This window comes from Nocardioides sp. HDW12B (assembly GCF_011299595.1).
Classification (GTDB): Bacteria; Actinomycetota; Actinomycetes; order Propionibacteriales; family Nocardioidaceae; genus Marmoricola_A.
On sequence record NZ_CP049867.1, the window covers coordinates 3,534,932 to 3,987,723 of the forward strand.

Sequence of the window (452,792 nt, forward strand, 5' to 3'; positions counted from 1 at the left end):
CGCGGTCGACAGCACCCCGGCGTCGTGTCCGGCCGCGGTCGGCACCACCGGGAGCGGCTCGGCCTGCGGTCCGGGTCGCCGACGTCCCAGGTGGCGCGCGAGGCGCTGCGCCAGCACCGGGTCGAAGGCGACGGCGGGGGTCACCGACTCGGCGGTGACCTCGAGCCCGGTGCCGTCGCGGCCGGCCTGGTCCGCGGTGCGCCCCCGGACCGCCGCCACCAGCTCCTCGAGCAGGTCGGTGGTCGCGGCACGGGCGTCGAGCCAGGCCGTCACGGCCGAGGGGATGGCGTTGGTGCCGTTGGGTGCGACCTGGACCCGCCCGAAGGTCGCCCGCTGCCCGGCGACCCGCGCCGCCTCCTGCGCGGCCAGCACCGCGTGGGCGTACGTCGTCATCGGGTCGCGCCGGTCGGCCATCGCGGTGGCACCGGCGTGGTCGGCGCGGCCGGTGAGGTCGAAGCGGTAGCGACCGTGCGGCCAGATGCCTTCCGCCACGCCGACGGCGGCCTCCCGGTGGACCAGGTCGCGCCCCTGCTCGACGTGCAGCTCGACGAAGACCCCGACCTCGGCCAGCAGGTCGGAGCCGTGCCCGGGCCCGGGCACCAGGTCGGCGTACGGCACGCCGTCGCGGTCGCGGAGCTCGCGCGCGGCGTCCCACGCCAGGACCCCGGCGGCGAGCCGCGAGCCGAGGCAGGCGACGGGGAAGCGCGAGCCCTCCTCCTCGCTGAAGACCGCGATCCCCAGCGCACGCACGGGTTCCACCCCCCGCTCGCGCAGCTCGTCGAGGGCGGCGAGCGCCGAGACCACGCCGAGCGGACCGTCGAAGGCGCCGCCCTGCACCACGGAGTCGAGGTGCGAGCCGGTCAGCACCGCTTTCTGGTCAGGGCGACATGAATCCGGCCGCCACCAGGCGACGACGTTGCCGAAGCCGTCCTCCTCGACCGCCAGGTCCCGCCGCGCACACTCCTGGAGGAACCAGGCGCGCGCCTCGCGCTCGGCGGCGGTGAAGGGTTGACGGAGGTAGCCGCCGCTCGACGCCCGTCCCACCGGCGCCAGGTCGCCCCACATCGCCTCCCAGTCCGGGGTCGTCCCGAGGGTCGCGCTCATGACCTGTCCCTCCTCGAGGTGACGTCGCGTGTGATCCTTGTGCCGTGGAGCTCAGCGAGGCGGTACGCCGCCGCCGGATGGTCCGAAACTACTCGTCGGAGCCGGTCGAGGCCGCCGTGGTGGACCGCGTCCTGGCCGCCGGGCACCGGGCCCCGAGCGCCGGCAACAGCGCCGGGTGGGCCTTCCTGCTGCTCGACAACCCCGACGACGTCGCCCGCTACTGGCGGGCCACCGCCGGTGACCGCGTCGAGGCTCCTGACCGGTGGCTGCGAGGGCTGATGACCGCCCCCGTGCTCGTGGTGACCCTGAGCTGCAAGGACGCCTACCTCGAGCGCTACGCCGAGCCCGACAAGGGGTGGAGCGACCGGGACGAGGCACGCTGGCCGGTGCCCTACTGGCACACCGACACCGCGATGGCGGCGATGCTCATGCTGCTCACGGCGGTCGACGAGGGCCTGGGGGCCTGCTTCTTCGGCCTGCCCGGTCCGGCCGTGGACCGGTTCCGCGCGGCCTTCGACGTGCCGACGGCGTACACCCCGGTCGGGGTGGTGTCGCTGGGGCACCGCACCGACGACGCGGGCCCGGCCGGGTCCGCGCGTCGTGGGCGCCCCCCGGTCGCCGACGTCACCCACCGGGGTCGCTGGTAGGGCCCGCCGTCGCGGCGTCCGCAACGCGCCCGCACACCGATACCCGTAATTCTCCCCGTGTGTTCCTGGTCCTCCGACCTGGACAATCGTCCAGGGGGGTCGTGAGGCCTCTCGCTGCTGCACTGCGGCCGATCGCCGGGCCACAAGTGCAGACGCGCGGCGTCGCCTCGGACACACTGGGAGGATGTCCTGGGCGACGCCGCTGCGTGAGCGTCCCCGTCGCGTGCTCGCGACGGGGAGACCATGACCGCGCTCGCGCTCGACGCCACCCCCTTCGTCGGCCGCCGACGCGAGCTCGTCGACGTGCGCCGCACCCTCGCCGGAGCACGCCTGGTGACCCTGACCGGCATCGGCGGCGCCGGCAAGACCCGCCTCGCCCGCTCGTACGCCGAGAGCGAGCCCGAGGGCTCCGCGGTGTGGACGGTTCCGCTGGCCGACGTGACCGAGTCGCACCTCGTCGGGCTCGCGGTCGTGGAGGCCCTCGGGCTGCACATCCGCCCGACCGACAGCCCCGTGGACGCGGTCGCCGAGCTCGTCGCCGACCGACCCGCCCTGCTGGTGCTCGACAACTGCGAGCAGGTGGGGGACGCGGCGGCCTTCCTCGTCGTCGAGCTGCTCGAGCGGTGCCCGCACCTGCGGGTGCTCACCACCAGCCGCCACGCGCTCGGCGTCCGCGGTGAGGTGGTCTACCCGGTGCCGCCGCTGTCGGTGCCCGGCCCGGACGACGAGGTGGCGCTGACCGACCTCGAGAGGTACGACGGCGTCCGGCTCTTCCTGCAGCGCGCCGCGGCGGCCATGCCCGGCTTCCGGGCGACCGAGGCGAACGCGGCGGCGATCGGCCGGCTCTGCGGCGCCCTCGAGGGTCTCCCGCTCTCGCTCGAGCTCGCGGCCGCTCGCATCACGGCACTCACCCCGGAGGTGATGCTGGAACGCCTCGAGGACCGCTACCGCCTGCTCAGTCGCGGGTACGCCGACACCCCCGACCGCCAGCGCTCGCTGCTGGCCTCGGTGACCTGGAGCTACGACCTCTGCTCGCCGCAGGAGCGCCTGCTCTGGGCCCGGCTGTCGGTCTTCGCCGGTGGCTTCGGCCTGGAGGCGGCGGAGTACGTCTGCAGCGGCAGCGGCCTGGACGCCGGCGAGGTCCTCGACGTGCTGCAGAACCTCATCGACAAGTCGCTGGTGACCCGCGACCCCGCCGACGACCTGCACTACCGGATGCTCGAGACCATCCGGCAGTTCGGGATGGGCCGGCTGGCCGAGGCCGGCGAGTTCGAGCACTACCGCCACCGGCACGAGCAGTGGTTCGTCGACCTGTCGATGCGGCTCGGGGTGGAGTGGACCGGTCCCACCCAGGCCGTCTGGCTGGAGCACTGGCGTCGCAACCACGCCAACCTCCGCATCGTCCTCGAGCACTGCGCCGGGCACCCCGAGGACGCCCCGACCGCCCTGCGGGTCGTGATGGCGCTCGAGGGCTACTGGTTGGTGACCGGCCTGCTGGCCGAGGCCCGGCACTGGCTCGAGCTCGCGCTCTCCCACGGCACCGGCACGGTGCCGGAGCGGGCCCTGGCCCACGGCATGCTCGCCTACCTGGCCGCGATCCGCGGGGACACCGACGACGCCGCGGCCCACCTCGCCGAGAACGACGCGCTCGTCGCGGAGCAGCCGCTGGGGCTGCTGGTCGCCTACCAGGCCTTCACCCGCGCCAGCGTCGCCTTCTTCGCCGGGGACATGGACGAGGCCCTCACCCGGGCCCAGGAGGCGCTCGCCCGCTTCGAGGACGTCGGCGTGGTCAACCACGTCAGCGTCTGCCTGATGATCACCGGTGTCTGCCACGACCACCGCGGCGAGCGGGAGGCGGCCGAGCGCGCCATCGAGGCGTGCCTCGAGACCACCCGGGCCGCGGGCGAGCTCTACACCCGCTCGCTGGCGCTGTGGTGGCGCGGGGTCGCGGCCCGCGACGCCGGCGACCTCGACCGCGCCGCCCGGCTCCAGCTCGAGGCGCTGACGATGAAGGAGGTGCTGCGCGACCGCCCCGGTCTGGCCATGGTGCTCGAGGCGCTGGCCGGCATCGCGTCCGCCCGCGGCGACGGCGAGCGCGCCGCCACCCTCTTCGGCGCGGCTCGCGCCATCTGGAGCTTCGTGCAGGGCGCCCCCGCCTCCGCCCCCTTCATCGCCGCCGAGCGCGACGTCGGGGAGGCGTTGGCGCGCAGCCTGCTGGCCGAGCGGTCCTTCGAGCGCAGCTTCCGGCGCGGGCAGCAGCTCGGCACCGCGGAGGCCATCCGGCTCGCCCGTGGCCAGGAGCCGCGCGGCGGCCCCGGCCCGCAGCGCCTCGCCGACGGCGTCGAGGGGCTGACCACCCGCGAGCGCGAGGTGGCCGCCCTGCTCGGCGAGGGCCTGTCCAACCAGGAGATCGCCGACCGGCTCGTCATCTCCATCCGCACCGCGCAGGGTCACGTGGAGAACATCCTGCGCAAGCTCGGGCTCAGCTCCCGCGCCCAGGTCGCGGCCCGGGTCGCGCGCGGCCACGCCCGCTCCTGAGGTCTCACGCCCGGTCCGGCGCGGCGGGGTCGCCCTCCCGCATCGGCAGGCGTACGCCGCGCTCGGCCGCCACCTCGACCGCCCGGTCGTAGCCCGCGTCGGCGTGGCGGATGACGCCCATCCCGGGGTCGTTGGTCAGCACCCGCTCGATCTTCTGCGCCGCCAGCTCGGTGCCGTCTGCCACGCAGACCTGGCCGGCGTGGATCGAGCGCCCCATGCCCACCCCGCCGCCGTGGTGGATCGAGACCCAGGTCGCGCCCGAGGCGGTGTTGACCAGGGCGTTGAGCAGCGCCCAGTCGGCGATCGCGTCGGAGCCGTCGAGCATGGCCTCGGTCTCGCGGTAGGGGCTGGCCACCGAGCCGCAGTCGAGGTGGTCGCGGCCGATGACGATCGGGCCCTTCAGCTCCCCGCTGGCCACCATCTCGTTGAACTTCAGCCCCGCCCGGTGGCGCTCGCCGTACCCGAGCCAGCAGATGCGCGCGGGCAGGCCCTGGAAGGCGACCCGCTCCCCCGCCATGGTGATCCACCGGCGCAGGCGCTCGTCGTCGCCGAAGAGCTCGAGGATGGCGCGGTCGGTGGCGGCGATGTCGGCGGGGTCGCCGGACAGCGCCGCCCAGCGGAAGGGGCCGCGGCCCTCGCAGAACAGCGGCCGGATGTAGGCCGGCACGAAGCCGGGGAAGGAGAAGGCGCGGTCGAAGCCTCCCTTGCGCGCCTCGTCACGGATCGAGTTGCCGTAGTCGAAGACCTCGGCGCCGAGGTCCGCGAACCCGACCATCGCCTCGACGTGGCGCGCCATCGACTCGCGGGCCCGCTCGGTGAACCCCTCGGGGTCCTTCTCGCGCAGCGTCGCCCAGTCCTCCACCGCGACTCCGACGGGCAGGTAGTAGAGCGGGTCGTGCGCCGAGGTCTGGTCGGTGACCACGTCGATCGGCGCGCGTCGCGCCAGCAGCTCGGGCACCACCTCGGCGGCGTTGCCCAGCAGCCCGATCGACAGCGGGCGGCGCTCGTCGCGGGCGGCCACGGCGAGCTCGAGGGCGTGGTCGAGCGAGTCGGCGCGGACGTCGAGGTAGCGGTGCTCCAGGCGGCGCTCGATGCGCTCGGGGTCGCACTCGACGCAGATCGCGACACCGTCGTTCATGGTGACCGCGAGCGGCTGCGCGCCGCCCATGCCGCCGAGGCCGGCGGTCAGCGTGATGGTGCCGGCCAGGGAGCCGCCCGCCCCCGGCGCGTCGGTCGAGCCCGTCGAGACCCCGGTGGCGAGCTTCTCGGCCACAGCGGCGAAGGTCTCGTAGGTGCCCTGGAGGATGCCCTGGGTGCCGATGTAGATCCAGGACCCGGCCGTCATCTGGCCGTACATCGTCAGTCCCAGGTGCTCGAGGCGGCGGAACTCCTCCCAGGTGGCCCAGTCGCCGACGAGGTTCGAGTTCGCCAGGAGCACCCGCGGCGCCCAGGTGTGGGTCCGGAAGACCCCGACCGGGCGCCCGCTCTGCACGAGCATGGTCTCGTCGTCGGCCAGCGTCTCCAGGGTCCGCACCAGGGCGTCGTACGACGGCCAGTCGCGGGCGGCCTTGCCGGAGCCGCCGTAGACGACCAGGTCCTCCGGACGCTCCGCGTTGTCGGGGTCGAGGTTGTTCATCAGCATCCGCAGCGCCGCCTCGGTCTGCCACGAGCGCGCCGTCAGCCCGGGTCCGCGGGCGGCGCGGATCGGCAGGCGCGGGTTGGTCTCGTCCGTCGGGTTCATGCCAGCTCTCCGATCGTTGCTTCCACGGTGCGTACGACGTCGCCGCTCGCCACGAGCGTGACGGCGGCCTCGATCTCGGGGGCGAGGTGCCGGTCGGGTCCGGGGCCGTCGACGTGCTCGCGGACCAGGGCCCGCACCGCGGCGGTCGCCGGCGACGGCTCCAGGGGGGCGCGCAGGTCGAGGGCGCGGACGCCGGTGAGGACCTCGACGGCCAGCACGCGCGTCAGGCCGTCGACCGCCCGGCGCAGCTTGCGGGCCGCGGCCCAGCCCATCGAGACGTGGTCCTCCTGCATGGCGCTGCTGGGGATCGAGTCGACCGAGGCCGGGACGGCCAGGCGCTTGAGCTCCGAGACGATCCCGGCCTGCGTGTACTGCGCGATCATGTGGCCGCTGTCGACCCCCGGGTCGCCGGCCAGGAACGGCGGCAGCCCGTGGCTGCGGGTCCGGTCGAGGAAGCGGTCGGTGCGGCGCTCGCTGATGGAGGCGAGGTCGGCCACGGCGATGGCCAGGAAGTCGAGGACGTAGCCCACCGGGGCGCCGTGGAAGTTGCCGTTCGACTCGACCCGGCCGTCGGGCAGCACCACGGGGTTGTCGATGGCGCTGGCCAGCTCGCGGTCGGCGACGGCGGCGGCGTGGGCCACGGTGTCGCGCACCGCGCCGTGCACCTGCGGGCTGCAGCGCAGCGAGTAGGCGTCCTGCACCCGGTTGCAGTCGGGCCCGCGGTGGGAGGCGACGACGCCGGAGTCGGCGAGGATCGCGCGCAGGTTGGCCGCGCTCGCGGCCTGCCCCGGGTGCGGCCGCAGGGCCTGGAGGTCGGCGGCGAAGACGCGGTCGGTGGCGAGCTGGCCCTCGACCGACAGTGCCGCGGCCACGTCGGCGGTCCGGACCAGCGTGGCCAGGTCGTGCAGCGCGAGGACCAGCATCCCGAGCATGCCGTCGGTGCCGTTGATCAGGGCCAGGCCCTCCTTGGGGCCGAGCTCGACCGGTCGCAGCCCGCTCTCCCCCAGGGCGGTGGCGGCGTCGGTCGGGCTGCCGTCGGCTCGGCGTACCGGGCCCTCGCCGATCAGGGCGAGGGCGCAGTGCGACAGTGGCGCGAGGTCGCCGGAGCAGCCGAGCGAGCCGTACTCGTGGACGACCGGGGTGATCCCGCGGGTGAGCAGGTCGGCCAGCAGCCGGGCCGTCTCCGGCCGGATGCCGGTGCGGCCCGTGGCGAGCGTCGAGAGCCGCAGCAGCATCAGCGCCCGCGTCACCTCGCGCTCGACCTCGGGACCGCTGCCGGCGGCGTGGGAGCGGACGAGCGAGCGCTGCAGCTGCGCGCGCATGGTCGGCTCGATGTGCCGGGTGGCGAGGGCACCGAAGCCGGTCGAGATGCCGTACGCCGGGGTCGGGGCCGCGGCCAGCCGCTCGACCGCGGCCCGGGAGGTCCCGATGGCGGCCACGGCCTCGTCGGTCAGCTGCACCGGGGCGCCGTGCCGGGCGACCGCGACGACGTCGGCCACCGACAGCGGTCCGGTGCCGACGAGCACGGGCTCGGCCGGGGAGGTGGTGCGGGTCGCGGTCATGCCTCGATCACACCGCTGCCGGATCGTGGCCACCAGGGGGCACCGCCTGCTGTTGTCTCGGATCCGAGACTGGACGATGCTGGGGCCGTGACGAACGTGCCCGCCGCGACCCGCACGCTCCGGGTCCTGCGCTTCCTGGCCGGACAGCCCGAGCCGGTCCCCCTGGACCGCCTCGCGGCGGCGTGCGACCTGCCCCGCTCGACCGCGTACCACCTCCTCGCCGCGATGGCGGCCGAAGGCTTCGTGGTCCACCTCGCCGAGGAGCACCGCTACGGGCTCGGCGTGGCCGCCTTCGAGGTCGGCAGCGGCTACAGCCGCCAGGCGCCGCTGGCCCGCATCGCGCGCCGACCCCTGGCACGGCTCGTCGACCGGGTCGGCCAGAGCGCGCACCTCGCCGTCCTGCACGGTCGCGACGTGCTCTACGTGCTCGAGGAGCGGGCTCCCGGGCGACCGCCCCTGGTCACCGACGTCGGGGTCCGGCTGCCCGCGCACCTCACCGCCAGCGGCCGGGCGGTGCTGGCCGCCCTCACCCCCGCCCAGGTGCGGGTGCTCTACCCCGACCGCGACGCCTTCACCGACCGGACGGGCCTCGGGCCGACCTCCCCGTCGGCGCTGCGGTCGCTGCTGGTCGACACCCGCCGGCGCGGGCACGCGACCGAGGAGGGCGAGGTCACGCCGGGCTTCGCCTCGGTGGCCGCGGCTGTCCTCGACCACAACGGCTACCCGGTGGCGGGGCTCGCGGTCACCTACCCGGGCGGCGAGGGTCGCGACGGCGTGGTGGACCGGGTCGACACAGCCACCGTCGACGCCGTACGACGCACCGCGGCCGAGCTCGGTGCCCGCCTCGCGGGCCGCTGATCCGGACCGGAGCGACCGGGTCGCCTCAATCGGATGACGTTTGACACACGGCGTTGCATGATGAGGCGATGACTGACCGTCGGCTTGTCTCGCGCCTCGTCCTCTCCCTCGTCACGGCGCTCGGCGTGGTGCTCGGGCTGACCGCCGTCGTGCCGTCCTACGGCGGCGGTGCGCGGGAGGCGACCCCGGAGAAGAAGGCCCTCATCCAGGCCTACGACCGGGCCGCCGCCGACCGGGGCGCAGCGAGCGCCTCGACGGACGAGTCGCGCCCGCACACGCACGCCGGACCGGTGGCCCTGCTGGCCGAGCCCGCCGGGGCCGATGACGGGCACGGGCACGACCACAGCGACCCCGCGACCAAGAACGCGGTCTCCCGCGCCGGCGCCGAGGCCGGTGCCGTCGACCCGACCACCGCCGCCCAGGCACGGCGCAACGAGGCCTCGGTCGTCGCGCAGCGCGCCGAGCCCGACCCCGAGCTGGTCCGGGTCCCCGCGCCGTCCGAGCGACGCACCTCGCCGCAGAACCGCTACGTGATGGCGGGTGGCTGCTACGCGTTGCGCGGTCCCCAGGGCTGGGTGGTCCGCGACGGTGCCGGCTACGCGTCCCGGGCCGCCACCGCCGGCGCGGCAGAGCCCTTCCACTTCCAGGCCACGACGCTGGGCGAGTACCTCCTCTGGGACTCCGAGGAGTCCTTCCTCTCCAGCGACGACCTGCCGCTGGCGCCCACGGTGACGGCCGCGACCGAGGCCGACGAGTCGTCGATCTGGACGGTCACCAAGCCGGACGGCTTCGTGCTGGCCCAGGGCACCGACCGGCTCACCTCCGGTCGCCCCCTGACCACCGGCCGCGGCACGCAGTTCACCCTGCGCCTGGTCGACGGGTGCAGCGCGTGGCCCGAGATCGGCACCCAGATCAGCGGGCGCCCCTTCGCCGGCACCAGCTCCTTCCAGGAGGTGCGCGGCACCACCGACAACCACACCCACGGCATGGCCTTCCGGTTCCTCTCGGGCGGAGCGCACTGCGGCAAACCGTGGTCGCCGTACGGCGTGACGCAGGCGCTGGTGGACTGCCCCGACCACCGCGCCACCAACGGCGTCAACGCCCTCGAGGCCGCCCTGACCGGCGAGCCCCGGCACGACCCCGTCGGGTGGCCGACCTTCAAGGACTGGCCGGCACCTGAGTCGCTCACCCACGAGGGCACCTACCACAAGTGGATGGAGCGGTCCTGGCGCGGCGGCCTGCGGCTGTTCACCAACCTGCTCGTCGAGAACAACCAGCTCTGCCAGCTCTACCCGTTCAAGGACGCGGAGACCTTCGCGAAGACGCAGTGCGACGACACCAAGTCGGTCGAGCTGCAGGCCCAGGACATGCGCGACTTCGAGAAGTACATCGACGCGCAGTACGGCGGTCCCGGCAAGGGCTGGTACCGCATCGTCACCAGCCCGTTCGAGGCGCGCCGGGTCATCAACCAGGGCAAGCTCGCGGTGATCATGGGCATCGAGACCTCGATCCCCTTCGGCTGCTCCGTCAAGGCGACCGTGCCGCAGTGCGACGAGGCGTCGATCGACGCCGCCCTGGACCGTGCGCACCGGATGGGCGTGCGGCAGATGGAGATCGTCAACAAGTTCGACAACGCGCTGTCGGGGATCACCGGCGACGAGGGCCAGACCGGGGCGGTGGTCAACTCGGCCAACTTCGCCGAGACCGGGTCCTTCTGGCGGATGGAGACCTGCGAGGAGCCGGTGGAGCCGGGCGTGCACGACAAGGAGCAGTACGCCCAGCCCGACATCGACGCCCAGCAGCAGGACGCCCTCTTCGGCGCGATCGCCGACCTGTTCGGCGACACCCTGCAGCCGGCGCCGGTCTACCCGCCGGCCCCGCACTGCAACCAGACCGGCCTGAGCAGCCTCGGCGAGCACCTCGTCAAGCGGCTGGCCCAGCGCAAGATGGTCTTCGACCCCGACCACATGAGCGTCAAGGCCCGTCAGTCGAGCCTCGACGTCCTCGAGGAGATGGACTACCCCGGCGTGCTCTCGAGCCACTCCTGGGCCACCCCCGACGCCTACCCCCGGATCTACAAGATGGGTGGCTTCATCACGCCGTACGCCGGCGACTCCACCGGATTCGTCGGCAAGTGGCGCCAGCACCTGAAGTGGGCCGACGGGCGCTTCTACTTCGGCTTCGGCTACGGCGCCGACATCAACGGCCTCGGCGCGCAGGGCGACCCGCGCCCCACCGCGGCGCAGAACCCGGTCACCTACCCCTTCAAGGGCTACGGCGGCGTCACCGTGCGCAAGCAGGTCAGCGGCGAGCGGGTCTACGACATCAACGCCGACGGGGTCGCGCACTACGGCCTCTACCCCGACTGGTTCGAGGACCTCGAGCACGTGGCGGGCTCCGACGGTGCGGCCATCCGCGACGACATGATGCGCGGCGCGGAGGCCTACCTGCAGATGTGGGAGCGGGCCGAGGGCGTCAGCAACGACGCCTGCCGCCAGCCGTCGGTGGCCAAGAAGGCCTCGCTGATCCGCGGCCTGCGGTCCGGCCTCACCGTCAAGGAGGTCCTGCTGCGCGCCGGTCAGCCGCACCAGCGCCTCGGCACCCGCTTCACCTACTGCGCCCGCGCCGCCGACGGCGACCTCACCAGGGTCCGGCTCGACTTCACCCGCGCCGGCCGCCTGGTGTGAGGGGGCTGCCGGTTTCACTAGGTACCTGGTGAAACCGGCGCTTCCCGAGCGAAGCATCGCTCGGGAAGCGCCAGGTTCGTTCGGGAAGCACGGGCCGGTACGCCGTGCCCGGACCGTCACGTGACCTGTGACCCCGGCTACAGGCCGACCTCCGTCGTGGTTACCCGTGAGTAAGATGACGGGGCACCGAAGCGCCCCGCACCAGGGGCCCGGCGCAATAGGCTCGCGGAAGCGACACCCCCTGACGCCGGACGGAGCGTGGACGAGTGACTTGGGTGCTGATCCTGGGGCTGCTGATGAACGCGGTCGCCCTGCCGCTGGCGGCCAAGCGCGTGAGCTTCCTCGCGCGGCTGATCACCAGCGGCCAGCCCGCCCCTGACCGGATCAGGGGCGTCACCGGACGCGTCGGTCTGGCCCTGAAGACCCAGCTGGTCGAGGTGTTCGGCCAGAAGAAGCTGCTGAAGTGGTCGGTGCCCGGCGTCGCGCACGCCTTCGTGTTCTGGGCGTTCCTCATCCTCGGCACCGTGTACGTCGAGGCCTACGGCGCACTGTTCACCTTCCCCGACGAGTTCGCCATCCCGATCGTGGGCCGGTGGGACCTGCTCGGCTTCGCCCAGGACATGATCGCGGTCCTGGCGCTCGTGGGTCTGGCTCTCTTCGCTCAGATCCGGTTGAAGAACTCCCCGAAGAAGCTCGGACGCCAGTCCCGCTTCAAGGGCTCGCACCTCGGCGGCGCCTGGATGGTGCTGTTCATGATCTTCAACGTCATCTGGACGATGTTCCTGTTCCGTGGCGCCGGAGCGGCCAACGACAACCTGCCCTACGGCAACGGGGCGTTCGTCTCCCAGGGTGTCGGGGCCCTGCTGTCCGGGCTCAGCGAGCACACGCTGGAGATCCTCGAGGGCGTCGGGCTGATGCTCCACATCGGCGTGATGCTGGTGTTCCTGATCATCGTGCTGAACTCCAAGCACCTGCACATCTTCGTCGCCCCGCTGAACGTCATGTTCGGCCGCCGGCCGGTCGCCCTGGGCGCCGCCAAGCCGCTGATGAGCGACGGCAAGGTCCTCAACCTCGAGGACGCCGACGACTTCGACGAGGACACCAAGCTCGGCGTCGGCTCGATCGAGGACTTCTCCTGGAAGGGCATGCTCGACTTCGCGACCTGCACCGAGTGCGGTCGCTGCCAGTCGCAGTGCCCGGCCTGGAACACCGAGAAGCCGCTGTCGCCCAAGCTCATGATCATGGCGCTGCGCGACGCGGCGTTCGCCAGGGCGCCGTACATCCTCGCCGACGAGGAGAAGCGCGAGAAGCTGCTCGCCGCCGACGCCAACAAGTCCGGCCTCAACGGCTCGGGCCCCGGTGACATCACCGGCGCCGGCGCCGCCCACGCCGGCGGCAAGGGCCACGGCAGCACCTCCCTGACGATGGAGGTCGAGCGCCCGCTCATCGGCGACACCGGCGACGACTGGTTCTACATGCCGGAGGACGGCTCGGGCGTCATCGACCCCGACGTGCTCTGGTCCTGCGTCACGTGCGGTGCCTGCGTCGAGCAGTGCCCGGTCGACATCGAGCACGTGGACCACATCGTCGACATGCGTCGCTACCAGGTGCTCATCGAGTCGAACTTCCCCGCCGAGCTCAACGGTCTCTTCAAGCAGCTGGAGAACAAGGGCAACCCGTGGGGCATGAGCGCGAAGGCGCGCATGGACTGGGCCAAGGACCTGCCCTTCGACGTCAAGGTCGTCGGCGAGGACGTCGAGAGCCTCGACGAGGTCGACTGGCTGTTCTGGGTCGGCTGCGCCGGCGCCTACGAGGACCGCGCGAAGAAGACCACCGCCGCGGTCGCCGAGCTGCTCTCCACCGCGGGCGTCGACTTCGCCGTCCTCGGCAACGGCGAGACCTGCACCGGCGACTCGGCCCGTCGCGCGGGCAACGAGTTCCTCTTCCAGCAGCTCGCCATGGAGAACGCCGCGACGCTCACCGAGGCCAAGGCGAAGAAGGTCGTCTCGACCTGCGCCCACTGCTTCAACACGTTGAAGAACGAGTACGCGCAGTTCGGCGTCGAGCTCGAGGTCGTCCACCACACCCAGCTGCTGAACACGCTGGTGCGCGAGGGTCGCCTCACCCCGGTCGCGGCCGAGGACGGCCCGAAGCGGACCCTGACCTACCACGACCCCTGCTACGTGGGTCGTCACAACCAGGTCTACACGCCGCCGCGCGAGCTGCTGTCGGTCATCCCCTCGACCGAGTTCAAGGAGATGGAGCGCAACAGCGAGCGGTCCTTCTGCTGCGGCGCCGGCGGCGCGCGCATGTGGATGGAGGAGAACATCGGTTCGCGCATCAACGTGAACCGGACCACCGAGGCGGTGGGCACCGGCGCGGACCAGATCGCGGTCGGCTGCCCGTTCTGCCGGGTCATGCTCTCCGACGGCCTCACCGCGCTGCAGGACTCCGGCGACGCCCGCGAGGAGGTCGAGGTCCTCGACGTCGCGCAGATGCTGCTGGCAGCGGTACGCCGCGACGGCCAGCCGTTCTCCGGCCCGCTCCCGGTCAAGGACAGGTGGCAGCCGTTCCTGCTCTCCGACGGCACGGACGTCCACTTCGTCACCGACGGCACGACGTACCGCTGCACCATCGCGGGCTGCGGCTTCGAGCGGACCAGCGGCAGCGAGGCCGTCGAGCACAACGACGCCGCGCACCCCGATACCCCGGCTCTCCCGACCGAGCCGGACCCCGAGCCCGCAACCGCGGTCTCGCCGACCACCCAGCCGACCGCGCCGCATCCGGCGGGCGTCATCGCGCTGTGGGACAACCAAGACGTCGAGTCGATCCTGGAAGGTGACGAGGTGGACATCAGCGAGTTCAAGGCCAAGCTGAAGGCGGAGCTCAAGGCGGAGGTGCTGGCGGAGGTCAAGGCGGAGCTCGAGGGCGCGCTGAACTCCACCTCCGGCACCTCCGAGCCGGTCAGCACCGACAAGCCCGAGGCCCAGCCCCCGGCCGCCGCTGCTCCGGCCCCCGAGAAGGCCCCCGAGAAGGCCCCCGAGCCGGAGAAGGCCCCCGAGCCGGAGCCGGAGCCCGAGAAGGCTCCCGAGCCCGCGGCCGAGGAGAAGAAGGAGGAGCCGGCGAAGGCTGCTCCGGAGTCGAAGCCCACCGCCGAGAAGGCCGACAAGCCCGACGACGAGGACGACGACGGCGCCCTGCTCATCGGCTCCCTCTGAGCCGTCACGCACCACCCGTGAGGCCCCCGCTCCTGCTCTGGAGCCGGGGGCCTCACGGTTTTTCCGTGCGCCGCCAACGCGTGTCGCAATTTGCGTGTCGGACGTGTTTGTGATCCACATCTCAGGGCATACATGTGTCAGGAGATGTCCGGTGCGGGACCTTTGGCTTGGGAGGGCCGTTGGAACCGCTCGGCGTCGCCGACACCGGGCAGGGTCAAGCACGGTCAGACAGGGTCAGTCACTGGGAGGACGCCATGTGGGTCTCAGGAGTGGTACGACGCAAGCGGCACCAGGTGCTGGCCGAGATGGTCGCGACCGCGGGCCGCACCGGCACCTACGAGCAGCCCTGGCGGCTGGTCCCCCACGTGTGGGACCACTTCACCAGTGAGGCCGCGATCCTCGAGGAGCTGCAGCGCGACTGGCGCACCGCGCTGGCCGGTGAGATCTACGTGAAGATCGAGGCCGGCGACGGCGACCTCCAGGCCGACGTGATGAAGGCCTTCGCGGCCGTGCAGCGCCGCCAGGCCCACGCCCGTCGGATCCTCGAGGCCCACGCCGACCACCCCGCCATCGCCGGTGCGATGAAGAAGGAGCGGGCGCTGCTCGGCTCCTTCGCGGCCCTGGCCGACCTCGCCGCCGCCTGACGACCGCTCCGAAAACCGCGGCCCGTCCGTGCCCCTACAGTCACGGGGTGCGCTGTGAGTACTTCGAGGCAGACCTCTGCCGGTCCTGCACCCACCTCCGCACGCCGTACGACGAGCAGCTGACGGCCAAGCAGGCCGCCGTCGAGGAGCGCCTGAGCGTCCCGACGTGGCTCCCGCCCGTCGCCAGCGCCGAGGAGCGGTTCCGGACCAAGGCCAAGATGGTCGTCGCCGGAACGGTCGAGGACCCGACGCTCGGCATCCTCGACGCCGCCGGCGGGGGCACCGACCTGCGCGGATGCCACCTGCACGTGCCGGCCATCCACGACGCCCTCCCCCGGTTGGCCGCGTTCGTCACGAACGCCCGGCTGACGCCGTACTCCGTGCCCGAGCGGCGCGGTGAGCTCAAGCACCTGCTGCTGACCGCCAACCGCGACGGCCGGCTGATGCTGCGCCTCGTGCTGCGCTCGACCGAGGCGCTGGCGCGGATCCGCAAGCACCTGCCGGACCTGCTGAGCGACCTGCCGCTCGACGTGGTCAGCGTCAACGTGCAGCCGCAGCACGCCGCGGTGCTCGAGGGCGAGCACGAGGAGCTGCTCCACGGTGCCACGCTGCCGATGCCGGTCAACGACCTCGTGCTGCCGCTGCGGCCGCAGTCGTTCTTCCAGACCAACACCGACGTCGCGGCGGCGCTCTACCGGCAGGCGCGTGAGTGGGCCGGCGAGGTCGCGCCGTCGTCGGTGTGGGACCTCTACTGCGGTGTGGGAGGCTTCGCCCGCCACCTGGCCGCGCCGGGCCGTCGGGTGACCGGTGTCGAGCTGAGCGAGGCAGCGGTGGCGGCGGCGCAGGAGAGCGCGCCCGAGGACACGAGGTTCGTCGCCGGGGACGCCGTCACCTGGGTGCGCGACCAGGACCCGGCGGACGCCGCCGACCTGGTCGTGGTGAACCCGCCGCGGCGCGGGCTCGGGCCCGACCTGTGCGCCTCGCTGGAGGCCACCCGTCCGGCGCACCTGCTCTACTCCAGCTGCAACCCGGTGTCGCTGGCCCGCGACCTGGAGGCGATGCCGGGCCTGCGCCCGGTCCGTGGCCGCCTGTTCGACATGTTCCCCCACACCGACCACGCCGAGGTCCTCGTCCTGCTGGAGCGCCGCACCTGACGCAGCGGTCAGTCCCCGCGCGTGCCGTCGAGGGTCTCGCGCAGGATGTCGAGGTGGCCGTTGTGGCGGGCGTTCTCCTCCACGAGGTGCAGGATCACCCAGCGCAGGGTGGGTGCCTCGCCGGAGCGGAACGGCGTCCGGGAGCGGTCGTCGAGGTCGAGCCCCGCGATGATCGCGTCGGTCCGGGCGATCTGCTCCTCGTAGCCCGCGAGCGTCTCCTCGATCGGGGCGACGGCACCGTCGGAGAACTCCTTCTCCGGCTCCTCCCGCGTCCACGGCCCCAGGTCCGGGCCGCCGACGAAGCGGTTCTCGATCCAGGAGTGCTCGACCCAGCGGAGGTGGTTGACCACGCCGCCGATCGACATGAGCGGCGAGGTGGTCAGGGGCGTGGCGCCGACGAGCTCGGGAGCGAGCCCCTCGCACTTCGCGAACGCCGACCGTCGCGTGTAGTCGAGCATCGTCAGCAGCGTGGCGCGCTCGTCCCAGGACGGCGGCCTGTCGGAAGGGGGCTGGTCGACCATGGCCCGAGTCTCGTCGGCGGGTGCGTGCCTGTCGACCGGGTTTGCTGACAGGCTGGCGCCATGCCCGCCGCGACCGACCCGCAGGTGCGCCTGCGCCCGCTCACCGCCGCCGACCACGACGACGTGCTGGCCCTCAACGCCCAGGAGGTCCACCTCCTCGCCCCCATGGACGAGGCGCGCATGGCCGAGCTGCACGGGTGGGCGCACCGCTTCGACGTCATCGAGGTCGACGGCGCGTTCGGCGGCTTCGTCATCGTGATCGAGTCGGGCACGACGTACGACGGCGACCACTACGCGTTCTTCACGCAGACCTACGAGGAGTTCCTCTACCTCGACCGGGTGGTGCTGGCCGGCCCCGCGCGGGGCCGGGGCGTCGGGCACGCGGTGTACGACGAGCTCGAGGCAGAGGCCGGCCGCCTCGGCCGGATGACCCTCGAGGTCAACGTCGACCCGCCGAACCCGCCGTCGCTGGCCTTCCACGCCCGCCGCGGCTACGTCGAGGTGGGGCGCAGCGGTCCCGCCGACCATGTGGTGAGTCTCATGGCGAAGGAGCTGTGATCGGGGTTGACCCCCGCGCGGGGTGCGTGAGGATGAAGCGGTGCCCCGCCGCGAACGCCTCGACTCCGCCCAGCTGATCGACCTCGTCCTCGACGAGGACTCCTGGGAGTCGTGGGACACCGCGCCCGAGCGGGACGCGATCAGCGACGACTACGCGGCCGCCCTGGCCGCTGCCGCGGAGAAGAGCGGGGTCGACGAGTCGGTCGTCACCGGTGCCGCGCGGCTGCGCGGACGGCGCATCGCGGTGGTGGCGGGCGAGTTCCGCTTCCTGGCCGGGTCGATCGGCGTCGCCTCGGCCCGCCGGATCGTCGCCGCCGTACGCCGTGCGACCGCGCTCGGTCTGCCGCTCGTCGCCGCACCCGTGTCGGGCGGCACCCGGATGCAGGAGGGCACCCCGGCCTTCGTGTGGATGGCGCAGATCTCGGCCGCCGTCGCGGCCCACAAGGCGGCCGGCCTGCCCTACCTGGTCTACCTGCGCCACCCCACGACCGGCGGCGTCATGGCGTCGTGGGGGTCGCTGGGCCACGTGACCGTCGCCGAGCCGGAGGCGCTTGTCGGCTTCCTCGGCCCCCGGGTCTACGAGGCGTTGTACGGCGAGACGTTCCCCGAGGGCGTCCAGACCTCGGAGAACCTCTACGCCCACGGCCTCATCGACGCCGTCGTCGAGCCCGAGGAGATCGGCGACATCCTCGACCGGGCGCTCGCGATCCTGCTGGCTCCCGGCGACCCGGTGGTGCCGGTCGCTCCGCTGCCGCCCGTGAGCGACGTCGACACGTGGGACTCGATCACCCGGTCGCGGCGCAAGGACCGCCCCGGCGTGCGCCGCCTGCTGAAGTACGCCGCCAGCGACGTCGTCCCGCTCAACGGCACCGGCCAGGGCGAGCACGACCCCGGGCTGATGCTGGCGCTGGCGCGCTTCGGCGAGACGCCGTGCGTGGTGCTGGCCCAGGACCGCCGCGGGCAGACCGAGCTGCGCCCCCTCGGCCCGGCGGCGCTGCGCGAGGCGCGGCGCGGCATGCGGCTGGCCGAGGAGCTGCGGATGCCGCTGCTCACGATCATCGACACCCCGGGCGCGGCCCTGTCGGTCGAGGCCGAGGAGGGCGGGTTGGCCGGTGAGATCGCCCGGTGCCTGGCCGACCTGGTGACCCTGCGCGCCCCGACCCTGTCGCTCATGCTCGGCCAGGGCACCGGCGGCGGCGCGCTCGCGCTGCTGCCCGCCGACCGGGTCGTGGCGGCCCAGCACGCCTGGCTCTCCCCGCTGCCGCCGGAGGGCGCGAGCGCGATCGTGCACCGCGACACCTCGCACGCCCCCGACCTGGCCCGCGCGCAGCGCGTGCGCTCGCTCGACCTGCGCGCCGACGGCATCGTCGACGTCATCGTGCCCGAGCTGCCGGACGCCGCCGACGAGCCCGAGGCCTTCTGCCAGCGGGTCGGCGCCGTCCTGCGGCACGAGCTGTCGTGGCTGCGACGCCAGGACGTCAACGGCCTCGTCGCCAGCCGCACGGCCGGCTGAGGCGCCCGGGGTCGCGGCTCGGCTACTGTCCTCCGATGGAGCTGGAGTCCGCACTCACCACCACCTCGGGCGCCGCCGTCGTCACCATCGTCGTCGGCGCGGCCATGACCGCCGCGCCCGGTCCGGTAGGCGCCCTGTGCGGCATCGACGACCGGCGCCTCGCTCGTCTCGTCGGGATCTCCGACGCCGTGTGCGCCACCGGATTGCTCGCCGGCCGGCCGCGGTGGCCCTGGGCGACCGCTCGAGCCGGTCTCAACCTCGTCCAGGCAGCGATCCTCGTGCGACGCGGCACAGCGGGCACCTTCGCCGCGATCGCGCTCGTCGGTCTGACCGTGGTCGACGGCGCCGCCGCCCGGGAGCTCCACCGCGCGGGGCGCTGAGTCGCCTCGACCGCGAGACTCAGCGCATGGTCGCGCTGGCGGCGAAGAAGCGGTGGTAGGAGTACTCCGGCTTCGCGTCGAGCGCGCTGACGAAGCTCGACCGCGGGAACCAGTTGTGGGAGAAGTAGACGTGGTCGATCTTGCGACGCTCGTACGGCGACTTCCGGTTCTGGTGGGTCCACCGGTTCTGGGTCCGGTCGGCCTCGTACATGATCCCGTTGCTGTGGTTGAGGTTCTTCATCGGCTCCTGCGACGGCTCGGTGTTGAAGTCGCCGGCGATGATGACGCCGTACCCCTGGGCGTTCCACGGCTCGATCTCGTCGCGCCGCATGCGGAAGGTCTTGGCGGTGCGCTGGTCGTTCGTGCCCGAGAGGTGGGTCGAGCACGCCACGACGAAGCGCGACAGCTTGTGGAAGCCCAGGCAGGTGAGGCCCTCGCCGGTCACCTGCGCGGTCCCCAGGTCGAAGTCGTAGTTGTACGCCGTCGGGTTGTAGCCGCTCGGGACCGCGATCAGGTCCCCGTGGCCCTTCGGGGCACTCTCGGCGTAGTTCTTGTAGGCCGCACATCGTCTCTGGGACTTCGTCGGGCGCCAGGAGACCGTGTAGCCGACCGCCTCGAGCTTCGGCTTCAGGTAGGTGAACTGCGACTGGCAGACCTCCTGCAGCGCGATGACGTCGGGCCGGTGCCCGGCATCGATGGCGTTGGTGACCGGGCGGACCGCCCGGGGACGCCCACCGTTGTTGATGTCCCGGGGGTTGTTCTCGTTGGTGCCGGCACCGGTGATGTTGTAGCTCCACACGTCCATGCCGCCGGTGCCCGGCGCACGCTGGGCCGAGCCGCTCCCGGTCGGCTCGGCCTGCTCGGCCTGCGCCGCCTGCTGGGCGGGGACGAACAACGTCGTGGCGAGCGCCAGCACGCCTGCCGAGAGCCACATCCTGCGCACCACGGGGTCTCCTCGAAGAGTCGTCCCGGCACGCTGTCGTCCGGGGCCCGCGTCACCTTAGTCCCCTATCACCCGATTCAGCACCCCCGCCCGGTGGCGCCGCGCGCCCCGAGAAATCCGTCGAGAAAACTTTCGTGGACGATGTCGAAGGCGGAGGATGCCGTTCGACGTAGGGGTGAGTCGGTCACCGATCAGCGGTGGCCCACCGATCTGAGGAGCACAGCGATGCCACGGTTCATGGGTTTGGTGAAGATGGAAGAGGGCGGCGGCATGCCCCCGCAGGCGCTGTTCGAGGCCATGGACGTCTACATCGGCGAGCAGGCGCAGAAGGGTCACTTCCTCGACGGAGGCGGGCTCTTCGGCACGGAGGACGCTGTGAACTTCGTGGTCCGTCAGGGTGAGACCACCCGCGTCGACGGTCCCTACGCCGAGGCCAAGGAGGTCGTCGGCGGCTGGTCGCTGCTGCAGTACGACAGCCTCGAGGAGGCCGTCGCCGCGCAGCAGGAGTTCGCCGAGCTCCACGCGAAGCACTGGCCCGAGTGCACCATGGTCGCCACGCTGCGGCAGATCTCCGAGGCGCCGCCCGAGCCCTCCGACGCCTGACGGCGCTCCCTCAAGCGGTCGTGCGGCCGGCCCTAGGCTGGCCGCATGGCCGGGACCACGGGTGAGGCGATCACGCTCACCTGGCGAGCGGAGTCCGCCCGACTGGTCGGCGCGCTGACCCGGATGACCCGCGACCTCGACCTCGCCGAGGACCTGGCCCAGGACGCGCTGGTGAGCGCGCTCGAGAGCTGGCCCGTCCGCGGCATCCCCGACAACCCCGGCGCGTGGCTGATGACGGCCGCCAGGCGCCGAGCCGTCGACGGCTTCCGCCGCGCCGAGAGCCTGCGCCGCAAGACCGCAGAGCTCGACCGCGACGTCCGCAGCGTCCGTGAGGAGGACGACGTGCCGGACCTCTCCTCCCAGGTGGACTTCATCGAGGACGACGTCCTCCGCCTGGTCTTCCTGTCCTGCCACCCGCTGCTGACCCCTGAGTCCCGGGCCGCGCTGACGCTCCGCCTGGTCGCCGGGTTGTCGACCGCGGAGATCGCACGCGGCTTCCTCGCCGGCGAGACCGCCGTGGGGCAACGGATCTCCCGGGCGAAGCGGACGCTGGCCGAGGCCCACGCGGACTTCGAGCTGCCCACCGGCGAGGAGCGCACGGCACGGCTCGACGACGTGATGGCGGTGGTCTACCTGATCTTCAACGAGGGCTACACCGCCACCGCCGGCACCGACTGGATGCGGACCGACCTGACGGACGAGGCCATCCGCCTGGCGCGGATGCTCGCCGACCTCGTGCCGGACGAGCCGGAGGTGCACGGGCTCCAGGCGCTGCTCGAGCTGCAGGCCTCGCGCACCGCAGCGCGCGTCGACGCCGCGGGACGGGCGGTGCTGCTCGACGACCAGGACCGCAGCCTCTGGGACGCGTTGCTGATCCGGCGCGGGCTCGCCGCCCTCGAGCGCGCGGAGCGGCTCGCTGCCCGGGGCAGGCCCGTCGGGCGCTACTCCCTGCAGGCGGCGATCGCCTCCCGGCACGCGCGCGCCGCGACGGCGGAGGAGACCGACTGGCGCGCCATCGCGCGGTTGTACGACGTGCTGGCCGAGGCCGCACCCGGGCCGGTCGTGGAGGTCAACCGCGCCGTCGCCCACGGCCGGGCGTACGACGCCGACGCCGGCCTCGCGGTCCTCGACCGCATCCCCGACCGCGCGTTCACCGGGTCCCACCTGCTGGCCAGCGTGCGTGGCGACCTGCTTGCGCGGGCCGGCCGGCACTCCGACGCAGCAGCGTCGTTCCGCGAGGCGGCGTCCCTCACGTCCAACGAGAGCGAGCGGTCGCTGCTGCTCGGCCGCGCCGAGGACTCCGAGCGGTGGGCGGCGCGGGAGGGCTGACGTGGTGACCTCCGTCCGGGCGGCGAGTTCCGTGCCCGGTTCGTCACGACCGGGTGGGAGGGCACCGGTCGGGTCGAGACCTGCGACCCGCCGCACCACTGGCTCGTGCGTACGTGGGACGCCGAGGAGCCGGGCGAGCACACGATGCAGGTCACGCTCACCGCCGACGGCGACCAGACCGTCCTGGCCCTCGAGGAGCGCGGGATGCCGCTCGACCAGCTGGCCGCCTACGGAGCCGGTCTGCAGGTCCACGTCGAGGACCTCTCCGCGCACGTCCGCGGGGTCGAGCGCCGCGACACCCGCGAGCGCTGGAGCGAGCTCCTCCCCGGCTACGAGACGCTCGCCGCCGAGGTCGAGGACAGGTAGGCGCTCGGCTCACCCCGCCGCAGCGCGGCGCACCGCCTCGACGCTGCGGGCGACGTCTGCGTCGGTCGTCGACCAGTTGCACACGGAGATGCGCAGCACGGCCCGGCCGTGCCAGAGCGATCCCGACATCCAGGTCGTGCCGTCGGCCAGCACCCGCCGTACGACGTCGCGGGTGCGACCGTCGCTGCCGAAGCTCGCGCAGACCTGGGTGAACACGACGTCGTTGAGCACCTCCACACCCTCGAGCGCACCGACCTGCTCGGCGAAGGTCCGGGCGTGGGAGGCCAGGGTCTCGACCAGGTCGGCGACCCCGGACCGCCCGAGACTGCGCAGCACCGCCCAGACCGGCACGGCCCGGGAGCGGCGTGACAGCTCGGGCACCTTCTCGAACGGGTCCCCGGCGGCGTCCTGGATCAGGTAGTCGCCGTGCATGGTCATCGCCGAGCGCAGCGCCACCGCGTCCCGGACGATCGCGAGGCCGCAGTCGTAGGGCACGTTGAGGGTCTTGTGGGCGTCGGTGGCCCACGAGTCGGCCCGCTCGAGCCCCCGGGTCAGGTGCCGCAGCGACGGCGCCGCGGCGGCGAAGAGCCCGAAGGCGCCGTCGACGTGCACCCAGGCGCCGTGCTCGTGGGCCAGGGACACGGCCTCGTCAAACGGGTCGAACGCGCCCGAGTGGACGTTGCCCGCCTGGAGCACGACGACCGCCAGCCCGGACCGGTCGGCCAGGGCGTGCGCCAGCGCGTCGGGCCTGATCCGACCCTGCTCGTCGGACCCGACGGTCTCGGGGGTGCCCAGCCCGAGGTAGCGCAGCACCAGGTCGATGCTGTCGTGACGCTCCTCGCCCACCAGGACCCTCACGCGCGGTGCGCCGTGGAGCCCCTGCGACGCCTGGTCCCAGCCGGCTCGACGCAGCACCTCGTCACGGGCGGCGGCCAGGCAGGTGAAGTTGGCCATGGTGGCGCCGGTGGCGAACCCGACGGCCGCGCCCTCGGGCAGACCGAGCAGGTCGAGCAGCCAGGCAGCGGTGACCTCCTCGACCGCTGCGGCGGCGGGGGTCAGGGTGCGGAGCCCGGCGTTCTGGTCCCAGGCGCTGACCAGCCAGTCGGCGGCCAGCGCAGCCGGGTGGGTCCCACCGATGACCATGCCGTAGAACCGGCCCGACGGCATGGCGGTGAGACCCGGCTCGCTGGCACCCGCGAGCAGGTCGACGACGTCGACCGGGTCCGACGGCCCGACCGGCAGCTCGCGGCCGAGCGCGGCCGCCACCTCGTCGACGTCGGCGCGCGGTGCCACCGGGCGGTCGGCGAGCGACGCGAGCCACGCGACCGCGTGGGCGTGGGCCCGCTCCAGCGCAGCGTCCCGCTCCTCCATGTCGGTCAGTGTCCTCGCACGCGCGCGGTCTGGCTACGTTGTGGTCATGGAATCCCGGACCAGGCACATCGACGTCCACATCACCCGGCCGATGAGCGAGGTCTACGTCTTCGCCGCCGACCCGCTGAACCTGCCCCGCTGGGCCTCCGGTCTCGCCGGGGCCACGGTCGAGCGTGACGGGGAGCAGTGGGTGACCGAGTCACCGATGGGGCGCGTGACCTTCGCCTTCGCTCCCCGCAACGAGCTCGGCGTCCTCGACCACGACGTCACGCTGCCGTCCGGCCAGGTGGTGCACAACCCGGTCCGGGTGATCCGCGACGGCGACGAGTGCGACGTCGTCTTCACCCTGCGCCAGGCGCCGGGCACGTCCGACGAGGAGGTCGAGCGGGACGCCGCCACCGTGGCCGCGGACCTGACCACGCTGAAGGCCGTGGTCGAGGCGCTCTGAGCCGACGCCGCCCTCACCCGCGGTCAGTCCGGCCGGCTCAGGCGCCGTCCGCCCAGGCGAGGACGCGCAGCGCGCGCAGGGTGTTCCAGCGGCTCGGCTCGCCGTCCTCCTCGAACGCGAACCACGTCTGCCCGCCGTGGGTCCGCTCCAGCAGCCAGCGTCCGTCCGGCTGCTGCTTGTCCCGCACGAGCCGTACGGCGTCCGCGGTGCGTGCGTCCGGCGGTCCGCCCGCCGCCCGCAGGTGGTCGAGACCGCGCAGCACGTCGTAGTGCCACCGCGGCGGCCAGGCGAACCGCAGCCACCCGTCGCTCACGACCTCCCCCGTGCTCCGACGGCGGAGCAGGTGCCGCTCGAGGAGGTACTCCTCGCCCCGTCGTCGCGCGTCGGCGACCGGAACGGCGCCGCCGGACCGCTCGTAGTCGAGCAGGCCCTCGACCACGCAGATCGTGGTGTGGAACGACGACACCGTCGAGCCGCGCTCGGTCTCGCAGTTCCAGCCGCCGTCGGCGAGCTGCTCGCCGAGCAGCCCGGTGACCAGGACGTCGACGTCGGCGCCGAACCACGACCCGATCGCGAGGGTCTGGCCGTTGATGCAGGGCTCCACCTCGCCGTCGAAAAACGCCTGGTCGTCGTGCTCCCAGCGGCCGTTCTCCGTCACCAGCGCGACGGTCTCCCGGGCCGCCGCGCTCCCCGGGTCGAGCCCGAGGTCGCGCAGCACCCGCAGCACCGGCAGGGTGGAGGTCCACGGCTGACCGTCGGAGAAGTCGGGCTCGATGCCTGCCTTCCAGTCGTCGACGACCTTCCGCGGGAAGCAGGCGCCGCCGGCCCAGAGGCCATCGGCATCGCGCAGGGCGAGCAGCCGGGCGCCCCACCCCTCCGTCTCGACCCGGGCCCGCTCCGCGGCGACCTCGTCGGCGGACGCTGCCGTCAGGTCCCGCATCGTCTGCCAGCGGATCGCGGGGTCGCCGGCGAGGAGCCAGTCGAGGACCGCGGCGTCCGGCACGGTCGAGGCGGAGGCAGCGGGGTGGTCCGAGGTCGTCATGCCGGCCACGCTAGGACCGGTTCCGGACGGAACCGGACCGGAACCGGCCACGCGTCGACGTACGGCGGGGCGGCTGCGCGCGGGGTCAGTGGTCGCTCAGCCCGAGGCTCTGGGCCGCGCTCCGCACCGCCTCCGCCGAGACCAGGAGCTGCGTGCGCTCCTCGGCGCTGAGCGGCGTCGGCAGCACCCGCTCCACGCCCTGGCGCCCGACCACCGAGGGCATCGACAGGCACACGCCGCTCACCCCGTGCACGTCGTCGAGGCGCGAGCTCACCGGCAGCACCCGGTGCTCGTCGTGGAGGACCGCCTCGAGGATGCGGGCGACGGCGAGCCCGATCGCCAGGCTGGTCGCGCCCTTGCCGGCGATGATCTCGTACGCCGCGCGCACCACCCGCTCGTGGATCGCGGCCCGGGCCGCGGCGTCCAGCGGGGTGTCCCCCGTGTGGGACCAGTCCTGCACCGGGACCCCGCCGATCGAGGCCGTCGACCACAGCGGCACCTCGGAGTCGCCGTGCTCGCCGGCGATGTAGGCGTGGACGTTCTGCACGGCGACGCCCGTGTGCTCGGCGATCAGGAAGCGCAGCCGCGAGGAGTCCAGCACCGTGCCCGAGCCGAAGACGCGGTGGGAGGGCCAGCCGGAGAACTGCTGGGCCGCGAACGTCACCACGTCGACGGGGTTGGTCACCACGAGCAGCAGCGCGTCGGGCGCGATGGCGACGAGCCGCGGCACGAGCCCGCGGCACATCTCGACGTTCGCCGCTGCGAGGTCGAGCCGGGTCTGACCGGGCTTCTGCTTCGCCCCGGCCGTGATCACGACGACGTCGGAGCCGGCGCAGACCTCGAGGTCGTCACCACCGACGATCTGCGCCATCGGGGTGAACTGGAGGCCGTGGTTCAGGTCGAGGACCTCGGCACGCACCTTGGCGGCGTCGACGTCGTACAGCGCCAGGCGTCGGCAGACGCCACGGATCTGGGCCGCGTAGGCGATCGCTGTGCCCACGGCGCCCGCCCCGACCACCGCGACCTTGGACATCGTGCGTCCACTCTGGCACGCACGCCCGGCCTCCGGCACCCCCCGCTGTCCGCGATCAGCAGCAGCCGGGCTCCGGGCCCTCACCGCCGGAGAGCCGGGTCACGCGCGCGCCGGCGGGTGCCTCGGCCGGGCGGGTCGGGTCCCACGGGCCCGAGAGCCGCCACTCGCCGACCCCGTCGAAGATGCCCGGCCAGGGCAGGTCGCGCACCGTCACCGACGCCCCTTCGCCGCCGGCGACGGTGAGGCGCGGGTAGGCCGTCGACAACCGGCCCCAGGTGTCGCCGAGGGTGGTACCGCCCTCGACCCGCACCTCCGGGTCCTGGCGGCCCCGCACCGGTCCGGGCTCGTCGCCCCAGCGCCTGTGGTCCGCGAGCTCCCACCCGCGCAGGGCGAGGTCCTCGGGGGTGCCGCCGCCGAAGATCACGCACAACCGCTGCCAGCAGGTGACCGCGGCGACGCGGTGGGCCCAGCTCGGCGAGAGGTTGTCGGCGCCGTCCTCGAACCAGCCCCGCTGGCCGGGGATGCGCTCGTACGCCGTCGGGTCGACCGTCATTTCGGGCTCACCCAGACGCTCCGTCACGGTGCTGAGCACCTCGCCGCGGCTCGTCCCGAACGGCAGCCCCCCGACACTGTCGCGGCCCACCTGCACCGGTCCGCGGGCAACGGTGCTCGGGGACCCGCCGGCCGCCGGCGAGGACACGACGTCGGGACCGGCCGACGACTCGTCGCCGTCGCGCAGCGCGTCCACCCGGACGACCCCGGCGGCGACCGCAGCGACCCCGGCGACCACGGCGACAGCGAGAGCCCCGGCCGCGACGACGAGGGCTGCACGCACCCGTCGGTCGCGTCGGCGTCGCCCGTCGGTGACGGGCGTCGCGGTCGGTGGGGTCGACGCGTCGGTCGGTGGTCTGCTCATGGGTCCTCCTGGTGCCTGCACCCGGAAGACGCTGCCGACAGGTGATCGGTTGCGTGCGGTGGCCAAACGCGTTGCCCGCCCGGTCCGCGACGCCTAACGTCGGACCGCATGAGCTCCCAGCTGATGGCGATCTGCATCGACGCCCACGACCCGCTCGGTCTCGCTCGGTTCTGGAGCGGCGTGCTGGGCTGGGAGATGCTCGAGGACGCGCAGGACGAGATCGCGCTGCTCCCCGACGACGATGCCGGGTTCCGGATCCGCTTCGCGTGGACCGACGCACCCAAGACCGGTCCGAACCAGATGCACCTCGACCTCACGAGCACGTCGACCGACGACCAGGCGGCGACGGTCGCCCGCGCGCTCGCGCTCGGTGGTCGCCACCTCGACATCGGTCAGGGCGAGGTCGACCACGTCGTGCTGGCCGACCCCGAGGGCAACGAGCTCTGCGTCATCGAGCCGGGCAACCAGTTCCTGGCCGACTGCGGGTTCCTCGGGGCGGTGTCCTCCGACGGCACCCAGCAGGTCGGCTACTTCTGGGCCGAGGCCCTCGGTTGGCCGCTGGTGTGGGACCAGGACGAGGAGACGGCGATCCGCTCGCCGCGTGGCGGACCGAAGATCACCTGGGGCGGCCCGCCGGTGGAGCCCAAGCACGGCAAGAACCGGTGGCACCTCGACCTCGCCGCCGACGACGACCTGGACGCCGAGGTGGCGCGACTCGTCGGGCTCGGCGCCACCCCCCTCGACATCGGTCAGGGTGACGTCGCCTGGGTGGTGCTGGCCGATCCCGACGGCAACGAGCTCTGCCTGCAGCCGCCCCGCCCCGCGGTGCTCTGACGCGAGCGCGGTCGACTCAGCTCTTCAGGTCCAGCTCGACCCTGAGGTCGGAGGGGTAGACGTCGACACCGGCGGGAGCCTCGAGGATCGACCGGGCTTCGGACGGGTCGATGCGGCGGGTGCCGGTGTGGTCGACGAGGAAGGCCAGGCCGTGCGGGGTGGTGTTCGATGCATCTCGACCATCCCCGCACACGACAGCGGCGGTCCCCCGCCGGAGAGGCAGGGGACCGCCGCGTGGAGCGGTGACCCGGAGGTCAGTCGCGCTGCAGCCGGGCGCCCAGGGCGTGGGCGGCGACGACGAGCCCGCCGGCGATCAGCACGATGTCCTTGAAGACGTACTGACCGACGAGGGTCGGGCCGTTGCCGCTCCACATCTGGTCGGGGAACAGCACGAGCGGCGACATGATGCCGGCGAGCGCCGTGGCGAGCACGACGAGGCCGAAGCGCAGGAAGCGCCCGGTCAGCAGGCACAGACCGATGACGGTCTCCATGACCGCGGTCATCAGCAGGGCGGCGTCGCCGCTCACGATGCCGAGGGTCAGCTTGTCGACGGTCGCGACGGCCAGGCCCTCGGCCGGGCTGGCGCCGGCCACGAACTTGAACGAGGCGAAGGTCAGGAACACGACGCCGAGGCTGACGCGGAGCACGGTGATGCTGTGGGCGGCCAGGAGGCCGGCGAGCCGGTCGAGCCCCGCCTCGGCGACCGCCCGCAGTCCTGCGGAGCGGGTCGGCGCCGCGGACGTCGCGGTCACGGCGGAGGTCGTCGGAGTGACGCGGGGGCGGTCGATGACGGTGGACATGGTGGTTCCTCTCGAAGGGCGTTCAGGTGATGCCCGTCGATGAGTGACCACGGACGTCCCCCGATACCGATCGGCGCCTCCGGACCGCCGCCGGGCTAGCCAACCAGGACCTGTGGCCCGTCCCGAGCGGGGATCAATCGGACGCCACGAGCCCGCGAGGCGACGGCCGCAGGACACCGCCCACCGCCGTCACCGGGTGTCGGCGATCCTCACCAGACCACCCAGCACCCCGACGTACGCCGTGCCGTCGCGCCCGAGCGTGACGGGCGCGTAGTTGACGTTGAAGCCCAGGCCGGTGCCGTAGCGCACGCGGTAGACGAGCTCCCCGGTGCGGACGTCGAAGGCGCCGAGGTACCACGCGTCCTCGGTCTCGTCCTGGGCCACCGGGTCCTTGAGGACGGTGTAGACGAGCCCCGTGGCCAGCGACAGCTTCGGCACCGACGACGGGGACCGGTGGGTGTCGTTGGCCCAGACCTTGTGGCACCCCTGCCCGTCGCGGTCGACGTCGACCCGCTCGATGCCCGGGGTGGTCACGGCCCCGCCCTCGACCGCAGCCGGGCCGGAGTAGCCGTAGTTGTTCGTCACCACGATCCGGCGGCCGGCGACGATCAGGGAGTTGTCGGTGGCGCTCGACCCGCGGGAGAACACCGGCACCGAGCAGACCTCGCGGTCCCCGCGCACCCCCGCGCCCCGCCGGTAGACGACCACCCGCATCGGGTCGGCGTTGTCGGTGATCGTGACCCACCGCCGCCCCATCACCGTCGGGGTCGTGCCGCTGCCGGCCGAGACCTGGCCCGGCTTCTGCTCGCCGGTGTTGGCGTAGCGCTCGCGCCAGGTCACCTGCGGGCGCCCGGCGCGCGTGACGTCGACGCGGTAGAGCGCCGCGGCGGTCACGACGTAGACGCCCCCGTCCTCGTCGACGGCCAACGAGTTGGCGATGGTCTCGTCGAGGTCGAGCAGGCGGATCGCCCCGCTGCCGCGACGAACGGCGCCGACGACGCCCTCCTTGGTCACGAAAACCAGCCGCCCGGCCCAGTCGGGGATGACCGAGACGATCTTGTCCTCGGTGCCGATGGCCGGCGTCAGGTCGTAGTCGCGGGCGAGCCGGAAGCCCGGCTGCCCCTCCACCTCGGTCTGCTCGACGACGTACAGGTGGTTCGTCGACGTCGGCACCACGGCCCGGTCGCGGTGGTCGAGGTAGAAGTAGCCGCCCCCGCTGAAGTCGTTGAACCCACCGCCGGGCGAGGTGCGCCGCGGCGGGAGCGGGTACGACGCCAGCTGCTCGAGGGTGACCGGGTCGAGGAGCTTCAACGTGACGGTGCTGACGCCCACGCACACGGTCACGAGCCGCCCGGCGTCGTCGAAGGTGACCGACGCGCACTCGGCGTTCTGGAAGGTCGACGTGCTCGCCGGGTCCTTCCCCAGCGGCCCGGGACCGCGGTAGGTGTCGGTCATGTAGGGGTCGTCGTGGATGTTGTTGCGCGGGTTCGGCGCCATGAAGGGGTGCCGGGGCGGCCGCGGAGCCGACAGCGGACGAGGCGTCGCCGGGGCTCCGGTGTACGCCGGCGCGTCCGGGGCCGGGTCCTGCGGGATCGGCACCGCCGGTGCGGCCGAGGCGGCCGAGGCGGCCGTGCCCGCCACCGTGCCCGCCGCCGTGGCCAGCAGCAGGAGCGCAGCGGCGGAGCCGGCGGCCCGGCGCGGGAGTGAGGGGACGCGGAGCCTGGCCATGGAGGTCCTTCCGGGGGAGCGCGGCGTCGCACCGGTCTCGACTGACAACAGCGCGATTAACTCTAGCGTCCCAGTAGACCTTGAGTATGCCGTCCGCCGACTAGCCTGGTCCGCCATGGGGACCTACGCCGTCACCGGAGCCGCCTCCGGCATCGGGGCCGCGACGACCGCCGTGCTCCGCGAGCGCGGCCACCGGGTCGTCAGCGTCGACCGTGAGGACGCGGAGGTCGTGGCGGACCTGGCCACCCCCGACGGTCGGGCCCGGGCGGTGCGCGAGATCCTCGCAGCCTGCTCCGGGAGGCTGAACGGCGTGGTCCCGTGCGCCGGGCTGGCCGGCGTCACCGGCGCCGACTCGGCCCGGCTCGTCTCGGTGAACTACTTCGGCGCCGTCGAGGTGGTCGCGGGGCTGCGTCCCGCCCTGGCGGCGGCCGCCGCGGCGGGCGAGCCCTCGGCCGTCGTCGTGCTGTCGTCGAACTCGGTGACCTGCCAGCCCGGGTGGGACCTGGGCGTGGCGCGGCGCTGCCTGGCCGGCGACGAGCCGGACGCGCGCGAGCTGGCCGGCGCGCGCGAGGCCGTGCTGGTCTACCCGGCCACGAAGGCCGCGCTCGCGTGGTGGGTGCGCCGCGAGGGTGTGACGCCCGACTGGATCGGGGCCGGCGTGCGGCTCAACGCCGTCGCCCCGGGCCTCGTGGCCACCCCGATGACCGACGGCGTGCGCGCCGACCCGGTCCTCGGCCGCTTCGCCGACCGCTACCCGACCGCGATCGGGCGCCCCGGACGCCCGGAGGAGGTGGCGCGGACCATCGCGTTCCTGCTGTCGGAGGAGGCCGGCCTGCTCGTGGGCTCGGTGCTCGTCGTCGACGGAGGCACCGACGCCCTCACCTGGCCGACGCGGCCGCGCGGACGGGTCCTGCCGGCGCCCCTGGGCGGCGTCACCTCGAGCCTGGTGCGGACCCTGCCCCGCCTGGCACGCCTGGCGGGGCGATCTCGGGGGGGTGGTCGGGGCCGGGGGTGACGCCCGGCGACCTCGCAGGACGACCCCGTGATCCCTCGGGCTTATCTTAGGCTAACCTAACTTAGGTCACCCTAACTCGAAGGATCCCGATGCCCTCCCTCTCCCGTCGCGGCGCCCTCCGCTCCGCCTCCGTCGCCGCCGCCCTCTCGCTGTCCGGCGTCCTCGCCGCCTGCAGCACCGGCAGCACGTCCGACACCTCCACCGGCACCGCTGCCACCGAGCCGAGCACCGCCGCCTCCGACGCCTTCCCGGTCACCGTCGAGCACGCGTACGGCGAGACCACCGTCGAGTCCGAGCCGACCCGGGTGGCGACCGTCGGGTGGGGCGACCAGGACACCGTGCTGTCCCTCGGCGTCGTCCCCGTCGGCTCGGTCGAGATCACCTGGGGCGGCAACGAGAACGGCAGCACTCCGTGGTTCGACGAGAAGCTGGCCGAGCTCGGGGGCGAGGAGCCGGCCCGCTACAGCGACGCCGACGGCGTACCGATCGAGGAGATCGCGCAGACCCAGCCCGACCTGATCATCGCCACCGCCACCGGGATCACCGAGGCGGAGTACGCCAAGCTCTCCAAGCTCGCCCCCACCGTCGCCTTCCCCGACGCCCCCTGGACCACCTCGTGGCAGGAGGGGCTGAGCCTCATCGGGCAGGCCCTCGGACGCACCGAGGAGGCCGCGGAGGTCAAGGCGGCCACCGAGGAGTCGATCGCCGCCGCGCGCGAGGCCTACCCGCAGCTGGAGGGGAAGAGCTTCATCTTCGGTCCGATCTCGACCGCTGACACCTCGAAGATCGACTACTACACGCCCGAGGACAACCGGCCCCGGATCCTCACCGAGCTCGGCATGGTCAACGCCCCGGTCATCGAGCGGCTCAGCAAGCCCGGCCAGTTCTACGGCACCATCTCGGCCGAGCGCGCCACCGACCTCGAGTCCGACGTCTACATCACCTACGGGGTGAAGAAGAGCGACCTCGCGACGTTCCAGGACGACCCGCTGCTCGGCCGGATCCCTGGGATCGCGAGCGGCCACGTGCTGATGTCGTTGGACCAGACCGCCTCGCTCGGCATGTCCGGCCCCTCGCCGCTGTCGGTGCCCTACGCCATGGAGGAGTTCGTCCCCGCCCTGGCGAAGGCCGTCGACGGCACCCCGACGGTCGGCTGATGAGCACCCGGGTCGGCACCGGGACCGGCCCTCGGGTCGGTCTCGGCGTCGCCCTGGGCGCCGCCGTCCTGCTGTCGGTGCTGGTCGGCTCCCAGGCCGTCTCCCCTCTCGCGCTGCTCGACGGCGCGGACCCCGGGCACGCCATAGCCCTGGTCCGCCTCGACCGCACGCTCGTCGCGCTCGCCGCGGGCGCCGCGCTCGGCGTGGCCGGTGCCTGCGCGCAGGGCCTCACCCGCAACCCGCTCGCCGACCCGGGGCTCCTCGGCGTCAACGCCGGCGCCGCGCTCGGCATGATCGTCGCGATCGCCTACCTCGGCATCTCCGACCTCAGCGGCTACGTCTGGTTCGCCTTCGCCGGCGCCGCCCTGGCCGCCGTCGTGGTGCACGCCGTGGCCTCCGCGGCGCCCGGCGGCGCGACACCGGTCACCCTCGTGGTGACCGGCGCCGCCATCTCCGCGCTCGCCACCAGCTGGGTCTCCGCGGTGCTGCTGATCGACCGCACCACGATGGACACCTTCCGCTTCTGGATGGTCGGCACCGTCGGGGGCCGCCAGCTCGAGACCGTCGCCGTCGTCGGACCCTTCCTGCTCGTCGGCCTGGCGCTGGCGTGGTTCGGCCGCGACGTCCTCGACAACCTGGCCCTCGGTGACGAGCTCGCCCGCGGCCTCGGCGGCCACCCCGGCCGCGACCGCGTGCTGGTGGGGCTCGCCGTCGTGCTGCTCGCCGGCGGGGCCACCGCGCTGGCCGGCCCCATCGCCTTCGTCGGGCTCGTGGTCCCCCACGCCGCCCGCATCCTGCTCGGCCCCGGGCACGCCCGCATCGTGCCTGCCTCCGCCCTGCTCGGCGGCGTCCTGACCGTGCTGGCCGACACCGCCGGACGCGTCGTGCTGCCGCCCACCGAGGTGCAGGTCGGGATCATGACCGCCGTCCTCGGCGCCCCGGTCTTCATCGTGCTGTGCAAGCGCAGCCGGACGGTGGCGCTGTGAGCGACCTCCTCGACGCCTCGCGCGGACCCGCCGCGCCGGCCGACCCGGACCCCCGCGAGCGGCTCCGACGGGCGCTGGCCGCACCCCGACGCCACCACCGTCGGGTGCTCGCGGGGCTGCTCCTCGGCCTCGTCGCGGCGCTGGCCGCGCGGGTGCTGCTCGGCGACTTCACCGTGACGGTCCCCGACCTCGTCCGCATCCTGCGCGGCGAGCTGATCCCGGGGGCGTCGTACATCGTGATGGAGGTCAAGCTCCCCCGCGCCCTGCTGGCGCTGCTCGCCGGCCTCGCCTTCGGGGCGGGCGGCGCGCTGTTCCAGGGCGTGCTGCGCAACCCGCTGGCCTCGCCCGACATCATCGGCATCAGCCTCGGCGCCAGCGCCGCCGCGGTGTTCGCCATCGTCGAGCTCGACCTGCGCGGGCTGCCGGTGTCGGCCCTGGCCGTCCTCGGCGCCGTCCTCACCGCCCTCGGCATGCGCGCGGCCGCGGGCACCGGCGGCGCGAGCACCGCCCAGGTCGGCTACCGCCTCGTGCTGGTCGGCGTCGCCTCCGCGGCAGCGCTGCAGTCGGTGATCTCCTACCTCTTCACCCGCGCCGACGTGTACGACGCCCAGCTCACCCTGCGCTGGCTGACCGGCAGCGTCAGCCAGGCCGACTGGTCGACGATCCGCCTCCTCGCCGTGCTGCTCGTGGTGCTGCTGCCGCTCGTCGTGCTCGCCGCCCGGTCGCTGCCGCTGTCCGAGCTCGGTCCCGACGCCGCCCGCGGCCTCGGCCTGGCACCGTGGCGCACCGACCTGGCGCTGCTCACCGCCGTGCTCGTGGTCGCGGTGGCGGTGGCGGCCACCGGCCCGATCGCCTTCGTCGCCTTCCTCGCCGGACCGGCCGCCCGGGTCCTCAACCGCGGCCGCACCACGGTCGCCGGCAGCGCCCTGGTCGGCGCCGTGCTCGTCGTCTCCGCCGACTACGTCGCCGACTACCTCGCGCCCGGCGGCAACTACCCCGTCGGCGTCGTCACCGGCGCCGTCGGCGCCCCCGCCCTGCTCTGGCTCCTCACCTCCCGAAGGAGAACGGCATGAACACCACCCTCACCCGCCCCGCACCCACCCCGGTGGTCGCCGAGGGCCGCCTCCGCGCCGAGCGCCTCACCCTCGGGTACGGCGAGCGCACGGTCGTCGACGCGGTCGACCTCACCGTCCCGGACGGGAAGGTCACCGTCGTCGTGGGCGCCAACGCCTGCGGGAAGTCGACGCTGCTGCGTGGGCTCGCCCGGCTGCTGCGCCCCCATGACGGCACCGCGCTGCTCGACGGCCAGGCGGTGCACCGGCTGCCGACCCGCGAGGTGGCCCGCCGGCTCGCGGTGCTGCCGCAGGGCCCGGTCGTGCCGGACGGGGTCACCGTGGCCGACCTGGTCGCGCGGGGGCGCCACCCGCACCGCGGGGCGTTCCGCCGCTGGGGTGCCGAGGACGAGGCGGCGGTGGCCGAGGCGCTGACGCTCACGGGCACCGACGGTCTCGCGGAGCGCGTGGTCGACGAGCTCTCCGGCGGTCAGCGCCAGCGGGTCTGGCTCGCCGTCGCGCTGGCCCAGCGCACCGACCTGCTCCTGCTCGACGAGCCCACGACCTTCCTCGACCTCACCCACCAGGTGGAGGTCCTCGACCTGCTGCTCGACCTCAACCGCGACCGCGGCACCACCGTCGTCATGGTGCTGCACGACCTCACCCTCGCCGCCCGGTACTCCGACCACCTGGTGGCGGTCCGCGACGGACGCGTGCACGCCGCGGGGCCGCCCGCCGAGGTCGTCACCGAGCGGCTGGTCCACGAGGTCCTCGGCCTGGAGTGCCGGGTCGTCCCCGACCCGGTGACCGGCACCCCGCTCGTCGTACCCCTCGGGCGGCACCACCGCGCCGGCCCGGCCCACCCCGTCCCCGTCCGCCCGACCGACACCCCCGGAGGTGCCGCATGACCGCCACCGTCAGCCCGCCCGTCCCGTTCGTGCTCGACGAGGTCGAGGTGGTGGGGGTGGAGCGGCTCTCCCCCTGCTTCGTGCGGCTGCTCCTCGGCGGGCCCGCCGTGGCCGACATCGGGGTGGACGGACCCTTCCTCGACCAGCGCATCAAGCTGCTGCTGCCCGGCCCGTCCGGAGCGTTGCCGCGCCTCGACCCGCACCACCCCGACGGCTGGTACACGCCCTGGCTCGCCCTGCCGGAGGCCGAGCGCGGCCACCTGCGCACCTACACCGTGCGGGCGCTGCGGCCCGGACCGACCGGGCCGGTCCTGGTCGTCGACGTCGTCGTGCACGAGCCCGGGCCGGACACGCCGCAGGGTCCGGGGTGCCGCTGGGCGGCGACCGCCCGCCCCGGTGACCGCGTCGTGGTCGTGGCGCCCCGGCGCGGCCTGCCCTTCGGTGGCATCGAGTTCGACCCCGGCGACGCCGGACGCGTGCTGCTGGTCGGCGACGAGACCGCGGTGCCGGCGATCGCGTCCGTCCTCGAGGCGCTCGCGGCCGAGCCGACCGGTGTCTCCGGAGCGGCCTACCTCGAGGTGCCCAGCGCCGCCGACGTCCTCGACCTCGTGGCCCCGCCCGGCCTGCGCGTGACGTGGCTGCCCCGGCACGGCGGCGAGCACGGTGCCCGGGCAACCGCGGCCGTGGGCGCGCTGTTCGGGCTGCCCGGCTCGGTCCCGGTGGGCGCGCAGGACCCCGACGCCCCCGTGGACGACGTGTGGGAGACGCCGACGTACTCCGCCTCGGGGGAGCCGGTCGAGGACGCCGCGGGAGGAGGAGACCTCTACGCGTGGGTGGCCGGCGAGTCCGGCATGGTGCGCGCGCTGCGTCGGCTGCTGGTCAACGACGCAGCGATGCCCCGCCGCCAGGTCGCCTTCATGGGCTACTGGCGACGGGGCGTCGCGATGGCGTGAGGTGAGCCGGGCTCAGGCAGCGGCGCCGTCGTCGCTGTCGTTGGCGCTGTCGTCGTTGCCGTTGCTGCCGGCGCCGGGGGCCTGCGACGCGCGGCGTCCGGCCTGCCAGTCCTCCTCGGCGGCGGCGTCGTCGCCGGCCTCGGGGTCGTAGCCCATCGCCCGCAGCTGCGGGGTCTCGCGCAGCGATCGCTTGAGCTCGGCGAAGCCTCCGAAGCGGGCCAGCCCGACCACGTGGTCCCACAGCTGGGCAGCCTCGTCGGCGCTGGGCCGGCGGCTGATGACGGGGCCGAAGAAGCCGATGCCGCCGTCGGCGGCGTCGGGCTCGACGTGGAGGATCGGGGTGCCGACGTCCTTGCTGGTGAGCGCGAGCGCCTCCTCCGACTCGGCCACGATCTGCTCGTCCCACGACTCGTCGTCGACGTTCGTGGCGAGGTCCTCGGACAGGCCGGCCTCGGCCAGCACCGGGCGCACCCAGGCGTCGAGGCGGTCGACCTGCTCGGTCCAGTCGACCCCGCCCTCGACGTTCCAGATGTTGTTGCCGAGGGCGGCGTAGAGCCGGTCGACGCCGTCGTTGCCCCCGTCGGGTCCGCCGGCGGCGCGTACCGCGGCGGCCACCCGGAGCAGCTTCAGGCCGGAGGTGTGACCGGCGATGTAGCCCGCGGGGAAGTGGGTCTCGTAGTCGAGGCGGTCGTTGATGCGCCGCAGCGAGATGAAACGCCACTCGACGTCGTACTCGCGCTGCTCACGCACCGTGCGCACCCACTCGCTGGTCATCCAGGCGAAGGGGCACGCGGGGTCGAAGTAGAAACGGAGATCAGCCATGTCCCCATGATGCTCCAAGGTTCAACCTTCAAACCCCGCGGGCCCCTCAGAAGCGCAGCGCGACCGCCGGGTCCTCCAGGATCGCCGCGACGTCGGCCAGGAACTGCGAGCCCTTCGCACCGTCGATGAAGCGGTGGTCGAAGGACAGCGCCAGCGTGGTGATGTCGCGCGCCTTGATCCGGCCCTTGTGCACCCACGGCTGCTTGCGCACGGCCCCGAAGCACAGGATGGCCGACTCACCCGGGTTGATGATCGGCGTCCCCGCGTCGACGCCGAACACGCCCACGTTGGTGATGGTGAAGGTGCCGCCGGCCATGTCCGCCGGTTGCGTGCGTCCCTCGCGGGCCGTGGCCGTCAGCGCGTTCAGCTCACGGCCGAGCGCGACCAGGTCGAGACCGTCGGCGCCCTTGACGTTGGGCACGACCAGGCCACGCGGGGTGGCGGCGGCGATGCCGAGGTTGACCGAGCCCTTGAACACGACCTCCTGGGCCGCGTCGTCCCAGTGCGCGTTGACCTCCGGCGTACGACGAGCCGCGAGGCAGACCGCGCGGGCCAGCACCAGCAGCGGCGAGACCTTCACGTCGGCGAAGGAGCGGTCCTCGCGCAACCGGTCGACCAGCTTCATGGTCCGGGTGACGTCGACGGTGATCCACTCGGTCACGTGCGGCACGGTGAAGGCCGAGTCGACCATCGCCTGGCCCATCATCTTGCGCACGCCCTTGATGGGCTCGCGCCGGTCCTCGAGCGTCGCGCGCGACGACGTGGACGGTCCGGCCGGCGCGGAGCCCACCGTCGCGACGGGCTCGACCGGCGTGGAGGAGCCGACCCACGCGGTGCCGACGTCGCCGCCACCCGCCGCGGCCTCGAGGTCGGCCATGGTGACGACCCCGCCGCGACCCGAGGGGGTCACGGTGGCGAGGTCGACGCCGAGCTCGCGGGCGCGCTTGCGCACCGGGGGCTTGGCCAGCACACCGCCCACCGACCAGGCGCCTGAGGCGCGGACCTCCGGGGACCGCTCGGGCTCGCGGGCCGCGGTCGCGGGCACCGGGTCCTCGTCGCCCTCCACCACCTCGGAGGTGTCGGCCTGGCCGAGCGTGAAGGAGCCCTGCACCTGCAGCTGCGTCGCCGAGCCGGCGTCGGTCCGGGCGGTCGCCGGTCCGCGCCGGGCACGGCGCCGGGCGGCGCCGGACTTGGGTCCGTAGCCGACGAGCGTGGCGTTCTCGACGCCCGCCGACGGGTTCGAGAGGTCCATCTCCGGCTCGGCGGTCGCCGGCTCCGGAGCCGCCGGAGCGGCCGGGGCCTCCGTGCCGTCGGAGATCGCGATGATCGGGGTGCCCACCGGGACGGTCTCGCCCTCGGGCACGAGCAGGGCGGTCACCTCCCCGGCGTACGGCGACGGCAGCTCGACCAGCGACTTGGCGGTCTCGATCTCCACCACCACGTCGTTGACCTTGATGACGTCGCCGACCTTGACCTGCCAGCTGACGATCTCGGCCTCGGTCAGGCCCTCGCCCGGGTCGGGCAGCTTGTACTCGAAGACAGCCATGCTCACCACTCCAGCGATCGGTCGACGGCGTCCAGGACCCGGTCGAGGTCGGGCAGCCACTCCTCCTCCACCCGCGCGGGCGGGTAGGGGGTGTCGAAGCCACCGACGCGCAGGACCGGCGCCTCCAGCGAGTAGAAGCACTCCTCGGTGATGCGGGCGGCGAGCTCGGAGCCGAGGCCCAGGTTGACGTGCGCCTCGTGGGCCACGATCGCGCGCCCGGTGCGACGGACGGACTCCAGGACGGGGGCCATGTCGAGCGGGGACAGCGTGCGCAGGTCGATGACCTCGACACTCTTGCCCTCGCCGGCCGCCGCCTCCGCGGAGGCCAGGCACACCTTCACCATGGGCCCGTAGGAGAGCAGCGTGAGGTCGGTGCCCTCGCGCACGATGCGGGAGGTGAACAGCGGCGCCGGGGTCGCCTCGACGTCGATGTCGGCCTTGTCGGCGTGGTACTGCCGCTTGGGCTCGAGGAAGACGACCGGGTCGTCGTGGGCGATCGCCTGCTGGATCATCCAGTAGCCGTCGACGGGGTTGGAGCAGGCCACCACCTTGAGCCCCGGGGTGTGGGCGAACTGCGCCTCCGGCGACTCGCTGTGGTGCTCGACCGCTCCGATGCCGCCGCCGAAGGGGATGCGGATGACCATCGGCATCTTCACGCGGCCCTGGCTGCGGAAGTGCAGCTTGGCGACCTGGCTGACGATCTGGTCGTAGGCGGGGTAGACGAACCCGTCGAACTGGATCTCGCAGACCGGGCGATAGCCGCGCATGGCAAGGCCGACCGCGGTGCCGAGGATGCCGGACTCCGCCAGCGGGGAGTCGATCACGCGGTCCTCGCCGAAGTCCTTCTGCAGGCCGTCGGTGATGCGGAAGACGCCGCCGAGCTTGCCGACGTCCTCGCCCATGACGAGGACCTTCGGGTCGTCCTCCATGGCCCGTCGCAGGCCGGCGTTGAGGCCCTTGGCGAGGGTCATCCGGCTCGAGCCGGTCGGGTTGCCGGTGGCGCTCATGCCGTGGCCTCCTCGAAGGTGTCGAGGTACGCCGCGTAGCCGGCCTTCTGGGCCGCCAGCTCCTCGGTCTGCTCGGCGAAGACGTGGTCGAAGACGTCGAGGATGTGCGGGTCCGCCATCGCCCGGCATCCCTCGCGCAGGTGCTCGCCCAGCTTCTCGGCCTCCGCGTCGACGTCGTCGAGGAAGGCCTGGTCGGCGAGACCGTTCCTCGTCAGGTAGACCTTCACGCGCTGGATCGGGTCCTTGAGCTTCCAGCTCTCCAGGTCGGCCGACAGCCGGTAGCGGGTCGGGTCGTCGGTCGTGGTGTGGGCGCCCATCCGGTAGGTGTAGGCCTCCACGAACGTCGGTCCTTGACCCTCGCGGGCGCGCTGCAGGGCGGCCTGCGTGACGGCGTACGTCGCGAGCACGTCGTTGCCGTCGACGCGGACGCCGGGGAAGCCGAACCCGAGGGCACGCTGGTAGAGCGGGATCCGGGACTGGCGCTCGATCGGCTCCGAGATCGCCCACTGGTTGTTCTGGCAGAAGAACACGACGGGGGCGTTGTAGGAGGCGGCGAAGATGAAGGCCTCGTTGACGTCGCCCTGGCTGCTGGCACCATCGCCGAAGTAGGCGACCACCGCGGTGTCGCGGTCGGGGTCGCCGGTGCCGACGTGGCCGTCGCGCTGCACGCCCATCGCGTAGCCGGTCGCGTGGAGGGTCTGCGCGCCGATGACGATCGTGTAGAGGCCGAAGTTGTTGTCGTTGGGGTTCCACGACCCCTGGTCGACCCCGCGGAAGAGGCCTAGCAGGGCCAGCGGGTCGACGCCGCGGCAGTGGGCCACGCCGTGCTCGCGGTAGGTCGGGAAGACGAAGTCCTGGGTGCGCAGCGCGCGGCCGGAGCCGATCTGGGCGGCCTCCTGGCCGAGCAGCTGGGCCCAGATGCCGAGCTCACCGTGGCGCTGGAGCGCGGTGGCCTCGACGTCGATGCGCCGGGTGAGCACCATGTCGCGGTAGAAGCCGCGCACCTTCTCGGCCTGCTCGGCCTCGCTGAGGCCGTTGCCGAAGGAGAAGTCCGGGTGCTCGACCCGCTCCCCCTCGGGCGTGAGCAGCTGGACGAGGTCGGGGCCGCCGTCGACGTGGGCGGGTCCGAAGACCGCGCTCGGGTCGGGGCCGAAGTCGCTGGTCCTGGGGTCGGGATTCATCAGTGCGCTGCACTCCTCGGTCAGGTCGGCGCGGGGTCACCGCGTCCGGCGGGCTGGAGTCCGCACCCTCGGCCCGGGGGTGGTGGGCCGGGGTGCAGTGTGACCGGCGACACAGGCCGGTCGGGACCACCGTACCGGCCCCGGGACCCACCCCGCGACCGGACCCGGATCCCCGCCCGACGGGCTAGCGTCGCCGGATGAGCCACCCGCACCCCGAGGTTCCCGACGTCCCGGCCGTCCGTGTCGAGCACGACGGCCCGGTCACCACGGTCCTGCTGCACCGGCCTGAGCGCCGCAACGCGGTGGACGGACCGACCGCCGACGCCCTCGCCGCTGCGTTCCGCGCCTTCGAGGACGACGACGAGGCCCGCGTCGCGGTCCTGCACGGCGACGGCGGCACGTTCTGCTCCGGCGCGGACCTGACCGCGCTGGGCACCGGGACCGGCAACGTGGTCCGGCCGGTCGGCTCGGGTGACGGGCCGATGGGGCCGACCCGGATGCGGCTGACGAAGCCGGTGGTGGCGGCCGTCGAGGGTCACGCCGTGGCCGGCGGCCTCGAGCTCGCGCTGTGGGCCGACCTGCGCGTGGTGGCCGAGGACGCCGTGCTCGGGGTGTTCTGCCGGAGGTGGGGCGTGCCGCTCATCGACGGCGGCACCGTCCGGCTCCCGCGCGTGGTGGGCGAGGGCGTGGCGGCCGACCTGATCCTCACCGGCCGGCCGGTCGACGCCGCCGAGGCGCTGCGGATCGGGCTGGCGACGCGCGTGGTGCCGTCGGGCACGACCCGGGCCGCGGCCGAGCGCCTCGCGGCCGAGCTGGCCGCCTTCCCGCAGACCACGATGCGCCACGACCTGGCGTCGATGCGGGAGCAGCACGGCCTCGACGAGGACGAGGCGCTGGCCACCGAGCTGCGCCACGGCGAGCAGTCGCTGGCCGAGGCGCTCGACGGGGCACGGCGGTTCGCCGGCGGCGCGGGTCGCCACGGCTCCTTCGACCCCGCCGACTGACGCGCGGCTGGCACGCGGCTGCGACGAGGTCCGACGCCGGGGGGCTCAGACCTTCGGCTCGAACGCGTCGGCCACACCGAGGAAGACGTCGTTGCCGGCCGGCTCGGCGATCGTGACCCGGACGCCGTCGGTGCCGTAGGGACGCACCATGATGCCCGCCTGGTCGGCGGCCGCGGCGAAGGCCGGGGTGTGCTCACCGAGGCCGAGCCACACGAAGTTGCCGTCGGCCTGCGGGACGCTCCATCCCTGCTCACGCAGGGCAGCCACGACGCGCTCGCGCTCGGCGACGATCGCGTCGACGCGCTCGGCCAGCTCGGTGGTGCACCCGAGCGCGGCGACGGCGGCGGCCTGGGCCACCGCGGACACACCGAACGGCAGCGCGCACTTGCGGACGGCGGCGGCGATCTCGTCGGAGGCCACCAGGTAGCCCACCCGCAGGCCGGCCAGCCCGTAGGCCTTGGCCAGGGTGCGCATGACGACGACGTTGGCGCGCCCACGTCCGAGCGCCAGGGCGTCGACGGGGTCCTCGGAGCGCACGAACTCGCGGTAGGCCTCGTCGACCACGACGACCACCCCGGCCGGGACCCGGTCGAGGAAGGCGGCGAGCTCGGCGTGCCGGACCGCCGGCCCGGTCGGGTTGTTCGGGGTGCACACCAGCACCACGCGGGTCCGGTCGGTGACCGCGTCGGCCATGGCGTCGAGGTCGTGGCGTCCGTCGGAGGTGAGCGGCACCTGGACCGCCCGGGCGCCGCAGACCGCGGCTGCGATCGGGTAGGCCTCGAAGGAGCGCCAGGCGAACACCACCTCGTCGCCGGGCTCGCAGAAGGCCTGGACCAGGTGGTAGAGCAGCGCCACCGACCCGGTGCCCACGGCGAGGTGGGAGGTCGGGACCCCGAGCTCGTCGCCCAGGGCCTCGAAGAGCGCGGTGCTGCCCATGTCGGGGTAGCGGTTCATCGTCCGAGCCGCGCTCTCCGCCGCCGCGAGGACCGCCGCCGGCGGGGCGTAGGGGTTCTCGTTCGAGGACAGCTTGTACGTCGGTACGCCCTCGCGCGGCGTGGGCGGACGGCCGGCGACGTACGCCGGGACGTCGGCCAGCGTGGCGCGCGGGACGGGGCGGTCGGCTGGTCGGGGGGTCGGAGCACCGGTCACTCGTCCCAGGCTACGGCGTCCCCTCCACAGCGACACCGGAGCGGGTGCTCCTTCCCTCCCGACCTTCCCTCCCGACCGTCGCGGCCGCCTGCCGACCCTCCCGTCGGTGTGCGGCCGGGCCGGATGACCCGTGCCCCCACGGGTCATCCGACCGCTGCGCCCCGATCCCCCCAACACATGTCAGGCCCGGGGCGCTGCATCTACTCTAAATTCCCAAACCAGACAAACTGATCGGGTGCACGGCTCGTCCCTCCTAGTCCATCCGGGCCATGGGAATCCCGTGAAAGGATGAGCGCGTGACGTTCCTGATCCGTGTCGTGGTGAACGCCCTCGCCCTCGGGGCCGCCGCCTGGCTGCTCGACGACATCCGCGTCGGGGGCGACACCGAGCAGCAGCTGCTGACGCTGCTCGGGGTGGGCGCCGTCTTCGGCGTCGTCAACGCGCTGGTCACGCCGGTGGTGAAGCTGCTCTCGCTGCCGTTCATCATCGTCACGCTCGGGCTGTTCCTGCTCGTGGTCAACGCCCTCATGCTGCTGCTGACCAGCAGCATCTCCGACGCCCTCGGCCTGCGCTTCACCGTCGACGGCTTCTGGACCGCGGTCCTGGGCAGCATCATCATCTCGATCGTCTCCGCCGTCCTCGGCACCCTGACCGACGACTGACCGCCCCCCGACCCGACCCCGACTGGACGGCCCGTGACGCAGCCCGCCCTGCCCCCGCCACGCGAGCCGGGCGTCTACCGGCTCGCGCTGGTCTGCCTGGGCAACATCTGCCGCTCCCCGATGGCGCACGTCGTGCTCGAGGCGCGCCTCGTCGAGGCGGGGCTGGACGACCGTGTCCACGTGCGCAGCGCCGGCACCGGCGGCTGGCACGTCGGCGAGCCGATGGACCGTCGGGCGGCCGCCACGCTGAGGGACTCCGGCCACGACCCGAGCCGGCACCGCGGACAGCGCTTCGAGGCCGACTGGTTCGCGCGGACCGACCTCGTGCTGGCGATGGACGGCAGCAACCTCCAGGACCTCGCGGACCTCCAGGACCTCGCCGGGACCGACGAGCCGGGCGAGCCCGGCGGGCCCGCCGAGACCTCCCGGCTGCTCCGCTACCGCGACCTCGACCCGGCCGCCACCGACGGCGACCGCGACGTCCCCGACCCCTACTACGGCGCCGACGACGGCTTCGCGACCGTGCTGGCGATGGTGGAGCGCACCACCGACGCGCTGGTGGACGCCCTGTCGACGACGCTCGCCCGGTCGTGACGCGGCCCTGACGCCGCACGACACCCTCACGCGGCCTTCAGCGTGACCTCAGGTGCCGGTGGCACCCTGGACGGGTGAGCGCCGAGTCCCCCCAGCACCGTGTCCTCGTCGTCGACGACGACCGGGCCGTCCGCGACTCCCTGCGACGCTCGCTGGAGTTCAACGGCTACGACGTCGCGCTCGCCACCGACGGCGCCGACGCCCTGGCCCGGATCGCGCAGCAGCCGCCCGACGCCGTGGTGATGGACGTGATGATGCCGCGCCTCGACGGCATCGAGACCACCCGCGCGCTGCGGGCCGCCGGCAACGACCTCCCCATCCTCGTGCTGACCGCCCGCGACACCGTCGGCGACCGCGTCGAGGGTCTCGACGCCGGCGCCGACGACTACCTGGCCAAGCCGTTCGCCCTGGAGGAGCTGCTCGCGCGCCTGCGGGCGCTGCTGCGGCGTACGACGCAGGAGGCGCCCGACGACCTCGACGCCGAGCAGCTGACCTTCTCCGACCTCACCCTCAACCCCGCCACCCGCGAGGTGCGCCGGGCCGGCCGGCTGCTCGAGCTGACGCGCACCGAGTTCGCCCTGCTGGAGATGTTCGTCCGCCGACCGCGGCGCGTGCTCGACCGCTCGTTCATCCTCGAGGAGGTCTGGGGCTACGACTTCCCGACCACCGCCAACTCCCTCGAGGTCTACGTCGGCTACCTGCGGCGCAAGACCGAGGCCGAGGGCGAGGCCCGCCTCATCCACACCGTGCGGGGCGTGGGTTACGTGCTGCGGGAGGGCTGATGCGCTTCCGCGGGACCCTGGCGGCCCGGGTCTCGTTGCTGGCCGCGGTCGCGGTCGGCCTCTCGGTGGCGCTCGTCGCCTCCATCGCCTACGTCAGCGTGCAGCACCAGCTGATGGCCTCCCTCGACGAGTCCCTGCAGGAGCGGGCGGCCGAGGTCGCCGGAATGGGTTCGTCCAGCTTCCTGACCGAGCAGCCTCCGCCCTGGGTCACCGGCGCAGCCGGGGTCCGCGTGGCCATGCTCTACGACAACAGGGAGGTGAACTACCCGCCGGACCTCGATCCGCTGCCCGATCCCGTCGGGCCGATCGAGCTGGGCGACCCGGAGCTGAACGTGGCGCGCGGCCTGTCCTCCTACTCCACCCGCACGGTGATGACCAACGACGGCCCCTACCGGGTGTGCGCGGTACCGGGCAAGGAACAGGGCAGCGCCGTCATCCTGGCGCAGTCGATGCGCTCGACCCAGGACACCCTGGGCAAGCTCGGGGTGCTCCTGTTCCTGGCGGGTGTCGTCGGCGTGATCGCGGCGGCGCTGGCCGGCTGGGCGGTGGCCCGCAACGGCCTGCGTCCGGTGCGCCGGCTGAGCGACGCCGCCGAGGAGATCGCCCGCACCGAGCAGCTCGACCCCATCGCGGTCGAGGGCAACGACGAGATCGCCCGGCTGGCGACGTCGTTCAACGCCATGCTCACCGCCCTCGCCGCGTCCCGCGACCGGCAGCGCCAGCTCGTCGGCGACGCCGGCCACGAGCTGCGCACGCCGCTGACCTCGATGCGCACCAACCTCGACCTGCTGGCCCAGGCCGACCGCCGCGGCGGGCTGTCGCCGGAGCAGCGCATCGAGCTGATGGACGACGTCCGCTTCCAGATCGACGAGCTCACCACACTCATCGGCGACCTCACCGAGCTCGCCCGCGACGAGCCGATCGCCTCGCAGCTCGAGCCGGTCGACCTCGCCGACGTCGTGGCCCGCGCCGTCGACCGCGTCCGGCGCCGCGCCCTCGACGTCACCTTCGACGTGACGCTCGCGCCGTCGTGGGTGACCGGGGAGCCCGCGTCGCTGGAGCGTGCCATCACCAACCTGCTCGACAACTCGGTGAAGTGGAGCCCGCCCGACGGCACTGTCACGGTCCGGCTGGACGGCGGCAGCCTCTACGTCGCCGACCAGGGCCCCGGCATCGCCGAGGAGGACCTGCCCCACGTCTTCGAGCGGTTCTACCGCTCGCGAGAGTCCCGCACGATGCCGGGCTCCGGTCTCGGGCTGTCGATCGTGCGCCGGATCGCCGAGCGGCACGGCGGCCTCGTGCAGGCCGGACGCGCCGAGGAGGGCGGCGCAGCGTTCTGGTTCCGCCTGCCCCTCGGCCCGCCGCCCGCCTCCTCCGCCGCGGCCGCCGACGACGACGCGGAAGTGACAGAGGGGTCCCAGCGCCCTCTCAGGCCCGATTCAGCAACGGTCGACACGCTGGAGACATGAGCGACAACACCCACCGCTTCCCCTCGGACAGCGACACCACCCCCCTCCCGCCGTACTCCGGGAGCACCGCCACGTCCGGCCGCAGCGACACCGAGGTCCTCCCGCCCTACGACCCGTCGGGCGGCAGCACGGGCCAGGTCGGCCCGGTCGGACCGGCCGGGTCCGGCCCGACCCCTCCGCTGCACGACGCCCCCGCGGGCCGCTCCCCCCGGCCCCGCCGCCGCACCGCCGGGATCCTCGCCGGCGCCCTCGTGCTCGGCGTCGGTGGCGGCGTGCTGGGCGCGACCGGCTACGACGCCCTCTCCGACGAGCCCGCCGCGGTCTCCTCCCCGAGCCCGGCCGCGACGAACGCGTCGGCGCGCGAGCCGCTGAGCAGCTCCGGCAGCGACGACAGCAGCGACGAGAGCGGCACCACCGACAGCACGGGCGCCGAGGCTCCCGCCGACTCGGTGGAGGGCGTCGCCGCGGCCGTCCTGCCCTCGGTGGTCAAGATCAACGTCAGCGGCGCCGCCGGCTCGGGCTCGGGCTCGGGCGTCGTCATCAGCGAGGACGGCGAGATCCTCACCAACAACCACGTCGTCGAGGTCGCGGCCGACGGGGGCCAGCTGTCGGTCAGCTTCGACGACGGCAGCAGCGCCGACGCCTCCATCGTCGGCACCGACCCGGTCACCGACCTGGCCGTCATCCAGGCCGACGGGGTCAGCGACCTGACCCCGGCCGCCATCGGCGACTCCGACGCGCTCGGGGTCGGCGAGGAGGTCGTCGCCATCGGCTCCCCGTTCGGGCTCGAGGCCACCGTCACCAGCGGCATCGTCAGCGCCCTCAACCGCCCGGTCGCCATCAGCGAGGCCAGCGCCTCGGCGGAGGCCCCCGACACCGTCTACCCCGCGATCCAGACCGACGCCGCCATCAACCCCGGCAACTCGGGCGGTCCGCTGGTCAACATGGCCGGCGAGGTCGTCGGCATCAACTCCTCGATCCGCTCCAACAGCACCTCGTTGAGCGGCGAGGGCGGCTCCATCGGTCTCGGCTTCGCCATCCCGATCACGCAGGTCCTGCCGGTGGTCGAGCAGCTGCGCAACGGCGAGACCGCGACCCACGCGCGGCTCGGCGTCACGGTGGCGAACACCCCCGACGACAACGGGCTCGCCAACGGCGCCGAGATCCAGGAGGTCCAGGAGGGGTCCGGCGGCGCCGAGGCCGGTCTCCAGCCCGGCGACCTGGTCACCCGGGTCGACGACAAGCCGATCAGCACCATCGACGCGCTCGTGGCCACGATCCGCGGCTACCGTCCCGGCGACACCGTGACGCTGGTGGTCCAGCGTGACGGCGAGACCCAGACGCTCGAGGCCACGCTCGACAGCGACGCGGACACGTCCTCTCCCTGACGTGCCCTCCCGCTCGGACCCGCGTCCGAGCCACGGACGTCGCCCCCGGGTCCGGGACCTCCCAGACCGTCGATCCGGGGGCGGCGCCGCCGCTCAGGCGAGGCAGGCCCGCACCCGGGCGGACTTCCACCGGGTCTCGGCCCACTCCTCGGCGAGGTCGGAGCGCACCGTGATCCCGCCGCCGGTGCCGAGCTCGTAGCGCCACCCCTCGACCCCGGAGCCCGCGGCGGTCGCCACCAGGCTGCGGATGACGACGCTGAGGTCGGCCCGTCCGTCCCCGGAGATCCAGCCGAAGGCGCCGGCGTACACCCCGCGCGGGGTCGCCTCGACCGCGTCGATGACCGACATCGTGCGCCGCTTCGGCGCCCCGGTCATCGACCCGGCCGGGAACAGCGCCCGCAGCGCCGCGATCGTGGGGACGTCGTCGCGCAGGCGTCCGCGCACGGTCGTCACCAGCTGGTGCACCGCGGCGTAGGACTCCACCTCCATCAGGCCCGGAACCTCGACCGACCCCACGTCGCAGACGAGCGCGAGGTCGTTGCGGATCAGGTCGGTGATCATCAGGTTCTCGGCCCGCAGCTTGGGGTCGGCACGCAGGTGCGCGGCCAGGGCGGCGTCCTCCGCGGGGGTGCGGCCGCGGGGCGTCGTGCCCTTGATGGGACGGGCCTCGAGGACACGCTGCCGGTCGACGGTGGCGTAGCGCTCCGGGCTCGAGCTCAGCAGGTGCACCCCGTGGTGCTGCAGGTAGCCCGAGTAGGGCGCCGGGTTGTCGCTGCGCAACCGCACGTAGGCCGTCACCGGGTCGACCCCGGACCGCACCGCCTCCCGGTAGGTCAGGTTCACCTCGTAGGAATTGCCGGCGTGCAGCTGCTCCTGGACCTCGGCGAAGGCGGCGGCGTACTCCTCCGGGACCGGCTCGCCGGCGTCCGCCGCCGGCTGCCCGCTCCCCGCACCACCGCGGACGTCAGGGGGCGTGGTCGCGCCGGCGACCGTCTCGTACGACGTCCGCGGCAGGGGCTCGGGCGTGCGGACCCGCATCCACACCGCGTCGGGGACGCCGGGCGTCGCGGACGGGCGGCCGGGCAGGTCCGGCCGGCAGGCGTAGCCGAGGTAGCCCACCCAGCTGACCTCCGGGTCGCCGCCGTCCCGGTCGACCTCGTCGCCCAGGACGGCGAACACGTCGTCGCCGACGACCGTGGACCGGCCGTGCTGGTGACGGCGGACCTGCCGCGCGGTGGCGTCGAAGGTCAGCGACACGTCGTCGTCGGCCAGCACGCCGAGCGCGGACGACGTCGCGACCCCGGCCTGGCGCCGCGCGCCACCGCCGTCGAGCCAGAACATCCGCGGGGACGCCGCTGCGGCATCCCGGAAGGCCGCGACCTCGGCGTCGCTCACGAGGTCACCTGCGGTGCCGGGGCCGGTGCCGGGGCGAGGAAGTTGGCCACGAGCCGCGCACCGTGCTCGCTCAGCACCGACTCGGGGTGGAACTGCACCCCGACGAGCGGCCGCGTCCGGTGCGCCACCGCCATCACCGTGCCGTCCTCGCTGCGGGCGGTCACGACCAGCTCGTCGGGCATCGCGACGGCCGCCAACGAGTGGTAGCGCACGACCTCCACCGGCGAGGGCACCCCCGCGAACAGCCCGGTGCCCTCGTGGGTCACCGTCGCGACCTCCCCGTGCGCCGGGCGGACCCGCGCCACCACCCCGCCGTACGTCGTCACGAGGCCCTGCATGCCGAGGCACACGCCGAGCACCGGCCGGTCACCCGTCCGCAGCAGCTCGCGCCCGACCGCGAAGTCGGCACGGTCGTCGGGGTGACCGGGGCCGGGCGAGAGCACCACGTGGGTGAACCGGTCCAGGTCGGCGAGCCGCACCCGGTCGTGCTCGACCACCTGCGGAAGCGCGCCCGTCACCGACGCCACCAGGTGCACCAGGTTCCACGTGTAGGAGTCGTAGTGGTCGACCACCACGACGTCCGGCCGCGCTCGCGCCATCGGCCACCGGCTCTCAGGTCAGCAGATCGAGGACGAGGTCGCGCAGCAGCGCGAAGCCGTTCTGCGTCAGCACCGACTCGGCGTGGAACTGCACGCCGCGGAAGTGCGGTCCGCGCACCATGTGGACGTCGCCGGTGACCGGGTCGGTGGCGGCCGTGACGCCGTCCGGCAGCGGGGCGTCGGGGCGCGCCACGAACGTGTTGTAGAACCCGACCGTCTCGTCGGCCCCCGCCGGCGAGGCGTCCCGCGTGGCCGAGAGGTCGACGCGCGCCTGCGTGCCCTGGAAGACGATGTCCTTGTAGGCCAGGGCGATCCCGAGCCGGTCGCACAGCACCTGGTGGCCGAGGCAGACCGACAGGAACGGCCGGCCCGAGGCCAGCAGCTCCTCGGTGGCGGCCCGGAAGGCCGCGATCTTCGGGTGGTCGCCGTCGCGGGGGTCGCCGGGACCGGGACCGACGATGACGAGGTCGTCGCCGTCGAGGGCGCCGGGCCGGTAGTCGCGGTGCGACACCACGCGCGAGCTCATGCCCAGCACCGTGAGCACGTGGCGCAGCATGTTCACGAAGTCGTCCTCGCCCTCGAGGATGACCGCGGTGCGCCCCTTCAGCGCCGGTGCGGGCACGGCGTCGCCCTGGTCGGTCAGCCAGAAGGTGCTGAGCCGCTGGTTGCGCGAGCCGAGCGCGATGAGCACGTCCTCGTCGGCGGCCAGGGACGCGATGCCGGTCGTCGGCTCCGGCGGGGCGTCACGCAGCCCGAAGGCGGTGAGGATGCCGCCCGCCTTGGCCCAGGTCTCGGCCACCTCCGACGCCGGGTCGGAGTCACGCACGAGGGTGGCACCGGCCGTCACCTTGAGCGCACCGTCGGGCGAGACGTCGGCGGTGCGGATCACGATCGGGCTGTCGGCGGTCGGCGCCCCGTGGGCGTCACGGCCGATCAGCGCCAGCGCGGCTCCGTAGTAGCCGCGGCCCTCGGTCTCGTAGGCCTTGATGAGGCGGCACGCGTTCTCCACGGGCGCCCCGGTGACGGTGGCGGCGTACATCGTGTCGCGCAGCACCTCGCGCACGTCGCGGGTCGTGCGTCCGGCGAGGAGGTACTCGGTGTGCACCAGGTGGGTCATCGGCTTGAGGAACGGCCCGAGCACCTGCCCGCCCTCGGTGCACAGGTCGCACATCATCTTCAGCTCCTCGTCGACGACCATGAAGAGCTCGTAGATCTCCTTCTCGTCGGCCAGGAACTCCAGCAGCCTCGCCTTGCGCTCCTCCTCGGCCAGTCCGGCCAGCCGGAACGTGCCGCTGATCGGGTTCATCCGGACGTCGCCGCCGTGGACCGACACGTGCCGCTCCGGACTCGCGCCCACCAGGTAGCGCTCGCCCGTGAAGAACAGGTAGGTCCAGTAGGCGCCCCGCTCGCGCTCGAGCAGGTGGCGCAGCACGGCCAGGGCGGGCTCCGGTCCCCACTCCGCGAGCTGGGCCCGGTAGTGGCGGCCCACCACGAGGTTCGCGCCCTCGCCGTTGCCGATCTCGTCGTCGATGATGCGGCGCACGACCGCGGCGTACTCCTCGTCGGTGGTCTCGAACCCACCCCGGTCGAGGAAGCCGACGCCTCCGGTCGGCAGGGCGGCGAGCACGTCGGCCAGCGGCAGGCGCAGCTCGAGGTCGACGTCGACCACGGTCAGCGGAGCGCCGTCGTCGTGGGCCTCGAAGCCGCGCTCGGCGACCTGGCGGAAGGGCACGGCGAGGAGCCGGTCGACGGTGCGCCCGGCCTCGGGCACCCCGTCCTCCAGCGGTACGTCGAGCAGGGAGTCGACCGCGGAGGGACGCCCGCCCACCAGCAGCACGTCGGCGGAGTCCTTGATCCGGATGACCGCCCAGGCGGGCCGGGCCACGAGGTCGGCGAGGATCCCGGGCACGTCGGTCGTCATGGCCGCACGCTACCAACGCCGCACCCGTGTCCGGCCCGTCGTCCCGTCCCGGCCCACCAGGGACCCGACCGGGACGAAGGACCCCCGAGGTCGGGCCGGTGGGTCCCGATGAAAGCGGACATACTGCCCTGCCGCGGGGATGGGCCCGGCGACCAGGATGAGGCCACGGCCGCAGGGATCGGCCGGGGGGACGCAGGACACGGGGGTCAGCAGGGGGACGCAGGGGGAACGCAGCACCAGGGGGGTTGCACCACCGGGGGGAGCATCACCCGGGGGGATCGACAAGGCACCAGAGGAGGGGGCGGCGGAGACGCCGTCGCTGGGAGCCCAGGGGGACAGCAACACAAGGGGCGGGCAGGCCGGCATCGTGGTGAGCCGGCCTCTCGTCCTGCCCGGAGACCCGTGTCGCGTGGAGGCGATGCGGGTCTCGGTGCTTTCGCGACCGCTCAGCGGCGCAGCGTGACCAGTCGCTGCGTCGCGCGCGTCAGCACGACGTAGAGCGTGGCGGTGCCGGTCGGCGACTCCGCCTCGATCGCGTCGGGGTCGAGGACCACGATCGCGTCGAACTCCAGGCCCTTGGTGTCCAGGCCGCTGAGCGCCACCAGCCGGGCGTCCTCGCCGCGGGTCTCCTCGGCCAGGTCCGCCGTCGCGCGCAGCCAGGAGCGGACCTCGCCGAGCCGCGCCAGCGGGGCCACCACCCCGACCGTGCCCTCGACCTGCCCGAGCAGCTCGCGCGCGGCGGCCTCGACCTCGGCCCGTGGGTCCGGGTCGGCCAGGACGCGCTCCTCCGGCGGCACCCCGGTGCGGCGCACCGCCGTCGGCAGGTCGGCGGCCAGCCCGGCGCGCTCGGCGTACGCCGCGGCGTGCTCGTAGATCTCCGCGCTGTTGCGGTAGTTGGTGGCCAGGTGGAACGAGTGCCGCGGCCGCGAGGAGCGCACCGACCAGCGCTGCCGGCCGCGCAGCGGCTCGCCGAACAGCGCCACCTCGCGCGCCGCCTCGGCCTCGGCCGCGTCGGGCCACGACGACTGCGCGAGGTCGCCCACGATCGTCCAGGTCGCGGCCTCGCCCCGGCGGCCGAGCATCCGCCACTGCATCGGCGAGAGGTCCTGCGCCTCGTCGACGAGCACGTGGGCGTAGGTGTCGTCGTCGGTGCGGCGCGTCGTGCGCGGCCCGGCGTACTCCTGCTCGTCGGTGCCCTCGCGACGCCGCTCGCCGAGGCTGCCGAGCTCGGGCAGGTTCGCGTCGACGAGGTGGGCGAGCGGGTCGTCCACGTCCGCGACCTCCTCCGGCGGGTCGCCCAGCAGGTAGCGCAGCTCGTCGACGAGGGCGACGTCCTCGACCGACAGCTCCGGTGACCAGGCGCCGGCGAGGGTCTCGACGTCGCCGCTCTCCAGGACGCCCTCCCCCACGCGGCGCAGCAGCGCGGAGTCGGCCAGCCAGCCCAGCACCTCGGGCGCCTCCAGCGGGGGCCACCAGGTGCGCACGAAGGTCAGGAAGCGGTCGTCGGACAGGATCTCGTCGACGAACGCCTCGCGTCCGCGGTCGAGGGCGCGCTCGCCGCGCACCTGGCGCCACAGCGCGTCGACCAGGGCGGCCGGCACCCGGCGGGTCTGGGCGTTGCGGCGGCCCTGACCCAGCAGGGTGCGCCGGATGCGGGCCAGGTCGCGCGAGGTGAGCACCAGGGTGTCGTCGCGGTAGAAGAAGCGGAAGTCCTCGGGGGCGCCGGGGACCGCCTGCCGGGCGGCGCGCCGCAGCACCTCGGCCATCCGCGCCGCGCCCTTGACCGCCGCCACGGCCGGGGGGTCGTGCTGGTCGGCCCGGATGCCGTCGACGACCTCGCCGAGGGCGCGCAGGGCCACCGCGGTCTCGCCCAGCGACGGCAGCACCCGCTCGATGTAGCGCATGAAGACGCCCGAGGGACCGACCACGAGCACGCCGCCGCGCTCGTAGCGCGAGCGGTCGGTGTAGAGCAGGAACGCGGCGCGGTGCAGCGCGACCACCGTCTTGCCGGTGCCCGGGCCGCCGCTGATCTCCACGACTCCCTTGGCAGGCGCCCGGATCGCCCGGTCCTGCTCGGCCTGGATGGTGGCGACGATGGAGTGCATGGACCGGTCGCGGGCCCGGGCCAGCTGCGCCATCAGCGCACCCTCGCCGACCACCGGCATGTCCGAGCCCGCCTCCGCGTCGAGGAGGTCGTCCTCGACGCCGACGACGGTGCGTCCCGCGCAGCGCAGCACCCTGCGGCGTACGACGCCCTGGGGCTCCGAGGCCGTGGCCTGGTAGAACACCGCGGCGGCTGGGGCGCGCCAGTCGATGAGCAGGGTGTCGCGGTTCTCGTCGCGCAGCCCGATCCGCCCGATGTAGCGCGGCGCCTCGGCGCGGTCCTTGAGGTCGAGCCGGCCGAAGACGAGACCCTCGTGGGCCGCGTCGAGGTTCGCGATGCGACGCGCCGCCTGGAAGACCATCGCGTCGCGCTCGACGAGCCCGCCCTCGTGGCCGAGGCGGGCGCGTCCGTGCCCCTCGGCCGCGAGCGCCTGCGCGTTGCGCGTCGAGGTCTCGAGCTGGCGGTAGACGCCGTCGACGAAGGCCTGCTCGTGCGCGGTCTCGCGCGCCACGAGGTCGGTGCTGGGCTCACCGCTCACCGGGGCGGACTCCTCAGGAGGTGGAGGGACGGACGGTCGACGGGCCGGCCCGCTCGAACCGCTCCCGGTCAGGCCCCCGTCAGAACCGACCACTCTACCGAGTCCCCCGCCCCTCCCCGCGCGAGGCGTCGTGGGCGATCCGGGACCAAGGCTGGGGGGGTACCCAGGGCCTTCGTCCCGAGCTAGGGTGCCGCGATGTGACCAGGAACACCACAGGTCGCGCCCGCACATCCGGTCACGAGCCGGACACCACACGGAGGAACCATGACGAGACGACGAGCCGCCCAGCTCGGGGTGGCAGCTGCCCTCACGATCGGGCTGCCCCTCAGCCTGACCTCGACCCAGCTGGCGGCCGACGCCGCGCCGGCCCCCAGCAGCGCCGCCTTCCGCCAGGCCGTCACCGTCGGTGGCGTCCTGCAGCACGAGCGCGTGCTGCAGCGCATCGCGAACCGCAACGACGGCTCGCGCGCCTCGGGCACCCCGGGCTACGACGCGTCCGCGGCGTACGTCGCCAAGCGGCTCCGCGCCGCCGGCTACGACGTGCGGGTGCAGAACTTCACGTTCCCGAAGTTCACCGAGAACGCCCCGGCCACGCTGACCCAGGACTCGCCGGTCGCCACGGACTACGAGACCGAGACCTTCGAGTACTCCGGCAGCGGCACGGTCACGGGCCCGCTCACCGCGGCCGACGGCAACACCGTGCCGGTCACCGCCGCGCCCGGCGAGACGAACGCCGGCTGCAGCGTCTCCGACTTCGACCCCGCCCCGAGCGAGGACGCCGTCGCGCTGATCCAGCGCGGCACGTGCTCCTTCGGCGAGAAGGCGCAGTACGCCCAGGAGGCGGGCTACGACGCCGCCATCATCTTCAACGAGGGCCAGGACGGCCGCACCGACCTGCCCGGCGGCACCCTCGGCGAGCCCGGCGACATCCCCGTCGTGGGGCTGTCGTACGCCGACGGCGCCGCGCTGCAGGAGCAGCTCGAGGGTGGCGCCGAGGTCGTGATGACCGTCGCGACCGACACCTCCTTCGACCCCGACGCGCAGACCAGCAACGTCATCGCCGACACCCGTGGCGGCGACCGTGACCGCACGCTCGTCGTGGGTGCCCACCTCGACTCCGTCGACGGCGGCGCCGGCATCAACGACAACGGCTCCGGCACGTCGACGATCCTCGAGATCGCCGAGGAGATGGCCGAGGCCGGCGTCAAGCCGCGCCAGAAGGTCCGCTTCGCGTTCTGGGGTGCCGAGGAGTCCGGCCTGCTCGGCTCCGAGCACTACGTCGACAGCCTCAGCGACCGCGCCCTGTCGCGCATCGTGGCGAACCTCAACTTCGACATGGTCGGCTCGCCCAACTACGTGCGCTTCGTCTACGACGGCGACGGCTCCGACACCGACCCCGCCGGCCCGCCCGGGTCGGCGCAGATCGAGGAGCTGTTCGTCGACTACTTCGACAGCCAGGACCTGGCCTCGGCCCCGACCCAGTTCAGCGGTCGCTCGGACTACGGCCCGTTCATCGCGGTCGGCATCCCCGCCGGTGGTCTGTTCACCGGCGCCGAGGGCGTGAAGACGCCCGAGGAGGCCGCGATCTTCGGTGGCACCGCGGGGGAGCCCTACGACCCCTGCTACCACCAGGCCTGCGACGACATGACGAACCTGAGCACGGCGGCGCTGTCGGAGATGGGCGACGCCGCGGCCCACGCCGTCCTGCGCCTGGCCACCACCCGGACCGGCTTCTTCGAGGACGGCAGCTTCCGGCAGGCCACCCGCGAGCGCACCGCCGCGCAGGACTTCGACAACCACGGCAACCACGCCGCTCGCTGAGTCCCGCAGCACCGACGCACGACCGGCCAGGGGCCGTTCCCTCACGCGAGGGGGCGGCCCCTGGCTGCGTCTCCAGGTCTCCCGGTCTCTCGGTCTCCCGGCGGTGTCAGGGGCGGGGACGCAGCCGGCGCGGCAGCCCGAAGTCGGTGTGCACCCCGGGGCTGAAGGCGACCTGGTCCGGGGCGCGGGCGGCGAGGTCGCCGAAGCCCACCGAGCCCAGCAGGCCGTCGTCGAGGTCGACCACCTCGGCGTCGTGCAGCGGCCACGGCTCGTGGTGGTTGGGCACGTACATCGGCCACCCGAGCACCGAGGTGTGCAGCCCCCAGCGGGCGCTGACGAAGTGGTCGAGGTCGTCGGGCCGCCGCGGCTCGCCGACCCGCACCGTGACGCGGCTGGTGTGCGGCGGCCAGGGCCGTCGCAGCCGGGCGGTGTAGGTGTGGTCGGTCCCGTCCCCGGTCACGGCGCGGGTGCGGTGCCGCATCCGCGCCCACCGGTACGGCGTGCCGAAGGCGGCCCGGGCGCCGGCCGTCACCACGACGCGCTCGCAGTCGAGGCTGAGGAACACCACGCCGCGCACGCCGTACCGGTCGACGCTGTAGAGGCGCACGTTGGTCTCCAGGAAGGTGCCGAGCCACGTCACCCCCGGGAGCCGGAACGGCGCGGCGCGGCTCATCCGGAACGGCACCAGCCCGACGTACGTCGACCCCGTCGCCTCGTGCACGTCGGGACGCACGCCGCGGGGCATGAGGTGCGCGACGCGGCCCGGGTCGACGGCCCAGTGCAGGAAGGTCAGGTCGAGCCAGTCCTGGTTCATCAGCACCGGCCCGGTGAGGGCGGGGGCGGTCGGGCTGACCGGCTCCGGGGTGGCCCCGGCCACGGAGGGAGAGACGTGTCCCGGCGGCATGCCCCGAGCGTGACATACCGTGCCCACATGGCCTCCCGCACGAGCTCCGCCGCCGGTCCCCTGCCCGCCTTCGACCCGCTCGACCCGGGCAACGTCGACTCGCTGCTCACCGAGGAGGAGCGCGCGGTCCGCGAGACCGTGCGCAAGGTGACCACCGACCGGGTGGCCCCGCACGTCGCCGACTGGTTCGAGCGCGGCGAGGTCGACGACGTCCGTGGCCTGGTGAAGGAGCTCGGCTCGGTCGGGCTGCTCGGCATGCACCTCGAGGGCTACGGCTGCGCGGGCATGTCGGCGACGGCGTACGGGCTGGCCTGCCTGGAGCTGGAGGCGGTCGACTCGGGCATCCGCTCGCTGGTGTCGGTGCAGGGGTCCTTGGCGATGTACGCGATCTGGGCCTTCGGCTCGGAGGAGCACAAGCAGGAGTGGCTGCCCGGCATGGCCGCCGGCGAGAAGATCGGGTGCTTCGGGCTGACCGAGCCCGACGCCGGCTCCGACCCCGGGTCCATGCGCACCCGCGCCCGGCGTGACGGGTCCGGCGAGGACGCCGACTGGGTCCTCGACGGGCGCAAGATGTGGATCACCAACGGCTCGATCGCCGACGTCGCGGTGGTCTGGGCCCACACCGACGACGGCGTCCGCGGCTTCGTGGTCCCCACGGCGACTCCGGGGTTCTCGGCGCCGCTGATCAAGCACAAGATGTCGCTGCGGGCGTCGGTGACCAGCGAGCTCGTCCTGGACGGCGTCCGGCTGCCGGCCTCGGCGGTGCTGCCGGAGGTCCGGGGCCTCAAGGGGCCGCTGTCGTGCCTGAACGAGGCCCGCTTCGGCATCGTCTGGGGCGCGATGGGCGCGGCCCGCTCGTCGTACGGGGCGGCGCTGGACTACTCGCGCACCCGCATCCAGTTCGACCGGCCGATCGGCGCCTTCCAGCTGACGCAGGCCAAGCTGGCCGACATGGCCGTCGAGCTGACCAAGGGCACGCTGCTCGCCGTCCACCTCGGCCGGCTCAAGGACGCCGGGCAGCTGCGGCCCGAGCAGGTGAGCATCGGCAAGCTCAACAACGTGCGCGAGGCGCTCGAGATCTGCCGCAGCGCGCGCACGGTGCTGGGGGCCAACGGGATCTCGCTGGAGTACCCGGTGATCCGGCACATGAACAACCTCGAGTCGGTGCTCACGTACGAGGGCACCGTGGAGATGCACACGCTCGTGCTGGGCCAGGCCCTGACCGGCGAGCAGGCCTTCCGCTAGACCCGATCACGCCCCGGAGTAGGTGTTTGCCCCTCCGAGGGCGCACACTGGAGGTCTCATGACCTCACGTCCCGCGGGATCCCGCCGCCACCTCGCGTCCAGTCCCTTCCAGCCGAAGCCGGCGCAGGAGGTGGAGGTCTTCGAGGTCGACGACCGGGTCTCGCACGACTCCTTCGGCCTGGGCCGCGTCTCCGGCGTCGAGGCCGCCGCCGTCACCGTCGACTTCGGGTCGCACACGGTGCGCGTGGTCAGCCCCTACTCCAAGATGACCAAGCTCTGACCTGACCCGGTCCCGTCCGGCCCACCGGACGGTCGCGTGGTCAGCTCTTCTTCTTGCGCGGCTTCGGCCGTACGACGAGCACCGGGCAGGGCGCGTAGTGCTGCACCCGCTGGGCCGTCGACCCCATGAGCACGGTCTCGCTGATGCCGCGTCCGCCGGCGGCGACGACCACCAGGCCGGCGTCGAGCTGACGCGCGGTCTTGATGATCTCGTTGGCCGGCGAGCCGCTGCGCAGCCGCTGGTGGACCTTCGGACCCCAGCCGTCGAACTCCTTCGCGATGGTGGCCATCGCGCTCTCGGCGGCGGCGCGGAAGCCCGAGGTGTCCCTGTCCGCGGGCGTCTTCTGCCCACCGGAGAGGTCGTCGGCGAACGCGACGGCCGCCAGCGGCCGGATGACCGCCACCACCGAGATGGCGGTGATCTTGCTCGGGTCGGCGAAGGACTTCAGCCGCTTGGCGGCGTCCAGGGACTGCTTCGAGCCGTCGGTGGCGACGATGACGTGCATCTCAGGCGTCCTTTCCGAGGGTGGACTCGCCACGGCTCGTGCCGGACGGTCGGTTCTGCGAGCCGCGGAAGTACTCGATGAGGAAGAGCACGAACCCGAGCCCGATGAGGCCGGCGCACCAGATCAGCGAGGCCGGGTCGTCGTCGACGACGTAGTAGAGCAGGGCGCCGTTGCCGACCAGTCCGATGACCAGCAGGACCGTGTTGGCCCGGTAGGTCTCGCTGGTCTCGTCCTGCCCGCGCAGCTTGAGCGCCGAGACGATCACCATCGCGTAGATGAACAGCAGCAGCACCACGGTCACAGTCGCCAGCCGGGAGACGATGTCGATGCCGAAGCCGGCGTTGTTGAGGACGGTGCCGACGACGAGGAGCCCGCAGACCACGGCGGCCGAGAACAGCAGCCCGACCCACGGGCTGCGGCGCACCGGGTGGACCTTGGCGAAGGCGTCGGGCACGACGTCCTCGCGGGCCATGCCGTAGAGGATGCGGGCCTGCGTCACCACCGCCACGAGCGTGGTGTTGGTGATGGCGGTCATGGCGATGACGGCGAAGACGATCGTCATGACGCCGACCGAGATCGGCAGGATGTCGGCCTTGACGACCTCGAGCAGCGCGGCGTCGGAGCTCGCGAGCTTGTCGACGGGCACGACGAGCGCCGCGGTCATGGCCACGAGCACGTAGATGACGCCGGCTGCGACCATGCCGCCGACGAGGGCGCGCGGGAAGGTCTTCGACGGGTTCACCGTCTCCTCCGCCACGTTGGCGGCGTTCTCGAAGCCGGTCATGGCGAAGAAGGCCAGCGCGACACCGGCGATGATGGCGAAGATCGGGCTCTTGTTGCCGGCGTCGAACTCGGTGAGTGTGCCGAAGTCGGCGTTGCCCTGCACCACGTAGATCACGCCGATGATCATGACGATGACCAGGCCGGCGACCTCGACGAAGGTCATGACCATGTTGGCCACCACCGACTCGGAGATGCCGACGTAGTTGATGACGGCCAACAGGCAGATGAAGACCAGCGTCACCAGGAGGGTGGGCGGCAGCTCCCACACCTCGGCGAAGTACTCCGCGAAGCCGGTGGCCAGCGCTCCCGCGGCAGCAAAGCTCGAGGCGAGGAACGTGACCGTGACCAGGAAGGTCAGCGCCCGGTTCTTGAAGGCCTTGTTGACGTAGAGCGCGGCGCCCGCCGCCTGCGGGTACTTCGTGACGAGCTCGGCGTAGGCCATGCCGGTCACGGTCGCGACCGTCACGCCGACGGCGAAGGCGATCCAGAAGGCGCCTCCGACGGCGCCGGCGACGTCGCCGATGAGCACGTAGATGCCGGAGCCGAGGACGTCGCCGAGGACGTAGAAGAAGAGGAGCCGTCCGGTGATGGACCGCTTCAGACCGCCCTCGCCGTCCGGGTCGAGCTCACTGTCGCGCGTGGTCGTCTGGTCAGACACCGAGGTCCGCCTTCCCGAGGTGATGGGTTGATCTGGTCTACCCGCACCCGCGTTCAGCGAAACCTCAGGTTTGAGGCGTCAACGTCCCTTCGACAAGAAAGCGAGCATCGCCTCGCGAGCGGCGTCGGAGCCGAACAACCGTGCCGACAGCGCGGCACGCTCCTCGCCGCGGGCCTCCAGCCCCGCCAGCAGGTCGGCGTTGAGCAGCTTCTTGCCCTCCGCCAGACCCTGCGGGTGCCCCTTCAGCAGGTCGCCCACCACCCGGTCGAGCTCGGCGTCCAGCTCGGCCTCCGGCACGGCGACCGTCACCAGGCCCATGTCGGCGGCAGCCGCTCCGTCGAACTTCTCCCCCGTCAGCAGCGTGCGCGACGCCGAGCGGGGCGTCATCCGGGGCAGCACGGTCAGCGAGATGACCGAGGCCGCCAGCCCGAGGCGCACCTCGGTGAGCGCGAACGTCGCCGAGTCGGCCGCCACCGCGATGTCGCAGGCGGCCACGATGCCGATGCCACCGGCACGCACCGCCCCGTGCACCCGCGCCACGAACGGCTTCGGCGAGGCCACGATCCGGCGCTGCAGCTCGACGATCGTGCGGGCGCCCTCCTCCATGCCCTCACCCGTCGCCTCGGACAGGTCGGCGCCGGAGCAGAACACGCTCCCGGCGGCGCGCACCACCACGACGCGCACGTCGTCGTCGGCCTCGGCCCGGTCGACGCCGTCGAACACCCCGGCCACGAGGGCCTTGCTCAGGGCGTTGCGCGTGGCCTGGTGGTCGAGGGTGATCGTCGCGACGCCGGCCTGCACGTCGTACTCCACGGGACTGCTCATCGGTGCTCCTCGCCGGACGTGGATCAGTAGGACTTGGGCAGGCCGAGGCTGTGCATGGCCACGTAGTTGAGGATCATCTCCCGCGACACGGGGGCGATGCGGCCGAGCCGGGCCGACAGCAGCATCTGGCCGAGGCCGTACTCCTGCGCGAGCCCGTTGCCGCCGTGGGTGTGCACCGCGACGTCGGTGGCGTTGCAGGCCACCTCGCCGGCGGCGTACTTCGCCATGTTGGCGTACTCCCCCGCACCCACGTCGTCACCGGCGTCGTAGAGCGCCGCCGCCTTCTGCATGAGCAGCCGCGCCTGCTCCAGCTCGATCTTGGTCTTCGCCAGCGGGTGGGCGATGCCCTGGTGGGTGCCGATGGGCTGGTCCTTCCACACCGAGCGGGTCTTGGCGTACTCCACCGCCCGGTCGAGCGCGTAGCGCGCGGTGCCGAGCGACATCGCCGCGCCCATGATGCGCTCGGGGTTGAGGCCGGCGAAGAGCTGCAGCAGGCCGGCGTCGGCGTGGTCGGGGTCGCCGACGAGGGAGTCCGCCGGCACCCGGACGTCGTCGAGGTGCAGCGTGAACTGGTGCTCCGGCGCGGTGAACGTCATCGGGATCGCGCGGGCCTCGAAGCCCGTCGCGTCGGTCGGCACGACGATGAGCGCCGGCTTGAGGTTGCCGGTCTTCGCGTCGGCCATCCGACTCACGACGAGGACGTACTGCGCCTCGTCGACACCGGAGATGTAGGTCTTGGAGCCGTTGAGGACGTAGTCGTCGCCGTCCTTGGTCGCGGTCGTGGTGATCTTGTGCGAGTTGGAGCCGGCGTCGGGCTCGGTGATCGCGAAGGCCATGGTGATCGAGCCGTCGGCGATGCCGGGCACCCAGCGCTGCTTCTGCGCCTCCGTGCCGTAGCGCGCGATGATCGTGCCGCAGATCGCCGGCGAGACGACCATGAGCAGCAGCGGGGCGCCGGCGGTGGCGGCCTCCTCGAGGACCGCCGCGAGGTCGCCGATGCCGCCGCCCCCGCCGCCGTACTCCTCGGGCAGCGAGACGCCGAGGTAACCGTGCTTGCCCATGTCGTTCCACAGGTCGGTGGTCTTCTCACCGTTCGCGGCCTGGCGCTCGATGTACTCCCGGCCGTACGACGCCGCCAGCTTGCGCACCGCCTCACGCAGCGCCTGGCGCTCCTCGGGCTCGCTGAACATGGTCTGGGTCTCGACACTCATGCGGTCTCCTCGGGGTTCTCGGTCTCGTGGTCGGTGTACGGGGTGCTCACGACGGCCAGCACGGCGCCGGCGGTCACCTGCTCGCCCACCGCGACGGCGAGCTCGCTCACCACGCCGTCGGTGGGCGCGTTGATGGTGTGCTGCATCTTCATCGCCTCCATGACGAGGACCGGCTGGCCCGCGGTCACGGTCGCGCCGGCCTCGACGCGCACGGCGATGACGGTGCCGGGCATGGGCGCGAGCAGCGACCCCTCGGCGACCTGGTCGGCCGGGTCGACGAAGCGGGGCAGCCGGGTCAGCGCGACGTGGCCGGCTGCGTGGTCCACGTCGACCCGGGTCGTGGCGCCGTGGTCGGACAGGGCGACGTCGTAGGTGCGGGTCAGGCCGTCCTGGTCGACGATCACGCGCCACCCCGTCACGGTGTGCTCCACCGACGTGGCGCGGGCCTCGCCGACCTCGCCGTGCACGTCGGCGAAGCGGTAGCCGTCCCGGTCGCCGTGCCAGCCGACCTCGACCTCGGTGCCGCGGTGGTCGAAGCGGGTGATCTGCGGCGCGGAGGTGACGTTGCGCCAGCCGGTGGGGACGCCGGCCTGGACGCGGCGCCCAGCCACGGCCCGCTCGGTGCAGGCGACTGCGGCAGCGAAGAGGGCCAGCGCCTGCTCGCTCGCGGAGCCCACGGGTCCGTGCGTCGGCTCGAGCGCCGTCAGGGCTGCGCCGGCGAGGAAGTCGGTGCTCAGCTGCTCGTCCACGAAGGAGCGCTCGCTGAGGATCTCGACGAGCAGGTCGCGGTTGGTGACCAGTCCGTGGAGGCGGGCCCGGCGCAGCACCCCGGCCAGCTGCCGCAGCGCGGTCGGCCGGTCCGGGGCCCAGACGATCACCTTGGCCAGCATCGCGTCGTAGTGGGTGCCGACCTCGTCGCCGGCGCGGAAGCCGGAGTCGAGGCGGACGCCGTACGACGTCAGCGGCTGGAGCTCGACGTCGACGTCGGGGACCTCGAAGCGGGTCAGCCGACCGGACTGCGGCTGGTAGTCGGCGGCCGGGTCCTCGGCGTACAGCCGCACCTCGACCGCGTGCCCCTGGGGAGTCACGGCGGTCGAGCCTGTCGAGACCCCACCCGGTGGTCGAGCAGCGTCGCCACCCGTTGGTCGAGCAGCGTCGCCACCCGTTGGTCGAGCAGCGTCGCCACCCGTTGGTCGAGCAGCGTCGCCACCCGTTGGTCGAGCAGCGAGCGCAGCGAGCGTGTCGAGACCCGGTGACCTGCCCGCCAGTCCTGACCCCGCCCCCTCCGCCGCCTGGATCTGCAGCTCCACCAGGTCGAGACCGGTGACGCACTCGGTGACCGGGTGCTCGACCTGGAGCCGGGTGTTCATCTCCAGGAAGAAGAAGCCCTCCCGGACGGGGTCGTAGAGGAACTCCACCGTCCCGGCGCCGCGGTAGGAGATCGCCTCGGCGGCGGCGCGGGCGGCGTCGTGCATCGCGGTGCGCACGGCGTCGGGCAGGCCCGGGGCGGGCGCCTCCTCGACGACCTTCTGGTGGCGTCGCTGCACCGAGCAGTCGCGGTCGCCGAGGACGTGGACCGTGCCCGCGGCGTCGCCGAGGACCTGGACCTCGACGTGGCGGCCCTTCTCGACGTAGGTCTCGACGAAGACGGTGCCGTCGCCGAACGCCGAGGCGGCCTCGGTCTCCGCGCCGGACACGGCGTCGGTCAGGTGCTCGAGCCGGCGGACGACGCGCATGCCGCGACCGCCACCACCCGCGCTCGCCTTCACCAGCACCGGCAGGTCGGCCCCGGTCACCTCGGCCGGGTCGAGGTTGCGCAGCACCGGCACGCCGGCCTTCTCCATGAGCTCCTTGGCCGCGACCTTGGAGCCCATCGCCTCGATCGACTCCGGCGCCGGCCCGATCCAGGTCAGCCCGGCCTCGAGGACGGCGCGGGCGAAGTCGGCGTTCTCGCTGAGGAAGCCGTAGCCGGGGTGCACCGCGTCCGCGCCCGTGCGCCGGGCCGCCTCCAGGACCAGGTCGGCGCGCAGGTAGGTGTCGGCGGGGGCGTCACCCGGCAGGCGTACGGCGACGTCCGCCTCGCCCACGAAGGGCAGACCGGCATCGGCGTCGGAGTGGACCGCCACCGTCTGGATCCCCAGCCGTCGGCACGTCGCGAACACCCGGCGGGCGATCTCGCCCCGGTTCGCCACCAGCACACGATTGATTGTCGCCATGTCTCACATCCTGAAGACACCGAAGCGGTCGGTGCCCTCGATCGGTCGGTTCTCGATGACGGACAGGCAGATCGCCAGGATGGTGCGGGTGTCGCGCGGGTCGATGACCCCGTCGTCGTACACCATCCCGGAGAGGAAGAAGGGCAGGCTCTGCTCCTCCACCGACTGCTCGATGAAGGCCCGCAGCCCGGCGTCACCCTCCTCGTCGTACGCCTTGCCCTTGGCCTCCGCCGCCGCCCGGGCGACGATCGAGAGCACGCCGGCGAGCTGCGCCGGGCCCATGACCGCCGACTTGGCGCTCGGCCAGGTGAAGAGGAAACGGGGGTCGAAGGCGCGGCCGTTCATGCCGTAGTTGCCGGCGCCGTAGGACGCGCCCATGACGATCGACAGGTGGGGCACGGTCGAGTTGCTGACCGCGTTGATCATCTGCGCGCCGTGCTTGATGATCCCGCCCTGCTCGTAGTCCTTGCCGACCATGTAGCCGGTGGTGTTGTGCAGGAAGAGCAGCGGCACGTCGACCTGGTTGGCCAGCTGGATGAACTGCGTCGCCTTCTGGGCCTCCTCGGAGAACAGGATGCCCTGGGCGTTGGCGAGGATGCCGATCTGGCGTCCGTGCAGGCGCGCCCACCCGGTGACCAGCGACGGGCCGTAGAGCGGCTTGAACTCGTCGAAGACCTGCCCGTTGCCCGGACCGACGCCGTCGCAGAGCCGCGCGATCACCTCACGGGGGTCGAACGGCTCCTTGAGGTCGGTCGGGATGAGGTCGAGCAGCTCCTCGGGGTCGGCGTCCGGCTCGCGGAAACCGGCGCTCGAGCCGTCCCCGGTGGTTGAGCCCGTCGAGACCTTCCGGTGGTTGAGCCGCGCGATGATGCGCCGCCCGATCCGGATCGCGTCGCGCTCGTCCACGGCGAGGTAGTCGGCGAGCCCCGAGACCTTGGCGTGCATCTCCGCACCGCCCAGCGACTCGTCGTCGGACTCCTCACCGGTGGCCATCTTGACCAGCGGAGGACCGCCGAGGAAGACCTTGGCGCCCTCCTTGACCATCACGACGTAGTCGCTCATGCCCGGCACGTAGGCGCCGCCCGCGGTGGAGTTGCCGAACACCAGCGCCACGGTGGGCCGCTTGTCGGCCGAGGCCCGCGTGATGTCGCGGAACAGCTTGCCGCCCGGGATGAAGATCTCCTTCTGCGTCGGCAGGTCCGCCCCGCCCGACTCGACGAGGTTGACCGTGGGCAGCCGGTTCTCGTGGGCGATCTGCGCCGCCCGGAACGCCTTCTTCAGCGTCCACGGGTTGCTCGCGCCGCCCTTCACGGTCGGGTCGTTGGCCACGATCATGCACTCGACGCCCTCGACGACCCCGATGCCGCAGACCATGCTGGCGCCGACGGTGAAGTCCGAGCCCCAGCCGGCCAGCGGCATCAGCTCCAGGAACGCCGAGCCCTCGTCGACGAGCAGCTCGATGCGCTCGCGCGCCAGCAGCTTGCCGCGCTTGCGGTGCCGCTCGTTGTAGCGCTCCCCGCCGCCGTCGACGGCCTTGGCGTGCTCGGCGTCCAGCGCGGCGAGCTTGTCGAGCATCGCCTCGCGGCGCGTCGGCTCCGCGGCCTCCGCGGCCGGGTCGGTCTCCAGCACCTCGGTCATGACGCGAGCCCCAACAGCTTCGCGGCCAGGTCGTCCAGCACTTCGTTCGCTCCTCCTCCGATGCCGAGGATGCGCACGTCACGGTAGTGACGCTCCACCTCGGTCCCGTGCATGTAGCCGGCGCCGCCGAAGACCTGGACGGCCTCGTCCGTGCAGTACGTCGCCGCCGCCACCCCCAGCCGCTTGGCGTGCAGCGCCTCCACGAGCGGCTGCTCACCGGCGTCGTAGCGCCGGGCGACCTCCCGCGTGTAGACCCGCGCCGCGTCGACCTGCCGGTGCATCTCCACCAGCTTGTGGCGCACGACCTGGTTGTCGACCAGCCGCTGGCCGAACGCCTCCCGTTCCCGGGCGTACGACGTCGCCAGCTCCAGGCAGCGCGCTGCCGTCGCGTAGCCCTGGACCGCCAGCGCGATCCGCTCGGTCACGAACGCCAGCGCGATCTGGACGAACCCGGAGTCCGCGTTTCCGACGAGGTTGCCGACCGGCACGCGCGCGTCGACGTACGACAGCTCCGCCGTGTCCGACGAGCGCCAGCCCATCTTGTCGAGCTGACGAGAAACCTCGAAACCGGGCGTCCCGCGCTCGACCACCAGGAGGCTGATCCCCCGGTGCCCCGGGCCGCCGGTCCGCACCGCGGTCGTCACGAAGTCGGCCCGGACCCCCGACGTGATGTAGGTCTTCGACCCGTTCACCACGAACGCGTCTCCGTCCCGCTCCGCCCGCGTCCGCAGGCCCGCCACGTCCGACCCGCCACCGGGCTCGGTGATCGCCAACGACCCGATCAGCTCACCGGCCAACGTCGGCCGCACGAACCGGTCGACCAGGTCGGCGTTGCCGCTGGCCACGATGTGGGGCAGCGCGATCCCGTGCGTCATCAGCGAGGCCATCAGACCGCCGGACGCCCCGGACTCCATCATCGCCTCGGTCAGGCACACGGAGTCGAGCAGACCACCACCGGACCCGCCGACCTCCTCGGGGAAGCCGACCCCCAGGAACCCCTGCTTGGCCGCCGCCACGTGCAGCTCTCTCGGCAGCTCGCCGGCGTCCTCCCAGCCCTGCAGGTGCGGCATCACCTCGCGCTCCACGAACGTCCGGGCGCTGGCCCGCAACGCCTCCTGCTCCTCCGACCAGTAGCCCACGCTCACAGCAGCTCCTCCGGTACGTCGACGTGCCTCGACCGGGCCCACTCGCCCAGTCCCTTCGCCTGCGGGTCGAACCGGCTGCTCGCCGCCACGCCCTCGCCCAGCAGTCCCCGGACCACGACATTCACCCCGCCCAGGTTGGGCAGTGCGAACACCTCGACCTCCAGCCCCTCGGCCTCCGGCAGCAGCCCCCGGACCCACTCCGGCGTCACCGTCCCCAGCAACCACTCGGTCCTCGGTCCCGCCAACGGGTGGTCCTGGCTGACCCACAGCCCCAGGTTCGCGTCCCCACCCTTGTCCCCGCTCCGCGCGTGAACGAGTCGACCGAGGGGGACTTTCACGGTCGGGAGGGGGGTGCGCGCCGCGGCGGCGGAGTCCGCCTCCGGGCCCAACCACCCTCTCCGCTCCTCCGTCGCTGCGAGGGGGCCAGGCCCATCCACGGTCCCGGAGGCGGGCTCCGCCGCCCCGTCGCGCACGTCCCTGCCCGCGTCGCGCGCCTCGCTCGAGGTGGGCGCTGAGCCGCCCGGCACCGACGGGGTCTCCGGGACCCCCGGGGCGACCGTGGATGGGACTGGCCCCCCTGGAGCGACGGAGGAGCGGAAGGGGTGGTTGGGCGCACCGGGGGTCCCGGCGACCGCGGCGGGGACGGACCGGGACCCTCCCGACGCGACCGACGCGACCGGGTCGATGACCTCGGTGGAGCCGTCGTGGTGGTGGACGGTGTGGGTGACGGCCGTGGCGGGGACGTAGCCGGGCTTGTAGATGCCGTAGGGGGTGGCCGGCGCCGGGGGTGTCGTGAGGGTGAAGCCGGGATAGGAGGCCAGGGCGAGCTCGACGAGGGGGGCGGTGAAGGCCTTGCCGGCGTTGGACGCGTCGGGGTCGCGGACGGAGACGCGGAGGCGGGCGCTGGCGGCCTCCTGGGTGTCGGCGTCCGGGTGGTCGGTGCGGGCGAGGGCCCAGTCGAGCGAGGCGACGGTGGTGCCGGCGGCGGCCCAGGCGGCCTCGACCTGGCGGCGCACCCAGGCGGACTTGGCCTCGATGTCGAGGCCGGTGAGGACCAGCTCCATCTGGTTGCGGAAGCCGCCGAGGTGGTTGAGGCAGACCTTGAGGGTGGCGGGCGGGGCGGAGCCCCGGACGCCGCTGACGGCGACCCGGTCGGGGCCGGCGGGGGCGAGCTCGATCGAGTCGAGGTGGGTGGTGACGTCGGGGCCGAGGTAGGCGGTGGACTGGATCTCGTAGACCAGCTGGGCGGTGACCGTGTCGACGGTGACGAGACCGCCGGTGCCGTCGTGCTTGGTGATCACCGAGGAGCCGTCGGCGGCGATCTCGGCGACCGGGAAGCCGAGGGGGGTCTCCGCGCGGCCGGTGTCGAGGAGGGCGTGGAAGCCGCTGAAGTTGCCGCCGGTGGCCTGGGCACCGCACTCGATGACGTGGCCGGCGACGACGGCCCCGGCGAGCTCGTCGTACGACGTGGGGGTCCAGCCGAAGTGGGAGACGGCCGGGCCGACGACGACCGAGGCGTCGGTGACACGGCCGGTGACGACGACGTCGGCGCCACGGTCGAGGGCGGCGGCGATGCCGAAGGCGCCCAGGTAGGCGTTGGCGGTGAGCGGGGAGCCGTCGGCGTCGAGGCCGAGCTCGGCGGCCCGGTCGATGAGGTTGTCGCCGTCGACCCACGCGATGCGCGGGCTGAGGCCCTGGGCGGCGGCGACCTCGGTGAGGCGGGCGGCGAGGCCGGCGGGGTTGAGCCCGCCGGCGTTGGCGACGAGGCGGACGCCGCGCTCGAGGGCGAGCCCGAGGCAGTCCTCGGCCTGGCGCACGAAGGTCCGGGCGTAGCCGAGGGCGGGGTCCTTCATCTGGTCGCGGCCGAGGATGAGCATCGTGAGCTCGGCGAGGTAGTCGCCGGTGAGCACGTCGAGCTCGCCGCCCTCGAGCATCTCGCGCATGGCCGAGAGCCGGTCGCCGTAGAAGCCCGAGCAGTTGCCGACCCGCAGCGGGCGGGCGGCAGGCGCGCTCACGCGGCTCCCTGCGGGGCACGTCCGCTGCCGGAGGGGCCGGCGAAGGCCTGGGCGACGTCGAGCCAGCGGTCGGCGTCGGGGCCGACGGCCGTCAGGGCGAGGTCGTCGCGGTGCCGGCGCTGGGTCACCAGCAGGGCGAAGTCCCACGCCGGACCGGTGACGTGCTGGTCCGCGGCGGCGTCGCCGTACTCCCACCGCTCGCCGCCCGGCGCGGTCAGGCTCACGTGGACCGGCGCCTGCGGCACCTCGAGCCCGGCGTTGGCGAAGGCGAAGCCCCGGGTCCGGACCCCGATGTGCACGACGTGGCGGACCCGGTCGTGCGGCTCGACGGCGACCCCGAGGGCCTCGGCGACGTCGAGGCCGTGGGCCCAGGTCTCCATGAAACGCGCGCTGGCCATGGACGGCCCTCCCATCGGGGGACCGAACCACGGCATCTTCTCGCCCGACGGGTGGTCGCTGAGGACCTGGGCCAGCCGCTGGCGGCCGGCCCGCCAGCGGGTGAGGAGCTCCTCGGACGGCAGCCGCCCGAGGCGCAGCGCCTCGGCGTCGACGAAGCCGTCGGGGTCCTCGATCGCCCGCAGCACGTAGCCGTCCCACGCCGCCTTGTCGGTGGCGGCCGCCACGGCGACCTCGTCGGTCCAGGCCAGGTGCGCCACCGAGGTGGCGACGTCCCACCCCTCGGCCGGGGTCGGGGTGCGCCAGCCCGCGTCGTCGAGGTCGGCGACCAGCGCGTCGAGGGCGTCGCCCTCCACGGCGAGGTCGGCGAGGATCGGCAGGGTCTTGGGGTCGGTCACGAGGTGCCCTCACGTCGAGTGGTCGGGTCGGGGCGGCGGATGGTCGCCTCGATGGTGTCGGCCCAGTGGTCGAGGATGCGCTCGCGGCGCGCCAGGTCGTCCGCGACCAGGGTGGCCAGCCCGAGGCCACGCATGAGGTCGAGCGTGGCCTGGACGAGCTCACGGTTGCCGGGCAGCGACTCGTCGACGGCGAGCGCGTCGACGGTCGAGCGGTGGGTGGCGCGACCGACGCGGGTCTCGAGGTCGGCGACCGCCTCCCGCAGCGCGACGTCGGTGCGGGCGGCCATCCACAGCTCGGCGGCGGCGACGAAGAGCGGCCCGGTGAACAGGTCGGCCAGGACCCCGAGGACGGCGCGGGTGCGCCCCCCGCCGGTCGGCAGCTCGGCGGTCCGCGCCAGCACCTCCTCACGCCGTACGGCGGTCAGGTGCTCGACCGCCGCCAGCACCAGGTCGTTCTTGGTCGGGAAGTGGTGGAGCTGGGCCCCCCGGCTGACGCCGGCCCGCTGGGAGACGAGCGTGGTCGACGTCCCGCTCCAGCCGTGCTCGACCAGGCACTCGACGCAGGCCTCGAGGAGGCGCTGCCGCATGGCGCGCGTGCGCTGCTCCTGCGGCACGCGCACGGTCGTCGGCATGGCGGTCACTCTGCCCGCCACCAAACAAACAGTCAAGACTGATTGTTTCCAGTCCGGGTTTTACTCGACGCGGGGAGCAGGCCTTTCCTAGAATGGCTTGAACCCCATGCGCTCGGGAGGCGCGCCGGGGAAACGACAGGGGGCAGTCATCAGCGTGACCCTCCATGGCGTCGACCGACGGCTGCACCACGTGCTGCAGCGGTTGCCGCGCATCCTGCGCAGCGACCGCGCTCCGCGCGCCGTGCTGCGCGAGATCGCCGCGACCGCCCGTGAGCTCTGCGAGTCCGACTACGCATTCGCGGCCCTGCTCGACGAGGAACGCGGCTTCTCCGCCATCGGCTCCAGCGGCCTGCCTGCGGAGCTCGAGGAGCTGCTGACCTCGCACCCGGCACTGCTGCGGGCCCGCGCGGCGGTGCTCGAGCAGGAGGGCACGGTCCGGCTGTCGCTGGAGGCGATCGAGGTCCCTGCCTCACGCACCGGCGAGACGGGTCGACGCTCGGCGGTCACCTTCGGCGAGCTCATGGCGGTCCGGCTGCGGGCCGGCGTGCGCACCGTCGGCATCGTCGTGCTCGCCAACCGCCCCGGTGCCGGCCCCCTGGGACCGGAGGCGGACGAGCTGCTCGCCGAGCTCGGACGGGCGCTGGGCTCGGCGATGGACAACGCGCTGCTGCTGCGCGAGGTGCTGCACGCCCGGCGGTGGATGCGGGCGGCGACCACGCTGACCCAGCAGCTGCTCGGTGACGAGATCGACGAGCCGCTGCGTGAGGTCTCCGAGCGGGCGATGGACCTCGCGGGGGCCGACTTCACGATCGTCGCCCTCATCCAGGGCACCCACATGCACGTCCAGCACGTCAGCGGGCTCGACGACAACGACAGCCTGAGCAACCGGGTCGTGACCCTGCCGGACAGCACCGAGATGGAGACCCTGCGCCGCGGCGACGCCCTGGTCTACGGCGACCTGTCCCAGGTGAGCGCGGCGCTGTTCGAGGGCGTCGACACCAGCACCTTCGGACCCGCCCTGGTCATCCCCCTCATCGGCGCGGAGAGCCTGACCGGGGTGCTGCTGCTCGGCCGTCTCCAGGACGGTCAGACCTTCAGCCACTCCGAGCTCGACCTGGCCTCGGCCTTCGCCGCGCAGGCCTCGGTGGCGCTCGAGCTCGAGTCGGCCCGCCAGGTCCAGGAGAAGCTCCTGCTGGTCGAGGAGCGCGACCGCATCGCCCGCGACCTGCACGACCACGTCGTGCAGCGCCTGTTCGCCACCGGGCTCTCGCTGCACGGGGTGGTCAACCAGCTCGAGGGTGACCAGCAGCAGCGGGTGTCCGACGCGATGTTCGCCATCGACGAGACCATCCGCCAGATCCGCAACACGATCCTGACGCTCAAATCGTCGGGCGGGGACTCGGTGTCACTGACCGACATGGTCACCGACATCGCCGACGAGGCCGCGCGCTTGCTCGGCTTCGCGCCGATCCTCGCCCTCGACCCCGGCCTCCGCTCGGTGCGGGGAGCGCTCGCCGACGACATGGCCGCCTGCGTCCGCGAGGCGCTGAGCAACGTCGTGCGCCACGCCGGCGCCACCCAGGTGATCATCAAGGCCAGCGTGCACCTCGGCCAGCTCGAGCTCAGCGTGGCCGACGACGGCGTCGGCATCGTCAGCAACCGGCGCAGTGGCCTGGGCAACCTCGACAAGCGCGCCCGCAACCACGGCGGCACCATGCACCTCGACTCCACGCCGGGTCACGGCTCGACCCTGACGTGGCGGGTCCCGGTCATCCCGGCCTGACACGCAGCCCGGTGGAGGGCTCAGCCCTCGAGGCGGTTCTCCTCCGAGGCACGCCGTGCCGCCTCGCGGATCTCGAACATCTCGGTGGCGAACTCCCCGACCGCCCGCGCGACGTCCCGCACGGCGGTCGTGAGGATCCCGGACACCGCAGCCACCGTCTCGGCTCCCGCCTCGACGGTGTGCTGCAGGGCGTCCTTGGCGATCTCGGCGCGCGACAGGTGGTCGTTCATCGGGCCAAGCCTCTCAGACCGCGACAGAGCCGGCACCGGCGTCCGCAGTCCGGTCGGTCGTCGCAGCGCTGCGGTTGAGGAAGCGCAGCGGGGTGACCGAGGCCAGCTTCTGGCGGCTCTCCCGCGGCGGGAGCGCGAGCCTGAAGATCTTGGCCGCCACCGAGCCGAGCTGCTGGCGCAGCGACCCGGTGTTGTAGTCCAGGCCGTACTTCTCGCACAGCGCCTGGACCTCGGGCGCGATCTCGGGGTAGCGGCGCGCTGGGATGTCGGGGAACAGGTGGTGCTCGATCTGGTGCGACAGGTTGCCGGTCAGCACGTGGAACAGCTTGCTGCCGGTGATGTTGGCCGAGCCCAGCAGCTGGCGGTAGTACCACCCGCCCTGGGTCTCCTCCTCGGTCTCGTCGATCGAGAAGCTCTCGACCCCGGCCGGGAAGTGCCCGCAGAAGATGATGTTGAACGTCCAGATGTTGCGGATCAGGTTGGCCGTCGCGTTGCCGGCCAGCGTCAGCGGGAACAGCGGCCCGGTGAGCGCGGGGAAGAGCAGGTAGTCCTTGAGCGTCTGGCTGCGGACCTTGCGGATCATCCCGCGGTGCAGGTGCTTGGTGTCCTTCCAGCTGCGCTTGCCCGCGACGATGTTCTCCACCTCGAGGTCGTGCAGGAGCACGCCCCACTGGAAGAAGGTCATGAGCAGGAAGGCGTAGACCGGGTTGCCCAGGTAGTAGGGCTTCCACGCCTGGTCCTCGTCCATGCGCAGGATGCCGTAGCCGATGTCACGGTCCTTGCCCAGGATGTTGGTGTAGGTGTGGTGGATGTAGTTGTGGGAGTACTTCCACTGCTCGCTGGGGCACACGGTGTCCCACTCGTACATGCGCGAGTTCAGGCCCGGGTCACCCATCCAGTCGTACTGGCCGTGCATGACGTTGTGGCCGATCTCCATGTTGTCGAGGATCTTGGAGACGCTGAGCGCACCGACCGCCAGCGGCCAGGCCGGCGGCAGGTAGAACAGCGCGCGGCCCGCGCCCTCGAAGGCCCGCTGGGCCTTGACGATGCCGCGGATGTAGTCGGCGTCCGCCTGCCCGAGGTCGGCGACCACGCGCTGGCGGATCTCGTCCAGCTCGCGGCCGAACTCCTCGAGCTGCTCGGGGCTGAGCCGGTAGGGGCCGTGCCCGATGGTGCGGACGTCGGCCTCGGTGCCGGCCTCGGTGGTGGGGGTCGTGGTGTCGGGGTTCTCGACGGTCGTGGTCATGTCGCTTCCTTTCGCTGGGTGGAGCGGAGTGAGCGGAACGTGCGGGTGGTGGTGGGTGGGGCCGGTCAGAGGTCGACGACGCAGTCGCCGACCGGGGCCGAGACGCAGATGCGGACGTCCTCGTCGGGCTGAGACGACTCCTCGCCGGTGCGGACGTTGCGCACGGTGCCCTCGCTCTTGCGCGAGACGCAGGAGAAGCAGATCCCCATGCGGCAGCCGTACTCGGGCGTCAGACCCAGGGCCTCGGCCTGCTCCAGCAGGGTGACGCCGGTGTTCTCCGACTCGAGGTCGGCGTCGGCGAAGCGGGTGCGGCCCTCGACGCCCTCGAGCGGCTGCAGGCTGGAGGTCTTGAAGTACTCCACCCGCAGCCGCGGGTTCTCGTCGTAGGTCTCCTGGACCTTCTCGATGAGGCCGGCGGGCCCGCACGCCCAGGTGTCCACCTCGGCGTGCTCCGGGAGGATCCGGGCGAGCTCCTCGGTGCTGTAGAACGCGTCCGTGCCCGAGTCGGGGTGGAGCAGGTGGACCTTGACGTGCGGCGGGAGCTCGGCGAGCTCCTCGGCGTAGATCTGGTGGTCGGGCGACTGGGCGTAGTGCACGAACGTGATGCGGCCGCCGTACCCGCGGCGCAGCAGCGTCCGCAGGTGCGACATGACCGGGGTGATGCCCGAGCCGCCGGAGATCAGCAGGACCTGGCTCGGGAGCGGGTTCGGCAGGGTGAAGTCGCCCTCGGCCTGCGAGAGGTTGATGACGTCGCCGACGCGGGCCTCGCGCACCAGGTGCTTGCTGACCTGGCCCTCGGGGTTGGCGCGCACGGTCAGGGTGATCAGGTCGCCGGGGCCGGACTCGGGCGAGGAGACTGAGAAGCAGCGCGTACGACGTGCCCCGTCGACCTCGACGCCGACCTGGACGTACTGGCCGGACTCGTGGCCCTTCCAGCCGCGGGAGGGCTTGAGGGTGAGGGTGGCCACCGGCTCGCCGGCGCGGGTCTCCCGGGTGATGGCGACGACCTGGGCCTTGACGTCGTGGACGACCCACATGGGGTTGGCCAGCTCGAGGTAGCGGTCGACTCCGTGCGGAGCGGTCAGGGCGGCCACGACGGGTGACCGGAGAAGGCTCTGGGTCAGGCTCATGGATCGGCTCCTGGAAACGGGTTCTTGGGTGTACAAACGTTCACTGAAAGTGTGCAAAAAGGGACGGCGGTGGGTCAAGGTCGTGGCTGCGTGAGCCTGGACACGGGCGCCTCGACGTTTGGATTCAGTGAGCACACGTGCACGGGAAGGAGTCTGGTTAGGGTGGCGCGGTGAGCGACGTGGCGGAATCTCGTCAGGAGCGCAAGGAGCGGACGCGGCAGGCGATCCTCGATGCAGCCCTGGAGCTCTCCGAGGAGACGGGGCTCGGAGGGCTGTCGCTGCGCGCCATCGCGAAGCGCGTCGGCATCGTCCCGACCGCGTTCTACCGCCACTTCGACTCGATCGAGCAGCTCGGCCTCGCCCTGGTCGACACCTCCTTCGCGTCGCTGCGCCAGATGATGCGCCAGGCCCGCCGCGAGTGGACCGACATCGACGCCGTCATCACCCAGTCGGTGAGCATCCTGGCCCGCAACGTCCACCAGCGCCCGGAGTACTTCACCTTCATGTTCCGCGAGCGGATGAGCGGCATCGAGTCCGTGCGCGCCGCGATCCGCCACGAGCTCGACCTGCTCGAGCGCGAGCTGGCCACCGACCTCGCGCGCCTGCCCGGTCCGGCGGACTGGTCCAGCGAGGACCTGCGGGTGCTGTCGAACCTGATCGTCGGGATGATGGTCAACACCACCGAGGCGATCCTCACCGCACCCCGTCCCGAGGTCGAGCGCGCGGTCCTGCACACCGCGGAGCAGCAGATCCGGCTGACGATCATCGGGGCGGCCAACTGGCGGTCGCGCCCTCGCTAGGCGCTCTCCCGGGACTCAGGTCCTGAAACCACCCAAAGGTCACGATCGGGTGACAACACTTCCTTTCCGTTCACAGCGCGTGCCAGGCTCCGCGGCAGTCTCCCCCCGCCCCCGATCCAGGAGTTCCTGTGCCCCCACGTACCTCCCGCCGGACGATGTCCGGCCTCGCCGGAGCGGCCGTCCTCGGCCTGCTCGCCTCCCCCCTCGCTGCGGTCACCACCGCCGACGCCGCCCCCGGCGCCACCGGCGAGGTGCGCAGCACCCAGGGGCTGCGCAACGGCGTCACCGTCGCCGGCATCACCGAGCACCTGGCCGCCCTGCAGGCCATCAGCGACGCCAACGGCGGCAACCGGGTATCCGGCTTCGGCGGCTACGACGCCTCGAAGGACTACGCCGTCGAGCGCCTCGAGGCGGCCGGGTACGACGTCACGGTCCAGCCCTTCCCGTTCCCCTACGACGCCGACCGCACGCCGGCCGTCCTCCAGCAGGTCTCGCCGGGCAGCAGCTCGTGGGTCGACGGCGTCGACTACGCGTCGATGACCTACAGCGGCAACGGCGACGTGACCGGGGCCGTGACCGCGGTCGACCTCGTGGTCCCACCCACCCCGGCTGCGAACGGCAGCACCAGCGGCTGCGAGGCCGCCGACTTCGCCGGCTTCCCGGTCGGGACCGTCGCGCTGCTCCAGCGCGGCTCCTGCGACTTCCGCGTCAAGGCGCTGAACGCCCAGGCCGCCGGCGCGACGGCGGCCATCATCTTCAACGAGGGCCAGCCAGGCCGGACCGCGGTCCTGAGCGGCACGCTCGGCTCCCCGGGCGTCACCATCCCGGTGGTCGGGACGACCTTCGCGGTCGGCGACCAGCTGCGCAACAACGTCCGGAACGGCGCCACCGGCTCGACCGCGCGGGTCCGGGTCGACCGCGTCCAGGAGACCCGCACGACGTACAACGTGATCGCCGACAGCCCGACCGGCGACCCGAACCGCACCGTCGTCGTCGGCGCCCACCTCGACAGCGTCCCGCGTGGTCCCGGCATCAACGACAACGGCTCCGGCAGCGCCGGCATCATCGAGATCGCCGAGCAGATGGCCGCGCGCGACATCGCACCGCGCAACCGCGTCCGCTTCGCCCTCTGGGGTGCCGAGGAGTTCGGCCTGCTCGGCTCGGAGCACTACGTGGGCGAGCTGAGCGCGGCCGAGAAGGACGAGATCGAGCTGAACCTCAACTTCGACATGGTCGGCTCGCCGAACTACGTCCGCTTCGTCTACGACGGCGACAACTCCGCCTTCCCCGTCGGCGCCGGCGCCGCGGCCGGTCCGCAGGGCTCGGGCGAGATCGAGCGCGTCTTCCACGATTACTTCAAGGGCGTGGGGCTCGCTTCGGCCGAGACGCCGTTCAGCGGACGCAGCGACTACGGCCCGTTCATCGCCGAGGGCATCCCCGCCGGTGGCCTGTTCACCGGCGCCGAGGGCGTCAAGACCGCCGAGCAGGCCGCCGTCTTCGGCGGCACCGCCGGCCTGGCCTACGACCCCTGCTACCACCTGGCCTGCGACACCATCGACAACGTCAGCCGCTCCGCGATCGACGAGATGGTCGACGCCGCGGCGCACACGACGCTGACCTTCGCCAAGCGCAACTTCGCGAAGGACCCGCTGGTCAACCCGGCCAGGAAGTCCTCCGGCGTCACCGGCACCGCGGGCGGCGGCGGTCTGCACGACCACGACGACCACGACGTCGTGGACCGCTGAGGACGCACCTCCGCACCGCTCGACGGCCCCTCGGCGCTCCGGCGCCGAGGGGCTGTTCCCTTTTTCCGCGCCGCGGTGCAACCTGACGCGAGGCCCACGCGTAGAGCAGTCACCACCGGCGGATCACCAGGGACGAGAGAGGGGTGGGCTCCATGCAGGCAGCCGAGTTCGACGACTTCTACGCCGCGTCGTTCTCCCGGGTCGTGCACCAGCTCTACGCGATGACCGGGAACCACGCCGAGGCGCAGGACTGCGTGCAGGAGGCGTTCATCCGCGCCTGGTCGCACCGCCGACGCCTCGAGGGCGACGGGTCCCCCGAGGCCTGGGTGCGGACCACGGCCTACCGGCTGGCGGTCAGCCGCTGGCGACGCACCCGGCTCGACCGGCGACCGGTCGACCGTTCCGTGGGCGCCCCGCTCACCTCCGCGCCGCCCGACGAGTCGAGGGTGGCCCTCGTCGCGGCCCTGTCGACCCTGCCGCTCGAGCAGCGACGGGCGCTCGTGCTGCACCACCTCTGCGACCTGTCGGTCCAGGACGTCGCCGCCGAGGTCGGCGCACCGGTCGGCACCGTCAAGGCCCGGCTGCACCGCGGCCGCACCGCCCTCCAGAACGCCCTGGCCCCTGCGAACCAGACGGGAGACGCTCATGTCTGACCTCTTCACCTCCCTGCGCCAGGAGGACCCGGCCGTCGGTCTCCCCGCCGACGAGGTCCGCCGGCTCGGCGACCGGGCCCGCCGTCGGCGTACCGCCGTCCGCGCGGCCGGCGCCACCTGCGTGGTGGCCGCTGTCGGCGCCGCGTCCCTCGCCGTCGGCACCGGTACGCCGCGCACGGCGCCGGACCCTGCCGCGCCCGACCCGGGGCCCAGCCCGACCCGCGCGGTCGCGCCGGAGCCCGACCGGCTCGTGCCGGACGGCTTCCCGCTGTCGCGGGGCCTGCCGATGTCGGCCGGCACCCCCGACCTCGCCGGACCCGAGGTGGCACCGTTCTCGGAGGTCGTCCCGTCGGTGTGCGGGACGACGTACGCCCTGGCGGGCTCGCCCGTCGACCGGCTTGCGATGGAGGGGACCAACGTCGTCTTCCAGGGCGTCCGCGACCTGGCCGTCTACGCCGAGCCGGGCCAGGCGCTGCGGGCCGTCGAGGAGCAGGCCCAGCGGCTGCGCGACTGCCCGACCGAGCGTGGCGCCGGATCCGTTGCCACCACGACGGTCGAGCCCCTCGACGTCGGTGACCGCGCGTGGCGGGCGACGCGGGTCTACACCAGCGGCGGCACCGCGATGAGCGTCGAGATCTCCTACCTCGTCCAGCGCGGGACCGCGGCGCTGGTGCTCAAGGAGAGCCTCTTCGACGAGCCCGCGCCGGTGGCCAACGGACCGGCGATCGACGTCGAGACCGAGCTCGGGAGCTACCTCGCGGAGCAGGAGCGCACCGTGGTGGCACCCCTGACCGAGGCGCTCTGCCGGGTGGAGACGGTCTGCGACTGAGGCTCAGGTCAGGCGGCGGGCGATCGGGGCGGGTGCGTGCTTGAGCACCCGCCCCAACGCCTCCCACGGCCAGCCGGGGACGAGGGCCGAGTCGCGCTTGGCCTCGATGGCGCTCACCATCGAGCGGACGCCGGCCTCGGTGGTCGCCATCAGCGGGGTCTTCGACGCGGTGCGCGCGCTCATCTCCGACTCGATGAAGCCGGGGTAGAGCACGGTGACGGTGATCGGCGTCCCGTGCAGGTCGGCGCGCAGGCCCTCGGCGAGGTGGGCCACCCCGGCCTTGGTGGCGGCGTACGTCGTCATCGCGCCCTTCATGCCGCGCATCGCCGCGACCGACGAGACCATCACCAGCTGGCCGGCGTCCTGCTCGCGGAAGATCTCCACGGCTGCCTCGGTCTGGGCCAGCGCGCCGAGGAAGTTGGTCTGCGCGGTCTCGAGGTTGGCCCGGAACTGACCCGTGCCGAGCGGGCCGCCCTTGCCCAGACCGGCGTTGACCACCACCGTGTCGAGGGTCCCGAGCTCGTCGCGGAACCCGCGGAAGACCTCGAAGACCCGGTCGTGGTCGGTGACGTCGAGGGCGGCCACGGCCACCCGGCGATCGGGGTGGGCGGCGACGATCTCGGCGCGCAGCTCCTCGAGCCGCTCGGTCCGACGGGCGCAGAGGGCGAGGTCCCAGCCCTTCGCGGCGAGCTGGCGGGCCATCTCGGCGCCGAGGCCGGCGCTGGCGCCGGTGATGAGGACGGTGGGCACGGGTTCTCCAGGGGTCGTGGGACGGTCAGCGGTCAGCGGTAGGTGACGAGGTCGGCCGGCAGGTGGCCGTGCTCGTTGAAGGACACCGCGGTGGCGCCGCGTCCTCCCACGGTGAGCTTGGAGACCGAGGTGTTGACGAGCACCGGGTTCAGCCGTTGCCAGGTCGGGGTGGCGGCGTCGAGCAGGGACGTCAGCGCCCACGCGATCGGCCCGCCGCTGGTGAGGACCACGACGGTCTCGCCCGCCCCCGCCGCGGCGACCGTACGGCGCAGCGCACCGTCCACCCGCTCGGTGAAGTCCGGGAAGGACACCGGGTAGTCGGCGTCGTGGGCGCCGGAGACCCAGCGCTCCACGGCGGCGTCGAACCAGGCGTCCAGCTCCGAGCGGCCCGTCGGGACCTCGGGCACGCCGCGGTCCACGCCGTACACGTCGAGCAGCTGCACGTGGTCGTACTCGTCCCAGCCGGGGTCGGTGGTCAGGTCGTCGAGGTCCCACCCGGGCCCGGCGGCCCCGCTCAGCACCGCCTCGGCGGTCTGCCGGTGCCGCCGCAGCGACCCGGCGATGATCCGCGTCGGACGGACCCCTGCCTCGGCCAGCCACGAGCCGAGCACCGCGCCCTGCTGCTCGCCGAGGTCGGAGAGCTGGTCGTAGTCGGCGGCGCCCCAGGACGCCTGGCCGTGTCGGACCAGCAGGATCACGCCCACCCGAGGATCCTCGCGACCCGCTGCTCGGCGACGTGGACCACGGGCCCGAAGATCTTGAACACCTCGTTGCTGGTCTGGCCGTGGAACCAGCGGTAGTAGATCTGCTGGCTGATGACCGCGAGCCGGAAGATCCCGTAGATCTCGTAGAAGCGCCACTGCTCCGGGGTCAGGGAGCGCCCGGTCCGCTCGCAGTAGGCCTCGACCAGCTCGGCGCGGGTCAGCATCCCGGGCATGTGCGTCGGCACTCGGCGGTACGGCGCCAGGTCGTGGTCGTCGGCCTGCACCCAGAAGGCGAGGTTGCCGCCGAGGTCCATCAGGGGGTCGCCCAGCGTGGCCATCTCCCAGTCCAGGACCGCCACCACCGACGTCGGGTCGTCGGGGTCGAAGACCAGGTTGTCGAGCTTGAAGTCGTTGTGGATCACGCCGTTGGCGACGTCCTCGGGCTGGTGCTCGTCGAGCCAGGCCATCGCGCGCTCGAAGTCCGGCGCGTCCTCGGTGCGGGCGTCGCGGTAGCGGCGCGACCACCCCTCGATCTGGCGCCGCACGTAGCCGAAGCCCTTGCCCAGCTCCCCCAGGCCGGCCTCCTCGGGGTCGACGCCGTGGAGCTCGGCGAGCACGTCGATCATGGCCAGGCTCATCCCCCGCGCCTGCTCCGGGGTGAGCGCGTCCTCGGGCAGGTCGCCGCGCGGGATCAGCCCCTCGACCCGCTCCATGGCGTAGAAGTCACGACCCATGACCTCGGGGTCGTCGCAGAAGGCGATCATCTCCGCGACGTAGCCGAAGACGGGGCGCAGCCGGTCCTGGATGCGGTACTCCCGGGCCATGTCGTGGGCGCCCCGCGCCTTGGTGCCCCGCGGTGCCGTGCGCAGGATCAGGTCACGCCCGGGGTAGCGCAGCAGGTAGGTCAGGTTGGACGCACCCCCGGCGAACTGGAGCACCTCCGGCTCGGCCGCCAGCTCGTCGCGGACCTCGGGGTCGGCGTGCTCGCGCAGCCAGGCGGCCACCGCGCCGACGTCGAAGGTGTCCTCCTCGCGGACCGGCCGGGCCCCCTCGGGGGCGGGACGGTCGACGGACGGGCCGGACGGGTCGGGGCTCACAGGCGCTCCTCGAGCTTGCGCGCCTGCGCGCGCATCATCTGGTCGTAGGCGGGACGGTCGGTGCGCTTGAGGTCCCAGGCGGCGCGGGCGGCCGCGTCGGGGACGATCAGCTCCTCCCCGGCGGCGAGGCCGGCGAGCACGGCGGCGGCGATCTCGGCGGCGGAGACAGGTGAGTCGTCGACCAGGCGGCGCATCACTGCGGCGACCGCCGGGTCGCCGGAGCGCAGGCTCTCGGTCAGGTTGGTGCGGAAGTACGACGGGCACACGGCGTGCGCGGTGCCGCCCGAGGAGGCGAGCTCGTGGCCGGTGGTCTCGGTGAAGGCCACCACCGCCGCCTTCACCGCGTTGTAGGCGCCCATCCCCGCCGGGTGGACCAGCCCGGCCAACGACGCCACGTTGACGACCCGCGCCCCGGGACGCTCCTTGAGCGTCGGCAGGAAGGCACGGGTGCCGCGCACGACCCCGAGCAGGTTGACGTCGATCAGTCGGTGCCACTCGTCGAGGTCGCAGAGCTCGATGCGTCCACCGCCGGCGATCCCGGCGTTGTTGACCAGCACGTCCAGCCCGCCCCAGGTGCGCCGTACGTGCTCGGCGGTGGCGCTCCAGTCCTCCTCGGAGGTGATGTCGAGGCGGCGCACCCCGGTGCTGTCGCCGCCGTCGAGATCGGCGTCGAGGTCGGCGGCGAGGTCGGTGCGCAGCACCGTCGCCCCGTCGGCGGCGAAGGCGTCGCTGAGCGCGGCCCCGAGGCCCGAGGCGGCGCCGGTCACCAGGATGCGCAGGCCGTCCGAGGTCATCCCCCGACCCTAGCCCGGGGCTCTCACAGCGCGACGTCCTATGCTGCAGGTCCCCCGGCCCCCCGACGAGGAGAACGCCCCATGTCGAAGATCGTCGCCCTCCTGTGCGCCCTCCTCCTCACGCTGACCGCCTGCGGCAGCGACGAGTCCGAGGCCAAGGACAGCATCAAGGCCTCCCTGCTCGACAACCCCGACGTGGCCGGCACCGAACTGACCGACGACGAGGCCGGCTGCGTGTCGGACGGCATGGTCGACGAGATCGGCGTCGACAAGCTGAAGGAGGCCGAGCTCATCGACGACGAGAACAAGGTCGTCGAGGACCCCGACCTCCAGCTCGGCGAGACCGAGGCCGACGCGATGGCCGAGGTCATCGTGGGGTGCGTCGACGTCGAGGAGCTGCTGGCCGAGCAGCTCGGGCCGATGATGGAGAACATGACCGACGAGCAGACCTCCTGCATCACCGAGGCCTTCGACGAGGAGGTCTTCGCCGAGGTCATCTCCGCGAGCTTCCAGGGCGAGGACGCCTCCAAGGCCATCCCCGGCGACGTCCAGCAGCAGGTCGCCGAGTGCGTGGGCCAGCCGGCCGGCTGACCCGGCGGACCGGCTGACCCGGCGGGCTCAGCTGGCGACCGTGGCGACCACGCGCGAGCGGGTCGGCGGGTCGACCCAGGCGTTCGAGGTGCGGGTCAGCCGGTAGAGCGAGATCAGCACGAACGGCAGCGCCATGAGCACGGCCCACTCCCAGGAGAGCCGGGCCAGCAGGGAGAACAGGATCCCGACGAGGGTCGTGCTCAGCGCGAGCCGCGAGGAGTAGCCGACCATCACCAGCGGCGGCGCCGGGGTGGCGCGGGCGCTGCGCAGGTCGACGGCGAAGGGGCGGCGCACCGACCAGCGCAGGGAAGCCGAGGTCACCTGCAGGGTCACGACCAGGGCGGCGCAGGCCACGGAGACGAACTCCGGCCACGTCGGCAGCCCGGCGCGCATCGCCGCCAGCAGCACCGTCACCAGGCTCGCCAGCAGCAGCACCTCGACCAGCACGACCGCGCGGGAGACGAACACCAGCCGCGGCTCGACCGGCAGGCTGTCGCGCCACAGGGCGCCGCGGCCGTCCAGGCACCACGAGTTCACGCCGAACAGCAGCGCCCCGCCGGAGGCCACCAGCCCGGGCAGGATCGTCAGCATGTCCCACTGCAGGTCGCCGGCGATGGCGACGAGTCCGGGCATGATCGCCAGCACCGCGAGGCCCCGGCGCAGGGGCACCGAGCGCCAGATGCCCACCCGGTCGGTGCGGAGCATCGCCTGCAGGTCCGAGGCGGGCGCCGACCGTGCGGCGTACGACGACGTCTCGAGGCTCAGCACGTCGCGCGCGGGACGACCCGCGACCGCGCGCGCCAGCACCGCACCGACGACCACCGCGACCACCGCGAGCACGACCAGCTCACCAGCCGTCAGCAGGTAGAGGCCGGTCACGCCCTGACGTCCCTGCAGCGCCGCGATCGCAACCTGCAGGGTCGGTGAGGCCTGCAGCACGTCGACCAGCCGCCCCGACGAGACCAGGACGACGGCGGCCACCGACAAGGTCGTGAGCAGCGCCCGCGCCCCCCACACGCCGCGCTCGCCGCGCCGCAGCCACTCCACGGCCCACCCGACGACCTGGGCGACCGCGGTCGCGCTCACCACCCAGAGCAGCACCAGCGCCTGGGTGAGGAGCAGGCCCCAGGACGGGCCGGCGACGAAGGCGAAGGAGCCGAGCAGCGTCCAGACCTGGAGCAGCCAGGCGATGTTCAGCGGCGCCATGAGCAGCGCGCCGAGGTGGTCGGTCACCGGGCTCACCGGGAAGCCGACCGCCTGGTCGCGCGGCACCAGCTCGCGGCCCCCGCCCGAGGCTGCGGCCGAGATGATGGCGATCACCAGCACCCCGACGAGCGCCGAGGGCAGCAGCGACTGCACGTCGGTCCGTCGGTCGCCGTCGGGCAGGTAGCCCGGCAGCCAGCCGGCCAGCACGGTCAGGGTGCCGACGAGGACCAGCCCGGTCAGCGCGACCGCGCGCTGGCGTCCGCGCACCCCGGAGCTGCGGAAGCCCAGCAGCGCGCGCACGTCCGCGGCGGCGCGGACGAAGGCGCGGGGCCCGAGCTCGGAGCGGACGCCGGAGCCGCGCCGCGCGCGGTGCAGCTCAGTCGAGGAGAGAGCGGTAGACATCCGCGCCCCGATCACCGGTCAGCTCGGCGGCGGGAAGGGCGGCCACCGCCGAACCGCCCCGCAGCACCAGCGCCTCCTGGCAGGCCTGGACCGCCAGCTCGCGCAGGTGCGTGGACACGAGCACTGCGGCGCCGCGCGCGCGGGCGTCGGCGATCACCTCCATGGTGGCCTCGACCCCGAGCGGGTCGACGCCGTCGAAGGGCTCGTCGAGCAGCAGCACCTCGGGCTCGTGGAAGGCGGCCAGCACCACCGACATCCGCCGCCCCATGCCGTGGCTGAAGCCGGCCGTCACCCGGTGGGCGGCGTCGCCGAGCTCGAAGCGCTCGAGCAGCTCGCGGGCCCGGTCCTGCCAGTCGCTCAGCCGCCGCAGCCGCGCGGCCAGCTGGAGGTGCTCCCAGGGCGTGGCGCGGGGCACGAGCCCCCCGACGTCGGGGCAGTAGCCGGTGCGGCGCTTGACGTCGGTCGTGCGACGCGCGATGTCGAACCCGGCGACCCGGACCACTCCCCCGGAGGGCGGGATGACGCCGGCCAGGACGCGCATGCTCGTCGACTTGCCGGCGCCGTTACGTCCCAGGAGCGCGGTCGCCTCACCGTGGTGCACCTCGAAGCCGACGCCGCGCACGGCCTCGACCGAGCCGAACCGGACCACGAGCCCCTCGACCAGCACCACCGGCTCGCCGGTCCGCGGGACCGGCTCCACCGTGCGGGGGTCCGCCTGCGCGGCGTGCGGGGGCGCCCCGGCGACGGGCTCGTGCGACGACATGTGCTCCAGTGTCGCAACCCCGCCCCGCGCCGGGTGACCCTTTCACCCGATTCGCCGGGCTGCCGGTTTCACTGGGTACCTAGTGATCCTGGCGCTTCCCGCACGAAACTTCGCTCGGGAAGCGCCGGTTTCACTAGGTACCCAGTGAAACCGACACCGCCCGGGCGTGGCTCAGAGGGGCTCGCCCTTCGCGGCCTTCTCGACGAGGAGGGCGGGGGGCTGGAAGCGCTCGCCGTACGTCGACGCGAGCTCCTGCGCGCGAGCGACGAAGCCCGCGACGCCGGTGCCGGTGCGCCCGACGTAGCCGTTGACGTACTGCGCCGCGCCGCCGGTGTTGGCCGGGAAGCCGATGCCGAAGATCGAGCCGATGTTGGCCTCCGCGGTCGAGGAGATCACGCCCTCCTCGAAGCAGCGCGCGGTCTCGACGGCCTCGATGACGAGCATGCGCTCCATGAGGTCGTCGAAGTCGGGCTGGGTCTCGGCGGTCGGGAACAGCTCGGTCAGGCCGGCCCAGAGACCAGCGCGACGGCCGGACTCGTCGTACTCGTAGAAGCCGGCGCCCTTGAGCTTGGAGGGGCGACCCGCCTCGATCATCGCGTCGATGACCTTCTCGGCCGGGTGCGGCGTGTAGGTGCCGCCGTCGCGCTCCACGGCCGCCTTGGTGGCGTTGCGGATCTTGACCATCAGCTCCATGTTGAGCTCGTCGCTGATCTGCAGCGGACCGACCGGGTAGCCGGCCTTGGCCGCCGCCCGCTCGATCGACATGGGCGCGACGCCCTCGCCGAGCATCGCGAGGCCCTCGTTGATCTGGGTGCCGATGACGCGCGAGGTGTAGAAGCCGCGGCTGTCGTTGACCACGATCGGGGTCTTGCGGATCGCCTGGACGACGTCGATCGCCTTGGCCACGGCGGCCTCGGAGGTCTTCTCGCCGCGGATGATCTCCACCAGCGGCATCTTGTCGACGGGGCTGAAGAAGTGCAGCCCGATGAAGTCCTCGGGGCGGTCCACGCCGCCGGCGAGCTCGGTGATCGGCAGCGTCGAGGTGTTCGAGCACAGCAGCGCGTCGGCGTTGACCACCGGGAGGACCTCGGCGAAGACCTTGGCCTTGAGCGAGGGGTCCTCGAAGACGGCCTCGATGACGAGGTCGCAGCCCGCGAGCTCCTGCGGGTCGGCGGCCGGGGTGATGCGGGCCAGCAGCGCGTCGGACTTCTCCTGGGTGAGCTTGCCGCGCGAGATCGCCTTCTCGTTGATCTTGGCCGAGTAGCTCTTCCCGCGCTCGGCCGCCTCCAGCGAGACGTCCTTGAGCACGACCTCCATGCCCGCGCGGGCGCAGACGTAGGCGATGCCGGCGCCCATCATGCCGGCGCCGAGGACACCGACCTTGGTCGGCTTCCAGGTGTCGTGGCCCTGCGGGCGCAGCGAGCCGGAGTTGATGGCCTGCAGGTCGAAGAAGAACGCCTGGATCATGTTCTTGGCGTTCTGACCCGTGGCGAGACCGGTGAAGTAGCGCGACTCGATGCGGGCGGCGGTCTCGAAGTCGACCTGGGCGCCCTCGACGGCGGCGGCCATGATGGCGCGCGGCGCCGGGTAGTCGGCACCCTTCAGCGTCTTGCGCAGGGTGGCGGGGAAGACCGGCAGCATCTGCGCCAGCGACGGGTGCGACGGGGTGCCACCGGGCATCTTGTAGCCCTGGCGGTCCCACGGCTGCTTGGCGGCGTCCTCGTTCCCGGCGGCCTCCTTCAGCCACGCCTTGGCGCGCTCGAGCAGCTGCTCGGCCGGGACGACCTCGTCGACGAGGCCCTTGGCCTGCGCGTCGGCGGGCTTGCGGCGCTGTCCCTGGAGCAGGACCTCGGTCAGCGCGGTCTGCAGGCCCAGCATGCGCACGGTGCGGATCACGCCGCCGCCGCCGGGGAGCAGGCCGAGGGTGACCTCGGGCAGGCCGATCTCGTAGGAGCCCTCGGCGGCGATGCGGCGGTGGCAGGCCAGCGCGATCTCCAGGCCCCCGCCGAGCGCGGCGCCGTTGATGGCCGCGACGACCGGGACGCCGAGCGTCTCGAGGCGGCGCAGCTGCTTCTTGAGGTTCTGGCTCTCCTCGAACATCTGCGGCGCGTCCTCGGGGGTCGCGGCGATGAGCAGCTTGAGGTTGCCGCCGGCGAAGAAGGTCTTCTTCGCACTGGTGAGCACGACGCCGGTGAGGTCGGCCTTCTCGGACTCCAGGCGCGACAACGTCGCGGCCATCGAGTCCTTGTAGACCTCGTTCATCGTGTTGGCGCTGGCGGTCGGGTCGTCCATCGTCAGGGTGACGATGCCGTCGGCGTCCTTCTCGTAGCGGATGCCGGTGCTGGTCTGCTCAGTCATGTGGTGCGGTTTCCCTTGCTGGCTGGGGTCGGAGTACGGCGTACGTCGTGGCGCGCGCGTGCGCCTCAGAGGCGCTCGACGACGGTGGCGATGCCCATGCCGCCGCCGACGCACAGCGTCGCCAGGCCGTAGCGCAGGTCGCGGCGCTCGAGCTCGTCGATGAGGGTGCCGAGGATCATGGCGCCGGTCGCGCCCAGCGGGTGGCCCATCGCGATCGAGCCGCCGTTGACGTTGACCTTCTCCGGGTCGAGGTCGAGGTCGCGCATGAAGCGCATCGCGACCGCCGCGAAGGCCTCGTTGATCTCGTAGAGGTCGATGTCCTCCGGGCTCAGCCCGGCCTTCGCGAGCGCCTTCCGCGAGGCGGGGGCGGGGCCGGTGAGCATGATCGTCGGGTCGGCGCCGGAGACGGCGGCCGAGACGATGCGGGCCCGGGGGGTCAGGCCGAGGTCGGTGCCGACCTGCTCGCTGCCGATGGCCACGATGGCGGCGCCGTCGACGATGCCCGAGGAGTTGCCGGCGTGGTGGACGTGGTCGATCTTCTCGACCCAGTGGTACTTCTCCAGCGCGACGGAGTCGAAGCCGAGGTCGCCGTGGAACTGGAAGGACGGCTTGAGGTTGGCCAGCCCCTCGACCGAGGTGTCGGGCTTGATGAACTCGTCGCGCTCGAGCACGGTCAGGCCGTTGCGGTCGGTGACCGGGACGACCGAGCGGTCGAAGAAGCCGTTGGCCTGGGCCTTGGCGGCACGGTGCTGCGACTCGGTGGCGAAGGCGTCGACGTCGGCGCGGGTGAAGCCCTCGAGGGTGGCGATGAGGTCGGCGCCGATGCCCTGCGGGACGAAGGAGGTGTCGAAGGCGGTGCTGGGGTCGCTCGCCCAGGCGCCGCCGTCGGAGCCCATCGGCACCCGGCTCATCGACTCCACGCCGCCGGCGAGGATCAGGTCCTCCCAGCCGGCGCGGATGCGCGACGCGGCCTGGTTGACGGCCTCGAGGCCGGAGGCGCAGAAGCGGTTGAGCTGCACGCCGCTGGTGGTCTCGGGGTAGCCCGCCGCGAGCGCGGAGGTCTTGGCGATGTCGCCGCCCTGGTCGCCGATCGGCGACACGCAGCCGAGGACGACGTCGTCGACGCGCTCGGGGTCGAAGGAGTCGTGACGCTTGCGGATCTCGTCGAGCAGCGTCACCACCAGGTCGACGGGCTTGACCTCGTGGAGCGAGCCGTCCTTCTTGCCCTTGCCCCGCGGGGTGCGGATTGCGTCGTACACGTATGCCTGCGGCACGTCAGCCATGGAGGTTCCCTCTTCCGACGGGTGGGTCCGACCGCTCCCGTGAGCGCACCAGGTGGTTACTCACCGGTAGAACGGGTCCCGTTGATTGTGACACCGATACTGTCACCGTCGTCAACAGGTGGCGCCGGACTGCTCGTGTGACCCCGGTCGCAGCAGAGTCGCAGCCGCCTCAGGCCTGGACGGCGGCGCCGGACTCCAGCAGCGCATCGACGCCGGAGACCCCCCACGCCTCGAGCACGTCGCGGGTGCCGCCGCCGGCCACCGAGGGGCCGGTCGTCAGGGTGGCCTCGGTGCGGGAGAAGCGCGGGGCCGGGGCCGGCTGCAGGACGCCGCCGCGCTCGACGTACACCTCGCGCGCGCTGATGTGCGGGTGCGCCGCCGCCTCGGTCATCGGCAGCACCGGGGCGCAGCAGGCGTCGGAGCCGTCGAACACCTCGGCCCACTCCGCCTGCGTGCGCGAGCGGAAGGTCTCGGTGAGGATGTCCTTCAGCTCGCCCATCCGCTCGAAGTCGTGCCGCTCCGGGACCCGGTCGCCGATCCCCAGGCGCTCGACGAGCTCGGCGTAGAACTGCGGCTCGAGCGGACCGACGCTCATGTGCTTGCCGTCCGAGGTCTCGTAGAGCGCGTAGTAGGGGATGCCGCCGTCGAGCAGGTTCGAGACCCGCTGCTCCGAGCCGAAGCCGGCCGCGAGCATCGAGGCCCACATGAGGTTGAGGTGGGCGGAGCCGTCGACGATCGCCGCGTCGACCACCTGCCCGCGGCCGCTGACGCGGGCCTCGAGAAGGGCGGCGAGCACCCCGATCACGAGGTACGTCGACCCGCCACCGAAGTCGCCGACCACGTTGCTCGGGAAGTGCGGCCGGTCCCGGTCCTGACCGAAGCCGTGCAGCACCCCGGAGACGGCGATGTAGTTCATGTCGTGGCCGGCGGTGTGCGCCCACGGGCCGCTCTGGCCCCATCCGGTCATGCGGCCGTAGACCAGCCGGGGGTTGCGCGCGAGGCAGTCGTCGGGGCCGATGCCCAGGCGCTCGGTGACCCCGGGCCGCATGCCCTCGAGCAGCACGTCGGCGCCGGCGATCAGCTCGAGCAGGGCGGCCAGGGCGTCCGGGTTCTTCAGGTCCAGCGCGACGCTGGGACGTCCGCGGGTGAGCAGGTCGGTCTCGCGCGGACCCGCGCTCGCGGCACCGCCGGGCTTCTCCACCCGGATCACGTCGGCGCCCAGGTCGGCCAGGATCGTCGCCGCGTGGGGCCCCGGCCCGATCCCGGCGATCTCCACGACCTTGATCCCTCGGAGCGGTCCGGTGCCCTGGTCCAGCGCGTAGTCAGCCATGGGCGTGATTGTGACAGTTCCACTGTCACGGTGACCAGGACCCTGCCCGTTCCCGGCGCCCACCCTCATTTCCGGGGATGGCGGAGCCGGGCGAGGACTGACTACCGTCGAGCCTGCCGGACGCGTGGGCGCAGAAGGCGTCGGGGGATGGCCTTCTGCGCCACCGCGGCCCGACGGTCAGCGGTCCGAGATCCAGCCGTCCCGGCGCGCCTCGCGCAGCAGCGACTGGGAGTTCGTGATCGGTCGTCCGAGGGCCAGGTAGCGCGTCCGCGCCGACTTCAGGTGGTCGGTCACGGTGGACTCCGCGATGCGCAGACGCCCGGCGACCTGGCGCCGCGTCAGGCCGTCGTCGACGCCCTGCAGCACCTCGACCTCGCGCGGGGTGAGCGCCGCCACCAGGCCGGCGTCGGCCAGCAGCGCCGAGGCGACCGTGCTGCTGCAGGCGAACCCGCCGTCGGCGACCTCCAGGACCGCCTCGGCGAGCCGGTCCGAGCCGTCGTTCTTCAACGTGAGACCGGACGCCCCGGCGGCCACCGCCTGGCGCACGGGGACCGGCAGCTCGGCCGAGGTGTGGATGAGCACCGCGGCCCCCCAGGCCACCAGGCCGGGGATGGCGGGCGTCGACACGGCGTCGTCCCGCCCGAGGTAGAGGTCGAGGACGACGACGTCCGGCGCGGGCAGCGAGCGGTCCAGGTCGGCCGGGTCGGACACCCCTCCGAGGTACCTCAGCTCCTCGGGGCGACGTCGCTCCAGCGAGGCCATCGACTCGACGACGAACTCGTGGTTGTCGATCGACACGAACGTCACCGGTCGCTTCATGGTCCCTCCTGGGGGTGGTCGGGGTCGGCCGAGGTGATGACCATCAGGTAGGCGTCCCGCTCGACGCGCTCGCCCGACACCAGCCCGAGGTCGACGGTCGGTGGGGGCGGTGGCGTCACGACGGTGCGCACGCCGCCCGCCCCGTCGTCGTACGCCGTCAGCGTGACGCGGCAGGGCGGTGACAGCAGCGGCAGGAGCCCGCCCAGCCGCGCCGCCGCCTCCTCGCGCCGGGCCTCGTCGTCGAAGCCGGGACGGACGTCGACGGTGCCGCCCCGGCGCCGGAAGTCGGTCACGGCGCGGCGCAGCCGCGCGGTGTGGAACCCCGGGGCGTAGAGGTCGTCGCGGGCCTCGAGGGCGAGCAGCCGCGCCTCCTCACGCTGCCCGCCGCTCAGCGGAGCGGCCTGCCCGGCCACGTCTCGCAGCCACGGCACGATCACCCGCCGGGTGTGCTCGAGGTGCTGCGAGTGCGCCTCGCTCTGCACCGTCAGGCGCACGAGCGCCGCGGAGGCCGCCGCGGCCCGTCGCTGCTCCGACTCGGCCTCGGCGGTGTTGCGTCGCAGGCGTACGCCGAGCAGCGCCGTGAGCAGGGCGGGCGTGGTCACGGCGTTCAGCGAGTTCACGGGCAGGGCCCCGCTCGACAGCGACGGGTCGACCAGCCATCCGGCGACGACGACCGTCACCTGGCTGCCGACCAGACCGAGCCCCCACCGCACCGGCAGCACGAAGCACAGCACGATCTGCGGCACCGCCACCAGGCCGATCGACCAGCTCCGCAGGTCGAGCATGCCGCCGGGCGGCAGCAGGGCCAGCCCGGCGACCTGGAGCCCGACGAGCGCGGAGCCGACGGCCACCACCCACCGGCGGGACGGCTCACCGGCGACCAGCCGCACCCCGACCAGCGCCACCACCGCGAGCAGCGCGAGCAGCAGCACGGCGCCGAGCACCGGGCGGTCGGCCCCGGGCAGCGTCACGACCGCGGCGAAGGTCCAGAACGCCGAGAGCGGCAGCAGCGCGGCCACCGCGAGCGGGCGGACCGCGCCGACGGCCAGCAACGAGAGGAAGGCGTGGCCGACGAACGGCAGGGCCACCGCGTCCGGGCCGTCGGTGCCGTCCGACGGCGTCACCGGCGGCGCGGGCGGTGACGACGGCACCGCGACCGTCACGACGGTCCCCGTGCCCCGGCCCGGTGGCGGTGAGCTGACCTCCACCCGGCCGCCGACCGCGGCCACCGACCCACGCACCGACGTGGCGAGGCCGAAGCCCTCGGCCCGCCCCGGAGGGATCCCGGGGCCGTCGTCCTCGACGTGCAGCCGCACCCACCCCGGCTCGAGCTCGACGTGCAGCCGCGCCGGAGCTGGTCCGCCCGGAGCGGTCCCCGCGTGCCTCTCGACGTTGCGCAGCAGCTCGCGCAGCGCGCGCGTCGCCGCCGCAGCGACCTCCGGCTCGAGCACCGTCTCCGGCACGGACGCGTCCTGGGCCGCGACCGAGACGGCGAGGGGCACGGGCGACGTCCGGACCACGTCGGCAAGCAGGTCGGCCAGGGTCGCGGTCGCGGCGGGGTCGTCGTCGGCGTCGAGTGCCTCGACCGAGGCGACGGCTGTCCGGCAGGCGGCGACCAGCCGCTCGGAGGGAGGAGCGCCCGCGGCCTCCGACGGGTCGGCCACCGCGCGGAGCGCCGTCAGGACGTCGTCGTGCAGCACGCGCCGGGCGCCGTCGACGGCCCGGTCGGCGCTCTCGCGGCGGAGGACGGCCAGCGTCCGCTCCGCGCTGCGGGCCGCCGCCGCGTCCAGCGCGGCGGTGCTGCGCTCGAGCGTGGCCACGATGATCCCGGCCACGGCGATGTTGGTCACCGACAACAGGTACGGGTCGGCCACCTCCACCACCGTCAGGCCGCCGTCCAGGATCCCCCGCAGGGAGGCGTGCGCGGCGACGGTCACCCCGATCACCAGCGCGCACCGGGGCAGGGACAGGGTCCGCACGGCCGTCAGCAGCACCGCGTTGACGGCCAGGCCGGCGCTCACGTCACCCGCCTCCCGGAAGGGGGGCAGCACGGTCGTCGCCGCCAGCGGCAGGAGGAGCACCAGGTGGTCGGCGCGCTCGCCGCGGACCAGCGTCAGCACGGCCACCAGCAGGAGACCGGCCACCAGCGCCAGGTGGCTGACGACGTACGCCGTGCTCTCGCCGCGCACGAGGCTGACGAGCACCGCGAGCGCGAAGAGCGTGAGGACGGCGGCGTGCAGCAGCCGGACGGTACGTCGCAGCCGCTCGCGATGGGTGGTCGACGGCACGTCGATGTCCCTGACCCCCGTCACGGCCCCAGGCTACGCCCGGGCGACCCCGCGCCCCGGCCGTCCGCCGGCGTCGCGCCGTCCCCCCTTAGAGGACCCGGCGCAGGAAGGCGCGGGTGCGGTCCTCCCGGGGGTCGAGGAGGACCTGTCCGGGCGGGCCCTGCTCGAGGACGCGGCCGTCGGCGAGGAAGCAGACGGTGGTGGCCATCTCACGGGCGAAACCGATCTCGTGGGTGGCCAGCACCATGGTGGTGCCCCCCTCGGCGAGGGCGCGCAGGATGTCGAGCACCTCGCCGACCAGCTCGGGGTCGAGCGCAGCGGTGACCTCGTCGAGCAGCAGCAGCGCCGGGTCGGTGGCGAGCGCGCGCACCACGGCGACCCGCTGCTGCTGACCGCCGGAGAGCCGGTCGGGGTGGACGTCGGCCTTGTCGGACAGCCCGAAGCGGCCCAGCAGCTCGCGGGCGCGCTCCTCGGCCGCGCGCCGTCCGACGCCGTGGACGCGGCGCGGGGCCAGCGTGACGTTGTCGAGCACGGTGAGGTGGGGGAAGAGGTTGTAGGCCTGGAACACCACACCGATGCGGCGCTGGACCTCGCGCCGGTCGACCCGGGGGTCGGTCACGTCACGACCCTCGAAGCGGACCGTCCCGTCGTCGGTGTCCTCCAGCAGGTCGATGCAGCGCAGCAGCGTCGACTTGCCGCTGCCGGAGGCGCCGATGAGGCACACGACCTCGTGGCGCGCCACGGTCAGGTCGACCCCGTCGAGGACGGTCCGGTCGCCGTAGCGCTTGCGCAGGCCCTCGACCTCCAGCACCGGCCCACCCGCGCCGGTCACCCCGGTCACCGGGCCCCCGCCCGCTCGCGCTCCATCAGGCGGCGCCCGACGTGGTCGGTGTAGCGGGCCAGCGGGATCGTGAGCAGGATGAACAGCGCGGCCGCGACGACGTACGGCGTGAAGTTGAAGGTGTAGTTGGCGGTGTCCGAGGCCGTGCCGAGCGCGTCGAACAGACCGACGCCGACGACCAGCGCGGTGTCCTTCTGCAGCGACACGAAGTCGTTGAGCAGCGGCGGCAGCACGCGGCGCGTGGCCTGGGGCACGACGACGTGGCGCAGCGTCTGGCCCGAGGACAGGCCGAGCGCCGTGGCGCTGGCGACCTGCGAGGGGTGGATGGACTCGATGCCGGCGCGGAAGACCTCGGCGACGTAGGCGCCGTAGGACAGCACGAGGGCGACCAGGGCGAGCCAGAACAGCGAGGTGGTGACGCCCTGGAGCCCGAGGGCCGGCACCCCGAAGCAGACGAGGTAGACCAGCAGGATGGTCGGGATGCCGCGGAAGACGTCGGTGTAGGCGACCGCCAGCAGGCGCACCGGGAACAGCAGCGGCGACCGGCTGACCCGGGCCGCGGCCACCAGCAGCCCGACGACGAGGATCAGCGGCTCGGCGAGCAGGAACAGCCGGATGTTGAGCCAGAACCCCTCGAGCACCGCCGGCAGCGCGTCCTTCGCGGCCTCGAGGTCGAAGAACGTGGCCTGCACCGTGGGCCAGCCCGGCGAGGTGACCACGAGGGCGACGAGCCCGCCCAGGACGACCACGGCCGAGGCCGAGGCCAGCAGCACCGAGCGCAGGCGCTGGCGTCGGCGGACCTCGAGCCGTTCGCGCTGCAGCTCGCTGGGTCGCCACTCGGAGACGGTCACCGGGATCTCGCGCGGGCTCAGGTGGTCGGCACGGGGCGAGGGGGCGCGGTCACTTCAGGACCGGGACGTCGACGACCTCGGAGAGCCACTTCGTCTCGATCGCCGCGAGGGTGCCGTCCTCCTCGAGCGCGGCCAGCGCCTGGTCGACGCAGGGCCGCAGCTCGCTGCCCTGCTCGAAGAGCATGCCGAACTCCTCCTGCTCGCCGGTCTCGGGCTGGAACTGCCCGATGATCGAGGCCTGCGGGATCTCGACCGCGGTGATGTAGTACGCCGTCGGGACGTCGGCCAGGATCGCCTCCACCTGACCGTTGAGCAGGGCCTGCTTGGCGGCGTTGGTGTCGGTGAACACCAGCGGGTCCTCGGACGGCTGGATGATGTCGCGGATGGCCGTCAGGCTGGTGGTACCGGTCTGGGCGCCGAGCTTGTAGTCGGCGAGCTCGGCGACGCTGCCCGCCTTCGCGACCGGGGAGTCCTTCAAGGCGATGACGCCCTGGGCGGCGGAGTAGTAGCCCTCGGAGAAGTCGACGACCTTCTCGCGGTCCTCGGTGATCGAGATCTGGTTGATGTCGAAGTCGAAGTCCTTCGGGCCCGGCTTGTAGGAGTTGTTGAAGCGGACCGTCACCCACTCCACGTCGTCCTCGGCGAAGCCCAGCTCCTCGGCGACCGCGTAGGCCACGGCCGACTCGAAGCCCTTGCCGTTGGTGGGGTCGTCGTCGACGAACCACGGGCCGAAGGCGGGCGAGTCGGTGCCGATGGTCAGCGTGCCGTCCTTCTTCAGCGGCAGCTGGTCGACGGCGCAGTCCTCGGCCGAGGGCGCCTCGTCGCTCCCGCTGTCACCCGAGCCTCCGTCCGCGCTCCCGGCCGAGTCCTCGGTGGGGGCGCAGGCAGCGGCGGCCAGCAGGACGAGGGGCACGGCGACCGCGGCGGGGCCGCGCAGCCGACGGGCACGAGCAGGCAGGACACGGGACAGGGCGGAGCGACGCATGTCTCCAGGGTAGTGCGGCCCGGCCGGCGGGACGCGCAGGCTACGGACAGCGGGACGCCGGTCGCGGGAGCGCGGCGGAGGCGGCTGGGACTCGCCATCCACCCACGCGTGAACCCCGGACCGACGTCGCCGCTGCCCGCCTCTGCTGCAGCCACCGGGGTCTCCAGGCCCGAGGACTGCGCGTGGACCGGAGGCGCCGGGTGGAGATCTGGGAGAGGTCCAGCGCCTGGAGCCGCAGCGGTGCCGTTCGGTGCAAGGGGGCAGCTTGGCACTGCACCGACCGACCTGGGTGTGCTGCGACGGGGGACGCATCCGGTTCCACGATGGCTGCGCCCCTTGATCGGGGTCCCCGAAGCGGGGAGAGCGAGGCCCTGGGGCGGGACACGGCGTGCTCGACGACCACGCGACCGCACCTCCTCCAGGGCGGCCCCGGGCGAGATCGTCGGCCGGTCCCCTCTGACCGGTCGGCGCACGCGGGTGCCGCTCTGCTCCAAGTCTAGATCCGCTCGCCCGCTTTGTCAGAAGTTAGGACGTGTGGCCCGTGTGGTCAGTCGAAGGTCCCGTCCGCGGGTGCCCCGACCAGCACGCGGAGGCCCCCCGGGGCGACCCGCGCCGTGCGCGGCAGCGGGCCGAGCAGCTCGCCGTCGCCGTAGGCCACGGGTCCCTCCTCGCCCGGTCGGCCGGCCTCGACGCGCACCTCGGCCCCCCGGAGCACGACCACCTCGGGCAGGTCGACGTGCGTCCCGTCGTACACGCGCGGCAGCCGGCGGACCATGCCCCACCGCGACCCCGCCGGGAGGACCACGACGTCGAGCAGCCCGTCGCGCAGGTCGGCGGCCGGCGCGATGCGCATGCCCTTGCCGTAGTAGCCGGAGTTGGCCACCACCACCGTGTAGGCGCGGTGGCGGTGCTCGACGCCGTCGACGGTGACCACCACCTCGCCGGGCCGGTAGGTCAGCAGCGCCCGCACCGCGGCGTAGGGGTACTGCAGCACGGCGGGCAGCCGACGGGCGCCGTCGACGAGCTCGGAGGCCAGCGAGTCGACGCCGGCGTACAGGCTGCCCAGCACGACGCGCTCGTCCCCGTGGCGCGCGCCCTGCACGCGGATCACGTCGACGGCCTCGGGCTCCGCCTCGAGCAGCGTCCGCGCCACGGCCGGGGGCTCGGCCCGCGTCCCGACCAGGCCGAGCATGCGGGCGAAGTCGTTGCCCCGGCCGCTGGGCACGATCCCCAGCGTGCCGCCCGCGTCGACCACCGGCCCGGCGACCGAGGCGAGCATCCCGTCGCCGCCGGCGGCCACCACGACCTCGTCCGCGGCGCACGCGGCGGCGACCTCGTCGCGGGCGTGCTCGGCGCTCCGCGTCGGTACGACGACCACGGGGGCGCCCGCCGCCTCGAGCAGGGGCACCACCTGGGCGACCGCCCGCGGGGCTCCTCCTCCACCGGACACCGGGTTGACCAGCACCCGGAACCGGCGCGGCACCGACCGGCCCACGGGGCCGGTCGCAGGGCCGGTGGCGGGGCCGGTCACGGGACGAGGATGCCGGGGTTCAGCACGCCGGCCGGGTCGAGCCGTGCCTTCACCGCCCGCAGCACCTCCACGCCGACCGGGCCGATCTCCTCGGCCAGCCACGGCTTGTGGTCGCGCCCCACCGCGTGGTGGTGGGTGATGGAGGCGCCGGTCGCGATCATCGCGTCGCTCGCGGCCCGCTTGGCCGAGAGCCACTGACCGACGCCGTCGTCGAGCTCCTTGGCCGCGACGGTGAAGTAGAGCGAGGCGCCGGTCTCGTAGACGTGGGAGACGTGGCAGAGCACCAGCGGCGGTGTGCCCTGTGCCGTCAGGTCGGCCTCGACCGCACCCTTGACCGCGGCGTAGAGCTCCTCCAGCCGCGACCAGAACGTCACCGTCTCGAAGGTCTCCACCAGCACGCCCACGTCGAGGAGGGAGTCGCGCAGGTAGGGGCCGTCGAACCGGCCGTGGGACCAGGCCTCGCCCGGCTCCGTGCCGAGGGCCTCGCCCCCCAGGGCGCTCAGCAGCTCGGTGGTCGCCTCGCGGGCGCGGGCGACCTGGTCCGCGGTGCCCTCGTAGCCGGTGATCATCAGGCACCCGCCCGAGCGGCCGGAGCCGTCCGCGCCCTCCGGGTCGTCGGAGCCGCCGACGGCGTCGGGGCGGGCGAGGTTCACAGCCGTCTCGCTCTCGTCGGAGAGCCGCAGCACCGTCGGCATCGCCCGGCCCTGGGGAGCCGCCTGCGCCAGGCGGCGCATCGCGGCGGTGCCGGCCGCGAAGGACTCCCAGCGCCACCCCTCGTAGACGCGCTCCTCCGGCACCGGGCGCACCTTGAGGGTGACCTCGGTGATCACGCCGAACGCTCCCTCGGAGCCCAGCACGAGCTCGCGCAGGTCGGGTCCGGCTGCGTTGGCCGGCGAGCTGCCCAGCTCGAGGTCGCCGATCGGGGTGGCGACCTTCAGGGCCATCACCATCGAGTCGAAGCGTCCGTAGCCCGCCGAGGACTGCCCGCTCGACCGGGTGGCGGCGAACCCGCCGATCGAGGCGTAGCGGAAGGACTGCGGGAAGTGGCCGAGCGTCAGGCCGTGCTCGGCGAGCAGCGCCTCGGCCTCGGGACCCAGCAGCCCGGCCTCGAGGGTCGCGGTCCCGGACACCGTGTCGACGTCGACCAGCCGGGTCATCCGCCGCAGGTCGAGGGCGACCACGCCGACGAAGCCGTCGCGGCGGGCGGCAAGGCCGCCCACCACGGAGGTGCCTCCGCCGAAGGGCACGAGGGCGACGCCGTGCTCGGCGCACCAGGTGACCACCGCGGCGACCTGGTCGTGCGACGCGGGCCGTACGACGACGTCGGGTGCGTCGCTGCCGTCACCGGCGCGCATCCGGAGGAGGTCCGGGGTGGACTTGCCGCGGGTGCGTGCGACCCGCCAGGCGTGGTCGACGTGCACGTGCTCGCTGCCGAGGAGGTCGCGGAGCCCGTCGAGGAGGCCCTCGTCGAGGGTGACGTCGGCGAGCCGGACCTCCTCCTCGGGCACGGCGGGCCGCGGGGTGAGGTCGCCGAGGAAGGCCTCGACGAGGTCGCGGAGGAGCTCCGAGACGGGCTCCTCGCGAGCCGGGTCTCCCCAGCGGGCCCAGTGCATGCGGTGGGGCAGGTCGATCGAGTGGTCGGTGGGTGCCATGTGTTAGAGTGTGACATATGACGTCCATCCGTCACAACACCTCGGAGCAACCCCCTTCCGGACCCGACGACGCCTACCTCGACGCCGCTCGCGCATCGGTGCTGGCCGTCGGGTGGCGGCGGACCTCGCTGACCGACGTGGCCCGCCGCGCGGGCGTCTCCCGGATGACGCTCTACCGCCGCTGGCCCGACATGTCCGGGCTGCTCGGCGACCTCATGCTGCGCGAGTGGGGAGCGCTCGTCGCGGCCGAGCTGCACTCCGAGCCCACGGCTCCGCTCGGTCGGCACGCCGTCGCCGCCGCGGTGGTGCGCTGCACCGGGGCGGTCCGCGACAACGACCTGTTCCGCAAGATCGTCGAGGTCGACCCCGACCTGCTGCTGCCCTACCTGTTCGAGCGCCGCGGCCGGACCCAGGACCTCGTCCTCGACGCACTCGCCGCCGTGCTGACCGCCTCCCGGGACCACCCCGACGACCCGGTGCGCGCCGACGACGCGATGACGCTGGCCAGCGGCGTCCTGCTGACGCTGCACGGCTTCCTGTTCTCCGCCCCGACGATGACCGAACCGGTCACCGGCGGGACCACCCGGCCCGACCTGGCCGCGCTCGACCGCGAGCTGGCCCGCCTGATCGAGAGGTACCTCGCCCCGTGAGCGCACCCCAGCCCGTCCCCGACCCCCGACCCGGCCCCCGACCCGGACCGGGAGCCCTCTCGCGCGCCCGCCGTGAGGCCGACCTCGACCACGTCACCGGCGAGACGGTCGACCTGCTCGTCGTCGGCCTCGGCGTCACCGGCGCGGGGGTCGCCCTCGACGCCGCCTCCCGCGGGCTGTCGGTCCTCGCCGTCGACGCCCACGACCTGGCCTTCGGCACCTCCCGCTGGAGCTCGAAGCTGGTGCACGGCGGTCTGCGCTACCTCGCCAAGGGCCAGCTCGGCGTCGCCCACGAGAGCGCCGTCGAGCGCGGGATCCTCATGGGCCGGACCGCCCCCCACCTGACCCGCGCGATGCCGCTGCTCGTGCCGCTGACCGACGCGGTGCCCCGGCGCCAGGGCGTCCTCGCCATGCAGGGCTTCCGGGCCGGCGACGCCCTGCGCGCCGCCGCCGGGACGCCGCGCAGCCTGCTGCCGGGGCCGCGCCGGCTGTCGGCTCAGCAGACCCGCGCGCTGGTGCCGCCGGTGCGCACCCAGGGCCTGCGCGGCGGGCTCCTCAGCCACGACGGCCAGCTCGAGGACGACGCGCGGCTGGTGGTCGCGCTCGCCCGCACCGCGGCGGCGTACGGCGCCCGCGTGGTGACGCGGGCCCGGGCCCTCGACGTCACCGCCGACGGCGCGACCCTGCGCGACGAGCTGACCGGCCGCACCGTCCAGGTCCGCTGCCGCGCCGTGGTGAACGCGGCGGGCGTCTGGGCCGGGCAGGTCGTCGACGGCCTGACCCTGCGGCCGAGCCGCGGCACCCACCTGGTGCTGCGCGGCGACCGGCTCGCGGGCGTCGACGTGGCCGTGTCGGCACCCGTGCCCGGCTCGCTGAACCGCTTCGTCTTCACGCTGCCCCAGGCCGACGGGCTCGTCTACGTCGGGCTCACCGACGAGCCCGCGCCCGACGAGGTCCCCGACGTCCCCGAGGCGACCGAGGCCGAGGTGGACTTCCTGCTCGAGACGATGAGCTCCGCGTTCGAGGCGCCGCTGACCCGCGCCGACGTCGTCGGCACCTACGCCGGGCTGAGGCCGCTGCTCGCCGCGGAGGGGTCGACGGCCGACCTGTCGCGCAAGCACGCCGTGCTGACCTCCGACGCCGGCGTGGTCACGGTGGTCGGCGGCAAGCTGACGACGTACCGCCGGATGGCCGAGGACGCCGTCGGCGCCGTCGTCGCCGGGCGCGGCCTGACCGCCCAGCCGTGCCGCACCCGCGACCTGCCGCTGGTCGGCGCCGCCACGCGCCCGCAGCTGGCCCGCGTCGACGCCCCGGCCCGGCTGGTGCGCCGCTACGGCGCCGAGGCGCCCCGCGTGCTCGCCGACGCCGTCGCCCGGACCGGCCTGGACGAGGCGGCGCTGCTGGAGTCGGTCGCCGAGGGCGTGCCGGTGACCCGCGCCGAGCTGCTCTGGGGCGTCACCCACGAGGGGGCCGTGGACGCCGACGACCTCCTGGACCGTCGCACCCGGGTCGGTATGGTGGCCGACGACCGAGCCGCCACCGAGGACGCCGCCCGTTGGGCGCTGGAGCACTGATGACCCCCACCCGCCCCTCCGGGGTGGACCTCGTGGACCTCGCCCGCCGAGCCGTCGGCGTGGTCTTCGTCGTCAACGGCTTCGCGTTCGCGTCCTGGGTGTCGCGGATCCCGGACCTGCGCGACACCCTCGCCCTGAGCCCCGGCCAGGTCGGGCTGCTGCTGCTGTGCCTGTCGGCCGGCACCGTGCTCGCCCTGCCGCTGTCCGGGCTCGTGGTGCACCGGCTCGGGCCCGCCCGCACCGTCACGGTCGGCTCCGTGCTCACCGCCGGCGGCCTGGTCGCCATGGCCGGGGGGCTGTCGGCCACCTCGGTGCCACTGACCGGGGCGGCACTGTTCGCCTACGGCGCGGGCACCAGCAGCTGGGACGTGGCGATGAACGTCGAGGCCGCCGACGTCGAGCGGCGGCTGGGCCGCTCCATCATGCCGCGCTTCCACGCCGGCTTCAGCATCGGCACGGTCGCCGGCGCGCTCGTCGGTGCCGGCTCCTCGCACCTGGGCGTGCCGCTCCCGGCGCAGATGCTCGTCACCTCGGTCCTCGTGGTCCTCGGGGTCGCCGCGGTGATCGGCCGCTTCCTCGCCGTGCAGGAGCAGGCGGAGGACCACGTGCGCCCGTCGGCGTGGAGCGCGTGGCGCGAGCCGCGCACGCTGGCCATCGGCCTGGTTGTCATGTCCTTCGCGCTGGCCGAGGGCATCGCGAACGACTGGCTCGCCCTCGGGCTCGTCGACGGGTACGGCGCCGCGCCCGCCCTCGGCTCGTTCGGCTACGCCCTCTTCGTGGTCGCCATGACCACGGGACGCTTCTTCGGCGGCGGCCTGGCCACCCGCTTCGGCCGCGTGCTGGTGCTGCGGGTGACCGCGCTGCTGGTGGCGCTGGGCGCGCTGGTCGTGATCCTCTCCCCGTCCCTGCCGCTGGCGTTCGTCGGGGCGCTGGTGTGGGGCATCGGCGCCTCGCTCGGCTTCCCGATGGGCATGACGGCCGCGGCCGACGAGGAGGCGCACGCCGCCACCCGGGTCGCCGTGGTCAGCTCGATCGGCTACTGCGCCTTCCTCGGCGGCCCGCCGCTCATCGGCGCGCTCGGCGAGCGCGTCGGCGTCCTCGACTCCATGCTGGTCGCCGTGGCCGCGGCGGTCGTCGGCCTCCTCGCCACGCGGGCCGTGGCCCCACCGGCCGAGCGCTGAGCCGACCGAGCGGACTCAGCGGTACGTCGTGCGCAACGGCGCGATGCCGTTGAAGCCGACGCTGGCGTAGGCCGTCGTGTACGCGCCGGCCGCGCCGAGCAGCACCCGGTCCCCCGGACGCAGGTCGGCCGGGAGCCGGTAGCGGTGGTGGCGGTAGAGCACGTCCGCGCTGTCGCAGGTCGGCCCGGCCAGCACCACCTCGCGGGTGGGTCCCCGCAGCCGTCGGCCGTCCCGCGTCACCTCGAGGCGGTACTTCACGCCCTCGTCGAGCGCCTCGGCCAGCCCGCCGAAGAGGCCGATGTCGAGGTAGACCCACCGCACGCCCTCCCGCTCGGCCACCAGCAGCACCTCGCTCTCCAGGACGCCGGCGTCGGCCACCAGCGCGCGGCCGGGCTCGGCCATCACCACCGGCCCCGCCGACCCGTCGGGACCGGACCCGGGGCCCTGCCCGAGCGTGGTCCCGACCAGCTCCTCGAGCGCCCGCGCGATCGCGGCGCCGTACGCCGGCAGCCCGGGCGTGTCACCGAGCAGGTCGGCCGGGAAGCCCCCGCCGAGGTTCACCACGCTCAGGTCGGCGCCACGGGCCCGCAGCGCGGCACGCAGCCGGCCGGCCGCCGCCAGCGGGGCCCGCCAGGCCTGCGGGTCGCGCTGCTGGCTGCCGACGTGGAACGCGATGCCGACCGGGTGCCCGAGGCCGACCGCGAGGGCCAGCAGCGCACCCGCCTCGTCCTCCGAGCAGCCGAACTTCCCCCCGGCCAGACCCCAGTCCGCACCCGCCCCGGACGTGGTGAGGCGGACCATCACCGTGGCCCCGGGCGCGTGCCGGGCCACCTTGTCGAGCTCGTCGGGGCTGTCCACGCTGAAGCGGCGTACGCCGAGACCGTGGGCCCACGCGACGTCCGCGGCCCGCTTGACGGTGTTGCCGTAGGACATGTCCTCGGGGAGCCCGCCGGCCTGCAGCACCAGCGCGATCTCGCCGGGGCTGGCGACGTCCCACGCCGCCCCGTGCGCCGCGAGCAGGCTGAGCACCGGGTGGGACGGGTTGGCCTTGACCGCGTAGTGCAGCCGGACCCCGGGCAGGACCGCGGCGAGCTCGACGTACCGCTCGCGGACGACCTCGGTGTCGAGGTGCAGCATCGGCGTCGCGGCCTGCGGCGGGGCGCTCGCCCGCGGCGTGCCGGCAGCGGGCAGCGACGGCCGGGCAGCGAGCGAGGGCGGGGCCGGCGCGGCTGGCGGGGCTGGGAACGTGGGGGCGGGGGTGGCGGGCACGGGTGTCTCCTCCGGTCGGGGCCTGCGGAGGAGGAGGCCCGCGGGGGTTGGCTGATACCTGCCCCACGGCGTCGCGGGACCGCTAGGTTCGGCGACCATGGACCACGTCAACAGCCTCGCCGTCGCCCGCATCGCCATCGGCACCGGCATGCTGCTCGCCCCCGAGCCGAGCCTGAAGGTCGGCCTGCTCGACCCCACCGCCCGGCAGGCGCCCTACCTCGCCCGGATGTTCGGCAGCCGTGAGATCGCCATCGGTGCCCTCACCCTGCTGGCGGCTCCCGCGCAGCAGGTCACGCTGATCAAGGTCGGCGTCGCCATCGACGCCGCCGACGCGGTCGCGGGCTACCTGGGGATCCGGTCGAAGGGGTTGTCGACCCCCGCGGGCGCGGCGCTCACCGGTGTGGCCGTGGTCGCCGTCGTCTCGGGCCTGGCCGGCCTGCGGCAGCGCGGAGCCCTCTGACGCGCACAAACACCGGACGAACCTCCACAGGTCCAGACCAATAGTTCAACATCCTGTGGAATCTGACGGGTCGGCCATCCCGGGCCGCAGCCTCTCCGAACCTCGGGCACCACGGCGGGTCTCCGCCGCAGCCCCCAGGAGAGGAACCACCATGCGCAGCTCCCGCACCACCCGCACCCTCGTCGCCGGCACCACCGCCGCCCTCGTCGGCACCCTGGCCGCGACCGCCGCGCCGGCCCAGGCAGCGCCCGGTGAGCGCAGCCTCGCCACCGTGCTGGCCGCCGACGGCAACCGGTTCGACGGCGCCTGGAACGACTTCGACGTCCTCGACCGCGCCGTCCGCACGGTGCTGGGAGCCAAGCCCGACAGCGACGTGGCCGTGCTGGCCGACGGCGGCACCGCCCTGACGGCGTTCCTGCCCACCGACCGCGCCTTCCGCAAGCTCGTGCACGAGATCACCGGTGAGCGGCCGGCGACCGAGCGGGCCACCTTCCAGGCGGTGGCGAGCCTCGGCGTCGACACCGTCGAGACCGTGCTGCTCTACCACGTCGTCCCGGGACCGGCCGTCACCTACCGGCAGGCCAAGCGTGCCGACGGCGTGGTGCTCCAGACCGCCGCCGACGCACCGGTCACGGTCCAGGTCGCGAACGGTCGGGTCTCGCTGCAGGACCTCGACGCCAGCGACCCCGACCCGCGCATCCGCCTGGGCCAGACCGACGTCAACGCGGGCAACCGCCAGCTCGGCCACGGGATCAACCGGGTGCTGCGCCCGCTCGACCTGCCCTGAGCCCTCCCCCGCGCTCAGGGCAGGCTGCTCAGGTGCCGAGGTCGGCGACGACCTCGGCACCGGGCAGCTCGGCCAGCAGCGAGCCGGGCAGCAGGATCTTCGAGCGCCGCAGCCCGCTGCCCAGGATCACGACCGGCGCCTCCGTCAGCCGCTGGTCGACGAGGAGCCGCCAGTCGCCGGGAAGGCCGACCGGCGTGATCCCGCCGTACTCCATGCCGGTGCGCGCGACCGCGTCGTCCATCGCCAGGAACGTCGCCTTGCGGACGTCGAGACGGCGCTTCACCAGGTTGTTGACGTCCGCACGGGTGTCGGCCCGGACGACGCAGGCCGCCACCCGCTCCTCGCCGGAGCGGCGGCCGCCGACGACCACGCAGTTGCCGCTGGCCTCCAGCGGCAGGTCGTAGGCCGAGGTCAGCGTGGCGGTGTCGGCCTGGTCCGGGTCGATCTCCACGACCCCCACCCGGTCGGCCGCGTCCCACTGCTCCAGCAGGGCCCGGACGGGCTCCGCGAGCAGCTCGGGACGGTCGAGGGCCGGGTCGGCGTCGAGGCCGCCGAGGCTCCACAGGGCCATGGCTGGTCTCCGTTCATGGGCGGGTCGGGTCAGGTCGGGTGGTCGAGGCGGGCCATGGAGGAGGCACGCCGGTGACATACCGACGTCATGTTGCCCCAGGGGCTGGGTTTTCCCGTCCCGGTGGCGCATTGTTTTCTCAGCGCACCGGCCGACCCAAGAGCCGTGCGTCAGCGCCGCTGGCCGGCTGCCCCCTCCGGCCGGTGGCGCGCCCCTGCCTCGTCGCCGCATCCGCAGGATTGGGCGACGTGCATCGGGGAACCCTTGTCGCGTAAAGTGATGCCTCGAGGGGAGTACTTCCGCGAACCAGTCCGGTCAGTACGGTGCGATCTCGCACCTCGGCTGGTTGCCCGATCCGGGTGAAGGAGACCTCAGGACCGATTGAACGCGCCCTGAGGAGCAACCCGTGAATCCCTACCTGTCCCTGCCCACGCGCGCCGCCGCGGAGCCGCAGACCCTCGACAGCATCGGCAACCCCGTGCTGTGGACGACGGTCATCGTCGGTGTCCTCGTGCTGCTGGCGGTCGACTTCCTGCTCACCCGCAAGCCGCACGAGGTCTCCATGAAGGAGGCGATCGGCTGGTCGATCTTCTACGTCGCCCTGCCGCTGGCCTTCGCCGGCTACGTGTTCCTCGACTTCGGCTCCGAGCGTGGCCTGGAGTTCCTCACCGGCTACCTGGTGGAGAAGTCGCTCAGCGTCGACAACCTCTTCGTCTTCCTGCTGCTGCTCGGCGCCTTCGCGGTGCCCAAGGAGCTGCAGCAGCGGGTGCTGCTCTACGGCATCGTCGGCGCCCTGGTGCTCCGCAGCATCTTCATCGCCGTCGGCGCCGCCGCCCTGTCGGCGTTCGACTGGATGTTCCTGGTCTTCGGCCTGATCCTCGTCGCCACCGCCGTCAAGATCCTCCGTGACGCCCTGAGCGGGCACGACCAGGAGATCGACATCGACGAGATGCGCAGCGTGAAGTTCATGCGCCGCTTCATGCCGGTCACCGACGACTACGACGGCCCGAAGATGCTCTCGAAGGTCGACGGCAAGCGCGCCATCACCCCGCTGGCCCTCGTCGTGGTCGCCGTGTTCGCCGCCGACATCGTCTTCGCCGTCGACTCCGTCCCCGCCGTCTACGGCATCACCGGCGACCCGTTCCTGGTGTTCGCGACCAACGCGTTCGCGCTGCTGGGCCTGCGCGCGCTCTACTTCGTGCTCGAGGGGGCGCTGTCGAAGCTGCGCCACCTCGGCTTCGGCCTCGCCGTCATCCTCGCCTTCATCGGCGTGAAGCTGGCCCTGCACTGGGGCCACCTGCAGAACGACAGCGTCCCCGAGATCCCGACCCTGTGGTCGCTGGGCGTCATCGTCGTCGTCCTGGTGATCACCACCGTCACCAGCCTGGTCGCCGACAAGAAGGCCGGCGACCCGCTCGGGTCGGGCGACAAGGACACCGACGCGCGCACCGACACCGACAGCGACCGCGACGACGACGGGGCTACCGTCTCCGCGTGAGCAAGCGGTCGAGCCGGGGTCAGGAGCGTGCCGGCGGTGCGGGTGGATCGACGCCCGCCACGCGCGCCCTGACCGCGGCCGGCCTCGCCTTCGCCGAGCGTGCCTACGACCACGACCCGGCCGCCGAGAGCTTCGGGCTCGAGGCGGCCGAGGCGCTGGGCGTCGAGCCCGCCCGGGTGCTCAAGACGTTGCTCGCCGAGGTCGACGGCCGTCTCGTCGTCGGCATCGTGCCGGTCGCGGGACGGCTGGACCTCAAGGCCCTGGCCGCGGCCGTCGGCGGCAAGCGGGCGGTGATGGCCGACCCCGCGCTGGCCGAGCGCCGCACCGGCTACGTCGTGGGCGGCATCAGCCCGCTCGGGCAGCGCACCACCCATCCCACCGTGGTGGACCGGTCCGCCCTCGACCACCCGACCGTGCTCGTCTCGGGTGGTCGCCGGGGGCTCGACCTCGAGCTGGCACCGACCGACCTGGTCACGGCGACCTCCGCCGTGGTGGCCGACATCGGCCGGCCCTGACCTGCGGGCTCCGGCCGCTCGCCCCGCGCCGCGCGCTCAGAGCCGTCCGAGCTCGCGCAGCCCCGCGACCGCGTCGCGCAGCGTCACCGCCGGGTCGCGGAACGTGACGCCGAGCTCGCGCTCGACCGGGCCGTTGTCGGGCACGGGGACGCGGGTGTAGTACTCCATCGCCGCGGCGGTCAACGGCGTGCGCAGCCCCCACCGCTCGAGCGGGACGACACGCTCGACGCGGTCCTGGGCCCGACCGACGGCCCGCAGCAGCCCGTCGGGCACCGGCAGCTGCCACAGCCGCCGCCCCGAGGCCTCTGCCAGCATCGGCACCAGCTCGGACAGCCGCACGTGGACCCCGCCCGCGACCCAGCGGGCGGGGCGCAGCCGCCGGTCGACGATCGCGGCGTGCACGCGCCCGAGGTCGCGGACGTCGCAGATGTTCCACGCCGCCTCGCGCCCGGGGACGAGGCGGACCCGGACCGCCTTGGCCACGCCCTCGGTGCCCTCCCCCACCTGCTCCCCGGCCGGGGGCCCCATCACCATCGTCGGGTAGGTGAGGTCGACCGGCGCTCCCTGCGCCGCCAGCTCGCGGACGTAGCCGTCGACGGCGGCCTTCGACGCGCCGTAGGCGTCGAGGCCGGGCGCCACCGGCAGGTCGGCCGTGAGCCGGCGCAGGCCGGGTCGCGAGAGCGCCGCGATGCTCGAGACGTGGACCGCGCGCAGGCCCCGCTCGACCGCCTCGCCCACCACGTGGCGGGCCCCGGCCAGGTTCGTGCGCTCCATCCGCTCGGCGGCCCCGGGGCCCACCGCCACCACGGCGGCGCAGTGCACGACGGCCTGGCACCCGGCCAGCGCACGGCGTACGGCGGCGGCGTCGGTGATGTCGCCGACCACGGTGTCGGAGGTGTTCACGCCCAGCGCGCCGGCGGCGCGGGCCAGCTTCTCGGGGGTGCGGACCAGGAAGCGCACCTCGTGGCCGGCGTCGGCCAGCGCTCGCGCGGTCCACGACCCGACGAACCCGGTCCCGCCCGTCACCAGCACCACCACCCGCGTGAATCTAGGCCACGGCGGCGGGCTGGATAGGGTGAACCATGACGACTCCCGGGGTCAGCAGCGAGGTCGGACGGCTGGGCACGGTGCTGCTGCACCGGCCGGGCAACGAGCTGAAGCGGCTCACCCCGCGCAACAACGACCGGCTGCTCTTCGACGGGATCCCCTGGGTCGACCGGGCGCAGGAGGAGCACGACGCCTTCGCGCAGGTGCTCCGCGACCGCGGCGTCGAGGTGCTGTACCTCCTCGACCTGCTCACCGAGACCCTCGCCTCCGAGGACGCGCGCAGCCAGGCCGTGACCAGCACGCTCGGCAGCCTGCACCTCGGCGACACCCTGCGGGCCCACCTCGGCCGGCACCTGCTCGACCTGGCGCCCGAGGCGCTCGCGCACCTGCTGTGCGAGGGGCTGCGCAACGACGAGGTCCGCGGCGGCCACGGGCTCGTGACCAGCCTGCTGGCCGAGGACGACTTCCTCGTCGAGCCGCTGCCCAACCTGCTCTTCACGCGCGACTCCAGCGTGTGGGTCCGCGACCACGTCGCGGTCACCTCGCTGGCCATGGGCGCGCGGGAGCGCGAGACGCAGCTGACCGAGCTGATCTACACGCTGCACCCGCGTTTCTCGGGCACCACGACGATCCACGGCTGGCACCGCGAGCACGTCGAGGGCGGCGACGTCCTGCTGCTGGCCCCCGGCGTCGTGGCCATCGGGGTGGGCGAGCGGACCACGCCCGCCGGCGCCGAGCGGCTGGCTCGGCAGATGTTCGGGGCGGGCCTGGCCGAGACCGTGCTGGCGGTGCCGATCATGCAGGAGCGGGCCACCATGCACCTCGACACCGTGTGCACGATGGTCGACGTCGACACGGTCGTGATGTACCCCAACATCGCCGACACCCTGACCGCCCACGCCGTCACGGTGGCCGACCGGACCGGCGACGAGGACAGCGACCTGGTCCTGCACGTCGCCGGGGCCGAGCCGTTCCTCGTCGCGGCCGCCAAGGCGATGCGCATCGACACCCTCCACCGCATCGACACCGGGCTCGACCCGGTCACCGCCGAGCGCGAGCAGTGGGACGACGGCAACAACACCCTGGCCATCGCGCCCCGGGTGGCGGTCGCCTACGAGCGCAACACCGAGACCAATGCCCGGCTCGAGGCGGCCGGCATCGAGGTGCTGGCGATCGCGGGCTCCGAGCTGGGCTCGGGCCGGGGCGGGCCCCGCTGCATGTCCTGCCCGATCGCCCGCGACGACGTCTAGGACCGGATCGCGACCCAGAGCTGCTGGGCCCGCGCGACGAGGCGACCGGCGTCGTCGTACATGCCGGTGGTGGTCCAGGTCTTGCGGCCCTCGGTGCGCACGAGCCGCCCGACCACGACGTACGTCGCACCCGCCTGCGGCGGCGACTGCCGGGGCTCGAGGCCGGCCGACATCGCGGCCAGCACGAGGGGCCGGTGCTCGAGGTCGGAGGACCAGCCGCCGACGCAGTCGAGGGCGGCCCAGGTCACGGCCGTGCCGACCTGGCCGTCGCTGTCGGCCACCGAGGGGTCGGGGGTCCAGGTGGCGGCCACCCGCTCGTCGAGGCCGTCGGGGCCGTCGGGCAGGCGGCCGGGGAAGATGCGCAGCCCGTCGCCCGGCTCGCGCTCGGGCCCGCACACGACGCAGGTCGGGAAGGGGTGGCTGCGCAGGCCGGCGTAGCCGCTGGCCGCCTCGCGCGCGACCTCCACGCCGACGGCGGGGCCGGGGTCGGCGTCGTCGCCGACCAGCACGGCGTCCGGGCGGACGGTGGCCACCACTGCGGTGGCCCCGTCGTCCCCGAGGGGACCGGTGAGCGTCCAGCCGGTGCCGTCGTCGTCGGGGTCCAGCGTGAGCGCGACGTCGAGCGGCGGCGGCGCCTTCAGCGAGACCGTTAGCGGGGGGACGGCCCCGAGGGTGCCGGCCGCCTCCGCGACCGCGCCGGCGGTCCAGCCCCCGTTGCCCGAGGTCGGGGGGCCGTTGAAACGGGCGGGGACGGTCAGCGTGGTCATGGGCCCCACGCTGCCACGTCTCGCATGACTCGCATGTAACGCGGGGTTATGGACCGGTCGCACGGCGTACACGCCTTGGTCGGCGTCCATAACCCCGCGTTACATGGGCGAGGTCGACCTCAGGCCAGGTCGTTGTCCGCGAGGAACTGCTCGGCGACGGCCTGCGGGTCCTCCTTGTCGATGACGACCTGGGTGACCAGCGCACCGAGGGTCTCGGTGTCGAGGGCCTCCGAGACGCTGTTGAGGGTCTCGGTCACGGTGTCGTCGACGACCTCGCTGCGCAGCAGCGGCACGATGTTCTGCGCCGCGAACAGCGCGTCGGGGTCCTCGAGCGGGACGAGGTCCTCGGCGGCGATGTTGGGGTCGGTGGTGAAGAGGTTGGCGGCGTCGACGCGGCCGTTCAGCAGGGCGCCGAGGCTCTGCGGGCCGCCGGCGTCGAGCTCGATGAAGTCGCCGAACACCACGCCGTAGACCTCCTCGAGGCCGGGCAGTCCGGTCTGGCGGGTCTTCCACTCCGGCGCACCGCCGAGGGTCAGGTCGCCGGCCACCTCGGCCAGGTCGCCGATCTCGGTGAGGTCGTACTCCTCGGCGGTCTCCGAGGTCACCACGACGGCGTCCTTGTCCTCGGCCTCGGAGTAGTCGAGGACGGTGAGCTCCTCGGGCAGGGTGTCGGTGAGCTCGGAGTAGACGCCTTCGGAGTCGGAGGACTCACCGACGGCGCCGGCCTCCTCCTCGGCGAGGAAGTAGTCGCGCAGCACGCCGGTGTACTCCGGCAGGATGTCGATCGAGGCGTCCTCGATGGCCGGGATGTAGACCTCGCGGCTGCCGATGTTGAGCTTGGTGGTGGCCTCGACCCCGGCGCCGTTGAGGGCGCCGGCGTAGATCTCGGCCAGCAGGGCGTTCTCGGGGAAGTTCGCCGAGCCGACGACGACCTCGCCGGACGAGCCGGAGTCACCGGAGCCGGAGTCACCCGAGCTGTCCGACTCGAGGGCCTCGTCGCCACCGCCGCAGCCGGCCAGGCCCAGCAGGGCCACCGTGGTGAGCGAGGCGATCAGGGGGGTGCGCTTCATCGATCGTGCCTTTCGTCAGGACCCCGAGGTCCGGAGGGATGTACGGACGGACGTCCTTCTCCCGGCGTCGCTGCCGGTGAGTCCAGGGGAGACCACGAGCCGCTGCAGCAGCGAGGCCACGAGGTCGACGAGCAGCGCCAGCGCCGCGACCAGCAGCGCGCCGCTCGCCATCTGCCCGTAGTCGCGCACCGACAGCCCGTCGATGAGGTAGCGGCCGAGGCCGCCGAGCCCCACCGTCGCGGCGAGCGTCGCGGTCGCGATGACCTGCAGGGCGGCCGAGCGCAGGCCGGAGGCGATCAGCGGCAGCGCGCACGGCACCTCGACGCGCCACAGCACCTCGGCACCGGTCATGCCCATGCCCTTGGCGGCGTCGCGCGCCGCGGCGTCAACCTGCTCGACGCCGGCGTAGGCGCCGGCCAGGATCGGCGGGATGGCCAGCACCGTCAGCACGATCTCGGTGGGCACGAGCACACTGGCCTCGCCGGAGAGCTGCGGGCTGATGAGCATGATGCCGACGAACAGCAGACCGAGGCTGGGGATGGCCCGGAAGGCGCCGGTCACGTTGACGGCCAGGAAGCGGCCGCGGCCGGTGTGGCCGACGACGAGCCCGAGCGGTACGGCGACCAGCGCGGCGAGCCCCAGCGCGATGCCGGAGTAGAGCAGGTGCTCCCACACCCGCAGCGGGATCCCTTCGCTGCCGCTCCAGTTGTAGCCGTCGGTCAGCCAGGTGAGGACGTCGTTCACGCCGCCACCTCCGAGCCCCGTGAGCCCGTGGGTCCCGCGGGCTCGTCGACCGGCCGGTCCGAGCCCCCGGTGCGCAGCCACGGGGTCAGCGCGCGGGAGATAAGGACGATGACGAGGTCGAAGAGCAGCGCGAGCAGCACGCAGGCGACCAGGCCGGCGACCACGGGGTCGAGGAAGTTGCGCTGGAAGCCGTCGGTGAACAGCGAGCCGAGCTGCGGGATGCCGATCAGCGCCGCGACGCTGACGATGCTGACGTTGCTGACCGCGGCGACGCGCATGCCGGCGGCGATGACCGGTACGGCGAGCGGGAGCTCGACCGTCAGCAGCCGCCTCAGGGCGCCGAAGCCCATGGCCGTGGCCGAGGCGCTGACCGACTCGTCGACGGCCGCCAGGGCGTCGGCGACGGTGCGCGTCAGCAGGGCGAGGGTGTAGATCGTCATCGCCACCACGACGTTGACGGTGTCGAGGATGCGGGTGCCCAGGAAGAGCGGCATCAGCACGAACAGCGCCAGCGACGGGATCGTGTAGAGCAGCCCGGTGCCGACCACGAGCGGGGTGTAGAGCCACGACACCCGGCGAGCGGCCCAGCCCAGCGGGATCGAGAGCAGCAGGCCGATGACCAGTGGCAGGCCCGCCAGCCAGGCGTGGTCGAAGGTGTAGGACCCGATGTCGTCGAGGTGGTCCAGCACCCAGGTCATGCGCCCGCCCCCTCCGGACCCACCCCGGCACCCGGCCGCTCGATGGCGGCCACGACCTCGGCCGCCGTGACGGTGCCCAGCAGGACGCCGTCGGCGTCGACCACGACGCCCCGACCGCTCGGGGAGGACAGGGCGGCGTCGAGCAGGGCGCGGGTGGAGCCCTCGGCGCGCGCGACGGTGCCGCCGCGGTGCAGGTCGGTCTCGGTGACCGGGCCCGTGAGGCGTGCCGGCTCGACCCAGCCGACCGGTCGGCGCTCGTCGTCGACCACGACGACCCACCGGTCGCCCCGGTCCGCGCCGTCGACCGCGGACCCCAGCGCCACCGTCGGCTCCTCACGGGTCGCCACCGGCGGGGCGGGACGGAACCCGAGCCCGCGGTAGCCGCGGTCGCGGCCCACGAAGTCGGCGACGAAGTCGTCGTGGGGGTCACCGAGGAGGCGGGCGGGGTCGGAGAGCTGCGCGAGCTCGCCACCGACCCGGAGGACGGCGACCTGGTCGCCGAGCTTCACGGCCTCGTCGATGTCGTGGGTGACGAAGAGGATGGTCTTGCCGAGCTCGCCCTGCAGCCGCAGGAACTCGTCCTGCAGCTGCTCGCGCACGACCGGGTCGACGGCGCTGAACGGCTCGTCCATGAGCATGACGGGCGGGTCGGCAGCCAGGGCCCGGGCCACCCCGACCCGCTGCTGCTGGCCGCCGGAGAGCTGGTGGGGGTAGCGGTCGGCGTACGCCTGGGGCAGCCCGACCCGCTCGAGCAGCTCGAGGCTCGTGCTGCGCGACCGCTTCTTGTCCCAGCCCAGGAGGCGGGGCACGGTGGCGATGTTGTCAGCGACGGTGCGGTGCGGGAACAGCCCGGCGTGCTGGATGACGTAGCCGATGCCGCGGCGCAGCTCGCTGGCCTCCAGGGTGGCGGTGTCCTGGCCGTCGACGGTGATCCGGCCCGAGGTGGGCTCGATCATCCGGTTGACCATCCGCAGCGAGGTGGTCTTGCCGCAGCCGGACGGACCGACGAGGACCGTGATCTGTCCCTGGGGCGCCTCCAGGCTCAGACCGCCCACCGCCACGGTCCCGTCAGGGAAGGACTTCGTCACGGCCTCGAAACGAATCACTTGACGAGCCAACCACACCGTCCGGACAGTTCGCGGCCGACGCGAGTCACGAAGTGACAACCATCGACGATCACCGGGCCCCGTCCCGTGGAGGTTCGCCGCCTTTGCGAGGGTCCCGTGCAGGTTCTGCGTCGATCCGCGCCTACCCTCGGCCGGTGCCCCTCACGCTGAGCCACCCGGCGGCCGTGCTGCCGCTGCGCCGAGTGCCGGGGCTGGCAGCGCTGCCGGCGGCCGCGCTCGTCATCGCGTCGATGGTCCCGGACCTGCCGATGTTCGTCCCCGGGCGCGGCGGCTACCGGCTGAGCCACAGCCTCCTCGGTGTCGTGACCGTCGACGTCGCGGTGACCCTGCTCCTGCTGCTCGTGTGGGACCGCGTGCTGCGTGACGCGCTGGTCGACCTGTCGCCGCGGGTGGTGCGCGACCGGTTCCCCCGTCGCGCCCGGCTCCCCCGTGCGTCCTGGCTCCTGGCGCCGGCTGCCGCGGCGCTGGGCGCGCTCACCCACGTCACCTGGGACGCCTTCACCCACCCGGGCCGGTGGGGGGTGCGGCAGGTCGCCTGGCTGGGCCAGGACCACCTCGGCCTGGCCGGCCACCAGTGGGCGCAGTACGCCTCCGGCGTCCTCGGGCTGGGCGTCGTGCTCGCCGCCACCGGGCGCCACGTCGCCACCCGCCCACCCCGCGCCCGTACGTCGCCCCGCCTGCTCCCGGCGGCCGTGCTCCCGACCGGCGCGGCGCTCGTCGCGCTGGTGACCGTCGTGGTCGGCGCCGGTCGACGCGACGAGGGTCTCCACGCGGTGGCCTTCCACGGCGTGGTGGCCGGGCTGCAGGCCGCCCTCGTGCTGACGGCGGGGCTGACCCTGGGGTGGGGGCTGCTGGAGCTCAGGCGGGCACGGGCTGCTGCTCGGTCGGACGCAGGGCGGCCACGGCACCCAGGATCAGCACGCCCCCCAGCAGGGCCGGCCAGGTGACGCGCTCGCCCAGCAGCGCCGCCGCGAGCAGCCCGGCCGAGAGCGGCTCGACGAGGGTGGCGACGGTGGCGGCCGATCCGGACGTGGTGCGGAGCCCGGCGTACAGCAGGCCGTAGGACAGGGCCATGGTCGCGATGCCGAGGTAGACCAGCAGCGCCACCGACCCGGGGTCGGTGGTGAGGACCGGCTCCCCCGCGACCGCGGCGAGGAGCAGGAACGGCGAGAGCGCGACCGCCCCGGCCGCGGTGGCACAGGTCGTGAGCGCGACCGGGTCGACCCGTGAGGCGAGGGTGTGGCCCAGCACGGTGGTCCCGGCGTACACCGCACCGGACGCGACGGCCATGAGCAGACCCAGGGTGGGTCGGTCCCCGGGCGCCGCGGAACCGTGCCCGGCGTTGGCGGTGATGAGCACGAGCCCGGTGAGCGCCGAGGCCAGCACCGCGACCTCGCGCCGCGAGGGCCGGGTCCGTGCCGCGAGGTGCTCACCGAGGCTGGCCAGGACCGGCGCGAGCCCGAGCGAGACGACGGTCGCGACGCTCACCCCGACCAGCAGCACGGCGCCGAAGTAGAGGCCCTGGTAGAGACCGGTGCAGCAGCCGAGCAGGGCCGCCCGTCCCGGGTGACGACGCAGCGTCTCGCGCACCGCGGCGACCCGGCGCGTCACCAGGGCGAAGCCGACCAGGGCGACCGCGGCCAGCGCCATGCGCCACGCGCTGACGGTCATCGCGCCGAGACCGTCGCGGTCGTTGAGGACGGTCACGACCAGTCCGCCGGTGCCCCAGAGGACCCCCGCGGCGCAGACCTGGAGCAGCCCGGCCCGGGCACTGCCGAGCGCTGGTGCGTGCGTCATCGCGAGGTCCTTCGGACTGCGGGCATGAGAAACCCGGCCGTTGCTGACGGGGGATACAACAACGACCGGGCAGGATCTAGCGTATTGCTGCGGGAACCGTTTCTCAACTCGCGCGGCGTGGCGGATCCCACGCCCGAAAGGGCGTTTGGGTCACCGAATCGTGACTTGTCGGTTGGCCAGCCCGTGGCGGGCCGAGCGCTCCTCGGTCGTCAGCGGCTCAGCACCCTCGGTGAGGGCGGTCATCGCCTCGTCGAGGGCGGTGGCGAAGCGTGCGGCAGGCTCCTCCAGCACCTCGGCGCCGGTGCCGGCGGGCAGGTCCCAGACCGGCGCGAGCAGGCTGTGCGCGCGGAACATCCCGACGAGGCGCGAGTCCGCGACGAGCCGGTCCTCGCCCGCGAGGTGCAGGCGCGCGAGGGCGGACAGCAGGACCTCCTCGTCGTGCGGCATCACCCAGCGCAGGTGCTCCTTGCTGCCCATCGCGGTCCAGTACGCCGCCGTGACCGAGGTCAGCCGCGCGGTCGGCGAGGCGACCTGGTTGGCCTGCTCCAGGGCGGCGGCGACGCCGCTGGAGTCGTCGTCGACGTCGGCGATCCAGTACTCGAAGCCCTCGTGCACCGTGATGTCCAGCGGCTCGTCCACGACGAGCTCCTGCAGGCGCGGTCCCTCGCCCGGGGCGTCGGTCAGGCCGACCATCTGGCCGGGCTCGGCGACCAGCGCCGCCTCGAGCACGGCGCCCAGGTCACGGCTCGGGTCGCCGTAGGCGTGCTGGACCTGCAGCCCGAGCCACACCGTGCCGTTGTCGCGGACCATGGCCGGGGCGGCCACGGGCAGCAGCGTCGCCAGCAGGACGTCGCGCTCACCGGGGGTGACCAGCGGCAGCGGGGCGGTCGCGGCCGGCACCAGCTCGCGCAGCGCGACCAGGTCGCACTCGGCGGCGAGGCCGGCGAAGGGGCGGGTCACCAGGCGCGGCGGTGCGCCGGTGGCGCTGCCGTGGCAGGAGCGGTAGCGCAGCCCCGACCCGCAGGGGCACGGCTGGCGCGGCGAGACCCCGTCCGGAGAGGCGGCCGCGTTCTGTGCGGCGTTCTGACGTGCCTTGTCGCGTGATCGCTTGCCCATGGGGCTGGAGGCTACGCGGCGCGGGTGAGCGCAGGCTCAGAGGGGGATGCGGACGTGCACGGTTGTCTGGCCGTGGTCGTCCTCGACCCACCACTTCTTCACCAGGGCGTCGACGATGCTCAGACCGCGACCGGAGATGTCGGAGTTGTCGGCGTCGACGGCGTGCGGGCGCGAGGCGCTGCCGCCGTCGCTGACGGAGATGACCAGCTCGCCGGCCTCCAGGGCCCAGCTGACGACGAGGTCGTTGACGGGCAGGGGTGCGGCGTGGCGGACGGAGTTGCCGACCAGCTCGGAGATCACCACACGGGCGTCGTCGACGCGCTCACCGGTGAATCCCTGGCCCTCGAGCCACGACCGGAGCTCCTGGCGGACGACGGAGGCGGACGGAGCCTGGAAAGGGACACGAAGGTCCATCCCCTGCCCCTCACGCTCGGTCATGCCGGTCACTTCTCTCGCCTCGCTCGGTTGACGCCCACTGCCATGCTCCCCACCACCCCTTGACCCAAACTCAGCCCAGCCAGGAAAGGACGCGTCCGGGCGTGTCGGTGATCACGGCTTCCACCCCGAGGTCGAGGCAGCATCTCAGGTCGTCGGGAGTGTTGACGACCCACACGTGGATCCGGTGACCCTCGTCGCGGAGTCTATGGGCAAGCCGGGGCCGCTCGCGGATCTCTTCGACACCAGGTCCCGCGACGGACCCACCCATCAGCATCCCCCGGGCGACGCGCCACGACACGGCACCCTCGATGAGGAAGACGGTCTCGAGCTGGGGCGCGAGGCGCCGTACCCGGGTGACGGCCACGCCGGAGAAGCTCATGATGCGGGCCGGAGAGCCGGCGTGGTTCCACCCCACCTGGTCCAGGAGGTCGACCACCCGTCGCTCGACCAGACCCGCGTAGCGGGTGGGGTGCTTGGTCTCGATCGCGACGTCGATGGTGCGGTCGTAGTCACGCACGACCTCGATGAGGCGCTCGAGCGTGAGCACGCCCTTCTCGTCACGCTCGGGCAGCTCGACCTCGTCGTCGAGGTCGGCCCAGGGGCGCTTCCAGGCCGAGGCGTCGAGGTCGTCGAGCTGCGCGAGGGTCATGGTCGAGACCACGCCGCGGGAATTCGTGGTGCGGTCGATGCGGCGGTCGTGGACCAGGACGAGGTGCCCGTCCGCCGTCAGACGGACGTCGCACTCGACCCCGTCGGCTCCCTCGTCGATGGCCTTCAGGTAGGCCGCCAGCGTGTGCTCGGCCTCGCTCTCGTTCGACCCCCGGTGCGCGATGACCTTGGGACGCCCCTCGGGCTGTCTCATGACACAGCATCGTGCCAGTCGCCGACGGGCGCGCCGGTGACCCGGCGTCCTGACCGCCCGGCGAGTCTGCGATCCGGTCGGTGATGGTCTAGCGCTGTCCGAGCAGCGGTCTAGCCCGAGGCGTGCGCAGCGACGGTGGCCGCGACCTCGTCGCGCGACGCCCCGGCGGCGAGCAGCAGCGTGAGCAGCAGGCGGGCCCGCAGCGGAGCGAGCCGCCCGCCGTGGAGGAGTCCGCGGTCCAGCAGGTCCACCTCGGACCCGGCGCCGCCGTACGTCCGTCGGTGCACCGAGCCGGTGCCGGTCCGGCTCACCAGCACCACCGGGAGCCTGGCCGCGGCCTCGGCGAGCACGTCCGCGACCTCGGGCGCGACGTGCCCCGCCCCGAGTCCGGCGACCACGAGGCCGTCCGCGGTCGCGGCCGCGCCGGCGTAGCGGCGGGGGTCGTCGCCCAGCAGCGCGGTGAGCAGGTCGACGTGCACGTCGACCGTGGCGGGGGTCGGCAGCGCGGGCAGCCGGAGCACCGTGCCCAGCAGCGCGACCTCGCCCTCGAGCAGCTCGCCCAGCGGGCCGGGGGCCGACGAGCGGAAGGCGTCGGTCGCGCTGGGGTGCGCCTTGTGGGCGCGACGGGCGGCGTGGACGACGTCGTCGAGCACGACGAGCACGCCGAGGTCGCGGCACGCCGGGGTCGCGGCGACGGTGATGGCGGCGAGGAGGTTGGCCGGGCCGTCCGCGCCGGGGGCCGACGGGCGGCGCATCGCCCCGGTGAGGACGAGGGGCTCGGGGCGGTCCCAGAGCAGGTCCAGGACGTACGCCGTCTCCTCGAGGGTGTCGGTGCCCTGGACGACCACCACGCCCGAGGCGCCCTCGTCGACGGCTCGTCGGGCGAGTGCGAGCACCTCGAGGAGCAGGTCGAAGGTGATCCGGGCCGAGCTGACCTGGGCGAGGTCCACCGCGTCGAGGTCGACGTCGACCAGGGGACCGGCGGCCGGCCCGGCCACGAGCCGGTCGGCGCCGAGCGTCGGTGGGGCACCGTGGCCGCCCTCGCCGGTCATGCTGATGGTGCCGCCGAGGAAGTACGTCGTGACGCGGCGTCGGCCGGTCGCTGGCACGTCCGGGGCTGCTGCCCCGGGCGACGGCTGGGGGGTGTCCATGGGCCGCAGGCTACTGAGCCCGTGACCGACCAGGGGTCCTCAGCAGCAGCGACCCTGGGTGGATCGCTCCCGGTGCTGGTCACGGTGACGCTCGAAGGCGCGGCGCGTCATCGGCTCCTCGCCGCGGCGCTCGCAGGCGGCGAGGTAGTCGTCCCACTTGGCCTCGCCGCTGAGCTGGCGGGCGTACCAGCGCAGGCCGGCCAGCGCTCGGCGTACCGGAGCCGTCGCGCCGGCGGTCGACGCGCTCACGAGCCCACCGGTGTCGCGCGGTCGTGGGAGGCCCGCCACTCGGCCTCGGCCTTCTTCTCCTCGTCGGTGGCGAGGAACTCGGCCGGCGCGACGACGCGCGACTCCGTCTTCGGCACCTCGGTGGTGGGCAGGGAGCCGGCCTTGGCCGCCTTGAACCAGATCAGCGCGGCGTTGGCGACGATGACGATCACCAGCAGCGCGAAGCTGGCCTGGAGGACGGCGTTCACGGTGGAGTTGGTGATGACGGTGTCCATCTGCGCGGCCTCCGTGGCAGGTGCGAGCACCTCGCCGGCGTCGCGGGCCTCCCGGTAGCGGTCGGCCTGCGCGAGGTAGCCGATGGCGGGGTTGTCGGAGAACACCTTCTGGTAGCTGGCCGTCATGGTGACGACGAGGTCCCAGACGAGCGGGACGGCGGGCACCCAGACGTACTTCCACCAGCCGTGCTTGCAGAAGAGCGTCACGCACAGGGTCAGCGCGATCGCGGCCAGCAGCTGGTTGGCGATGCCGAACAGCGGGAAGAGCTGGTTGATGCCGCCCAGCGGGTCCGTGACGCCGACGTAGAGCATGTAGCCCCAGGCGAGCACGACCGCGGCCGAGGCCATCCAGGAGCCCGGCTTCCACGAGGTGTCGCCGAACTTGGGCCACACGTTGCCGATGGTGTCCTGCAGCATGAAGCGGCCCACGCGGGTGCCGGCGTCGACGGCGGTGAGGATGAACAGCGCCTCGAACATGATCGCGAAGTGGTACCAGAACGCCGCCAGCCCACCCCCGAAGGCCTCGCTGAAGATCTGGGAGATGCCGAAGGCGAGCGTCGGCGCGCCGCCGGTGCGCGAGACCAGCTCCTCCTCCACCGAGGCGGACGCGGCCTGCAGCTGGTCGGGGGTGATGGAGAAGCCGAGCGTGCCCACGAACTCCGCGGCGCCCTCGACCGTGCCGCCGGTCATGGCGGCCGGGGCGTTGATGGCGAAGTAGAGGCCCTGGTCGATGACCGAGGCCGCGATCAGTGCGGAGATGGCGACGAACGACTCCATGAGCATGCCGCCGTAGCCGACCATGCGGACGTGGCTCTCCTTGGCCAGCATCTTCGGGGTGGTGCCCGAGGCGATGAGGGCGTGGAAGCCGGACAGCGCCCCGCAGGCGATCGTGATGAATAGGAACGGGAAGAGCTTGCCGGCGAAGACCGGGCCGTTGCCCTCGGTGGCGAAGGAGGTGACCGCCTCGTTCTGCAGCGTCGGCTGGGCCAGGACCATGCCCACGGCCAGCAGCAGGATGACGCCGATCTTCATGAACGTCGACAGGTAGTCGCGCGGGGTCAGCAGCATCCAGACCGGGAGGATCGAGGCGATGAAGCCGTAGACGACCAGCGCGATCGTGAGGGTCTCCGGGGACAGCGTCAGCGGCTCGGCCCAGCTCGACCCCTCGACGACCCCGCCGAGCACGATCGCCAGCAGGAGCAGCACGACGCCGATGCCGGTGACCTCCATGACCCGGCCGGGGCGCAGGAAGCGGAGGTAAAAGCCCATGAACAGCGCGATCGGGATGGTGAGGCCGATCGAGAAGACGCCCCACGGCGACTCGGCCAGCGCGTTGACCACGACCAGCGACAGCACGGCCAGGATGATGATCATGATCGCGAAGACGGCGATGAGCGCCGCGGTGCCGCCGACGACGCCGATCTCCTCGCGGACCATCTGGCCCAGGCTCTTCCCGTCGCGGCGCATCGACAGGAACATCGTGACCATGTCCTGGACGGCTCCGGCGAGCACGACGCCGGCGACGATCCAGATCGTGCCCGGCAGGTAGCCCATCTGCGCCGCGAGCACCGGACCGACGAGCGGACCGGCGCCCGCGATGGCGGCGAAGTGGTGGCCGTAGAGGACGCGACGGTCGGTGACCTCGAAGTCGGTGCCGTTCTCCAGCCGCTCCGCCGGGGTCGCGCGGGTGTTGTCGAGCTTCAGCACGCGCCGCGCGATGAAGCGCGAGTAGAAGCGGTAGGCGATCAGGTACGACGAGATCGCGGCGAACAGGATCCACAGCGCCGACACCTCCTCGCCCCGGCTCAGGGCGAGGACGGCCCAGCAGGCGGCGCCGACGAGCGCCACCGCCCCCCAGGCAGCGAGCTTGGCCGGCGAGGTGCGGGACGAGCCCCCCGGTGACGGGTCGTTCGCGGGCCGGGTCGAGGTGGACGTCGTCATGGTGCCTCCGGTTCCGAGCGGCGGGCGCAGAAGGGGCAGACCGACGCAGAACGTGACCTGCCCGCGCTCAGCACCCTACGACAGCGCGCCCCCGGCTCCGAGGCTCAGTCGGGATCGGGCTCCGGTCCGGGCACGTCGAGGCGGGAGGTGCCGAGACGGTCGACGCGGTAGCACTGGCCGTGCGGGCTGACCCAGGTCAGACCGCCGTCGGGACCGCGCCGGTATCGCCACCCGCCGTGGGTCTTGACCCGGTGGTGGTAGCGGCACAGCCGCGCGAGCCGGACCGCGCTGGTCTGGCCGGGGGGCCCGCCCTCGTCGGGCGGCACGTAGGGCTCGATGTGGTCGCGGTCGGCGGTGCCGGGTCGGGCCCGGCGCCCGCACCACGGGAACTGGCAGGTCAGGTCACGCTCGTCGACCTGGTCGGCGACGGCCCGGGGGACCTCGTGCGCGTCGACCGCGGCGTCGTCGTCCAGGTCCAGCACCGGCCGCACCCGGACCAGCGCGCCCGGCGCCAGCTGGCTCAACCAGCGCTCCGTCGCTGCGCGCGAGACCGGGCGCAGCTGGCCGTCGCGGACCACCGGCCCGACGGGACAGCTCGGCACCGCGTCGGACGGCGCGACGCCGCTGCCGCTGCCGGTGCCGGTGCCGGTGCCGGTGCCGGTGCCGGTGCCGCCCTCTCCCTCCCCGGACCGCTCGGTGCACGGGGGCGACGTGAGGTGCAGGTGGAGGTCGATGACGAGCGAGCGACCCGCGACGGGACCCCGGCGCCGGGGTCGGCGGCGCGTCGTCCCGGTCAGGGGGTCCACCGCCGGATCGGTCCGGGCGGCGCCGGCGACCTCGAGGGCGTGCTGCGGGTCGGCCAGGATGCCGACCGCCTTCGCACGACGGACGGCCAGCGGGTCGTCGTCGCCCAACGTGTGGAGTGCCGCGGCGATGTCGGCGACCGCCAGCTCGAACGCCTCGGCGTCCGGCGTGTCCACGAGGGCGTCGACCCGCGCGAGCCCGCTGCGGCCGTCCGCGTCCTCGATCGAGCCCCGGTCGGGACCGACCCAGACGCCTCGCCGCTCGGCGGCCCGCTCGGCCTGCTCAGCCGCCAGGTCGGGGTCGTAGCGCAGGACCGCCGCCTCGACGGCCCGCGTGATCCGCACGATGCCGATCCGGCCGGCGACGTGGTGCAGCGAGAGGTCGACGAACCGCGCCGCGGCCGCGTTGAGCGGCAGGGTGAGCTGGGCGATCTGACGCGCCTTCCAGGCCGGCACCGCACCGGCGAGCACCTGGGTCCAGGTGCGGGGCAGCCGGTCGCGGCACTCCAGCGCCTGCCCGAGGTAGCGGCGGGCGCCGGCCTCGTTCATCGCCAGGGTGGTGGCCAGCTCGGTGACCGCGAACTCCCGGACCAGGTAGGCACCCTCGCCCAGGAAGCGCAGGACCCCCTCGATGCCCGGTTGCCCCGGCCCGGCGGACGTGGAGGCACCACGGTCGTCGCCGTCGGGCGCGGGCGTCGTCGCCCACGTCATGCCCTCCGTGCCGTTGACGCCGTCACCGAGCAGGCGCGCGGTCTCCCGCGAGAGCGACCCGAGGGTCGGATGGTCGTCGTCGTCGGCCGGCGTCGGCAGCCGGTGCAGGTCGGCCCAGTGGGTGGCGGCCACCATCTGCTCCGCCTCGACGCGCCACGCCGTGCGCCGCCCGGCCCGGATGTGCGCCAGGGTCCCGGCGCCGTCGAGGTCGAGGATCGAGCCGAGCGCCTCGGGTCCGACGCGGTCGTCCGGCACCGACCTCGCCTCCGAACACGGCTGCGCGGTCGCCGCGCTCGCAGCGCGCGACACGTCCTCACGCTGCTCCGGTGACGGGTCCGTCCTCTTCATGGATCGAACATACGTTCGACCTCCGACACAATGCCGTCAAGCCTCGCCTGGGCGCCCCCGGACGCCCCGGGCGCTACCGGGTCAGCGGGGCGCCACGGCGGCGTCGAGCGCCGCGAGCGACTCGTCCAGGAATCCCGGCGGGATGACCGGGAAGCCCCCGAAGCTCTCGCGGACCGGCTCGGGCACGTCCGCCCAGTCGTAGCTCAGCGACACCCGGGTGCCGTCCCCGACCGGCTCCAGGTCGTAGCGCCACCACCAGCCACCCGAGCCCCAGGCCCCCTGCTCGTCGTACTGGCCCGGCTGCCAGGCGATCGCACGACCCGGCTCGAAGACGGTGACGGCGCTGTGGATGACGTAGTCGCCGACGCTCGGGTGGTGCATGTCCATCCCGAAGACCTGCCCGACGCCGGTGATCGGCTGCGGGTCGCGCGCGGCCCTCACCCAGTCCCCGGGCTCGGTGTCCGGGTGTCGGGCGGGATCGGCGAGGACCGCGAAGACCTCGTCGGCCCCGGCGGCCACGGTGCGGGTCGCGGTGATGCGGTCGCTGGTGGCGGGCTGGTCGGACATGCGGGCTCCTCGGGTCAGGCGACGGGTCGGGTCAGGGGGCGGGCACGTAGGCGGCGTAGGAGATGCCGCTGGAGAACGCGGCCGCGCCGACCCGCTCCAGGCGGGGCACGACGTAGCCGTCGGGGAAGAACCGTCGACCGCGACCCTGCACGGCGGGGAAGACGATCTGGCGGAACTCGTCGGCCAGGCCGGCCGCGATGAGCGTGTGGGCGAGCGTGATGCTGCCGGTGAGGAGGAGCTCGCCGCCCGGCAGCTCCTTCAGCCGGCGCACCTCGTCGACGGGATCGCCGGCGAGCAGGGTGGTGTTCTGCCACTCCGGGTCGGTGAGCGTGGTGGTGACGACGTACTTCTCGACGGCGTCGAGGAAGGCCGCCGAGCCGCTCGCGTCGTCGGTCTGCTGCGGCCAGTAGCCGCGGAAGTCGAGGAACGTCTGCCGCCCGAGCAGGACGCCGTCGCAACGCCTGTCGTGCTCCTGCAGCAGCGCGACCATCTCCGGATCCTGGTCGCCGGGGTCGAACCAGTCGTCGAGCATCTCGACGGCGCCGTCCAGGGTCATGTTCTGGTTGATGACGAGCCGCACGTCTGCTCCTCCGGTCGCGTCGGGAGGTCCACCTTGATAATGTTCACACCGTACACATGACGCGGGCCGGGAGGTCAAGGGGTGCAGGCGACGACGAGCGGCCGCCGCTACCACCACGGCGACCTCCGGCGGGCCCTCGTGGACGCCGCGCTGGCGCGCACCCGCCACGCCGGCCCCGACGGGCTGGCGCTGCGGGTGGTCACGCGCGACGCGGGGGTCTCGCCGAACGCCGCCTACCGGCACTTCGCGGACCGCGACGCGCTCCTCGGCGCGGTGGCCGACGAGGTGATGCTCCGCATGGCGACGCAGATGCGCGCGCACGCCCGCAGCGAGATCGCCGACCCCGGCGAGCGGGCGCGCGACCTGCTGCGCGCCGTCGGCCTCGGGTACGTCGAGTTCGCCCGGTCCGAGCCGGGCTGGTTCGCCGTGGCGTTCTTCGCCGCCCGCGAGCACCAGCAGCCCGGACCGGAGGGCGTGGCCGCGCGCGAGCCGGCGCCGTACCTGCTGCTCGTCGAGGCGCTGGACGGCCTCGTCGCAGCGGGCCTGGTCGAGCCCGCCGCGCACACCGCGGCGCTGTGGGCGTGCTGGTCGACCGTGCACGGCTTCGCCGAGCTCGCCATCCACGGCCCGCTGCGCACCGTCCCCGACCCAGCGGTGCGGGCCCTGGCCGCGGCCGCGGTCGACGCCGTCATCGCCGGCGTCACGGGTGGCGCCGACGGCACGGCCGCCGCTCACGAGCGCTGATCAGGGCCCGTCAGGCGTCCGGGGCGACGTCGATCCCCGCGGCGTACCGGGCGGCCATCCAGCGCTGCGCCCTCCGGGCCACGGGTCCGCCGACCCGCGTCGCGAGCGACGCCGGGCGCGAGAAGGCAGTGACCGCGAGCTCCAACGCACCGTCGCCGCGCCGCTCCAGCACGAAGAGCTCCTCCCCCGACTCCGGATGGCCGGGCAGGGTGCCGTAGGCGAAGCCACGTCGGTCCGGCTCGTCCACCACCTGCACCACCTGGCAGGGCGCGGTCACGCCGAGCGGCCCGAGACCGATGCGCAGCAGCACGACGGTGCCGAGCTCGAGCGGCACCTCCGAGGCCCGCACCCGCAGGCCGGCGCCGGTCTGCGCACGCCAGGAGAACAGGTCGGCCGCTGCCCCGTCGAGGTCGCGGCGGCGCAGCAGGAAGCGCTCGTCCAGCCGGTCGAAGCCCGGGGGCGCCTGCCCGCCGAGCGTGCACCCAGGAGCGTCGTACGTCAGGGGCGCGTCGCGCCACCCGGCGAGCTCCGCCGCCGACATCCGCCCGGCACCGGCACTGGCGCCGGCGCCGCGGCACTCAGGCATGCTGCGCCCGCAGGAAGGCCCCGAAGTGCGGCACGGTGAAGGCCACGGCGCCTCGCTCGGAGGAGAACACCAGCCCCTTCTTGATGAGACCGTCGCGCGCCGGGCTCAGCGACTGCGGCTTGCGGGCCAGCGCCTTCGCGACGTCGGCCGTGGTGACCTGCTCGGTCTCGCGGTCGGCGCCGAGCTCGGCCATGGTGCGCATGTAGTCGCGCTCGGCCGGGGTGGCGCGCTCGTAGCGGGCACCGAAGAAGCCGACCGCCAGCTCCGCCTCCGCCTCGGGCGCGGCCTCCTCGACGTCGGCCACGGTCACCGGGTTCTCGACGGCGGCGTCCCAGGTCGCTTTGCCGTAGGCCTGCACGAAGTAGGGGTAGCCGTCGGTCAGCTCGTAGAGGCGGTCCAGCGCCGCCGGCTCGAAGTCGACGCCCTCCGACGCCGCCGGTCGCAGCCACGCCCGGTCGGCCATGTCGCGCGGGAGCCTGTCGACGGCGACGTAGCGGAACAGGCGCTCGGCGTATGACTTGGCCGCCGACAGCACCACCGGCAGGTGCGGCAGGCCTGCGCCGACGACGAGCACGGGCGCGTTCTGCTGGCTGACCTCGTGGACGGCGCCGCAGATCGCGGCGAGCTCGGCCGAGGCGACGTCCTGCATCTCGTCGACGAACAGCCCGAGCCCGACGCCGAGGTCGCGGCCGAGCTCGCCGACGTCGGTGAACAGCTCGATGAGGTCGAGCTCGAGGTCGCCGGAGTCGGCGCGCCCCTTCGCCGCCGGTACGTCGCTGGGGGGCGCCCAGCGGAAGCCCTTGCGGTCCTTCAGCTCGGTGCGCAGCGCGAACGACTTGAGGACCCCGGCGACCGCGTCGACCCGGTCGGGGTCGCGGTGGCGGTGCGCGACCTCGCGGACCGCGGCGTGCACGGCCTGGGCGACCGGGATCCGCAGCGACTGGTCGGGGCGGGCCTCGATCTTGCCGGTCCCCCACGCGCGCGACACGGCCTGGCCGCGCAGGGCGTTGAGCAGCACCGTCTTGCCGACGCCGCGCAGCCCGCTGACGACCATGCTGCGCTCGGGACGGCCCGCGGCCACCCGCTCGAGGGTGACGTCGAAGGCGGCGAGCTCGCGGTCACGACCGGCCAGCTCGGGCGGTCGCTGACCGGCGCCGGGCGCGTAGGGATTCCGGATCGGGTCCATGCACAGGAAACTATCCCCGAATCTAGTGCCAGCCCTAGATTGACGTAGCGAGCGGCATCGTGTGTCGCGGAAGCCTCCCTGCCGTCGGGGGCCGCTCCTAGGATGGCGCCATGCCCGAGCTGCCCGAGGTCGAGGCGCTGGTCCAGGACCTGCGACGCCGACTGGACGGTCGCGCCATCGCGCGCGTCGACCTGGCCGCCTTCGCCGCGCTCAAGACCTACGACCCGCCGCTGTCGGCGCTGCACGGCACGATGGTCGACGGCGTCGAGCGGCACGGGAAGTTCCTCGACATCGACGCCTCCGGCATCCACCTCGTGGTCCACCTGGCGCGCGCAGGCTGGATCCGCTGGCGCGACGAGGTGCCGAAGACCCCGCCGCGGCCGAGCAACAAGTCGCCTATCGCCGCGCGCATCGTGCTCGACGACGACTCGGGCCTCGACCTCACCGAGGCGGGCACCAAGAAGAGCCTCGCGATGTACGTCGTCACCGACCCGGCCCAGGTGCCCGGCGTCGAGCGTCTCGGCCCCGACCCGCTCGACGACGCCTTCACCATCGAGGTCCTCGAGCAGATCCTGCGCGACGCCGGCCGCGCCCAGGTCAAGGGTGTGCTGCGCCAGCAGTCGATCGTCGCCGGCATCGGCAACGCCTACTCCGACGAGCTGCTGCACGCCGCGAAGATGTCGCCGTTCAAGCCCGCGCTCTCGATCGCCGAGGAGCCGGAGGCGCTGCAGACCCTCTACACCGCCATTCGCGAGGTCCTGGGCGCGGCCGTCGAGCGCTCCTCGGGCCTCGCGGCGGCCGACCTCAAGGGCGAGAAGAAGTCGAACCTCGCCGTCCACGCGCAGACCGGCAAGCCCTGCCCGGTCTGCGGAGACACGGTCCGCGAGGTCTCCTTCGCCGACTCGTCCCTGCAGTACTGCCCCACCTGCCAGACGGGCGGCAAGCCGCTCGCCGACCGCCGGATGTCCCGCCTGCTCAAGTGACCCGGGCCAGCACGGCGCGGAGCCGTTCGTCGAGGCGGGCCAGCTGGGGCGGGTCGGTGACCAGGGACGCGCGCCCCGGCGGCGGCAGGAACCCCACGACGTCCATCACGTCGAGGTAGGGCTCCGGCACCCGCCCCGTCCGCTCGACGTACGCCGCCGCGAACGCGTCGGCCACCGCGTTGCCGTGGCGCAGCGCGAGGTTCGTCGCCGCGTGCGCGACGTCGAGCCAGGCCGGGCCGACCGAGGTCTCGACCCAGTCGACGAGACCGCTCACCCGCCCGTCCGCCCAGAGCACGTTGTGCGGCCCGAAGTCGCGGTGCAGGAAGGTCCGGTCGTACGTCGGCACGGGAGTGCGCAGCAGCGCGAAGGCGTCCTCCCACGGGCCCGGGTCGCTCGCCCAGGCCGGGACGACGTACTTCGCCTCCCACGCCCACGACTGGAAGGTCCGGACGTCGACGCTCGGCTCGACCTCGTGCACGACGACGAGCAGGTCGGCCAGCAGCCCGAGCGAGGCGGCGTCGGACCGCTGGAGCTCGAGGCGGCCCGGCAGCCGGGTCATGAGGTGCGCCGGCTGACCGCACCGCACCCCCGTGGCATCGAGGGCGAGCGTGCGCGGCGCCGGGACGGGCGTGTCGTCGAGCAGCCGCTGCGTGTCGCGCTCGCGGGTCGTCAGCTCGACGCCGTGGGTGCGCCAGGGCTCCTCGGTCATCAGCCGCAGGACCGCTGACTCGCCGTCGCGCGGGGTCAGCGCGAGCATGGTCGAGGTCCGTCCGCCCTCCAGCGCCCGGACGTCCGTCACCGGACCCAGGTGCTCCTCGGCCCAGGCGAGGGCGTCCTCGTGGCTCGGCATGCTGGGATGCTCGCATGCGGGAGACGGTCGTCGGTGTGCTCGCGGGCCTCACCCTGCTCTGGGTGGCGCTCGTCGCCACCCTGTACGTCGTGGCCCGTCGCGAGGGCGACCCGACGACCTGGCGCGAGGTCCTGCGGCTCGTCCCGGACGTGGTGCGGCTGCTCCGGCGCCTGAGCACCGACCCGGACGTGCCCCGTGGCGTCCGGGTGCGGCTGGTCCTGCTGCTCGGCTACCTGCTCATGCCGCTCGACCTGGTGCCCGACGTGATCCCGGTGGTCGGCTACGCCGACGACGCCGTCGTCGTGGCCCTCGCGCTGCGGTCGGTCGTGAGGGCGGCCGGGCCGGAGGTCCTCGACCGGCACTGGCCCGGGACCCCGCAGGGCCTCACCGCGCTCAAGCGGCTCGCCCGCGTCCCCGGCTGACCGGGAAGACTCAGGAGACCGCGGCCGGCACCGATCCGGGAGCCGGCGCTGCGTGGACGCCGCCGCCGACCCCGAGCTCCTCGGCGGCCGAGACCACCAGCCCGCCGATCATGAACGCGGTGATCGCCGCGACCAGCGTGGCGGTCGACAGGTCGGGGATGAAGCGGCGCGCGCCGGTCACCGGACCGGACGCGTGGTAGCCGTGGGTGAGGGCGTGGCCCTTGCCGCGCCGGAGCAGGTGCCGGTTGACCGGGTAGGCGGCGAAGAAGGCCGCGGTCAGCGCGATCATCATCGCCACCCAGAACACCGGGTTCACCAGACCGGCGTCCATCGCGCCGGGGATGAGAGCCATCACGAGGTTGTCCACCAGCTCCATCGTCGCGATCGACAGGGTGTCGGCGGCGAGCACCACGGCGAGGGCGCTGCCCAGGCCGAGTCCCGCCCGCAGCAGCGGCAGCGTCGAGAGCGCGTAGCCGAAGAGGAAGGCCAGGCCCACCGCCAGCACGATCGTCCAGCCGGTGCTCAGCCCGATCGCGGTGCCGATGACGAGACCGAGGATCTCGCCGATGGCACACCCGGTGAGGCAGTGCAGCGTGGCGCTCAGCGCCATGGTGTTCACCCCGTCGTCGGACCCGTGCCCGGCGTGGTCGGGGTGGTCGGGGTGGTCGGGGTGCTCGACAGCGTGGTCGGCGGGGTGCTGGTGCTCAGGGTGCGACGTCGCGTGCATGGCCGTGCTCCTTCGGTGGATTCTCCACCAAGGTACCCCCAGGGGGTATATGCGTCAATCGCGGTCCAGACGCCTCAGGCCGGGACGCTCCGGCCCCGCTCGACCAGCCACCGCGCCGCCGGGTAGCCGGTGAGCAGCCCGAGCAGGATCCCGAGCTGCATGAGGAACCAGAAGCTGCCCTCGGTCGCCGGCGGCATCAGCTCGTTGTAGTGCAGCACCACCATCCAGCCGCCCATGCCGACGTCGAAGGCCAGCACCGTGAGGACCGCTGCACCCGCGGCGCGTGCGAGTGGCGGACGCCGCCCGGCACCGTGGGCGCGACCCGCGAGCAGCTCGTAGCCGAGCAGGAGGGCGACAGCGAGGACCCCGATGACGATGATCATCACCCACAGGTCGATGCCCGCGATGGTCAGGCCCGAGGCGATCACGAGCGGTACGCCGACCAGGTGGGCGACCGCCGAGGCGCCACCACCCGGCAGGCCGACCTCCGCCGGCGACGGTTCCGAGTCGCGCGTGGCGTCGGCCGTGCGGGCGACGTGGCGGCGGTGCAGGACCACCGCGGCCGGGCCCAGGTAGAGCGCCGCGGCGACCCACACCAGGTCGGCAGCCACCGAGCCGTGCCGCCGACCGCGGGCGACGTCCACAGTGATCACGACGGCGCTCACGACGGCCAGCACGAGGAAGATCCAGGCGATCGGCGTGACCCAGTCGGGGACCCGGTTCACCATCTGCATGTCCATGTCGGCAGATGCTACGAGCGCCCTCCCAGGTGCTCAGGCCAGCGACAGGAAGAGCTTCTCCATCTTCGCGGCGTCGACCGGGTCGAGGGAGCCGTCGTTCTCGGTCATGCACTGCTGCAGCCCGGTCGCCACGATGGCGTAGCCGCTGCGGCTCAGCGCCTTGTTGACCGCGGCGAGCTGGGTCAGCACCTGCTCGCAGGAGGAGCCCTCCTCCATCATGCGGATGACGCTGCCGAGGTGACCGTGGGCGCGCTTCATGCGCGTGATGATCGCCTTGATCTCGGTGGGCTCGAGCTCCATGTCTGTCCTGCTCTCCTGCGGGTGGTGGGACGTCGGCAGGTCCTCAACTGTACATCCCCCCGGGGGGTTGTGCTAACGTCTTCGTCATAACCCCCCGGGGGGTTAATCCGCACTGCCGCTGACACCGCCCGACCCCGAGAGGACCGACCCGCATGAGCCTGACCATCGTCCCCGTCGAGACCCCGACCCTGGGCGACCGCAGCTACCTCGTGCACGACGGCGAGGTCGCCGTCGTCGTCGACCCGCAGCGCGACATCGACCGCGTCACCGACCTGCTCGCCGAGCACGACGTCCGCCTCACCCACGTCTTCGAGACCCACCTCCACAACGACTACGTCACCGGTGGCTTCGCGCTCGCGGAGGCGACCGGAGCGGCGTACGTCGTCAACGGCGCCGACGAGGTCTCCTTCGACCGGACCCCCATCGCCGACGGGGAGACCGTCGCGGCCGGCCGCCTGCGGATCACCGCGCTGGCCACGCCGGGCCACACCTTCACCCACCTCTCCTACGCGCTGGGCGAGGTCGACGAGGTCGGCGAGGGGGCCGAGCAGGTCGGCGTCTTCACCGGCGGCTCGCTGCTCTTCGGCGCCACCGGCCGCCCCGACCTGCTCGGCGCCGAGCACACCGACGCGCTGGTCCGCCACCAGCACGCCTCGGCCCAGCGGCTCGCGGAGGTCCTGCCCGACGACGCCGGCGTCTTCCCGACCCACGGCTTCGGCTCGTTCTGCTCCGCCACCCAGTCCGACGCGACCGCGTCCACGATCGGGCGCGAGAAGGAGGTCAACCCGGTCCTGACCCAGGACGAGGAGACCTACGTCCGCGAGCTGCTCGACGGCCTGGGCGCGTGGCCGGCCTACTACGCCCACATGGCCCCGGCCAACGCCGCCGGCCCCGCCGCCCCCGACCTCACCCCGCCGCACGTCGCCGACGCCGAGGAGCTGCGCCGCCGCATCGAGGCCGGCGAGTGGGTCGTCGACCTGCGGAACCGGACCGCCTTCGCCGCGGGCCACGCGCCCGGCACGCTGAACTTCGGCCTCGACGGCGGCTTCGTGACCTACCTCGGCTGGCTCATCCCGTGGGGCACCCCGCTCACGGTCCTGGGCGAGAGCGCCGACGACGTGGCCACCGCCCAGCGCGAGCTCGTCCGGATCGGCATCGACCGGCTCGAGGCCCAGGCCGTCGGCGGCCCCGAGGACTGGACCGTCGGCGGGCGCGACGAGGTCGTGTCCTTCCCGACCGCGACCTTCGCCGACCTGGCCCAGGTCCGTCACCACCGCGAGGTCGTCGTGCTCGACGTCCGCCGCGCCGACGAGCACGAGACTGCCCGCATCGCCGGGGCCGTCAACGTGCCGCTGCACGAGCTCGTCGCGCGGGTCGACGACGTACCCGCGGGCGAGGTCTGGGTGCACTGCGCCGGCGGCTACCGGGCCTCGGTCGCCGCCTCGGTCCTGCACGCCGCCGGGCGGACGCTCGTCGCGATCGACGACAGCTTCGCCCACGCCGAGGAGGTCGGGCTGCACCTGGTCGGCCCCGAGACCGACACCGACGACACCGCCGACGGCTCGGCGGCCTGAGTCCCGTGACCTCCCTCGCGCTCGCCCTCGTCGCGGGCGCCCTCATCGGCCTGAGCCTGGGGGCGCTCGGCGGCGGCGGCTCCATCCTCGCCGTGCCGGTGCTCGTCTACCTGCTCGACCAGTCACCGGCCCAGGCCACCACCGGGTCGCTGGTGGTGGTCGGGCTGACCTCGCTGCTGGCCGCCGCCACGGCGCACCGCCAGGGCACGGTGCTGCTAGCCCGCGGCCTCACCTTCGGGGTCGTCGCCATCGGCGGAGCAGCGCTGGGGGCCCTGGCCTCGGCGCACGTCCCGGAGCCTGTGCTCATGGCCGCCTTCGCGCTGCTGCTCCTGGTCGTCGGCGGGGTCATGGTCACCCGGCTGGTGCGCGGTCGGGGGTCCGACCGCGACACCCGCCCCATCCTCGACGACCCGATCATCACCGTCAGCCCCACCTTCTTCTGCAACTGCCCGCAGGCGCTCAAGGTGCTCGTCACCGCCACCGTCGTCGGCCTGCTGACCGGTTTCCTCGGCGTCGGCGGTGGCTTCCTCGTCGTGCCCGCGCTCGTGCTGGCCCTCAAGGTGCCCATGACCCACGCCGCCGGCACGTCGCTGGTGGTCATCACGATCACCAGCGCGGCCGCGCTCGTCGTACGCGCCGGGGCCGGGGTGCAGCCCGACTGGGGCGTCGTCGCGGCGCTCACCGTGGCCTCCGTGCTCGCCGCCGTGGTCGGGGCCCGCGTCGCCGCCCGCGCCTGTCCCACCCAGCTGTCCGCGGCCTTCACCGGCCTCGTGCTCGTCGTCGCTGCCGGCACCGCCGCGCAGGCCCTCCCCGCCGTCGTCTGACCACCTCACCTGCACACCACCACCCACCACCATCCCACCCGAGAGGAACCACCCCCATGTGCCGTCCCACCCCCTGCCGGACCTGCGGCAACACCACCTGGGCCGGCTGCGGCCAGCACGTCGCCCAGGTCAGGGCCGCCGTCCCCGCCGACCAGTGGTGCCCCAGTCACGAGACGACCGAGAAGGCACCCGGCAGCGGCTTCTGGAGCCGCGTCACCGGGCGCTGAGCCGCCTCAGCGCCACGGCTCCGGCAGGGGTACGGCGAGCGCCCGCCCGAGCCGGGTGAGGTACTCCTCCCGGGAGACCCCGAGTACGCCGAGCGACGCGAGGTGCTCGGTCTGCCACTGCACGTCGAGCAGGCGGGCGTCCGCGTGCTCGTCGCGCAGCAGGTCGACCAGGCCCATGAGGGCGACCTTCGAGGCGTCGCGGGCGTGGTGGAACATCGACTCCCCCGCGAAGAGCCCCCCGATCGCGACGCCGTACAGGCCTCCGACGAGCTCGCCGTCCTGCCACGACTCGACCGAGTGCGCCCACCCCAGCGCGTGCAGGGCGCCGTACGACTGCCGGATGGCGGGGCTGATCCAGCCGCCCGAGCGACCAGGGTCCGCGCAGGCCTCCACGACGCGGTCGAACGCCGTGTCGACGCGGACCTCGAACCGCCGCGCCGACTGGCGCATCGACCGCGTCACCCGCAGCCGGTCGAGCGGCAGGATGCCGCGCTCGACCGGCGACCACCACCCGATCCGCCGCCCCCGGGGCCCGTCGGGCATGGGGAACAGGCCCGCCCGGTAGGCCGCGACCAGGGTCGCGGGCTCAAGGTCCGCACCGGTGGCCAGCAGGTCGTCGTCGGGCAGCCGGCCGGCCCGCTCGAGCTCGCCGAGGTCGGGGAAGGCCCACGGCGTCGGCGCGAGGTCGTGGGGCATGCACGCCATTGTGGTCGGTCGGGCGCGCGGATTGGCACGCCCTCGGGCGGGGCAGGCTTACGGCGTAAGACCCGTCCCGCACCCGATCCCCAGGAGAGACCCCACGTGAGCGTGCGCAGCGCGATCGCCGGCAAGCTGATCCCCGACGTCCACCGCGTCGCCCCCAACGCCAACCGGACCTTCATCCACCAGACCCTGGCCCGCGCCATCAGCGGTGTCGGGCCCCTGCCCCCGGCCGCCCAGGCCGCGGAGAAGCAGCTGCGCGAGCAGGGCGGCGACGTGGAGAAAGGCATCCACGAGGTCATCGAGAACCACGTCCGCCTCTCGGCCGCCCAGGGCTTCGTCACCAACATCGGCGGCCTCGTCACGATGGCCGCCACCGTGCCGGCCAACATCTCCGGGCTCGCCGTGCTCCAGTGCCGGATGGTGGCGGGCATCGCGCACCTGCGCGGCTACGACCTCGACGACCCCCGGGTCCGCAACGCGGTCCTGCTGACGATGCTGGGCGAGGACACCGTCAAGGGCCTGGTCAAGAAGCGCCGCATCCCCGGCCCGCCGATGGTCATCGCCACGGCCCCGACCCACGACGCCAGCCTCGACTCGATGATCGCGGGCGAGGTCACCAACGCGCTGGTGACCCGCGTGGTCGGCAAGCGCGCCGCGAAGACGGTGGCGCGCCGCGTCCCGATCGCCGGCGGCTTCTACGGCGCCGGCTCCGACGGCTACTCGACCTGGCAGATCGGCCGCTACGCCACCCGCGAGCTCGCCCCCCGCGCCCGCTGACCTGCCGGGCCGGTGCGGCACAATGCCGCCATGGCCGACGTCGTCCACCTGCACGTGGGTGCACCCAAGACCGGGACCACCTATCTGCAGGGGCGTCTGCACCAGAACCGCGAGGCGCTCGCGCGCCACGGGATCCACTACCCCTCGGGCCTGCGCCAGGACATGTTCGTCGGTGCGCTGGACCTCATCGACCGGCCCTGGGGCGGACAGCGCAGCCAGGTGCACGGCGAGTGGGACGCCCTCACCGCCCGCGCCCGGCGCGTGCGCGGCACGGCGGTCATCAGCCACGAGATCCTCGCCAGCGCCACGGCCGAGCAGGCGGCCCGCGCGCTCACGGCGTTCGGCGACGCGGAGGTCCACGTCGTCTACTCCGCCCGCGACCTGGGCCGCCAGATCCCGGCCGAGTGGCAGGAGAGCGTCAAGCACCGCAGCCGGCGCACCTTCCGCGCCTACACGCGCCTGGTCCGCACCCGCGACCAGGTGGACTCCGACCTGTGGTTCTGGCGGGTCCACAGCCTGCCCGACGTGCTGCGTCGATGGGGCCAGCACCTGCCCCCCGAGCGGGTCCACCTCATCACGCTGCCGCCGTCGGGCTCGGACCGCGAGGAGCTGTGGCGCCGCTTCTGCCACGCCTGCGGCATCGACCCGACGATCGGTGAGCCGGTCGGCGGGCGGGCCAACGTCTCTCTCGGCATCGAGGAGATCGCCGTCCTGCGCGACCTCAACAAGCGGCTCAAGCGCTCCAACCTCGGCGGCGAGGCCTACGGACCGCTGGTGCGCGAGCACCTCGCCCAGCAGGTGCTGGCCCAGCGCTCCGACATGCGCCGGGCCGTGCTCGGTCCGCGCCACCGCGACTGGGCGCGCGAGACCGCCGACGGGTGGATCGCCCACGTGCGTGAGTCGGGCATCGACGTCATCGGCGACCTCGAGGACCTGCGCCCGGTCTTCCCACCCGCGACCGAGACGTGGCACGACCCCGACAAGCCCCGGCCCCGGGTCGTCCGCGAGGCGGCGATGACCGCGCTCACGGGTGCCGTGCTCGAGGCCGCGAGCCGGCCCGACCCCGCCTCCACGCCGCTCGCGCGGATGTCACGCGCCGTGCGGCGGATCCGCGTCCGCTAGGCCGACCTCAGGGGGCGAGCGCGCGGACGACCCGGCTCGGGCTCGGCCGCCCCAGGTGGCCCTCGAGCCACCGGCTGGTGGCCACCAGCGCCTCCAGGTCGACCCCGGTGGCGACGCCGAGACCGTGCAGCATCCAGACCAGGTCCTCGGTCGCCAGGTTGCCGGTGGCCGACTCGGCGTACGGGCAGCCGCCCAGGCCGCCGGCGCTCGCGTCGTACGTCGTGACGCCGTGCGCGAGCGCGGCGTACGCGTTGGCCAGGGCCTGGCCGTAGGTGTCGTGGAAGTGCACCGCCAGCAGGTCGTCACCGGTGCCGGCGGCGTTGAAGGCGTCGAGGAGGGCGGTGACGTGGCCGGGGGTGCCGACGCCGATCGTGTCGCCCAGGGACAGCTGGTAGGCACCGAGGTCGAGAAGTCGCCGGCCGGTCTCGACGACCCGGTCGAGGGCCACCTCGCCCTCCCACGGGTCGCCTAAGCACATCGAGACGTAGGCGCGCACGTCGACGCCCTCGGCGAGAGCCCGCGCCACCACCGGCTCGAACATGGCGAACTGCTCGTCCCAGGACCGGTTGAGGTTGCGCCGGGCGAAGGTCTCGGTGGCGCTGCCGAAGACCGCGACGTGCCGCACGCCGGCGGCGAGCGCCCGGTCGAGGCCGCGCTCGTTGGGCACCAGCACGGGCAGGCGCTCGACGTGGTCGAGCCGTCCGAGCAGTTCCTCGGCGTCGGCCAGCTGCGGCACCCACCGCGGGTGCACCATGCTCGTGGCCTCGACGACCGGCAGCCCGGCCGCTTGGAGGCGGGTGATCAGCTCGGCCTTGACCTCGACCGGCACCACGGCGGACTCGTTCTGCAGCCCGTCGCGCGGCCCGACCTCGTAGATCGTCACCCGCTCGGGCAGCCCGTCCTGCCGGACCGTCGTCGGCTCGCGCATCAGCCCTCCTCGCCCTCGTCGAGGGCCACCACGAACAGCGTGGCGCCCAGCGCCACCTGGTCGCCGGCGGCGGCGCCGACCTCGGCGACGGAGCCGGCGAACGGCGCGCGCAGGGTCAGCTCCATCTTCATGGCCTCGAGGACGCCGAGCTCGGCCCCCTCCTCGACCCGGTCGCCGGGCGCGACGGAGACCGCCAGCACGGTGCCGGGCATGGGGGCGGTCAGCGTGCCGTCCCCGACCTCGGCGCCGTCGGCGGCGAAGGGGTCGACGCGGGCGAAGACGAAGCGCTGCCCGCGCCAGGACAGCTCCACCCCGTGCGCCTGGGCGTTGACGACCGCGGTGTGGCGGCGGCCGTCGAGGTCGAGCACGACCTCGTGGTTCGCCGCCGAGAGCTGGGTGACGGCCCGGGTGGTGCCGCCGTCGGTGACGGTCCCGGCGGCGAGGTCGACGACCAGCTCGCGGTCGAGCTCGACCAGCACCGGGGCCGCGTCGGCCCCGAGGCGCCAGCCGTCGGGGGCGAAGGGCCCGGCCGGCGCGGTCATCACGGTGACGAGGGCGTCGGTCCAGGCGGCGATCACGCGGGCGGTGTCGACGTCGGGGGCCGCCACGTCGTGCCGGTCCAGCCAGGCGGTGTCGACCTGGCTGTCGCGGAAGGCGTCGGAGGCCGCGAGGGCCCGCAGGAAGCCGGTGTTGGTGGTCAGGCCCAGCACGGCGGTGCGGTCCAGCGCGGCGACCAGGGCCTGACGGGCACCCTCGCGGTCGCTGCCGCGGGCGATCACCTTGCCGAGCATGGGGTCGTAGGCCGACGTCACCGTCTGGCCGCTCTCCAGCGCCGCGTCGACGCGGGCGGATGCCGGCCAGCGCACGATCGACGCCGTGCCGGCCTGGGGCAGGAAGCCACCGAAGGCGTCCTCGGCGTAGACGCGGGCCTCGATGGCGTGTCCCACGCAGCGGACGTCGTCCTGGGTGAAGCCCAGCTCCTCCCCCGCCGCGACCCGGAGCTGGAGGTCGACGAGGTCCAGCGGTCGCCCGGCCACCTCGACGACGAGCTCGGTGACGGGGTGCTCGACCTGGAGTCGGGTGTTCATCTCGAGGAAGTACACCTCCTCGGAGCCCTCGTCGCCGGCGACGAGGAACTCGACGGTCCCGGCGTTCTCGTAGCCGACCTCGCGCGTCAGGGCGACCGCCGAGTCGAGGAGGGTGCGCCGGGCCGCCTCGGACAGCCCCGGGGCCGGGGCCTCCTCGAGGACCTTCTGGTGGCGCCGCTGGGCCGAGCAGTCGCGCTCGAACAGGTGGACGACGTGGCCGTGGGAGTCGGCGAGCACCTGCACCTCGACGTGGCGGCCGCGCTCGACGTACCGCTCCACGAGCAGGGTGTCGTCGCCGAACGCCGAGGCCGCCTCGCGACGCGCCGCGGCCAGCGCTCCCTCGAGCTCGGCCGGGTCGCGGACGATGCGCATGCCCTTGCCGCCGCCGCCGGAGGCGGCCTTGACCAGCACCGGGAAGGCGTCGACGGCCGCGCCCGCGTCGGTCGAGCCTGTCGAGACCACCACCTCGACCCGCGGCACGACCGGCACCCCGGCGCGCTCGGCGATCTCGCGCGCCCGGTCCTTGCGACCCATCGCGTCCATGACGTCGGCCGACGGGCCGACGAAGGTCAGGCCGGCCTCGGTGACCGCGCGGGCGAATTCTGCTCGCTCTGACAAGAACCCGTAGCCGGGGTGGACGGCGTCGGCTCCCGAGTCTCGCGCGGCGTCGATGATCCGCTCGACCGAGAGGTACGACGACGTGGCCGGCGTCGGCCCGAGGTGCACCGCGGCGTCGGCCGCCCGCACGTGCGGGGCGTCCCGGTCGGCGTCGGAGAAGACCGCGACGGTCCGCAGCCCCCGGGCGCGGGCGGAGCGGATGACGCGCAGCGCGATCTCGCCCCGGTTGGCGACGAGCAGGGCGCGCAGGGGCCGCGGGGTGCTGGGGGCGGCGGTCGAGCCTGTCGGGACCACGTCAGTCATCGGCGCTCACATCCTGAAGATTCCGTAGGAGGGCTCCGGCACCGGCGCATGTGCAGCGGCGGCCAGGCCCATGCCGAGGACCCGGCGGGTGTCCACCGGGTCGATGATGCCGTCGTCCCAAAGCCGGGCGGTCGAGTAGTAGGGCGAGCCCTGCTCCTCGTACTGCTCGCGGATGGGCGCCCGGAACGCCTCCTCGGCCTCGTCCGACCACTCCTCGCCCCGGCTCTCGATGCCGTCGCGCCGCACCGTCGCCAGCACCGACGCCGCCTGCTCGCCGCCCATCACGGAGATGCGCGCGTTGGGCCACATCCACAGGAAGCGGGGGTCGTACGCACGTCCGCACATGCCGTAGTTGCCCGCCCCGAAGGAGCCGCCGACCACGACGGTGAACTTCGGCACCACCGAGCACGACACCGCGGTCACCAGCTTCGCCCCGTCGCGGGCGATGCCGCGGTTCTCGTAGTCGCGTCCCACCATGAAGCCGCTGATGTTCTGCAGGAACACCAGCGGGATCCGGCGCTGGTTGCACAGCTCCACGAAGTGCGCGCCCTTGAGCGCCGACTCGGAGAAGAGGATCCCGTTGTTGGCCACGATCCCGACGTCGTAGCCCCAGATGCGCGCGAACCCGGTCACCAACGTCTCGCCGTACAACCGCTTGAACTCGTGGAAGCGCGAGCCGTCGACGATGCGGGTGATCACCTCGCGCACGTCGTACGGCGTGCGGCTGTCGGTCGGCACGACGTCGTAGAGACCCTCCGGGTCGAGCGTCGGGGCTTCGGGGACCGAGGGAGGGCGGGCAGCAGTGGCGCCGCCCGCGCGTCCGTCGGGCGCGGGCAACGTCCCGACGATCGAGCGGACGATGGCCAGCGCGTGGGCGTCGTCGTTGGCGAGGTGGTCGACGACGCCGGAGGTGCGGGCGTGGACCTCGCCGCCGCCGAGCTCCTCGGCGGTGACGACCTCGCCGGTGGCGGCCTTCACCAGCGGCGGGCCGCCGAGGAAGATCGTGCCCTGGTCCTTGACGATGACGGTCTCGTCGGACATGGCCGGCACGTAGGCGCCGCCGGCGGTGCAGGAGCCCATGACCGAGGCGATCTGCGGGATCCCGGCGGCCGAGAGGTTGGCCTGGTTGAAGAAGATCCGGCCGAAGTGCTCGCGGTCGGGGAAGACCTCGTCCTGCATCGGCAGGAAGGCCCCGCCGGAGTCGACGAGGTAGACGCAGGGCAGCCGGTTGGCCCGGGCGACCTCCTGGGCCCGGAGGTGCTTCTTGACCGTCATCGGGTAGTAGGTGCCGCCCTTGACGGTGGCGTCGTTGGCCACGACCACGCAGAGCCGGCCCTCGACCGAGCCGATGCCGGTCACGATGCCGGCGCTGGCGATGTCGCCGCCGTAGAGGTCGTGGGCGGCGAGCGGCGCGATCTCGAGGAAGGGGCTGCCGGGGTCGAGGAGGCGGTCGACGCGCTCGCGGGCCAGCAGCTTGCCGCGGCCGGTGTGCTTGGCCCGGGCCTGCTCGGACCCGCCCAGGCGGGCGCGGGTCAGCCGCTCGCGGAGCTCGGCGACGAGGTCGCGCATCGAGGGAGGCGTGCTCGGCCCGGGCATCGTGGTCATGACCCTGATGTTAACGATCATTAACCGCGGACGCTATCCTTCTGCCGTGACCACCCGGCGCGAGCAGATCCTCGCCACCGCGGCCGAGCTCTTCGCGGCGCGCGGCTTCCACGGCGTGTCCGTGGTCGAGCTCGGCGCGGCGTGCGGGGTGACCGGGCCGGCGCTCTACCGCCACTTCGCCTCCAAGGACGCGATGCTCGCCGAGATGCTCGTCGCCATCAGCCAGCGGCTGCTGAGCGTGGGGCGGCAGCGGGTCGCGGCCGCCGACGGCGCCTCCGGGGCGCTCGAGGCCCTGGTGGCGTGGCACACCGACTTCGCGCTGCACAACAAGGCGCTGATCGTCGTCCAGGACCGCGACTGGTCCTCGCTGCCGCCCGAGGCGCAGGAGCAGGTCCGCCACCTGCAGCGGACGTACGTCGAGCTGTGGGTCACCACGCTGCGCGAGGTCCGGCCGGAGGTCGACTCCGACCGCGGCCACGCGATGGTGCACGCGACGTTCGGCCTGCTGAACTCCACCCCGCGCAGCAGCTACCTCGGAGAGCCCGCGATGGCCGACCTGCTCACCGCCATGGCCCACGAGGCCCTGCTCCGTCCCTGAGGTCGTCAGGACACGTGGCCGCGCAGGACCCGCGCCGCCTGGTCGACCTCGGCCACCGTGTTGTGCACGTGGAAGGCGAGCCGGAGCCGCCCGGCGCGCCCGGCGCCACGGATGCAGTGCTCGACGAGCAGCGCCGGCACCGCGTCGGTCACGGCCAGCGAGACGATCGCGGAGCCGCGGGGGTCCAGCCCGACCCCGGCGCTGAAGCGGTCGGCGAGACCGACGGCGTGCTCGTGCAGGACCGCCGCGTCGACGGAGGTCAGCAGCTCGAGCGAGGTCCGGGTGGCGACCCAGCCGTGCCAGGCCGGGGAGACGTCGAAGCGTCGGGCGTCCTCGGCCAGCCGAAGCGGTGAGCCGTAGATGCTCGACCACCGGTCGGCGCCGGCGTACCACCCGGCGCTGTGCGGGACGACCTCGTCCCAGCGCTCCGGGCGGGCGGTGAGGAAGGCCGTCCCTCGTGGCGCGAGCAGCCACTTGTACGCACTGGTCACGGTCCAGTCGAAACGGCTCGCGTCGACGGGCAGCCAGCCGGCGGCCTGCGTGAGGTCGACCAGCGTGCGGGTGCCCGTGCGGGCGGCCGCCTCGGCGATCGCGTCCAGGTCGGCCACACGCCCGTCGGCGGACTGCACCGCCGCCACCGCCACGAGGTACGTCGACTCCCGCACCTCGTCGGCCAGGGCCGTCAGCGGGACCTCGCGGACCGTGACCCCGCGACCCGCCTGGGCCAGGAACGGGAACGTGACGCTGGTGAACTCGCCCGCCGCCACGAGCACCTCGGCCCCGTCCGGCACCGCGGCCGCGACGAGACCGACGAACGGCGAGGCCTGGTGGCCGACCGCCACCCAGCCGGACGGCACGCCCACGAGCCCGGCAAACAGGTCGCGAGCGGCCTGGACCGACTCGTCGAAGGCCCGCGCGTCGGCGGTCCCCCGCTGCCAGTCGTCGAGGGCGAGCGCCAGGGCGTCGACCGTCCGCCTCGACGGCAGCCCCAGGGTGGCCGAGTCGAGGTAGACCCCCGACGCCGCGAACTCGGCCTGCGCTTCGGTCAGCTCCACGGCGTCAGCCTGGCAACCAGGAGACGTGGGGAGCGAGCACGGCGTACCCGACGAAGGCACCGACGTCGAGCAGGGTGTGGGCGACCACGAAGGGTGCGACCCGCCGCCACCGCAGGAACAGCCAGCCGAAGAGCAGCCCCATCACCAGGTTGCCGACGAAGCCTCCGACGCCCTGGTAGAGGTGGTAGGCCCCGCGCAGCACGGCCACCACGACCACCGCGGTGCGCGAGCGCATGCCGAGCTGCTCGAGGCGCAGCAGCACGAAGCCGAGCAGGATGAGCTCCTCGACCGCGGCGTTCTCGAGCGCCGCCAGCACCAGGACCGGGTAGCGCCACCACACGTCGTCGAGGTCCTGCGCCACGACGGCCAGGTTGAGGCCCGCGGCGTACGTCGCGAGGTAGAAGACCAGCCCGACGCTGCCGACCGCCGCCGCGAGGACCGCGCCGCGGCCGGTGTCGAGGCCGAGGTGGCGCCGCGACCACCAGAGGTGGAGGCTGCCGCCGCGCAGCACCAGCAGGTACGCCGCCAGCGCGATCGGCACCACGGCGAAGACGACCGACAGCAGCTGGTAGACGAGGTCGAGCCACGGCCGGTCCGGGGCGAGGCTGCGGTTCATGACCGCGCGCTGCTCCGAGAGCGGGCCCTGGGTGAGGGCGGCGACGAAGTTGACGACGGCGTAGACCGCTGAACGACCCAGCGAGAGCAGCAGCACCAGGGCGATCTCGACGACCAGGGCCGCGCGCAGCACGCGGTCCGACTCGTCGCGCAGCCGTGGGTCCGGCAGCAGGCCGTCGAGGGTGGGGGGCGAGCTCACGGGCACCAGCCTGCCACCGGGGTGATCGGGTGCGACCGGGTCGGCCCCCACTCGACGGAGTGTCGCGGGCCGGTCGTCATTGGTGAACTATCTACATCGTGAAGTATCATCACGATATGCCCAGCCGCCAGGAACGCGTCGCCGCCCTCGACCGCGTGCTCGAGCTCGCGCTCCTGCTGAACGTCGACATGACTCGCGGGCTGTCCGAGCAGGGCCTCACCGAGTCACGGACCCGGGTCGTGTGGCACCTCCTGCAGTCCGGACCCTCGACCCAGCGCGCCATCGCCGACGCCCTCGAGGTCAGCCCGCGCAACGTCACCGGGCTGGTCGACGCCCTCGTCGACACCGGCTTCGTGCGACGCGAGCCGCACCCGACCGACCGGCGGGCCACGCTCGTGCACCTCACCGACCGGGGTGAGCGCACGGCCGCCGACCTCGCGGCGGGGCAGGACGAGTTCGCCCGGCTGCTCTTCGCCCGGATGCCCACCGCCACCTTCTCCGGGCTCGTGACCGGCCTCGACGCCGTCCTCGAGCGCCTGCGACCGCTCGTCGCCGGGGCCGGGGGCGAGCCCGACGCTCACGACCTGGCCCCCAGACCCGCACCCACGAGAGGCGACCGCGATGCCTAGCCTGCGACCCGTCCCCGGCACCGCCGGCCCACGCTGGCGCCCACGCTGGTTCTGGTGGTGGGCCCGCCACGCCGTGGTGTTCGAGGTCCGGCTCTACCGCAGCCTGTTCCGCTGGGTCACGCGTCGCGCCGACCGCGGTGGCCCCGCGGACAGCGACTTCACCTACGCCCGCATGGTGACGCCCGTGATGTGGCTGTGGATCTTCGCCTCGGCGGCCGAGATCCCCCTGGTCCACGTGCTCGTGCCCTGGGAGGGCATTCGGCTGGCGCTGCTCGTCACCGGCGTCTGGGGCGTCGTGTGGATGATCGGCCTGCTGGCCAGCCTGTGGGTCTACCCGCACCTGCTCACCCCGGACCGGCTGGTCGTCCGCAGCGGCGCCGGCCACCGCATCGAGCTGCCCTGGGAGACGATCGCCTCCTTCCGCACCGGGCTCGAGGACCTCCCCTCCTCGGTGTGGACCCTGCAGCCGCTCGAGACCGAGGACGGCACCGACCTCAACGTCGGCAGCGGGGCGCAGGTCAACGTCCACGCCCGGCTGACCGCCCCGGTGGTCGTGCCGACCGCGAAGGGCCCGATGGAGATCGTCGAGCTGAGCTTCTACGCCGACGAGCCCCGCGACCTCGTCGCGCTGGCCAGGACGCACCTCGCCGTACGCCGCTGAGGGTCGATTGTCCGAAGCCGGCCCGAGCGGGCCGGAGGGTCCCTACCATCGGAACCCAGACATCACGGACAACCGGGGGGCACGAGCCATGGCGACGAACACGTACGGACGAGTGACGGCAGGGCTCGCGGGCCTGGCGACGACGGCGGCCCTGGTGCTGACCGGGGCGGCCCCGGCCGGCGCCCAGACCGTCGGGCGCGACGACAGCGGCGCCGACGTGTTCACGTGGGACACCTCCGCCAGCCCCGCGACGGTGACCCCGTCCTCGCGCACCACCAACGTCGCGGTCGAGCGGGTCGTGGTCAAGCACACCCGATCCGCCTTCGTGGTGGCCACCCAGATGTCCTCCCTGGCCCGCAACGGCGACTACTTCTACCTCAACGCCGTCCTCACGCTCCCCGACGAGACCACCTACTCGTCGTTCCTCGTCGTCGAGCCCGACGACCGCAACGGCCGCAGCGTGCTGCAGAGCCCCGCCGGCGGCAGCACCATCGCCTGCCGCACCATGACGCACACCGTCGACTACCGCGCCGACCGGCTGCGCCTCGTGGTGCCCCGCTCGTGCTTCGGTGCGCCCGCCAGCTTCCAGGTCTCCGGCGCCGTCATCGACTACCCCGCCGGCGCACCGGGCGGCCGGGTCCACGTCGACCAGCTCTTCTCCGAGACCCGCAGCAGCGTCAAGACGGAGCCTCTCGCCCGCGGCTGAGGCCCGACCCCGCTCCCACGCCGCCCGGACCGCCTCCTTTCGGGCGGTTCCCTGATCCGACGGCGCTGGGTAGCGTGCTGCGCGTGAGACGCCCGCCCCACGAGAACGTGGCGACCGTGCTGGTCGACCCGGTGGTGCTGCGCGACCTCGAGCTGGCACTCATGGCGCTGGACCTGTGGGTCTGGCCCGTCGAGACCGCGCCGGTGGCGACCGACGGGCCGCGGATGGCGTTCCAGGTGCGCCGCCGCATGCTCCTGGCCAAGCGCGGGGACTGGGACGTCGCCGCCGACTGGACCCCGGTGTGGATCAGCTTCGGCGACAGCTGGCGCACCGGCGAGGAGCCGCTGCCGTGGAGCGCCCACGCGACGCTGTGGGACACGCTCGCCGAGCACGCCGACCACGTCCGCTACCGGCTCGGCCTCGGCGGCATCCCCAAGCTCGCCGTCCCCCGCGACGTCAGCGCCTGACCGCCCCGCCCGACGGCAGGTCCATGATGTGCACCGGCCCCTCGCCCTCGGGGAGCCAGTGCGGCTTCACGTCGCCGAGGATCCGCCAGCCACGGGAGAGGTAGAGCGAGACCGCGCGGGCGTGCGCTCCCCCGACGACCTCGAGGACGGGATGCCGTCCGAGGTCGCGCACGTGGGCCTCACAGACGTCCATGAGCCGGCCACCGATGCCGAGCCCGGTGTACTCGTGGTCGACCACCAGCACGGAGACGGCCGCCAGCTCCTCCACCGGACGCCCGGTGCCCGCGCTCCACTCCGGGCCGATGTCGTGGTCGGTCACGTCGAGGACGCTGACGTGCCCCACGACGGCGCCGTCGAGCTCGGCCACCCACGACGCCAGCTCACCCCGTCGTACGACGAACTCCTCGACGGGGAACGGCAGCGGGTTGCGGAACGGGTAGTGGGTCAGGGGCTGCTGACGCATGATCAGCGCGCCGACCGCCGCGACGTCCTCGGGTCGGCGAGGACGGATGGTGAGCGGCACCCCGCGAGGATAGTCAGGACGTGGTCGCGACCGCGCCGGCGTCAGTGCCTGCGGTGCCGGACTGGGGAACCGCTCCGTTGACGGCTCGCTTGATGACGGCCTCGAGGTCGAGGCCGGTGGAGGTCTTGAGCATCGACAGGGTCTCGACGACGTTCTCCGTGACCTGCTTGGGCAGCGCGCCGGCACCGTCGGTGGAGACGATCGTGAGGTCCTTGATGTTGCTGATCGGGGCGGCCACCTCGCGGGCGATCTGCGGCAGGATCTCGATGAGCATCTGCAGCACGGCCGCGTCGTTGTAGTTCGCGAACGCCTCCGCCCGCTTGTCCATCGCCTCCGCCTCGGCGTGACCGACCGCGAGCGTCGCCGCGGCGGTCGCCTCGCCCTCGGCACGGGTCGCCTGGGCCTCGGCCGTACGACGCGCCCGCTCGGCCTCACCGCGGCGCTCGCCCTCGATGGCCTCGGCCTCCGCCAGGGCGGCACGACGGGACTTCTCCGCCTCGCCGCTGAGCCGGGTCTCCTCCGCCTTGCCCTGGGCGTTCGCGATCGCGGCCGCCTTGCGCGCCTCGGCACCGGCGATCTCCGCGGTCCGGTTGGCCTCCGCCTCCTGCTCGACCTTGTAGCGGGCGGCGTCGGCGGGCTTGCGGACCTCGGTCTCCAGGTTGCGCTCGGTCAGCGCCGCCTGCCGGACGGCGACCTTCTCCTGCTCCATGAGGATCGACTGGTCCCGCTCGGCCTGGGCCAGCGGGCCGGCCGCAGCGGCGTTGGCGGCAGCCGCGTCGGTCTCGGCCTTGATCTCGGCCTGCTTGAGCGCCAGCGCCCGCTGGGAGATCGCGATCTCCTCCTCGGCCTTGATGCGGGCCTGCTCGGCGGCCTGGCGGGCGTTGGCCTCGGCGATGGCGGCGGCCTGGCCGATGCGGGCGGCCTCGGGCCGACCGAGGTCGGCGAGGTAGCTGCCGTCGTCGGTGACGTCCTGGATCTGGAAGGTGTCGAGGATGAGGCCCTGACCGGTCAGCGAGGTCTCGGACTCGTCGGCGACCCGCTGCGCGAAGGCGGCGCGGTCGCGGATGATCTGCTCGACGGTCAGGCCGCCGACGATCGAGCGGAGCGCGCCGGCCAGCACCTCCTGGGTGAAGGGCTCGATGTCGTTCTGCTGCGACAGGAAGCGCTGGGCCGCCAGCCGGATCTGGTCGGCGTTGCCGCCCACCTTGACGATCGCCACGCCCTCCACGTTGAGCTTCACGCCCTGGCCGGAGACGGCACCGCCGATGCGCACCGAGATGCGCCGGCTGGAGAGGTCCATGGTCGCCAGCTTCTGCACGAACGGGATGACGAACGTGCCCCCGCCGAGGATGACCTTCTGGCCCGACAGGTCGGTGGTCAGCGCACCGGTCTCCGGGTTGAGCACCGCCTTGCCCTTGCGGCCGGTGACGATGAAGGCCTGGTTGGGCCCGGCCACCTTGTAGCGGCTGGTGACCAGCAGCACCAGCAGCACGAAGAGGACGACGAACCCGACGACCGGGATCAGGACAGCGGTGGTCATGTGGTGCCTTTCGGTGGTGTCAAGGGATGTCAGGAGAGTCAGGAGGTGAGGGGCCAGACGGGGGCGACGGTGACGGCGGTCGGGGAGAGCACGCCGGTGACGTGGGCCTCGGTGCCGACCGGGAGCGCGGTACCGTCGGGGTCGGCGCGTGCGTTGAGCTGCAGGGTGTGCCCGCCGACGCGGACCCGGACGACGCCCAGGCCCCCCTCGGGGATCTCGGTCAGGACGGTGGCGTCCAGGCCGACGGTGTCGGAGGCGCCCACGGGGTCGTCGCTGCCGCCGCCGCGGACCAGGCGCGTCAGCCACGCGGCGAACCAGCCGGCCACGACACCGGCGACGGCTCCGACGGCCACCGCCAGCAGGACGGGGAGCCCGAGACCGTCGGCGACGGCGGCGCCGAAGCCGAAGGCCGACACGAACCCGCCGAGGACGGCGCTGGAGAACCAGTCCGCGGCCAGGGCGTCGAAGGCTCCGTCGAGCAGGTCCCCGGCCAGCAGGGAGACGGTCAGCACGAGCAGGCCGACGACGCCGATGACGAGATACACCGTCACGGTCTCCCCCTCCGTCCCCCGGACCGGACCCGGGCGGTGACCCGGACCCGGACTGCTGAATCGGCAGCATAGTGGGCGAACCGGGCTGACAACGGAGCCTTCCCGTCGGCAGGTGGCCGGCACTAGGGTCGGGCGGCGTGAGCCGGACCGCTTCCCTGCGCCGCGTCGCGACGGCGTACGTCGTGGCGCTCCTGGTCGCGACTGCCTGGGTCCTGGTCGGCCCCGACACCGGCCGGCTCTGGCTGGACGCCCTGCTCGCCGACGTGGTGGCGACCCTCGCCGTCTTCGGTTTCAGCCGGGCGCACAAGAACTCGAGCTTCTACGACGCCTACTGGAGCGTCGCTCCGCCGGTCCTCCTCGCCTTCTGGTGGATCGTCGCCGAACCGGCCGGAGACGCCGCCCGCTCCGCCCTGGTCGCCCTGGTCGTCGTCGTGTGGTCGGTGCGGCTGACGGCGAACTGGCTGGTCGGCTTCCCCGGGCTGCACCACGAGGACTGGCGCTACCCGCTGCTGCGCGAGCGCGCCGGCCGCGCCGAGCTCGCGGTCGACCTGGTCGCGATCCACCTGGTGCCGACGCTGCAGGTCTTCGCCGGGATGCTCCCCGTGTACGTCGTGCTGACGCGGCCCGGGCGCGGGCTCGGCTGGCTGGACGTCGTCGCGGCCGTCGTCGGGCTGGGAGCGATCGCCCTCGAGACCGTCGCCGACCTGCAGATGCGGCGCTTCGTGCGGGACCGCTCTCCCGGGGAGGTGATGGACCGCGGGCTGTGGGGCTGGTCGCGGCACCCGAACTACCTGGGCGAGCTGGGCTTCTGGGTCTCGCTGGCGCTCTTCGGCCTGGCCGCGTCACCTGGTGACGGCTGGTGGCTGTTCGCCGGGGCCCTGGCGATGCTCGCGATGTTCCTCGGCGCCAGCATCCCGATGATGGAGCAGCGCAACCTCGAGCGGCGGGCGGGCTACGCCGACGTCGTCGCGGGTGCCGCGCTTCCTGCCCCGGCCGTGGCGCGGCACGAGTCGTCCGACGGCGGAGCGCTCGTGACCCGACCGCGCGTCGTGGTCGCCGGCCTCGGCGACACGGGCGTGCTGACCGCGGTCCGCCTCACCCGTCACGTCGACGTCGTGGGGATCTCCTCGAAGCCGGGACTGGTGAGCGGCCAGGAGCTCGGTCGCCGGCTGGCCCGCCCGGAGGAGTGGCAGCGCGACTACCGGATCGGCTTCGACCGCTTCCGCGGCCTGCGCCGCGCGCGGACGGTGCACGCGACGCTGACCGGCCTCGACCTCGACGGGCGCCGGGTGCTGCTCGAGACGAGCGACGGGGTCACGACGATCGAGGAGTACGACGTGCTCGTGGTCGCCAGCGGGGTGACCAACGGCTTCTGGCGACGGCCCGACCTGCAGTCCCCAGCGGAGGTCGACGCGGACCTGCGCAGCGCCCACGAGCAGCTGGCGGCCGCCGGGAGCGTGGTCGTCGTGGGAGGCGGCGCGGCCGCGGTCGGCACGGCGGCGAACCTCGCCGGTCGCTGGCCGGACACCGAGGTGCACCTGCACTTCCCCGGCGAGCGGGCCCTGCCGCAGCACCACCCGCGGGTCTGGCGCACGGTCCGTCGTCGACTCGAGCGGCTCGGGGTCGCGCTCCACCCGGGTCACCGCGCCGTCGTGCCGGAGGGGTTCGCCTGCGACCGGATCACCCAGGGACCGGTGGCCTGGTCGACCGGGCAGGAGTCGTCGTACTCCGACGCCGTGGTCTGGGCGATCGGGCGGGTGCGTCCCAACACCGCGTGGCTGCCGGCGAGCCTGCTCGACGACGACGGGTTCGTCCGGGTGACGCCGCAGCTGCAGGTGCCCGGCCACCCGGAGGTGTTCGCGGTCGGCGACGTGGCCGCCACCGACCCGCTGCGCTCCTCGGCGCGCAACCGGGCCGACCGGCTCCTCGCCCGCAACGTCCGGGCCCACCTCGCGGGCCGTGCGCTGCGCGCCTACCGGCCCCCGGGTCGTCGGTGGGGGTCGGTGCTCGGCGCGCAGCACGACGGGCTCCAGGTCTTCGCGCCCGACGGTCGGGGCTACCGCATCCCCCGGTGGTCGGTCGACACCGTGCTCCAGCCGTGGGTCGTCCGGTGGGGGATCTACCGCGGAGTCAGCGCAGGGCGAGGCAGCCGGAGGTGTCGGTCTCCCAGGTGAGCTCGGCGTCGCGGGCGATGCGGGTGTCGAGCTTGGCCGCGATGTCGTCGGGCCAGGGCGCCGTGTGCCGCGTCTCCATGTCGATGTGGAGGAAGATCTCCTCCATCACAAAGCTGAGCCGCTGGTGGGACTCGTCGAGCAGGTAGACCAGCGCGTGCGCTGCCCGCTCGGAGCGGCCCAGGAGGCGGACGCGGGCCGACATGCGGTCACCGGTGCGCAGCTCGGCCAGGTAGGTCAGGTGGTGCTCGGCGGAGAAGCACGCGTGCCCCTGCGCCGGCCACTGCGGCGGGATGCCCAGCTCCACGAGCGACTCGTCGAGGCCCTCGCTGGCGATGCCCGTGTAGTGACGGACGTTGAGGTGGCCGTTGACGTCCTCGAACGCGATCGGCACCGGCTGCTCGCTGTACGCCGACAGGCCGACGAGCTGGTCGTAGGTGGGGTGCTGTGACTTCACCGGGCTGAGGCTACCGCTCGCACGCGCTCCGGGGGGCGGTGAACGGGTGCACTCCGATGCACACGGGCGTCGTCCTCAGCCCCCGTCGAAGGCGTCGCGGAAGCGCGCGAGCGCCACCAGGCTGTCCTCGGACGCCCACGCCTCCAGGCCGACCACGCCGTCGTAGCCGAGGTCACGCAGGGCCGCGGCCACGGCGGCGTACCGGATCTCGCCCGTGCCCGGCTCGCAGCGCCCCGGTACGTCGGCGACCTGGATCTCGCCGATCAGCGGCAGGCAGTCGCGCACCAGCTCGATGAGGTTCCCCTCGCCGATCTGGGCGTGGTAGAGGTCGAGGTTCATCCGCAGGTGCGGGCTGTCGACGGCGGCGACGAGCGCGCGCGTGTCGGCAGCACGGGCGAAAGGGACGCCCGGGTGGTCGACGGCCGTGTTCAGGTTCTCCAGACAAAAAGTGACACCCTCGCGCTCCCCCAGGGCCGCGACGCGGCCGAGCGTGTCGACGGCGCGCTCGTGCATCTCCGGCGTCACCGTCCCGACCGGGCGGACCGGTAGGCCGCCCGGACCGAGCCCGGTGCCGTGGAGGTTGAGGTTCGGCTCGCCCATCGTGGCGGCGGCGCGGACCGACTGCTCCGCCGTGCGCAGCAGCGCCTCGATGCCGTCGGGCTCCGTCAGGTCACCCTCGACGTAGCCGGTCACTGACGTGAAGCGCGCGCCCGTGGCGGCGAGGGCGTCGAGGTCCTTCGTCGTCCAGTCCCAGATCTCGACGGCGAAGCCGAGGTCGTGCAGCGCACGGGCCCGCTCCTCGACGGGCCGGTCGAGGAGCACCATCTCGGCGCAGACCGCCAGCGTGTACGGCGTGCTCATCGCGCCACCCGCGCGGGGGCGCCGGACTCGACCGATGCGATCGCGGCCAGCGCGACCGCGAAGGCGCGGTGGGCGTCGTGCCCGCCGACCGAGGGCGCACGGCCCTCCCGGACGGCGGTGACGAACTCCTCGAGCTCGGCCGCGTAGGCGCCGCCGAAGAGCTCGACGTCGCTGCGCGCGGTCTCGACGTGACGGCCGCCGACGTTGCTGAGGCGCAGGGACGACCGGGCGCCGTCCCCCATCGTCACCATGCCGGCCGAGCCGAACACCTCGCCCCGGACGTCGTAGCCGTAGGCGGCGGAGAAGCTGGCCTCGGCCACCGCGATGGCGCCGTTGTCGAAGGTGACGACGACGACGGCGGTGTCGAGCAGGCCGGCGTCCTTGAAGTCCGGGGCGACGAGGGCGTCGGCGGTGGCGTGGACGCTGACGGCCTCGACGCCGGGGTTGAGCCACAGCAGCGTGTCGAAGTCGTGGATGAGGGTCTGGGTGAAGATCGTCCACGGCGGGACGCCGCCAGGATCGGCGAGCCCGGGGTCCCGGGTGACCGAGCGGAGGATCTGCGGGGTGCCGACCGCACCGTCGGTGACGAGCCGGTGCGCCGCGGCCCAGTCGGGGACGAAGCGGCGGTTGAAGCCGACCTGGAGCGCGACACCCGCGTCGGCGGCGGCCTGCGTGGCGGTGGCGATCTCCTCGAGGCTCATGCCCATCGGCTTCTCGCAGAAGACGTGCTTGCCGGCGGCAGCCGCCGCGACGACCAGCCCGGCGTGGGCGGTGGAGGACGCGGTGATGACGACCGCGTCGACCGCGGGGTCGGCGACAAGTTCGTCGGCGTCGGTGGTGGCGCGTGCGCCCAGGGGCCCGGCGAGGTCCTCGGCGACACCGGGACGGGGGTCGGCGACCGCCACGAGGTGAGCGCCGTGGACGCGGCGGGCGAGCAGCCCGGCGTGCGAGGTGCCGATACGGCCGGCTCCGATCAGGCCGACGCGGACGGGCGCGGTGCCGGCGGGGTCGAGGTGGTGGGACACGGGCTTCCTCTGGCGTGGTCGAGTCATGACTAGCGCGCTCTAGTCTGGAGGGGCGTCGAGCCCGGGTCAAGGGCGATGGCACCGCGGGCTAGCGCGCTCTACTGTGGTCCCGGGTCGCGCTGCGCCTGTCGCGGTCCCCACCAGGAGTCGACGACGGGAGCCGCCGTGGCACAGGACGCGCGAGCGCGCACGGTCACCATGCTCGACGTCGCCCGGCGAGCGGGGGTCTCGCGTGCCCTGGTGTCGATCGTCTTCCGGGACGCGCCCGGCGCGAGTGACGCGACGCGCGAGCGCGTGCGCGCCGCCGCGGCAGAGCTCGGCTACCGGCCCGACCAGCGCGCGCGGCTGCTCGGGCGGCACCGCACGCGCACCGTCGGGGTCGTCTTCGGGCTGCACCGCGAGTTCCACGGCCAGGTGGTCGAGGACCTCTACCGCGCCGCTGAGGGGAGTGGCTACGAGCTGGCCCTCGGGGCGTCGGCACCCAGCCGGGGCGAGGCGCAGGCGGCACGAGCCCTGCTGGACTACCGGTGCGAGGCGCTGGTGCTGCTGGGCCCCACGCTCTCCGTGGCCGCGCTCGAGGACCTCGCGGCGGCGGTCCCGGTCGTGGTGGTCGCGCGGGCGGTGAGGTCGAGCGCCGTCGACGTCGTCCGCACCGACGACGTCGCCGGGGCGAGGATGGCCACCGACCACCTGCTCGACCTCGGGCACACCGCGGTCGCGCACGTGGACGGAGGCCGGGCGCCCGGGGCGGCCGAGCGACGCCGCGGCTACCGGGCGGCGCTGGCGGCGCGAGGGCTGTCCGCGGGGGCGCGGGTCGTGCCCGGCGGCCTCGACGAGGCCTCCGGTGAGGTGGCAGCCGCGGCCCTGCTGGACGGCCGTCCGACCGTCACGGCGGTGACGGCGTTCAACGACCACTGCGCCACCGGCCTGCTCTTCGCCGCGCGGGCGCGCGGTTCGTCGGTGCCCGGGCACCTGTCACTGGTCGGGTACGACGACAGCGCGGTGGCGCGGCTGGGCAGCGTGCAGCTCACCACCGTGGCCCAGGACTCGCCGGCCCTGGCCACGGCTGCCCTCGGGCTCGCCCTCCGTCGGCTGGAGGACGGACCGTCGACCCCCAACGGCGACGGGGTCCGAGACCGAGGTCGGGGTGGAGACAGCGGCGGCCGGCGCGAGGTCGTCGTACCGCCGCGCCTCGTGGTCCGCGGCACCACCGCGCCACCCCGGTGAGCCCAGGCCGAGCGGTATCGAACGTGTCTTCGGATTGTGTCGGAGGTGTCTCCTAGCCTGGTCGCATGAGCAGTCAGCGGTGGGACCCGGACCCGGAGACGGGGCTGCACCGCGACGCTGCCCGGGTGCTGGCCGACTCGACCGCCGCCGTCCGGTCGCGGCGGCTCGCCGAGGTGCACGACCTCGACGTCCTGCTCGAGTGGGCCGACCTGCACGCAGCCGACCCGACGCACGGACCGCTGGGGCGCGCGGCGCGGAAGGTCGGCAACGTCCTGGTGCGCGTCGGCGGCGAGGGCACCCCGGGCGTCCAGGACTTCTGCCTCGGGGAGATCGCGATGGCGCGCGGCACCGGCGTCACCGCCACCCGCAACGCCCTGGCCGACGCGCTCGACCTGACCCACCGGCTCCCCCGGACCTGGGCGGTCTGCCGCGCGGGTGAGGCGGAGGTCGGCATCGCCCGCCAGGTCGCGAAGATCTCCGGCACCTGCCCGCCGACCGCACCTGGGTCGTCGACGTCGCCGTTGCCCGGATGATCGCCCACCACTCCGGCGGGCGTGTCCTCGACGTCGCCGAGGCCAAGGTCATCGAGGCCGACCAGGCCCTGCACCAGGAGCGGGTCGAGGCCGAGCGGCGACGGCGCTTCGTCGGCTTCACCCGCACCGACGAGACCGGTCTCCGCACCATCATCGCCCGCGTGAAGGCCGGCGACGCGGTCTGGGTGCAGGCGACCGTGGAGCGCGTCCGCGAGATCATCGCGCCGTCCCACCCCGACCTCGACGCCGACGAGCTGCGGTCGGAGGCCTTCGGCTGGCTCGCCCGTCCTGCCGAGCTGCTCGCGCTGCTCCTCGAGCACACCACCGACGAGCCCGTCGGGACTGACAGCAGGAACGACGGCGGCGCCAACGCCGACGTCCGCCAACAGAACACCACCGACGAGCACGGGGAGCCCGACGACCGCACTGCCGCTGTGGAGCCGCCGGGGGCGGCCGAGCCCGCTGAGCCCACCGCGCTGAACCGCGCGATCGCCTTCCCCCGCGACCTGCTCGGCGCCCTGCTCGAGCACGACCTAGCGGCACTGAGGCCGACGGCCACCCTCTACCTCCACCTCGCCAGCTCCGCGCTGCGTCCCGCACGGACGACGGGCGGCACGTGCGCGGGGTCCGAACGCTCCGGGGGCGTGGCGCGCGTGGAGGACCTCGGCCCCTTCGGCCTCGAGCAGCTGCCGGACCTGCTCGGCCACACCCGGCTGCGGATCACGCCGGTCCTCGACCTGTCCGACCGGGTCCGCAGCAGGGCGTACGAGCACCCGGAGGCGTCGAGGGACCGGGTGCACCTCCTCACCGGCGGCGACTACTGGCCGTTCGCGACCTCGACCTCCCGCCGGGTGGATCTCGACCACCCGACGCCGTACGACCACGACGCGGCGGAACCTCCGGATCGACCCGGCCAGACCGGCACCCACAACTCCGGCCCGCTCGGTCGACAGCACCACCGGTGGAAGACGCACGCAGGCTTCCGCTCCCGCCAGTGCGGCGAGAACCGCTACGTCTGGCTGACTCCCCACGGCCTGGCCCTCGTCACCGACCACCGCGGCACGCGCCCGCTCAACCCTGACGTCGCTCGCACCATCCACGACGCCCCCTCCGGGGTCGACGTCTACCCGAGCGACCTTCAGGTCCGGCTCGACCTCGCGTCCGACGACACCTCCTGAGCGCGGCGCGCGAGCACGTCCAGGTCGCGCACGGCGTACCGGTGGTGCTCCCACTCCTCGTTGAGGATCACGTGCAGGCAGGACAGCACCGTCTCCGGGTGCTGGGGCGACCACGGGTTGGCGCGCGTCTCGGCCAACACGTCGGTGGTGGCGCCGGCGATGAACTCCCGCACCATGCCCCTCCGCTCGGCACGGACCGCCAGCACCTCGTCGTACGACGGGAGCCCCGACGTGAAGACCGACGTGTCGTAGCCGTCGGTGGCGTACTCCGCGTTCGGCTGGCCCAGCGGGTGGAACGGCTGCTCCTGGCCGAGGATCGCCCGGCCCAGCCAGACGTCGGTGGCCATGACCAGGTGCCGCAGCGTCTGGGCGAAGGAGAACTCGCCGTCCACCGACGCGTCCACCGTGCCGGCGGGCAGCGTGTCGACGCGTGCCAGCGTCGCCGCCCAGGTCCGCTCGACCGCCTCCCAGGCCGCACGGAGCGCGGCGGGGTCGGAGGCCAGGCGCAGCTCGCGCCCGGGGAAGCGGCGGTCGAGCTCGGCGTCGACCAGCGGGACGACGTCCACCCCGTTGACGAGCAGGCTGCCCCCGGGCTCGAGCAGCCACGGGCTGTCGACCTCCAGTCCCTGCACGTCCACGGACCGCATCACCGCACCCGAGAGGTCCGACCGCACGAAGCGGGCTCCCCTCAGGTCGCTGTCGACGAACTCGCGCCGGTCGTCTGCGCCACTGGGCGTCGTCATGCCCCGATCCTCACCGGCGGCAGCGCGCCGGTCCACCCCTCCGGCTCAGCCGAGCAGCCAGCGTGCCTCGTCGACGAGACGGGCGAGGGCGACCACGAAGACCACCCCGAGCGCTCCGCGACCCACCCACGCCGCGACCGAGGCGCCCGGGACCGCCCCGCCGTGCCGGCGACGCAGCGCCTCCACCGCGACCCAGACGAGCGCGAGGCCGACGACGAGAGGGACCAGCGGCACCAGCGCCGCGAGCGGGAGCAGCGCGACGCCCAGCGGCCTGCGGGCGAAGAAGCCGTCATCCGTCAGCCACCGCTCGGCCAGGAGGGTCAGCAACGCGGCGTACACCCCGGGGATCAGCATGAACAGCGCGACGCCCAGCCCGGGGTTGCCGAGCAGGCGGTAGTCGACACCGTCGGTGTGCACCAGCTGCTCGCCGACGACGACGGCCGGCCCGACGCCGACCGAGAGCACGCGGAACCAGGTCGGTCCCACGACCAGACCGCGCAGCGCGGCGTACACGACGGCTCCCAGGGCTCCGAGCAGCCCACCGACCAGCAGCAGGTTCAGGCTGCCCAGGAGCGTGAACCGCCCGATCATGAAGCCGTCGTCGCTGGTCAGCCCGCCCATGCCGGGGTTGGTGGCCGCGAGCAGCATCATCGCCAGACGACCGCCCACGCCACCGACCAGGACACCGAGCAGGACCCCCGGCCGCGGTGATGGCGGCCAGGCGGCGCGCCGCCACGAGGCCGGCGACGCGCCATCGAAGCCGCGAGCGGTCGTCCGCGGCGGGCGCGTCGAGCAGGCTGGTCACCTCGGGATCGTGGCAGAGCGGTCCGGACCGCACATCGGACCTTCGGCCCGCCCCTGGGTCTAGGGTCGCCCCCATGCACCGGATCTTCACCACCAGCGTGGCGTCCGTCTACCCGCACTACGTCGCCAAGGTCGAGCGCAAGGGCCGCACGCAGGCCGAGCTGGACCACGTCATCGCCTGGCTCACCGGGTACGACGAGGCTGCCCTGCGTCAGCACCTGGAGGCCGGGACCACCTTCGAGGAGTTCTTCGCGCAGGCCGACATGAACCCGCGCACCGACCTCATCACCGGGGTGGTGTGCGGGGTGCGGGTGGAGCAGGTCGAGGACCCGCTGATGCAGAAGATCCGCTGGCTCGACAAGCTCGTCGACGAGCTGGCCAAGGGCAAGGCGATGGAGAAGGTCATCCGGGCCTGAGGTGGCGGGCGAGGCCGGTCGCGCGCTGTGCGCGTCGTGTGACCGCCGCCCGGACGGCGTCCTCGGACCCCACGACGCGCACCCGCGACTTCGCCCGCGTCACCGCCGTGTAGAGCAGCTCGCGGGTGAGGATGCGCGAGTCCTCCTCGGGCAGCACCACCGTCACCTCGTCGAACTGGCTGCCCTGGCTGCGGTGGACCGTCATCGCGTGTGCCGTCGACACCTCCGCCAGTCGTGACGTCGGCAGCGCCCGCCCGTCGGTCCGGTCCCCGTCGCCGATGACTGCCACCAGGTCGGGGCCGGTGCGGCACACGACCCCGGTGTCGCCGTTCCACAGCCGCAGGCCGTAGTCGTTGGCGTTCACCACGAAGGGTCGCCCGAGGTACCACTCCGGCAGCCAGTCACGTCCCGTCGCCTCCAGGAGCAGCCGCTCGACGGTCCGGTTCCACCGGGCCACGCCGAACGGGCCCTCTCGGTGCGCGCACAGCAGGCGGTGACGCTCCAGCTCGACCAGGGCGCGCTCCGCGTCCCCCGACCCGGCGGCCTCGTGGAGCGCCACGGCCCGGTCGGCGAGAAGCCGCAGCAGCTCGTCGCCGCCGGAGTCACCCGCCCCGAGCCAGGCCACCTCGGCCGACCCCGCGCGGAGCTCGGCCAGCACGGTGTCGACGTCGCCGTCACGGATCGCGAGCGCGAGCGCGCCGATCCGCTCGCCGAAGCGACGGGTGTGGCTGAGCTGGGCGACCGGCCCCGGGGCCTCGACCGCCTCGAGGGCCTCGGTCGACCCCACCGGGGTCGCACCCCCGTAGCCGTCGACCAGGTCCTTGAGCACCGCACCGGCGTCGACCGAGGCCAGCTGGTCGGCGTCACCGACCAGCACCAGCCGCGCCGACGGCCGGACCGCCTCGACCAGCCGCGCCATCATCGTCAGCGAGAGCATCGAGGTCTCGTCGACCACGACCACGTCGTAGGGCAGCCGGTTGCCGCGGTGGTGCCGGAAGCGCGTGCTGTTCGGCGTCCACCCGAGCAGCCGGTGCAGCGTCGAGGCCTGGAGCGCAGCGATCGTCGCGACCGCCGCCCGGTCGGCGTCGTCCTCACGCGGGAAGCCCCGCTGCCCGGTCGACTCCCGCACCGCCTGGACCATCCGGGCCGCGGCCTTGCCGGTCGGCGCCGCCAGCGCGATGCGCAGGGGACGGCCCGAGTCGTCGGAGGCCGCGTGCGCGCGCAGCAGCACCCCGAGCAGGCGGGCGACGGTCGACGTCTTGCCGGTGCCCGGCCCGCCGGTGATGACGCTGGTGCCGTGGGTCGCCGCCTTCGCCGCGGCAGCACGCTGGTCGGCGTACGCGTCGTCGGGGAAGTACGCCGCCAGCGCGTCCGCGAGCACAGCGTCCGCCGGCGGCGGTGGAGGGGCCGCAGAGCGGGCCGCGAGGTCGGCGACCACCTGCTGCTCCTCGCCCCAGTAGCGGTCGAGGTAGACCAGGCCGTCGTCGACCCGCACCACGTCCGAGGCCACCAGGGGGCTCCGGGCGACGGCCTCCGCCCACGAGGTGGCCTCCGGCCAAGCAGCTCCGGGGGCGATGTCCGGGGCGGTGCCCAGGTCGAGGCAGACCGATCCGGAGCGGACCGCCCGCACCGTCAGCGCCACCGCCAGCAGCACGCTCTCGTCGGCCTCCTGGCCGAGCCGGCCCAGCCGCTGGGCCACGTGGACGTCCGCAGCCTCCAGCACGCCGGACGCGTTGAAGTCGTGCAGCACCCCCGCGGCCCCGCGCGCGACGCGAGGGTCGCGGGGGTCCTCGAAGGGCTCGACCTCCCAGCTCACGAGCGCTCCTTCCCGTCGAGGAGGTCCGAGACGGCCTCCACCAGCGCGACCGGCGGGCGCCACGAGAAGACCCCGCACCGCTCCCCCGCGACGACCGGGGTGTCGAGCCCGCAGAGGCCGCGGAGGTAGAGGTACATCACCCCGCCGAGGTGGGTCTCCGGGTCGTAGCCGGCCAGCCGCCACCGCAAGAAACGGTGCAGCACCACGGCGTACAGCAGCGCCTGCAGCGGATAGCTCGAGTGCGTCATGGCCTCGGCCAGAGCAGCCGGCCGGTAGTGCTCGGCGGTGAGCTCCTCGTCAGGAGCACCGAGCCAGTTGGACTTGTAGTCGACGATGACGAACCGCTCGGCGCCGTCGACCGGCACCCGCAGCACCACGTCGACCGAGCCGGTGAGGTAGCCGGCCAGCACCTGCGCGGCGTGGCCCTCGTCGTCGAGGGTGTCGGCGTAGGGCAGCAGCGGGTCGCCGGCGGCCAGGTGCGCCCGCAGCAGCGGTCCGAGGTCGGACAGCCGGGCACGCTCGCGCCGGCCCGCCACGTCGCCACCGGCCAGGGGCAGCTCGAAGTCGAGCTCGCTCATGCGGTTGCGCACGCCGATGCCGCGCAGGGTCGCGTCCCCGACGAGCGGCCCCAGCGGGGTGTCGTGGACGGCCACCAGGGCGTCGGCCAGCACCTCGGCGTCGAGGGCGACCGGCCAGCGCACCAGCTGAGTGCGCACCTGCTCCAGCAGGGCGGCGCGCAGGTCGCCGCCGTGCTCGAGAGCGGCGGGATCGGTGTGCTCGAGGACCGCGTGCACCAGCGAGCCGAACGTCGCGCCGACCGGCAGGTCGGCCATCGGTGAGCGGACGCCTGCCGCCGTCCCCGTGACCTCGGCGTCGGTGGCGGTGGCGGTGGCGATATCGGCGGCTGCTGGCACCGGGGCGTCCGGCTCGTCGTCGCGCAGCGGGTGCTCCGGCTCGCTGCCCAGCGCCACCACGACCTGGTCGGCGCGGGCCGCGTCCGGGCCGGCCGACGAGCGGGCAGCGGCACTGCTCAGCGCGGTGTACGACGTCCGCCGCCAGTCGGGGTCGACCCGACGGGTCCACGACCGCGCGCGCAGGTCACCGAGGTCGTCGCCCGGCACCGGCCCGGTGTCGGCGGCGACCTCCACGGGCTCGACGTGCGCCCCACCGGCGTCCTGCCAGTGCCGGGCGATCTCGCGCGCCCGGTCGTCGGGGTGGACCGGCGCCTCGCGGGGCACGTCGACCCCGCCGGGCAGCCGGCCGAACAGCATCCGGTGCAGCGGGGCGTTCCGGGTGTTCTTCGCGCTCGGCAGCCACCACGTGACGACCTGCGACTGGGCCCGGGTCAGCGCGACGTACAGCAGCCGCAGGTCCTCGCCCGCCTCCTCGCCGACGGCCGCCGCGGCGTACGGCGACCCCGGCCCGCTCACGTCGAGGCACCGGCGGCCGGCCTCGTCGTGGAAGAGCGGGTGGTCGGGGACGCGCGGGAAGAGGTCGGAGGCGAAGGGCAGGTAGACGACGGGGAACTGCAGCCCCTTGCTGCCGTGGATGGTGAGGATCTGCACCGCAGCCGCGTCGCTGTCCAGCCGGCGGGTGCGCTCGCCCGTCACGTCGCTGCGCGCCTCGGTCATGCGTCCGCGCATCCACGCCAGCAGCGCGGTGAGCCCGAGCCGCTCACGGGTGGACTCGTCGTGCAGCGACTCCGCCACGTGGCGCAGGTCGGTCAGCAGCCGCTCGCCTCCCTCGCGGGCCAGCACCCGGGCCGGCACGTCGTGGGCGGCGACCGCGGTCTCGAAGACCGCCGCCACCCCGCGCAGGCGCAGCAGGTCGCCCCAGGAGCGCAGCACGTCGGAGACCCGCTCGGTGAGCGCGTCCCCCTCCGCGTCGAGCTCGGCGGCGGTGTGGCCGAAGAAGGAGGTCAGCGCGGCGGCGCGCACCCGCTCGCTGCGGTGGGGGGCGTCGAGCGCCTCGAGCAGGCACACCCACTCGTCGGCGCCCTCGGTGGCGTAGACGCTGCCGCTGCCGGCGATCACCGCCTGCACCCCGGCCGCGACCAGGGCGCTCCGCGCGATCTCGCACTGCCTCCGGGTCTCGCAGAGCACCGCGACGTCTCCGGCCACGAGCGAGCGATCGTCGTACGTCGCCCCGGCCGTCAGCAGCGCGCGCACGTCGGCCGCGAGGTCCTCGGCGACGAGGGTGCGCAGCTCGCCGATCGGCACGCCCTTGGTGCCCTTGACGCCGAAGCGCTCCCGGTCGACCACCCGCAGCCGGAAGGGCTCCGGGCGGGGCGCGCCCGCCAGTCGCCGTCCGGTGTGCGCCGCGTCGACGTCGCGCACCACGATGCGCCCGTCGCCCAGCGCCGCCCCGCGCAGCAGGGTCTGGACGGCGTCGAGCAGGGGCTGGTCGCTGCGGTGGTTCGTCCCGAGGGTGGCCTTCACGCCGGCGGTCTCCTCGGCGGCGAGGTAGGTGACCACGTCGCCGCCGCGGAAGGCGTAGATCGCCTGCTTCGGGTCGCCGATGAGCACCATCGTGGCCACGCCGCTGAAGGCGCGGTCGAGCACCTGCCACTGCACCGGGTCGGTGTCCTGGAACTCGTCGACGAGCACGAAGCGCCACCGGTCGCGCATCCGCTGCCGGGCAGGCGCCTGCTCGTCCTCGAGGGCAGCGGCCAGGCGGCTGAGCAGGTCGTCGTAGCTGAGCACGCCGAGCCGGCGCTTGCGCAGGTCCATCTCCTCACGGACGGCGCGGGCGAAGCGCCACCGGCGGTAGGCCGGCGTGGCGGCCGCACCGTCCTCCGGCGGCGGCGGCTCGACGAGGTGGGCCTGGGGGTCACCGTTCGCGACCCGGGCGATGGCCAGGGCGTCGGCGCGGCTGAACACCGGGGCGTCGTCGGAGCGGGCGAAGCCCCGGACGTAGAGGTCGTCGACGACCTCGACCAGCAGGTCGTCGAGGTTCTCCACCAGCCGGGATCCGGCGTCGGTGTCGCCGGCCACCCCGAGGCTGCGCAGCACCAGCTGGCAGAACTGGTGGGTGGTCGCGATGGTGGCGGCGTCGAAGTCCGTCAGCGCGAGCCGCAGCCGCTCCAGCCGGCGGCCGAGCTCGGCCGGGTCGGCGGGGTCGGGCGTGCAGAGCAGCGCGACCAGGGCGTCGGGGTCGTCGGGGGGCGTCCCGCGCACGCAGGCGTCGAGGCTGCGCTCGGCGTCGACGAGCTGGGCCCGCACCCGCTCGCGCAGCTCCTGGCTGGCGGCGCGACCGAAGGTGACGACGAGCATCTCCTCCAGCCGGCCGTGCCCCTCGGCGACCAGCCGGGTGACGAGGGCGGCGATGGTCCAGGTCTTGCCGGTGCCGGCGGACGCCTCGAGCAGGGTCGTCCTGCCGGGCGTCGGGAGGTCGCCGGTGATGTCGAAGACCTCGGGCTCGCCGGATCGGCCCGGGCCGGCGCCATGGGCGTCGCGCCCGCCCGTCGGGAAGGGCAGCACCGTCATGCCGGGCTCACCCGCTCGCGCGCCAGCAGCGGCTCCCACAACCGGAGCGCGAGCTGTCCCAGCCGGGTCCGCTCCGCGCTCGTGGCCAGGCTGCTCCAGGTCTCGTCCGGACGGGCCGGCTCCAGCAGGCACGCGACCGGGGCGCGGCGGCCGTAGACCCGCACGTGCGCCGGGTCGTCCTGCTCGCCCGGGACCGGGCTGGAGTCCGAGCTCTCCCACGCCGAGACCAGGGCCCGCTCGGGCTCGCGGTGGCTGTGGGTGGCCTCGGCCCAGGCGTGGCCGCCGCGCAGCGGGAGGGGCAGCGGCTCGCGCATGCCGCGGTCGTAGAGGTCCACCAGCCGGCCCAGCAGCTCGGTCGCGGTGTGGTCCGGCGGGGGCACCAGCGCGTGCTGCGGCCGCTTGGTGCGGCTGTGCCAGCCGTAGACGTCGGAGCGCCACGACTGGTCGGGCAGCCCGGCGGCCAGGGCGAGCAGGTCGACCCAGGCCTCGAGCCGGTGGCGCGGCGACAGCGACGAGTAGTGGACGCGCACGATGCGGTGGCCCCGGACGTCGGGCACCACGCCGGTCAGGCGGCGGTGGCCGCCCGCGGCGCCGGCCCCTCCGCCCGCGCCCCCGCCCGCGACCGCGCCCAGGGCGACGGTGACGTCGTACGAGCGCGCCTCGGCCTGGCGGGCCTCGTGGCTGGCGGTGATGAGCTGCCCGGCCCGCCCGGTGATCTCGGTGAGCTGACGGCGCCCGAGCGCCTGGGGCGGCAGGTCGCCGCGCAGCTGCTCGGCGAGCAGCACCCCCTGCGGGTCGGCGCCGGCGAGCACGTCGGCCAGCACGCGGTTGCCGACCGTCCACTTCTGGAGGTTGTCGATCTCGACCGGCAGGGCGTCGTCCAGCTCCTCGTGGTCGCGGGCGACCCCGACGTCGAGCCGCTGACGCAGGAAGGCGCGCACCGGGTGGACCAGGAACGCCTTGAGGTCGGCGAGGGCGACGTCGCGCGAGCCGTCGTCGGCCGCCGGTGGCGCCGGGAGCGGGGTCGGCAGCAGCGACGGCCGCGGCACGCGCGGCCGGGTCGTCGCGACCGCCCCGGCCAGCGCGGCTCGGTCGAAGGAGCCGACCGCGGCCGCCGCGCTGAAGTTGCGGGCGTCGAAGGGCTGCAACGGGTGCGCGGTGACCACGTGCTCACGCGCGCCGGGAACCGTGCGCTCGACGGCGTCGAGCAGCTCGCCGAGAGGGACGGCGGGCGGGCGCGGCTGGCCGCTGTGCTCGTTGGCGCCGGTGTAGGTCACGACGAGGGTCTCGCGCGCGGACACCACCGCGTCGAGCAGCAGCTGACGGTCCTCGCTGCGGGGGTCCCGCTCCCCGGTGAGCGGGTCGCGGGCCAGCACGTCGTCGCCGTCGGTCACCGTGCTGCGGGGGAACACGCCGTCGTCGAGCCCGACCAGGCAGACCACCCGGTGCGGCACCGACCGCATCGGCACCAGCGTCGACACCGTCAGGTGGCCGGTGCGGAAGTTGGCCCGGGTGGGCCGGGGCTCGGTGCGCTGCTCCAGCAGCGTGCGCACGTCGGCGAGGCGCAGGTGGGGGTCGCGGCCGGTCGCGGCGTCGCGCAGGCCGTCGACCTCCCGCTCGAACTGCGCCACCTGCCACTGGTCGGTGGCGGGCACGGACGCGAGGTCGAGCACACCGTCGTGCAGCTCGGTCAGCCAGGCCTCGAGGGTCTCGGCGCGGCGCAGCGCCTCGACCCGGCGCTCCAGGCGGGCGACGAGCTCGGCGAGCCGCCCGGCGAGCCCGACCTGGGCGCTGCCGACGTCGTCGAGCGGCAGCACGGCCGCCAGGTTGCGACCGCCGTCCTCGGCCATCGCGACGCCGAGCAGGATCCGGTCGAGACCGGCGCGCCAGGTGTTCTGGTCGAAGCCGTCCAACCGGTACGCCGCCCGCTGCTCGTCGGTCAGGCCCCAGCGGACGCCGGACTGCTCCACCCACGAGGTCAGCGTGGCCAGGTCGTCGTCGGAGATCCGGAACCGGTGGCGCACCGGGTCCGCCGCCGCGAGGTCGAGCACCTCGCTGGCCTTGCCCCGTCCCCCGGCCACCGTGACCAGCGACGCCGCCAGCGCCAGCAGCGGGTTGGTGCTCATCAGGCCGCGGTCGGCCAGGCGCACGCGCAGCCCGTGGGCCGGGTGGGCCTCGGGCCCGGCCAGCTCACCCAGCCCGAAGGCGGCCGAGAACAACGGGGCGTAGGCCTCGACGTCGGGACACATCACCAGGATGTCGCGGGGCTCCAGCGGGTCGTCGGAGCCCGCCGAGTCCTCCATCAGCCCGACCAGGACCTCGCGCAGCACCTCGACCTGGCGGGTGGCGCCGTGGCAGGCGTGCACCTGCACCGAGCGGTCGGCGGGATCGACCGCGCGGGGAGAGGTGTCGACGCCCCCCGGGTCGCGGTCGCCGCGGAGGTCGGCCTGGAGCAGGTGGAGCAGGGAGCGGGGCTCGTCGGGACCGCTCTCGGGTGTCCCGAGGGGTGGCGGCTCCGACGGGCCGAGCAACGACAGCGAGCGCTGCAGCTCGCGGGAGTCGCGTCCCAGCGACGACAGCAGCGGGTGCGCGACGGCCCGCCCCGAGCGGTCGCCGGCCCGGCGCACCGGCCCGGCCGCCACGTCGGCCTCCGGGTCGCCCGCGAGGCGCTCCCACGCCGCCGGCGAGGCCTGCGGGAGCCACAGGTGGACCTCCCGCACCTCGCCCACCGCGCGCAGCAGCTCCAGCTCGGTCACGGGCAGGCGGGTGTGGCCGAACATCGAGAGGCGGTCGGGCAGCGGGAGCAGGACACCCGCGCGGATCGCGGCCAGCGTGTCGGTGTGCCGCACGACCGGTGACGGGGCGTCGACCTCGGCGACCAGGCGGCGCCACAGCTCGGCCTGCCACCCCAGGTCACCGGGGAGCTCCCCGCCGGCGCCGTCGGTGTCACGCCCGGCCTCCCAGTCCGCCAGCAGGGTGGGTCGCTGCACGGCGTACGACGTGAGGAGGCCGGCGAGGCGTCGCACCGCGGACCAGCGGCGGTCGCGCCGCAGTTGCGCCAGCTCGCCCTCGGCACCATGGCCGAGGTGGGCCGCGAGCGTGCGGCACCACGGCTCGTCCATCGAGGCGTCGACGACGTCGAGCAGGGGCCACACCAGGCGGTCGGGGTCCCACGGGTCGTCGCGCTCGGTGCCGGTCAGCAGCGCCACCAGCGAGCGCGGGTTGAGGAAGCGCACCCCGGCGCAGATGCCGTCGCTGCCGCGCGACCCGGCGCCGAGCCGGTGCGACAGCCGCTGCGTCAGCCAGCGCTCGACGCCCTTGGCCGGCACCACCACGACCTCCTCGGCGAAGGGGTCGGCCAGCGGGGTGGCGAGCAGGTCGGCGAGGGCGTCGGCCAGCACGCCGGTGTCGGTGCCGCGGTGCAGGTGCAGCGTCACGGTGCCACCCCCTCGCGCTCGACCGGTCGACTCGCGTCGGACCCTAGTCGAGGGCCCCGACAAAGGCGCAGAACTCGTTGCCCTCCGGGTCGGCGAGCACGCTCCACGCGAGCCCGCCCTCGGCCTCGTCGCCCTCGGGCAGCAGCAGCGCGGCGCCCTTGACGAGCAGCGCGGAGAGGTCGGGCACGACGAGGTCCCAGTGCACGCGGTTCTTGACGACCTTCGGCTCCGGGACGGGCACGAAGACGAGGTACTCGAACGGACAGCCCGGCACGCCCTCGAGGAAGGACCAGCCGTTGTCCGCGTCGTGCTGGGCATCGACGCCGAGGACGCCGGCCCACCACACCGCCTGCGCCTGCGGGTCGGCGCAGTCCACGACCAGCTCCATGGGTCCGACCGGACGGTCCGCGCGCGGCGGGAAGACGCACAGCTCGCCGCCCTCGGGGTCGCGCACGACCACCCAGGAGTACGTCGCGTCGTCGACGACCGTGCCGCCCAGCGCCACGACGTCGGCCACCGGGGCCCGGACGTCGAGGTGCACCCGGTGCTTGACCGCCTGCGGCTCGGGCACGGCGTTGACCCAGACCGTGTCCTGCGGGGTCGCGCCGCGCAGCACCACGTCGCCGTTGTCGAGGACCTCGGCGGCCAGCCCGAGCAGCGCACCCCAGAAGGAGCCGAGGCGCACCGGGTCGACGGCGTCGAGGCAGAGGTCCTTCCAGGCCGCGTCGGGACGGGTCGTCAGCGACGGCAGGCTCGGGATCACGCCGCGATCGTACGGGTCCGGTCGGACGTCACGGACCCTGCTGCTCAGTCCTCGACCGCGAGCACCAGCAGCGCGGGACCGGAGCGCACGACCAGGTGCTCGCCGACGAGGACGAGCTCGTCGATCGGCTCGCGGACGTTGAGCGGGCGCGGACGGGCGCGCTCCGGGTCGAGGGCGACCAGGCCGTTGGGCGACGGCACCAGCCGCTGGTCGCCGACGGCCGTGGAGGGACCGAAGTTGTCGCGCTGCTCCCCGAAGGGCAGGTCGGGCGTCGACACGCTCCACGACGCCCGCCCGTCGAGGTCGAAGGCCCGCAGCCGGGCGCCGCCTCCGGGCTCCGGCCCCTGGAGCACGATGCGCTCGCCCCACACCGACCCGCTGACCAGACCCGCACCGAGCGGCCGCCGCCACCGCTCCTCGCCGGCGGCGTCGAGGGCGACGAGGGCCCACTCGCTGCGCGTCACGCGGTCGTCGCGGCCGGGGGCGGCCTCGAGCACGAACCAGCTGCCGGTCCCGGCGTCCTCGCCCAGCAGCATCGCCGCACGGTCGTCGGGCGGCCGGTCGGGATAGGTCCACGACGGGTCCCCGGTCGCGGCGTCGTACGTCGTCACCAGCGGCGCCTCGATCCCGCCGGCGACGGCCAGCTCGGCCAGCCGGACCGGGTCCACGACCCGGCTCACGACGAGCCGGTCGCCGGCCACCGTGACGCCGGCGGCCTCGGTCACGCCGTCGAGGGCGCGGCGCCACGACACCGACCCCTCCGGCGTACCGGGCAGGACGGGCAGCCGGGCGGCCGTCACGGGTGAGGCCACCCGCCCGGCGACCACGACGACGTCCGGCCCGGCCTGGTCGGTCTGCAGGGTGGTGGCCGGCTGGCCGGTCGCGGCACCGGCCAGCGGCACCTCGGCGCAGGCGAGCAGCTCGCCGGTGGCGCCGTCCAGGGTCAGCACCGCGGGCGAGGCACCGGAGGTCAGGAGCGTGACGGCGTCCCCGACCGGCCCGCCGCGCACGATCGACGCGTCGAGCTCCACCGACCAGGCGACCTCGCCGCTCGGCAGGTCGACGACGCGCAGCGACGTGCGCCCGACCAGGCCGAGCCGGTCGTCCTGCTGCTCGCCCAGCGGCAGCAGCGCGGGGGCGGGGTCGCGCGGCTTGAAGAAGCGGCCGGCCAGCAGCGGCCCGAAGGGACGGGCGAGGTCCTCGAAGGCGGCCACGACCGGCCCGCGCTGCCGACCCACGGTGCCGCTCGGCACCAGCTCGGCGCGCGCCACCAGCTCGGGCACGTCGGCGGCGAGGCGACCCACCGTGACCGGGCAGTCGACCGGGTCGGGCTCCTCGTCACGCAGCAGCAGCGCGGCGCCGCCGCCGGCGACCAGGCACAGGGCCAGGCCGCCGGCGAGGGCGCCGGAGCGTCGCGACGTCAGGGCGTCACGGGTGGTGCGTCGGGCGGACCGGGCGCTCAGACGACGCCGCGACCGCCGTCGGTGCGGCGCTCGCTCTCGGTGACGGTGCCGTCGGCGTGCTCGGTCACCACGACCGAGCGGCGCTTGCGGCCGGTGTTGGCCACCACCAGCGACAGGATCACGGTGAGCACGCCGGCGAGGATCAGGATCCAGCCGAGCGTGTTGTCCTCGATGCCGGGGATGTCGACCTCGAGGATGAAGACGAAGATCGCGCCGATGACGATGAGGACGATGCCGAGTCCGATGCTCATGTGAGCCTCCCAGGGGGATCAGGAGGGCGTCCCTGCCCTCCCCACCAGTCTCCCGCGTCACACCTGTCCCCGGAGGCGGAATGGGTCAACCCGGGAGGCGGCGCTGGCTAGGCTCGGGCGCATGACCGCTGCCTCCTCGCTCCTCGACCACCCGATCGCCCGGCTCGACGGGACCCCCGGCACGCTCGGCGACCTCACCGGCGGGCGGGCCGCGCTCGTGGTGAACGTGGCGTCGAAGTGCGGCCTCACCCCGCAGTACGCCGCCCTGGAGGAGCTGCACGCGACGTACGCCGACGCGGGCTTCACCGTGGTCGGCGTGCCGTGCAACCAGTTCCACGGCCAGGAGCCCGGATCGGCCGAGGAGATCGCGGAGTTCTGCTCGGCGACCTACGGCGTCACCTTCCCGATGAGCGAGAAGGTCGACGTCAACGGCGAGACCCGCCACCCGCTCTACGCCGACCTGGTCGCCACCGACTACTCCGACGACGGCGGCAAGGGCTTCACCGGCAAGGACCCCGACCCGTCGGTGATCATCTGGAACTTCGAGAAGTTCCTGCTGGACGCCGCCGGCCGCCCGGTCGCCCGCTTCGCGCCCGGCACCACGCCCGACGACCCCCAGGTGGTCGCCGCCGTCGAGCGGGTCACCGGCGGCGCGTGAGCACGCGCCACCTCGCCTACGTCGGCGAGCCGATCACGCTGCAGCGGCTGCTGCTCGACCCGCCGCGTTCCCTGGCTGCGCAGGCGTGGTCGCCCAGCACCCAGCTGGGCGGGGTGGTCAGCGCCGACGGCTTCGGGGCGGGGTGGTACGCCTTCGGTCGTGACGAGCCGGTCCGCTACCGCCGGGCCCAGCCGATCTGGACCGACGCGTCCTTCGCGTCGCTGGCCCCCACGATCGCGTCCTCCTGCATCCTCGGAGCGGTCCGCTCCGGGACGACGACGTTCGCCCACGACGAGTCGATCGTGGCGCCGTACACCCAGGGGCGCTGGCTGTTCAGCCACGACGGCGGCGTCGCCGACTGGCACAACGCGCGGCGCTCGCTCTACGACCGCACGATCGACATCCCCGAGGCGGCCGCTCCGGTCGACTCCGCGCTGATGTTCGGCCTCGCCGCCTCGCGCTGGTCGGCCGGCACCCCGCTCGGCGCCGCGCTGGTCGAGGTGATCCGCGAGGTCCGCAAGGTCGGCGGCGGACGCCTCAACATGCTGGCCGTCGACGGGCGCAGCTTCGCCGGCACGACGTACGGCGAGCAGCTGCACGTGCTGGAGAAGGACACCGGCATCGTGCTGGCCGGGGAGCCCTACGACGACGACCCGGACTGGATCGAGGTGCCCGAGGGCGTCCTCGTCGAGGGCAACGAGCACGGCCTCACGCTCACCCCGCTCGAGCTCTGAGCGCTCCCCCTCGGAGCGGACGTTCCCTGGCCACTCGTCCGCTTCCCGGCTATCGTGTCTCGCATGGTACTGGGCGACGACGCCATCCTGAGCAACCTCCGGCGGGGAGCGCTGGAGTACTGCGTGCTGTCGCTGCTCGCGGACCGTGAGCGCTACGGCCTCGAGCTGGCGCGCGAGCTCACCGTCGACGGCGTCCTCATGGCCAGCGAGGGCACGCTCTACCCGCTGCTGGCGCGGCTGCGGAAGAGCGGGCTCGTCACGACCCAGTGGTACGAGTCCACCGAGGGACCGCCACGCCGCTACTACGCGCTCACCGAGTCCGGGCGCGCCGTCCTCGAGACCTTCAAGCCGGCGTGGAAGACCTTCCGCGACGCCGTCGACGCGACCCTGCACACGTGAGCCGAGGAGCCCTGTGACCACGCCGCCCCCGCCACCCTTCACGCGCCACCCTGCGGTCGCGCGCTACCTCGACGAGCTCGAGCGGCTGCTCCGCGGCGTCGACCCCGTCGAGCGCACCGAGGTCCTCGACGGCGTCCGCGAGCACCTCGAGGCGTCGCTGCACGGCACCGCCGGCGGGGACGCCGTGGTCCGCGCCGCGCTCGACGAGATCGGCCCTCCCCAGGTCGTCGCGGACGAGGCGTACGCCGGCCGCCCGGGCGTGACGCTCGCGTCCTGGGCGGCGAGCTCGTCCGCGCACGACGGTCGCGTGCCGATCACCTCACGCCGCTGGGTGCCCATGGTCGTCCTCATCCTCGGTGCGATGTCACTGCTGAACTTCATGCTCCTCGACTGGGTCTCCGCCAGCTCCGGCGACGGCGAGCTCGGCCCGCTGCCACCGACCACCTCCGAGATCGTCCTGGGCTCGATCGGCCTGGCTCTGTGGTTCTGGCTGCCGATGGCCCTGCTGGTGGCGTGGAGCACCCTGTGGCCCGTTCGCGAGCGGGTGCTGCTCCTGGCCCTTTGGCCGCTGGCCCTGCTGCTGCACCTGACGCTCCCGGCCCAGCTCACGCAGCGCATCGTCCTCCTCGGCGGTCTCGCCGCCCTCTCGGTGCTCGCCGCGAGAGGCTCGCGGCGTGTGCCGCGGCCTCCTGGGGACTCGGACCGGCACCTCGACGGTCCGCGCGAGGTTGCGCGCGTCCGCGCACTCGCGCCGGTGAGCAGCCGTGGCTGGCTGCCGGCGAGCGTGGCTCTGCTGCAGGCCCTCGCGTTGCTGCTGGTCGTCATGGTCACGAGCTCGGCGAACACGGTGAGCAGCACCGAGAACACCTCGTTCGGCCCGGACGGCCAGGTCGTGCGGACCGTCGGTGAGACCACCTTCGACGGCCAGGCAGGCGCAGGGCTGGTCGGCATGCTGGCCGCCTTTCCCTGCTGGCTGCCGCTCCTCCTGCTGGTCACCAGCACGGTCCTGTGGACCCGCCGCGAGAGGCTCGTCCTCATCGCGGTGGCGCCCCTCGCGTCCTTCCTGCTCGGCACGCTCCCGACAATTGGCTGGACACTCCTGGGCGAGGACGGGTTCGACCTCGCCGGACTCCTCGGTGAGGGGCTCGGGCTGTTCGGCGGCGTCACCGTCACCGCCGTGCTCGTCCGCCGCGCGCTCGTCCGCGCGGCGGCCCTGCAGGCGTCGGAGGCCCGAGGTGCACCGACCCGCGGCCCCCGCACGACCTCTGCCGACCACCACGACCTGACGCACCAGGAGCCCCGATGACCCAGTCCCCCGTCACCTCCCATCCCCTGGTCGCGCGCTACCTCGACGACCTGGCCCGCCTGCTGCAGGGCGTCGACCCGGTCGAGCGGACGGAGGTCCTCGACGGCGTCCGCGAGCACCTCGAGACCTCGCTGCACGGCACCGACCGCAGCGACCACGACGTACGCACTGCGCTGGACGAGGTCGGCCCGCCGCAGTCGGTGGCCGACGAGGTCTACGCCGGACGCCCGGACCGGACCGCCCCGCGCGAGCTCGGCGTGACGATGCCCGTGCGACCCCCGGCCACCTCGCGCAGCTGGGTGCCCCCGGTCGTCGCCGTGCTCGAGGGGCTGTGCCTGCTCCTCGTCCTGGGCGTGGTCGGGATGGCCGGGACCGTGACGCAGTCCCAGGTCGCGACGTCGGCGCGGGTGGGCGAAGTCGTGGAGAGCCCGGTCGTGACGTCGTACGACGGCTCGCCCCTCGCCGGCGTCGCGGCGATCTTCGGCAGCCTCCCGTTCTGGCTGCCGCTGGTGCTCCTCGTGGCGATGAGCGCGCTGTGGACCGGGCGGGAGAAGACGTTCCTCCTCGCGCTCGCCCCCCTGGGCGCGCTGCTGTTCGGCGTGCTGCCGAGCGTGGGCTGGGCGCTGTTCGGGGAGAACGGCGTCTACGGCGCCGCCTGGCTCACCATCGGGCTGCTGCTGATCGGCGGCGGCACGCTCGTGGGCGTCCTCGTCCGTCGTGGGCTCATCCGGGCCCAGGCCCTGCGGGCTGCCTGACCCCCTCCGAGGTCACCAGATCCGGACGCGCTCCTCGGGGTCGAGCCAGAGGCCGTCGCCGGGGGCGGTGCCGAACGCGGTGTGGAACTCGTCGAGGTTGCGCACGATGTTCGCGCGGAACTCGCACGGGCTGTGCGGGTCGACGGTGAGCAGCTGCTGCGACAGCTCCTTGCGGCGCTTGGTGCGCCACGCGTAGGCCCAGCTCATGAACAGCCGCTGCGAGCCGGTGACGCCGTCGCGCTCGGGCACCTCGGCTCCTTCAAGGCTGATGAGGTAGGCCTTGTGGCCGATGGTCAGGCCGCCCAGGTCGCCGATGTTCTCGCCCACGGTGAGGGAGCCGTTGACCGTCTCGCCGGGCAGGTCGCGCGGCTCGAAGGCGTCGTACTGCGCGATCAGCTTGTCGGCGCGGGTCTTGAACGCAGCCTTGTCGGCCTCGGTCCACCACTCGTTGAGGTTGCCGCGCTCGTCGAACTCCGAGCCCTGGTCGTCGAAGCCGTGGCCGATCTCGTGGCCGATGACCGAGCCGATGCCGCCGTAGTTCTCGGCCGGGTCGGCCTCAGGGTCGAAGAAGGGCGGCTGCAGGATGCCGGCCGGGAAGCAGATCTCGTTGGTGCCGGGGTTGTAGTAGGCGTTGACCGTCTGCGGCAGCATGAACCACTCCGAGCGGTCGACCGGCTGCCCGATCTTGCCCAGCTGGCGGTCGTGCTCGAAGGCCGAGGCGGCGCGCACGTTGTGCAGCACGTCGTCGGGGCGCACGTCGATCGAGGAGTAGTCGCGGAACGTGTCCGGGTAGCCGATCTTCGGCAGGAACGTCTCCAGCTTGCGGAAGGCCCGCTGCTTGGTCTCGTCGGTCATCCAGTCGAGGTCGGTGATGCTGCGCCGGTAGGCCTCGATGAGGTTGGCCACCAGGTCGTCCATGAGCGCCTTGCTCGACGGGGGGAAGTGACGCTCGGCGTACAGCTGGCCGACGGCCTCGCCCACGCAGCCCTCGACGAAGGAGACGCCGCGCTTCCAGCGCTCGCGCAGCTGCGGCGTGCCCGAGAGCGTCTTGCCGTAGAAGTCGAAGTTGGCCTGGACGAACCCGCTGGCGAGGTACGGCGCCGAGGCCTTGATGACGCGCAGCCGGGCCCAGTCCTGCCAGTCGGCGTGGTCGACCTCGCCGATGAGGGTGGACAGGTGCTCGAAGTAGCTGGGCTGGCGGACGTTGACCTCGGCGAGGGTGCGGTCGTCGGCGCCGAGCGCGTCGGCGTACTCCGCCCAGGCGAAGGCCGGAGCCAGCTCGCGCAGCTCGGCGAAGGTCTTCAGGTTGTAGGCCTTGAGCACGTCGCGGGTCTCCGCGCGCTCCCAGTGGCCCTGCGCGATGCGGGTCTCGAGCGCCACGGTGCGGGCGGCGCGGGCCTCGGTGTCGTCGAGTCCGGCGAGGGCGAACATGCGCGCGACGTAGGCCTCGTACGCCGTACGGATCTCGGCGAACTTGTCCTCGCGGTAGTAGGACTCGTCGGGCAGCCCGAGACCGCCCTGGAGCAGGTTGACCAGGTAGCGGTCGGAGTTGCGGTCGTCGTTGTCGACGTAGGCGCCGAAGAACCCGCCGCAGCCGGACCGCTCGAGCTCGCCGATGAGGACGGCCAGCGCGGTGTGGTCGGTGGCGGCGTCGATGCGGCGCAGGTCGGCCTGCAGCGGCTCGGCGCCGGCGGCCTCGATGGTGTCCTCGTCCATGAAGGAGCGCCAGAGGTGCCCGATCTGCTGCGTCGGCGAGCCCTTCTCGGCGTCGTCGGCCCCGGCCGCGGCCTCCTCGACGATGGCCCGGACGCGCTGCTCCGAGAGCACGTTGAGCTCCGAGGACGCGCCCCAGCTGGAGCGGTCGTCGGGGATCTCCTCGGTGTCGAGCCAGCGGCCGTTCACGTGGCCGAACAGGTCGTCCTGCGGCCGGACGGCGGGGTCCATGCCCGGGCGGGCTTCGTCGAGCATCGTCATGCCGCCGACCCTACTTCCCCCATGTAACGCGGGGTTATGGACGCCGACCTTGGTGCACAACCCGTGGGAGGCGTCCACGAGCCGTGGTCGGATGAGTCGGCCCGGCTGCGAAATGGGGTGGCCGGACCGCCCCAGCGGTCGGTTCACTGGTGCCATGGAACTGCCCGCCGGCCTCACCACCCGTCCGCTCACCCTCGCCGACGCCCGCGCGGTCTACGAGGTGATGGCGGCCCAGGAGCTCGAGGACGTCGGCGAGGTCGTCATCGAGGAGGCCGACATCGTCGCCGACTGGCAGCGGCCCAGCACCGACCTGGCCTCCTCCAGCCTCGGCGTCCTCGACGGCGAGACGCTGGTCGCCTACGCCGAGATCACGCACGCCGACCGCGCGGACGCGGCGGTGCACCCGGCGTACCGCCGCCGTGGGATCGGTACGGCGCTCTCCGGCTGGGTCCGCGACACCGCGCGCGACCGGGGCGCGACCATCGTCGGCAGCCCGGTCCCGCAGGGGTCACCGGGCGACCGGCTGCTCGCGAGCCTCGGGTACGGCGAGCGCTGGCGGTCGTGGGTGCTGCGCCTGCCCGAGGGCCGCGACATCGAGCCGCAGCCGTTGGCCGACGGCTACGCCGTCCGGACCGCGGAGTCCGACGCCGACCGTCGCGCGGCGTTCGAGGTCAAGGAGGACGCGTTCCTCGAGTGGTCCGAGCGCGAGCGAGAGCCCTACGACGACTGGACCGCCACGAGCCTCCGACGACCCGGCTTCGAGCCGTGGAACCTCCGGGTCGCGGTCGGCCCGGACGGGGAGGTGGCCGGGATGTGCTTCGTCGTGCTGGCCGAGGGCACCGGGTACGTCGACCAGCTCGCCGTACGCCGTGACCGGCGGGGGCTGGGCCTGGCGCGAGCGCTGCTGGTCGACGCCTTCGCGCTGGCGCGCGAGCACGGGGCGACCGCGTCCGAGCTCAGCACGGACACCCGGACCGGTGCGCTGGGGCTCTACGAGCGGGTCGGCATGGAGGTCTCCAGCGTGTGGATCCACCGGGCGATCGCGCTCTGACGGCCGGACCCACGGGGCTGTCCCCCATCCGGGCACGGGTTGTGGACGCCTCCCACGGGTTGTGCTCCTTGGGAGGCGTCCATAACCCCGCGTTACATGGGGTTGGTTGTAAGTGTTGGTGGGGTGGGGGGTCAGCGGAGGTGGGACTCGGACTCCTCCAGCGCGGCGAACTCCTCCTCGGGCGCCGAGGCGACCAGGTGGTGGCGGCTGTAGAACCAGAAGTAGGCCAGCGCGGCCGCGAAGACCAGCGCGGTGATGAACGCCGCCTTCTCGTCGACGAAGAACGTCGCGATCACCGCGATCACGCTGAGCACCAGGGCGACCCCGGTCGTGGCGGTGCCGCCGGGGGTCCGGTAGGGACGCTCGAGGTCGGGCTCCTTGCGGCGCAGCACGATGTGGCTGAGGTTGAGCAGGACGTAGGAGACCGTCGCGCCGAACACCGCGATGTTGATGAGCAGCGCGCCGTCCTCGGTGATCGCGGCCAGCAGGAAGCCGATGGTGCCGGGCACGATGAGCGCTACCCACGGGGTGTTGCGCCCGCTGGTCAGCGACAGGGCCTTCGGCAGGTAGCCGGCCCGCGAGAGCGCGAACAGCTGGCGGGAGTAGGCGTAGATGATGGAGAAGAAGCTGGCGACCAGACCGGCGAGCCCGGCGTAGTTCACGAAGTCGGCCAGCAGGGAGTCGCCGCCCAGCGCCTCGCGGATCGCGGCCGGCAGCGGGTTGTCCGAGTCGGCGATGGTCGAGGATCCCGCCGCGCCCGGGACGATGAAGAGGATGAGGAACGCCGTCACCAGCAGCACGAGCATCCCGCCGATGATGCCGCGCGGCATGTCGCGCGCCGGGTCGTCGGTCTCCTCGGCGGCCAGCGGCACACCCTCGACGGCGAGGAAGAACCAGATGCCGTAGACCAGCGCCGCCACGACGCCGGAGATGCCGTAGGGCAGGAAGCTGCTCGACATCGTCGAGCCGTCCGGGTCGATGTCGAGCAGACGGTCGACCGAGAACTTCGGCGCCAGTCCCACGACGGTCGCGATGAGGGCGACCATCGCGACGGCGGTGATGCCGAACATCAGCTTGAGAGCCTCGCCGACGCCGTACAGGTGGACGCCGATGAAGATGAGGTAGGCACCGAGGTAGATCACCCAGAGACTGACCCCGCCGAGCAGCCCGAGCGCCTGGACGTAGCCGCCGATGAACACCGCGATGGCCGCCGGCGCGACGGCGTACTCGATGAGCACCGCCATGCCGGTCGCGAACCCACCCAGTGGGCCCAGGGCCCGTCGCGCGAAGCCGTAGCCCGCACCCGCCACCGGCAGCGCCGAGGACATCTCGGCCAGGCCGAAGACCATGCAGGTGTACATCAGGCCCATGAGGACGGTGGCGATCAGCAGGCCGCCCCAGCCGCCCTCGGCGAGGCCGAAGTTCCAGCCGGCGAAGTCGCCGGAGATGACGTAGCTGACCCCCAGGCCGGCCAGCAGGACCCAGCCTGCCGCACCTCGCTTGAGCTTGCGGTGCTCGAGGTAGCCCTCGTCCACCGCCTGGTAGTCGACGCGCTTCCCGGTCTTCTTGCCTGAGCTGGCCATGCCTGCCGCCTCTCCCCGCCGCGGCGGGAGTCCCGCAGTCGGCCCGCCCGGTCGCGAGTCGATCAGGAAGAAAGTACCGAGAAGGGAGGTCGTGATGTGGCTTTCGGGGCCCGATTGTTTGGGGTTTCTGGGTTCCACGTGGAACCGATCCGGTCCACCCCTCGCCCGACGCCCGGTCAGATGGCACGATCGCGACATGTCCGACCTCACCGTGAACGTCCGCGAGTCCCTGGCGACCAACCGCTTCGAGGCCGTCCTCGACGACGGCACGGTCGCCGGCTTCGCGCAGTACCGCCTCGAGTCCGACGGCTCCTACCGCGTCGTGCACACCGAGGTCTCCGACGCCTACGAGGGCGAGGGCATCGGCAGCACGTTGGCGCGCGGCATGCTCGACGCGCTGCAGGAGCGTGACCTCGCGGTGCGTCCGGACTGTCCGTTCATCGCCTCCTGGATGCAGAAGCACCCCGACTACCTCGACCTCCTCGCCGAGGACGTCGAGATCCAGGCCTGAGCCCCGCATGAGCTTCGACACCGTGGTCCGGGGCGGCCGCTGGTTCGACGGGACCGGCGCCGCCTCCGCCGTGCGCCACCTCGGGATCAGCGACGGTCACGTCGTCGCGGTGTCCCCCGAGCCCCTCGACGAGACCGGCGCCGAGGTCGTCGACGCGACCGGACGCTGGGTGCTGCCGGGGATGGTCGACATCCACACCCACTACGACGTGGAGGTGCTGCAGGGTCCGGCGCTGGCCGAGTCGCTGCGCCACGGCGTCACCACCGTGCTGCTCGGGTCCTGCTCGCTGTCGACCCTGCACGTCGACCCCACCACGGCCGGCGACCTCTTCGGTCGCGTCGAGGCCATCCCCCGCGCGCACGTCATCGCCGCGCTCGAGGAGACGCGCTCCCGGCTGCCCGGGGGCGGCTGGCGCACCGCCGAGGAGTACGTCGCTGCGCTCGAGTCCCTGCCGCTCGGCCCCAACCTCGGTGCCTTCGTGGGTCACTCCGACCTGCGGGCCGCCGCGATGGGTCTCGACCGGGCCACCCGCGAGGACGTCCGCGCCAGCGAGGCCGAGATCGCCTCCATGCGGCACCGGCTGGTCGAGGCGCTCGACGCCGGCTTCGTCGGGATGTCGGCCCAGCAGCTGATGTTCGACAAGCTCGACGGCGAGGTCGCGCGCTCACGCACGCTGCCGTCGACGTACGCCTCGGCCCGGGAGCGGCGGCGGCTCAACGCGCTGCTGCGCGAGCGCGGCCGCGTGCTCCAGGGCGGGCCGGACATCACCTCGGTGCGCAGCATCGCGGCGATGACGCTGTCGACGCTGCCGACCCGCGGCGTCCGCGAGCGGCTGAAGACCAGCCTGCTCTCGGCCGCCGACATCAAGGCCAACCCGGCGCTGGTGCACATCATGGGGCCGATCGCGGCGACGGTGAACGCGCTGGGCGGCGACTTCCGCTGGCAGCACCTGCCGGTGCCGTTCGAGGTCTACGCCGACGGCATCGACCTGGTGATCTTCGAGGAGCTCGGCTCCGGCGCGGCCGCGCTGCACCTGGCCGACCAGGTCGAGCGCAACGCGCTGCTGGCCGACGAGGACTACCGCCGCTGGTTCCGCCGCGACTACGACGCGCGGTTCGGGATGCGGGTGTGGCACCGCGACTTCTTCGACGCCGAGATCGTCGACTGCCCCGACGACTCCGTGATCGGGAAGACGTTCGGCCAGGTCGGCGTCGACCGTGGCGGCGCGACGCCGCTGCACCCGGTCGACGCGTTCCTCGACCTGGTCGTCGATCACGGCACCAAGCTGCGGTGGCGCACCACGATCTCCAACCACCGCCCCGAGTTCCTCGAGAAGCTGGGCCGCAGTCCCGGCGTGCAGATCGGCTTCTCCGACGCCGGGGCGCACCTGCGCAACATGGCGTTCTACAACTACGGTCTGAGGTTCCTGCGGCGCGTGCGCGACGCCGAGAGGGGCGGGCGGCCGTTCCTCAGCGTGGAGCAGGCGGTGCACCGGCTGACCGGCGAGCTGGCCGACTGGTACTCCCTCGACGCCGGGCACCTCCGCGTCGGGGACCGGGCCGACCTCCTCGTCGTGGACCCCGAGCGGCTCGACGCGTCCCTGGACGACTACGCCGAGGCGCCGGTTCCGGCGTACGGGAACCTCTCGCGGATGGTCAACCGCAACGACGCCGCGGTGCCACTCGTCATGGTCGCCGGGACGACGGTGTGGGCCGACGGGCAGCCGGGCCCGGGTCTGGGCCGCGAGCGCACCGGCCGCTTCCTGCGCGCCACCTGACCTCCCGGTCCCGCCACATTTCCTGCGGGCATCGACCAGAATCCCGCCATGACCACCCTGCTGACCGGCGCGTCCGGCTTCCTCGGCGCGCACACCGTCGCCGCCCTCCTCGAGCGCGGGGAGCGCGTCCGCGCCTTCGTGCGTACGCCGAGCAAGCTCGCGTCCGCGCTCGCACCCCTGGGGCTCGACGTCGAGGACGACCGCATCGAGGTCACCGACAGCGGCGACATGACCGACGTCGCGGCCGTGCGGGCAGCGGTCGAGGGGTGCGACGCGGTGGTGCACGCGGCGGCGACGTACTCGTTCCGGCGCAGCGACCGCACCGCGATGATGCGCGACAACACCGCCGGCACCGAGGCGGTGCTCGGCGCCGCCCGTGACGCCGGCTGCCGGGTGACGGTGCATGTGTCCTCGACGGTGGCGCTGGCGCGGCCCGGCGGGGTCACCCTCGACCACCGCAGCCCGCTCGGTCCGGGGCACGGGCCCTACAGCGACAGCAAGGTCGCCTCGGAGCGGGTCGCGCGGCGGATGCAGGAGGCCGGCGACCCGGTCACCATCGTCAACCCGGGCGGGGTGATCGGGCCGCACGACCCCTACCTCGGCGAGACCAACGAGGTCCTCGTGCAGGTGCTCAACGGCAAGCAGCCCGTGTTCCCGCGCGGGCGCCAGCAGTTCGTCGACGTGCGCGACGTGGCGGCCGTGATCGTGGCGGCGCTGGACCAGGAGCCCGGCGGTCGCTACCTGATCCCGGGGCACGACGTCGAGCTGCCGCACGAGGCGCTGCGGCGGGTGACGGGGCGGCGGCTGCCGGTGCGCCCGCTGCCCGCGGGGCTGGTGGCCGGCCTCGCGATGCCCGGCTACCTCACCGGGTGGTCGTTCCTGCCGGGCTCGGTCGAGGGTGTGCGCATCAGCGCGTGCGGCAACTCGGTCGACGCCTCACGGACGACCGCCGACCTCGGCGTCGAGGCGCGGGGACAGGACGAGGCGCTGACCGACACGGTGCGCTGGCTCGTCGAGGCCGGGCACCTGCCGGCGAAGCTGGCCGGCACGGCCCTGTCCTGACCCGGCGGCTCAGAGCAGCAGCACGGACTTGCCGAGCGTGCGCCGCTCGGCCATCTCGACCAGCGCGTCCTGGACGTCGTCGAGGCCGTAGGTGCGCCCGATCGGCGGGTCGACGACGCCGGACTCCAGCATCGGGACCAGCCGCTGCCACTGCTCGCGCATGTAGCCCTGGCGCGTCATCGCATAGGCGCCCCAGCCGACGCCGCGGACGTCGACGTTGTTGAGCAGCAGCCGGTTGACCTTCACCTGCGGGATCTCGCCGCCGGTGAATCCGAGCACGAGCAGCCGACCCAGCGGCGCCAGGCTGCGCAACGAGTCGGTCATCAGGTCGCCCCCGACGACGTCGACCAGCACGTCGACGCCGCGACCGTCGGTCAGCTCCTTGACCGCGTCGCGGAAGCCGTCGACCAGGACCGCCTCGTCGGCGCCGGCGGACCGGGCGAACTCCGCCTTCTCCTCGGTCGAGGTCAGGGCGATCACGCGGGCACCGAGGCCCTTGGCGACCTGGATGGCCGCGGTGCCCACCCCGCCGGCCGCGCCGTTGACCAGCACGGTCTCGCCCTCACGGAGCCCGGCGCGGGTGACGAGGGCGAACTCGGCGGTCAGGTAGTTCATGGGAAGGGCGGCGCCGGCCTCGAACGAGACGTTGTCGGGCAGCGCGAAGACCGACTCCGGGTGGAGAGCCACGACGTCGGCCCCACCGCCGTACGGCAGGACGCAGGCGACCCGGTCGCCGGCCGCGTGCCCGGAGCCCTCGGGCGCGCTGCGGACCACCCCGGCGAAGTCGACACCGAGCTGGAACGGCAGGTCGGGCTTGATCTGGTACTCGCCACGGGTCTGCAGCAGGTCGGGCCAGCTGATGCCGACGGCCTTCACCTCGACGACGACCTGGTCGGGGCCCGCGGACGGCTCCTCGACCTCGGTGACCTGGACGGACGACGGACCCTCGAGCGAGGTCACCTGGAGCGAGCGCATGCGGGCGAGTATGCCCGTCCCCGCCGGCCGGAGGAGTCCAGGGGCGGGTGGGGTGGGGCTAGCGGACGACCTTGGCCATCTCGAAGTGCATCGGGTCGGTGTAGCTCCAGTCGCCGCCCCAGGCGAAGCCCCACTCCTTGAAGATCGCGACCACGCCGCGGTCCATCTCCCCGACCGTGCCGCGCTGGTTGCCCGGCACGTTGAGGTCGACCGCGATGCCCCACGAGTGCAGCGAGAGGCCGTACTCCGGCGAGCGGTTGATGTAGCGCGGGTAGTAGCAGCCGGCGTACTCGTCGGGGTTGATCTCGTCGGCCAGCCCCATCTGCACGATCTCGTTCAGCGCGCCCCGCAGCTGCGGCAGCATCCCCTTGTTGCAGGTGACCGTGCCGAGGATCGGGACCTCCTCGGTGCGGATGTACTCGTTGACCCAGCTCTGCTCCGGGATGACGGTGCCGTCGGGGCCGTCGGTGTAGGAGAAGGTGCCGATCGCCTCGTTGACCGACTCACCGGTCAGCACGGCGGTCTGCTCGACGTCGAACTCGATCGCGAGCGTCCGCAGCACGGTGTCGTCGTCGAGGACCTTGTCGAAGTCCTTCTTCAGCTCCGAGGGCGTCAGCGAGCCCGTCGAGAGCAGCAGCGCGTTGCCGGCCGGCAGCCCGACCTGATCGCCACGCTTGGCGTTCATGATGACGTCGAACGGCGTGACCTTGTCGAGCTCGTCGTGCAGCGGCGCGTAGGCGCCGACGTGCACCGACGGGCTGTCGTCGTCGGAGCCGAGCTGGAACATGTCGCCCTTGTCGACCAGCTTCTTGTCGACCTCGTCGTCGACGACCACCTCGCCGCCCGCCAGCCGCTCCCAGACGAAGTCGGCCTGCGCGGTCGCCACCGGCATGAAGCCGCGGAAGGCGGTGGCGTCGACGGCGGCGATGTCGAGCGTGCGGCCGTTGATCGAGGCCGAGGCCCACGACATCGGGACGGCGGCGTCGACGCCCTTGATGGCGGTGACCCGCTTCACCATCTCGTCCGAGAGCGGCTCGGTGCTCGTGATCAGCGCGTCGGAGGTGTACAGCTTCTCGAAGTCCCCCGGCGCGTCCACGGCGTACGACGAGTCGCCCTCGGCCGCCTCGGTGGCCTCCGGTGCCGGCTGGTCGCCACCGGCCGACTCGTCCTTCCCGGACCCGGGCTCGGCGACCTCACCGGTCGACGGCGAGGCCTCGTCGGAGACGTTGTCCACCAGGCTGTCCTGGTTGCAGGCGGCCACGAGCAACCCGAGGGCCAGGACCTGGGAGGCGACGAGCGCCCGGCGCCAACGAGCGGGGCGGGGGGACATGGACTCTCCTGGTGGGGCACGACGGTCGGGTTGCGGGTGAGGTGAGGGCGGGGTGCTGTCATTGTCCGTCGTCGCGTCAACTCCAGGGTCACAATCCACCATCTGGCGCCCGCTAGGGTCGGGCCATGGCCGCCCCCGCTCCCGAGAAGCGCGCGCGCCGGCGTCGCGTCCCTGCCTGGCTCGAGACGATCCTGCTGCTCGGGCTGGCCCTGGTGCTGTCGGTGCTGCTCAAGGCCTTCGTCGTCCAGATGTTCTTCGTGCCGTCGCAGTCGATGGAGCCGCTGTTCCGCACCGACGACCGGATCCTGGTCCAGAAGATCTCCTACTGGTCCGGCGACGTGGAGCGGGGCGACGTCGTCGTCTTCGAGGACCCGGGCGGCTGGCTCGGCGGGGAGCCGGTGCTGAACCCGCTCCAGCGCGCGATGGCCGTGGTGGGCCTCTACCCGCCCGGCGGGCACCTGGTGAAGCGGGTGATCGCGGTCGGTGGCGACCAGGTCGTCTGCTGCGACGACGACGGCCGGGTCACCGTCAACGGGGTCGCGCTCGACGAGGACGACTACCTCAAGCAGCCCGGTCGGCCCTCCGACCGCGACTTCGACGTCACCGTCCCCGAGGACCGGCTGTGGGTGATGGGCGACAACCGCGGCAACAGCGAGGACTCCCGCTTCCACCAGCAGCAGGACCTCGGCACGATCCCCGTCGACGCGGTGGTGGGCAAGGTGTGGGCGATCGTGTGGCCAGGCGACCGGTTCTCCCTGGTCAAGCGCCCGGCGACCTTCGACGACCCCGCGCTCGACGGGTCCTGACGCCCCCCGACCCATCCGGGGGCGGCTCCGGGCCGAACACCCACCATGAGCAACGACCCTCGTGGACCTGCCTCGAGCCGGCGTGACCGGCTGCGTGGCCATGCCCCCGCCCTCCTGCTGGGGGGGCTGGTCGGGCTGCTGTCGGGCGCCGCCGCCGTCGCGGTGAGCGAGGCCGTGACGGCCCTGGTCGACGGGGTCACGAGCCCGCTGCTGTCGGTGGGCAACCGTGCCGTCGACTGGGCACCGCGTCCGCTCAAGGAGTTCGCCATCGAGACCTTCGGCACGGCCGACAAGCCGGTGCTGATCGGCAGCGTCATCGCCACCGTGGCCCTGCTGGCCGTGGCCGCGGGCGCCGTGGGCGCCTTCCGTCCCCGCTTGGCCCTCGCAGGCTTCCTCGTGCTCTCCGCCGTGGCTGGTGCCGCGGCCCTCACCGACCGCTCGGCGACCGCCGGGACCCTCCTCCGGCTGGTGCCGGTGCTGGCGCTCGTGGTCGTCGGCCTGCTGGCGCTGGTCGTGCTGCTGGGCCGCCTCGGCGCCCCTCTGGCCACCGGGTCCGGCGCGCTGGCCACCGTCGCCGGCCGCAGCGGCGACGGCACCACCACCGGTGCCGGTCCCGTGCCCGCCGACCGGCGCCAGTTCCTGCTCGCCTCCGTCGGCGTCGTGGCCTTCGCCGCGGCCGGCGGCATCGTCTCGCGGGTCTTCGGCGGTCTGACCGCCGCGGCCGACCGCGCCGGCATCACCCTGCCCACGGCGGCCAGCAAGGCCGCCCCGGTGCCCAGCGGCACCGTCGTCGGCGTCAAGGGCGTCACCCCCTACCTGACCGAGAACAGCGACTTCTACCGCGTCGACACCGCGCTGAAGGTGCCGGACGTCCCGATCGACGGCTGGACGCTGCGGATCCACGGGATGGTCGACAACGAGATCGAGCTGACCTACGCCGACATCCTCGAGCGCCCCCTGACCGAGAACCGCATCACCATGACCTGCGTGTCGAACCCGGTGGGCGGGGAGTACCTCGGCAACGCCCTCTGGCTGGGCATCCCGCTGCACGAGCTGCTCGCCGAGGCCGGCGTGCAGGACGGCGCCGACGCGGTGAAGTCCACCTCCGCCGACGACTTCACCGCCGGCACGCCGCTCGAGGTGCTGACCGACAAGGACCGCGGGGCCATGGTCGCGATCGGCATGAACGGCGAGCCTCTCCCCCTCGAGCACGGCTTCCCGGCCCGGATGGTCACCCCCGGTCTCTACGGGTACGTGTCGGCCACCAAGTGGCTGGTCGACCTCGAGGTCACCCGCTTCTCCGACTTCAAGGCCTACTGGACCACCCGCGGCTACTCCGCCGAGGCGCCCATCAAGACCTCCAGCCGCATCGACGTGCCGCGATCCTTCGCCCAGCTCGAGGCGGGGCCGAACAAGGTGGCCGGCGTCGCGTGGGCCCAGGCCTCCGGCATCGAGAAGGTCGAGGTCCGCGTGGACGGCGGCGACTGGGAGGAGGCCCGCCTCGGCGAGGAGGACGGCCTCGACACCTGGCGCCAGTGGGTCTACGACTGGGACGCCGACTCCGGCAGCCACACCCTCGAGGTCCGCGCCACCGACCGCACCGGCTTCGTCCAGACCGGCAAGCGCGCCCCCATCGCTCCCGACGGCTCGACCGGCTGGGACAGCAAGAGCGTCACCGTCGCCTGACGACGGACCGACATTCGAGCAGATCGACGGAACTTGGTCCCGAAGCGACCAATCCGCCCCCGTGCGAGGTCCGAACTCCTCACACAAGCAAGGGAAATCCAACCCCACGAAGGGAAACCTCCGATGCGCCCCATGAAGAAGTACTCCGCCGCTCTCGCGGTGGTCGCCGCCCTGTCCATGACCGCCGCCTGCGGCAGCGACGAGGGCAGCACCGACACCGGTTCCGCCAACCAGGACAACAGCAGCGAGACCAGCGAGGCCCCCGCCCCGGAGGAGGAGTCCAGCGCTCCCGCCGACGACGCGGCCGCCAACCTCGTGGGCGCCGGCTGCGCCGACTACGCCGAGGCCGTCCCGGACGGTGCGGGCTCCGTCGCGGGCATGGCTGAGGACCCGGTGGCTGTCGCCGCCAGCAACAACCCCCTCCTCAAGACCCTCACCGCGGCCGTTTCTGGTCAGCTGAACAAGAAGGTCAACCTCGTCGACACGCTGAACAACGACGAGTTCACCGTCTTCGCTCCCGTCGACGACGCCTTCGCCAAGCTGCCGGCCAAGACCGTCAAGACCCTCGGCACCCCCGCGGGCGCCGAGACCCTGAGCACCGTGCTGACCTACCACGTCATCCCCGGCCAGATCGCCCCCGACCAGATCGTCGGCGAGCAGACCAGCGTCCAGGGTGGCAAGGTCGAGGTGACCGGCTCGGGCGACAACCTGAAGGTCAACGGCGCCAACGTCATCTGCGGCGGCGTGCAGACCGCCAACGCCACCGTGTACCTCATCGACTCGGTGCTGATGCCCCCGGCCGCCTGATCCGGTCCGCCTGGACACCAGGCTGAGCACCAGGCTCGACACCAGCAGCCCCGACCTGTCCATCAGGTCGGGGCTGCTGCGCGTCCGCCACCGATTCCGTCGTCCCAGGCTCGCTGCGAGACGGAAGCCGTGGCCACTGGACAGGCACGCCGTGGGAAACGACGATGGAGCCATGACGTCCTCCACCCCGGTCCCGCAGGAGCGCAAGCTCGTCACCGAGCTGCCCGGCCCGGCCTCCCAGGCCCTCCACGCCCGCAAGGGCGCCGCCGTCGCGGCGGGGGTCGGCGTGGGGCTGCCGGCGTACGTCGTGCGCGCGGGCGGCGGCATCCTCGTCGACGTCGACGGCAACCAGCTCATCGACTTCGGCTCCGGCATCGCGGTGACCAGCGTCGGCAACAGCGCCCCGCGCGTGGTCGCCGCCGTCACCGACCAGGTCGCCGACTTCACGCACACCTGCTTCATGGTCACCCCCTACGAGGAGTACGTCGAGGTCTGCGAGCAGCTGGCCGAGCTCACCCCCGGGGACCACGAGAAGCGCAGCGCGCTGTTCAACTCCGGCGCCGAGGCCGTCGAGAACGCCGTCAAGGTCGCCCGCACCGCCACCGGGAGGACCGCGGTGGTGGCCTTCGAGCACGGCTACCACGGCCGCACCAACCTGACCATGGGGCTGACGGCGAAGAACATGCCCTACAAGCACGGCTTCGGCCCCTTCGCGCCGGAGATCTACCGCGCCCCGATGGCCTACCCGCTGCGCTGGCCAGGCGGCGCCGAGCAGTGCGCCGACCAGGCCTTCGCCGCCTTCGTCGACGTGGTGCACTCCCAGGTCGGGGAGTCCAACACCGCCGCGGTGATCATCGAGCCGATCCAGGGCGAGGGCGGCTTCGTCGTACCCCCGCCGGGGTGGCTGCCGCGCGTGGCGGACTACTGCCGCGAGCACGGCATCGTGCTCATCGCCGACGAGATCCAGACCGGCTTCTGCCGCACCGGCGACTGGTTCGCCTGCGACCACGAGGGCGTCGTGCCCGACCTGATCACCACCGCCAAGGGCATCGCCGGCGGGCTGCCGCTGGCGGCGGTGACCGGCCGCGCCGACCTCATGGACTCCGTGCACTCCGGCGGGCTCGGCGGCACCTACGGCGGCAACCCGGTCGCCTGCGCCGCCGCGCTCGGCGCCATCGCGACCATGCGGGCCGAGGACCTGCCGGGCCGCGCCCAGGCCATCGAGCGGCTCTTCCGCAACCGGCTGGAGCAGCTGCGCTCGAAGTACGACGTCATCGCCGAGATCCGCGGCCGCGGCGCCATGCTCGCCATCGAGCTGACCGCCGGCGCCGGCGACCTCACGCCGAACCCCACGGCGACCGCCGCCATCAACAAGCACTGCCACAGCCAGGGTTTGGTCACCCTGACCGCGGGCACGTACGGCAACGTGTTCCGGTTCCTGCCGCCGCTGTCCTCCCCCGACCACCTGCTGGAGGAGGGCCTCGACATCATCGAGGACGCCTTCGCCCAGGTGCTGGGCTGAGCCCGCCGGAGCCCGCTCCGCCGGGCTCCCTGACCGACCCGCCGACACGACGACCCCGAGGACGACACCGTGAGCCAGCCCGACGCCCGCAGCACCGCCGCGCAGGAGAAGGCCGCGCTGGACCAGGTCCCCACGCAGCTCTTCATCGGCGGTGAGTGGCGCGACTCCTCCGACGGCTCCTCGATCGACGTCGAGGACCCCGCCACCGGGAAGACGCTCGTCACCATCGCCGGGGCCACGGTCGAGGACGGTGCCGCCGCCCTCGACGCCGCGGTCGCCGCGCAGGCCGACTGGGCCGCGGTGGCCCCCCGGACGCGCGGGGAGATGCTGCGCTCGGCCTTCGAGCTGCTCACCGAGCGGGCCGACCACTTCGCGATGCTCATGACCCTGGAGATGGGCAAGCCGCTGGCCCAGGCCAAGGGCGAGGTCACCTACGGCTCCGAGTTCTTCCGCTGGTTCTCCGAGGAGGCCGTGCGCATCGCCGGGCGCTGGTCGACGAGCCCCGACGGCAGCACCCGCTTCCTGACCATGCGCCAGCCCGTCGGACCCACCCTGATGATCACGCCCTGGAACTTCCCGCTCGCCATGGGCACGCGCAAGATCGGCCCGGCCATCGCCGCCGGCTGCACGATGGTGGTCAAGCCCGCCTCGCAGACCCCGCTGACGATGCTGGCGCTCGCCGCCCTGCTCGAGGAGGTCGGCGTCCCGAAGGGCGTGCTCAACGTCGTGCCGACGAGCCGCACCGGTGACGTCATGGAGCCGATCATCGGCGACCCTCGCCTGCGCAAGCTGACCTTCACCGGCTCCACCCCGATCGGCAAGCAGCTCGTCAAGCAGTCGGCCGACCAGCTGCTGCGGGTCTCGATGGAGCTCGGCGGCAACGCCCCCTTCCTCGTCTTCCCCGACGCCGACCTCGACGCGGCCGTCGAGGGCGCGATGGTCGCCAAGATGCGCAACATGGGCGAGGCCTGCACGGCCGCCAACCGCTTCCTGGTCCACGAGGACGTCGCCGACGACTTCGCCACGAAGTTCGCCGCCAAGATGGCCGCGCAGACCCTGGGTCGCGGCACCGAGGACGGCGTCGACGTCGGCCCGCTGATCGACGCCAAGGCGCTCGACAAGGTCTCCGAGCTCGTCGACGACGCCCAGCAGCGCGGCGCGAGCGTCGCCACCGGCGGCTCACGCACCGGCGACGCCGGCTACTTCTTCCAGCCCACCGTGCTGACCGACGTCCCCGCCGACGCCGACCTCATGCGCGAGGAGGTGTTCGGCCCCGTCGCCCCGATCACGACGTTCTCCGACGACGACAAGGCCGTCGCGATGGCCAACGACACCGAGTACGGGCTGGTCGCCTACGCCTACACCACCGACCTCGGACGCATGATCCGCGTCAGCGAGGCCCTGGAGTTCGGCATGGTCGGGATCAACCAGGGCATCGTGTCCAACCCGGCCGCGCCCTTCGGCGGCGTCAAGGCCTCCGGCTTCGGCCGCGAGGGCGGCCCCGAGGGCATCGACGAGTACCTCTCCGTCAAGTACGTCGGGATCGCTCCCTGACCGGAGCCTGCCCCGACGTGCCCGCACCGGCTGCCCCGGAGCGGCCCAGCGTCCACGGCAGCGTCATCACCACGGCCCACACCGTGCACAGCAGGGCGACGACCACGCCGACGTACACCGGCCACGGCCCGAACCAGTCGAGCGCCGAGGCCGAGGCCGGCTTGGCGTTGAGGTAGCCGTAGTTGGTGTCGGCCGCGACGTTGAAGGCGAACGTCGCCGCTGCCCACACCAGCACCGCGGCCACCGTGAAGCGGTAGCCGCGCCACGTCGGGCGCAGGCCCAGGCCCCAGGTCAGGTAGGCCGCCGCCCACACGACGAGGAAGTGCAGCGCCCAGAAGCCGAAGTAGCGCGGGTGGGGGAAGACCTCGCCCAGGCTCGGGGTGAGCACGCCCTGCACGGTCAGCGTGAGACCGACGTAGTAGACGAACGCGGTGGCACGCCACGACCGGGACCACAGCGCCACCACCGCGAAGACGGTGGCCAGGTCGCACAGCGCCAGCGGCAGCGAGGTGTCGACGTCGAAGTCGCCCGGGCTGAGCTGGTAGGTCTGCATCGCCACCGCGACGAGCCCCAGCGCGACCGCGAAGCCGCGTCGGGCGCGGTCCTCCGCCGGCGTCCCCGCGTGCCGGCGGCCCCAGGCCACGACCGCGACGAGACCGACCGCGAAGACGACGAGCAGCACGAGGTGCTCGGACCCGAAGGCCTCGAAGCGGGTGCTGGTACCGGCAGCAGCGAGCGTCACCCGACCATGGTGCCCGGCCCCCGGTGTGCGCGCACCTGTGCGACGCTGCCCGGGTGGCGACCCGACGCGGTCGACCCCGCCACCGGCGAGCGGTACGACGACGTGGTCGTCGTCTGGGTGCCCGACGAGGAGGCCAAGCAGGCGCTGGTGGCCGACCCGGGGACGCCGTACTTCACCACGCCGCACTTCGACGGCCACCCGTCGGTGCTGCTGCGGTCCTCCCGGATCGGCGAGCTCACCCGCGACGAGGTGGCCGAGGTCGTGCAGGACGCCTGGCTGGCCCAGGCCTCCGCCCGGTGGGGCCGCGACTTCCTCGCGTCCCTGGAGGGCCTGGACGAACATCCGGTCTTCGTCGTCCCGGGACGCTGAGGTCCCGGACGCCGGGGCTCACGTGCGCAGCTTCTCCCAGCGCGCCTGCAGCGAGTCGCGGCGGTGCTCGTTGCCGTGCAGGTGGACGTACTGCTCGCCGTAGCGGACCAGCAGCGCGTCGTCGAGCCGCCGGACGGCGCCCGGCGGGTACCGGTAGGCCATCCGCTCGGCCACCTCGTCGGCGTCCACGCTGTCGAGGAGCGTCTCCAGCGCCTGGACCGAGGTGATGCCGAGCTCGAGCAGGAGCCCGGAGATCCACGTGTAGTGATCGGGCCGCGACCAGCCCGCCTCCGCGTAGCGCGCGGTGAGGAACGTCGCGAGGTCCTCGCCACCGATGCGCGGGTCGTCGTCGACGCCGCCGATCTGGCGCAGCGTGCCGGTGCGTCGCAGCGCCTCGTGGATGGCGGAGAACTCGCGGTCGGCGAGCTCCAGCAGGCCGGCGGCCAGCGTGAAGCGCCGGTCGAGCTCGGGCGCCTGCTCGTCGGGGATCTCGCCCTTGTAGCGCATCGCGTGCTCGAACTCGGCCCACGCGTGCTGCAGCACGGTGCGGACCTGGATCTGCGCCGAGCGGTCGTGCTCGCGCTCCACGAGCAGGTGCCGGCTGGCGTAGCCGAACCGGCCCTCGCTGGCGGTCTCGCGGCCCATGTCGCGGTCGTCGAGGACGGTGAGGGTGTCGTGCAGCAGGCCGGCGACGGCGGCGACGTCGCGCCGCAGGTAGGTGATGACCCGGACGCCGACGACGTCGGTGATCTGCGTCAGCGGGTCGGCGAAGACCGGCTGCCCGGCCGCCTCGCGGTGGGCCTTGGTGGCGAAGGAGGCCACGCTCTTCGGACGCCCGGTCACGCTGAGGTAGTTGATGCCGGCGTCGTCGAGCAGCGCGGTGACCAGCTCGACGTACGCGTCGGTGGAGCGTGCCACCTCCTCGAACCCGGCGGCGTACGTCGCGATCGCGGCCCGCAGCCGGTCGTCGCGGTCGAGCCGGTTCGGCGTACGGCGGGCGCGCGGCTCGGGCACGTGGTCGGCCGGCAGCGTCGGGGTGACGATCGCCCCGGCCGTGGCGTCGCCGTACACGGTCAGGTCGCCGGGCCGGTGCACGGCGTACCGCGCGACGTAGGCGCACACGACGGCGTCCACCTGGTCCTCGGCGACCCGCAGCTCGCTCTTGCGCTCGGCCGCCTCGACGAGCGCCACCAGCGCGTTCCACGCCGGGCTGTTGCCGAGCCGCATGGCGGGCGTGGCCTCGTCGAGGCCCTCGAGGAGGGCGGTGAGGGTGAGCAGCTCACTGCGCATCGAGTCGAGGGAGCGGCCCTTCTTGTTCTTGTACTTCAGCGTCCGCCCCAGCCGGAAGAGCGCGACCGTCGCGGCGTGGGGGTAGACCTCGACGGCACGTCGCGCAGCGGTGGAGGCGGGGTCGAGCTCGAGCCCGAAGCGCTCGGCCAGCGCCGCCCCGCGGGGCACGCCCGCGAACTCCGCCTTGCCGCGGTTGGAGGGGTGGGCGCCGGCGTCGAAGCGGGCGAAGTCGCGGTTGAGCGCCGCCTCCCCCGGACGGTTGCCCGTGTCGTTCGCGACCACGAGCGGGGCGTCGATGGCGACCACGCAGTCGCCCGCGAGGTACGGCGCCAGCACGGCGTCGAGGTCGTCGTCGGTGCGCTGGGCCGAGACGTGGACCAGCACGCCCTCGTCGTCGAGGACGGCGACCCCCGAGGGGCTGCGATGACCCCAGGCGAGGTCCACTCCGACGGCGTGCATGCCCCCACCCTGCCGCACCGGCCGCCCCGACCGCGCCTCCGGGTTGGCGGGCGTGGCTAGCGTCGGCCACGGACCGCGTGCCCGCGCGGCGGACCCGCCCGGAGGAGATGCAGACCATGGAGCTCGACGGAGCCAAGGTCCTGGTCGCGGGCGCCGGCGGCGCCCTGGGCGGGCTGGTCGCCCACGCCCTGCGCGAGAAGGGCGCCCGGGTGGTGGCCGGCGGACGTGACGCCGGACGCCTGGGCGAGGTCGCCGGACGCTGCGGCACCCAGCCGGTGACCTACGACGTCGTCGACGTGGACTCCTGCACCGCCGCCGTCGACGCCGCCGTGGAGCAGCTCGGCGGGCTCGACGCGATCGTCGTGACCGTCGGCGTGGCCGGGTTCGGGCGGGCGCTCGAGACCGACCCCGCCGTCTCCGAGGAGCTGTTCGCCGTCGACGTGCTCGGCCCGATGGCGCTGGTGCGGGCCGCCGCCCGCCACCTGCCCGACGGCGGCACGGTCGCGGTGTTCTCCGCGATCCTGGCCGACCTGCCCACGGCCGGGATGGCCGACTACTCGGCGGCCAAGTCCGCGCTCTCGACCTGGCTGCAGGTGCTGCGCCGCGAGGAGCGCAAGCGCCTGACCGTGCTCGACGTGCGCCCGCCCCACCTCGACACCGGGCTCGAGACCCGTGCGCTGGCGGGCGAGCCCCCGAAGCTGCCCGCGCCGATGCCGGCGAGCGACGTCGTGCCGCTGGTGGTCGAGGCGCTCGAGCGGGGTGCCGGCGAGATCGTGTTCGACCGCTCCGCCGGCGGCCTGGTCATCCGCTGATCGGCCGCCGCGGCTCGTCCTCCGGGTCGCCGGTCGCCGCCGTGGCACCACCCTCGTCGTCCCAGGCCTCGCGCTCGGCGGCCTCGCGGGCCTCCTGCTCCTCGATCTCCTCGCGGGTGGCGACGATGTCGGCGGCGATGTCGGGGTCGGACACGGTGCCGGGGGGACCCTTGACCTCGTCGGGCACCCCCGCCGGTGGCGTCTGGGCGACCACCACCTCGTTGACGTAGCGCAGCAGCACCGCCAGCACCGCCACCACGGGCACGGCGAAGAAGGCACCGGTCACCCCGAAGAGCGTGGAGCCCAGCACGATCGAGAGCAGCACGACCGCGGCGTGCAGGTCGAGGCTGCGGCCCTGCAGCCAGGGCAGCAGCACGTTGCCCTCCAGCTGCTGCACCACCAGCACGCTGGCCAGGATGATCAGGGCCGCGATCCAGCCATTGGAGACCAGGGCGACCAGGACGGCCAGCGCTCCCACCGTGACGGCTCCGATGATCGGGGCGAAGGCGGCGAAGAACGTGAGGACGGCGAGCGGCACGGCCAGCGGGACCCCCACCACCACGAGGGCGAGACCGATGAGGACGGCGTCGATGAAGCCGACCAGGGCCTGGGTGCGCACGAAGGTGCCGAGCGTGAGCCACGAGCGCGTGCCGACCTCGACCACGTGGAGGCCGGTGCGCGGTCCGAGCACGCCGCCGAGCCACGGCAGGAACCGCTCGCCGTCCTTGAGGAAGAAGAACGACAGGACGAGCGTGACGATGAAGTTGATGAGGAACGTCGTCAGCGCACCGAGACCGACGAGCACCCCGGCCGTGATGGTCGCCGCGCTCGACTCGAGGCGGGCCTGCGCGGCCCGGACCAGGTCGTTCACCTGCGCCTCGGTGGCCAGGTTGTTGTTCGTGACCCAGGCCTGGACCGTGACCAGGCCCTCCGACGCGCTGTCGGCGATCTCCGTGGCCTGGGTGCCGATCGAGGGCGCCAGGAGCGAGAACCCGCCGACCAGGACCGCGATCGTCACCAGCAGCACCGTGGCGGCCGCGAGCGCGGGCGGGAAGCCGAACCGCCGACGCAGCTGTCGGGCCGGTGGCTCGAGGGCTGCGGTCAGCACCATGGCGAGCACCACGGGGAGGATGACGCTCCACAGCAGCGACACCAGCTGGCCGAGGACGTAGGCGCCGACGAAGATGACGATCCAGCGCAAAGCCCAGGTCGACAGCCACCGCACCCCGACGCCGAGCAGCTCCTCACGCGAAGGAACGCCTGGTGACTCCCGAGTCGGCTCACCGGCCATGAAGCTCATGGCGCCCATCGTGCCCTAGTTCACCGCCGGTCCGGCACGTCCGACGGGGTGAGGCCGCAGGGCACCTCCGTGGACACGGCCGCCCGCGCGGGACAACCACCGCGCTGCTCCGTGCGTCTGTGGGGGTGGGACGCACCGTCGGCGTCCTGGACGACCCGGTCGACGACCACGAGAGGGAGAGCCGTGAGCGGTGACACCGAGGGCCTCGGGGACCTCTCCCTGCTGCTCGCCCCGTCCGCGGGCGAGCCCGCCCCACCCCCCGCCGCCCGCCACCTGGACGCCGGGCGCACGGCCCTGCGCCGCCGTCGGCTCGCCGTCGGTACGGCGACCCTGGTCGCCCTCGGAGCCGTCGGCGTCGGGGTGGGTGCCGTGGGGCAGACCGCCTCGCTGGGCGGCCCCGTCCCGGGACCGACGGACCCCGCGGACGGCCCTGCCTCGACCGGCCCCACGCCCGCCCCGACCCCCGAGCGGCCCGCTCCCGCCCGCGACCTCGACCTGCCGACCCGGGTCGTCGACGGTCCCGACGTGATCGGGCCCGTCCGCACCGCGACCCGGCAGGAGGAAGCGGAGCTGATGCGGTTCACCGACTTCCCGGTCGACCTCGGCTCCGACGACGCCGTCGTCGTCCGCCCCGGCTGGGAGGTCGTCGAGCGCATCGACGACCCTGCTCCGGTCCGAGACCTGAACCGGATGCAGACCCCCAAGGACATCGTCGACGCGGTGGCGTTGAAGCTCGTCCCCGCTGCGGGCGAGCCCGGGCGTCCGACCTTCGCCTACCTCGACACCGCGACGACGACGGGGGGCGGCATCTCCCTGACGGAGGTCGGACCGCTGACCGGGTCGCTGTCCTGGTGGACGGTCCAGCACGTCTACGCCGACAGCCCCATGAGCAACGGCACCCCCGGCGACGACGTCCGCGTGCTCGACGATGGTCGCCTCGTCGCCGTCGACGACACCCAGGTCCTCGAGCTGCGACGCGACCCGGACGTCGGCGGGCTCGCGCGACTCGGCCAGACCTACACCGCCGCGGCACGGGTGCGCGTCGCCGACGGACGCGTGCTGTTCCTCCTCGCCAGCGAGGAGCCGGGCTGGTCCGGTGTCTTCTGGTACTCGCCGACCGACCCGCCGGACGACGTCGACGGCTTCCTCGCCCAGGTGCGCGAGGTCCACGGGGAGGGGCCGCGGTGAGCCTGCTGCGACGCTCCGCCGAGCACGAGGCGTCGTACGTCGAGTACGTCACCGCGCGGCAGGCCCACTTGCGCCGCATCGCCCACGCGCTGTGCGGCGACTGGCACCTGGCCGACGACCTCGTCCAGGTGGCGCTGACCAAGCTGTACGTCGCCTGGCCGCGGGTCGCCGCGATGAACAACGTCGACGCCTACGCGCGACGGGTCCTGGTCAGCACCAACATCGACCACCACCGGCGCCGCGCGGCCCGACCGGAGACGCCGACCGAGGTGCTGCCGGACCCGGGCTCCCACGACCGCGACGTCGGCGAGCGGGACCAGCTCGTCGCGGCGCTGCAGCAGCTGCCGGAGATGCAGCGCAAGACCGTGGTACTGCGTCACGTCCTCGGGCTGAGCGTCGAGGAGACGGCCTACGAGCTCGACATCTCGGTCGGGACCGTGAAGAGCCACACCTCGCGGGCCCGCTCGGCCATGCGCCTGGCCCTGACGTCCGACACTCGCGGCTGAGACAGTCGGCTGACCGGGTCGACCGGGCGACCCGACCCGCGTCGTTGTGCGCCCGGACCCCCGCCCGGTGCGGGAGAGTGGGTCCCGAGCCGCGGGACGAGCAGGGACGGGGGCGAGTGGGTGGACGTCGACCGGGAGGCCAAGGGCCGCGACCGCAGGGCCGCGACCCGGAAGGTCGAGGAGGCGCTGGCCCGCGGACGCATCGTGGCCGCCGACGCCGACCTCCGGATGATGCAGATCGAGTCCGCGGCGATGGTCTCGGACCTCGACCGGCTGGTCCGCGACCTCGACCCCGCGGTCGCGGCCGACCCCTGGGCGAGCACCTCGACCCCGACCTCGACCCCGACCCCGCCCCCGACCTCGACCACCGCTCCTGCCTCCGCGCAGCGGACCGACACCGACCGGCCTCCCACACCGGCCGGCCCCTCACCGGCTCCCGTCACCGCCGACCCGTCCTCCGCCCCGCCCCGGGACGCCGGCGTCCCCGCGGGCCCGGTCTTCGCCGGCCCGGCTCCCTCGTCGCGGCCGCCCGGAGGGAGCGGGGCACCCTGGGCGCCCGGTGCCGGGCCGGTCATGAAGCCACGGAAGCGCCGCAAGACCTCCCCGGTGGCGATCCTCGTCGTGGGCACGGCGCTGACCGCCTCGTTCCTGGCCCGCGGCGGCTCGGACAGCAGCGTCGACGAGGCGACCGGCATCGGGTCGGCGTCCGACGGCATGCTCACGGAGTGGGGCTTCCGCGACGTCGTGACGGCGGTCGAGGCGCGCACGGGCGACACCGAGGTGCTCGACCTCACCCTCTACCCCACCTACGCCGAGGTGGTGGTCCCGGACGAGCCGCGGGGCCGCACCGGCAGCCGCTTCCGCTACGGCGAGGACGGGCTGCAGCAGCAGGGCGGGGCCGTGGTCCGCGGGGCGCGCCTCGACCTGGCCGTGATCGACGCCCGCGCCGTGACCGTCGCCGTCCGGGAGGCCGAGGCCCTGCTCGCCGAGCCTGCCGGCACCTACGTCGAGGTGGTGCCCGGACGCCGCGGACCGTCGCTGCGGACCGTCGCCGGCGACGGGGGCGACGGCCTTGTCGTGGTCGAGAGCACCGCCGACGGCCGCATCCGCTCGGTCACCGGCCCCTGAGCCGGGCGGCGACTCACCGGGGGCAGCGATCAGCTGCGGGACCGGTCCGGGCAGCCGCTGCGCAGGGCCGCGTAGTAGCCGTCCCGCATCACCGGCTCGGAGGGCGAAGGCCCGTGGAACGTGGCGTCGGCGCACAGGCGGCTCCAGGTGACCGGACCGACCACGCGGTCCGCGGAGATGCACTGCCACCGTTGGTAGGTGTAGACGCGGTCCGACGTCCCCGGCCCGAAGCTTCCGTCCACGGCGACGTACCCGCGGTCGAGGTACGGGTCACCACATCCACCTCCACCGTTGTAGAGGCCTCCGTAGTAGTAGGCGATTCCGTTCAGCATGGTCTGCAGGTTGCGCACACAGGTGCCGACACTGCCTCGCCTCAGCTGCACCTGGGTGCACGTCGCCGCCTCGGCGGCGCTGATCGGGACCAACGAGCCTCCGAGCGCCAGCAGCACGGTGGCGACGAGCGGAATCAGTCTGGTCTTCACGGGATCTCCCTCGGTGTCATGGTGCCCGACATCGTAGGGGACGACGAAGGCCCCGGTTCCTGGACGATCTCCGGGACCCGGGGCCTTGCAGACGTACGTGCGCGAGGGGGGAGTTGAACCCCCACGCCCTTTCGGGCACACGGACCTGAACCGTGCGCGTCTGCCTATTCCGCCACTCGCGCGTGAAGCGTGCACAGGCTATCCCACGTGGCGGGGCCCTCCCAAACCGAGGCGGGCCGATACGATCGACTGGTCCCACTCGCCGGTGGGTATGACCAGAGTCGGGCCCGACCGGGTCCCGACGGGGCCCCGAGGGGCCCGACGAGCAACGACGAGCAGGAGAGGCGGCGCCATGGGCATGCTGCAGCGGTTCGAGAACCGGCTGGAGCAGGCTGTCTCGGGTGCCTTCGCGAAGGCCTTCCGCAGCGCGGTGCAGCCGGTCGAGCTGGCCGCCGCGCTCCAGCGCGAGGTCGACAACTCCGCCCAGATCCTGTCGCGCAACCGGCGCCTGGTGCCCAACACCTTCCGCATCGAGCTCTCGGAGGTCGACCACGACCGGCTCGTGCCCTACGAGCAGACCCTGGTCACCGAGCTCATCGACCTGCTGCGCGAGCACGCCGAGGACCAGCACTACGTCTTCGCCGGCCCGGTCTCCATCGAGTTCGAGCAGGCCGAGGACCTCGTGACCGGTCGGTTCCGGGTCCGCAGCCGCGCCGCGGCGCAGGTCTCGTCGTCGGTCACCGGCAGCAACCGCAGCGTGCGTACGGCGGGCGCGGCCCTCGTGGTCAACGGCAGCCGTCACGCCCTCACCCCGCCCGGACTGGTCGTGGGACGCGGCTCGGAGGCCGACGTCCGCATCAACGACCCGGGCGTCAGCCGCCGGCACGCGGAGTTCCGCGTCACCTCCGGCGGCGGCGGCGGCACCAGCGTCTCGGTCGTCGACCTCGGCTCGACCAACGGCACCCTGGTCGGGCAGGAGCGGATCGACGAGGCCGAGCTGTCCGACGGCTCGACGGTGCGCATCGGCAACACCGACATCGTGGTCCAGCTGCGCGGGGAGGGCTGAGCGACCGTGCAGGAGCTCACCCTCGTCCTCATCCGTTTCGCCTACCTGGCGATCCTCTGGGTCTTCGTCCTCGGCGCCATCTCGGTCATCCGCTCCGACATGTTCGGGGCCCGTCCGGACACCGCGACCGCCCCCGCCCGGCGCGAGAAGCGCGGCTCCACCAAGCAGGCCAAGCAGGCCAAGCAGTCGCGCCGCTCCGCCAAGCCGCCACGGGGGACCCCCTCGCAGGTCGTCATCGTCGACGGGCCGAGCGCCGGGTTCTCCATCTCGCTCGACGAGGTGCCGATCCTGATCGGTCGCGGTCCCGACGCCGGCATCCGCCTCGACGACGACTACGTCTCGACGCGCCACGCACGCATCGGCCGCTCCGAGGACACCTGGTACGTCGAGGACCTGGGCTCGACGAACGGGACCTACATCGGCACCCACCGGCTCACCCAGGCCACCGCCATCCAGCTCGGCTCGAAGGTCCGTGTCGGCAAGACCACCCTCGAGCTGAAGAAGTAGCCGATGACCGACACCCCTTCGGGCCCCCGCCTCGCGCTGCGTTTCTCGGCGCTCAGCGACGTGGGTCGCCACCGCAAGGACAACCAGGACTCCGGCTACGCCAGCGAGAAGCTCCTGGTGGTCGCCGACGGCGTCGGGGGTGCGGCCTTCGGGGACGTGGCGAGCTCCACCGCGGTGCAGCTGCTGCGCAAGCTCGACGACGGCCCGACCGACGAGATGCTGCCGCTGCTCGCCGGGGCCGTGCACCGCGTCCACGACCGGCTGGCCGAGCTCGTCGAGAACGACAAGGAGCTCGACGGCACCAGCACCACCGTGACGGCCGCGATGTTCGACGGCCACCAGCTCGGGTTCGCCCACGTCGGCGACAGCCGCGCCTACCTCCTGCGCGGGGGCGAGCTCCGCCAGCTCACCCACGACCACACCTTCGTCCAGACGCTGGTCGACGAGGGGCGCATCAGCGAGGACGAGGCCAAGGTCCACCCGCACCGCAACATCATCCTGCGGGCCGTGGACGGCGTGCACGACACCGAGCCCGACCTCTTCCACCTCCCGCTGGAGGTCGGGGACCGGGTGCTGCTGTGCTCCGACGGCTGCACCGGCGGCGTCGACGACGCCTCGCTCGCGGTCCTGCTCGGGGACGGCAACGTCGACTCCGCCGCGCTCACGCTGGTCCAGGCGGCCCTCGACGGCGGCTCGACCGACAACGTCACGGTGGTCGTGGCCGAGGCGGTCCCCGCCGACACCGCCGCCGACACCGCCGCCGACACGGGGCTGGCCGGCGCCGCCGGCCCCATGCTGGTCGGAGCCGCCGCGGCCCAGCCCCGGCGCGGCGCCGGCGCCTCCAGCAGCGGACGCGGGATCTTCCGCCGTCAGAGCGACACCGACGAGATCGACCCCGTCCCGGCCGCCGACGACGACGAGCCGGTCGACCCGGAGGAGCTGCGCTACGCCCCTCGCCCCCCGCACCGCTTCCTCGGCCTGCGGCGCCTGGTCCTCGTCCTCGTGCCGCTGCTGCTGCTCGCCGGCGGCGTCGGGTTCGGCTACGTGTGGTCGCAGAACCAGTACTACGTCGCCGCCGACGGCGACCAGGTCGCGATCTACCAGGGCGTCCAGATGGACCTGCCGCTCGTCGAGCTGTCCTCGGTCCACCAGGGCTCCGAGGTCGTCGTCGCCGAGCTGCCCTGCTTCGACCAGGAGAAGGTGCGCTCCGGCATCGTGGCCGAGGACCTCGGCAACGCCGAGCGCATCCTCGCCAACCTCGAGGAGCAGGCCGCCCAGCAGCGCGAGCAGGCCGAGACCGAGGCCGAGCAGCAGGCGCGCGAGGCCGCCCGCGAGGCGCGCCGTCAGGAGCGCACAGGTGGCGACAACGGCGGCAACGACGTCTCCCCCTCTCCCTCCCCCTCGCCGAGCGAGGTCGACGCGACCGTCGACTGCTCCGAGACCGCGACCGGCGCCGGGACGGGCACGGGAGCCGTGACGGGGACACCCTCGTGAGCGCCACCAGCGCCTCGCCCGGCTTCACGCACCGCCGCCGCCGGGGGGCCGAGCTGACGCTGCTCCTGCTCGCGCTGGCCGTCGGCGTCGGCGCGTACGCCGCGGTGGGGCTCGGTGTGGAGGGCGCGCTCCCGGCCGACATGATCGGCTACTCGATCTGGCTGGCCGCCCTGGCGCTGGCCGCCCACGTCGTCGTGCGCTGGGTGGCGCCGTGGTCCGACCCGGTGCTGCTGCCGGTGGTCACCGCGCTCAACGGCCTGGGTCTGGCCATGATCTACCGCATCGACCTGGCCAACGACACCAGCCTGTCGGCCAAGCAGCTGATGTGGACCACCCTGGGCGTGGTGCTGTTCGCGCTGGTGCTCGTGGTGCTGCGCGACCACCGCCGCCTGCAGGCCTTCACCTACACGATCGGTCTCGCGTCGCTGGCCCTGCTGCTGCTGCCGATGATCCCCGGGCTCGGCAAGGAGATCAACGGCGCTCGCATCTGGATCGGCATCGGCGGCTTCTCCTTCCAGCCCGGCGAGGTGGCCAAGATCTGCCTCGTCATCGCCTTCGCCGGCTACCTCGTCCTGCACCGCGACGCCCTGGCCCTGGCCGGGCGTCGTGTCGTCGGCATCGACCTGCCCCGCGGTCGCGACCTCGGCCCGATCCTCGCCATGTGGCTGATCAGCCTCATGATCCTCGTCGGGCAGCGTGACCTCGGCTCCAGCCTGCTGTTCTTCGGGCTCTTCCTCGTCATGCTCTACATCGCCACCGAGCGCCCCGGCTGGCTCGTCGTCGGGTCGGTCATGTTCGTCGGCGGCGCGCTCACGGCGTTCTCGCTCTTCAGCCACGTGCAGACCCGCGTGAACGGCTGGCTCGACCCGTTCTCCGACACCGACACCTTCGGCCAGATCGTCCAGGGCCTCTACGGCATGGCGTGGGGCGGGCTCGTGGGCCGGGGGCTGGGCCAGGGCGAGCCGTGGCGGATCCCGTTCGCCTACTCCGACTTCGTGATCGCCTCGATCGCCGAGGAGCTCGGCCTCACCGGCCTCATCGCCACCCTCCTGCTGTTCGGGCTGGTCGTCGAGCGCGCGCTGCGCACGGCCCTGATCTGCCGCGACGGCTTCGGCAAGCTGATGGCGGCCGGGTTCGGCGTCGCCTTCGCCCTCCAGGTCTTCGTCGTGGTCGGCGGCGTCACCCGGCTCATCCCCCTGACCGGCCTGACGACGCCGTTCATGTCCTACGGCGGCTCCTCGCTCATCGCCAACTGGGTGCTGGTCGCGCTGCTGCTGCGCATCAGCGACCACGCCCGACGGCCGGCGCCGTCGGTGGAGGCCGAGGGCATGGCCGAGGACGACAAGACCGAGGTCGTGGTGCTGCGATGAACACCCCGATCCGCCGCATGTCGGTGCTCTGCCTCGTGCTCTTCCTGGCGCTGCTGCTCAACGCCACCTGGGTGCAGTACGTCCAGGCGGGCAGCCTCAACGACCGCAACGACAACCGTCGGGTCCGCGACGCCGAGTTCTCCCGCGAGCGGGGCGCCATCCTGGTCAACGGCAACCCGGTCGCGGAGAGCGTGCCGGTCGACGACCAGTTCAAGTACCAGCGCCGCTACCCGCAGCCGCTGAAGTACGGCCACCTCACCGGCTTCTTCTCCTACATCTACGGCGCCTCCGGCGTGGAGTCGAACCAGAACACGATCCTCTCGGGCAGCGACTCGCGCTTCTTCGTCAACCGTGTCGTCGACACCCTGTCGAACAAGCAGCCCGAGGGCGGGTCGGTGTCGCTGACCGTCGACCCCGCCGCCCAGACCGCGGCGTTCGAGGGGATCCAGGCGCTCGGGCCCGACACCAAGGCCGCCGTCGTGGCGCTCGAGCCCTCCAGCGGCAAGATCCTGGCGATGGTGTCGAACCCGACCTACGACCCCAACAAGATCGCCACCCACGACCTCGAGCAGAGCCAGACCGACTACGAGCGGCTCATCGAGGACCCCGACAAGCCGATGTTCAACCGGGCGATCCAGGAGGTCTATCCCCCGGGGTCGACCTTCAAGCTGGTCACCGCGGCCGCCGCGCTCGAGAGCGGCGACTACGACCCGGACTCCCAGGTCGACGGCCGTGCGACGTACCGCCTGCCGGACACCAGCGTCGACGTCCCCAACGACAGCGGCGGCAGCTGCGGCGGCGGCGACCGCATCTCGCTCACCCTGGCGCTCCAGGTCTCCTGCAACGTCGCCTTCCTGCGGCTGGGCAACGAGCTCGGCGCCGAGGCGCTCAGCGAGCAGGCCGAGAAGTTCGGCTTCGGGCAGCGCTACCTCAGCGGGCTCGGGGCGCAGGCCGTGAGCGTCTTCCCCGACGACCTGAACGATCCCAACACCGCGCTCAGCGCGATCGGACAGTTCGAGGTCCGCGCCTCGCCGCTGCAGATGGCGCTGGTGACCGCCACCATCGCCAACAACGGCCAGGGGATGCGTCCCTACCTCGTCGACGAGGTGCGCGCACCCGACCTGAGCGTGCTGGAGAAGACCTCCGAGGAGGAGATGCCCGACCGGGCGATGTCCTCGACCTCGGCCAGCCTGCTGACGCAGATGATGGTCGAGACCGTCGACCAGGGCACCGCGGCGCCTGCGGCCATCCCGGACATCAAGGTGGCGGGCAAGACCGGCACCGCGCAGAGCGCGGCGGACCGCAACCCCTACGCCTGGTTCGTCTCGTTCGCGCCGGCCGACAACCCCGAGGTCGCGGTGGCCGTGCTGGTCCAGGACGCGGGGGTCGAGCGCGACGCCATCAGCGGCGGTGGTCTGGCCGCGCCCATCGCCAAGAGCGTCATGGAGGCGGTGATCCAGTGACCGCCCTCGACCACCCCCGCTACCGCCAGGAGCGGCTCATCGCCGTCGGCGGCATGGGCGAGGTCTGGGAGGCCACCGACAACGTGCTCAAGCGTCCGGTGGCGCTGAAGGTCCTCAAGCCGGAGTACGCCGGCGACGCGACGTTCCGCACCCGCTTCGAGACCGAGGCCCGCCACGCGGCCGCCCTGAGCCACCCGAACGTCGCCGGCGTGCTCGACTACGGGGAGGCCGCCGCGGCCGGCCCCGGCGAGCCGGAGCGTCCCTACCTGGTCATGGAGCTCGTCCGGGGCGAGCCGCTGTCGGCCCTCCTGCGGGGCGGGCGCTCCCTCGACCCCCGCAAGGCCGCCGAGCTCATCGCCCAGGCGGCGACCGGCCTCGAGGCCGCCCACCGCCTCGGCATCGTGCACCGCGACATCAAGCCCGGCAACCTCCTCGTCACCCCCGACGGCCAGGTCAAGATCACCGACTTCGGCATCTCGCGCGCCGCGGACGCCGTCCCGCTGACCCAGACCGGGCAGGTCATCGGCACCCCGCACTACCTCTCGCCCGAGCAGGCCGAGGGCAAGGAGGCGACCCCGGCGAGCGACGTCTACGCCCTCGGTGTCGTGCTCTACGAGTGCCTGGCCGGCCAGCGGCCCTTCACGGCCGACAGCCCCGTCGGTGTCGCGCTCGCGCACGTGCGCGACCCGGCGCCGGGGCTGCCGACCCAGGTGCCGGCCGCGCTGCGCTCCGTGGTGGCGCAGACGCTGTCCAAGGACCCGGCCGAGCGGCCGCGCAGCGCCGCGGCGCTCGCGGAGATCCTGCGCGGCGACCTCGACGAGGCGCGGACCGCCCCCACCGCGGTCGCTGCCGCCGGGCCGTCGACGCGGGTGCTCCCGACCGGCGCGCCCACCCGGGTCGCACCCGCACCGACGGCCCCCGCACGGGCCGCCGGCCCCGCCGGCCCCGCCGGCGCGCCCCGCCGGTCCCGGCGCCCCTCTCCCCTGGTCGTGGGGCTCGCCGCCCTCGCGCTCGTCCTGCTCGGCCTGTGGCTGGCCTCCGCCCTGCAGGGCGACGACGACCCGACCGCCGAGGAGCCCGGCTCCGGCTCCGCTCCCTCGGCGACGCAGGAGGCCGCACCGACGCAGAGCGCGGAGGAGACGCCCCAGGAGACGGCCCCCGAGCCGGAGCCCGAGCCCGAGCCGGAGACCGTCACGGTCGACGAGGAGGAGTATGTCGGCGACCCCGCCGACGACGCCGAGCAGCGGCTCGAGGACCTCGGGCTCAAGGTCAAGGAGGAGAAGGTCGACAACGACGGCAGCGCGGTCGCCGACACCGTCGCCTACGTCGACCCCTCCGGCGAGGTGCCGGTCGACAGCGAGGTCACCCTGGGTGTCTACGACGACCCCGAGGTCGAGGCTCCGACGGAGCCCCCGGGCGGCGGCCCGCCCGACGACAAGGGCAAGGGGGACAAGGGCAAGCCATGAGCGACGACGAGACCACGGTCGGGGACGGCGGAGGCGACGGCGCGGCGCCGGACGCCCGACGCGTCGGGGGCCGCTACGTGATCGGCGAGCTGCTCGGCCGGGGAGGCATGGCGGAGGTCCGCCGCGCCACCGACGTACGCCTGGGCCGCACGGTGGCCGTCAAGCAGCTGCGCACCGACCTGGCCACCGACCCGACCTTCCAGGCCCGCTTCCGCCGCGAGGCGCAGGCGGCCGCCGGCCTCAACCACCCGAACATCGTGTCGGTCTACGACACCGGCGAGGAGATGGCGCCCGACGGCAGCCACGTCCAGCCCTACATCGTCATGGAGTACGTCCAGGGGCGCACCCTGCGCGAGGTCCTCGACGACGGCCGCAAGCTGCTGCCCGAGCGGGCCCTGGAGATCACCGCCGGCGTGCTCGCCGCGCTGGACTACAGCCACCGCGCCGGCATCATCCACCGCGACATCAAGCCCGCCAACGTCATGCTCACCCCCACCGGCGACGTGAAGGTGATGGACTTCGGCATCGCCCGGGCGATCGCCGACGGCACCTCGACGATGACGCAGACGTCCGCGGTCGTCGGGACGGCGCAGTACCTCTCCCCCGAGCAGGCGCGCGGCGAGACCGTCGACTCGCGCAGCGACGTCTACTCGACCGGCTGCCTGCTCTACGAGCTGCTGACCGGTCGTCCCCCCTTCGTCGGCGACAGCCCCTTCTCGGTCGCCTACCAGCACGTCCGGGAGGTGGCCGAGCCGCCGGGCACCCACAACGAGGAGCTCCCCGCCGAGCTCGACGCCATCACCATGAAGGCGTTGGCCAAGAAGGTGGAGGACCGCTACCAGAGCGCCGCGGAGATGCGCGCCGACATCCAGCGCCACCTCGACGGCCAGCCCGTCGACGCCCCCACCGCCCTTGTGGCCGCCGTCCCCGTGGTGGCCGCCGCCGAGCCCGAGACGTCGATCTTCCGGCCCGCGCTCGACGAGGGCGACTACGAGGAGGAGAAGAAGAAGCGGCGCTGGCCGCTGGTGGTCGGTCTGCTCGTGGTGCTCGCGCTGCTCGTGGGCGGCATCGCCCTCGCCGTCACCCTGCTGGGCTCGGAGAAGGAGGTGCCCGTGCCCGACCTGTCCGACCAGACGCTCGGCCAGGCACGCCGTACCCTCGACGAGGCCGGCCTGACGCTCGGCTCGGTCGACCGTGAGCCCTCCGACGTGGCCCAGGGCCTGGTCATCGACCAGGACCCCGGCGCCGACGAGCTGGCCGCGGAGGACTCCGACGTCAACGTGGTCATCTCCGCCGGCGCCGAGACCACGACCGTGCCCTACCTGCTCGGCGACACCCGCGACGAGGCGGCCGCCAAGCTCGAGGAGCGCGAGCTCACGCCCAACTTCCAGGAGGCCGACTCCACGGAGCCGGCCGGCACGGTCATCCGCACCGACCCCAACGCCGACACCCCCATCGAGCTGGGCGGCTCGGTCACCGTGGTGCTGTCGCTGGGCCCCGTCGAGGTGCCGGGCGTGGTCGGACGCACCGAGGAGCAGGCGCGCAGCATCCTCCAGGACGCCGACCTCGAGGTCTCCGTCGACGAGGACACCACCACCCCCGCCGAGCCCGGCCAGGTGCTGGAGCAGACGCCCGGGGCCGGCTCCGAGGTCGCCCGCGGGTCCACCGTGACCATCACGGTGTCGCGCTACGAGGAGCCCACGCCCACCCCGACCGAGACGCCCACCGAGAGCGAGACGCCTACGGAGGTGCCGACGGAGACGCCCACCGAGACGCCGACCGACTCCGAGAGCCCCGACGCCGGAACAGCCCCGGGGGCCGGTCCGTCACCCGTCGACGGTCCCGAGCCCGGACCCTCGGCCTCGGAGCAGGCGGTGCCGGCCGCGGCACCCGCCCGGAGCACGGCCCCGCACCGCCGTCCTCGTCGCCACGGTCGACGCGGTCCCCGGAGCGATCAGGAGTCCGCCGCCACGGCGTGACGCATCTCGAGCGAGCCGTCGTAGGCCGGCGCCTCGACGCGCGCCTCGGGGACGACCTCCCACCCCAGGCCGTAGTCGGCCACGGACTGGAGGTAGCCCCGCAGGTAGGCGCTGTCGCCGAGCTGGCCGACCATGGCCGCGGAGTCGCCGATCCCGGAGATCCGGTACGGCGGGGAGTACGGCACGCCGTGGAGGATCACGGTGTTGCCCACGCACTTGATGCCGGTGGTGGTGATGATCCGCTGACCCTGGATGGTGACGGCCTCTGCCCCGCCGGCCCACATCGCGTTGACGACCGCCTGCAGGTCCTGCTGGTGCACCAGCGCGTTCTGGCGGTCCTCCCCGGCGGCGTCGCGGCCCTCCTCGGGCGCGTCGTCGAGCACCACCGTGAGCCCCGGCCCTGCCACGGCCCGGAGCCCGGCCGGGTTCTCGAGCGCGGTGATGCGCCGCTCCAGCCGGGTCAGCTCCCGGCTCTGCAGCCCTGCGCTCAGCTCGGCGATGTCGGAGTTCAGGTCCGTGATGTCCTGCTGGAGCGCCTCGACGCGCTGGCTCTGCTGCTCGGCCAGGTCGGCCAGCGACTGGTAGCGCTCGGGGCGCAGGTCGGTGCCGTTGCTGTTGACCGCGCTCGCGACCAGCAGCAGCCCCGCGCCGGCGAAGGCGAGGGGCTTGGCCACCCGCCAGCCGGCGTGCCGGTCACCCCGCGTCTCCGCCCGCCGCCTCGCGGCGCGACGCAGCCGCCGGAAGGACTCCGGCAGGCCGGCGACGACGGGGCGGGGGTGCGGCACGGTGGCTCCGGGACGGGGTCGGTGGCGGGCGGGCGGACGCTCGGGGGACGCTCGGGGGGAGCCGAGCCGGTGGATCGGCCCGGGCGTGCGCGGCCGGTGGTGTCCGGTGCGACGGCCCCCGGCGACTACGCTAGCCGACGCGGCCCCACGAGGCCCCGGCGTGCCCGGGCCCCCGCGACGGCCCGCCGACCGACCCACCGTGCCGAGGAGAAACCGTGCCCAAGTCCCGTCCTTCCACCCTGGCCGCCGAGCCCCGCGGGTCCTCGACCTCGGTGGTGCGGATGGCGCTCGTCGTGCTGCTCGTCGGCGTCGGCATCGCCTGGGTCACCTACTACCTGGCCTCTGCGCAAGACAGCGGCAAGCCGGCCTGGATGGCCGACCTGGGCGACTGGAACCTCGCCATCGGCTTCGGGGCGATCTTCCTGGGACTCGGGCTCTCCGCCCACCCGCGCTCACCCCTCGGTCGCGGCCGCGGGGTCGTCGTCGGGATGCTCGGCTGCTTCCTCATCGGGCTGGTGTGGATCGTCGTCTACTACGTCACCGGCCAGGACCTCGAGCTGCCCGTCATCACCGACCTCGGCAACTACAACCTGCTGGTCGGAATCGGCTTCATGGCCACGGGGTTCGTGTTCGCCACCCGCTGGGAGTGAGCCCGGGTTCTCCCCAGCTGTGGACACACCTGGGGACAATGACACCGGTGTAGTTTCTCCACAGTAGTTATCCCCAGTGTGGATAACCTGCCGCTGCGCTCGGTGCGCGCAGCCAGGCCGCGCGCCGCTGCCTCGGGAGGGTCATTCCCCGGGTCCGGGCACGCCAAACCGGCGCGGGCAGCGGATGCTCGCGCCGGTCTGGACCGGTGGCGGTCGCCGGGCCGGGACAGGTCGGGCGGGGTCAGGCGGGGTCAGGCGGGGTCAGGTCAGGGTGAGGGTGCGCACCGCGATCGCCGCGAGCGTCAGCAGACCGACCACGGTGAGCCCGGCGACCTGCCAGGCCGTCCGCCGTCGCCGCGGCGCGTAGACCAGCACGCCGCCGATCACGAGGCCCCCGACGAAGCCGCCCAGGTGACCCTGCCAGGAGATGAAGCTCGACCCGAGCACGGTGATGACCAGGTTGATCGCGACGAGCGTCAGCAGCGACTGCACGTCGCCCTTGACCTTGACCGCCACCACGAGCAGCGCGCCCATCAGGCCGAAGATGGCGCCCGAGGCGCCGATGGTCAGCGAGTTCGGGGCCGAGAGCCAGTAGACCGCGGCCGACCCCACCAGCCCCGACATCAGGTAGAGCGCCAGGAACCGGGCCCGACCCAGCAGCAGCTCGAGCTGCGGCCCGAGGATGAACAGCGCGAGCATGTTGAAGCCGATGTGCCAGATCTCGACGTGGGTGAACATCGAGGTCACCAGCTGCCAGACGGCACCGTCGGCCACGCCCTCGACCAGCGTGGGCCGGCCCTCGATGACGAGGCCGGTGCGCAGCGGCACCAGCGCCAGCTTCGACAGCAGCACGCTGCCGACCCCGCCGGCGGCCAGCACGAGCACGAAGATGCTCACGTTGGCCGCGATGAGCAGCTGGGTCACGGCCCCGGGTCGGGTCGGCCGCGTCCCGCCGTACGCCGTGCGCGCCTGGCGGGTGCTGCGGGCGCCCTCGGCGACGCAGTCGGGGCACTGGAACCCGACTGCCGCCGACCGCATGCAGTCCGGGCAGATCGGGCGCTCGCACCGCTGGCACCGGATGTAGGTCTCCCGGTCGCTGTGGCGGTAGCAGGTCGGCGTCTGGGCGACCTGCCCCGGACCGGGTTGGTCCACGCTCAGCGCTCCTCGACCTCCACCGACTCCACGACCACCGCGTCGACGGGACGGTCCATCGAGCCGGTCTCGGTCGTGGCGATCGCGTCGACGACGTCGCGGGAGGCCTGGTCGGCCACCTCGCCGAAGATCGTGTGCTTCATGTTCAGGTGGGGCGTGCGGCCGACCGTGATGAAGAACTGCGAGCCGTTGGTGCCCGGGCCGGCGTTGGCCATGGCCAGCAGGTAGGGGCGGTCGAACTGCAGCTCGGGGTGGAACTCGTCCTTGAAGGTGTAGCCCGGACCGCCGCGACCGTCGCCGCGCGGGCAGCCGCCCTGGATCATGAAGCCGTCGATCACCCGGTGGAAGGTGAGGCCGTCGTAGAAGCGACCGGTCTTCTTCTCGCCCGAGGTGGCGTCGGTGAACTCCTTCTCACCGGTCGCGAGGCCCACGAAGTTGCCGACCGTGGTCGGGGCGTGGTCGGGGAAGAGCTTGAGGGTGATGTCGCCGCGGTTGGTCTTGAAGGTCGCGTAGGTGTCGGCCACGGGGGCACGCCTTTCGTGGAGCGGGGGGCAGGCTGCGCACGTCGTCCGGCGCTGCCGCACGGGGTCCCCCCGATCTTGTCACGTCCTCCCCAAAAGGGTTTCCTCGGTCGGTGCCTCGGGCAAGGATGGGACGGGTCCCGGCATCGCGCCCGGACGCCCTCGGGCACCACACACTTAGGAGAGCCACTGATGGGTTTGAGGAAGTCTTCATCGAAGGTCGATGTGGCCAGGCACCAGGCACAGGCCGCCGCCGCGGGGCTGAAGGTGCAGGCCGCCGACGCCCGTGACCGCGTGGGTCCCGCCGTCGCGGACGCCCGCGACCGCGTCGGTCCCACCCTGCTCGACGCCCGCGACCGCGTCGCACCGACGCTCGCCGACGCGCGTGACCGGGTCGGTCCCGCCCTCTCGGACGCCCGCGACCGCGTCGGTCCGGCCGTGTCGGAGGCCCGTGGCTTCGTCGCGCCCGCCGTGGCGGAGGCCAAGGACAAGCTCGCCGACCTGACCGAGACCGTGGCGACGAAGCTGGACGACGCGCTGCCCGACGACCGCACCCCGGACTTCGTCAAGCAGGCCTCCTCCAACGGACGCGCGCCCGGCAAGTTCAAGACCATCGTGGCCCTGCTCGGCCTCGGCTTCCTGGCCGCGTTCGTGGCCAGCAAGCGCGCCGCCCAGAAGGAGCCGGTCTGGCAGCAGCCCTCGTCGGCCCCGCGCCCCGCGCCGCCGACCGCAGCGGGCTCCGCCGCGTCGGCCGCGACGTCCGGCGCCGCCTCGGGCGGGCCCTCGGCCGCCGACAACGCCGGGGGCAGCCCCGACGAGGCCGCGGCCGATGCCGCCGAGACCGCGCACACCCCCACCACGCCCGACGAGCCCGTGGAGGTCGTGGACCTCGAGGACAAGAAGGACTGACACCCCCTGGTCGACCGGCGACGCCCCGACCCTTCCGTGCGGAGGGTCGGGGCGTCGTTCACGTCCGGACCGGGTCCCGGAGCTCCGGGTGGGCCGCGTGGACGGCGCGGGTGGCCCGACGCTCGGCCCAGAACGACAGGATCGGCACGGTGCCGGCCAGCAGCGTGCCCAGCGTGAAGCCGAGCCCCCACCGCTCGCGGCGCGACAGGACGAAGGCGACGAGCACGAAGATCATGTAGAGCCAGCCGTGGGCCACCCCCAGGTAGGTGGAGATCGCGTCGCCCACCTGCTGGGGCTCGCTGCCGACCGGGAACCACGACGGGTCGAGCAGGTGCGCCTCGTTCAGCGGCAGTCCGACGAGGCAGAGGACCACCAGCAGGACTCCCACGATCCCGGCCATGGTGCGGTAGGCCGTCAGCAGGCCGCGGGGGGCCTCGTCGGTCGGGTCGGGAGGGGTCGGTGCGGAGGCGCTCACACCTCCGACGCTATCCGAGGCTCCTCGCCGGTCTGGGCGCGGGCGGTGGCCAGCTCGTCGCGGCTCCACCGCCACCACACCACCACCGCGAAGCAGCCGAAGATCCACCACTGCACGCCGTAGAGCAGGTTGCGCAGGCCGGTCGAGGCCGGCGGGCTCGGCAGCGCGGACGGCGTGACCGGCTCCAGGCTGCCGCGCACGGCGGCCGGCTCGTCGAGGATGACGAAGGCGCTGTAGAGGTCCTGCTCGAGCCGGGGCACGAAGTCCGGGATCCGCAGGGAGGGCAGCACGGCGTCGTCGGGGTCGGTGTCGGTCGAGTCGTCCTGTTCCGCCGGTTGCAGGCGGGCGACCAGGCTCGCCGTACCCGTGGGCGGGGAGAGGTCGGGGGCGGGGTCCTCGGACCAGCCCAGCACCACCGGGACGACGCTCGCGTCAGCGGCGCACGGCTCGGCCTCGCACACCGCGAAGGGTACGACGACCCAGCGGCCGAGGTCCCCGTGCTGCAGCCGTCCCGTCACCTCGACGGTGTCCTCGGGCAGCCAGCGCCCGCTGAGGGTCACGGGACGACCTGCGTCGTCGGTCGGGAACGCGTCGTCCGGGCCGATGACCGAGGCGAGCGGCACCGGCTCGGCGTCGGCCAGGGCCTCGACCCGGTCCTCCCGGTGGCCCTGCCAGGCCCCGACCTGCCAGAACCCGAGCCAGGTCGTCGCGAGCACGGCGAGCACGAGGCCGGTGTGCAGCACCAGCATGCGCGCGGTCAGCCACTCCCGCCACCCGGCGTTCACGGTCGAGGGAGCGGTGGTCAGCGTCGATCAGCCCGCGAGGTGCCCGGCGTGGTTCAGGACCGCGATGCAGTGGTCCACGAGCTGCTCGCGGGTGACCTGCATGCCGCCCTCGAGGTAGGCGTAGAAGAGCGCGGTGAGCGAGCCCAGCAGGCCCACGGAGATGAGGGTGCGCTGCTCGGCGGGCGTGGAGCGGGGCAGCTTGCTGCGGATCAGCTCCCCGAGCGCGGGCAGCAGCGCCTGCGACGGCTGCGCGAGGACCGCCTCGGTCAGCGGTGCGACGAGCAGCACCCGACCCTTGCGGCGGTCGTCGACCATGAGGGTCACCAGCGCCTCGATGCTGCGCCGCGCCACCTCGGCCGGGTCGCCCTCGGAGGCGGCCTCGTCGAGGACCTGGCGGACCTCGTCGGCCAGCTCCTCGTAGACCGCGAGCACCAGCGCGTCGCGGTCGGGGAAGCTCTCGTAGAAGTAGCGCTCGGTCAGCTGGGCCGAGCGGCACGCCGCCCGCACCGAGAGCGTGGCGCCGGGGGTGCCGAGCAGGTCGAGCCCGACCTCCACCAGCTTCTCGCGACGCGCTTTCTGACGGGTCGCCAGCGTGGTCCCGCCCCAGATCCTGGGGGTGTCGGTCGATGCAGTGTTCACAGTGGGTGTCCCTCCCTGGGAGAAGCCAGAGGACGAAAGCCGCTTGTGGCCCCCTCTCGCCCTCCACCCCCATCATCCCCCGAGCGTCCCCGAAGGACAAAAGCGCCGCCCCGCGCAGGCCCGACCGCCCTACGATGGGCGGGTGCCGCTGCGACTCGCCATCGTCAACGACTACGAGGTCGTGGTCCGGGGCCTGGCCGACATGCTCGCTCCCTTCGCCGACGAGGTGAGCGTCGTGGAGCTCAACACCTCCGTGCCGGTCAACCAGCCCGTCGACATCGCGCTCTTCGACACTTTTGCCCAGCGTCCCGAGGACGGGCCCGGCGTCGCCGACCTGCTGGCCGACCCGCTGGTGGGCCGGGTCGTGGTCTACACCTGGAACATCGAGACCCGCTTCCTCGACGGCAGCCTCCACGGCGAGGTCGCGGCGTACCTGTCGAAGACCCTGTCGGCCGACGAGCTGGTCGCCGCGCTGCGTGCTGTGCACGCGGGCGAGCGGCTGGTGGTCGCCGACCCGGCGGACGTCCCGGTGCTCACCGGCGACTGGCCGGGCCGGTCGGAGGGCCTGACCGCCCGGGAGGCCGAGGTGGTCGCGCTGATCACCCAGGGCCTGAGCAACGCCGAGATCGCCCTCCGGGCGTCGCTGTCGATCAACTCGGTGAAGACCTACATCCGCAGCAGCTACCGCAAGATGGGCGTGACGAGCCGGACCACCGCGGTGCTGTGGGGCCTGGAGCACGGCTTCGCCCCCGACCGCACGCGCGTCACCGCCCCCACCGCCTCCAGCGCCTGAGAGCAGGCTGAGAATCCGGGCCGCACGTGGTGCGGGACACATCCGGACGTCGCCGGACCGCGAACCCGTCCTGACAACGTGCATCGTCGCCTGGGTCGCCTCGACCCGGATCCCGTCGGTGCCGAAGCTGACGGAGGTTGCGATGAGAACCAGATCCATGCGAGCAGTGGCGGGAGGGTCGGTGGCGGGACTCGCCGTCGGCGTCCTCTCGGTGACCGCTGCCCCGGCGAGCGCCGCGACGTACGAGGTCGACAGCGAAGCGGAGCTGAGGGACGCAGTGGCCGCGGCGAACGCCAGCCCCGGCCTCGACGTCATCCGCCTGACCGGGTCCGTCACCCTCGGAACGCCGCCCACGGGAGAGGCGGACGGGCCGGCCGCGGGCGACCTCGACCTGACCGACGACCTGCGCGTGGTGGGCAGCAACGAGACCATCGACGCCGCCGGCACGGACCGCGTCTTCGACGTCCCGGCCGGTGTCTCGCTGTCGCTCGAGGACCTGGTGCTGCGCAACGGGCTGCCCGCCACCGGCTCCAGCGGCGGCGCCGTCCGCAGCGCCGGCACCCTGGAGGTCCTCGACACCCTGTTCGTCGACAACGCCGCGCGGGGCACCGGCGCCAGCGGTGGCGCCATCTTCAACGACGGAGGAAGCCTGACGGCCGTGTTCTCCCGGTTCCGCGCGAACACCGCCGACCGCGCGGGCGGCGCCATCGAGGCGCTGGCCGGCACCACCCGCGTCGAGGGCTCCCGCATGACCGGCAACACGACCGGGACCATGCCGGGCAACGGCGGCGGCGTCCACCTGACCGGCGCCGGGACCGTCGACGTCGTCGACACGGTCGTCATCGGCAACACGGCCGGCTCGGAGGGCGGTGGTCTGTGGAACAGCAGCACCGGGACGATGCGGGTCGTCGACACCTACCTGACCGAGAACACCGCGCGCGGAGCGGCCGCCGACAACGGCGGCGGGGCGCTCTTCAACGACGGTGGCGTGCTCGTCGTGCGCGGCAGCCTCGTCGAGGACAACGAGGCCACCGGCGCCGCCGGCTCCGGCGGCGGACTGCTGAACCTCGGCGAGGCACGCGTGCGCAGCTCCGAGCTGATCGACAACCGGGCCCGGCGTGCCGGCGGTGCGATCGAGGCGGTCGGCGGCACCACGGCCCTGACCAGGGTGAGCATGGTCGGCAACACCACCGGGGCAGCCCCCGGCAACGGCGGCGGACTGCACCTCACCGGTGCCGGCGACGTCAGCGTGACCGACAGCCTGGTCAGCGAGAACCGCGCCGCCAACGAGGGCGGCGGGCTGTGGAACAGCGCCGACGGCACCATGCGGGTCAGCGGCACCACGGTGTCCGACAACGTGGCGAACGGTGACGCCTCCGACAGCGGCGGCGGCGGGCTCTACAACGACGGCGGCGACCTGAGCGTCAGCGGCGGCACCGCCGTCCTCCGCAACCAGGCGCCGGGCACGTCCGGCTCGGGCGGCGGCATCCTGGACAACCAGGGCACGCTGTCGGTCACCGGCTCTCGGGTGGTCGACAACTCCGCGACCCGCGCGGGCGGCGGCATCGAGACCAACGCCGGCCAGGTCGAGCTGCGCAACGTGCGGCTGCTGCGCAACACGACGGGCGCGAACCCCGGCAACGGCGGCGGGCTGCACGTCACCGGCGCGGCGGTCGTGGAGTACGTCGGCGGGCTCGTGCAGGGCAACGTCGCAGCCTTCCAGGGCGGAGGCCTGTGGAACTCCAGCACCGGCGTTCTCACGGTCCGCGACGTCACGGTCCGGCGCAACCAGGCCGAGCGGCGTCCGAACCTCTACAACGACGGTGGCGCCTTCACCGTCGACGGGCGTCCGGTCCCCGTCGGCTGATCCACCCGGTCCCACCGGACGCAGGCCGTCGAACGGCGGTCGGCGGGTCACCCCGCCGGCCGCCCCCGGGCCGCGACCAACGAGTCGTGCGTACATGAGCGACGTCTCGCACGCACACGAGCGACGCTTCGCATGGACACGAGTGCGCTTCGCGGGTGGGGTGTTGGTGTTGGTGGAGCCAAGGGGACTCGAACCCCTAACCCCCTGCTTGCAAAGCAGGTGCGCTACCAATTGCGCCATGGCCCCGGGACGGTGACCCAGCCGGACCGACCAGCCGGTCACCCGGAGAGCGTCAGCTGCTCCGCTTGACGCTGTCGGTGGCCTCGGCCCAGAGCGCCTGCTCGTGCTGGGTCTCCTTGGCCTTGGTGAGGGCCACCACGCCGCCGACGACGGCCGCGGCGAGAAGAACGATCTTCTTCATGGGGGTCCTTTCCTCGAGTGGGCCTAACAGGACTTGAACCTGTGACCTCTTCCTTATCAGGGAAGCGCTCTAACCGTCTGAGCTATAGGCCCGCACACAGGCGGCCAGGACATGTTCGCCTGGCCGACGAGGAAGATTACCGCACCCGCGGCGCCGCTCCCAAACCGAGCCCGGCCCGCCGTACGCCGCTCCGTCGCGCGCCGGGTGCCGGGACCGCTGGACTCAGCGCTCCTCCTCCGCGAAGACGATCTCCAGGCCGCCCAGGAGCGCGGCGGCGAGGTTGTAGAGGAAGGCTCCGAGGGTGGCCACGACGGTGATGAGGAAGACGTCGACGACCGCCAGCAGCATGGTGATGCCCATGATCCGACTCGTGCCCAGGTAGTCCTCGATCGCGAAGTCGCCACCGGTGTCGCCGGCCACGTCGGCCACCGCGCGGTTGATCGAGTCCCAGACGCCGGCCGCGCCCAGCACCGACCAGACGATGCCGACCGCGACCACCGTGACGATGCCGATCGCGATCGAGAGCAGGAACGCGGTCTTCATCACCGACCACGGGTCGATGTGGGTCAGCCGCAGCCGGGCTCGGCGCACCCGGCGCGGCGCGGGGCGCGCGCCCGAGCCGCGGCCGGCCTTCGTGACGGGCGAGGTGCTCCCGGTTGTCGACGTCGCCGATGTCGCCGCCGTGTCGTCGTTGCGCGAGCCCCGACCGCTGTCACGGGCCTTCGAGACCGCGGCCGCGACCCGCTCCTGGCCCCGGCTGAGGCTGCTCTGCCCCTGGGGGCTCGACGACCCGGTCGTCCCCGCACCGCTGCTGCGGTCGGGGGCGGCGGGCCTGTCGTCGGTGCGCCGGTCAGCCATCAGGACTCCTCTGTCTCCGGCCCGTCCTGCGGGCCGTCATCGGTGGCTCCACCGTCGATTGTGGCATCACCGGGGTCACCGGCGTCCTCGGTGTCCCCGGTGGCGGGGGTGATCGCCTCCGTGACCGGCTCGGTCACCGGGTCGGTCCCGCCGGTCGCCTCCATCGTGGACTCCACGCTGCGAGCGACCACCGCGACGGCATCGCCCTCCTTGACGCCCACGAACTTCACGCCCTTGGTGTCCCGGCTGGTGGCCCGCAACGAGTCGTCGATCGCGCTGCGCGTGACCTGGCCGGACTGCTTGATGGCCAGCACCTCGTCGCCGTCGACGACGATGAAGCCGCCGACCAGGTTGCCGCGGTCGTCGTCCTGCTTCATCGTCTTGATGCCCAGGCCGCCACGCGACTGCAGGCGGTACTCCTCGATGCGGCTGCGCTTGGCGAAGCCGCCGTCGGTGATGGTGAAGACGAACTGCGGGAGCGTGTCGTCGTCCTCCGCGTGCGGGCGGATCACCGACATCGACAGCAGGCTGTCCTCGCCGCGGAAGTCCATGCCCTTCACGCCCGAGGTGGCCCGTCCCATCGGCCGCAGCTGGCTGTCGTCGGCCCGGAACCGGATGGCCTGGCCCTTGCGCGAGATCAGCAGGATGTCGTCGTCGGGACCGCACAGCTCGGCGCCGATCAGCTCGTCGTCGTCCTCGCGGAAGTTGATCGCGATGACGCCGGCCTGCCGGGGCGAGTTGTAGTCGCCCAGCCGGGTCTTCTTGACCAGACCGGTGCGCGTGGCCAGCACGAGGTACGGCGCCTGCTCGTAGTCGCGGATCGCGAGCACCTGGGCGATGCTCTCGTCCGGCTGGAAGCTCAGCAGCCCGGCCACGTGACCACCCTTGGCGTCGCGCGAGGCCTCCGGGAGGTTGTAGGCCTTGGTCCGGTAGACGCGGCCGGCGGTGGTGAAGAACAGCAGCCAGTGGTGGTTGCTCGTCGCCATGAAGTGCTCGACGACGTCGTCACCGCGCAACGTGGCGCCGCGCACGCCCTTGCCGCCGCGCTTCTGCGTCCGGTAGAGGTCGGCGCGGGTGCGCTTGGCGTAGCCGCCGCGGGTGATCGTGACGACCAGCTCCTCGTCGGGGATCAGGTCCTCCATCGAGAGGTCCCCGTCCGCGGCGATGATCTGCGAGCGTCGGTCGTCGCCGAACTTGTCGACGATGGCGCTCAGCTCGTCGGAGACGATCTGGCGCTGCCGCTCGGGGCTCTCGAGGATGTCACGCAGGTCGGCGATGATCGTCTCGAGCTCCTCGAGGCGGTCCACGATCTTCTGCCGCTCCAGCGCCGCCAGGCGACGCAGCTGCATGTCGAGGATCGCGGTCGCCTGCACCTCGTCGATGTCGAGCAGCGCCATCAGGCCCTGGCGGGCCTCGTCGACGTCGGGGCTGCGCCGGATCAGGTCGATCACGTCGTCCAGCGCGTCGAGGGCCTTCACCAGGCCCCGGAAGATGTGGGCCTCCTCCTCGCGCTTGCGCAGGCGGTAGCGCGTCCGACGCTGGATGACCTCGATCTGGTGGGTGATCCAGTGGCTGACGAACTGGTCCAGCGTCAGGGTGCGCGGCACGCCGTCGACCAGCGCCAGCATGTTGCAGGCGAAGTTGGTCTGCAGCTCGGTGTGCTTGAAGAGGTTGTTGAGCACCACGCGGGCCACCGCGTCGCGCTTGAGCACGACGATCAGCTGCTGGCCGGTGCGGTGCGAGGTGTTGTCCTTGACGTCCGCGATCCCCTGGATCTTGCCGGAGTCGGCGAGCTCGGCGATCTTCATCGCCAGGTTGTCGGGGTTCACCTGGTAGGGCAGCTCGGTGATGACCAGCTGGGTGCGCCCCCGGGCGTCCTCGTCGACGTCGACCACGGCGCGCATCTGCACCGACCCGCGGCCGGTCCGGTAGGCCTGGTCGATGCCGTGGCGACCCACGATCAGCGCCTTGGTCGGGAAGTCCGGTCCCTTGACCCGCTCGAGCAGCGCCTCGAGGAGCTCCTCGCGCGTCGCCTCGGGGTGCGCCAGGGCCCACTGCACGCCGTCGGCCACCTCGCGCAGGTTGTGCGGCGGGATGTTCGTCGCCATGCCCACCGCGATGCCAGCGCTGCCGTTGACCAGCAGGTTCGGGTAGCGGGCCGGCAGGATCGCCGGCTCCTGCGAGCGACCGTCGTAGTTCGGGGTGAAGTCGACGGTGTCCTCGTCGATGTCGCGCACCATCTCCATGGCCAGCGGCGCCATCTTGCACTCGGTGTAGCGCATGGCCGCCGCGGGGTCGTTGCCCGGCGAGCCGAAGTTGCCCTGGCTGGAGACCAGCGGGGCCCGCATCACCCACGGCTGCGCGAGACGCACCAAGGTGTCGTAGATCGCCGAGTCGCCGTGGGGGTGGTACTGACCCATGACCTCGCCGACCACGCGCGCACACTTCGAGAAGCCCCGGTCGGGCCGGTAGCCGCCGTCGTACATCGCGTAGAGCACGCGTCGGTGCACCGGCTTCAGGCCGTCCCGGACGTCGGGCAGCGCGCGCCCGACGATCACGGTCATGGCGTAGTCGATGTACGAGCGCTGCATCTCGACCTGCAGCTCGACGGGCTCGATCCGCCCGCCCAGCGGCTCCATCGGCGGGATCTCAGTCATCGGTCACTCCTCGTGGCAGCGAGCGCGTCCTGCGCCCAGGTCGGGAACGGGACCGGGGTGGTCCGGTGGGGCGCGCGGCTGCGTGGCCGGGCGCGCATCAAAGAGGCGTGGCGTCTCGTCGCCGAGGGCGACCCGAGCGGAAGCCCCGGACGACACGGCGACAGCGCGTCTGGCCAGGCAGCCGGCGGCCCGCCGGACCACCCCACCCCGCATCGCCCGGTGGGATCAGATGTCAAGGAACCGCACGTCCTTGGCGTTGCGCTGGATGAACGAGCGCCGCTGCTCGACGTCCTCGCCCATGAGGACGGAGAACATCTCGTCGGCCTGGGCGGCGTCCTCGAGCTGGACCTGCAGGAGCAGGCGGTTGTCGGGGTCGAGGGTGGTGTCCCAGAGCTCGTCGGGGTTCATCTCGCCGAGGCCCTTGTAGCGCTGGACCGGGTTCTCCTTGGGCAGCTTCTTGCCGGCGGCGAGGCCGACGCGCATCACGGCGTCGCGCTCGGCGTCGGAGTAGACGAACTCGTGCTCGTGCGGCTTGTTCCAGCGCAGCCGGTAGAGCGGGGGCTGCGCGAGGTAGACGTAGCCGTGCTCGATGAGCGGCTTCATGAAGCGGAACAGCAGCGTGAGCAGCAGGGTCCGGATGTGGTGACCGTCAACGTCGGCGTCGGCCATCATCACGATCTTGTGGTAGCGGACCTTCTCGATGTCGAACTCTTCGTGGATGCCGGTGCCGAGAGCGGAGATGATCGCCTGGACCTCGTTGTTGGCCAGCACCTTGTCGATGCGGGCCTTCTCGACGTTGAGGATCTTGCCGCGGATCGGGAGGATCGCCTGGATGCGCGGGTCGCGCCCACCCTTGGCCGAGCCGCCGGCCGAGTCACCCTCGACGACGAAGATCTCGCACTCGGCGGGGTTGGTCGACTGGCAGTCGGCGAGCTTGCCGGGCAGGCCGCCGCCGCCGAGCAGGCCCTTGCGCGAGCGGGCCAGCTCGCGGGCCTTGCGGGCCGCGATGCGGGCCTGGGCCGCGGACATGGCCTTGCGGACGATGTCCTTGCCCTCGGCGGGGTTGGCCTCGAGCCAGTGGCCGAGCTGGTCGTTGGCCACGCGCTGGACGAAGCCCTTGACCTCGGTGTTGCCGAGCTTGGTCTTGGTCTGCCCCTCGAACTGGGGCTCGCCGAGCTTGACCGACACGATCGCGGTCAGGCCCTCGCGCACGTCGTCGCCGGAGACCCGGTCCTCGCGCTTCTTGATCAGGCCCCACTCCTCGCCCCAGTTGTTCATCAGCGACGTCAGGGCGGAGCGGAAGCCCTCCTCGTGGGTGCCGCCCTCGTGGGTGTTGATCGTGTTGGCGAAGGTGTGGACCGACTCGGTGTAGCCGGTGTTCCACTGCATCGCGACCTCGAGGCTCAGGCCGGCGTCGGACTCCAGGGCCGTCTCGGCCTCGAAGCTGATGATGCTGGGGTGGGCCGGGTCGCGTCGCTTGTTGAGGTGCTCGACGTAGTCGACGAGGCCCCGCTCGAACTTGAAGGTCCGCTCCAGCCCGCCGGTGGACCCGCGCTGCGCGTCGGAGGCGTCGGCCTGGTCGACGGTGTTGTCGACCGTCCCGTCCTCGACCGCGTCGGCGATCTCGTCGGCCTGCCGGCGGTGGTCGCGCACGACGATCTCGAGACCCTTGTTGAGGAACGCCATCTCGCGGAAGCGGTTGGTGATGGTCTCGAAGCTGAAGTCGGTGGTCTCGAAGACCTCCTCGCTCGGCCAGAACCGCGTCGTGGTGCCGGTCTCGTCGGTCGCCTCGTGCTTGAGCAGCTCGCCGTCGGGGACGCCGAAGGCGAAGCCCTGGGTCCAGCGGAAGCCGTCGCGCTTGATGTCGACCTCGACGCGACGGCTGAGCGCGTTGACGACCGAGACGCCGACGCCGTGCAGGCCGCCGGACACCTTGTAGCCGCCGCCGCCGAACTTGCCGCCCGCGTGCAGGACGGTCAGCACGACCGTGACCGCGGGGATGCCCTCGACCGGGTGGATGTCGACCGGGATGCCGCGGCCGTTGTCGACGACCTCGACGCCGCCGTCCTCGAGCAGCGTCACGACGATGCGGTCGCAGTGACCGGCCAGCGCCTCGTCGACGGAGTTGTCGACGACCTCCCACACCAGGTGGTGCAGGCCGCGCTCACCGGTCGAGCCGATGTACATGCCGGGTCGCTTGCGGACCGCCTCGAGGCCCTCGAGGACCTGGATGGCGGAGGCGTCGTACGACGGGAGCGCAGCGGCCGAGGCGGCGGGGATGGCCTGGAGGGCGGCCGCGGCTTCGGGGCTGATGTCGTCTGACGGGGTTGAGGCGGGCGTGGTCGGAGTGTCGTCGGGCACGAACCGTCCTGACTGCTCAAAGGAGTGGAGGCACAGCGAAGGTCGTCCCTCTCAGTGGCTGACGGGGGAACGACCTCGTCGTCCCACCTTACCTCTCAGAGGCCCGGAATCGGAGGTCGGGCATGCCCAATCTGGGGACGACGCCCTGAAATTGCCCGGTTGTGGGCCTCACAGGGCCGTCCAGGGCCCTTGACAGGGGGCGTCGTGAGTCCCCATACCGGCCAGCGGGCGTTCCGGGGCCCTGTCCGGCGCCTGCGGCTCCTGGCGCTCGGGCCGATCAGCCGTAGGTGTCGCGCGGCCCGCGCCCGCCCCGCACCGACCGCCGGCCGTGGCTCCAGGTCGGCGCGGACGGCCCGCGCACCTCGATGAAGGTGACCGTGCCCTCCCCCAGCTCGCCGTTGAGCCGCTTGAGCACCGTGGGCGCCAGCAGCCGCATCTGGGTCGCCCAGGCCGTCGAGTCCGTCTGCACCACGAGGCGGCCGCCGTCGGTGGCGTCGTCCTTGCGGAAGGAGACCGGCTGGGCGTGCTGGGCGACCTGGTCACCGACGATGGCGCCCCACCGCGAGAACACCCCGTGCACGCGGACGTCCTGCTCCCAGCCCTGCTGGGAGATGAAGCGACCGATGGTGGAGTCGAGGGTCTGGGGGTCGCGGTCGTCGGGGTGGGAGCCGGAGGCCTGCGGGTCCACGCGCCGTCCGCGCCGACGTCCTCCCGCGCCGCCGGAGCGCCCGCCCTGCCCGCGCCGGGCGTCGCCGGGTCGGCCCGGCCGCGACGCGAGCCCCCGCGCGATGCTGCGCGCCAGGTCCAGGCCGGTGTCGCGGTGGGGCTCCTCCTCGGGGGCGTTCTCGGCCGCCTCCCGACTGGCGCCGGTCGGGGCGCCCGACGGCTCCTCACGTCCCTCGCGGGCCTCGTCCCGGTCCCGCCCGCGCTGCCCCTCCTGCTCAGCCATCGCCGCCTCCTGTGACCAGGTCGCGGACCTGCAGGCGGGTGCCGCTCAGCACCTCGGGCACGTCCGCCTCCACCGCGGCGGTCACCAGCACCTGCTCGGCGTCGGAGACCAGCTCGGCCAGCCGGTCACGCCGGGCCACGTCGAGCTCGGCGAACACGTCGTCGAGGATCAGGACCGGGTCGTCGCCGTCGGCCTTGAGCAGCTCGTACGACGCCAGCCGGAGCGCGAGCGCGTAGGACCACGACTCCCCGTGGGAGGCGTAGCCCTTCACCGGCAGGGTGCCGACGGCCAGCGCCAGCTCGTCGCGGTGGGGACCGACCAGGGTCACGCCCCGGGCCAGCTCCTCGCGCCGCCGGGCCGTCAGCGCCTCCTGGAACGAGACGGCGAGCGCCTCCCGGTCGAGGCCGCCGCCGGGGTCGCCACCCATGTCGCCAGCAGGGTCGTCCTGGTCGTCGCCGGGCGCGCTGGTGAGGGGGACCGAGGGCACGTAGTCCACCAGCGCCTCGGAACGGGCCGCGTCCTTGGCGACCTCGGCGTACGCCTGGGCGACCAGCGGGCGCAGGGAGGTAACCATCGCGGCCCGGACCGCGGTGATCTCGGCGCCCAGCCGCACCAGCTGGTCGTCCCAGACGGCGAGCGTGCTCTCGAAGTACTCGCTGGGGCGGCGGCGGTCCTGCCCGGCGTTCTTCAGCAGCGCGTTGCGCTGGCGCAGCACCTTGTCGTAGTCGCCGCGGACCCCCAGCAGCCGCGGCGTCCGCAGCACCATGAGGTCGTCGAGGAAGCGTCGGCGGTCCGACGGGTCGCCCTTGACCAGCGCGAGGTCCTCGGGCGAGAACAGCACGGTGCGGACCAGGCCGGCGATGTCGCGGGCCCGGGGCAGCGGGGAGCGGTTGATCCGGGCCCGGTTGGAGCGGCCCGGGTTGATCTCGACCTCGAGCACCGCCTGGCGGCCGTCCTTGACGACGGCGGCCCGCACCACTGCCTGCTCGGCGCCCTGCTTGACCAGGGGCGCGTCGCTGGAGACCCGGTGCGACGAGAGCCGCGCCAGGTAGTCGATGGCCTCGACGATGTTGGTCTTGCCCTGCCCGTTGCTGCCCACGATCGCCGTGGGTCCCGGGGTCAGGGGCAGGTCGAGGGCGTCGTAGGAGCGGAAGGCGTGCAGCGTGAGGTGCGCGACGTGCACGTCGTACGCCTCAGGAGCCGGTCGGGCTCCCGCCCGACCCCTGACCGCCCGCGTGACCACCGGCGTCGCCCGCCGGCGGCCCGGCGTGCACGGCGTGACCGCCGAACTGGTTGCGCATCGCCGCCACGGCCTTCATGGCCGGGCTGTCCTCCTGCCGGGACACGAAGCGGGCGAAGAGCGACGCCGCGATCGCCGGGGTGGCGACCGCGTGCTCGATGGCCGCCTCGACGGTCCAGCGTCCCTCGCCCGAGTCCTCGGCGTAGCCCTGGATGCCCTGGAGGTCGGTGTCCTCGTCGAGCGCCTGGACGAGGAGGTCGAGCAGCCAGGACCGGATGACGGTGCCCTCGCGCCAGGAGCGGAACACCTCCGTGACGTTGTCGACCATGTCGGCGGCCTGGAGCAGCTCGTAGCCCTCGGCGTAGGCCTGCATGACGGCGTACTCGATGCCGTTGTGGACCATCTTCGAGAAGTGGCCCGAGCCGGCACGGCCGGCGTGGACGAACCCCAGCTCGCCCTCGGGCTTGAGCGCGTCGAAGAAGGGCCTGAGCTGCTCGATGTGCTCGGGAGCACCGCCCGCCATGAGGCCGTAGCCGTTCTCGAGGCCCCAGACCCCGCCCGAGACGCCGCAGTCGACGTAGGCGACGCCGTGGGCGTCGAGCTCCGCGGCGTGGCGCTCGTCGTCGGTCCAGCGGGAGTTGCCGCCGTCGACGACCAGGTCGCCCTCGTCGAGCAGGTCGGCCAGGGCGGTCACCGTCTCGTCGGTGGGCCCACCGGCCGGGACCATGATCCACACGACGCGGGGCTGCGGAAGCGCCTGGACCAGCGCCTCGAGGGACTCGGTGTCGCTGACCTCGGGGTTCCGGTCGTAGCCGACCACCGTCAGCCCGGCGCCCCGCATGCGGTCGCGCATGTTCTTGCCCATCTTGCCCAGGCCGACCATGCCGATGTGGTCGAGCGCCTCCGTGCTCCCGCCCCGGCTCGTCTGCTCACTCATCGGGCCTCAGCTCAGCAGCCGGCGCGGCATCAGGAGGTACTGGAAGTCGGTGTTGCGCTCCCCGTCGAGGTCGGGGACCCCGGTGATGACCGCCGGCTTGGCGGCCTGGGTGAAGGCGAGCTCGACGACCGGCTCCTCGATGGCGGTGAGGCCGTCGAGCAGGAACTGCGGGTTGAAGCCGGTGACGATGCCCTCGCCCTTGACCTGGGCGTCGATCAGCTCGGTCGCCAGCGCCTCGTCGCCGTGCCCGGCGTCGAGGGTCAGCCCGTCGTCGTCGAACTTGAGCTGGACCGCGGTGTTCCGCTCGGCGACCAGCGAGACGCGCTTGACGGCCTCGATCAGCTCGGTGCGGTTGAGACGGGCGGTGGTGGCGTGCTCGGCCGGGAACAGCGTGCGGACCCGGGGGAACTCGCCGTCGAGCAGGCGCGTGGTGGTCCGGCGGAAGCCGCCGCCGACCTCGCCCTCGAAGCCGATGATGCCCTCGCCGGCACCGGTGCCCGACAGGGCGATGGTGACGGTCGAGCCGGAGGTGAGCGCGCGGGCCGTCTCGGCCAGCACCCGGGCCGGCACCAGGGCGTGGGCCTCGACGTCGGTCGGCTGGGGGTCCCAGGAGAGCTCGCGCAGGGAGAGCCGGAAGCGGTCGGTGGCCAGCAGGGAGATGTTGCTCCCGGCGATCTCGATGCGCACACCGGTCAGCACGGGGAGCATGTCGTCGCGACCGGCCGCGGTCACGGCCTGCCCGACGGCCTGGGCGAAGACGTCGCTGCTGACCGAGCCCGTCGACTGCGGCATCGCGGGCAGCGCCGGGTACTCGTCGACCGGCATGGTCTGGAGGGTGAACTTCGCCGAACCGCAGGTCAGCACCACCTTGGCGCCGTCGATCGCCATGTCGACCGGCTTGGCAGGGAGGCTGCGGCAGATGTCGGCCAGCAGCCGGCCGGAGACCAGCGCCTTGCCCTCGTCCTGGACCGTCGCCGGGATCGAGGCCCGTGCGGACGTCTCGTAGTCGAAGGTCGAGAGGACCAGCCCGTCACCGGTGTCGGTGGTCTCGATGAGGAGGCCGGCGAGCACCGGCACGCTGGGACGGACCGGGAGTCCGCGGGCGGCCCACGCCACGGCCTCGGTCAGCACGTCGCGTTCGACTCGGAACTTCACGGCTGCTGCCTCCAAAGAGTTGAGTTGCCCGATCCTGCCACGGCGAGGTCGTTCATCCACAGGTCGGGCGCCCTGGAGGAATTCACCGAGGAGGAGGACATGGGAATTACAGGGTTAGTCGTAGCACCGGTGGAAACTGTGGAGAACCCATGTCGGTGCTGGTCAGCGGCCAGAAGTTGTTCGACGGGGCCTGTGGACGACGCGCCGGGAACAGCGGCCCGGGTGGGGACGACGCCGCGGCCGTCCCCGGCGAACCACATGTTCTCCACAGGCTCTCCCGCGCTCGTCGACGGCCGCCCCCAGGTGGGTGCACATCTTCCACCGGTGTAGTTCATCCCTGCTGGGCCTGCTGCTTGATGCGGTTGGTCAGCTCGGTGACGGTGTTGAACGTGCTGCGCCGCTCGGCGAGCTCGTCGCGGATCCGGTTGTTGGCGTACATCACCGTGGTGTGGTCGCGGCCGCCGAACTGCTGCCCGATCTTCGGCAGCGACAGGTCGGTGAGCTCGCGGCACAGGTACATCGCGATCTGGCGGCCGGTGACGAGGTTGCGCGAGCGGCTGGGCCCGCAGAGGTCGTCGATCGACAGCCCGAAGTACGACGCGGTCTGGGCGATGATCAGCGGCGCGGTGATCTCGGGCTCGTTGCCGTGCGGGATCAGGTCCTTGAGCACGATCTCGGTGAGCGTGAGGTCGACCGGCTGCCCGTTGAGGCTCGCGAAGGCCGTGACCCGGATGAGGGCGCCCTCGAGCTCGCGGATGTTGGTCTGGATCTTGCTGGCGATGAACTCGAGCACGTCCGGCGGTGCGGTCAGCCGCTCGATGGCGGCCTTCTTGCGCAGGATCGCGATGCGCGTCTCCAGGTCCGGCGGCTGCACGTCGGTGATGAGGCCCCACTCGAAGCGGTTGCGCAGCCGGTCCTCGAGCGCCTCGAGGCGCTTGGGCGGACGGTCGGAGGTGATGACGATCTGCTTGTTCGCGTTGTGGAGGGTGTTGAACGTGTGGAAGAACTCCTCCTGCGTCTGGATCTTGCCCTCGAGGAACTGGATGTCGTCGATGAGCAGGACGTCGACGTCGCGGTAGCGTCGGTGGAACATCGAGGTCTTGTCGTCGCGGATCGCGTTGATGAACTCGTTGGTGAACTCCTCGCTGGACACGTAGCGCACCCGCGCGCCGGCGACGAGGCTGCGGACGTAGTGACCGATCGCGTGGAGCAGGTGGGTCTTGCCCAGCCCCGAGCCGCCGTAGATCAGCAGCGGGTTGTAGGCGCGCCCGGGGGCCTCGGCCGCGGCGACCGCCGCGGCGTGGGCGAAGCGGTTGGACGAGCCGATGACGAAGGTCTCGAAGATGTACTTCGGGTTCAGCCGCGCCTCGACGATGCTGCCGGTCGGACGCCCCATGCCGTAGCCGTCGTCGACACCTCGATTTGTCGACTTGTCGGGAAAGGTATCCGTCGACATGGAGACCGGGACCGGGGCGGGCTCGAGCGTGGAGGCGGGCTCCGCGGGGACCGGGAGGTTGTCGTCGACCTCGACCTGGAGGCGGATCGAGCGGCCGAAGGCGTCGGCGAGCGCGTCCTCGAGCCAGGTGCGCAGGCGGCCCTCGAGCCGGGTGCGGGTGAACTCGTCCCCCACCGCGATCGTGGCGATGTTGTCGCGCAGGTGCCGCGGCTGGCTGGCGTTGAGCCACACGCGCTGGTTCGGCGGCAGGTTCTCCACCAGCTGGCGCCAGACCCGGAGCAGGTCGTCCGGTGGGGTGGGGGAGGCGCCGGTCGCCGTGGGGTTCTCGGGGGGAATGCCTGGGGGGTTGCCGCCGAACGTCACGTCGGTTTCGCGTCCTCTCCTGGGCCGAACCGGGGCGCGGCACCCGGGGGCGGCGCGGCCGGGACGACGTGGTGCTCCGAGGGCGGGGTGCCTCGTGAGGTGGTCGTCCACACCCTTATCCACAGGTTGTGCAGCGTGGGAGGGGTCTGGTGTCTCCGGCGAGGACCAGGCGCCTTGGATCGTTCCAGCCGTGGCCCGGCGCGGCGCTCGGCCGGTGCAGGACCGGGGGAGCGAGAGGTGTCGCGGGGGCGTGCAGGACGGTCGACGAGCCAGAGGGGGAAGTCTCGGGGAGGGGGTGAACCTAACAAGGGAATCACCCGGGGATCAAGGAGTTCTCCACAGGCTGGATGGTGCACCGACGAGGCGTGGACAGCTCCGGCGGACCGCCCCGTCCCGGCCCGCTCCCGGTCCGCTCCCGGTCCGCTCCCGGTCCGGTTTGACCCTCGTCAGGCCCACGCCGTACCGTGGAGCAGACGACCGGATCGTCGAGTGCCGCATGTCCACAGCGCCACGGGCCGCCCGCCCGTCGGGGTCACCGACGTGCTCGAGCACCCCGGTCCTTCCAGACTGTCTCATTCCTCGACACCCGGAGATACTCGTGAGCAAGCGGACCTACCAGCCGAACAACCGTCGCCGCGCCAGGACGCACGGCTTCCGCCTGCGCATGCGCACCCGCGCCGGCCGCGCCATCCTGTCCACGCGTCGCAGCAAGGGCCGCAAGCGCCTCTCCGTCTGAGGCGGGGACCTGGTGCCCCCGGTGCCCCCCGTGACCTCGGAGCCTCGCGCGTCGCACGTCTGGCTGCGCGCGCGCAGCCGCGCGCGGAACGGCTGAGCCCGTGCTCGCGCGCCCGCACCGTCTGACCGGTGCCCAGGACTTCGGCTCGACCGTACGCCGCGGCGCGCGCGCCGGGTCCGGCACCCTCGTCGGGCACCTGCTCGTGGAGCCCGACGCCGGCCCGCCCCGCGTGGGGTTCGTCGTGAGTCGTGCCGTGGGCAATGCGGTTGTGCGCAACCGGACCCAGCGCCGCCTCCGGCACCTGGTGGCCGACCGGCTCGACACCCTGCCTCCGGGCGCCACCCTCGTGGTGCGGGCGCTCCCGGCCGCTGCGGCGGCCGACGCGGAGCGGCTGGGGAACGACCTCGACCACGTGCTGCGGCGCGTCGGACGGTCCCGGACCGCCGTCGAGGTGGACGCGTGAGGTACCTGCTCATCGGCTTCCTCCGGGCCTACCGCCTCCTCATCAGCCCGCTCTACGGCCAGGTCTGCCGCTTCCACCCGTCGTGCTCGGCGTACGCCCTCGAGGCGGTCACCGTGCACGGCAGTCTGAGAGGCTCATGGCTGGCCGGACGCCGGATCGTGCGCTGCCACCCGTGGAACCCGGGCGGCTACGACCCGGTCCCGCCCCGCACCACCACCACCGACCCTGACTCGAGGAGCCAGCGTGTTTGACGCGATCGGTTCGTTCTTCGGCGCCATCCTGACGCCGCTCTACTGGATCACCTCGCTGGTCCTCTCGGGCTTCCACAGCGTCTTCGGCGCGATCTTCGGTGACGCCTCCGGCGCCTCCTGGGCGCTGTCGATCGTCGGTCTGACCCTGGTGGTCCGGGCCTCGCTGATCCCGCTGTTCGTCAAGCAGATCAAGTCCAGCCGCAACATGCAGCTGATCCAGCCGCGGGTGCGCGAGCTGCAGAAGAAGTACAAGCACGACCGGGAGCGTCTCGCCCAGGAGCAGATGAAGCTCTACAAGGACACGAACACCAACCCGTTCTCCGCGTGCCTCCCGCTGCTGCTGCAGATGCCGATCTTCCTGGCTCTCTTCCACCTCATCGACAGCGCTGCCAACGGCGAGAAGAAGGGCGTGCTCACCCAGAAGCAGGTCGACCAGCTCTCCTCGGCCGAGCTCTTCGGTGCCCGCATCGCCGACACGTTCCTCGGCGCCTCGGGTGACGCCGCCACCCAGGTCAAGCTGCTCGCCGCCGTGCTCGTCGTCGCGATGACCGCGACGACGTTCCTCACGCAGCGCCAGCTGATGACCAAGAACATGCCGGCCGACGCGCTCACCGGCCAGTACGCCCAGCAGCAGAAGCTGCTGCTCTACGTGCTCCCCCTCGTCTTCGCCGTCGGCGGCATCGCCTTCCCCATCGGTGTCCTCCTCTACTGGACGACGTCGAACCTGTGGACGATGGGCCAGCAGTTCTACGTGATCCGCAACAACCCGGTCCCCGGCACCCCGGCCGCCAAGGCCAAGGAGGACCGGGACGCGGCGAAGCGGCGCAAGAAGGGCCTGCCCGACGAGCCCGCCGCCGGCACCACGCTGACCGCGACCGAGACGCCGGCGCCGCCCGCCCCGCCGCGGCAGCAGCCGAAGAAGCAGACCCGTGAGCAGCGGCGCAAGCAGGGACCGCCGCGGGCTCCACGGCAGGCTGCACCCCGCCGACCCGGGCCGTCCGAGCAGAAGAACCCGGACTGACCCCCCACCGACCACCGGGAGCAGCACCACCCGCTCCCCCGCCCGGCCGCCGGGCGACCACCCGCTGCCCCCGCGGCAGCGCCAACGTTGAGGAGCACCCCCGTGAGTGACCAGACCACCACCCAGACCGACGACGTCGTCGACGACGGCGTGGAGAGCGACGACTCCGTCGAGACCGCCGGCTCGGACGAGGCCACCGAGGCCACCGAGACCGACGCCCCGGCGGCGACCAGCAGCAAGGTCGAGCAGCTCGAGCGCGAGGGCGACATCGCCGCCGACTACCTCGAGGAGCTCCTCGACATCGCCGACTTCGACGGCGACCTGGACATGGACGTCGAGAACGGCCGCGCCTCGGTGTCGATCGTCGGCGGCGACCTGGGCCGTCTCGTGGGCGAGCGCGGCGAGGTCCTCGACGCGCTCCAGGAGCTGACCCGTCTGGCGGTGCTGCGCGAGACCGGCGACCGGTCCCGGCTGATGCTGGACATCGGCGGGCACCGCGCCCAGCGTCGTACGGAGCTGCAGGAGGTGGCGCGGGCCGCGGTCGCCGAGGTGCAGGCGTCCGGCGAGCCGAAGGCCCTGGAGCCGATGAACTCGTTCGAGCGCAAGGTCGTCCACGACGTCGTCGCCGAGGCCGGACTGGCCTCCGACTCCGACGGCGTCGAGCCGCGTCGCCACGTCGTCGTCCGGCCCGCCGAGGCCTGATGAACGACCCTGTTTCACGTGGAACGCCCCCGCCGCCGCCCTCGGTCGCGGGGGTTTTCCATGCCCGCACCCCCCTGATCGAGGCGTACGCCGACTGGCTCGCCGGCCCGGGCATCGAGCGCGGCCTGATCGGCCCCCGTGAGCTGCCTCGCCTGTGGGACCGCCACGTCCTCAACTGCGCGGCCCTGGCGGCGGTGGTGGCGCCGGACCGCCGGGTGGCGGACGTGGGCAGCGGTGCCGGCCTGCCGGGCCTCGTGCTCGCGATCGCCCGCCCCGACCTGCAGGTGACCCTCATCGAGCCCCTGCTGCGCCGGACGACCTTCCTGGAGGAGGTGGTCGCCGACCTCGGCCTCGGCGACCAGGTCGCGGTGGCGCGCGGGCGCGCCGAGGAGGTCCCCGGCCAGGGCACGTTCGACGTGGTGACCTCCCGCGCCGTCGCCGCGCTCGACAAGCTGCTGCGCTGGTCGCTGCCGTTGTGCACCCCCGCGGGCGAGGTGCTGGCCCTCAAGGGGCGCAGCGCCCCGGACGAGATCGAGGCGGCGCGACCGGCGCTGCACCGGCTGCGGTGCGGCACCCCCGAGGTGCTCCTGGTCGAAAAGGACTGGCTTTCTTCACCGGTCACGGTGGTGCGAGTGGAAGCGCGTCCGGCGTCTCGTTAGGTTGGGCCGACAGCGCGACGCGGTCCCTCCGGGGCCGCTCCGCCCGGCCACGACGAGGAGGCACCCACCGTGTCAGTGCGACGCCCGACCGCTCAACCAGGCGTCCAGCGAGGGCTCGGGTGGCCGCAGAAGATGAAGGAGCTGGGTCGTTCGCGTCTCGGCTGGCCGGCCGCTCCGGCGGTCGCCCCGCGCCACTCCCTGCGCTCCACTCCCCCGCCGACACCCGCTCCCTCGGGCTCGGCAGCGCCGTCCGGGCTCGTCGGCGCGCCCGCTCCGTCCCCGTCCACGACCGGTGTTTCACGTGGAACGACCGACGACTCCGACGGCGGGACCGCCTCCGGCGCCCCGGGCGCTGTCAGCGCGACGGACGACGCCCCGGTGGCTCCGGACCCCACCGTTTCCCGTGAAACGGCCTCGATCCCGGCCCAGGCGGCGCCGGAGGAGATCGTGTCCGAGTCCACTCCCCTCGCGGCAGCCGTGCAGAAGCAGCTCCAGCTGCGTCGGGGCCTGCTGCAGCGCGAGAGCCTCCCCCGGCCGGACCGCGCGCGGGTCATGGTCGTCGCGAACCAGAAGGGCGGCGTGGGCAAGACCACGACCGCGGTGAACCTCGCCGCCGGGCTCGCCCAGGGCGGCCTGCGGGTGCTCGTCATCGACCTCGACCCCCAGGGGAACGCCTCGACAGCCCTGGCGGTCGAGCACACGCGCGGCACGCTCTCGACGTACGACGCCCTCGTGGACGGCGTCCCATTGTCCGAGGTGGCCCAGCCCTGCGAGGAGCTGCCCGGACTGATGGTCGTGCCGGCCACGATCGACCTGGCCGGCGCCGAGATCGAGCTGGTCAGCGTCGTTGCCCGGGAGAACCGCCTGCGTAAGGCGATCCTGGGCTGGGACCGGGTCTCCGGGGACGGGGAGGACCGCTTCGACTACGTCCTCATCGACTGCCCGCCCTCCCTGGGGCTGCTGACGCTCAACGCGCTCGTCGCCGCGGAGGAGCTGCTGCTGCCGATCCAGGCGGAGTACTACGCGCTCGAGGGCGTCGGCCAGCTGCTGGAGACCGTCGAGCTCGTCCGGGCGAACCTCAACCCCCGGCTGCGCATCAGCACCGTGCTGCTGACGATGTACGACGGCCGCACCCGGCTCTCCGCGGCCGTGGCCGACGAGGTGCGCGGCCACTTCGGTGACCGGGTGCTCAGCACCGCGATCCCCCGGGCCGTGCGGGTCTCCGAGGCCCCCAGCTACGCCCAGACCGTGATGACCTACGACCCGGCGTCGTCGGGTGCGCTGAGCTACCGCGAGGCCGCTCGTGAGCTGGCCCAGCAGGTGGAGAAGAAGGAAACGGAGCCCCACGTCGTGGCGGCCGGCAGCCAGGGAGGCACCGCATGAGCACCAACCAGCGTCGGGGACTGGGACGAGGGCTCGGCTCCCTGATCCCCACCGCACCGGTGAACGACGAGGACACCGGGGGCACCACGACCGCGACCCTGGCGCCGGGGGAGACGGCACCGCCGCGCCAGGCCACCCCGACGGACTGGATCGGTCGCATCGACCCTCCGGCCGCCGAGGGTGAGGCGACCGCCTCCGACGCCGTCGAGACCGGCCCCGCACCGGTGGCCGGCGCCCACTTCGCCGAGCTGTCGGTCACCGACATCCGGCCCAACCCGCGCCAGCCGCGCGAGGTCTTCGACGAGGAGGCCCTCACCGAGCTCGTCGACTCGATCACCGAGGTGGGCCTGCTGCAGCCGGTCGTGGTGCGTCCCGCGGTCGGCGGCGGCTACGAGCTGATCATGGGGGAGCGGCGCTGGCGCGCGACCCAGCGTGCGGGCCTCACCACGATCCCGGCGATCGTGCGCGACACCACTGACGACGACCTGCTGCGCGACGCCCTGCTCGAGAACCTGCACCGGGCCCAGCTCAACCCGCTCGAGGAGGCAGCCGCCTACCAGCAGCTCCTCGACGACTTCGGGTGCACCCAGGAGGAGCTCTCCCGCCGGATCGGCCGCAGCCGACCCCAGATCAGCAACACGCTGCGCCTGCTCAAGCTGTCGCCGGCCGTCCAGCGTCGCGTCGCCGCCGGTGTGCTGTCGGCCGGCCACGCACGCACGCTGGTCTCGGTCCCGGAGGCGACCCTGCAGGACCGGCTCGCCGAGCGGGTCGTGGCCGAGGGCATCTCCGTCCGCGCGCTCGAGGAGATCGTGGCGGTGGGGGAGTACGGCGGCGACGCCGCGCCCCGGGTCCGTCGGGCCAAGCCGGTGGCACCGCACGCGGCCGAGGTCGCCCAGCGGCTCTCGGACCTCTACGAGACGCGGGTCAAGGTCGACCTGGGGCAGCGCAAGGGGCGCATCACCATCGAGTTCGCCTCGCTGGCCGACCTCGAGCGCATCGTGGCCACGATGGACCCCCGGGGAGCCGGGCACACGGAGTAACAAGTCGCTTTGTCGACAAAGCGACCTGACGACACATTGATTCGTCGCTTCACTGACACATCGATAGGTCGATGAGTCACTCAGTCGACCGGTCGACGTCCGCTTCACGTGAAACCGGCGCGTTGACCTCGGTCGGCGTGCCGGTCGTCACAACCTGACGCCATCGGCCTCGGGAGCAGGCGATTGTGGCTAGGCTCGGCCGGTGGACGGGATCTCGACTTTCTTCGAGAACGAATGGGTCATTTTCTGGACGATCCCGATCTTCACCGGCACGGTCGGCTGGTTGATCAACTGGACCGGTCTGATCATGCTCTTCAAGCCCGTCCGGCTGTACGGCGTACGCGTGCCCGGCCTGGCCGAGGTGGCCCGCCTGCTGCCGCACAAGCTGCAGGAGATCCCGGGACTGCTCTACGGACGGCTGGGCTGGCAGGGGATCGTGCCGGCCCGTGCGGCGAAGATGGGCAGCATCGCCGTCGACAAGGCGATCGCCAAGATCGGCACGCCGCAGGAGTTCTACCAGCACCTCGACCCGCCGGTCATCGGCGAGCACATCGTCTCGATCATGGAGCCGAAGGTGCCCGAGATCGTCGAGGGCGTCATGCTGCGCCAGCACCCGCAGCTGTGGAAGAGCCTGCCGCCGCGGCTCAAGGACGCGATCATCCAGCGGGTCAAGCAGCAGCTGCCCAACATCGTCGAGGAGATCACCGACGAGATCGGTGAGCACATCGACCAGCTCCTCGACCCGAAGATCATGGTCATCGAGCACTTCCGCAAGAACCCGGCCCTGGTCAACAAGATCTTCTACGACGTCGGCGAGCGCGAGCTCAAGCTCATGGTGCGCGTCGGGTTCGTCTTCGGCTTCCTGCTCGGCATCCCGGTCGCGATCATCGACGTGTTCTTCCACCTGTGGTGGACGCTGCCGTTCCTCGGGGTCATCGTCGGCTGGATCACCAACCTGCTCGGGATGGCGCTGATCTTCTCGCCGGTCGAGGAGAGGCGGATCCTCGGCATCAAGGTCCACGGCCTCTTCCTGCGCCGCCAGGACGAGGTGGCCTCGATCTACGCCAAGATCATCGCCGACGACGTCATCACGCTCGAGAACATCGGGGACTTCCTGCTCTACGGTCCGCGCGGCGACCGCACCCACCAGATGCTGGAGGAGGCGATGGGCCCGGCGATCGACCGGGCCGCCGGCCCGGTGCGCGGGGCGCTGCGGGTGGCGGTCGGCACACGGGAGTTCGACGCGATCCGCGACCAGGTGGCCCACGACTCGGCCGCCCACACCATCGAGCCCTTCAAGGACCCCAGTTTCTCGGCGCGCCAGAGCGAGAAGATCCGCCTGCTGTTCGAGAAGCGCACCCGCGAGCTCCCCTCCCAGGATTTCGTGGAGATGCTGCGTGCCGCGATCAAGGAGGATGAGTGGATGCTCTACGCGCACGGGGCGGTGATGGGGTTCGGCGGCGGACTCCTGCACGTCCTCATCTTCAGCTCGGACAAGTTCCTGTGAGCCTGGAGAGGCGCGCCCCCGCGGGGGAGCCCGACGGCTTCGGAGCCCGCGACGTCGTCGGGCTCGCCAAGGTCGTCACCGTCTCCGGGTTCCGGGTCGGCGCGTGGGCGGCGTACACCGGTCTGTCGGCGACGCGACGCGTCGTCGACGTCGCCCTCCACCCCGACCACGCCTGGGAGCTGGCCGAGGACGTGCGCTACGCCGCCGGCGCCGTGACGCGCGCGATGGTGGGGGACCGGCTCGACGACGTCCGCGCGGCCGCGGCCGGCAACCCGGTGGTCCGCGTCGTGGCCGAGACCCTGGACAACGTGACCCCGAGCCAGCCGCCGGCACAGCCGGACCCGGAGCCCGAGAACCCCCTGCACGCGGCGGGCCGCGACCTGCTGCACCGCTCGCGCGACGTGTGGGCCGACGACCACGGCCACCCCGCCTACGCCCGGATCATCGAGGAGCTTGCGCCGGACGAGGGCCGGATCCTGCTGCTGCTGCTGCGGCGCGGACCGCAGGCGGCGGTCGACGTCCGCACCGGCGGCCTCATCGGCGCCGTGTCGTCGACACTGGTCGCCCCCCAGCTCAACATGATCGGCGCGCACGCGGGCTGCCGGTACGTCGACCGGGTGCCGTCCTACCTGCACAACCTGGAGCGGCTCGGGCTGATCTGGTTCTCACCCGAGCTGGTGACCGACCCGATGGACTACCAGGTGCTCGAGGCCCAGCCCGACGTCATCGAGGCCATGGAGTCGGTCAAGCGCGCCAAGTGCGTGCGCCGCAGCCTGCACCTGACACCCTTCGGCGAGGACTTCTGCCGCGAGGGCCTGGGCCTGCACCTGTCGACCGAGGAGCTCGCCGAGGTGCCCAAGCACGCCAACCCCGCCCAGGACTGACCCGCGAGACGTCGCGCGAGGCTAGGCCTTCTTGGCGCGGGCGGCCTCGGCCTTGGCGCGGCGCTTCTCCGCGCGGCGCTTGAGCTCCTCGCGGTCGAGCTCCTTGGCGCGCTCGGGCGTCGGGGCCGAGCCGCCGTAGGACTCGGGCAGCCACCAGGAGCCCGGCGGCTGCTCCTCGGGCGGGTACTCGCGGATCGCCTTGTCGAGCATGGCGGACATGTGCTCGTGGAGGACCTTGGTCTTCTCGACCGCGGTCTCGCCCTCGGGACGGAACGGCTCGCCGATCGTGATCGAGATCGTCTTGTGCCGTGAGAGGTCGCGCGGGTGGTCCTTGGTCATGATGCGCTGGGTGCCCCACAGGATCAGGGGGATCAGCGGCACGTCGGCGTCCTCGGCCATCCGCACGGCGCCGGTCTTGAGCTCCTTGATCAGGAAGCTCCGCGAGATCGTCGCCTCGGGGAACACACCGACCAGCTCGCCGTCGCGCAGGTAGCGCACCGCCTCGTCGTACGACGCCTGGCCGTCGGCGCGGTCGACGCTGATGTGCTTGCAGTTGCGCATGATCGGCCCGGTCACCGGGTGGTCGAAGGTCTCCCGCTTGGCCATGAACCGGGTCAGCCGGTTCACCGAGCGCGGGCCGAGGCCGGCCATGATGAAGTCGACGTAGGAGACGTGGTTGATCGCCAGGACCGCGCCCGCGTCGGCGGGGATGTGCTCCTCGCCGGTGATCTGGAAGCGGAAGTCCATGGCCTTGAACCAGGTCCGCGCCGCTCCGATGATCGAGTAGTACGTCAGGTCGGTCACCGGGACAGGCTACTGGCCCGTAGCCGCGCGGGCGACCGCTCTCCCCACGAGGCGCGCCATGACCGCGCCGAGGTCCTCCCCGGCGGCGTCGACGGCCAGCGGCACCGTCGAGGTCTCGGTCAGGCCGGGCGCGACGTTGACCTCGAGGAACCACACCTGCCCGTCGGCGTCGACCATGAGGTCGGAGCGGGAGAGGTCACGCAGCCCGAGGGTGCGGTGCGCCGTCAGCGCGACCGTGCGGCACGCGTCGATGACCTCGTCCGACAGGTCGGCCGGTACGTCGAACGCGGTCGAGCCGGCGGTGTAGCGGGCCGTGTAGTCGTAGACGCCGCCGTCGGGCCGGATCCCCACGACCGGCAGGGCCTCGGGGCCGGCGTCGGTCTCGACGACCGGCACGGCCACCTCGGACCCGACGACGAACGCCTCGACGAGGGCGGTGTCGCCGTACGAGAAGGCGTGGACCATGGCGCCGGGCAGCTGCGCGGCCTCGGTGACCAGGCTGCAGCCGAGGGCGGAGCCGCCGCGGGCGGGCTTGACCATCATCGGCAACCCGACGGTCTCGACCATCGCGGCCATGACCGCGGAGGCGCCGAGCTCGCGGAACGCCTCGGCCGGCAGGGTGACGCTCGCCGGCGTCCGGACCCCGGCCCGACCGACCAGCGTCTTGGCCACCGGCTTGTCGAAGGCGAGGCGGCACGCGCTGGGCCGCGAGCCCACGTAGGGCAGCGCGAGCAGCTCGAGGACCTCGCGCAGGGCGCCGTCCTCCCCGGACTCGCCGTGCAGCAGGGGCACGACGCAGGTCGGCCGGTCCTGCTGGAGCCGCTCGAGCAGGCCGGAGCCGACGTCGCTGACCTCGACGTCGTGCCCGTGGTCGCGCAGGGCCTCCGCGACCCGGCGACCCGAGCGCAGCGAGACGTCGCGCTCGTGGGAGAGGCCTCCGGCCAGGACCAGCACGCGCTCACTCACAAGGACGACCTCCGGGTCGGACGGGGACAGCGGGGACGGGACCCGGGTGGGTCCCGGACGGACAGGGGCTCACGTCAGGTCGGACTGGGGACCCTCGTAGCCCCGCGCCACGACGTCGGCGACGGTGCCGAAGGTCTGGCGGAGCTCGAGCTCGTCCTCGATGACCCCCACGAGGCGGCGCACACCCTCCCGGATGCGCTCCGGCGTGGGGTAGCAGTAGGACAGCCGCATCGACTGCGCCCCGAAGCCGTCGGCGAAGAAGGCGGTGCCCGGGACGTAGGCGACGCGGGCGGTGACGGCGCGGGGCAGCATCGCCTTGGCGTCGAGGCCGTCGGGCAGCGTGAGCCAGACGTAGAAGCCGCCGGCCGGGACGTTCCACCGGGCGGTGGCCGGCATCAGGTCGTCGAGGGCCTCGATCATCGCGTCGCGCCGGTCGCGGTACATCTCACGGAACTGCTTGACCTGGCCCTGCCAGTCGTGGGTGCGCAGGTACGCCGACACCGCCATCTGGCTGAACGACGGGGGGCACAGCGTGGCCGACTCCTGGGCCAGCACCAGCTTCTCCCGCACGGCGTGGGGCGCCAGCGCCCACCCCACCCGGAACCCGGGGGCGAAGGTCTTGGAGAACGACCCGAGGTAGATCACGCCCTCCGCCTCGTCGGCCCGCATCGCGCGGATCGGCTCGCCCTCGAAGCCGAGCAGGCCGTAGGGGTTGTCCTCGAGCACGAGCACGTCGGCCTCGCGACAGATCTGGAGGATCTCGGTGCGTCGCTCGGCGCTGAGCGTCACGCCGGCGGGGTTGTGGAAGTTCGGGATCGTGTAGACGAACTTGATGGTCCGGCCGGCTGCCTGCACGTGGGCGATGGCCTGGCGCAGCGCCTCGGGCACCATGCCGTCGGCGTCCATCTCGACGTGGACCACGTCGCACTCGTAGGCGCGGAAGACGCCGAGCGCGCCGACGTACGACGGGGCCTCGCAGATGACGACGTCGCCGGGGTCGCAGAAGATCCGCGTCACCAGGTCGACGGCCTGCTGGGAGCCGACGGTGACCACGACGTCGTCGGGGTGGGCCTCGATGCCCTCGAGCCGCATCACGTCGCAGATCTGCTCGCGCAGCACCGGGTCGCCCTGGCCGGAGCCGTACTGCATGGCGGTGGCCCCGTGGTCGGCGACGAGGTCGCTGATCGCGCCGCCGACGACGTCGAGCGGGAGGCCGGAGATGTTCGGCATGCCCCCGGCGAGGCTCACCACCTCGGGCCGGCTGGCGACCGAGAACAGCGCGCGGATCTCCGAGGCCGTCATGCCCTTGGTGCGGGCGGCGTACCGGTCGACGTAGCTGTCGAGACGGGTGCTGCTGCGAGCGGGCAGCTCGGGCGGCGGGACTGACATGGGTGCGAACTCCTGGCGGCTGACTACCATCCCAGTATCCACACCCGAGGAGGTGCCGTGTCGCGACGCGTCGCACGTCTCACCGTGGACTCGCTCGCCGCCCTGCCCGACGAGGTGAGGACCTGCGTGGCCTGGGAGCTCGACCCGGTCGAGCGGGCGCGGGCCGAGCGTGAGGGCACCGCGGCCGAGGAGAAGGCCGCCTGGCTCTCCCGCGTGCTGCTGGAGTGGGGATCGTGCGGCCGCGTGGTGTGGATCGACGACGCGGTCGCGGGCGTGGTCGTCTACGCCCCGCCCGCGTTCCTGCCGGGGACCGTGGTGATGCCGACGGCGCCGGTCGCGGAGGACGCGGTGCAGATCGCCAGCGCCTTCGTCGCCGAGGAGCACGCCGGCGGCGGCCTGGGCCGGCTGCTCATGCAGCTGGCCGTCAAGGACGTGCTGCAGCGGGGCGGCTACCGCGCCGTGGAGTGCTTCGGCCGCGAGCCGGGCGTCTCGCCCGACGCGGACGCCTGCTGCCTGCCGGTCGAGTTCCTCCAGCGCGTCGGTTTCCGCACCGCCCGCGGTCACGTGCGGCACCCGCGCCTGCGGCTGGACCTCAAGTCGGTGGTGAGCTGGCGCGAGGAGGTCGAGCTCGCCTGGGAGCGGCTGCTGGGCGCGGTGCGGCCGCCGGTGCCCGCCCCGGTACCCCGGGCCTCGAGCCGTGGGGTGAGCCGTGAGACGAGCCGGGGGGCGAGCCGCGTCGGGCGGTCGGCTCAGCCGCCGTCGGGGGACGCGTGGCGCAGTGCGCGGAGGTCGGCGATGCGCAGCACGCCCGTGTGGTGGTCGGAGTCCGGGTCCAGGTAGAGCCGCTGCACGGCGATGACCACGGCCTCGGCCACGGTGTCGCGCAGGTGCTCGTCGCGCCCCGACGCCACGGACGCGGCGTCGTAGCCGACCTCGACGCACACGGTCGGCATCTTGGTCTGGCGCAGCAGGTCCCACGACCGGGCGTGCGTGCGGAGGTCGGGCAGCGCGGTGCGGGCCACGATCTCGCGCTGCACCAGCCCGGCGAAGCGCTCGCCGACCCAGGAGCGCAGCCCGTGCGCCTCCATCCCGAAGAAGTACGTCGACACGCCGCGGTCGGCGGGCTCGGCGGCCGGGTCGACCAGCAACGAGACGCAGAGGTGGGCGTCGGCCCGGTTGGCGAAGGCGGCCCGGACGCCCTCGTCCTCCTCGACGCCGGCGTGCGGCACCGACAGGAACGCTTGCACCCCGGTCGCGAGCAGGCGGCCCTCGACGCGGCGGGCGAGGTCGCTGCTGGCCTCGTGGGCTTGGGCCCGCCGCTCGCGGTCCTGCGCGGAGCGGCCGTCGGCGGTCTCGCCGGCGGAGGGGTCGATCACGACGACCTTGCCGCTCAGCCGCGGCCCGGCGGTGCGGATCCGCTCCTCGGCGCGCAGCGCGTTGGGGCGCCCGCCCGAGACCCGCGGCGCCAGCCGCGTCAGCGCCTTGAGGGTGGCCGGACCGCAGGTGCCGTCGGCGGGGACGCCGATGTTGTGCTGGAACTCGCGCACCGCGCGCTCGGTCACGGAGCCGAAGCGGCCGTCGACACGGCCGGTCTTGAAGCCGAGCTCGAGCAGCTGGCGCTGCAGCGCGATGACGTCGTCACCGGTCTGCACGGTGCCGGGCAGGTGGACCAGCACCCGGTCGCCGAGGCGCCAGTGCGCCTCCTCCAGCGCCCGGAAGGTGGAGCGGCCCACGACGCCGTCGGCGTTGAGGCCCCGGCGCTGCTGGAAGGCACGCACGGCGCGCTCGAGCGCGTCGTCGTACGCCTCGGGGTCGCCGAGGTCGGCGGCCGGCAGCTGGTCGAGGGCGACCAGACGGTGCTTCAGCTCCGCGACCTCGGGCGCCCGGTCCCCGAGCCGGAACACCACGGAGGTGCGGCTCGGGGCGGGGACGTCGCTCATCGGCTCAGCCGATGAAGTCGGCGAGCTCCTTGAGGATCGCGGCCTTCGGGCGCGCCCCCACGATCTGCTTGACGACCTCACCGTTGTGGTAGAGGTTCATCGTCGGGATGCCGGAGACGCGGTACTGCGCGGGCACGACCGGGTTCTCGTCGACGTTCATCTTCACGATCTCGACCTTGTCGCCGTGCTCGGCGCTGATCTCGGCGAGGATCGGGGCGACCTGGCGGCACGGACCGCACCACTCGGCCCAGAAGTCGACCAGCACGGGCTTGTCGGACTTGAGGACCTCCGCCTCGAAGTCGGCGTCGGTGACTTTCTTCATCTCGGCCACGGATCAGGTCCTTCCGTTCGTGGGTCGTGCGGGATCGGTGCGGGGGGTCGTGCTGGTTCGTGCGTGCTGAGTCAACACCACGGCGGCGACGGATTGTTCCCGGCGCCGGGTGCGCGCGGGCGGCTCAGACGTTGGCGGGCTCGCGGCCCACCCCGACGCCGGCCTGCTTGGCGGCGTGGTCGAGGTCGGCGAGGTGGCGCTCGGCGTCGAGCGCGGCCGAGCAGCCGGTGCCGGCGGCGGTGATGGCCTGGCGGTACTCGTGGTCGACGAGGTCGCCGCAGGCGAAGACGCCCTCGATGTTGGTGCGCGTCGACGGGTGCTGGACCAGCACGTAGCCCTCGTCGTCGAGGTCCACCTGGCCGGCCAGCAGCTCCGAGCGCGGGTCGTGGCCGATGGCGATGAACAGCCCGGTGACCGGCAGCTCACGGGTCTCGCCGGTGACGGTGTCGCTCAGCGTGACGGCGCTCAGCTTGTCCTGGCCGTGCAGCGAGGTGACGGTGCTGTTCCACACCATCTCGAGCTTCTCGTCGGCGAAAGCCCGCTCCTGCATGATCTTGGAGGCGCGCAGCTCGTCGCGGCGGTGGATCAGGTAGACCTTCTTGGCGAAGCGCGTGAGGAAGGTCGCCTCCTCGATGGCCGAGTCGCCACCGCCGACGACCGCGATCTCCTGGTCGCGGAAGAAGAACCCGTCGCAGGTCGCGCACCACGAGACGCCGTGGCCCGAGAGCCGCTCCTCGTCGGCGATGCCGAGCTTGCGGTAGCCCGAGCCGGTGGCCAGGACGACCGTCCGCGCCCGGTAGCGGGTGCCGTCGCCGTCGGTGACCTCCTTGACCTCGCCGGTCAGGGAGACCTCGGTGACGTCGTCGGTGACGAAGACGGCGCCGAAGCGCTCGGCCTGCGCGCGCATCTCGTCCATCAGCGCCGGGCCCATGATGCCGTCCTGGAAGCCGGGGAAGTTCTCCACCTCGGTGGTGTTCATCAGGGCGCCGCCGGCGGTGACCGCGCCCTCGAAGACGAGGGGCTTCAGGTTGGCGCGCGCCGCGTAGATCGCGGCGGTGTAGCCCGAGGGTCCCGACCCGATGATGATGACGTCGTGGACTTCGGTCTCGGAGGTCATGGATGTCCTTCGCTCGCGGTTGCTGGGTGGATCCGGCCCGTCGTGATCACGCGCGGCGGGGCCGTCGGCACAACCGATCCTAGGTGGCGACTATTCCCCCGCGGGACCGATCTCGACCCCGTCCAGCAGCAACCCCAGCTCGCAGTCGTAGACCCGCCCGTCGAGGCGGTCACCCGTCCGGCGTACGACGAGGGTGGCGGGGTCGCCCCGGTAGCTCACCAAGGTGCGTCGACCGGGGCCCCCCGGGGTCACGCAACGGTCCGCGCCGGCCCGGTTGGCGGCTCCCGGGGCCTCGTCGCCCGTCAGGTAGTCGAGGGAGCCGCGGTCGGCGAGGGCGGCGAGGTCGCCGGCGGCGGTGCCGCGGACGGCGGCGCGGAGATCGGCGTCGTCGGAGATGCGCAGCAGCCGGGGCAGCCGGGGCGCGCGGGCGGACTCGGAGACCCGGCCGGGCTGGTCGAGCGCGTCGGCGTCACCGGAGTCATCAGCCGCACCCGAGCCTCCGGACCCGCCGGCGTCGCGGCGCGCCTGCCCTTGGTCGCTGCCCGCGCCGGACTCGGTGGCGGCGCTCTCCTCGCTCGACTCCGCCTGCGCTCCGCCGGCGTCCCCGGCGGCCGCGCTGTCGGAGCCGGACCCGCCGGTCAGGTCGTCCACCACGCTCAGGCCGACCCCGGCGACGCCCAGCACGGTGGCCGCGACGAGCAGCCGAGCGCCCCAGGTGCGGCGACGCCGGGCCCGCTCCGCGTCGAGGGACACCGCCGGGGTCGCGGCACCGTCGGCGGTCCGCGCCGCGACCAGGTCGGCCAGGACGGCGTCCAGGCGAGACACCACGTCCGGCGGGGTCGGCTCGACGGGCCCGGCAGCGCCCAGCAGGCGGGCGACCTCCTCCTCGGAGAGCCCTCCCGCGGGCACGCCGGAGCCGGGTCGGTCCTCACTCATCGCTGGTCACACCTCCTGCCGGGGTCTCGTCGGTCCTGGATGGGACGCGCGCGGGACCGTCGCGGTTCCCGCCGGCCGACCCCGGGGCCAGGTCGGCGAGCAGCTCGGCCAGCCGGTGACGCCCTCGCGAGCACCGGCTCTTGACCGTCCCGACGGCGACGCCGAGCACCTCCGCGGCCTCGCCGACCCCGAGGCCCTGCATGTCGACCAGCACCAGGGCGGCCCGTTGCTCGACGGGGAGGGCGGCCAGGGCGGCGTGCACCACCCGCTGCTGCTCGGACCGCTCGGCCACGGCCTCGGGGTCGCCGTCGCTGCGGGGCCGGAGCACGCCCGTGCCGGGCCCGGGGTCCGGGACATCGGTGACCCGCTCGGTCTCCGGCAGCGCCTCGGTGCGCCGGACGGCCTGGCGCCGGTGCCGGTCGAGGCAGGCGTTGACCACGACCCGGTGGAGCCAGGTGGTGACAGCCGCGTCGCCGCGGTAGCTCCCCGCCCGCCGGAAGGCCGCCATGAGTGCGTCCTGCAGCGCGTCCGCGGCGTCCTCGCGGTTGCCGGTGGTGCGCAGCGCCACCGCCCAGAGCCGGTCGCGGTGCCGGGCGAAGAGCACGCCGAACGCCTCGGGGTCACCGGCCACGTGGGCGGCCAGCAGGGCGCGGTCGTCGCTCGCGGCCAGGTCGCGGGGCCCGGTCGGCTCGGTCACGTCACGACCGTACGACGACCTCGGCCACCTGGCCCTGGTAGCCGCCGTCGACACTCGGGAGCGCCGTCAGCCAGAGCACGAGGTAGCGAGTGGTGACCGGGGAGTCGGGGGCGAGCACGACCCGGCCGCCGACGCCGGTCTGCGTCGCCACCCGGTCCAGCCCCGTCGCCGTGGTGGGGGCGCCGGCGCCCTCGCCGGCCGCGAGCAGCTGCACCGAGTAGCCCGCGCCGGGCAGCTGGGCGACGACGTCGGTGACCTCGGTCTCCTGCCCGAGGTCGAGCAGCAGCCCGACCCCCGACTTGTACGGCGGCAGCGCCGGCCCGTCGAAGTAGGTCTCGGTCTCCCAGACGGTCCCGGGGCGCCCGTCGACGGCCAGCGGCAGCAGCTCGGGGTTCTCCTCGGGGGTGCCGCCGTCCTGCTCGGGGTCGAAGTCGGAGATGGACGCGACGGGCACCGGCTGGGGCGGGTCCGGCTCGGCCGACGCCTCCGGCGTGGGCTCGTCGGAGGGCTCGCCGCCCGGCACGAGGTCGGGGCCGCCGAGGTTGGCCACCACCACGAGGGTGAGGACGAGCAGGAGCAGCCCCGCCAGCGCGGCGCCCAGGCGCATCCAGCTCGAGCCCGGGCGCTCGGGAGCCTCGCGCAGCACCGGGAGCGACCCCGTGTCGTCGGCGTCGGGGCCCCAGTCCTGCGGCACCGCGCCCGCGCCCATCCCCAGCCGGGGGTCGCGCGGCGGCGTGGCGCGGTCGGGGACCGGCACCACCTGCGTCCGTCCGCTCGGGTCGGCGTCGTGCCCGGCCCCGGGAGCCGGCCCAGCCCTCCGCGGTGACGCGGAGGGAGCCGCCTGGGTCGCCTCGGGGTCGGCGGCCGGGGCACCCCGGCCGGCCGGGCCGGCCCCGGTGTCGTCGAGGTCCCAGCGCGGCTGGGGCGAGGCCTGGGTCGCCTCCGGGTCCGCGAACGGCGCGCCGGACGCCTGGGTGGGCAGGAGGTCGTGGGAGCCGAGGCTGTCGTCCTCGGGGCGGTTGGTGCCGCCGGGCCCGGTGAGGGCGTCGGGCGCCAGGAACGCGGTGGCGGCGGAGACGTTGGTGACGGCGTGGGGGCCGCCCTCGCCGAGGTAGCGGCTGAGGGCCTCGGCCACCGAGGAGGCGGTGACGACGACCGAGGGGTTCTCCTGGACCCGCAGCAGCCGGCGGCACAGCGTGTCGAGCTCGCGCGGCACCCCGGCCCGCACCTGGCGGGGCCGGCAGACCTGGCCGTGGTCGAGGGGGGCGTCGGGCACCACCGAGGCGGGGCGGCCGGGCCAGCGGCCCACGAGCGCGGTGTAGAGCAGCGCCCCGAGGTTGCGCACGTCGTTCTCGTGGTCGCTCAGGTGCACGCCCTCGAGGTCGCCGGTCAGGTCCTCGGGCGACAGCCGGCCGTAGAGGACCGCGTCGACGACGAAGCCGATGAGCTTGACCGACCCGGCGTCGGACACGAGGACGTTCTCGGGCAGCAGGCGTCCGTGGGCCACCCCCTGGGCGTGGGTGGCGGCGATGGTCTGGGCCACCTCGCGCACCAGCCAGGCGGCGCGGCGCGGGGCGAGCGGCTCCTCGGCGACCATGCGGTCCAGCGACATCCCGGAGCCCCACTCGTGGACCACGTGCACCACGTCGTCCTCCTGCACGGCGTCGAGCACCCGGAGCAGCCGGGGCTCGCTCACGGTCGCGGAGGTGCGGGCGGCCGTGAGCACGGCCGAGGCACGCCGGTCCTGGGCGGCGATGACGTGGATGGCGACGTTGCGGGCGAGCGTCAGGTCGGTGGCGCGCCAGAAGCGGGCGCCGGAGCGCTCGTCCAGCAGGTCCTCGAGGCGGAACCGGGAGGCGACGATGCTCCCGGGACCCCAGGCGTCCTGCCCTCCCTGGCTCATGCCGTCCTGCTCCCTCCCCGGTCCCGGTGGCTCCCCGGCCCCGGGTCGTGTCTCCCGTGACACCGGCGCATCCACGCCGTCCCCGGCGTCTCGTGCGACCGGCGGCGCTGGTCGACCTCCATGGTAGGCGGGTCGGCCCCGCCCGGTGGAACTCAGCGTCGCAGCCGGCTCGTGACGAGGGACGTCACCTCGGAGATCTCCGTGATCCGCAGCGCCCGCGCCACCACCAGCAGCACCACCAGGTCGACCAGGCCGGTGGTGCCGAGCACCAGCAGCGAGGTGAGCTTGCCCTCGACGCCCGCGCCCCCGGGGTCGAGCAGGGTGTCGACCAGGCTGCGCCAGCCGTACGCCGCCGCCCCGGCGACCCCGGCCGCCAGCAGGATGCGGACCCCGAAGCGGACCAGCTCGGGAATCTCCAGCGACCCCAGGACGCGCCGCAGCACGAGGGTCGAGGTGACCGCCCCCACGGCGTACGCCCCGCCGTAGGCGAGCGCGAGGCCCGGCGCGGTCAGCCGGGGCGAGACCGCGCCGACCACCAGCAGCGCGAGCACGACGTTGACGACGGCGATCACGCACTGGACCTGGAAGACGGTGCGGGTGCGCTCGAGGGCGTAGAACCCGCGCAGCGTCAGGTAGTGGAGGGTGAAGAAGACCAGGCCGGGCCCGAAGGCCACGAGCGTGGTCGCGAAGCCCTCGTAGGTCTCCGAGGCGGCGCCGTAGCCGAAGACGAGGTCGGCCAGCGGCAGCGAGATGGCGGGCAGGATCAGCGCGAACGGCACGATGAGCGCGAGCGCGGTGCGCGCGGTGGACGCGACCTGCCCCGCCAAGCCGCGCAGGTCGGTGTCCGCGGCCAGGCGCGACAGCCGGGGCAGCACGGCGGTGGCCAGCGAGACGGTGGCGATGGAGTGCGGCACCATCGCCAGCAGGAACGACCCGGAGTAGACGGTGTAGCCGGTGGCCTCCGCCGCCCCGGCCGCCCCCGCGCCCCCGTCGCCCGACCCGGCGGTGCCGCCGGAGGCGAGCCGGACCACGACCGTGTAGGCGATCTGGTTGACCAGCACGAAGCCGAGCGTCCACGCGCCCAGCCGGAACGTGTGGCCCAGGCCGGTGCCGCGGAAGTCGAAGCGCGGACGGAAGCGGAACCCGGCGGCGCGCAGGTAGGGCAGCAGGATCAGCAGCTGCACGGCGATGCCGGCCGTCGAGCCGAGGCCGAGCAGCAGCTCCTGGCCCGAGGAGTAGCCGCCGGTCAGCCCGTCACCGCTCGCGGCGCCGAACTGCACGAGGTAGACGACCAGGACGAGCACGGCGATGACGTTGTTGGCGATCGGCGCCCACATCATCGGCCCGAAGCGGTCGCGGGAGTTGAGCACCTGGCCGACCAGCACGAACATGCCGTAGAAGAAGACCTGCGGCAGGCACAGCCGCGCGAAGGCGATGACCGACTCGCGCTGCTCGGTGAAGCCGGCGGTGAAGTAGGCGTCGTCGAGGTAGAGCCGCATCACCCAGGGCGCGGCGAGCACCAGCAGCGCGGTGGTGCCGGCCAGGAACAGCGCGGCCAGCGTGATGATGCGGTTGGTGTAGGCCTCGCCGCCGTCGGGGTCGTGCTTCATGGCCCGCACCAGCTGCGGCACCAGCACGGCGTTGAACACCCCGCCGGCCAGCAGGATGTAGAGCATGTTCGGCACGGTGTTGGCGATCGTGAAGACGTCCGCGTGCAGCTGGGTGCCGAGCGCCGCGGCGAGCAGGGTGGAGCGGACGAAGCCGCTGAGCCGGGAGACCGTGGTGCCCGCGGCCATGACCGCGCTCGAGGAGAGCACGCTGGTGTCGCGCTGGGTCACGCGGTCGCCCCCGCCGTACGCCGCCGTCGTCGCGCCAGCAGGCGTCGCACCGTGCGGACGGTGATCGCCCCGAAGAGCGCGACCCCGCCGCCGGCCATGATGAACCACAGGATCATGCCGACCTTGCTGCTGCGCACGCTGAGGGTGGAGGTCTCGCCCAGCGCGCGGCCGGTCTGGCTGACCGGCTGCAGCGTCACCTGGTGCACGCCGATGTCGGTGGCGTCGGCCTCGATGCGCATGGGGCGCCGCCCGCCCGGCGGCAGGTCCACCGGGTCGGGGGTGGTGAGCCGCAGCGGACCGCCGCGCACGGTGGCCGACAGCCCGACCGTGACCGCCTGGTCGAGGCCGTTGACCAGCGTGACCTGGAAGGTCCCGCTCTCGCTCGACATCGTGATGAACGAGGGGCCACGGATGGTGACGCCGCCGAGCCAGTCGTCGACCCGTTCCACCGCGTCGCGGGCGCGCTGGGTGGCCACGCCGGGGAACGTGCGGCTCCAGACCGACGAGGTCAGCAGGGCCTGGCGGTCGACCCGCTCGCCCAGCCCGGCGTCGTCGGTGAGCAGGTCCTGCAGGGTCAGGCTGCGGTCCACGAGCGCCGAGCTCGCGGCCACGGCGTAGGCCGGCACCTCCTCCAGCACCTCCTCGTCGGGGTAGACGAGGTCGTCGCCGCGGACGGTGACCGAGCCGACGGCGGCCGGGTCGACCACGGAGCTCAGGGACACGCCGTCGAGCCACGGCTGGGCGGCGAGGGCGTCGAAGAACTCCGAGCGCTCCCAGTCGCGGCCCGGGTCCCACAGGGCGGGCAGGACCGTGACCAGCGGCTCGGTGGCGTCGTCGGACAGGGCGTGGACGGCGGCCTCGGCGAGCAGCCGCTGGCGTACGGCGAGCGCGCTGTGGCTGCGACCGGGCCCGGGGCCCCAGATGCCCTCGTCGGAGGGGGTGGTCGTCAGCGCGCCGCCGCGCGGGGCCGCGAAGACCGTGGGGTCGTCGGGGTCCTCGAGCTCCTCGGGGATCGCCGCCCGCCCGAGCACCACCCGCAGGTCGGGGTCGAGCACGCCCAGCCCCTCCGGCGAGAGGTAGCCGGACGGCGGGGCCACGACCGGCGCCGAGGACACGCCCCGGGCCGACAGCACGGACTGGCTCTGGTTGAGGGCGATCGAGACGATCTCCGGCCCCCGGGTGCCGTCGGCGGTCGCGCTGACGTCGAGGTCGCCGTACGGCAGGGCGAGCACGCTCGTGCGCCGGGCGTCGGCGACGAACCGGTCGACCCAGCGCGTGGCGGCCTTGGCCGCCGGGTCGTCCTCGGCCGCGCGGGCGGCGGTCTCCTCCTCGCTGGGCTCGTCGTCGGGCGCGGTGACCTCGTTGGAGCCGTCCGAGGCGAGGTCGATCGCCGGGTTGCCGGCGCTCAGCGAGTCGGCGGCGTCGAGGAGGGCGCCGTCGACCAGCCAGGTCAGCGGCCAGCCGTCGGGGGCGTTGTCCGCGACGGCGCCCCGGCCCGCGGCCGTGTCGCCGTCGCGGGCCTCCCGGGCGGAGCCGGCCGCGGTGCGCGACCCGGCTCCGTCGCGGCGCGGGCGGCGTGGCGGGTCGGTCGAGTCCTCGGCGGCGTCGGGCAGGGCGCTGGCGGCGAAGGCACGCACCCGCTCCAGGCGGCCGGAGCGCAGCTGCGCGGCCCAGAGCTGGTCGTAGAGCAGCGTGCCGTCGGCCTCGCGCACGACGTGCCGCCGGAACGGCATGCCCAGGGCCAGCCGGGTCGAGGCCCGGTCCGGCACGAGCGGCAGCAGGGTGCGGGCGCGTCCGTCGGCGCCCTCGATGCGGCCGGTCTCGTCGGTGCCGAGCACGTGGACGCCGAGCCAGTAGACGCCCGGCGCCCCCGAGACCATCAGCCGGCGGGCCGGGACGACGAGGCGGAAGCGGGTGGAGTCGCCGGGGGCCAGGTCGGGGACGAGCTGGAACAGGCCGGGGGCGACGAGCCGGTCCCCGATCTCGATGTTCGGGTCGGAGGCGACGGCGACGTCGATCTCGTCCTCGGTCGTCATCGGGTCGGTGGAGGTGAGCAGGTAGACCTTGTTGTCGACCCACGTCGACTCGGAGACGTTGGTGACGCTCCCGGTGACCACCAGGTCACCCTCGGTGGGGACCACGGCCGGTCGCAGCCGGTCGATGGCCACGCGCAGCGGCGACTCGGGCTCGTCGGGCTCCGCGCGGGCGGGGGTCCGCGCCAGGGCGGGTGTGGCGCGGTTGCCGCTCGACGGAGGCTCGGCGTCGGGCAGCGCCTCGGGGTGCAGCGCCCCGGCCGCCTCGGTGTCCCCGGCCCGCAGGACCTCCGGGGACGCCGACGCGCTCGGGCAGGTCCCGGCCACCAGCGCCAGGAGACACCCGGCCCCGAGGACGGTCCACCGTCGTCTCGGGTCCGCAGCACTCACCCGGTCAGGCTAGTCGCCGGTCCCCGCCGTCGGGGGACGCCGTGGGTCCCGCCCGTCGGTGTCTCTACAGTGGTGTCCCGTGCCCGACCCCTCGACGACCCCCCACGAGCCCTCTCCCGACGGTGCGTCGGCAGGAGCGTCGGCAGGTGCGCCGGCAGGTGCGTCGGCGAGCCGCCCGGCGGGCGAGCCGCTGTCGATGGTCGAGGTCCAGGAGCGGGCCGAGCGCGAGCTCGACCGGATCGGGCCGGTCCTGACCGACCTGGGTCGGCTGTTCACCGACGCCGGCGAGGAGATCGCCCTGGTCGGGGGCACCGTGCGCGACGCCCTCCTGGGCCGCCTCACCTCCGACCTGGACCTCACCACCTCGGCGCGGCCCGACGCCGTGGAGCGGCTCGTGGCGGGCTGGGCGGACGCGGTCTGGGACATCGGCAAGGAGTTCGGCACCATCGGCTGCCGCAAGGGCGCGTGGACGATCGAGATCACGACGTACCGCTCCGAGGCCTACGACGCCGACTCCCGCAAGCCCACCGTCGCCTACGGCGACACCCTCGAGGGCGACCTCGGCCGGCGCGACTTCACCGTCAACGCGATGGCGCTGCGGCTGCCCCAGCGCGAGTTCGCCGACCCGTTCGGCGGCATCGTCGACCTGGCCCACCAGGTCGTGCGGACCCCGGGCACGCCCGAGGACTCGTTCTCCGACGACCCGCTGCGGATGATGCGGGCCGCCCGCTTCGCCGCCCAGCTCGGCTTCGCGGTGGCCCCGGAGGTCGTGGCGGCCATGACCGCGATGGCCGAGCGGATCGAGATCATCTCGGCCGAGCGGGTCCGCGACGAGCTGGTGAAGCTGGTCTGCGCGACGTACCCGCGCCGCGGCCTCGCCCTGCTCGTCGAGACCGGCCTGGCCGCGCGCGTGCTGCCGGAGCTGCCGGCGCTCGCTCTGGAGCGCGACGAGCACCACCGGCACAAGGACGTCTACGAGCACACGCTGACGGTGCTGGAGCAGGCGATCGACCTCGAGGACCGGCTGCCGGGGGAGGGCCCGGACTTCGTGGCCCGCTTCGCCTCGCTGATGCACGACGTCGGCAAGCCGCGCACCCGGCGGTTCCAGGGCGACGGGACGGTGACGTTCCACCACCACGACGTGGTCGGGGCGAAGATGACGCGCAAGCGGATGAAGGCGCTGCGCTTCTCCAACGACACCACCGACGCCGTGTGCCGGCTGGTCGAGCTCCACCTGCGCTTCCACGGGTACGGCGACGGCGAGTGGACCGACGCGGCCGTGCGTCGCTACGTCCGCGACGCCGGCGACCAGCTCGAGCGGCTGCACGTGCTGACCCGCGCCGACTGCACCACCCGCAACCGGCGCAAGGCCGAGCGGCTGCGGCGCACCTACGACGACCTCGAGGCGCGGATCGCGCGGCTGGCCGAGCAGGAGGAGCTGGAGTCGATCCGGCCCGACCTCGACGGCAACCAGATCATGGAGATCCTCGGCGTCGGCCCCGGCCGCGCCGTCGGCGAGGCCTACCGCTTCCTCCTCGAGCTGCGGATGGACCACGGCCCGATGGCCCCCGAGGCCGCCGAGGCCGCCCTGCGCGAGTGGTGGGCCGCCCGCCCCTGACCCCACCAGGCGGGCCAGGGGGGTGTCGGTTTCACTGGGTACCTAGTGAAACTGGCGCTTCCCGAACGAAACTTCACTCGGGAAGCGCCGGAATCACTAGGTACCCAGTGAAACCGGCACGGGGCCCTTGTCGAGAAATGGGGGAGCTGTTCGTCACAGTGGTGGGGCGAGGACGCCCCGACCCATCCCGGCCACCGGCGGTGGCCCGACGAGAGGACTCCACCATGAGCGACACCTACTGCTACCTGATCCGCGAGAAGGACTGGGACTCCGACTCCATGCTCGCCGGGCCCGAGGCGATGTCGGAGGAGAACGCGGCCTCGATGGCCGAGCACGGCGCCTTCGCCGAGGCGGTGGAGAAGCTGGGGGCCCGCATCGTCGGGGGCCACGTGCTCCACAACGCGTCGTACGGCGGGGTGGTGACCGGTGCCGGCGGCGACGGCTCGGACGCGATCTTCAGCGACAGCCCGTACGCCGACACCAGCGAGCTCATCACCGGCTTCTACCTCGTGGAGGTCGACAGCGAGGAGCAGGCCCGCTCCGTCGCGGCCCTGGTCCCGAGCGGGAACGTCATCGAGTGGCGCAAGGTGCTGCCGATGGACGAGGGCTGAGGCCAACCCGGCCCACCGCCGGCCCCACCACCGGGACCCAGGACCGGATCCACCCCGGGCGCCGCACCAGGCGTCACGATGGGGGCGTGAGCCCGACCGAGGAGGAGTTCCGCGCCGCCTGGCCCCGCGTCGTGCGGACGCTGGCCGGGTGGTGCGGCAGCCTGGACCTGGCCGAGGAGCACGCCGCCGAGGCGATGGCGCGCGCGGTGCGCCACGACGCCGACGGCGGGAGGATCGACGACCTCGCCGCCTGGGCCGTCCAGGTCGGGCGGCGCGCCCTCCTCGACGACGTCCGCCGCCGCGACACCTTCGGCCGGCTCGCCGCCGACCTCGCCCGCACCGACCGGGTCGCGGTCGAGCCTCCGCCGGGGTCCGCGGTCGCGGCGGGCTCCCGCCACACCCCTCGCGACCCCGCGGAGACCGACGTGGACCCCGACGACCTGGCCGAGGACCTCGACGACCGGGTGGCCCTGCTGTTCGTCGCCTGCGACGACGCCCTGGCCCCGGGCGCGCAGATGGTGCTGGCGCTGCGGGTCGTGTGCGGGCTCGGCGTCCGCGAGATCGCGGTCCACCTCGGCATCGCGGAGACGGCCGCCGCCGCCCGGCTCACCCGGGCGAAGAAGGGGCTGGCCCAGGCCCGCACCGGCTTCGCCGTGCCGGGTGCGGAGGACCGGCGGGCGCGGCTGCCGGTCGTCCTGGCCTGCGTCGCCGGGATGTTCACCGTCGCCCACCGCGACGGCTTCGCCCCGGTGGACGCCGCGAGCGACCTCGGCGGCCAGGCGCTCTCGCTCGCCGACGCGCTCGTGCGCCTCTCCCCGGACGACCCGGAGGTGCGGGGCCTGCGGGCGCTCGTGCTGCTCGGCCTCGGCCGCCGCCCGGGCCGGGTCGACGCCGACGGCGTCGCCCTCACCCTCGACGAGGTCGACCGCACGCGGTGGGACGACCGGCTGGTGCGGGCCGGACTGCGCGACGCGGCCGTCGCCGCCCGCCACGGCACCGGTCGCTTCGCGCTCGAGGCCGCGATATCCGGGCTGCACACCACGGCCCCCGACGTCGCCTCCACCGACTGGCCGCGCATCCTCGCCCTGTACGACGCCCTCGGCCGGGTCTGGCCCTCGCCCGCGGTCGAGGCCGCCCGCCTCGTGGCGCAGTCGTACGCCGACCCCGCGTCGGCCGAGGCGGTGGGGACCGCGCTCGCCCGCCTGGCCGCCACCGGACCGGCGTACGCCCGTCGGGACGCGGGCTTCGCCCTGGCGGACCTGCTCTGGCGCACCGGGCGCCGCGAGGAGGCGGGCGAGCACTACCGCACGCTGGCGGAGCTCGCCGGCAGCGAGGCGGTGCGCCGTTTCTGCCTGCGTCGTGGCGGAGCCGGACCCTAGGCTGGCGCCATGAAGAGTGACCTGTTCGCCCAGTCCAACCTGGAGAACGAGACGCAGACCCGCTTCGCGCTCCAGAACGAGCAGCTCCTGCGCGTCTCGCTCGGCCCCGACGTGCTCTCGGTCAAGGGTGCGATGGTCGCCTTCCAGGGCCAGATCCGCTTCGACCACGAGAAGTCCGGCAGCATGGGCAAGCTGCTCAAGAAGGCGCTGACCTCGGAGGACATGCCGCTGATGCGCGTCAGCGGCCAGGGCGAGGTGTTCTTCGCCAACGAGGCCGGCTACGTCTACATCCTCGAGCTCGACGGCGACGGCATCAGCGTCAACGGTCGCAACCTGCTCGCCTTCGACGCCGCCATGAGCTGGGACATCAACCGGGTCAAGGGCGCCGGCGTGATGGCGGGCGGTCTCTTCAACACGGTGGTGACCGGCCAGGGCTCCGTCGCGCTGTGCACGGTCGGCAAGCCGGTCGTGCTCGACTGCTCGCAGCAGCCGACGTACGTCGACACCAACGCGGCCGTCGCCTGGTCGGCCAACCTCGTGCCGCAGGTCGTCAGCAGCATGAACATGAAGTCGATGCTGCGCGGCGGCACCGGCGAGGCCCTGCAGTTCGCCTTTCACGGCCCGGGGTTCGTGGTGGTGCAGCCCTCGGAGTGGGTGGCGCAGGCCTCCCAGGGCTCCGGTGGCGGGGGCGGCGGCCTCATGGGCAACCTGCTCAACGGCTGACCGGCCCCGGCACGTCCGGGCGTTGCCGGGTGACGCGCGCGAAGACCACGGCGAGCACCAGGTAGCAGGCGGCGACGGTCGCCAGGGCGACCGGTGCCCGTCCGTCGCGGGGCAGCAGGACGACCGCGCTCACGGCGGCGGAGACGAACGCGACGTTGAACAGCACGTCGTACAGCGAGAACACCCGACCGCGGAACGCGTCGTCGACGTCGCGCTGCACGAAGGTGTCGACGCAGATCTTGATGCCTTGGGCCGCCAGGCCGACGCCGAACGACGCGACCAGCAGGGTCGGCTCGGTGAGGCGGACGGCGGGGAGCAGCTGCACGGCGGCGGCGCCGGCCAGCAGCAGCACGATCCAGCGGTGCGGCCGGACCCGCTCGGTCACGACCGGGGTCAGCAGCGCGGCGGACAGGAACCCGGCCCCCCCGGCGAGCGTGGTGCGTCCCAGGGCGGCGAAGGCCGCGTCGGGGTCGTCGGGGTGGAGGCCGTTGCGGAAGTACAGCAGCAGCAGGACCGCGGTGAGCCCGAACAGGTAGCGCTGGCCGGCGATCAGGGCCAGCCCGGTGGCGGGGTCCCGCCGGCTCCGCAGGTGGCGCAGGCCGTCGACGAGCCCGAGCCCCACCGCCCGCAGCGCCGCCCCCACCGACGGCAGGTCGGCGGCGGCCGCGTCCGGGTGGTCGCCGGGGAGGCCGGTCCCGGCGGTGCCGGCGGTGCCGGGGCGGTCCGGGCCCAGCAGCGTCCGGGGGATGCGCAGCGCCAGCGACCCGGCGACGCCGTACAGGAGGGCGGCGAGCAGCAGCACGCCGACGTCGCCCGCGCCCGTCAGGCCGGTCACGAGACCACCGACCCCGAGACCGGCGAGGAAGGCCATGGTGCCGGCCGTCGGCGTGAGCGCGTTGGCGGTGAGCAGGTCGTCGCCCGACACGGTGTGCGGCAGCCCGGCCGACAGCCCGGCCAGCAGGAACCGGTTGACCGACAGGCACACGAGCACGACGAGGTAGAACACCGCGTCGGGCAGGTCGGCGGCCACGATGCCCGCGAGCACGGCCGCGATCACCACCCGCACCAGGTTGGCCACGACGAGCACCTGCCGGCGCGACCAACGGTCGAGGAACACCCCGACGAACGGCCCGAGCAGCGAGAACGGCAGCAGCACGACGGCCAGCGCCACCGCGATCTCGGCCGGGTCGGTCTGGTCCTGGCCGAAGAGCGCGTACGACGTCAGCGCGACCTGCAGCACCCCGTCGCTGAGCTGGCTCGCCAGGCGGACGCCGAGGAGCCGGCGGAACCAGCGCCCGCGCAGCAGCCGCCGCAGGTGCGCCCAGGAGCTCGGCGTCCTGCCGACCGGCCCCGCGCCGGGGACCCCGGGCGCCCCGCGGTCCCTCCGTGTCGTCGCCACCCGGCCATCATGACGGTCCTGCCTCGCCGGGGGCGGATGCGGCCCTACCCTGACAACCTGGACAGACGTGCGCACGGTCGACGCGCGTGGCGGTCGGGCGGCCGGGACGAGGAGCAGCGACATGACGGGGGACGACGCGATGACGTGCGCGACGTGCGGGGCGACGACCGGGGCGACGACCGGGGCGACGACCGGGGCGACGACCGGGGCGACGACCGGGGCGACGGAGGGGACCTGTCCGGCGTGCGGCGCGGCGCAGGGACCAGCGACGGGGCAGGCGCCGGCGGCCGGGCAGGCACCAGCGACGAGTCAGGCGCCGGCGGCCGGGCAGGTACCAGCAACGGGGCAGGCTCAGCCGGGCGAGCAGCGCACGCCGGTCACGCCGGCCGACATCGCGCTCGGGCTGGTCCGCGGCAACTGGGTCGGCGCCGCCGTGGTGGCGGTGTCGACCGCCTTCACGGCCGGGCTGCTCGGCCTGCTGCTGGCGCTGCTGGCCAAGCCGGTCGACTTCGGGCTGTCGAACACGCTGGCCCTGGCCACCGTGATCGCCACCGGCGCCTTCGGCGCCGACCTGAAGGTGTCGGTGAGCACCAGCGCCGAGGACAGCTTCGACCTGAGCGGCGACGCCGCGCTGGGCGTGTTCCCCTTCACCGTCACCCTCCTGGCGCTCGTCGTGGCGGTCCTGGTCTTCCGCCGGGTGACCCGCGACTACCCCTCACCCCTGGTCGCCGCGGGCGACGCCGCGCGGGCGGCCCTGCTCTTCGGGGTCTGCCTGGCCGTGCCCGCGCTGGTGTTCACCGCCGACAACGACGAGCTGGGCCGCGGATGGGGCCAGGGGCTCTCACGGCAGGCGCTCGACTACGACCTGGACATGGGCGCCGACGCCCTCGGCGCCTTCGGCCTCGGCTTCCTCGTCCTGCTGGCCGTGCTGGGGGCGGCGGCCCTCGTACGGCGGAGCAGCCACCGGTCCGCGTGGGGCGAGCCGGCCACCGGCGCCGGACGGGTCGGGCTGCTGCGTGCCCTGGTCGGCCCCGTCCTCGGCGGGCTGGCCACGGTCGTCGCGCTGCTCCCCGTCGCCGGCGGCATCGGCTTCCTGTCCCTGATCGCGGGCGAGGACACCGGCGGCGAGGTCACCGGGGAGGGGACGCGCACCGCGGCCTCCTTCGTCATCGGCGGTCTCGCCAACGGTGGACTCTGGCTGCTCTCGCTCGGCTCGGGCGCCCCCGTCGGCGGGGTGGCCGAGGCGACCGACGCACCGACCCAGCGGGAGTACAGCCGGCTCTGGGGCGAGGTCACCGACAGCGAGCCCGGACTGTGGGTCGCCCCGCTGGTCCTCGTGGGCGTGCTGGTGCTCGCGACGTACGTCGTGCTGAGGCTGGCCCGGCGCGAGCACGGCCTGCTCGCGCTCGGGGCCTGGTTGGTCTCGCTGCTCGTTGCGGTCCCGCTGCTGGTGCGGCTGACGTCGGTCCACGCCTCCGGCTCGCTGGAGTCGAGCTTCGCCGGTGCGAACGAGCGGCTCGCCTTCACCGCCGCCGCCGGACCGGAGGGTCTGCAGACCACCGTGCTGATCTGGCTGGTGGCGGTGCTCGTGGCGGCGGTCCTGGCCTTCGCGACGGGTCGTGCCGACCCGCAGCAGGCTCGCGCGCTCCTCGCACGCGCCGGGAGTGCGGTCCAGCGCAACCCGGGACGCCCGGCGCAGGGGACGCCGCCGACCGGGACGTTCCCCGGGACGGCCCCGCCTGACGGTCGCGCCTGACAGTCGCGCCCGACGACCTACGACGACCCACGACGAAGCCCCCGGCACCGCTGCGCTCAGGCAGCGGTCCGGGGGCTTCGCGGTGGAGCAGGTCGAGCTGGGGGAGCAGGCCGGTCAGGCCTGCACCGGGTCCCCGTTGAGGGTGCGGAACGTGTAGACCTGCGCCAGCACGACGATCGGGATGGCGGCCAGCAGGCCGACACCGCAGAGGCAGACGCCGGCGACGTACGCCGCGAAGGTGGCGAGGAAGAACAGGATCAGCTGGCCGATGTTGTCCTTGACCATGCTGATGCTGGCCTTGATCGCCTCGACGGCGGGCATGTTGCGGTCGATGACGAAGTACAGGGTGAACGAGGTCAGGAAGATGACCGCGATGCCCGGCAGGATGCACAGGATCAGACCGACGAAGGTCATGGCGCCGGTGATGATCGCCGCCAGGATCACCTGGCCCCAGTTGATCCCGTTGAAGGCGGAGCCGATGCTGAGCGGCTCGTTGCGGCTGAGCGCGAGCGCGCCCTTGATGATGCCGGCCTGGATGATCAGCTGGACCACGAAGACCAGCGCGGTCGAGAGCAGGCTGAGGATCATCGCGATGCCGAAGAGGCCACCGCCCTCGATGCGCCCGGTCTGGGGGTCGACGGTGGCGGTGCCCACGCCGCCGAAGATCGCCTGGCTCAGCAGGTTGACCACGATGCCGGCCACCAGCAGGACCAGGGCGATCAGGACCAGCGGGCCCCAGTTCGCCTTGAACTTCTCCCAGGCGTAGGTGAAGGCGTTGCCGACGCTGTACGGCTGCTGGCCGTACCCGCCCGGACCACCTGGGCCGCCGTACCCGCCGGGGCCGCCGTACCCACCCGGTCCGCCCGGGCCGCCGTACCCGCCGGGGCCGCCGGGCGGGGGAGGCGGTGTGCCCCAGCCACCACCGGGCGGCGGCGGGGGCGAGCCCCAGCCACCGTCACCGGAGCCGCCGGGCGGACCCGGGGGCGGCGGGGGCGGCGGCGCTCCCGGGGGCGGGGGAGGCGGGGAGTCAGACCCTCCCGGGGGTGGGGGTGGTTCCGACGGGGGCGTGTTCTGGCTCATGGACGTGAATCTAACGACATTCTTGTGCGGCTGACAGTCAATCGGCCTCGGGCGGCGCACGTGTCGCCGCACGCGACGAGGCCGCGGACCCGGTGGGTCCACGGCCTCGTGACGGTGGTGCGGGGTGGTGCGGCGGTCAGCGCTCGACGTCGCCCCGGATGAACGCCTCGACCTGCTGGCGGCCGAGGTCGTCGGCCATCTGCACGGGCGGGGACTTCATCAGGTAGGTCGACGCCGACAGGATCGGACCGCCGATGCCGCGGTCCTTGGCGATCTTGCAGGCGCGCAGCGCGTCGATGATGATGCCGGCGCTGTTGGGGGAGTCCCAGACCTCGAGCTTGTACTCCAGGTTCAGCGGGACGTCGCCGAACGCGCGGCCCTCGAGGCGGACGTAGGCCCACTTGCGGTCGTCCAGCCAGGCCACGTAGTCCGAGGGGCCGATGTGGACGTTCTTGTCCTCGACCTTGCCGGCCAGCGAGCCGGTCAGGTTGGAGGTGACCGACTGCGTCTTGGAGACCTTCTTGGACTGCAGGCGCTCGCGCTCCAGCATGTTCTTGAAGTCCATGTTGCCGCCCACGTTGAGCTGGTAGGTGCGGTCCAGCGCGACGCCGCGGTCCTCGAACAGCTTGGCCATCACGCGGTGGGTGATGGTGGCGCCGACCTGGGACTTGATGTCGTCGCCGACGATCGGGACGCCGGCGGCCTCGAACTTCGCGGCCCACTCGGGGTCGGAGGCGATGAAGACCGGCAGCGCGTTGACGAAGCCGACACCGGCGTCGATGGCGCACTGGGCGTAGAACTTGTCGGCGTCCTCGGAGCCCACCGGCAGGTAGGACACCAGCACGTCGACCTCGGCGTCCTTGAGGACCTGGACGACGTCGACGGGCTGCTCCTCGGACTCCTCGATGGTCTCGCGGTAGTACTTGCCGAGGCCGTCGTGCGTCGGCCCGCGCTGCACCGTCACGCCGGTGGGGGGCACGTCGCAGATGCGGATCGTGTTGTTCTCGGAGGCGCCGATGGCCTCGGAGAGGTCGAAGCCGACCTTCTTGGCGTCGACGTCGAACGCCGCGACGAACTCGACGTCGGAGACGTGGTAGTCCCCGAACTTCACGTGCATCAGCCCGGGCACCGTGGCCTCGGGGTCGGCGTCCTTGTAGTACTCCACGCCCTGGACGAGGGACGTCGCGCAGTTGCCGACGCCCACGATGGCGACTCGTACGGAACCCATGGTTCTCCTTCGTTGTGTTTCTCGGTGGTCTTGGTGCGGGTGCGGGTGCTGGTGTGCAGTGGTGCGGTGGTGCGGTGGTGCGAGGTCCGGTGATCAGGGGGTGGGGTCGGGCGCGGGCGGCCGGTCGTCGCGCTCGCGGTCGATGAGGCCCGAGAGCCAGAGCACCTCGCGCTCGACCGACTCGAGCCCGTGGCGCTGCAGCTCGGCGGTGTAGGTGTCGTTGCCGGTGAGGTGGTCGATCTGCTTCTTGACGCGCTCCAGGCGCTCCTCGAGCCGGGTGCGGCGACCCTCGAGGATGCGCAGCCGGGTCTCGCGGTCGGTGCGGCCGAAGAAGGCGAAGCGGACGCCGAAGACGTCGTCCTCCCACGACGAGGGCCCGGAGTCGGCGGTCAGGGCGGCGAACCGGGCGTAGCCCTCGGGGGTGAGCTCGTAGGTGATGCGCGGCCGACGGCTGGTGACCGGGCCGGCGGAGCCGGTTGAGCTGGGCGCGCCCGGCTCGGGCGGCACGACGTACTCACGCAGCCAGCCGGCGCGCAGCATCTTCTTCAGCGCCGGGTAGAGCGAGCCGTAGGACAGCACCCGGCCCCAGCCCAGCACCACGGTGAGCTGCTTGCGCAGCTCGTAGCCGTGCATCGGGTTCTCGTGGAGCAGTCCGAGGACGGCGAGCTCGAGGGTCTCCCCACGCTTGGCCACGCCCACTCCTCCACCCGCTGACCGGTGCCGTCGGTCGGCGGCACGTCTCGGAACAACCTATCGCATCGATATATCGGCGGTGAGCAAGGCCACGCCCGGATCGGACGAACCTGGACCAACGTGGCTCGTCGGCGTCCGCGAGCGCCCTACGCTGGGCGGTGGATCTGTCCCCCGACCTCCGAGGAGCAACGACCCGTGAGCGGCGATCGCAAGGAACCCTGGCCCTGGCAGCAGCGCGCTGCCGAGGAGAAGGGTCGCGCCGGTCAGGGCTCCAAGCAGGGCGCCGGGGGCGGCACCGCGCTGAAGGACGGCAAGCGGCGCGGGAAGTGGTCGCGTGGCTGGCGCCGCGTCGTGAAGTGGATGGCGATCGCGTTCGCGACGCTCTTCGTGATCGGCCTCGGCCTCTTCGCCTTCGCCTACGCCACCACCGACATCCCGGACCCCAACGAGGGCTTCGAGGCCCAGACCACCTACGTCTACTACGCCGACGGCAAGACGGTGCTCGGCAAGTTCGCCGAGCAGGACCGCACGAACGTCGACCTCGAGGACGTGCCGGAGGTCGTGCAGGACGCGGTCATCGCCGCCGAGGACCGGACCTTCGAGACCAACCGCGGCATCGACCCCAAGGGCATCCTGCGCGCGGCGTTCAACAACGCCTCGGGCGGCGACACCCAGGGCGCCTCGACGATCACCCAGCAGTACGTCAAGGTCCTCTACCTCAGCCAGGACCGCACCTGGTCGCGCAAGGCCAAGGAAGCGATCCTGTCGCTGAAGATCCAGCGCGAGAAGTCCAAGGACGAGATCCTCGAGGGCTACCTGAACACCATCTACTTCGGCCGCGGCGCCTACGGCATCGAGGCCGCCGCCCAGGCCTACTTCGACATCAGCTCCTCCGAGCTCGACGTCCGGCAGGCCGCGGTGCTGGCCGCCATCATCAACAGCCCCAACGGCTACGACCCGGCCAACGGCAAGCAGTCGCGCCAGGGTCTGAAGGCGCGCTACGACTACGTCCTCGACGGCATGGAGGAGATGGGCACGCTCCCCGCCAAGGTGACGGGCAAGGCGATCCTCGACAAGCTGCCGCCGTTCCCCGAGGTGCAGCAGCAGAGCCAGTACGGCGGCCAGCGCGGCCACGTGCTCCGACTCGTCCGCAACGAGCTCTCGCGGCTGGGCTACAGCGACTCCGAGATCGACACCGGCGGGCTCCGGATCACCACCACCCTGTCCCGCAAGGCGATGACGGCCGCCGCCCAGGGCGTCGCGGCCAACCGGCCCGCGCTGCCCGGCCTGCACGTCGCCGTCGCCTCGGTCGACCCGCGCACCGGGGCGCTGCGCGGGATGTTCGCCGGCCAGGACTACCTGCAGAGCCAGCTCAACTGGGCCGAGGCCGGCGGGGCGCCCGGCTCGACCTTCAAGCCGTTCGCGCTGGCCGCCGGGCTGGAGTACGGCTACGCGCTGGACTCCTACTTCGACGGCTCGTCGCCGCAGGAGGTGGCCGGCACGGAGTTCGGCAACCAGGGCGAGGGCGGCGGCATCTCGTACGGCTTCATCAGCCTGCTCCAGGCGACCATCGACTCGGTGAACACCGCCTACGTCAACATGGCCAACGAGATCGGCGTGGACAACGTCGTCGACACCGCGGTCGACATGGGCATCCCGCGCGACGCCCCCGGGCTGGACGACACGCTGTCGATCGTGCTCGGCTCCGCCACCGTCAGCCCCATCGACATGGCCAACGCCTACGGCACCATCGCCGACGGCGGGGCGGCGAAGGACGTCTTCATCGTCTCCTCGGTCAAGGCGCCGGAGAGCCAGGACTACCAGCACAAGCTCCGCAAGGAGCAGGCGATCCCCGAGGACGTCGCGGCCGAGACGTCGTACGCCCTGCAGCAGGTGACCGCGGTCGGCACCGGCACCAACGCCAACGTGATCGGGCGACCGATCGCCGGCAAGACCGGCACGGCCACCACCGACGGCGGCAACGTGCGGTCCTCGTGGTTCGTCGGCTACACCCCGCAGCTGGCCACCGCGGTGATGTACACCCGCGGCAACGGCAACCAGCCCCTCAACGGGTTCCTCGACACCTTCTACGGCGGCGAGTACCCGGCGCGCACGTGGGCCTCGGTGATGGGCGCCGCGCTGGAGGGCGAGGAGATCCTGTCGTTCCCGGAGCGGGCCTACCTCGACGCCACCGTGGAGTCCTACGAGCCCTACACGCCCCCGCCGGAGCCCGAGCCCGAGCCCGAGCCGACCGAGACGGCGGAGCCGTCGCGCGAGCCCGAGCCGGAGCCCAGCTCGGAGGCCCCGGCCACGACGGCGCCGCCGTCCTCGGCGCCCCCGAGCGAGTCGGCCCCGGCCACCGAGTCCCCGAGCCCGGCCGAGCCGCCGGGCGGTGGCGGGGCGCGCAGCGACGCAAGCCAGTCACCGGCCGCGGGCCGCGACGAGCCCGGGCCGTGACCGGTCCGCCGGGTCGGTAGCCTGCTCGACGTGACCCCGCCCCCGGACCCGCGCGCCGGGGGGGTCGTCGCGCCGACCCGCGAGGACCCGGTCGCCCGCGCGGCGAGCGAGGTCGTCGGCGGACCCCTGGGCGACCACGCCCGGCCGCACCGCTGGTGGACGCCGCTGCGGGTGCTGCTCGCGGTGGCCTGCCTGGCCTGGGTGCTGGCGATCGTGCAGAAGGCACCGTGCATCCGCGACGGCTGGAACGGCGAGGACACCCGCTACGCGCAGCTGTGCTACTCCGACCTGCCCTACCTGTACGTCGGGCGCGGGTTCGCCGAGCTCGAGGTGCCCTTCACCGACTCCGAGGGTCGCTACCCCGACCTGGAGTACCCGGTCCTCATCGGCTACCTGGCCTACGGCGCCGCCGTCGCGACCCAGGCCGTCCACGGGTTCCCCGACCTGAGCGCCCGCCAGGCCGCGCCCGTCGAGTCCGTCGGGGCGCTGCCCGGGGTCGACCAGGAGCGGCAGGACTTCGTGGCGGTGAACGCCGTGCTGCTGCTCGGCCTGCTGCTGCTCGCCACCTGGCTGCTGGCGGGCGCCCACCCGCGCCGGCCGTGGGACGCGATGGGCATGGTGGCCGCGCCGGTGCTCGTCCTCACGGGGCTGGTCAACTGGGACGTGCTCCCGGTGGCCTGCGTGGCGGGAGCGTTCTGGGCCCACGCCCGCGGGCGGCCGCTGCTCGTCGGGGTCTTCATCGGGCTGGGGGCGGCCGCGAAGCTCTACCCGGCCTTCCTGCTCGGCGCCTTCCTCGTGGTCGCGCTACGACGGCGCGAGCTGCGCGGCTTCGGCCTGAACGTCGCCGGGGCAGCCGGGGCCTGGTTGCTGTGCAACCTGCCGGCGATGCTCGTCCACGTCGACGGGTGGGCCGGCTTCTGGTCGTTCAACTCCGACCGGGGGGCGGACCTCGGGTCGCTGTGGCTGGTGGCCCGCGAGCACGGGTGGGACGTCGGCGTCGGCACCGTCAACACCGTCTCCACGCTCGTCTTCGGGCTGGTCTGCCTGGCCGTGCTGGTGCTGGGGCTGACCGCCAGGCGGACTCCGCGCCCGGAGCAGCTGGCGTTCCTCGTCGTGCTGGGCTTCCTGCTCGTCAACAAGGTCTACTCGCCGCAGTACGTCCTCTGGCTGCTGCCGCTGGCGGCGCTGGCCCGGCCGCGGTGGCGGGACCTGATGATCTGGCAGGCCGGCGAGGTCGTCTACTTCGTCATGGTCTGGCTCTACCTCGGTGCCTTCACCAGCTCGGCCACCAGCGGCGCACCGGACCCGGCCTACAGCGCCGCGATCCTGATCCGGGTGGCGGCCGAGCTCTACCTGGCGGCGGTCATCGTGCGTGACATCGTGCGGCCGTGGCACGACCCGGTGGCCCCCGAGCCGATCGCGCCGGACCCGGTCGGGCCCGACGCGGTCGCGCCCGACGGGGGTCTCAGCCCAGCAGGGTCTGGTCGAACGCCGTCGCGGTGAAGCGCACCTGGACGTCGACCTGGTCCCCGATCGCGGGGACGGCGGCACCGTGCGGCAGGAAGAGCATGGAGGCCTGCATGTGCGGCGGCTCCGCGAAGAGCCGCTGCTTGCCGGTCACCGTGAACGGCGAGCGCACGAAGCCGGCCGCGTCCAGGCCGCCCTTGGCGACCCGGGCCGCACGGTCGCGCAGGCTCGCGCCGCCCGTCGGCGCCTCGAGGCCGATGCCGTGGGCGGTCCCGCCGGAGACGACGAGGATGTGGCCGGCACGGGGGGCGCTGCGACCGCGGTAGCCGTAGACGTCGCCGCGCTCGACCGGGTGCACGTCGAGCACCGAGGACGTCACCCGCAGGGCCCCCCGGTCGCCGAGCCACAGGCCTGTTCCGGTGCGCGGTCGCACGTCGAAGTCGCCGTACGACGACCGCAGGCGGGTCATGTCGTCGGCCGCGAGGTGCGAGATCCACACCGTGCGGGCCTCGATGCCGCTGGCGACGATGTCGTTGAGCAGCCGCTCCACCTCGCCGAGGTGGGAGCCGTGGTCCATCGGCAGGTGCAGGGCGAAGCCCTCGACCTGGAGCCGGTCGACGAGCGGGGCGGCGGCGCGCAGCTCGGCGGGGGTGAACCCGTGGCGGCGCATCGAGGTGAGCAGCTCCAGCGCCACCCGCGGGCGACCGCGCGACGGGTCGGACGTGAGGTCCTCGACGTCGCTGACGCGGCCGACGGTGTGGATGAGGCGCGGGTCGTAGGTGGCGCGGGTCTCGAAGGGACGCCAGGGGGACAGCACCAGCACCGAGCCGTCGAAGTGGCGCTCGACGACCGGCACCTCGGCGTACGTCCCGACCGCGAGGGTGTCGAGCCCGAGCGACTGCGCGGTCTCGGCCAGGCGGACCAGGCCGAGGCCGTAGCCGTTGCCCTTGGCGACCGGGACGACCGACGGGTCGGCGTCGCGGACCTGCTCGAGGTGACGGCGCCAGCGCGCCTCGTCGACGTGGAGGGTGAGCATCCCGGTCAGCCCCGTCGCGCCATGTAGAGGGAGAACGCCTTGTACAGCGCCCGGTTGAGGGGGAGGTCCCACTCCCCGACGTGCTCGACGGCCTCGCCGCCGGTGCCGACCTTGAACTGGATGAGGCCGACGTGGCTGTCGTCGCTGTCCAGGGTGTCGGTGATGCCGCGCAGGTCGTAGACGTCCGCGCCCTGCTCCAGCGCGTGGCGCATCATCTCCCACTGCACGGCGTTGGAGCCGCGGACGTCGCGCTTCTCGGTGGAGGACGCGCCGTAGGAGTACCAGACGTGGCCGCCCACCTGGATGAGGATCGTGCTCGCGACGAGGTCGCCCTCGTGCTCGGCGGTGAAGAGCGCTATGCGGTCCGGGTCCTCGGCGCCCAGGGCGGCGAACATCGTCGTGAAGTAGCCGAGCGGCCGCGGGGTGAAGTGGTCGCGCTCGGCGGTGTGGACGTAGAGGACGTGGAACTGCCGCAGCGCGGTGTCGAGCTCGGCGGAGGGGACGCGTCGGGTGACGACGCCCTCCTTCGCGGCCTTCTTGATGTTGCGCCGCCACTGCTGGTTCATGGCCTTGAGCACGTCGTCCTCGGTGCGCTGCTCGCCCTCGGGCGTGCGCAGGGGCACCTGGAAGTTGTACTGCGGCTGGCCCGCGGCGAAGCCGCCCTCGGCGACCTGCTGCTGCCATCCCAGCTCGCGCAACCGCCCCAGGACCCGTGCGCCGACGGGCTCGCGGCGGGTGGGCGGCACCTCTCCGAGGCGGTGGACACCCTCGTCGGCGACCCCGGCCTTGACCGCGGCGGCGTCCCAGCGGCGGGTGACCACGGGCGGCCCGATGCGGACCGCGAACGCGCCCTGCGCCTTGAGGTGGGCCGTCATCGGCGTCAGCCAGTCGGCGAGGTCCTCGGCGTCCCAGTCGACGACCGGGCCCTCCGGGAGGTAGGCCAGGTAGCGCTTGACCTTGGGCAGCTGGCGGTAGAGCACGAGTGCCACCCCCACGAGCGTGCCGGTGGCGTCGTACCAACCGAGGGACTCGCGCCGCCAGTCACTCTTGACCTCTCCCCAGGCGGGGGTCTGCAGGAAGCTGGCGTGCCGGCGGGACCGGATGAACGCGCGGTGCTCCTCGGCGGACACGGGTCGTACGTCGAGTCGGCTCACCGGGGAAGACTAGTTGGTACGTCGGTGGCCCCGGGGCGGCTGTGGTGGGATGGGTGGGTGGGATCACGGGCCCCTGTCCCGTCGGGCCACCACTGACGGAGGGGAACACATGAAGGTCGTATCGACTGCTGCCGCCGGACTCGGCGCGCTGCTGCTGCTGTCCGCGTGCGGCGGAGGCTCCGAGGGCGGGTCCGGGGAGTCCAGCGATCAGTCCGCCGAGGAGGCGGCCGCGTTCGCGGAGGAGTCGCCCGAGACCATCGTCGCCGAGGCGGAGAAGGACATGAAGGCGCTGTCCTCGCTGCGGATGGCGGGCTCGCTCACCAACGACGGCCAGGAGATCTCCCTCGACCTGGCGCTGAGCACGGCGGGCGACTGCGCGGGCGACCTGTCGCTCGGCGAGGACGCCAGCCTGGAGCTGCTCAGCGTCGGCGGCGAGACCTGGATCAAGCCCAGCGCGGCGTTCTGGGAGCAGTTCGCCGGCCCGGCCGCGGCCCAGGTCACCGAGGCGGCCGGCGACAAGTGGGTCGCCTTCCCCGGTGACGAGGCCGACGACTTCGCCGACATCTGCGACCTCGACTCGCTGCTCGACGAGTTCAACTCCGACGACTCCGACGAGAAGATCGAGGTCGGTGGCACCGAGGACGTCGACGGCCAGGAGGCCGTGACGATCGAGAGCACCTCCGACGAGGGCGACGCCGTCACCTCGTGGGTGGCCACCGAGGACCCGCACCACATCCTCCAGGTGCAGGTCGACCAGGGCGACGAGCCCGGCCAGGTCACGTTCACCGACTTCGACGCCGAGCTGGACCTCGAGGCCCCGGCCTCGGACGAGGTCTTCGACCTGTCGACGTTCCAGCCCTCCGCCCCCCAGTAGCGCCGGGCTGCCGGTTTCTCACGGTATGCAGGTGAACTGGCACTCCCCACGGCGCCAGACGCACGGGGAGCGCCAGTTCACCGTGGGGAGAGCCAGCCGCAGGGAGGGTCAGCCGCGAGGAGGGTCAGCCGTCGCGGGGAACCGCTACGTGACGATGACCACCGCTCCGGCGTCGGGAGGCCCCCTGCTCTCCACAGGCGTGTGAACCGCCGGGTTGTCCCCACCGGGACGGCGGACGCCGTACGCCACGAGACCGGTGACTCAGGCTCAGCGCATGACGACCACGCGCACCGTCGTGTACGACGACCTGCTCCGGCGGCTGGCGCTCGAGCACGGCGCGTTCCTGCGCCGTGAGGTGCTCGAGCTCGGCCTCGACGATCGCGACCTGCGGCGACATCTCCGAGCCGGAGTCTGGGTCCGGGTGCGGCACGGGGCGTACACGTTTCGCGACCTCTGGGACGTGATGGGCCTCGAGGAGCGCCATCGTGTCCGGGCCCGCGCGGCGATGAGGGTGCTGGGGCAGCGTGTGGTGGTGAGTCACCACAGTGCGTGCCTGATGCACCGACTGCCCGTCTGGGGTGCCGATCTCGAGCGAGTCCAGCTGACGCGCCGAGACGGGGCGCAGGTCGCAAGGAAGGCGATCTGCAACACCGCGAGGGCTTCGTCGTCGCCGCGGACGTCTGCGAGGTCGATGGCGTCGCCGTGATGGCACCCGTGCGCGCCGTCCTCGAGTCGGCGTCGCTGCTCACCGTCGAGCAAGGCCTGGCCGTTGTCGACGCCGGCCTCAACAGACGTCTGTACGACGCCGAGAGGCTTGCCTCCCAGCTCGAGCTGATGCAGTCCTGGCCCGGTTGCCGGCACCTGCAGCTGGTGGTCCGCATGGCCGACGGTCGCAGCGGCTCGGTCGCCGAGTCGCGATGCCGCTACCTCTTCTGGCGCTGGGGGTTGCCCGCGCCCCAGCTGCAGTACGAGGTCACGTCCGACGGAGTGCTGATCGGCATCAGCGACTTCGTCTGGCCGGACCTCGGCCTGATCGTCGAGTTCGACGGCAAGGAGAAGTACCTGAAGCACCTGCGACCGGGCGAGTCGCCTGGAGACGCGGTCTTCCGGGAGAAGCGGCGCGAGGATGCACTGCGCAGAGTCACGGGCTGGCGTGTGATCAGGCTGACCTGGGGCGACCTCGAGCGCCCGGAGCGTGTTGCCGGCCTGCTGCGGGCCGCGCTCGCTGCCTGACCGCGGGACCGTCGTACGCCGGCTCGTGGTGCGTCAGGTGCCGGAGCAGGTTGCTGCGCGCGAAGCGGCGGCACTCCCCACGACATCCCGGCACTTCCCGTGGTCTGGACGCCATGGGGAGTGCCAGAACTCCTGCATCCCGTGGGAAACCGGCACTCGTCGAGTTGCACGCAGGTCAGAGGCGGGAGCGCAGCCAGTCGAAGTCGGCCTGGTGCTCCTCCGGGCCGCCCGGGGTCTCCGCGATGACGGGGGCCCCGGCGGCACGGATCAGCTCGACGAAGGCGTCGTGGTCGACGTGGCCGGCGCCGAAGCTGGTGTGACGGTCAGCGCCGGAGTCGAAGGCGTCCCGGCTGTCGTTGGCGTGGATCAGGTCGATGCGGCCGGTCAGCGACAGCAGCTGCTGCACGGCGGTGTCGAGCGCGATCCCGCCGGCGTGCGCGTGGCAGGTGTCGAGGCAGAAGCCGACCATGTCGGCGCCCTCGGCCGCGTGCACGGCCTCGAAGACCCGCCCGATGCGCTCGGCGTGCCGGGCCATCGCGTTGTCGCCGCCGGCGGTGTTCTCGATGAGCAGGGGGATCTTGAGGTCGGTCGCCTCGATCGCCTTGCGCCAGTTGTCGAAGCCCTTCTCGGGGTCGTCGGTCTTGTTGACGTGCCCGCCGTGGACGATCAGCCCCTTCGCGCCGATCTCGGCCGCGGCGTCCATGTGCTGCTGGAGCAGCTTGCGCGAGGGGATGCGGATCCGGTTGTTCGTCGTCGCGACGTTGACGATGTAGGGGGCGTGGACGTAGAGGTCCACCCCGGCGGCCTCCGCGTCGGCCTTGAGCGCGGCCGCCCCGTCGGCGTACCGGATCTCGGGGCCCTTGTAGCTCTGCGGGTCGCCGAGGAAGAACTGCACCAGCGACGTCCCGCGCGCTTTCGCCTCCGCGACCGGGTCGGTCTGGTCGACGTGGGCGCCGATCCGCAGGGTGTCGGCGGTGACGGGAGGGGTGGGGGTGGGCGTGGCCTGGCTCATCGCCCCAGGCTAGGACCCGGCACGGACACCACGGGAAGCGGTCGTCGCTCGATTTCGGGGAACGGCCGGGCCGCTGGTAGATTGCCGTGTCCGGTTGATCCCGGTCGCCACCGACGGTGGCCGACCAGCCGGGACGGCGTACTGCTTCCGCATCGCGGGACGTGCGCCGACGCAACAGCCCTCCTGCCGCGGAACGACCGTGGCCGCCAGTCCGAAGGAGGTGGAGACTGCTTTGCGTGCCTATGAAGTGATGGTCATCCTCGACCCCAGCCTCGACGAGCGCACCGTCGCCCCGTCTCTCGACACCTACCTCAACGTCGTCCGTCAGGACGGTGGCGAGGTCGTGAACGTCGACGTGTGGGGCAAGCGACGACTCGCTTACGAGATCGACAAGAACGCCGAGGGCATCTACGCCGTCGTCGACCTGCAGGCCGAGCCGGCCACGGTGAAGGAGCTCGACCGTCAGCTCACGCTGAACGAGTCGGTGCTGCGCACCAAGGTGATCCGCCCCGACGTGCACTGATCGTTCCACCGATCGCCCGCACGGTCTCGTAACTGTCGCCGCCATGAGGTTCTATGAGGCGCACACGAACCGGACCGAGCACCACCGGGGCCGCGAGCCCCAGACAAGGGAGTCATCCAATGGCAGGCGAAACCCCGATCACCGTCGTCGGCAACCTCACCGCTGACCCGGAGCTGCGCTTCACCCCCTCGGGTGCGGCCGTCGCGAACTTCACCGTCGCGTCGACCCCGCGCAACTTCGACCGCCAGACCAACGAGTGGAAGGACGGCGAAGCGCTGTTCCTCAACTGCTCGGTGTGGCGCCAGGCGGCGGAGAACGTCGCGGAGTCCCTCACCAAGGGCTCGCGCGTCGTCGTGCAGGGGAACCTGAAGGCCCGCAGCTACGAGACCCGCGAGGGTGAGAAGCGCACGGTCTTCGAGGTCGACGTGCAGGAGATCGGGCCCAGCCTGAAGTACGCCACCGCGAAGGTCTCCCGGACCACCCGTCAGGGTGGCGGCGGCGGCTACAGCGGCGGTGGCGCCGGCGGCGACGACCCGTGGTCCAACCAGGGTGGCGGCGGTCAGTCCGCTCCCCAGGGCGGCGCCCCGGGCGGGTACGGCGGCGGCCAGTCGGCTCCGCAGTCCGCGCCCCAGGGCGGCGGCCAGGGTGGCCAGGGCGGCCAGGGTGGATGGAACACCCCCGGCCAGAACAACGACCCCTGGGCGACCCCGGGCGGCAACTCCTCGGAGGAGCCCCCCTTCTGATCCACCTCCGTGCCCCTGACCGGGTGCGGTGACCACCAGACCAGCAACCATTCCGGGCCAACCCCGCAGAGGGCCGCCCGGGCTCGAGAAGGAGCACCACGATGGCCAAGCCTGTTCTGCGCAAGCCCAAGAAGAAGGTTTGCCAGTTCTGCAAGGACAAGACCGAGTACGTCGACTACAAGGACACCGCGCTGCTGCGGAAGTTCATCTCCGACCGCGGCAAGATCCGCGCGCGTCGGGTGACGGGCAACTGCGTCCAGCACCAGCGCGACGTCGCGATCGCCGTCAAGAACGCCCGCGAGGTTGCGCTCCTGCCGTACACCTCCACGGCTCGCTGAGGAAGGGGAACGACATGAAGCTCATCCTCACCCACGAGGTCGACGGCCTCGGCGCTCCTGGCGACATCGTCGAGGTCAAGGACGGCTACGGCCGCAACTTCCTCATCCCGCGCGGTTTCGCGATCCGCTGGACCCGCGGCGGCGAGCGTCAGATCGACTCCATCAAGCAGGCCCGTTCGGCCCGCGCCGTCGCCGACCTCGGCAAGGCGCAGGAGATCAAGGCCAAGCTCGAGGGCAGCGAGGTCCAGGTCCCGGTCCGTGCCGGCGAGGGTGGCCGCCTCTTCGGCGCCGTCACCGTCTCCGACATCGCGTCCGCGATCAACAGCGCCGCCGGAGGTTCCTCCGACGTCGTGGACAAGCGCCGCATCATGGTCGGCAACCCGATCAAGTCGCTCGGCAGCCACGTCGTGACCGTCAAGGTCCACGACGAGCTCGAGGCGACCGTCAACCTGAACGTCGTCCCTGCCTGAGGATCCCTCCTCACCGGCTTCACCGGCGACGTCGTACGACGACCCGCGTCACCTCCGGGTGGCGCGGGTCGCGTGCGTCCGGGGGCGGTCCGTCGCGAGCGGTCAGCCGGGGGAGGGGGCGTCGAGCGTGGCCTGCAGGGTCGGGCCGACCAGGGCGACGAGGTCGTCGACCGGCATCGAGGCGATCGGCTCCATGCGGGTGACGTAGCGCAGCACGGCGATGCCGCCCAGCTGGGCAGCGACCAGCTCGACCTTGACCGCGGTGGCATCGACGCGGCGGCTGCGCAGCAGCGGTGTCAGGACGGTCCGGCTGAGCAGCGCGACCAGCAGCTTGCCGCCGACCGCGCTGTCGGCGCTCGAACGCACCGTGCGCATCACCCGCTCGCGGGTGCGCGGGTTCTCGCAGAGGTCGAAGAACCGTCGGGCGATCCGGTGGCCGGTCGTGACGCTCCGCCCCTCGGCAGCGCGGGGCGCGGGCACCGGCGCGGCCGACCCGTCGTCGGGGCTGCCGTCGACGTGATCGGTGGTGCCGGCGGCGACACCGGTGACGTCGGAGGACGGGCGGGTGCGGGTCGGGGCGCCCAGGCCGGTCAGCGCACGGGGCGGGACGCCGATCACCGGAGCAGGCCCGCTCGACAGTGCGGTGCTTCGGAGTCACCTGGTGACCTCGATCCACGACACAACCGGCTCACCGTGCTCACGCCGACCATCGTGCGGGAGCCGGTGGGATCGACGTCCCCGGACACGCCGAGGGTCAGTCCTCCGAGGAGTCCTGCTCGTCGCGGCCGCTGCGCGACCGCTCACGCGCCTGTCGGCGTCGGCGGACCTTCTCGATGACCTCGGCACCCGTGACCGGGGTGTCGTCCGCGGGGCTGGAGGAGGCGCCGCCGGTCCCGGACGGCTCCGTCGGGACGGGGGTGGCGGACCGCTTCTCGCCCGACCCCGTGGCGCCCGACGCCTTGGTCCCGGTCGGCTTGGCGCTCGACGCCTTGGCGCCCAACGTCTTGGCCCCGGTCGACCTCGCCGCCGCCTCGCGGTCACGGCGCGCCCGCGCCTTCCGCTTGGCCTCGGCGGCGGAGAAGCCCGTCGTGCTCGCCCGGCGCGCGGGCGCCGGGGCCGGTGCGGGTGGCTCGGGGGACGTGCGTGCGGCGCTCCGCTTCGTCGGGGCGGCAGGGGGAGGCGACGTCTCCTCGGGCTCACCCAGACCCGGTCGGCCCGAGGCGCTCGACAGCACGAACACCAGGGCGAGGTTGGCGACGAGGATCAGCACCTCGGCGGGCGTGGAGAGCCAGTTCTGCTCGGCGAGGTAGACCAGGCCCGGCAGCGGCGCCACGACGGCGAAGGCCGCCCGCAGCGCGAGCGCCACCCAGCGCAGGCGTCCGGTCACGGCGTCGGAGACCGCGTCGCAGACGAGGAAGCACCACGCGAGCGTGGGGAGGCTGAAGAGCCACCCGAGCAGGGGCGTCAGGGTGGCCGGTGACCCGGCCGGCCAGCTGAGGACCGAGAAGAGCAGGCAGACCCAGGCGGCGACGACCAGCCCCCGCTGGTTGGGCAGCCGGCGCGCCAGCGGCGCGAGCCCGAGCAGCACCAGCACCCAGCCCACCGGGTCGGCGATCCAGTCGTAGCCGTCGGGCGGGATGTCGAGGAAGACGATCACCAGGCCCATGACGACGGTCTGCAGCGAGGTCACCTGCGGCACTCTAGTGAGGAGGGCTCGCCGCGACGGCCGATCCGGTCACCATCCAGGCGTTGCCGCGGGCCCGCCGCAGCAGCACGGCGGCGCGCCCTCCCATGAACACCACGCAGAACGCGACCCAGAGCCACACGAGCCCGGCGGTGGCACCGAGGTCGTCGGTCACCGAGGCGACGACGAGGGCGCAGGGCACGAACGCCACGGTGACCAGCGTGCCGGCCTTCGCCAGGTAGGGGCCGTCGCCGGCCCCGATGAGGATGCCGTCGAGCACGAACACCACCCCGGCGAGCGGCTGGGCGACCGCCGCCACCAGCAGGGCGGGTGCCAGGGCGTCGACGACGGCGGGGTCGTCGACGAACAGCCCGCCCAGCACCGGCGCCCCGAGCGCGAGCACCACGCCGGTCAGCACGCCGAACCCGAGCCCGAGACGGATCATGCGACGCGTCAGCGAGCGGGTGCGGTCCAGGTCGCCGGCCCCCAGCGCCGTACCGGTGAGGGTCTGGGCCGCGATCGCCAGCGCGTCGAGGGCGTAGGCGAGGAACGTCCACAGCGTGAAGGCGAGCTGGTGGGCAGCGGTGGCGACCGTGCCGAGCGCCGCCGCGCCCCAGGTCATCGTCAGCAGGCAGGCGTGCAGGTTGAGGGTGCGGACCAGCAGCGGGGAGCCGGCGCGCGCGCTGCGTCGTACGCCGGGCAGGTCCGGGTGCCAGGTCGCCCCCTGGGCTGCGGCAGCGCGGAGCACCGCGCCGGCCAGGTAGGCCCCGGCGGCGCCCTGGGCGATGACGGTGCCGGCCGCCGAGCCGCCGATGCCGAGGTCGAAGCCGTAGACCAGCACGACGTTGAGCACGATGTTGAGCAGGTTCGCGGCCACGGCCACCACCAGCGGCGTGCGGGTGTCGGCCATGCCGCGCAGCACGCCGGTCGCGGCGAGCAGCAGGAGCATCGGGGTGAGGCCGAGCCAGGAGATCCGCAGGTACGTCGTCGCCGCGGCCGCGACCTCGGCGTCGGTGCCGAAGAGGTCGACGAGGGGCGCCGTCGTCAGCACGCCGACGGTGGACAGCACGACGCCGATCCCGAGGGCCAGCCACAGGCCGTCCACGCCCTGCTGGAGGGCCCGGCGGGGCTGGCCAGCCCCCAGCTCCCGGGCGACCGCTGCCGTGGTCGCGTAGGCCAGGAAGACGCAGAGGCCGACGGCCAGGCGCAGCACGACCGAGGCGATCCCGAGGCCGGCGAGCTCGGTGGTGCCGAGGTGCCCGACGACGGCGGAGTCGGCGAGCAGGAAGAGGGGCTCGGCGACCAGCGCGAGGAAGGCGGGGACGGCGAGCGCGAGGATCTGACGGTCGACCGCGCGGGTGCCTTCCGACCGTCGCCACGCCATGGGAGGAACCTATCTGTGCGTGTCGGCCAGGTGAACGTAGCGTGTCCCGAGGCCGGTCCCCGGGTGGCAATACCACCGCGCGGACCCTGTGCACAACCCCGGGTTTGCTGTGGATATCGGGCTGCCTCAGCGTCCCCAGGACGCGCCAGGGACCTTCGGCCCGGTGGCGAGAAGATGAACGGGACGTGACGAGATCTTTTTTCTGCACACAGGACCGAAATCACGAACATCGAGGTCAGACGCCGTTTTGGCGTCGGAAACTCTTCTGAGTCCACAGGCTTGTCCCCAACCTGTGCACACCCTCCCCGGGCGTGTTCCACATGCAGACCCCAGTTATCCACAGGGCCTGTGGACAACGGTCTTGGAGCGGCCTCCGGTATCGGGCTACGGTCACGGCTTCGCAGGGCAACGGTGCCCGCCCCGGACCCGGTCCGCGGCGCCGTCCGGCATTTCGTCGGAGCCCCTCCCTACCGTCTCCCTCGGGACACAGACAAGGGGCAACGCATGAGCATCGCGGAGCAGTCACCGGGGCGCGGACAGTCGTCCGCCGAGTCGTGGGAGGCGAGCTTCGCGCCGTACGCCGCGGAGGAGTACTCCTCACCGGGGTCGGACCGCATGCCGCCCCAGGACCACGCGGCCGAGCAGTCGGTGATCGGCTCGATGCTGCTGTCGAAGGACGCCATCGCCGACGTGGTGGAGAGCATCCGCGGCACCGACTTCTACCGGCCGGCGCACGAGACGATCTTCGACGCCGTCATCGACCTCTACGGCCGTGGCGAGCCGGTGGACCCGGTGACGACCTCGGCGGAGCTGAGCCGGCGGGGCGAGCTGGTCAAGGTCGGCGGGGCGCCGTACCTCCACACGCTGTCGGCCTCGGTGCCGATCGCGGCCAACGCGTCGTACTACGCCGAGATCGTGCGCGAGAAGGCGATCCTGCGCCGCCTCGTCAGCGCCGGCACCAAGATCGTGCAGATGGGCTACGCCGGCGAGGGCATGGTCGACGACACCGTCGACGCCGCCCAGCAGGAGGTCTACCAGGTCACCGACAAGCGGACGAGCGAGGACTACGCACCGCTCAGCGCGATCATGGAGGGCACCCTCGACGAGATCGAGGCGATCTCGAACCGCGGCGGCGAGATGACCGGCGTGCCGACGGGCTTCCAGGACCTCGACGAGCTGACCAACGGCATGCACGGCGGCCAGATGATCATCATCGCGGCGCGACCGGCGGTCGGGAAGGCGCTGGCGCTCGACACCGTGCTGCCCACTCCGACCGGCTGGACGACCATGGGCGAGGTCGAGGTCGGCGACGACCTCATCGACGCCGAGGGCAACCCCACCCGCGTGGTGGCCGCGACGCGGGCGATGCTGCGGCGTCCCTGCTACCGCCTGACCTTCTCCGACGGCTCCACCATCGTGGCCGACTGGCAGCACCAGTGGGTCACGCGCGCCGGGGCCGGGTCCCCGTCTGCGACGGCCTCGGGCGTCGCCACCCTCACCACGGGCGAGCTGGCCCGCACCATCAGCGCCGGTCACACCATCGCGATGCCCGACGGCACCGCGGTCAAGGTCGAGAGCGTCGAGTCGGTCCCGACGGTGCCGGTGCGCTGCGTGCAGGTCGACAACGACGCCCACCTCTACCTCGCCGGCCCGACCGGGATCCCGACCCACAACTCCACGCTCGCCCTCGACCTCTGCCGCGCGGCGAGCATCCACCACAACCAGGCCTCGGTCATCTTCAGCCTCGAGATGACGCGCAACGAGATCACGATGCGCCTGCTGTCGGCCGAGGCGAAGATCCCGCTCAACCACATGCGCAACGGCCACATGACCGACGACGACTGGCAGAAGCTCGCCCGCAAGATGGGCGAGGTCTCCTCGGCGCCGCTCTTCATCGACGACAGCCCCAACATGACGATGATGGAGATCCGGGCGAAGGCGCGGCGGCTCAAGCAGCGCCACGACCTGCGGCTGATCATCATCGACTACCTGCAGCTGATGAGCTCGGGCAAGAAGGTCGAGTCCCGCCAGCTCGAGGTCTCCGAGTTCTCCCGCCAGATCAAGCTGCTGGCCAAGGAGCTCAACGTCCCCGTCGTGGCGCTGTCGCAGCTCAACCGTGGACCCGAGCAGCGCGCTGACAAGCGACCCATGTTGTCCGATTTGCGTGAGTCTGGGTCGATTGAGCAAGATGCGGACATGGTGGTGCTCCTGCACAGAGACGACGTGTACGAGAAGGAGTCGACCCGTCCCGGCGAGGCTGACCTGATCGTGGCCAAGCACCGGAACGGTCCGACCCGCGACGTCGTGGTGGCCTTCCAGGGCCACTACTCCCGCTTCGTCGACATGGCGGCCGGCTGAGTCGTCCCGGTGGGGGACCGCCGCGGCACCGCACGGCTCTCAGCGGGGGCAGTCGCGGCCGACCCGGGAGGCGGCACGGTGCTCGTGCAGCCCTGACCGGCCTTCGAGGGCCACGGTCGCGCGCAGGACGACGCAACGGTCCGCGTCGAGGCGCAGCGGCGCCAGGTCGGAGATCTCGCCACCGCGCGAGGTCCGGGTCCGCCCGTCGACCGAGGCCGTGACCTCGGCCTCCACCACCTCGGCGCCCACGTCGGCGTGGCCGACCTCCAGGCTCACGCAGATGGGGTGCCCGGGCCGGTGGCGGGCCCACAGCGTTGCGTGCAGCAAGGGTCCTCCGTCGTCACGGGCCACCGGCTCCAGGTCGACGGCGCTCAGCACCGGGTCTCCTTGCGAGCACGGACGGGCCGGCTCCTCGACCCGGTCCGGTCCCGGCTCCGTGGACCCCGAGCACGCGCTCAGGGCGACGACCAGCCCGAGGACACCGAGGGACGTCGCGGCCCTCGGGGAGGGGGCGAGCGTGCGTCGGCTCGATCTCATGCCGGGGCCCTCGGGATCGGCGACGACTCGGCAAGCGCCTTCCAGGTCCGCAGCTGCCTCCGCGCCATCACCAGGTCGCCCAGCGTCACGACCGCTGCCACCGGCCGGGACGTCTCCATGACGATCTTGAGCAGCAGCCGCGTGGACCCTTCGGCCGTCGGCACCACGTCGTACGTCATCCAGGCGCCGAGGATGAAGCCGGTCAGCGAGCGGCCCGGCTCGACGGCTTCGACACGCCCGACCGGGCGTCCTGCACAGGCGGTGAAGGCCTCGCCGACCACCGGCTCCGGCATCCCGAGCAGGGTCCGCGGGGAGCGACGCCCGAGGTTGTCGACCCAGTCGTAGGAGTACGGCGCGACGCGGATCTGCGTCACCCACGGCCACACCTGCTCCGGGGGCGCGGCCACGGCGACGCCGCGCCACGCCACCAGCGTCGGGTCGGTCACGAAGCCGTCGCAGGCGTAGCGCCGCTCGACCTCGGCGTCGGTGACGCGCCAGCGGTCGCCGAGCACGCCGACCTCAGCCGGCCAGCGAGCCGGCGAAGATCTGCCAGGCCAGCGCCGACTTCGCTCCCAGGCTGAGCACGAGGTAGACCTTCTCGCCGTACGCGTAGCTCCGCCACCGGCCGATCTCGCGGTACTGCAACCACTGGTTCAGCGCGAAGCTCATGAAGAACACGAACAGCGACACGAAGATGCCGTAGACGAAGCCGGGCACGGTCTCGGAGCCGACGATGTTGAACGTGATCGCGATCCACGGAACCGCGCCCGCGACGCAGCCGAACCAGAACGGCAGCATCGACGTGCGCGTGCGTCCTGGCGGGTTCACCTGCTCCTGCAGCCATCCGAAGAGGATCATCGAGACGTTCGCCCCGGCGATCGCGATCATCGCGACCAGCTGCGTGATGCCGGCGTAGGAGGCGATGAGCAGCACCATGATCGTGGCGCTGACGGAGTACTCCAGCCAGCGGAAGCGGTTGATGCCGCCCCCCAGGTCGCGCTCGTAGCGGCCACGCAGCAGCGTTGCGGTGAGCAGGTGGTCGAGGGCGGCGAGGGCGAGGAAGACCGCGACCGCCGCCCCGATCGGTACGTCGAACGCGGACTCCGGCGCCGGGACCCGCGAGCCCGGAGGTCCTTCGGGGAAGGCGGTCGACAGGCTGATCGCGAAGTCGCTGGCCAGCAGCCACACCGCAACCGCCTGGGCGGCGTGCAGCACGGCGAGCCCGAGGTTCCACCGGCGCAGGCCCGCGAGCGCGGCACCGTCGACGCCGGTGGCACGAGGCGGAGGGGCGTCGGAGGCGCGCGCTGTCGAGGTCACCTGGCCAGTATCGGCCCCCCCGCAAGGCGGCATGATGGACGCGTGACCCTCAGCGACGCGGACCGCACGTTCCTCCGTCAGGCCGTCGACCTGGCCCGCCAGGCCCTCGAGGTCGGCGACGAGCCTTTCGGCTCGGTGCTGGTCTCGCCCGACGGCGAGGTGCTGCTGGCCGACCACAACCACGTCGGGGACGGCGACCACACCCGCCACCCCGAGCTCGCCATCGCCCAGTGGGCGGCCCAGCACCTGTCGCCCGGCGAGCGGGCGCGCTGCGTCGTCTACACCTCCGGGGAGCACTGCCCGATGTGCGCCGCTGCCCACGCCTGGGTGGGCCTCGGCCGCATCGTGTACGCCGGGTCGACGGCTCAGCTGACCACCTGGCTGGCCGAGGTCGGCGTACCGCCGGGGCCGGTGGCGCCACTGCCGATCGTCGCCGTCGCGCCCGGGCTCACCGTCGAGGGCCCGGTCGAGGAGCACGCCGACGAGCTGCGCGAGCTGCACCAGGTCGCGGGACGGCGTCGCACGGCACCGCCGACCTGACGGCGTGAGGTTGGCGCGGCTGGGCAGACTGGCGAGGTGCCGGAGCTGCCCGAGGTCGAGTCCGCCCGCCAGGTCATCGAGCGCTCCGCGCTGGACCGCCGCATCGTCGACGTCGACGACGCCGACACCTACGAGTGCCGCCCGCACGCCCCCGGAGAGATCAGGGAGGCGCTGGTCGACCGGCGCCTGCGCGCGGTGCACCGCCGCGGCAAGCTGATGTGGTGCGAGACCACGGGCATCCGCTCGCGCCAGGGGGAGGGACCGCACCTCGGCATCCACCTCGGCATGAGCGGCCGGATCCTCGTGGAGGACCGGAGCACCAGCGACGAAGGCGGGGACTACGAGGGCAGCGGCGGGCAGTCCGACGGAGGGCGGCCGAGCCGTCCCCGCAAGGAGGAGTGGTACCGCTTCACCCTCACCTTCGACGACGGCGGTCGGCTGCGCCTCTTCGACAAGCGCAGGCTGGGGCGGGTGCGGCTCGACCCCGACCTCGACGCGCTGGGACCCGATGCCGGCGAGATCGGTCGCGAGGAGTTCCGCGAGCGGGTCGGACGCGGTACGGCGCCGCTCAAGGCGCGTCTGCTGGACCAGGGAACGCTGGCGGGGGTCGGGAACCTGCTCGCCGACGAGGTGCTGTGGCAGAGCCGGCTGGACCCGCAGCGACCGTCCGGCAACCTGTCGACCGAGGAGCTCGACGAGCTCAGACGCGAGCTGCGCAAGGGGATCCGGCGGGCCATCGACAAGGGCGGGGTCCACACCGGCGAGGTCATCGCCCACCGGAAGCACGGGGGACACTGTCTCCGCTGCGGCGCGGAGATGAAGCGGGCGACGGTCGGGAGCCGGACGACGTGGTGGTGCCCCCAGGAGCAGGTCTGACGACGGGACTGCACTGCCGCCGGTCCGGCTCAGCCGGCCGCCTCCAGCTCCTTCAGGTAGACCCGCAACGGATCGAGCCCTGCGTCCGCGCGACGCTCGTCGACGGACGACCGGTCGGCGATGGGGGTGCGCGGCCGCCAGCCGTCCCGAGGGTCGAGCTCCCACTGCGTCCCGTACTCCCGCGGATCGCCCTCGGCCACCAGGACGCGGTCGGTCAGGTACGCGAGGTCCCCGGGCGAGGCGTCCTCCGCGGCCACGGCCGTCTCGAGCAGCGTCAGGGCGCGACGCTGCAGGGCGAGGTCGAGGTCCGCGTGCTGGGCGACGACCCACGCCGCGGTCGAAGCCTTCCTGCCCACGAGGTCCCATCCCGGCCACCCGTGCTCGTCGAGGAGCTCGCGGCGCAGGTCCTCGTCAGCGGTACCGGCGGTGCTGGCGCTGTCGGCGGTCTGGCGGGCAGGCGCTCGGGACGCGTCGTCCCCGCACGCCGTCAGTGCCGTCGCGGCCACCGCCGTGATCACGACGGCGAGGGACGCGAGCGGACGGGGCATGCTCCAGGCGAGGCCGGAGCCGACGGGGAGTCACGGGCGTGATCGGGGCGGGCCTCGGCGCCGGACCGCGTGGCCCCTAGGCGAGCGGGACCTCGCGCAGGGGGTCGCCGCCGTCGACGTACAGCCGGCCGGACGGGACCAGCGCCGCGCGGATGCGGGCGCGCGCGAGGGCTCCCGCCCTCGGGTGCCGCCCGTCGAGGGCGCCGACGCGGACCGCGAAGCAGAGGTCGTACGGCGCCTCGCCGGGCTGGAGCGCGAGCTCCTCGGCGGCGACGCAGCGCACCGACAGGGTGCCGGCGGCGATCTCGTCGGCGCACGCCCGCTCGACCAGCGCCACGCCGCGCGGGGAGCGGTCGACCACGAGCACGTGCCCCGACGGCCCGACCCGGGAGGCGACCTCGCGGGCCGCGGCACCCGGCGCCCCGCCGATCTCCAGCACGCGCAGGCCGGTCCGCAGCGGCAGCGCGTCGACGACGGCGGCGAGCCGTGGGGACAGGTCGGTCACCCGCCCATCCTGCCCGGGCCGCCCGCTCCTGGTCACGCCCCGCAGGTCGGCCGGTTCGTGGGCGATGCCTGCAGGTTCGGGGCCCGCGAACCTGCAGGCCGACCGGACGACGTCGCTGACGAAGGGAGTGACCAGAACCTGGCCGGCCCGGGCAGGGGCGGGGGTCAGGGCTCGATGAGCCCGGCGCGCACGGCGTAGCGGGTCAGCTCGGTCCGGTCCCGCATGCCCAGCTTGGTGAGCACGTTGGCGCGGTGGCGCTCGACGGTCTTGACGCTGATGACGAGCGCCGCCGCGATCTCCTTCGACGACCATCCCTCGGCGATCAGCTTGACCACCTCGTCCTCCCGCGCGGTCAGCACCGCCTTCGGGATGCGCTCGCCGCGGCGCATGCGCTCGAGGAAGTCGCGCACGAGCGCCCGCTCCACCCCGGCGTAGAGGAACGAGTCGCCCCGGCTGGCCGCCCGGCACGCCGCCACGAGGTCCTCGTCGGCGGCCGACTTGAGCACGTAGCCGCAGGCGCCGGCCTGCAGGGCGGAGAAGAAGTACTGCTCGTTGTCGTGCATCGACAGCATCAGCGTGCGGACCGCCGGCGCCCGCCGCGCGATCTCGCGCGCCGCCTGCAGGCCGGTCATCCGGGGCATCGACACGTCGAGGACGGCCACGTCCGGCGAGTCCGCCCGGGCCAGCTCGACCGCCTCGGCGCCGTCGGCGGCCTCGGCCACCACGACCAGGTCGGGCTCGGCCTCGAGGATGCGCCGCAAGCCGGCGCGCACGAGCCCGTGGTCGTCGGCCAGCAGGATCCGGACCGTCACCGTGCCCCCGTCCCCACCGGGTCCGGCGGCCCGTCCACCGGCACCTCGAGCCGCACCTCGGTGCCGCCGCCCTCGAGCGACCCGACGTGCAGCCGCCCGCCGACCATCCGGGCTCGCTCCTCCATGCCCTGCACCCCGGCGCCACGCGTCAGCGAACCCGCGGCCGGCCCCCGGCCGTCGTCGGCGACCCGCAGCTCCAGCACCGGCCCCCGCCGGGACACCCCGAGCTCGACGGTCCGCGCGTCGGCGTGCCGGACGACGTTGGTCAGCGCCTCCTGGGCGACCCGGTAGACGACGAGCTCCACCTCGGGCGTGAGCGGCGGCAACCCGGGCAGGTATCCGCGTCGCACGGTGACCCCGCTGCGCTCGACCAGGTCGCTGGCCAGGCTCGACAACGAGTTCAGCAGCCCCAGGTCGTCCAGCACGCCCGGACGCAGCCGCTGCGAGATGCGGCGTACCTCCTCCAGGCTGCGGCGCGTCGTCTCGCGCGCCTGCTCGAGGTCACCGGCGATCGCGGGCGGTGCCGCGACCTGCGCGTGCTTCAGGCTGAGCAGGACCGCGGTCAGGCTCTGCCCGACCTCGTCGTGCAGCTCCTGCGCGATGCGCCGGCGCTCGTCCTCCTGGGCCTGCAGCGCCCGCGCCGTGCTCGTACGTCGCTCCGCCTCCAGCCGGTCGACCATCGCGTTGAACCCGCCGACGAGAGGCCGGGCCGCTCCGCTGCCGGCCTCGTCGAGGCGGCCCACCGGGCGACGCAGGTCGATGGCGGTCATGGCGCGGACCAGCCGGTCCAGGGGCCGCAGCACCGAGCGCAGCAGCAGCCCGTTGACCTCGAAGATCACCAGCAGCCCGGCCGAGACCAGGAGGACCTCGGACCACAGCGGCCGGGCCGACACGGTGACCGGGGCGAGCAGCAGCACCAGGGTGCCGACGAGGAAGACGGCGCCGTTGATGAGGCACACCCGCCAGAACAGCGGCAGCGACAGCGTCCGGTCCATCGGCCCACCTTCCCAGAGTCCGCCCTCCGGGCGAGGGCGAAGATGGGGCCACGACCCCATGTCGCGAGGGGCGCGCGGCACCGGACGCTGGAGGGCATGACCCCGGCGGAGCTCAACGTGGCCGTGCTCGCCGGCACCGCGGTGCTGCTGGTGGGGGTCGCCGCCGTGCGGGTCTCCACCGGGGCCGGTCTGCCGAGCCTGCTGCTCTACCTCGCGCTGGGGCTGGTCATCGGCGAGGCGGGTCTGGGGCTCCGCTTCGACGACGCGGCGCTGGCGCAGGTGCTCGGCACCGTGGCGCTGGCGGTGATCCTGGCCGAGGGCGGACTGACCACGAGCCTGCCCGTCATCCGCCCGATCATCGGGCTGGCCGGCGTCCTCGCCACCGTCGGCGTCGCCATCAGCGTCACCGTCACCTCGCTGCTGGCCTACGTCCTGCTCGACGTGGACGCCCGCACAGCCGTGCTCCTCGGTGCGGTCGTCTCCTCCACCGACGCCGCTGCCGTCTTCGCGGTGATGCGGACCCTGCGACTGCGTCCCCGCACGCGGGCCACGCTGGAGGCGGAGTCGGGGTTCAACGACCCGCCGGTCATCATCCTCGTCACGCTCGTGGTCTCCGACCTGTGGGACGACCTCGACCCGGTCACCGCGTTCCTCGGGTTCCTGCAGCAGATGGGTGTCGGGGCGGTGGTCGGGGTCGCGGTCGCCTACGCCGGCCGCTCCGTGCTGAGCCGCGTCGCGCTGCCGGCGGCCGGTCTCTACCCGCTGGCGACGCTCGCCTTCGCGCTGCTCGGCTTCGGTGCCGCCGGCACCGTGGGAGGCAGCCCCTTCGTGGCGGTGTACGTCGCGGGCCTGCTGCTGGGCAACGCCGACCTGCCCCACCGCCGGGCGACCCTGGGCTTCGCCGAGGGGCTGGCGTGGCTGGCCCAGATCGGCCTGTTCGTCCTCCTGGGCCTGCTGGCGTCGCCGGCCCGGCTGGTCGACGCCGTCGTCCCGGCCCTCGTCGTCGGGGTCGCGCTGACGCTCGTGGCCCGGCCCCTGTCGGTGTGGCTGTGCGCCACGCCGTTCGGCGTACCGCTGCGCGAGCAGCTGTTCGTCTCGTGGGCCGGCCTGCGCGGCGCCGTGCCGATCGTGCTGGCGACGTTCCCGATCACCGCGGGGCTGGCCGGCGCCGAGCGGATCTTCGACGTCACCTTCCTGCTCGTCGTGGTCTTCACGATCCTCCAGGGTCCGAGCCTGCCCTGGCTCTCGCGTCGGCTCGGGGTGGTGGAGGCCGACCAGACGCGCGACCTCGCGTTCGAGCACGCCCCGCTCGAGGAGCTGGGGGCCACGGTGGTCAGCTTCGACGTGCCCCGCACGTCGCACCTCGCCGGCGTCGAGGTCGGTGAGCTGCGGCTGCCGGGGGCCGCCGTGCTCGCCCTGGTGCTGCGCGACGGGCACCTGTTCGCACCCGCGCCGGCCAGCACGCTGCGCGTGGGCGACCAGCTGCTGCTGGCGGTGCCGTCGGGCGAGCGGGAGGCCGTCGAGCAGCGCCTGCGGGCGTTGAGCCGCGCCGGCCGGCTGGCGGCCTGGCACGGCGAGCGTGGCGAGGTGGCCGTGTGAGCGCGACCCTCGCCGTCGTCGTCTTCGTCGTCACCTACACGCTCATCGCCACCGAGCGGGTGCCACGGGTCCACGCCGCCATCGGTGGCGCCGCGGTCATGGCCGTGCTGGGGATCGTCGACACCGACACCGCCTTCTACGACAGCGACCGCGGCATCGACTGGAACGTCATCGCCCTGCTCTTCGGGATGATGCTGATCGTCGGGGTCCTGCGGCAGACCGGGCTGTTCGGCTTCCTCGCGGTGTGGTGCGTGCAGGTCTCCCGGGGGCGCCCCTTCCCCCTGATGGCGCTGCTCATCGTGGTGACGGCCTCCGCCTCGGCGCTGCTCGACAACGTCACGACCGTGCTGCTGGTGGCCCCGGTCGTCCTCCGGGTCTGCCGCGAGCTCGACCTCCCGAGCGGGCCCTACCTGATCTCCGTGGCGTGCGCGTCCAACATCGGGGGGACGGCGACGCTGATCGGTGACCCGCCCAACATCATGATCGCGAGCCGCACCGGGCTGACCTTCAACGACTTCCTGGCGAACCTCGCGCCCCTCGTCGTGGTGCTGGTCGTCGTCTACGTGGGGCTGTGCCGGGTCTACTTCCGCCGGGTCCTCACCGTCTCGGGCGGCGGCGTGCCGGTGCCCCCGCCGGCGGCCGACCCGTGGGAGCAGATCGTCGACCGGGGTCTGCTGTGGCGGTGCCTGGCGGTGCTCGTGGTCGTGATTGCAGGCTTCGTCATGCACTCCGTGGTGCACGTGCAGCCCGCCCTGGTGGCGCTGCTGGGGGCGGTCGCGATGATCCTCGTGGCGCGTGCCTCGACCGAGGAGGTCCTGGCCGACGTCGAGTGGGAGACGCTCGCCTTCTTCATGGCGCTCTTCGTGCTCGTCGGCGGGCTCTCGGGCGAGGGCGTCATCGACGCGATCGGCTCGTTCGCCGTCGACGCGGCCGACGGGCGGTGGTTCCTGGCCGCGACGACATTGCTCTTCGGGTCCGCGGTGCTCGGTGCCTTCGTCGACAACATCCCCTACACGGCGGCGATGATCCCCGTCGTGGAGGACCTCGTGGCGACCGACCCGGACGCTGCCTTCCCGTTGTGGTGGGCGTTCGCGCTCGGCGCGGACCTCGGCGGCAACACCACCGCGGTGGCGGCCGGGGCCAACGTCGTGGTGACCGGGATCGCTGCCCGGTCGGGCGAGCCGATCAGCTTCTGGCAGTTCACCAAGCACGGCCTGCTGACGACGGCGGTGACGCTCACGATCGCGTGGGTCTACGTGGGCTGGCGCTACTTCTCCTGACGTCACACCGTCCCGATGCGACGGAACGGGTCGGTTCACGGCAGAATGGTGCCTTCACGCCGGGAGGAGCCGAGACGATGACCGACACCACCGGTGCAGATCAGGACACGCAGGACCAGCAGGGCCACGACGACCGACCCACCTTCGCCGACCTCGGGATCGACGAGCGGGTGCTCAAGGCGCTGACGAAGGTCGGCTACGAGACGCCCTCACCGATCCAGGCCGCCACGATCCCGCCGCTGCTGGAGGGCCGCCACGTCGTCGGCCTGGCCCAGACCGGCACCGGCAAGACGGCGGCGTTCGCCGTACCGATCCTGTCGCGCATCGACCTCAAGCAGAAGACGCCGCAGGCGCTGGTGCTCGCGCCCACGCGCGAGCTGGCGCTGCAGGTCTCCGAGGCGTTCGAGCGCTACGCCGCGCACCTGCCCGGCCTGCACGTGCTGCCCGTCTACGGCGGCCAGGGGTACGGCGTGCAGCTCTCGGCCCTGCGTCGCGGCGTCCACGTCGTGGTCGGCACCCCCGGGCGGATCATGGACCACCTGGAGAAGGGCACGCTCGACCTCTCCGAGCTGCGGTTCCTCGTGCTCGACGAGGCCGACGAGATGCTGAAGATGGGCTTCGCCGACGACGTCGAGACGATTCTCGCCGACACCCCGGCCGACAAGCACGTCGCGCTGTTCAGCGCCACGATGCCGCCGGCGATCCGACGGATCTCGAAGAAGTACCTCGAGGACCCGGTCGAGATCACCGTCAAGAACACCACCGCCACGGCGCCGAACATCGCCCAGCGCTACCTGCTGGTGAGCTACCCGCAGAAGGTCGACGCGCTCACGCGCATCCTCGAGGTCGAGAACTTCGAGGGCATGATCGTCTTCGTCCGCACCAAGAACGAGACCGAGACGCTGGCCGAGAAGCTGCGGGCCCGCGGCTACTCCGCGACCGCGATCAACGGCGACATCGCGCAGAACGTCCGCGAGCGGACCGTCAACCAGCTCAAGGCCGGCAAGCTCGACATCCTCGTGGCCACCGACGTCGCCGCGCGCGGCCTCGACGTCGAGCGCATCAGCCACGTCGTGAACTACGACATCCCCACCGACACCGAGTCCTACGTGCACCGCATCGGTCGCACCGGACGGGCCGGGCGCAGCGGTGACGCGATCTCGTTCGTCACCCCGCGCGAGCGCTACCTGCTCAAGCTCATCGAGCGGACCACCAAGCAGCCGCTGGTGCAGATGCAGCTGCCGTCGGCCGAGGACGTCAACGAGACGCGCCTCAACCGCTTCGACGACCAGATCACCGCGGCGCTGCAGCAGGCGACGCGCATCGAGCGCTTCCGCGACATCATCAAGCACTACGTCAACGAGCACGACGTTCCGGAGGTCGACGTCGCCGCGGCGCTGGCCGTGGTGGCGCAGGGTGACACCCCGCTGCTGCTCGACCCGGCCGACGAGAAGCCGCAGCGCCCTGAGCGTCAGGAGCGGTTCGACCGTCCCGAGCGCGGCGGCCCCGACCGGGGACCCGCCCGTGGCCGGCCGCAGCGCGGTCGCAGCGACGTGCCCATGGCGCCGTACCGGATCGCGGTCGGCAAGCGGCACAAGGTCGAGCCCCGCCAGATCGTCGGCGCCATCGCCAACGAGGGCGGGCTCGGGCGCGGCGACTTCGGCCACATCGATATCCGGATGGACCACTCGATCGTCGAGCTGCCGCGCGATCTGTCGCCGGAGTCGCTGTCGAAGCTGTCGCGGACCCGGATCTCCGGCAAGCTCATCGCGCTCGAGCCCGACGCCGGCGGCGCGCCGCGCGGGGCCGAGCGGCCCGAGCGTGGCGGCGACTTCGCCCGGCGCGACAAGAAGCCGCGCCACAAGAAGCCCCGGGACTGACGCTCGGCCCTCACCGGCCGCCGTCGGGCCTCGCGGCCGCGGTCAGCGCGGGTGGCGGCGGACCGTCGAGCCGCAGCGCGGGCAGTGGGTCCCGTGGCACACGTCGAGCTCCTGGCCGCAGCGGCAGGCCGAGGCGAGCTCACGTCGCTCGTCCACGCTCACGCTCAGTGTCGAGATCCATCCGTGCCGCTCGGTGGTCATCGCCCGTGCTCCTCGATCCGGTGCTGCCGTCATGAGGGAGACGGTCGCCCGCGCTCCCCATGACGTGATTCGCCGCAGAGATTCTGCCGGATGGGTTTGGAGCGAGTGAGGGCGGGGTAGGTCAGTTGGTCGCGGGGTCAGCCGAGGGCGGGGTCAGCCGAGGACGGTGCAGGTGGAGTCGGCGTTGATCGGCCGCTTGCGGGAGTACGCCGACAGGTCGATCTTCAGGCCGGTGTGCTCGCCGACGAACGTCACCGGGTCGAGGTCGTGGTCGGACCCGCCCTCGACTGCGTCGACGATGGCGGCGAGGAAGCAGCCGGCCAGCGGGGCGTTCTTGAAGGAGTTGCCGCTCGTGCCCATCGCGACGTAGAAGCCCGGCGCGTCGGTGCGGTCGTAGATCGGCGTCCAGTCGTCGGCGACGTCGTAGACGCCGACCACGCCGGAGGGCCGGTTCGGCACCCGCAGCTCCGGCAGCCGCCGAGCGGCGCGGGTCACCTGCGCCTCGTAGCGACCGTTGCTGACGTGGGCGTCGACCGCGTCGGGGTCGTCGAGCCACTCGAAGCCGTCGCACTCGGGCTCCGTGCCGCCGATGACCCAGGTCTGCGCCGGCCCGGGCCGCATGTAGGTCCCGAGGTCGAGGTCGAAGACCCCGGGGCCGTAGGACTCCTCGCCGCTGTAGCCCGCCGGCTGCTTGACCTGGTGGACCTCCTGGCGCAGCGGGCGCACCCCGACGGTGAACTCCTCACCCACGCCGGCCATCGCGTTGAACGCCCCCGACCACGGCCCGGCGGCGTTGACGACGACCGCCGCCTCGACGCGCCGGCCGTCGGCCAGGGCCAGGTGCCAGACCTCGCCGCGACGCTCGACGCCGGTCACCTCGGCCCGGTACGCCGTACGCGCGCCGTGCAGCCGGGCCGCGTAGGCGAGGTTGTCCGCGGCCAGCCGCGGGTCGTCCATGAAGCCGGCGTCGGGGGTGTGGACCGCGCCGAGCCGCGCCGGGGTCTCCTCCCAGAAGGCGTCGTCGGAGACCGGCTTGTTGGGCCAGTAGGCGCCGCCGTCGAGGTGGGGGAAGCGCGCCACGAGCTCGTCGGCGTCGAGCTCCTCGAAGGGCACCCCGGCCGCCCGCAGCAGGTCGATGCTGTGCTCGCGCGGCACCGCCGGCACGTCGAGGTGCAGCATGCCGGTGCGGTGGAAGCGCGAGAGCGCAGGCGGGTCGGCCAACGGCTCGAAGCCGGGCAGCCCGAGGTGCTCGGCCCACCGCTCCCAGCAGAACTTGGACTCCCAGGCGGTCGCCACGCCCTCGAAGGTGGAGTACATGAAGCGGATGACCGCGCTCGACGCGCTCGTCGAGCCGTGGCCCGGTCCGCCGGCCTTGTCGAGCACCAGCACCGAGCGGCCTCCCCGGGCCAGCTCGAGCGCGACGGCGGAGCCGATCACGCCGGAGCCGACGACGACGGCGTCGGCGGTGAGGGTCTCGGTCATCTGGTTCTCCTCGGGAGGGTCGGTGCCAGGGGAAGGGAGGATCTCGACACGTTCACTGCGCTCACTGCTCGATCACCGTGGGGTGCGCCCACTGCTCGATCACCGTGGGGTGCGCCCACTGCTCGATCACCGTGGGGTGCGCTCACTGCTCGATCACCGTGGGGTGCGCCCACTGCTCGATCATCGGGTCAGGCGTCGACGACGATGTCGCCGTCGGGGGTGGAGCAGCAGGGCAGGAACTTGTCCTGGGCGATCTCGCGCGGGCGGATCCCGCCGGCGTGCTTCATCTCGACCCGTCCGGACAACAGGGTGGACTTGCAGGTGCCGCACATGCCCTCGGCGCACGACGACGGCAGCCGCACGCCCGCCTGCTCGGCGGCGGCCAGCACGGTGGTGCCGGCCGGGCAGGCCACCTCGCAGCCGCTGCGGGCGAAGGTGACCGAGGTGGCGACCGGCGCGGGAGCGGACGGAGCGGGGGCCGCGAGCAGGTGCCCCTCGACCTCGCCCTCCGTGCCGGCGGCGTCAGCCCGGGAGGACGCAGCCGGAGCCGCGCCCTCGGCCGCACCCTGGGCCGCTGCCGCTGCCGCTGCCGCTGCCGCTGCCGGGGCCCCGGCCGTGCCGAGCACGAAGCTCTCCTCGTGGCAGCGGGCCGGGTCGGCACCGACCTCGGCGAGCAGGAGGCGGGCGGCGGCCATGTAGCCGGGCGGGCCGCAGGTGAAGACCTCGCGGTCGGCGACGTCGGGCGCGAAGGCGCGCAGCAGGTCGGCGGTCAGCCGGCCGCGGGGGCCGGACCAGGGCCCGGAGCGGTCGGGGGCGCCGTCGGTCTCGCACACCCAGTGCACCCGCAGCCCGGGGTGGGTCGCGGCGAGCGCCTCCACCTCGGCCCGGGCGACCAGGTCGTCGGGCGTGCGGGCGCTGTGGACGACGACGACGTCCAGCGCGGAGCCGGTCGCCTCGAGCTCGGCCAGGTCCGCCATCGTGCGCAGCGTGGCCAGCGTCGGGGTGACGCCGCTGCCGGCCGACAGCAGCAGGTAGCGGCGCGACGGGTGCTCGGCGACGGAGAAGCCGCCGAGCGGCCCGGTCACCTGCAGCCGGTCGCCGGGGCGCACGCGGTCGTGAAGGTACGTCGACACCTCGCCGTCGGGGACGCGCTTGACGGTGAGGCTCAGCAGGTGCGGGCGCGTCGGGGGCGAGGAGATCGTGTAGCAGCGCTCGACGTGCCGGCCGTCGACCTCGACGCCGAGGGTGAGGTACTGCCCGGGGGTGAAGGCGACCCCGCCCGGTCGGGTCGGCTCGAGCACGACCTGCACCACGTCGTGGGTCAGGGGAACGACGCGACGGACCAGCACCTCCTGGTCGAGCGACGCCTCGGGGGGCAGGACGTCGGCGCCCAGGGGGTCGGGCGGGAGGGGCAGGTCGGGCACCAGCCGCAGCGCCGGCGCGACCGGGTCCGGGTCGGCCCAGGACAGGGGGTTGACGGTCATCGGGAGACCTCCTCGCGCATGCGGGCGACGTACCAGGAGACGAAGTCGTCCACCTGGCGCTCGGCGACGGAGTAGGGACCGGGCTCGTAGGCCGGGTCGGCGACGCCGGCCTGGGTGAGGCCGACGAAGGCGGCGTCCTCCTCGTTGGTGTGGCGCCAGACCTCGGTCAGGGAGTCGACGTCGTAGTCCACGCCCTCGACGGCGTCCTCGTGGACCAGCCAGGTGGTGCGCACCAGCGTGCGGTCGACGCCCAGCGGCAGCACCGCGAACGTCACGACGTGGTCGGCCATCGCGTGGCACCACAGGTTCGGCTGGGCGTGGAGGGTGAGCCGGCCGAGCCGGGCCTCGTCGAGCTCGCCGAGCAGGCGCTGCACCAGCCGCGAGCCGTCGCGCGAGAAGGACTCCCCGTGCCCGTCGAGCGCCTCGCGCTGGATCCGGAACCCGAGCGGGGGCTCGACGAGGTCCTCGACGGGGGCGTACGGCATGCCGCGCTCCTCGCAGGCGAGGTGGAGCCCCTCCTCGGCGAGCAGGTAGCGGTCGTGCGCGGCGCGCAGCCGCGGTGGCACCTCGTGGTCGGCCAGGCCCCAGGTCGGGAAGAAGGTGCACACCAGGTCGGCGTGACCCTCGCAGTGGTAGCACTCCCGGTTGTTCTCCATCGTCAGCTTCCAGTTGCCGGCCTCGACGAGGTCGACCTGGGCCGCGACCTTGGTGCGCCCGAGCGCGTGCGGGGCGAGGTACGGCGCCACGGTCCGGGACAGCGTGTCGAGGTCGTCGGGCGGCTCGGGGGCGAGGCAGACGAACAGCAGTCCGGCCACCTCGCGCAGGTGGACGGTCCGCAGGGACAGGCACGCCGGGTCGACGCCGCCGTCCTCGACGGGCGCGAGCTGGGGGGCGTGGATGAGGCGGCCGTCGGTGGCGTAGGTCCACCGGTGGTAGCCGCAGACGATGTTGCCGACCGACCCCTTGGGCTCCTCGACGAGCCGGGCGCCGCGGTGGCGGCAGACGTTGCGGAAGGCGCGCACCTCCTCGTCGTCGTCGCGCAGCACCAGCACCGAGGCGGTGCCGAGCTCGACGGTGACGTAGTCGCCGGGCTCGGGCACCTCCGCGACCGTGCCGACGAAGATCCACTGCCGCTGCCACAGCAGGGCGAGGTCCAGCTCGTGCAGGTCGGCGTCGGTGTACGCCGCTCCCGGCAGCGACCGGCCCTGCTGCCGGGCGTCGAGCACCTCGACCAGGTGGGCGCGGGCCTCGGCCGCCGCCGACCCCACCAGGGGTCCGACGCGGCCCGCGGCCCGGGTCGTCGACCCGCTGCCGTCCTGGGAGGGCACGGAGGCCGGGGCCGACGTGGTGGGGCGTGAGGGAGTGGTGGTCATCGGTGCTCCTGCTCAGACCGTCATGCACAGACGCAGCGCGTCGAGGACCGCGGCGTGGATGTTGCGGCTCGTGACGGCGTCGCCGACCCGGAACAGCTGGTACGACCCGTCCGCGTTGGTGCGGACCTGCTGCGGCTCGCCCCCGAGCAGGGCGTCGTGGTCGACCTCCCCGAGGTTCACCGAGCCGGGCACCAGCGCGTGGTAGAGGTCGTCGTTGGGCACGGTGCCGTGCTCCACGACGACGTGGTCGACGACCCGCTCGACGGCGGTGTCGCTGTAGTCGCTGGCCAGCGTCGCGACCAGTCGGCCGCCGGCTCCGGGCTCGGCCCGCCGCACGGCGACCAGTCGTCGCGCGACGGTCAGGGTCACGTCGTGCTCGGCGAAGGCCCGCAGGTAGGCGGGGCTGTTCATCGACCCCACGGAGACGCCGACCATCCGCTCGGGGGTGACCAGCTCGACCCGGGCCCCGGAGCGGGCGAGCTGCTCGGTCGCGTCGAGGGCGGGCTCGCCGCCGTGGTCGTCGAAGACGAGCACCCGGTCGCCGGGGCGCGGTGCCCCTCCGGTGCCGCCCATGACGTCCCAGGTGTCGAGGACGAGATCCTGTCCGGCCGACAAGAACGAGCGGTCGGGCATGCCACCGGTGGCGACCACGACGACGTCGGGCCGCTCGGCGAGCACGGTCTCCTCCTCGGCGAAGACGCCGTACCGGAAGTCGACGCCGCTGTACTTCGCCTCGGCCACCCGCCAGTCGACGATCCCGATCAGGTCGCGGCGGCGGGCGCCGGACGCGGCGAGCAGCACCTGGCCGCCGGGCCGGTCGGCCGCCTCCATCAGCACGACGTCGTGGCCGCGCTCGCCGAGCACGCGGGCGGCCTCGAGACCGGCGGGGCCGGCGCCGACGACGACGGCGCGCTTGCGCCGCCCCACGGTGGGGGCCACGACGTGGGGCAGCGACTGCTCCCGCCCGGTCGCCGGGTTGTGGATGCACTTGGCGTCGCCGGACTCGTAGATCGCGTCCAGGCAGTACGACGCCCCCACGCACGGCCGGATCCGGTCCTCCTCGCCGCGGGCGACCTTCGCCACCAGGTGGGGGTCGGCCAGCTGCGGCCGCGTCATCCCGACGAGGTCGAGCAGGCCGTCGCGGATGGCGTGGCGGGCGGTGGAGACGTCGCCGATGCGGGCGGCGTGCATGACCGGCACGTCGAGGGCGCGGCGCACCTGCCCGGCGAACTCGAGGAACGGCGCGGTCGGCGTGCCCATCGACGGGATCGCGGCGGCCAGCCGGGCGTCGGAGTCGAGCCCGCCCTTGATCACGGAGAGGAAGTCGACACCGTGCTCGCGGTAGCGCCGCACGATGTCGAGGGTGTCGTCGAGGCCGAGCCCGTCGGGCAGGCACTCGTCCATCGTCATCCGGACGCCCACGACGAAGTCGGGCGACACGGCGGCCCGGATGGCGTCGAGCACGCGCAGCGGGAACGTCAGCCGGTTCTCGAGGCTGCCCCCGAAGGCGTCGTCGCGCCGGTTGGTCGCCGGGGAGACCCAGGCGTCGAAGAGGTGGCTGTAGGACTCGATCTCGATGCCGTCGAGGCCGGCCGCCTCGCAGCGGGCGGCGGCGTCGGCGAAGTCGCGCACGATGCGGTCGACGTCCCAGGCCTCGGCGGCCTTGGGGAAGGAGCGGTGCTGGGCCTCGCGCAGGCCGGAGGGGTAGACCAGCGGCAGCCAGTCGCCGGTGAAGTTCGAGGTACGACGACCCAGGTGCGTCACCTGGCACATCACCGCGGCGCCGGCCTCGTGGCAGTCGTCGGTGAGCCGGCGCAGCCACGGGACGATCTCGTCCTTGTAGAGCAGCATGTTGCCGAAGGCGGGCGGGCTGTCGGGGGAGACGACGGCGGAGCCGCCGATCATCGTGAGGCCGACCCCGCCGCGGGCCTTCTCGAGGTGGTAGAGCCGGTAGCGGTCCTTCGGCATCCCGTCCTCGGTGTAGGCGGGCTCGTGCGAGGTGCTGACGACGCGGTTGCGCAGCTCGAGGCCCTTCAGGGTGAAGGGCTCCAGCAAAGGGTCGATCGAGGGCACGGATCCATCCTCATGGCGCACGACCGTGCGCGAAAAGCGCGGGTTCTCACCAAACATCGTGCAATCCTGTTGCATGATCGATCCGCGACTCCGCGTGCTCCGGGTGGTCGCCGAGCGCGGCACCATCTCCGCGGCGGCCGCCGACCTCGGCTACACGCCCTCGGCGGTCTCCCACCAGCTGCGCACCCTGGCGCGCGACGTGGGGGTGCGGCTGCTCGAGCCCGACGGCCGCAACGTGCGGCTCACCCTGGCCGCCCGCACGCTGATCGGCCACACCGACGAGCTCCTCGCCCGGTGGGAGGAGATCCGCGGCGAGGTGCAGCGGGCCGGTGGCGGCGGGTCGCTCGGCCAGCTCCGGCTGGCCGGGTTCTCCACCGCGGCGTCGGTCCTGCTGCCCCCGGTCGCGGCTGCCTCGCGGGCCGCCTTCCCCGACTCGGTCGTGCAGATCACCGAGGCCGACCCGGAGGTCTGCTTCGAGCTGCTGCTGGCCGAGCAGGTCGACCTCGCGGTCGTGGTCGGCACCGACCCGCTGCCGGCGACCAACGACGGCCGCTTCGAGCAACGACCGCTGCTGAGCGACACCCTCGACCTGCTGGTGCCCAGCGGCCACCGCCTGGCCGAGGCCGACGGGGTGACCCTGGCCGACGCCGCGGGGGAGGAGTGGATCATGGACCGCCCCGGCAAGCCCTACCACCAGCTCACGGTCAGCGCCTGCACGGCGGCCGGCTTCACCCCGTCCCACGCCCACCGAGCGGTCGAGTGGGACACCGGCGCGGCCCTGGTCTCCGCCGGCCTCGGCGTGGCGCTCATCCCGCGGCTGGCCCGGCTGCCGGCCGGCTCCGACCTGGTCCGGGTGGAGCTCCACGGCCGCGACGCCCCGGTGCGTCACGTCCGCACGAGCGTGCGGCGGGGGACCTCCGACCAGCCCGAGATCCGGCTGGCGCTGAACGAGCTGCGGCGGGTCGCGGCCTCGGTCGCCTCACCCGGGCGAGCGACGTACCACCAGGAGAGCCTGGACGTCTGACCCGGCGCCTAGGATCGCCGCATGGCCCTGACCGTCCCGCTCGCCGAGGGCATCTGGCGCGTCCCGCTCATCGGCGACTTCACCAACGGCTTCCTGCTGCGCGACGCCGACGGGCAGGTGACCGTCCTCGACATGGGGCTGCCCTTCTCGGGCAAGCGGGTGATGAAGGCGTTGGCCTCGATCGGGTCGGACCCCTCCGACGTCACCCGGCTGCTGCTGACCCACTGCCACCCCGACCACGCAGGTGGCGCGGCGTACGTCGCGGAGCGGACCGGGCGCGAGGTCAGCGTGCACGCCGACGACGCGGACTACGTCCGCACCGGCACCCAGCCCCCGACCGACCCCACCGTGCGTACGTCGCTCCTGGCCCGGCTGCTGCCCCAGGGCGGCGCGCCGCCGGCACCCGTCGCCGAGGAGCCGTTGCGCGACGGTCAGGTGCTCGACGTGGCCGGCGGGCTCGAGGTCGTCCACACGCCCGGGCACTCGCCGGGCCACTGCTCCTACCTCCACCGCGACTCCGGCCTGCTCATCACCGGCGACGCCATCTTCAACGTGCTGGGCCTGCGGTGGCCGATGAAGATGCTGTGCTCTGATTTCCGCATGACCCAGCAGACGGCCCACCACCTCGCCGAGCTCGACTACACGACGGCGGCCTTCACCCATGGCCCCGAGATCACCGACCGGCCCCGCGAGGCCATCCGCACGTTCCTGGCGAAGGCGGCCTGACGTGGTCGCCGAGATCGACGTCGACGAGCTCGACGCGCTGCTCGCCGGCTCCGACGTGGAGCTGGTCGACGTCCGCGAGCCGGCCGAGTTCGCCCAGGCCCACGTGCCCGGGGCGCGGCTGGTCCCGCTGGGCACCCTGCAGGGCGCGCTCGCCGAGCTGCCGCGCGACCGGCGGCTCTACGTCGTGTGCGCGGTCGGGGCGCGCAGCGCCGCCGCGGCGGAGTTCCTCGTGGCCCAGGGGTTCGACGCCGTCAACGTCGCCGGTGGCACCCGGGCCTGGGTCGGCGCAGGCAAGGCCTACGACCAGGGTCTCTGAGCGACCCGGGTCAGCCCCCGGGCACGGACGCGGCGCGGGTCAGACGCGCGCGCCGGTGCGGGTGGCGCCCACCCCGGCGGCGACGACCAGGCCCATGCCGACGACGGCGAGCGGGCTCGGGACCTGCCCGAGCGCGACCAGCCCGACGAGCAGGGCGATCGCGGGCTCGAGCGCCATCAGCGTGCCGAAGGCCGCGGTGGTCAGCCGGCGCAGCGCCATCATCTCCAGCACGAACGGCACCAGCGGCAGCAGCAGCGCCGCCACCACCCCGAGCACGAGCACCTCACCGGCCGCCGAGAAGGTCGCCGGCGACACGGCGAGGGTGACGACCGTGGTGAGCAGCGCCGCCACGGTCAGCGACAGCGCGAGCGCCGAGAGGCCCTCGACGGCGTCGTTGGCCCGCTGCGTCAGCAGGATGTACCCCGCGACGCACGCGGCCGAGCCGAGGGCGAACCCGACCCCGACGAGGTCGACCGTTCCCGACCAGGGCTCGGTCAGCAGCACGACGCCGGCGAGCGCGAGCAGCGGCAGCAGCCGGGCCGGGCCGCGGCTGCGCAGCGCGGCGACCCCGAGGGCGCCGAGGAACTCCAGCGCCGTCGCCGTCCCGAGCGGCAGACGGGCGACGGCCGCCATGAACAGCAGCGAGACGCCGGCGGTGGCGACGCCCAGGGCGATCGTCGTGCGCAGCGCACCGCGCGGGAAGTGCAGCCGCTGGGGGCGGACCATGGCCAGCAGGACCAGGGCGGCGACGCTGAGCCGCAGCCAGGCAGCGCCGACCACGCCGATGGCGTCGATCAGACCCACGGACAGGGCGAGGCCGAGCTGCACCGAGGTCATCGCGACCAGCGCCATCGCCGCGCCCTCGCGGGCCGGGGAGCGGCGCGGGGCACCGTGGGGTGCACGTCCGAGGGGGCGACGCGGGGCACGGAGGCGGGCAGGGCCCGGGGCAGTCACCGGGGCGGGCAGGAGCAGGTCGGTCATGGCTCCAGGGTCCAAGACTCAAGTGTTCGCGTCCACGTGACAGGAGTGGACGTGGTGTTCGGCAAAGGTGAACAATGGTGGCGTGGACGTCCGCCGGCTCGAGCTGCTCCTGGAGCTGTCGCGCCTGGGCTCGATGCGGGAGGTGGCCGACGAGCTCGGCCTCACCACCTCGACGGTCTCCCAGCAGCTGGCCGCCCTGGCGAGCGAGGTCGGCGTACCGCTGCTCGAGCCCGTCGGGCGCCGGGTCCGGCTCACCGCCGCCGGCCGCCGGCTGGCCGACCACGCGGTCACCGTGCTGGCCGCGGTGGAGGCGGCCCGGCGTGACCTCGACCCCGAGGCCGAGCCGGTGGGCACGGTGCGCGTCGCCTCTTTCGGCACCGGGGTGCGCCGCGCGCTGCAACCGCTCGTCGCCGAGCTCGCGGCGACGTACCCGCAGGTCAGGCTGCATCTCGCCGAGCACGAGCCGCTCGAGTCCTTCGACCTGCTGGCGGCCGACGACGTCGACCTCGCGCTGGTCTACGACTACACGCTCGCCCCGGCGGCGTGGCCCGCGCGGCTCGCGGTCAGCCCGTTGTGGACGGTGCCCTACGGGCTGGCCGTCCCCGCCGCGGACGCGCCCGCGCAGGAGGTCCGCCGCACGTCGACCGAGGTCCTGGCCGACTTCGCGCAGCGTCCCTGGATCACCAACTCGCGCAACACCGCCGACGAGGAGGCGGTGCGCACGCTGGCCTCGATGGCCGGGTTCACCCCGCGCATCGAGCACCGCATCGACAGCCTGGAGCTGGTCGCCGGGCTCATCGGTGACGGGCTGGGGGTCGGGCTGCTCCCGCTCCCCGCGCCCGGGGCGGAGCCCGCGGGTGTGCGCGTCCTCACGTTGAGCGACCCCCCGCTGACGCAGCGGGCGTACGCCGTGGTGCGGGCGGGCCGCGAGGCGTGGCCACCGCTGCGCCTGGTGCTCGAGCGGCTCGCCGCCCAGCGGTCCTAAGCCTCGGCCGGTCGGTTCGACCGGGCGGGTCACCATGGGGAGATGAGCGCCTCGGAACCCGCCCGTCCCGGCCCCGCCACGCCCGCCCTCGACCCGGAGGGGTCGACCGCGGTGCCCGAGCACCGTCACCCGCCCGGTGGGGGAGTCGCCCGCCTGGCGCAGTGGTCGTGGCAGGTGGTCGGGATCGCGCTCGCCGCCGTGGTGCTGGTGGTGGTCGCCGACGCCGCCCGCCCGGTGCTCGTGCCGGTGCTCGTGGGGCTGCTGCTGACGGCCCTGCTCAGCCCGGTCGCCGCCCTGCTGCGGCGTGCGATGCCCGCCTACGCCGCCAGTGCCCTGACGATGCTCGCCTTCCTGGCCCTCGTCGTCGGCGCGAGCTGGGCCAGCGGCGCCCAGCTCGGGGACGGCGTACGGCGCCTGGTCGCCTCGCTGCCCGACATCCTCGGCGAGGTCCAGACCCGGGTCGACGACGGCGTCCTGGGCGTGACCGGCGACCAGGTCGACCAGGCCGTCGAGCAGCTCCAGCAGTGGCTCACCGGCAACGGCGGCCAGGTCGCCGACCAGGTGCTGTCGCTCGGCACGTCCGCGGCCTCGCTGCTGACCGCGATGCTGCTCGCCCTGGTCACGACGTTCTTCTTCCTCGCCGACGGCGGCCGGATCTGGCGCTGGACGGCCGGGCTGCTGCCGCGCGACCAGCGGGAGCGGACCGACCGGGCCGCCGCGCAGGCGTGGACCGCGCTCCAGGCCTACATCCGGACCCAGGCCGTGGTGGCGGCCGTCGACGCGATCGGCATCGGGGTCGGGGCCTGGCTGCTCGGACTGCCCTACGTCGAGGCGATCGTGCTCATCGTCTTCCTCACCGCGTTCGTGCCGATCGTGGGCGCGGTGTTCTCCGGCGGTCTGGCCGTGCTCATCGCGCTGGGCTCGCAGGGCGTGACCGAGGCGCTGATCATGCTGGCGGTCGTGCTCGTCGTGCAGCAGGTGGAGAGCCACGTGCTCCAGCCGGTCCTCATGGGTAAGGCGGTGAACCTGCATCCCTGGGCGGTGATCGTCGGGGTCGCGCTCGGCTCGTTCCTGCTGGGCATCACGGGAGCGGTGCTGGCCGTCCCCGCGATGGCGATCGTCAACACCGTCGCCCGGTCGTGGCGGACGCCGCTGCCGAGCGAGGCCGAACCCCACCGTGAGGCGTCGGGCGACGGCACAGACGTCGACCCCGGCAGCGGCCCCGACGACGACGACCGTACGGGCGCCGGCACGGGCGTCGGCGGTCCCGCGGCCGCCGGGGAGGTCAGGCGCGAGCCGCCCGGTCGCGACGAGCGGTGAGAGGGATCGCGAGCACGGCGACCGCCGCGACGGCGGCGCCGATCCCGACCAGCAGCGACTCGGGGGTGTCGGTCAGCCGCCCGACGGTGACCCACACGAGCCCCCAGGCGGTGGCGCCGACCACGGTCCAGCGCGGACCGACGAGCCGCGCCACGAAGAGGTGCAGCGCCACGACGGCGACCAGCCCGGCCAGCGCCGCGGCCACCACCACGGGCTCGGGCGCGGTCAGCGACGAGGCGGCCAGAACGGCCGCGACGTTGGCGAAGCTCGCGACGGCGACCCAGCCCAGGTAGAGCCCGAACGTCGCGTCCCGCACCACCCGGTCGACGGCGCCGTGGGCGGGGAGCCGGTCCAGGCGGCGTACGACGGCGACGAGCACGGCCAGCAGCGCCACGATGACGAGCACGCTGAGCTCGATCCAGCCCTGCTGGGTGACCAGCAGCCACCCGGCGTTCAGGACCATCGAGGCGGCGACGAGCCAGCCGATCGAGCGGTCCCGGGCGCTGGTCGCCTGGCCCGGCAGCCACTGCAGCACCGTGTAGGCGGCGAGCCCGACGTAGATCACCGACCAGATCGAGAACGCCGTGCCGGCCGGCGCCAGCAGCGTCGCGTCGGCCGACAGCGCCCCGCCCGAGGAGCTCTCGACCGGGGTGCCGAGGACGCCCACCCCGACGAGCGTGCCGAGCACGCAGAAGATCTCGGCGGCGGTCACCGTCACCTGACGGGCCCGGTCCGCCGGGGACGGCCGCGCGTCGGTCCGGCCGGCACCGGCCGGCGGTGTGCGAGGAGGCGTGACCGTCATGCGCCCACCGTCCCCCCGTGTCCCTCGCGTCACACCCCCGGGTGTGGTGCCCCGACCGTCGCGGCCCGGCGGGTCGAGGCCGGGCCGGCTGGCAGGATGGCGGCGTGATCGATGCGCTGGAGACCGGGGTCTACCTCGGCTGCCTCGTCCTGCTCCTGGCGACCGTCCTCCACGTCGTCCGCGGCTGGCGTCCGACCGACTGGCTGGTCGGCGGCCTGGTCGTGCTCGAGCTGGCGCTGCTGGTGCAGCTCGTCGCCGGCATCGTGCTGCTCGCCGGTGACGGCAGCGCCGAGGGGGGCGCCGTCACCTTCGTGGGCTACCTCATCGGCTCGCTGCTCGTGCTGCCGGCCGGCCTGGCCTGGGCGCTGGGCGAGCCGTCGCGCGCCGGCACGGCGGTGCTGCTCATCGCGCTGGCCGTCGTCGCCTTCCTCGAGCTGCGGCTCGACCAGATCTGGTCCGGCGTGTGAGCGGGCGGACCGGGTCCGGCTTCGGCCGGCTGCTCGTCGCGGTGTACGCCGTGTTCGCGCTGTCGGCGACCGGCCGCTCGACGGTGCAGCTTCTGACCAAGGCCGGCGAGGCCCCGGTGGCCTACGCCCTGTCGGCGTTCGCCGCGCTGGTGTACGTCGCCGCGACGGTCGGCCTCGCCCGCGACGGGGAGCGGGCGACCCGCGTGGCGTGGGTGGCGTGCATCGTCGAGGCGGTCGGCGTGATCACCGTCGGGACCGTGAGCGACCTGCGCCCGGAGTGGTTCGACGACGCAACCGTGTGGTCCGACTTCGGGGTCGGCTACGGCTACCTCCCGCTCGTGCTGCCGTTCGTCGGGCTGTTCTGGTTGGCCCGGTCCTCGCGCTCCTCCGTCGCGGGCGCCTGATCGGCCGTACGCTCCGACGATGGACTCCTCCCCGAGCGGTCAGCGCGTCGTCGCGACCATCGTCGCCCTGCCCGACTCCCACGACGTCGTGCGCGACGCCCTCACCGAGCTGGTCGCCGCCACCCGCGGGGAGGAGGGCTGCGTCAGCTACGAGCTCTTCGAGTCCGCCGCCGTGGCCGGCACCTTCATCACCGTCGAGACCTGGCGCTCGGCCGAGGACCTCGCGACGCACATGACGACGCCGCACATCGCCGCGGCCCTGGCCACCACCGAGGGCCACCTGGCGCTCCCGCCGGGCATCCACCCGCTGCTGCCCGTCGCCTGAGCCGGCGGGTCCCACCGGCCCGGCGTCAGACGGGCTCGACCTGGTCGCCGACCCGGACGGTGCCGCTCTCGAGCACCCGGAACACCGAACCGCCGCGGTGGCGCAGCGCGTGCTGCGCCCCGACGCCGATCGTGTCGTCGAGCAGCTTGCAGGGCGCGGCCACCCGCACCACCTCGAGCAGGGCCTCCCCGACGCGCAGCCGGGTGCCGGGGGTCGTCGGGATCTCGCCCTCGGTCAGCGTGACGTTGCGCCGGGTGAGGTGGGCGGGCACCTCCGCGCCGTACCGCTCGGCCGCGTCGGCCAGCGACGTCAGGCTCTGCACGCTGACGTGGCGGTGCTTGGCGCCGTGGTAGCGGTCACCGACCAGGCCGCGCCCCGCCTCGGCGTACACCTCGTCGACGGCGCGCATCGGCAGCCGGCGGCCCTTCGCGACGTGGATCGACGCGACGCGCGGGAGGTCGGGCGACCACCCGTCCAGGTCGAGCGTCGGCTGGTCGCCGACCCCCACCGGCGGAGTCACTGGTCGCGGTAGCGCTGGGCGCGCTGCGCCGCCTCGGACAGCTCCTCGGCGGTGACCTGGCGGCCGCCGGCGCTCCAGTCGGCCGGGTCCGCGGCGTACGGCGTGCCGTAGGCGGACGTGTCGCGCTGCGTGCGCCACCCCTCGGCGAGGGGGCCGAGGTCGAGGGTGTCGAACCCGATCTCGTCGAGTAGGCGAGACACCGTCTGCTTGGCCGTCGGGTCGTCACCGGCGATGGCCAGGGCGCTGCGGTCGGGCGCGCCGCTCGGGCGTCCGAGCGAGCCGAGGTGGCCGACGTAGATGTTGTTGAAGACCTTGACCACGGCCGACTCCGGCAGGTGGGCGGCGAGCAGCTCCGAGGTGGTCGTCGACTCGTCCTCCAGCTCGGCGATCTCGCCGTCGCGCTGGGGGTAGTAGTTCATGGTGTCGAGGACGAGCGTGCCGCGCAACGGGGCCTGCGGCACGTCGCGGTACGCCTTGAGCGGGATGGTCACGACCACCACGTCACCGGCCTTCGCCGCCTCCTCCGCCGTGGCGGGCGCCCGGGCCGAGCTCGGCGACGAGCCCGTCGAGGGTCTCGGGCCCCCGGCTGTTGCTCATCACCACCTCGTGGCCGGCCGCGAGGGCCAGCCGTGCGACGGTGCTGCCGATGTTGCCGCTTCCGATGAAGCCCCAGGTCGTGGTCATGGTGGCCTCAACAGCGCGCCGCACGCCGTTGTTCCGGCGTACGGCGCGCGTGCGGGTCAGGAGATCTGGAACTCGCCGAGCTCGTCCCAGTGGTCGCCGGGGATCTGCATGTTGCGGACCTGCGGGGTCTCGACGACGTACTGCGGGAGGTCGGCCTGCGCCTGCTTGAAGTGGTCGGAGGTCACGTGGGCCTCGGCGGCGTCGTCCTTGAAGGCCTCGATCAGCGTGTACTGGTGCGGGTCCTCGACGTTGCGCGACCACTCGAAGAAGAGGTTGCCCTCCTCGGCGCGCGTCGCCTCGGTGAAGTCACGGGCGAGCTCGGGCCACTGGTCGGCGTACTCGGGCTTGATCTTCCACTTGACGCAGATGAAGATCATCGGCTTCCTCCTCGGGTCCGGGGTCACGGTGTACGCCGCGAGCCTGCCACCGATGCGACGTGGTGGACCACCGGACCTGTCACGGACTGAGAAAGCCGGAACCTGTTGTGCGCAACCGGTCTCGTGGCAGGCTGTGACCATGAGCACGGCCTCCGACCTCGCGCCCGACGGGGCCCCCTCCCGGCCCGGGTCGGTCCACCGCACGCTGGACATCCTCGAGGTGGTCGCCGCGCAGGGCGGCGCGTCGGCCAAGGAGATCGCCGAGGCGACCGGGCTGCCGCTGCCGACGGTCTACCGGCTCGCGCGCGAGCTGCTCGACAGCGACTACCTCGTGCACATCCGCGAGGAGAAGCGCTTCGAGCTCGGCTACAAGCTGCACGCGCTCGGGGTCTCGCTGCACCAGCAGATCGGGGTGCCGCGCCAGGTCCGCGCCGAGGTCCACGCGCTGCACGAGAAGATGCAGGTGGCGGCCTACTTCGCGGTCCACCGCGGCTCGCAGATCGTGGTCGTGCACACCTCCGACTCGCCGGCCGCGCCGCGGCTGCGGCCCATCGACTTCGGCTTCCACGAAGCCCCGCACGCCCACGCGCTCGGCAAGATCCTGCTGGCCAACATGGAGCCCGAGCAGGTCGAGCGGCACCTCGACCCCGAGCCGATGCCCCGCTTCGGGCCCGGCACCATCACCCGCCACGCCGAGCTCCACCAACAGCTCGCGACGGTCGCCGACCGGGGCGTGGCGTGGGAGTTCGGCGAGTTCCAGCCCGGGGCGACGTGCGCCGCGGCCGCCGTACGCGCCGGGAACGGCTCGCTCGTCGGCTCGGTGGCGGTCTCGGCCCCCGATGCCCGGCTCGCCACCGACGCCGAGCGCGCCGTGGTCGAGGCCGCCCTGCGCGCCACCGCCTCGAGGGTCAGCCGCTTCTTCCGCTCCGGCCACACCTCCTGACCCCACCCGGGGCGGCCCTTTTCGGTCACAAGTTCGCTCATGTGACGCGTGAGCACCTCTCGAGCCACATGAACGAACTTGTGCGTGGTTCTGCCGGGTTGCCCGGGGGGGTGCGGGGTGGGTTCTCGGGGGGCGATAACGCAGGTTCAGGTACGGCGAGCGGCGGCCTAACGTGACGGCCATCACGTACCGAAGGCCCCAGGAGGACCCATGGCCGACGCCGTCACCGCCGCACCTCTCGACCAGACCGCCCGCACCAACCTCGTCCGGCTGCTGCGCGCGGCCTACCCGCACGCCCGCTTCCCCGACGGGCCCTACGAGCGGACGGCCGACGAGATCATCAAGCAGGCCGACGCGACGATCTGGCACCGCATGGTCCTCGGCCAGGGCCTCGCCACCCTCGACGCGGCCGCGGCCGGCCACGGCGCGGACACCTTCGCCGCGCTCGACGACGCGACGGCGTACGCGCTGCTGAAGGAGATCGAGGGCGCCGAGTTCTTCGCCTTCGTCCGCGGCGTCACCGTCGTGACCCTCTACAACGACCACGAGGTGTGGGACCTGCTCGGCTACGAGGGCGAGTCGTTCTCCCAGGGCGGCTACGTCGACCGCGGCTTCGACGACCTCGACTGGCTCCCCAGCCCGCGCATCGAGGAGTACGACGGCCCCGACCGGCTGGTCGAGGTGGCCCCCGACGACGAGCCCGCCCAGCGCTGAGCCGGACCGAAGGAGACACGACATGAGCACGCACGACATCGACCAGTTCGGCACCGCCATCGGCCACGACGAGGAGGCCGTGGTCATCATCGGCTCCGGCGCCGGCGGCGGCACCGTGGCCTACGAGCTGACCCAGCGCGGCATCCCCTGCGTGGTGCTGGAGGCCGGCCCGTTCCTCAAGCCCGAGGACTACGAGAACGACGAGTGGGCCGCGTTCAACCAGATGGCCTGGCTCGACAACCGCACCGCGTCCGGCGGCTACCGCGTCAGCAAGGACTTCCCCAACCTGCCGGCGTGGATCGTCAAGGCCGTCGGCGGCTCGACCACCCACTGGTCCGGCGCCACCCCGCGCTTCCGGTCCTACGAGTTCAAGACGAAGTCGTACTACGGCGACATCGAGGGCGCGAACCTCCTCGACTGGCCGATCGACCTCGACACGTTGGCGCCGTACTACGACGCCGCCGAGAAGGCGATCGGCTCGACCCACCGCCACGGCCGCCCCGCGCTGCCGGCCAACAACAACTACAAGGTGTTCGCCAACGGGGCGGAGAAGGTCGGCTACAAGTTCTACGCGACCGGCCCCTACGGCACGAACGCAGAGCCGTACGACGGCCGCCCCGCCTCGATCCAGGACGGCTTCAACTTCCAGGGCGACAAGTCCACCGCGAAGTGGAGCACCGCCGTCCGCGAGGTCCCGCGGGCCCTGGAGACCGGCAAGCTCGACCTGCGCGCCAGCGCCCACGCCGTCCAGGTCACCCACGACGCGCAGGGTCGCGCCAACGGCGTGCTCTACCTCGACAAGGCCGGCAACCTGCACCGCCAGGCCGCGAAGGTCGTGTGCGTGGCCGGCAACTCGATCGAGTCGCCGCGCCTGCTGCTCATGAGCGCCAGCAGCCTGCACCCGAACGGCCTGGCCAACTCCTCGGGCCAGGTGGGCCGCAACTACATGCGCCACACCACCGGCTCGGTCTACGCCCGCTTCGACTCGCCGGTCCACATGTACCGCGGCGAGACGATGGCCGGGATCATCGCCGACGAGGCGCGGCTCGACACGTCGCGCGGCTTCGCCGGCGGCTACTACATGGAGACGCTGTCCCTCGGGCCGGCCTTCCTGGCCGCGTTCGCCGACCCCGGCGAGTGGGGCCCCGGCTTCACCGAGGTCATGGACGCCTACGAGAACACCGCCGGCATGTGGGTGGTGGGCGAGGACCTGCCGCAGGAGACCAACCGGGTCACGCTCAACCCCGGCCTCAAGGACCAGTGGGGCCTGCCCGCCCCCGACGTGTCGTTCAACGACCACCCCAACGACGTGGCGATGCGCGAGCACGGCTACGGCCGCGCCGACATGCTCTACGAGGCCGTGGGCGCGGTCGGCACCCACCACACCCCGCCGTACCCGGCGACGCACAACCTCGGCACCTGCCGGATGAGCGCGCGCCCGGAGGACGGTGTCGTGGGGGCGTACGGTGAGGCGCACGACGTACCGGGCCTGTTCGTGAGCGACGGCTCGGTCATGACGACCGGTGCAGCGGCGAACCCGACGCTGACCATCGTCGCGCTGGCGATCCGGCAGGCCGAGCACATCGCCGACCGGCTCGGGAAGGGTGAGCTCTGAACCTCCTCGACACCCAGGCCCGACGGGCGCTCGGTGACCTCACCTGCGAGGTCACCGAGCGCCCGCTCGATCTGCTGGCCCGCGCCCACGACGCCTCCCACTACCTGCTGCACCCGCAGGCGGTCGCGATCCCGCGCGGCGCGGACCAGGTCGCGGAGGTCATGCGCGCCTGCACCCGTCTCGGCGTCCCGCTGACGCTGCGCGGCGGGGGTACGTCGCTCTCGGGGCAGGCCGTGACCGACAGCGTGCTGGTCGACACCCGCACCCACTTCCAGGGCGTCGAGGTCCTCGACGACGGCGCCCGGGTCCGCGTCGAGCCGGGCGTCACCGTGCGCGCGGTCAACAACCGGCTGGCGCCGTACCGGCGTCGGCTGGGGCCGGACCCGGCGAGCGAGCTGGCCTGCACCATCGGCGGCGTCATCGCCAACAACTCCTCCGGCATGCAGTGCGGCACGGAGCTCAACACCTACCGGACGCTGGAGTCGATGGTGCTGGTGCTGGCCTCCGGCACCGTCGTCGACTCCGTGCGCCCCGACGCCGACGCGCTGCTGCGCGCCGCCGAGCCCGAGCTGTACGCCGGGCTGACCGGTCTGCGCGACCGCGTGCGCTCCGACGCCGGGTCGGTGGCGACGCTGGAGCGGCTGTTCAGCTTCAAGAACACGATGGGCTACGGGCTCAACGCGCTGCTCGACCACGACGACCCGGTCGAGATGCTGGTGCGCCTGGCCATCGGCTCGGAGGGCACTCTCGGGTTCGTGGCGTCCGCGGTCTTCCGCACCGTCGAGGTGCTGCCCCAGGTGGCAACCGGGCTGCTGGTCTTCCCTGACCTGCACGCCGCGGCGGCCTCCGTCGAGGCGATCGTGGCGACCGGGGTGGCGACCGCCGAGCTGCTCGACGCCCAGTCGCTGCGGGTGGCCCAGGCCGACCCGAAGTGCCCGCCGGCCATCCGCGGCGTCCGCCTGGCCGAGCAGGCCGCGCTGCTCGTCGAGCTGCAGGCCCGCGAGGCCGACGAGCTGGCCGGGATGCAGGACGCGGCGGTGCGCGCCTTCGGGTCGCTGCCGCTGGAGACCGAGGCCGCGATGACGACCGACGCCGCCGAGCGCGCCGGGCTGTGGACGACCCGCAAGGGCCTCTACTCCGCGGTCGCCGGCGCCCGCCCGCTGGGCACCAGCGCGCTGCTGGAGGACGTGGCCGTCCCGGTCGCCGAGCTCGGCGACCTCAGCCAGAGCCTGGTGAAGCTGTTCGACGCGCACGGCTACGAGGGATCGGTCATCTTCGGCCACGCCCGCGACGGCAACCTGCACTTCATGCTCAACGAGGACTTCGGCTCGCCGGACAAGCTCGAGCGCTACGAGGCGTTCACCATGGAGATGGTCGACCTCGTGCTCGGCCTCGGCGGCACGCTCAAGGCCGAGCACGGCACCGGGCGGATCATGGCGCCCTTCGTCGAGCGGCAGTACGGCGCGGAGCTCGCCGACGTGATGCGCGGGCTGAAGAGGCTGGTGGATCCCGGTGGGATGCTCAACCCCGGCATCGTGCTGACCGACGACGACCGCGCCTGGATCAGCGACCTCAAGGTCGTGCCCGAGGTGGAGGAGGAGGTCGACCGCTGCGTCGAGTGCGGCTTCTGCGAGCCGGTGTGCCCGTCGCGGTCGCTCACCCTGACCCCGCGGCAGCGGATCGTGCTGCGCCGCGAGCAGAAGGCGGCGACCCAGCGGGGCGACCACGCGCTGGCGGCGTCGCTGGCCGAGGACTACGACTACGACGGCGTGCAGACCTGCGCCGCGGATGGCATGTGCGCCACCGTCTGCCCGGTCCACATCGACACCGGGGCGCTGGTGCGGCGGCTGCGGGCCGAGTCGAACGGCGCCGTCACCGAGCGGGCCTGGAACGCCGCGGCCGGCCACTGGGGCGCCGCCACGCGCGCCGGTTCGCTGGCGCTGACCGCGGCCGACAAGCTGCCTGGTGGGCTGACCGTCGGTGTCTCCCGGGCCGCGCGCAAGGTGGTCGGGACCGACAACGTGCCCGAGTACGACCCTGGACTGGGCCGCGGCGGCGCACCGCGCCCGTCCCTGTCGGCGTCCGCGCCGGACGCGGTGCTGTTCGCGGCGTGCGTGGGGACGATGTTCGGCGGCGGCGCGACCTCGGCGCTGGTGGCGCTGTGCGAGCGGGCCGGGGTGTCCCTGCGGACCCCCGACGACCTGCCGTCGCTGTGCTGCGGGACGCCCTGGAAGTCCAAGGGCCACCTGGACGGCCACCGACGGATGTCGGCGATGGTGGCCGCGTCGCTGCAGGCCGCGACCGATGGGGGCCGGTTGCCCGTCGTGGTCGACGCCTCCTCCTGCGCCGAGGGCGTGATCATCGCGCTGGAGACGGCGAAGGCCGAGGGCATCACCGTGCTCGACGCGACCGAGTTCGTGGCCTCGCACGTGGCGCCGCGGCTCTCGGTGTCGGTGCCGGTCGCGTCCGTCGCGGTCCACCCGACCTGCTCCTCGACGGCCCTGGGGTCGACCGACGCCCTCGTCGCGCTGGCGCGGGTGGTCTCCGACGACGTCGTGGTGCCTGCGGCGTGGGGCTGCTGCGGCTTCGCCGGCGACCGCGGGATGCTCCACCCCGAGCTGACGGCCTCGGCGACCGCCCCTGAGGCGGCCGAGCTCGCGGGCCGCACCTACGCGGCGTACGTCTCGGGGAACCGGACCTGCGAGATCGGCATGTCGCGCGCCACCGGCCAGGAGTACCGCCACGTCCTCGAGGTGCTGGAGGAAGCCACCCGCTGACCGGCCGACCCAGCCCGTGGTCTCAGCCCGGTACGGCGACCGCCGGCTCGGCCTCGTAGTCCTCGAGGTCGCGCAGCCGTCGCACGGGGCTGGCCAGCAGGATGAGCGGGCTCACCACCGTGACCGCGGCCAGCGCGACGAGCGCCCCGCGCGGCCCGAGCCAGGCGCCGAGGGACCCGGCGACGAGGCCGCCGAGGGGGATCGCGCCCCACGACACGAACCGCACCGTCGCCATGACGCGCGAGAGCATCTCCGGCGGGCTGGCGATCTGGCGGTAGGTCCGGGTCGTGGTGCTCAGCAGCACCACGCCGAGCGCGAACACGACGTTGCCGAGGGCGAACACCGCCGCCCCCACCGCACCGTCCCCGACCGGGATCAGGAATGCGCCGACCACGGAGACGACCCCGCCGGCCAGGCAGACCCGCGCCGAGCCGAACGCCCGCACCAGCCGCGGCGCGAGGGCAGCGCCGACGAGCGAGCCGACGCCCTCCGCGGCCAGCAGGACACCGACGAGTGCGGGCGTCGCGTCGAGGTCGCGCACGAGGTAGACGGCGAACAGCGCCATCTGCCCGCCGCACACGAAGTTCGTCACCGTGGCGTCCCACATGCACGGGGCCATCACCCGGTGACGGGTCACGAAGTGCCAGCCCTCGCGGATCATGTCCCGCATCGGCTGACGGGCGACCTGCGGGGCCTGCGCCTCCGGCAGCCGTCGCAGCAGCAGCGCGGAGACGAGGTAGCTGACGGCGTCGAGCAGCAGCGCCGGGGCCGCGCCGACGAGCGCCACCGCGCCGCCCCCGACCGGTGGGCCGCTGAGCTGGGTGGCGGCGAAGGTGCCGCTCATCAGGCTGTTGCGCGACTGCAGCTGCTCGCGAGGCACCACGCTCGGCAGGAAGGTCGAGTTGGCGACGTCGAACAGCACGCTCGCGCACCCCACGACCAGCGCCACCAGCAGCAGGTGGGCCAGGGTGAGCCCGCCGAGCCACCACACGAGCGGCACCGAGGCGACGGCGAGGGCGCGGACGAGGTCGGTCGTCAGCTGCAGCCGCCGCAGCGGGAGCCGTTGGGTGATGACACCGGCGGGCAGGCCGAGCACCAGCCAGGCGGCGTACGACGCGGCGGTGAGCAGGCCCATCTCGAAGGTCGAGGCGTCGAGCACCAGCAGGGCCGTCAGCGGCAGGGCCACCGCGCTCACGGCGGAGCCGACGGCACTGGTCGTGCTGGCACCCCAGTAGGTCCAGAAGCGGCGGGCGTCGTCGTGGGTCACGGGCTCTCCTCGTCTAGTGGGTTCTAAATCGGAACCTACTAGGATGGGTCGGGATCTGTCGAGCCGCCGCGGTCTCGACGGGTGGGAGAGGATGGGCTCATGCGACGCGAGGACCTGGCCGACGCCGACTGCGGCATCGCGCAGGCCCTCGGCGTCGTCGGCGACTGGTGGACCGTGCTGGTGCTGCGCGAGGTCGCCGGCGGGGTCACCCGCTTCGACGGCCTCCAAGGTGCGCTCGGCGTCAGCCGCCGCACGCTGACCGAGAAGCTCGCCGGCCTCGTCGACCACGGCGTGCTGGAGCGCCGGGCGTACTCGACCCGGCCGCCACGGCACGACTACGTGCTCACCCCCCGCGGCGAGGGGCTGCTCCCGGTGCTCGTCGCGCTCCAGGAGTTCGGCGACCGGCACCTCCTCGGCGACGGCTCGCTGACCGCCACCGCCGCCAGCACCTCGGCCGAGTCGGCGCGCGTGCACGCCCTGGTCGGGCGGACGGTCCCGTCGACGGTGCTGACCGGGGCGGACGGCGGAGCTCACGACGTACGGCGGGAAGAGGGGTGGCGGGTGGTCTTCTGCTTCCCCGGTGCCTTCGCGCCGGGCGCTGCCGACGGCCCCGGGCCCTACCCGCCGGGCTGGGGCGACATCCCCGGCACCCGCGGCTGCACGCTCGAGGTGACGACGTACGCCGCGGCGTACGACCGGTTCCTCGCCGCCGGCGCCGACGTCGTCGGGGTCAGCAGCCAGCGTCCCGACGAGCTGCGCGCCTTCGGCGACCACGTCGGCGCACCGTTCCCGCTGCTCTCGGACGACGACCTGCGGCTGGCCTCGACGCTCCGGCTTCCGGTGTTCCGCTCGGCCGGCCAGGAGCGCTACAAGCGGCAGACGCTGCTGCTGGACCCCGCCGGGGTGGTGCGGGCGGCGCAGATGCCGATCACCGACCCGGCCGGCTCGGTCGCCGAGATGCTCGCCGAGCTGACCCGCCTCACCTGAGCCCGCCTGCCAGCCCGCCCGCCCGGCGCTACTGGCGCAGCAGCTCGCGGAACGACGGGGCCGACCAGCCGGTGCCGGAGGCGGCGGGCGGGGCCGGCAGGTTCTCCCCGCCGTAGATGGGCGCCCCGCCAGCGGTGCCGTAGCGCAGCCAGGTCTCGGCCGGGCCCTGCCCGACCCCGGGACGCGACCAGTCGCAGACGCCGTCGGCGAAGAGCTCCTCCAGCGCGGCCCACTGCTCGTCGGTGAACGGCACCGGCAGGTCACCCGCGTCGTAGACGTAGTCGCTGCGGTCGAGCGGCTGCGTCACGCAGGCGACCGTGTCGTTGGCCACCGGCCCACCGGCGACCTGCCGCGGCGTCCCGAGCCGGGTCTGCAGCGCGGGCATCCGGCACACCGGCTCGGCCGGCGTCCCGACCGTCTCGAAGCCCTCGACCTGGCAGCGGTCCGTGACGTCGGCCGGACGGTCGTCGGCGACCTTGGCGGCCAGCGGGACCGAGCGACGGTCGGCCTCGACGGCGCTCAGCCAGCGGTCCATCGCGAACAGCGCGTCCTTCGCCCAGTCGAGGTCGCCGATGAGCGGGGTCGGGCCGAACCACATGACCCGGTTGCCGGTGTCGCCCTGGTCGGCGAGCAGCCGCTCCTCGGTCCAGAACGCGTGGCTGTAGTCGTGGGCGATGCCCGGGTCGGGCCCGCCGTGGTTGATGATCGCGACCTCGTCGAGGTGGTTCGCCTCGTTGACGAGCCCGCTGCGGTAGACGTTCTCGATCGCCGTGCGGTCGCCGGCGAGACGCTCGGGCACCGGGTCGGCGTTGATGTCGAGGCCGCCCACCTTCACGTTGAGGTCGACGAACTGCGCCGGCGTGATGAGCCCCTTCTGCAGCGCCCCGAGGCCGTACTGCACGCCGGTGTTGGCGAACGGCACGCCGGTGAAGCCTCGCCCGGCCGCCTGCTCGGTCGCGCTCCAGTCCGACTCCGGACGTACGCCGAGCGTGGTCGCCATCATGTCGAGGATCGAGCACCGCACCCCGCCGGGGTTGGTCTCGGAGTCGAAGCGGGTCGACTCGTCGCCGGCCACGGTGTCGCGGGTCCCGGGGCAGGCGCTCTCCGGGTTGATCGCCTCCTTGAACAGCCCCTCGTCGGCGGCGATCGCGTTCATGTGCGAGAGGTGCCCCTCCACCTCCGCCATCTGCGGCTCGGTCCACACCGCGCCGCCGCCCCACCGCGACGGGTCCTCGAAGTAGCGCCGCAGCAGGTGGTAGTCGGCGAACTGCGCCCCGGCGGTCAACGTGTCGGGGTAGGAGCAGCTGGTGACCAGGCCCTGGTAGATGCCGGGGTAGGCGTTGGCGATGGTGTGCTGCGCGATCGAGCCGCCGGAGCAGCCGGTGCCGATGGTGTAGCGGATCGGGCCGTACTGCTCGACGAGCCGCTCCTTGGCCATCATCATCGACTCCGCCTCGATGGGCAGGTTGCAGTTGTGGCCGGTGTTGTTCAGCGCCGTCGACAGCACCGCGAAGCCCTGGCCGAGCGCGGCGACGTAGCTCTGCTCGTAGCCGGGCGTCTCCGGGATCGTGCCCGAGTAGTCGTCGAGCCGCGGGTCGCCGGGGGCGTAGGCGGCGCCGCAGTTGCCGCCGTGCGGCACCACGACCTTCTCGTTCCACTGGTCCTGCGCCTTCCACGGCTTCCAGTCCCGACCGGGCCGGAAGAGCGTCAGGATCGTGTAGCGGTCGCGGTCCTGGAAGCCGTCCTCGCGCCGCACGATGAACGGCACCCGCACGCCCTCGTCGGTGGTGGTGGAGGCGACGTCCTGCGGCGGGTTGTCCCGGTCGTAGGGCTGCAGCCCCGGCTTGCGGGGGTCGGTGGACTTGTAGAGGAACGAGTACGTCGCCGGCTGGCGGCACTGCGCGTCGAGGGCGCCGGCCTGGCACGTGTAGGGCTGCAGCTGCGGGCCGGAGAAGATCGGTCCGCCGTCGGGGTGGTTCACGACCGTACGGCGACCCTCGCGGCCCGGCGCCCGGGCCACCAGCACGTTGCGGCCGACGTCGAGCCCGCGCACCAGTGCCTGGAAGCGGCCGTTGGGCCGCACCCGGAACTGCCGGGTGACGTCGTCGCCGTTGAGGCGCACCCGGACGTCGCGCGGCGCCACCCGAGGCGGCAGCACCACCGTGGTCAGTGCGTCCCCGCCCGAGACGAGGTCGGCCCGGTTGGACTCGACGCGGATGGCCAGCGGCTTCACGGCCGCCCGGGCGCGGCTCACCGCCACGCTCGCTGCGCTCGGGCCGGTCGCGCTCGCGGACGTCGGCGCGGAGGCGGCCGGGCCGGCCGCGACCAGCGGCGCGGCGAGGAGGCCGGCCAGCACGGTCGCCGCGAGAGCGGCTCCCGGACCGGTGGTGAGGGGCGCGCGACGACGCGCGGGACGACTGACAGGCATGAGCACTCCTCCGGACGGTCTGATCACGACCGTTTCCCCTCGACGCTACCGTTCGGAGCGGGTCCGCGACACGGCTTGGCCCGACGAGAACCGTCCGTTCCCTCCCGCTCGGTGGGTGGACAGACGTACTCTCGACCTGGTGCAGAGGGGGGATTGACGTGTCGGAGACCGGGACCTCTCCCGAGGTGCTCGCCCTCCGCAGCCTGCACGCCATCATCACCTCCGTCCACGAGATGGAGGACCTCCAGGGCGTGCTGCAGACCGCCGCCCAGGGCGTCGTCGACGTCCTCGGCTTCGAGGTCGCCGTCATCGACTGCGTCGACGACCACGGCTACGTCGAGGCGCTGGCCGTGGCCGGCGACCCGGACGCCGTCGCGACCATGAAGTCACGACGGATCCCGCTCATCGAGATCCTCGCCGAGTTCGACATCGCCGAGCCGTGGGGACTGCTCAAGTTCGTCCCCCACGACCGGCTCGAGGCCGACGCCGAGACCAGCTGGGTCCCCGACATCGAGCCGCTCGACGTGCCGGACGCGTGGCACCCGCTCGACGCCCTCTACGCGCCGCTCGAGGGACCGACCGGCGAGCTCGTCGGGGTGCTGAGCGTCGACGTCCCGGTCAACCGCCGCCGCCCCGGGCCGCTGGCGCGCCAGGTCCTCGAGATGTACGCCGTGCAGGCCGGTCTGGCCATCCACCACGCGCAGGAGCGCGCTCGCCTCAACGAGCGGATCCGGCTGGGGGCGGCGGTCCGGACGATCCTGGAGACCGCGTCGCGCGAGCTCGACCTGAGGACGATCATCGACGACAGCTTCGTGCCGCTGGCCGACGGCTTCCGCTGCGACCGGCTCCTCATCCGGGTGCTCGACCAGGTCGACGACCAGGGCAGGTCCGGTGCGGGGCACGCTCCCGGGGCCGGTGCGACGTACCCCCCGGACCTGCTGGACTCGATGGCGCCGCGCCTGGCCGAGCTGGGGGAGCGCCTGAGCGGCGTCGAGCTGCTCGCCCTCGGCGAGCGGATCGCCCGGGAGTGCTGGGCGCGCAAGACCACCTGCGTCGTCGACGAGCTCGCGGTGCCGCCGGAGGACCTCGTGGGCCCGGTCGACCTGGCGCTGCTGCGCATCATGATGACCGGGCTCGACGCCACCGGGGTGATGCTGGTGCCGCTGGGCTCGGGCGCCAGCTGCGTGGGCTACCTGACGCTGGTGCGCGCGGCCGAGGGGTCGGCCTGGACCGAGGCGGAGAGCGACGCCGCCCTGGAGGTCGGGCGCGAGATGGGGCGCGTGGTCCACCGGACGCACCTCTACCAGCGCGAGCGCGAGCTGGTCGCGGAGCTGCAGGAGCTCGACCGCTACAAGGGCGAGATGATCGCGACGATCACCCACGAGCTGAAGAACCCGCTGACCGCGATCCGCGGCTACGTCGAGCTGCTCTCCGAGCAGGGGGTCGGCGGGCGCGGCATGGAGGCGATCGAGCGCAACGTGACCCGCCTGGTCAACCTCACCGACGACCTGCTGCTGCTGGCCAAGGTCAGCGACCCGCACCGGGTGCTGGTCTCGAGCCCGGTGCCGCTCGGCCCCCTCGTCGAGGAGGTCGTCGACGCGGTGGGCGTGCAGGCGCAGCGCAAGGGGCTGCGGATCGACGTCGCGCGGCCGGAGCGCGACCTGGTCGTGAGCGGGGAGCGCGACGAGCTGGCCCGGATGATGGTCAACATCGTCGGCAACGCGGTGAAGTACACCCCCGAGGGCGGGTCGGTCACGCTGTGCCTGGAGCCGGTCGACGGGCGCGCCGCCTTCCGCTGCTCCGACACCGGGCTCGGGATCTCCGCCGACGACCTCGGGCGGCTGTTCGACGAGTTCGACCGGTCCTCCAACCCCGACGCCCAGGCGCAGCCCGGCAGCGGGCTCGGGCTCGCCATCGTGCAGCGCATCGTCGAGCGCCACCGCGCCGAGCTCGTCGTCGACTCCGAGCTCGGCACCGGCAGCACCTTCTCGGTGCTCCTCCCCCTCGCCCCCTGACGCCGCCCCCCACCGCGAAACGTCAGTCGTGCACGCGCGAAACGTCACTCGTGCACGCGCGAAGCGTCACTCGTGCACGCGCGAAGCGTCACTCGTGCACGCGCGAAGCGTCACTCGTGCACGCGCAAAGCGTCGGTCATGTTCGCGCGAAACGTCACTCGTGCACGCGCGAAACGTCAGCTGTGGACGCGCGAGGCGTCAATCCGTGTCGACGTACCTCAGCAGGTCGCCCGGCTGGCAGTCGAGCTCCCGGCAGATCGCCTCGAGCGTCCCGAACCGCACCGCCTTGGCCTTGCCGGTCTTGAGCACCGACAGGTTGGCCACCGTGATCCCGACCCGATCGGCGAGCTCGGTCAGCGTCATCCGCCGCTCCAGCAGCATGTGGTCGAGCCGCACCTCGATGCCCATCAGACGGTCAGTCGCTGCTCGTCGGCCAGGTCCGCGCCGCGTCGGAACACCTGCGCCAGCAGGAGCAGCAGTGCGCCGAAGGCCATCACGGTCAGGCTCGGCCCGCCGGGCTCCATCGAGCCGAGCTGCAGCCACCCCGTCGGCCCGAAGCCGCCCTCGTTGTAGTCCCACGCCTTCGGACTCAGGAACAGCCACAGCACCGGCTCGACCAGCTCCCAGCCCAGCAGCAGCGCGCCCATCGTCCGCAGGCGGCGTACCGCCTCGCCGGTGAACGGCTCCCCGCGCGCCGCCGTCCGCAGCAGCCGCCACAGCTGGAAGAGCGTCACCGTGACGACCAGCAGCGCCAGCACCTGCATCGCGAACAGCGAGGCGAGCAGCGCGTTCCAGCCCGGCTCCGCGTCGAGGACGAGCGGGCCGCGGAGCTCGATCGACTGGGGCACGACGTCTCCCTGCCGCACGACGCCACCGACCTGGGAGTCGCCCGAGCCGTCGTCGAGGATGAACCCGAGGCACTCCGTCGGGTAGTCGCGCAGGTCGACCTCCGCGCAGATCTCGCGCACACCGCCCGCCTCCCACGTCGGGGCGACGTCGAGCTCGACGAGGCCCAGGCCGCCGGACAGGTCGACGCGCTGGACGAACGAGTCGCTCCATCCGGCCAGCCCCGCGACCCCGACGCCGGCGGTGACGACCGCTGCGAGCAGGGCGCCGACCCACCCGACCAGGACGGCGACGGAGGCGGCGCGCATGCCGCGTGAGGAGCCGACCATGTCGATCACGTCCTTACTGTTTCGCGGAGAGGACTTACTGCGCAACAGTATGTGCATATCGTTTCACGATATGCAAGGCGTCAGGTGAGCTCCGAGGCGAGGTGCTCGAAGGAGCGGACCGTCAGGTCGGGCGCGGCGAAGTAGGTGGGGTACGTCGAGCCGCGCCGGTTCACCCACACCGTCCGCAGGCCGGCGTGCTCGGCGCCGTGCAGGTCCCACGGGTGGACGGCGACCATCGCGGCGTCCGCGGGATCGTCGAGGCCGCAGGCGTCGAGCGCCACCTGGTACGCCGCTGCGGCCGGCTTCCAGCCCCCGGCGCCCTCGACCGAGAGGACCTGGCCGACGGTGTCGCGCAGCCCGTCGCGCTCGAGCAACGTCTCGGCCACCGACGCCGACCCGTTGCTCAGGGTCACCACGGGCACGCCCTGGCGCGCGAGCGCCCGCAGGCCTGGAGCGACGTCGCGGTGCAGCGGCAGCTGGGCGAAGGCGCGGACGAAGGTGTCCACGAGCTCGTCGTCGAGGTCGGGCGCGAGCTGGCGCAGGCAGTGGGCGGCGATGTCGGCGAAGCCCGCCTCCTCGCCGACGGCCGCCAGGGCGAAGCCGTCGCGCAGGACCTGGGCGAACCACAGGTCGACGATCGTCCACGGCAGGCCGGCCTCCTCCACGAGCCGGCGCAGGTGGCTGAGGTCGGACAGTGTCTCGTTCACGTCGAGGACCAGGACGCGGGGGCGGGGGTCGAGGGCGGTCATGACCCCATCCTCCCGCCGCTGAGAAGCCGACCCCGTTTGCGGCTTGTTCAACCGAAGGGTTGACAAAGAGTCCGAGGCGGGAGCATGGTTGTTCAACCAGATAGTTGAGGACGGTGTCATGGTCGACCAGCTCTCCCGGGTGTTCGCGGCGCTCGCCGACCCCACCCGGCGCGACATGGTCGCCCGGCTCACCGACGCCGACGCCACGGTCACCGAGCTCGCGGCGCCGTACGACGTGAGCCTGCAGGCGGTCTCGAAGCACCTCAAGGTCCTCGAGGACGCCGGGCTCGTGAGCCGGACGCGCGAGCAGCAGCGGCGCCCGGTGCACCTGGAGGCGGAGGTGTTCGACCTGATGACGAAGTGGATCGAGCGCTACCGCCAGCAGGCCGAGGAGCGCTACCGCCGCCTCGACGACGTCCTGGCCCGGATGGATGCCGACTGCACCCTCAGACCCGAGACCCCCGAGACCCCGCACACCATGGAAGGAACAGCGTCATGAGCAACCTCGCGACCCACCCCCAGGCCACCATCGAGGCCGACCCCACCGTGCCGGCCATCCACATCACGCGCGAGTTCCGCGCGACGAAGGCGCAGCTGATCCGGGCCCACACCGACCCCGAGATCTTCGCGCAGTGGATCGGCCCTCGCGACCTCGAGACCCGCATCGACCACTGGGACGCCCGCTCCGGCGGCAGCTTCCGCTTCACCAACATCCGCCAGGGAGACGAGGGACCGGAGGAGTACTCGTTCCGCGGCTGCTTCCACGAGGTCGGCGACCGCCTCGTCCAGACGTTCACCTGGGAGGGCATGCCCGAGGGTGTCTCGCTGGAGACGCTGACCTTCGAGGAGCTCGGTGACGGCCGCACCCGCCTGCACGCGATGTCCCTCTGCGACAGCTTCGAGGGCCGCGACGGCTGGCTGCGCAGCGGCATGGAGGTCGGCGTCAACGACGGCTACGCCAAGCTCGACGACCTCGCCGCCGCCGGCGCGCTCGCCTGATGGCCCTCCCCACCGACGAGGCGGCCCGCCACCGGGAGGTCGCGGGCCGCTTCAGCGACCTGGTCCGCGGTACGACGACCTGGGACGCCCCCGCGCCCGTCGAGGGCTGGACCGCCCGCGACGTCGTGGAGCACCTCACCACCTGGCTGCCCGGCCTCCTCGCGTCGGTCGACATTCCGTTCACAAGAACGGTCAGAACCCGCGATGAGAACGGGGACGGGGGTTCTGACCGTTCTTTTGAACGGAATGTGCACCCCGTGGTGGCTGAGTGGGAGGCCCACGCGGCGGCCGTCCAGGCCCTCCTCGACGACCCCGCCAGCCGGGAGCGCCCGGTCACCAGCCCGCACTTCCCGGAGATGTCGCTGACGCAGATGATCGACCGGCTCTACACGACCGACGTCTTCATGCACTCCTGGGACCTGGCCCGCGCGACCGGCCAGCCCGACCGCCTCGACGCCGACCACGCCACCGAGCTGCTCGCCGGGATGCAGCCGCTGGACGAGATGCTGCGGGCCTCCGGCCAGTACGGCCCCAAGGTCGAGCCAGGTCCCGGCGCCGACGCGACCGACCGGCTCATGGCCTTCGTCGGTCGCGACCCGGCCTGGACGCCCTGACGGTCCGGACGGCAGGCAGCTCGCCGACATCGGGGCCGTTTCCGGGCCGATGCGCGCCAACTGCCTGCCCGTCGGCCCCCGGTCAGGCAACCGGCACGGCAGCGGCGGGGACGCGGTCCGACCCGGCCCGGTGCAGCCGCAGCGTGATGGCCAGGAGGGCCGCCGCCACCACCCACAGGTTGACCTCGGTGTAGGCCCAGTGGCGGTCGGCGTCGGGCGGCACGATGCTGCTCACGAGCGTGTCGATGCCGGCGGCGACAGCGAAGCCGGCCACCACGACCCCCAGCCCGGCCAGCGCGCGGACAGGCACCGCGCGGCGAGGGAGAACCGCGACGCCCAGCGCCACGGAGGCGATGACGAACGAGGCCAGCCCGGTGAGGAAGAACGGCCCCTCGAACGGGCTCTCGCCCAGTCCTCCGGCTGACCCGATGGCCAGACCCTTGAGGGCCCAGAGGGCCGCTGCGGCAGATGCTGCGATGAAGGAAACACGAGTTGATGTCATGGCGACAACAGTCGACGCAGCGCTGGCCTCGACGCATCACTCGCGGGAGTGATGTCGGACGACGTCCTCCTTCCCTACGCTTCCAGGATGTCCCGTCGCACGCTCGCCGGCGCCGCGCTCCTGGTCCTGGCCGGAGCGTTGCCGCTGCTCGCGGTCGCGCTCGACCAGGACTGGTACCTCGACGGGCCGCTGCTGGTCCTGCTCGCCATCGCCGGTGGCTACGCGGCCGGCGCCTGGCTGCCTCGGGAGGCGGCCGCCGCCGGGTGCGTCGGCGCCGTGGGCGCTCTGGTGCTGGCCAACCAGCTGCACGGGGCGACCTACCACCCGGTCGACGACCTGGTGTTCTTCCTCGCGATCGTCGGCGGTCCCGCGGCCGCGGGCGCGGCGGTGTCGCTGCGGGCCGCCCAGGTCGCGCGCCTCGAGCGGCTCCAGGCGGACCTGACCGCCCAGCAGGAGGTCGAGGTCCGCGCGGCCCGGGTGGAGGAGCAGGTCCGTGTCGAGCAGGAGGTGCACGCCCGCCTCGCCGAGCGCATCGCCGCCATCGCGGTCCTCGCCGAGGGCGCGCAGAGGACCCCCGACAACGGCGTCCTGCCCGTGATCGAGGGCGAGGCGCGCGGGGTGCTCGACCAGCTCCGCGGCGCGCTGGGCGCCCTCAGCACCGAGTCGCCGCCCGCGTCGGAGGACCAGGGGGCCGCCGCGGACGCCTCAGAAGGTGCCGCCCCGGGCGTCGGCGTCTGGGACGTGGCTCTCGCCGCGGGTCTCGGAGCGGCCCTCGCAGTCGAGTGTGCCGTCGCCCCGGCCGCTCGCGGCCCGCTCTGGCTCAACGCGGTCGCAGCCGCGGTCGTGGCCGCCCCCCTCGTCGTACGTCGCTCCCGCCCGCTCCTCGCGGTGGTCGCCTTCAGCCTCGCCGGCGTGCTGATGAGCGCCTGGCTGACCCCGTTGCCGGCGACCGTGACCGGGGTCGCCCTGCTGCTCGTCGTCTTCTACAGCGTCGGCGCCTGGTGCCGACGGTGGTGGTGGGTCGCGGGCTGGGCGCTCGCGCTCGCGGGGTCGGTGGTCATGGACACGGTGGCCGGCCTCGACGACGACGCCGACTCCGGTGACGCCGCCTGGATCGTCGTGGTGCTGACCGTCGGGGCGGTGGCCGTCGGCCGGGTCACGGCCGGGTGGCAGGAACGGCTGCGGCGCACCGAGGTGGTGGTGGGTGAGCTCGAGGTCCGAGCCGGCGCCGCCGTACGCCTCGCCCGTGCCGAGGAGCGCCAGGCGCTCGCGAGCCGGTTGCACGACACCGTCGCGCACGCGATGACGGTGGTGTGCCTGCAAGCGGCCGGTCACCAGCGGGCAGGGTCCGACCCCGGACCGGCGCTGCGGACGATCGTCGACGCCGCCGGCACGGGCCTGGCCGAGCTCCGCGACGGCCTGGACGCCATCGAGACCGGCGCGAACCCGCTCGAGGGCTCACGCATCGCCGCGGTCGGGCGACGCATGGGCGTCGACCTCGAGGTCGACAGCGAGGTGGGCAGCGAGGTCGGCGAGCCCGACCACCCAGCAGGCCCGGCCGCAGGCCTCGCCTTCCGCGTCGTCAGGGAAGCGGTCGTCAACGTCGCCCGGCACGCCCCCGGGGCGTCGGCCCACGTCCACGTGCGCCGTGTCGGCCCGGCGCTCGAGGTGGAGGTGGCCGACGACGGGCGCGGTGGCCTCCCGGTCGTGACCGGAGCCGGTCGTGGGCTGACCGGCCTGCGCGACACCGTCGTCGGCGGAGGCGGGCGGCTCGAGTGGGGCCCGCGCGCCGACGGCGGGTTCAGCGTCCGTGCCCGCATCCCGGAGGAGACGCCGTGACCTCGATCCTGCTGGTCGACGACCAGGAGCTGGTGCGCACCGGCCTGCGCATGATCCTGTCGGCCGAGCCCGACCTCGAGGTGGTCGGCGAGGCGGCCGACGGCGCCGCCGCGGTCGAGCAGGTCCACGCGCTGACGCCCGACGTGGTCCTCATGGACATCCGGATGCCCGGCGTCGACGGGATCGAGGCGACCCGGCGGATCACCGCGACGACGAGCGCGACCCGCGTGGTGATGCTGACGACGTTCGACCGCTCGCCGCTGGTCTACGACTCGCTGCTGGCCGGCGCCAGCGGCTTCCTGCTCAAGGACACCCCCGGCGACCAGCTCGCCTCCGCGGTGCGCGCCGTCGCGCGCGGCGAGGAGCTGCTCTCGCCCCGCATCACCCGCCGTCTGATCGAGGAGTTCACCCGTCCCGGGCGCCAGGGCGGCCCCGCCGGCTACGACCAGCTCACCGAGCGCGAGGCCGAGGTGCTCCAGCTCGTGGCCCGTGGCCGCTCCAACGCCGAGATCGCGGGCGAGCTCTTCGTGAGCCTGCAGACCGTCAAGACCCACGTCGCCCGGGTGCTGGCCAAGCTCGGGGTGCGCGACCGCGTGCAGGCGGTGGTCCTGGCCTACGAGCACGGGCTGGTGCGCCCCGGGGAGTGAGGCCGCCGCAGGCCGTGTCGGAGGTGGGGGACAGGATGACCGCGTGACCCTGATCGAGACCCGCAACGACGTCCTGATGCTGGTGGGCCGCGAGGACTTCACGCCGCCGCGCTCCTTCGGCGGAGCCAGCGCCACCGCCACCCACGACTGCGTCGCCTTCGCCGTGGGCGAGGGCCCGGTCACGGTCGAGCTGACCCCGGTCGCCGCGGGCGGCCTCCAGCCGCTGGGCGAGTTCGTCATCGAGGCCGAGGGACTGCTGTCGCTGCGCGACGTCTGGAACAAGGAGTACGACGCCGCCGGCGTCACCCCCGGCCTGACCCGGGTCGCCGTGCTGGGTGACGACCCCGACGCCCCGACCCACGTCGCGCTGGTCTTCTCCGCGGCCGACTGAGCCGCGCGGGCTCCGTCCGCGGTGGCTCGTGCCGCCACGCGTGACGCGGCGCTCGCCCGGACGGGCAGCTCTCCCCGGATCCGGCTCCCGCGCCCCTTGCCGAGCCCTGAGCTGCCCGTTCGAGCGTGCGGGTGCCCCGACCTAGACTGGCCGGGACAGCCGCACGGACCGTCGAGGGAGCAGGCATGAGGGGCAGCGCCGCACGTGGCGTGCTCAGCGGCGCCGTAGCCGGCGCCGGCGCCTGGGTCGCCCACACCGTCTCCGGCGGCGAGGTCACCCCGACCGCCGGGCTGGTCGCGCTCGCCCTCGCGCTCGCCCTCGGCCCGCTTCTCCTCGCCCCCTCCCGTACGTCGCCCCGCTCGCCCGAGCGGGCTGCCGCGCCCGCCGACCCGCTCCGCGTCGCCGCCCTCATGCTGGCGACCCAGGGCGTCTGGCACCTCGTCTTCATGGTCGGCGCCGCTCCGGCCGCCGCCCTGCCCGCGAACACCCCGGCCGCCACTTCGGCCGGACCCGAGCACACCGCGCTCATGCTCGCCGCCCACCTGCTGGTCGCCTTCGCCGCGACCACGGTGGCCGTGGGTCTCGACCAAGCGCTCGTGCAGGCGGCCGTCCGGGTCACCGCCGCACTCCTGCCCCGCCCGGTCGTCGACGTCACCCCGCTCCCCGTCCCGAACCGACCCGCCCCGGTCCGCACCGCGGCCCCGCCGCCACTCACGTCGGCCCGTCTCCTCCTCACGCGCGTCCTGCGCGGCCCGCCGACGGGCGCCCTGCCGGTCCGCTGAGCTCCCCTCACCCGCGACCGGCACCCGCGTCCCCGCCGCCGGTGCGCCGGCGGATATCCCGTGCGCCCGGATCACGGGCGCGCCCAAGTCGTGAGGAGACCTGAGTGAGCAGCACGAACAAGAACGCGAGCAGCAAGAAGAAGAGAGCCGCCGACCCGCAGCGCTCGGAGGCCGCCCGTCGGGCCGCCGAGATGATGAGGGCCCAGCAGGCCCAGGCCCGTCGCCGCACCGTGATGATCCAGGTCGGCGCGGCCGCGCTGGTCGTCGTGGTGGTGCTGGCCGTGACGATCGCGGTCCTGCGGGCCCAGGACGGCGCCGAGCCGTCCGCCGTGCCCCCGGAGGTCGACGACCAGGGCGCCCTGGTCCTCGGCAACCCCGAGGCCGCCGTGACGGTGCAGGTCGTCGAGGACTTCCAGTGCCCCGCGTGCCGCGCCTTCGAGGCCGCCAACGGCGACCTGCTGCGCTCCTACGTCGAGGGTGACGAGGTCCAGGTCGCCTACCGCGGCATCGCGTTCCTGGACCGGGCGTCGTCCACCGACTACTCCAGCCGGTCCCTCAACGCGTCCGCCTGCGTGATGGCCGAGGGCGGCGACGTGTGGTCGCGCTTCCACCGCAGCCTCTTCGAGCAGCAACCGCCGGAGGGCGGGGCGGGTCTCAGCGACGACCAGCTGGTGCGTCTGGCCGAGGCCGCCGGCGCGGACGAGGACGCCGTACGCACCTGCGTCGACGACGGCACCTACGCCGACTGGGTCGCCTCGACCACGACGCAGGCCGGTGACGACGGGGTCGACGGCACGCCCACCGTCTACGTGGACGGCGAGGAGCTGGAGGACACCACCGCCCTCGAGGCCACCGTCGACGCCGCGCTGCAGGACGCCTCGTGACAACCACGAGCACGCCGGTCACCCCCGTGCCGGTCGACGACCGGGCCGCTGACCTCCGGCCCCTCGGGCGCGGCCTGGCGGTCCTGGGGGCGATCGGCCTGGCCGCCGCCTTCGCGCTGACCGTCGACAAGATCCGCCTGCTGCAGGACCCCGACTTCGTGCCCGGCTGCGACCTCAACCCGGTGCTGTCGTGCGGCTCGGTGATGCGCACCGACCAGGCGGAGGCGTTCGGGTTCCCCAACCCGCTCCTCGGCCTGGTCGGCTTCGGGGTCGTCGTCACGGTCGGCGTGCTGCTGGCCACCGGGTTCCGCCCGGCCCGCGGGGTGCTCGCCGGGCTGGCCCTGGGGTCCCTGGCCGGCGCCGGTTTCGTGCACTGGCTGGCGTTCCAGAGCCTCTACCGCATCGGCGCGCTGTGCCCCTGGTGCCTGGTGGTGTGGGCGGTGACGATCCCGATCATGGTGTGGTCCGTGCTCACCGCGTGGCGCACGATCCGGCCGTCCCGCGCCGCCGAGCGCCTGTGGTCGGTGCGCTACCTGCTCGTGGCAGCGTGGTACCTCACCGTCGTCGTGCTCGCCCTCGTCCGCTTCTGGAGCTACTGGAGGACCCTGCTGTGAGCACCGTGTCCCGAGGGCTGCGGGCGCTCGCGCTCGCCCTCCTCGTCCTCGGCCTGCTGCCGGTCGGCACCGGCCCGGCCGCCGCGCACGCCGCGCTGGTCTCCAGCGACCCGCGCGACGGCGCCCGCCTCGAGCAGCTGCCGGGCCGGGTCATGCTGACCTTCACCGAGGAGGTCTCGAGCCCGGCGTACGTCGTGGTGCGCACGTCCGGCGGGACGCAGCTGGCCTCCGGCGACCCGGAGGTCGACGGCGCCACCGTCTTGCAGCCGCTCGCCGCCGACGGGGTGTCCGGCGGGGTGTCCGGCGAGGTCACGGTGGCCTACCGCGTCGTCTCGGTCGACGGCCACCCGGTCACCGGCGAGATCTCCTTCACGGTGGCCCCGCCGTCCGGGTCCGCCGCGGACCCCTCGACCGGCCCGAGCGAGCCGGCTGCGGAGCCGTCGGCCGGCGACGCCGCAGGCGGGAGCGGCTCGGAGCCCGCCGCCGAGGCGGCGGCCGCCGAGCCCGCGTCCGAGGGGTTCTGGGCTTCGCACGGCTCCCACTACGTGCTGGGTGGTTTCCTGGTCCTCGTGGCGGGCGGGTTGCTGTGGATGGCGCGAGGGCGGGCGAGCCCGTGACCCCGCCCACCACCACGGAGCCGGCGGCGAACACCCGCGACACCCCCGCGCGCGGGCTGACCGGCAGCCGTCTGGCGCTGCTCGTGCTCCTGCCCGCGCTGGTGGCCGGCGGCGTGCTGCTCGCGCTCGCGGGCGGCGTACCGGCCGCAGCGCCCGTCGGCCTGCCCGATCCCGGCCGGGTGACCACGCTCGGGCTGCCGCTGGCCGGCCTGCTCGACCAGCTGCTCGCCGTGCTCGTCGTGGGCTCGTTGCTGGTGCCGCTGCTGACGATGCGACGCCCCGACGAGGAGGTCCGCGGGCGGGCGTTCAAGGCTTTGTGGACGGTGCGCCGGCTGGCGCTGGCGTGGGTCGTCGTGACGGCGGCTGTGATCGTGCTGACCGTCTCCGACCAGTTCGCCGTGCCGGTCTGGCAGCTCACCCCCGACCTCGTGGGGCAGGTCATCGGGCAGTCCGACCTCGGGCTGGCGCTCTTCGTGCAGCTGCTGCTGGTCACCACCGTGGCGGTGGCGAGCCGGTGGGCCCTCAAGGCCCGCGAGGTCGGCGCCGTGCTCGGCCTCGCGCTGGCGGCCGTCGTCCCTGCCGTGCTCACCGGGCACGCCGCCTCCTCCGGCAGCCACGACACCGCCGTCGTCAGCATGCTCGTGCACGTCTGGGGCGTGGTGATCTGGATGGGCGGCGTCGTCGCGCTGGCCTGGCACCTCGGCTCCGACGACGAGCGCCGCGCGCTCGCGGCCCGACGCTTCTCCCCGCTCGCCGCCTGGTGCTTCGCGCTCGTCGGGCTGTCGGGCGCGCTCAACGCCGCCGTCCGGCTGGGCTCGTGGTCAGCGCTGGTCACCACCGGGTACGGCGCCGGCGTCGTCGCCAAGGTCCTCGTGCTCGTGGCCGTCGGTCTGGTCGCGGCCCGGCTGCGGAGCGGCGTACGCGCGTCCTCCGAGGCGACCGGGCGCGGGGTGCTGGCCCGGCTCCTGGCCCTCGAGGTCGCCGTCCTCTCGGCCGCCATCGGCCTCGGGGTCGCGCTGTCGCGCACACCCACCCCGGTCGGCGAGCCCTACACGAGCGCGGCCGAGAGCCTGCTCGGCGGGCCGCTGCCGCCGGCGCCGACGCTCGGACGGCTGCTGTGGTCGTTCACCCCGTCCGGGGTCGGGCTGGTCGTGGTCGGGCTCGGCGCGGCGCTCTACCTGCGCGGGCTGCTGCGGCTGCGGCAGCGCGGCGACCGCTGGCCGGTGGGCCGCACGGTGGCGTGGTTCGCCGGTCTGGCGACCGTCGGCTACGTGACGATCGGCGGTCTCGGCGTCTACTCGCACGTCGCGTTCAGCGCCCACATGACCGCCCACATGGCGCTGTCGATGCTCGCGCCGATCCTGCTCGTGGTGGGCGCCCCGGTCACGCTCGCCCTGCGCGCGCTGCCCGGGCCGGACGTGCCCGGCGGGGTCGGCCCGCGCCAGATGCTCGCTGCGCTGCTGCGCTCACGCTTCGTCGCGTTCTGGGCGCACCCGCTGGTCGCCTCGCTGCTCTTCGTCGTGAGCCTGTACGGCGTCTACTTCTCCGGGCTGTTCGGGGCGCTGATGATGAACCACCTCGGGCACGCCCTGATGGAGGTCCACTTCCTGCTGACCGGCTACCTCTTCTTCGAGGTGCTCATCGGCGATGCCCCGATCCCGCGCCGGCTGCCACACCTCGCGCGGCTCGGGCTGCTCATCGTGGTGATGCCGTTCCACGCGTTCTTCTCGATCGCGATGATGAACACCGAGCCGCCGGTCGGGGGCGAGTTCTACGCGCTGCTGGACCGGCCGTGGGCCTCGGACCTGTCGGCCGACCAGTACCTCGGCGGCTCGATCGCCTGGGGCCTCGGTGAGGTCCCGATCGTGATGGTCGTGATCGTGGTGCTGTTCCAGTGGTTCCGCCAGGACCGCACGCGTGCCGCCCGTGCGGACGCCCGCGCCGACCGTGACGACGACGCCGAGCTGCGCGCCTACAACGAGCGGCTGGCGGCCATCGCGGGCCGGGACGCCGGGGACGCGGGGCCCAGGGGGCAGCGCGCCGAGCCGGCTGAGCGCCCGGACTGACCTCGACGGGGAATCCGCGTGTCACCTGGTGACCTCCCGGTTCCCCGCTGACGCCGGTCCAGCGCCGGCGATCCGGGCGCGGACCTGACGAACCGGCCCCGGGAGGACTCCCGGGACCGGTTCGGTGGTGTCAGCCGCGCAAGCGGCAGATCGGGTGGACTCCCGGGGCCGGCTGCGTTGCTCTCAGCGGCGCGAGCGCCAGACCGCCAGGACGACGAGGCCGGCGACGAGGGCGCCGACGCCGAAGGCCAGCTCCCGTCCGTGCTGGTCGGAGACCTGACGGGCGGTCCGCTGGGTCGCGGTCTTCTTCTCCTCGGCCCAGCCCTTGGTGCGCGACTTGACGTCGAGCTTGGCGCCGAGCGCCTCGACGGTGGCGCCGAGCTGCTTACGCGTCCGCTCGAGGTCACGCTCGATCTCGTCGACCGTGCGGTTGTCGGGCTGCCCGTTGGCGGACGCGGTGCCGCCGGCCGGGGTGCCGGTGCTGCTGGACGACTCGGTCATGAGCGCGCCTCCTTCACGGCCGCGATGTCGCGGGCGACGTTGCGCTTGGTGGCCTCGACGGGCGGGGCCGCCTGCTGGACCTTCTTCTTGCCGGCCAGCGCGGCCACGCCGGCGATCGCGAAGAGCACGACCGTGACGATCAGGGCCGCCAACCAGCCGTCGAGGAACGTGCTCAGCCCGAGGATGACGGTCGCCACCAGGGCGCCGCCGCCGTACAGGGCGAGCACGCCCGAGGCGCCGAAGAGCCCCGCACCGCGACCGACGTCCTTGACGGTCTGCTGGATCTCCGCCTTGGCCAGCTCCATCTCGGAGCGCACAAGGGTGGAGGTCTGCTCGGTCATGCGCGAGACGAGCTGCGCGGTGCTGAGCTGTGACGGGTCGGCCGGGTCGGTGGTGGTGACCGTCGTGGTGCCGCCCGCCGGGGACGCTCCGGTCACGGGAGGTTCCCCTGGGGGCCGGGGCCCGCCTGGCCGACGGTCTCGCTCAGCGGCGTGCCGGCGTCACCGTTGTCGGCACCGGCGGGCGCCGCAGAAGCGTTGCCGGTCGACGAGGCGGAGCCCGACGAGTCCGACGAGTCGCTGCTGGAGCGGACCTCGCTGACCTTGTCGCTCACCTTCTCCTGCACGGTCGAGGCGGCGGTCTTGGCCTTGTCCTGGGCGACGTCCTGGGCCTGGGCGACCTTCTCCTGCACGCGCGGGTCGCGGCGTACCTCGCCGGCCTTGGCCGACAGCTTCTCGTACGGGCCGCGCCCGGCGCGTGAGCCGAGGACGAAGCCGATGGCGCCTGCGGTCAGCGTGACAATTCTGCTCATGTGAGCCTCCAACGTGTTGTGTGGCCAGCCGAGTCGGCCGTCCTCCGAGTAGGACCGGCGCGGAGCAGCCCGTGAGGGCGCTCAGCGCACGTCACCTGTCCCGTACCCCGTGCGGCACCGCTCAATCGGGTGCCGGCCGCGGTCAGACGGGGTCGCGACCCTCCGCGGCCCGCCCGGGGGCGTGCGCCAGGTAGGTCCACCGCGCCTCCTCGGCGGCCGACTGCGCTCCGCTGGCGCTCGCGACGGCGGCGACGAAGGCCGGGCTGCTGATCGAGTACAGCTCGGTCGGGCCCTCCGCGCGGACCGTCATGGTGCGGGTCGTGGGGCCCAGCAGGGCGATCTCGCCGAAGCCCTCGCCCGCGCCCATGGTGCGCACCAGCCGCTCGCCGTCGAGGATCTCGACCGCGCCCTGCTCGACCACGTAGAAGCTGTCGCCGGGGGCCCCGGCCTCGAAGAGCACCTCGCCGGGGCTGAGCGTGACCCGCCCGAGCCCGCGACCCAGCTGCTCGAGGACGGGCACCGGCAGCGGCCGCAGCATCGGCACCTGCCGCAGCACGCCCAGCTCGTCGGTGCGGGTCGACACCGAGCGGTCGATCCGCGTGAGGCTGCGCCACGCCAGGAGGCACACGGCGGGCGCGACGAGGCCGACGAGGACCAGGGCGGCCTCGGTGCCCAGCAGCTCGATGGCCAGCGGGGCGGTCAGCGAGCCGACACCGACGGCGAGCGCGCCGGCGCTCTCGAGGACGCCGAAGACGCGCGCCATCACGTCGTTCGGCACCATGCGGGCCAGCAGCGTGAAGGCGGTGACGTCGACGAGGCTGTTGCCGATCCCGATGACGGCGGCGGCGAGCAGCGCGACGGGGTACGACGGCAGCACCCCCATGATCGCCAGGGGCGCACCCCACAGCACGACCGCGATCCCCAGCCACCGGGTCATGGCCCGGCTGCCGACGAGCATCACGCACGCCAGGCTGCCGGCGAGGGCCCCGACGCCGACCAGGCCCTGGATGACGCCGACGCTCGACTCGGGCCGACCGAGCAGGTCGATGGCGACCACGATGACGAACACCGAGAAGGCCCCGCGGATGGCGGCCTGGAGCACGACCAGCGACACCACGACCGTGACGCCGCGGTCGGAGGCGACCGCCGTCCAGCCCTCGCGGATCTCGGTGACCAGGCGGCGCTGGGCCGGGGGAACCGGGATGCGCTCGTAGTCGAGGGCGAGCAGGAGCGCGGCCGAGACCAGCGCGCAGACGCCGGCGAAGACGAACACGGCGGCGACGTCGCCGATCCCGACCAGCAGCGCGGCCACGAGCGGGCCGACGATGACGCTGAAGGAGTCGAGGCCGCCGCGGACGACGTTGACCGAGGTCAGCTCGTCGGGGGTGCGGCACAGCGACGGCATGAGGGCCGAGTGGCCCGCGCGGAATGGGGTGAACGCGATGGTCGAGGCGATCGCCAGCACGTAGACGAGCACGGTCGGGCCGTCGGCGAGCAGCACCGGGGCGGCGGCGAGGGTGGTGAGTCCCCGCACCGCGCTGGAGGCGATGAGGACGCGCTCACGCGGCAACCGGTCGGCGTACGCCGTGATGAGGGGGGCGAGGAGCGCGGCCGGCAGGAGGCGCAGCAGACCGACGACGCCGACCGCGACCGCGCCGCCGTCGGCGAACGCCACGAGACCGATCGCGACGGTGAACGCCCACTCGGCGGTGAAGGCGAAGCCGAACGATCCGAGGGACCGGACGAGCGCCGGGTTGCGCATCAGACCGGACCCCCGCTTCACCGCTCGATGCTCACACGGCAGGGGCCCGGGTGGTCAGGGGCGTACGACCTGATCCGGGGCGAATCAGACAGGCCTGGTCGGCGGATCCACGCGGTGCTGGTCGAGCAGGTCACGGGCCGCGGCGAGAAGGTCCGGTGGGACGGCGTCGGGGCTCGACCCGGGTGGTACGGCGGGTCGGCTGTCCAGGCTGCGCGGGCCCGAGGCGTCGCTCTCACCAACCGGGGCGAAGGCCGCGACGACGGCCTCCTCGATCGCCGCGACGTCGAGGCCGGGCAGCTCCTCGGCGAGCGCGCCGACCGAGGCGGTGTCGAAGTCCTGGTCGAGGCAGCGGTAGACCTCGGCGAGCACCGGGCGGAGGCGGTCGGTGTCGCCGACGACGAGCAGCGAGCTGAACAGCCAGGCGCCGGGCGTCATGCGCTGGGCGGTGCCGACGAGCTTGCGGGTGCCGTGGGCGTTGATGCTGTGCGCGCCAGGACAGTACTCGCCCGGGACGGCGCCGAGGCGGGCGTCGACGCCGTACCCCCGGAACAGCGTGACGAAGCGCTGACCGAACTCCTCGAACCGCTCGTCCTGCCCGCCGATCGCGCCGACCTCCGCCCGGACGTGGTCGACCACCAGCGCGGCGTCGGTGTAGGCGACCGCTCGGCCGCCGACCGCGCGGACGACGGGCTCGAACCCGGCCGCCCGGGCCGCCGCCACCGCCGCCGGGAAGCCCGGCAGCCGGGTGTCGCGGCGCCCGAACGCGACGGTCGGCGAACGCGGCCGGTAGACCCGGACCGCCTCGTCGAGGCCCCCCGCCTTGGCCTGGTTGAGCATCGCCCGCGCCACCGCCAGCTCCAGCCCCGCCTCCACCCCACCCGCCCCGACGCCGTCCGCTCCGACCCCACCCGCCAGGGGACCCCGCATCAGCCGCATGCCCCCATCCTCCCGCCCCGCCGAAGCGTCGCGTATGTCCCGCCGAAGCGTCGCCTGTGTCTCGCCGAAGCGTCACGTGTGTACGACCGAGACGTCACATCCGGCGTCCCGCCTCTGCTGGCCGGGCTCGCGCTCACCGTCGCAGTGGGTCCTCGTGCCCGGAGGGGTCCGTCGGACGTGCAGTTCGCCTCTCAGCCCCGTGATCTGGCCCGTTCCTAGCCGAGCTGCACGTCCGACGGCTCCGGCAGTCGAGAGACCTCGACGGGCGTGCCGACGGGCGGGGAAGCTCGTGACCCGAGCAGCCCGATCTGGTCCGTTCCTGGGCCGACCTGCCTGCCCGTCGGCTCGTCTCAGCTGAGCTTGGCGAGGCCCTCCTCGACGGCCTGCACGAGCCGCGGCCGCAGCTGGGCCGCGGTGATGACCTCGTCGACCGACCCGACCCGGACGGCCCGGTGGATGTCGTGGACGCCGTCGAACTCGGCGGCCACCTCACCGATCTTCTCCGGGCGTACGGCGGCCCGCAGCTCAGCCAGCTCCACCACGAGGCGTCCCTTCTCGGTCCCGGACGCCTCGGCGATCCGGGCCTCCAGGTCGGCGATCCGGGCGTCGGCGGAGACCCGCTTGGCGACCTCGCCGGCGAAGACCACGGCCGCCGCCGGCGCGCCGCCGATCACCGACGCGTAGGAGCCCTCGAGCGCCAGCACCGTCATGTTCGGGTTCAGCGCCTTGGAGAACACCACGAACGCGCCACCGTGGTAGCGCGAGATCACCACGAACGCGATCGGCCCCTCGAAGTTCACGATCGCGCGCCCGATCTCAGCGCCGTACTCCAGCTGGAGGTTGCGCATCGAGTCCGGCGACCCGTCGAAGCCCGACAGGTTCGCCAGCACCACGAGCGGACGGTTGCCGCTGGCCGCGTTGATCGCGCGCGCCGCCTTCTTCGACGACCGCGGGAAGAGCGTCCCCGCCGTGTAGGTGTCGGGCCCGTCGGTGGGAGGGAACCCGCGCCGCGGCACCGGCCGCGACTCGATGCCGAGCAGGGCCACCGGGTGCCCGCCGAGGTGCGCGTCCTGCACCACCGCGGTGTCGGCGTCGGCCATGCCGGCCCAGCGCTCGAGCGTCGGATGGTCCTGGTCGGCGACGGCGCGCATCACGGTGCGGATGTCGAAGGCCCGCTTGCGGTCTGGGTTCGTCTCGCTCGAGAAGATCTCCCCGACGGTGGTGAAGTCGCTGTCGGGGTGCGTGTGCGGGAACGGCGACACGTCGCGGTCGACCGGGTCGCTCGTCTCGGCCTGACGCGGCCGTGCCTCACCCGGTACGACGTACGTGTGGTCGTAGTGGGCCATCAGCACGCCGAACGCGCCGGCGAGGTCGGGCGCCCAGTACTGCGCCTGGCCGTTCGGGCCCATGACGCGGTCGTAGCCGCCGATGCCGTAGTTGTCCTCGGCCGAGACGCCACCGGAGAAGTCCAGCGACTGCTTGCCGGTGAGCACCATGGCGCTATCTGGTGTCATGACAAGAATGCCCTTGGTGTGCATGAGCATCGTGGCCTCGGCGTTCCAGTAGGGCTGCGCGCCCACGTTGATGCCCGCCACCACGACGTTGATCTCGCCGCCGGCCTGGGTGAACGTGATGATCCGCTTCAGCGCGGCCGCCACCCAGTCCATGTTCTCGGTGCCGGAGTCCATCGAGATCCGGGCACCGGCCGACAGAGCGAACCACTCGACGGGCACGCCCATCCGCTCGGCGAGGTCGATGGCGGCGATGACCCGCGCGCACTCCGGCTCCGACACGGCGCCGAGCGCCTTGGTCGGGTCGCCGCACAGCACGACCCGCGTCACGCCCTCGGGGTGCAGCGCGGTCGGCGTGGTCACGACGGCGACGAGGATGCCCGCCTTGTTGAGCCCGCGGGGCCGGTCCACCGGCACGAGGTCGCCCTTGTCGTCGAGGTCGTGCTCGACCAGCGACCCGTTCGGCCCGGCCAGCACGCCCTCGAGCTCGTAGGGGTAGACCAGCCCGCGACGCCGGGCGCGCACGACCTTGGAGGCGTATTCGTCCAGCGGCGCCAGCGGCTCGGTCGGCGGCTCCTCGAAGGACGCCGTCACCCCGGCGCCGGGCTGGGCGTGGAAACGGATCGCCAGCGGCACCGGGCCGTCGGGCGAGGCCACCCGGCCCTGGGCCAGCACCTCGGCGATGCCGGTGCCGTCGGTCAGCGGCGTGATCTTGCCCTGCAGCGCGGTCAGCTGCTCGGGGTCGGCCTCGACCAGCGGCCACACCTGCACCCAGACGTGGTTGTTGTCGAGCTTGCTGCCGGCGGCGCCACGCGAGCTGCGCGTGCGCCGAATAGCCTCAAGGCAGTTCTCGACGGCCCGCTCGGCGTGGGGCATGCCGGTGACGTTGCCGTCGTCGTCGCGCACGACGGCGAGCTGGCGCACCTGCGCCAGCGCGACGAGTCGCCGGTCCTGCGGGTTCTCCTTCGCGACGCACTCGTAGAGCAGCACGTCCTCGGGAGCCTCGACGCGCGTGACGTCGAAGTGGCGCAGCCGCCACAGGTTCAGCCGGCGGCCGACCATCGGGTGCACGCCGCGCACCAGGTCGTCCTCGAAGACGCCGCCCTCGGGCGACGGCCGGTAGGTGTAGTAGCCGACGGGACGGTCGTCCCCGGCACTCACCGCGACCGCGACACGACGTACGTCGCTGGCGAACGGCAGCGCGCCGACGACACCCGCCAGCTCGGCGGCCGCCTCGTCCGCGGACTCCGGCGCCTCCGGCCAGTGCAGGTAGAGGTCGACGACCCCGTGCTGACCGGCAGCTCGCTCGGCGAGCTCCTCACCCAGCGCGGTCGCCAACGAGCCGGAGTCGTCGGAGAGCTCGGCGAAGGTGCCGAGCGTGGAGACCAGCCGGGTCGGCCGGTCGTCGAGCGTGTAGTCGGCCACCGCGAACGGCCGCCCGCCCCGCTGGCGCGACTCGAGGCCGGTGAGGTCGTACTCGCGGTAGTGGCGGCGCACGAGCACCTCGAGCATCGGCTCGTGCGCCGGTACGCCGTCCGCGAGCCGCTCGGCGAGGAAGCGCACGATCGGCTCGGGGATGTTGGTCAGCGTCTCGATGCGCTCGGCGCGGTCGGCCATGCCCGGGTCGGCGGCGAGCGCGGCTACCTGGTCGCGGACCTCGGCGAGCACGCTGGTGCGCTCGGCGTCAACGAGTGGCTGGTCGAACCAGCGGAACCGCACGCTGCGCGCGAGGTCGCCGACCACGGGGAAGCGCAGCTGGGTGGCGCGCACGAGCCGCTCGAGGGTCTCGCGGGCGGGCCCGGCGATGTCGTCGGCCGGCGGCGGCTCGGCGATCCAGCGCTGCAGCAGTGAGGTCGCGAGGTGCACGTCGGAGGTGGAGCGCGACTGGGCGAGGAAGACGCGGAAGACGGCCTCCTCGAGCGCCGACGTGCGCTCGGCCTCGGTGACGCCGTAGCGCGCGAGCACGCGGGCGAGCCGGTCGCGGAACTCCTGCGGCAGCGCGCCGCGGTCGGCGTCGAGGCTCTGCAGGTAGGTGTGGAAGTGCTCGCGCGAGCTGTGGATGCGCAGCTCGGTGTGCAGCTCCTCGCCGGCGGGGCGGTTGCGGCTGAGCTCGGCGAAGTCGGCGAACAGCGCGAGCAGCTCCAGCTCGTCACGCACCACGTCGACGCCGTCGGCCTTGAGCTCCTCGCGGGCGGCGAGGTAGTCGTTCAGCGCGAGGCCGGGCGTCTGCGGGTCGACGTCGAAGCCGAGCAGCTGCGCGGTCAGGTCCGCGCGAGCGCGGGCGGCGCGCACGGCGGCCGGGGCGTCGGTGGGCTCCGCGGGCAGGTCGAGCTCGGGCCCGGTCACTGCGGCGGCGCCGGCCTCGGCGGGGTCGCCGACGGGCTCGAGCCGCGCCAGCGGTGCGCCGGTCTCGACCTGGCTGCCGGTCATGACCATGAGCTCGCGCACCTTCGCCTCGAAGGGCGCGCGCAGCACGGTCTCCATCTTCATCGACTCGAGCACGAGGACGGGCGCTCCGGCCGGCACGACGTCGTCGACCGCGACGGGGGAGCCGACGACGAGCGCCGGGGCGGGGGAGCGCAGCACGCCGCCCTCGTCGCGCGTGACGCGGTGGGCGACGCCGTCGACCTCGATGAGGTGGACCGGCTCGTGGGTGGCGGTGACGAGGCGGTACACGCTGGTCGAGCTTCCGGTGGTCGAGCTCGTCGAGACCCCCTCGATCAGCAGCCGCGCGTGGAACTCGCTACGTCGCTCGAGCTCGGCCACGACGACCTGCTCGACGTCGCCGGAGGCCACGCCGACCCGGAAGCGGTGGGGCCCGGTCTGCAGGACCGCCACCTTGTACGGCGTACCGCGCAGCTTGAAGTCGACCGGGTGGCCGACGCGGTGCTGGACCTGCGGGCGGCCGCCGTGGGCGCTCTCGAGCAGGCGGGTGATCTCGAGCTGGGCCTCGTCCTCGTAGGCCTCGATGCCGGCGGCGACGAGCGCGATGCCGGAGTGCTTGTGGGAGACGAGGCGGCCGGCCTCGCGGGCGCGGTCGATCCAGGCGGTGTCGGCCCAGTCGGTGCCCGAGGGACCGCCGTCGACGACCTCGGGCTGGTCGAGCAGGTCGAGGACGAAGCTCTTGTTGGTGGCGCCGCCCTCGATGACGACGGTGGTCTCGGCCATGGCGCGGCGCAGGCGGGCGAGCGCCTCGTCGCGGGTGCGGCCGTAGGCGATGATCTTGGCGATCATCGAGTCGAACTCCGAGGGGATGGTGTCGCCCTCGCTGACGCCGGTGTCGACGCGGATGCCGGGGCCGGCGGGCAGCTCGAGCAGGGCGATGCGGCCCGGGGACGGCGAGAAGTCGCGGTCGGGGTCCTCGGCGTTGAGCCGCGCCTCGACGGCGTGGCCCTTCTCGACGGGCTTCTCGCCCTCGAGGCGGCCGCCGGACGACACGTGGATCTGGGCCTTGACGAGGTCGAGGTCGGTGGTGAGCTCGGTGATGGGGTGCTCGACCTGGAGGCGGGTGTTGACCTCGAGGAAGGCGAAGGTTTTCTCGCCCGGGTGGTAGAGGAACTCGACAGTTCCGGCGCCGCGGTAGTCGACGGCGATCGCGAGCCGCTCGGCCGAGGCCTTGAGCTCGTCGGTCTGGCTGTCGTCGAGCAGCGGGGAGGCGGACTCCTCGATGACCTTCTGGTTGCGTCGCTGCACGGTGCAGTCGCGTACGCCGACGGCCCACGCGGTGCCCTGGCCGTCGGCGATGACCTGGACCTCGACGTGGCGGGCGCCGGTGACCAGCCGCTCGAGGAAGACGATGCCGCTGCCGAAGGCGCGCTCGGCCTCGTCGCGGGTGCGCTGGTAGGCGTCCTCGAGCTCGGCCGCGGACTCGACCTTGCGGATGCCGCGCCCGCCGCCACCGGCGGTGGCCTTGAGCATGAGGGGGTAGCCGATGGACTGCGCGGCCTCGAGGGCCTGCTCGAGAGTCTCGACCCCGCCGCGCGACCAGGGCGCGACCGGTACGCCGACCTCCTCGGCGATCAGCTTGGAGCCGATCTTGTCGCCGAGCTTGCGCATGGCCTCGCCGCTGGGGCCGATGAAGGTGATGCCGAGCCGCTCGCAGAGGTCGGCGAAGTTGGGGTCCTCGGCGACGAAGCCCCAGCCGACCCAGACGGCGTCGGCCTTCGTGGCGACCAGGGCGCGCTCGAGGGCGGCGTGGTCGAGGTAGGGCCGGCTCGCGGCCGGGCCGAGCGCGTGGGCCTCGTCGGCCTCGCGGGCGAACATCGCCGTGCGTTCCTCGTCGACGTGGAGGGCGATCGTGCGGATCTGCTGCCCGCCCTCGGCGTTGAGGTCGCGTACGGCGTGGATCAGCCGCATGGCGGCTTCACCGCGGTTGACGATGGCGATGCGCTTGAACACGTGTCTCTCCTGCGGCGGCTCGGGGAGGTGCCGTCTTCGGAGGCTGTCACGGGTCGTGGGTTACGGGCGAGTCACCAATCGGAACGGGGGCGTCTCTTGTAGGAACCCTCCAAACGCTGTCGTTTGCAGGTGTCGGGATCGTCCTCGCGCGGCAAGAGCCGATGTGCCGGCACGACGTCCGCCGGGTCCGCGGTGTATGGCGACACGGCTGTGGGTGGCGGACACGCACGTACCCCGGCTGGCACGGGACCTGCCGACGCAGGTGTGGGGCGCCCTGGAGAGCGTGGACTTCGTTGTCAACGCGGGCGACTGGGTCGAGGAGGCGCTCTTGGGCGAGTGCGATTCACAGGCCCGCGGCACAAACGAATCGACGGTTAGATCAGGGCGTCTCCTTTCGCCCAGATAGACGGAGGTGGTTGCTTGACGCCCGGTCACAACCCAATGACGCCGGCGATGTCGGGCTACATCGTCAACAAGTCTGCTGCGGTCCGAGGCAACGCCGGGCTTCGTCCTTCCGCGACCATCTGTTCCAGCATGGCGAAACCGTCCGCTGGTGTTCTAACGAACCCCCATTGAACGGCTTCGGCGACGAGGTGCTGCGTCTCTCGAACGCGTATCCCCTGGTGTCGCGCCACTCGCAGCGATTCCTGATCATCACTGATCCAGGTCGAGCCCGCGTAGTCAGACCAGCGCGAGATTACGTGGATTGTCTGAGCCTCCCCGAGGTGCTGGGTGGCCAGTGCTGCCGTGCCGCCGAAGACAGCCCTGCGGATGCCTTCTACCTGTAGTTGCTCGACTTCGTCGCTGATTTCTACCGGGTCGCTCAGCAATCCCTCATCAGCGATGGACTTGAGGCCAGGATAGATAGTCGCCGACTTATCACACTCGTACGCGACAGCCTCTACCCACCGGCCGTTGCCGTCCAGTAGCTTCGCCAGCAACGGCAACTGACCGACGCATACGAAGTTGCACAGCACTGTGTTGTCAGGGAACAGGTATGTGCTCACGGCGCAAAGTCGTCCGCCTCATCCGCTCCAGACGGCTGAGGCGCAGATTCAACTGCGCTCCGCAGCACCTCAACCGGTACGTGCAACAGGTTAGCGAGCGGTCGAAGAGTCGTCTTTCCTTCGACGTAGGCCTGGAATAGGTCCTGTACGAGGCGTACCGGGATGCGGGGCTGACTACTTGCTTCGACCCACCTTGCGTACTCATTCATCCGCTCGGCAACGGCGGCACAGTCGACGGTTCGCATCGCTCCCAACTGTGCGCGTCGCTCCGAGGACAGAACCTTCAAGTTAAAGAGGCGCCAGGCGAGGGAACTCGGCGACACCTTGAGGTCCATGACTGCCTCAGCAAATACCCGCTCGGTCACGACGGGCTGGTCGAAGCGGTCCGCTAGGGCGGACTCGGGCATGAGCAGTGCTGCCGCGAAAGCGTTTGCCCTGACTTCTGAGGATTCGCCGCGTGATCCGGCCATGACGTTCTCGTCGATATGGAGGCCCTGATCGTCACCGCACAAGAGATGAGACAACTCGTGCGCCATCGTGAAGCGCTGGCGCGTGGGATTCTCGGTTGCGGCGACGAGCAGCACCCTCGCGCCGCCTCTCGTCGAAAGCGCCAGTCCGTCGCAACCACCGTCCAGTTCCATCACACGCACGTCGATGCCAAACGCTCGTTCGATGGCGGTCGCAAAGGTTTCAGACGTGTCGAGCACGTGCGGCACGCCTAGATGAGATATGGCGAACTCTGCAAGCTCTGCTCCCTGTTCGATCCAGAGGTGGCTCTGTGGTGTCGGCGGTTTTGGCCAGTCATGAGCTCCGCCGAGGTGCAGCACGTTGTCGCGCGACTCAGCGAGGTTCGATGCTTCGCCCACCGCAAGGCTGATTGCGGACCCGTGCGCGGAAACCCGCGCAGCGACGGCCGGCCCCTCCTCGCCAGACAGAAGCCAGTCCACGGTCACATCGCACGTCTCGGCGATGCGCGCGAGTTCGAGCGAGGTGAATCGACGCCGGCCATTCAGCGCCTTCGACAACTTGGAACTGTCGAGGCCGATCGCCGCGCCAAACGTCTCTTGCGTATGGCCAGAGCGAGCGATCAACTCACGGACTCTGTCTTCGAGCATGACTGAGGGCACGCGTCATTGTGCGCCCTGCTTGCGATTCTGGCAAGCGAAACGCCGGGACCGCGGAGGTACTGGAGGTGTGCGCGGCCCGATCCCTCACCTCAGCCCGCTTAGTAGGAGCGCGTTGCGATTTGCGACCCACGAGGGGATGCTATGCTTGCGAAAACCGCAAACCCCCCCCACTCCCCCTTCGCTGGAGAGGTGTTCCCCCCTGGGCGGGTCCATGGATCGGAGAAACCGCATGACTGCAACGCAAGCAACGACCGGCACCACGAAACTCGCCACGATCGTCGTCAACACCAAGCGACATGAATGGACGGAGAAGAAGATCACCTACGAGCAGGTCGTAGAGCTCGCCTTCCCGGGCCAGCCGTACGACCCGGCCGGCACCTTGGTGGAGTACAGCCGAGGGGAAGGTCCAGATCACTCGCTGCGTCCGGGGAAGGACGTACCGGTCAAGGACGGAATGGTCTTCGATGTCGAGCCCGCCAACCGCTCCTGACGAACAGGTCGCCCGTCTGGTGGCCGACGGCTACGACATGGTGCTCTCAGGTGGGCACCTCGTCGTACGTCGGCTTCCATACGCCACACCCTCTGGCCTCCGAGCCGACGGCCGGCTTGTTCTGCCCGTTACCTACGCGGGAGGCATGGTGGCTGATGCAACCGACCATCGGATCTGGTTCGCCGGCGAGGAGCCCTGCGATGACAAGGGTGCACCCCTTGCCACAGGCGGGCAGGCGCACGGGTTCGGGAACGGCGAGACGGCCGATTACATGCTGTCCTTCAAACCCCCGAGCGGCGCCTACGCCAACCTCTTCGAGAAGATCAAGCAGTACTCTTCTATCTTGCTCAGCGCAGCGCGCCAGGTCGACGCGTCTGCTACCGCTACTCCCGGCGGGTCTCTCCAGGTCGTTCCAGACGATCTGCCGCTGGTGTACTCCGACTCGAGTACAGCCCGTGTCGGTCTGACGAACCTGAGTGGCCTCTTTCGCGGGCACACAGTTGCCATCGTGGGCGTAGGCGGCACGGGCAGCTACATCCTGGACCACCTCGCCAAGACCTGGGTGGACCGCATCATCCTCATCGATGGAGACAGGTTCGAGCACCACAACGCCTACCGCGCCCCTGGCGCAGCGGCAGAGCAGGTCGTCCTGACCGAACCGAACAAGGCCGAATACTTCGCCAGCGAGTACTCGCGGATGCACACCGGCATCAGCGCCCACCCCGTCGCGCTCACCGCCGACAACCTGAGCCTGCTCGAGGGTGCCACCTTTGTGTTTGTCGCAGCAGCGGATGCAGAGGCAAGACCAGTGATCATGCGATGGCTCCGAGACCGGGGGGTGCCCTTCATCGATGTCGGGATGAGTTTCCGCGAAGGGGAAGGTGGGCTCACGGGCATCGCGAAGGTAGAGGCGTACCTACCCGGTGACGACAGATCCCTGCCGACAGCGCCAGCCGTTCCACCGGGACAGGACGACTACAGCAGCAACGTGCAAATTGCAGAACTAAACGCACTCAATGCGGCGCTGGCGGTCATCCGCTGGAAGCGCTACCTCGGCTTTTATGCGAGCCACGAGACGTCGAACCAGACGATCTACAAGCTCTACCTCAACGAGCTGCGAAACGGGGACACGCAGTGACGCGTACCGAGCAATACACCGTCGAATTCGTCGAGTCCTTTCCCTCACCGATGGAGCCCGGCGTCCTATACGCATCCATTCCCTACTCTACGGCCGGACATATCTGCGCCTGTGGGTGCGGCCGTGAGGTTGTCACCAAGCTCTCGCCAGCACGCTATCGAGTCGTCTTCGACGGTGAGGTCTCGCTGCGACCTTCTGTCGCAGCGACTGGATTGCCCTGTAACTCTCACTACTTCATCACTCGGGGACAGGTGGAGTGGCACCCGAATCTTGACTCCAAGCAGGTGGCGCGAGCACGTGCCGTCGATCGACGCGCTGTAGAAGATCACCGGCCCGCGAACCGGCAGGCGCCGAGCAGCTGGTGGAGGCGCATCGCGCGGCGCCATCGTGCCTAGTTACGTGGAAGAGGCGAAGAATACGGATATGACCGTCGGTTCAGCACTTCACAGAGATGTCGGGTGGCTATAACGGCCAGTCGCCAGGGCCCCACAGAAGTGAGGCTCTCCAACCAGCAGAAGCCAGTCGAAGAGCCGCCACGTCGTAGCAGCGAGGAGACTACTCGGCGGACCTTCTGCGTGAGGGTCAGGAGGACCCACCGTGGCCAGAGGCCGCAGTTCAGGTAAGGCGTACCGATCCGCGAGGACCGGGCGCTACGTCACCAAGGGAACGGCGACGCGGAGTCCGCGTACGACCGTCGCCGAGTCCGGAGGCAACAAGAGCACCGGCAAGGCGTACCGCTCCGCCATCAGCGGCCGGTACGTGACGAAGGGGCACGCGCAGCGTTCTCCCTCGACCACAGTTACCGAGAACGGGTGACTTAGCTCGACGACTGCGGGTGCCGGCTGGGGAAGCGGCGCCCGCAGTCGCTATTTCGCGTCCCGCTTCGATATCTGGTCGACCAGCTGCGCTAATCGGGAGCCGTCCGACCTAGCCCATTCCGCCGCTAGGCGCTCGCGCCAGCCTTCAGGCAGGGTCCAACTTAAGGAGACGTCTCGCGAGAGCCTGGAACTCGTCAACCGCATCAACTGCTTGCTGCCGCGACCCTGAAGTGAAGGCCCAGCCATGTAGGTGCTTCGAGGCCTCGAGAGCAGCATCTGCGGCTTCCTTCGGCCCAATGATGAGTACCAAGTCGAGGGCGCCGATGACCCGCTTCAGCGGCCCTTCATGGCCGTGATCTCCAGGCAGCTCGCCCTGATGGTCGAAGTCATATTGGTCCGTCTCGTTGATCGCCGTCTGGCACGCGGCAGCGAAACCGACGTAGGCGTCCCGTCGGCTCTCGAAACGTGCCTCGTCTATCTCGTGGCGTCGTTGAGACTCGTCGCGCGCAAGTTGTCTCCTCTCGGCACGGACGTCCCGAACCAGTCCTAGTCCCCCGGCTACCAGCACGCCCGCCAATGTGCTGACCGTTCCAATCCATTGCGGGTCCATGGGGCGGACTTTGCCACGGGCCGGGGACAGCGTCTTCCTAAGCGCATGATTGCGCGAGATAACGCCGCGTTCGCGCCCAGGGCGTGCAGTGCTCAGCCACCAGGGCGATCAGGCGTCGGGGATTAGCGGGTAGCGCGCGGCGAGGTCGTCGATATTGGGAAAAAACTCGCCGGGGCTGCTCAACAAGAGAACCTCTTCCCCACTCGCATCGTCCACGATGTCCGTCGTCCATCCAGCTGGGAAGCCAAGGCCAGCTTCAAGTTCATCGATGGAACCGGACCACACCACTGGTACCTCGACTCCCCACATGGCTCGGAAGTCGTACAACCACTCTTGAACTAGTCGAACCAGCACACCCATATGTCGCTCGGAAAGCGCGAAGGCGTCGAGGTCTTGCTCTCGGGACGACAACTTCGCCGTAAGCGATTTGGGAAAGAACTGCTGAGCTCGTTGACCGGGACCTCCCACCCCGGAGTTGAGACCGACATCGCCCACCTTCTGCGTGATGTTGCGCATGTTGACCATGAACCGGCCCCTTGGGCCGGCCAGGAGGCGGTTGCGCCTCTCTTCGTACCAGTCGTCCCACTCACCGTGGCCGGACATAACGGCTTGCATGGTGAACGTGACGCTGCGCGCAGACGCTAGGAAGGCAGTGAAGTCACATTGGAAAGCCCAAACGTTGAAGCCAGCTTCGCCCATGCGCCCGAGGAAGTAGTCGGCCTCGCGCAACTTATTCTCAACCAGATCCACGGATCGCACCGGCCCAGCGTAGGTGTGGTTGGTCTTCCTCGCTCATGACAGGTCACGTGGAGCAGCGGGAGGCACTCGCGTCACTTCGCCGCGAGCTGGCCGCTCACCCGATCTCGAACCACAGCGGCGAATGGTCCGATAGCTCTCCCGCGATCACGCGCTCGCGGGACCAAGTGGCGTCCACGCGAGGGGCATGCGCAACTTGGTCTGCGACGCTTGCTGAAGCCAGCACATGGTCCAGCTGGTAAGCCAAGCCGTCGTGTGTGAAGGCGGTCTGCTTCTCGCCCGCCTCGTCGCGGTGGGTGAGTGAGACCAGTCCGGAGTCAGCGACCCGTGCGAAGTACTCCTCACCCCACGCGCCGTGATGCGTGGTGTCCCAAGCCAGGCATTCATTGAAGTCCCCGGCGGCTAGGACAAGCCCCCGGCGGGCGAGCTGAGCCAGAGTGGCGAGCACGAAGTCCGAGTCCCACAGTTCACCCGGTGCTGCTGAGGCCCGAGGCTCAGGAATCGGAGCGGCCGTGTGGACCCACTGTTTGAGGTACTCCGCTGCGACGACCGTCGGGCTGGCGTGCACGGAGACCGCAACCGTCTCGCCAACGACCGGCAGGTCTAACCGCGCCGCAGCCAGGTACGAACCGTGGTACCCCGCCGTGGGCAGAGGGAAGGCCTCACCGGTCACCGCGCCCCTGCGCCACAAGAGGACACTCCGCACGCGGTAGTTGGAATCGGGCTCTGTCGCCATGTCGAAACCCGCCTGATCACCGACCGCCGCCCAATCCACGCTGAGGGGCACCTCCTGGAGAAAGACGAGGTCGACGGCGTGATTGGCCCTCGACCCGAGGATGTCTCGCGCCCATCTTGCCGCGGCAATGCGTCGCCCAAGGTTGGCGGAGACGGCTCGAATCATGTAGTCAGACTAGAACTGGGCGTCGACACTGCGCGGTTATCGTTCCGCCCCAGTCGTGTAGCGCTGGCGCCAGCCTCGATAGGTGCAGTTCGCGAGTGCGCACTCGCGGCGCGACTCCGTTGCCGCGCGCACGTGCCGGGTTGCGTCACACCCCCGCGAGTTCTCCAGTGCAGCGCAGGGTCTCGGAGGTCCAGGAGCCCTTGTCAGCTCCTGGCGTTCAACGGTCAGGATGCGAGCTCGCGGGCGAGCGTACGGAGTTCTTGTTCCCGAAAGGGGTACCCAAGGAGGGTGCCAACGCGGCCGAGGATCAGCTCGACCCCGTCGGCGCTCGCAACGACGTCCCCGTCGAAGTCCTCCTCGGCGTAGAGGAGGTCCTCGAGGTCACTAACGGCGGCAAGTTCGAGTCCGGCGACGAGGTCGGCCTGGTCGAAGTACACGTCGTCGGCGTAGCGCAGGGCGTACTCCCGCGAGGTGACCTCGGGGTCGTGGAAGACCCGGGGGTCGACAGTAAGGAAGCGATACGGCGAGCGCAGCAGCCGCTGCCACACCTCCGATACGGTGCCACCGATGGCTCGCTGCTCGGCCCGCGGCAGCGACCCTTGGTATGCGACGTTGGCCGGAGACAGGACATGCAGGACCCGGACCGTGGAAGCTCCCTCGGCGCTCGCCTTCTCGAGCTCGTGGGCGAGGAGTTGCTGACGCACCAGTTGGTAGAGCGGCTCGTCGAGGAGCAGTCCGAAGTCGAGTACGTCGTCGCGGACCGGACCCTCGGGGTCAGCAACGAACGCGGCGTATCGTCTGGCGCGGACCTCGTCCCTCTTGGCCTCCGGCCGGCGTTTGCGGTACGACTCGGTGTACTTCCACTCGACGAGAGCGAGTTCGACCTGCCCCTCGGTGGTGCGATAGCAGAAGGCGGCGTCGACGCTCGTGCAGTGGGCGCCACGCACACGGTCACCGCTGGGACTCTCCCCGAAGAAGTCGGTCGGCCCGATGTACTCGAACGTCAGGTGCCGGCCCGGCTCTATCTCGAGGACCTCGGCGATGTCGAGGTGCTGCCCGAAGGCCGCGATGACCCGGGCGGGGTCTCGCACCATTGGGGCGAGAGCGTTGACGCACTGGACCTGCGAGGACAGCAGATGGTTGCTTGGCCCACCGCCGGATCCGTCGACGCCGGCGTGCCAGGGGATGCCCAGCTCCGCGAACATCGTCAAGGCCAGGTCGCGCGCCTCCGGCAGCAGCGATAGAGCAGAGTGCCGGGCGGGCAGACAGAAGGGGTACGGCGTTCCGTCCGACCGACCGGACTTCGTCACGTATGGAGCCGGGATGCGGGCACTCTCGGGCAGAGTGGTCGATGTGGCCTTCCAGCGGGCCGCGCGCTGTCGTTCTCGAGCTGTGTAGTTCATCGAGTTCAATCTAGGCGCGACCACCGACAACCATGGGTGCCGATCTACAGTGCGATTGGTCGTTGCGTCACGCGAGAGGAGTGAGGTTGCCGGTGATGGAGACCTCAAGGATCTCGACAGGTGGCAGCCCGAGGGCGGCGTACGGCAGGGCATCGCGCACGGCGATCATGCGCTCTTTCTGCTTCTGCCCTGCCCCGCGCTGGAGCGCGACCACCGGCGCGACCGGCAGGCTCAAATCCACCAGAAACGGCGCGTCGAACAGGCCGAGCTTCTGCCGCTGCTGGACTGTCCCTCGCACGATGTCCTCCGCCCGGTCATCTGCGGCGATCCACTCATTGAGCAGACGGGCATACATCGTCGCCTGTGCGGCGACCCATGCGATACCGGCGCCGTCGTAAGGTTTGACCTCGATGGCGACCAGCTGGCCCGTGTCGGGGCGCAAGGCCAGCAGGTCGCACTCCGGGCCGAACTTCTTTGGGGTCACCCCTGGGATGTCCGACGGGAGCGCGGCCACGATGGGCTCGTAACACCGGGTGAGGATCCTCTTCCTGGTGTCCTGGTCGCGGAAGCTCGTGACGACCTCACGGTCGAGCATGACCCATGACTTGTCCCGTGACATGCTGACCGCCGCCTGCACTGCCCCCTCGGTGACTCCGTGCGACTTGGTCGCCGCTGGGATGACCCGCTCGAGGTAGAGCTCGACGTCGGTCCACGCGCTCGCAAGCTCGTCCTTGGAGAGGTCGGACCTCCAGTGCTGATCGAAACCGTACTTCGACTTCTTGCTCCAAGTGTCGTGGGCGCTGAGCCGAAATCCTCGTGACCGATCCTCGACGTTCAGAACCGCGGTGAGGCCGGCATAAACGGTTGCCCATTGCCGACCGGTCTTCGCATCCTTCCGAAACTGCAGATCGAGCGGAAATGCCGCATCACGGGCCATCGGCGCCAGTGATGCCGCTACCCCACCCCCCAGGAAATGGCTCAGGAACTCTCCTGTGACGACGCGGTCGTATCTGATCTCGAAGTCTTGCCTGGCCATTCGCCCAGTCCCCTCGTTGCAAGATGACCCCTGTCTCCGGCAACCCTCGCTCATGCACGCGCACGTTGGCCCCTAAAGGTCCCATTTCTTCGCTCGAACCGGCGGCGCCGCTACCAACGTCGTGGCCGCTCCACATAGCGCGGTGGGTGCGAGCCGTGTACACCCGTGGCACGCGCGCTGGCGTCCTCCGAACAAGACGCACCCAACACCGCCACTGGAGGAGCCGAGTAGTGGCTCCTGATCGCCACCCGCGCCCTCCGCAGAAGACGCCAAACCTCGGGGGCTGCGAAGTGATTGGGCCTTCGGTTGTGCGTCATTCCGCCGCGAATGCAGCGGCGCGGCTTGCCGCCACCTGGCGGCGTGCAGCCGAGCGTCAGCGGAGCCCACCCTTCCGGGGCACTGGACAGCCCACGACCGAGGTGCCAACTCAGAGCCTCGACCCGATCCGCCGGTTCTCGCAGCGTCGCGCTGATGCCCCCAGTGCGGCGCCGGGAGGGCGAGCGATCGTTCCTAGCCGGTGCCGTCCAAGATCAGTCGCGCAGCCTCGTCCGGGGCGTCCCACTGCGGGAAGTGACCGCACCGCTCGAACCAGTGCAGAACCGCGTCGGGGAACAACTCCGTTGCGCGGCCGGCCTGCCCCGGCACGGTCACCAAATCGCGCCGACCCCAACCGATCGTGACCCGACCAGGCACCGTGCCTGCCGGAGCGCCTTGCTGCTTGGGTCCCTTGGTCAGAGCGTCCATCGCCGCGCCGGTCGAAGGCGCGTCGGCCAGCCCCCGCACATCGGGCAGAACGGTGTCACGCGAGAGCGCCCAGGGCCGCGCCGACAGTTGCGCCAACAGCACGGTTCTGCCTGCTCGGGTGTCGAGCAGAGTCGGCAAGGTGGCCCGCATCGCGCGGACCAAGGCGATCGATGGCCGCAACGTGGCGCTGAAGACCTGACGCTCGCGGTCGCTCCAGAAGCCGCCCGGGTCGAGCGCCACGGTGTCGCCACCAACCCCTCGCCGCGCGAGCTCAAGGACTATCCGACCGCCCATCGACTGCCCGGCGGTTGCGACCCCGTCCAACCCCTGCTCACGGATGAAGTCCGCGACGGAGTCGGTCAAGGTCGCGATCGAGACCTCGCCGGGCAACGGCGGCGTCTCACCGAATCCCGGCAGGTCCACGGCGATCACCTCACGGCGCTCCGCCAGCGCATCCATGATCGGAAGCCAAGATCTCCACCCCGCCCCCAGACCGTGCACCAGCAACAATGGGGTGCCGCTTCCGCGTCTCACGTGGTTCAAGGTCACTTCGGGAACGCTATCTCGCGCAACCTGAGTGTCCGGTCGTCCGATACCTGTGCATCGGTGCAGTGAGCGGACATCCCGCGCCGACGCTGACCCGCGGAGCCCGGTCGAACCTTCTCGGAGGTAGGCACGTGGGCAAGCGTCAACAGTCTCGTCCGCTGACGCACCTGAGGCACACTGCTGGAGTGTCCGACCCGCTGCGCAGCCTGCTCGCCGCGCCGCCGGACCTCCCGGTCACCGCTGGCCTGGCCGCTCTCGACCAGGTGCTTCGCGACCGCGGAGTCGCGGTGGTCCAGGCACCGCCGGGCACCGGCAAGACGACCTTGGTCCCACCCGCGGTCGCCGATGTCGTCGCCGGACGGGTTGTCGTCACGCAGCCCAACCGCATCGCCGCCCGTGCGGCTGCCCGCCGGCTGGCGCACCTGCTGGGCGAGCCCGTCGGGGAGACGGTCGGGTTCTCCGTGCGCGGAGAGCGGCGCACCGGTCGACGTACGCGTGTCGAGGTGGTCACGACCGGTCTGCTGCTCCGGCGGATCCAGCACGATCCCGAGCTGGCCGGCGTCGGGGCCGTCGTGCTCGACGAGGTGCACGAGCGCCACCTCGACGCCGACCTGACTCTGGCACTGCTGGTCGACATCCGGGCCAACCTGCGCGAGGACCTGTCGCTGGTGGCGATGTCGGCCACCATCGAGGCCGAGCGGACGGCCGCGCTGCTCGGTGGGGCCGACGAGCCTGATGGTCCCGACGATCCCCGGGGCGCTCCGGTCATCCGCGTCCCCGGTGCACTGCATCCGGTGCAGGCGGTCTGGTGCCCGTTGCCTGCGGGGTTGCGCCGCACCGACGACCGCGGGATCACCCCGGCCTTCCACGACCACGTCGCCGCGACCGTACGATGTGCGCTGGCTGAGCACGAGGGTGACGTCCTGGTCTTCGTGCCGGGGGTCGCGGAGGTCGAGGCGACCGTACGGCGCCTGGCTGGCGTGGACGCCTCGGTGCACGCCCTGCACGGACGCCTTTCCGGCGCCGAGCAGGACCGTGTGCTCAGTGAGGGCCCGCGTCGACGGGTGATCGTCTCGACCGCTGTCGCCGAGTCGTCGCTGACGGTGCCCGGGGTGCGGGTCGTGGTGGACGCCGGGTTCTCGCGCGAGCCGCGCACCGACCACCGTCGTGGACTGGCGTCCCTCGTCACGGTCGCGGTGAGCCGAGCGGCGGCCGAGCAGCGGGCGGGACGGGCCGGACGGCTGGGGCCGGGTGCCGTGCTGCGTTGCTGGTCCGAGGCGGAGCACGCGCACCTGGCCGCCCACCCCGAGCCCGAGATCGCCACCGCCGATCTCACGGCCTTCGCCGTTGAGGTGGCGTGCTGGGGAGGCGACATGGGTGACCTGGCCCTGCTCGACCAGCCGCCGGCCCACGCGCTGGCAGCCGCCCGGGATGTCCTGGTGGACCTGGGGGCGATGACGGAGGACGGAAGAGCCACCCCACGGGGTCGGGTGATCGCTGACGTGCCGGTCGATCCCCGGCTGGCGCGCGCCCTCATCGACGGCGCCGAGCTTGTCGGAGCCCGGCGGGCCGCAGAGGTGGTCGCGATGCTGAGCGAGGACGTGCGCGCTCCCGGCGGCGACCTCGTGGCTGGTCTCCGGTCGTTGCGCGGCAGCAGGTCGGCGGGCGCGTGGCGCAGCCAGGTCACCCGGCTGGAGAAGATCGCGGAGAAGTACGGCGCCGCCGGCGACCGGAAAGAGGCGGCGCACGCTTGGGCCCTCACCGAAGACGTGGCCGTGGGGCTGGTCGTGGGTCTGGCGCACCCGGACCGGATCGCGCGCAAGCGTTCCGGTGGCTCGAGCTACCTGATGACGTCCGGGACGGGTGCGGCGCTCGACCCGCGTGCTACGGGTCCGCTGGTCGGTCTGGAGTGGCTGGCGGTCGGTGACGCGGAGCGGCGTACCGGGGCGCGTGAGGCCCGGATCCGATCGGCCGCCCCGCTCACCGAGGACCTGGCGCTCGAGGTGGCGGCCGCCCAGTGGCGGGAGGTGGACGAGGTGACCTGGACCGGAGGGCGGGTGCTCGCCCGCCGACGCACGATGCTGGGCGCGATCGAGCTCGCCTCCGTCCCGCTCGCCGATCGCCGGTGGAGGCGGTGACCGACGCGATCCGGGAGGCGTTGGCGAGCGAGGGGATCGGTCTCCTCCCCTGGACCGACGCGGCGACGGCGCTACGTGCACGTCTCGACTTCCTGCACCGCGCGCTCGGTGACCCGTGGCCCGACGTGAGCGACGAGGCACTGACGCAGAACCTCGAGTCGTGGCTCGGGCCGCAGCTGGCGCGGGTCCGCTCGGCGGCTCACCTTCGTCGCATCGACGTGGCTGCCGCGCTGCGCGCGACGCTGCCGTGGCCGCAAGCGGGAAGGCTCGACGAGCTGGCACCGGAGCGGGTGCAGGTCCCCAGCGGGTCGAACGTGCGGATCGACTACTCCGCCGAGCAGCCCGTGCTCGCCGTACGACTGCAAGAGGTCTTCGGCTGGACCGCAGCGCCGGCCCTCGCCGACGGTCGCGTCCCCCTCCTGCTGCACCTGCTCTCACCTGCACGGCGCCCAGCAGCCGTCACGGCAGACCTGGAGTCCTTCTGGGTCAACGGCTACCCGGGCGTCCGGGCTGACCTCCGGGGGCGGTATCCCAAGCACGCCTGGCCCGAGGACCCGCTCAAGGAGCCGGCCACCGCGCGGACGAAGAACCCTCGCCCACGGGGCTGACTGGCTTGGCGCGCTGCTTCCGCGAGCCGAGCTCATCGAGAACGGGCTGATACAGGCACCTTCTATGGGCGTGCCCGGCTCGATTTGGGCTTCTGGTCCGCTGTTGACAAGGCGAGGTGGCACGGTGCCGCCAGCATTACGGTGAGAGCGAGCCACGTGTAGCTCAGTTTCCATCGCAACCTCGAAGGTAAAGAGAATGCACCTCCTGCTGAGAATCCCGGCCCAGCATCAGAGAGCGGTAGTGAAGTACCTGCTGCTTGGCGCAACGATGTGCTTTCTCTTCGCAGTTCTGTTGATCATGGCGTTCGGCGAGGAGTCGGAGACTTCAGGACACCTGTGGTGGAAGTCGACTCGCGAGGTGCCGTACGACCAGCGGCTTCCCTACCTACTGGGAGGAATCGCGCTGGTCGCCCTGGCAGCGATTCTCTTTGCAGCCGCAACGTGGTTGACCCTCCACCCGAAAGCTCGGGGGCAACGCGCCGAGCAGCGCAGACTCGCAGAGAAGCTCGCCTTCCAGACGAGCACGGACGAGGGGCGCGCGCAGCGCGCCTACGAGCGAGGAGACAGAGGCTTTGCTGTCACCCTGCGAGTTGACGACGGCAGTCACTGGCCCACCCTCCGAGAAGTCGAGCTGCAGGGTTGGCGGCAGACAGACATGCGCCTGCGCAAGGCGATCAAGACATCGGACGTGACTCCGCACTGGGACGGCAGTCACACAGTCGTTCACAACTACACGCAAGAGGCCACCATCTACTTCGTGAGACGCGACCACCCGAACTAGTGACGGCGCGAAGGGACGGGCCTCACGGTCGCAGTCGGGCGAGTCATGGCGTAACGAAGCGACTGAGCGGGCGCCTCGCGTGCTCGAGTGGTTCCGCGATCAGCGGAAGCGGGCCTGGCTGCCGATGGTCGGGATCACGAGCGAGGAGCCTCCCACGAGCCGCCCCGCGGCTCCCTCGGCAATGTCGACCGTGCCGGGGTTCCCCGGCACCGCCCAGACCGTGTTGGAGCTCTGAACCCGCAGCCCGATCCGGTGACCGGCAGCCACGGTGTAGTCCTGCGGCAGCAGACGCACCGACGCGTCCAGCCAGCGCCCGGTGGCAGGGTCTGCTGAGCCCAGCCCCTTGCGGTAGTCGACGTGCAGGAACCCACGCTCGATGGTGCGCTCGGTCCCGTCCGGCGCGACGTCGACCAGCACCGGCGTCAGGTGCATCGTCTCGCTCGAGACCCGCACCTTCGCGCGCAAGACCGCGGAGCCGACCAGTCGGGTAGCCCGCGCCAGCGGCTTCGACGCGTAGCTCAACCCGTTGACCAGCGGAGCTTCCTCCACTGACGTCCCCGTCTCGACGTACGACGCGACCCGGCCGGACCGCGGCGCGGCGCCGGCGAGCCGACCGTCCTGCAGCCAGAGCCGCGTGCTCTGGGTGCTCGGCAGCGGGTAGCCCGCCGCCGTCGTGAACGCGCCGTCGCCGCTGCTCGTGCGGCCCTGGGTGATGACCGGGCCCTCGCCGGCGATACCCGTCCGCTCACCCTTCAGCGTCCGCGCGAAGAACCGCTCCAGCAGGCCGTCCCACTGCGGGCCGTCCGTGGCGCCGCCGTGCGTGCCCTGGGTCAGGTAGGCGAGCTTGAACGGCACGCCCTCGACCGCGCGCGTTGCGGGACGGTCGACGGGGATCCGGCGGAAGAGCTCGGTGCCCTCCTCCTGCTTGACGTTGTAGTCCTGCCACCCGTGCGCCAGCAGCACGGCCGCGCGGAAGTTGCGCGCGTCCTTGCGGTAGTCGCGCTGGCGCCAGAAGCCGTCGTAGTCGGGGTTGCGGGAGTAGCCCTCCTCGGTGTGCTCCACCGCCCCGCACTCCGCCGCCCGGTCGCGGATCGTGTCGGCGAAGGTCTGCCCCATCGGGTCGGCCGCGACCGTCTTGCCGAAGCCGAGGTCGAAGGCGAGCGGGGTGTCGAAGCCCTCGTCGGTGGGCTCCTGCGAGTTGAGGAAGTAGCGCACACCGTTGCCGTAGGCGTAGCCGTACCACCGGCTGATCGCGGCGATCGGCACGATCGCCTTCAGCTCGGGGACGTCGGCGCCGCGGGCGGCGACCATCGACGCGGTCGTGCCGTTGTAGGAGCCACCGATCATCGCGACCTTGCCGTTCGACCACGTCCGGTCGGCGAGCCACTTCACGACGTCGACGCCGGACTGCTGCTCCTTCGGGCCGCCGTAGTCCCAGCACCCGGTCGAGCCGCGCGTGCCCAGCACGTCAGCGACCGCGCGGGCGTAGCCCTCCGGCACGAAGGTCTCGCCGACCGAGTCGCGCGCGGTCTCGGGCTCGGCGAGGGAGTTGTACGGCGAGTACGTCAGGATCACGGGCTGCTTGGCAGCGTCGTACGACGCGTCGCGCCAGATCTCGACCCGGATCACGGCATCGCCCACCGTCGGCACGTAGCGGACCTCGTAGACCTGGTCGGACTCGGCGGCGACGGCCTGGGGCGCGGGCGACCCCGGCGTCACGCCGGCGAGCGCGAGCGAGGCCGCGACCGACCCGGTGAGAAGTACGGCGATGGCTCTGCGCAGCTGCACGGTGTCTCCCTCGTGAGGATGTGTCCGAGGGCTCAACGAGCGGGTCAGGCACACGTCACTCGGGGACGCACGCTCCGACGTCGAGCAGGTGGCCGCGATGGCGCGGTGAGCGTCAAAGCGCGCCGCGGGCGTGGGCGCGGAGGCGCTCCACCAGGGTCATCGGCTGACCCACCGGGAGTCGCGCGTGGGCGACCCCGTCGACGTACTCGACGGGGTAGTGGGTCAGCTCGTACTGCTGAGCGGCGGCGAGGCTGGCGCGGCAACGGCCGGTGCCGAGCTCGAAGGCGTACCAGTGCTCGGGGCAGACGATCGCGCCGCGGCGGATGACGCCCTCGAGAAGGGGGAGGGCCTTGTGGGGGCACATCGCGGCGGTAACGAGGAGCTGGTCGTCGTGGCGCCAGACGATGTACTGGTTGCTGTGGTGCGTCAGGAGCCAGCGGTCGCGGCCAGCTGGCTCGTCCAGGGGGACGAGCTCGGTGGGGCGGGGGTCATTCACGGGTCACCAGGTCTCGACGACGGTCGCTGGCGCTCCCTGCTCGCCCAGTGGGATCTCGACGAGCTCGATCAACGGACGGGGAGCTCGACGGTGCCGATGCGGTCGATGGACACGGCGACGACGTCGCCGGCCTTCACCGGGGTCGCCGCGGTCAGGCCGCCGGACAGGATGACGTCGCCGGCCCGCAGGCCCTCGCCCTCCTCGGCCAACGACCGCACGAGCCAGGCGACCGCTGCGGCCGGGTGGCCCAGCGACGCCGCCCCGGACGCCGTCGCGACCACGTCGCCGTTCTGCTCGAGGACGACCCCGACGAGCGCCAGGTTGATCCCGTCCAGCGGCACGGTCGGCCCCACGACGTACCGCCTCGCCGAGGCGTTGTCGGCCACCACGTCCGGCATCGTGAAGCGGTAGTCGGTGTAGCGCGAGTCCAGCACCTCGATCCCCACGGCCACACCGGCCGTCGCGGCCAGCACCTCGGTCGCCGTGCAGTGCGCGCCCGACAGGTCGCGGCCCATCACGAAGACGATCTCCGGCTCGCAGCGCGGGTTGATGTGCTCGGCCGCCACCAGCGGCTCGCCGAGCTCGAGGGCGTGGTCGGTCGCCAGGAAGCCGCGGATGGGGGAGTCGACCCCGACCTGCTTCTGCTTCGCCCGCGACGTCACGCCGAGCTTCCAGCCGATGACGTCGCCACGCCCCGCGCGCTGCTCGCGCTGTACGGCGTACGCCGCCGGCAGGTCGAGGGAGATCGTGTCCGAGAGCTGGGGGATCGCCTGGCGCTCGAGCCGGGCCGAGGTCAGCAGGTCGCTGGCTGTCGACATCAGTCCACCACTCTCAACGTGACCGGACCCAGCCGGTCGAAGTCGGCCCGGAAGACGTCTCCGGCGTTCATGGGCACGGCCGCGTGCAGCGCCCCGGTCATCACCAGGTGCCCGGGCTCCAGCGCGATCCCGTTCTCCCCCAGCGTGTTCGCCAGCCACGCCACCACCGCCAGCGGGTCGCCGAGAGCGGCCGCCCCGGCGCCGGTGTCCACCAGCTCGCCGTTGCGCGTCAGCGTCATCCCGATCAGCCGGGTGTCGACCTCCGACAGCGGCACCACCCGGCTGCTGACCGCGGCCGCGCCGTTGGAGGCCAGGTCGGCGACGGTGTCGGCGAGCTTGATCCGCCAGTCCTCGAAGCGCGAGTCGACGATCTCCACCGCCGCGCACACCCCGGCCACCGCCCGCGCCGCGTCGAGCACGCTCACGCCCGGACCGCGCAGCTCCGCGCCCATGACGGCGACGATCTCGGCCTCCATCTTGGGCTGGATGAAGTCGCTCATCGACACCTCGCCGCGGTCGGCGTACAGCGTCGAGCCGAGCACCGGGCCGTAGTCGGGGGAGTCGACGCCGATCATCTTCTGCATCGGCTTCGACGTCAGCCCGACCTTGTAACCGATGATCGTGTCCCCGTCGCCGAGTATCAGCTCGACCAGGTCCTTCTGCACGGCGTAGCCGTCGGCCATCCCGAGCGTGGGGTCCTCGTCGGTGAACGGCGGGATCTGGGTTCGGGTCCGCCGCGCGTCGTACAACGCACGCGCCTTCCCCGGCACGTCGGTGATGGGCATGGGCACTCCCTCGGTCGGGACAGCGGGTGCCGGACCATCCTGGCCGAGAGTGGTCGGCCGTCTGGGCGCTGGGTCCGCTGAGCGGACCGGGGTCGGCCTACCTTCCCCAGCGAAACCGGCGCTTCCCGAGTGATGCAACGCTCGGGAAGCGCCGGTTTCACTAGGTACCTGGTGAAACCGGCACCCCCAGCACGCTGTGACGCGTGTGACGGATGGGGTTCGGTGGATGGCCCGCCTACAGTGGAGGCAGCACCGACCCAGGAGGCCTTCCCCATGCGCACACTCACCCAGGTCATGACGGCCGCGACCGCCGTCGCCGCCCTCACCCTCGCGGGATGCGGCAGCGCGACGGAGGACGGGAGCGGCACCGGGGACGCCGAGAACACCGCTTCCGAGGTGTCCTCGGAGCACAACACCGCCGACGTCGACTTCGCCGCCGGCATGATCCCGCACCACGCCCAGGCCCTTGAGATGGTCGACATGGCCGACGGCCGTCCGCTCGACCCGGAGGTCGAGGAGCTGGCGTCCGCCATCGCCGAGGCGCAGCAGCCCGAGATCGAGACCCTCACCGGCTGGCTGGAGACCTGGGGCGAGGACGTCCCCGACGTCGACTCCATGACCGCCAAGGACATGGAGAGCATGGAGGGGATGGACGGCATGGAGGGGATGATGTCCGCGATGTCGATGCGCCAGCTCGAGAACGCCCCCGACCAGGCCTTCCAGGACGTCTGGCTCGCGCTGATGCTCGCCCACCACAAGGGCGCCGTCGCGATGGCCGAGACCGAGATCGCGGAGGGTGAGAACCCCGAGGCGGTCGCCCTGGCCGAGGACATCAAGGACAGCCAGAGCGCCGAGATCGAGACCATGAAGTCGCTCATCGGCGGGGGCGCCTGAGCCTCCTCGGAGGGCTCTGCTGAGATTTCTCCTCATCCGGTGTCGCAGCCGGTCGCTCCCGTGCGTGGAGTGGGTGAGGGCGCCACGGGGGCGCCCCGAACGAGAGGAGCCGATCATGAGCGAGTACCTGCTGTCCGTCATCCACGGTGAGGACAACGCGGTCCCCGAGGGCACCGACATCGAGGCCGTCTTCGGTGCCGTCGACGCCTTCAACACCGAGCTCCAGGCCCAGGGCGCCTGGGTCTTCGCCGGCGGGCTCCAGCCGATCGGCGCCGCCACCACGGTCGACGCCGTCGGCGCCGAGACGGTCGTGACCGACGGGCCCTACGCCGAGACCAAGGAGTACCTCGGCGGCTTCTGGGTGATCCAGGCCGCCGACCTCGACGAGGCGCACGCCTGGGCGACGAAGGCCTCCAAGGCCTGCGTCCACGCCGTCGAGGTGCGGCCCTTCCAGGGCGAGTGAGCTCCTCGGGCAGCGACTCGGAGGTCGACCCGGGGAACGGCCCGGAGGTCGACCCGGTGCTCGACGCCGCGATCGCCGAGGCGGTTCGCGCCGAGCACGCCCGGGTCGTCGGCTCGCTGGTCCGTCGCTTCGGTGACGTCGGGCTCGCCGAGGACGCCGCCGGCGAGGCGGTCGTGACGGCCGTGGAGACGTGGCGGCGCGACGGCGTACCCCCGAACCCGGGCGGGTGGCTGACCACCACCGCCGTACGGCGTGCGCTGGACCGGCTCCGGCGCGAGCAGTCGCGACCCCAGCGCGAGAGGGAGGCGGACCGGATGGACGAGGCCTCCCGCTCCGACGCCCTGCCGCTGGGGGTCGTCGACGACGACCGGCTCCGGCTGCTGTTCATGTGCTGCCACCCGGCGCTGGCGCCCGACGTACGGGTCGCGCTGACGCTGCGGCTGGTGGCCGGGCTGACGATGCCTGAGATCGGGCGTGCGCTGCTGACCCCGGAGCGCACGGTGGCCCAACGCATCACCCGGGCCAAGCGCAAGATCGCCGCGACGAACCTGCCCTTCACGATCCCGGCGGCTGCGGACCTGCCGGCGCGGGTGGCGGGGGTGCGGACCGTCGTCTACCTCGTCTTCAACGAGGGCCACCTGGGCTCGACCGACCCGGTGCGCGACGACCTGGCCGCCGAGGCGGTCCGGCTGGGGCGGATGCTGGTCGCCCTCGTCCCGGACGACCCGGAGTCGCAGGGGCTGCTGGCGCTGATGCTGCTCACCCAGGCGCGGCGGCCGGCGCGGGTCGTCGAGGGGTCGATCGTGCTGCTGGCCGACCAGGACCGCTCGCGCTGGGACCGGGAGCTCGTCGAAGAGGGGCACGCGATCGTGCGGCGCCTGCTGGCGCGCAACCAGCCCGGACCGCTGCAGATCCAGGCCGCGATCAACGCCGTCCACACCTCGGCCGCGACGGCCGCCGCGACCGACTGGCGCCAGGTCGTCGCGCTCTACGACCAGCTGCTGGCGATCGCGCCGTCACCGGTGGTGGCGACCAACCGGGCCGTCGCGCTGGCCGAGCTCGCCGGCCCCGAGACCGGGCTGCTCGAGCTCGACCTCCAGCCGTTGGCCGACTACCACCCCTGGCGGCTGGCCCGTGGTCACCTGCTGGCCCTCCTCGGGCGCAGCGAGGAGGCCGAGACCGAGCTGCGGGCGGCGTTGGCGCTGACCTCCAACCCGGCCGAGCAGTCCGAGATCCTGCGGCGGCTCGCTGCGCTCTGAGGGTCCTCGTCCGCGGACGTCGGCTGCACAACTGGCGTCTCGCGCCTGCACAAGTGGCGTCTCGCGCCTGCACAAGTGGCGTCTCGTGCCTGCACGACTGACCTCTTGCGGGGTCAGGAGGGGGCGACCTGGCAGCCGGGGCACCACGTGAGCGTGCGCGCCACCATCTCGGCCGACCTGATCCGCTCGCCGCAGCGCCGGCACGCCTGCCCCGCTCGGCGGTACACCTCGTAGCTGGCCCGGAACCGGCCGCGGCCCTCCCAGTACAGCGTGCGCTCCAGGTCGTCCTCGCGCGTCACGATGCTGCCGACCTCGACACCGACCGCCATGAGCCGCACCAGGTCGGACCACAGCTCGTCGTACACCTCACGGGGGAGGTCGCGACCGGGCGTGAAGGGGTCGAGGCGTGCCCGGTGCAGCACCTCGGCGCGGTAGACGTTGCCGACGCCGGCGACGACCGACTGGTCCATGAGCAGCGCGCCGATGGAGCGGCGCGAGCGGCTGATCGTGCGCCAGCCCGCCTCGGGGTCGGCGTCCTCGCGCAGCGGGTCCGGACCGAGGCGGGCCAGCAGGGCGGCGACCTCGTCGGCGTCGACGAGCGTGCAGGCGGTCGGGCCGCGCAGGTCGCCGACGTGGGTGTCGTTGACGAGCCGCAGCCGGACCTGGCCGCGGACCGGCAGGTCGTCGGGGGCCGGTCGCGCCTTGCGGCGGTGCTGCCGCACCGAGAACCGGCCGAACAGCCCCAGGTGCACGTGCAGCCGGGTGCCGGCCAGCTCGCGCGGCAGGTCGAGACCGACCAGCAGGTGCTTGCCGAACGCCTCGGCGCCGAGCCACACCGACCCGTCGACGAGCGCGGCCCCCTCGGTGAAGCGGCCCTGGGGCGAGGTCGCCGCGACCACCCCGTCGGCGTACGCCGCGTCGAGCCGGCGGGCCAGCGCGTGGATGGTGTGGCCCTCTGGCACCCCGCCAGCCTGCCAGCGCCTGCCAAGGGCGCTGTTGGTTTCCCACGGTATGCAGGCAGACTGGCACTCCCCATGGCGTCCGGAGCATGGGGAGTGCCAGGGATCCGGCATACCGTGGGAAACCGGCATCCCCCGAGGGAGGGAACGGATGAGCAACGACCCCGCGATCGTGATCGTCTCGGACGTGCACGGCGAGCACCTGCTCGACGAGTTCGGGCGCTACACCCGCGACTACCAGCTGTACGTCGAGCCGTCGGCCGACCGTGCCGAGCAGCGGCTGGCCGACCTGCGCGCCGACGGCACCCCCGTCGCGCTGCTCGTCTCCGACACCGAGCTGCCCGACGCCGACGTGATGAGGGCGATGTACCGCCTGCGCGCCGTCGTGCCCACCGCCCGGCGTCTGGTCGTCGCCCACCACACCCGGTTCCTCCTCGACGCCGAGCGGCTGCGTCCCGGCCTGGCCACCGGCAAGTACGACGCCTACCTGCTGATGCCGCGTGGCCGGCGCGACGAGGAGTTCCACCACGCCGTGAGCGAGCTGCTCAGCGACTGGGGCTCGACAGTGGCCAAGCCCGAGGTCGAGAGCGTCAGCATCGTGTCGCCGGTCCTGGACCAGGTCACGATGGGCGTGCGCGACTTCCTCGACCGGATGGGCATGCCCTACCGCGTGCACGCCCCGGACTCCGACGCCGGCGCCCGGATCCACGACGACCTCGTCGCCCAGGGCCACCCGGCCGACGCACCGTTCCCGTGGGTGGCCTCGCTCAAGGGCGACACCTTCCCCGCGCGAAGCGCCCGCGACGTGGCGGTGGCGATGAACGGACGCCCCGACGAGCTCGTCGTCGACCAGGTCGTCGACCTCTGCGTCGTCGGTGCCGGTCCGGCCGGCCTCGCCGCCGCGGTGTACGGCGCCTCCGAGGGCCTGTCGACCGTGGTGCTCGAGGCCGAGGCCGTCGGGGGACAGGCGGGCACCAGCTCGATGATCCGCAACTACCTCGGTTTCCCCCGCGGCATCTCCGGCATGCGGCTGTCCCAGCGCGCCCGCAACCAGGCGCTGCGCTTCGGCAGCCGGTTCTTCACCGGCTGGGACGTCACCCGCCTCGAGCCGGGTCGCGACGGCGAGCCCCACCTGCTCGTCACCGAGGGCGGCACGGTCCGCGCCCGCGCCGTGGTCGTGGCCAGCGGCGTGCGCTACCGCCGCCTCGGCGTGGAGAGCATCGAGGCGATGACCGGTCTCGGCGTCACCTACGGCAGCGCGATGACGACCGCCCGCGAGCTCGAGGGACAGCACGCGGTCGTCGTCGGGGGCGGCAACTCCGCCGGCCAGGCCGCCGTCCACCTGGCCAAGTTCGCCGCGTCGGTCACCATCGTGATCCGGCGCCCCGAGCTGGCCGAGACGATGTCGGCCTACCTCGTCAACGAGATCCGCTACCTCGACCGCATCACCGTCCGACCCTGCACCGAGGTCGTCGACGGCGGCGGCGCCGACCGGCTGGAGTGGCTGGACCTGCGCGACACCACCACCGGCACCACCGAGCGGGTGGAGGCGCGCGGGCTGTTCCTGCTGCTCGGTGCGGCGCCGCACTGCGACTGGCTGCCCTCGGACCTCGCGCTCGACGAGCGCGGCTTCGTGCTGACCGGGCGCGACGTGCCCAAGGAGCACTGGACCGACGGCCTGCCGCCGGAGAACCTCGCCACCACGGTGCCCGGCGTCTTCGCGGCCGGCGACATCCGGTCGGGGTCGATGAAGCGGGTTGCCTCGGCCAGCGGCGAGGGCGCCTCCGTGGTGCCGCTCGTCCACCAGTGGCTGACGTCCGCCGACGTCGTGGCGGCGCCGAGCACGTGAGTGCACCCGTGCGCCGCGCGCCCGGCGACGTGCTGGTCCACCTGCGGCGGGCGCGCGACCACATCGACACCCACTACGCGCAGCCGCTCGACCTGGCGGCGGTGGCCGCGGTGGCGGGGATGAGCAAGTACCACTTCCAGCGCCTCTTCCTCGCGACGTACGGCGTCTCGCCGTCCGAGCACCTCACGCGTCGACGGCTGGAACGGGCCCAGGACCTGTTGCGCGCAACCGGTCTGTCGGTGACCGAGGTCTGCCACGCCGTCGGCTTCACGAGCCTCGGGACGTTCTCGCGGCGGTTCCGCGAGGTCGTCGGGGTCAGCCCGACCGAGTTCCAGGGCCGGTGGGGAGCCGGCGCGCCGCGGATCCCCGGATGCTTCGTCTTCATGTGGGGCCTGGCCGAGAAGGCCCCCGCCGAGCCCGAGGGGTGACCCGGCAGGATGGTGGGGTGATCCGTCGGCTGCTCGTCCTCGCTCCGCTGCTGCTCACCCTGGCCGCCTGCGGTGACGACGGTGAGCCGGCGGGGGTCGCCGGCATGCGGCTGATGGACGGTGGCCGCGTCGAGGTCGTCGTCGAGAGCGGCGGCTCGTGCGTCGAGCCGGGCCCGGTCGAGCTGGAGGAGTCGCGCACCGAGGTCACCGTGGCGGCGACCACGCTGCGCAGCGGTGGCGACTGCACCGACGAGGGCGTCCTCGAGACGACGAAGATCCGGCTCACCTCACCGATCGGCGACCGGGCCGTGGTCGACGCGAGCACCGGCGACGAGGTGCCCTACGTCGTGTGTGAGGACGAGCCGGAGCACCCGCTCTGCGACGTCTGACGCACGCGGGTCGACAAACGCCCCGGACCTCCGCAAGATCGGAGAAGCGGCTCGTGCCGGCCCCCGCCTAGCGTGAGCCGCATGATCACCAACATCAGCCTGACCACCGTGTTCGTGAAGGACATCGAGGAGTCCAAGCGCTTCTACGTCGACGTCCTGGGGTTCGCCGAGGGCGACGACGTGGACCTCGGCGACTACCGCTGGTGCACCGTCCAGCACCCCAGCCAGCCCGAGCTGCACGTCCACCTCGCCGTCCCCGGCCCGCCGTTCTCGCCCGAGATGGTGTCCGCCATGGAGCGCTCGCTCGACGAGGGCGGCATGAACAGCGTCGGTGTCCACGTCGACGACTGCCGTGCGACCGTCGCAGATCTCAAGGCCAAGGGCGTGCAGTTCATCCAGGAGCCGGAGGAGCGGCCCTACGGCGTCGAGGCGCTCATGCGCGACAACTCCGGCAACTGGATGGTGCTCGTCGAGCCGCGGGAGTTCGACCCGCGCCAGATGGAGGCCGACGCGGCCGCGGCGAGCGCCGGCTCCTGACCGGTCGCACGCTCCGACGGGCAGCTCTCGGCCCCGGAGCCCTGTGGAGGCCCCGCGAGCGGGAAGTTGCCCGTTCGAGCGGACGGGGTGCCGGGCGCAGACGCACGCTGGCCCGCCCCGGTGGACCGGGACGGGCCAGACGTCGTGCGAGGTGAGCGTCAGCTCGCGAGGCGCGGGTAGTCGGTGTAGCCCTCCGCGCCGCCGCCGTAGAACGTGTCGGGGTCGGGCTCGTTGAGCTCGGCGCCGGTCTGCCAGCGCTTCGGCAGGTCGGGGTTGGCCAGGAACGGACGGCCCACGGCCACCGCGTCGGCCAAGCCCTCGGCGAGGATCTTCTCGACGTCGCCGAGGTCGGTGACGTCGGCGAAGCCGGAGTTGATGATGACCGGTCCACCGAAAAGGCCCTTGAGGTCCGCGACGAGGTCGGAGGACGGCGGGGCCAGGATGCTCAGGTAGGCCAGGCCCAGGTCGTTGATGCCGCCGACCAGGGTCTCGTAGGTCGCGCGGGTCTCCGCGGCGTCCTCCTCGAGGACGCCCTGGATGTTGTGCGACGGGGAGATCCGGATGCCGACGCGCTCGGCGCCGATGGCCTCGGCCACGGCGCGGGTCACGTCGACGACGAGCTTGGCGCGCGCCTCGGGCGAGCCGCCGTAGGAGTCGGTGCGCTCGTTGCTCGACGGGGCGAGGAACTGGTGCAGCAGGTAGCCGTTGGCGGCGTGGATCTCGACGCCGTCGATGCCGGCCTTGCGGGCCTGGCGCGCGGCGTGGACGAACTCCTCGACGATGCCGGGGACCTCGTCGGTCTCCAGCGCACGCGGGGTGACGTGCGGGAAAGCGCCCCCGGCGGTGATCATCTCGCCGGGCGCGGCGATGGCGCTCGGCGCGACCGTCTCGAGGCCGTCCTTGTTGTCCGGGTGGGCGATGCGGCCCACGTGCATCAGCTGGACGACGATGCGGCCGTCGCGCTCGTGGACGGCGTCGGCGACCTTCGCCCAGCCGGCGACCTGCTCGTCGGAGTGGATGCCCGGGGTGTTGAGGTAGCCCTGGCCCGTCGCGCTGGGCTGGGTGCCCTCGCTGATGATCAGGCCGGCGTCGGCACGCTGGCCGTAGTACTCGACCGCGAGGTCGGTGGGCACCATGCCCTCACCGGCGCGGTTGCGGGTGAGGGGGGCCATCACGAAGCGCTGCGGGAGGTTCCAGTCGCCGATGGTCACGGACTCGAATGCCTGGGACACGTGTTGCCTTTCGTCGGGTGCGGTGCAGCCGGTCGTCGTGCGGACCGGGTTGAAGTCTCAACTGTTAGTTACCCGGCGGGTGTTCCCGCAAACACCTCGTGGCGTGCCGTGGCGACGCTCACAGCGCCGGTCGTGCCGGCATGTCACCCATCCAGGGCGGGTATCTGTGCGAACGACGTACGTCGACCTCCTGCGCCGCCACCCGGCCGGGAGCCCCTGCACCGAGGAGACCTGCATGCCCACGCTCACCGACTTCACCGCCCCGCTGCCCGACGGGACCGAGCAGCCGCTCGACGCCTACGAGGGCAAGGTCGTGCTCGTGGTGAACACCGCCTCGCAGTGCGGGTTCACCCCGCAGCTGGAGGGCCTCGAGGAGCTGTCGAAGCAGTACGGCGGCGACGGTCTCGTGGTGCTCGGCTTCCCGTGCGACCAGTTCGGCGGCCAGGCGCCCGGCACCGGCGAGGAGCAGGGCGCGTTCTGCCAGAAGAACTACGGCGTCACGTTCCCGGTCTTCGACAAGGTCGACGTCAACGGTGACACCGCCCACCCGCTCTTCGCGTGGCTGCGCAGCGAGAAGGGCGGCCTCATGGGCGAGAAGATCAAGTGGAACTTCACGAAGTTCCTCGTCGGGCGCGACGGCCGGGTCGTCAAGCGCTTCGGCTCGGTGACCAAGCCCGAGAAGCTGGCCAAGGACATCGAGAAGCAGCTCGGCACCAAGGCCGCCGCCTGACGGTCCCGGCCACCGGCAAGCACATCTCAGCACGTCCCAGCACCGGGACCCCCAGAACAGCAGGCATGTAACGCGGGGTTACGGACCGGGGCCAAGGCGCCTGCGCCTTGGGCCCCGTCCGTAACCCCGCGTTACATGGGGTTGGGGGTTCGTGGAGGAGGGGGATCAGAAGATCAGGGGGAGCACGAAGAGCATCGTCATCGACCACGTCAGGTGGGTGATGATCGGGGCGACCAGGCCCCCGGTGGAACGCCGCTGCAGGCCGGTCACCACGCCGATGACGGCGGCGGCGAAGGCGAGCATCACGTTGCCGGTCAGGAGCGTCGCCACCACGTAGGCGACCGTCGTGACGAGCACCTGCCGCGGCTCCTTCACCGACGCGTAGAGCGCACCGCGGAAGAAGAACTCCTCGGCGATGCCGTTGATCAGCGTCGCAACCGCCAGCAGCAGCAGCGAGTTCTCCTCCGCGAAGCCGAGCACGTTGTTGGCCTGCTCGGCCAGCGGCGGGATCTGGCGGGTGATGAACGCCCCGACCACGAAGACGGTCGCGAGCACCGCCCCGAGGATGAGCGGCGGCCAGACCGGGCGACGCATCTGCCCCGAGACGCTGATCCGCCCGGCGTGCAGCTTGCCGGAGGCGAACGAGCCGACGAACCAGATGCACGCCACCCCGAGCGTCGCGAGGGTGAAGTACGGCGACGCCCGGTCCATGCGCAGCGTCAGGGCCAGGCAGACGGCCCCGACGGCCAGCGTCGTCCACGCGACCACCCGGCGGCGGTGGAACGCCGCGTCGGTGTCGCGCTGCTCGCGGGGCACCCGGTCGAGCAGCCCGGCGCTGAGCTGCGTCCACAGGCGTTGCGCGATCCCGCCCTCGGGCCTGGCCGGCTCGCCCTCGCGGGAGCCCGGCTCGGAGGAGCTGGTCGTCATCGGTGTGCCACCGTCGGTCGGAGAGGTCATCGCGGGACGTTTACCCAGGTGCGGCAGGATGAACAGCGCTCGGCGCGTGCCCTGCAGCACGTCGCGCCCGGGCCGACCCGGGAGCACCAGGCCCCGCGCTCCCGCCGACCCTACCGACCGTTGGAGGACGACCCGCATGGCCGACCTGACCCCAGAGGAGTTCCGCCGCCTCGGGCACCGCCTGGTCGACTGGGTGGCGGACTACCGGGCCGGGCTCGGCGACCTGCCCGTCACGGCACCCCCGGTCCCGGGCCAGGTGCGCGACGCCCTGCCCGCCGCCCTCCCGGAGGACCCGGCCCCGGACCTCGGCGACGCCCTGGTCGGCCTCCTCGACGACGTCGTCGTGCCCGCCACCCTGCACTGGCAGCACCCCGGCTTCTTCGGCTACTTCCCGGCCAACGCCTCGCTGGCCTCGCTGCTCGGCGACATCGCCTCGGGCGGCATCGGCGCCCAGGGGATGCTGTGGTCGACCTCGCCGGCCGGCACCGAGCTCGAGCAGGTCGTGCTCGACGGCCTCGCCGCGGCCCTCGGGCTGGGTGAGGAGTTCACCTTCGCCGGCGGAGGTGGCGGCTCGCTGCAGGACTCCGCGTCGTCGGGGGCCCTCGTGGCGCTGCTGGCGGCGCTGCACCGGCTCACCCCGGACTGGCGCGCCACCGGCGTCAGCGGCCGCGAGCGGGTCTACCTCTCGGTCGACACCCACTCCTCGGTCGCCAAGGCGGTCCGGGTGGCCGGCCTGGGCGAGCGCGCCCTGCGGCCGGTGCCGTTCACGCCGGACACCCAGACCATCGACCCCGCGGCGCTGGCCGAGGCGATGCGGGTCGACGTCGAGGCCGGGCTCGTGCCCGTCATGGTCTGCCCCACCGTCGGTACGACGAGCACCGGCGCGGTCGACCCGGTGCGGGCGATCGCCGAGGTCGCGGTCGCCCACGGCGCCTGGGTCCACGTCGACGCCGCCTGGGCCGGCGTCGCCGCGCTGTGCCCCGAGCACCGCGACCTGCTCGACGGGGTCGAGCTCGTCGACTCGTTCTGCACCGACGCCCACAAGTGGCTGATGACCGCCTTCGACGCGTCCTTCCTGTGGGTGCGTGACGGCGACGCGCTGCCGGCGGCACTGTCGATCACCCCGGAGTACCTCCGCAACGCCGCCACCGACTCCGGCCAGGTCGTCGACTACCGCGACTGGCAGGTGCCGCTGGGGCGTCGGATGCGCGCGCTCAAGCTGTGGTCGGTCATCACCGGCCACGGGCTGTCCGGGCTGCGGGACGCGATCCGCGAGCACGTCGCGCTGGCCGGTTGGCTGGCCGACCAGGTCCGCGACGACGCGGCCTTCCGGCTCGCCACCGAGCCCTCCCTGTCGCTGGTGTGCCTGCAGGTCACCGACGCCGACGGAGCGCCCGACGACGAGGCGACGCGGCGCCTGATGGCGGCGGTCAACGCGGAGGGGACGAGCTTCCTGACCCACACCGTGCTCGACGGGCGCTACGTCATCCGGGTCGCGATCGGGTCGGTGGCCACCGAGCGGCGCCACGTGGAGTCGCTGTGGGCCGACCTGCGGCGGTTGCGCGCGGGCGGCTGAGTCCCTCACGCGGGCCGCGGTCCGCCGTACGACGATCGCCCCGCGGAAGCCGGTCGGTGGTCGCCAGGGCTGGGGCACGCCCCCGCGGTGTCCCAGCTCCGGCGACCCCTCAGCCCGCCCCCACCGCTACCGCGGTTGCCCGAGCAGCCCCACGGGCTGCTCCGCCCCCTCCGGCAGGACCTCGATGAGGTGGTCCTGCGCCAGGAAGGCCCGTTGCAGGTCCTCCGGAAGGCCCTCGAAGGGGGACGTCTGCGACCGGTGGGCGCGGATCGCCCGCCAGCGTCGCTCCAGGTGGACCGCCGTGTCGAGGCGGTAGGTCACCTGCTCGTCGGGGGTGCCGAGCTCGAGCCCCCGCAGGTACGCCGAGCCGGGGTCGACCGTCGCGGTGTGGTCGGCCCACCGGCTCATCACCGACCGCGGCAGGCAGTGCAGGTAAAGCGGCAGCCGGAAGGTCGCGGCCACCCGCTCGGTGGCCTCCCGCACGGCGAGGTGGTCGCGGTGTCCGTCGCTGCCGTCGAGGGTGACCAGCGCGTCGGGCAGCAGGCACGCCACCACGTCGCTGACGTCCTCCTCGAGCAGCGACAGCGGGGCGCTGCAGAGCGTGCCGGCCGCCGGCTCGCCGTCCATCCCGGAGTCGAGGTAGGTCAGCGTGCGCACCTCCTCGACGCCGAGGATGCGTCCGGCCTCGCGCAGCTCCGCCTCCCGGAGGGCGCCGAGGCCCTGCTCGGGGAGCGTCACGCCGGGAGCCACCTCGCCCGCCTCGCCCCGGGTGGCACACAGCACGTGCACCTCGGCGCCGGCCTCACGCGCGTGCAGCACCAAGGACCCGCAGCCGAACGTCTCGTCGTCCGGGTGGGCCACCACGACCAGGAGGCGCAGGGCAGGGCGTCGCGTGCCGTGGCGGCTGAAGCGCGCGCGACCCGGCATGCAGGCTCCTCGAGACGGGGGCGGAACAGGGACATCCGATACTGCATGGTGCACCATGTCAACCCTTCGTGTCAGGATCGTCCGTGGCCTCGCCCCCGAACTCCACCTCGTACGCCCTCCTCGGGCTGCTCTCGGTGCGTTCCTGGTCGACCTACGAGCTGGCCCAGCAGGTGCACCGGTCCCTGCGCTGGTTCTGGCCGCGCACCGAGCGACGCCTCTACGACGAGCCCAAGCGGCTCGCGGCGGCCGGTCTCGTCGCGGTCGAGGAGAGGTACGCCGGGCGTCGGCGCAGCCGGCACTACACGATCACCGACGAGGGGCGTGAGGCGCTGTCGGCCTGGCTGGGCGAGCCGTCGGCGCCGCGGGTCACCGAGTTCGAGGCGATGGTGAAGGTGTTCTTCGCCGACGCCGGCGACCGCGACCAGCTGCGGCGGACGCTCGAGTCGATCGAGCGCGAGTCCCTCGAGCGGATCGCCGAGCTGCGGGACCTGTCGGGGCGGCCCACCAACTTCCCGCACCGCCGCCACCTCCACGCCCTCTGCCTGCCGGCGATGCTCGGCGAGGTCGAGGCCACGCTGCTCTGGTCGCGGTGGGCCCGGGAGCGCGTGGAGGAGTGGGTGTCCGCGACCGACGCCGGGGCGTGGGACCCCCACGCCGAGCTCGCCCGGGTCGCGGCCCGGGCCACGGCCCTGCTCGCGGGCGGTGACGGGGTCGACGTACACCCGCGGGAGCCGGTGGCGGACTAGCCTCGGGGCATGCGAGCCGTCCGCTTCCTCCGGGAGAACCCCTGCGCGACGCTGCTGGCCGTCCAGCTGGGCGGGGTGCTGCTCTACCCGCTGATGGAGGACAGCGTCGAGGGACGCTCGCTGCTGGCCCTCTTCGGGCTGCTCGTGCTGGCCGTGGCGCTGCGCGCCGTGCGGGCCACCCCGGCGCTGCTGTGGGTGGCGCTGCTGCTCGCCGCACCCGCCGTGGTCCTGCTCGTGGCCCAGCTGGTGACAGGCGAGCAGACGATCGCGATCTGGGCGGCGGTCTTCGAGGCGCTGCTGTACTTCTACGCCGCCGGCGCGATGCTGCGCTACATGCACGCCGACGACGTCGTGACCACCGACGAGCTGTTCGCGATCGGGGCGGTGTTCACCCTGGTCGCCTGGGCGTTCGCGCACACGTTCGTCGTGGTGCAGGCGCTCCAGCCGGAGAGCTTCATCGCCGCCAGCATGCCGACCGCGGACCGGACCTGGACCGAGCTGCTGTTCCTGTCCGTGACGACCCTGTCGAGCACCGGGCTGTCCGACATCGTCCCGGTGCGCGGCCACGCGCGGAGCGTCGTGATGCTCGAGCAGATGGCCGGGCTGTTCTACATCGCGATGGTCGTGACGCGCCTGATCGGCATGCGTGCCGCCCGCGCCGCCGCTCGGCACGAGATGGGCCGCTGACCCCGCTCAGGAGAAGCGGACGGCGAGCATGGCGACGTCGTCGTCGAGGCGACGGTGGACCAGGTCGGCCAGCACGGCGTCGACGAAGTCCTCGACGTCGAGGTGGTGGTGCGCCCGGGCGGAGCGCCCGAGCCGGTCGAGGCCGGTCTCCAGGGGCTCGTCGCGCCGCTCCACCAGGCCGTCGGTGTAGAGCAGGACCGTGCCGCCGCCGGGGATCTCGGCCTGGAGGTCGGACCGCTCCAGGTCGGGGGCCACGCCGACCAGCGCATCGGGGGAGTCGCTCTCCAGCCAGGTGATCGACCCGTCGGCGCCGACCAGCAGCGGCGGCGGGTGGCCGGCGCTCGTCCACTGCAGCGTGTGGCCGCTCGCGGCGGCCGGGGTGTCCTCGAGGATCTGGGCGTAGACGAGGCTCGCCATCGTCTCCATCTCGAGGTCGGCCAGCGCCAGGTCGAGACGCCGCACGCTCTCCGACGGCGTCTCGGGCACGGCGAGGGCGAAGGCGCGCAGCATGCTGCGGACCTGGCCCATCTTGGCCGCCGCCGAGATGTCGTGGCCGATGACGTCGCCGATCATCAGCGCGGTCCGTCCGCTCGGCATCACGACCGCGTCGAACCAGTCGCCGCCGATCTGGTCGAGCGTGGCGGCGGGCAGGTAGCGCGCGGCCAGGGTGAGGTTCTCCGGGCGGGGCAGGCGCGGCATCAGGGCGCTCTGGAGGGTCACCAGGGCGTCCATCCGGTCCTGGAAGAGCAGCGCGCGCTGCAGCGCCTGGCTCGTGTACGCCGCCAGCGCCTCGATCGTGATCCGCTCGTCGTCGGGGATCTCGCGGACGTCCTCCCAGAGCAGCACCAGCACGCCGTACACCTGGCTGCGGGTGGCCAGCGGCAGGAAGGCGCGGGCCTCGCCGATCTGCGCGGAGGTCCGCACGTGCGGGAAGCGGGCGGTCTGCTGGGCGCGGCTGGGGTAGTACGTCGGCCGGCCGGCGACGAGGCAGGCGCCGATCGGGTTGTTCTCGTTGAGCGGCATGGAGGAGTACTCCCGGGCCGCCTGCCACTCGTGGGACGGCGCCTCGACGAAGTCGAGCGTCTCCCCGGCGTCGGCGAAGAGGTCCTGGCCCGAGGTGGCGCCGGTCAGGCTGCGGTCCGACGACAGCGCCCGCGCCGGGCTGCGCAGCCAGACCCCGGCCCGGATGCTCCCGAGCCGCTCGGTCGTGACCTGGCTCAGGGCGGCGGCGATGTCGCCGGTCGTCTGGGTCTCGGCCAGTGCCTGGCTGAGCGAGAGCAGCACCTGGCTGCGCTGGGACAGCTCGCGCGAGCGCCGGGCCTCCTCGGCGGCGACCAGCCGCATCCCCCGCTGGGCCAGCTCGGTGGAGCAGGCGTCGGCGAGGTCGCGCAGCACGTCGAGCTCGTGGTCGGTCCACTCCCGGGGCTCGTGGCCGATGGCGCACAGCGAGCCGATGATCGTCCCGGAGTGGTCGGTGAGGGGGTGGCCGGCGTAGGCGATGACGCCGAGGTCCTCGATGGCCAGGTTGTCCGCGACCCGGGAGTCCTGCCGGGCGTCGGTGACCACGAGCGGCTCGCGGGTGGCGACGACGTGCTGGCAGAACGAGTGCGACAGCGGTGTCTCGCGGCAGGTGGCCCAGGGCTCCGGCAGCCCGACCGCGCCGGGGAACCACTGCCGCTCGGTCTCGACGAGGCTCACGAGGGCGACCGGGACGCCGAGCGCGTGCTGCACCAGCCGGGCGTAGCGGTCGAAGGACCGGTCCAGGAGCGGATCCCCGGAGGAGTCGTAGATCACGTCGGACCGGGTCGTCGACAGGTCCCCGAGGCCGTCGTCGAGCGGGTCGCCGACGTCGTTCGCCGGGGAGAGCGTCATGGCACCTCCCGGCGTCGGCTCCTCTGCGTCGAACGATAACGCGCCTGCGACTGGGTACAGGTAGCGTTGGCCCAGCGTTGGAACGTTCCAGCGGTGGGCGAGGACGCAGGTCGTCGTCCGATGACACCGCGACGGACCGTCGCACGTGGAGGAGATCAGTGCACCCCTGGCCCGGACAGCCCTACCCGCTCGGCGCGACGTACGACGGACGTGGGACGAACTTCGCGCTCTTCAGCGAGGTCGCCGACCGCGTCGAGCTCTGCCTCTTCGACGCCGAGGGCACCGAGACGCGCATCGAGCTGACGGAGGTCGACGCCTTCGTCTGGCACTGCTACCTGCCGCAGGTGCAACCCGGCCAGCGCTACGGCTACCGCGTGCACGGCCCCTACGAGCCGGAGTGGGGCATGCGCTGCAACCCCAACAAGCTGCTGCTCGACCCCTACGCCAAGGCGACGTACGGCGACATCGACTGGGACCAGTCGTTGTTCGGCTACAACTTCGGCGACCCCGACTCGCGCAACGACGACGACTCGGCCGCCCACATGACGCAGGGCGTGGTGATCAACCCGTTCTTCGACTGGGAGGGTGACCGCGCCCCGAAGGTGCCCTACAACGAGTCGTTCGTCTACGAGGCGCACGTCAAGGGCATGACCCAGCTGCACCCGGAGGTGCCGGAGGAGATCCGCGGCACGTACGCCGGTCTGGCCCATCCCGCGGTGACCGACCACCTGACCAAGCTGGGCGTGACCGCCATCGAGCTGATGCCGGTCCACCAGTTCGTCCAGGACAGCACCCTGCTCGAGAAGGGCCTGCGCAACTACTGGGGCTACAACACCCTCGCCTTCCTCGCCCCGCACGCCGACTACTCCGCCTCCGCGCGCGAGCCCGGCAACCAGGTCCAGGAGTTCAAGGCCATGGTGAAGGCGATGCACCGCGCCGGCATCGAGGTCATCCTCGACGTGGTCTACAACCACACCGCCGAGGGCAACCACCTCGGCCCGACGCTGAGCTTCAAGGGCATCGACAACGCCGCCTACTACCGGCTGGTCGAGGACGACCAGCGCTACTACATGGACTACACGGGCACGGGGAACTCCCTCAACGTCCGCCACCCGCACTCGCTGCAGCTGATCATGGACTCGCTGCGCTACTGGGTCACCGAGATGCACGTCGACGGCTTCCGCTTCGACCTCGCCTCCGCGCTGGCGCGTGAGTTCTACGACGTCGACCGGCTCGCGACCTTCTTCGAGCTCGTGCAGCAGGACCCGGTGGTCAGCCAGGTCAAGCTCATCGCGGAGCCGTGGGACGTCGGCCCCGGTGGCTACCAGGTCGGCAACTTCCCGCCGCTGTGGACCGAGTGGAACGGCAAGTTCCGCGACACCGTGCGCGACTTCTGGCGCGGGGAGCCGACGCTGGGGGAGTTCGCCAGCCGCCTCGCCGGGTCCTCCGACCTCTACGAGCAGTCGGGCCGGCGCCCGTTCGCCAGCATCAACTTCCACACCGCCCACGACGGCTTCACGCTGCGCGACCTCGTGTCCTACAACGACAAGCACAACGAGGCGAACGGCGAGGACAGCCGCGACGGCGAGAGCCACAACCGCTCCTGGAACCACGGCGTCGAGGGCCCCACCGACGACATCGAGGTGCTGGCGCTGCGCAGCCGCGCCCAGCGCAACTTCATCGTGACGCTGCTGCTCAGCCAGGGCGTCCCGATGCTGCTGCACGGCGACGAGATGGGCCGCACCCAGCAGGGCAACAACAACACCTACGCCCAGGACTCCGAGATCTCCTGGATGCACTGGGACCAGATGGACCGCCCGCTGGTGGAGTTCACCGCCGCCATCGCACGGCTGCGCGCCAACCACCCGACGTTCCGCCGCAAGCGGTTCTTCACCGGCAACACGGTGCGCACCGGCGACGGCGAGCGGCTCAACGACATCGTCTGGCTGCACCCCGACGGACGCCCGATGGAGGGCGGCGACTGGGACGCCGGTGACGCGAAGGTCGTCGGGATGTACCTCAACGGCCACGGCATCGCCGGCACCGACGCCGTCGGCGACCCGATCGTCGACGACCACTTCCTGCTCTACTTCAACGCCGGCCACGAGCCGGTCGAGCTGACGCTGCCGCCGCAGGAGTACTCCGACACCTGGATGTTCGTCGTCGACACCGCGGCCGCACGCCGCGACGTCGATCCCAAGCAGCACGGCAGCAGCCTGGTCCTGGAGCCGCGCAGCGTGCTGGTGCTGCAGGAGTACGAGGAGCCGGAGGGCGAGCAGGACGTCTCGGTCGCCGCCTCGCTGATCGCCATGGCCGAGCCGGCGTCGGCCCCGAAGCGGCGTCGTACGTCGTCCTGACGCGCGTCCGCCACCCGTCACCGCACCTGAGAAGGACCACCCCGTGAGGATCCCGGCGAGCACCTACCGCCTCCAGATCACCGAGAGCTTCGACCTGCTCGCCGCCGCGCGGCAGCTGACCTACCTCCACGACCTGGGCGTGGACTGGGTCTACCTGTCGCCGCTGCTGGCCTCGGAGTCCGGCAGCGACCACGGGTACGACGTCGCCGACCACTCCTCGATCGACCCCTCGCGGGGCCGGTCCTCGGGGTTGTCGGCGCTGTCGTCGGAGGCCCGTCGGCTGGGGATGGGCGTGCTCGTCGACATCGTCCCGAACCACGTCGGGGTGGCCCGGCCGTGGGAGAACACCTGGTGGTGGCACGTGCTGACCCACGGCCAGGAGTCGGCGTACGCGGGTGCCTTCGACATCGACTGGGACGCCGCCGACGGCCGCGTCCGCATCCCCGTGATCGGCGACGACGACCTCGACCCCGAGACCGGGCGGATCGCCAACCTGCGGGTGCTGGCGGGCGAGCTGCACTACCACGACCAGCGCTTCCCGCTGGCTCCCGGGACGGCCGAGCGCGGCCCCGACGAGGACGCCAACGAGGTCGCCGCCCGTCAGCACTACGAGCTGGTCTCGTGGCGCCGCGCCGACCACGACCTGAACTACCGCCGCTTCTTCGCCGTCAACACGCTCGTGGCGATCCGCGTGGAGGACCAGGAGTGGTTCGACCGCTCGCACGAGGAGATCCGTCGCTGGTTCGACGAGGGTCTCGTCGACGGGCTGCGCGTCGACCACCCCGACGGCCTGCGCGACCCGGGCGGCTACTTCGACGACCTGGCCCGCCTCACCGGCGACTCCTACGTGCTGGTCGAGAAGATCCTCGAGCCGGGCGAGGCGCTGCCGATCTCGTGGGCGACCGCCGGCACCACCGGCTACGACGTGATGGCGCTGGTCGACCGCGTGCTGACCGACCCCGCCGGCGAGCAGCCCCTCGACGACCTCGAGACCCGGCTGCGCGGCGAGGCCGTCGACTGGCACGCGATGATCCACGACACCAAACGGGCCGTGGCCGACGACGTCCTCAACTCCGAGGTGCGACGCATCGCTCGCGAGATCGGGCGGGCGAACCCGTCGGTCGAGCCCGTCGAGACCTTCGAGCAGATCGTCGACGCGGTCGCCGAGCTGCTCGCCTGCTTCCCGGTGTACCGCTCCTACCTGCCTCTGGGACGCGAGCACCTCGAGGAGGCGTTCGCCGCCGCCCGGAAGCACCGCCCCGACCTGGCGGCGACCTTCGACGCCGTCGAGCCGGTGCTGTTCGACGGCGCGTCCGACGCCGCCCAGCGCTTCCAGCAGACCAGCGGCATGGTCATGGCCAAGGGCGTCGAGGACTGTGCGTTCTACCGCTGGTCGCGGCTGACCAGCCTCAACGAGGTCGGCGGCGACCCGAGCGTGTTCTCGGTCGCCCCCGACGCGTTCCACGACGCCATGACGACCCGCCAGGCCGAGTGGCCGCACGCCATGACGGCCGGCTCGACGCACGACACCAAGCGCGGCGAGGACGTCCGCGCCCGCATCGCCGTGCTCGCCGAGAGGCCCGAGCGCTGGGCCGCCGCCCTCGACCGCCTCCTCGCGCTGGCCCCGGTGCCCGACGCCGGGTTCGGCAACCTGCTGTGGCAGGCGGTCGTGGGCGCCTGGCCCGCCGGGGGCGTCGAGGTCCCCGACCTGCGCTCCCGCTTCCACGCGTACGCCGAGAAGGCGATGCGCGAAGCGGGCGACCGCACCACGTGGACCGCGCAGGACGCGACCTACGAGGCGGCCGTGCACGCCGCCGTCGACGCGGTCTTCGACCGTCCCGAGGTGCGCGCGGTCGTGGAGGACCTGGTGGCCGAGATCGCCGGTCCCGGCTGGAGCAACGCGCTCGCGGCCAAGCTGGTCTCGCTCACGATCCCCGGGGTGCCCGACGTCTACCAGGGCAGCGAGCTGTGGGAGCAGAGCCTCGTCGACCCCGACAACCGTCGGCCGGTCGACTTCGCCCGCCGCGCCGAGGTGCTCGAGCTGCTGCGCTCCGGCGAGCGGCCGGCCCTGGTCGGCGGTCCGGATGACGACGGCACGGTCAAGCTGCTGGTCACCCACACCGCGCTCGTCGTACGCCGTGACCAGCCGGACTGCTTCACGACGTACACGCCGCTGACGGCGGAGGGGGACGCCGCCGACCACGTGCTCGCCTTCGACCGCGGGGGCGCGGTCACCGTCGCGACCCGGCTCCCGGCCGGCCTGGCCGCGCACGGAGGGTGGCGGGAGACGGCGCTGCCGCTGCCGGCCCACGGGCCCTGGATCGACCTGCTGACCGGCCGCCGGCTGCGTCTCGACGACCAGGGACGCGTCGACGTCGGCGACCTGCTCGCGCACTACCCGGTCGCGCTGCTGGTGCCCGACCGGCGGGAGGGCCGCGGCCGCTTCGACGTGTGGGCGCCCGAGGCCGCGACGGTGGCGCTCAGCGTGGGCGACCGTGTCGTGGCCATGAAGCGGACCGATGACCCGTCGACGGGCTCAGGAGGGTCCGGTTGGTGGACCCCGACCGGGCCGGAGCCACTGGGCGAGGTCGACTACGGCTACGCCGTCGACGGCTCCGACGTCCGACCCGACCCGCGCTCGCAGCGCCAGCCGCACGGCGTCCACGGGCGCTCGCGCACCTTCGACCCCTCGGCCCACGTGTGGGGCGACGGCGCCTGGACCGGCCGGCAGCTCGCCGGGTCGGTCGTCTACGAGCTGCACGTCGGCACCTTCACGCCCGAGGGCACCCTCGACGCCGCGGTCGACCGGCTCGACCACCTCGTCGAGCTCGGCGTCGACCTCGTCGAGGTGATGCCGGTCAACGCCTTCAACGGCGAGCACGGCTGGGGCTACGACGGCACGGCGTGGTTCGCGGTCCACGAGCCCTACGGCGGCCCGGCGGCGTACCAGCGCTTCGTCGACGCCTGCCACCAGCGCGGGCTCGGCGTCGTCCAGGACGTCGTCTACAACCACCTCGGACCCTCGGGCAACTACCTGCCGGTGTTCGGGCCCTACCTCTCCTCGGAGGGTTCGAACCCGTGGGGCGACCACGTGAACCTCGACGGCGAGGGCTCGGCCGAGGTCCGCGCCTACGTCCTCGACAACGTGGCGATGTGGTTCACCGACTTCCACGTCGACGGGCTGCGGCTCGACGCCGTCCACGCGCTCGTCGACTCCTCGCCGACGCACCTGCTGGAGGAGATGGGCCAGCGGGTCGCGGCGCTGTCGGCGCACCAGCGTCGTCCGCTGACGCTGATCGCGGAGTGGGACGGCAACGACACCGCGATGGTCACCCCGCGCGAGGCCGGCGGCACCGGGCTCGACGCGCAGTGGAGCGACGACTTCCACCACGCCGTGCACGTCGCGCTGACCGGGGAGACGCAGGGCTACTACGGCGACTTCGCGCCGCTGTCGGCCCTGGCCAAGGTCTGCGAGAAGGGCTTCTTCCACGACGGGACGTTCTCGACCTTCCGCGGCGCCGACCACGGCGCGCCGGTGGACGTCGCCCGGATGCCCGCCTGGCGGCTGGTGGTCTGCAACCAGAACCACGACCAGGTCGGCAACCGCGCCCGGGGCGACCGGCTCACCGAGACGCTCGACGACGACCAGCTCGCCGCGGCGGCGCTGCTCACCCTGGCCGGCCCCTTCACGCCGATGCTGTTCCAGGGCGAGGAGTGGGCCGCGTCGACACCGTTCGCGTTCTTCACCTCCCACCCGGAGACCGACCTCGGGCACGCGGTCAGCGAGGGCCGCAAGCGCGAGTTCGAGAAGATGGCGTGGGACACCGACACCATCCCCGACCCGCAGGACCCGGCGACCTTCACCGCCTCGAAGCTGGACTGGAGCGAGGTCGGCTCCGGCCGTCACGCGGTCCTGCTCGAGTCCTACCGGGCGCTGACCCGGCTGCGGCGCACCCTGCCGGAGCTGACGGAGCCGGACCTCACCCGGACCTCGGTCTCCTTCGACGAGGACGCGCGGTGGTTCCTGCTGCACCGCGACGGCTCGGGCCGGGGCGACCGGAGCGGGGTGCTGGTCGCGGTCAACTTCAGCGACGTCGAGGTCACCGTGTCGCTGGGCGGCGAGACCGACGGGCCGGGCGTGGGCGGTGACGGTCGGACCTGGACCGCGCTGTGGCAGTCACCGTCCGGGGTCGTGGTGCACGGCGACACGGTCGTGCTGCCGCCCCACGCGAGCTGCCTGCTGCACTGACGCCGGCCCGGGCCGCGGTCGGCGGCTCAGTTCCAGCCGAGCGGGGCCGCCGCGCCCTCGTTGTCGTCGTGCTTCTGGCACCGTCGGCAGACGAGGTAGGCCTGGCCGGAGTCGTTCACCCGCTTGACCCACTTGTGCCAGCCGACGAGGCACCTGATGTCCCTGGTCATCCCCCCACTCTCGGCCCGGTGCAGTGACGCCGCCAGGGTCGGTCGCCCGGGGGACAGACCGGCCAAGGTCCCGTCGTAGGTCCGAGCGGCGTGCGCCGGTGGTGGTCAGGTCGGCTCGATGACTCCCTCGATATGTAGTAGTCCTGCTACGTTCTGTCCATGGGCTTGGACGACCTCGTGATCGACGTGGCGGACCTGCGCATGCGCTATGGCGACGTGGACGTGCTGGACGGCGTGACCTTCTCGGCCCACCGCGGCGAGGTCCTTGCGCTGCTCGGACCCAACGGGGCGGGCAAGAGCACGACGATCGAGATCCTCGAGGGCTTCCGGGTCCGATCGGCGGGCGAGGTGTCCGTGCTGGGCACCGATCCCGCTCGCGGTGACGAAGCCTGGCGCGCCCGGCTCGGCGTGGTGCTGCAGTCGTGGCGTGACCACGGCCGGTGGCGCGTGCGGCAGCTGCTCCAGCACCTCGCCGCCTACTACCGCCCCTACTCGACGCCCGAGCGCGAGCGCCCGATGGACGTCGACGAGCTCCTCGAGCTGGTCGGCCTCACCGAGCACGGCCGCTCGAAGGTCGGCTCCCTCTCCGGCGGTCAGCGGAGACGTCTCGACGTCGCGATCGGCATCGTCGGCCGACCCGACGTGCTCTTCCTCGACGAGCCCACCACCGGGTTCGACCCCCAGGCGCGCCGGGACTTCCACGACGTGGTCCACCGGCTCGCCGACCTCGAGGGCACGACCATCCTGCTCACCACGCACGACCTCGACGAGGCCGAGAAGCTGGCCGACCGCATCCTGGTCCTGGCCGGCGGCCGCATCGTCGCGGACGGCAGCGCCGCCCAGCTCGCCCGTCAGGTGGCGGGCCGCACGGAGGTCCGGTGGAGCCGCAACGGCGAGCACTTCGTCCACGCGGCCGAGGGGGCCACGCAGTTCGTCCGTGAGCTCTTCGCCCAGTACGGCGACGAGGTCGCGGACCTCGAGGTCAGGCGGGCGACCCTGGAGGACAGCTACATGGCGTTGGTGCGTCGGTTCGAGTCCGGCGAGCGCGGCGGACCCGGCGGGCCCGCCGGGCCTGGCGGGTCCGCCGTGTCCGGCTCGACCGGTGAGGGCCTGGCGGTGGTCCCGTGAGCGCGTTGACCGAGCGGCCCACCGTGCTGGCGGCGCGCCTGGGGGTGCGACGCGGTGTGCTCGAGATGAGGCAGAGCCTCTCGACGCGCGCCGACCAGGTCTGGCTCGTGACGATCAACGCCGCCTTCGTGCTGGTGCTCGTCTTCCAGCGGGACTCAGAGCTGTCCGGGACCGGGTTCTCCCTGGCCCTGGCGACCCTGCCCGGCCTGATCGGCATGAACGTCGCGATGGGCGGGTGGATGGGCACGGCCCAGACGCTCGCCGTCGAGCGCGAGGACGGCACCCTGCTGCGGGCCAAGTCGACCCCCAACGGGATGGTGGGCTACCTCGTCGCCCGCATCACGCTGGCGATCCTCAGCACGCTGCTCGGCCTCGTGGTGTTCCTCGCTGCGGGCGTGTTCCTGCTGCCCGGGCTGCGCGACGTGCCGGCCACCGGCTGGCTCATGCTCGGCGCGGTCTTCCTCGTCGGGATGATGGCCACCATGCCCTGGGGTGCGGTCGTCGGCGCGTCGGTGAAGTCCTCCGGCGCGGGGTTCGGTCTCAGCTTCCTGCCGATGGTGGTGCTGATCGGCATCTCGGGGATCTTCTACCCGATCACGGGCCTGCCCGACTGGATCCACCCCGTCGCGCTGGTCTTCCCGGTCTACTGGCTCGGCGCCGGGATGCGCGACGCGCTGCTGCCCGAGGCGGCCGGTGCCGCCGAGCTCGGGGGCGCGTTCCACACCTGGGAGACGTTCGCCGTCCTGGGCCTGTGGGCGGTCATCGGGCTCGCGGTCGCGCCGCGCGTGCTGCGGGCGATGGCGCGTCGCGAGTCGGGGTCCGCGGTGGAGAGCCGCAAGCAGGCCGCTCTCCAGGCGTGGAGCTGACCGGTGGCGCCGAGCAACGAGGTGGTGCACAACCGCATCGCCATGCTGCGGGCGGAGCGGGGCATCTCGCGCCGCGACCTGGCCGACGCCCTGGAGGTCCACTACCAGACCATCGGCTACCTCGAGCGCGGTGAGTACAGCCCGAGCCTCCACCTGGCCCTCAAGATCGCGCAGTTCTTCGACGTGCCCACCGAGGTCGTCTTCTCGCTGGCGCCCTTCCCCCGGCTGGGGCACCGGACCGCCTGACGTCGTACGACGCCGTACGACACCGCCGGCCCTGCCGGCCCTGCCGGCCCTGCCGGCCCTGCCCGTTCGGTGTCAGGGGGGCGACGCGCGACCTACCGTGGACGGATGTACCTCGAGAACCTGGTGGTCGACGCCTTCGACCCGCAGCGGCTGGGACGGTTCTGGCAGGAAGCGCTCGGCAGCGAGACGCTCACCGACGACCCGGGCATCTTCGAGACGCGGCTCGCCGTCGCGGACGGCCCGGTCCTGGACCTCTGCTTCCAGCGGGTGTCCGAGCCGCCCGTTGACCCACCGCGCCTGGTCCCGGCCGTCGCGGGCGGCGAGCGGCGCGACGCCGAGGTGGAGCGGCTGCTCGCGCTGGGCGCGCGCCGTCGCGCCGACGGAGCCTCCGAGGACGTGCTCACCGACCCGGAGGGCAACCCCTTCCGCCTGGCCGAGGAGGCGGCGTCGTACGCCGGCACCGGACCGCTCGCGGCTGTCACCCTCGACTCCGCCGACACCGACCGGGACGTCGCCTTCTGGGCGTGGTTGACCGGCTGGACGGAGGTCCCGGCGCTCGGCCCGGGCACGCGGACGCTGCGTCACCCCTCGGGACGCGGGCCCGCGCTCGAGCTCCGGCCTGAGCGGAACCCCCAGGGTGCGAGCAAGAACCGGATGCACCTCGACGTACGCCTGGAGGCCGGCGAGGTGCAGGACGACGCCGCCGACGGCATCGCCGCGCGGGGCGGCGACGTGCTCCGCGTCGACTGGGGCGAGCTGCCGTGGCGGCCCTACACCGACCCGTCGGGCAACGAGTTCTGCGTGCTGCCGGTGTCGTCCGGGGCCTGACCTAGCGGCCGAACAGGACCGAGAGACCCGTCCCGACACCGGTGATCACGAGCGCTGCGACGAGCACGAGGGCGACGACCTTGGTGTTCATCATGGCTGCAGCGTACGGCGACGGGGTCGGCGCACCTGCCAGGTGCCTGTCCGGCCCGACGCCGATGCGACGGGGCGACGGGGCGACGGTTCAGGCGGCCGACCGCAGCCGCAGCGTGAGCGACCGTCCGCGCTCCTGCGCCGCCTGGTGGGACTCGGCGAGCAGGGAGTGCGCCGCCTCGCGGAGGTGGGCCATCTGGGGCGTCACCTCGGCGAGGGTCAGCTCGGTCTCGATCACCTCGAGGTCGAGGCCCCAGACGTCCGCGAGCACGCGGCGCATCCATCCCGTGGCGTGGTCCCAGCCCTCCCGTGGGGTGCCGGCGCCGTAGCCGCCACCTCGCGCGGTCACCAGGAAGGCCGGTCGCCCGGTGAGGGTCGTCGCTCCGGGTCCGAGGCGCGGGTCAGTGCTGACGACGTCGTACCAGGTCTTGAAGTGCTGGGAGACGCCGAAGTTGTACAGCGGCACGGCGAGGATCAGGGCGTCGGCGTCGACGACCTCGTCGGCCAGCCCGGCGGCCACGGCCACGGCGGCGCGCTGCTCGTCGGTGCGGGCCTCCTCGGGGGTGAAGCCGGCGAAGGCGGCCTCGCCCCACACGGAGCCGTCCAGGGGGCGGGCGCCCACGTCACGGCGTACGACGTCGGTCGGGTGGAGGTCGTCCAGCACCGCGGCCTCGAGGGTGTCGGCGACGGCGCGGGTGACCGAGCCCTGCTGACGGATGCTGGCGTCCAGGCGGAAGATCGTGCGGCTCATGGGGGTGCTCCTCGGGTGGGGGTGAGGGCAATAGTCTTGCACACAGATGATCTGAACAAAAGATGATCAGGAAGAACGATGATCGCCACGGCCGCGTGCGTCGTAGACTCAGGGCATGACGGACCAGGGCGAGCGACCAGCCCCGGTGACCGAGCTCGACTTCGGGCAGGCCCTGGGGACGCTGTTCCGGCGCTTCTCCACCAGCGCCGGCGCGGCCGTCGAGGACCTCCCGGGCGGTCCTCGCGGCTTCCAGGTGATGGCCGTCGCGGCCGGCACCTCCTGCGCCAACCAGGCGCGGATCGCCGAGCGGCTCGGGCTCGACCGCACCGTGATGACCTACCTGATCGACGACCTCGAGAAGGCCGGCCTCGTCGAGCGGCGACCCGATCCCGCCGACCGTCGGGCGCGCCAGGTGCTGCTCACCGAGCGTGGCCGGTCGACCTACGTCGAGGCGACGCACCGGATCGAGCACGTCGAGCGCGGCGTCCTCGCCGGCCTGTCGGACGCCGACGCCCTGCTGTTCCGCGAGCTTCTCCTGAGGGTCGCGGAGGGTGCCGGGGACGTGCGGTCCGACGGCGTCGTCAACGCCTGCGACGTGGCGGAGACGCTGGCGCCCGGCCGCTCGGTCGACGCCCCGACGGGGGTCCGCGGGTGAGTTGAGTAGCGCTACTCAGGCGCTCACGCACGGCAGCAGCGAGGCTTGATCCATCGAGAGGACGCCGGGACCGACCCGGCGCCGACCAGGAGGATCACCGCCGTGAGCAGCAACCAGCCCCGCACCACCCGGACCACCTCGGCCTTCTTCGCGCAGGCAGCGATCTCGTTCGGCGTCGCCCTGCTGGGCCTGGTGATGGCCGCCCTCTACATGCCGGGTGATGCCTGGATGCGCGGCTTCATCGCCATGACGACGCTGTTCCTGGTCTCCTCCTCCTTCACCCTCGCCAAGGTGATCCGTGACAACCAGGAGGACTCGGCGATCTACAGCCGCCTCGACCAGGCCCGCGTCGAGCGCATCCTCGCCGAGCACGACCCCTTCCGCGAGGTCGCCTGAGCCGGGGCGGCAGACACCGTGCCCGGTCCCCGCACCAGGTCGGCTCAGCCCGACCGGCGTACGACGAGCCGGTCGGGCGCGACCGAGACCACCTGCATCACCCGGGGCACCCCCTGGGCGGCACCCTCGCTCAGCGTGACGGTGTCACCCTCGACGCTCCAGTCGCCGGCGGCCTCCTCGGGGATGTCGGCGGCACCGAGGCCGGTCTCGGCGAAGCTCCCGTCCGGGCGCAGCTCGAACGCGACCCGCCCGCGCGCCGGCGGCAGCGGGGTGCCGACCGGGCGGAACACCATCTCGTGCTCGGTGTCCTCCTCCCGGACGTGCACCCAGCGGCCGCACACCTCCTCCGGCGTCATGCGCTCACGCGAGGAACGACTTGCGCGGTCCGGCGAGGCAGGCGTTCATCCGCGAGACCTGACCGGCGGTGAACATGAACATCGCGGCGTCGTCGACGTAGTCCATGTAGTTCATGAACATGTCGCCGTACGGCGCGTTGTTGCAGGTCACGACCGGGAAGGTCGGCTTGCCGGTGTTGGGGCCCTCGCAGTTGGGGGTGTCCGGCACCCGGTCGCCGCCGCTGCAGTCCAGGGTGTCGCCCCAGATGTGACGCAGGTTCAGCCAGTGCCCGACCTCGTGGGTCAGCGTGCGCCCCTGGTCGAAGGGCGCGGAGGCGCTGCCCTCGGTGCCGAAGGCGGTGTTCAGGATGACCACCCCGTCGGTCGCCTTCGGCCCTCCCGGGAACTGGGCGTAGCCGAGCAGGCCGCCGCCGAGCGTGCAGACCCAGATGTTGAGGTAGCGGTCCGTCGGCCACGCCGCGGATCCTCCCGACGCGACCCGCTTGACGGCGTCGCCGGCGCCGAACGAGGCGCGGTCGGTGGCGACCCGCACGATCCCGTCGGTGCGCTTGCCATCGGGGTCGGTGGTGGCCAGCCTGAAACGGATCTTGGCGTCCGCGACCAGGCCCTTCCAGGGGTCGGGCACCTTCGTGACGTCGGGGTTCTTGGCGCGGAAGTCGGCGTTGAGCGCGTCGATCTGGCTCCTCACCTGCGCCTTGGTGATGTTCTCCGCGGGCTTCTTGTGCACCACGTGCACCACGGTCGGGATGGTGACCACGGTGCTCGCCACGCGTGCGGCCTCGCCGCTGGTGACCGCCCGAGCGGTGAACACCTCGGCCCGTTGCTGGTTGGCACGGAAGGAGGGCTGCTCCTCCAGCAGCCGCTCGTACTCCTGCATCGCGGCACACTGTCGACGTCTCGGGGGCATGGCCCCTCCTCTCGGACACCAGGACGACCCGCGACGCCCGGTCGAGCGGCCGGATCCTGGCTCCGACCCTGCTCGCGGGCCCGTCGGCCTGTCAAGGGACCCTCGGACCTCGCGTCCGCCGTACGCTCGGAGACCTCATGAGCACCTGGACCACCGCGGCGGCCGTCGACGTCAAGAGCCAGCTGTTCCGTGCGCTCGCCGTGCTGCGGTCCATCGTCCTGCTCAACGCGGCCGGACTGACTTTCTATCGCTTCGACAATTTTCGGTCACCCGGGCTGGCGCTGGCCTGCCTCGCCGTGATGGTGGTGTGGACGGCCGTCGCGCTCTGGGCGTACGCCGAGCCGCGGCGACGGGAGCTCCCGCTGCTCGTGACCGACCTCGTCGTGGCGCTGTCCCTCCTGGCCGTGACACCCGTGGTCAAGGGCGACGACTTCAACGCCAGCGTCCCGGGCTTCTGGGTGATGGGGGCGCTCTTCGCCTGGGCGATCCACTACCGCCGCACCGGAGGGCTGATCGCCGGGGTGCTGCTGGCCGGGATCGACCTGGCCGTGCGGCCCGACGTCGAGCAGGCCAACTACGGCAACGCCTTCCTGCTCGTGCTCGGCGGCCTCGTCGTGGGCCACATGTGCGAGGCCCTCCAGCGCATGGCGGTGCAGCGCGAGCAGGCGGAGCGCAGCGCCGCGGCCGCCACCGAGCGCGCGCGGCTCAACCGGGTCGTGCACGACGGGACCCTGCAGGTGCTGGCGCTCGTGAAGCGACGCGGCCCCGACCTGGGCCGCGACGGGGCGGAGCTGGCACGGCTGGCGGGCGAGCAGGAGCGGGCACTGCGGGCGCTGCTGCGCGCCGACGCCTCCCCGACGACCGCCGGCGGTGTGGTGGACCTGGCGGCCGAGCTCGGGCGCCTCGAGCGCGACCGTGCGGTCACCGTCGCCACGCCGGCCACCGCGGTCGAGCTGCCGCAGGAGACGGCGCACGAGCTGGTCGCCGTGGTCCGGGCCTGCCTGGACAACGTGGCCCGGCACGTCGGCGAGGACGCCCCTGCCTGGGTGCTGGTGCAGGCGTTCCCCGACCGGGTAAACGTGTCCGTGCGCGACGAGGGCCCCGGCATCGCGCCGGGTCGGCTCCAGGAGGCCGAGGCGCAGGGGCGGCTCGGCGTCAGCGAGTCGATCTGCGGGCGAATGTCCGACCTCGGCGGCACCGCCACCCTCACGACCGGGTCGTGGGGCACCGAGTGGGAGCTGGTCGTGCCCCGGGCCGTCTAGTCTCGACGCCATGAGCGAGACCCCCGTCCGGGTGATGGTCGTCGACGACCACCCGTTGTGGCGCGAGGCCGTCGAGCGCGACCTCGCTGCCGCCGGCTTCGTCGTGGTCGCTACCGCCGCCGACGGCACGCAGGCGCTCGCGCGCTTCGCCGCAGCCCGCCCGCAGGTGGTGGTGCTCGACCTCCAGATCCCCGCCCCCGACGGGGTGGCGGTCACCGCGCAGATCGTGGCGCAGGACCCCGAGGCGCGGGTGCTCGTGCTCTCGGCGTCGGGCGAGCACAGCGACGTGCTCGGGGCGGTCAAGGCCGGTGCCGTCGGCTACCTCGTGAAGTCGGCGAGCCGGGAAGAGCTCGTCGACGGCGTACGTCGTGCCGCCGCCGGTGAGCCGGTCTTCACCCCCGGGCTGGCGGGGCTGGTGCTCGGGGAGTTCCAACGGCTCTCCGACGAGCCGAGCGACGGCGAGGAGTCGCCGCTGACCGAGCGGGAGACGGAGGTCCTCACCATGGTCGCCAAGGGACTGACCTCGCGCCAGATCGCCGAGCGGCTGGTGCTCTCGCACCGGACCGTGCAGAACCACGTCCAGAACATCCTCGGCAAGCTGCAGATGAACAACCGCGTCGAGCTGACCCGCTACGCCATCGAGCAGGGGCTCGACGGCTAGCGGCGCCGGTCACACGACGGCGCGGTCGCGGTCGGCCCAGTAGGGCGCGCGCAGGTCCTTCTTGAGGATCTTGCCCGTCGGGTTGCGGGGGAGAGCGGGGACGACGTCGACCGAGCGGGGGCACTTGAACTTCGCGAGCCGCTCGGCGGTGAAGGCGATGATCTCCTCCTCGGTCGCCTCGGTGTCCGGCTTCAGCCCGACCACGGCCTTGACGACCTCGCCCCAGCGGTCGTCGGGGACGCCGATCACGGCGACCTCCGCCACCGCGGGGTGCTCGGAGATGACGCGCTCGACCTCGGGGGAGTAGATGTTCTCGCCGCCCGAGATGATCATGTCCTTGAGCCGGTCCTCGACGTAGACGTAACCGCCCGCGTCGACCTTGCCGATGTCGCCCGTGCGGAACCAGCCGTCCTCCGTGATCACCTTCGCGGTCTCCTCGGGCTTGCCGAGGTAGCCCTTCATCAGCTGCGGGGTCTTGAACCACAGCTCGCCGGGCTGGCCCGTCGGCACCTCCTCGAGGGTCGCCGGGTCGACGACCCTGACCTCGGCGTTGGGCAGCACCGTGCCGGCCGAGAGCAGCCGCTCGGGGTGCTCGGCGTCGTGGTGGGCCTCGGGCAGCAGGTGGGTGATCACGCCGCACATCTCGGTCAGGCCGTAGACCTGCATGAACTTCGTGGTCGGCCAGGCCTCCATCGCCGCCCGCAGCAGCGGGGTCGGCATCGGTGCGGCGCCATAGGTGTAGATCTTCAGCGCGCCGAACAGCTTCACCGCGTCGCCGCCGGAGGCGAGCACCTGCGCGAGGACGGCGGGCACGAGGAACGCGCCGTTGCCGCCGTTCATGATCGCCCAGGCCAGCGACGGGCCGTCGGGGTCACGGGTCATCACGCTGGGCACCCCGTCGAAGATGCTGAACATGATGTAGCTGGTGCCGCCGACGTGGAACAGCGGCATCGCCACGAGGGAGCGGTCGCCCTCCTCGAAGCCCCAGCCCTCGTGGGCGTTGACGGTGTGGGCGATGAGGTTGGCGTGGGTGAGCATGACGCCCTTGGGACGCCCGGTCGTGCCCGAGGAGTACATGACCAGGCAGACGTCCTCGGAGCTGGTCTCCTCGGGCCGGTCCAGCGGCTCGGAGGCGGCGAGCCAGGTCTCGTACTCGTCCCCCTCGGCGCCGTCGGGCGTGACCGTGAGCAGCTTCTCGACGCTGGTCAGGTTGCCGCGGATCGGCTCCACGGTCGCCATCAGCTCGGTGCCGACGAAGAGCACCTTCGCGCCGCAGTCGTTGACGGCGTAGTCGACCTCGTCGCCGGCCGAGCGCCAGTTCACGATCGCGTGGGCGGCGCCGATCGAGGCGGCGGCGAGCGTGATCTCCACGCAGGCCGGGTGATTCTTGTCCAGGAACGCCACGATGTCCCCGCGGCCGACACCGAGGGCGCGCAGACCGCCGGCGGCACGACGTACCCGGTCGTTCCACTGCGCCCAGGTCCACTGGCGCTCGCCGTACATCACGGCGAGGTCGTCGGGCTTGTGCGCGGCCCAGTGGGCGAGGGGCTCGTCGATGGTGGTGGGCACGTGGCCCAGGACCAGCTCGGGTGTGGCGTTCGTCATAGCGGGACCCTTCCACAGCGACCCCGGTGCGGCAACGGGGTCCGTCGGGCCCGCGGGCCGGAACCTCCACACCGGACGTGCAGGTTTGAGGGTGGGGTGTTCGGAGCACGAATTCACCATGACCACTTCGGACACCAAGATCACGGTCGAGAAGACCATCAACGCCTCCTCCGACGCCGTCTTCGACGTCCTGAGCAATCCGCACCGCCACGTCGACCTCGACGGCTCCGGCTTCGTGCGCTCGCTCGAGAAGGGCGACCGCATCACGAAGTCCGGCCAGCAGTTCGTCATGAACATGACCGGCGACCACATGGGTGGGGAGTACCAGGTCGACAACCACGTCACCGGCTTCGACCCCAACCACCTCATCGCGTGGAAGACCGCCCCGCGCGGCACCGAGCCGCCCGGCTGGGAGTGGCTGTGGGAGCTGGAGTCGCAGGGCTCCGACAGCACGCTGGTGCGCCAGACCTACGACTGGAGCGGCGTCACCGACCAGGACCTGCTCACGAAGATCGGCTTCCCGCTCGTCAAGCAGGAGCAGCTCGAGGACACCCTCAACCGCCTCGACCAGGCCGTCACCGGGTCCTGACGCGCCCGTGAGCGCGCCGACGCGGTGGTTGTTCGCCGACCAGCTGGGGCCGCACTTCACCGACGACCACGACGGGCCGTTGCTCGTCGTCGAGTCGAAGGCGGTGTTTCGGCGGCGGACCTTCCACCGGCAGAAGGCCCACCTCGTGCTCTCCGCGATGCGGCACCGCGTCGAGGAGTTGCGCGAGGCTGGCCGCGACGTGACGTTCCTGCAGACCGGCACCTACCGCGAGGCGCTGGCGCAGGTCGACGGGCCGCTGCAGGTCGTCCACCCCACCAGCCACGTCGCGCTGCGCTTCGTCCAGCGGCTGGCCGAGCGGCGTGAGATCGAGATCCTCCCGCCCCGTGGCTTCGTCACGGAGCGGGAGGACTTCACGCGCTGGGCCGAGGGTCGCGGCAGCAAGCGGCTGCTCATGGAGGACTTCTACCGCGACGCCCGCCGCCGGCACGGCGTACTTCTCGAGGACGACGGCGAGCCCGTCGGCGGGTCGTGGAACTACGACGCCGACAACCGCGAGTCGCCGCCCAAGGGCGCGACGACGCTCGGCGTCGATGAGCCGTGGTGGCCGCAGGAGGACGCGATCGACGAGGCGGTGCGCCGCGACCTCGACGGCTGGGCGTCCGACGGCCGGACCGGGATCTCGTTCCTGGGGTCCGACGGTCCTCGCCGCTTCTCGGTCACACCGGGCGAGGCGCAGACCGCGTTGACCGACTTCCTCGACCACCGCCTCGAGCCGTTCGGCACCTACGAGGACGCCGTGCTCGCCGACGACCCCTGGATGGCGCACTCGCTGGTCTCGGCCCCCCTCAACCTCGGCCTGCTCGACCCGCTGGACGTCGTACGCCAGGCCGAGGAGCGGCACCGCTCCGACGGCGCGCGGCTCGCGAGCGTGGAGGGGTTCGTGCGGCAGGTGATGGGCTGGCGCGACTACGTGTGGCACCTCTACTGGCACCTCGGCGAGGACTACCGCCGCCGCAACGGGCTGAACGCGCGTCGCGGCATCCCGGACTGGTTCGCCGAGCTCGACGGGTCCGCCACGAAGGCGCGGTGCCTGTCGCGGACCCTCGACGACGTCGACCGGCACGGCTGGGTCCACCACATTCCGCGCCTGATGATCCTCGGCAGCTACGCCATGCAGCGCGGCTGGAAGCCGCTCGAGGTCACCGACTGGTTCCACCGCGCGTTCGTCGACGGCTACGACTGGGTGATGGTGCCGAACGTCGTGGGGATGTCGCAGCACGCCGACGGCGGGGTGATGGCGACCAAGCCCTACACGTCGGGCGGCGCCTACCTCGACAAGATGACGGACTACTGCGGCGAGTGCCCGCTCAACCCGAAGGTGCGCGTGGGTGACGACGCCTGCCCCTTCTCGGCCGGCTACTGGTGGTTCCTCGACCGGCACCGCGACGACTTCGCGAAGAACCAGCGCATGGCGCGCGCGGTCAAGGGCCTCGACCGGCTCACGGACCTCCCCGAGCTCGTCGAGCAGGAGGACCGCCGCGGCTCCCGCGCCCCCTGACCCCTGCGCGAGACTTCAGTTGTGCGGTCGCGAGACGTCACTTCTGCGCGCGCGAGACGCCAGGTCTGCCGTCGCGAGACGTCAGTTGTGCGGGCGCGAGACGCCAGTCGTGCGCGTCAGTCCTGCACAACTGGCGTTTCGCGCCTGCACAACTGACGCTTCGGACCTGCACAACTGACGCTTCGGACCTGCACAACTGACGCTTCGCGAGGAAGGTGAGGCTCTGGTCAGGGGGTGGGGGCGAGGAAGGAACGGAGGAGGGGGCCGGCGGTGACCGAGCCGGAGTCGCCGGTCTCGACGAAGGCGGCGACGGCGAGGTCGTCGTCCGGTCCGGGCCCACCGTCGGAGAAGGCGATCATCCAGGCGTGGGTGGCCAGGGACCCGTCGGGCAGCGGGTCGCCGTACTCCGCGGTGCCGGTCTTGGCGCCGTCGGCCACCCCGGCGAGCACGGAGCCCGAGCCCTCGGTGACGACCGCCTGCATCAGCCCGCGCAGCGCCCGGCCCTCGGCGGCGGTCAGGGGAGCGTCCGGTGCGGCCTCGGGCCGGAACTCCTCCAGCAGGTACGGCGTCACGGTCCGGCCCGCGCGCACCGACGCGGCCACCGTGGCCATCGCCATCGGGGAGGCCAGCACGGTGCCCTGCCCGATCAGGTCGGCGGCGGCCTCGGTCTCGCTGCGCGGCGGCGGCACCTGGCCGAAGTACGCCGGGAAGCCGAGGTCCTGGTCGACACCGAGGCCGAGGGCCGCGGCCGCCTCCGCGAGGTCGCCGCGGCCGAGCTCGCCGGCCGACCCGACGAACGCGGTGTTGCACGAGTTCGCCACCGCCTGGCGCAGCGTGATCTCGCCGAGCCCGGTGGACGGGTAGTCGTCGTAGTTCTTGAACGACTTGCCGTCCACGCTCAGCGTCGCCGGGCACGACACGCGTGAGTCCGGGCGGAGCCCGGCGCGCAGCAGCGCCAGCGACGAGACCACCTTGAACGTCGAGCCGGGGGCGTACTGACCGTAGGTCGCGACGTTCAGCCCGTCGCCGCCGACCCCGCTGGCCGCGGCGAGGATCGCCCCGTCGGAGGGACGGACCGCGACGATGGCGGTGGGCGGCGACTCCGCGCCCTCCGGTACGGCGAGCACCCGCTCGGCCTTCGCCTGCAGGCGCGGGTCGAGGGTTGTGACCAGGGGCTGGCCGGGCTCCGGGTCGGTGGAGAACAGCTCCTCGTCGCCGGCGCTGACGACGATCCCCGGGGTGCCGGCGAGCTGCTCGTCGTACCTCGCCTGGAGCCCGGACACGCCCGCCACGTCCCCGGCCTGCAGCCGACCGTCGGAGGACTCGACGAGCTCGGCCGTCACCGGACCCACCCGCCCCAGGATCGGCGCGGCGAACTCGCGGGTCGGGGCGAGGGGCAGCTCGTCGTCGATCGCCACCGCCCCGCGGATGCCGCGGATCGCCGAGACCACGGGGGCGGCCTCCGAGGCGCGGAGCACGAGCGCCTCGACGAAGGCCAGGTCGCCGGAGCTGCGGACCAGCTCCGCGTAGGGCCCGGGGTCCACGTCGACGGCAGCCGCCAGGCGGCGTCCGTTGGCCACAGCGGCGGCGGACCCGAGGCGGCTCTTGTCGATGCCGATGCGCACCACCGGCCGGTCGCGGACCAGCACCGCCCGGTCCGCGCCGAGCACCTGCGCCCGCGGCGCGGGCACCCGTGTCACGTCGAGGGTGGCGTCACCGCTCAGCGAGGGCTCGACGAGAGCGGGGTCCCAGGTGGCCTGCCACGCCTCGGCGTCCTCGGGCAGCGTCAGGTCGGCGGTCGTCTCGTAGGACCAGACCTCCGGACCGGTCGCCCACTCCCACGACAGCGTGACGGTGGCCCGCTCACCGTCCTCGGCCTCCGTGACGGTCTCCACCGTCACCGCCGGCGACAGCCCGGCACCCTCGACCAGGTCCGTCACGATTGCGTCGTACTCCGCCTGCGGGGTGCCGTCGGAGAACAGGCCGTCCGCCAGCTCCCCGGCCTCGAGGCCGGCCGCGAGGTCGTCGGCGGCGTCCTGCGGGTCGGGCTCGGCGCCGAAGGAGCAGGCGGCGAGCGGCGTCACCAGCAGCGCGGCCAGCGCGGCGCGAGCCGCGCCTCGGCGGGTGGTCGGAGTCATCGGCATCGTCCCCCGGGTCGTGGTGAGATGGCCGCAACGGGGCTGAGGGGCCCTCGGAGGCGGGAGGCCATCGTGTCAGCAACGCAGTTCGACACCGTGAAGGAGTACCTCGACTCGTTCCCGGACGACGTCGCCGAGGTGCTGCGCCAGGTGCAGGACCGTATCCGCGCCGCCGCCCCGGGAGCCGACGAGGTCATCAGCTACGGCATCCCGACGATGCGCCTCGAGGGCCGCAACCTGGTGCACTTCGCCGGGTGGAGGCACCACGTCAGCATCTACCCCGTGCCCGACGACGTCTCGAGCCTGGAACCCGAGATCGACCGCTACCTCGCCGGCCGGGGCACGCTGAAGCTGCCGCTCTCCGAGCCGATGCCGCTCGAGCTGATCGAGAAGGTCGCCCACCTCCTGGTCGCGCAGAACACGCGCTGAGCGGGCGGGTGCGACGGGCTCAGGTGGAGTACGGCGAGCGCCACGACAGCGCGAGCGCCAGCAGGAACGACCCCACGCCGATGCCGACGAGCACCGTGCTGCCCGCCATCGCGCCGACCGCGACAGGGGAGGCGCACACGGCCAGGGCCGTGAAGCGCACGTGGTGCAGGACGTTGCGGTGCCGCACGATCGCGGCGGGCACCGCGAGCGCGGCGACGGTCGCCACGACGAGCAGCGGCCGACCCACGACGTCGGCCCCGAGGCTGTCGGCGTACGCCGCGCGCAGCTCCTCGGCTTCGCTGAGGCCGAGGCGCCACTGGGCCCAGACGTCGAAGGTCTCCACGACGCCGAGGTGGAGCATGCCGCCGGCCAGGGCGACGAAGGCGGCGTTCCTGAGGTCGCGGCCGGGCGGGCCCTCCGGGTCGGCCGCGTCCCGGCGGACGACCGCGAGCAGCAGGACGGCGAGGGAGCACACGGCGACGCCCACCGGCGTCCCGGCCAGCGCCGAGAACAGCGTGCCCAGCAGGCCCGCGGCGAGGTACTCGCCGGTGAGCCGGTCGTCGCGGCCGCGCAGCAGCTGGCGGTCGGACCACAGCCCCCGCAGGAACCACAGCGCCGCGAGGCTGACGACCACGGCGCCGGCCCGGTGCAGGGCCAGCACCAGCCCGAGGTCGGGGTCGGCCGCCCGGTCGGCCGGCGACTCGCCCGTCAGCAGCACCTCGAGGGCATAGGTGGCCACCGCGGCGAGCACACCGGTGAGCGCCAGCGGTGCGACGGAGCGAAGGAAGGAGTCGGGGCGCGCCATCGCGGCCTCAGTCCGGAGCCGGAGCGGCAGGAGGCGTGGCGCTGCGGGTGACGCCGGCGCTGGCGACCACGACGCACACGACGGCGACCCACTCCCGCACCCCGAGCTGCTCGGAGAGCACCAGCAGCCCGGCCATCGCGGCGGCGGCGGGCTCGAGACTCATGAGGATGCCGAACACCCGCGGCGGCATCGTCCGCAGCGCAGCCATCTCGAAGCTGTACGGGATGACGCTCGACAGCAGCCCGACCAGGGCCCCGACGACGAGCACGCGGGTGCCGAGCAGGTCGGCGCCGCCGATCGCGATCGCGAACGGCGCGAGCGCGACGGTGCCGACGAGGCTGGCCACGGCCAGCCCGGACAGGCCGTCCCAGCCGCGACCGACGGCCGCGCTCAGCGGGATGTAGAGGCCCCAGGCCGCGCCGGCCAGCAGGGCGAAGACGACGCCGCCGACCGTGACACCGCCCCCGCCGAAGCCCAGCAGCGCCACCCCCAGGGCGGCCAGCCCCACCCAGGCCAGGTCGAGCTTCTTGCGCGACCCCACCAGAGCCACGGTCAGCGGCCCGAGGAACTCGATGGTGACGGCCAGTCCGAGCGGCATGCGCGCGAACGACTGGTAGATCGCCCAGTTCATGGTGCCGAGCACCAGCCCGAACAGCAGCACCGTCCGCCAGTCGACCCGGCTGCGGCCGCGCAGCCGGGGCCGCGCGATCGCGAGCAGGATGATCGACGACGCCACGAGCCGCAGCCAGACAACCGCCGTGGGCTCGAGGAGCGTGAAGAGCTGCTTGGAGAACGCCGCGCCGAGCTGGACCGAGGCGATGCCGGCCAGCACCAGCCACACCGGCCGGGACCCGAACGAGCGGCGGTTCGGCGTACGACGACGCGCGGTCCGTCCCGAGGTGTCCGCAGCCGTCACCCGCCGAGGATAGGTGCCCGGCCCCCGGGGTGTGGCGGGCCGTCCGAGGGGGGAGAGTTGAAGCAACATCTGACGATCTCCAGGGGAGTGCGCGTGAAGGACACCGCCGGCAGCTACGTGACCGAGGGCCAGGCCTTCGAGCGGGACATGGACTACATCCCTGACCGCATCACCACCGAGCCGGGCCGTTCCCAGGACCCCCGCGTGGGAGAGGTCGAGGCGAAGACCTGGCCGGCCGAGCCCGGCCGCTACCACCTCGCGGCGGCCAAGGCCTGCCCGTGGGCGAACCGCTCGATCATCGTGCGCAACCTGCTCGGCCTGCAGGACGTGATCTCGATGGGTCTGGCCGGGCCCACCCACGACGCCGACTCGTGGACCTTCGACCTCAACGAGGGCGGGCGCGACCCGGTGCTGGGCATCGAGAAGCTCCAGGAGGCGTACGTCAACCGCATCCCGGACTACCCCAAGGGCATCACGGTGCCCGCGATGGTCGACATCGAGAGCAAGGCGGTCGTCACCAACGACTTCCCGCAGATCACCCACGACTTCTTCTTCGAGTGGCGCGACCACCACCGTCCCGACGCCCCGGACCTGTGGCCCGACGACGTCCGCGACGAGATGGAGGAGGTCATGAAGCGGGTGTTCACCGAGGTCAACAACGGAGTCTACCGCTGCGGCTTCGCGGGCTCGCAGGAGTCCTACGAGGAGGCCTACGACCGGCTGTGGACCGCCATGGACTGGCTCGAGGAGCGACTCGGCGACCGGCGCTACCTCATGGGCGACACCGTCACCGAGGCCGACGTCCGGCTCTTCACGACCCTCGCCCGCTTCGACGCGGTCTACTACGCGCACTTCAAGTGCAACCGCAACCAGCTCAAGGAGATGTCGAACCTCTGGGGCTACGCGCGCGACCTCTACCAGGTCCCGGAGTTCGGCGACACGGTCGACTTCGAGCAGATCAAGGCGCACTACTACGTCGTGCAGACCGACATCAACCCCACGAAGATCGTCCCGAAGGGTCCCGACCCGGACGTCTGGCTCACGCCCCACGGGCGCGGCTGACGGAGCGGCGCGCCCCAAGCGCGGCGGAGGACGGCGTACGGCGCTGCGGCCGCCCGAGCCTCAGAGCCGGTGCAGCGGCGGCGTGGGGGGAGCCGAGACCCGCGGCGAGCGCTGGACCGGGACGCGGGCCGGCAGGGCGGTGCGCCAGAAGGTGTCCTCGGCCGGCTGGTCGAAGGGGTAGTCCCAGTACTCGACCAGCTTCTCGTCACGGAAGCGCAGCACGTGCACGACCGTCCGGACGAAGGCCGGGTCGCCGTGACGGGCCGTGCCCTCGACGAGCAGCAGGTTCTTGTGGTGGTCGGCGAGCACAGAGGTGACGGTGAAGCCGGGATGGTCGCCCGGCACGCGCCGCACGGCGTCGACGTAGGTGCCGACGGCGTCGCGGCCGAAGTAGCTGCCCGACAGCGGGTGCGTGCCGGCGACGTGGAAGACGATGTCGTCGGCGCAGAGCGACCACAGACGGTCAAGCTCGGAGGCGACCTGGGCGTAGTGGTGCCGCACGGCGGTGCACCGGTGGTCCTGCAGCACGCGCACCTCCCGGCCGGGGCCCGGACGACGGTGTCCGGGCCTGAGGTCCTGTCTAGTCCGCGTCCCGGGCGTGGCGCACGGGACCTAGGGCACCCCGGGCAGGACGGGCTACCCGGAACCTGGTCACACCCGGCGCCGGCCTGACCATCACGTGCCTGGCCCCGACGCGCGTGCCGGGTCGACGTTCAGCCGCTCACGCGGCCGGGGTGAAGCGCCGCAGCCGCAGGCTGTTGCCGACGACGAACAGCGAGCTCGCCGCCATCGCGGCGCCCGCGATCATCGGGTCGAGCACGCCGAGCGCCGCCAGCGGGAGGGCGGCGACGTTGTAGGCGAACGCCCAGAACAGGTTGGCCTTGATCGTCGTCAGCGTCCGCCGGGCCAGGCGCAGCGCGTCACCGACGAGCAGCAGGTCGCCGCGCACCAGGGTGATGTCGGCCGCCTGGATGGCGACGTCGGAGCCGGTGCCCATGGCCAGGCCCAGGTCGGCCTGCGCCAGCGCGGCGGCGTCGTTGACGCCGTCGCCCACCATCGCGACCACCCGTCCCTCGCCCTGCAGCCGAGCCACGACCGCGACCTTGTCGGCCGGCAGCACGTCGGCCACGACCTCGTCGATGCCCACGGCGGCGGCGACCTCGCGCGCCACCGTCTGGTGGTCACCGGTCAGCAGCACCGGGCGGAGGCCCAGCTCGCGCAGCGCGGCGACGGCGGCCGCCGACGTCGGCTTCACCGTGTCGGCCACGGCGACCAGGCCACGGGCCGTCCCGTCCCAGGCCACCAGCACCGCGGTGCGGCCGCGGGAGCGGGCGTCGTCGAGGGCGGCGTCGAGCTCGGGGGGTACGGCGACGCCGCGCCCGGTCAGCAGCGCCGGCCGGCCCACGAGGACCGCGCGGCCCTCGACGGTGCCCTCGACCCCGAGCCCCTCCACGTTGGTGAAGTCGCTGACAGGCGCGAGGTCGAGACCCTCATCGGCGGCGTGCTCGACGAGCGCGCGGGCGACGGGGTGCTCCGAGGCGCTCTCCAGGGCGGCGGCGACCCGCAGCACGTCCGCCGCCCCGGTCGGCTCGCCCGACGCGGAGGCAACGGCGACGACGTCGGTCACCGACATCCGGCCGGTGGTGACGGTCCCGGTCTTGTCGAGGACCACGGTGTCGACACGACGGGTGGCCTCGAGCACCTCCGGGCCGCTGATGAGCATGCCGAGCTGGGCGCCGCGGCCGCTGCCGACGAGCAGGGCCGTGGGCGTGGCCAGCCCGAGCGCACAGGGGCAGGCGATGATCAGGACCGCGACGGCGGCCGAGAACGCCTGGTCCGCGGGCTGGCCGGTCAGCAGCCAGACCGCGAGGGTGGCGGCGGCGATCACGAGCACGACCGGTACGAAGACCGACGACACCCGGTCGGCCAGCCGCTGCACGGCCGCCTTGCCCGACTGGGCCTGCTCGACGAGCCGGGAGATCTGGGCCAGCTGGGTGTCGGACCCGACCGCGGTGGCGCGGACCACGAGACGCCCGCCGCCGTTGACCGTGGCGCCGACGACGTGGTCGCCGACCCCTACCTCGACCGGCACGGACTCGCCGGTCAGCAGCGACTGGTCGACGCTGGAGCGGCCCTGCTCGACCACGCCGTCGGTGGCGACCTTCTCGCCCGGGCGCACGACGAAGCGGGTGCCGGGGCGGAGCCGGTCGACCGGGACGCGCTGCTCGGGCCCGTCGGGCCCGTCGCCGCCGGCGGGTCCCTCGGGCAGCACCGCGACGTCCTTGGCCCCGAGGTCGAGCAGCGAGCGCAGCGCGGCCCCGGCCCGGCGCTTGGCCCGCGCCTCGGCGTACCGGCCGGCGAGCAGGAAGGTGGTGACCACGGCAGCGGTCTCGAAGTAGTAGTGCGCGTGGCCGCCGGCGACCAGCGCGACGACGGACCAGAGGTACGCCGCCAGCGTGCCGATCGAGACGAGGGTGTCCATGGTGGAGGCACCGTGGCGGGCATTGACCAGGCTGGCGCGGTGGAAGGGCAGCCCGGCCCACAGCACGACGGGGGTGGTGAGGACGAGCTGCCACCAGCCCTCGCCCGCGACGTCGACCCCGGGGGCCATCGCCAGGACTGTGACCGGGACGGTGAGGGCGCCGGCGACGAGCACGCGGCGGCGCAGGTCGTCGGCGCGGAGCTCGGACGCGGCGTCGTGCGGGGCCGTGCCGCCCTGGGGGGCGGGGTCGTGCTCGGTGGCGGCGTAGCCGGCCTGCTCGACGGTGCGCAGCAGGTCGGTCACGGCGACGCCCGGCGCGTGCCGCACGCTGGCCTTCTCGGTCGCGTAGTTGACCGTGGCCACCACGCCGTCGAGCTTGTTGAGCTTGCGCTCGATCCGGTTCGCGCACGACGCGCACGTCATGCCGGTGACGTCGAGGTCGGTGGTGACCCCGACGAGGTCGTCGCCGGTCGGGCTGCTGCTCGAGCCGCTGCGCGGACTGCCCGTCGGCGGGCTCGTGCGGGTGCTGGTCATGAGGTGTCCCGGGGGTGGTGGGTGGGTGGCCGGTCAGGCCAGCGCGTAGCCGGCCTCCTCGACGGCGGCGCGGACGGCGCCGTCGTCGACGGGGGAGGCGGGGTCGCTCGGGGTGACGGTGAGGGCGCCGGAGGCGAGGTCGACGTCGACGGCGGCGACGCCGGCGACCTCGGTCACCTCCTCGGTGACGGAGGCGACGCAGTGGCCGCAGGTCATGCCCGTGACGGTGTAGGTCTGGGTGCTCATCGGTTTCTCCTGGGATCGGGTGGTGGGGGTCGTGCGGGGCGCGAGCGGGGCGACGTACGCCGTCAGGAGCGGACGAGGCGCGCGATGGCCTCGTTGGCCTCGCGCAGCTTGTCCTGCGCCTCGGGCCCGCCCGCGCGGACAGCGTCGGCGACGCAGTGCTCGACGTGCTCCTCGAGGAGGCCGAGGGCGACGGCCTGGAGCGCCTTCGTCATGGCCGAGACCTGCGTGAGGATGTCGATGCAGTAGGTCTCCTCCTCGACCATGCGCTGCAGGCCGCGGGCCTGTCCCTCGATGCGACGCAGCCGCTTGAGGTAGGTGTCCTTGGTCTGCAGGTAGCCGGGGTGCGCGTGCTCGCTCATGATGGCGACTATACCCCCCCAGGGTAATTCGGACCAGTCAGGGGCGTGCGCGACGGGAGCGCCAGCGCACGACCTCCTCCTCGACGTCGCGCGGGGAGGTGACGACCGGCGGGTTCCCCCAGGTTGAGTAGAGCGCGCGCCGTACGGCGGCGTTGAACTCGGTCACCGCCTCGCGCACCTGCTTCTCGGTGTTGAGGCGGTCGAGCCGGTCGTCGAGGGCGGCGTCGTCCTTGCGGATCTGAAGCGCGGCCGGCAGCACGCCGGTGATGTTCTCCCGCTCGACCAGCTGCTTGACGAACCAGTCGGGGTCGTCGGTGTTGCGCAGCTTCAGCGGCTTGCCGTAGCCGGGCAGGTCGTCGAAGTCGCCGCGCGCCATCGCCTGCTGCACCTGCAGGTCCACCCAGGAGGCCTGGTTGCGGATCCGCTCCTCGGCGGCGGCCTTGTCGCTCTTCTCGCGGCGCCGCAGGCGCCAGGAGGTACGTCGCTCCTGGTCCGGATCGTCCGGTCCGGCCGGCCCGTCGGTGTCGTTCTCAGGCGGCTGCGGGTCCGACGGTCCCGTCGGTTCGTGGGTCGAAGGCATCGTCATCACCTCGGCCACCACGGTAGCCACCACCCCCAGGGGTGAGCGCGGCCCGACCCTCGCCCACCTTCACCGTCACCACGCCGGCCAGGATCAGCACCCCGCCGAGCAGCTGCACGGGGCCCGGCAGCTCGCCGAGCAGCAGCCAGGCGAACCCGACGCCCGCCACCACCTCGAGCAGGGCGACGAACGACGCGAGGCGCGAGCCGAGGCGACGGGTGGCGGCGACCCCGGTGGCGTAGGAGACGGCGGCGGTGAAGACGCCGAGCAGGACGAGGGGGACCCACCAGTCGACGACCTGGCCCACCAGCACCACCTCGGCGGTGGTCGCGCGCATCGGCATCAGCCCGGTGAGGCCGAGCAGGCCCAGCCCGGCGCTGCCGGCCAGCAGCCCGCCCGCGGCCAGGGCGATCGGCGGCAGGGAGGTGCCGCTCTCGGCCGAGAGCAGGAAGTAGCCCGACACCCCGACCATCGCCGCCAGCGCCCACAGCACGCCGGGCACGCTCAGGTCCGCGCCGGAGAGCAGGTCGAGGACGAGCACGAGCCCGACGGCGGCGACCGCGGCCCCGGCCAGCGTCGTGCGCGAGGGGCGCTCGCCGTGGCGCAGCCACAGCCACACCACGATCGCGGCGGGGGCGGTGTACTCGATGAGCAGCGCCGGTCCGACCTGCATCGTCTGCACGGCGGAGAAGAAGGAGAACTGCGCGACCATCACGCCGAGGAACCCGAAGGCCGCGATGCGGCCGAGGTTGGCACGCACGAGGTGCCACCGGCCGTCGAGCGCGCGCAGCCCGAGCGGGAGCAGGAGCAGCGCGCCCAGCCCGACCCGGACCAGGACGAGGGATCCCGGGCTCCAACCGGCCTCGAGCGAGCCGCGGGCCAGCCCGCCGGACAGCCCGAAGGTCGCGGCCGAGACGACGGCGAAGGCCAGCCCCACACGCGTACGGCGAGCGCGGGCCAGGTCAGCGACCGTTGCTGCGCTGTCATGGGTCACGTGGCTCATAGAACATGACACTAGGGTTCGAACGTGTAAGGTGTCAACGTGGTTTTCGCTCATGACACCGAGATGGCGCTCCAGGCCGCCGCCTGGCTGGTGAACTCGGCCGAGGAGCCGGACACGTTGACCTCGCTCGGCGAGCTGCGGGCCCACCTCATCGAGTTCGACTACTCGGTGCCCCGGGCAGCCACCCGCGCCGACCTCGACGAGATCAGGGCCCTGCGCCCGCGGCTGCGGGCGATGCTCACCGCCGACCGCGACGCCGCCGCTGCTCTGGTCAACGAGACGCTCCAGCAGTCGCGCGCCTGCCCGCGCCTGGTGCGCCACGACCCGGTGGACTGGCACCTGCACGCCGTGTCCGACGACGAGCCCCTCGCGACCCGGATCGCCGTCGACACCGCCATGGCGATGGTCGACGTGGTCCGGGCCGACGAGACGTCGCGGCTCTCGGTCTGCGACCTCGACGACTGCAGCGGGGTCGTCGTCGACCTCACCCGCAACCGCTCACGCCGCTTCTGCTCGTCGGGCTGCGGCAACCGGGCCGCCGTGGCGGCCTACCGGGAGCGCCGGCGGACCTCCGGCTGACCCCCACGGGTACGTCTGAACGGGCAGCTCCCCGGGTCCGCGCCCTGACGGGCACCGTTCCCGGGAGAGCTGCCCGTTCGACCAGTCGCGTAGGCCGCGAGCATCAGCGCTCGATGCCCGACATGTCGGGGTAGCGCTCACCCGCCACGGCGTCGCGCGGCACGGCCCGCTCGATCGCGGCCAGGTCCTCGGCGGACAGGTGCACGTCGAGCGCGCCGACGTTCTCCTCGAGGTAGCGGACCCGCTTGGTGCCCGGGATCGGGGCGATGTCGTCGCCCTGGGCCAGCACCCAGGCCAGCGCCAGCTGCCCCGAGGTGCAGCCCTTCGACGCGGCGATCTCCTCGAAGGCCGCCACCAGTCGGCGGTTGGTCTCGAGCGCCTCGCCCTGGAAGCGCGGGAAGCGGCCGCCGCGCGAGTCGTCGGGGTCGGCCAGCACCCGGTCGATCGCGCCGGACAGCATGCCGCGCCCCAGCGGGGAGTAGGGCACGAGCCCGATCCCGAGCTCGCGCAGCACCGGGAGGATCTCGTCCTCGAGCCCGCGCGTGACCAGGGAGTACTCGCTCTGAAGTGCGGTGATCGGGTGGGTCGCGTATGCGCGTCGGATCGTGTCCGCGCCGGCCTCGGACAGCCCGAGGTGACGCACCTTGCCCGCGGCGACCAGCTCGCCCATCGCCCCGACGGTCTCCTCGATCGGGACCGTGGTGTCGACGCGGTGCTGGTAGTAGAGGTCGAGGTGGTCGACGCCGAGCCGCTGGAGGGAGGCGTCGCAGGCCGAGCGGACGTACTCGGGCTTGCCGTTGACCCCGAGCCGGGTGCCGTCCTCGGCGCGCTCGTTGCCGAACTTCGTCGCCAGCTGGACCTCGTCGCGCCGGCTCGCGATCGCGCGGCCGACGAGCTTCTCGTTGGTGAACGGGCCGTACATGTCGGCGGTGTCGAGGAAGGTCACGCCCAGGTCGAGCGCCCGGCCGATGGTGGCCAGCGCCTCGTCCTCGTCGGAGGAGCCGTAGAACTCCGACATCCCCATGCAGCCCAGCCCGAGGGCGGACACCTCCAGGGCCTGCTCGCCCCGTCCGATGGTGCGGCGGCCCACGTTCGTCGTCTCGTCAGTCATGCCCTCCTCCTACCCGGCCCGCGGCAGGAGTACGCCGTGCCCGTGCCGGTCGGGCGCTCAGTCGCGCCGGTCGGCGAACCGTTGGGCGGCCCCGGCAGCGGCGGCCACGACGAGCGCGACCCCGGTCGCGATCCACGCCTGGGTCTGCAGGCCCTCGGTGACGACGTCCCACACCGCGCCGGCGAGCTCCTCACGCTCGGTCGCCCCGGCGAACAGCTGACGGCCGAAGACCACGCCGAGCAGCACCAGGCCGGCCCCGAGAGCGGTGGCCACGCCCATGACGGCGACGGCGTACCAGCGTCGCGCCGCGACGGCGATGCCGAGCAGCACGGCGCCCAGCCAGGCGACCGGCAGGAGCCAGCCGAGGCGGTCGACCTCGTCGTAGGCGGCGCGGGCGGTCTCGAGCTGCTCGACCTCGGCCACGGGCACGGAGACCGGGACCGGGCCGACCTCGTCCGCGCCGGGCACCCCCCGGTCGGAGAGCGACCGCGTGACGGCCTCGGTGAGCGGCGTCAGGTCCAGGCGGACCCGGCCGAGGTCGTCGACCTCGGCGGCCTTGCGGCCCTCGAGGACGGCCACGACGTCGCGGTGGACGCCGCGGTTGGACTCGCGCCACACCTCGGCGAAGGTCGGTCCCGCCACCACCTGGTCGGCGACGCGGCGGACCACGGGACCGACGGCCTCGGCCCCGGTCCCGGCGGGCAGCCGGCCCTCGACCGCGGCCACGACCTGGCCCGCGACCAGGCGCTGGACGTCAGGGTCCTCGGCCAGCGGCTCGACCGTCCCGAGGTAGGCGTCGGTGTCGGTGACGTTGCTCGACACCCACGGCGCCACGAGGGCACCCGGCGCGAGCACGAGCGCGACGAGGGCGGCCAGGAGCAGCAGGACGAAGGAGCGCACGTGCGTCAGTCTCCCCCGTCCCCGGTCGCGGTCGGCCGGTGGGCCCGGCGCCGCGCGCCTCAGCGCTCGGCGTCGGCCTTGATCTTGCCCAGGGTCTGCTGGATGCCGGCGGCGAGCTCGGAGGCGAAGGTCTCGGTGCCGCCCAGGACGCGCTTGGTCAGGCCCACCGACAGGTCGGAGATGCCGTCGGGCGCCTCGCGCTTGCCGGTCAGGCGGGTGCCACCGGTGGCGGTGGGCTCGAGGGTGTAGCTCCAGATCGTCCAGTTCTCCTTGACCCGGAAGGCGATCTCCTTCTCGGGGGTGAAGCGGACGACCTTCGACTGCGTGGGCCAGAAGAGCGGGCCACGGCGGTTGATGTTGACCATCTTGCTGCCCTGAGCGACGTCGCCGCCGCCGCGGACGAACGTCTTCACGCACTGCGGGCTCCAGCGCGCCATGTTGCGCAGGTCCGAGACCAGCGCCCACACCTGGGCCGGGGGCGCGTCGATCTCGGTGGTGGCTTCGATCGGGGCGACGTCGGTCTGCGGCACGGGAGCTCCTGGTGTCGGGGTCGGGGACGGGTGTCCAAAGTGACAGTTCCCTCTTCCGGCTGCCAGCGAACGTGAAGGAGGGCACAGCACCTCCGGCACGTGCGACGCGTGCGCCCCGCGCGGCCCGCCTGTCACCCGGGGCCGTGGGACGCCCGGCGCTCCCGCTCGGCCACCGCGTGCGGGTCGGTCCGCTCGTCGTAGGACCAGAAGTCCCGCAGGTACGCCGCGGTGGCCGCGACCCCGACCACGCAGCCCAGCCCGCCGCTGACGATCGACCCCCGGACCGACCACGCGTCGGCCACCAGCCCGGCGCGGACCTGCCCGCCGAGCGGGCCGAGGGAGTAGGACAGCATCTCGATGCCGGCCATCCGGCCGCGCATGCTTTCGGGGATCGTCTGGTTCCACACGGTCCCGCGGAACAGCGCTGAGACCATGTCGGCCCCGCCGGCGAAGGCCAGGAACAGCATCGCCACCCAGATCGAGGGCGCCAGCCCGGCGAGCGCGATGCACCCGCCGTACGCCGCCGCGGCCACCACGATCGCGCGCCCGTGGTGGTGCACCCGCGCGGCCCACCCGCTCGTGAGGGTCGCCACCGCGGCGCCGAGGGTCTCAGCCGTGTAGAGCAGGCCCAGCAGCTCGGGCCGCTCGAAGACGTCCTCGGCCAGCGCCGGGAACAGCACCACCGGGATGGCCAGCAGCATCGCGGCGATGTCGACGAGGTAGGTGCCGAGCAGGTCGCGCCGCGAGACGGCGTACCGGACGCTGTCGACGATGCCGGACCAGCTCGGCGCCGTCGTCTCGTCGCGGTGCGGGTAGGGGCGCATCGCGGCGAACATGGCGGAGGCCACCAGCAGTCCGGCCGCGTCCACGGCGTAGCACCACGCAGGACCGGCCGTGGCGATGAGCACGCCCCCCAGCGCCGGTCCGGTGAAGAGACCGATCTGCATGCCCATGCTGCCCAGGGCGTTCGCGGCCAGGATCTGCTCGTGCGGCACCGTGCGCGGCAGCAGCGCCTCCCGGGAGGGGCGCTGAAGGGCGCTCGTCGTCGCGAGCACGAAGCCCAGGGCGTAGAGCGGCCAGACGGCGGTGTCGGCGCTCGCCGCGTTGACGGCCAGCGCTGCGGTGGCGACGGCCTGCACGAGGCCGGTCGAGACCAGCAGCCGCTTGCGGTCGACGTGGTCGGCCAGCGCCCCGCCGTACAGCCCGCCGACGAGGATCGGCACCAGTTCGACCATGCCCAGCAGGCCGACCGCGGCGTTCGAGCCGGTCAGCGTGTAGAGCTGGTAGGGGATGGCGACGTAGGTGACCATCGCGCCGAAGTAGAAGACCGTGCCCGCGGCGAAGAGCAGCCGGAAGTCGCGGGACGTCCGCAGCGGCGTCACGTCCATGCGCACGTCGCGCAGCCGCTCCCGCCACCCCACCCGAGCATGCTGGCACCGCAGCCGGGGCGCGGTCCACACGATTCCCGCCCACCCGCCGCCCACCCGCCGCCCACCCGCCGGCCACCGGCCAGGCCCTAGGGTGAGCGCGTGCTTGCCGACTACCGGGGCCACGAGCGGTCCCCCTTCGACGAGCTGCTCGGGCCCGACGGGGTGCCGCGGCCCGGCTGGGACGCGCTGGCGCTCGAGGCCTTCGACGCGGAGGGGCTGCGGACCGCGCGCGGCATGGCCGCCCGGCTGCTCGAGGACGACGGCGTCACCTACCACCCGCTGCCCGCCCGCGGGTCGTCCGGCGAGCCTCGTCGTGTCCCGGGGCGGCCCGGGGCCCTGGGCTCGCGGTGGCGCCTCGACCCGCTGCCGACCGTGGTCGCGGCCGAGGAGTGGGCCGGCATCGAGCGCGGCGTCGCGCAGCGCGCCCTCCTCCTGGAGGCCGTCCTCGCCGACCTGTACGGCGCGCGCCGGCTGCTCACCTCCGGGCTGCTGCCGCACGAGCTGGTGTGGCAGCACGGTGCCTACCAGCGGGCGGCCTGGGGCACCCACCCCGCCGACCGACCCCGCGTGGTGGTGGCGGCGACCGACCTGGGTCGCGACGCCGCCGGACGGTGGGTGGCGGTGGCCGACCGGACCCAGGCGCCGTCGGGCCTCGGCTACGCCATGGAGAACCGCCGGGTCGTGGCGCGCCTGCTGCCGGACGCCTACCGACGCGCCGAGCTGCGCCGGCTGACGAGCTTCTTCAACCAGCTGCGCGACGCCCTCGCGGACCAAGCCCCCGACGGGGTCGAGGACCCCCGCGTGGTGGTGCTGACACCGGGGCGTTGGAGCGAGACGGCGTTCGACCAGGCCCACGTCGCCTCGCTCCTCGGCTTCCCGCTCGTCACCGGCGCCGACCTGGTCATGCGCGACGGTCGGGTCTGGACCCGCGAGCTCGGCGACCGACGGCCGGTGGACGTCGTGCTGCGACGGGTCGACGACGACTGGTGCGACCCCCTCGAGCTGCGGCCCGACTCCGAGCTCGGCGTACCGGGCCTGCTGGAGGCGGCGCGGCGCGGGTCGCTCGTCACCGCGAACGCCCTCGGCGCCGGCCTCGTCGAGTCCCCGGCCCTGGCCGCCTTCCTGCCGGCCCTGTGCGAGGCGCTGCTCGACGAGCCGCTGCGGCTCCCCTCGGCTCCGGTGTGGTGGTGCGGCGACCCGCTCGGGCTCGCCTACGTGTCCGAGCACCTCGACCGGCTCGTGCTGCGCCCGGCCGACCCCGCGCAGGGGCGCGGGGTCTACGGCCCCGGTCTGACCTCCGCCCAGCGGGACCGCTGGCGCAGCCGCCTCGCCCGCGAGACCTCCGCGTGGGTCGGGCAGGAGGTGCTGCCCCTGTCGACCACCCCGACCGTGGCCGGCTCCGGCCTCGACGCGCGCCCCCTGACGCTGCGCACCTTCGCCGTCGCCCGGCAGGGCTCGTACGCCGTCATGCCCGGCGCCCTGGGCCGCATCGTGCCGGCCGGCGTCAACCCGACGAGCGGCCGGCGCGACGGGCTGGTGCTGAGCAAGGACGTCTGGGTCCTCAAGCCCGGCGGCGCCGAGGCGGGTCCCGCCGCCCCGGCGGCGACCGAGGCCGAGCCGGTCCCGGTGCGCGCGGGCGTCGTCCCGGTCGTGCCGTGGGCGCTGGAGAACCTGTTCTGGCTGGGTCGCTACACCGAGCGGGCCGAGGCCACCACCCGCCACGTCCTGGTGCTGCGCGCCCTGCTCGACGACTTCCCCTTCGCCCGGCTGGACCCGGCCCGCGGGGCCGTCGACGTGCTGGCCCGCGCGCTCACGCACACCACCGGCACCTACCCCGGGCTAACCGACCGGGCCGAGCTGCGGGACGCCGTGGTGGACGACGAGCTGCGTGCGCTGTTCCTCGACGGTGACCGGGCGGGGTCGGTGGCGCAGTCGCTCGACGGTGCGGTCGGGGCAGCCGGCTCCGTGCGCGACCAGCTCTCGCTCGACGTCTTCACCGTGCTGGGCGGCATCGAGCGTGCCCGCGCCGGCCTCGCCGATCACGGGGCCGATCACGGCGCCGAGGACGGGGCCGGGAAGGGGGCCGGTGGCGGCGTCGCGGCCCGCGACGTCGGCTCGCAGCTGCGGGAGGCGGCCGTGCAGGTGCTGTCGGGCACGCTCGCCCTGGCCGGGATCACCGCGGAGAACATGGTCCGCGACGTCGGGTGGCAGCTGCTCGACGCGGGCCGGGGCCTGGAGCGGGCGCTGCAGACCACCGACCTCATCCGCTGGGTGTCCGGGGACGTCCACCCGCCCGCCGTCGAGCGGCACCTCGTCGCCGCGGTGCTGACGGCCGGCGAGAGCGTGGTCACCCACCGCCGCCGCTACGCCGGCCACGACGGGGTGGAGTCGATGCTGGAGCTGATGCTGCTCGACGGCGCCAACCCCCGGTCGGTGGCCTTCCAGGTCGCCCGGGTCCGGTCGGTGGTGTCCCGCCTGCCGGGCGCCGACACCCGCGAGCTCCGGGACCTGCTCACCACGCTGGAGGAGGCGGGCGCCGACCTCGCCGCCCGTAGCGCCCGGAGCCTGGCAGCGTCCTACCCGCGGCTGACCGACACCGACGAGCTGTTCTCCGAGCACCGCGACGAGCTGGTCGCCCTCGTCGAGCGGGTGCGCACCCGGCTGCGGCTGGTGGCCGACGGGCTGGCGGCCGCGTTCTTCGCCCCGCCGCTCGCCCCCCGTCGGCTGGGCTCGTCCCTGGGCTCCTTACTGGGCTCCTCCTCGGGCTCGGCCGAGGCCGGGGGCCCGTCCCTGCGCCCGGACTCACCGGCGGGGCCGCCGTCCGAGGAGGTGCCGAGGTGACGCGGCGCTACACGATCGACCACCGCACGACGTACTCCTACGACGACGCGGTCACCGACAGCTACGGCCTGGTGCTGTGCCGCCCGCGCGACCTCGCCGACCAGCGGGTGCTGGAGCACGAGCTCGGGACCGATCCCGGCCACGCCGACCTCGGCGAGCACGAGGACGTCGAGGGCAACCGGTCGACGTACTTTCACGTCACCGAGCCGCACCGGCGGCTGGTCGTCACCGCCCGCAGCGTCGTGGAGTGCGCCGGGACGGGCGCGCTGCCGTCCGACCCGCCGGCGTGGGAGCGGTGCCGGCCGAGTCAGCGCCGCGACCTTCCGGAGGCCGCGCTCGCCGCGGAGTACGCCGTCGCGTCGCCCCTGGTCGACCTCGACGCCGACGTCGCGACGTACGCCGCGGCGTCGTTCCCACCCGGCCGCAGCGTGGTCGAAGGACTGCTCGACCTGGTGTCACGGGTGCACGCCGACGTCGACTACGACCCCGGCAGCACCGACGTGTCCACCCGGGTGCCCGACGTGCTGGCGCGCCGGCGCGGGGTCTGCCAGGACTTCGCGCACATGACCATCGCCGGGCTGCGCGGGCTGGGGCTGGCGGCGCGCTACGTCAGCGGCTACCTGGCCACCGACCCGCCGCCGGGGCGCGAGCGGGTGGTCGGGGCGGACGCCACGCACGCCTGGCTGGCCTGCTGGGTGCCGGGCCCGCGCGGGGAGTCGACGTGGCTGGCGGTCGACCCCACCAACGACTGCGTCGTGGCCGACCGGCACGTCACCGTGGCCTGGGGACGCGACTACGGCGACGTACCGCCCGTCAAGGGCGTCATCTTCACCGAGGCCCGCACGTCGACGATGGCGGTCACCGTCGACGTGGCCCCCGCCTGACGGTTGGACGGCCGCCGGAGGGGGAGCATCGGCCCATGCGCTCCTTCTCCTGCCGCGGCTGCGGTCAGACCCTCTACTTCGAGAACTCCGTCTGCGTCGCGTGCGGCGCGGCCGTCGGCTACTCCCGTGTCGAGCGCGACCTGCTCCTGCTGGGCGACGACTTCCGGCCGTGCGTGAACCTCGACCTCAACGGCTGCAACTGGATCCCCGACGTCGCCGGCGAGCAGTGCTTCGCGTGCTCGCTGACCCGGACGCGGCCCGCCGACGGCGACCTCGAGGGGCTGCCGCAGTACTACCTGGCCGAGCAGTCCAAGCGTCGCATGGTCTACGAGCTCGACGGGCTCGGGCTGCCGCTGGAGCCGCGCGACGAGAGCACCGGGCGCGGGGTCACGTTCGACCTGCTGTCGAGCGTGGAGGAGAACGTGATCACCGGGCACGCGGACGGCGTGATCACGCTTGACCTGGCCGAGGGCGACACCGTCCACCGCGAGCAGGTCAAGGCCGACCTCGGCGAGGCCTACCGCACCCTGCTGGGTCACTTCCGCCACGAGATCGGTCACTACTACTGGCAGGTGCTGGTCGACGACCGCGGCGGCAACGAGGCCTGCCGGGAGGTGTTCGGCGACGAGACGCTGGACTACCAGGGCGAGATCGACCGCCACTACGCGGAGGGGCCGCCGGCCGGTTGGGAGGAGCGCTACGTCTCGGCCTACGCCACGATGCACCCGTGGGAGGACTTCGCCGAGACCTTCGCCCACGTCCTGCACATCACCGAGGCTCTCGACACCGCCCACCACTTCGGGCTCACGGTCGACCCCAGCCTCGCCGTACGCCGCTTCGCCGACGTCGTGGTCGGCACCTGGACCCCGCTGGCCATCGCGCTGAACCAGATGAACCGGGCGCTGGGGGAGGGTGACCTCTACCCCTTCACGCTGCCGCCGGCGGTCGTCGACAAGCTGGCGTGGGTCAACGACCTGGTGCGGGAGGCCGGATCTCCTTCGTGAGCGCCGAGGTCGCCTCGGTCAGCGCGCTCAGTGCGCGGTCGATCGTGGCGACGTCCTCGTCGGAGAAGTCGGCCAGCGCCTCGCGCATCCGCTGCGCCAGCGGCTGGAAGAACTGACCGGACAGGGTGCGCGCCTCTGCGCTCAGCGTCACGAAGGTGCGGCGCCGGTCGTCCGGGTCGTGACGGCGTACGACGTGACCGGCGCGCTGCAGCCGGTCCAGCGAGGCCGACGTGGCCGCCGGGCTGAGGTGGAGCGAGGCCGAGAGGCGGGTCGGGGTCAACGGGCTGCCGGCGACCTCCGCCTCCCAGAGGTGACCGAGGGCGTCGAGGTCGGTGCGGTGCATGGTGTGGCGGCGGGCGAAGACGTCGACGAACTGGTCGAGCTCGATCTGCAGCCGGCGCAGGCGCTCGACCACGGAGGTGCGGTCGTCGAGCGCGAACCCCTCGTAGGCCGGGAGCTCGGGGACGTCGGGGGCGTCGGCGTCGGCGTCGGGGGCGTCGGGGGCGTCGGGGGCCGGCGGGGTGGGCGACGGGGCTGGCTGCTCGGTGCTGCGGTCCACGGGTCACCTCCCTCCGGGTTTACTTCGACGGTCGAAGTACATACACTTCGATGCTGGAAGTAAATGTATCCCGTCGGTCCGCCGACGGCCGACCTTGCGGAGAATCGATGTCCCGGCTCCTCGACGCTGCCCTCCGACCCCGGCGCGCCCTGGTCGTGCCCGTGGTGGGCCTCCTCCTGGCCCTGTTCGCCATCATCGGGGTGGGGGAGGCCGAGCGTGAGCCGACCCCGACCGACGCCCTGCCCGACGGCTACGCGAGCACCGAGGTCACCGCGGCGCTCGAGGCCTTCCCGCAGGGCGACGACAGCGTCGCCATCGTGCTGTTCTCCGCCGACTCGGCGCTGAGCAAGGCGCAGCTCGGGGCGGCCCAGGACCTCTTCGCCCAGGTGGCGGGCGACTTCGCCGACCCGGCCGCCGGGTCCGGGGCGGACGCCGGAGCGGGATCCGGAGCCGGGTCGGGCTCCGAGGCGGGCTCGACCGGAGCGGGCTCGGGGGCGGGCTCGGGAGCGGGCTCGGGGGCGCCGGAAGGCGACCCGACCACGACGTTGGTGCCCAGCGAGGACGGCACCGCAGCGATCGGGATCATCGGCGTCCAGGGCGCGGGCGCCACCGAGATCGCCGAGCAGGTGGGCGACCTGCGTGAGGCCCTCGACGCGGACGTGCCCGACGGCGTCACCGCCGAGGTCACGGGCCCGGCCGCGATCCAGGCCGACCTGGCCGCGGTCTTCGACGGCGCGGACTTCCGGCTGCTGGGCGCCACGGCCACGGTGGTGGCCATCCTGCTGATCCTGACCTACCGGAGCCCGGTGCTCTGGTTGATCCCGCTCACGGTCGTCGGGCTCGCCGACCGTGCCGCCGCGGCCCTGTCGACCCAGGTGCTCGACGTCTTCGGCGTGGCGTGGGACGAGTCGACGGTGGGCATCCTCTCGGTGCTGGTCTTCGGTGCCGGCACGGACTACGCGCTGCTGCTCATCTCCCGCTACCGCGACGAGCTGCGACGGCACGAGGACCGGTACGCCGCGATGCGGACCACGGTGCGTCGTACGGTCGAGCCGGTGCTGGCCAGCGCCACCACCGTCGTGGTCGGCCTGCTGATCCTGCTGCTGTCGGCGTTCCCGACCACCCGCGGGCTCGGCCTGGCGTGCGCGGTCGGCGTGGTGATCGCCGCCCTGGCGGCCCTGGTGTTCCTGCCCTTCACGCTCGTGCTCGTCGGCCGCTGGGTGTTCTGGCCGCGCGTGCCGCACCTCGGGGAGCCCGCGCTGGTCGACACCCGCTCGCTGTGGCGCCGCGTCGGCGACCAGGTCTCACGCCGGCCGGTCGTGCTGGCCGGCGTGGTGACCGCCGTGCTGGCCGTCATGGCGCTGGGCACGCTGCGCATCGAGACCGGCCTGTCCGAGGCCGACCAGTTCCTCGAGACACCCGAGGCGATCGTGGCCGCCGAGCGGCTGGGCGAGTCCTTCCCGGCCGGCAGCTCCGACCCGACCGTCGTGCTCACCGACCGACCGGCCGAGGAGGTGGCCGCCGCGCTCGGGACCGTCGCCGGCGTCGACTCCGTGCGGCCCGCCGGGTCTGCCGAGGGCGTGAACCGCCTCGACGTCGTGCTGTCGGCCGAGCCGGGCAGCGACGAGGCCGGCGCCACCGTCGAGGCACTGCGCGACGAGCTCGGCGACGACGGCTCCGTGGGCGGCACCGAGGCGGAGCGCGTCGACCAGCAGGCGGCGTCCGACCGCGACCGGCTGCTGCTGATCCCGCTGATCCTCGGACTGGTGCTGATCGCCCTGGGCGCCCTGCTCCGCTCGGTCGTGGCGCCGATCATCCTGGTGGCCAGCGTGGTCGGCACCTACCTCGCGGCGCTGGGGGCCTCATGGCTGCTCTTCACACAGGTGTTCGGGTTCGAGCGGCTGGACGTCGGGGTGCCGTTGCTGGCGTTCCTGTTCCTCGTCGCGCTGGGGGTGGACTACAACATCTTCCTGGTGACCCGGGCCGGCGAGGAGGCGCGCGAGCACGGTGCCCGCGAGGGCATGCTGCGGGCGCTGACCGCCACCGGCGGGGTCATCACCAGCGCTGGCATCCTGCTGGCGGCCGTCTTCGCCGTCCTCGGCGTGCTGCCGCTGGTCGTGCTGGCCCAGCTCGGCGTCATCATCTGCGTCGGGGTGCTCCTCGACACCCTGGTGGTGCGGACCGTGCTGGTGCCGGCGATCGCCGTACTCCTGGGGGACCGGTTCTGGTGGCCCCGCCGGATCTCCTCCGCGGCGGCCCCCGAGCCCGACCCCACCCCCGTCGCCGCCGGCCGCTCCTAGCTCGGCTCGTCCGCAGCGATGGGGCTGTCCGCTCGGTCTGATCCCGCGCTCGGTGGTGGCTGGACAGGCATATGACCTGTCCAGCCACCACCGAGGTGGCGTCATCCGCATGGTTGTCCCCAGGTCACCGCCGACGTTGCCGCTGGTCCTCGTGGCTGGTGCAGGGTGCGAGACATGGATCGCCGGCTGCTCCCTGTGCTCGAGGGGCAGGACGGTGTGGTGGCCCGGCGACAGGCCCTGGCAGTCGGCCTCACGGCCGAGAACGTGGAGCGGCTGCTGCGACGCAACGAGCTGGCCGCGATCCACCCGGGCGTCTACGTCGACCACACCGGGACGCCGTCGTGGGACCAACGCGCCTGGGCGGCCGTGCTGTGGGGATGGCCGGCCGTGCTGAGCCACTCCTCCGCGCTCGCCGTGGTCGAGGGTCCGGGCTCGCCCCACCGGTCGGGCGTCATCGAGATCGCCGTGGTCAAGGACCGCCGGCTCCTCGACCGGCCCGGAGTCGTCGTACGACGGAGCGCGCACGTCGCCGCCCGCACCCAGGTCGGGGCGCCGCCACGGATTCGGTACGACGAGGCAGTGCTCGACGTGGTGGCCCGGCTGGACCGGGTCGACGACGTCGTGGCCGAGGTGTCTCGGGTGGTCCAGGGGCGCTGCACCAGCCCCGACCGCCTGCTCTCGACCGTCCGGTCACGTCGACGCGTGCGTCACCGGGACCTGCTCGTCGATGTCCTCGGGGACCTGGCGGCGGGCGCGACCTCGGCCCTGGAGCGGAGGTACCTCTGCGACGTGGAGCGTCCGCACGGTCTGCCCCAGGCGATCCGCCAGCTGCGGCACCGCACGCGCGACGGCGTGGTCTACCGGGACGTGCTCTACCTGCTCGCCGGTCGGCTGCTGGTCCTCGAGCTCGACGGTCGAGGGTTCCACCAGTCCGCGCGGCAACGGGACCGCGACCTCGAACGAGACCTGCTGGCCCGGATCGAGCACGGGGCGGAGACGGCGCGGCTCGGGTGGGGCCAGTGCGCCGGCCGGCCGTGCCGCACGGCGGGGATGGTTGGGGTCCTGCTGCGACGGATGGGATGGACCGGGCGCGTGCACGGATGCCGACCGGGCTGCGAGGCACCGCTCTGGTTCGACCAGAACCTGGCCGCGTAGGGCCGATGCCGTGAGGTCGGCTGATGCTCGGGCGCTCTTAGGTGGTGCCTGAACAGGTCATACGCCTGTCCAGCCACCACCTAAGCCGCTGGGCTGTCGGTTTCACTAGGTACCTGGTGAAACCACGCCACTCCTGGGGCCCGTGGGACGCGAAGCGGCCCCGTCCTGCAGGGGGACGGGGCCGCGTTCGGGGACGCCGGGGCGTCGGTGGGTGGAGGAGGGTCAGCTGAGGGCGTTGGCCGCGGCCACGACGTCGACCAGGCCGGCGCCCTTGTCGAACGAGGTGCCGTTCTCGTACGGCGCTCCGAACGAGTACTTGTACGCCGTCGACTTCAGGGCGTTCTCGATCTGGGCCGGGGTCGCGTTGGGCGAGTCCTCGAACAGCTGGGCCACGATGCCGGCGATGTGCGGGGCCGCCATCGACGTACCGCTGATGGTGTTGTAGTTGCCGCCGTCGACCGGGTCGAGCCCGGTGGTGCAGATCGGCAGGTAGATGCGGCACGACGAGGTGATGGTGTCGCCGGGGGCCGAGATGTCTGGGTAGGTCTGCGCCTGGCCGGCCTTGCCGCGCGAGGAGAACTCGGAGACCTCACCGTCGCGGGTGCCGGTCTCGAGGTCGTTGTACGACGCCGCGGAGATGATGCCGGGGGTCGGGTCCTGCCCGGGCGGGTTGGTCAGCGACTCGGAGCCGTCGCCACCGTCGTTGCCGGCGGCCCAGACGGTCACGACACCCTCGGCGGCCAGCGCACGCTGGAGCTTCACGGTCGCGGAGTTGGGGTCGAACTCGCCGCCGCCCGAGGGGCCGTAGGAGTTGTTGGTGACCTTGATCGGCGGGCACTCGGCGGCCGAGACGCCCTCGCCGCAGGGGGCCTCGTGGTTCTCGAGCACCCAGTTGAGGGCGGCGTCGGCGCCGACGATGAAGAGGACCGCGCCGGTGGACAGCGAGACCAGGTTGGCGCCCGGGGCGGCACCGTGCAGCGGCTGACCGCCGGCGGTGACCTCACGGCCGGCCACGATGCCGTTCACGTGCGTGCCGTGGCCACCGGCCGACAGGGTGTCGGTGTCGAGGGGGCCGGCGTCGACGACCTGGCAGGCGAGCTCGAACGGGTCGCAGGCGACCTTCTTGTTGGCCACGACGGCGCTGGAGCCGTCCGCCTCGGCGAAGTAGGGGTGGTTCGGGTCGACGCCGGAGTCGATGACGCCGACGCTGACGCCGGAGCCGTCGAGGCGCGAGCCGTCGACGCCGGTCAGCGTGTCGAGCGCCTCCTGGCCGCGGGTGGCCTTGTTGGAGGTGTACTGCGCGAACTCGATCGGCTGGTTGCCCTCGACGTAGGTCACGCCGGGCTGGCTGCGGACGTCGGTGATCTGCACCTTGGTGCCGCGCGCCACGACGACGCCGATCTTGTCGAAGCTGGTGGAGGCCTTCATGCCGGAGGCGGTGACCGCGTCCTTGGCCGCCTGAAGGGACTCGCCGTGCACGAGCACGGTGGTCGACTCCAGCAGGCGGAGGTCGGAGAGCTGCTCGGCGAGGTAGGGCTGCAGCGGGGCGTTGGTGGCGGCGCTGGCCGGGGTGCCGGGCAGGGCGAGCGTCGCGCCGAGGGCGGCGGCGAGCGACAGGCCGAGTGAGAGGCGGACGGGCTTCCGCATGAGGCGTCTCCTGACTTCGGTGGCGGGGGTCACAGGACCAACGTCCCGACGTGCTTTTGGTTACGCACGAGTACGACGACGCGGGGAAGCCCGGCTCAGACGCCTCTGCCGTCACACCCGCCCCACCGTCGTACGTTCACCCCGAGGGGTGTAGTGCAGGAGATGGGACGAAACGTACGTTTGCTCCGAAGGTCCGGACCTGGCGTGGGTGCACGCCGCGACAGGGTTCCGGCCTTCGCCACCGGCCGGAAGTGGACGTCCGACCGTGTGGCCCCGCCCTCGGGGCGGAGATCACAAGGTGTGGCCGGGGTTCCCGCGCTTGGGCGGGAACGCCGGCCCTCCGAGCACCTCGGCGCACCGCCGTCGTCGTACCTCCGCGCCGGACCCCGCGGCTCCCCACCGGGCGTGCCCGAGCGCGTCGAGCGTTTGTGCCCCCCACCTCAGGACAGGCTGGACCCATGACCGAGACCACGGCGCAGGGCACGGACCGCGACGAGAACGCCACGCCCGACCCCGACCACCCCGCGAAGCCGGAGAAGCCCACCGAGCTCGACGCGCGGTCGTGGAAGTACGTCGCCCGCAAGGCCGTCCGCGAATTCAGCGACGACCAGTGCACCGACCAGGCCGCCGCGCTGACCTACTACGCGGTGCTCGCCATCTTCCCGGCGCTGCTCGCGCTGACCTCGGTGCTCGGCCTCATCGGGCAGGCGGACGAGGCGATCGACACGGTCATCGACGTCATGCGGCCCCTCGTCGAGCGCGACACCCTGAACAACGTCGTCCGACCCGTCCTCGAGGGCATGGCGTCCTCGCAGGCCGCCGGTTTCACGTTCGTCGCCGGTCTCGCCGGAGCGCTCTGGTCCGCCTCGGGCTACGTCGGCGCGTTCTCCCGCGCGATGAACCGCGTCTACGAGATCTCCGAGGGACGCCCCTTCTGGAAGCTGCGCCCCACGATGCTGCTCGTCACGCTCGTCGGGGTCTTCCTGACCGCGACCGTGCTCGTGATGCTCGTGGTCTCCGGACCGGTGGCCCAGGCAATCGGCGACGTCGTGGGTGTCGGCGACCAGGCCGTCTTCATCTGGGGGATCGCCAAGTGGCCGGTGCTCGCCTTCCTCGTCATGTGCATCGTGGCGCTGCTCTACTACGCCACCCCGAACGTCCAGCAGCCGAAGTTCCGGTGGATCTCGGTCGGCGCCGCCGTCGCCATCGTGATCTGGGTCCTTGCGTCCGTGGCCTTCGCCTTCTACGTCGCCAACTTCGGCAGCTACGACAAGACCTACGGCTCGCTGGCCGGCGTCATCGTGGCGCTGCTGTGGCTCTGGCTCACCAACATCGCGCTGCTCTTCGGCGCCGAGATCGACTCCGAGATGGAGCGGGGCCGCGAGCTCCAGGCCGGCATGGTGGCTGAGGAAGAGCTGCAGCTGCCCGCCCGTGACACCCGCAACATCGAGAAGGCACGCCAGAAGGAGCTCGAGGACATCGAGCGCGGCCGCCAGATCCGCGAGGCCGCGGACGCCGACGGCGCGACCGCCCCGAGCGGCTCCGACACCTCCGACGACTCGGACGACAGGGACGGCCCGGGCGCCACGGCAGCGGGCGCGACCGGCTCCGAGGACCCGGCGGCCGGCGACGACGCGCTGGGCGCCGAGCCCGGCCACGCCGTACGCCGTGAGCTGCCGCGACCGCACCCGGCCGCCGGACCCACGGGCGGGCCGACCGCCCTGTCCCCGCAGGCGGCCTCCGCCTCCCGGGGACCGCTGGTGGCCGTCGGGGCGACCGGGGCCGTCGTCGGCGCCGCCGTCTGGCGCTTCATCCGACGCGGCTCGGCCTGACCGCCACCGCCCCACCCGTCCGGACGCGGCGCACTAGCCTGGGTCGGTGACCACGCCCTCCCGGCCCCCTGCTGCTGTGCCTGCCGCTGTGCCTGCCGCGCCGGCCGCGTCCTCGGCTCCGGCCCCGGTCGCCCCCGATGGCGTCCTGACCCCGGGGCACCGCGTGGCCTACCTCGGCCCCCAGGGCACCTTCACCGAGCAGGCGCTGCGGAGCCTCCCCGGCGCCGCCGACGCCGAGCCGGTGCCGTGCTCGACGGTCATCGTGGCGCTCGACGCGGTGCGGTCCGGCGAGGCCGACGCCGCCGTCGTCCCGATCGAGAACTCGGTCGAGGGCTCCGTGCCGGTCACGCTCGACGAGCTGGCCACCGGACGCCCGCTGATGATCGTGCGCGAGATGACGGTGCCGGTCGCCTTCTCCGTGCTGGTGCGCTCCGGCACCCGCGCCGAGGACGTCCGGGTCGTCGGCACCCACCCGCACGCCGCCGCCCAGACCCGCGGCTGGCTGGCCCAGCACCTGCCGCACGCGGAGGTCGTCCACGCCACCTCGACCGCAGCGGCCGCGGCCGCCCTGGCGCACGCCTCCGACGACGCGCCGGCGCCGTGGCAGGCGGCGGTGTCGGCCCCGCTGGCCGCCGAGCACTATGCGCTCGAGACCCTGGCCGCGGGCGTGGCCGACAACCCCGACGCCGTCACCCGCTTCGTGCTGGTCTCCCGGCCGGGGGTGCCCACGGCGCCGACCGGCCGCGACAAGACCAGCCTCGTCGCCTTCATGCGCGACGACCACCCGGGCGCGCTGCTGGAGATCCTCGAGCAGCTGACCATGCGCGGGGTGAACCTCAGTCGCATCGAGTCCCGGCCCACCGGCGCCGCGCTCGGCAACTACTGCTTCTCCATCGACGCCGAGGGTCACGTCGCCGACCGCCGCGTCGGGGAGGCGCTCATGGGGCTGCGGCGGGTGTGCGCGGACGTCCGCTTCCTCGGCTCCTACGAGCGGCACGACGGCACGCCGCCGACGATCCGCCCCGGCACCACCGACGAGGAGTTCGAGGACGCCGCCGCCTGGCTGGCCCGGCTGCGCGACGGCGCTTGAGCGCCTCGCCCCACCCTCAGGGGTGGGTCCCGCGAATAATCCGCGGGTCATCCGCGGGGCTGGTGCGCGGCGAGGCGTGAACACCGGGGGGACGCGCCCGCCGGGGTCCGGCTGAGCGGCGTCCGCGCCGATAGGCTGCGGAGGCGATGTCGAACTCCTCCCTGACCGTCCTGGTCGTGCTCGTCGGACTCGTCAGCCTGCTCGGGCTGGTGATCGCCCTGTCGACCCAGCGCTCCCTCACCGCGCGCAAGCGGGGGGCGCGCTCGTCACCGCTGCCGCTCGACCTGGCCGGGCTCCGCGGCGAGGTGGAGACGCTGCGCCAGGAGGCCGCGGGCGCCGTACGCCGCATCGGGCTCGTCCGCTACGACGCCTTCGGTGACATGGGCGGACGGCTGTCGTGGTCGCTGGCGCTGCTCGACGACAGCGGCGAGGGGGTCGTCCTGACCTCGATCCACGGCCGCTCCGAGGCGCGCACCTACGCCAAGAACATCAACGCGTGGACCTCCGACCAGCAGCTGAGCCCCGAGGAGCAGGACGCCGTCACCGGCGCCCGCGGCGACGCCGCCTCCTGAGGCATCGCCCGGCCCGACTGACCACGCACGGCGTCGCTCTGCCCGGTTCTGCAGGCGCGACGACGCCGACACCTCGATGATGGGGCGATGGGTCTCCTCACGCCGCTGGCCGTCCGGGTCGGCTCCTGGTCCTTCATGCCGAAGCTGTTGCCGCAGATCACCGCGACGGACAAGTTCATCCAGAAGTGGTCCCGGGGGCGGGTCACGATCCTCGACGTCGCGGGCCTGCCGAACCTCAAGCTCACCGTGGTCGGCCGCAAGTCCGGCATCCCGCGCGAGACGCCGCTGCTCGCCGTACCGCGGGGGGCTGACTGGCTGATCGCCGGCTCGAACTTCGGGGGCCCGAAGCAGCCGGTGTGGGTGGTCAACCTCGAGGCGACCCCGGACGCGCAGATCACCGTCAAGGGCCGCACGTACGACGTGCACGCCCGTCGGCTCGAGGGCACCGAGCGGCAGACGGCCTGGGACCACATGGTCGAGACGTGGCCGAACTACCGCCTCTACGAGTCCAAGACCGATCGCCAGATCAAGGTCTTCGAGCTCACTCCGCGCTAGCCGGCGAAAGGGTGCACATGTCGTTCACAAGAACGTTCAGAAGTCCGGACGAGCGACGTTCGAGGGGTTCTGAACGTTCTTGTGAACGGAATCTCATCGCGGGACGCGGACGAGGAGCCGGCCGGGCAGGCACTCGCAGATCAGCTCGGTGCCGGCGCCGATGGCGTCCCCGTCGATCTGGCGCGGGGTGTCGTGGGCGGCCTTGATGACGACCTTGCGTCCGGTCATCCGGTTGACCGTGCCGTCGACCTTCTTGCGCCGCCCGACGATGCGGACGACGACGCGCAGCCAGGACAGGAACCGGGCGGGGTTGACCAGCACCACGTCGATGCGGCCGTCGTCGATGGTGGCGTCGGGCAGCAGCGGGAGGCCGGCCTGCAGGAACCCGACGTTGCCGACGACGATCGTGCGCGCGCGGTGGCGGGTGAACGGCTCGTCGTCGAGGCTGATGTCCACCCGGACCGCCGGGAACATGAGGTTGCGCATCCCCGCCACGACGTAGGCCAGCCAGCCCACCTTGGCCTTGATCTGCTCGTTGGCGCCCTCCATGATCGCGGCGTCGAAGCCCATGCCCGCCATCACGAGGAAGTGCTCGTCGGGCTCGAGCCCGTCGCCGGCCACCCGCACGATGTCGATCGCCCGGTCCTGGCCGTTGAGCGCGACTTCGACGGCGGCGTTGAGGTAGAGCGGCAGCGCCAGGTTGCGCGCCAGCAGGTTGCCGGTGCCCGCGGGCACCACCCCGACGGGGATGCCGGTGCCGGCCAGCTCGGCGCAGACGGTGCGCACTGTGCCGTCGCCGCCGCAGACCACGACGAGCTCGGCGTCCGCGACGGCCGCGGCGTGCGCCATGGAGCGGCCCGGGTCCTCCACGGTGGTCTCGAACCACACGGGCTCGGACCAGCCGAGCTCGCCGGCCCGTCGGTCGACCAGCGCGCGGAAGGCGGCCGGGTCCTCGACCTTGATGGGGTTGAGGATGACCGCGAGCCGACGGGTGCCGGGCCGGGCGCTGGGCATCGGGGCGACCGAGGCGGGGCGCGGCGTGGGGTCGGCGTACGCCGCGGCGAGCAGCACCCACAGCGCGCCGAGGGCGAAGCCGCCCACCACGTCGGAGGGCCAGTGCACCCCGAGCAGGAGCCGGTCCACCCCGACGAGCACCGCGACCGACGTGACGAGCACCGCCACCATCCGGCGCTGGCTGCGGCGACGGACGAAGAGGGTGGCGAGCACCAGGGTGACCCCCGCGGCGCACGCGATGGCCGAGGAGTGGCCGGACGGGAAGGACCCGTCGGGCAGGCTGTCGAGCGCGTACTCGGGACGGGCGCGGCCCACCAGCCACTTGAGCAGCAGCGTGCTGGTCCAGCAACCGGTCATCACCAGCACCAACCACGTCGCCGGCCGGCGGAACCCGCGCACGACGAGCAGCATCGCGACGGCGACAGCGACCACGTTGAGCCAGATCGGACGGGTCACCTGGGCCACGACGTGCGCCACGTCCTCCAGCCACGGGTGGTCGGCCGCGAGGCCCGCCAGCGGCTCACCGATCCACCGGTCGGCGTCGAGCACGACGCCCGCCTCCACGGCGACGAGGACCAGCAGGACGGCGAGCACCAGGGCGCTGCCGAGTACCGCCAGCTGGAGACGACGCCGGACCTCGGCACCGAACGACATGCGACTCCTGACGAGTTGGACCCGAGCGGCGTCCGAGGACGGCCCGCGGCGGCGTGAGCGGGGAGGCTCCAGTATGTCGGCACCGGGCCGCCGGCCCCGGACGGACACCCGGCACGGGGCGGGAGTGGTGGCCGAGGGCCCTCCGCCCTCCGCCTAGCATGGGCGGGTGATCGATCCCCGCGTCCTCCGCCATGAGCCCGACCGTGTCCGCGCCGCCCAGGAGCGTCGTGGCCTCTCGTCGGACGTGGTCGACTCCGCGCTGGCCGCCGACCAGGCGCGCCGCGACGCGATCGCCGACTTCGAGCGGCTGCGGGCCGAGCAGAAGGCGCTCGGCAAGGAGATCCCCAAGGCGCAGGGTGAGGCCAAGCAGGAGCTGCTGGCCCGGACCAAGACGCTCTCGGCAGGGGTGAAGGAGGCGGAAGCGGCGCAGACCGCCGCGGAGACGACGTACCAGGAGGTGCTGCGCAGCATCCCGAACCTCGCCAACGAGGCGGCGCCGGCCGGCGGCGAGGACGACTACGTCGTGCTCGAGCACGTCGGTACGCCGCGCGACTTCGCGGCCGAGGGCTTCGAGCCGCGCGACCACATCGAGCTCGGCCGGATGCTCGGGGCCATCGACATCGAGCGGGGCGTGAAGGTCTCCGGCGCGCGGTTCTACTACCTCACCGGGCCGGGCGCCGACCTCGAGATGGCACTGACGCAGCTGGCCATGGACCAGGCCCGTGCGGCCGGCTTCACGACCGTCATCCCGCCGGCGTTGGTGCGTCCGCGGGCGATGGAGGGCACCGGGTTCCTCGGCCAGGCCGCCGACGACGTCTACCGGATCGAGGGCGAGGACCTCTACCTGGTGGGCACCTCGGAGGTGCCGCTGGCGGCGTACCACTCCGACGAGATCCTCGACCCGGGCGACCTGCCGCGGCGTTACGTCGCGCTGAGCCCCTGCTTCCGCAAGGAGGCGGGCTCCTACGGCAAGGACACCGCCGGCATCATCCGGGTGCACTGGTTCGACAAGGTCGAGATGTTCACCTTCACCACGCTCGAGGAGTCGTGGGCCGAGCACCAGCGGCTGCTGGCGTGGGAGAAGGAGTTCCTGACCAAGCTCGAGCTGGCCTTCCGCGTCATCGACGTCGCCGCCGGCGACCTCGGCCTGTCGGCGGAGCGCAAGTTCGACTGCGAGGCGTGGATCCCCACGCAGGGCCGCTACCGCGAGCTGACCTCGGCGTCGAACTGCACCGACTTCCAGGCCCGGCGCCTCGACATCCGCGGCCGCTTCGAGGACGGGACCGCGCCGGTGGCCACGCTCAACGGCACCCTGTGCGCGATGCCGCGCACCATCGTGGCGATCCTCGAGACCCACCAGCAGGCCGACGGGTCGGTGCGGGTCCCCGAGGCCCTGCGGCCCTACCTGCAGGGCCGCGAGGTCCTCGAGCCGGTGACGCGGTGACGCGAGACGTCGCCGAGGGCTGGACGCCGAAGCTGGTGGCCCTCGACATCGACGGCACGCTCTTCGGGGCCGGTCACGGCACCGGCGTCGTCACCGAGGAGATCAGCCCCGCCGTGCGCGCGGCCGTGGACAAGGTGGTGGCCGCCGGGGTGCCGGTGGTGCTGTCGACCGGGCGCTCGACCTTCTCGATCACGGGAGTCCTCGAGATGCTCGGCCTGCCGCGCGGGCGGGACGAGCAGGTCCTGGCCGTGGCGTCGAACGGCTCGGTGACCTTCTCCTACCCGCCGGTCGAGATCCTGACGACCGAGACCTTCGACGCCTCGGAGGTGGTCCGGCTGCTGCTGGAGCACGTGCCGGACGCCCGGGTCGCGGTGGAGGAGATCGGGGTGGGCTACCGCCTGAACCGGCTCTTCCCGGAGGGGGAGATCGACGGGCACATGACGGTGCAGACGCTCGACGAGCTGGTGGCCGAGCCGGTCACGCGCGTGATCATCCGCGACCCGGACGCCTCCGAGGAAGATTTTGTGCATCTGGCAGAAAAGGTGGGGCTGCACGGCATCAACTACTTCATCGGCTGGACCGCGTGGCTCGACCTCGCGCCGGCTGACGTCTCGAAGGCGTCGGGTCTCACCTCGGTGTGCGCCCGTCTGGGTGTCGACGCCTCCGACGTGCTCGCCATCGGGGACGGGCGCAACGACATCGAGATGCTGCAGTGGGCCGGACGCGGCGTCGCCATGGGGCAGGCCACCCTGTCGGTGCAGGAGGCGGCCGACGACGTCACGGACGCGGTCGAGGACGACGGGGTGGCACGCGAGCTCGGACGCTGGTTCCCGTGATCCGGCTGGTCGCGACCGACCTCGACGGCACGCTGCTCCAGCCCGACGGCACCGTCAGCCCCCGCACCCTGGAGGTGCTCGACGCCGTCGACGCCCTCGGGGTGCTGGTCGTCTTCGTGACCGGCCGACCGATCCGCTGGATGGAGTCGCTGTGGCAGCACGTCGGTGACCACGGGCTGGCCATCTGCAGCAACGGGGGCGTCCTGTACGACGTGCCGGGGCGCGCGGTGCTGGAGGCTCGCACCATCGACCCCGAGGTAGGGCTCGCCGTGGCGGAGCGGATCCGCCACGCCGTCCCGGGATCGACGTTCGCCCTCGAGAAGACCACCGGCTTCTCCCAGGAGCCGGCGTTCCCGGTGCACCCCGACGACCGGGCCGGCGGCGAGGCGAACGCCTTCCGCGTCCAGGTGGCGCCCCTGGAGGAGGCCCTGGACACCGACGTCGTCAAGCTGCTCGCCCTCCACCAGGAGCACGCGCCGCTCGACTACTGGCAGCGGGTCGAGCGCGCCGCCGACGGTGCCGTGACCACGACCTGGTCGTCCACCAACGCGCTCGTGGAGATGAGCGGCGCCGGGGTCACCAAGGCGTCCACGCTGGCCCGGTTGTGCGCCGAGCGCGGCCTCGACGCCTCCGAGGTGGTGGCGTTCGGGGACATGCCGAACGACGTCGACATGCTGCGCTGGGCCGGCTCGTCGTACGCCATGGAGAACGGGCACGCCCACACGCGTGCGGCCGCGCAGCACGTCGCCCCAGGCAACGACGAGGACGGCGTGGCGCAGGTCCTCGAGCGGCTTCTGCTCTCCTGACACAGGGCGGGCCCAGGTCGCACCGGGCCCACCCCTGCGCTTGCTCAGGAAAGGCTGCCCCCACAGTTGTACTGGCACTCCTCGCCGTAGGCGTAGTAGCTGATGCCGCGTGCGTTCCCACGCTCGTTGGTGATGAGGCCCTCGGTGGAGATCGTCCCGTCGGCGGCGACGAGCACCTCCACGACCTGCGTGCCGGCCTTGATGCACACCACGGTGTTCGGAGCCAGCCCCGTGTCGATCTCGGACAGGGTGCCGTCGGCCGGGACCTTGTTCGGGTAGCTGGCGGGGTTGCAGTGCTGCGTCGCGCCCTTGGTGATGACATCGACGGCGTGCGCGGGAGCGGCGAGGCCGCCGGTCAGCAGGACAGCCGCTGCGGCGGGGACGACAAGACGTGAAACCTTCATGGAGATGGACCCCCTCGGTCCTCGGGACGGATGCGACCCCCCTCGGACCGCACCGCTCACGCTAGGGGTCCGAACGGTCAGCGCGACCGGGCCGGAAGGCCTCAGGACATGACGCGGCCGGGTGGTCCCGCACGAGGTGCAGGACCACCCGGCCGGGTGATGGAGTGACTAGGACTCTAGGACTGCCGGCTGGGCGGGTTCGTGCACTCGTAGTCGCTCGGGTACACCTCGCAGAAGGACTGCTCGTCGTCGCAGATGCCGTCGTCGTTCGCGTCCGTGCACGGCTCCTCACCGCCGGAGCAGAGCTCCTCCTGGGTGGTGCAGGTCTCGTCGTCCCCGCAGATGCCGTCGAGGTCGGTGTCGCCGCCGCTGTTCGCGCAGGCCGACTCCTCGTCGTCGTCGCACGTGCCGTCCTCGTCGCTGTCCCCACCCGACTCCGCGCACGGGTCCGGCTCCTCGCAGAGGTCGAGCTGGGTCGCGCAGGTCTCGTCGTTGTCGCAGGTCTCGTCGTTGTCGGTGTCACCACCCGACCCCGCGCACTGGTCCGGCTGGCACAGGTCGGGCTCGGTGGGGCAGGTCTCGTCGTCGTCGCAGACACCGTCACCGTCGGTGTCGCCGTTCTTGTCGTCGCACGGTCCCGGTGGCGGCGGGCAGTTCTGCTGGGTCTCGCAGGTCTCGTCGTCGTCGCAGACACCGTCACCGTCGGTGTCGCCGTTCTTGTCGTCGCACGGTCCCGGCGGCGGCGGCGGGGTGGCCTCCTGGCCGTAGGCGTAGTAGCTGATCGCCTGCGCGATTCCGCGCTTGTTGCGGATCTCCGTCTGGGTGATGAACCCGTCGGGGTCGACGACGACGACCGTGGTGCGGGTGCTGGCCTTGATGCAGACCTCGGTGCCCGGCTCGAGACCGGTCTGCAGCCGGGTCTTCGTGCCGTTGGACTCGACCTTGTTCGGGTAGAGCGCCTTGTCGCAGTGCTCGGTCACCCGGGCGGTGGCGTGCGAGGCCTTCTTGTTCTTGTGGCGCTTGCCCGCCTCGGCCGGCGCGGTCGCGCCGGCGAAGAGCATGAGCACGACCGTGAGCAGTGCCAGAGCCCGGAGCAGTGATGCCCGGGACGTGGACGTGGACGACAGCATGAATGAACCCCCTGGTCCGTACGGCCCCCTTGACCGTGTTCACAGAGTGGGGCAGAACGACCCCGGCGACGAGGGCCCTAGGTCTGGACCGGGTGTCTAGACGTCCCGGTGTCCGAGGACCCCGAGCGCGATGTCGCGCACCATCGGCACGAACTGCTCCTCGGGGACGTGCAGGTCGGCGTCGAGAGGCGACTGCTGCGACATGGCCGCGGTGACGATCAGGCGCAGGGCCAGCGCGGTGCGCAGACGGTCGGCCGGCCCGGCGTGGGACTGCTCGAAGGCGTCCATCAGGCGGTAGCCCGCGGCCTGCGCGGACTCGGTGCCAGGCTCCAGCTGCTGGGTCTCGAACGCCGCGAGCACCATCTGGACGACGCCGGGGCGGGCGAGCGCACGGCGTACGACGAGCTCGAGCACCTGGTCGAGGTGCTCGGGGTGCTCGTGGAGGGACACGACGTGGTCGACGATGACGTCGACGGTCTCCTTCACCTCGTCCATCACGGCGCGGTAGAGCGCCTCCTTGCTGCCGAAGCGGTGCAGCAGCCCGGGCTTGGAGTAGCCGACCGCGTCGGCGATCGTCTGCAGCGACGTGGCAGCGAAGCCGTGGACCGCGAAGAAGCCCGCGGCGACGTCGAGGATGGCGTAGTCGATCTCCGCCGGGGACTGTCGCATGACGTACCTGCCTGACCGTATCGATCGGATCTGGACCGCTCCGTTTCAGGATGGATCAGATCGGTCGACTACGCAAGATGTCAGTTCGGATCGGCCGTCAGCAGGACCGCCCGGTCAGAGGTACATGCCTCCGCTGCGACCCTCCTCGCCGGGGACGCCTCCCGGGATGCCGCCGGGCTGGCCGTCCGGGCCCTGGCCGGGCATGCCGGAGCCCATGGGGAGGGCCCGGCGCATCTGCTCGAGCTGGGCACGGGCGGCCATCTGCTGGGCGTAGATCGCGGTCTGGATTCCGTGGAACAGCCCCTCGAGCCACCCCACGAGCTGGGCCTTCGCCACGCGGAGCTCGGACTCCGACGGCGCCTCCGAGGCGAAGGGCGAGGAGAGCCGCTCGAGCTCCTCGACCAGCTCGGGCGCGAGACCGGACTTGAGCTCCTCGATGGAGGCGGCGTAGATGCGGGCCAGTCGCGCGCGGGACGCCTCGTCGACCGGCGCCGACTTCACCTCCTCGAGCAGCTGCCGGATCATGCTGCCGACGCGCATCACCTTCGCAGGCTGCTCCACGAGGTCCGTGACCTGGCGCTCCTGGTCGTCGTCGTCCTCACCGCTCGAGCCGCCCGAGACGGCCATCTGGTTCGGTCCCACGACGACGACGCGGGGGTCGTCGTCGGGTCCGGAGGTCTGGTCGGGGCGGGGCTCAGTCATGCGGCCCACCCTACTGAGACCCCGCGACACGTCGACGTACGGCGGTTGCGGGCCGGCGCACCCGCCGCGACTTGGGTCAGCGCACCGGACGGGACGCGTGTCAGCGGACCGTGAGCAGGATCTTGCCGACGTGGCTGCCGTCGTCGAGCGCCCGGTGCGCGTCGGCCGCCTCTGCGAGGGGGAAGGTGGCGTGCACGATCGGCTTCACCGTGCCGGCGGCCACCATCGGCCAGACGTGGTCCTCGACGGCGGCGCAGATGACGGCCTTGTTCTCGGGCGGGCGCGAGCGCAGCGTCGTGGCGATCAGCGCCGCCCGCTTGCGCAGCAGCGAGGACAGGTCGATCTCCGCCTTCGTCCCGCCCTGCATGCCGATGACCACCAGCCGGCCCTCGGGCGCCAGGGCGTCGATGTTGCGCTCGAGGTAGGACGCACCCATGTTGTCGAGGATGACGTCGGCCCCACGACCGTGGGTGGCCTCCTTCACCTCGGCGACGAAGTCCTGCTCGCGGTAGTCGATGCCGACGTCGGCCCCGAGCTCGCGGCAGACCTCCAGCTTGGCCGCGGACCCCGCCGTCGTGATCACCCGCGCCCCGACCTGGTGGGCGACCTGGATGGCGCAGGTGCCGATGCCGCCGGCGCCACCGTGCACGAGCAGCGTCTCGTCAGGGCGCAGTCCGGCCACCAGGAACACGTTCGACCACACGGTGCAGGCCACCTCGGGCAGCGCCGCGGCGGTCACGAGGTCGATCCCCTCGGGCACTGCCATGACCTGGCCCTCCGGGACGAGGACCTTCTCGGCGTACCCGCCTCCGGCCAGGAGGGCGCAGACCTCGTCGCCGACCTTCCACCGCGTCACGCCCTCGCCGACCTCGGCGACGGTGCCGCTGCACTCCAGGCCGATGACCTCGCTGGCCCCCGGGGGCGGAGGGTAGAAACCCTTGCGCTGCAGCACGTCGGCGCGGTTCACCGCGGTGGCCGCGACGTCGATCACGACCTCCCCGGGTCCGGCGGTGGGGTCGGGCAGCTCGGCGAGGGTCAGGACCTCGGGTCCACCGGGCTCGGTGGTGACGATGGCGCGCATGCGCCCACCCTAGGGGGGACCGTCGCGCCGCCGGCCGGCGTCAGTCGGACTCGACCAGCTCGGTCTCGGGCAGCTCCACCTCGTCGACCTCGACGTCCACGTCGAGCTTCTCGCCGCCCTCCCAGCGACTGGCCAGGTCGAAGGCGCGCGCGGCCAGGGCCTCGGTCTTCGCCGGGCTCCCGCCGGCCAGCGCCGCGGCGTAGCCGAGCAGGTAGGTGCTGATCGGTGCCGCCGGTCGCTGCACCCGGTGGGCGGCCTCGCGCGCGAGGTCGAGGATCAGGCCCTCGTCGACCTCCGTCTCGAGGTCCAGAGCGTCCATGAGCTCGTCGATCCAGTCGTGAAGGTTCACCCGGCCAGCGTCGTACGACGCAGCGCGTGGCGCAACCCGTCGCGCCAAATCGACACGGTCGACCGACCTCGTCCGGTCGAAGGCGTCAGGTCCGCTCGGCCTGCTCCCTGAGCTCCCTCAGGTCCGACCAGGTGTCGACGTCGTGGGACTCGTCCGCGACCTCGGCCACCTCGACCAGGTCCAGCGCCCCGACGAGCCGGTGCACGGGCAGCCCGTGCTCGTCCTCGCGGGACTCCGGGGCCACCCGTCGCAGGGCGGCCGTGCGGTAGGCCGCGCAGAGCGGCTGACGCCGCCCGCCGTCCCCCACCAGCAGCGCCCCGTCCGGTCCGCCGTCCCGCCCGGGGGTGACGACCGCCCCGAGGAGCCGCGCGAAGGTGCCCGGACCCACCCGCGGCATGTCCACGGCCAGCACGAGCACGAGGTCGGGCTCGCGGTAGAAGGCCCGCAGACCGGCCAGCAGACCGGCGGCAGGGCCGCCGCCGCGCGGGTCCTCGACGGTGAAGGTCGCCGGACGGGTCGTGGGCACCGGGTCGCCGACCACCACGACCTCGACCGCCGTCACCGTCGCCGAGAGCGCACGCTCGAGGAGCGTCACCCCGGCGAGCTCGATCGAGGCCTTGTCGGCGCCCCCGAGGCGGGCGGCGGTGCCGCCGGCCAGGACGACCGCCCCCACCCGGCCGGGGTCGGCCGGCTCGGGATCCCCGAGGAGGGACGTCGGCTCGGTCATCGCTCCACCCTGCCACCTCGCGCGCGGCCGGGTGGCAGGGTGGAGCCATGGCTCGCACCCCTGCCGCCGCGCCGCGGATCGTCCTCGCCCAGCTCGCGGCCTCGCGCCGGCCCGCGGAGAACCGCGAGCGGCTGGCCGCCCTCGAGGTGCCGCCCGCGGAGATCGTGGTCCTGCCCGAGGTGTTCCAGCGCGACCTGGGCTCCCCCGACGACGACCTCGGCCCGGACGCCGAGGACCTCGACGGCCCGTTCGTCCAGGCACTGACGGAGCGGGCCGCCGCGCACGGGGGCACGTGGATCGCGGGCATGGTCGAGCGGACCACCGACGGTCGGCCGTTCAACACCCTGGTGGCGGTGGGAGCGGCAGGGCTGCTGGCCTCCTACCGCAAGATCCACCTCTACGACTCCTTCGGCTACCTGGAGTCGGACCGTCTCGTCGCGGGCGAGCGCACGCCGGTGCTGCTCGACGTCGGCGGGCTGAGCGTGGGGCTCATGACCTGCTACGACCTGCGCTTCCCCGAGCTCGCGCGCGAGCTCTCCCGGGCCGGCGCCGACCTGCTCGTGGTCCCCGCCGCCTGGGTGGCCGGGCCTCGCAAGGTGGCTCACTGGCGCACCCTGGCCACGGCCCGCGCCGTGGAGAACCTGGCCTACGTCGCCGCCGTCGGCCAGCCGGGCCCGCGCTACAGCGGTCACTCACTGGTGGTCGACCCCCGCGGCGAGGTCGTGGCCGAGGCAGGCGACGAGGACGGCGCTCTGGTGCGGGCCGAGATCTCGCTCGACCTGGTGGCCGAGGCGCGCGAGGAGAACCCCTCGCTGGGCAACCGGCGCGACGCCGAGCCGTGGCCGGAGCCGCAGCGGTACGCCGCTCCGTCCTGACCCCGCCCGCCTCGTAGACTCCTCGGACGCCGGGACCCGCGGGACCCGGCGTGGAGGGGTGCCGGAGTGGCCTATCGGAACCGCCTTGAAAGCGGTCGCTGGCAGTGATGTCAGCCGCGGGTTCGAATCCCGCCCCCTCTGCTGTCCGGGCCGCCGCACGGCGCCCGGCTCAGGAGATCGTGACGTCCTGGAGCACGACCACCCGGGTGGTCACGTCCGTGACCGGGACGATGATCCGGTAGGTGCGCTGGCCCGGGCGCTGGTCGCGCACGACGAGCCGGACGGTGCCGTCCTCGCCGACGGCCTGCTCGGCCAGCACCACGCCCCCGCGGACGACCTGCACGACGCTCGGCACCACGGCGACCCCGCGGGCGGTCACGGTGGCGTCCACGACGAACCGGCCCGTCCCCTCGGTGACGACGGGGGTCAGCGTGGTGAGCGCGCGCACCGGTGCCGGCGCGGCGACCTCCTCGCGGACGCTGCGGTAGCCCTCCCGGCTCCAGGTGACCCGGGCCGTGAGGACGGACCCCAGGTCCGCCCGGGTCGTCTCGTACTGCCGTGTCGTCGCGCCGCTGACGGGTGCGCCGTCCCGCATCCACTGGATGTCGCGGGTGGCGTCCGGTGTCGCGGTGCCCACCGTGGTCAGCCGCAGGGTCTCCCCGAGGACCGGCGCCCCCTCGAGGACCGGAGGCTGCTGGACCACCAGGCTGGCCGGGGCGACCGCCGCGGTGGGGGCCGACGACGCGGTGGCGCTGCGGTAGCCGGCGCGCTCCGCGGTGATGGTGACGCTCAGGGCCTTGCCGACGAGGTCGCTGCGGAGGGCCAGACTGCGTCCGGTGGCACCGGGCAGGGGCTCGCCGTCCGCCTTCCACTGGAAGCTGCGGGTGTCGGCACGCGGGGTCCAGCGTCCGCCGCTGGCGACCAGCGTCTGGTCGACCTGCGCGGTGCCCTCGATGACGGGCCGGACGGTGTTGACCAGGACGGTGTCGGGCACCGGTGCGGTGCGCTCCGAGCGGGAGGACGCGTCGGCGTACCCGCCCTTGCTGGCGGTGACCTTGACCTGGATCCGCTTGCCGACCATGGCCCGCGTCACCTCGAGGGTGTTGCGGCTGCCGGTCTGCACCGGCTCGCCGCCGGCGAGCCACTGGTAGAGGACGGCGGGGCTGCTCGGGTTCCAGGAGCCCGCGGTGGCCGACAGCGTGCTGCCGACGGCGGGCTTGCCGGAGACGACCGGGCGGGAGACGCTCTGCATGCGCCGGTCGTTGAAGTGGATGAAGCCGCTCGGCCACCCCGAGGTCGAGGTGATGCGGGCCCAGGAGAAGTCACCGCCCCAGCTGTCCTGGGAGATCACGATCTCGGTGGGGCTGATGACCTTCTCGACGTAGGCCACGTGGCCCGCGGACCCGGCGGGGTAGACGCCTGCACGCCACCAGGCGATCGCGCCGACGGCCGGTGTGCGGTCGGTGATCGACGACATCTGGGTGCCCCAGTAGGTCGCGTTGCCGCTGCCGTCCCACGGGCGCGTGCTCGAGTAGCCGTTCTTGATGACGCGGTAGGCGGCGTAGTTGGTGCAGTTGTGCCCGGAGTACATCCGCCAGTACATCTGCCCGCTCGCCGCGGCGTAGCCGCTGCTGCTCATCCCGGCGTTCGCGCACGAGGTGTAGCCCGTGCACAGACGCGTGATGGTGGCGCCGGCCGGCGCGGGCAGCGCCAGCACGGCCAGCGTCATCAGCAGGGCCAGCACGGTGGGCAGGGCGGAGCGGCGGAGAGGTCTCACCGTCCCACCATGGGTGCAGATGTGAACTCGTGGGGCTGAAATAGAGAAAAGTCAACGCGACACGCCGATCAAATCGGGCGAATACCGACGGCGGTCCGTCGGGCACCCCGACCCGTGGGACGGTGGCGAGCCCTCAGTCCGACCCGCCCACGTCGAGGTCGACGGCGTCGTAGGTCAGGTCGTTGACCCGCTGCAGGTGGTGCTGGAGGTCGACCACGAGCCGGCCGAGGCTCTCCCGCACGGCACGGAGGTCGGCGGCCTCGCAGACGGTGGCCGCCAGCACGGAGGTGCGGCTCTGCAGCCTCACCTGCTCGCGGTGGAGCTGGGCCGCCCGGGGCTCCAGCCACGGCTCCGCCTCCGTGGCGCGCTCGGCGTCGTGGTCGGCCGCCAGCGCCTGCTCCACCCACGCGAGGCGCTTGCGGACCAGGAAGCGCCAGGACTGCTGCAGCCGCGGCGGCGTGGCCACGGCTCGTTCGAGGCCGTCGAGGGCCAGGGCCAGTCGTCGCACGGCGACACCTCCGTGGTGAGGGGGCTTCGAGTGTCCGCCCGCGTCCTCGCGCCGCGCAAGGGCCCACCTGGGCCGTACGCCGACCGGCCCACCCGGTGCGGTCGGTCGCGGTCCGGTGCGGTCGGTCGCGGGTTTGCCCCGCTCACCGTCGGCCGGGTTCAATCGGGGCGTGCCCACCACCTCGTCGTACCGGCTCGCCGCCCGGGTCCGCCTCCGGCTCCTCGGCACGGTGCTGACCGTGCTCGGAGGCACGGTCGTGCTCGTCGGCCTGCTGGTCGCGCTGCTCGACCTGCCCTCGGTGGTGTTCACCACCGCGCTGCTCCTCGGGGTGGCGCTGCTGCTCGTCTCCGGGCTGGGACTGATGCGCGCCCGCCCCCTGGTCACCCTGGACGAGGTGGGCTACCGGGTCCGCTACCTGCGCGGCGCCGGGGAGGTCGCGGCCCGCTGGCGCGAGGTGCAGGACGTCGTGACCACGACCGTGCACGGCGACGACTGCGTCGTGCTGAGGCTGCGCGACGGTCGCTCGACCACCGTCCCCGTCGCCGTGCTCGACGCTCCTCGCGAGGACTTCGTGCGCGACCTGGGCGAGCACCTGCACCACGGGCACGGCTACCGCCCCGTCCCCTGACCGACCCTCCGAGGAGGTGCTCGGCCGCCGACGCGGACACCGATTCGCTCCGGTCGATCCGGCCCGGGTAGCCTGTGCTCCGCGCTCCCCGGAGCGCATGGAGGTGTCGCCTAGTGGCCTATGGCGCCCGCCTGCTAAGCGGGTTGAGGGCTAAACCCTCTCGCGGGTTCAAATCCCGCCACCTCCGCGTGGTGACCTCGGACTCCGAGGGCGAGCCCGGACCCACCCTCGTGGGTCCGGGCTCGTCGCGTCAGTCCTCCAGCGCGACGAACGGTCGGACCGTCCAGGCGCCCAGCGGCGAGAGCACCAGCGGCTGCACCCCGACCGGCACGCCCTCGCGGTAGGTCAGCAGCGTCACTGTGGCCTCGCGCCGGGGCTTAGTGCCCAGGGCGACCGCGTAGGCGGCACCCCCGGTGGTGCCGGTGGTGAAGCTGTGCCCCACCTGCCCGTTCTCGCCCTCGACCCGTTCCGGGCCGACGATGTCGTGGAGGTGGCCGGCCACGACGAGGTCGGCGCAGCCGCGCTCGAGAGCCGCCCGCCCCAGGTTGGCGTCGTGCACCAGCAGCGTCCCCACCCGCTGGCCGTCGGCGTCGGCGGCGCAGGCGGCGTCGGCCAGCCGGTCGCCGACGTCGGCGAACGACAGGCCGGTCTCGTCGCGCCAGCTCCCGAGCCCCGACGAGCGCGGGTCGGCCACCCCGAGCAGGCGGATGCCGTCGGCCGCCTCCACGACCTCGCCGTCCATGACGGTGAACCCGAGGTCGGCGGCCTGGCCGGCGACGAAGTCGCCGTGGTCGTGGTTGCCGGTGACCAGGTAGCGCTCGTCGTAGGAGGAGAACGCCTCGGCCAGCGACTCGAGGCTGAAGGCCTCCCACGAGGAGCCCGTCGACGTGTCGTCGCCCGCGTCGAGCAGGACCGTGGCGCCCCCGAGGTCGGCCACGGCGCGCGCCACCGGGTCCATGCCGATGTTGTCGTGGCGGTCCGAGACCAGCACCGCGACCGTCTCGTCCTCCTCGGGGCGACGGACCTGGTCGGCGACGGAGGCCAGGTCGTCGACGGCCTGCTGGTAGAACTCCAACCCCTTGCGGTAGCTGTCGATCGCGGACTCCACCAGCCGCCGCGAGGCGCTGGTGAGCAGGCCGCCCTCGATCTCGACCCGGGCGGCGTCCTGGGGCAGGGCGATCCCGGCGGGCAGGGCGGAGCGCAGCGACGACCACTGCTCCGGCGTGGTGGCCGACCCCTGCCAGGGACGGACGAGCCCGACGGCCGCGACGACGAGCACGAGCGTGACGGCGGTGCCCGTGAGGGCGGCGCGGCGCCGGGTCGCGACCAGCTCACGCCGGCGGCGGCGCCCCAGCACCAGCCACAGCCCGAGCGGCACCAGCCCGGCGACCGCCCCGACCACGGCCGCCTCCAGGGCCATGTCGAGGACCAGGCCCTCGACCTTGGCGATCTGGCCCTCCGGCTGGGCGGCCAGGAACGCGTAGCGCTGCCCGAGCTCGCCGTACGACGTGAGGGGCGTGCGTCCCAGCTCGACGTCGACACCCACCGAGCCGGGGGTGGGGTGGCGCAGCGCCGGCAGGAACGGGCCGAGGTGCACCGTGGCCCACCCGTCGAGCGTCGGTGAGACCACGGCCTCGTGGCCGGCGACCACGGTCTGCCGGGAGCTGTCGAGGAACGTCACCAGGGCGGTGGGCGTGGCGACGGCGGCCCACACGAGGACGGCGGCGAGCGCGGTGAGCACCCGGCGCCGCACGGGACGTCCGGTCGCCGTGGTCGTCGCGGTCGGGTGCGGCTCCTGCGCGGGCGCGCCGATCCCGGGGCCCGGGGTCGGTCTCGGCTGGCTCGGCATCGCGGCGAGCCTAGCGAGAGGTGGGACGACGGGACGCTCAGGCGGCGACCCGCTGCGACTGCCACGACCACGCCGCGTCGACGGAGCGGTAGGGACGCCGGGGGTCCACCCCGACGGACCAGAAGGCAGCATGGGTGCGCTTCTGCAGCAGCGTCAGCGGCTCGTGACGGTGCGCGAGCACCGCAGCGGCGACCAGACCGCACCGGTGCCGGCCGAAGGAGACGTCGGGGCGGGGGTTCTCGGCGATGCCGACCCCGCGCATGACGTGCAGGGTGAGCAGCGGCGCCTGGCTGGCCAGCAGCGGGCGCAGGTCCGCCACCATGCGCTGCAGGGGTGCCCGCAGCGGAGCCAGGGACTCCACCGGGACGGTCAGCACGGTGGCGTCGGGGCGGGCGACCGGCTCGTGCAGGGCACGCGAGGACAGCATCCACGGCTCGGACCAGCGGCGGGCGTGGTCGGTCACGGTCGCCACGGTCTGCAGCCCGGTCCCGGGAGCGCACGCGAGGAAGACGCGCAGCAGGTCGCCGTGCGGGTGGGTGGCGGGATCCCACCGCTCGCCCCAGGCGCGCCACGGCTCGCTCGGCGGTGAGCTGAGGCCGGCCGCACGCCGTTGGGCCCGCACGACCCCGCCGGGCAGCCCGGCTCCGAGCCACCACCGCGCCCGCAGCATGCGGGTCAGGGAGTCGTGGGTGCTGTCTGGTCGGGCGGCGAGGGCACGGACGGCGAGGGCGGTGGCGCGGTCGAGGTCATGCAGGTGTCGGTCGCTCATGTGGGTGGAGGAGCCGGCGCCGGCCGATCTGATACCTCCTGCGGGGACGGGCAGGAGAAAAGGACGACGGCGAGGTATCAGGGCGTGCCCCTCCCCCTCCTCCTGGGCATGGGAAGCCGGAGGGACCTGCGCGGACGGTGCTCGGGGACGAGCCGTCCGACGAGCGGCGCGCAGGTAGGTCCGCTGTCCCGGGGTGGGGCCACCAGCGGCGGCCCGGCCTCGTCCGGGGGGACGAGGCCGGGGCGCCCCGGCGGCACGGAGTCACGAGCCGGCGGCGCGCACGGTCTGTCGCCGCAGGGTGCCGCGGTCCTAGGCTCGGACGAGCGGCGCGACGGAGGAGGAACGGGCGATGAGTGGTGACCAGGCAGTGCCGGGTGGAACCCCCGCAGCGGCACCGGAGCCGGCAGGAGCGAGCGCGGTGAACCTCCGTCTGCTCGACCCCCAGAGCGCCTACCAGCTGCGCGGCCACGCCGAGCCGCAGCCGACGGCGTACGTCGCCGACAGCCTGCTGGTGCGCGGTGAGCACCCACGGACCCTCGAGGCCCTCGACGAAGCAGCCGCGGAGGCCGGCTTCGTCGTCGAGCACGACCCCCAGGGAGTCGCCGACCTCGCCCTCCTCGACGACCCCCGGCTGCGCGACCAGCGGGCGGACCTCGTCGCCGTCTGGACCCGGCGGGTGTGGCTCCGGCCCGCTCCGGACGGTCGTGGCGTCCACCGCCCGATCGACATCTGGCGCCTGCTGCAGAGCTACCGCGCCCGCGTCGCCGGCGAGAGCGACCGGCTGGCCGACGTCGCGCTCGAGCACCCCGTCCTGGCGAGCCCCATCACACGGGGCCACCCGATCACCCGCGGTCACCCGATCACCCGGGGCCACCCGATCACCCGGGGCCACCCGATCACGCTCGGTCACCCGATCACGCGGGGGCACCCGCAGGAGTCGGCGGCGGACGCCGGCGTGGAGGCCTACACGGTCCCGGGGTGGGGCGGACGGCAGCCCGTGAGCTGGACCGGCCCGCGCCCGGCGCGGTCGGTCCGGCGCCGCAAGCCGCGTCCGGTCGTCGCCATCCTCGACACCGGCGTGGGCGAGCACCCCTGGCTCGGACCCGACGTCGTCACGCGCGACCCCGAGGTACTCGACACCGTCATCGGCCTCGGCCCCGCCGACCCCGAGGAGCGCCGTCGCGGCACGTCGGACGCGCTGCTGGGCGAGCTCGAGCCGGACTCGGGGCACGGGACCTTCATCGCCGGGCTCGTGCACCAGGCCTGCCCGGACGCCCACCTGCTCGACGTACGCCTCTACGGCGGGAGCGGGATGGTCACCGAGGCCGAGCTGCTGCGCAGCCTGCAGCTGCTGGCGCTCCGCCAGGTGCTGGCGGTGTCCGGCGCCGAGGGTCTCGCCCCCGTCGACGTGCTCACGATGTCGCTGGGCTACTACCACGAGCTGCCGGGCGACGCCGCCTTCGACGCCCTGCTCGCCGGGCCACTGGAGCTGCTCGGGACGTACGGCGTCGCGGTGGTCGTCTCGGCCGGCAACGACGCCTCGAGCCGCCCGATCTACCCGGCGGCGCTCGCGCCGTACCCGGGCGGACGCGTCGCCGACCGTGCCGACCGCGTGCCGGTGACCGCGGTCGGGGCGCTCAACCCCGACAGCACCGTGGCGCTCTTCAGCAACGACGGCCCCTGGGTGCGCTTCCTGCGCCCCGGTGCCGCCCTGGTCAGCACCATGCCGACGACGTACGACGCCGCGCTCGAGCCCTCGCACGTGGTGACCAACGCCCGCGGGGAGACGAGGGCCGCCCTCGACCCCGACGACTTCAGCTCGGGCTTCGGGGTCTGGAGCGGCACCTCCTTCGCGGCGCCGGTGTTCGCCGGCCAGCTCGCGGCGGCCTGGGACGCCACGGACCGCGAGCCCGAGCTCGCGAAGCGGGTGGAGCGGATGCGGGAGGTGCTCGACGGGATGCCGGGCCGTCGGGACCCGGAGCCCGAGGCGGGCGCCGAGTCGGGCTCCGACGGCTCCTCCACCGGGGCGGGATCGTGACCCCGGCCGTGGAGGCACGCCCCGGCGACGAGACGCTCGTCGGCCGGGCGACCTCGGCGTTCACCCGGTTCCGGACCGGGGAGCGCGAGGCCTTCGACGACCTGGTCGGCGTGCTCACCCCGCTGATGTGGCGCACGGCGCGCGGCGCCGGGCTCGACCCCACCACGGCCGAGGACGTCGTGCAGACGGTCTGGATGGTGCTGCTGCGCAGCGCCGACACCATCCGCGAGGACCGGACCGTGGTCAAGTGGGTGCTGACCTCGACCCGCCGGGAGGCCTGGCGGGTGTCGCGGCGCACCCGCACCGACGGCCAGCACACGGCCGCGGTCTTCGGGGTCGACGCCGAGGAGGTCATGGACCTGCCCCCGGCCCCACGCCGGACGACCAGGTCTTCGCCGACGACCGGCAGCGGATGCTGTGGGAGCACGTGCAGGCCCTGCCCGAACGCTGCCGTCAGCTCGTCGGGGTGATCGCCTTCGCCGACCGTCCCGACTACGCCCACCTGGCCGAGTCGCTGGGCATGCCGGTGGGCTCGATCGGCCCGACCCGCGGCCGCTGCCTGGCCAAGCTCAAGGACCTGCTCGCACACGACCCACGATGGGAGGGAGAACGGTGATGACCGACGACGACTTCGCCTCGGGCCTCAGCCCCGAGCTGACCCGTGCCGCCGCCGAACCCCTGGACGAGACCGACCTGGCGCTGCTCACCGAGGTGGCGGCGCTGCTGGAGACCGTCGACCCCGTGCCCGAGGACCTCGTCGAGCGGGTCTCGTTCTCGCTGGCGCTCGACGAGGTGTACGCCGAGGTGGCCGCCATCACGCGGGTGCCCGACGACGCGCTCGCCGTGCGAAGCGACCCGGCCGCCGGCATGCGCACCGAGACGCTGACGTTCTCGGCCAAGCGGCTGACCGCCATGGTGACCGTGTCGCGGGCCGGCCCCGACGAGGTGCGCCTCGACGGGTGGATCGCCCCGGCGCGTGCCGCGCGCGTCGTGCTCCGCATGCAGGAGGGCACGCAGGAGGTCCACGCCGACGCCTCCGGACGGTTCGTCCTGGAGGGCGTTCCCGAGGGGTTCGCACAGCTCACCATCCACCCGGACGACGACCCCGACGGCACCGTCGTCACCCCGTTGTTCCAGCTCTGAACCCGGGTCCCCGGCGCCCGGCGACCGGGAACGGGTGAGCAGTAGAGTGCGGCCGGTGGGCGGGTCTGCGCTGCTCGAGACGCTCCGGGCCGAGGTCGACGCCGCCCGCGAGCTGTTCCAGCACGGACGCCCCGCCGACTCCCTCGCTGCGCTCGGTGAGCTGCGGGCCCGCCTCGAGCGCGAGGTCCCGTCCGGCTCCGAGCGCCAGCTGCTGCTGGCGCAGGTGCTCGTCAGCCTCGCGTCGGCGTCGTTCGAGGTCAGCGGCGACCTCGGGCGCGCGACCGCGCTGCTGGACCGCGCCGAGTCGGTGGCGGGCGCCGTCGACGAGGGCGCCGGCCGCGACCGGCTGCTCGTCGCCCTCCGTGGTCAGCTGGGCCTCCTGCTGCTGCGCAACGGACGCAACGAGGAGGCCCTGACCGCCCTGGACCGGGCGGCCGGCATGCTCGAGGGGGCCGACGCCAAGGACCAGGAGACGATCCTGGTCAACCGGGGCGTGCTGCACCTCGAGCGGGGGGATCTCGACGCCGCGCGCCTGGACTTCGAGGCCTGCCTGGCGATCGCCGAGCGCACGGGGGACGAGGTGGGGGTCTCGACGGCACGGCACAACCTCGGGTGGACGGAGTTCCGCCTTGGGCGGCTGCCACGCGCGCTGACCCTGATGGGCGAGGCGGCGGCGCAGCACCCGATCGCGCGGCTGGACCGGGCCCGGGTGCTCCGCGAGGCGGGCCTGCTGACGGAGGCCGACGAGCTCCTGGAGGAGGTCGCCGAGGACTTCCGGCACGCCGGGCTGGGGCAGGACCTGGGCGAGACCGAGCTGGTGCGAGCGGAGTGCCTGCTCCTCACCGGGGACCTGGCCGCCGCCCGCGACCTCGCCCGCTCGGCGCGGGGCCGCTTCGTCCGTCGGGGGAACCGGACCTGGCAGCGTCGCGCGGAGCTGCTCCTGCTGCGGTGCCGGCGCTCGGCCATCGAGGCGCGCACCGCCCAGGGGGCCTCGGAGCCGGCGCGCCGGGCGGCGCTGCGCCGGTTGGCGGTGGCGGCGCAGACCTTCGCGGACCGGTGCCGGGTCGAGGGTCGCCGCGACCTCGCGCGGCAGGCCGTCCTCATCTCGCGGGAGGCCTCCCTGCGGGCCCAGCTGTCGGGTCGCGCCGGGGGAGGGCCTGCCCTCGCGGGCGCACGGCCCGCACCGCTGCGCCGGCGCGATCCCCTGGTCGTCCGTCTGCTCACCCGCGAGGTGCGGTCGCTGGCGGCCGAGATCGGAGGGGACCGCCGGCGGGCGAAGGTCGAGGTGCGGCGGGGACTGGCCGAGCTCGGTGGCTACCAGCAGACGTTCGGCTCGCTCGACCTGCGGACCGCCAGCGCCGTGCACGGGTCGGCCCTGGCGCGGCTCGGCCTCGAGCTGGTGCTGCGCGACGGCTCCGCGGCGGAGGTGCTGACCTTCGTCGAGCGTGCCCGCGCGGTGTCGACCCGGCTGCCGCAGGTGCGCCCACCCGGCGACCCGGCGACCGCCGCGCTGGTGGCCCGCCTGCGCGCCGTGGACGAGGAGGCGCGCTCCCTCGAGGGTGATCCGACGGGGCTCGAGACGGCGCGAGGGCTGCGTCGCGAGGCGGCCCGGCTGCAGCACGAGATCCGCGGGCGTGCCTGGGAGCTGGAGGGAGGCCAGGGAGCCGCCGACGCCCCTCCGCGGGTGCGGCGGCTGGCCGCGGCCGCCGAGGCCGACGGCTCGGTCGTGGTCAGCTTCGCCCGGCACCGCAGCAGCTGGGTCGCCGTCCACCTCGACGGCCGTCGGGCGGTGCTGACGCGCCTGGGCCCCGTGGCGGAGGTGGCTGCCCTGGTCGCGCGCGTGCGGGCCGACCTGGACGCCGCCGCCTCCCCCGCGCTGCCCCCGCTCCTGGCCCGTGCGGTCCACGACAGCCTGGCCGCCGGCCTGGCCCGTCTCGACGCGCTGCTGCTCGCACCCCTCGACCTGACCGGGCGCCGCCTGGTCCTCTCCTGCAGCGGCGACCTCATGCTGCTGCCGTGGGGGCTGCTCCCCAGCCGCACGGGTACGGCGACCTCGGTGACCCCGAGCGCGGCGGCGTGGCTGCGCGCCCGGGAGGGCCGACGTCCCTCCCGGCCACGGGTGGTCGCCGTGGCCGGGCCCGGGCTCCGCCTCGCCGAGGCCGAGGTCGCGGAGGTGGTGGGCCGCTGGGAGGGCTCCCGGGCGCTGCTCGGCCCCGACGCGACGTCGCAGCGCGTGCGCCAGGCCCTCGTCGAGGGCGACCTGGTGCACGTCAGTGCACACGGCCGGCACCGCTCCGACAGCCCGCTGTTCTCGTCGGTCCGGCTCCACGACGGGTCGCTCTACGCCCACGAGATCGACCCCGGGGCCGGGCTCGCGGGCTGTGTCGTGCTCTCTGCGTGCGACGCCGGGCTCGCCACCACGCGTCCCGGGGAGGAGATGCTGGGGCTGGCCCAGGTGCTGCTGCACCTGGGGTCGCGGAGCGTCGTGGCGGCTGTGGCGCGGGTGAACGACGAGGTGAGCGCGGGGGTGATGGCCGACCTGCACGCGCGGCTGGCCCAAGGAAAAGACGTGTCCACCTCGCTTGCGGAGGCTCAACGTGAGAGTCTGGACCGTCGCTCACCGGCTGCGTTCGTCAGCTACGGCGCGGCCTGGTGACTTCCGGGCCCGGACGACCCTTCTCCGGTCCGGACTAGCACGTCCGGGTGTCGCGCGTGGGCTTTTGGTCCACTTCTGCACGATCTTGCAATGCATTTTCACGCGTCGCTGTTCAGTGGCTCGCAGCCTCTCGGCGTGGCCAGAATAGATGCAGGCCGACAGCCTCACGCACCCACAGATCGAAGGACCCCCCATGAACAACCGCACCGCTTCGAAATGGTTCGCCGCCTGCGTCGCCGCTCTCTCGCTGAGCATGGTCACCTCGGTGTCCGCCGCCGACGCCAAGCCCGACGACTCCATCTCGGTCAAGCGGGACAGCGGCTGGAACCGCCCCTGACGCACCACCCCGATCCGGGTCGCTGACACCCCCACCCCACCCCACCCCTTCAGCGACCTGAGAGTGAGACGGATCCGACGTCGCCCCCCGAATGTCGGACACAGCCCACCCCGGCCTGTCTCAGTCGTTCGAGAGAGGCAGCAACCTTCAGGTTGCTGCCTCTCTCGGCGTTTTGGGGTCGCCCGCACGGGCCGGATCGCGCCGGGTCCCGGACGGGACGGGTCAGTCGCTCGCCGGTGCGGCCGAGCGGGACATCGCCCACCCCAGCTGGAAGCGCGTCTCGACGCCGTACTCCTCCTTGAGCATGGAGATGTACGACGCGTAGGTGCGCACGCTGACGCCCAGGCGCTTGGCGCTGGCCGCGTCGCTGTGGCCCTCCACCAGCATCCGCAGGGTCATGCTGCGTACTTCTGCAGCGACGTTGCGCGCGGCGGCCATGGTGTCGACCGTGAAGGGCATCGCGCGCTCCCAGGCCCGGTCGAAGAGGTCGAGCAGGAAGGCCAGGATCGACTTCTCGTGGATGGCCACCGCGACCTCGTGGCTCTCCGTGGCGGGAATGAGGGCGGTGTGACGGTCGAAGACCAGCATCCGCTTGAAGAACTCGTCGGAGGTCCGCACCTCGGCGCCGAGGGACGAGACCTCGGCGACGTACTCCCGGGTGGCAGCCGACTGGCGCGCGGAGTGCTGGTAGATGGTGCGGATCGAGACCCCGCGCCGCAGGGCCTGCATGTCACGCGGCTCCGCCTCGGCCAGCGTCACCGCGGGCCGGCGGCCGTAGGGCTGCGCGGTGAGCATCTCGACGCGCAGGTTGGTGACCTGCGTGTCGATGAAGCGGTTGATGGCGTCGATGCCGCGGATCTCGGTGCTCGCGCGCTTGAGGTTGATCGGGGAGCTGCGGTAGAGCGAGGCCAGCTCCTCGAAGGTGCTGTTCCAGCGCGCCGACTCCGCGATCAGCTCGGACGCGTGCTGGGCCAGGGGTGCCACGAGCAGGTCGCTGGCCGCGCTCGGGTCGACGGGGTGGTAGCGCTCCGCCTGGGAGTCGAAGGTCAGCAGACCGAGGTCGACCAGCAGCAGCAGAGCGCTGCGTCGTGTCGAGCCCGGGAGGAAGTCTCGGTCGGCGGCGTCGATCCAGCCCTGCGTGACGGCGACCTCGTAGACCTCGGCGCCCAGCTCGCGCACCACCTCGTGGTCGGCGCGCGAGGGCACCCGCAAGGCGGGCGCGACGTCGGGACCGGCGACGGGGCCGGCTGCGGGGCCCACGCCGGGGCCCGCGCTGGGGGAGGGGCCTCCCGCCTCGGACGCCGCAGACATGGGCCCCATGATGCCGGATCCCGACCCCGGACCGGACATTTCGCCTCAACCCGTCGCCTCGCTCCGTTGCCGCCACCCTCGCTGCCCCCGAAAATCACGACGGACGTCATGGGTCCTGGTCGCGTGAGCGGTCAGTTCCCATGACGTCCGTGGGTCGTGCGGGTCGTGCAGGTGGCGCGCGGTACGGCGAGCGCGGGTGGCGTCAGGCGCCGAGGCGGGCCTTCAGGCCGTCCAGCTCGGTCCACAGCGTGGCCGGCAGGTTGTCGCCGAACTTCTCGAACCACTCGGTGATCTGCGGGATCTCGGCCTTCCACTCCTCGACGTCGACGCGGAGCGCCTCGGCGAGGTCGGCCTCGCTCATGTCGAGGCCCGCGGTGTCGAGCGACTCCGGGGTGGGGACGTGGCCGATGGGGGTCTCGACCGCCTCGGCCTGGCCGTCGATGCGCTCCACGACCCACTTGAGGACGCGGCTGTTCTCGCCGAAGCCCGGCCAGAGGAAGCCGCCGTCGGCGTCACGACGGAACCAGTTGACGTAGAAGATGCGCGGCATCTTCGAGGCGTCGTTCTCCTTGCCCATCGTGATCCAGTGGTTGAAGTAGTCGCCGGCGTTGTAGCCGATGAACGGCAGCATCGCCATCGGGTCGCGGCGCACGACGCCGACCGCGCCGGTGGCGGCGGCGGTCGTCTCCGACGACAGGGTGGCGCCCATGAACGTGCCGTGGGTCCAGTCGCGGGCCTCGGTCACCAGCGGGACGGTGGTCTTGCGGCGCCCGCCGAACAGGATCGCGTCGATCGGGACGCCGTTCGGGTCGTCGTACTCGTCGGCGAGGATCGGGCACTGCTTGATCGGCGTGCAGTAGCGGCTGTTCGGGTGGCTGGACAGCTCCTCGGAGTCCGGCGTCCAGTCCTCGCCCTTCCAGGAGGTGGCGTGGTCGGGCGTGCCCTCCATGCCCTCCCACCAGATGTCGCCGTCGTCGGTGAGCGCGACGTTGGTGAACACCGAGTTGCCCTGGTTGATGGTGCGCATCGCGTTGGGGTTGGTGTGCTCGTTGGTGCCGGGGGCCACGCCGAACAGGCCGAACTCGGGGTTGACGGCGTACAGGCGACCGTCGTCACCGATGCGCATCCACGCGATGTCGTCGCCGAGGGTCTCGACCTTCCAGCCCTCGATGGTGGGGGCCAGCATGGCGAGGTTGGTCTTGCCGCAGGCGCTGGGGAAGGCGGCCGCGATGTACTTCTTGACGCCCTCGGGGCTGGTGAGCTTGAGGATGAGCATGTGCTCGGCCATCCAGCCCTCGTCGCGGGCCATGACGCTGGCGATGCGCAGGGCGTAGCACTTCTTGCCCAGCAGGGCGTTGCCGCCGTAGCCGGAGCCGAAGGACCAGATCATGCGCTCGTCGGGGAACTGCACGATGTACTTCGTGTCGTTGCAGGGCCACTTCACGTCGTCCTGGCCGGGCTCGAGCGGCATGCCGACCGAGTGCAGGGCGGGCACGTAGGAGGCCTGGGTCTCCTCCATCTTCGCCAGCACGTCGGAGCCCATGCGGGCCATGACGCGCATGCTCGCCACGACGTACGCCGAGTCGGTGATCTCCACGCCGAACATGGGGCTGTCGGCGTCGAGGTGACCCATGCAGAAGGGCACGACGTACATCGTGCGGCCCTTCATGCAGCCCCGGTAGAGGTCGGTCATGAGGGCCTTCATCTCGCCCGGGTCCATCCAGTTGTTGGTGGGCCCGCAGTCCTTCTCGTCGACCGAGCAGATGTAGGTGCGGTCCTCGACCCGGGCCACGTCGGTGGGGTCGGAGGCGGCGTAGAAGGAGTTGGGCTTCTTCTCCTCGTTGAGGCGGGTGAAGGTGCCGGTGCTGACCAGGAAGTCGGTCAGCTCGGTCCACTCCTCGTCGGAGCCGGTGCACCAGTGCACCCGGTCCGGGGTGGTGAGCTCGGCGATCTCCTCGACCCAGCGCAGGATGCCCTCGTGGGTGGTCGGTCGTTCGGTCGTCTCGGTAGTCATCTACCGTCCCCTTCGCGCAGTTCCCCCATCCGGGTCAGCTGCGGTCCCGGATGAGCGTGGGTGACCCCACGGATGAGTGTCGCCATTCCCGCACCGTTGCGGCCCGCGGCCGACTCGCAGCGAGGGCGACCGGCAGGTTGGTCGAAAAGTACCGTCGCGTCCCCGCGCTATCCATTGGACCGTTCCAACATGCGCGCCGCGCTGCCCGACCCCCTCCTCAGGGGTGTGATGCGCCACGTTTCCCGTTGCCCCGCTGGTCCCTCGGGTGCATCTCCAGGTCGATGCAACCTTCGGGCCCCGCCGTGCGTAGGAACCTCGACCGCCCGCGACGCGGGCCGAGGAGAGGAGAGGTCATGACGGCACGCGGGACGAGGGGCACGACGAGGGCGTGGGGCAGGACGGCCCGGACGGCGACGGGGGCGGTCACGGCGGTGGCGGCGGCCGCCGCGGTGAGCGTCGGGACGGCGGGCGCCGCGCAGGCGGCGATCGTCGTGGACGTGGTCGAGACCTTCGCCGTCACGCCGCCGGACCTGGCGTGCACGGCGCCCGACGGGACCGCGTTCACGCTGAGCCGGTCGGTCAGCGGGGAGCAGACCTTCCGGCTCAAGACCAAGGCGGCCGGAAGCATCGAGACCTTCCTCGAGCTGAGGTACGTCGACCGGCTGACGTGGACCAACACCACGACCGGCATCAGCTTCACCGGGGTCCGCGAGGGCCAGGACAAGGACAGTGCCCTGGTCGAGCGTCTCGAGGGCGGGCAGTACGCCGTGCTCACGGCCGCCCAGAGCCGCACCACCTTCTACGCCCCGGACGGCACCCGGGCCGGGGTGCAGGTCGGGGTCGAGCGCTACCGGACGGTGCTGGACTCGAAGGGCACGGCGGACCCCACCGACGACGAGTTCGTCGACGGAGTGCTGCTGGTCGGGGCCGGCAACCCCGGCAAGGGCGTCTGCGACTTCGCCGCCGAGCTCACCCTGGGCTGAGACCGCCCTCGGGGGAGCGGTCTCCTCCCGGTGCGTGGGGCGAGCACTCCCGCCGAGGCGGGCGCCGTGCTCGTCCCACGCACCGGTCGTGCCTGATGGGCACCCGCCGACGTAGGCGCCGTGCCCGTCCCGCGCAACCCGCGCCGCCGGTGCGGGGCGTGGTGACGCGCGCCTCTCCGTGACGGTGATCGGGGTTCGTGGCGCTGGGTACGTTCAGGACATGCCCACCCAGACGACGCCCCCATCCCCGAAGCGGATCGTCGTCACCGGCGCCCGCGGCTACATCGGCTCCCGGCTGGTGCCCGAGCTGCTGCGTCAGGGCCACGAGGTGGTGGCGACCGCATCCTCGGACCCCAGCGGCGCGGTGGTGCCGTGGGCCGACGACGTGGAGTGGGCCGTCATGGACGCCCTCGACGCCGGCGACGTCGCCGCGGCGGTCAAGGGGGCCGACGCCGTCTGCTACCTCATCCACGCCCTCGACAAGCCGGGCTTCTCGAACCTCGACCGTCAGGCCGCCGACATCATGCGCGAGGCCGTCGACGCCGCCGAGGTGCCGCGGCTGGTCTACCTCTCCGGGCTGGTGCCCGACCTGCCGCACGACAAGCTCTCGCACCACCTGTCGTCCCGTCTCGAGGTCGAGGAGGTGCTGCTGCGCTCCCGGGCGTCGGTCACCTCGCTGCGGGCGGGCGTCGTGCTCGGGGCCGGATCGACGTCCTTCGAGATCATCCGGCAGTTGGCGGCGACCATGCTCGTGCAGCCGGTGCCGTCGTGGCTGACCTCGCAGATCCAGCCGATCGCGGTCGCCGACACCATCGAGCTGCTGGCCCACGCGCTCGACCACGACGACCCGGTCGGGGCGGTCGACGTCGGCGGACCCGACGTACTGCCCTATCCCGAGCTGCTGGCGCTCTTCGCGCAGGAGGCCGGGCTGCGGCGGCTGCGCCTGCCGGTGCCGCCCGTGCCGGTGCCGCTGGTCTCGCTGACCGCACCGCTGTTCTGCGCCGCGCCGTCGCGCACGGTCTCGGCGCTGGTGGCCAGCCTGCGCCACGACATGGTCTGCGACCCCGACCGGGCCTGGGGCCTGCCGGGTGTCGCCACCCCGGCGGCCGAGGCGATGCGCCGGGCGCTCAGCGAGGACGGCTCGGTGTACGACGCCCAGCCCGGCGACCCGACCTGGACCAGCCCGCGGCTGTGGCCCGAGCGGTTCGCCGGCGTCACCCTCCCGCTGCCCGCCGTGGCCCGCGCCGTGGCCCACAACTCCGAGACGCGGACCGTCGACTTCCTCCGGGCCCGCCTCAAGGGCCTCCTCGGCTGACATTTTCGTTCAATAGAACGTTCAGAACCCCCTCACGCCCTCGCGTCGGGACTTCTGAACGTTCTTTTGAACGGAATGTGCGCCTTGGGGGGATGGGGCAGGGTGAGGGCACGCCCCACCGGCACGTCGACGAGGAGACCTGATGAGGCTCGAGCTGTCCGCGGAGGACGCCGCGTTCCGTGAGGAGATGCGCACCTTCTTCACCACCCAGGTCCCGCAGAGCATCCGCGACACCGTCGCGGCCCGCGAGGAGCTCTCCAAGGAGCAGATCGTGGAGAGCCAGCGGATCCTCAACGCCGCCGGGCTCGCCGTCCCCGGCTGGCCGGTCGAGTGGGGTGGCCAGGACTGGACGCCGTTGCAGCGCCACATCTGGCACGAGGAGATGCAGAGCGCCTGCGTCCCGCTGCCGCTGGCCTTCAACGCCTCCATGGTCGGGCCGGTCATCGCGGCCTACGGCACCCAGGAGCAGAAGGAGACGTTCCTGCCCCAGACCGCGAACCTCGACATCTGGTGGTCGCAGGGCTTCTCCGAGCCGGACGCCGGCTCCGACCTCGCCGGGCTGCGGTGCGCCGCGGTCCGCGACGGCGACGAGTACGTCGTCAACGGTCAGAAGACCTGGACCACGCTCGGGCAGTACGGCGACTGGATCTTCAACCTCGTCCGCACCAACCCCGAGGCCGAGAAGAAGCAGGCCGGCATCTCCTTCCTGCTCATCGACATGACCACCCCCGGCGTCGAGGTCCGCCCGATCGAGCTGATCGACGGCGGCCACGAGGTCAACGAGGTCTGGTTCACCGACGTCCGCGTGCCGGCGGCCAACCTCGTGGGCGCGGAGAACCAGGGCTGGGACATCGCCAAGTTCCTCCTCGGCAACGAGCGCGTCGGCGTCGCCCCGGTCGGCGCGGTCAAGCGCGTCCTGGCCCACGCCAAGGAGTGGGTCGGCGAGGAGACGCTGCGCGACCCGTTGGTGGCCGCCCGCTTCGCCGCAATCGAGAACGAGCTGCTCGCGCTGGAGCTGACCGCGCTCCGCGTCGTCGCCCACTCCGCCGACGGCAAGCCCCACCCGGCCTCGTCGGTGCTCAAGCTCAAGGGCTCCGAGCTGCAGCAGGAGGTCAGCGACCTCGTCGTCGAGCTCGCCGGACCCGGCTCGCTCGCCTCCGGCGCCGGCGACGACAGCGGCGTACCGGGCTGGGCTCGCGTCGCCACCCCGGCGTACCTCAACCTCCGCAAGGCCTCGATCTACGGCGGCTCCAACGAGATCCAGCGCCAAATCATCGCCCGCACGATCCTGGGACTCTGAGAGGGATTCGGACATGGACTTCGAGTACGACGACGAGCAGCAGGCCCTGCGTGACGCCGTCCGCGGGCTGCTGACCAAGGCCTACGGCGACTTCGAGAAAAGGCGTACGGCGACCCGGGGCGAGCGTGCCTACGACCCCGACGTCTGGCGCCAGCTGGCCGAGATGGGCGTCCTCGGGCTGCCCTTCGCCGAGGCCGACGGCGGCATGGGGGCGGGTCCCCTCGAGGTCGGCATCGTGGCCGAGGAGCTCGGCCGGGTGCTCGCACCGGAGCCGTTCCTGACCGCGGTCGTGCTGGCCGGCGGCGCGGTCGCTGCCGCCGGGACCGACGCCCAGCGCGCGGCCCTGCTCGAGCCCCTGGCGGCCGGGGAGTCGCTGCTGGCGTGGGCCCACGACGAGCCCGGCCACGGCTACACGTCGTCCGCCTCGGCCACCAAGGCCTCGCAGGAGGGCGACGGCTGGATGCTGACCGGCACCAAGGAGCCGGTCGTCTCGGGCGAGCACGCGGACGTCCTCGTCGTCACCGCCGCCCTCCCGGACGGCCCTTCGACGGGCTCAGGAGGGGCCGGCACCGGGCTCTTCACGGTCGCCGCCGACGCCGCCGGACTGACCCGCACCGGCTACCCCACCCACGACGGCGGCCGCGCCGCCCTGATCACCTTCGACGGCACCCCGGCGGAGGCCCTGGGTGAAGGTGCCGACGCCACGGCGGTCGTGGAGCGGGTCCTCGACCAGGCCCGCGTGGCAGCGGCCGCCGAGGCGCTCGGGCTCATCTCCGAGGCGCTCAGCGCCACCCGGGACTACCTGACCTCGCGCAAGCAGTTCGGCGTGACGCTCAACACGTTCCAGGCGCTCACCTTCCGTGCCTCCGACATGTACGTCGACCTCGAGCTCACCCGCAGCCTGGTGCTGTGGGCCGCGATGGT

At 73.1% G+C, this 452,792-nt stretch carries 423 protein-coding genes, 5 tRNA genes and 1 pseudogene (2 of these 429 running past the window's edge); 206 read left to right on the forward strand and 223 right to left on the reverse strand.

Annotated elements, in window-relative coordinates; genetic code table 11:
* Nucleotides 1-1,104: the 5' portion of an allantoate amidohydrolase gene (locus tag G7072_RS16545; protein WP_166088309.1), read on the reverse strand. Its footprint begins 186 nt before the window's first position; only the first 1,104 of its 1,290 coding nucleotides appear in the window; the start codon lies at nt 1,102-1,104; the stop codon falls past the left edge of the window.
* A 44-nt stretch (nt 1,105-1,148) separates the two neighbouring features.
* Between G7072_RS16545 and G7072_RS16550 the strand changes: the two genes are divergently transcribed.
* Nucleotides 1,149-1,751: a nitroreductase family protein gene (locus G7072_RS16550; RefSeq protein WP_166088311.1), complete on the forward strand. Its 603-nt coding sequence runs from the start codon at nt 1,149-1,151 to the stop codon at nt 1,749-1,751.
* Between the two features lie 243 nt (nt 1,752-1,994).
* Nucleotides 1,995-4,289 carry a LuxR C-terminal-related transcriptional regulator gene (locus G7072_RS20100; RefSeq protein WP_166088313.1) on the forward strand — a complete coding sequence of 765 codons (2,295 nt, stop codon included), beginning with the start codon at nt 1,995-1,997 and terminating at the stop codon, nt 4,287-4,289.
* Between the two features lie 4 nt (nt 4,290-4,293).
* On the opposite strand, the gene hutU is transcribed toward G7072_RS20100, so the two are convergent.
* On the reverse strand, nt 4,294-6,030 hold the full coding sequence (gene hutU, locus G7072_RS16560; protein WP_166088315.1) for a urocanate hydratase: 1,737 nt from the start codon (nt 6,028-6,030) through the stop codon (nt 4,294-4,296).
* The gene (gene hutH / locus G7072_RS16565; protein ID WP_166088318.1) at nt 6,027-7,592 is read right to left on the reverse strand and encodes a histidine ammonia-lyase; all 1,566 of its coding nucleotides are present in this window, start codon (nt 7,590-7,592) and stop codon (nt 6,027-6,029) included. The genes hutU and hutH overlap by 4 nt, the downstream gene beginning before the upstream one ends.
* Before the next feature lie 87 nt (nt 7,593-7,679).
* Between hutH and G7072_RS16570 the strand changes: the two genes are divergently transcribed.
* The 5 genes from G7072_RS16570 to G7072_RS16590 all read left to right on the forward strand — a co-directional run bounded on the left by G7072_RS16570 (nt 7,680) and on the right by G7072_RS16590 (nt 16,153).
* Nucleotides 7,680-8,450, forward strand: a complete 771-nt coding sequence (locus G7072_RS16570) for an IclR family transcriptional regulator (protein ID WP_166088321.1) — start codon at nt 7,680-7,682, stop codon at nt 8,448-8,450.
* A 68-nt stretch (nt 8,451-8,518) separates the two neighbouring features.
* On the forward strand, nt 8,519-11,137 hold the full coding sequence (locus G7072_RS16575) for a peptidase (protein WP_166088323.1): 2,619 nt from the start codon (nt 8,519-8,521) through the stop codon (nt 11,135-11,137).
* Between the two features lie 266 nt (nt 11,138-11,403).
* The gene (locus G7072_RS16580; protein WP_166088325.1) at nt 11,404-14,355 is read left to right on the forward strand and encodes a (Fe-S)-binding protein; all 2,952 of its coding nucleotides are present in this window, start codon (nt 11,404-11,406) and stop codon (nt 14,353-14,355) included.
* Between the two features lie 254 nt (nt 14,356-14,609).
* A complete protein-coding gene (locus G7072_RS16585) occupies nt 14,610-14,999 on the forward strand; it encodes a hypothetical protein (RefSeq protein WP_166088327.1) in 390 nt (129 codons plus the stop codon).
* Between the two features lie 47 nt (nt 15,000-15,046).
* Nucleotides 15,047-16,153 (forward strand): methyltransferase domain-containing protein, encoded by a 1,107-nt coding sequence (locus tag G7072_RS16590; RefSeq protein ID WP_166088330.1) that lies wholly within the window; start codon nt 15,047-15,049, stop codon nt 16,151-16,153.
* Between the two features lie 8 nt (nt 16,154-16,161).
* Here G7072_RS16590 and G7072_RS16595 read toward each other — a convergent pair whose 3' ends face one another.
* Nucleotides 16,162-16,674 (reverse strand): DinB family protein, encoded by a 513-nt coding sequence (locus tag G7072_RS16595; RefSeq protein ID WP_166088332.1) that lies wholly within the window; start codon nt 16,672-16,674, stop codon nt 16,162-16,164.
* A gap of 60 nt (nt 16,675-16,734) precedes the next feature.
* Between G7072_RS16595 and G7072_RS16600 the strand changes: the two genes are divergently transcribed.
* The 3 genes from G7072_RS16600 to G7072_RS16610 are packed head-to-tail and all read left to right on the forward strand — an operon-like array spanning nt 16,735 to nt 19,125.
* Nucleotides 16,735-17,232: a GNAT family N-acetyltransferase gene (locus G7072_RS16600; protein ID WP_166088334.1), complete on the forward strand. Its 498-nt coding sequence runs from the start codon at nt 16,735-16,737 to the stop codon at nt 17,230-17,232.
* 40 nt (nt 17,233-17,272) lie between these two features.
* Nucleotides 17,273-18,745 carry a carboxyl transferase domain-containing protein gene (locus G7072_RS16605; RefSeq protein ID WP_166088336.1) on the forward strand — a complete coding sequence of 491 codons (1,473 nt, stop codon included), beginning with the start codon at nt 17,273-17,275 and terminating at the stop codon, nt 18,743-18,745.
* A 35-nt stretch (nt 18,746-18,780) separates the two neighbouring features.
* Nucleotides 18,781-19,125 (forward strand): hypothetical protein, encoded by a 345-nt coding sequence (locus tag G7072_RS16610; protein WP_166088338.1) that lies wholly within the window; start codon nt 18,781-18,783, stop codon nt 19,123-19,125.
* 19 nt (nt 19,126-19,144) lie between these two features.
* Here G7072_RS16610 and G7072_RS16615 read toward each other — a convergent pair whose 3' ends face one another.
* Nucleotides 19,145-20,071 carry an endonuclease/exonuclease/phosphatase family protein gene (locus G7072_RS16615; protein WP_166088340.1) on the reverse strand — a complete coding sequence of 309 codons (927 nt, stop codon included), beginning with the start codon at nt 20,069-20,071 and terminating at the stop codon, nt 19,145-19,147.
* 222 nt (nt 20,072-20,293) lie between these two features.
* On the opposite strand from G7072_RS16615, the gene G7072_RS16620 reads away from it, so the two are divergent.
* The 3 genes and pseudogenes from G7072_RS16620 to G7072_RS16630 form a co-directional block, all read left to right on the forward strand.
* Nucleotides 20,294-20,671, forward strand: coding sequence for a YciI family protein (locus G7072_RS16620; protein ID WP_166088342.1), 378 nt, complete (start codon nt 20,294-20,296; stop codon nt 20,669-20,671).
* A gap of 45 nt (nt 20,672-20,716) precedes the next feature.
* Nucleotides 20,717-22,000: a sigma-70 family RNA polymerase sigma factor gene (locus tag G7072_RS16625; RefSeq protein ID WP_166088345.1), complete on the forward strand. Its 1,284-nt coding sequence runs from the start codon at nt 20,717-20,719 to the stop codon at nt 21,998-22,000.
* Nucleotides 22,001-22,018: 18 nt separating this feature from the next.
* Nucleotides 22,019-22,366 (forward strand): annotated as a pseudogene (locus tag G7072_RS16630) (SRPBCC domain-containing protein); the annotation flags it as partial.
* Between the two features lie 9 nt (nt 22,367-22,375).
* Here the strand turns inward: G7072_RS16630 and G7072_RS16635 are convergent.
* Entirely contained in the window at nt 22,376-23,737 is a 1,362-nt protein-coding gene (locus tag G7072_RS16635) for an aminotransferase class V-fold PLP-dependent enzyme (RefSeq protein ID WP_166088347.1), read from the reverse strand.
* 46 nt (nt 23,738-23,783) lie between these two features.
* Here G7072_RS16635 and G7072_RS16640 point away from each other — a divergent pair, with 46 nt between their 5' ends.
* Complete coding sequence (locus G7072_RS16640) at nt 23,784-24,185, forward strand: SRPBCC family protein (RefSeq protein ID WP_166088350.1); 402 nt, start codon at nt 23,784-23,786, stop codon at nt 24,183-24,185.
* Between the two features lie 37 nt (nt 24,186-24,222).
* On the opposite strand, the gene G7072_RS16645 is transcribed toward G7072_RS16640, so the two are convergent.
* The 3 genes from G7072_RS16645 to G7072_RS16655 form a co-directional block, all read right to left on the reverse strand.
* Nucleotides 24,223-25,227 carry a hypothetical protein gene (locus G7072_RS16645; protein ID WP_166088352.1) on the reverse strand — a complete coding sequence of 335 codons (1,005 nt, stop codon included), beginning with the start codon at nt 25,225-25,227 and terminating at the stop codon, nt 24,223-24,225.
* 85 nt (nt 25,228-25,312) lie between these two features.
* The gene (locus tag G7072_RS16650) at nt 25,313-26,260 is read right to left on the reverse strand and encodes an L-lactate dehydrogenase (protein WP_166088354.1); all 948 of its coding nucleotides are present in this window, start codon (nt 26,258-26,260) and stop codon (nt 25,313-25,315) included.
* Nucleotides 26,261-26,315: 55 nt separating this feature from the next.
* Nucleotides 26,316-27,176 carry a hypothetical protein gene (locus G7072_RS16655; protein ID WP_166088356.1) on the reverse strand — a complete coding sequence of 287 codons (861 nt, stop codon included), beginning with the start codon at nt 27,174-27,176 and terminating at the stop codon, nt 26,316-26,318.
* A gap of 108 nt (nt 27,177-27,284) precedes the next feature.
* On the opposite strand from G7072_RS16655, the gene G7072_RS16660 reads away from it, so the two are divergent.
* A complete protein-coding gene (locus G7072_RS16660; RefSeq protein ID WP_166088358.1) occupies nt 27,285-28,010 on the forward strand; it encodes a VOC family protein in 726 nt (241 codons plus the stop codon).
* A gap of 16 nt (nt 28,011-28,026) precedes the next feature.
* Here the strand turns inward: G7072_RS16660 and G7072_RS16665 are convergent, their stop codons facing one another.
* From G7072_RS16665 to G7072_RS16675, 3 genes are all read right to left on the reverse strand, one after another.
* On the reverse strand, nt 28,027-28,203 hold the full coding sequence (locus G7072_RS16665) for a hypothetical protein (protein WP_166088360.1): 177 nt from the start codon (nt 28,201-28,203) through the stop codon (nt 28,027-28,029).
* A 61-nt stretch (nt 28,204-28,264) separates the two neighbouring features.
* Entirely contained in the window at nt 28,265-28,810 is a 546-nt protein-coding gene (locus G7072_RS16670; protein WP_240917004.1) for a DoxX family protein, read from the reverse strand.
* 189 nt (nt 28,811-28,999) lie between these two features.
* The gene (locus G7072_RS16675; RefSeq protein ID WP_166088363.1) at nt 29,000-30,538 is read right to left on the reverse strand and encodes a hypothetical protein; all 1,539 of its coding nucleotides are present in this window, start codon (nt 30,536-30,538) and stop codon (nt 29,000-29,002) included.
* Between the two features lie 115 nt (nt 30,539-30,653).
* On the opposite strand from G7072_RS16675, the gene G7072_RS16680 reads away from it, so the two are divergent.
* The 6 genes from G7072_RS16680 to G7072_RS16705 all read left to right on the forward strand — a co-directional run bounded on the left by G7072_RS16680 (nt 30,654) and on the right by G7072_RS16705 (nt 36,609).
* Nucleotides 30,654-31,553 carry an SDR family oxidoreductase gene (locus G7072_RS16680; RefSeq protein ID WP_166088365.1) on the forward strand — a complete coding sequence of 300 codons (900 nt, stop codon included), beginning with the start codon at nt 30,654-30,656 and terminating at the stop codon, nt 31,551-31,553.
* A gap of 89 nt (nt 31,554-31,642) precedes the next feature.
* Nucleotides 31,643-32,710: an iron-siderophore ABC transporter substrate-binding protein gene (locus tag G7072_RS16685; RefSeq protein ID WP_166088368.1), complete on the forward strand. Its 1,068-nt coding sequence runs from the start codon at nt 31,643-31,645 to the stop codon at nt 32,708-32,710.
* Nucleotides 32,710-33,696 (forward strand): iron ABC transporter permease, encoded by a 987-nt coding sequence (locus G7072_RS16690; RefSeq protein ID WP_166088370.1) that lies wholly within the window; start codon nt 32,710-32,712, stop codon nt 33,694-33,696. Before G7072_RS16685 ends, G7072_RS16690 begins: the two co-directional genes overlap by 1 nt.
* Nucleotides 33,693-34,769 (forward strand): iron ABC transporter permease, encoded by a 1,077-nt coding sequence (locus G7072_RS16695; protein WP_166088372.1) that lies wholly within the window; start codon nt 33,693-33,695, stop codon nt 34,767-34,769. The genes G7072_RS16690 and G7072_RS16695 overlap by 4 nt, the downstream gene beginning before the upstream one ends.
* Nucleotides 34,766-35,656, forward strand: coding sequence for an ABC transporter ATP-binding protein (locus G7072_RS16700; protein ID WP_166088374.1), 891 nt, complete (start codon nt 34,766-34,768; stop codon nt 35,654-35,656). The genes G7072_RS16695 and G7072_RS16700 overlap by 4 nt, the downstream gene beginning before the upstream one ends.
* Nucleotides 35,653-36,609: a siderophore-interacting protein gene (locus G7072_RS16705; RefSeq protein ID WP_166088376.1), complete on the forward strand. Its 957-nt coding sequence runs from the start codon at nt 35,653-35,655 to the stop codon at nt 36,607-36,609. Before G7072_RS16700 ends, G7072_RS16705 begins: the two co-directional genes overlap by 4 nt.
* Nucleotides 36,610-36,621: 12 nt before the next feature.
* Here the strand turns inward: G7072_RS16705 and G7072_RS16710 are convergent, their stop codons facing one another.
* From G7072_RS16710 to pdhA, 4 genes are read right to left on the reverse strand one after another with little or no spacing between them, the layout of a single operon-like run.
* Nucleotides 36,622-37,431, reverse strand: a complete 810-nt coding sequence (locus G7072_RS16710) for a hypothetical protein (RefSeq protein ID WP_206063186.1) — start codon at nt 37,429-37,431, stop codon at nt 36,622-36,624.
* 46 nt (nt 37,432-37,477) lie between these two features.
* Nucleotides 37,478-38,977 carry a dihydrolipoamide acetyltransferase family protein gene (locus G7072_RS16715; protein WP_166088378.1) on the reverse strand — a complete coding sequence of 500 codons (1,500 nt, stop codon included), beginning with the start codon at nt 38,975-38,977 and terminating at the stop codon, nt 37,478-37,480.
* A gap of 2 nt (nt 38,978-38,979) precedes the next feature.
* Complete coding sequence (locus G7072_RS16720; protein ID WP_166088380.1) at nt 38,980-39,984, reverse strand: alpha-ketoacid dehydrogenase subunit beta; 1,005 nt, start codon at nt 39,982-39,984, stop codon at nt 38,980-38,982.
* Nucleotides 39,981-41,165 carry a pyruvate dehydrogenase (acetyl-transferring) E1 component subunit alpha gene (gene pdhA / locus G7072_RS16725; RefSeq protein ID WP_166088382.1) on the reverse strand — a complete coding sequence of 395 codons (1,185 nt, stop codon included), beginning with the start codon at nt 41,163-41,165 and terminating at the stop codon, nt 39,981-39,983. The genes G7072_RS16720 and pdhA overlap by 4 nt, the downstream gene beginning before the upstream one ends.
* A gap of 197 nt (nt 41,166-41,362) precedes the next feature.
* On the opposite strand from pdhA, the gene G7072_RS16730 reads away from it, so the two are divergent.
* Nucleotides 41,363-42,169, forward strand: coding sequence for a crotonase/enoyl-CoA hydratase family protein (locus G7072_RS16730; RefSeq protein ID WP_166088384.1), 807 nt, complete (start codon nt 41,363-41,365; stop codon nt 42,167-42,169).
* A gap of 45 nt (nt 42,170-42,214) precedes the next feature.
* On the opposite strand, the gene hisC is transcribed toward G7072_RS16730, so the two are convergent.
* Nucleotides 42,215-43,318 carry a histidinol-phosphate transaminase gene (gene hisC / locus G7072_RS16735; protein WP_240917005.1) on the reverse strand — a complete coding sequence of 368 codons (1,104 nt, stop codon included), beginning with the start codon at nt 43,316-43,318 and terminating at the stop codon, nt 42,215-42,217.
* A 296-nt stretch (nt 43,319-43,614) separates the two neighbouring features.
* On the opposite strand from hisC, the gene G7072_RS16740 reads away from it, so the two are divergent.
* The 5 genes from G7072_RS16740 (at nt 43,615) to G7072_RS16760 (ending at nt 48,213) form a co-directional block, all read left to right on the forward strand.
* Nucleotides 43,615-43,980 (forward strand): phage holin family protein, encoded by a 366-nt coding sequence (locus tag G7072_RS16740; RefSeq protein ID WP_166088388.1) that lies wholly within the window; start codon nt 43,615-43,617, stop codon nt 43,978-43,980.
* A 33-nt stretch (nt 43,981-44,013) separates the two neighbouring features.
* Complete coding sequence (locus tag G7072_RS16745; RefSeq protein WP_240917006.1) at nt 44,014-44,574, forward strand: low molecular weight phosphotyrosine protein phosphatase; 561 nt, start codon at nt 44,014-44,016, stop codon at nt 44,572-44,574.
* A 74-nt stretch (nt 44,575-44,648) separates the two neighbouring features.
* On the forward strand, nt 44,649-45,356 hold the full coding sequence (locus G7072_RS16750) for a response regulator transcription factor (protein ID WP_166088390.1): 708 nt from the start codon (nt 44,649-44,651) through the stop codon (nt 45,354-45,356).
* Nucleotides 45,356-46,825 (forward strand): HAMP domain-containing sensor histidine kinase, encoded by a 1,470-nt coding sequence (locus tag G7072_RS16755; RefSeq protein WP_166088391.1) that lies wholly within the window; start codon nt 45,356-45,358, stop codon nt 46,823-46,825. The genes G7072_RS16750 and G7072_RS16755 overlap by 1 nt, the downstream gene beginning before the upstream one ends.
* Entirely contained in the window at nt 46,822-48,213 is a 1,392-nt protein-coding gene (locus G7072_RS16760) for a trypsin-like peptidase domain-containing protein (RefSeq protein WP_166088394.1), read from the forward strand. The genes G7072_RS16755 and G7072_RS16760 overlap by 4 nt, the downstream gene beginning before the upstream one ends.
* 93 nt (nt 48,214-48,306) lie before the next feature.
* On the opposite strand, the gene G7072_RS16765 is transcribed toward G7072_RS16760, so the two are convergent.
* The 4 genes from G7072_RS16765 to G7072_RS16780 form a co-directional block, all read right to left on the reverse strand.
* Entirely contained in the window at nt 48,307-49,608 is a 1,302-nt protein-coding gene (locus G7072_RS16765; protein WP_240917007.1) for an anthranilate synthase component I family protein, read from the reverse strand.
* Complete coding sequence (locus G7072_RS16770) at nt 49,605-50,207, reverse strand: aminodeoxychorismate/anthranilate synthase component II (protein ID WP_166088396.1); 603 nt, start codon at nt 50,205-50,207, stop codon at nt 49,605-49,607. The genes G7072_RS16765 and G7072_RS16770 overlap by 4 nt, the downstream gene beginning before the upstream one ends.
* 13 nt (nt 50,208-50,220) lie before the next feature.
* Nucleotides 50,221-52,128 carry a chorismate-binding protein gene (locus G7072_RS16775; RefSeq protein ID WP_166088398.1) on the reverse strand — a complete coding sequence of 636 codons (1,908 nt, stop codon included), beginning with the start codon at nt 52,126-52,128 and terminating at the stop codon, nt 50,221-50,223.
* Nucleotides 52,129-52,574: 446 nt separating this feature from the next.
* A complete protein-coding gene (locus G7072_RS16780) occupies nt 52,575-54,770 on the reverse strand; it encodes an AAA family ATPase (RefSeq protein ID WP_240917008.1) in 2,196 nt (731 codons plus the stop codon).
* A 264-nt stretch (nt 54,771-55,034) separates the two neighbouring features.
* On the opposite strand from G7072_RS16780, the gene G7072_RS16785 reads away from it, so the two are divergent.
* The gene (locus G7072_RS16785; RefSeq protein ID WP_166088402.1) at nt 55,035-56,591 is read left to right on the forward strand and encodes a M20/M25/M40 family metallo-hydrolase; all 1,557 of its coding nucleotides are present in this window, start codon (nt 55,035-55,037) and stop codon (nt 56,589-56,591) included.
* Nucleotides 56,592-56,697: 106 nt separating this feature from the next.
* On the opposite strand, the gene G7072_RS16790 is transcribed toward G7072_RS16785, so the two are convergent.
* Nucleotides 56,698-57,495, reverse strand: coding sequence for a DUF2071 domain-containing protein (locus G7072_RS16790; RefSeq protein ID WP_166088404.1), 798 nt, complete (start codon nt 57,493-57,495; stop codon nt 56,698-56,700).
* Between the two features lie 27 nt (nt 57,496-57,522).
* Here G7072_RS16790 and G7072_RS16795 point away from each other — a divergent pair, with 27 nt between their 5' ends.
* Together G7072_RS16795 and G7072_RS16800 are read left to right on the forward strand one after the other, a co-directional pair.
* Nucleotides 57,523-58,740, forward strand: a complete 1,218-nt coding sequence (locus G7072_RS16795; RefSeq protein ID WP_166088405.1) for an acyl-CoA dehydrogenase family protein — start codon at nt 57,523-57,525, stop codon at nt 58,738-58,740.
* A 58-nt stretch (nt 58,741-58,798) separates the two neighbouring features.
* Entirely contained in the window at nt 58,799-59,020 is a 222-nt protein-coding gene (locus G7072_RS16800; protein WP_166088407.1) for a hypothetical protein, read from the forward strand.
* A 40-nt stretch (nt 59,021-59,060) separates the two neighbouring features.
* On the opposite strand, the gene G7072_RS16805 is transcribed toward G7072_RS16800, so the two are convergent.
* The 10 genes from G7072_RS16805 to G7072_RS16850 form a co-directional block, all read right to left on the reverse strand.
* Complete coding sequence (locus G7072_RS16805) at nt 59,061-59,525, reverse strand: universal stress protein (protein ID WP_166088409.1); 465 nt, start codon at nt 59,523-59,525, stop codon at nt 59,061-59,063.
* 1 nt (nt 59,526) lies between these two features.
* Nucleotides 59,527-60,966 (reverse strand): APC family permease, encoded by a 1,440-nt coding sequence (locus tag G7072_RS16810; protein WP_206063187.1) that lies wholly within the window; start codon nt 60,964-60,966, stop codon nt 59,527-59,529.
* A gap of 78 nt (nt 60,967-61,044) precedes the next feature.
* The gene (locus G7072_RS16815) at nt 61,045-61,791 is read right to left on the reverse strand and encodes an enoyl-CoA hydratase family protein (protein WP_166088411.1); all 747 of its coding nucleotides are present in this window, start codon (nt 61,789-61,791) and stop codon (nt 61,045-61,047) included.
* Nucleotides 61,792-61,814: 23 nt separating this feature from the next.
* Nucleotides 61,815-63,002 carry an acyl-CoA dehydrogenase gene (locus G7072_RS16820; RefSeq protein ID WP_166088413.1) on the reverse strand — a complete coding sequence of 396 codons (1,188 nt, stop codon included), beginning with the start codon at nt 63,000-63,002 and terminating at the stop codon, nt 61,815-61,817.
* Complete coding sequence (locus tag G7072_RS20235) at nt 62,999-65,218, reverse strand: biotin carboxylase N-terminal domain-containing protein (RefSeq protein ID WP_166088415.1); 2,220 nt, start codon at nt 65,216-65,218, stop codon at nt 62,999-63,001. Before G7072_RS20235 ends, G7072_RS16820 begins: the two co-directional genes overlap by 4 nt.
* A gap of 3 nt (nt 65,219-65,221) precedes the next feature.
* On the reverse strand, nt 65,222-66,856 hold the full coding sequence (locus tag G7072_RS16830) for a carboxyl transferase domain-containing protein (RefSeq protein ID WP_166088417.1): 1,635 nt from the start codon (nt 66,854-66,856) through the stop codon (nt 65,222-65,224).
* Nucleotides 66,853-68,001, reverse strand: a complete 1,149-nt coding sequence (locus tag G7072_RS16835) for an acyl-CoA dehydrogenase family protein (protein WP_166088419.1) — start codon at nt 67,999-68,001, stop codon at nt 66,853-66,855. The genes G7072_RS16830 and G7072_RS16835 overlap by 4 nt, the downstream gene beginning before the upstream one ends.
* Complete coding sequence (locus G7072_RS20115) at nt 67,998-70,016, reverse strand: acyclic terpene utilization AtuA family protein (RefSeq protein ID WP_277343380.1); 2,019 nt, start codon at nt 70,014-70,016, stop codon at nt 67,998-68,000. The genes G7072_RS16835 and G7072_RS20115 overlap by 4 nt, the downstream gene beginning before the upstream one ends.
* Nucleotides 70,013-70,810 (reverse strand): TIGR03084 family metal-binding protein, encoded by a 798-nt coding sequence (locus G7072_RS16845; protein WP_166088421.1) that lies wholly within the window; start codon nt 70,808-70,810, stop codon nt 70,013-70,015. Before G7072_RS16845 ends, G7072_RS20115 begins: the two co-directional genes overlap by 4 nt.
* The gene (locus tag G7072_RS16850) at nt 70,807-71,442 is read right to left on the reverse strand and encodes a TetR/AcrR family transcriptional regulator (RefSeq protein ID WP_166088425.1); all 636 of its coding nucleotides are present in this window, start codon (nt 71,440-71,442) and stop codon (nt 70,807-70,809) included. Before G7072_RS16850 ends, G7072_RS16845 begins: the two co-directional genes overlap by 4 nt.
* A 154-nt stretch (nt 71,443-71,596) precedes the next feature.
* On the opposite strand from G7072_RS16850, the gene G7072_RS16855 reads away from it, so the two are divergent.
* Nucleotides 71,597-73,225 (forward strand): GAF domain-containing protein, encoded by a 1,629-nt coding sequence (locus G7072_RS16855; protein ID WP_166088428.1) that lies wholly within the window; start codon nt 71,597-71,599, stop codon nt 73,223-73,225.
* 20 nt (nt 73,226-73,245) lie between these two features.
* Here G7072_RS16855 and G7072_RS16860 read toward each other — a convergent pair whose 3' ends face one another.
* From G7072_RS16860 to G7072_RS16870, 3 genes are all read right to left on the reverse strand, one after another.
* Nucleotides 73,246-73,455, reverse strand: coding sequence for a hypothetical protein (locus tag G7072_RS16860; protein ID WP_166088430.1), 210 nt, complete (start codon nt 73,453-73,455; stop codon nt 73,246-73,248).
* A 13-nt stretch (nt 73,456-73,468) separates the two neighbouring features.
* A complete protein-coding gene (locus G7072_RS16865) occupies nt 73,469-74,701 on the reverse strand; it encodes an acyl-CoA desaturase (RefSeq protein ID WP_166088432.1) in 1,233 nt (410 codons plus the stop codon).
* Nucleotides 74,702-74,766: 65 nt separating this feature from the next.
* A complete protein-coding gene (locus G7072_RS16870; protein WP_166088434.1) occupies nt 74,767-75,831 on the reverse strand; it encodes a ferredoxin reductase in 1,065 nt (354 codons plus the stop codon).
* 170 nt (nt 75,832-76,001) lie between these two features.
* Here G7072_RS16870 and G7072_RS16875 point away from each other — a divergent pair, with 170 nt between their 5' ends.
* The 4 genes from G7072_RS16875 to G7072_RS16890 all read left to right on the forward strand — a co-directional run bounded on the left by G7072_RS16875 (nt 76,002) and on the right by G7072_RS16890 (nt 79,858).
* On the forward strand, nt 76,002-76,631 hold the full coding sequence (locus G7072_RS16875; RefSeq protein ID WP_240917009.1) for a TetR family transcriptional regulator: 630 nt from the start codon (nt 76,002-76,004) through the stop codon (nt 76,629-76,631).
* Nucleotides 76,632-76,759: 128 nt separating this feature from the next.
* Nucleotides 76,760-78,376 carry a M20/M25/M40 family metallo-hydrolase gene (locus tag G7072_RS16880; RefSeq protein WP_166088435.1) on the forward strand — a complete coding sequence of 539 codons (1,617 nt, stop codon included), beginning with the start codon at nt 76,760-76,762 and terminating at the stop codon, nt 78,374-78,376.
* Between the two features lie 152 nt (nt 78,377-78,528).
* Entirely contained in the window at nt 78,529-79,029 is a 501-nt protein-coding gene (locus tag G7072_RS16885) for a SigE family RNA polymerase sigma factor (RefSeq protein ID WP_166088437.1), read from the forward strand.
* Nucleotides 79,022-79,858 (forward strand): hypothetical protein, encoded by an 837-nt coding sequence (locus tag G7072_RS16890; protein ID WP_166088439.1) that lies wholly within the window; start codon nt 79,022-79,024, stop codon nt 79,856-79,858. The genes G7072_RS16885 and G7072_RS16890 overlap by 8 nt, the downstream gene beginning before the upstream one ends.
* 3 nt (nt 79,859-79,861) lie before the next feature.
* Here the strand turns inward: G7072_RS16890 and G7072_RS16895 are convergent, their stop codons facing one another.
* Genes G7072_RS16895 through G7072_RS16910 form a run of 4 tightly spaced genes read right to left on the reverse strand, consistent with a single transcriptional unit; the run spans nt 79,862 to nt 83,203 of the window.
* The gene (locus G7072_RS16895) at nt 79,862-80,608 is read right to left on the reverse strand and encodes an SDR family oxidoreductase (protein WP_166088441.1); all 747 of its coding nucleotides are present in this window, start codon (nt 80,606-80,608) and stop codon (nt 79,862-79,864) included.
* Between the two features lie 32 nt (nt 80,609-80,640).
* Entirely contained in the window at nt 80,641-81,312 is a 672-nt protein-coding gene (locus G7072_RS16900) for a histidine phosphatase family protein (protein WP_166088443.1), read from the reverse strand.
* Complete coding sequence (locus G7072_RS16905) at nt 81,303-82,409, reverse strand: phosphotransferase family protein (RefSeq protein WP_166088445.1); 1,107 nt, start codon at nt 82,407-82,409, stop codon at nt 81,303-81,305. Before G7072_RS16905 ends, G7072_RS16900 begins: the two co-directional genes overlap by 10 nt.
* A complete protein-coding gene (locus G7072_RS16910) occupies nt 82,406-83,203 on the reverse strand; it encodes an SDR family NAD(P)-dependent oxidoreductase (RefSeq protein WP_166088447.1) in 798 nt (265 codons plus the stop codon). The genes G7072_RS16905 and G7072_RS16910 overlap by 4 nt, the downstream gene beginning before the upstream one ends.
* Before the next feature lie 81 nt (nt 83,204-83,284).
* Here G7072_RS16910 and G7072_RS16915 point away from each other — a divergent pair, with 81 nt between their 5' ends.
* Nucleotides 83,285-83,794, forward strand: coding sequence for a hypothetical protein (locus G7072_RS16915; protein ID WP_166088449.1), 510 nt, complete (start codon nt 83,285-83,287; stop codon nt 83,792-83,794).
* A gap of 27 nt (nt 83,795-83,821) precedes the next feature.
* On the opposite strand, the gene G7072_RS16920 is transcribed toward G7072_RS16915, so the two are convergent.
* From G7072_RS16920 to G7072_RS16975, 12 genes are all read right to left on the reverse strand, one after another.
* Complete coding sequence (locus G7072_RS16920; protein WP_166088451.1) at nt 83,822-85,402, reverse strand: hypothetical protein; 1,581 nt, start codon at nt 85,400-85,402, stop codon at nt 83,822-83,824.
* The gene (locus G7072_RS16925; RefSeq protein ID WP_166088453.1) at nt 85,377-86,165 is read right to left on the reverse strand and encodes an ABC transporter ATP-binding protein; all 789 of its coding nucleotides are present in this window, start codon (nt 86,163-86,165) and stop codon (nt 85,377-85,379) included. Before G7072_RS16925 ends, G7072_RS16920 begins: the two co-directional genes overlap by 26 nt.
* A gap of 171 nt (nt 86,166-86,336) precedes the next feature.
* Nucleotides 86,337-88,523, reverse strand: a complete 2,187-nt coding sequence (locus G7072_RS16930) for a 3-hydroxyacyl-CoA dehydrogenase NAD-binding domain-containing protein (RefSeq protein WP_166088455.1) — start codon at nt 88,521-88,523, stop codon at nt 86,337-86,339.
* A 65-nt stretch (nt 88,524-88,588) separates the two neighbouring features.
* Nucleotides 88,589-89,806: an acetyl-CoA C-acetyltransferase gene (locus G7072_RS16935; protein WP_206063188.1), complete on the reverse strand. Its 1,218-nt coding sequence runs from the start codon at nt 89,804-89,806 to the stop codon at nt 88,589-88,591.
* A gap of 169 nt (nt 89,807-89,975) precedes the next feature.
* Nucleotides 89,976-91,136 carry a CaiB/BaiF CoA-transferase family protein gene (locus tag G7072_RS16940; RefSeq protein WP_277343381.1) on the reverse strand — a complete coding sequence of 387 codons (1,161 nt, stop codon included), beginning with the start codon at nt 91,134-91,136 and terminating at the stop codon, nt 89,976-89,978.
* Between the two features lie 177 nt (nt 91,137-91,313).
* The gene (locus G7072_RS16945) at nt 91,314-91,955 is read right to left on the reverse strand and encodes a LuxR C-terminal-related transcriptional regulator (protein WP_166088457.1); all 642 of its coding nucleotides are present in this window, start codon (nt 91,953-91,955) and stop codon (nt 91,314-91,316) included.
* Complete coding sequence (locus G7072_RS16950) at nt 91,952-94,267, reverse strand: ATP-binding protein (RefSeq protein ID WP_166088458.1); 2,316 nt, start codon at nt 94,265-94,267, stop codon at nt 91,952-91,954. The genes G7072_RS16945 and G7072_RS16950 overlap by 4 nt, the downstream gene beginning before the upstream one ends.
* Before the next feature lie 64 nt (nt 94,268-94,331).
* Complete coding sequence (locus tag G7072_RS16955) at nt 94,332-95,075, reverse strand: amino acid ABC transporter ATP-binding protein (protein ID WP_166090328.1); 744 nt, start codon at nt 95,073-95,075, stop codon at nt 94,332-94,334.
* A 5-nt stretch (nt 95,076-95,080) separates the two neighbouring features.
* Nucleotides 95,081-95,935: an amino acid ABC transporter permease gene (locus G7072_RS16960; protein WP_166088459.1), complete on the reverse strand. Its 855-nt coding sequence runs from the start codon at nt 95,933-95,935 to the stop codon at nt 95,081-95,083.
* Nucleotides 95,936-95,984: 49 nt separating this feature from the next.
* The gene (locus G7072_RS16965; protein WP_166088460.1) at nt 95,985-96,920 is read right to left on the reverse strand and encodes an ABC transporter substrate-binding protein; all 936 of its coding nucleotides are present in this window, start codon (nt 96,918-96,920) and stop codon (nt 95,985-95,987) included.
* A gap of 547 nt (nt 96,921-97,467) precedes the next feature.
* Entirely contained in the window at nt 97,468-98,451 is a 984-nt protein-coding gene (locus G7072_RS16970) for a diacylglycerol kinase family lipid kinase (RefSeq protein WP_240917010.1), read from the reverse strand.
* Nucleotides 98,448-100,103, reverse strand: a complete 1,656-nt coding sequence (locus tag G7072_RS16975) for an FAD-binding oxidoreductase (protein ID WP_240917011.1) — start codon at nt 100,101-100,103, stop codon at nt 98,448-98,450. The genes G7072_RS16970 and G7072_RS16975 overlap by 4 nt, the downstream gene beginning before the upstream one ends.
* A gap of 17 nt (nt 100,104-100,120) precedes the next feature.
* Between G7072_RS16975 and G7072_RS16980 the strand changes: the two genes are divergently transcribed.
* The 3 genes from G7072_RS16980 to G7072_RS16990 are packed head-to-tail and all read left to right on the forward strand — an operon-like array spanning nt 100,121 to nt 103,508.
* The gene (locus G7072_RS16980; RefSeq protein WP_166088461.1) at nt 100,121-100,753 is read left to right on the forward strand and encodes a TetR/AcrR family transcriptional regulator; all 633 of its coding nucleotides are present in this window, start codon (nt 100,121-100,123) and stop codon (nt 100,751-100,753) included.
* Nucleotides 100,750-102,327 carry a glycerol-3-phosphate dehydrogenase/oxidase gene (locus tag G7072_RS16985; protein ID WP_166088462.1) on the forward strand — a complete coding sequence of 526 codons (1,578 nt, stop codon included), beginning with the start codon at nt 100,750-100,752 and terminating at the stop codon, nt 102,325-102,327. Before G7072_RS16980 ends, G7072_RS16985 begins: the two co-directional genes overlap by 4 nt.
* Nucleotides 102,327-103,508, forward strand: a complete 1,182-nt coding sequence (locus G7072_RS16990; RefSeq protein WP_166088463.1) for an MFS transporter — start codon at nt 102,327-102,329, stop codon at nt 103,506-103,508. The genes G7072_RS16985 and G7072_RS16990 overlap by 1 nt, the downstream gene beginning before the upstream one ends.
* A gap of 15 nt (nt 103,509-103,523) precedes the next feature.
* On the opposite strand, the gene G7072_RS16995 is transcribed toward G7072_RS16990, so the two are convergent.
* Nucleotides 103,524-104,777, reverse strand: coding sequence for a type III PLP-dependent enzyme (locus tag G7072_RS16995; protein WP_206063189.1), 1,254 nt, complete (start codon nt 104,775-104,777; stop codon nt 103,524-103,526).
* Nucleotides 104,778-104,874: 97 nt separating this feature from the next.
* On the opposite strand from G7072_RS16995, the gene G7072_RS17000 reads away from it, so the two are divergent.
* Both G7072_RS17000 and G7072_RS17005 read left to right on the forward strand, forming a co-directional pair.
* Nucleotides 104,875-105,237: a hypothetical protein gene (locus G7072_RS17000; protein ID WP_166088464.1), complete on the forward strand. Its 363-nt coding sequence runs from the start codon at nt 104,875-104,877 to the stop codon at nt 105,235-105,237.
* 151 nt (nt 105,238-105,388) lie between these two features.
* On the forward strand, nt 105,389-106,024 hold the full coding sequence (locus G7072_RS17005) for a fasciclin domain-containing protein (protein ID WP_166088465.1): 636 nt from the start codon (nt 105,389-105,391) through the stop codon (nt 106,022-106,024).
* A gap of 28 nt (nt 106,025-106,052) precedes the next feature.
* Here the strand turns inward: G7072_RS17005 and G7072_RS17010 are convergent, their stop codons facing one another.
* Entirely contained in the window at nt 106,053-106,595 is a 543-nt protein-coding gene (locus G7072_RS17010; RefSeq protein ID WP_166088466.1) for a YbaK/EbsC family protein, read from the reverse strand.
* 403 nt (nt 106,596-106,998) lie between these two features.
* Here G7072_RS17010 and G7072_RS17015 point away from each other — a divergent pair, with 403 nt between their 5' ends.
* Both G7072_RS17015 and ybaK read left to right on the forward strand, forming a co-directional pair.
* Entirely contained in the window at nt 106,999-108,090 is a 1,092-nt protein-coding gene (locus G7072_RS17015) for a TerC family protein (protein WP_240917012.1), read from the forward strand.
* Nucleotides 108,087-108,605, forward strand: coding sequence for a Cys-tRNA(Pro) deacylase (gene ybaK / locus G7072_RS17020; protein WP_166088467.1), 519 nt, complete (start codon nt 108,087-108,089; stop codon nt 108,603-108,605). The genes G7072_RS17015 and ybaK overlap by 4 nt, the downstream gene beginning before the upstream one ends.
* A gap of 36 nt (nt 108,606-108,641) precedes the next feature.
* Here ybaK and G7072_RS17025 read toward each other — a convergent pair whose 3' ends face one another.
* Nucleotides 108,642-109,643, reverse strand: coding sequence for an SDR family NAD(P)-dependent oxidoreductase (locus G7072_RS17025; RefSeq protein WP_166088468.1), 1,002 nt, complete (start codon nt 109,641-109,643; stop codon nt 108,642-108,644).
* 44 nt (nt 109,644-109,687) lie between these two features.
* Here G7072_RS17025 and G7072_RS17030 point away from each other — a divergent pair, with 44 nt between their 5' ends.
* A complete protein-coding gene (locus G7072_RS17030) occupies nt 109,688-110,902 on the forward strand; it encodes an arginine deiminase (protein ID WP_166088470.1) in 1,215 nt (404 codons plus the stop codon).
* Here the strand turns inward: G7072_RS17030 and G7072_RS17035 are convergent.
* The 5 genes from G7072_RS17035 to G7072_RS17055 form a co-directional block, all read right to left on the reverse strand.
* Nucleotides 110,899-111,669: a hypothetical protein gene (locus G7072_RS17035; RefSeq protein WP_166088472.1), complete on the reverse strand. Its 771-nt coding sequence runs from the start codon at nt 111,667-111,669 to the stop codon at nt 110,899-110,901. The genes G7072_RS17030 and G7072_RS17035 overlap by 4 nt on opposite strands.
* A 119-nt stretch (nt 111,670-111,788) precedes the next feature.
* Nucleotides 111,789-112,739, reverse strand: a complete 951-nt coding sequence (locus G7072_RS17040; RefSeq protein ID WP_166088474.1) for an ABC transporter substrate-binding protein — start codon at nt 112,737-112,739, stop codon at nt 111,789-111,791.
* A 15-nt stretch (nt 112,740-112,754) separates the two neighbouring features.
* The gene (locus G7072_RS17045) at nt 112,755-113,483 is read right to left on the reverse strand and encodes an ABC transporter permease (protein ID WP_166088476.1); all 729 of its coding nucleotides are present in this window, start codon (nt 113,481-113,483) and stop codon (nt 112,755-112,757) included.
* Nucleotides 113,480-114,181 (reverse strand): ABC transporter permease, encoded by a 702-nt coding sequence (locus G7072_RS17050; RefSeq protein WP_166088477.1) that lies wholly within the window; start codon nt 114,179-114,181, stop codon nt 113,480-113,482. The genes G7072_RS17045 and G7072_RS17050 overlap by 4 nt, the downstream gene beginning before the upstream one ends.
* Nucleotides 114,178-115,269, reverse strand: a complete 1,092-nt coding sequence (locus G7072_RS17055) for an ATP-binding cassette domain-containing protein (protein ID WP_277343382.1) — start codon at nt 115,267-115,269, stop codon at nt 114,178-114,180. The genes G7072_RS17050 and G7072_RS17055 overlap by 4 nt, the downstream gene beginning before the upstream one ends.
* Before the next feature lie 173 nt (nt 115,270-115,442).
* Here G7072_RS17055 and G7072_RS17060 point away from each other — a divergent pair, with 173 nt between their 5' ends.
* Nucleotides 115,443-116,255, forward strand: a complete 813-nt coding sequence (locus tag G7072_RS17060) for a DUF4184 family protein (protein ID WP_166088481.1) — start codon at nt 115,443-115,445, stop codon at nt 116,253-116,255.
* Here the strand turns inward: G7072_RS17060 and G7072_RS17065 are convergent.
* The 10 genes from G7072_RS17065 to G7072_RS17110 form a co-directional block, all read right to left on the reverse strand.
* The gene (locus G7072_RS17065; protein ID WP_166088482.1) at nt 116,167-117,105 is read right to left on the reverse strand and encodes an EamA family transporter; all 939 of its coding nucleotides are present in this window, start codon (nt 117,103-117,105) and stop codon (nt 116,167-116,169) included. The genes G7072_RS17060 and G7072_RS17065 overlap by 89 nt on opposite strands.
* A 150-nt stretch (nt 117,106-117,255) precedes the next feature.
* Nucleotides 117,256-118,221: a DUF5926 family protein gene (locus G7072_RS17070; protein WP_166088483.1), complete on the reverse strand. Its 966-nt coding sequence runs from the start codon at nt 118,219-118,221 to the stop codon at nt 117,256-117,258.
* Between the two features lie 36 nt (nt 118,222-118,257).
* The gene (locus G7072_RS17075; RefSeq protein ID WP_166088484.1) at nt 118,258-118,635 is read right to left on the reverse strand and encodes an ATP-binding protein; all 378 of its coding nucleotides are present in this window, start codon (nt 118,633-118,635) and stop codon (nt 118,258-118,260) included.
* 94 nt (nt 118,636-118,729) lie between these two features.
* Nucleotides 118,730-119,521 carry a glycerophosphodiester phosphodiesterase family protein gene (locus G7072_RS17080; RefSeq protein ID WP_166088485.1) on the reverse strand — a complete coding sequence of 264 codons (792 nt, stop codon included), beginning with the start codon at nt 119,519-119,521 and terminating at the stop codon, nt 118,730-118,732.
* 110 nt (nt 119,522-119,631) lie between these two features.
* On the reverse strand, nt 119,632-120,672 hold the full coding sequence (locus G7072_RS17085) for an asparaginase domain-containing protein (RefSeq protein WP_166088487.1): 1,041 nt from the start codon (nt 120,670-120,672) through the stop codon (nt 119,632-119,634).
* Between the two features lie 39 nt (nt 120,673-120,711).
* Nucleotides 120,712-120,921 carry a YbdD/YjiX family protein gene (locus tag G7072_RS17090; RefSeq protein ID WP_166088488.1) on the reverse strand — a complete coding sequence of 70 codons (210 nt, stop codon included), beginning with the start codon at nt 120,919-120,921 and terminating at the stop codon, nt 120,712-120,714.
* Nucleotides 120,918-123,116 (reverse strand): carbon starvation CstA family protein, encoded by a 2,199-nt coding sequence (locus tag G7072_RS17095; protein ID WP_166088489.1) that lies wholly within the window; start codon nt 123,114-123,116, stop codon nt 120,918-120,920. Before G7072_RS17095 ends, G7072_RS17090 begins: the two co-directional genes overlap by 4 nt.
* A gap of 104 nt (nt 123,117-123,220) precedes the next feature.
* Complete coding sequence (locus tag G7072_RS17100) at nt 123,221-124,885, reverse strand: hypothetical protein (protein WP_166088490.1); 1,665 nt, start codon at nt 124,883-124,885, stop codon at nt 123,221-123,223.
* Nucleotides 124,886-125,059: 174 nt separating this feature from the next.
* Nucleotides 125,060-125,545: an SRPBCC family protein gene (locus G7072_RS17105; RefSeq protein ID WP_166088492.1), complete on the reverse strand. Its 486-nt coding sequence runs from the start codon at nt 125,543-125,545 to the stop codon at nt 125,060-125,062.
* A gap of 31 nt (nt 125,546-125,576) precedes the next feature.
* Nucleotides 125,577-126,125 carry a dihydrofolate reductase family protein gene (locus tag G7072_RS17110; protein ID WP_166088494.1) on the reverse strand — a complete coding sequence of 183 codons (549 nt, stop codon included), beginning with the start codon at nt 126,123-126,125 and terminating at the stop codon, nt 125,577-125,579.
* A gap of 81 nt (nt 126,126-126,206) precedes the next feature.
* Here G7072_RS17110 and G7072_RS17115 point away from each other — a divergent pair, with 81 nt between their 5' ends.
* The gene (locus tag G7072_RS17115; RefSeq protein WP_166088497.1) at nt 126,207-126,869 is read left to right on the forward strand and encodes a TetR/AcrR family transcriptional regulator; all 663 of its coding nucleotides are present in this window, start codon (nt 126,207-126,209) and stop codon (nt 126,867-126,869) included.
* Nucleotides 126,870-126,879: 10 nt separating this feature from the next.
* On the opposite strand, the gene G7072_RS17120 is transcribed toward G7072_RS17115, so the two are convergent.
* A complete protein-coding gene (locus G7072_RS17120; protein ID WP_240917013.1) occupies nt 126,880-127,455 on the reverse strand; it encodes a DUF1990 domain-containing protein in 576 nt (191 codons plus the stop codon).
* Nucleotides 127,448-128,641 carry an ATP-binding protein gene (locus tag G7072_RS17125; RefSeq protein WP_166088499.1) on the reverse strand — a complete coding sequence of 398 codons (1,194 nt, stop codon included), beginning with the start codon at nt 128,639-128,641 and terminating at the stop codon, nt 127,448-127,450. Before G7072_RS17125 ends, G7072_RS17120 begins: the two co-directional genes overlap by 8 nt.
* 110 nt (nt 128,642-128,751) lie before the next feature.
* Here G7072_RS17125 and G7072_RS17130 point away from each other — a divergent pair, with 110 nt between their 5' ends.
* A complete protein-coding gene (locus tag G7072_RS17130; RefSeq protein WP_166088502.1) occupies nt 128,752-129,624 on the forward strand; it encodes an Fpg/Nei family DNA glycosylase in 873 nt (290 codons plus the stop codon).
* Here G7072_RS17130 and G7072_RS17135 read toward each other — a convergent pair.
* A complete protein-coding gene (locus tag G7072_RS17135) occupies nt 129,617-130,474 on the reverse strand; it encodes an aminoglycoside phosphotransferase family protein (RefSeq protein WP_166088505.1) in 858 nt (285 codons plus the stop codon). The two genes, G7072_RS17130 and G7072_RS17135, sit on opposite strands and share 8 nt — an antisense overlap.
* 14 nt (nt 130,475-130,488) lie before the next feature.
* On the opposite strand from G7072_RS17135, the gene G7072_RS17140 reads away from it, so the two are divergent.
* The gene (locus G7072_RS17140) at nt 130,489-130,896 is read left to right on the forward strand and encodes a DUF1232 domain-containing protein (protein WP_166088507.1); all 408 of its coding nucleotides are present in this window, start codon (nt 130,489-130,491) and stop codon (nt 130,894-130,896) included.
* Between the two features lie 10 nt (nt 130,897-130,906).
* On the opposite strand, the gene G7072_RS17145 is transcribed toward G7072_RS17140, so the two are convergent.
* The 3 genes from G7072_RS17145 to G7072_RS17155 form a co-directional block, all read right to left on the reverse strand.
* Complete coding sequence (locus G7072_RS17145; protein ID WP_240917014.1) at nt 130,907-131,623, reverse strand: DUF4396 domain-containing protein; 717 nt, start codon at nt 131,621-131,623, stop codon at nt 130,907-130,909.
* Nucleotides 131,624-131,697: 74 nt separating this feature from the next.
* Entirely contained in the window at nt 131,698-132,363 is a 666-nt protein-coding gene (locus G7072_RS17150; RefSeq protein ID WP_166088509.1) for a DUF4396 domain-containing protein, read from the reverse strand.
* 33 nt (nt 132,364-132,396) lie between these two features.
* Nucleotides 132,397-132,663, reverse strand: a complete 267-nt coding sequence (locus tag G7072_RS17155) for a metal-sensitive transcriptional regulator (protein WP_166088511.1) — start codon at nt 132,661-132,663, stop codon at nt 132,397-132,399.
* 152 nt (nt 132,664-132,815) lie between these two features.
* Between G7072_RS17155 and G7072_RS17160 the strand changes: the two genes are divergently transcribed.
* Genes G7072_RS17160 through G7072_RS17170 form a run of 3 tightly spaced genes read left to right on the forward strand, consistent with a single transcriptional unit; the run spans nt 132,816 to nt 135,288 of the window.
* Nucleotides 132,816-134,237, forward strand: a complete 1,422-nt coding sequence (locus tag G7072_RS17160) for an MBL fold metallo-hydrolase (RefSeq protein WP_166088512.1) — start codon at nt 132,816-132,818, stop codon at nt 134,235-134,237.
* A gap of 5 nt (nt 134,238-134,242) precedes the next feature.
* On the forward strand, nt 134,243-135,061 hold the full coding sequence (locus G7072_RS17165; protein WP_166088514.1) for a sulfite exporter TauE/SafE family protein: 819 nt from the start codon (nt 134,243-134,245) through the stop codon (nt 135,059-135,061).
* 56 nt (nt 135,062-135,117) lie between these two features.
* Nucleotides 135,118-135,288: a hypothetical protein gene (locus tag G7072_RS17170; RefSeq protein WP_166088516.1), complete on the forward strand. Its 171-nt coding sequence runs from the start codon at nt 135,118-135,120 to the stop codon at nt 135,286-135,288.
* Between the two features lie 6 nt (nt 135,289-135,294).
* Here the strand turns inward: G7072_RS17170 and aat are convergent, their stop codons facing one another.
* Nucleotides 135,295-135,984, reverse strand: coding sequence for a leucyl/phenylalanyl-tRNA--protein transferase (gene aat, locus G7072_RS17175; protein ID WP_166088519.1), 690 nt, complete (start codon nt 135,982-135,984; stop codon nt 135,295-135,297).
* 105 nt (nt 135,985-136,089) lie between these two features.
* On the opposite strand from aat, the gene G7072_RS17180 reads away from it, so the two are divergent.
* Together G7072_RS17180 and G7072_RS17185 are read left to right on the forward strand one after the other, a co-directional pair.
* Entirely contained in the window at nt 136,090-136,767 is a 678-nt protein-coding gene (locus G7072_RS17180; RefSeq protein ID WP_240917015.1) for an EcsC family protein, read from the forward strand.
* 30 nt (nt 136,768-136,797) lie between these two features.
* Nucleotides 136,798-137,889: a hypothetical protein gene (locus G7072_RS17185; RefSeq protein ID WP_166088521.1), complete on the forward strand. Its 1,092-nt coding sequence runs from the start codon at nt 136,798-136,800 to the stop codon at nt 137,887-137,889.
* Between the two features lie 7 nt (nt 137,890-137,896).
* Here the strand turns inward: G7072_RS17185 and G7072_RS17190 are convergent, their stop codons facing one another.
* The 3 genes from G7072_RS17190 to G7072_RS17200 are packed head-to-tail and all read right to left on the reverse strand — an operon-like array spanning nt 137,897 to nt 142,431.
* A complete protein-coding gene (locus tag G7072_RS17190) occupies nt 137,897-138,817 on the reverse strand; it encodes a hydroxymethylglutaryl-CoA lyase (protein WP_166088523.1) in 921 nt (306 codons plus the stop codon).
* Nucleotides 138,817-140,826 (reverse strand): biotin carboxylase N-terminal domain-containing protein, encoded by a 2,010-nt coding sequence (locus tag G7072_RS17195; protein ID WP_166088525.1) that lies wholly within the window; start codon nt 140,824-140,826, stop codon nt 138,817-138,819. Before G7072_RS17195 ends, G7072_RS17190 begins: the two co-directional genes overlap by 1 nt.
* 6 nt (nt 140,827-140,832) lie before the next feature.
* Complete coding sequence (locus G7072_RS17200; RefSeq protein ID WP_240917016.1) at nt 140,833-142,431, reverse strand: carboxyl transferase domain-containing protein; 1,599 nt, start codon at nt 142,429-142,431, stop codon at nt 140,833-140,835.
* A 46-nt stretch (nt 142,432-142,477) separates the two neighbouring features.
* Here G7072_RS17200 and G7072_RS17205 point away from each other — a divergent pair, with 46 nt between their 5' ends.
* A complete protein-coding gene (locus G7072_RS17205) occupies nt 142,478-143,029 on the forward strand; it encodes a TetR/AcrR family transcriptional regulator (RefSeq protein WP_240917017.1) in 552 nt (183 codons plus the stop codon).
* A 5-nt stretch (nt 143,030-143,034) separates the two neighbouring features.
* Here the strand turns inward: G7072_RS17205 and G7072_RS17210 are convergent, their stop codons facing one another.
* On the reverse strand, nt 143,035-144,084 hold the full coding sequence (locus G7072_RS17210) for an aminotransferase class V-fold PLP-dependent enzyme (RefSeq protein WP_166088530.1): 1,050 nt from the start codon (nt 144,082-144,084) through the stop codon (nt 143,035-143,037).
* Nucleotides 144,085-144,088: 4 nt separating this feature from the next.
* On the reverse strand, nt 144,089-144,898 hold the full coding sequence (locus tag G7072_RS17215; RefSeq protein WP_240917018.1) for a CPBP family intramembrane glutamic endopeptidase: 810 nt from the start codon (nt 144,896-144,898) through the stop codon (nt 144,089-144,091).
* A gap of 116 nt (nt 144,899-145,014) precedes the next feature.
* Between G7072_RS17215 and G7072_RS17220 the strand changes: the two genes are divergently transcribed.
* The 4 genes from G7072_RS17220 (at nt 145,015) to G7072_RS17235 (ending at nt 147,361) form a co-directional block, all read left to right on the forward strand.
* Nucleotides 145,015-145,527 (forward strand): MarR family transcriptional regulator, encoded by a 513-nt coding sequence (locus G7072_RS17220; RefSeq protein ID WP_166088532.1) that lies wholly within the window; start codon nt 145,015-145,017, stop codon nt 145,525-145,527.
* The gene (locus G7072_RS17225; RefSeq protein WP_166088534.1) at nt 145,520-146,188 is read left to right on the forward strand and encodes a hypothetical protein; all 669 of its coding nucleotides are present in this window, start codon (nt 145,520-145,522) and stop codon (nt 146,186-146,188) included. Before G7072_RS17220 ends, G7072_RS17225 begins: the two co-directional genes overlap by 8 nt.
* Before the next feature lie 88 nt (nt 146,189-146,276).
* Nucleotides 146,277-146,894: a hypothetical protein gene (locus G7072_RS17230; RefSeq protein ID WP_166088536.1), complete on the forward strand. Its 618-nt coding sequence runs from the start codon at nt 146,277-146,279 to the stop codon at nt 146,892-146,894.
* A gap of 83 nt (nt 146,895-146,977) precedes the next feature.
* A complete protein-coding gene (locus tag G7072_RS17235) occupies nt 146,978-147,361 on the forward strand; it encodes a hypothetical protein (protein ID WP_166088538.1) in 384 nt (127 codons plus the stop codon).
* Here the strand turns inward: G7072_RS17235 and G7072_RS17240 are convergent.
* The 3 genes from G7072_RS17240 to G7072_RS17250 are packed head-to-tail and all read right to left on the reverse strand — an operon-like array spanning nt 147,351 to nt 149,975.
* Entirely contained in the window at nt 147,351-147,884 is a 534-nt protein-coding gene (locus tag G7072_RS17240; RefSeq protein WP_166088541.1) for a GNAT family N-acetyltransferase, read from the reverse strand. The genes G7072_RS17235 and G7072_RS17240 overlap by 11 nt on opposite strands.
* Before the next feature lie 13 nt (nt 147,885-147,897).
* Nucleotides 147,898-149,424 (reverse strand): flotillin family protein, encoded by a 1,527-nt coding sequence (locus G7072_RS17245; protein ID WP_166088543.1) that lies wholly within the window; start codon nt 149,422-149,424, stop codon nt 147,898-147,900.
* 38 nt (nt 149,425-149,462) lie between these two features.
* Nucleotides 149,463-149,975 (reverse strand): hypothetical protein, encoded by a 513-nt coding sequence (locus G7072_RS17250; protein ID WP_166088545.1) that lies wholly within the window; start codon nt 149,973-149,975, stop codon nt 149,463-149,465.
* A gap of 137 nt (nt 149,976-150,112) precedes the next feature.
* Here G7072_RS17250 and G7072_RS20120 point away from each other — a divergent pair, with 137 nt between their 5' ends.
* Nucleotides 150,113-152,149, forward strand: a complete 2,037-nt coding sequence (locus tag G7072_RS20120; RefSeq protein WP_240917019.1) for a DUF1295 domain-containing protein — start codon at nt 150,113-150,115, stop codon at nt 152,147-152,149.
* Here the strand turns inward: G7072_RS20120 and G7072_RS17265 are convergent.
* The 3 genes from G7072_RS17265 to G7072_RS17275 form a co-directional block, all read right to left on the reverse strand.
* On the reverse strand, nt 152,106-152,603 hold the full coding sequence (locus G7072_RS17265) for a thioesterase family protein (RefSeq protein ID WP_166088550.1): 498 nt from the start codon (nt 152,601-152,603) through the stop codon (nt 152,106-152,108). The genes G7072_RS20120 and G7072_RS17265 overlap by 44 nt on opposite strands.
* 75 nt (nt 152,604-152,678) lie before the next feature.
* Nucleotides 152,679-153,464 (reverse strand): TIM barrel protein, encoded by a 786-nt coding sequence (locus G7072_RS17270; protein WP_166088552.1) that lies wholly within the window; start codon nt 153,462-153,464, stop codon nt 152,679-152,681.
* Entirely contained in the window at nt 153,461-154,489 is a 1,029-nt protein-coding gene (locus G7072_RS17275; protein ID WP_240917020.1) for a Gfo/Idh/MocA family oxidoreductase, read from the reverse strand. The genes G7072_RS17270 and G7072_RS17275 overlap by 4 nt, the downstream gene beginning before the upstream one ends.
* Nucleotides 154,490-154,654: 165 nt before the next feature.
* Here G7072_RS17275 and G7072_RS17280 point away from each other — a divergent pair, with 165 nt between their 5' ends.
* The 3 genes from G7072_RS17280 (at nt 154,655) to G7072_RS17290 (ending at nt 157,427) form a co-directional block, all read left to right on the forward strand.
* On the forward strand, nt 154,655-155,716 hold the full coding sequence (locus tag G7072_RS17280; RefSeq protein ID WP_240917021.1) for a LacI family DNA-binding transcriptional regulator: 1,062 nt from the start codon (nt 154,655-154,657) through the stop codon (nt 155,714-155,716).
* Between the two features lie 65 nt (nt 155,717-155,781).
* A complete protein-coding gene (locus tag G7072_RS17285; RefSeq protein ID WP_166088559.1) occupies nt 155,782-156,249 on the forward strand; it encodes a hypothetical protein in 468 nt (155 codons plus the stop codon).
* The gene (locus tag G7072_RS17290) at nt 156,246-157,427 is read left to right on the forward strand and encodes a hypothetical protein (protein WP_166088561.1); all 1,182 of its coding nucleotides are present in this window, start codon (nt 156,246-156,248) and stop codon (nt 157,425-157,427) included. The genes G7072_RS17285 and G7072_RS17290 overlap by 4 nt, the downstream gene beginning before the upstream one ends.
* Here the strand turns inward: G7072_RS17290 and G7072_RS17295 are convergent.
* Both G7072_RS17295 and G7072_RS17300 read right to left on the reverse strand, forming a co-directional pair.
* Nucleotides 157,388-158,170 carry a DinB family protein gene (locus G7072_RS17295; RefSeq protein ID WP_166088563.1) on the reverse strand — a complete coding sequence of 261 codons (783 nt, stop codon included), beginning with the start codon at nt 158,168-158,170 and terminating at the stop codon, nt 157,388-157,390. The genes G7072_RS17290 and G7072_RS17295 overlap by 40 nt on opposite strands.
* A 45-nt stretch (nt 158,171-158,215) precedes the next feature.
* The gene (locus G7072_RS17300; protein ID WP_166088565.1) at nt 158,216-158,839 is read right to left on the reverse strand and encodes a hypothetical protein; all 624 of its coding nucleotides are present in this window, start codon (nt 158,837-158,839) and stop codon (nt 158,216-158,218) included.
* A gap of 209 nt (nt 158,840-159,048) precedes the next feature.
* On the opposite strand from G7072_RS17300, the gene G7072_RS17305 reads away from it, so the two are divergent.
* A complete protein-coding gene (locus tag G7072_RS17305) occupies nt 159,049-159,390 on the forward strand; it encodes a DUF2200 domain-containing protein (protein ID WP_166088567.1) in 342 nt (113 codons plus the stop codon).
* Here the strand turns inward: G7072_RS17305 and recD are convergent.
* The 6 genes from recD to G7072_RS17335 all read right to left on the reverse strand — a co-directional run bounded on the left by recD (nt 159,377) and on the right by G7072_RS17335 (nt 170,605).
* Entirely contained in the window at nt 159,377-161,206 is a 1,830-nt protein-coding gene (gene recD, locus G7072_RS17310) for an exodeoxyribonuclease V subunit alpha (protein ID WP_166083602.1), read from the reverse strand. The two genes, G7072_RS17305 and recD, sit on opposite strands and share 14 nt — an antisense overlap.
* Entirely contained in the window at nt 161,203-164,691 is a 3,489-nt protein-coding gene (locus G7072_RS17315; RefSeq protein WP_166088570.1) for a UvrD-helicase domain-containing protein, read from the reverse strand. The genes recD and G7072_RS17315 overlap by 4 nt, the downstream gene beginning before the upstream one ends.
* Nucleotides 164,688-168,128: an exodeoxyribonuclease V subunit gamma gene (recC, locus tag G7072_RS17320; RefSeq protein ID WP_166088572.1), complete on the reverse strand. Its 3,441-nt coding sequence runs from the start codon at nt 168,126-168,128 to the stop codon at nt 164,688-164,690. The genes G7072_RS17315 and recC overlap by 4 nt, the downstream gene beginning before the upstream one ends.
* Before the next feature lie 43 nt (nt 168,129-168,171).
* The gene (locus tag G7072_RS17325) at nt 168,172-168,891 is read right to left on the reverse strand and encodes a VOC family protein (protein ID WP_240917022.1); all 720 of its coding nucleotides are present in this window, start codon (nt 168,889-168,891) and stop codon (nt 168,172-168,174) included.
* 44 nt (nt 168,892-168,935) lie between these two features.
* On the reverse strand, nt 168,936-170,195 hold the full coding sequence (locus G7072_RS17330; RefSeq protein WP_166088574.1) for a PQQ-binding-like beta-propeller repeat protein: 1,260 nt from the start codon (nt 170,193-170,195) through the stop codon (nt 168,936-168,938).
* A gap of 155 nt (nt 170,196-170,350) precedes the next feature.
* Nucleotides 170,351-170,605 carry a DUF6458 family protein gene (locus G7072_RS17335; protein ID WP_166083603.1) on the reverse strand — a complete coding sequence of 85 codons (255 nt, stop codon included), beginning with the start codon at nt 170,603-170,605 and terminating at the stop codon, nt 170,351-170,353.
* A gap of 121 nt (nt 170,606-170,726) precedes the next feature.
* Here G7072_RS17335 and G7072_RS17340 point away from each other — a divergent pair, with 121 nt between their 5' ends.
* The 5 genes from G7072_RS17340 to G7072_RS17360 all read left to right on the forward strand — a co-directional run bounded on the left by G7072_RS17340 (nt 170,727) and on the right by G7072_RS17360 (nt 174,457).
* Nucleotides 170,727-171,263 (forward strand): glutathione peroxidase, encoded by a 537-nt coding sequence (locus G7072_RS17340; RefSeq protein WP_166088576.1) that lies wholly within the window; start codon nt 170,727-170,729, stop codon nt 171,261-171,263.
* Complete coding sequence (egtC, locus tag G7072_RS17345) at nt 171,260-171,997, forward strand: ergothioneine biosynthesis protein EgtC (RefSeq protein ID WP_166088578.1); 738 nt, start codon at nt 171,260-171,262, stop codon at nt 171,995-171,997. The genes G7072_RS17340 and egtC overlap by 4 nt, the downstream gene beginning before the upstream one ends.
* 63 nt (nt 171,998-172,060) lie before the next feature.
* The gene (locus G7072_RS17350; RefSeq protein WP_166088580.1) at nt 172,061-172,396 is read left to right on the forward strand and encodes a PadR family transcriptional regulator; all 336 of its coding nucleotides are present in this window, start codon (nt 172,061-172,063) and stop codon (nt 172,394-172,396) included.
* Nucleotides 172,397-172,409: 13 nt separating this feature from the next.
* Nucleotides 172,410-173,702, forward strand: a complete 1,293-nt coding sequence (locus G7072_RS17355) for a hypothetical protein (RefSeq protein ID WP_166088582.1) — start codon at nt 172,410-172,412, stop codon at nt 173,700-173,702.
* A complete protein-coding gene (locus tag G7072_RS17360; protein WP_166088584.1) occupies nt 173,699-174,457 on the forward strand; it encodes a hypothetical protein in 759 nt (252 codons plus the stop codon). Before G7072_RS17355 ends, G7072_RS17360 begins: the two co-directional genes overlap by 4 nt.
* Before the next feature lie 12 nt (nt 174,458-174,469).
* Here the strand turns inward: G7072_RS17360 and G7072_RS17365 are convergent, their stop codons facing one another.
* Entirely contained in the window at nt 174,470-176,431 is a 1,962-nt protein-coding gene (locus tag G7072_RS17365; RefSeq protein WP_166088586.1) for a M13-type metalloendopeptidase, read from the reverse strand.
* A gap of 154 nt (nt 176,432-176,585) precedes the next feature.
* Between G7072_RS17365 and G7072_RS17370 the strand changes: the two genes are divergently transcribed.
* Nucleotides 176,586-177,482 (forward strand): GNAT family N-acetyltransferase, encoded by an 897-nt coding sequence (locus tag G7072_RS17370; RefSeq protein WP_166088588.1) that lies wholly within the window; start codon nt 176,586-176,588, stop codon nt 177,480-177,482.
* Nucleotides 177,483-177,613: 131 nt separating this feature from the next.
* Here the strand turns inward: G7072_RS17370 and eat are convergent, their stop codons facing one another.
* The gene (eat, locus tag G7072_RS17375; RefSeq protein WP_166088590.1) at nt 177,614-179,065 is read right to left on the reverse strand and encodes an ethanolamine permease; all 1,452 of its coding nucleotides are present in this window, start codon (nt 179,063-179,065) and stop codon (nt 177,614-177,616) included.
* 94 nt (nt 179,066-179,159) lie between these two features.
* Here eat and G7072_RS17380 point away from each other — a divergent pair, with 94 nt between their 5' ends.
* From G7072_RS17380 to G7072_RS17390, 3 genes are read left to right on the forward strand one after another with little or no spacing between them, the layout of a single operon-like run.
* Nucleotides 179,160-179,576 carry a GNAT family N-acetyltransferase gene (locus tag G7072_RS17380; protein ID WP_346766233.1) on the forward strand — a complete coding sequence of 139 codons (417 nt, stop codon included), beginning with the start codon at nt 179,160-179,162 and terminating at the stop codon, nt 179,574-179,576.
* 7 nt (nt 179,577-179,583) lie between these two features.
* The gene (locus tag G7072_RS17385) at nt 179,584-181,353 is read left to right on the forward strand and encodes an amidohydrolase family protein (RefSeq protein WP_166088595.1); all 1,770 of its coding nucleotides are present in this window, start codon (nt 179,584-179,586) and stop codon (nt 181,351-181,353) included.
* A gap of 48 nt (nt 181,354-181,401) precedes the next feature.
* Entirely contained in the window at nt 181,402-182,415 is a 1,014-nt protein-coding gene (locus tag G7072_RS17390; RefSeq protein ID WP_166088597.1) for an NAD-dependent epimerase/dehydratase family protein, read from the forward strand.
* 9 nt (nt 182,416-182,424) lie between these two features.
* Here G7072_RS17390 and G7072_RS17395 read toward each other — a convergent pair whose 3' ends face one another.
* Both G7072_RS17395 and G7072_RS17400 read right to left on the reverse strand, forming a co-directional pair.
* A complete protein-coding gene (locus G7072_RS17395) occupies nt 182,425-183,390 on the reverse strand; it encodes an NADPH:quinone oxidoreductase family protein (protein ID WP_166088599.1) in 966 nt (321 codons plus the stop codon).
* A 58-nt stretch (nt 183,391-183,448) separates the two neighbouring features.
* On the reverse strand, nt 183,449-184,720 hold the full coding sequence (locus G7072_RS17400) for a M15 family metallopeptidase (RefSeq protein ID WP_166088602.1): 1,272 nt from the start codon (nt 184,718-184,720) through the stop codon (nt 183,449-183,451).
* A gap of 125 nt (nt 184,721-184,845) precedes the next feature.
* Between G7072_RS17400 and lepB the strand changes: the two genes are divergently transcribed.
* The 5 genes from lepB to G7072_RS17425 all read left to right on the forward strand — a co-directional run bounded on the left by lepB (nt 184,846) and on the right by G7072_RS17425 (nt 191,095).
* The gene (gene lepB / locus G7072_RS17405) at nt 184,846-185,526 is read left to right on the forward strand and encodes a signal peptidase I (protein ID WP_166088604.1); all 681 of its coding nucleotides are present in this window, start codon (nt 184,846-184,848) and stop codon (nt 185,524-185,526) included.
* A 45-nt stretch (nt 185,527-185,571) separates the two neighbouring features.
* Nucleotides 185,572-187,212 (forward strand): molybdopterin-dependent oxidoreductase, encoded by a 1,641-nt coding sequence (locus G7072_RS17410; protein ID WP_166088606.1) that lies wholly within the window; start codon nt 185,572-185,574, stop codon nt 187,210-187,212.
* 132 nt (nt 187,213-187,344) lie between these two features.
* A complete protein-coding gene (locus G7072_RS17415) occupies nt 187,345-188,019 on the forward strand; it encodes a fasciclin domain-containing protein (protein WP_277343383.1) in 675 nt (224 codons plus the stop codon).
* Nucleotides 188,020-188,191: 172 nt separating this feature from the next.
* On the forward strand, nt 188,192-189,541 hold the full coding sequence (gene gabT / locus G7072_RS17420) for a 4-aminobutyrate--2-oxoglutarate transaminase (protein ID WP_166088610.1): 1,350 nt from the start codon (nt 188,192-188,194) through the stop codon (nt 189,539-189,541).
* Between the two features lie 69 nt (nt 189,542-189,610).
* A complete protein-coding gene (locus G7072_RS17425) occupies nt 189,611-191,095 on the forward strand; it encodes an NAD-dependent succinate-semialdehyde dehydrogenase (protein WP_166088613.1) in 1,485 nt (494 codons plus the stop codon).
* On the opposite strand, the gene G7072_RS17430 is transcribed toward G7072_RS17425, so the two are convergent.
* Nucleotides 191,070-191,837 (reverse strand): TIGR02206 family membrane protein, encoded by a 768-nt coding sequence (locus tag G7072_RS17430; RefSeq protein WP_166088616.1) that lies wholly within the window; start codon nt 191,835-191,837, stop codon nt 191,070-191,072. The genes G7072_RS17425 and G7072_RS17430 overlap by 26 nt on opposite strands.
* A 6-nt stretch (nt 191,838-191,843) precedes the next feature.
* Here G7072_RS17430 and G7072_RS17435 point away from each other — a divergent pair, with 6 nt between their 5' ends.
* Nucleotides 191,844-192,206 carry a hypothetical protein gene (locus G7072_RS17435; protein ID WP_206063191.1) on the forward strand — a complete coding sequence of 121 codons (363 nt, stop codon included), beginning with the start codon at nt 191,844-191,846 and terminating at the stop codon, nt 192,204-192,206.
* 18 nt (nt 192,207-192,224) lie between these two features.
* Here G7072_RS17435 and G7072_RS17440 read toward each other — a convergent pair whose 3' ends face one another.
* Nucleotides 192,225-193,955 carry a DUF429 domain-containing protein gene (locus G7072_RS17440; RefSeq protein WP_166088618.1) on the reverse strand — a complete coding sequence of 577 codons (1,731 nt, stop codon included), beginning with the start codon at nt 193,953-193,955 and terminating at the stop codon, nt 192,225-192,227.
* A gap of 116 nt (nt 193,956-194,071) precedes the next feature.
* On the opposite strand from G7072_RS17440, the gene G7072_RS17445 reads away from it, so the two are divergent.
* Complete coding sequence (locus G7072_RS17445; protein ID WP_166088620.1) at nt 194,072-194,767, forward strand: SDR family oxidoreductase; 696 nt, start codon at nt 194,072-194,074, stop codon at nt 194,765-194,767.
* Here G7072_RS17445 and G7072_RS17450 read toward each other — a convergent pair.
* Nucleotides 194,757-196,067 carry an AI-2E family transporter gene (locus G7072_RS17450; RefSeq protein ID WP_166088622.1) on the reverse strand — a complete coding sequence of 437 codons (1,311 nt, stop codon included), beginning with the start codon at nt 196,065-196,067 and terminating at the stop codon, nt 194,757-194,759. The two genes, G7072_RS17445 and G7072_RS17450, sit on opposite strands and share 11 nt — an antisense overlap.
* A gap of 183 nt (nt 196,068-196,250) precedes the next feature.
* On the opposite strand from G7072_RS17450, the gene G7072_RS17455 reads away from it, so the two are divergent.
* From G7072_RS17455 to G7072_RS17465, 3 genes are all read left to right on the forward strand, one after another.
* Nucleotides 196,251-197,255 carry a hypothetical protein gene (locus G7072_RS17455; protein WP_166088624.1) on the forward strand — a complete coding sequence of 335 codons (1,005 nt, stop codon included), beginning with the start codon at nt 196,251-196,253 and terminating at the stop codon, nt 197,253-197,255.
* Nucleotides 197,252-197,761 (forward strand): SigE family RNA polymerase sigma factor, encoded by a 510-nt coding sequence (locus G7072_RS17460; protein WP_240917023.1) that lies wholly within the window; start codon nt 197,252-197,254, stop codon nt 197,759-197,761. Before G7072_RS17455 ends, G7072_RS17460 begins: the two co-directional genes overlap by 4 nt.
* Before the next feature lie 120 nt (nt 197,762-197,881).
* Nucleotides 197,882-198,889 (forward strand): hypothetical protein, encoded by a 1,008-nt coding sequence (locus G7072_RS17465; protein ID WP_166088625.1) that lies wholly within the window; start codon nt 197,882-197,884, stop codon nt 198,887-198,889.
* A 29-nt stretch (nt 198,890-198,918) separates the two neighbouring features.
* Here G7072_RS17465 and G7072_RS17470 read toward each other — a convergent pair whose 3' ends face one another.
* Nucleotides 198,919-199,371: a peptidoglycan-binding domain-containing protein gene (locus G7072_RS17470; protein WP_166088627.1), complete on the reverse strand. Its 453-nt coding sequence runs from the start codon at nt 199,369-199,371 to the stop codon at nt 198,919-198,921.
* Between the two features lie 98 nt (nt 199,372-199,469).
* Nucleotides 199,470-199,553: transfer RNA gene (locus G7072_RS17475), tRNA-Leu, on the reverse strand.
* Nucleotides 199,554-199,723: 170 nt separating this feature from the next.
* On the opposite strand from G7072_RS17475, the gene G7072_RS17480 reads away from it, so the two are divergent.
* From G7072_RS17480 to pknB, 7 genes are read left to right on the forward strand one after another with little or no spacing between them, the layout of a single operon-like run.
* Entirely contained in the window at nt 199,724-200,437 is a 714-nt protein-coding gene (locus G7072_RS17480) for a DUF3662 and FHA domain-containing protein (RefSeq protein WP_166088629.1), read from the forward strand.
* A gap of 6 nt (nt 200,438-200,443) precedes the next feature.
* Nucleotides 200,444-200,944, forward strand: a complete 501-nt coding sequence (locus G7072_RS17485) for an FHA domain-containing protein (RefSeq protein ID WP_166088632.1) — start codon at nt 200,444-200,446, stop codon at nt 200,942-200,944.
* Between the two features lie 3 nt (nt 200,945-200,947).
* Entirely contained in the window at nt 200,948-202,438 is a 1,491-nt protein-coding gene (locus tag G7072_RS17490) for a protein phosphatase 2C domain-containing protein (protein ID WP_166088634.1), read from the forward strand.
* Nucleotides 202,435-203,808 (forward strand): FtsW/RodA/SpoVE family cell cycle protein, encoded by a 1,374-nt coding sequence (locus G7072_RS17495; protein WP_166088636.1) that lies wholly within the window; start codon nt 202,435-202,437, stop codon nt 203,806-203,808. Before G7072_RS17490 ends, G7072_RS17495 begins: the two co-directional genes overlap by 4 nt.
* Nucleotides 203,805-205,271, forward strand: coding sequence for a penicillin-binding protein 2 (locus G7072_RS17500; RefSeq protein WP_166088638.1), 1,467 nt, complete (start codon nt 203,805-203,807; stop codon nt 205,269-205,271). Before G7072_RS17495 ends, G7072_RS17500 begins: the two co-directional genes overlap by 4 nt.
* Nucleotides 205,268-206,737, forward strand: a complete 1,470-nt coding sequence (locus G7072_RS17505; RefSeq protein WP_166088640.1) for a serine/threonine-protein kinase — start codon at nt 205,268-205,270, stop codon at nt 206,735-206,737. The genes G7072_RS17500 and G7072_RS17505 overlap by 4 nt, the downstream gene beginning before the upstream one ends.
* Nucleotides 206,734-208,716 (forward strand): Stk1 family PASTA domain-containing Ser/Thr kinase, encoded by a 1,983-nt coding sequence (pknB, locus tag G7072_RS17510; RefSeq protein WP_166088642.1) that lies wholly within the window; start codon nt 206,734-206,736, stop codon nt 208,714-208,716. Before G7072_RS17505 ends, pknB begins: the two co-directional genes overlap by 4 nt.
* Here the strand turns inward: pknB and G7072_RS17515 are convergent.
* A complete protein-coding gene (locus G7072_RS17515; protein WP_166088644.1) occupies nt 208,692-209,501 on the reverse strand; it encodes a DUF881 domain-containing protein in 810 nt (269 codons plus the stop codon). The genes pknB and G7072_RS17515 overlap by 25 nt on opposite strands.
* Before the next feature lie 215 nt (nt 209,502-209,716).
* Between G7072_RS17515 and G7072_RS17520 the strand changes: the two genes are divergently transcribed.
* On the forward strand, nt 209,717-210,151 hold the full coding sequence (locus G7072_RS17520) for a cell division protein CrgA (RefSeq protein WP_240917024.1): 435 nt from the start codon (nt 209,717-209,719) through the stop codon (nt 210,149-210,151).
* Nucleotides 210,152-210,412: 261 nt separating this feature from the next.
* On the opposite strand, the gene G7072_RS17525 is transcribed toward G7072_RS17520, so the two are convergent.
* Entirely contained in the window at nt 210,413-211,303 is an 891-nt protein-coding gene (locus tag G7072_RS17525) for a rhomboid family intramembrane serine protease (protein ID WP_240917025.1), read from the reverse strand.
* A gap of 2 nt (nt 211,304-211,305) precedes the next feature.
* The gene (locus G7072_RS17530; protein ID WP_166088646.1) at nt 211,306-211,827 is read right to left on the reverse strand and encodes a peptidylprolyl isomerase; all 522 of its coding nucleotides are present in this window, start codon (nt 211,825-211,827) and stop codon (nt 211,306-211,308) included.
* Nucleotides 211,828-212,049: 222 nt separating this feature from the next.
* On the opposite strand from G7072_RS17530, the gene G7072_RS17535 reads away from it, so the two are divergent.
* On the forward strand, nt 212,050-212,733 hold the full coding sequence (locus tag G7072_RS17535) for an apolipoprotein A1/A4/E family protein (protein WP_166088648.1): 684 nt from the start codon (nt 212,050-212,052) through the stop codon (nt 212,731-212,733).
* Between the two features lie 58 nt (nt 212,734-212,791).
* Here the strand turns inward: G7072_RS17535 and G7072_RS17540 are convergent, their stop codons facing one another.
* Genes G7072_RS17540 through G7072_RS17550 form a run of 3 tightly spaced genes read right to left on the reverse strand, consistent with a single transcriptional unit; the run spans nt 212,792 to nt 214,632 of the window.
* Nucleotides 212,792-213,208, reverse strand: coding sequence for a DUF3817 domain-containing protein (locus tag G7072_RS17540; protein ID WP_240917026.1), 417 nt, complete (start codon nt 213,206-213,208; stop codon nt 212,792-212,794).
* The gene (locus G7072_RS17545) at nt 213,205-213,993 is read right to left on the reverse strand and encodes an SURF1 family protein (RefSeq protein WP_166088650.1); all 789 of its coding nucleotides are present in this window, start codon (nt 213,991-213,993) and stop codon (nt 213,205-213,207) included. Before G7072_RS17545 ends, G7072_RS17540 begins: the two co-directional genes overlap by 4 nt.
* A gap of 27 nt (nt 213,994-214,020) precedes the next feature.
* Nucleotides 214,021-214,632, reverse strand: a complete 612-nt coding sequence (locus G7072_RS17550) for a TetR/AcrR family transcriptional regulator (RefSeq protein WP_166088652.1) — start codon at nt 214,630-214,632, stop codon at nt 214,021-214,023.
* 142 nt (nt 214,633-214,774) lie between these two features.
* Here G7072_RS17550 and G7072_RS17555 point away from each other — a divergent pair, with 142 nt between their 5' ends.
* Nucleotides 214,775-215,425, forward strand: coding sequence for a response regulator transcription factor (locus G7072_RS17555; protein ID WP_240917027.1), 651 nt, complete (start codon nt 214,775-214,777; stop codon nt 215,423-215,425).
* Nucleotides 215,426-215,582: 157 nt separating this feature from the next.
* Nucleotides 215,583-217,292: a hypothetical protein gene (locus G7072_RS17560; RefSeq protein WP_166088654.1), complete on the forward strand. Its 1,710-nt coding sequence runs from the start codon at nt 215,583-215,585 to the stop codon at nt 217,290-217,292.
* 170 nt (nt 217,293-217,462) lie between these two features.
* Here G7072_RS17560 and G7072_RS17565 read toward each other — a convergent pair.
* The 11 genes from G7072_RS17565 to dnaA all read right to left on the reverse strand — a co-directional run bounded on the left by G7072_RS17565 (nt 217,463) and on the right by dnaA (nt 229,608).
* Nucleotides 217,463-217,538 (reverse strand) — tRNA-Ala (locus tag G7072_RS17565).
* A gap of 46 nt (nt 217,539-217,584) precedes the next feature.
* Entirely contained in the window at nt 217,585-217,713 is a 129-nt protein-coding gene (locus G7072_RS20125; protein ID WP_240917028.1) for a DLW-39 family protein, read from the reverse strand.
* A gap of 18 nt (nt 217,714-217,731) precedes the next feature.
* Nucleotides 217,732-217,805 (reverse strand) — tRNA-Ile (locus tag G7072_RS17570).
* Between the two features lie 130 nt (nt 217,806-217,935).
* The gene (locus G7072_RS17575) at nt 217,936-218,571 is read right to left on the reverse strand and encodes a DUF3566 domain-containing protein (RefSeq protein WP_166088656.1); all 636 of its coding nucleotides are present in this window, start codon (nt 218,569-218,571) and stop codon (nt 217,936-217,938) included.
* On the reverse strand, nt 218,571-221,228 hold the full coding sequence (gene gyrA, locus G7072_RS17580) for a DNA gyrase subunit A (protein WP_166088658.1): 2,658 nt from the start codon (nt 221,226-221,228) through the stop codon (nt 218,571-218,573). The genes G7072_RS17575 and gyrA overlap by 1 nt, the downstream gene beginning before the upstream one ends.
* A 225-nt stretch (nt 221,229-221,453) precedes the next feature.
* A complete protein-coding gene (gene gyrB, locus G7072_RS17585; protein WP_240917304.1) occupies nt 221,454-223,508 on the reverse strand; it encodes a DNA topoisomerase (ATP-hydrolyzing) subunit B in 2,055 nt (684 codons plus the stop codon).
* Between the two features lie 358 nt (nt 223,509-223,866).
* Complete coding sequence (locus tag G7072_RS17590) at nt 223,867-224,538, reverse strand: DciA family protein (RefSeq protein ID WP_166088660.1); 672 nt, start codon at nt 224,536-224,538, stop codon at nt 223,867-223,869.
* Entirely contained in the window at nt 224,531-225,721 is a 1,191-nt protein-coding gene (gene recF / locus G7072_RS17595; RefSeq protein ID WP_166088662.1) for a DNA replication/repair protein RecF, read from the reverse strand. Before recF ends, G7072_RS17590 begins: the two co-directional genes overlap by 8 nt.
* Before the next feature lie 10 nt (nt 225,722-225,731).
* On the reverse strand, nt 225,732-226,715 hold the full coding sequence (gene gnd, locus G7072_RS17600) for a phosphogluconate dehydrogenase (NAD(+)-dependent, decarboxylating) (RefSeq protein WP_166088664.1): 984 nt from the start codon (nt 226,713-226,715) through the stop codon (nt 225,732-225,734).
* Between the two features lie 6 nt (nt 226,716-226,721).
* Nucleotides 226,722-227,870 carry a DNA polymerase III subunit beta gene (dnaN, locus tag G7072_RS17605; protein WP_166088686.1) on the reverse strand — a complete coding sequence of 383 codons (1,149 nt, stop codon included), beginning with the start codon at nt 227,868-227,870 and terminating at the stop codon, nt 226,722-226,724.
* 331 nt (nt 227,871-228,201) lie between these two features.
* Nucleotides 228,202-229,608, reverse strand: a complete 1,407-nt coding sequence (dnaA, locus tag G7072_RS17610; RefSeq protein WP_206063481.1) for a chromosomal replication initiator protein DnaA — start codon at nt 229,606-229,608, stop codon at nt 228,202-228,204.
* A gap of 679 nt (nt 229,609-230,287) precedes the next feature.
* On the opposite strand from dnaA, the gene rpmH reads away from it, so the two are divergent.
* The 10 genes from rpmH to G7072_RS19865 all read left to right on the forward strand — a co-directional run bounded on the left by rpmH (nt 230,288) and on the right by G7072_RS19865 (nt 238,335).
* Nucleotides 230,288-230,425, forward strand: a complete 138-nt coding sequence (gene rpmH / locus G7072_RS17615; protein WP_166088688.1) for a 50S ribosomal protein L34 — start codon at nt 230,288-230,290, stop codon at nt 230,423-230,425.
* 100 nt (nt 230,426-230,525) lie between these two features.
* Nucleotides 230,526-230,888, forward strand: coding sequence for a ribonuclease P protein component (rnpA, locus tag G7072_RS17620; RefSeq protein ID WP_166088690.1), 363 nt, complete (start codon nt 230,526-230,528; stop codon nt 230,886-230,888).
* On the forward strand, nt 230,885-231,139 hold the full coding sequence (gene yidD, locus G7072_RS17625; RefSeq protein ID WP_166088692.1) for a membrane protein insertion efficiency factor YidD: 255 nt from the start codon (nt 230,885-230,887) through the stop codon (nt 231,137-231,139). Before rnpA ends, yidD begins: the two co-directional genes overlap by 4 nt.
* Nucleotides 231,132-232,160, forward strand: a complete 1,029-nt coding sequence (gene yidC, locus G7072_RS17630) for a membrane protein insertase YidC (RefSeq protein WP_240917029.1) — start codon at nt 231,132-231,134, stop codon at nt 232,158-232,160. The genes yidD and yidC overlap by 8 nt, the downstream gene beginning before the upstream one ends.
* 267 nt (nt 232,161-232,427) lie before the next feature.
* A complete protein-coding gene (locus G7072_RS17635; protein WP_240917305.1) occupies nt 232,428-232,862 on the forward strand; it encodes a R3H domain-containing nucleic acid-binding protein in 435 nt (144 codons plus the stop codon).
* Entirely contained in the window at nt 232,862-233,521 is a 660-nt protein-coding gene (gene rsmG / locus G7072_RS17640; RefSeq protein WP_166088696.1) for a 16S rRNA (guanine(527)-N(7))-methyltransferase RsmG, read from the forward strand. Before G7072_RS17635 ends, rsmG begins: the two co-directional genes overlap by 1 nt.
* Nucleotides 233,522-234,016: 495 nt before the next feature.
* The gene (locus G7072_RS17645) at nt 234,017-234,904 is read left to right on the forward strand and encodes an AAA family ATPase (protein WP_346766234.1); all 888 of its coding nucleotides are present in this window, start codon (nt 234,017-234,019) and stop codon (nt 234,902-234,904) included.
* Complete coding sequence (locus tag G7072_RS17650) at nt 234,901-235,944, forward strand: ParB/RepB/Spo0J family partition protein (RefSeq protein WP_166088698.1); 1,044 nt, start codon at nt 234,901-234,903, stop codon at nt 235,942-235,944. The genes G7072_RS17645 and G7072_RS17650 overlap by 4 nt, the downstream gene beginning before the upstream one ends.
* A 202-nt stretch (nt 235,945-236,146) precedes the next feature.
* Entirely contained in the window at nt 236,147-237,451 is a 1,305-nt protein-coding gene (locus tag G7072_RS17655; protein ID WP_206063192.1) for a hypothetical protein, read from the forward strand.
* Nucleotides 237,448-238,335 carry an Abi-alpha family protein gene (locus tag G7072_RS19865; RefSeq protein ID WP_206063193.1) on the forward strand — a complete coding sequence of 296 codons (888 nt, stop codon included), beginning with the start codon at nt 237,448-237,450 and terminating at the stop codon, nt 238,333-238,335. Before G7072_RS17655 ends, G7072_RS19865 begins: the two co-directional genes overlap by 4 nt.
* A 21-nt stretch (nt 238,336-238,356) precedes the next feature.
* On the opposite strand, the gene G7072_RS17665 is transcribed toward G7072_RS19865, so the two are convergent.
* The 3 genes from G7072_RS17665 to G7072_RS17675 form a co-directional block, all read right to left on the reverse strand.
* Complete coding sequence (locus G7072_RS17665) at nt 238,357-239,139, reverse strand: lysophospholipid acyltransferase family protein (RefSeq protein WP_166088700.1); 783 nt, start codon at nt 239,137-239,139, stop codon at nt 238,357-238,359.
* A gap of 9 nt (nt 239,140-239,148) precedes the next feature.
* Entirely contained in the window at nt 239,149-240,105 is a 957-nt protein-coding gene (locus tag G7072_RS17670; protein WP_166088702.1) for a D-alanine--D-alanine ligase, read from the reverse strand.
* Between the two features lie 69 nt (nt 240,106-240,174).
* Nucleotides 240,175-241,494, reverse strand: coding sequence for a PLP-dependent aminotransferase family protein (locus G7072_RS17675; RefSeq protein ID WP_166088704.1), 1,320 nt, complete (start codon nt 241,492-241,494; stop codon nt 240,175-240,177).
* 57 nt (nt 241,495-241,551) lie between these two features.
* Here G7072_RS17675 and G7072_RS17680 point away from each other — a divergent pair, with 57 nt between their 5' ends.
* Nucleotides 241,552-242,334: a GNAT family N-acetyltransferase gene (locus G7072_RS17680; RefSeq protein ID WP_166088706.1), complete on the forward strand. Its 783-nt coding sequence runs from the start codon at nt 241,552-241,554 to the stop codon at nt 242,332-242,334.
* Here the strand turns inward: G7072_RS17680 and G7072_RS17685 are convergent.
* The 8 genes from G7072_RS17685 to G7072_RS17720 form a co-directional block, all read right to left on the reverse strand.
* Nucleotides 242,244-243,434, reverse strand: coding sequence for a peptidoglycan-binding protein (locus G7072_RS17685; protein ID WP_166088709.1), 1,191 nt, complete (start codon nt 243,432-243,434; stop codon nt 242,244-242,246). The two genes, G7072_RS17680 and G7072_RS17685, sit on opposite strands and share 91 nt — an antisense overlap.
* Before the next feature lie 4 nt (nt 243,435-243,438).
* Nucleotides 243,439-243,756 carry a thioredoxin gene (trxA, locus tag G7072_RS17690; protein ID WP_166090376.1) on the reverse strand — a complete coding sequence of 106 codons (318 nt, stop codon included), beginning with the start codon at nt 243,754-243,756 and terminating at the stop codon, nt 243,439-243,441.
* Between the two features lie 133 nt (nt 243,757-243,889).
* Nucleotides 243,890-244,882 (reverse strand): thioredoxin-disulfide reductase, encoded by a 993-nt coding sequence (gene trxB, locus G7072_RS17695; protein WP_166088711.1) that lies wholly within the window; start codon nt 244,880-244,882, stop codon nt 243,890-243,892.
* Nucleotides 244,883-244,972: 90 nt separating this feature from the next.
* Nucleotides 244,973-245,818, reverse strand: a complete 846-nt coding sequence (locus G7072_RS17700; protein ID WP_166088713.1) for a hypothetical protein — start codon at nt 245,816-245,818, stop codon at nt 244,973-244,975.
* Nucleotides 245,811-246,515 carry an RNA polymerase sigma factor SigM gene (sigM, locus tag G7072_RS17705; protein WP_166088715.1) on the reverse strand — a complete coding sequence of 235 codons (705 nt, stop codon included), beginning with the start codon at nt 246,513-246,515 and terminating at the stop codon, nt 245,811-245,813. The genes G7072_RS17700 and sigM overlap by 8 nt, the downstream gene beginning before the upstream one ends.
* 1 nt (nt 246,516) lies before the next feature.
* Nucleotides 246,517-248,418, reverse strand: coding sequence for a protein kinase (locus G7072_RS17710; RefSeq protein WP_166088718.1), 1,902 nt, complete (start codon nt 248,416-248,418; stop codon nt 246,517-246,519).
* Between the two features lie 152 nt (nt 248,419-248,570).
* On the reverse strand, nt 248,571-250,256 hold the full coding sequence (gene murJ / locus G7072_RS17715) for a murein biosynthesis integral membrane protein MurJ (protein WP_240917030.1): 1,686 nt from the start codon (nt 250,254-250,256) through the stop codon (nt 248,571-248,573).
* Nucleotides 250,253-252,679 carry a DUF6049 family protein gene (locus G7072_RS17720; RefSeq protein ID WP_166088720.1) on the reverse strand — a complete coding sequence of 809 codons (2,427 nt, stop codon included), beginning with the start codon at nt 252,677-252,679 and terminating at the stop codon, nt 250,253-250,255. The genes murJ and G7072_RS17720 overlap by 4 nt, the downstream gene beginning before the upstream one ends.
* Nucleotides 252,680-252,875: 196 nt before the next feature.
* Here G7072_RS17720 and G7072_RS17725 point away from each other — a divergent pair, with 196 nt between their 5' ends.
* The 4 genes from G7072_RS17725 to G7072_RS17740 all read left to right on the forward strand — a co-directional run bounded on the left by G7072_RS17725 (nt 252,876) and on the right by G7072_RS17740 (nt 257,010).
* Nucleotides 252,876-254,297 carry a CCA tRNA nucleotidyltransferase gene (locus G7072_RS17725; RefSeq protein WP_166090380.1) on the forward strand — a complete coding sequence of 474 codons (1,422 nt, stop codon included), beginning with the start codon at nt 252,876-252,878 and terminating at the stop codon, nt 254,295-254,297.
* 224 nt (nt 254,298-254,521) lie between these two features.
* On the forward strand, nt 254,522-254,908 hold the full coding sequence (locus G7072_RS17730) for a YciI family protein (protein WP_166088722.1): 387 nt from the start codon (nt 254,522-254,524) through the stop codon (nt 254,906-254,908).
* Between the two features lie 86 nt (nt 254,909-254,994).
* Nucleotides 254,995-256,287, forward strand: coding sequence for a DUF6596 domain-containing protein (locus tag G7072_RS17735; RefSeq protein ID WP_166088725.1), 1,293 nt, complete (start codon nt 254,995-254,997; stop codon nt 256,285-256,287).
* 9 nt (nt 256,288-256,296) lie between these two features.
* Nucleotides 256,297-257,010 carry an AIM24 family protein gene (locus G7072_RS17740; RefSeq protein ID WP_166088727.1) on the forward strand — a complete coding sequence of 238 codons (714 nt, stop codon included), beginning with the start codon at nt 256,297-256,299 and terminating at the stop codon, nt 257,008-257,010.
* Here G7072_RS17740 and G7072_RS17745 read toward each other — a convergent pair.
* Nucleotides 257,000-258,409 (reverse strand): MFS transporter, encoded by a 1,410-nt coding sequence (locus G7072_RS17745; protein ID WP_240917031.1) that lies wholly within the window; start codon nt 258,407-258,409, stop codon nt 257,000-257,002. The genes G7072_RS17740 and G7072_RS17745 overlap by 11 nt on opposite strands.
* Before the next feature lie 121 nt (nt 258,410-258,530).
* Between G7072_RS17745 and G7072_RS17750 the strand changes: the two genes are divergently transcribed.
* A complete protein-coding gene (locus G7072_RS17750) occupies nt 258,531-260,165 on the forward strand; it encodes a hypothetical protein (protein ID WP_166083604.1) in 1,635 nt (544 codons plus the stop codon).
* A 114-nt stretch (nt 260,166-260,279) separates the two neighbouring features.
* Here the strand turns inward: G7072_RS17750 and G7072_RS17755 are convergent, their stop codons facing one another.
* From G7072_RS17755 to G7072_RS17765, 3 genes are all read right to left on the reverse strand, one after another.
* Nucleotides 260,280-261,245, reverse strand: coding sequence for a hypothetical protein (locus G7072_RS17755; RefSeq protein WP_166083606.1), 966 nt, complete (start codon nt 261,243-261,245; stop codon nt 260,280-260,282).
* 136 nt (nt 261,246-261,381) lie between these two features.
* Entirely contained in the window at nt 261,382-262,473 is a 1,092-nt protein-coding gene (locus G7072_RS17760; RefSeq protein ID WP_166088731.1) for an inositol-3-phosphate synthase, read from the reverse strand.
* Between the two features lie 93 nt (nt 262,474-262,566).
* The gene (locus G7072_RS17765) at nt 262,567-263,166 is read right to left on the reverse strand and encodes a helix-turn-helix transcriptional regulator (RefSeq protein WP_166088733.1); all 600 of its coding nucleotides are present in this window, start codon (nt 263,164-263,166) and stop codon (nt 262,567-262,569) included.
* Nucleotides 263,167-263,361: 195 nt separating this feature from the next.
* Between G7072_RS17765 and G7072_RS17770 the strand changes: the two genes are divergently transcribed.
* Nucleotides 263,362-265,623, forward strand: coding sequence for a transglycosylase domain-containing protein (locus G7072_RS17770; RefSeq protein ID WP_166088735.1), 2,262 nt, complete (start codon nt 263,362-263,364; stop codon nt 265,621-265,623).
* A gap of 30 nt (nt 265,624-265,653) precedes the next feature.
* On the forward strand, nt 265,654-267,126 hold the full coding sequence (locus tag G7072_RS17775; RefSeq protein WP_166088737.1) for a glycosyltransferase 87 family protein: 1,473 nt from the start codon (nt 265,654-265,656) through the stop codon (nt 267,124-267,126).
* Here G7072_RS17775 and G7072_RS17780 read toward each other — a convergent pair.
* Together G7072_RS17780 and G7072_RS17785 are read right to left on the reverse strand one after the other, a co-directional pair.
* Nucleotides 267,089-268,126, reverse strand: coding sequence for an alanine racemase (locus G7072_RS17780; RefSeq protein ID WP_166088739.1), 1,038 nt, complete (start codon nt 268,124-268,126; stop codon nt 267,089-267,091). The genes G7072_RS17775 and G7072_RS17780 overlap by 38 nt on opposite strands.
* A gap of 5 nt (nt 268,127-268,131) precedes the next feature.
* Entirely contained in the window at nt 268,132-269,280 is a 1,149-nt protein-coding gene (locus G7072_RS17785) for a peptidoglycan bridge formation glycyltransferase FemA/FemB family protein (RefSeq protein WP_166088741.1), read from the reverse strand.
* Between the two features lie 109 nt (nt 269,281-269,389).
* Between G7072_RS17785 and G7072_RS17790 the strand changes: the two genes are divergently transcribed.
* From G7072_RS17790 to G7072_RS17800, 3 genes are all read left to right on the forward strand, one after another.
* Nucleotides 269,390-270,154: a hypothetical protein gene (locus G7072_RS17790; protein WP_166088743.1), complete on the forward strand. Its 765-nt coding sequence runs from the start codon at nt 269,390-269,392 to the stop codon at nt 270,152-270,154.
* A 274-nt stretch (nt 270,155-270,428) separates the two neighbouring features.
* The gene (locus tag G7072_RS17795; protein WP_166088745.1) at nt 270,429-270,860 is read left to right on the forward strand and encodes a type IV toxin-antitoxin system AbiEi family antitoxin domain-containing protein; all 432 of its coding nucleotides are present in this window, start codon (nt 270,429-270,431) and stop codon (nt 270,858-270,860) included.
* Nucleotides 270,860-271,387 (forward strand): hypothetical protein, encoded by a 528-nt coding sequence (locus G7072_RS17800; protein WP_166088747.1) that lies wholly within the window; start codon nt 270,860-270,862, stop codon nt 271,385-271,387. The genes G7072_RS17795 and G7072_RS17800 overlap by 1 nt, the downstream gene beginning before the upstream one ends.
* Nucleotides 271,388-271,562: 175 nt before the next feature.
* On the opposite strand, the gene G7072_RS17805 is transcribed toward G7072_RS17800, so the two are convergent.
* Nucleotides 271,563-272,399 carry a deoxyribonuclease IV gene (locus G7072_RS17805; protein WP_166088750.1) on the reverse strand — a complete coding sequence of 279 codons (837 nt, stop codon included), beginning with the start codon at nt 272,397-272,399 and terminating at the stop codon, nt 271,563-271,565.
* Nucleotides 272,400-272,631: 232 nt separating this feature from the next.
* On the opposite strand from G7072_RS17805, the gene rpsF reads away from it, so the two are divergent.
* The 4 genes from rpsF to rplI all read left to right on the forward strand — a co-directional run bounded on the left by rpsF (nt 272,632) and on the right by rplI (nt 274,473).
* Nucleotides 272,632-272,922, forward strand: a complete 291-nt coding sequence (rpsF, locus tag G7072_RS17810; protein ID WP_166088752.1) for a 30S ribosomal protein S6 — start codon at nt 272,632-272,634, stop codon at nt 272,920-272,922.
* A gap of 119 nt (nt 272,923-273,041) precedes the next feature.
* Nucleotides 273,042-273,665 carry a single-stranded DNA-binding protein gene (locus G7072_RS17815; protein WP_166088755.1) on the forward strand — a complete coding sequence of 208 codons (624 nt, stop codon included), beginning with the start codon at nt 273,042-273,044 and terminating at the stop codon, nt 273,663-273,665.
* Nucleotides 273,666-273,766: 101 nt separating this feature from the next.
* Nucleotides 273,767-274,003 carry a 30S ribosomal protein S18 gene (rpsR, locus tag G7072_RS17820; RefSeq protein ID WP_166088757.1) on the forward strand — a complete coding sequence of 79 codons (237 nt, stop codon included), beginning with the start codon at nt 273,767-273,769 and terminating at the stop codon, nt 274,001-274,003.
* Between the two features lie 14 nt (nt 274,004-274,017).
* Nucleotides 274,018-274,473 carry a 50S ribosomal protein L9 gene (rplI, locus tag G7072_RS17825; RefSeq protein WP_166088759.1) on the forward strand — a complete coding sequence of 152 codons (456 nt, stop codon included), beginning with the start codon at nt 274,018-274,020 and terminating at the stop codon, nt 274,471-274,473.
* 102 nt (nt 274,474-274,575) lie between these two features.
* On the opposite strand, the gene G7072_RS17830 is transcribed toward rplI, so the two are convergent.
* From G7072_RS17830 to G7072_RS17840, 3 genes are all read right to left on the reverse strand, one after another.
* Nucleotides 274,576-275,091 (reverse strand): hypothetical protein, encoded by a 516-nt coding sequence (locus tag G7072_RS17830; protein ID WP_166088762.1) that lies wholly within the window; start codon nt 275,089-275,091, stop codon nt 274,576-274,578.
* Between the two features lie 136 nt (nt 275,092-275,227).
* Entirely contained in the window at nt 275,228-276,163 is a 936-nt protein-coding gene (locus G7072_RS17835; RefSeq protein ID WP_166088764.1) for a hypothetical protein, read from the reverse strand.
* A 10-nt stretch (nt 276,164-276,173) separates the two neighbouring features.
* The gene (locus G7072_RS17840; RefSeq protein ID WP_166088766.1) at nt 276,174-277,541 is read right to left on the reverse strand and encodes an MATE family efflux transporter; all 1,368 of its coding nucleotides are present in this window, start codon (nt 277,539-277,541) and stop codon (nt 276,174-276,176) included.
* Nucleotides 277,542-278,156: 615 nt separating this feature from the next.
* On the opposite strand from G7072_RS17840, the gene dnaB reads away from it, so the two are divergent.
* Nucleotides 278,157-279,899 carry a replicative DNA helicase gene (dnaB, locus tag G7072_RS17845; protein WP_206063484.1) on the forward strand — a complete coding sequence of 581 codons (1,743 nt, stop codon included), beginning with the start codon at nt 278,157-278,159 and terminating at the stop codon, nt 279,897-279,899.
* Nucleotides 279,900-279,938: 39 nt separating this feature from the next.
* Here the strand turns inward: dnaB and G7072_RS17850 are convergent, their stop codons facing one another.
* Genes G7072_RS17850 through heR form a run of 3 tightly spaced genes read right to left on the reverse strand, consistent with a single transcriptional unit; the run spans nt 279,939 to nt 281,753 of the window.
* On the reverse strand, nt 279,939-280,436 hold the full coding sequence (locus tag G7072_RS17850) for a hypothetical protein (RefSeq protein ID WP_166088769.1): 498 nt from the start codon (nt 280,434-280,436) through the stop codon (nt 279,939-279,941).
* A complete protein-coding gene (locus G7072_RS17855; protein ID WP_166088771.1) occupies nt 280,433-280,948 on the reverse strand; it encodes a polyketide cyclase in 516 nt (171 codons plus the stop codon). The genes G7072_RS17850 and G7072_RS17855 overlap by 4 nt, the downstream gene beginning before the upstream one ends.
* 7 nt (nt 280,949-280,955) lie before the next feature.
* Nucleotides 280,956-281,753 (reverse strand): heliorhodopsin HeR, encoded by a 798-nt coding sequence (heR, locus tag G7072_RS17860; RefSeq protein ID WP_240917032.1) that lies wholly within the window; start codon nt 281,751-281,753, stop codon nt 280,956-280,958.
* A 42-nt stretch (nt 281,754-281,795) separates the two neighbouring features.
* Between heR and G7072_RS17865 the strand changes: the two genes are divergently transcribed.
* Together G7072_RS17865 and G7072_RS17870 are read left to right on the forward strand one after the other, a co-directional pair.
* Entirely contained in the window at nt 281,796-282,293 is a 498-nt protein-coding gene (locus G7072_RS17865; RefSeq protein ID WP_166088775.1) for a nucleoside deaminase, read from the forward strand.
* 36 nt (nt 282,294-282,329) lie between these two features.
* Entirely contained in the window at nt 282,330-283,169 is an 840-nt protein-coding gene (locus G7072_RS17870) for a DNA-formamidopyrimidine glycosylase family protein (RefSeq protein WP_166088777.1), read from the forward strand.
* 29 nt (nt 283,170-283,198) lie between these two features.
* Here G7072_RS17870 and G7072_RS17875 read toward each other — a convergent pair whose 3' ends face one another.
* From G7072_RS17875 to G7072_RS17890, 4 genes are all read right to left on the reverse strand, one after another.
* Nucleotides 283,199-283,717, reverse strand: coding sequence for a DUF6624 domain-containing protein (locus G7072_RS17875; RefSeq protein WP_166088779.1), 519 nt, complete (start codon nt 283,715-283,717; stop codon nt 283,199-283,201).
* 76 nt (nt 283,718-283,793) lie between these two features.
* On the reverse strand, nt 283,794-284,222 hold the full coding sequence (locus G7072_RS17880) for a methyltransferase domain-containing protein (RefSeq protein WP_166088781.1): 429 nt from the start codon (nt 284,220-284,222) through the stop codon (nt 283,794-283,796).
* Between the two features lie 164 nt (nt 284,223-284,386).
* The gene (locus G7072_RS17885; protein WP_166088784.1) at nt 284,387-285,034 is read right to left on the reverse strand and encodes a response regulator transcription factor; all 648 of its coding nucleotides are present in this window, start codon (nt 285,032-285,034) and stop codon (nt 284,387-284,389) included.
* The gene (locus G7072_RS17890; protein ID WP_206063194.1) at nt 285,031-286,029 is read right to left on the reverse strand and encodes a sensor histidine kinase; all 999 of its coding nucleotides are present in this window, start codon (nt 286,027-286,029) and stop codon (nt 285,031-285,033) included. The genes G7072_RS17885 and G7072_RS17890 overlap by 4 nt, the downstream gene beginning before the upstream one ends.
* A gap of 96 nt (nt 286,030-286,125) precedes the next feature.
* Between G7072_RS17890 and G7072_RS17895 the strand changes: the two genes are divergently transcribed.
* From G7072_RS17895 to G7072_RS17905, 3 genes are all read left to right on the forward strand, one after another.
* Nucleotides 286,126-287,628, forward strand: coding sequence for a potassium/proton antiporter (locus G7072_RS17895; RefSeq protein WP_166088786.1), 1,503 nt, complete (start codon nt 286,126-286,128; stop codon nt 287,626-287,628).
* On the forward strand, nt 287,625-288,908 hold the full coding sequence (locus G7072_RS17900) for an ArsB/NhaD family transporter (RefSeq protein WP_166088788.1): 1,284 nt from the start codon (nt 287,625-287,627) through the stop codon (nt 288,906-288,908). The genes G7072_RS17895 and G7072_RS17900 overlap by 4 nt, the downstream gene beginning before the upstream one ends.
* Before the next feature lie 77 nt (nt 288,909-288,985).
* Entirely contained in the window at nt 288,986-290,788 is a 1,803-nt protein-coding gene (locus G7072_RS17905) for a DEAD/DEAH box helicase (RefSeq protein ID WP_166088790.1), read from the forward strand.
* 42 nt (nt 290,789-290,830) lie between these two features.
* Here G7072_RS17905 and G7072_RS17910 read toward each other — a convergent pair whose 3' ends face one another.
* From G7072_RS17910 to G7072_RS17930, 5 genes are all read right to left on the reverse strand, one after another.
* Nucleotides 290,831-290,989 carry a hypothetical protein gene (locus G7072_RS17910; protein ID WP_166088792.1) on the reverse strand — a complete coding sequence of 53 codons (159 nt, stop codon included), beginning with the start codon at nt 290,987-290,989 and terminating at the stop codon, nt 290,831-290,833.
* Nucleotides 290,990-291,142: 153 nt separating this feature from the next.
* The gene (locus G7072_RS17915; protein WP_166088794.1) at nt 291,143-292,471 is read right to left on the reverse strand and encodes an FAD-dependent oxidoreductase; all 1,329 of its coding nucleotides are present in this window, start codon (nt 292,469-292,471) and stop codon (nt 291,143-291,145) included.
* A gap of 188 nt (nt 292,472-292,659) precedes the next feature.
* Nucleotides 292,660-293,955 carry a hybrid-cluster NAD(P)-dependent oxidoreductase gene (locus G7072_RS17920; RefSeq protein WP_166088796.1) on the reverse strand — a complete coding sequence of 432 codons (1,296 nt, stop codon included), beginning with the start codon at nt 293,953-293,955 and terminating at the stop codon, nt 292,660-292,662.
* Nucleotides 293,952-295,328 carry an aromatic ring-hydroxylating dioxygenase subunit alpha gene (locus tag G7072_RS17925; protein ID WP_166088799.1) on the reverse strand — a complete coding sequence of 459 codons (1,377 nt, stop codon included), beginning with the start codon at nt 295,326-295,328 and terminating at the stop codon, nt 293,952-293,954. Before G7072_RS17925 ends, G7072_RS17920 begins: the two co-directional genes overlap by 4 nt.
* 12 nt (nt 295,329-295,340) lie before the next feature.
* A complete protein-coding gene (locus tag G7072_RS17930; protein ID WP_240917033.1) occupies nt 295,341-297,401 on the reverse strand; it encodes an NADH:flavin oxidoreductase in 2,061 nt (686 codons plus the stop codon).
* A 73-nt stretch (nt 297,402-297,474) separates the two neighbouring features.
* On the opposite strand from G7072_RS17930, the gene G7072_RS17935 reads away from it, so the two are divergent.
* The 3 genes from G7072_RS17935 to G7072_RS17945 are packed head-to-tail and all read left to right on the forward strand — an operon-like array spanning nt 297,475 to nt 299,467.
* On the forward strand, nt 297,475-298,425 hold the full coding sequence (locus G7072_RS17935) for a LysR family transcriptional regulator (protein ID WP_166088803.1): 951 nt from the start codon (nt 297,475-297,477) through the stop codon (nt 298,423-298,425).
* 21 nt (nt 298,426-298,446) lie between these two features.
* Nucleotides 298,447-299,151, forward strand: a complete 705-nt coding sequence (locus G7072_RS17940; RefSeq protein ID WP_166088805.1) for an MBL fold metallo-hydrolase — start codon at nt 298,447-298,449, stop codon at nt 299,149-299,151.
* 1 nt (nt 299,152) lies between these two features.
* Entirely contained in the window at nt 299,153-299,467 is a 315-nt protein-coding gene (locus G7072_RS17945; RefSeq protein ID WP_240917034.1) for a rhodanese-like domain-containing protein, read from the forward strand.
* Nucleotides 299,468-299,506: 39 nt separating this feature from the next.
* Here the strand turns inward: G7072_RS17945 and G7072_RS17950 are convergent, their stop codons facing one another.
* Entirely contained in the window at nt 299,507-300,448 is a 942-nt protein-coding gene (locus tag G7072_RS17950; RefSeq protein WP_166088809.1) for an EamA family transporter, read from the reverse strand.
* An 82-nt stretch (nt 300,449-300,530) separates the two neighbouring features.
* On the opposite strand from G7072_RS17950, the gene G7072_RS17955 reads away from it, so the two are divergent.
* Both G7072_RS17955 and G7072_RS17960 read left to right on the forward strand, forming a co-directional pair.
* The gene (locus G7072_RS17955; RefSeq protein ID WP_166088811.1) at nt 300,531-301,433 is read left to right on the forward strand and encodes a LysR substrate-binding domain-containing protein; all 903 of its coding nucleotides are present in this window, start codon (nt 300,531-300,533) and stop codon (nt 301,431-301,433) included.
* 42 nt (nt 301,434-301,475) lie between these two features.
* Entirely contained in the window at nt 301,476-302,753 is a 1,278-nt protein-coding gene (locus tag G7072_RS17960) for an AI-2E family transporter (protein ID WP_166088813.1), read from the forward strand.
* Here G7072_RS17960 and G7072_RS17965 read toward each other — a convergent pair.
* Nucleotides 302,719-303,555 (reverse strand): tryptophan-rich sensory protein, encoded by an 837-nt coding sequence (locus tag G7072_RS17965; protein ID WP_206063195.1) that lies wholly within the window; start codon nt 303,553-303,555, stop codon nt 302,719-302,721. The two genes, G7072_RS17960 and G7072_RS17965, sit on opposite strands and share 35 nt — an antisense overlap.
* Before the next feature lie 104 nt (nt 303,556-303,659).
* Between G7072_RS17965 and G7072_RS17970 the strand changes: the two genes are divergently transcribed.
* From G7072_RS17970 to G7072_RS17980, 3 genes are read left to right on the forward strand one after another with little or no spacing between them, the layout of a single operon-like run.
* A complete protein-coding gene (locus G7072_RS17970) occupies nt 303,660-304,022 on the forward strand; it encodes a hypothetical protein (protein ID WP_166088815.1) in 363 nt (120 codons plus the stop codon).
* Complete coding sequence (locus tag G7072_RS17975; protein ID WP_206063196.1) at nt 304,019-304,426, forward strand: hypothetical protein; 408 nt, start codon at nt 304,019-304,021, stop codon at nt 304,424-304,426. Before G7072_RS17970 ends, G7072_RS17975 begins: the two co-directional genes overlap by 4 nt.
* Nucleotides 304,427-304,445: 19 nt before the next feature.
* Nucleotides 304,446-304,751: a putative quinol monooxygenase gene (locus G7072_RS17980; RefSeq protein WP_166088817.1), complete on the forward strand. Its 306-nt coding sequence runs from the start codon at nt 304,446-304,448 to the stop codon at nt 304,749-304,751.
* 25 nt (nt 304,752-304,776) lie between these two features.
* Here the strand turns inward: G7072_RS17980 and G7072_RS17985 are convergent, their stop codons facing one another.
* Genes G7072_RS17985 through G7072_RS17995 form a run of 4 tightly spaced genes read right to left on the reverse strand, consistent with a single transcriptional unit; the run spans nt 304,777 to nt 306,332 of the window.
* On the reverse strand, nt 304,777-305,259 hold the full coding sequence (locus G7072_RS17985; RefSeq protein ID WP_206063197.1) for an MOSC domain-containing protein: 483 nt from the start codon (nt 305,257-305,259) through the stop codon (nt 304,777-304,779).
* Nucleotides 305,260-305,267: 8 nt separating this feature from the next.
* Nucleotides 305,268-305,762: a hypothetical protein gene (locus G7072_RS17990; RefSeq protein WP_240917035.1), complete on the reverse strand. Its 495-nt coding sequence runs from the start codon at nt 305,760-305,762 to the stop codon at nt 305,268-305,270.
* A gap of 10 nt (nt 305,763-305,772) precedes the next feature.
* Nucleotides 305,773-305,955: an NAD(P)-binding domain-containing protein gene (locus G7072_RS20130; protein WP_240917036.1), complete on the reverse strand. Its 183-nt coding sequence runs from the start codon at nt 305,953-305,955 to the stop codon at nt 305,773-305,775.
* A 56-nt stretch (nt 305,956-306,011) separates the two neighbouring features.
* Complete coding sequence (locus tag G7072_RS17995) at nt 306,012-306,332, reverse strand: putative quinol monooxygenase (RefSeq protein WP_166088819.1); 321 nt, start codon at nt 306,330-306,332, stop codon at nt 306,012-306,014.
* A 139-nt stretch (nt 306,333-306,471) separates the two neighbouring features.
* Between G7072_RS17995 and G7072_RS18000 the strand changes: the two genes are divergently transcribed.
* The 4 genes from G7072_RS18000 to G7072_RS18015 all read left to right on the forward strand — a co-directional run bounded on the left by G7072_RS18000 (nt 306,472) and on the right by G7072_RS18015 (nt 312,381).
* Complete coding sequence (locus G7072_RS18000) at nt 306,472-307,275, forward strand: IclR family transcriptional regulator (RefSeq protein ID WP_166088822.1); 804 nt, start codon at nt 306,472-306,474, stop codon at nt 307,273-307,275.
* Nucleotides 307,276-307,485: 210 nt separating this feature from the next.
* Nucleotides 307,486-307,989, forward strand: coding sequence for a hypothetical protein (locus G7072_RS18005; RefSeq protein WP_166088824.1), 504 nt, complete (start codon nt 307,486-307,488; stop codon nt 307,987-307,989).
* A 22-nt stretch (nt 307,990-308,011) separates the two neighbouring features.
* Nucleotides 308,012-309,604: a GMC family oxidoreductase gene (locus tag G7072_RS18010; RefSeq protein WP_166088826.1), complete on the forward strand. Its 1,593-nt coding sequence runs from the start codon at nt 308,012-308,014 to the stop codon at nt 309,602-309,604.
* Nucleotides 309,601-312,381, forward strand: coding sequence for an FAD-binding and (Fe-S)-binding domain-containing protein (locus G7072_RS18015; protein WP_166090391.1), 2,781 nt, complete (start codon nt 309,601-309,603; stop codon nt 312,379-312,381). Before G7072_RS18010 ends, G7072_RS18015 begins: the two co-directional genes overlap by 4 nt.
* A gap of 22 nt (nt 312,382-312,403) precedes the next feature.
* Here G7072_RS18015 and G7072_RS18020 read toward each other — a convergent pair whose 3' ends face one another.
* The gene (locus G7072_RS18020) at nt 312,404-313,648 is read right to left on the reverse strand and encodes an MFS transporter (protein ID WP_206063198.1); all 1,245 of its coding nucleotides are present in this window, start codon (nt 313,646-313,648) and stop codon (nt 312,404-312,406) included.
* Nucleotides 313,649-313,747: 99 nt separating this feature from the next.
* On the opposite strand from G7072_RS18020, the gene G7072_RS18025 reads away from it, so the two are divergent.
* Nucleotides 313,748-314,635 (forward strand): winged helix-turn-helix transcriptional regulator, encoded by an 888-nt coding sequence (locus tag G7072_RS18025; RefSeq protein WP_166088829.1) that lies wholly within the window; start codon nt 313,748-313,750, stop codon nt 314,633-314,635.
* Nucleotides 314,636-314,663: 28 nt separating this feature from the next.
* Here the strand turns inward: G7072_RS18025 and G7072_RS18030 are convergent, their stop codons facing one another.
* On the reverse strand, nt 314,664-317,063 hold the full coding sequence (locus G7072_RS18030) for a DUF6351 family protein (protein ID WP_166088831.1): 2,400 nt from the start codon (nt 317,061-317,063) through the stop codon (nt 314,664-314,666).
* A 158-nt stretch (nt 317,064-317,221) separates the two neighbouring features.
* Here G7072_RS18030 and G7072_RS18035 point away from each other — a divergent pair, with 158 nt between their 5' ends.
* Nucleotides 317,222-319,078: a HAMP domain-containing sensor histidine kinase gene (locus G7072_RS18035; protein ID WP_166088833.1), complete on the forward strand. Its 1,857-nt coding sequence runs from the start codon at nt 317,222-317,224 to the stop codon at nt 319,076-319,078.
* A 198-nt stretch (nt 319,079-319,276) separates the two neighbouring features.
* On the opposite strand, the gene G7072_RS18040 is transcribed toward G7072_RS18035, so the two are convergent.
* The 3 genes from G7072_RS18040 to G7072_RS18050 form a co-directional block, all read right to left on the reverse strand.
* Nucleotides 319,277-319,486 (reverse strand): helix-turn-helix transcriptional regulator, encoded by a 210-nt coding sequence (locus tag G7072_RS18040; RefSeq protein ID WP_166088835.1) that lies wholly within the window; start codon nt 319,484-319,486, stop codon nt 319,277-319,279.
* Nucleotides 319,486-320,253: a DUF2975 domain-containing protein gene (locus tag G7072_RS18045; protein WP_240917307.1), complete on the reverse strand. Its 768-nt coding sequence runs from the start codon at nt 320,251-320,253 to the stop codon at nt 319,486-319,488. The genes G7072_RS18040 and G7072_RS18045 overlap by 1 nt, the downstream gene beginning before the upstream one ends.
* Nucleotides 320,254-320,333: 80 nt before the next feature.
* On the reverse strand, nt 320,334-321,002 hold the full coding sequence (locus G7072_RS18050) for a haloacid dehalogenase type II (protein WP_166088839.1): 669 nt from the start codon (nt 321,000-321,002) through the stop codon (nt 320,334-320,336).
* Nucleotides 321,003-321,120: 118 nt separating this feature from the next.
* Here G7072_RS18050 and G7072_RS18055 point away from each other — a divergent pair, with 118 nt between their 5' ends.
* Genes G7072_RS18055 through G7072_RS18065 form a run of 3 tightly spaced genes read left to right on the forward strand, consistent with a single transcriptional unit; the run spans nt 321,121 to nt 322,615 of the window.
* Nucleotides 321,121-321,501: a metalloregulator ArsR/SmtB family transcription factor gene (locus G7072_RS18055; protein ID WP_166088841.1), complete on the forward strand. Its 381-nt coding sequence runs from the start codon at nt 321,121-321,123 to the stop codon at nt 321,499-321,501.
* Nucleotides 321,498-322,001, forward strand: a complete 504-nt coding sequence (locus G7072_RS18060) for an SRPBCC domain-containing protein (RefSeq protein ID WP_166088843.1) — start codon at nt 321,498-321,500, stop codon at nt 321,999-322,001. Before G7072_RS18055 ends, G7072_RS18060 begins: the two co-directional genes overlap by 4 nt.
* A complete protein-coding gene (locus tag G7072_RS18065) occupies nt 322,001-322,615 on the forward strand; it encodes a TIGR03086 family metal-binding protein (protein WP_166088845.1) in 615 nt (204 codons plus the stop codon). The genes G7072_RS18060 and G7072_RS18065 overlap by 1 nt, the downstream gene beginning before the upstream one ends.
* 82 nt (nt 322,616-322,697) lie before the next feature.
* Here G7072_RS18065 and G7072_RS18070 read toward each other — a convergent pair whose 3' ends face one another.
* Entirely contained in the window at nt 322,698-323,117 is a 420-nt protein-coding gene (locus G7072_RS18070; protein WP_166088848.1) for a hypothetical protein, read from the reverse strand.
* A gap of 87 nt (nt 323,118-323,204) precedes the next feature.
* Between G7072_RS18070 and G7072_RS18075 the strand changes: the two genes are divergently transcribed.
* The 8 genes from G7072_RS18075 to G7072_RS18110 all read left to right on the forward strand — a co-directional run bounded on the left by G7072_RS18075 (nt 323,205) and on the right by G7072_RS18110 (nt 330,957).
* On the forward strand, nt 323,205-324,956 hold the full coding sequence (locus G7072_RS18075) for a histidine kinase (RefSeq protein WP_166088850.1): 1,752 nt from the start codon (nt 323,205-323,207) through the stop codon (nt 324,954-324,956).
* Nucleotides 324,953-325,603 (forward strand): response regulator transcription factor, encoded by a 651-nt coding sequence (locus G7072_RS18080; protein ID WP_166088852.1) that lies wholly within the window; start codon nt 324,953-324,955, stop codon nt 325,601-325,603. The genes G7072_RS18075 and G7072_RS18080 overlap by 4 nt, the downstream gene beginning before the upstream one ends.
* A 43-nt stretch (nt 325,604-325,646) precedes the next feature.
* Entirely contained in the window at nt 325,647-325,994 is a 348-nt protein-coding gene (locus G7072_RS18085) for a hypothetical protein (RefSeq protein WP_166088854.1), read from the forward strand.
* Nucleotides 325,995-326,179: 185 nt separating this feature from the next.
* Nucleotides 326,180-326,776: a hypothetical protein gene (locus G7072_RS18090; protein ID WP_166088856.1), complete on the forward strand. Its 597-nt coding sequence runs from the start codon at nt 326,180-326,182 to the stop codon at nt 326,774-326,776.
* A 104-nt stretch (nt 326,777-326,880) separates the two neighbouring features.
* Entirely contained in the window at nt 326,881-327,660 is a 780-nt protein-coding gene (locus G7072_RS18095) for a thioredoxin domain-containing protein (protein WP_166088858.1), read from the forward strand.
* Nucleotides 327,657-328,274 (forward strand): vitamin K epoxide reductase family protein, encoded by a 618-nt coding sequence (locus G7072_RS18100; protein ID WP_166088860.1) that lies wholly within the window; start codon nt 327,657-327,659, stop codon nt 328,272-328,274. Before G7072_RS18095 ends, G7072_RS18100 begins: the two co-directional genes overlap by 4 nt.
* Entirely contained in the window at nt 328,271-328,891 is a 621-nt protein-coding gene (locus G7072_RS18105; protein ID WP_166088862.1) for a copper resistance CopC family protein, read from the forward strand. Before G7072_RS18100 ends, G7072_RS18105 begins: the two co-directional genes overlap by 4 nt.
* The gene (locus G7072_RS18110) at nt 328,888-330,957 is read left to right on the forward strand and encodes a cytochrome c oxidase assembly protein (RefSeq protein WP_166088865.1); all 2,070 of its coding nucleotides are present in this window, start codon (nt 328,888-328,890) and stop codon (nt 330,955-330,957) included. The genes G7072_RS18105 and G7072_RS18110 overlap by 4 nt, the downstream gene beginning before the upstream one ends.
* A gap of 183 nt (nt 330,958-331,140) precedes the next feature.
* Here the strand turns inward: G7072_RS18110 and G7072_RS18115 are convergent, their stop codons facing one another.
* From G7072_RS18115 to G7072_RS18150, 8 genes are all read right to left on the reverse strand, one after another.
* A complete protein-coding gene (locus G7072_RS18115) occupies nt 331,141-331,458 on the reverse strand; it encodes a DUF3618 domain-containing protein (protein WP_166088867.1) in 318 nt (105 codons plus the stop codon).
* Nucleotides 331,455-331,895 (reverse strand): phage holin family protein, encoded by a 441-nt coding sequence (locus tag G7072_RS18120; protein ID WP_240917038.1) that lies wholly within the window; start codon nt 331,893-331,895, stop codon nt 331,455-331,457. Before G7072_RS18120 ends, G7072_RS18115 begins: the two co-directional genes overlap by 4 nt.
* Complete coding sequence (locus tag G7072_RS18125) at nt 331,892-332,269, reverse strand: hypothetical protein (RefSeq protein WP_166088869.1); 378 nt, start codon at nt 332,267-332,269, stop codon at nt 331,892-331,894. Before G7072_RS18125 ends, G7072_RS18120 begins: the two co-directional genes overlap by 4 nt.
* 142 nt (nt 332,270-332,411) lie before the next feature.
* Complete coding sequence (locus G7072_RS18130) at nt 332,412-334,052, reverse strand: MFS transporter (protein WP_166088871.1); 1,641 nt, start codon at nt 334,050-334,052, stop codon at nt 332,412-332,414.
* 63 nt (nt 334,053-334,115) lie between these two features.
* A complete protein-coding gene (locus G7072_RS18135; protein ID WP_166088874.1) occupies nt 334,116-334,967 on the reverse strand; it encodes a lipoate--protein ligase family protein in 852 nt (283 codons plus the stop codon).
* Nucleotides 334,968-335,317: 350 nt separating this feature from the next.
* Nucleotides 335,318-340,876, reverse strand: a complete 5,559-nt coding sequence (locus G7072_RS18140) for a carboxyl transferase domain-containing protein (protein ID WP_166088876.1) — start codon at nt 340,874-340,876, stop codon at nt 335,318-335,320.
* A 461-nt stretch (nt 340,877-341,337) separates the two neighbouring features.
* Nucleotides 341,338-341,883: a hypothetical protein gene (locus G7072_RS18145; protein ID WP_166088878.1), complete on the reverse strand. Its 546-nt coding sequence runs from the start codon at nt 341,881-341,883 to the stop codon at nt 341,338-341,340.
* Complete coding sequence (locus G7072_RS18150) at nt 341,880-343,010, reverse strand: XRE family transcriptional regulator (RefSeq protein ID WP_166088880.1); 1,131 nt, start codon at nt 343,008-343,010, stop codon at nt 341,880-341,882. The genes G7072_RS18145 and G7072_RS18150 overlap by 4 nt, the downstream gene beginning before the upstream one ends.
* A 229-nt stretch (nt 343,011-343,239) precedes the next feature.
* Between G7072_RS18150 and G7072_RS18155 the strand changes: the two genes are divergently transcribed.
* Nucleotides 343,240-343,500 carry a multiubiquitin domain-containing protein gene (locus G7072_RS18155; protein WP_166088882.1) on the forward strand — a complete coding sequence of 87 codons (261 nt, stop codon included), beginning with the start codon at nt 343,240-343,242 and terminating at the stop codon, nt 343,498-343,500.
* Nucleotides 343,475-344,638 carry a ThiF family adenylyltransferase gene (locus G7072_RS18160; RefSeq protein WP_346766209.1) on the forward strand — a complete coding sequence of 388 codons (1,164 nt, stop codon included), beginning with the start codon at nt 343,475-343,477 and terminating at the stop codon, nt 344,636-344,638. Before G7072_RS18155 ends, G7072_RS18160 begins: the two co-directional genes overlap by 26 nt.
* A 963-nt stretch (nt 344,639-345,601) precedes the next feature.
* On the opposite strand, the gene G7072_RS18165 is transcribed toward G7072_RS18160, so the two are convergent.
* The 6 genes from G7072_RS18165 to G7072_RS18190 form a co-directional block, all read right to left on the reverse strand.
* Nucleotides 345,602-346,066, reverse strand: a complete 465-nt coding sequence (locus G7072_RS18165; RefSeq protein WP_166088887.1) for a hypothetical protein — start codon at nt 346,064-346,066, stop codon at nt 345,602-345,604.
* A 108-nt stretch (nt 346,067-346,174) separates the two neighbouring features.
* Nucleotides 346,175-346,825 carry a hypothetical protein gene (locus tag G7072_RS18170; RefSeq protein ID WP_166088889.1) on the reverse strand — a complete coding sequence of 217 codons (651 nt, stop codon included), beginning with the start codon at nt 346,823-346,825 and terminating at the stop codon, nt 346,175-346,177.
* Nucleotides 346,826-346,919: 94 nt separating this feature from the next.
* Complete coding sequence (locus G7072_RS18175) at nt 346,920-347,723, reverse strand: endonuclease/exonuclease/phosphatase family protein (RefSeq protein WP_166088891.1); 804 nt, start codon at nt 347,721-347,723, stop codon at nt 346,920-346,922.
* Nucleotides 347,724-347,947: 224 nt separating this feature from the next.
* The gene (locus G7072_RS18180; RefSeq protein WP_166088894.1) at nt 347,948-349,126 is read right to left on the reverse strand and encodes a hypothetical protein; all 1,179 of its coding nucleotides are present in this window, start codon (nt 349,124-349,126) and stop codon (nt 347,948-347,950) included.
* 67 nt (nt 349,127-349,193) lie between these two features.
* Nucleotides 349,194-350,162, reverse strand: a complete 969-nt coding sequence (locus G7072_RS18185) for a hypothetical protein (protein ID WP_166088896.1) — start codon at nt 350,160-350,162, stop codon at nt 349,194-349,196.
* A gap of 510 nt (nt 350,163-350,672) precedes the next feature.
* Nucleotides 350,673-351,455: an alpha/beta fold hydrolase gene (locus G7072_RS18190; protein ID WP_166088898.1), complete on the reverse strand. Its 783-nt coding sequence runs from the start codon at nt 351,453-351,455 to the stop codon at nt 350,673-350,675.
* Between the two features lie 182 nt (nt 351,456-351,637).
* On the opposite strand from G7072_RS18190, the gene G7072_RS18195 reads away from it, so the two are divergent.
* The 3 genes from G7072_RS18195 (at nt 351,638) to G7072_RS18200 (ending at nt 354,979) form a co-directional block, all read left to right on the forward strand.
* Nucleotides 351,638-353,590 (forward strand): helicase-related protein, encoded by a 1,953-nt coding sequence (locus G7072_RS18195; protein WP_240917040.1) that lies wholly within the window; start codon nt 351,638-351,640, stop codon nt 353,588-353,590.
* Entirely contained in the window at nt 353,587-354,198 is a 612-nt protein-coding gene (locus G7072_RS20135; RefSeq protein WP_240917041.1) for an ATP-dependent helicase C-terminal domain-containing protein, read from the forward strand. Before G7072_RS18195 ends, G7072_RS20135 begins: the two co-directional genes overlap by 4 nt.
* A 196-nt stretch (nt 354,199-354,394) precedes the next feature.
* Nucleotides 354,395-354,979: a hypothetical protein gene (locus tag G7072_RS18200; RefSeq protein WP_166088900.1), complete on the forward strand. Its 585-nt coding sequence runs from the start codon at nt 354,395-354,397 to the stop codon at nt 354,977-354,979.
* A 99-nt stretch (nt 354,980-355,078) separates the two neighbouring features.
* On the opposite strand, the gene G7072_RS18205 is transcribed toward G7072_RS18200, so the two are convergent.
* From G7072_RS18205 to G7072_RS18220, 4 genes are all read right to left on the reverse strand, one after another.
* Nucleotides 355,079-356,767, reverse strand: coding sequence for a CocE/NonD family hydrolase (locus G7072_RS18205; protein ID WP_166088902.1), 1,689 nt, complete (start codon nt 356,765-356,767; stop codon nt 355,079-355,081).
* A gap of 112 nt (nt 356,768-356,879) precedes the next feature.
* A complete protein-coding gene (locus tag G7072_RS18210; protein WP_166088903.1) occupies nt 356,880-357,263 on the reverse strand; it encodes a Rieske 2Fe-2S domain-containing protein in 384 nt (127 codons plus the stop codon).
* A 68-nt stretch (nt 357,264-357,331) separates the two neighbouring features.
* Nucleotides 357,332-358,081, reverse strand: a complete 750-nt coding sequence (locus G7072_RS18215; protein WP_166088905.1) for a fumarylacetoacetate hydrolase family protein — start codon at nt 358,079-358,081, stop codon at nt 357,332-357,334.
* Nucleotides 358,081-358,866: a fumarylacetoacetate hydrolase family protein gene (locus G7072_RS18220; protein WP_166088908.1), complete on the reverse strand. Its 786-nt coding sequence runs from the start codon at nt 358,864-358,866 to the stop codon at nt 358,081-358,083. Before G7072_RS18220 ends, G7072_RS18215 begins: the two co-directional genes overlap by 1 nt.
* A gap of 273 nt (nt 358,867-359,139) precedes the next feature.
* Between G7072_RS18220 and G7072_RS18225 the strand changes: the two genes are divergently transcribed.
* From G7072_RS18225 to G7072_RS18235, 3 genes are all read left to right on the forward strand, one after another.
* Complete coding sequence (locus tag G7072_RS18225) at nt 359,140-359,760, forward strand: DUF305 domain-containing protein (RefSeq protein WP_166088910.1); 621 nt, start codon at nt 359,140-359,142, stop codon at nt 359,758-359,760.
* A gap of 115 nt (nt 359,761-359,875) precedes the next feature.
* Nucleotides 359,876-360,223 (forward strand): YciI family protein, encoded by a 348-nt coding sequence (locus G7072_RS18230; protein ID WP_166088912.1) that lies wholly within the window; start codon nt 359,876-359,878, stop codon nt 360,221-360,223.
* The gene (locus tag G7072_RS18235) at nt 360,220-361,482 is read left to right on the forward strand and encodes a sigma-70 family RNA polymerase sigma factor (protein ID WP_240917042.1); all 1,263 of its coding nucleotides are present in this window, start codon (nt 360,220-360,222) and stop codon (nt 361,480-361,482) included. The genes G7072_RS18230 and G7072_RS18235 overlap by 4 nt, the downstream gene beginning before the upstream one ends.
* A gap of 113 nt (nt 361,483-361,595) precedes the next feature.
* On the opposite strand, the gene G7072_RS18240 is transcribed toward G7072_RS18235, so the two are convergent.
* On the reverse strand, nt 361,596-362,444 hold the full coding sequence (locus tag G7072_RS18240) for an Fpg/Nei family DNA glycosylase (RefSeq protein ID WP_166088914.1): 849 nt from the start codon (nt 362,442-362,444) through the stop codon (nt 361,596-361,598).
* A gap of 148 nt (nt 362,445-362,592) precedes the next feature.
* Here G7072_RS18240 and G7072_RS18245 point away from each other — a divergent pair, with 148 nt between their 5' ends.
* From G7072_RS18245 to G7072_RS18260, 4 genes are all read left to right on the forward strand, one after another.
* Nucleotides 362,593-364,290 carry an FAD-dependent oxidoreductase gene (locus G7072_RS18245; RefSeq protein ID WP_166088916.1) on the forward strand — a complete coding sequence of 566 codons (1,698 nt, stop codon included), beginning with the start codon at nt 362,593-362,595 and terminating at the stop codon, nt 364,288-364,290.
* A complete protein-coding gene (locus G7072_RS18250) occupies nt 364,287-364,718 on the forward strand; it encodes an AraC family transcriptional regulator (protein WP_166088918.1) in 432 nt (143 codons plus the stop codon). Before G7072_RS18245 ends, G7072_RS18250 begins: the two co-directional genes overlap by 4 nt.
* Nucleotides 364,719-364,735: 17 nt before the next feature.
* Complete coding sequence (locus tag G7072_RS18255; RefSeq protein ID WP_166088920.1) at nt 364,736-365,107, forward strand: hypothetical protein; 372 nt, start codon at nt 364,736-364,738, stop codon at nt 365,105-365,107.
* 81 nt (nt 365,108-365,188) lie between these two features.
* Nucleotides 365,189-365,644: a VOC family protein gene (locus G7072_RS18260; protein WP_166088922.1), complete on the forward strand. Its 456-nt coding sequence runs from the start codon at nt 365,189-365,191 to the stop codon at nt 365,642-365,644.
* Nucleotides 365,645-365,802: 158 nt separating this feature from the next.
* On the opposite strand, the gene G7072_RS18265 is transcribed toward G7072_RS18260, so the two are convergent.
* Nucleotides 365,803-366,876 (reverse strand): alkene reductase, encoded by a 1,074-nt coding sequence (locus G7072_RS18265; RefSeq protein ID WP_166088924.1) that lies wholly within the window; start codon nt 366,874-366,876, stop codon nt 365,803-365,805.
* A 235-nt stretch (nt 366,877-367,111) separates the two neighbouring features.
* On the opposite strand from G7072_RS18265, the gene G7072_RS18270 reads away from it, so the two are divergent.
* Nucleotides 367,112-367,606, forward strand: a complete 495-nt coding sequence (locus G7072_RS18270; protein ID WP_166088926.1) for a glutathione peroxidase — start codon at nt 367,112-367,114, stop codon at nt 367,604-367,606.
* Nucleotides 367,607-367,771: 165 nt separating this feature from the next.
* Here the strand turns inward: G7072_RS18270 and G7072_RS18275 are convergent, their stop codons facing one another.
* A complete protein-coding gene (locus G7072_RS18275) occupies nt 367,772-368,563 on the reverse strand; it encodes a CPBP family intramembrane glutamic endopeptidase (RefSeq protein WP_240917043.1) in 792 nt (263 codons plus the stop codon).
* Nucleotides 368,564-368,699: 136 nt separating this feature from the next.
* Here G7072_RS18275 and G7072_RS18280 point away from each other — a divergent pair, with 136 nt between their 5' ends.
* On the forward strand, nt 368,700-370,139 hold the full coding sequence (locus G7072_RS18280) for a pyridoxal-dependent decarboxylase (protein ID WP_166088928.1): 1,440 nt from the start codon (nt 368,700-368,702) through the stop codon (nt 370,137-370,139).
* A 126-nt stretch (nt 370,140-370,265) separates the two neighbouring features.
* Here the strand turns inward: G7072_RS18280 and G7072_RS18285 are convergent, their stop codons facing one another.
* Nucleotides 370,266-371,066: a PIG-L deacetylase family protein gene (locus G7072_RS18285; RefSeq protein ID WP_166088930.1), complete on the reverse strand. Its 801-nt coding sequence runs from the start codon at nt 371,064-371,066 to the stop codon at nt 370,266-370,268.
* 83 nt (nt 371,067-371,149) lie between these two features.
* Here G7072_RS18285 and G7072_RS18290 point away from each other — a divergent pair, with 83 nt between their 5' ends.
* Nucleotides 371,150-371,812: a PadR family transcriptional regulator gene (locus G7072_RS18290; RefSeq protein WP_166088933.1), complete on the forward strand. Its 663-nt coding sequence runs from the start codon at nt 371,150-371,152 to the stop codon at nt 371,810-371,812.
* A 9-nt stretch (nt 371,813-371,821) separates the two neighbouring features.
* Nucleotides 371,822-372,499, forward strand: a complete 678-nt coding sequence (locus G7072_RS18295; protein WP_166088936.1) for a two pore domain potassium channel family protein — start codon at nt 371,822-371,824, stop codon at nt 372,497-372,499.
* Between the two features lie 6 nt (nt 372,500-372,505).
* On the opposite strand, the gene G7072_RS18300 is transcribed toward G7072_RS18295, so the two are convergent.
* Nucleotides 372,506-374,371 carry a SpoIIE family protein phosphatase gene (locus G7072_RS18300; RefSeq protein ID WP_166088937.1) on the reverse strand — a complete coding sequence of 622 codons (1,866 nt, stop codon included), beginning with the start codon at nt 374,369-374,371 and terminating at the stop codon, nt 372,506-372,508.
* A 158-nt stretch (nt 374,372-374,529) separates the two neighbouring features.
* Between G7072_RS18300 and glgX the strand changes: the two genes are divergently transcribed.
* Both glgX and treY read left to right on the forward strand, forming a co-directional pair.
* Nucleotides 374,530-376,728 (forward strand): glycogen debranching protein GlgX, encoded by a 2,199-nt coding sequence (gene glgX, locus G7072_RS18305; RefSeq protein ID WP_166088939.1) that lies wholly within the window; start codon nt 374,530-374,532, stop codon nt 376,726-376,728.
* 43 nt (nt 376,729-376,771) lie between these two features.
* Entirely contained in the window at nt 376,772-380,977 is a 4,206-nt protein-coding gene (gene treY, locus G7072_RS20140) for a malto-oligosyltrehalose synthase (RefSeq protein ID WP_166088941.1), read from the forward strand.
* A 26-nt stretch (nt 380,978-381,003) separates the two neighbouring features.
* Here the strand turns inward: treY and G7072_RS18315 are convergent, their stop codons facing one another.
* On the reverse strand, nt 381,004-381,147 hold the full coding sequence (locus G7072_RS18315) for a hypothetical protein (protein ID WP_166088943.1): 144 nt from the start codon (nt 381,145-381,147) through the stop codon (nt 381,004-381,006).
* A gap of 159 nt (nt 381,148-381,306) precedes the next feature.
* Between G7072_RS18315 and G7072_RS18320 the strand changes: the two genes are divergently transcribed.
* From G7072_RS18320 to G7072_RS18335, 4 genes are all read left to right on the forward strand, one after another.
* Nucleotides 381,307-382,275 carry an ABC transporter ATP-binding protein gene (locus G7072_RS18320; RefSeq protein WP_166088945.1) on the forward strand — a complete coding sequence of 323 codons (969 nt, stop codon included), beginning with the start codon at nt 381,307-381,309 and terminating at the stop codon, nt 382,273-382,275.
* Complete coding sequence (locus tag G7072_RS18325) at nt 382,272-383,141, forward strand: ABC transporter permease (RefSeq protein WP_240917044.1); 870 nt, start codon at nt 382,272-382,274, stop codon at nt 383,139-383,141. Before G7072_RS18320 ends, G7072_RS18325 begins: the two co-directional genes overlap by 4 nt.
* Before the next feature lie 24 nt (nt 383,142-383,165).
* Nucleotides 383,166-383,387 carry a helix-turn-helix transcriptional regulator gene (locus G7072_RS18330; RefSeq protein WP_206063487.1) on the forward strand — a complete coding sequence of 74 codons (222 nt, stop codon included), beginning with the start codon at nt 383,166-383,168 and terminating at the stop codon, nt 383,385-383,387.
* Nucleotides 383,388-383,492: 105 nt separating this feature from the next.
* The gene (locus G7072_RS18335) at nt 383,493-384,215 is read left to right on the forward strand and encodes a VOC family protein (RefSeq protein ID WP_166088947.1); all 723 of its coding nucleotides are present in this window, start codon (nt 383,493-383,495) and stop codon (nt 384,213-384,215) included.
* 181 nt (nt 384,216-384,396) lie between these two features.
* Here the strand turns inward: G7072_RS18335 and G7072_RS18340 are convergent, their stop codons facing one another.
* The gene (locus tag G7072_RS18340; RefSeq protein WP_166088949.1) at nt 384,397-385,056 is read right to left on the reverse strand and encodes an NAD(P)H-dependent oxidoreductase; all 660 of its coding nucleotides are present in this window, start codon (nt 385,054-385,056) and stop codon (nt 384,397-384,399) included.
* 115 nt (nt 385,057-385,171) lie between these two features.
* On the opposite strand from G7072_RS18340, the gene G7072_RS20240 reads away from it, so the two are divergent.
* A complete protein-coding gene (locus tag G7072_RS20240; protein WP_166088951.1) occupies nt 385,172-385,711 on the forward strand; it encodes a MarR family transcriptional regulator in 540 nt (179 codons plus the stop codon).
* Nucleotides 385,712-385,813: 102 nt separating this feature from the next.
* Complete coding sequence (locus G7072_RS18350) at nt 385,814-386,107, forward strand: YiaA/YiaB family inner membrane protein (protein ID WP_166088953.1); 294 nt, start codon at nt 385,814-385,816, stop codon at nt 386,105-386,107.
* Between the two features lie 44 nt (nt 386,108-386,151).
* Here G7072_RS18350 and G7072_RS19880 read toward each other — a convergent pair whose 3' ends face one another.
* The gene (locus G7072_RS19880) at nt 386,152-386,463 is read right to left on the reverse strand and encodes a hypothetical protein (RefSeq protein WP_206063199.1); all 312 of its coding nucleotides are present in this window, start codon (nt 386,461-386,463) and stop codon (nt 386,152-386,154) included.
* Between the two features lie 4 nt (nt 386,464-386,467).
* Complete coding sequence (locus G7072_RS18355; RefSeq protein ID WP_206063200.1) at nt 386,468-387,340, reverse strand: zinc metalloprotease; 873 nt, start codon at nt 387,338-387,340, stop codon at nt 386,468-386,470.
* Between the two features lie 167 nt (nt 387,341-387,507).
* On the opposite strand from G7072_RS18355, the gene G7072_RS18360 reads away from it, so the two are divergent.
* Both G7072_RS18360 and G7072_RS18365 read left to right on the forward strand, forming a co-directional pair.
* Nucleotides 387,508-388,632: a DUF5931 domain-containing protein gene (locus tag G7072_RS18360; protein ID WP_166088955.1), complete on the forward strand. Its 1,125-nt coding sequence runs from the start codon at nt 387,508-387,510 to the stop codon at nt 388,630-388,632.
* A gap of 10 nt (nt 388,633-388,642) precedes the next feature.
* Complete coding sequence (locus tag G7072_RS18365; protein ID WP_166088957.1) at nt 388,643-389,293, forward strand: response regulator transcription factor; 651 nt, start codon at nt 388,643-388,645, stop codon at nt 389,291-389,293.
* A gap of 9 nt (nt 389,294-389,302) precedes the next feature.
* On the opposite strand, the gene G7072_RS18370 is transcribed toward G7072_RS18365, so the two are convergent.
* The gene (locus G7072_RS18370; RefSeq protein WP_166088960.1) at nt 389,303-390,898 is read right to left on the reverse strand and encodes a long-chain-fatty-acid--CoA ligase; all 1,596 of its coding nucleotides are present in this window, start codon (nt 390,896-390,898) and stop codon (nt 389,303-389,305) included.
* A 118-nt stretch (nt 390,899-391,016) separates the two neighbouring features.
* Between G7072_RS18370 and G7072_RS18375 the strand changes: the two genes are divergently transcribed.
* Nucleotides 391,017-391,487, forward strand: coding sequence for an SRPBCC family protein (locus G7072_RS18375; protein WP_166088963.1), 471 nt, complete (start codon nt 391,017-391,019; stop codon nt 391,485-391,487).
* 7 nt (nt 391,488-391,494) lie between these two features.
* Entirely contained in the window at nt 391,495-393,006 is a 1,512-nt protein-coding gene (locus G7072_RS18380) for a cryptochrome/photolyase family protein (protein WP_166088965.1), read from the forward strand.
* 227 nt (nt 393,007-393,233) lie between these two features.
* Here the strand turns inward: G7072_RS18380 and G7072_RS18385 are convergent, their stop codons facing one another.
* Nucleotides 393,234-395,144, reverse strand: a complete 1,911-nt coding sequence (locus tag G7072_RS18385; RefSeq protein ID WP_166088967.1) for a penicillin-binding transpeptidase domain-containing protein — start codon at nt 395,142-395,144, stop codon at nt 393,234-393,236.
* Between the two features lie 72 nt (nt 395,145-395,216).
* Between G7072_RS18385 and G7072_RS18390 the strand changes: the two genes are divergently transcribed.
* Complete coding sequence (locus G7072_RS18390) at nt 395,217-395,573, forward strand: DUF1801 domain-containing protein (protein WP_206063201.1); 357 nt, start codon at nt 395,217-395,219, stop codon at nt 395,571-395,573.
* Nucleotides 395,574-395,592: 19 nt separating this feature from the next.
* Here G7072_RS18390 and G7072_RS18395 read toward each other — a convergent pair whose 3' ends face one another.
* Together G7072_RS18395 and G7072_RS18400 are read right to left on the reverse strand one after the other, a co-directional pair.
* Entirely contained in the window at nt 395,593-396,378 is a 786-nt protein-coding gene (locus G7072_RS18395) for a hypothetical protein (RefSeq protein ID WP_166088972.1), read from the reverse strand.
* Between the two features lie 7 nt (nt 396,379-396,385).
* Nucleotides 396,386-397,294, reverse strand: coding sequence for an EamA family transporter (locus G7072_RS18400; RefSeq protein ID WP_240917046.1), 909 nt, complete (start codon nt 397,292-397,294; stop codon nt 396,386-396,388).
* An 87-nt stretch (nt 397,295-397,381) separates the two neighbouring features.
* Between G7072_RS18400 and G7072_RS18405 the strand changes: the two genes are divergently transcribed.
* On the forward strand, nt 397,382-398,356 hold the full coding sequence (locus tag G7072_RS18405) for a glutathione S-transferase C-terminal domain-containing protein (protein ID WP_240917047.1): 975 nt from the start codon (nt 397,382-397,384) through the stop codon (nt 398,354-398,356).
* Between the two features lie 60 nt (nt 398,357-398,416).
* Here G7072_RS18405 and G7072_RS18410 read toward each other — a convergent pair whose 3' ends face one another.
* The 6 genes from G7072_RS18410 to G7072_RS18435 form a co-directional block, all read right to left on the reverse strand.
* Nucleotides 398,417-398,884 (reverse strand): nuclear transport factor 2 family protein, encoded by a 468-nt coding sequence (locus G7072_RS18410; RefSeq protein WP_166088977.1) that lies wholly within the window; start codon nt 398,882-398,884, stop codon nt 398,417-398,419.
* Nucleotides 398,885-399,077: 193 nt separating this feature from the next.
* Nucleotides 399,078-401,372 (reverse strand): heavy metal translocating P-type ATPase, encoded by a 2,295-nt coding sequence (locus G7072_RS18415; RefSeq protein ID WP_166088979.1) that lies wholly within the window; start codon nt 401,370-401,372, stop codon nt 399,078-399,080.
* 33 nt (nt 401,373-401,405) lie between these two features.
* Nucleotides 401,406-401,618 (reverse strand): heavy-metal-associated domain-containing protein, encoded by a 213-nt coding sequence (locus tag G7072_RS18420; RefSeq protein ID WP_166088981.1) that lies wholly within the window; start codon nt 401,616-401,618, stop codon nt 401,406-401,408.
* Nucleotides 401,619-401,680: 62 nt separating this feature from the next.
* Nucleotides 401,681-401,977 (reverse strand): metal-sensitive transcriptional regulator, encoded by a 297-nt coding sequence (locus G7072_RS18425; RefSeq protein WP_166088983.1) that lies wholly within the window; start codon nt 401,975-401,977, stop codon nt 401,681-401,683.
* 37 nt (nt 401,978-402,014) lie between these two features.
* Complete coding sequence (locus G7072_RS18430; RefSeq protein ID WP_166088985.1) at nt 402,015-402,557, reverse strand: DUF1992 domain-containing protein; 543 nt, start codon at nt 402,555-402,557, stop codon at nt 402,015-402,017.
* Complete coding sequence (locus G7072_RS18435; RefSeq protein WP_166088988.1) at nt 402,508-403,560, reverse strand: DMT family transporter; 1,053 nt, start codon at nt 403,558-403,560, stop codon at nt 402,508-402,510. The genes G7072_RS18430 and G7072_RS18435 overlap by 50 nt, the downstream gene beginning before the upstream one ends.
* A 39-nt stretch (nt 403,561-403,599) precedes the next feature.
* Between G7072_RS18435 and G7072_RS18440 the strand changes: the two genes are divergently transcribed.
* The gene (locus G7072_RS18440) at nt 403,600-404,139 is read left to right on the forward strand and encodes a CGNR zinc finger domain-containing protein (RefSeq protein ID WP_166088990.1); all 540 of its coding nucleotides are present in this window, start codon (nt 403,600-403,602) and stop codon (nt 404,137-404,139) included.
* A gap of 103 nt (nt 404,140-404,242) precedes the next feature.
* On the opposite strand, the gene G7072_RS18445 is transcribed toward G7072_RS18440, so the two are convergent.
* The 4 genes from G7072_RS18445 to G7072_RS18460 form a co-directional block, all read right to left on the reverse strand.
* On the reverse strand, nt 404,243-405,250 hold the full coding sequence (locus tag G7072_RS18445; RefSeq protein WP_166088992.1) for an aldo/keto reductase: 1,008 nt from the start codon (nt 405,248-405,250) through the stop codon (nt 404,243-404,245).
* Between the two features lie 57 nt (nt 405,251-405,307).
* The gene (locus G7072_RS18450; protein ID WP_166088994.1) at nt 405,308-406,150 is read right to left on the reverse strand and encodes a hypothetical protein; all 843 of its coding nucleotides are present in this window, start codon (nt 406,148-406,150) and stop codon (nt 405,308-405,310) included.
* Between the two features lie 59 nt (nt 406,151-406,209).
* Nucleotides 406,210-406,680, reverse strand: a complete 471-nt coding sequence (locus G7072_RS18455; RefSeq protein WP_166088996.1) for an SRPBCC family protein — start codon at nt 406,678-406,680, stop codon at nt 406,210-406,212.
* A gap of 131 nt (nt 406,681-406,811) precedes the next feature.
* On the reverse strand, nt 406,812-408,101 hold the full coding sequence (locus tag G7072_RS18460) for an MFS transporter (RefSeq protein WP_240917048.1): 1,290 nt from the start codon (nt 408,099-408,101) through the stop codon (nt 406,812-406,814).
* A 108-nt stretch (nt 408,102-408,209) separates the two neighbouring features.
* On the opposite strand from G7072_RS18460, the gene G7072_RS18465 reads away from it, so the two are divergent.
* The 3 genes from G7072_RS18465 to G7072_RS18475 are packed head-to-tail and all read left to right on the forward strand — an operon-like array spanning nt 408,210 to nt 412,839.
* Nucleotides 408,210-410,951 (forward strand): circularly permuted type 2 ATP-grasp protein, encoded by a 2,742-nt coding sequence (locus G7072_RS18465; protein ID WP_166088998.1) that lies wholly within the window; start codon nt 408,210-408,212, stop codon nt 410,949-410,951.
* On the forward strand, nt 410,948-411,835 hold the full coding sequence (locus tag G7072_RS18470) for a transglutaminase family protein (RefSeq protein ID WP_206063202.1): 888 nt from the start codon (nt 410,948-410,950) through the stop codon (nt 411,833-411,835). Before G7072_RS18465 ends, G7072_RS18470 begins: the two co-directional genes overlap by 4 nt.
* Nucleotides 411,836-411,870: 35 nt before the next feature.
* A complete protein-coding gene (locus tag G7072_RS18475; RefSeq protein ID WP_166089000.1) occupies nt 411,871-412,839 on the forward strand; it encodes a putative zinc-binding metallopeptidase in 969 nt (322 codons plus the stop codon).
* Here the strand turns inward: G7072_RS18475 and G7072_RS18480 are convergent.
* Nucleotides 412,802-413,398 (reverse strand): MarR family transcriptional regulator, encoded by a 597-nt coding sequence (locus G7072_RS18480; protein ID WP_166089003.1) that lies wholly within the window; start codon nt 413,396-413,398, stop codon nt 412,802-412,804. The genes G7072_RS18475 and G7072_RS18480 overlap by 38 nt on opposite strands.
* Nucleotides 413,399-413,505: 107 nt before the next feature.
* Between G7072_RS18480 and G7072_RS18485 the strand changes: the two genes are divergently transcribed.
* Both G7072_RS18485 and G7072_RS18490 read left to right on the forward strand, forming a co-directional pair.
* A complete protein-coding gene (locus G7072_RS18485; protein WP_166089005.1) occupies nt 413,506-415,698 on the forward strand; it encodes an MMPL family transporter in 2,193 nt (730 codons plus the stop codon).
* A gap of 174 nt (nt 415,699-415,872) precedes the next feature.
* Complete coding sequence (locus G7072_RS18490) at nt 415,873-416,853, forward strand: type IV toxin-antitoxin system AbiEi family antitoxin domain-containing protein (protein WP_166089007.1); 981 nt, start codon at nt 415,873-415,875, stop codon at nt 416,851-416,853.
* Nucleotides 416,854-417,075: 222 nt separating this feature from the next.
* On the opposite strand, the gene G7072_RS18495 is transcribed toward G7072_RS18490, so the two are convergent.
* The gene (locus G7072_RS18495) at nt 417,076-418,500 is read right to left on the reverse strand and encodes a S8 family serine peptidase (RefSeq protein ID WP_166089009.1); all 1,425 of its coding nucleotides are present in this window, start codon (nt 418,498-418,500) and stop codon (nt 417,076-417,078) included.
* Between the two features lie 458 nt (nt 418,501-418,958).
* Here G7072_RS18495 and G7072_RS18500 point away from each other — a divergent pair, with 458 nt between their 5' ends.
* The 4 genes from G7072_RS18500 to G7072_RS18515 all read left to right on the forward strand — a co-directional run bounded on the left by G7072_RS18500 (nt 418,959) and on the right by G7072_RS18515 (nt 422,549).
* Entirely contained in the window at nt 418,959-420,332 is a 1,374-nt protein-coding gene (locus G7072_RS18500; protein ID WP_206063203.1) for a YihY/virulence factor BrkB family protein, read from the forward strand.
* Between the two features lie 46 nt (nt 420,333-420,378).
* The gene (gene pheA, locus G7072_RS18505; RefSeq protein WP_240917049.1) at nt 420,379-421,422 is read left to right on the forward strand and encodes a prephenate dehydratase; all 1,044 of its coding nucleotides are present in this window, start codon (nt 420,379-420,381) and stop codon (nt 421,420-421,422) included.
* A 146-nt stretch (nt 421,423-421,568) separates the two neighbouring features.
* Nucleotides 421,569-421,994 (forward strand): DUF4446 family protein, encoded by a 426-nt coding sequence (locus G7072_RS18510; RefSeq protein WP_166089011.1) that lies wholly within the window; start codon nt 421,569-421,571, stop codon nt 421,992-421,994.
* 87 nt (nt 421,995-422,081) lie between these two features.
* Complete coding sequence (locus tag G7072_RS18515; RefSeq protein ID WP_166089013.1) at nt 422,082-422,549, forward strand: nitroreductase family deazaflavin-dependent oxidoreductase; 468 nt, start codon at nt 422,082-422,084, stop codon at nt 422,547-422,549.
* Between the two features lie 93 nt (nt 422,550-422,642).
* On the opposite strand, the gene G7072_RS18520 is transcribed toward G7072_RS18515, so the two are convergent.
* Entirely contained in the window at nt 422,643-424,217 is a 1,575-nt protein-coding gene (locus G7072_RS18520; protein WP_166089015.1) for a diacylglycerol kinase family protein, read from the reverse strand.
* A gap of 166 nt (nt 424,218-424,383) precedes the next feature.
* On the opposite strand from G7072_RS18520, the gene serS reads away from it, so the two are divergent.
* From serS to G7072_RS18535, 3 genes are read left to right on the forward strand one after another with little or no spacing between them, the layout of a single operon-like run.
* Complete coding sequence (serS, locus tag G7072_RS18525; protein ID WP_166089017.1) at nt 424,384-425,661, forward strand: serine--tRNA ligase; 1,278 nt, start codon at nt 424,384-424,386, stop codon at nt 425,659-425,661.
* A gap of 32 nt (nt 425,662-425,693) precedes the next feature.
* Nucleotides 425,694-426,497: an HAD family hydrolase gene (locus tag G7072_RS18530; protein WP_166090415.1), complete on the forward strand. Its 804-nt coding sequence runs from the start codon at nt 425,694-425,696 to the stop codon at nt 426,495-426,497.
* Nucleotides 426,494-427,303, forward strand: a complete 810-nt coding sequence (locus tag G7072_RS18535; RefSeq protein WP_240917050.1) for an HAD family hydrolase — start codon at nt 426,494-426,496, stop codon at nt 427,301-427,303. The genes G7072_RS18530 and G7072_RS18535 overlap by 4 nt, the downstream gene beginning before the upstream one ends.
* Before the next feature lie 44 nt (nt 427,304-427,347).
* Here the strand turns inward: G7072_RS18535 and G7072_RS18540 are convergent, their stop codons facing one another.
* The 7 genes from G7072_RS18540 to G7072_RS18570 all read right to left on the reverse strand — a co-directional run bounded on the left by G7072_RS18540 (nt 427,348) and on the right by G7072_RS18570 (nt 432,365).
* Entirely contained in the window at nt 427,348-427,707 is a 360-nt protein-coding gene (locus tag G7072_RS18540) for a hypothetical protein (protein WP_166089019.1), read from the reverse strand.
* A gap of 176 nt (nt 427,708-427,883) precedes the next feature.
* Complete coding sequence (locus G7072_RS18545; RefSeq protein ID WP_166089021.1) at nt 427,884-428,837, reverse strand: hypothetical protein; 954 nt, start codon at nt 428,835-428,837, stop codon at nt 427,884-427,886.
* 96 nt (nt 428,838-428,933) lie between these two features.
* Entirely contained in the window at nt 428,934-429,506 is a 573-nt protein-coding gene (locus G7072_RS19885) for a TetR/AcrR family transcriptional regulator (RefSeq protein ID WP_206063204.1), read from the reverse strand.
* A 114-nt stretch (nt 429,507-429,620) separates the two neighbouring features.
* A complete protein-coding gene (locus G7072_RS18555; RefSeq protein ID WP_166089023.1) occupies nt 429,621-430,208 on the reverse strand; it encodes a bacterial proteasome activator family protein in 588 nt (195 codons plus the stop codon).
* Between the two features lie 100 nt (nt 430,209-430,308).
* Complete coding sequence (locus tag G7072_RS18560) at nt 430,309-431,289, reverse strand: NAD(P)H-quinone oxidoreductase (protein ID WP_166089025.1); 981 nt, start codon at nt 431,287-431,289, stop codon at nt 430,309-430,311.
* A 40-nt stretch (nt 431,290-431,329) separates the two neighbouring features.
* Complete coding sequence (locus G7072_RS18565; RefSeq protein WP_166089027.1) at nt 431,330-431,638, reverse strand: DUF6457 domain-containing protein; 309 nt, start codon at nt 431,636-431,638, stop codon at nt 431,330-431,332.
* 85 nt (nt 431,639-431,723) lie between these two features.
* Entirely contained in the window at nt 431,724-432,365 is a 642-nt protein-coding gene (locus G7072_RS18570; protein WP_166089029.1) for an NTP transferase domain-containing protein, read from the reverse strand.
* Between the two features lie 47 nt (nt 432,366-432,412).
* Between G7072_RS18570 and G7072_RS18575 the strand changes: the two genes are divergently transcribed.
* A complete protein-coding gene (locus tag G7072_RS18575; protein WP_166089031.1) occupies nt 432,413-433,240 on the forward strand; it encodes a carbon-nitrogen hydrolase family protein in 828 nt (275 codons plus the stop codon).
* Between the two features lie 52 nt (nt 433,241-433,292).
* Nucleotides 433,293-433,381 (forward strand) — tRNA-Ser (locus G7072_RS18580).
* 28 nt (nt 433,382-433,409) lie between these two features.
* Here G7072_RS18580 and G7072_RS18585 read toward each other — a convergent pair.
* Both G7072_RS18585 and G7072_RS18590 read right to left on the reverse strand, forming a co-directional pair.
* Nucleotides 433,410-435,017, reverse strand: coding sequence for a CHAP domain-containing protein (locus G7072_RS18585; RefSeq protein WP_166089033.1), 1,608 nt, complete (start codon nt 435,015-435,017; stop codon nt 433,410-433,412).
* Between the two features lie 133 nt (nt 435,018-435,150).
* Nucleotides 435,151-435,525 (reverse strand): hypothetical protein, encoded by a 375-nt coding sequence (locus tag G7072_RS18590; RefSeq protein WP_166089035.1) that lies wholly within the window; start codon nt 435,523-435,525, stop codon nt 435,151-435,153.
* Nucleotides 435,526-435,694: 169 nt separating this feature from the next.
* On the opposite strand from G7072_RS18590, the gene G7072_RS18595 reads away from it, so the two are divergent.
* Nucleotides 435,695-436,153 (forward strand): hypothetical protein, encoded by a 459-nt coding sequence (locus G7072_RS18595; RefSeq protein ID WP_166089037.1) that lies wholly within the window; start codon nt 435,695-435,697, stop codon nt 436,151-436,153.
* Nucleotides 436,154-436,252: 99 nt separating this feature from the next.
* Nucleotides 436,253-436,340 (forward strand) — tRNA-Ser (locus G7072_RS18600).
* 63 nt (nt 436,341-436,403) lie between these two features.
* Here the strand turns inward: G7072_RS18600 and G7072_RS18605 are convergent.
* Both G7072_RS18605 and G7072_RS18610 read right to left on the reverse strand, forming a co-directional pair.
* Nucleotides 436,404-438,002 (reverse strand): metallophosphoesterase, encoded by a 1,599-nt coding sequence (locus G7072_RS18605; protein ID WP_240917051.1) that lies wholly within the window; start codon nt 438,000-438,002, stop codon nt 436,404-436,406.
* 37 nt (nt 438,003-438,039) lie between these two features.
* Nucleotides 438,040-438,771 carry a T3SS effector HopA1 family protein gene (locus G7072_RS18610; RefSeq protein WP_166089039.1) on the reverse strand — a complete coding sequence of 244 codons (732 nt, stop codon included), beginning with the start codon at nt 438,769-438,771 and terminating at the stop codon, nt 438,040-438,042.
* Nucleotides 438,772-439,189: 418 nt separating this feature from the next.
* Here G7072_RS18610 and G7072_RS18615 point away from each other — a divergent pair, with 418 nt between their 5' ends.
* From G7072_RS18615 to G7072_RS18640, 6 genes are all read left to right on the forward strand, one after another.
* Nucleotides 439,190-440,809 carry a S8/S53 family peptidase gene (locus tag G7072_RS18615; protein ID WP_166089041.1) on the forward strand — a complete coding sequence of 540 codons (1,620 nt, stop codon included), beginning with the start codon at nt 439,190-439,192 and terminating at the stop codon, nt 440,807-440,809.
* Entirely contained in the window at nt 440,806-441,279 is a 474-nt protein-coding gene (locus G7072_RS18620) for a sigma-70 family RNA polymerase sigma factor (RefSeq protein ID WP_166089043.1), read from the forward strand. The genes G7072_RS18615 and G7072_RS18620 overlap by 4 nt, the downstream gene beginning before the upstream one ends.
* A complete protein-coding gene (locus G7072_RS18625; protein WP_206063205.1) occupies nt 441,276-441,425 on the forward strand; it encodes a hypothetical protein in 150 nt (49 codons plus the stop codon). The genes G7072_RS18620 and G7072_RS18625 overlap by 4 nt, the downstream gene beginning before the upstream one ends.
* Nucleotides 441,425-441,952: a carboxypeptidase regulatory-like domain-containing protein gene (locus G7072_RS18630; RefSeq protein ID WP_166089046.1), complete on the forward strand. Its 528-nt coding sequence runs from the start codon at nt 441,425-441,427 to the stop codon at nt 441,950-441,952. Before G7072_RS18625 ends, G7072_RS18630 begins: the two co-directional genes overlap by 1 nt.
* 55 nt (nt 441,953-442,007) lie before the next feature.
* Nucleotides 442,008-444,608, forward strand: a complete 2,601-nt coding sequence (locus G7072_RS18635) for a CHAT domain-containing tetratricopeptide repeat protein (RefSeq protein WP_166089048.1) — start codon at nt 442,008-442,010, stop codon at nt 444,606-444,608.
* Nucleotides 444,609-444,801: 193 nt separating this feature from the next.
* On the forward strand, nt 444,802-444,945 hold the full coding sequence (locus tag G7072_RS18640) for a hypothetical protein (RefSeq protein WP_166089050.1): 144 nt from the start codon (nt 444,802-444,804) through the stop codon (nt 444,943-444,945).
* A gap of 222 nt (nt 444,946-445,167) precedes the next feature.
* Here G7072_RS18640 and G7072_RS18645 read toward each other — a convergent pair whose 3' ends face one another.
* Both G7072_RS18645 and G7072_RS18650 read right to left on the reverse strand, forming a co-directional pair.
* Nucleotides 445,168-446,256 carry a LuxR family transcriptional regulator gene (locus G7072_RS18645; protein ID WP_166089052.1) on the reverse strand — a complete coding sequence of 363 codons (1,089 nt, stop codon included), beginning with the start codon at nt 446,254-446,256 and terminating at the stop codon, nt 445,168-445,170.
* A gap of 202 nt (nt 446,257-446,458) precedes the next feature.
* The gene (locus G7072_RS18650; protein WP_166089054.1) at nt 446,459-448,270 is read right to left on the reverse strand and encodes a phosphoenolpyruvate carboxykinase (GTP); all 1,812 of its coding nucleotides are present in this window, start codon (nt 448,268-448,270) and stop codon (nt 446,459-446,461) included.
* 353 nt (nt 448,271-448,623) lie between these two features.
* Between G7072_RS18650 and G7072_RS18655 the strand changes: the two genes are divergently transcribed.
* From G7072_RS18655 to G7072_RS18670, 4 genes are all read left to right on the forward strand, one after another.
* Nucleotides 448,624-449,253: a hypothetical protein gene (locus G7072_RS18655; RefSeq protein ID WP_166089056.1), complete on the forward strand. Its 630-nt coding sequence runs from the start codon at nt 448,624-448,626 to the stop codon at nt 449,251-449,253.
* Between the two features lie 220 nt (nt 449,254-449,473).
* On the forward strand, nt 449,474-450,568 hold the full coding sequence (locus tag G7072_RS18660; protein ID WP_166089058.1) for an NAD(P)H-binding protein: 1,095 nt from the start codon (nt 449,474-449,476) through the stop codon (nt 450,566-450,568).
* Between the two features lie 142 nt (nt 450,569-450,710).
* Entirely contained in the window at nt 450,711-451,868 is a 1,158-nt protein-coding gene (locus G7072_RS18665; RefSeq protein WP_166089060.1) for an acyl-CoA dehydrogenase family protein, read from the forward strand.
* 13 nt (nt 451,869-451,881) lie between these two features.
* Nucleotides 451,882-452,792, forward strand: the 5' portion of a protein-coding gene (locus G7072_RS18670) for an acyl-CoA dehydrogenase family protein (protein WP_166089063.1). The gene runs 256 nt beyond the window's last position; the window shows 911 of its 1,167 coding nt (coding positions 1-911); the start codon lies at nt 451,882-451,884; the stop codon falls past the right edge of the window.

What these genes read in the sequence shown, in the direction of transcription:
- G7072_RS17590 (WP_166088660.1), bottom strand. Translation starts at nt 224,538, where the DNA reads ATGGCTGAGCAGGAGGGGCAGCGCGGGCGGGACCGGGACGAGGCCCGC.
- G7072_RS18655 (WP_166089056.1), top strand. Translation starts at nt 448,624, where the DNA reads ATGACGGCACGCGGGACGAGGGGCACGACGAGGGCGTGGGGCAGGACG.
- G7072_RS17450 (WP_166088622.1), bottom strand. Translation starts at nt 196,067, where the DNA reads ATGAGCTTCATGGCCGGTGAGCCGACTCGGGAGTCACCAGGCGTTCCT.
- G7072_RS18045 (WP_240917307.1), bottom strand. Translation starts at nt 320,253, where the DNA reads ATGGTCGGCTCCTCACGCGGCATGCGCGCCGCCTCCGTCGCCGTCCTG.
- G7072_RS17350 (WP_166088580.1), top strand. Translation starts at nt 172,061, where the DNA reads ATGGTACTGGGCGACGACGCCATCCTGAGCAACCTCCGGCGGGGAGCG.
- G7072_RS17435 (WP_206063191.1), top strand. Translation starts at nt 191,844, where the DNA reads ATGGTGCCCGGCCCCCGGTGTGCGCGCACCTGTGCGACGCTGCCCGGG.
- G7072_RS16575 (WP_166088323.1), top strand. Translation starts at nt 8,519, where the DNA reads ATGACTGACCGTCGGCTTGTCTCGCGCCTCGTCCTCTCCCTCGTCACG.
- G7072_RS17815 (WP_166088755.1), top strand. Translation starts at nt 273,042, where the DNA reads ATGGCAGGCGAAACCCCGATCACCGTCGTCGGCAACCTCACCGCTGAC.
- G7072_RS16870 (WP_166088434.1), bottom strand. Translation starts at nt 75,831, where the DNA reads ATGAGCCTGACCCAGAGCCTTCTCCGGTCACCCGTCGTGGCCGCCCTG.
- G7072_RS18180 (WP_166088894.1), bottom strand. Translation starts at nt 349,126, where the DNA reads ATGAACTACACAGCTCGAGAACGACAGCGCGCGGCCCGCTGGAAGGCC.
- G7072_RS17285 (WP_166088559.1), top strand. Translation starts at nt 155,782, where the DNA reads ATGAGCAGTCAGCGGTGGGACCCGGACCCGGAGACGGGGCTGCACCGC.
- G7072_RS17195 (WP_166088525.1), bottom strand. Translation starts at nt 140,826, where the DNA reads ATGACTGACGTGGTCCCGACAGGCTCGACCGCCGCCCCCAGCACCCCG.
- G7072_RS17140 (WP_166088507.1), top strand. Translation starts at nt 130,489, where the DNA reads ATGCGGGAGACGGTCGTCGGTGTGCTCGCGGGCCTCACCCTGCTCTGG.
- G7072_RS17915 (WP_166088794.1), bottom strand. Translation starts at nt 292,471, where the DNA reads ATGACCGAGACCCTCACCGCCGACGCCGTCGTCGTCGGCTCCGGCGTG.
- G7072_RS18155 (WP_166088882.1), top strand. Translation starts at nt 343,240, where the DNA reads ATGACTGCAACGCAAGCAACGACCGGCACCACGAAACTCGCCACGATC.
- G7072_RS18430 (WP_166088985.1), bottom strand. Translation starts at nt 402,557, where the DNA reads ATGCCTTCGACCCACGAACCGACGGGACCGTCGGACCCGCAGCCGCCT.
- G7072_RS17710 (WP_166088718.1), bottom strand. Translation starts at nt 248,418, where the DNA reads ATGAGCCAGGGAGGGCAGGACGCCTGGGGTCCCGGGAGCATCGTCGCC.
- G7072_RS18000 (WP_166088822.1), top strand. Translation starts at nt 306,472, where the DNA reads ATGAGCACGGCCTCCGACCTCGCGCCCGACGGGGCCCCCTCCCGGCCC.
- G7072_RS18335 (WP_166088947.1), top strand. Translation starts at nt 383,493, where the DNA reads ATGTACCTCGAGAACCTGGTGGTCGACGCCTTCGACCCGCAGCGGCTG.
- G7072_RS17085 (WP_166088487.1), bottom strand. Translation starts at nt 120,672, where the DNA reads ATGGACACCCCCCAGCCGTCGCCCGGGGCAGCAGCCCCGGACGTGCCA.
- G7072_RS17130 (WP_166088502.1), top strand. Translation starts at nt 128,752, where the DNA reads ATGCCCGAGCTGCCCGAGGTCGAGGCGCTGGTCCAGGACCTGCGACGC.
- aat (WP_166088519.1), bottom strand. Translation starts at nt 135,984, where the DNA reads ATGCCCCACGACCTCGCGCCGACGCCGTGGGCCTTCCCCGACCTCGGC.
- G7072_RS18040 (WP_166088835.1), bottom strand. Translation starts at nt 319,486, where the DNA reads ATGGGCATCGAGGTGCGGCTCGACCACATGCTGCTGGAGCGGCGGATG.
- trxB (WP_166088711.1), bottom strand. Translation starts at nt 244,882, where the DNA reads ATGACCTCCGAGACCGAAGTCCACGACGTCATCATCATCGGGTCGGGA.
- G7072_RS18630 (WP_166089046.1), top strand. Translation starts at nt 441,425, where the DNA reads ATGACCGACGACGACTTCGCCTCGGGCCTCAGCCCCGAGCTGACCCGT.
- G7072_RS18025 (WP_166088829.1), top strand. Translation starts at nt 313,748, where the DNA reads ATGCGACGCGAGGACCTGGCCGACGCCGACTGCGGCATCGCGCAGGCC.
- G7072_RS18270 (WP_166088926.1), top strand. Translation starts at nt 367,112, where the DNA reads ATGCCCACGCTCACCGACTTCACCGCCCCGCTGCCCGACGGGACCGAG.
- G7072_RS17035 (WP_166088472.1), bottom strand. Translation starts at nt 111,669, where the DNA reads ATGACCACGCTGACCGTCCCCGCCCGTTTCAACGGCCCCCCGACCTCG.
- G7072_RS16860 (WP_166088430.1), bottom strand. Translation starts at nt 73,455, where the DNA reads ATGAACGACCACCTGTCGCGCGCCGAGATCGCCAAGGACGCCCTGCAG.
- G7072_RS17920 (WP_166088796.1), bottom strand. Translation starts at nt 293,955, where the DNA reads ATGACCGTCAACCCCCTGTCCTGGGCCGACCCGGACCCGGTCGCGCCG.
- G7072_RS17850 (WP_166088769.1), bottom strand. Translation starts at nt 280,436, where the DNA reads ATGAGATCGAGCCGACGCACGCTCGCCCCCTCCCCGAGGGCCGCGACG.
- G7072_RS16585 (WP_166088327.1), top strand. Translation starts at nt 14,610, where the DNA reads ATGTGGGTCTCAGGAGTGGTACGACGCAAGCGGCACCAGGTGCTGGCC.
- G7072_RS18285 (WP_166088930.1), bottom strand. Translation starts at nt 371,066, where the DNA reads ATGCCGGGTCGCGCGCGCTTCAGCCGCCACGGCACGCGACGCCCTGCC.
- G7072_RS16595 (WP_166088332.1), bottom strand. Translation starts at nt 16,674, where the DNA reads ATGGTCGACCAGCCCCCTTCCGACAGGCCGCCGTCCTGGGACGAGCGC.
- G7072_RS17200 (WP_240917016.1), bottom strand. Translation starts at nt 142,431, where the DNA reads ATGACCACGATGCCCGGGCCGAGCACGCCTCCCTCGATGCGCGACCTC.
- G7072_RS16945 (WP_166088457.1), bottom strand. Translation starts at nt 91,955, where the DNA reads ATGAAGCGACCGGTGACGTTCGTGTCGATCGACAACCACGAGTTCGTC.
- G7072_RS17185 (WP_166088521.1), top strand. Translation starts at nt 136,798, where the DNA reads ATGGCCGACGTCGTCCACCTGCACGTGGGTGCACCCAAGACCGGGACC.
- G7072_RS17000 (WP_166088464.1), top strand. Translation starts at nt 104,875, where the DNA reads ATGGACCACGTCAACAGCCTCGCCGTCGCCCGCATCGCCATCGGCACC.
- G7072_RS18165 (WP_166088887.1), bottom strand. Translation starts at nt 346,066, where the DNA reads ATGGACCCGCAATGGATTGGAACGGTCAGCACATTGGCGGGCGTGCTG.
- G7072_RS17800 (WP_166088747.1), top strand. Translation starts at nt 270,860, where the DNA reads ATGGCACCCGTGCGCGCCGTCCTCGAGTCGGCGTCGCTGCTCACCGTC.
- G7072_RS17120 (WP_240917013.1), bottom strand. Translation starts at nt 127,455, where the DNA reads ATGCCTGAGTGCCGCGGCGCCGGCGCCAGTGCCGGTGCCGGGCGGATG.
- G7072_RS17750 (WP_166083604.1), top strand. Translation starts at nt 258,531, where the DNA reads ATGACGGGGGACGACGCGATGACGTGCGCGACGTGCGGGGCGACGACC.
- G7072_RS18215 (WP_166088905.1), bottom strand. Translation starts at nt 358,081, where the DNA reads ATGTCGACAGCCAGCGACCTGCTGACCTCGGCCCGGCTCGAGCGCCAG.
- G7072_RS18425 (WP_166088983.1), bottom strand. Translation starts at nt 401,977, where the DNA reads ATGAGCGAGCACGCGCACCCCGGCTACCTGCAGACCAAGGACACCTAC.
- G7072_RS17805 (WP_166088750.1), bottom strand. Translation starts at nt 272,399, where the DNA reads ATGAGCCAGGCCACGCCCACCCCCACCCCTCCCGTCACCGCCGACACC.
- G7072_RS20125 (WP_240917028.1), bottom strand. Translation starts at nt 217,713, where the DNA reads ATGAAGAAGATCGTTCTTCTCGCCGCGGCCGTCGTCGGCGGCGTGGTG.
- eat (WP_166088590.1), bottom strand. Translation starts at nt 179,065, where the DNA reads ATGGCCAGCTCAGGCAAGAAGACCGGGAAGCGCGTCGACTACCAGGCG.
- G7072_RS18570 (WP_166089029.1), bottom strand. Translation starts at nt 432,365, where the DNA reads ATGACCGAGCCGACGTCCCTCCTCGGGGATCCCGAGCCGGCCGACCCC.
- G7072_RS18185 (WP_166088896.1), bottom strand. Translation starts at nt 350,162, where the DNA reads ATGGCCAGGCAAGACTTCGAGATCAGATACGACCGCGTCGTCACAGGA.
- G7072_RS17790 (WP_166088743.1), top strand. Translation starts at nt 269,390, where the DNA reads ATGAAGGTCGTATCGACTGCTGCCGCCGGACTCGGCGCGCTGCTGCTG.
- G7072_RS16785 (WP_166088402.1), top strand. Translation starts at nt 55,035, where the DNA reads ATGACGAGACGACGAGCCGCCCAGCTCGGGGTGGCAGCTGCCCTCACG.
- G7072_RS16865 (WP_166088432.1), bottom strand. Translation starts at nt 74,701, where the DNA reads ATGACCACGACCGTCGAGAACCCCGACACCACGACCCCCACCACCGAG.
- gyrA (WP_166088658.1), bottom strand. Translation starts at nt 221,228, where the DNA reads ATGACTGAGATCCCGCCGATGGAGCCGCTGGGCGGGCGGATCGAGCCC.
- G7072_RS17385 (WP_166088595.1), top strand. Translation starts at nt 179,584, where the DNA reads ATGAGCTTCGACACCGTGGTCCGGGGCGGCCGCTGGTTCGACGGGACC.
- G7072_RS17960 (WP_166088813.1), top strand. Translation starts at nt 301,476, where the DNA reads ATGAGCGCCTCGGAACCCGCCCGTCCCGGCCCCGCCACGCCCGCCCTC.
- G7072_RS17150 (WP_166088509.1), bottom strand. Translation starts at nt 132,363, where the DNA reads ATGGACATGCAGATGGTGAACCGGGTCCCCGACTGGGTCACGCCGATC.
- G7072_RS17145 (WP_240917014.1), bottom strand. Translation starts at nt 131,623, where the DNA reads ATGCACGCGACGTCGCACCCTGAGCACCAGCACCCCGCCGACCACGCT.
- G7072_RS16690 (WP_166088370.1), top strand. Translation starts at nt 32,710, where the DNA reads ATGAGCACCCGGGTCGGCACCGGGACCGGCCCTCGGGTCGGTCTCGGC.
- G7072_RS18070 (WP_166088848.1), bottom strand. Translation starts at nt 323,117, where the DNA reads ATGACATCAACTCGTGTTTCCTTCATCGCAGCATCTGCCGCAGCGGCC.
- G7072_RS17500 (WP_166088638.1), top strand. Translation starts at nt 203,805, where the DNA reads ATGAACACCCCGATCCGCCGCATGTCGGTGCTCTGCCTCGTGCTCTTC.
- G7072_RS18660 (WP_166089058.1), top strand. Translation starts at nt 449,474, where the DNA reads ATGCCCACCCAGACGACGCCCCCATCCCCGAAGCGGATCGTCGTCACC.
- G7072_RS16645 (WP_166088352.1), bottom strand. Translation starts at nt 25,227, where the DNA reads ATGACGACCTCGGACCACCCCGCTGCCTCCGCCTCGACCGTGCCGGAC.
- G7072_RS17995 (WP_166088819.1), bottom strand. Translation starts at nt 306,332, where the DNA reads ATGATCTTCATCTGCGTCAAGTGGAAGATCAAGCCCGAGTACGCCGAC.
- G7072_RS17380 (WP_346766233.1), top strand. Translation starts at nt 179,160, where the DNA reads ATGTGGCTTTCGGGGCCCGATTGTTTGGGGTTTCTGGGTTCCACGTGG.
- G7072_RS18115 (WP_166088867.1), bottom strand. Translation starts at nt 331,458, where the DNA reads ATGACCGAGTCGTCCAGCAGCACCGGCACCCCGGCCGGCGGCACCGCG.
- G7072_RS16915 (WP_166088449.1), top strand. Translation starts at nt 83,285, where the DNA reads ATGTCGAAGATCGTCGCCCTCCTGTGCGCCCTCCTCCTCACGCTGACC.
- G7072_RS16920 (WP_166088451.1), bottom strand. Translation starts at nt 85,402, where the DNA reads ATGTCTACCGCTCTCTCCTCGACTGAGCTGCACCGCGCGCGGCGCGGC.
- hutU (WP_166088315.1), bottom strand. Translation starts at nt 6,030, where the DNA reads ATGAACCCGACGGACGAGACCAACCCGCGCCTGCCGATCCGCGCCGCC.
- G7072_RS20100 (WP_166088313.1), top strand. Translation starts at nt 1,995, where the DNA reads ATGACCGCGCTCGCGCTCGACGCCACCCCCTTCGTCGGCCGCCGACGC.
- gnd (WP_166088664.1), bottom strand. Translation starts at nt 226,715, where the DNA reads ATGAGTGAGCAGACGAGCCGGGGCGGGAGCACGGAGGCGCTCGACCAC.
- G7072_RS18385 (WP_166088967.1), bottom strand. Translation starts at nt 395,144, where the DNA reads ATGACTCCGACCACCCGCCGAGGCGCGGCTCGCGCCGCGCTGGCCGCG.
- G7072_RS18295 (WP_166088936.1), top strand. Translation starts at nt 371,822, where the DNA reads ATGCGAGCCGTCCGCTTCCTCCGGGAGAACCCCTGCGCGACGCTGCTG.
- G7072_RS18495 (WP_166089009.1), bottom strand. Translation starts at nt 418,500, where the DNA reads ATGCGGAAGCCCGTCCGCCTCTCACTCGGCCTGTCGCTCGCCGCCGCC.
- G7072_RS17780 (WP_166088739.1), bottom strand. Translation starts at nt 268,126, where the DNA reads ATGCTCACCCTCCACGTCGACGAGGCGCGCTGGCGCCGTCACCTCGAG.
- G7072_RS18055 (WP_166088841.1), top strand. Translation starts at nt 321,121, where the DNA reads ATGGTCGACCAGCTCTCCCGGGTGTTCGCGGCGCTCGCCGACCCCACC.
- G7072_RS17755 (WP_166083606.1), bottom strand. Translation starts at nt 261,245, where the DNA reads ATGAGCCAGAACACGCCCCCGTCGGAACCACCCCCACCCCCGGGAGGG.
- G7072_RS18650 (WP_166089054.1), bottom strand. Translation starts at nt 448,270, where the DNA reads ATGACTACCGAGACGACCGAACGACCGACCACCCACGAGGGCATCCTG.
- G7072_RS17065 (WP_166088482.1), bottom strand. Translation starts at nt 117,105, where the DNA reads ATGACGCACGCACCAGCGCTCGGCAGTGCCCGGGCCGGGCTGCTCCAG.
- G7072_RS18420 (WP_166088981.1), bottom strand. Translation starts at nt 401,618, where the DNA reads ATGAGCACCCAGACCTACACCGTCACGGGCATGACCTGCGGCCACTGC.
- G7072_RS17950 (WP_166088809.1), bottom strand. Translation starts at nt 300,448, where the DNA reads ATGACCGACCTGCTCCTGCCCGCCCCGGTGACTGCCCCGGGCCCTGCC.
- rpsR (WP_166088757.1), top strand. Translation starts at nt 273,767, where the DNA reads ATGGCCAAGCCTGTTCTGCGCAAGCCCAAGAAGAAGGTTTGCCAGTTC.
- G7072_RS17230 (WP_166088536.1), top strand. Translation starts at nt 146,277, where the DNA reads ATGGCGACGAACACGTACGGACGAGTGACGGCAGGGCTCGCGGGCCTG.
- G7072_RS17070 (WP_166088483.1), bottom strand. Translation starts at nt 118,221, where the DNA reads ATGGGCAAGCGATCACGCGACAAGGCACGTCAGAACGCCGCACAGAAC.
- G7072_RS18060 (WP_166088843.1), top strand. Translation starts at nt 321,498, where the DNA reads ATGAGCAACCTCGCGACCCACCCCCAGGCCACCATCGAGGCCGACCCC.
- G7072_RS17155 (WP_166088511.1), bottom strand. Translation starts at nt 132,663, where the DNA reads ATGGAGCTCGAGCCCACCGAGATCAAGGCGATCATCACGCGCATGAAG.
- G7072_RS17295 (WP_166088563.1), bottom strand. Translation starts at nt 158,170, where the DNA reads ATGACGACGCCCAGTGGCGCAGACGACCGGCGCGAGTTCGTCGACAGC.
- G7072_RS17190 (WP_166088523.1), bottom strand. Translation starts at nt 138,817, where the DNA reads ATGCGCGAGCCGACGACGGTCCGGCAGGACGGGCTGCCCGAGCGGGTG.
- G7072_RS17445 (WP_166088620.1), top strand. Translation starts at nt 194,072, where the DNA reads ATGGAGCTCGACGGAGCCAAGGTCCTGGTCGCGGGCGCCGGCGGCGCC.
- G7072_RS18640 (WP_166089050.1), top strand. Translation starts at nt 444,802, where the DNA reads ATGAACAACCGCACCGCTTCGAAATGGTTCGCCGCCTGCGTCGCCGCT.
- G7072_RS17410 (WP_166088606.1), top strand. Translation starts at nt 185,572, where the DNA reads ATGAGCAACGACCCTCGTGGACCTGCCTCGAGCCGGCGTGACCGGCTG.
- G7072_RS17490 (WP_166088634.1), top strand. Translation starts at nt 200,948, where the DNA reads ATGACCGACACCCCTTCGGGCCCCCGCCTCGCGCTGCGTTTCTCGGCG.
- G7072_RS17340 (WP_166088576.1), top strand. Translation starts at nt 170,727, where the DNA reads ATGACCGCTGCCTCCTCGCTCCTCGACCACCCGATCGCCCGGCTCGAC.
- rplI (WP_166088759.1), top strand. Translation starts at nt 274,018, where the DNA reads ATGAAGCTCATCCTCACCCACGAGGTCGACGGCCTCGGCGCTCCTGGC.
- G7072_RS18475 (WP_166089000.1), top strand. Translation starts at nt 411,871, where the DNA reads ATGCGCTCCTTCTCCTGCCGCGGCTGCGGTCAGACCCTCTACTTCGAG.
- G7072_RS17700 (WP_166088713.1), bottom strand. Translation starts at nt 245,818, where the DNA reads ATGAGTGAGGACCGACCCGGCTCCGGCGTGCCCGCGGGAGGGCTCTCC.
- G7072_RS18605 (WP_240917051.1), bottom strand. Translation starts at nt 438,002, where the DNA reads ATGCCGAGCCAGCCGAGACCGACCCCGGGCCCCGGGATCGGCGCGCCC.
- G7072_RS16720 (WP_166088380.1), bottom strand. Translation starts at nt 39,984, where the DNA reads ATGAGCGCCACCGGCAACCCGACCGGCTCGAGCCGGATGACCCTCGCC.
- G7072_RS18340 (WP_166088949.1), bottom strand. Translation starts at nt 385,056, where the DNA reads ATGAGCCGCACGATCTTCCGCCTGGACGCCAGCATCCGTCAGCAGGGC.
- G7072_RS17040 (WP_166088474.1), bottom strand. Translation starts at nt 112,739, where the DNA reads ATGAAGCGCACCCCCCTGATCGCCTCGCTCACCACGGTGGCCCTGCTG.
- G7072_RS17980 (WP_166088817.1), top strand. Translation starts at nt 304,446, where the DNA reads ATGGACTCCTCCCCGAGCGGTCAGCGCGTCGTCGCGACCATCGTCGCC.
- G7072_RS17335 (WP_166083603.1), bottom strand. Translation starts at nt 170,605, where the DNA reads ATGAGCATCGGACTCGGCATCGTCCTCATCGTCATCGGCGCGATCTTC.
- G7072_RS16800 (WP_166088407.1), top strand. Translation starts at nt 58,799, where the DNA reads ATGACCTCACGTCCCGCGGGATCCCGCCGCCACCTCGCGTCCAGTCCC.
- G7072_RS17840 (WP_166088766.1), bottom strand. Translation starts at nt 277,541, where the DNA reads ATGGCGTGGCGACGGTCGGAAGGCACCCGCGCGGTCGACCGTCAGATC.
- G7072_RS16770 (WP_166088396.1), bottom strand. Translation starts at nt 50,207, where the DNA reads ATGGCGCGAGCGCGGCCGGACGTCGTGGTGGTCGACCACTACGACTCC.
- G7072_RS18125 (WP_166088869.1), bottom strand. Translation starts at nt 332,269, where the DNA reads ATGAGCAGAATTGTCACGCTGACCGCAGGCGCCATCGGCTTCGTCCTC.
- G7072_RS18355 (WP_206063200.1), bottom strand. Translation starts at nt 387,340, where the DNA reads ATGCAGGAGTACGAGCGGCTGCTGGAGGAGCAGCCCTCCTTCCGTGCC.
- G7072_RS17005 (WP_166088465.1), top strand. Translation starts at nt 105,389, where the DNA reads ATGCGCAGCTCCCGCACCACCCGCACCCTCGTCGCCGGCACCACCGCC.
- trxA (WP_166090376.1), bottom strand. Translation starts at nt 243,756, where the DNA reads ATGAAGAAAGTCACCGACGCCGACTTCGAGGCGGAGGTCCTCAAGTCC.
- G7072_RS17225 (WP_166088534.1), top strand. Translation starts at nt 145,520, where the DNA reads ATGCCTAGCCTGCGACCCGTCCCCGGCACCGCCGGCCCACGCTGGCGC.
- G7072_RS16710 (WP_206063186.1), bottom strand. Translation starts at nt 37,431, where the DNA reads ATGGCTGATCTCCGTTTCTACTTCGACCCCGCGTGCCCCTTCGCCTGG.
- G7072_RS17560 (WP_166088654.1), top strand. Translation starts at nt 215,583, where the DNA reads ATGCGAGCAGTGGCGGGAGGGTCGGTGGCGGGACTCGCCGTCGGCGTC.
- G7072_RS16830 (WP_166088417.1), bottom strand. Translation starts at nt 66,856, where the DNA reads ATGACCGAGGTGCTGGAGACCGACCCGGCCGCGGAGGCCGCGGAGCCG.
- G7072_RS16930 (WP_166088455.1), bottom strand. Translation starts at nt 88,523, where the DNA reads ATGACTGAGCAGACCAGCACCGGCATCCGCTACGAGAAGGACGCCGAC.
- G7072_RS18005 (WP_166088824.1), top strand. Translation starts at nt 307,486, where the DNA reads ATGGCCGACGCCGTCACCGCCGCACCTCTCGACCAGACCGCCCGCACC.
- G7072_RS17075 (WP_166088484.1), bottom strand. Translation starts at nt 118,635, where the DNA reads ATGGACCTTCGTGTCCCTTTCCAGGCTCCGTCCGCCTCCGTCGTCCGC.
- G7072_RS17675 (WP_166088704.1), bottom strand. Translation starts at nt 241,494, where the DNA reads ATGTCAGTCCCGCCGCCCGAGCTGCCCGCTCGCAGCAGCACCCGTCTC.
- G7072_RS17730 (WP_166088722.1), top strand. Translation starts at nt 254,522, where the DNA reads ATGAGCGACACCTACTGCTACCTGATCCGCGAGAAGGACTGGGACTCC.
- G7072_RS17650 (WP_166088698.1), top strand. Translation starts at nt 234,901, where the DNA reads ATGAGCACCAACCAGCGTCGGGGACTGGGACGAGGGCTCGGCTCCCTG.
- pknB (WP_166088642.1), top strand. Translation starts at nt 206,734, where the DNA reads ATGAGCGACGACGAGACCACGGTCGGGGACGGCGGAGGCGACGGCGCG.
- G7072_RS18520 (WP_166089015.1), bottom strand. Translation starts at nt 424,217, where the DNA reads ATGTCGTTCGGTGCCGAGGTCCGGCGTCGTCTCCAGCTGGCGGTACTC.
- G7072_RS20235 (WP_166088415.1), bottom strand. Translation starts at nt 65,218, where the DNA reads ATGGCGACAATCAATCGTGTGCTGGTGGCGAACCGGGGCGAGATCGCC.
- G7072_RS17685 (WP_166088709.1), bottom strand. Translation starts at nt 243,434, where the DNA reads ATGAGCGACGTCCCCGCCCCGAGCCGCACCTCCGTGGTGTTCCGGCTC.
- G7072_RS19885 (WP_206063204.1), bottom strand. Translation starts at nt 429,506, where the DNA reads ATGCGACAGTCCCCGGCGGAGATCGACTACGCCATCCTCGACGTCGCC.
- G7072_RS18245 (WP_166088916.1), top strand. Translation starts at nt 362,593, where the DNA reads ATGAGCAACGACCCCGCGATCGTGATCGTCTCGGACGTGCACGGCGAG.
- G7072_RS20240 (WP_166088951.1), top strand. Translation starts at nt 385,172, where the DNA reads ATGACGGACCAGGGCGAGCGACCAGCCCCGGTGACCGAGCTCGACTTC.
- G7072_RS17270 (WP_166088552.1), bottom strand. Translation starts at nt 153,464, where the DNA reads ATGAGCACGCCGTACACGCTGGCGGTCTGCGCCGAGATGGTGCTCCTC.
- G7072_RS16760 (WP_166088394.1), top strand. Translation starts at nt 46,822, where the DNA reads ATGAGCGACAACACCCACCGCTTCCCCTCGGACAGCGACACCACCCCC.
- G7072_RS17795 (WP_166088745.1), top strand. Translation starts at nt 270,429, where the DNA reads ATGACGACCACGCGCACCGTCGTGTACGACGACCTGCTCCGGCGGCTG.
- G7072_RS17965 (WP_206063195.1), bottom strand. Translation starts at nt 303,555, where the DNA reads ATGACGGTCACGCCTCCTCGCACACCGCCGGCCGGTGCCGGCCGGACC.
- G7072_RS18665 (WP_166089060.1), top strand. Translation starts at nt 450,711, where the DNA reads ATGAGGCTCGAGCTGTCCGCGGAGGACGCCGCGTTCCGTGAGGAGATG.
- G7072_RS16850 (WP_166088425.1), bottom strand. Translation starts at nt 71,442, where the DNA reads ATGCCGACGACCGTGCGCGTGCCGCAGGAGCAGCGCACGCGCGCCATG.
- G7072_RS17080 (WP_166088485.1), bottom strand. Translation starts at nt 119,521, where the DNA reads ATGAGACAGCCCGAGGGGCGTCCCAAGGTCATCGCGCACCGGGGGTCG.
- G7072_RS18540 (WP_166089019.1), bottom strand. Translation starts at nt 427,707, where the DNA reads ATGAAGGTTTCACGTCTTGTCGTCCCCGCCGCAGCGGCTGTCCTGCTG.
- G7072_RS19880 (WP_206063199.1), bottom strand. Translation starts at nt 386,463, where the DNA reads ATGACGCCGGAGGAGGTGTGCGGCCGCTGGGTGCACGTCCGGGAGGAG.
- G7072_RS17910 (WP_166088792.1), bottom strand. Translation starts at nt 290,989, where the DNA reads ATGACCACCGAGCGGCACGGATGGATCTCGACACTGAGCGTGAGCGTG.
- G7072_RS16660 (WP_166088358.1), top strand. Translation starts at nt 27,285, where the DNA reads ATGAGCTCCCAGCTGATGGCGATCTGCATCGACGCCCACGACCCGCTC.
- G7072_RS18360 (WP_166088955.1), top strand. Translation starts at nt 387,508, where the DNA reads ATGAGCACCTGGACCACCGCGGCGGCCGTCGACGTCAAGAGCCAGCTG.
- G7072_RS16965 (WP_166088460.1), bottom strand. Translation starts at nt 96,920, where the DNA reads ATGCGTCGCTCCGCCCTGTCCCGTGTCCTGCCTGCTCGTGCCCGTCGG.
- G7072_RS16795 (WP_166088405.1), top strand. Translation starts at nt 57,523, where the DNA reads ATGGCCTCCCGCACGAGCTCCGCCGCCGGTCCCCTGCCCGCCTTCGAC.
- G7072_RS18555 (WP_166089023.1), bottom strand. Translation starts at nt 430,208, where the DNA reads ATGACTGAGCCCCGCCCCGACCAGACCTCCGGACCCGACGACGACCCC.
- G7072_RS17925 (WP_166088799.1), bottom strand. Translation starts at nt 295,328, where the DNA reads ATGACCACCACTCCCTCACGCCCCACCACGTCGGCCCCGGCCTCCGTG.
- G7072_RS17940 (WP_166088805.1), top strand. Translation starts at nt 298,447, where the DNA reads ATGGCCCTGACCGTCCCGCTCGCCGAGGGCATCTGGCGCGTCCCGCTC.
- G7072_RS16705 (WP_166088376.1), top strand. Translation starts at nt 35,653, where the DNA reads ATGACCGCCACCGTCAGCCCGCCCGTCCCGTTCGTGCTCGACGAGGTC.
- G7072_RS17890 (WP_206063194.1), bottom strand. Translation starts at nt 286,029, where the DNA reads ATGGACCGGACGCTGTCGCTGCCGCTGTTCTGGCGGGTGTGCCTCATC.
- G7072_RS18485 (WP_166089005.1), top strand. Translation starts at nt 413,506, where the DNA reads ATGTCCCGGCTCCTCGACGCTGCCCTCCGACCCCGGCGCGCCCTGGTC.
- G7072_RS17390 (WP_166088597.1), top strand. Translation starts at nt 181,402, where the DNA reads ATGACCACCCTGCTGACCGGCGCGTCCGGCTTCCTCGGCGCGCACACC.
- G7072_RS17305 (WP_166088567.1), top strand. Translation starts at nt 159,049, where the DNA reads ATGCACCGGATCTTCACCACCAGCGTGGCGTCCGTCTACCCGCACTAC.
- G7072_RS17400 (WP_166088602.1), bottom strand. Translation starts at nt 184,720, where the DNA reads ATGTCCCCCCGCCCCGCTCGTTGGCGCCGGGCGCTCGTCGCCTCCCAG.
- G7072_RS17415 (WP_277343383.1), top strand. Translation starts at nt 187,345, where the DNA reads ATGAAGAAGTACTCCGCCGCTCTCGCGGTGGTCGCCGCCCTGTCCATG.
- G7072_RS18050 (WP_166088839.1), bottom strand. Translation starts at nt 321,002, where the DNA reads ATGACCGCCCTCGACCCCCGCCCCCGCGTCCTGGTCCTCGACGTGAAC.
- G7072_RS16890 (WP_166088439.1), top strand. Translation starts at nt 79,022, where the DNA reads ATGTCTGACCTCTTCACCTCCCTGCGCCAGGAGGACCCGGCCGTCGGT.
- G7072_RS17290 (WP_166088561.1), top strand. Translation starts at nt 156,246, where the DNA reads ATGATCGCCCACCACTCCGGCGGGCGTGTCCTCGACGTCGCCGAGGCC.
- G7072_RS17160 (WP_166088512.1), top strand. Translation starts at nt 132,816, where the DNA reads ATGAGCCTGACCATCGTCCCCGTCGAGACCCCGACCCTGGGCGACCGC.
- G7072_RS16680 (WP_166088365.1), top strand. Translation starts at nt 30,654, where the DNA reads ATGGGGACCTACGCCGTCACCGGAGCCGCCTCCGGCATCGGGGCCGCG.
- G7072_RS18515 (WP_166089013.1), top strand. Translation starts at nt 422,082, where the DNA reads ATGGGTCTCCTCACGCCGCTGGCCGTCCGGGTCGGCTCCTGGTCCTTC.
- G7072_RS18415 (WP_166088979.1), bottom strand. Translation starts at nt 401,372, where the DNA reads ATGACCAGCACCCGCACGAGCCCGCCGACGGGCAGTCCGCGCAGCGGC.
- G7072_RS17575 (WP_166088656.1), bottom strand. Translation starts at nt 218,571, where the DNA reads ATGGCTGACCGGCGCACCGACGACAGGCCCGCCGCCCCCGACCGCAGC.
- G7072_RS16885 (WP_166088437.1), top strand. Translation starts at nt 78,529, where the DNA reads ATGCAGGCAGCCGAGTTCGACGACTTCTACGCCGCGTCGTTCTCCCGG.
- G7072_RS16675 (WP_166088363.1), bottom strand. Translation starts at nt 30,538, where the DNA reads ATGGCCAGGCTCCGCGTCCCCTCACTCCCGCGCCGGGCCGCCGGCTCC.
- hutH (WP_166088318.1), bottom strand. Translation starts at nt 7,592, where the DNA reads ATGACCGCGACCCGCACCACCTCCCCGGCCGAGCCCGTGCTCGTCGGC.
- G7072_RS18575 (WP_166089031.1), top strand. Translation starts at nt 432,413, where the DNA reads ATGGCTCGCACCCCTGCCGCCGCGCCGCGGATCGTCCTCGCCCAGCTC.
- G7072_RS17245 (WP_166088543.1), bottom strand. Translation starts at nt 149,424, where the DNA reads ATGACCACCGCTGTCCTGATCCCGGTCGTCGGGTTCGTCGTCCTCTTC.
- G7072_RS17370 (WP_166088588.1), top strand. Translation starts at nt 176,586, where the DNA reads ATGGAACTGCCCGCCGGCCTCACCACCCGTCCGCTCACCCTCGCCGAC.
- G7072_RS16640 (WP_166088350.1), top strand. Translation starts at nt 23,784, where the DNA reads ATGGAATCCCGGACCAGGCACATCGACGTCCACATCACCCGGCCGATG.
- G7072_RS17740 (WP_166088727.1), top strand. Translation starts at nt 256,297, where the DNA reads ATGAAGAGTGACCTGTTCGCCCAGTCCAACCTGGAGAACGAGACGCAG.
- G7072_RS18230 (WP_166088912.1), top strand. Translation starts at nt 359,876, where the DNA reads ATGAGCGAGTACCTGCTGTCCGTCATCCACGGTGAGGACAACGCGGTC.
- G7072_RS17315 (WP_166088570.1), bottom strand. Translation starts at nt 164,691, where the DNA reads ATGACGGTGCTGCCCTTCCCGACGGGCGGGCGCGACGCCCATGGCGCC.
- G7072_RS18365 (WP_166088957.1), top strand. Translation starts at nt 388,643, where the DNA reads ATGAGCGAGACCCCCGTCCGGGTGATGGTCGTCGACGACCACCCGTTG.
- G7072_RS16655 (WP_166088356.1), bottom strand. Translation starts at nt 27,176, where the DNA reads ATGAGCAGACCACCGACCGACGCGTCGACCCCACCGACCGCGACGCCC.
- G7072_RS16730 (WP_166088384.1), top strand. Translation starts at nt 41,363, where the DNA reads ATGAGCCACCCGCACCCCGAGGTTCCCGACGTCCCGGCCGTCCGTGTC.
- G7072_RS16670 (WP_240917004.1), bottom strand. Translation starts at nt 28,810, where the DNA reads ATGTCCACCGTCATCGACCGCCCCCGCGTCACTCCGACGACCTCCGCC.
- G7072_RS17220 (WP_166088532.1), top strand. Translation starts at nt 145,015, where the DNA reads ATGCCCAGCCGCCAGGAACGCGTCGCCGCCCTCGACCGCGTGCTCGAG.
- G7072_RS17135 (WP_166088505.1), bottom strand. Translation starts at nt 130,474, where the DNA reads ATGCCGAGCCACGAGGACGCCCTCGCCTGGGCCGAGGAGCACCTGGGT.
- G7072_RS16940 (WP_277343381.1), bottom strand. Translation starts at nt 91,136, where the DNA reads ATGGCTGACTACGCGCTGGACCAGGGCACCGGACCGCTCCGAGGGATC.
- G7072_RS16790 (WP_166088404.1), bottom strand. Translation starts at nt 57,495, where the DNA reads ATGCCGCCGGGACACGTCTCTCCCTCCGTGGCCGGGGCCACCCCGGAG.
- G7072_RS16600 (WP_166088334.1), top strand. Translation starts at nt 16,735, where the DNA reads ATGCCCGCCGCGACCGACCCGCAGGTGCGCCTGCGCCCGCTCACCGCC.
- G7072_RS18280 (WP_166088928.1), top strand. Translation starts at nt 368,700, where the DNA reads ATGGCCGACCTGACCCCAGAGGAGTTCCGCCGCCTCGGGCACCGCCTG.
- G7072_RS18445 (WP_166088992.1), bottom strand. Translation starts at nt 405,250, where the DNA reads ATGACTGACGAGACGACGAACGTGGGCCGCCGCACCATCGGACGGGGC.
- G7072_RS18260 (WP_166088922.1), top strand. Translation starts at nt 365,189, where the DNA reads ATGATCACCAACATCAGCCTGACCACCGTGTTCGTGAAGGACATCGAG.
- lepB (WP_166088604.1), top strand. Translation starts at nt 184,846, where the DNA reads ATGGCCGCCCCCGCTCCCGAGAAGCGCGCGCGCCGGCGTCGCGTCCCT.
- G7072_RS18490 (WP_166089007.1), top strand. Translation starts at nt 415,873, where the DNA reads ATGGATCGCCGGCTGCTCCCTGTGCTCGAGGGGCAGGACGGTGTGGTG.
- G7072_RS17360 (WP_166088584.1), top strand. Translation starts at nt 173,699, where the DNA reads ATGACCCAGTCCCCCGTCACCTCCCATCCCCTGGTCGCGCGCTACCTC.
- G7072_RS16975 (WP_240917011.1), bottom strand. Translation starts at nt 100,103, where the DNA reads ATGGCACCCACCGACCACTCGATCGACCTGCCCCACCGCATGCACTGG.
- G7072_RS16805 (WP_166088409.1), bottom strand. Translation starts at nt 59,525, where the DNA reads ATGCACGTCATCGTCGCCACCGACGGCTCGAAGCAGTCCCTGGACGCC.
- G7072_RS16715 (WP_166088378.1), bottom strand. Translation starts at nt 38,977, where the DNA reads ATGGCTGTCTTCGAGTACAAGCTGCCCGACCCGGGCGAGGGCCTGACC.
- G7072_RS16935 (WP_206063188.1), bottom strand. Translation starts at nt 89,806, where the DNA reads ATGGCTGACGTGCCGCAGGCATACGTGTACGACGCAATCCGCACCCCG.
- G7072_RS16625 (WP_166088345.1), top strand. Translation starts at nt 20,717, where the DNA reads ATGGCCGGGACCACGGGTGAGGCGATCACGCTCACCTGGCGAGCGGAG.
- G7072_RS18175 (WP_166088891.1), bottom strand. Translation starts at nt 347,723, where the DNA reads ATGATTCGAGCCGTCTCCGCCAACCTTGGGCGACGCATTGCCGCGGCA.
- G7072_RS17105 (WP_166088492.1), bottom strand. Translation starts at nt 125,545, where the DNA reads ATGTCCGACCAGCCCGCCACCAGCGACCGCATCACCGCGACCCGCACC.
- G7072_RS17050 (WP_166088477.1), bottom strand. Translation starts at nt 114,181, where the DNA reads ATGACCTGGGTGCTGGACCACCTCGACGACATCGGGTCCTACACCTTC.
- G7072_RS18320 (WP_166088945.1), top strand. Translation starts at nt 381,307, where the DNA reads ATGGGCTTGGACGACCTCGTGATCGACGTGGCGGACCTGCGCATGCGC.
- G7072_RS18500 (WP_206063203.1), top strand. Translation starts at nt 418,959, where the DNA reads ATGACCGAGACCACGGCGCAGGGCACGGACCGCGACGAGAACGCCACG.
- G7072_RS18075 (WP_166088850.1), top strand. Translation starts at nt 323,205, where the DNA reads ATGTCCCGTCGCACGCTCGCCGGCGCCGCGCTCCTGGTCCTGGCCGGA.
- G7072_RS17440 (WP_166088618.1), bottom strand. Translation starts at nt 193,955, where the DNA reads ATGCACGCCGTCGGAGTGGACCTCGCCTGGGGTCATCGCAGCCCCTCG.
- G7072_RS17170 (WP_166088516.1), top strand. Translation starts at nt 135,118, where the DNA reads ATGTGCCGTCCCACCCCCTGCCGGACCTGCGGCAACACCACCTGGGCC.
- G7072_RS18395 (WP_166088972.1), bottom strand. Translation starts at nt 396,378, where the DNA reads ATGGCGCGCCCCGACTCCTTCCTTCGCTCCGTCGCACCGCTGGCGCTC.
- G7072_RS18220 (WP_166088908.1), bottom strand. Translation starts at nt 358,866, where the DNA reads ATGCCCATCACCGACGTGCCGGGGAAGGCGCGTGCGTTGTACGACGCG.
- G7072_RS18135 (WP_166088874.1), bottom strand. Translation starts at nt 334,967, where the DNA reads ATGCGGCTGATGCGGGGTCCCCTGGCGGGTGGGGTCGGAGCGGACGGC.
- G7072_RS18315 (WP_166088943.1), bottom strand. Translation starts at nt 381,147, where the DNA reads ATGACCAGGGACATCAGGTGCCTCGTCGGCTGGCACAAGTGGGTCAAG.
- G7072_RS17030 (WP_166088470.1), top strand. Translation starts at nt 109,688, where the DNA reads ATGACGACTCCCGGGGTCAGCAGCGAGGTCGGACGGCTGGGCACGGTG.
- G7072_RS18645 (WP_166089052.1), bottom strand. Translation starts at nt 446,256, where the DNA reads ATGTCTGCGGCGTCCGAGGCGGGAGGCCCCTCCCCCAGCGCGGGCCCC.
- G7072_RS16685 (WP_166088368.1), top strand. Translation starts at nt 31,643, where the DNA reads ATGCCCTCCCTCTCCCGTCGCGGCGCCCTCCGCTCCGCCTCCGTCGCC.
- G7072_RS18225 (WP_166088910.1), top strand. Translation starts at nt 359,140, where the DNA reads ATGCGCACACTCACCCAGGTCATGACGGCCGCGACCGCCGTCGCCGCC.
- G7072_RS17725 (WP_166090380.1), top strand. Translation starts at nt 252,876, where the DNA reads ATGGTCGAGGTCCAGGAGCGGGCCGAGCGCGAGCTCGACCGGATCGGG.
- G7072_RS18510 (WP_166089011.1), top strand. Translation starts at nt 421,569, where the DNA reads ATGTCGAACTCCTCCCTGACCGTCCTGGTCGTGCTCGTCGGACTCGTC.
- G7072_RS18610 (WP_166089039.1), bottom strand. Translation starts at nt 438,771, where the DNA reads ATGAGCGACCGACACCTGCATGACCTCGACCGCGCCACCGCCCTCGCC.
- G7072_RS16700 (WP_166088374.1), top strand. Translation starts at nt 34,766, where the DNA reads ATGAACACCACCCTCACCCGCCCCGCACCCACCCCGGTGGTCGCCGAG.
- G7072_RS17480 (WP_166088629.1), top strand. Translation starts at nt 199,724, where the DNA reads ATGGGCATGCTGCAGCGGTTCGAGAACCGGCTGGAGCAGGCTGTCTCG.
- G7072_RS16820 (WP_166088413.1), bottom strand. Translation starts at nt 63,002, where the DNA reads ATGAGTGTCGAGACCCAGACCATGTTCAGCGAGCCCGAGGAGCGCCAG.
- G7072_RS16610 (WP_166088338.1), top strand. Translation starts at nt 18,781, where the DNA reads ATGGAGCTGGAGTCCGCACTCACCACCACCTCGGGCGCCGCCGTCGTC.
- G7072_RS16925 (WP_166088453.1), bottom strand. Translation starts at nt 86,165, where the DNA reads ATGTCGTCGCACGAGCCCGTCGCCGGGGCGCCCCCGCACGCCGCGCAG.
- G7072_RS17760 (WP_166088731.1), bottom strand. Translation starts at nt 262,473, where the DNA reads ATGGGTTCCGTACGAGTCGCCATCGTGGGCGTCGGCAACTGCGCGACG.
- G7072_RS17010 (WP_166088466.1), bottom strand. Translation starts at nt 106,595, where the DNA reads ATGGCCCTGTGGAGCCTCGGCGGCCTCGACGCCGACCCGGCCCTCGAC.
- G7072_RS17395 (WP_166088599.1), bottom strand. Translation starts at nt 183,390, where the DNA reads ATGCGCTCGCTCCAGGTGACCTCGCTCGAGGGTCCGTCGTCCGTCCAG.
- G7072_RS17875 (WP_166088779.1), bottom strand. Translation starts at nt 283,717, where the DNA reads ATGCCCCGTCCGCTCGCGTCCCTCGCCGTCGTGATCACGGCGGTGGCC.
- G7072_RS18010 (WP_166088826.1), top strand. Translation starts at nt 308,012, where the DNA reads ATGAGCACGCACGACATCGACCAGTTCGGCACCGCCATCGGCCACGAC.
- G7072_RS17905 (WP_166088790.1), top strand. Translation starts at nt 288,986, where the DNA reads ATGACCGACACCACCGGTGCAGATCAGGACACGCAGGACCAGCAGGGC.
- G7072_RS16755 (WP_166088391.1), top strand. Translation starts at nt 45,356, where the DNA reads ATGCGCTTCCGCGGGACCCTGGCGGCCCGGGTCTCGTTGCTGGCCGCG.
- G7072_RS16910 (WP_166088447.1), bottom strand. Translation starts at nt 83,203, where the DNA reads ATGACCTCGGACGGCCTGCGCATCCTGGTGACCGGCGCCGCCTCGGGC.
- G7072_RS16650 (WP_166088354.1), bottom strand. Translation starts at nt 26,260, where the DNA reads ATGTCCAAGGTCGCGGTGGTCGGGGCGGGCGCCGTGGGCACAGCGATC.
- G7072_RS16980 (WP_166088461.1), top strand. Translation starts at nt 100,121, where the DNA reads ATGACGTCCATCCGTCACAACACCTCGGAGCAACCCCCTTCCGGACCC.
- gabT (WP_166088610.1), top strand. Translation starts at nt 188,192, where the DNA reads ATGACGTCCTCCACCCCGGTCCCGCAGGAGCGCAAGCTCGTCACCGAG.
- G7072_RS18090 (WP_166088856.1), top strand. Translation starts at nt 326,180, where the DNA reads ATGAGGGGCAGCGCCGCACGTGGCGTGCTCAGCGGCGCCGTAGCCGGC.
- G7072_RS18560 (WP_166089025.1), bottom strand. Translation starts at nt 431,289, where the DNA reads ATGCGCGCCATCGTCACCACCGAGCCCGGTGGACCCGAGGTCCTGACC.
- G7072_RS18160 (WP_346766209.1), top strand. Translation starts at nt 343,475, where the DNA reads ATGTCGAGCCCGCCAACCGCTCCTGACGAACAGGTCGCCCGTCTGGTG.
- G7072_RS17895 (WP_166088786.1), top strand. Translation starts at nt 286,126, where the DNA reads ATGACCCCGGCGGAGCTCAACGTGGCCGTGCTCGCCGGCACCGCGGTG.
- G7072_RS18370 (WP_166088960.1), bottom strand. Translation starts at nt 390,898, where the DNA reads ATGACGAACGCCACACCCGAGCTGGTCCTGGGCCACGTGCCCACCACC.
- G7072_RS18200 (WP_166088900.1), top strand. Translation starts at nt 354,395, where the DNA reads ATGCACCTCCTGCTGAGAATCCCGGCCCAGCATCAGAGAGCGGTAGTG.
- G7072_RS17365 (WP_166088586.1), bottom strand. Translation starts at nt 176,431, where the DNA reads ATGACGATGCTCGACGAAGCCCGCCCGGGCATGGACCCCGCCGTCCGG.
- dnaB (WP_206063484.1), top strand. Translation starts at nt 278,157, where the DNA reads ATGCCGCCCCAGGACCACGCGGCCGAGCAGTCGGTGATCGGCTCGATG.
- rsmG (WP_166088696.1), top strand. Translation starts at nt 232,862, where the DNA reads ATGAACGACCCTGTTTCACGTGGAACGCCCCCGCCGCCGCCCTCGGTC.
- G7072_RS18435 (WP_166088988.1), bottom strand. Translation starts at nt 403,560, where the DNA reads ATGAGCCACGTGACCCATGACAGCGCAGCAACGGTCGCTGACCTGGCC.
- G7072_RS17935 (WP_166088803.1), top strand. Translation starts at nt 297,475, where the DNA reads ATGATCGATCCGCGACTCCGCGTGCTCCGGGTGGTCGCCGAGCGCGGC.
- G7072_RS18275 (WP_240917043.1), bottom strand. Translation starts at nt 368,563, where the DNA reads ATGACCTCTCCGACCGACGGTGGCACACCGATGACGACCAGCTCCTCC.
- G7072_RS18065 (WP_166088845.1), top strand. Translation starts at nt 322,001, where the DNA reads ATGGCCCTCCCCACCGACGAGGCGGCCCGCCACCGGGAGGTCGCGGGC.
- G7072_RS16620 (WP_166088342.1), top strand. Translation starts at nt 20,294, where the DNA reads ATGCCACGGTTCATGGGTTTGGTGAAGATGGAAGAGGGCGGCGGCATG.
- G7072_RS18300 (WP_166088937.1), bottom strand. Translation starts at nt 374,371, where the DNA reads ATGACGCTCTCCCCGGCGAACGACGTCGGCGACCCGCTCGACGACGGC.
- G7072_RS18030 (WP_166088831.1), bottom strand. Translation starts at nt 317,063, where the DNA reads ATGCCTGTCAGTCGTCCCGCGCGTCGTCGCGCGCCCCTCACCACCGGT.
- G7072_RS16635 (WP_166088347.1), bottom strand. Translation starts at nt 23,737, where the DNA reads ATGGAGGAGCGGGACGCTGCGCTGGAGCGGGCCCACGCCCACGCGGTC.
- G7072_RS18375 (WP_166088963.1), top strand. Translation starts at nt 391,017, where the DNA reads ATGACCACTTCGGACACCAAGATCACGGTCGAGAAGACCATCAACGCC.
- pdhA (WP_166088382.1), bottom strand. Translation starts at nt 41,165, where the DNA reads ATGAATCCCGACCCCAGGACCAGCGACTTCGGCCCCGACCCGAGCGCG.
- G7072_RS16990 (WP_166088463.1), top strand. Translation starts at nt 102,327, where the DNA reads ATGACCCCCACCCGCCCCTCCGGGGTGGACCTCGTGGACCTCGCCCGC.
- G7072_RS16815 (WP_166088411.1), bottom strand. Translation starts at nt 61,791, where the DNA reads ATGAGCAGTCCCGTGGAGTACGACGTGCAGGCCGGCGTCGCGACGATC.
- G7072_RS20130 (WP_240917036.1), bottom strand. Translation starts at nt 305,955, where the DNA reads ATGACCACGACCTGGGGCTTCATCGGAAGCGGCAACATCGGCAGCACC.
- G7072_RS16775 (WP_166088398.1), bottom strand. Translation starts at nt 52,128, where the DNA reads ATGACGACCGACGTGCCCGGGATCCTCGCCGACCTCGTGGCCCGGCCC.
- G7072_RS18545 (WP_166089021.1), bottom strand. Translation starts at nt 428,837, where the DNA reads ATGCTGTCGTCCACGTCCACGTCCCGGGCATCACTGCTCCGGGCTCTG.
- G7072_RS17125 (WP_166088499.1), bottom strand. Translation starts at nt 128,641, where the DNA reads ATGGACCCGATCCGGAATCCCTACGCGCCCGGCGCCGGTCAGCGACCG.
- G7072_RS17095 (WP_166088489.1), bottom strand. Translation starts at nt 123,116, where the DNA reads ATGACGACGTCCACCTCGACCCGGCCCGCGAACGACCCGTCACCGGGG.